This window comes from Streptomyces clavuligerus, assembly GCF_005519465.1.
GTDB lineage: Bacteria > Actinomycetota > Actinomycetes > Streptomycetales > Streptomycetaceae > Streptomyces > Streptomyces clavuligerus.
Genome location: NZ_CP027858.1, coordinates 4,876,833 through 5,338,205, shown reverse-complemented (window position 1 = coordinate 5,338,205; position 461,373 = coordinate 4,876,833). Strand labels below are relative to the sequence as shown.

The following is a 461,373-nucleotide window of genomic DNA, read 5'->3' as shown; positions in this document are numbered from 1 at the left end:
CCGGACGGAGCCGTCGTCGCTGACGAGGTGGCGGAAGAAGACCACGTCGACCGGCTGCTTGTCGGCGAAGAGCACGGCGGAGGCATCCAGGTCGATCTCCTTGGTGCGCGAGCCGAACAGTCCGCGTCGGGGAGCCGCCTGCCAGCCGAGTCCCATCCGCACCGCGGTCAGGGTGGCCCCGTCGCTCTTCCGCAGGCTGATGGCCTGGCCCTTGGTCATATTGACCGTCACGCGCTTGTCCCCTTTTCGCTCGGTTCTGCCCTGGGGCAGTCGCCTCCGCGGGCGGATGCCCAGCACCCTACGCAGTCGTATGAACTGCACGGCAGAATTGGCCAGTTATTGTGTCGCTCTTGCAACACAGCCCACGGCGTGAGTGGAATAGTGCCTTCCCGGCTCGCTGCGGTGCCGCGCGGGCACCGCACCGGGACGGGAGCGGCGGGGTGTCCCCCCTCCCCCGCCGGTCGGACCGGCTCCCGCACCGGTCAGGCCAGCCCCGCCTCCTTCATCTGGCGCAGCTCCTTCTTCAGCTCACCGACCTCGTCGCGCAGCCGGGCGGCGATCTCGAACTGGAGATCCGCCGCCGCCGCCCGCATCCGCTCGGTCATCTCCTCGATGATTCCGGCCAGCTCGGTGGCGGGACGGCCACTCGTGTCCGCGCCGGTCCCGGCCCTCTCCCCCTTGCCCCCGGCCCTGCCCCTGCCCTGGGCCGCGCCCTTGCCGCCCAGCGCGGGCACCGGGGCCTTGCCCGCCTTGCCGGACCTCTCCTTCGGCTTGCGGTAGTCGGAGCCGAGCAGCTCCTCCGTGTCGACCTCCTCACGCGCGATGGTCGCGACGATGTCGTTGATCTTCTTGCGGAGCGGCTGGGGGTCGATGCCCTTCTCGGTGTTGTACGCGATCTGCTTCTCTCGGCGGCGGTTGGTCTCATCGATGGCCTTCTCCATCGCCGGAGTGATCTTGTCCGCGTACATATGGACCTGGCCGGACACATTGCGGGCGGCCCGGCCGATGGTCTGGATCAACGAGGTGCCCGAGCGGAGGAAGCCCTCCTTGTCGGCGTCGAGGATGGCCACCAGGGACACCTCGGGGAGGTCGAGACCCTCCCGCAGCAGATTGATGCCGACCAGGACGTCGTACTCACCGGCGCGCAGCTCGCGCAGCAGCTCGACCCGGCGCAGGGTGTCGACGTCGCTGTGCAGATAGCGCACCCGGATGCCGAGTTCGAGGAAGTAGTCGGTCAGGTCCTCGGCCATCTTCTTGGTGAGCGTGGTGACCAGCACCCGCTCGTCGCGCTCGGTGCGCACCCGGATCTCGTGCACCAGATCGTCGATCTGGCCCTCGGTGGGTTTGACGACGACCTCCGGGTCGACCAGCCCGGTCGGCCGGATGATCTGCTCCACGAAGCCGTCGCCCCGCGACAGCTCATAGGCCCCGGGCGTGGCCGAGAGATAGACCGTCTGACCGATCCGCTCGGTGAACTCCTCCCACTTCAGGGGGCGGTTGTCCAGGGCGGAGGGCAGCCGGAAGCCGTGGTCGACCAGGGTCCGCTTGCGTGAGGCGTCCCCCTCGTACATGGCGCCGATCTGCGGAACGGTCACATGGGACTCGTCGATGACCAGCAGGAAGTCCTCGGGGAAGTAGTCGAGGAGGGTGTTCGGCGGGGAGCCTGGCTCCCGGCCGTCGAAGTGCATCGAGTAGTTCTCGATGCCGGAGCAGGAGCCGATCTGGCGCATCATCTCGATGTCGTAGGTGGTCCGCATCCGCAGCCGCTGCGACTCCAGCAGCTTGCCCTGCTTGTCCAGCTCGGCGAGGCGCTGCTCCAGCTCGGCCTCGATGCCGTCGACCGCCTTCTCCAGGCGTTCGGGGCCCGCCACATAGTGGCTCGCGGGGAAGACGTGCAGGGACTGGTCCTCGCTCAGGATCTCTCCGGTGAGGGGGTGGAGCGTGGACAGGGCCTCGATCTCGTCACCGAACATCTCGATGCGGACGGCCAGCTCCTCGTAGACCGGGAAGATCTCGATGGTGTCGCCGCGGACCCGGAAGGTGCCCCGGGTGAAGGCCACGTCGTTCCGTGTGTACTGGATGTCCACGAAGCGGCGGAGCAGCTCGTCCCGGTCGATCTCCTCGCCGACCCTGAGCGGCACCATCCGGTCGACGTACTCCTGCGGGGTGCCGAGGCCGTAGATGCAGGACACGGAGGCGACCACGATCACATCGCGCCGGGTCAGCAGGGAGTTGGTCGCGGAGTGGCGCAGCCGCTCCACCTCCTCGTTGATCGAGGAGTCCTTCTCGATATAGGTGTCCGACTGCGGGACGTACGCCTCGGGCTGGTAGTAGTCGTAGTACGAGACGAAGTACTCGACGGCGTTGTGGGGCAGCAGCTCGCGGAACTCGTTCGCGAGCTGGGCGGCCAGCGTCTTGTTCGGCGCCATGACCAGGGTGGGGCGCTGGAGGCGCTCGATCATCCAGGCGGTGGTCGCCGACTTGCCGGTGCCGGTCGCACCGAGGAGGACCACGTCCTTCTCCCCCGCGCGGATGCGCCGCTCCAGGTCGGCGATGGCCGTGGGCTGGTCGCCGCTGGGCTGGAAGGGACTGACGACCTCGAAGGGCGCCACCGTACGTTCGATCTGGGAAACGGGCCGCATGAATCCACCGTACGGCCCCCCACTGACAACGGGGTCCCGGTGCGCTCCCGCCCCAGGGAGCCGGGCGTTCCGGCGACCGCCGCCCGGCTCCGGTCGTCACGTGATGTCACCCTCGATCACCGAGTGTCATCCACTGCTCTGCGCTGTCATCAGATGTCGTCAGATCTCATCGGGCCTCATCAGGTGCCATCAGGTGCCATCGGATATCACCAGCTGTCGGAGTAGGGCTGCTCGCGGCGCTGGGGCTGAGGCTGAACCTGGGGCTGGTGGGGCCACTCGCCGGGCCGGTTCACCGGCCAGGCGTCCTCCGGCCGCGCCGCGGCGGGCTGGTGGGGCCACGGCTGCGGGGCCGCCTGCACGGGCCGGGCCGGGACGCCGGGCAGCGGGGCCGCCCCGCGGGCGGGCTTCTCCCACTCGGGTTCGCCCATCACCAGCAGCGGATCGAACATCACGACGACCGCGGCGAGCAGCAGGAAGACACCGGGGCCGACCAGCATCGGCAGCAGCAGCGAGGTGGGCGAGTCGCCACCGGCCTGCGCGGTCAGGGTGCCGTGCAGATGGACGCTGACCGAGGCCATGCCGGTGTAGTGCATTCCGGAGACCGCCACTCCCATCACCAGACTGGCGAGCAGGCTGGCCCGGAAGCCGTGGATCGACACGGCGGCCCACAGCGCGGCGGTCGCGGCGACCACCGCGATCACCACCGAGAGGGCCACGACCGGGATGCTGTACTCGACCCGCCCCTGGAACCGCATTCCGGCCATGCCGAGGTAGTGCATCGAGGCCACTCCGAGCCCCATGATGGTGCCCCCGGTGACGAGGGCCATCACGGTGGCGCCCCGGTAGCCGACAATGAAGATGCCGATGCCGACCATGACGATCGCGAGCGCGAGGCTCGCGTAGGTGATCGGCCGGTCATAGGTGATCGGGGTCTCCGCGATGCTGAAGCCCATCATGGCGATGAAGTGCATCGTCCAGATGCCGGAGCCGATGGAGACGGCTCCCAGCGCCAGCCAGCCGGGTTTGAAGGCACCCTCGGTCCGCACGGATCTCGTGGTGCAGCGCAGTCCCAGCGCCCCGCCCAGACAGGCCATCACAAAGGCCGCCACCGGTGTGACCAACCCATAGGTGAAACCGTCGAGAGTTCCTTGCATGCCGTGTGCCCTTCGCTCCGTATGTGATCGCGGCGGTCCCCTGGCGGTGGCCCCCTTGACCCGCTGGTGGAACGTCTTTCCCGGGGGTGAGGGTATGGCCTGACCATCGCTTGGCAAACATTTGGGTAGAGATTTATCTCCGCAGAAACAGGTACGTGGGGTGGTCTGGGTAGGTCTGTTCGCTTTTTTGGCCACACTTCGCCTGTTCGTGACCCGCCGCCGGATGTCACGCTCACCCGGTCGCCCGTCGAACGCCGTGAGGAGTCGAGGTGCACACACGAACCGTCGCAGCAACCACCGCCGCCGCACTGGGGGCGGGTGTCCTCCTGCTGTCCGGGCCGGTGGTGCCCGCCCGGGCCGATACCGGGGCCCCGGCCGGGCACCTGTCAGGACCGCCCGCCCCGGAGCGCGGGGAGCCGCTGGTGATCGCCCACCGGGGAGCCTCCGCCCACGCCCCCGAGAACACCCTGGCCGCCGTGGACCACGCCGCCCGGCTGGGGTTCCGCTGGGTGGAGAACGATGTCCAGCGCACCCGGGACGGCGAGCTGGTGGTGGTCCACGACGAGACCCTGGCCCGCACCACCGACGTGGAGGAACGATTCCCCGGACGCGCCCCCTGGCGGGTGCGGGACTTCACCGCCGCCGAGATCGCCGGCCTGGACGCGGGGAGCTGGTTCGGTCCCGCCTGGGCGGGGTCCCGGGTACCCACCCTGACGGCTTATCTGCGACGGGTCGACCGCAACCGGCAGAGCCTGCTGCTGGAGGTCAAACGACCGGAGCTGTACCCGGGCATCGAACGCGACATCCTGCGGGAGCTGGGCGCGCGGGGCTGGCTGGACCGTGCGCATGTACGGCACAGGCTCGTCGTCCAGAGCTTCGGGGCGCAGAGCCTGCGGGCCGTGCGCGAGCAGCACCCGGGGGTGGTGACCGGTTTCCTCGGTACACCGCCGCTGACGGAGCTGCCCGTATACGCCGCCTTCACCGACCAGATCAACCCGCCGCACACCGCGGTCACCCCGGAGTACGTCGCCGCCGTGCAACGGCTCAAGGGCCCGCACGGCAAACGCCTCAGGGTCAGCACCTGGACGGTGAACGACGCGGCCGGGGCGCGGCGGGTCGCCGCCGCCGGTGTGGACGGGATCATCACGGACCGGCCGGATGTCGTCCGGGACGCGCTGGAGGAGGGCGGCGCGGGCGGCCCCGGCCACCGGGCCGCCCCCGCCGGGTCCTGAGCCTCCGCGCGCCTGCCGCCCGGCCGCCCTGGCCCGGCCCGTTGTCAGTGGCGGGTCGTACCGTGGACGCATGAACAGCTTCGAGTGGGCCGTCGTGGACACCGACATCGGGCCGCTGCTGCTCGCCGCGACCGCCGAGGGCGTGGTCAGCGTGGTCTTCCACGCCACTCCGGCCGTCCGGGACCGGGCCCTGGGCCACCTGGCCGACCGGCTCGGGGCCCGCCCCGTGGCCGAGGGGGCGGGGCTGCTGGCCGAGCCCATACGTCAGCTCGCCGCCTACTTCCGCGGCGAGCTGACGGACTTCGACCTGCCCCTGGACTGGACGCTGTCGGCGGGGTTCAACCGTGCGGTGCTGCGCGAGCTGACCGCCGTCCCCTACGGCACGGTCGTGGGGTACGGAGACCTCGCCGCCCGGGTCGGCAGCCCGGGCGGGGCCCAGGCGGTGGGCGCCGCCATGGGGTCCAACCCCCTGCCTGTGCTGGTGCCCTGCCACCGCGTCGTGGAAGCCGACGGTGAGCTGGGCGGATTCGGCGGCGGACGGGAGACCAAGCGACAGCTCCTGGCACTGGAGGGCGTGCTGCCGCAGCCGCTCTTCTGACCCGGGGCCCAGCCGGCCGGCCGTCCGCCCACCCGGCGCGGCACCCGGGGACACCGCACCGGCCGGAGAGAAAAGAGCGCGCCACCCCACCGGGGGCGGCGGTGTCGTCCTCGCGCACGGGCTGGCACACTGCGCGCGTGAGCATCGGCCCTGACACATCTGGCATATCCGACGGCACCGGACCGGGCAGCCGTTCCGTTCCCGTGGACGGCACCACGGACGGCACGAGGGACAGCACGGCGGGCAGAACGGGAGCGGAGGGCACAGGGGACGGGGGAGCGGCAACGAGAACGGGACAGGGGACGGGGCCGGGCTCCGGGGCGGACCGTCCCGAGGGGGCCGGGACCGCATCCGCTCCCCCGGGCCGGGCCGACGCCGGACCGCCGGTCGGCACCACCGGGACCGGGGCGGACACGGAAGCGCTGTCAGGCGGCACCCGGGCGGGCATCGGCACGGTGGCCGCGGAGGCGCTGCCCGCGCTCCGGCGGCGCGTCACCACCGTCCTGGTCGTCAGTCAGATCCTCGGCGGGCTCGGCGTCGCCACGGGCATCGCGCTCGCCGCCGTCCTGGCGGAGCGGATCAGCGGCTCCGCCGCGCTGTCGGGGCTGGCCCCGACAGCGACCGTGGCCGGTACGGCCCTGTTCTCCATGCCGCTGGCCGCGCTCATGACCGCACGGGGGCGGCGCCCCGGCCTGGTACTGGCCTACGCCGTCGGCTCGCTGGGCGCGGGCGTGGTGGTACTCGCCGCCGCCGTGGAGAACTTCCCGCTGCTCCTCCTCGGGATGGCCGTGTTCGGCGCGGGGTCGTCGGCGAACCTCCAGGCCCGGTTCGCCGCGGCCGACCTCGCCCTGCCCGAACGGCGCGGGCAGGCCATTTCCCAGGTGGTCTGGGCGACCACGATCGGCGCCGTGCTCGGCCCCAATATCGCCGCTCCGGCGGGGCGCAGCGTCTCCGGGCTCGGCATCCCCACCGAGGCGGGCCCCTTCGTCTGGGCGGCCGGTGTGTTCCTCGTGGCGGCGGTGGTGGTGCAGACGCTGCTGCGGCCCGATCCCCTGCTCACAGCCCGCGCCCTGACGCCCGGAGACCACTCCCCCCAGGGCCGTTCGCTGCGCGCGGGGCTTCTCGCGGTACGGGAGTCGCCGGCGGCCCGGCTCGCCCTCGCCACGATCGCCGTCTCGCACACCGCCATGGTCGCGATCATGGCGATGACCCCGCTGGCCCTCACCCACCACGGCGCGGACATCGAGCTGGTCGGTCTGGTGATCAGCGGTCATATCGCAGGCATGTACGCCTTCTCGCCGGTCATGGGAAGACTGGCTGATCGTTTCGGCAGACTCACGGTGATCGGTCTGGCGGTGGCGCTGCTCGCGTCGGCCGCGCTGCTGGCGGGGACGGCGGGCCCGAGCCACGGCCAGGTGGCCGTCGGGCTCTTCGTGCTCGGCCTCGGCTGGTCGGCGGGGATCGTGGCGGGTTCCGCGCTGCTCACGGACTCCGTACCGCAGCCGGTGCGCGCGGCCGTGCAGGGACTCTCGGATCTCGCCATGAACACAGCGGCGGGCGTGGGCGGGGTCCTGGCCGGGCTGATCGTCGCGTACCAGGGATACGGCCTGCTCAATCTGATCGGCGCCCTGCTGGTGCTGGGGCTGGGATGGGCCGTGTTCCGCGGGGCGGTCCGCCGCCCGGGGCGGAAGGCGGGCCCGGACACCACCGGCTGACGGGCCCTCGGACGGGCCGGCTCCGTCGCACCGCGGGCCCGGGTCCGTCTCCGTCCCGGGGCAGGATGGGCGAAGGGCGGGTTTGCGGGGGCGTTCCCCGTGCCAGGGATGGGACATGCTGCTCACCGAGGTGACCGAGGAAGTACGGGAAGCACTCGACGCCCGGCGGCCCGTGGTGGCCCTGGAGTCGACGATCATCGCCCATGGTCTGCCCCGCCCGCGCAATCTGGCGGTGGCGGCGGAGCTGGAGGAGATCGTCCGGTCCGCCGGTGCCGTCCCCGCGGGGATCGCGGTACTGGACGGCCGGGTCCATATCGGTCTCGACCGGGCGCGTTGGGAGCGGATCTCGCAGGACGACGGGGTCCGCAAGCTCGGCCGACGGGATCTGGCGCCCGCGCTGGCGACCGGGACGAGCGGGGCGACGACCGTGTCGGCGACGGCCTTTCTGGCGGCCCGGGCCGGAATCCGGGTGTTCGCGACCGGCGGCCTCGGCGGCGTCCACCGGGACTGGACCCATGAACAGGACGAGTCGGCGGATCTGCGGGTCCTCGCGGAGACCGATCTGACGGTCGTGTGCGCGGGCGTGAAGTCGGTCCTGGACGTCCCGGCGACCCTCCAGCGGCTGGAGACGCTGGGCGTCGGGGTCGTGGGATACGGCACGGACCGCTTCCCCGGCTTCTATCTGACCTCGTCGGGGGAGCCCGTGGACTGGACGGTCCACTCGCCCGACGAGGTCGCCGCGGTGGTCCGCGCGCGGGAGGCCCTGGGCGGGAGCCCCGCCGCGCTCGTCGTCGCCAACCCCGTCCCGGAGTCCGAACAGCTCGATCCCGCCCTGCACGACCGGGTACTCGGCGAGGCCCTGGACGCCTGCCGCGAACGGGGCATCGCGGGACAGGCCGTCACCCCCTTCCTGCTGGACTTCCTCACCCGGCGCACCGGAGGGGCCTCCCTGGAGGCGAACGTGGCCGCCGTGCGCGGCAATGTCCGGCTGGCCGCGCTCATCGCGGCGGCCCTGTGAACAGCGGTCCGGTGAACGGCGGCGCCACGGACGACGGTGCCACCGGCGGCGGTTCCGCGGGGGGCGGCCGGGCCGGACCGGCGGCCCTCCTCGTCGTCGGCGATGTGATGAACGACGTCGTCGCCCGGCACTCGGCCCCCCTCGCCCGGGGCACCGACACCGCCGCCCGGATACGGGTGCTGCCCGGCGGCGCGGGTGCCAACACCGCCTGCTGGGCCGCGCGCCGGGGACGGGCGGACGTACGGCTGCTCGGCCGGGTCGGACGGTCCGACCTCGCCTGGCACGAGGAGCGATTACGGGCCGCCGGGGTGCGTCCGCTGCTCGTCGCCGACGACACGGCGCCGACCGGAACCGTGGTCGCGCTGGTGGACGACGGCACCGAGCGCACCTTCCTCACGGACAGCGGGGCGGTCCCTCTCATCTCCCCCGCCGACTGGTCGGCCTCGCTGCTGGACGGTGTCGGACGACTCCATCTCTCGGGCTATCTGTTCTTCTCCGGGTCCGGTCGGGCGCTGGCCCGCGTGGCGATCGGCGCGGCGCGTTCCCGGGGTGTCCCGGTGAGCGTCGATCCCGCGTCCGAGGGTTTTCTGCGCACGCTGGGTGCGGAGCGCGCGCTCACCGCCTACGACGGAGTGAGCGCGCTGCTGCCCAACGCCGACGAGGCCCGGTTCCTCACCGGTCGTTCCGATCCGGCCGAGGCCGCTGTCGCGCTGAGCCGGCGGGTGCCCCTGGCCGTGGTCACCCTGGGCCGGGGCGGGGCGCTGGTGGCCGAGTCCGGCGTGCTCAGGGCGCCGATTCCCGCGCCCCCGGTACGGCCGCTGGACCCGACGGGCGCGGGTGACGCCTTCACGGGGACGTTCCTCGCCGCCCTGCTGGCGGGTGCCGGGGTGTCCGCCGCCGCGGCGGAGGGCTGCCGGGCGGGAGCGGAGGCGGTCACCGTGGTCGGGGGCCGTCCCCCGCCGCCGGTTCCGCCCGGCGCCTGCGGATCACCGTCCGCCTCCTCGGGCTCCCCGCCGGGCCGGGCCCCCCGGCCCGCTCACTGAGGGGCGCGGACCCCCGGGCCGAGCGGCCCGGCCCCGCTCATCCACCCAGACAGGACGGCGCGTCCGCGTCCTCGGCCAGCCGACTGCCCAGGGGCAGGACATAAGTGGCGTACAGAACCACGGGTTCGGTCCCGAGGTTGCGTCCGATATGGCGGTGTTCCACACCGGACGGCTCGGTGAAGGCCGACCCGGCGGGCATCACCTCGACCGAGCAGTCGTGCAGGGTCCGGGTGAGCGTCCCGGACTTGACCACGACGAGCAGCGGACCGTCGTGGTAGTGCCAGCCCGTGGAACCGCCCGGGTCGATGGTGATCGTCCGGACCACTACATTGGCCGGTCCGTTGGCCTTCAGGATCAGCCGTTTCTCCGAGACGCCCTGGGCGAGCAGGTTTCCCGTGACACCGCCGCCGGGTGCGGCGTTCGCGGCGGCGGGCGGCACGGTGGCGATCATTCCGAGACAGCCAGCCAGCACCATGGCCCCTTGTGCACGCCCCTGGCGTCCCGCACTTCCCAACCTTCCTTTGAACCTCATGGAAGCCCTCCAACTCATCTGCACCATAACGGTGTTGCCGTCCGAACGTCCGGCCGCAGCCTGCCGTCAAAATCCAGATCACGCCACCGAAGCGGAAAAGGTGAGAGAGAAGAGAGAAACGAAGGGGTTCGACGGGCAAACGAACAGCATCGAAGAGCCAGCCGGACACACAGGGGCCCAAGGACGTGACCACCTCCGCCGTCCGGGCTGCCACCGCACCCGTCAAGCGCATACGACCTGCTCAGGAGTTCGAACGAGCCATCGGGACCCTGATCGACAGCACACATCAGGCCGACGGCACCAGGGAACAACCGTCGTTTCACCCCAACGAGTGGACGCGCCCTGCGGATACGCCACCGGAGCCGGGGCCATCCGGCCGAAACCCGATGCTCCCTCCGGGTTTACGGGCTTCATCGCCGCCGAAGAGGGCGCGCCCCGGCACATCGCCCCGGCCTGAGCACAAGCGGCCCTCCAGGGGAAGAACCGCTGATCGCCTCCCTGGTGAAGCAGCGTCGGCCGATCCCGGTGAGCCGCCCGGGGGTTCGGATCAGTAGCGCACGGGAAGGGCGATCAATCCCCGGGCCCGGGTCGACGGCCTGCGGCGCAGCTCCTCCGGCGGGACATCGAGGGCCAGTCGGGGAAAGCGCTCCAGCAGCGCGCCGATCGCCACCTCGGTCTCCAGCCGGGCCAGGGGCGCACCCAGGCAGTAGTGGATGCCGTGCCCCAGGGCGACATGGCCGCTCGCGTCCCGGCGGAGGTCGAGCCGTTCCGGGTGCGGGAAGCGGTCGGGGTCGCGGTTGGCCGCGCCCAGACAGAGCATGACGGTCTCGCCCACCGGGACGGTCGTCCCGCCGATGGTCACGTCCTCCACGGGAAAGCGGCGGATGGCGAGTTGCGCCGGACTCTCGAAGCGGACGAACTCCTCCGCCGCCGCGGGGAGGAGACCCGGGTCGGCCCGCAGCGCGGCCCACCACTCCGGGTGGGTGAGCAGGGCGTGCACCGCGTTCCCGATGACCTGGACCATGTTCTCGTACCCGGCGAGGAGGATCAGGAAGACGAGGGACATCAGCTCGTCCTCGCTGAGCCGGTCGGCGCCCCGGCCGGTGCCCCGGGCCGTGTCCTCCCCGCGCACCGCGATCAGGGCCGAGGTGAGATCGTCGCCGGGGCGCTCACGCTTGTGCGCGAGCAGCCCGGAGAAGAACGCGACCAGGCTGCCCGCCGCCTCCTTGGCCCGCTCCGGGTGGTCGGGGTCGGGCAGCAGCACGGCGTCGGTCCACTCACGGAAGTCCCGCCGGGACGGCTCGGGCACCCCCAGCAGTTCGGAGATGACGATGACCGGCAGCGGGCCCGCGTACGCGGCGACCAGGTCCGCCCGGTCCCGTTCGGCCATGGTGTCCAGCAGTCCGTCGGCGATCCGCCGGACCGGCTTCCGCAGCTCCTCGATCCGGCGGGTGGTGAAGGCCCGGGTCACCAGTTTCCGGATACGGGTGTGGTCCGGGGGGTCCATGTTGAGCAGATGGGCGTCCAGCACGGGCGGCAGCCGGAATCCCCGGTAGTTGCCCGCCAGGGCGTTCCGCTTGTCCAGGGAGAGCCGCGGGTCGGCCAGTCCCTGCCGTACGTCGTCGTACCGGGTGACGATCCAGACGGGCAGCCCTTCCGGGCCGATGATGCGGTGGACGGGGGCGGTCGCGCGCAGCTCGTCGTACACGGCGTAGGGGTCGGCCAGCAGGGCGCGCGTCGGGTCCTGGAGGGTCATGGGATCACCCTAGACAGGGCAAACCGTCCCGATCACCCTTCCCCCGGCGAGCGGGTGACGGCTCGTCCGTTCTTCCGGGAACCCTCGGGAACGGTCCGCGCCCGCTCCGGGAGGCCGCTCCGGGCGGAGCGCCGTCTCCGGACCGACGCCGAGCGTACGGCGTCGCACGGCCCGGGGTCAGCGGCCGCCCCCGAGGTGGATGTCGCCGATGGTGCCCGTCTGGACGACGGTCCCGTGCTGGGTGCCGCCGGTGATGGAGTTCCGGACGACGACGGCGGGGGCCGTACCGGGGTCCGGGACGATCTCGTCCAGCAGCGCGCGCAGCTCGGCGGCGGCGCCGGGGTCCGCCTGGAGGGTGCGCCGCATCCTGATCCGCCACTCGGCCAGCACATCGGCGGCGATGTCCTCGTCCTGCGTCTCCCGGGCTTCGAGCAGCTCGGCCCGGGAGGTCTCCAGCTCGGCGGTGACCGCGCCGGGCTCCCCCGTCCCCCGGGAGAAGAACCGTGCCAACCGGTCCCGTGCCGGGCCCCAGCTCTCCTGGATCATCTGCTGGACCAGCGCCGTCGCACCGGCTGTCGCCAGTGCCACCAACTCGGCTTCCACTCCGCCTCCCCCTGGCCGGACGTCGTCCTCCCCGAGGGTAGCGGTCATCGGTCCCGCAGGGCCCTGAGCACGCCCACCGGATCGGCGTCCGGGGTGCCGCGCGGCCACCAGTCCTCGGCTCCGGGGTCGGACTCGTAGCCGTACCAGAGTCCGTCCCGGCCGAGACGGAGCTGGAACGAGCTGCCGGAGAGACGGTTGCGCCAGGGGCGGAAGGCGGGCAGGCCGGGCGGCGTGGCGGCGGCCAGCGCGGGCCGGGCCCGGTCGAAGGGCCCGGCGGGCGGGTCCCAGGGCTCCTCCAGGACGGCCAGGGCGGCCCTGCCGCCCTGGCGCCAGGCCGCGACCGCGCGGGCCAGCTCGGTGGGGGTGCGGCCGGTGGCCCCGGCGAGGTCCCGGTAGAGGGCCCGGGTGGACGCGGTGAGCCCGGAGCCCGGGTGGGCGGCGGCGAGCCGGACCGCGTCCTGTCCCCGGGTGAGCCCCGCGACCGGGTCGGCGCCGTCGGTGAGCAGGGCGTGGGCACGGACGGCGGACTCGGAGGCCAGCAGGTCCAGCGCCATCGGGTCGGGCGCCCCCGGCGCCTGCGGATAGGCGGGCGGACGGCCGGGGTGCGCGGGCGGGGCGAACGGCGGCGGCAGGGCCGGCAGTCTGCGCGGCGCGAGGGCCGCCCGCGCGGGAACCGCGGCCGGGGGCACCGGAGGGCGCCCGTCCGTGGGCCGCTCCGTTCCCCGGCGCGCGAGATCGGCGAGGATGTCGCGCTCTCCCCTGCCACGCAGCAGGAACAGGACGAACGGGTCCTCGTCGAGGAGCGCCGCCGTCCGGTAGCAGAGCGCCGCCGCATGCTTGCAGGGGTAGCCGTCGTCGGGGCAGGAACAGTCGGGGACGAGGTCCCCCGCCGACGGGAGCAGTCCGGCCGTCCCCGCCAGCTCCTGGGGGACGTCCTGGTCGAGCAGGGCCGCGATGTGCTCGGGGCGGGCGGCGGCAGCGGCCAGGATCTCCTCCCACTCCTCGTCGGAGAGGGTCCGCAGACGGATCTCGGTGCGGTACGGCCGCACCCGGGTGCCCCGGACGTACGCGGTGACCCGGCCGGGGGTGACGGTGATCGCCTCCACCCGGCCCCGGCCCGCGTAGCTCCGCCCCCGGGCGAGCCTGGCCGGGTCGAGCGCGGTGTCTTCCAGGGCCTCCACCCACGCGTGCCCCCACCAGGTGACGGCCGCGCGGTCCCCCACGAGGGGTTCGAGCGCGGGGAAGGTGCGGCGCCGGTCGTCGTGCCGGGGCGCGGCGGCCGGGCGGCGCCGGCGGCGGGGCGCCGAGCCGGTCCGCACCGGCGGTGTGCCCTCGTCGGCGCGGCCCTGCCACGGGGTCATCGGTGCCTCCTCAGGGAGACCAGATCGGCGAGTTCCCGATCGGTCAGCTCGGTCAGGGCCGTCTCCCCGGAGCCGAGCACCGCGTCGGCGAGCGCCCGCTTCGCGGCCAGCATCCCGGCGATCCGGTCCTCCACGGTGCCCTCCGTGATCAGCCGGTGGACCTGGACCGGCCGGGTCTGGCCGATGCGGTACGCGCGGTCCGTCGCCTGCTCCTCGACGGCGGGGTTCCACCAGCGGTCGTAGTGGATGACATGGCCCGCCCTGGTCAGATTGAGTCCGGTGCCCGCGGCCTTGAGGGAGAGGACGAAGACGGGGATCTCACCCGACTGGAACCGGTCCACCATCCGCTGGCGCTCCGCCACCGGGGTGCCGCCGTGCAGGAGCTGGGCGGGGACGGAGCGGGCGGACAGATGCTCCAGGAGCAGCCGGGCCATGGTGACGTACTGGGTGAAGATCAGGACCGCGCCCTCCTCGGCCAGGATCGTCTCCAGCAACTCGTCGAGCAGGGCGAGCTTGCCCGAGCGCCCGGCGAGCCGGGTCCCCGGTCCGCGGCCGGGGCTCCCGCGGTGGCCGGGTCCGGTGCGGCCCGGCTCCTTCAGGAACTGCGCGGGATGGTTGCAGATCTGTTTGAGGTCGGTCAGCAGCTTCATCACCATCCCGCGGCGTGCCATGCCCTCCGCGCCCTCGATGGCGGCCATCGCCTCGCGGACCGCCGCCTCGTAGAGCACCGCCTGCTCACGGGTGAGGGGGACCGGGTGGTCGGACTCGGTCTTCGGCGGCAGCTCGGGCACGATGCCGGGGTCCGACTTGCGGCGCCGCAGCAGGAAGGGGCGCACCAGCCGGGCCAGCCGCTCGGCCGCCTCCGTGTCCTCCCCCTGCTCCACCGCGCGCGCGTGCCGGGCCCGGAAGGACTTCAGGGGCCCCAGCAGCCCGGGGGTCGTCCAGTCCAGCAGCGCCCACAGCTCGGAGAGGTTGTTCTCGACGGGGGTGCCCGTCAGCGCGACCCGGGCGGGCGCCGGCAGTCCGCGCAGTGCCTTGGCGGTGGCGGAGAAGGGGTTCTTCACCTGCTGGGCCTCGTCGGCGACGACCATGCCCCAGCGCTCCCGGGCCAACCGCTCCGCCCGGCCCCGCAGGGTGCCGTAGGTGGTGAGGACGAAGCCGCCCGTATCACCGGGGCCGCCCGCCGCGCCGCCGGGGCCGCTCGCCGCGCCGGGGCCGTCCGTGTCGCCGGGGAGGCTGCGGTCGCCGCCGTGGAAACGGCGCACGGGCACACCGGGGGCGAACCGGGCGATCTCCCGTTCCCAGTTGCCCAGCAGCGAGGCGGGGCAGATCACCAGGGTGGGTTCGGGGCGGGCGCGGTGGAGGTGGAGGGCGATCACCGTCACCGTCTTGCCGAGCCCCATGTCGTCGGCGAGGCAGCCGCCGAGGCCCAGCGAGGTCATCAGGTCCAGCCAGCCCAGTCCGCGCTGCTGGTAGTCGCGGAGCGTCGTGGCGAGCCCCGGGGGTGCCGCCACCGGCCGCGCACCGGCGGTGAGCCGGTCGCGCAGCGCGGCGAGCGCGCCCAGGGGCACGACGTCGACGGTCTCGCCGTCGACCTCGGCGGAGCCGCTGAGGGCCGCGGAGAGCGCGTCGACGGGGCTGAGCAGCCCCAGCTCGCGTTTGCGGGCCTTGCGCACCAGGTCGGGATCGACCACGACCCAGCGGTCCCGCAGCCGCACGATCGGACGGTGGGACTCCGCGAGGGTGTCCATCTCCGCCTCGGTCAGCGGGTCGCCGTCGAGCGCGAGCCGCCAGTGGAAGGACAGCAGCTCCTGGCTGTCGAAGAAGGGCGTGCCGTCGGTGGCGGAGCCCGGCGCGCCCCGGGCGGGGCGGACGACCACGTCGGCCGAGAGGGAACGCGCCAGCTCACGGGGCCAGTGCACGCTCACCCCCGCGTCGGCGAGCCGGGCCGCGCCGGGGCCCAGCAGCTCGTACAGCTCGGGTTCGGTGAGGGCGAGCGCGTCGGGCACCTCCCGCTCCAGCAGTCCGGTGAGCGGCGGCCAGACCCGGGCGGCGCGGCGCAGGGCGAGCACGGTGTCGATCCTGGCGCGCGGACCGAAGCCGTCCGCTCCCCCGTCCCAGAGCACGGCGGCGTCGACGACCAGGGTCGGATCGGCGAGGCTGTGCACCTGGACGACGGCGGCCCCCGCGTCCCGGACGTCCGCCGCGGCCCCGTCGGCGGCGGTGTCGAAGAGACGGGCTGCGGAGAGGTCGAGCCGCAGGGAGACCCGTACGCCCGCGTCCATCCCGGCCGCCGCCTCGGCCGCCCACTCCCGTGCGTGGGGCAGTCGCAGCGGGGCGGTGGCCGCGAAGGGCGCGCCCACCGCGTCGGCCGCCGCCGGGGTGCGGGGCAGGCTGTCGGCGACCGCGTCGAAGAGGGCCCGCACCAGTGCCTCCGGCTCGGGCAGCAGCAGCGGGGGCGGCCCGGCCAGGGGCGCGGCGTACGCCTCGTACGGCATGGCCGCCGCGATGCCCCGGAGCTGGGCGATGTCCTCGGCGTCGAGCGGTCCGGCACGCCAGGTGTCGTGGTCGGAGTCGGTCAGTCCGGGCAGGAGTCTGCCGCGGGCGACGAGATGGAGCGCGTGCAGGGCGGCGGCGGCCCAGCAGGCCGTCGCGGGGTGTGCCGCCGGATGGTGTCTGGCGCGGATCAGCAGGGGCAGGGCCTCGACGACGGGCAGGACGACGGCGGGGACGGTCCCGCTGTCGGCGTCGGGCGGCGGGACGGCGGCGGATGCTCCGGGTCCCGGGGCCGGGGGACGCGGCGGATCGGACGGGACGACGACGGTGATCTCGTCCGCCGCTCCGGCCGGACGGGTGCCGTCCGGGTTCCAGAAGGCGAATCTGCCCCGGCGGGGCGGGTCGGCGGGGAGGAAGACGGCCGCGCAGGCGTACGGCACCTGCGTGATCTCGGCTGGCATACGGGTCGCCTCCCATCCGGTCCGTCGGGTCACACGCCACCACCACCCGGCACGGCGGTGGTGTCGTCCTGCTTCACGACGATACGGCGGGGGTCTGACAACGCGGCCCGTGCCTGGCGTCTCCCCTGCTCAGGGCCGTGGGACCGCCCTTCGACCCCACGGAGGAGGGGCCGGGAGACACGGCGTCGCAGGAGCGGCGGAGGGCGCCCCGTGGCGGCTCAGGCCGACGGGGAGATCCGCCGGGTCCGCCCCGGGTTGGCGAGGTCGGCGGCCACGGGGTCCGGCGGCGGCTCCGGCTCCGGGGCGGTGTCGGTCCCCGCCTCCGCGCCCGGTTCCGTTCTCGGTTCCTTCTGCCCCTCCGCGTCTGTTTCGGCTTCCGCGTCCGTCCCGGCCCCGGATGCCGATACGGGGCCGCGGGTCCCGGCGCTCCCGGGGGTGGTACCGGTGTCCTCGGGAGACTCGGCGGGGACGTGCCCCGGGAGCGCGCCGACGGCACCCGGCCCCGGCGGTGGGCCCTGTCCCGGCGGCTGCGCCCGTTCCAGGAAACGCAGCAGCTCCACCGGGAAGGGCAGCACCAGGGTGGAGTTCTTCTCGGCGGCGACGGCGACGACGGTCTGCAACAGCCGCAACTGGAGGGCCGCCGGTTCCTTCGACATCGCACCGGCCGCCTCGGCGAGCTTCTTGGACGCCTGGAGTTCCGCGTCCGCGTTGATCACCCGGGCCCGGCGCTCCCGGTCGGCCTCCGCCTGCCGGGCCATGGACCGTTTCATGGTCTCCGGCAGGGAGACATCCTTGATCTCCACCCGGTCGATCTGCACACCCCAACCCATGGCCGGGCTGTCGATCATGAGTTCCAGCCCCTGGTTGAGCTTCTCCCGGTTGGAGAGCAGATCGTCCAGATCGCTCTTGCCGATGATGGAGCGCAGCGAGGTCTGCGCCATCTGGGAGACCGCGAAACGGTAGTCCTCGACCGCGATGATCGCTTCGGCCGGTTCGACCACGCGGAAGTAGACGACGGCGTCGACCCGTACGGTGACATTGTCCCGGGTGATGCCCTCCTGGGCGGGCACGGGCATCGTCACGATCTGCATATTGACCTTGCGAATCCGGTCGAGCACCGGAACGATCATGGTGAATCCCGGATTCCGGAGCCCGCCGTGCAGCCGCCCGAGGCGGAAGACGACACCCCGTTCGTACTGTTTGACGACCCTGGCGGCTGCCATGGCGTACGCAAGGAAACCGGCCACCACGGCGATGGCTGCCACTACCAGCCCTTCGAGCATCAGGGCACCCCCTTCTGTCCGAGCTGGTGACTCTCTTCCACGGTATGCCCGAGACAGGAGGTACGACCAGATTCCGGCAGATTCTGGGGATTCAGTGGTCAGCCGTCAGCGGCGGAACCAGCCGTGGCCGACGTACCAGTGCCCGCCCGACCGCAGATGGTCACCGATGGCCCGCTCCAGCGCGGTGCGGCGCGGCAGGGCGTCCGGCGGCAGATCGGGGTCGCCGAAGACAAAGCCGATGACGGAGCTGTCCGCCGGCCTGTCCCAGGTCCCGTGGATGTCGAACCGTTCCTGGAAGCGGAGGATGTTCGACGTCTTGGGCAGCCGGTCGGCGAACTGCGGGTCGAGCAGCCAGGAGTGACAGGTCGCGATCGGATAGGGCTCGTCGGGGAAACAACGGTCGAAGAAGGTCCCGGCGGCGGTGAGCGCCCGGTCGCAGGCGTCCGGGGCGAGCGGTCCGAGGAAGTCGGGTATGTGCAGATCCAGGGTGGGATCGCCGGGTCCGTAGGGCTCCCCCAGCGCCCGCAGCCCCTCCCCGGTGAGCCGGTCGAGACGGCCGCGCTGGAACTGGAGCCGCCCCAGATGGAACAGCTCGCCCCGGAAGTGCAGTGCGAGCCACCCCGGATGGGCCACTCCCCCCGTGCCGTGGCGGCGGCGGTGCAGTGCCATCTGCCGGCCGAGATCGGCCAGCGTACGGCGGGACACCTGGTCGGGGACGCCGCGCTCCCGGTGGTACGCGCGGATGTGGGGAAGGACCGCGAGCAGGACGAAGACGACGAAGGAGCGGGCGACCGGGGTGCCGGGGCCGTGGGCCTCCAGCCGGGGTTCCGGCTCCCAGCGGCCGTCGACCCGTCCGATGGCCTCCACCATCCGCCCGGCCGCCTCCATCAACGGATCGCGAAGTTCCGGATCGTCCGTCATCCGTGGGCGCAGAGCGAGGAGTGCGCCGATGTCCTCATGGGGCACGGCCAGGTCGAGCAGCGCGTCCGCGAGCTCGTCGCCCTCCGGCGGGCTGAGGTCCGTACTGGTCATCCGAGTCCCCCTTCGGGCCGCGCCGGTGCCCGTCGTCCATGGCACGGGCCGCCCGGGCGGCCGCCCGACCGCCCCCGGGGAGGCATCCTGGAAGAGGAGGCGAGACCATGCGCACCGGGAGTGAGCCCGTCACCGCGCGCAGTGCCCTGCGGATGCGGTTCTGGCTGAGTGTATGGGGTGTGCTCTGGACGAGCGCGGGCACAGCCCTCTTCGCACTCGCGGACCATCCGGGGTGGGCGGCGCTCTGCGGGGCGTTGTTGCTGGTCGTGCTGGTGGACCTGGTGATCGTCGTCCGCCATCTCCGCCAGGGTCCGCACTTCCAGCCGGGCCGTGATATCCCGCCGTACGAGCCGGTCCACGACCGGCCGCTGCCACCGCGCCCCCCGGAATCCGGTGCGCCGCCACCCTAGCTCTCCGGTCCGGCTTTCCGGCCACAGCTCTGTGGCCCAGGCTTCCTGCGGCTCTGTGGCCTAGCCTTCCCGGCCGCCGACCACCGCGAGCGCCAGCGCGGCCACCACCAGGACACAGCCCACGATCATGAAACCCCGGTCGGTCGCGGTGCGCTCCCGGCCGTCGACGACCACCTCCCGGGGATCAGCGGGATCGTACCGGAGCCGGACACTGCTCCCGGACGGCAGGGATACGGGAGAGACCGTCTCGACGATCCGGCCGTCATGGGTCTCGTACATCAGAACCGGACGTTCCGCTCCCGGCGGTGGTGGTTTGACCAGAGCGATCGCATACCGCCCCGAACGGGTGATGTGGCGGGTGCGGTGCAGGCCATAGGCGCCCGCGAGCACGGCGACCACTCCGGCCAGCGCGGCGAAAGCGGCGAAAACGATCTGCACCGCCGCGATGCTAGTGCCGACCGGGAGGGCGCGACGGCGGCTTGACGGAAGCCTGACGCCGCTGCGGGGCTATCCGGCCGCCCGGCGGGCCAGCTCCGCCCACACCGACTCGACCTGGGCCGCCAGCTGTTCCCGTGAACCGTCGTTGTCGATGACCACATCGGCGATGGCGCGCCGCTGCTCCCGGGTGGCCTGCGCCGCCATCCGCGCCCGCGCTTCGGACTCGTCCATCCCCCGCAGTTCGACCAGCCGCTCAAGCTGGGTCTCCGGTGCGGCGTCGACCACGATGACCAGGTCGTAACGGGGCGCCAGACCGTTCTCGGTGAGCAGAGGGACGTCGTGCACCACGACCGCGTCCGCCGCCGCCGACCGCTCCAGTTCCCGGGAGCGCTCCCCGACCAGCGGATGCACGATCGCGTTGAGCGCCGCCAGCCGCTCGGGGTCGGCGAAGACGATCGAGCCGAGGCGCGCCCGGTCGAGAACGCCCTCCGGGGTGAGCACCCCGGCTCCGAAACTCTCCACAACGGCCGCGAGCCCGGGGGTACCGGGCTCCACGACCTCTCGGGCGATCTTGTCGGCGTCGATCACGACCGCGCCGTACGACTCCAGCAACCGGGAGACTTCACTCTTACCGGCACCGATTCCACCGGTCAGACCTACGGACACCATGGGCGCAGCCTAGCTCCCGCCTCCGGCGCACCGTCCCGGAGCCTCCCCCGCGGTCTCAGGACTCCCCCTCCCGCTCGGCGAGAAAGCGCTCGAACTCGCGGCCGATCTCATCGGCGGAGGGAAGGTCGGCCGGTTCGGCGACGAGATTGCCCCGGGTTTCGGCCCCCGCCACCGCGTCGTACTGGTGCTCAAGTCCCTGGACCAGCGCGACCAGTTCGGCGTCGCCCTCGCCGATCTGGCGCTCGATCTCGTTCTGCGTCCGGTGGGCCTCGGTGCGCAGCGCGTGCGCGACGCCGGGGAGCACCAGACCGGTGGCGCCGGTGATGGCCTCCAGCGCGGTCAGCGCCGCGTCCGGGTAGGCGGAGCGGGCGACATAGTGCGGCACATGGGCCGCGACGCCCAGGACGTCATGACCCGCTTCCATCAGCCGGTACTCGACCAGGGACTCCGCGCTTCCCGGCACCTGGGCCTCGTCGAAGGGGCTGCGGTGCCCGGGGGTGAGGTCGGTGCGGTTGCCGTGCGGGGTGAGCCCGACGGGGCGGGTGTGCGGGACACCCATGGGGATGCCGTGGAAGTTGACCGAGAGGCGCACCCCCAGGCGCTCCACGATCTGGCTGACGGCGGCGGTGAACCGCTCCCACTCCACGTCCGGTTCGGGCCCGGAGAGCAGCAGGAAGGGCGCGCCGGTCGCGTCCTGGACCAGCCGCACCTCGATCCCCGGGGTCTCGTACGCCGTCCAGCGGTCACGGCGGAAGGTCAGCAGCGGGCGGCGGGCGCGGTAGTCCACCAGCCTGTCGTGGTCGAAGCGGGCGACCACCTGGTGAGGGAGGGTCTCCAGGAGACCGCGGACGATCTGCTCCCCGGTCTCTCCCGCGTCGATGTATCCGTCGAAGTGGTACAGCATGACCAGGCCGGCGGATTCCTGCGCGAGCGCCATATCGACGACCGCGAGTCCCTTCGGCTCCCATTCGTACAATCCCTGCGGATCATCCAGCACGATTACCGTTCCTCCTCGTGTTCACCACGTGACAACGCGCGGTAGCGGACGGGCATTCCCCGTCGGCGCACACGGAACGCCCCTGGAACGGTTGGGCTCCCCCGTTCACCGCGTGATGACGGGCGGGGAGGAGACGAGCCGCGATGGGCGGGGACGAGTACGGCGGGGCGTGACCCCGTTCCCGTTGTGCCTGTGTCCCCGGAAGTGTGGCGCAGCGGACCGAAGCCCGCCGGGAGAAGCCCCGGAGAAAGGATGAGGCCCGCTCCCCCGGAGGGGAGCGGGCCTCATCGTCGGCTGTCCGTCAGCCGCTGGTGGCTTCGAGCGTCAGCTCTGGCCGCCGGCGAGCTTCTCACGGAGCGCGGCGAGCGCCTCGTCCGACGCCAGGGCGCCGGAGTTGTCGTCCGACTCCGAGGAGTAGGAACCGCTGGCGGGCGCGGCGGCCGGAGCGGCGGCGTCACCCTCGGCAGCGGCGGCCTCGTCGGCCTCGCGGGACTTGATGACCTGGGCCTGGTGCTGCTCGAAGCGCTGCTGCGCCTCGGCGTACTGGGTCTCCCACGCCTCGCGCTGGGTCTCGTAGCCCTCGAGCCAGTCGTTGGTCTCGGGGTCGAAGCCCTCGGGGTAGATGTAGTTGCCCTGGTCGTCGTAGGACGCGGCCATGCCGTAGAGGGTCGGGTCGAACTCGACCGAGGCCGGGTCGGCGCCGAAGGACTCGTTGGCCTGCTTCAGCGAGAGGCTGATGCGGCGACGCTCCAGGTCGATGTCGATGACCTTGACGAAGATCTCGTCGTTGACCTGGACGACCTGCTCCGGGATCTCCACGTGGCGCTCGGCCAGCTCGGAGATGTGGACCAGACCCTCGATGCCCTCGTCCACGCGGACGAACGCACCGAACGGAACCAGCTTGGTGACCTTGCCGGGGACGACCTGGCCGATCTGGTGGGTCCGGGCGAACTGCTGCCACGGGTCTTCCTGGGTCGCCTTCAGCGACAGGGAGACACGCTCGCGGTCCATGTCGACGTCGAGAACCTCGACGGTGACCTCCTGGCCGACCTCGACAACCTCGGACGGGTGGTCGATGTGCTTCCAGGACAGCTCGGAGACGTGGACCAGACCGTCGACGCCACCCAGGTCCACGAAGGCACCGAAGTTGACGATCGAGGACACGACGCCGGAGCGGACCTGACCCTTCTGGAGGGTCGTGAGGAAGGTCTGGCGGACCTCGGACTGGGTCTGCTCCAGCCAGGCACGGCGGGACAGGACCACGTTGTTGCGGTTCTTGTCCAGCTCGATGATCTTGGCCTCGAGCTCCTTGCCCACGTAGGGCTGGAGGTCGCGGACACGGCGCATCTCGACGAGGGACGCGGGCAGGAAGCCCCGCAGGCCGATGTCGAGGATGAGGCCGCCCTTGACGACCTCGATGACGGTACCGGTGACGATGCCGTCCTCTTCCTTGATCTTCTCGATGGTGCCCCAGGCACGCTCGTACTGGGCGCGCTTCTTCGAGAGGATCAGGCGGCCTTCCTTGTCCTCCTTCTGGAGAACCAGGGCCTCGATCTCGTCGCCGACCTTGACGACCTCGTTCGGGTCGACGTCGTGCTTGATCGAGAGCTCGCGGCTCGGAATGACACCTTCGGTCTTGTAACCGATGTCGAGCAGGACCTCGTCCCGGTCGACCTTCACGATGACGCCGTCGACGATGTCGCCGTCGTTGAAGTACTTGATCGTCTCGTCGATCGCGGCGAGGAAGGCTTCCTCGTTACCGATGTCGTTGACCGCTACCTGCGGAGTGGCGGTGGTCTCGGTGCTGCTCGTCATGTGGGAAAGGGCTCCGGTACGGACATTGAAGTCGTAGGTACTGCTACGCCGTGAGCCCGTAATCGCAGCTGCAAGAAGCCGGACAGCCTTGGAGGCACTACCTGGCCGATACCTCCGGTGAACCGGAAGCAATCCCGCCAAAAAGCGCCTCGTGAACCGAGGGGACATACATACAGATGCGAGCGCGACCTGCTCCGTCTGAGGCGCGCAGGCCCGCAGCGCAACTTGTAGCATACGGGGGCAGCCGGAGACGGTCAATGCGCGAAGACGCACACCCGGGGCGGATCGTTCCATATCCGGCGCAACCCATGGGCGCGGAGGGCCTTCTGAGCCTCTGACCGCACCGATTCGGCCGACGCGCACACGACAACGACGGTGAAGATGAGCCAATACATCAAGGATGCCGCAGACACTCCGGAAGCCGCCGACGCCGAGCCGGAGGCGACCCGCCGTCACGCGGGAGACACGGAGAGCAGCCGGGCCAGCCGGGGCTGGTGGGACCGGAACGCCGACGACTACCAGCGGGAGCACGGGTCCTTCCTGGGGGACGACCGCTTCGTCTGGGGGCCCGAGGGGCTGGACGAGGCCGACGCGGAGCTGCTGGGCCCGGCCGGGTCGCTGAAGGGACTGGACGTCCTGGAGATCGGCGCGGGCGCCGCACAGTGTTCGCGCTGGCTGGCCGCGCAGGGGGCGCGCCCGGTGGCGCTGGACCTCTCCCACCGGCAGCTCCAGCACGCGCTGCGGATCGGGGGCGGCCTTCCGCTGGTGGAGTCCGACGCCACGGCGCTGCCGTTCCGGGACGGCTCCTTCGACCTCGCCTGTTCCGCGTACGGCGCGGTGCCGTTCGTGGCGGACCCGGTGCGGGTCTTCTCCGAGGTGCACCGGGTGCTGCGGCCGGGCGGGCGCTGGGTCTTCTCGGTCACCCATCCGCTGCGCTGGGCCTTCCCCGACGAGCCGGGCCCCGAGGGGCTGAGCGTGTCGGGTTCCTATTTCGACCGCACTCCTTATGTGGAGCAGGACGAGCGGGGGCGCGCGGTCTATGTGGAGCACCACCGGACCCTGGGCGACCGGGTGCGGGACGTGGTCGCGGGCGGCTTCCGGCTGGTGGACCTGGTCGAGCCGGAGTGGCCGGCGTGGAACGGTCAGGAGTGGGGCGGCTGGTCCCCGCTGCGGGGGAATCTGATCCCCGGCACGGCGATCTTCGTCTGTGTGAAGGAATCGTCGGCCGCGTAGAGGGTGTGGGGGCGTAGGGGCCGGGGTGCCCGCGGACTGTCCACAGCCCCGATCATTTGTCATACAAGCCGATGATCAGACCGTGACTGTGGACAGGGCGGCGCAGGCCCCGGCCGGACGTACCAGACTGAACGCATGATCCGAACCGACGCACTCGACCGGCTCCCGGTCCGTGACGCCCTGCCCGAGCTGTTCACCGCGCTCGACGGGCGGGGGACGGCGGTGCTCTCCGCGCCGCCCGGCACCGGCAAGACCACGCTGGTCCCGCTGGCCCTGGCCGGTCTGATCGGTGGGCGCCCCGCCGCACGGGTCCTGGTGGCCGAGCCCCGGCGGATGGCCGTCCGGGCGGCGGCCCGCCGGATGGCGTGGCTGCTGGGCGAGGAGGTGGGCGGGGCGGTCGGCTACACCGTCCGGGGCGAGCGCCGCGCGAGCCCGGCGACCCGGGTGGAAGTGGTGACCACCGGGGTTCTTCTCCAGCGTCTCCAGCGCGACCCCGAGCTGCCCGGGATAGACGTGGTGCTGCTCGACGAGTGCCACGAACGCCATCTGGACGCGGACACCGCGATGGCCTTCCTCCTGGACGTACGGGCGACGCTCCGGCCGGACCTCCGGCTGATCGCCGCCTCGGCGACCGGGGACACCGGGACCTGGGCCCGGCTGCTGACATCCCTGGAGGACGGCGCGGACCCGGCGCCGGTGGTCGTGGGCCGGGGCGAGGGGCACGGCGCGGACGCCGTCCACGCACCGCCGCCGCCCGGACTCCGGCCCGCGCACGGCACCTGGGTGGATCCCGGGCTGCTGCGGCATGTGGCGGCGACGGTGCGGCAGGCCCTCGACCGCCACGAGGGGGACGTGCTGTGTTTTCTGCCGGGCACCGGGGAGATCGCGCGGACGGCCGGGCTGCTCGACGGTGTGGACGCCGAGGTGCTGCAACTCCACGGGCGGGCTGCGGCGGCCGTGCAGGAGGCGGTGCTGCGCGGCGGGGAGGGCCGGCGGCGGGTGGTGCTCGCGACCTCGGTCGCCGAGTCCAGCCTGACCGTGCCCGGGGTGCGTGTCGTCGTGGACTCGGGGCTGACCCGGGAGCCCCGGGTCGACCACGCCCGGGGGCTCGGGTCGCTGGCCACGGTCCCGGTGTCGGCCGCGGCGGCGGTCCAGCGCCTCGGCCGGGCGGGGCGCGAGGCCCGGGGCACGGTGTACCGCTGCTGGTCGGCGGGGGACGACGTCCGGCGGCAGCCGTTCCCCTCCCCCGAGATCAGGATCGCGGACCTGGCCTCGTTCGCCCTGCGGGCGGCCTGCTGGGGCGACCCCTCGGCGGCCGGGCTCGCGCTGCCGGACGCCCCGCCCCCGGGAGCGATGGCGGCGGCACGGTCGGTGCTGACCGCGATCGGCGCGGTGGACGAGGAGGGCCGGGCCACCGAGCGGGGCATACGGATGTCCCGCATGGGGGTCCACCCCCGGCTGGCCCGGGCACTGATCGACGCGGCACCCGAGGCGGGCGCGGACCGGGCCGCCGAGGTCGTGGCACTGATCGGCGAGGAACCGCCGCGGGAGTACGGCGACGATCTCGTGGAGGCGTGGCGCCGGGCACGGCGCGGCGGCGACGCCTACGCGGCCCGCTGGCGGGCGGAGACCCGACGGCTGACCGCGGCGCTCCCGGGCCCGGGCGGCGGAACCGCCCCGCGCGGCCCGTCCGGCGGGCGCGGGGACGACGCGGTGGCCGGGCTCGTCACCGCTCTCGCCTTCCCGGAACGGGTGGCCCGCGCCCGTGGGGAGGGTGCGTTCCTCATGGTCTCCGGAACCGGGGCCGAGGTGGCGGCGGGGTCCGGGCTGCGCGGGGCCCGCTGGCTCGCGATCGCGGTCGCGGACCGTCCGGCGGCGTCGGCCTCGGCGCGGGTGCGGCTCGCCGCCGTGGTGGACGAGGGGACGGCGAGCACGGCGGCGGCCCATCTCGGCCGGGCGGGTGAGGAGGTCCGCTGGGAGGACGGGGACGTGGTCGCGCGGGAGGTGCGGCGGCTGGGCGCGGTGGAACTGTCCGCCCGTGCGCTGAAGGACCCCGACCCCGGAGCGGTACGGGCGGCGCTGCTGGCGGGGCTGCGCACCGAGGGGCCGGGGCTGCTGCGCTGGCCGGCGGAGGCGCGGGGACTGCGGGAACGGCTGGCCTTCCTCCACCGGGAGCTGGGGGCGCCCTGGCCGGACGTCTCGGACGAAGGACTGCTCGGGCGCGTGGACGACTGGCTCGAACCCGAGCTGTCGCGGGCCCGCCGACGGGCCGATCTGGAACGTGTCCCGGTGCTGGAGGCCCTGCGGCGGCTGCTGCCGTGGGCGGGCGGGGAGGCGGCCCGGCTGGACGAGCTGGCACCGGAGCGGATCGAGGTCCCCAGCGGCTCCCGCATACGGGTGGAGTACGGCGGGGAGCGGCCAGTGCTGGCGGTGAAGCTCCAGGAGATGTTCGGACTGCGGGAGACCCCGGAGGTGGCGGGGGTGCCCGTGCAGGTGCATCTGCTCTCCCCCGCCCGTCGGCCGGTGGCGGTCACCGCCGATCTGGCGTCGTTCTGGGCGGAGGGGTACCACTCGGTGCGGGCGGAGCTGCGGGGGCGCTATCCGAAGCACCCGTGGCCGAAGGACCCGTCGGCCGCCGAGCCCACCCGCCACACCAAGGCCCGCCAGGCGGCGCGGGGTGCGTCGGGGGATTCCTGACCCGGCGCCGGGTCCGCCCCGGCGCACCGCCGGGACGCCCTGCCCGTGGGCAGGGACCGCAGGGCCCCTGCCCACGGGCGCGGCGGGGCTCGCGGTGGCGCGGTCAGGCGGATGAGGGGTGGTGGTCGGCAGGGGTGGGGGGAGCGGGGGCGGGGAGGGGGAGGGGGGAGGGGCGGGCCCAGGCTTCCAGGAAGAGCGCGAGCACCAGCAGCCCCCCGCCCGCCCCCAGCGCCCCCCACGGACCGTACGAAGTGAGCAGCAGGACCAGCAGCCGTTGGGAGGTGACCAGGTCGACGGTGTGGTCGAGGTAGTCGGGGCGCATCTTCACATGGCCGGCGAAGACGGTGACCCGGTCGCGTCCGCCCAGCAGGGTGCCGCCGCGCAGTTCTTCGCGGTGGATCTCCTCGCCGTTGACGGGGGCGCCGGTGACGGGTTCCACCCAGAACATACGGCGGGTGGTGTACCAGCGGGTGGTGCCGGTCTGCTGTTCCAGGGTGGCCGCCCGCACCCCGGGGATGGGCATCGTGCGGGGGTAGGGGACCTTGGTCCAGGGGATCGTCTGTTCGAAGTAGTAGACCTCCAGGCCCCGGAAGGTGCGGGTGCCCCGGTAGTGGATGGGGGCGGCGGTCCGGGTCTGGGCGTCGAAGTAGCGGTAGTCGCGTTTCTCGGTGAGGAAGGGCCATTTGAAGGCGAGGCCCTCGCGGCAGACGGGGGTGCCGTCGACCATCTCACCGGGGGCGTGGACGGGGTCCTGGGTGTGGGCGTCGAAGACATAGCGTTCGGGGATCTGCGAGATCATCGCGCCGTCGGGGCCCTGGACATGGGCGAGGGTGTCCCAGACGACGACGTCGCGGCCGGTACCGCGTTCGATGCGTTCGGACTCCTCCACATTGCCCTTCAGGGTCTGGACGATGGTGACCTTCTCGACCTGCCGGGCGCGGAGGGTGCCGTAGTCGAGGAGGGTGGCGGGCCTCGCCTCCATCACGACCTCCTGGTACTGGCCGGGCGGGACCTTGGCGAGGCGGGGGAAGGCGTACCAGCGCAGCAGCGGGGCGAGTGCGGCGCAGAAGGCGGCGAGGGCGAGGAGTACGAGTCCGGCGCGGCGGCGCATGGGCCCTCCCTACTTCTTGGGGCCCGGGACGGTGGTCAGCAGCGGTTCGGGAGAGGTGCCGTCCTGGGGCGGGCCGATGGCGGTGGCGGTGAGGACGAGGGCGACGGCGGCGGCCAGCCCGAGGGCGGCGGCGGCGAGGGGGCGCATGATCGGCCTCCCGGGGCTGTGGAGATCCCAAAGGGTCTGATGGCGCGTCAGGGACAGGGCACCGTAGCAATCGGACCGTGAGATGAGAACAGAGCGGACCGCCCCGCTGCCGAGGGGCTGCGGGGCGGTCCGGGAGTGGTGGCCGGGTGCGGGGTCAGCGCGCGGACGGCGACGGGCTCGGGGAGATGCCGGGGAGGGTGGGGAGGACGGGGATGGTGGTGATCTCCTCGGTCACCGTGAGGGGCACGGAGACGGTCCCCCCACCGGTGGTGGCGGTGATTCGGAGGTCAAAGGTGCCGATCTCGCCGTCGGTGTAGATCTTCGGCAGCACCAGGGCGCCCTTGGCGTCGGTGACGAGGGCGAGCGTCCGCAGCGGCTTGCCGTCGACGTCCTTGAAGTAGGGACCGGTGACGGCCGGTACCACGTCCGGGCCGGCCGTGAAGAGGCTGACGGTGACGGCGACGCCGGAGGCGACAGTGCCGCGGTGGGTGGCCCGGATCTCCACGGGCTCCGTGAACTCGGAGTCGACGGGCGCTGTCAGGGGCGTGTCGCCCACCCACTCCAGGAGGTCGGCGGCGCGCGGGGTCACCTTGGCGGCGACCTCGACACCGGGCGCCGGATGGCCGACCACGGTGGCACGGACGATGAACGACCCGGTCTTCTCCCCCGCCGTGAGCACCGGGGCGACGACCCGGCCGTCGGCGGCGGTGGTGAGGACGGCGCTCGTCCGGCCGCCGGGGAAGCGGGTGTCCGTGGCTCCGACGATCTGGAAGCGCACCGCCTGCTCGGCGACCCCGCGACCCTGGGCGTTCTCGACGCGGACGGCGACCTTCGTGGTGAACTCGCGGCCCGCCATGGCGGTCACGGTGGCGGCGCCCACGTTCTCGATGCGGGAGACGGGGGACACCGGCGGCTTCGTGGGCGGCTTGGGCTTCGGCGGGGTCGGTGGCTTCGCGGGCGGCCGGTTGCCGGGCTTGTCCTTGTCGCCGGGCTTGGGCAGATCGGTGTCGACGGGGGGCTTCTTCGGCGGCTTGGGCTTCGGGGTGGAGCCGCCCGAGAAGCCGCTGCCGGGGCTGTCGGGGGCGCCGGCTCCGGGCAGCGGGCCCGTTCCGTCCGGGACGGAGTGGGTGCCCTTCTTGTAGTACTCGAACCAGGAGAGCACGGTCCGCAGATAGACGCGGGACTGGTTGTAGCCGAGGATCGCCTCGTCGAGGTCGACCTGATCGCGCAGGTCCCGGTCGCCCGCGCAGAGGTAACGGCCCGCCGCGAGGGCGGCGTCATGGATGTTGTTGGGGTCCTTGCGCCCGTCGGCGTTGGCGTCCTGTCCCCAGGTGGCCCAGGTGGAGGGGATGAACTGCATGGGCCCGACGGCACGGTCGTAGGTCGTGTCGCCGTCGTAGGCGCCGTTGTCGGTGTCGGAGATATTGGCGAAGCCGACGCCGTTGAGCACCGGGCCGAGGATGGGCGTACGGGTGGTGCCCTGGGCGTCGACCTGGCCGCCACGGGCCTGCCCGGACTCCACCTTGCCGATCGCGGCCAGCAGTTGCCAGGGCACATGGCAGCCGGGGTCCGAGGCCGAGATGGTCTTCTCGGCGTTCTTGTAGGCGGCGAGAACGGTCGCCGGGATGCCCGCCTCGGTGGGCGTGGTGCTGCCCTGCTCCTCGGCCGGGAGGTCGACGGAGGTCCCGGGCTTGTCCGGGGTGACCAGGGGCGGAAGGTCCGTGTAGTAGGGCGAGTTGCCGGTGACCGGCGAGTCGTTGCCGGGGTCCGTGTCGGCGGCGCCCTGTCCGGGGCTGCCCTCACCGCCGCCGAGGGTCGTGTGCGTGACGCCGGGTGCCTGCGAGGCGGAGAGAGCCGCCACGGCGGCGGCGGCCACGGCGGTGGTCGTCGCTCCCCTGCGCAGCCGTCGACCGAATTCCGCTGCCATACGTCTGTTTCCCTCCCCGAAAGCGGCTGCCCGCGCTCCCCTGTGCGATAACGGAGACATCCCCGGCGACCCTACGTCAACCACCGGCGTCGGCATACCGTGCCCTGGCTGCTTTTCACCAGTTCGTCACCTGGGCGGCGAAGCGGCGGCCCGCTGTCTCCGGGGCGGGGCGTGCGCGAGCCCTCGGGCCGGATGGCGGCACCACCCGGCCCGAGCTGGGGTCCTCGGCTCAGTGGGCGGCCGACTCCCAGTCCGCGCCCACGCCGACCGAGACGTCCAGCGGTGCGCTCAGCTCCACAGCGGAGGACATCTCGCGGCGCACGATCGTCTCGACTTCGTCGCGCTCGCCCGGGGAGATCTCCAGCACGATCTCGTCGTGGACCTGGAGCAGCAGCCGGGAGGAGAGGCCGGCCTCGCGGAGCGCCCGGTCCACCCGGAGCATCGCGATCTTGACGATGTCGGCCGCCGTGCCCTGGATCGGGGCGTTGAGCGCCATGCGTTCGGCGGCCTCGCGGCGCTGGCGGTTGTCGCTGTTGAGGTCGGGCAGGTAGCGGCGGCGGCCGAGCATCGTCGCGGTGTAGCCGGTGGCCCTGGCCTCGTCCACGACATGGCGGAGGTAGTCCCGGACCCCGCCGAACCGCTCGAAGTAGGTGTCCATCAGGGCCCGGGCCTCGCCCGCCTCGATGTTGAGCTGCTGGGAGAGACCGAACGCCGACAGGCCGTAGGCCAGCCCGTAGGACATCGCCTTGATCTTCCGGCGCATCTCCGCGTCGACCTCGGAGGTCGCCACGCCGAACACCTGGGAGGCGACCGTGTTGTGCAGGTCCTCGCCGGAGGTGAAGGCCCGGATCAGCCCCTCGTCCTGGGAGAGGTGCGCCATCACCCGCAGTTCGATCTGGCTGTAGTCGGCGGTCATCAGGGACTCGAAGCCCTCGCCGACGACGAAGCCCCGGCGGATGGCCCGGCCCTCGTCGGTGCGCACCGGGACGTTCTGGAGGTTCGGGTCCGTGGAGGAGAGACGGCCCGTCGCCGCGACGGTCTGGCTGAAGGTGGTGTGAATCCTGCCGTCGGCGGCGACGGTCTTGATCAGGCCCTCGACGGTGGAGCGCAGCCGGGCCTGCTCCCGGTGGCGCAGCATGATCACCGGCAGTTCGTGCTCGGTCTGGCCGGCGAGCCAGGCGAGCGCGTCCGCGTCGGTGGTGTAGCCGGTCTTGGTCTTCTTCGTCTTGGGGAGGTTCAGCTCGCCGAAGAAGACCTCCTGGAGCTGTTTGGGCGAGCCGAGGTTGAACTCGTGGCCGACGGTGGCGTGGGCCTCCTTCACGGCCTGCTGCACGGCGCCCGCGAAGAGGTGTTCCATCGATTCCAGATGGGCCCGGTCGGCGGCGATGCCGTGGCGCTCCATCCGGGCCAGCAGTTCGGAGGTGGGCAGCTCCATGTCGTGCAGCAGCTCGGTGGCGCCGACCTCTTCCAGCCGCGCGGTGAAGGCGTCGCCGAGGTCGAGCACGGCACGGGCCTGGGCCATGAGGGCGTCGGCCTCGGCGTGCTCGTCGGTGCCGAAGGCGAGCTGTCCGTCGGCGGCGGCCGGGACCAGTTCGCGGTGGAGGTATTCGACGGAGAGGGCGTCGAGGGCGAAGGAGCGGCGGCCGGGCTTGACGAGGTAGGCGGCGAGGGCGGTGTCCATGGTGATGCCGTCGACGCGCCAGCCGTGCTCGGGGAAGACCCGCAGGGCGTCCTTGGCGTTGTGCATCACCTTGGGGCGGGCGGGGTCCGCGATCCAGGCGGCGAAGGCGCGCTCGTCGGCCTCGTCCAGCCGGGTGGTGTCGAACCAGGCCGCCTTGCCGTCGGCGGCGGCGAGGGCGATCTCGGAGACCTGGCCGGTGCCCAGGGACCAGCTCGTCACGGTGGCCACGCCGAGCGGCTGCGCCCCGTGGCTCTCCAGCCAGGGCGCCAGCTCCCCGGTGGCCAGTACCGAGCCGTCCAGCTCGATGCCCGCCTCGGGGGCGGGGGCCTCGTCCTCGGTGGCGCCGGGGTCGACCGCCAGCAGCCGCTCGCGCAGGCTGGGGTTGCGGATCTCCAGGATCTCCAGGAAGTTCTTCAGCGCGGAGCGGTCGTAGGGGGCGCGCTCCAGCCCGGCGACCGGCTTCGCCAGTTCGACGTCGCGGACCAGCTCGGTCAGGTGGCGGTTGAGCTTGACGGCCTCCAGGTGGTCGCGGAACGACTGGCCGACCTTGCCCTTGACCTCGTCGGCCCGTTCGACCAGCTCGGCGAAGGAGCCGAACTGGTTGATCCACTTGGCGGCGGTCTTCTCGCCGACGCCGGGGATGCCGGGGAGGTTGTCGGAGGGGTCGCCGCGCAGGGCGGCGAAGTCGGGGTACTGGCTCGGGGTGAGCCCGTACTTCTCCTGGACCTTCTCCGGGGTGAAGCGGGTCAGCTCGGAGACCCCCTTGGTGGGGTAGAGCACGGTGGTGTGCTCGCTGACGAGCTGGAAGGAGTCCCGGTCCCCGGTGACGATCAGGACGTCGAAGCCCTCGGCCTCGGCCTGGGTGGCGAGGGTGGCGATGATGTCGTCCGCCTCGAAGCCGTCGACCGCGAAGCGCACCGCGTTCATGGTGTCGAGCAGCTCGCCGATCAGCTCGACCTGGCCCTTGAACTCGTCGGGGGTCGCGGAGCGGTTCGCCTTGTACTCGGGGTAGTCCTTCGAGCGCCAGGTCTTGCGGGAGACGTCGAACGCCACGGCGAAGTGGGTCGGCGCCTCGTCACGCAGGGTGTTCGCCAGCATCGACGCGAAGCCGTAGATGGCGTTGGTCGTCTGGCCGCTCGCGGTCGAGAAGTTCTCCGCGGGCAGCGCGAAGAACGCCCGGTACGCCAGGGAGTGCCCGTCCATGAGGAGCAGCCGGGGGCGGTTGTCGTCTGGGGTCTTCTTCGATGCTGTCCGATCCACGGACACGATCCTGCCACGGACCACTGACATCGCCGTCCACGCCGGCCGCCGGGGCGCCGTTGTCGGTGGGGCGTGACAGGATCGGAAGGGCCGGGGGAGACCGGAGGAGCCGGCACCCGGCAGCATCCGCAGGACCTGTACGGCCCGCAGATTCCGCGCTCAAGGGGGAGCACGATGGCCCGTAAACCACCCGTAGGCGATCCGGTCCAGGACGCCCCCGAGGTCGGCGCGCCCGAGCACGCCGCGGCCGGTCTGCCCGCGATCGGGCACACCCTGAGGGCCGCCCGGCGCCAGATGGGGGTGCGGCGGACGGCCGCGACCCTGCTCAAGGTCAACCAGAAGGACGGTTTCGACTGTCCGGGGTGCGCCTGGCCCGAGGGGGACCGCCGCCATGTGGCGGAGTTCTGCGAGAACGGCGCGAAGGCGGTGGCCGAGGAGGCGACGCTGCGCCGGGTGACGCCGGAGTTCTTCGCCGCGCATCCGGTCGCGGAGCTGGCCGGGCGCAGCGGGTACTGGCTGGGCCAGCAGGGCCGGATCACCCATCCCATGTATCTCCCGGCGGGGGCCGCGCACTATGAGCCGGTGAGCTGGGAGCGGGCCTTCGCGATGATCGCGGAGGAGCTGACGGCGCTGTCCTCGCCGGACGAGGCGGTCTTCTACACCTCGGGGCGTACGAGCAACGAGGCCGCGTTCCTGCTCCAGCTCTTCGCCCGGGAGTTCGGTACGAACAATCTCCCTGATTGTTCGAACATGTGCCATGAGTCCTCGGGGTCGGCGCTCACGGAGACCCTGGGGGTCGGCAAGGGCAGTGTCTCGCTGGAGGATCTGCACCAGGCCGATCTGATCATCGTCGCCGGGCAGAACCCGGGGACCAACCATCCCCGGATGCTCTCCGCGCTGGAGCGGGCCAAGTCCGCCGGGGCGAGGATCATCTCGGTGAATCCGCTGCCCGAGGCGGGCATGGAGCGGTTCAAGAACCCGCAGACCGCCCGGGGCATGCTCCGGGGGACTCCGCTCAACGACCTCTTCCTCCAGATCCGCATCGGCGGCGACCAGGCGCTGTTCCGGATGTTGAACCGGCTGGTCATCGAGGCGGACGGCGGGGTGGACGAGGAGTTCGTGCGGACGTACACCCATGGGTACGAGGCGTTCCGCGGGGCCGCGCTGACGGCGGGCTGGGACGAGACGCTGGCGGCGACGGGGCTGGAGCGCGCGGAGGTGGAGCGGGCGCTGGCGATGGTCCTGGAGTCGCGCCGTACGGTGGTGTGCTGGGCGATGGGTCTGACCCAGCACAAGCATGCCGTGGCCACCATCCGTGAGCTGGTCAATTTCCTGCTGCTGCGGGGCGCGGTCGGCCGTCCGGGGGCGGGTGTCTGCCCCGTGCGCGGGCACTCCAATGTCCAGGGCGACCGCACGATGGGCATCTTCGAGCGTCCGGCGGCGGCGTTCCTGGACGCGCTGGAGAAGGAGTTCGGTTTCGCCCCGCCGCGCCATCACGGCCTCGACGTGGTCCGCTCGATCCGGGCGCTGCGCGACGGCGGGGCGAAGGTGTTCTTCGCGATGGGCGGGAACTTCGTGGCGGCGAGTCCCGACACCGGGGTGACCGAGGCGGCGATGCGCCGGGCGCGGCTGACCGTCCAGGTCTCCACCAAGCTGAACCGTTCCCATGTGGTCACCGGCGCGCGGGCGCTGATCCTGCCCACGCTGGGGCGTACCGACCGGGATGTGCAGCGGGGCGGGCGGCAGGTGGTTACGGTGGAGGACTCCATGGGGATGGTGCACGCGTCCCGCGGGAATCTGCCCCCGGCCTCTGCGGAGCTGCTCTCGGAGCCCGCGATCGTGGCTCGGCTGGCGCGGGCGGTGCTCGGCCCGGGATCGGCGACTCCGTGGGAGGGGTTCGAGGCGGACTACGGGACGATCCGCGACCGGATCGCGCGGGTGATCCCCGGCTTCGAGGACTTCAACGAGAAGATCGCCCGGCCGGGCGGGTTCACGCTGCCGCACGCCCCGCGTGACGAGCGCCGCTTCCCGACGGCCACGGGGAAGGCCAATTTCACCGCGGCCCCGGTGGAGTATCCGCGGGTGCCCGAGGGGCGGTTGCTGCTTCAGACGCTGCGCTCGCACGACCAGTACAACACCACGATCTACGGTCTGGACGACCGCTATCGGGGGATCAGGGGCGGGCGCCGGGTGGTGCTGGTGCATCCGGAGGACGCGGCGGGGCTGGGGCTCGCCGACGGCGCGTACACCGATCTGGTCAGTGAGTGGACGGACGGCGTGGAGCGGCGGGCCCCCGGCTTCCGGGTGGTGCACTATCCGACGGCGCGGGGGTGTGCCGCGGCGTACTACCCGGAGACGAATGTGCTGGTGCCGTTGGACTCGACGGCGGACACGAGCAACACCCCGGTGAGCAAGTCCGTGGTGGTGCGGTTCGAGAACCCCGGGACGGAGAACCCCGGGGCGGTGGGACTCGGAACGGAGGGACTCGGGACGGAGATCCCCGGAACGGAGGGCCCGGGGACGGGGAGCCCTGCGACGGAGAACCCCTGAGCGGAAGCCGCTGAGCGGAAGCCCCGGGCGGCGAGCGGAAGGGGACGCTCCTACCCCGGGGGAGGGGCCCTCGCACGTCCACGGGGGTGTGATCTTCGCCCCGGCGGGAAATCCCCGCCGGGGCTAAGCGTTCGCTCATCCCGTTTGCTAGAACGGTGCGCACAGCATGCGACCACACCCAGAACGGAGCCGTGCCATGGGCGACGAGTCACCCGTGAAGTTCCCGCAAGAGGTCATCGACGAGTACACGGCGCTCGGGGTGGATCTGCCCACGCTGTTCTCCGCCGGCAGCATCGGCAACCGTATGGGCATCCGGGTGCAGGAGGTGTCGGCGGAGCGGGTGGTGGGGACCATGCCGGTGGAGGGCAACACCCAGCCGTACGGTCTGCTGCACGGCGGCGCCTCGGCGGTGCTCGCGGAGACCCTGGGCTCGCTCGGCGCGATGCTGCACGGCGGCAGCTCCCGGATGGCGGTGGGGGTGGACCTCAACTGCACCCACCATCGCGGCGCGCGGTCCGGGCTGGTCACCGGGGTGGCGACGGCGCTGCACCGGGGGCGTTCGACGGCCACGTACGAGATCGCCATCACCGACGACCAGGGGCGGCGGGTGTGCAGCGCCCGGCTGACCTGCATGATCCGGGATATGCCCGCGCCGGGTGTCGCGCGGCGTGACGACGCGGGCTGAGGCCCTCCCCCACCGCTCGACCGCGGCCCTGTCGCCCGCCCGGACACCCCGGGCCCGGCGGCAGGGCCGCCGCCGTGCTCTCGCCCGCCACACCCCCGTCGACATCACTCTCCGTAGCCGGAATCCGGATGTGGACATCCGGATTCCCCGCCCCTCCCCGCACCCCTCGGGGCCGCAACCGGACATCCGCGCACCATGGCCCCTGTCAGTACCAAGATCCCCTCAAGGGCCTGAGCAGAACTGCCTGTTCTGGAGTTTTGGACGCCCGTTTCCTGCGGCGGATCGCCCCTTCTGTCCCACTCCCTGCACCGGATGTTGGCCAGGTCATAACAAGAACGTCACATCCTGCTGTCGTTAGTGACCCTCCCCATCGCCTACGCCTAGAGTCACGGCCAGTTACCGCGCCGCCGGGCGCAGTCAGCACGGCCCGTGTACCTCCATGTACGGCCCGGCGACTCCACGGCACCTCAGGGGGAGGGGCCGCGCCAGGGAAAGGACTCATCGTGCGCAACCGTTCCTTGCTCATACTCACCGCCGTGGTCACCACGGGGGCGCTCTCGCTCACCGCCTGCGGATCGCGCGACGACAACAAGAAGTCCGAAGGCGGCAGCAGCAGTAAGACCACGGTGATCATCGGCGTCGACGCCCCGCTGACGGGCTCGCTGACCGCCCTCGGCCAGGGCATCAAGAACTCCGTGGATCTCGCGGTCAAGACCGCGAACAAGAACAACGAAGTACCGGGCGTCGAATTCAAGACGGTCGCCTACGACGACCAGGCCGTGCCCGCGTCCGGTCAGGCCAACGCCCAGAAGCTGGTGGGCGACGGAAAGGTCCTCGGTGTGGTGGGACCGCTGAACTCCGGAGTGGCCCAGTCCATGCAGGGCGACTTCGCCAAGGCCAATCTGACCCAGGTCTCCCCGGCCAACACCAACCCGGCGCTCTCGCAGGGCAACAAGTGGGGTGAGGGCAAGAAAGAACGTCCCTTCAAGACCTACTTCCGCACCGCCACCACGGATGTGGTCCAGGGCAAGTTCGCCGCCCAGTACCTCTTCAACGACGCCAAGAAGAAGAAGGTCTACGTCGTCGACGACAAGCAGACCTACGGCGCCGGGCTCGCCCAGATCTTCTCCGCCGAGTTCAAGCGCCTCGGCGGCAAGGTCGTCGGCGAGGACCACGTCACGGTGAAGGAGACCGACTTCTCCAGCACCGCCGACAAGGTCAAGGCGTCGGGCGCGGACTCGGTCTACTTCGGCGGGCAGTACCCCGAGGGCGGTCTTCTCTCCGACCAGATCAAGAAGGTCGGGGCGAAGATCCCCACCATGGGCGGTGACGCGCTCTACGACCCCGCGTTCATCAGCGCCTCCGGCGAGCCCAACGAAGGCGACATCGCCACCTCCGTCGGCTACCCGATCGAGAAGCTGGACACGGCGAAGAAGTTCATCGCGGACTACAGCGCCGGCGGGTACAAGGACCCCTACGCGGCGTACGGCGGCTACTCGTACGACGCGGCCTGGGCGATCGTCCAGGCGGTCAAGACCGTGGTGGCCGCCAACGGCAACAAGGTGCCGGACGACGCCCGCGCCAAGGTCACCGAGGCCATGTCCAAGGTCTCCTTCGCCGGTGTGACCGGGCAGGTCGCCTTCGACGAGTACGGCGACACCACCAACAAGCAGCTCACCGTCTACACCGTCAAGAACGGCAAGTGGACCGACCTGAAGAGCTCCACGTTCCAGGACTGACCAGGCCCTTCGAACCCCGCTTTCCCTGAACCAGCCGCGCGAGGGTGCAGACCGCGCCCTCGCGCGGAGTCATATCCGACACGCTCATCGGAGGCTCTGCGGTGAACGAACTGCCGCAACAGCTGGCGAACGGCCTCGCTCTGGGTGCCCTCTACGGTCTCATCGCCATCGGGTACACCATGGTCTACGGCATCGTGCAGCTCATCAACTTCGCCCATGGCGAGATCTTCATGATCGGGGGCTTCGGCGCCCTCACCATCTATGTCTGGCTTCCCAGCGGCGTGTCGCTGGCAGTAGCGATACCCCTGATGATCATAGGTGGCGCCATCGCCGCCGTCGGCGTCGCGACCGCCGCCGAGCGGTTCGCCTACCGCCCTCTGCGCGGGGCTCCCCGACTCGCGCCGCTGATCACCGCGATCGGTCTCTCCATCGCCCTTCAGCAGCTCGTCTGGGGTTTCTACCCGGACGCCAAGAAGCACAAGAGCTTCCCCGAGTTCACCGGTGACGCCTTCCGGATCACCGACGACCTGCTCATCCAGCGGGCCGACGCCTTCGTCCTGATCCTGGCGCCGCTGTGCATGCTCGCCCTGGGGCTGTTCGTCTCCAAGAGCCGCAGCGGACGCGCCATGCAGGCCACCGCGCAGGACCCGGACACCGCGAAGCTCATGGGCATCAACACCGACCGGATCATCGTCATGGCCTTCGCCGTCGGCGCCGCGTTCGCCGCCGTCGCCGCCGTCGCCTACGGCCTGGACAAGGGCCAGATCAACTTTGAGATGGGCTTCATCCTCGGACTCAAGGCCTTCACCGCCGCGGTCCTCGGCGGCATCGGCAATATCTACGGCGCGATGGTCGGCGGGGTCGTCCTCGGCCTCGCCGAGTCGCTGTCGATCGCGTACATCGAGGACATCCCGGGCATGAGCCAGCTCGGCGGCGGCGCCTGGTCCAATGTCTGGGCCTTTGTCCTGCTCATTCTCGTGCTGCTCGTCAGGCCGCAGGGTCTGCTCGGTGAGCGCGTCGCGGATCGGGCGTGAGAACCATGACCACAGAAGACACCACCACCCAGGCCACCGGCGCGCAGACCGCGGCGGACGACTCCCGTAACCGCGCGCTCCGCACGACCGTCGCGGCGGGCGGCCTCGCCACCGTCGCGAGCACCTTCCTCGCCTGGACCTGGACCGACGCGTTCCCCGGCGATCTCACCGTCTACGGCTACCCGGGCGGCCTCCAGGTCCTGTCCCTGGTGGCGGGCATGCTCGTCGCCCTCGGGGCGCTCGCCGCCCTCGGCGTCAAGGGGCTCGGCTGGCTGGTGCCTGCGGGCAGCAGCCAGGCCCTGCGGATGTACGCCCTCGGGGCGTTCGGCACCACCTGGTTCACCGTCGTCGCCATCGCCGTCCAGCTCGACGGCCTGGTCAACCTCGAACCGGGCGGCTACGCCGCCGCCGTGGCCTCGGCGGTCCCGCTGGCCGCGTTCGCGCTGCCGGACGACAGCCGCAAGGCGGCCCGGCCCCGGGAACTGCCCTCCTGGGCCGAGATCCTGATCATCGTCGCCGTCTTCGGCCTCGGGCTGTTCGTGATCACCTATGGCATCGACACCGAGGGCGCCGAGCTGTTCACCGGCTATCTCCTCTCCGTCGGCTTCGCCGTCGCCGGTCTGATCAAGGCCGGGGTGTTCGTCCGGCTCTCCGCGCTCACCGCCAAGTACCGCCAGGTGACGATGATCGCGGCGTTCACCGCCGCCGCGGCCTTCCCGTTCACCCAGAACACCGACACCTACACCCTGATCGCCGTCAACATCCTCATCTTCGCGACGGTCGCCCTCGGTCTGAACATCGTGGTGGGGCTGGCCGGTCTGCTGGACCTCGGCTATGTGGCCTTCCTCGGCGTGGGCGCGTACACCGCCGCGCTGGTCTCCGGCTCGACGGCGTCGGCGTTCGACGTGCAGTTCCCGTTCTGGGCGTCCGTCCTCACCGGCGCGGTGGTCTCACTGATCTTCGGCGTGATCATCGGCGCCCCCACCCTGCGGCTGCGCGGCGACTATCTCGCCATCGTCACCCTGGGCTTCGGCGAGATCTTCCGGATCGCGATGGGCAACCTCGACGGGGTGTCGGGCCCGCACATCACCAATGGCCCCAACGGCATTCCCAACATCCCCGACCTGGAGTTCTTCGGCTACAACTTCGGTGAGCCGCATACGGTCCTCGGGGTCGAGCTGGGCAGCTACGCCAACTACTACCTGCTGATGCTGCTGGCGATGGTGCTGGTCGTCGTGGTCTTCACCCGGGCGGAGAACTCCCGGATCGGGCGTGCCTGGGTGGCCATCCGGGAGGACGAGACCGCCGCCACCGCCATGGGCATCAACGGCTTCCGGGTCAAGCTGATCGCCTTCGCCCTCGGTGCGACCCTCGCCGGGGTCGCCGGAACCGTACAGGCCCATGTCCAGCACACCGTGGTGCCCGAGATGTATCAGTTCGCCGGTCCGGTGCCGCCCAACTCCGCCTTCTTGCTCGCCGCCGTGATCCTCGGCGGCATGGGAACGGTCAGCGGTCCGCTGCTCGGCGCCACGCTGCTGTACATGATCCCGGCGAAGCTCCAGTTCCTCCAGGACTACCAGCTCCTCGGCTTCGGCATCGCGCTGATCGTCCTGATGCGCTTCCGCCCCGAGGGACTGATCGCCAACCGCCGGGCCCAGCTCGAATACCACGAGCCCCAGCAGGCCGACCAGACGGACCAGGCCGATCTGCCCGAACGACCGCTGGGCGGCGCGGGCACCGGCGCCACCAAGGCGGGGGCGTGAACGCCATGACGACGACCACCATCGATATGCCGACCACTCCGGTCCTGGAGGCCAGCGGGGTCACCATGCGGTTCGGCGGTCTCACCGCCGTGCGCTCGGTCGACCTCACCGTCGGGGCGGGCGAGATCGTCGGCCTCATCGGCCCCAACGGAGCCGGGAAAACCACCTTCTTCAACTGTCTCACCGGCCTCTATGTCCCCACCGAGGGCCAAGTCCGCTACAAGGGCACCCTGCTGCCGCCCAAGCCGCACCTCGTCACCACGGCGGGAGTGGCGCGGACCTTCCAGAACATCCGGCTGTTCGCCAATATGACCGTTCTGGAGAATGTCCTCGTGGGGCGGCACACCCGCACCAAGGAGGGGCTGTGGTCGGCGCTGCTGCGCGGCCCCGGCTTCAAGAAGGCCGAGGCGGCCTCGCACGAACGGGCCATGGAGCTGCTGGAGTTCGTCGGTCTGAGCCACAAGGCCGACCATGTCTCGCGCAACCTCCCCTATGGCGAGCAGCGCAAGCTGGAGATCGCGCGGGCGCTGGCCAGCGACCCCGGGCTGCTGCTGCTCGACGAGCCGACGGCCGGGATGAACCCGCAGGAGACCCGGGCGGCCGAAGAGCTGATCTTCGGCATCCGGGACCAGGGGGTGGCGATCCTCGTCATCGAGCACGACATGCGTTTCATCTTCAACCTCTGTGACCGGGTGGCCTGTCTGGTCCAGGGAGAGAAGCTGATCGAGGGGACCGCCGAGACGGTCCAGGGCGACGAGCGGGTCATCGCGGCCTATCTCGGGACGCCGTTCGAGGGCGCGCCGGGCGCGGAGGAGCTCGCGGAGGTGGAGGCGGCCGAGGCCCACAGCGCCGAAGCCCACCGCGACGGCACGGACAGCACCACCCGCCCGGAAGGGGAAGCCCAGTGACCGCACTCCTTGAGGTCGAGGACCTGCGGGTCTCCTACGGCAAGATCGAGGCCGTGAAGGGGATCTCCTTCACCGTCGAGGCCGGGCAGGTGGTGACCCTGATCGGCACCAACGGCGCGGGCAAGACCACCACGCTGCGCACCCTGTCGGGGCTGCTGAAGCCGACGTCGGGGCGGATCGTCTTCAACGGGCAGCCGCTCGGCCAGATCCCCGCGCACAAGATCGTGGCGCTGGGGCTGGCCCACTCCCCCGAGGGGCGGCATATCTTCCCCCGGCTGACCATCGCCGAGAATCTCCAGCTCGGCGCGTTCCTCCGGTCCGACAAGGCGGGTATCGCACGGGACATCCAGCGGGCTTACGAGCTGTTCCCCATTCTCGGGGAGCGCAGCAGGCAGGCGGCGGGCACCCTCTCCGGAGGGGAGCAGCAGATGCTCGCGATGGGGCGGGCGCTGATGTCCCAGCCGAAGCTGCTGATGCTGGACGAGCCCTCCATGGGGCTCTCGCCGATCATGATGCAGAAGATCATGGCGACCATCACCGAGCTGAAGGCCCAGGGCACCACGATTCTGCTGGTGGAGCAGAACGCGCAGGCCGCGCTCTCGCTCGCCGATCAGGGGCATGTGATGGAGGTGGGTTCCATCGTGCTCTCGGGCACGGGCCGGGATCTGCTGGTGGACGAGTCGGTCCGGAAGGCGTATCTGGGCGAGGACTGAGCGGCGTCGCCGCGACTGATCGGCGTCATCGCTCGGAATACGGAGTACGGGTGAGGGCCCGCTCCCCGGTCCGGGGTGCGGGCCCTCGTCCATGGCGCGGGGCCGGGAGCGGGCGCGGGGAGCCGCGGGGGGCTACTGCCCCTTGGCCGCCTTCTTCTCCTCGGAGTCCTGGATGACCGCTTCGGCGACCTGCTGCATGGAGAGCCTGCGGTCCATCGAGGTCTTCTGGATCCAGCGGAACGCGGCCGGTTCGTTCAGCCCGTACTCGGTCATCAGGACGCTCTTGGCCCGGTCGACCAGCTTGCGGGTCTCCAGCCGCAGGGAGAGGTCGGCGACCTCCTTCTCCAGGGCCTTCAGCTCGGTGAAGCGGGAGACGGCCATCTCGATGGCGGGGACGACATCGCTCTTGCTGAACGGCTTGACCAGGTAGGCCATCGCCCCGGCGTCCCGGGCCCGCTCGACCAGGTCGCGCTGGGAGAAGGCGGTCAGCATCAGCACGGGGGCGATGGACTCGGCGGCGATCTGCTCGGCGGCGGAGATCCCGTCCAGAACGGGCATCTTCACATCGAGGATGACCAGGTCGGGGCGGTGCTCACGGGCCAGCTCGACCGCGCGTTGGCCGTCTCCGGCCTCGCCCACGACCGCGTACCCCTCTTCCTCCAGCATCTCTTTGAGGTCGAGCCGGATCAGCGCCTCGTCCTCCGCGATCACCACACGGGTCGTCAGCGGGGGAATGTGCGATACGTCGTCGTCGGCGACAGGCTGGGGTGAGTCGGGGGCGGTCACGGGACTCCTCATTCCAAGGCAGGGTGCTCACCACGAGCCTACCCAGCTCCTGTAAGGTGGGGACACGAAGGGTGTCCCCAGCCCTTTGTTTCTAAGGGCGCCCCGGTAGCCCAGCGGTAGAGGCAGTGGTCTCAAACACCATCCAGCGTGGGTTCGAATCCCACCCGGGGTACATTACCTAGCTTTCCAAGGTCACGACTGAGGCCCCTGATCGAGGGGCCTCAGTGCTTTCTCAGCGGAGCGAATCGCTCTCCCCGATGCGATGGACCCGGACCAGATTGGTGGAACCGGGCACTCCGGGCGGCGACCCCGCCGTGATCACCACCAGGTCCCCGCGGCGGCAGCGGCCGATCCTCAGCAGCTCCTCGTCGACCTGGGCGACCATGGCATCGGTCGACTCCACGCGGGGGCCGAGGAAGCTCTCCACCCCCCAGGTCAGATTGAGCTGGGAGCGGGTGGCCGGATCGGGGGTGAAGGCCAGCAGCGGGATCGGCGACCGGTAGCGGGAGAGCCGCCTGACCGTGTCCCCGGACTGGGTGAACGCCACCAGGAACGCGGCGCCGAGGAAGTCGCCGATCTCCGCCGCCGCGCGGGCCACCGCGCCGCCCTGGGTCCGGGGCTTGTTCCGCACGGTCAGCGGCGGCAGCCCCTGCGCGAGCACGTCCTCCTCGGCCGCCGTCACGATCCGGCCCATCGTCCGCACCGTCTCGACGGGGTACTTGCCCACACTGGTCTCACCGGACAGCATCACCGCGTCGGTGCCGTCGATCACGGCATTGGCCACGTCGGACGCCTCGGCACGGGTGGGGCGGGAATTGTCGATCATCGAGTCCAGCATCTGGGTGGCGACGATGACCGGCTTGGCGTTCCGCTTGGCCAGCTTGATCGCCCGTTTCTGGACGATCGGCACCTGCTCCAGCGGCATTTCGACCCCGAGGTCCCCGCGGGCCACCATGATGCCGTCGAAGGCGGCGACGATGTCCTCGATATGCGTGACCGCCTGCGGCTTCTCGATCTTGGCAATGACCGGAACGCGCCGTCCCGCCTCGTCCATCACCCGGTGGACGTCCTCGATGTCCTTGCCGCTGCGGACGAAGGACAGGGCGATCACATCCGCGCCGGTCTCCAGCGCCCAGCGCAGATCCTGGATGTCCTTCTCGGAGAGGGCGGGGACGGAGACCGCGACACCGGGCAGATTCAGCCCCTTGTGGTCCGAGACCATCCCGCCCTCGATGACGGTGGTGCGCACCCGGGGACCGTCGACGGCGGTCACCTCCAGGGTGACCCTGCCGTCGTCCACGAGGATGCGCTCACCCGCGGTGACATCGGCGGCGAGCCCGGCGTACGTCGTCCCGCAGCTGTCGCGGTCGCCCTCCCGCTCCTCGACGGTGATGACGAACGTGTCGCCGCGTTCAAGGAGTACGGGGCCCTCGCGGAAGCGCCCCAGCCTGATCTTCGGACCTTGAAGATCGGCCAGGACGCCGACGCTCCGTCCGAGTTCCTCGGACGCCTTGCGGACCCGGTGGTACCGCGCCTCGTGATCGGCGTACGAACCATGGCTGAGATTGAAGCGGGCCACATCCATTCCGGCCTCGACCAATGCCTTGATCTGGTCGTAGGAGTCGGTGGCCGGCCCGAGGGTACAGACGATTTTCGCTCGGCGCATGGGGCGACCCTATGCCTTACCGATCGGTAGAGCGGCGGTATCGGATGAGTCCCCAATAACCTTTGGTGAAAAGGATATTCATGGATATCGACCACCTGTTGAACGGCGCCCGGGCCCGCTCGGACAAGCGCCCGGCGGGCCCGGACGGTGGGCTCAGAGCCGGGGCGGTGTCATCAGGAAGCGGGCGGTGACCTGGGCCTCGACCGTCAGCCTGCGCGGTTCCAGCTCGACGTCCGGAGCGGACTCCGCGCCCGCGAGGGCGGCGTAGGGGGCCACCCGCACCACGGAGTCCGCCCCACCGTAGGGAGTGGCCTGCTCCGCGCCCTGGTCGGAGAGTTCCAGCAGCGCCGTCAGCCGGGCGCCCAGGGCCTCGGCGTACTCCCGGGCCCGCCGCACCGCCTCCCGGACCGCCGTACGACGGGCCTCCGCGTACGCGGGCGAGCTGGGGCGCAGCCGCCACTGGGGGCCCTCGACCTGGGTCAGCTCCAGATCGGCGATCCGGGTCATCAGCTCGCCCGCCACGGTGAAGTCGCCCACCTCGGCACTGATGTACACCGCGCCGTGGTAGGCGCGGACGCGTTCGCCGCGCCCCGAGCGGGTCAGTTCGGGGCTGACGGAGAACGCGCCCGTCTCCACCCGTTCCACGGCCTCGCCGTAGGACCTGATGACCTCCAGGACGGCGGTGTTGCGGCGGGCGAGGTCGTCGAGCGCGGCCCGCCGGTCGGTGCCGCGCACGGTGACGGTGACACCGATCCGGGCGATCTCCGGATCGACGTCGATACGGGCTTCGCCGACCACGGCGACCCGGGGGGCGTCGGGGGTGCCGTAGGGGGCGAACGGCTGGTGCGCGGCGGGGGAAGGGGCGGCGGGAGTGGCGGAGGTGGCGGCGGGGGTGGTCGCGTCGGCGGTCAACGGAAGGGCTCCCTCGTACAGCGGCACGGACAGCGGTACGGAGCGCGGGCGGCGGGGCCGGTGCCGCGCGGGCCCGGCCCGTGTTCCCACCCTAGAGGGCCCCGGGCCGGGCGGGTCTAGAAGCCTCCGGCGAGGGGGGTCAGCCGCGTGGGCCGGTCCGGGACCCCGGGGGCGGGGGCGCGTTCCAGGCCGAAGCTGGTGAACGCGGTGCGCCGGGGCATCGGATACGGCTCCTTGCCGGTGAGCGCGTTGAGGATGGAGGCGCTGCGCCAGGCGGCCAGTCCGAGGTCGGGGGCGCCGATGCCGTGGGTGTGCGTCTCCGCGTTCTGGACGAAGACCGAACCGGTCACGGAGGAGTCCAGCACCAGCCGGAACTCGCGGTCGATCCGGGGCCGTCCGGAGGAGTCGTGGCGCAGATACGGTTCGAGTCCGGCGAGCATCACCCCCACCGAGCGCTCGCGGTAGCCCGTGGCGAGGACGACGGCCTCGGTGGTCAGCCGGGAGCGGGTGCCCTGCTGGGCGTGTTCCAGATGGAGTTCGACCTTGGTGGTGGCGAGCCGGCCCGCGGTGCGGACGGTGACGCCGGGGGTGAGGACGGTCTGCGGCCAGCCCCCGTCCAGGGTGCGGCGGTACAGCTCCTCGTGGACGGCGGCGATGGTACGGGCGTCGATGCCCTTGTGGAGCTGCCACTGCCGCGGGATCAGCCGGTCCCGGGTCTGCTCCGGGAGGGAGTGGAAGTAGTGCGTGTAGTCGGGGGTGAAGTGCTCCAGGCCGAGCTTGGAGTACTCCATCGGCGCGAAGGACTCGCTGCGGGAGATCCAGTGGATTCCCTCGGCCCCGGCGGGCCGGTGGCGCAGCAGGTCGAGGAAGACCTCGGCGCCCGACTGGCCCGAGCCGACGACGGTGATGTGCCCGGCGGCGAGCAGCCGGTCCCGGTGGGCGAGGTAGTCGGCGGAGTGGAGCACCGGGGCGCCGGGTGCGGCGGTGAGCGGGCGCAGCGCGTCGGGGACATACGGTTCGGTGCCCACGCCGAGGACGATGTGCCGGGCGTGGGTGCGGCCCGGGGCCTGTGCCTCGCCCTCGGGGCCGAAGCGGGTGAAGTCCACCTCGAACAGGGCGCGTTCCGGGTTCCAGCGGACGGCGTCGACCCGGTGGCCGAAGTGGAGTCCGGGGAGGCTGTCGCTGACCCAGCGGCAGTACGCGTCGTACTCGCTCCGGTGTACGTGGAAGGTCTGGGCGAAGTAGAACGGGAACAGGCGCTCGCGTCCGCGGAGGTAGTTGAGGAAGGTCCAGGGGCTCGCGGGGTCGGCGAGGGTGACCAGGTCGGCGAGGAAGGGCACCTGGAGCACGGCTCCGTCGATGAGCAGCCCGGGGTGCCAGCCGAACCGGGGGCTCTGCTCGAAGAAGGCGGTGGCGAGGCCGCCGGGGACGCCGTGGGCGAGCGCGGCGAGGGAGAGGTTGGACGGGCCGATACCGATGCCCACCAGGTCGTGGGGCTGATCGGGGGCGGCTGTGGGCAGGGCGCTCATCGGGGGGTGCTGCCTTCCACGAGGTCGATCAGGCGGTCCAGGTCTTCGGGGGTGGTGTGGGGGTTGAGCAGGGTCGCCTTCAGCCAGAGCCGGCCGTCGGCGCGGGCGCGTCCCAGGACGCAGCGGCCCTCGGTGAGCAGGGTGCGGCGGATGGCGGCGATCTGCCCGTCGTCGGCGCCTATGGGGCGGAAGAGGACCGTGGTGAGGGCGGGGCGGTCCCACAGCTCCATCCGGGGGTGCGCGGCGACCCGGTCCGCGAAGCTCCGGGCGGTGTTCACGCTGTCGTCGACTAGCCGGGCGAGGCCCTCGCGGCCGAGGGCGGCGAGGGTGACGGCGACCTTGAGGATGTCGGGCCTGCGGGTGGTGCGCAGCGAGCGGCCCAGCAGATCGGGGAGACCGGCCCCGGTGTCATCCGGTGCGTTGAGGTAGTCGGCGGTGAGCGCGAGGGGGGCGAGCCGTTCGCGGTCGGCGACCGCGAAGAGTCCGGCGGCGACCGGCTGCCAGCCCATCTTGTGCAGATCGAGGGAGACGGAGTCGGCGCGGTCGAGTCCGTCGACGAGGGCGCGGTGGCGGTCAGAGAAGATCAGGCCACCGCCGTAGGCCGCGTCGACGTGGAGCTGGGCGCGGTGGTGGGCGCAGAGGTCGGCGAGGTCGGCGAGGGGGTCGACCTGGCCGGTGTCGGTGGTGCCCGCGGTGGCGACAACGAGATGGGGGCCGGGCAGCTCGGTGAGGGCGCCGTCGAGCGCCGCCGGGTCGAGTCCGCCGCCGGTGCCGGGGACGGCGAACGGTTCGGGCAGGCCGAGGAGCCAGGCGGCGCGGCGCACGGAGTGGTGGGCCGCGGCCCCGCAGACGACCTGGAGGGGGGCGGGGCCGGGGCGGTGCGGGCGGTGGGCGTGGTGTTCACGGGCGAGCAGCAGGGCGAGCTGGTTGGACTCGGTGCCGCCGGTGGTGACGAGGAGGTCGGGGGCGGGGGCGCCGGGGTAGACCACCGCCGCGAGGACGGCGGTGACGGCCGCTTCCAGGGCGGAGGCCGCGGGGGCCTGGTCCCAGGAGTCCAGGGACGGGTTGAGGGCGGACGCGGCGAGGTCCGCGGCGGTGGCGAGCGCGAGGGGCGGGGTGTGGAGGTGGGCCGCGCAGCGGGGGTCCGCGGGGTCGGCGGAGCCGCGGGCCACCGCGTGGACGATGCGGTGCAGCGCCTCGGCGGCGCCCGCGCCCCGCTCCGGGAACACCTCCCCGAGCGCCTGCCGCACCCCGGCCGCGACGTCTTCCGGACCGCCCGCCGGGAAGGGCCCGTCCCGGTCGGCCGCGCCGCCGCGGAGGGCGTCGAGGACGGTGTCGAGGAGGGGGCGCAGAGCGTCGGCGCCGGTGGGACCGCCGGCGAGCGGGGGGTGGGGTGAGCGCATGAGGGGTCCTTTGGCGGGGCGACGTGTGCTCAACGAGTGGGGGGCGCAGGGGTTTTGGGCCGTGGGGGGTTTCGGGTGCGGGGGGTGTTTCTCGGGGGTGGTCCTGGCGACCGCCGTGTGGGGATTCGCCCTTGGGGGTGCCAAATTCAGCCTCTTGAGGGTGCCCCCTCTGGGGGAGATTGAGGCGCGGGGGGCAAAATCAGCCTCGCCGGCGATTGAGACGCGGGGGTTCGGGGGCTGGCCCCCCGACGATGGGGCCGCACATTTCAGCCTCTCCGGCGATTGAGGAGCAGGGGTTCGGGGGCTGGCCCCCGACAACGGGGCCGCGCGGGGGGCCGTCGGCTTGCGCGTGAGGTTTTCCGTTGGGTGCGGGGTCCGTCCTCAAACGCCGGACGGGCTGGTTTTGCTCGGGTCGGTCGTCGGGTGCGGGGGTGGGGGCCTCCGGGCTCGACTCCTCAGGGCCGGCAGACCGGGCGTCCGATGTCTGGACGCGGGTCAACGTCCGCCGGTCCCTTCCGGGGACGACCCTGCACCCCCCACCACGGGCAGACGGCCCACTCGGTGCGGGACGTGGGCACAGCTCCGCCCGGTGGGAGACGGACGGCCCCGGGTCCCGGCCAGGGGCCCCACCACGGGGAGACGGCCCACTCGGTGCGGGGAGTGGGTATCGTCCCGCCCGGTGGGGGGAGAGAGAGTGCCCCGCGCCCCGTCCAGGGGGGAAGCGAGCGCGGGCACGGCCCCGCACCGGGCCGCGTCACCCGCGCGAGGGCCGCCCCGCAGGAAAGGGCGGCCGGGCGCGTGGCGGTCAGGCGGCGGTGCGGACCTTCAGGGCGCGGCGGAGGTCGTCGAGCTGGTCGGCGAGTTTGCGGCGGAGGGCCGGGAGCATGTCCGGGTCGGCCAGCGCCTCCTCGCCCGCGCGGAGGGTCTCCGCGTCGACGGCGTGGAGCGGGAAGGCGTACCGCCCCGCGGCCTCCGCGATCGCCGGACCGCGCCGGGCCGCGAGCGCGGTGACGTCCGGCCAGAAGCGGCCGAGGTACTCCTCCAGCACCTCGGACTGCTCGGGCTGCCAGAAGCCCTGCGCGGTCGCGGTGAAGAGGTAGTTGGTGAGCGTGTCCGAGGCGAACAGCGCCTCCCACGCCGCGGCCTTGGCCTCCGCCGTCGGCAGCGCCGCCCGGCAGCGGGCCGCGCCCTCGCGCCCGGTGGCGCTCGGGTCGAGCTCCAGTTCGGCGGCGACGGCGCGCTCGTCGACGGCGCCGAGGACGGCGAGCCGGTAGAGAATCCGCCAGCGCAGCTCGGGGTCGAGTTCCGGGCCCCCGGTGACGCTGCCGTCGGACAGCCACTCCTGGATGGTCTCGGGCTGCGCGGCGGCGGTGATGCAGTGGCGTACGGCGATCAGCCGCAGCCCGGGGTCGCTGCCGTCCTCGGTGCGGCGCATCAGGGCGCGGCAGATGTCGCGGACGGCGGCGAGGGCGGCGGGCCGCTGCCCGGCGGGGAGGTAGCAGTCGGCGATCTGCCCGGCGGCGAAGCCGAGGACGCCCTGCACGATCGCGAGGTCGCTCTCGCGCGGGAGGTGGGCGCGGGCGGTCTCCAGGTACTCCATGGGGGCGAGTTCGCCGTCGCGGACCATGTCCCGGGCGGCGTTCCAGATCACGGCGCGGGTCAGCGGCTCCGGGATACGGGAGAGGATCTTCCCGACGGTGCCCCAGGAACCGGCGTCGAAGCGGATCTTCGCGTAGGTGGTGTCGTTCTCGTTGAGGACGACGAGGGCGGGGCGGCGGCCGGGGTGCGGTCCGGCGGGTCCGGCCTGCGGGACGTCCACCTCGAAGCGGCTGCGGACGACGACCCGGTCGGGGTCGACGGGGTCGAGGTCGTAGGCGCCGACGGTGATCCGGTGCGGGCGGCTGCCGTCCTGCTCGACGGTGAGGGACCAGGTGCCCCCGTTCTCGGTGACGGTGGGCCGCAGGGTGTCCACGCCGGTGGTGCGCAGCCAGGACTCGGCCCAGGCGGGCACATCGCGGTCGGTGGCGCGGGCGAGGGAGTCGATGAAGTCGGCGAGGGTGGCGTTGCCGAACCTGTGGCGGGCGAAGTGGTCGTTGATCCCGGCGAGGAAGTCCTTCTCGCCCATCCAGGTCACGAGCTGCCGCAGCGCGGACGCGCCCTTGGCGTAGGAGATGCCGTCGAAGTTGAGCATCGCGGACGCGGTGTCGGGGACGGCCTCGGGGGCGGGGGCGACGGGGTGGGTGGAGGGCCGCTGGTCGGCGTCGTATCCCCAGCCCTTGCGGTTGACGGCGAAGTCGACCCAGGTGTCGGTGAAGCGGGTGGCCTCGGTGAGGATCTGGAAGCCCATGTACTCGGCGAAGGACTCGTTGAGCCAGAGGTCGTCCCACCAGACCATGGTGACGAGGTCGCCGAACCACATATGGGCCATCTCATGGGCGATGACCATGGCCCGGGTCTGCCGCTCGGTGTCGGTGACGGCGGAGCGGAAGACAAACTCGTCCCGGAAGGTCACGAGTCCGGGGTTCTCCATGGCGCCCGCGTTGAACTCGGGGACGAACGCCTGGTCGTAGGAGTCGAAGGGGTAGGGCTCCTCGAACTTCTCGTGGTAGCGGTCGAAGCACCGCCGGGTGACTTCGAGGAGTTCTTCGGCGTCGGTGTCGAGGTGTTCGGCGAGGGAGCGGCGGCAGTGCAGGCCGAAGGGGAGTCCGGCGTGCTCGGTGCGGACGGAGTGCCAGGGTCCGGCGGCGACGGCGACGAAGTAGGTGGAGAGCGGAGGGGTGGGGGCGCAGGTCCACACGCCGCCGCCCTGGTGGGTGGCGATGCCGTTGCCGAGGACGGTCCATGCCTCGGGGGCGGTCACGGTCAGCTCGAAGACGGCCTTGAGGTCGGGCTGGTCGAAGGCCGCGAAGACGGGCTGGACGTCCTCCATGAAGAGCTGGGTGTAGACGTACACCTCCCCGTCGCTGGGGTCGGTGAAGCGGTGCATGCCCTCGCCGGTGCGCGAGTAGCGCATCTCGGCCTCGACGGCCAGCTCGTGCGCGCCCGCGCCCAGCCCGGTGAGGGGGAAGCGGTTCCCGTCGAGCAGTGCGGGGTCGAGGGGCTGTCCGTCCAGCGTGACCGAGTGCAGTACGACCGGCTTCAGTTCGAAGAAGGTGTCCCCGTCCGCGCGGGCGGTGAAGTGTATGACGGAGCGGGAACCGAAGCTCTGCTCGTCTGCGGTCCCGGTATCGGGAGGGGTTCCGGCTCCCCCGGACAGATCGAGGGCGATCGTGTACCGGTGGACGTCGAGAAGCCGGGCGCGGGTCTGCGCTTCATCGCGCGTGAGTACGGACATGAGGGCCATGCTGCCTGATGGGGACGGTCGAGCACACGAAAAATCGCTTGCGCTGTGAGCGCGGCCACGCGGCTCCGGGGCGGAGGCCCGGAGCCGTGCGGTGCGCTGTGGGCTCCGCCGTGGTGCGGATTCAGGTGTTGGGGACCTTGAGGCGGTCCCAGGAGGTCTTGCCGGGGATGCCGTCGGCCGCCGCTCCGGAGTAGCCGAGTTTGCGCTGCCAGGCGGCGTACGACCGGCGGTCGGCCTCGCTCCAGGCGGGTCCGGGGCCGATCTCGTACCGTCCGCAGCCCTCGGCGACGAGCCGTCTGCCCATGGCGGTGACGATCGGGCTGCGGCGGCCGGGCACGAAGAACCCCGGGCCGGGGAACGGCTCGTAGCGGGGTGCGGCCGGCGGCTTCGGCCTGCTGGGCTGGTCGCCGGGTTTCCCGGGGGCGGCGGGGCGGGGGGCGCCCCGTTTGACCCAGGCGTACAGCTCGGGACCGGGGCAGGTGGTGGCGAAGCCGTCGCGGTGGCCCTTGATCTCGGTACCGGCGGCGCCCCGCTCGCGCAGGTACTCGATGGCGTCCCGGATGCCGTGGAGCATCGCCGGGGTGGGTTTGGTGAGGCCGGAGGAGCCGAGGAGGGCGCAGACGGCGTAGTGGGCGGAGTTCAGCGTCGAGCTGCCGTTGGCGCCGGTGCGGCGCCCGGCGCCCCGGCCCTCGTACACATAGCCGTGCTCGCACACGAGCAGGTTGTACGCGATGTCGCTGTAGTCCTCGGTCGGGTGGTTGAGGTGCGAGCTGCGGATGTCGCGGACCTTGTCGTCGCACGTGCCGTGCGCGCGGGAAGCGTAGGCGGTGCCGAGGTAGTGCACCTTCACACCGCGGGTCCGGGATATCGGCGACGCGGCGGAGGTGGCGGGCGCGCCCCACTGGGCGCGGCGGACCAGCTTCATGGTGATCCATCCCTTCGGAGGAGTCGGACAGGCGGTGGCCTGTCCGAATTCCTTACCTCCGGCGGCTTGTCCGCACCAGACGGCACACCTGGAAAAGGGGGACTTTGTGATCGATCCGACCCGAGATCTGAACGGTAAGTTCTTTATGGCCTTTTTGTGACCTGGTGGTGGCGCTGGGAACCGGCCCGTCAGAAGGCCGTCAGAAGGCGTCGTGGTGGGCGGCGAGGGTCTCGTGGTGCCGGATGACTTCGGCGATGATGAAGTTGAGGAGTTTCTCCGCGAAGGCCGGATCGAGCTTCGCGCTCTCCGCGAGCTGGCGCAGCCGCTCGATCTGGCGGGCCTCCCGCTCGGGGTCGGCGGGCGGGAGCTGGTGGCGGGCCTTGAGCCGGCCGACCTGCTGGGTGCATTTGAAGCGCTCGGCCAGCATGTGCACGACGGCCGCGTCGATGTTGTCGATGCTGCCGCGCAGCCGGTCCAGCTCGGCCCGTACGCTCTCGTCGATGTCCCTGGTGCTCATGGTCGCCGAGCTTACGTGGACCGGGTGGGGATCGTCGGCGGGTGATCAGGGTGCGGAACGCGGTCGCTCCAGCCGCCGGGCACCGTACGTCCCTGCTGCTCACGGAAGCGGACGGGGGCGGTGCCGACCCGGCGGGTGAAGAGCCGGGAGAAGTAGGCGGGGTCCTCGTAGCCGACCCGGCGGGCCACCGCCGCGACGGGCAGCTCGGTGGCGGCCAGCAGTTCCTTGGCCCGGCCGAGCCGGATGGAGAGCAGATAGTCCTTGGGGGAGCAGCCCGCGCCCCGGCGGACGGCGGTGCGCAGCTCGGCGGGGGTCATGCCGTGGCGGGCGGCGTGCTCGGCGACGGAGAGCTGGAGGAAGGCGTCGCGGGCGAGGGCGGTGAGGACGGGGTCCCCGGCGGGGTTGGTGTCGGCGCGGGCCCGGCGCAGCGCGACGAGGAGTTCATGGACGGCCGCCGAGGTCTCCACCTCCAGGAGCGGGTTGCCCCGGCGGGCGGCGCGGGCGATCCGGCCGATGACGGCCCGGGGCCCGGCGGCGTCGCCGAGCGGGACGACGGTCCGCTCGGTGTCGATGTAGCCCAGCTCGGTGTAGGTGGCGACGGCGGGGCCCGTGAAGTCGACGAAGCTCTCGTCCCAGCCGCCCGGGTCGGGTCCGTAGTGGTGCGGCTCCCCGGGCCTGAGCCAGATCAGGGCGGGCGCGGCGACCGGTGTGCGCACCCCCTCGGGGCTGCGGAACCAGCCGCCGCCCGCGCTGATCACCACGGCGACGTGGTGGCCGAGGACCCGGGGTCCGACGGTGGGCAGCGCGCCGTGCTGGAGTCCCACGCCGAGGCAGACCAGTCCCAGCCGGTGGTGGACGGGCCCGGGGGTGAAGTAACGCATCCAGGTGTGGTACATCCGTCGTGGCCCCGCTCCCGCACTCGGCAGATCCGCCCGCCCGCTCCGGCGGTCGCCGGGAGCGCGCTTGCGTCCAAACAGCGCCGATCTTTGTCCATGGACCGGTTCGCCGCCAGAGCCCGATGGTGGGGCCATGGCGGAATTCAGCGTGGGTGAGAGGGACTTTCTGCTGGACGGGCGGCCGGTGCGGCTGCTCTCGGGAGCGCTGCACTACTTCCGGGTCCACGAGGCGCAGTGGGGCCATCGGCTGGCGATGCTGCGCGCGATGGGGCTGAACTGCGTCGAGACCTATGTCCCCTGGAATCTGCACGAGCCGGAGCCGGGCCGGTACGAGGACCCGGAGGCGCTGGGCCGCTTCCTGGACGCGGCGCGGGCGGCGGGGCTGTGGGCGATCGTCCGCCCCGGCCCCTATATCTGCGCCGAGTGGGAGAACGGGGGGCTGCCGCACTGGCTGACGGGCCCGCTGGGGCGGCGGACGCGCACGGCGGACGAGGAGTTCCTCGTTCCGGTGGAACGGTGGTTCGCCCGGCTGCTGCCGCAGGTGGTGGAGCGGCAGATCGACCGGGGCGGCCCGGTGCTGATGGTGCAGATCGAGAACGAGTACGGGAGCTGGGGCAGCGACGCCCGCTATCTGCGCCGGATCGAGCGGGCGCTGCGGGCCTCGGGTCTGGTGGTGCCGCTGTTCACGTCGGACGGGCCCGAGGACCACATGCTGACGGGCGGCTCGGTGCCGGGGGCGCTCGCGACGGTGAACTTCGGCTCCGGGGCGCGCGCCGCGTTCGGGACACTGCGCGGGCACCGGCCGTCGGGGCCCCTGATGTGCATGGAGTTCTGGTGCGGCTGGTTCGACCACTGGGGCGACGAGCACGCGGTCCGGGACGCGGACGAGGCGGCGGACGCGCTGCGGGAGATCCTGGAGTGCGGGGCGTCCGTCAATGTGTACATGGCGCACGGGGGCTCCAACTTCGGCGGCTGGGCGGGGGCGAACCGCTCGGGCGAGGTGCAGGACGGGGCCCTGGAGCCGACGGCGACCTCGTACGACTACGACGCCCCCATCGACGAGGCGGGCCGTCCGACCGCGAAGTTCCTGGCCTTCCGCGAGGTGCTGGCCCGGTATGCCGGGGGTCCGCTGCCGGAGGTGCCGCCCGCGCCCGCCCCGCTGGCCGCTCCGGTGCGGGGCCTGCTCACCGCGTGGGCGCCGGCGCGGACGGTGCTCGACGTCCTGGGCGGCGAGGAGCGCGAGGGCCGCACCCCGCCCACCTTCGAGGAGTTGGGCGTCGACCGCGGTCTGGTGCGCTACCGGGTCCGGATACCCGGGCCCCGGCGGCCGTACCCGCTGCGCGCGCCCGGGCTGCGGGACCGGGCCGTGGTGTATGTGGACGGGGTGCGCGCCGGGGTGCTGAGCGAGGAGTACGACACCCTCCCGGAGCCGGTCGCGGGCCCGGCCGAGGTGGAGCTGTGGGCGGAGTCGCTGGGACGGGTCAACTACGGGCCCCGGACGGGTGAGCCGAAGGGGCTCACCGGCGGGGTCCTCCATGAGCGGCAGTTTCTGCACGGGGTGCGCGCCCGGGGGCTGCGGCTGTCCTCGTTCACCCCGGACGGGGTCTCCCGGATCGCCTTCGGCGAGACGCGCGAGGACGCGCCGCCCGGTCTGTACCGGGGGGAGCTGACGGTGACGGGCCCCGGTGACGCCCGGCTGCGGCTGCCGGGGTGGGGGCGGGGCTTCGTCTGGGTGAACGGCTTCTGTCTGGGCCGGTACTGGTGGATCGGGGCGCAGGAGGCGCTCTTCGTCCCGGGGCCGGTGCTGCGGGAGGGAGGGAACGAGATCTGGGTGCTGGAGCTGGAGGAGGGCGGCGGGGCGCTGTTCCTGGACCCCGTCTGAGGGTCCGCGCCCCGGTGCCCGTCCACGGCCGGGGGCGGGCCCGCCCGCCTGGGGGCACGGACACGGCGGCGGGCGGGCCCGGTCCCTCCGCCCCGGGGGGAAGCGGCGGAGGGACCGGGCGGCACAGCGGGGACGACCCGACGGCGGAGGGCCGTCCCCGGTATCGGCGGGCGGTCAGACCTCCCGGACCTCGAAGGAGTCGAGGACGAACTCCGCGCCCCACGCTCCCCCGGTCTTGCGCAGCCCCACCCAGCTCTCGCCCTCGGCGGGTGCGGTGAACTCGTGGGTCCAGAGCGTCGGCGAGGTCGCCACCGGCAGCGGCACCCGGTCCTGTTCGCGGTCGTCGACGCCGGTGACCCAGGCGTACTGGTCGGCCCGTTCGTTCTGGTAGCGGAAGGCGACCCGGTAGCGCCGCCCCGGCTCGAAGCGGACCAGGTGCTGGACGGTCCGGTAGACCAGTCCCTCGTTCTCACCGCGTGATTTGAGGGATTCGGTGCCGTCGACGACATCGTCGATCGCCTTCCCGTTCCAGCCGCGCTGGGTGTACGGGGCGTTCCGCTGGGCGATGTGGGTGCGCGGGTCGGTGACGCCGCCCGCGTCGCCCTTGACGAAGACGCCCCAGCCCTGGGGGACGTTCTCGAAGTCCTCGTGGGCGACGGTGCCGGGGGCGGGCGTGCGGGTGCCGGGGACGACGCGGACGTTGTCGAAGCGGACCCGGGCGCCGCCCGCCTCCGCCCGCAGGGTGAGGACGACGGGGCCGCCGCCCTCGGGGACGGTGAACCAGGTGAACATCCGCTGGAAGCGGGTGCCGTGCTTGCGGTCGGCCGCCACCTGGTTGACGGCGGTGGAGATGTCCGTCCAGTTGACGGCCCGTACCCCGTCGGCGGTGCGCACCTCCAGGCTCGCGCGGCGCCGCTCGCCCGCCCGCTCCCCCACCTCGACCTGGACGGAGGCCGCGTAGCCGCCGGGGGCGAGCCTGCGCAGCCGCTGTCCGGCCGTGCCGGCGGCGCCCGCGGCCATCACCAGCTCGTGGTCGCCGATCGCGCTGCGGACGACCGAGACCGGGCCGCTGGTGTGCCAGCCGTCGAGGGAGCCGGAGGAGAAGCCGGGGTCGTGCAGCGGGGTGCCCTGGCCCCACCGGGGGTCGGGCAGGGGCGCCGGGCGGGAGCGGTACAGGACGTACGGCTGATCGGCCGCCGCGTCGACGGTGATCCGGCCGGAGCGGACCGGCAGGGTCCGTTCGAAGACCCGGCCCTGGTCGGTGAGGCGGTACAGGGCGACCGCCGGGCGGCCCGCCCAGCCCCGGGGCAGCCGCCAGGTGGTGGCGCCGCCCTCCGGGTTGTAGTGGTAGAGCTTGGGCGGGTCCAGCGCCCGGCGGGGCTCCCAGGGCAGCAGATACCGGCCGCCCTCGTAGACCGTGCGGCCGTCGGTGACGATCGTGCGCACCCCGTCCGTGTCGGTGACCGAGGTCGCGCCGGGCCCGAAGAAGGCGATCTCGTGGTCGGTCCACCGCTTGACGGGGTGGGCCTGGAGGTACTTCGCGGGCAGCGACTCGGTCCAGATCAGCCGGTAGAAGACGGTCCAGTCGGTCTTGCCGACCCAGCCCTCGAAGTTCCCCGTGCGCGGGATGCCGAGCAGGGTGGGCCACTTGTCGGCGAAGACGTCCTTCTGGTGGTTGCGGATGAAGCGGATCAGCCGGGAGTTGACGCCCCGGGAGGAGTCGGGCCCGTAGTCGGTCTCCGTGGCCCAGTGCGCCCACAGCGCCGAGCGCTCCAGGCCGTGGCCCCACTCGGTGGTGATCTGCCAGCCCTGCTCGCGCAGCGCCCGCTGGAGCCGGTCGGAGGTCCAGCCCGACTCCCGGAAGACATCGATGTAGAGCGTGTTCAGGGCGGGGTCGGTCTCCGCCCGCAGCGCGGCGAAGCGCCGGATCACCTCACCGCTGACCAGGTCGCGGCGCTGGTCGATGCGGTACGACTGGTCGAGCCAGTCCCACTGCTCGTTGTCCTTGTCGACGAGGGTCTCGGAGAAGGCGTTCGCGACGGGGTAGGACTCGGTGCAGTTGACATGGACGCCGAAGTCGCTGTTCCACTTCCGGCCCTCGCGCAGCAGGGTGTTGAGGTCGTCGAGTCCGCCCGCGCGCCGGTTGTGGTTGCCCGCGTAGTCGGGGTGGGCCGAGTCGTGCCCCTCGGACTGGTACCCCTTGAGCAGGGTGTACTGCCGCAGTCCGTCGGTCGCCAGGGAGATCCGTTTGACCTGGTCGAGGGTGGCGAGGAAGGGATTGGTCGCCTGGGAGGCGAAGTTGAACGGGATGTGCGGCACGACCCGCAGATGCTGCTCGTCCGCGCCCAGCGGCTCGACCATGATGTCCCGGAAGGCGATGGCGGCGTCCTGCCAGTCCACGACGCCGTCGCCGTTGCGGTCGCCGGTGACGACGACGGTGGCGTACGGCAGCGGCTCGGTCTGCTCCACGGGGGCGGTGGCGGCGCGGTGGGTCCACTGGCCGGGGACCAGCCGGGCCGTGACCACCCCGTCCCGGACCGTGACCTGCCGCCAGAGCCTGCCGTTCTCCCAGGTGGTACCGGCGGCGGCGGAGGGCTTGTCCCAGACGGTGTTGGTCTCGATCGCGCCGCCGAGCCCGTCGTGGGCGACGACGGCGTACGCGCAGCCGGTGGGCCGCTCCTCGACGGGGGTCGCGGGGCCCACCTCGATGAGGGTGTCGCCGTCGCCCGCCTTGTCCAGGTGGACGCGGGCCCCGTACAGGACCGCGCCGGGCTGGTCGGCGCGGACGGAGAGCAGGGCGAGCGAGGGTATCTCCAGGGTGCCGATCCGCAGGGCGGCGGTGTCGGCGATCCGGGTGACCCGCCAGTGGACGGTGGCTCCCGTCACCCGTATCTCGACGTCGATCTCGGTGGGGCCGAAGCCGAGGGTGTAACGGGCGCGGTCGCGGCGGGTCCGCAGCGCGACCCGGTCGGGGACGTGGGCGACCGCGTCGATCAGTACGGAGGTGACGGGCTCGTCCTGCCCGTGCAGGACCGCCCCGGTGGCGCGGTCGGTGTACGAGACGACGCTGGGGAAGGCCCGGTCCACCTGGACGTCGAGGGCGGCGGAGCGGAGCAGGGCCCGGGGGCCGGGGGCGGCGGCGGCCTGCCCGCCGGTGGCGAGCGCGGTACCCGCCCCGGCCAGGGCGGTCGCCGCCACGACGGTCCTGCGGCTGGGGCCGCCGTCTGCTGGGTGCACGCTCGTCCTCCTCCGGGCTCCGGTCGGCCGACGGGCGTCACGTGTCATGGGTCGTCCGTCGCATGTCACGCGGGTCGCCGACCGCGTAGGGACAATCTGCGGCCGGAGCGCGGGCCCGCCCATGGACAAAGCAGGGGCAGGTGTTGGACTAAAGGAGTCCGGCACCTGCCCCTGCCCGTCATGGATGGGTCTGTCCGCCGACGGAGCGGACCCCCGCCGTTCAGAGGGTCGCGGCAGCGGCCTTGATCTCGGCGGCGAAGGTGGAGACCTCGGTGTAGACACCGGGGTAGTTCGGCCGGGCGCAGCCGGCGCCCCAGCTCACGACGCCGACCTGGATCCAGGCACCGGCGTTGTCCCGGCGGAACATCGGGCCGCCGGAGTCACCCTGGCAGGTGTCGACGCCGCCCTGGGGCAGGCCCGCGCAGATCTCCTCACTGGCGACCAGCTCCGGGTAGGAGGAGCCGCAGGACTCGTCCGAGACGAACGGGACGGTGGCCTTGAGCAGGTAGCGCTGCTGCGCGCCGCCCTCACGCGCCGCGCCCCAGCCGGCGACGGTGAACGTGCCGCTGTTGTAGTCGGCGGTCTCGGCGATGTTGAGGGTGGGCAGGTTGATCGGCTGGGCGAGCTTGATCAGGGCCCAGTCCTTGCCGGTGCCGTTGTAGCCCGGGGCCCGGTAGATCTTGGTCGAGCGGACCTTGATCGCGCTCGGGCTGTTGAGGTCGACCACCCCGGCGGTGGCGGTGATGCTGGTGTTGTTGCCGGTGGCGGGGACGCAGTGGGCGGCGGTCAGCACGACCTGCTGGGTGAGCAGGGAGCCGCCACAGCCCATGGAGAGCCGGACCATGAAGGGGAACTCACCCTGGGCCGCCCGGGTCCCGCCGACGACGGGCGGCGTCGGCGAGGAGGCGGCGGCGGTGGCGGAGGCGGGCTGGAGGCTGACGGCCGCGAGAACGACGGCACCGGCGGCGGCGGCCCTCTTGAGCGTACGCAGAAGCTTCAACGGTCTGCCCTTCGTGGGGGTGCGGGGGAAACACCGAGATGGCGGAGGCATGACAGTTGGTGGGGCAACTGACATGAGCCCGACAATCTGATGATCGGGATTATGGGGAGTGGGTGACCCGCGCCACAAGCATTGTTTTTCGGCCAGGGCGCTGTCGGCCGGGCCTCTCGGCACCGCCGTCCCACCCCCGCCGCCACCGCTTTCGCCCCGGTCACCACGGGGTTGGGTCCCCTCGTCGCCGTAGAGTTGAGGCGGACCGGGCCGTCGTTCGAGGGGGTACGGAAAGATGGCGTCGAGAGCGAACGGAGTGATCCGCGGCTATCCGCACCTCGGCACCGTGCGCGCCGCCATCACCGCCCTCTACCGCAGGCTCTCGCCCGACGGAGTGCTCTCGTACACGTCGAGCGTGCCGCCCGCCGACGCCGCGTTCGGCGACGGGGACGATCTCCATCTGGGCGCCCAGCGGGTGGCCCGTGTGCTGGTGGAGCATCTGCGGCTGCCCCAGGCGCGGATGATCGTGAGCTTCCGCGAGATGGAGCACGCGGCGAGTGTGGAACTGACGGCGGGGCCCGAGTACTTCATCGAACTGAACAACCGCTTCCGCGGCCATCGGCGGGACATCGGCGCGGCGCTGGCCCATGAGATCACCCATGTGCTGCTGCACCGGCTCGATCTGTCGTTCCCCGGCACACGCGACAACGAAATCCTGACAGACACCGCGACGACCTATCTGGGCGCGGGCTGGCTGCTGCTCGACGCCTTCCGCGAGTCCCGGCTGACCAGCCAGAAGCTGGGATATCTGACGCCGGAGGAGTTCGGTTACGTCCTCGCGAAACGGGCGCTGGTGTTCGGCGAGGACCCCTCCGTGTGGTTCACCAGCCCGCAGGCGTACACCGCGTACACCAAGGGGCGTGCGCTGGCCCTGCGCGATGTACGGCAACCGCCCCTGGCCGCGGCGGGCTGGACGGCCCGGAACCGCTACGCCAGGGACCGGCGGCACGCGGCGGAGCGCGGCGGGCGCGTGCCGGAACCGGGGCGCGCACGCCCCGGGAGCGGTGGCACGGCGGGGGCCGGGGACGGCGGGGACAGCGGGTACGCGTTCGAGACCGGCGCGGACGGGCTGCGGGTCTCCTTCCCCTGTCCGACGTGTCAGCAGCGCATCCGGGTGCCGGTACGGGGGCGGGTGCGGGCGCGGTGCGGACTGTGCCGGTCGGTCCTGGAGTGCGACACCTGACGACCGGCGGGCGGGCGCACGGGAGGCCCGCCGGGGGCGCCGGGGCGCGGGTGCGGGCGGCTGCTTCGGCGCGGGGCGTGCGCGGGCGGGCCCGGGTCGGCGCGGGTCAGGGCGTGGGCGGGCGGGCGCCGTAGACCGGTCCGGGGGGCTCGGCCCGGGCGAGCAGGGCACGGGCCGCCGCGCCCACGGCCCCGGGGGTCCAGCGCGCGCCCCCGGGGGCGGTCGCGGTGGGGCCCGGACGCCAGCCCTCCATGACGGTGACCCGGCCCGCCTCGGCCTCGAAGACCCGGCCGGTGACCCCCGGGCAGTCGGCGGAACCGAGCCAGACGACGAGCGGGGAGACCTCCTCGGGGAGCGCGGTGAGATCGGCGAAGGCCCCTTCGGTCATCCGGGTGCGCGCCGCCGGGGCCAGGGCGTTGACCTGGACCCCGTACGGCGCCAGTTCGGCGGCGGCGACGAGGGTGAGGGCGACGACGGCGGCCTTCGCGGCGGCGTAGTTGCCCTGTCCCACGCTGCCGAGCAGCCCCGCGCCCGAGGTGGTGTTGACGACCCGGGCGACGGGCGGGCGGCCCGCCTTGGCCTCCGCGCGCCAGTGGGCGGCGGCGTGGCGCAGCGCCAGGAAGTGCCCCGTGGCATGGACCCGGAGCACGGCGTCCCAGTCGTCGGCGGGGAGGTTGACAAGCATCCGGTCGCGGAGGAAGCCCGCGTTGTTGACCAGGGTGTCCAGCCGTCCGAAGCGCTCCAGGGCGGTGGCGACGAGCGAGGAGGCGCCGTCGGCGGTGGCGATGTCGCCGGTGTGCGCGACCGCCTCGCCGCCCGCCGCGCGGATCTCGGCCACGACGGTGTGCGCCGGGCCCTCCGACGCGCCCGCGCCGTCGAGCCCCGTGCCGAGGTCGTTGACGACGACCCGGGCGCCGTCGGCGGCGAACGCCAGCGCGTGGGCACGGCCGAGGCCCCGGCCCGCGCCCGTCACCGCGACCACCCTGCCGCGGCAGAGGCCCGGCCCGGCCGCGCCCGTCGTCCCTGCGCCTGTCCCGGTGGTCATGAGGGTTCTCCCTGCTGCCGGTGGGCTGTCGCCGCGTCGAGGAAGGCGGGGCGTTCCCCGCCGCCGTGCAGATGGAGCGCCGCGCCGCTGATGTAGGCGGCGCCCGGGGAGGCGAGGAAGAGGGCGGCCCCGCCCACGTCGGACGGCTCGGCGAGGCGCCCCAGCGGAACGGTGCGGCCGACGGCCGCGACGCCCTCCTCGTCCCCGTAGTGCAGGAAGGAGAGTTCGGTACGGACCATCCCGAGCACCAGGGTGTTGACGCGGATCTCGGGCGCCCACTCCACGGCCATGGACCGGGCGAGGCTCGCCAGCCCCGCCTTGGCCGCTCCGTAGGCCGCCGTACCCGGTGAGGGCCGGTCCCCGCTGACGCTCCCGACCATCACGATCGAGCCGTGCGCGCGCTTGAGGAGGGGGTACGCGGCGAGGGACGCGGTCAGCGGTGCGAGCAGGTTCAGCTCGACCACCCGCGTGTGCCGGGCCGCCCCGCCGTCGGCGAGCAGCCGGTAGGGGGTGCCGCCCGCGTTGTTGACGAGGGTGTCCAGCCGCCCGTACCGCCGGGCGACCAGCGCGAAGAACGCCTCGACGGCGCCGGGGTCACGCAGGTCGACGGGGTGGAAGTACGGCCCGGCGCACCCCCGGGCGGCCTCCCGTGCCGAACGGGCCGCCGTGGACGCGTCCCCCGGCGCGCGCGGGTCCGGGGGTCTGCGGGCGCAGACGAGCACCGTGGCGCCCGCGCGCAGGAAGGCGTCGGCGATGCCCGCGCCGACGCCCCGGGTGCCGCCGGTGACGACGACGACCCTCCCGTCCAGCTCCATCGGCTGCTACCTTCCACCTAACAAACGTTTGGTGGAAAGGTAGCTGATCCGCTCATGGGTGTCTCCACCACGGACCCGGCCGACGGAGTCCGCCTCGTCACCGCCGACTACCCGCCCGTCAACGCCCTCCCGGTACGGGGCTGGCACGCGCTCGCCGACGCGGTACGGGCCGCGGGCCGCGACCCGGGGGCCCGCTGTGTGGTCCTCGCCGCCTCCGGCCGGGGCTTCAACGCCGGGGTGGACCTCAAGGAGATCCAGCGGGACCCCGGCCACGGGGCGCTGCTGGGGGCCAACCGGGGCTGCGCGGACGCCTTCGCCGCCGTGTACGAGTGCGAGGTGCCGGTGGTCGCGGCGGTCCAGGGGCACTGCCTCGGCGGCGGGATCGGACTCGCGGGAAACGCGGACGCGGTCGTCGCCGCCGACGACGCCGTCTTCGGGCTGCCGGAGCTGGACCGGGGCGCGCTGGGCGCGGCCACCCACCTCGCCCGGCTGGTCCCGCCCGCGCTGATGCGGGCGCTGTACTACACCTCGCGCACCGTCACCGCCGCCGAACTGCACCGCCACGGCTCGGTCTGGCGGGTGGTGCCGCGCACCGGGCTGCTGGCCGCAGCGGTGGAGCTGGCGGCCGAGATCGCCCGCAAGGACGGCACGCTGATCCGGCTCGCGAAGGCGGCCATCAACGGCATCGACCCGGTGGACGTCCGCCGCAGCTACCGCTTCGAACAGGGCTTCACCTTCGAGGCCGCGCTCAGCGGGGCCGCCGGGCGGGTCCGTGACACCTTCGGCGCCGGGGACGCCCCGCCGCGGGGGACCGGCACGGCGGACGGGACCACGCCATGAGCGACCGGAGCACCGGGGGCGCCGGGAGCACGGGGGGCGACCGGGGCGACGGGCTCTCCGGCACCGGCGGAAGAGCCCCGGGCGACAAGACCCTGACCGCCGACGCGGTCGTCGGCCGGCTGCGCAGCGGCATGACCCTCGGCATCGGCGGCTGGGGCGCCCGCCGCAAACCCATGGCCCTGGTGCGGGCCCTGCTCCGCTCCGAGGTCACCGATCTCACCGTGGTCTCCTGCGGCGGCCCGGACGTCGGCCTCCTCGCGGCGGCGGGCCGGATCAGCCATCTGGTCACCCCCTTCGTCACCCTCGACTCCGTGCCGTTGGAGCCCCACTACCGCGCGGCCCGCGAGCGCGGCGACTTCACGCTCACCGAGATCGACGAGGCGATGTTCCTGTGGGGGCTGACCGCCGCCGCCAACCGGCTGCCGTTCCTCCCGGTGCGCGCCGGGATCGGCTCGGACGTGATGCGGATCAACCCCGGGCTGCGCACGGTGACCTCGCCCTACGCGGACGGCGAGGAGTTCGTCGCCTCGCCCGCGCTGCGGATGGACGCGGCCCTCGTCCATCTCAACCGCGCCGACCGGCGGGGCAACGCCCAGTACCTGGGCCCCGACCCGTACTTCGACGACCTCTTCTGCGAGGCCGCCGACACCGCCTACGTCTCCTGCGAACGGCTGGTGGACGGGTTCGCGGGCGCGGTGCCGCAGACCCTCCTGGTCGGCAGGCACACGGTGGGCGGCGTGGTGGAGACCCCCGGCGGGGCGCACTTCACCTCCTGCGTCCCGGACCACGGTCGGGACGAGGCGTTTCTGCGGATGTACGCGGCCACCCCCTGGGACCGGTTCGCGGAGCGCTTCCTCCACGGGGACGAGGACGACTACCGGTCGGCCGTCGCGGCCTGGCACAAGGAGCAGGGGCGATGAGCGGCGCACCGGCCCACGGGCCCGCCTCACGGGCCGAGTACTGCGTCATCGCCTGCGCCGAGACCTGGCGCGGCGCGGGCGAGGTGCTGGCCGGCCCCATGGGCCTCGTACCGGCCCTCGGGGCCCGGCTCGCCCGGCACACCTTCGCGCCCGAGCTGCTGCTCACCGACGGCGAGGCGCTGCTCGTCGGGCCGGACGGGGAGGTCGAGGGCTGGCTCCCGTACCGCCGTCATCTGACGCTGGTCACCGGCGGGCGGCGGCTGGTGATGATGGGCGCGTCGCAGATCGACCGCTACGGCAATCAGAACATCTCCTGCGTCGGCGACTGGGCCCGGCCGCGGCGGCAGCTCCTCGGCGTCCGGGGCGCCCCCGTGAACACCCTCAACAACCCGGTCGGCTACTGGGTCCCCCGGCACTCGCGGCGGGTCTTCGTCCCCCGGGTCGACCTGGTGTGCGGCGTCGGCCACGACAGCGCGCGGGCGGCGGGGCCCGCCGCCACCCGCTTCCACGACCTCCGCCGGGTCGTCTCCGACCTCGGCGTCCTCGACTTCGCCACGCCCGACGGCTCGATGCGGCTGGCCTCGCTGCACCCCGGGGTCACCGTCGAGCAGGTGCGGGAGGCGACCGGCTTCCCCCTCGCCGTCCCCGCGGAGGTCCCGTACACCCGGGAGCCCGACGCCGCCGAACTGCGGCTGATCCGCGAGGTGCTCGACCCGGACGGGCTGCGCGACCGCGAGATCGGGCCCCGCTGATGGAGACGGCCCTCACCCGGCTCACCGGGGTACGGCACCCCATCGTCCAGACCGGCATGGGCTGGGTGGCCGGGCCCCGGCTCGTCACCGCCACCGCCCGGGCGGGCGCGCTCGGCATCCTCGCCTCGGCCACGATGTCCGTACCGGAGCTGCGCCGGGCGGTGCGCGAGGTCCGTTCCCGTACCGACGCCCCCTTCGGCGTCAATCTGCGCGCGGACGCCGCCGACGCCCGCGACCGGGTGCGGATCATCGTCGAGGAAGGGGTGCGGGTGGCCTCGTTCGCCCTCGCCCCGTCCCGGGAGCTGATCGCCGAACTCAAGGACGCGGGCGTCGTGGTGATCCCCTCGGTGGGGGCCAGACGGCACGCCGAGAAGGTCGCCGCGTGGGGCGCGGACGCCGTCGTCGTGCAGGGCTCCGAGGGCGGCGGCCACACCGGCGAGGTGGCGACGAGCGTACTGCTGCCGCAGGTCGTGGACGCCGTGCCGCTCCCGGTGATCGCCGCCGGGGGGTTCCGGGACGGCCGCGGACTGGTCGCGGCGCTCGCGCTGGGTGCCGCCGGGGTCGCCATGGGGACGCGGTTCCTGCTCACGTCCGACTCGACGGTCCCGGCCCCGGTGAAGGCCCGCTATCTGGCGGCGGGCGTCCGGGACGTGACCGTGACGACGGCCGTCGACGGGCTGCCGCACCGGATGCTCCGGACCGACCTGGTCCGCTCGCTGGAGGCCCGGGGCGGACTCCGCGCCCTGCTCGGGGCGGTGCGCCACGCCGCCGCCTTCCGCGGGCTGTCGGGGACGTCCTGGCCCGCCCTGGTGCGCGAGGGCCGGGCGCTGCGCCGCGGCAGGGAGCTGACCTGGCGGCAGGTCCTGCTCGCCGCCCGGACGCCGATGCTGCTGCGCGCGGCGATGGTGGAGGGGCGCACGGATCTGGGGGTGATGGCCTCGGGGCAGGTGGCGGGGGTGATCGAGGATCTGCCGAGCTGCGCCGAGCTGATCGCGTCGATCATGACGGAGGCGGAACGGGTGATCCGGGAGCTGCCGGGCCGCTGACCGGTCTCCGGGACGTCCGGGCCGTCAGGTCGCCGCCGGATCGAAGGATCGACGGGGATCGTGCGGGCGCCCGCCGGACCACCAGGTCGCCGCCGGGCCGGGTTCACCGGGTGCGCGCGTCGGCCACCCGTCCGGGGACCGGCAGGGCGAGGAAGCCCAGGGTCACCACCCGTACGATCAGGCCACCGAGCAGAACCGACGCCAGGCTCGCCGCCTCCAGCCCGTACCCCACCTGGCCGGCGATCCAGTGGATGCCCCAGAGGATCAGCGCGTCCTGGACGACCCCGGCCGCGCCGAGCGCCAGCAGCCTCGGCGGCGGTGTGCGGCGCACATCGGCGGGCAGGGTGACGACGAGCTGGTTGACCACAACGAACAGCACCACGGAGGCGAGAACCGGCCATACCGCGGCGGTCTCCCCGACCGTCGAGACCCCCGGGAGCAGCATGACCGCCGAGGACACTCCGGCGCACGTTCCCAGCAATGTTCTGTTCTTGTTGGCCTCACTTTTGTCCATGGAAGAGATCTTCGCACCATATCGGCACCGCTGTGACCGAAGCTGTGCCACTGATCACTGATTTCGGCACAATGCCTGTCATGACAACTACCGCCGACGCTACGGCAGTCACCCCCCGTGAGCTGTGGACCCTGTTCGAACCGATCCACGCCGTCACGTACTTCTCGCCCGAGGCCGTGACCGCCTTCGAGGACGCCGGTCTGCGCGGCTTCTGGCGCGGCTACTTCGCCGGCCGGTCAGCGCCGCTCGGCGCGGCGGGGCCGGAGCCGGTCACCGCGGTCTTCTGCTCGTTCGCCCCGTCGATGGTGGCCCAGGCGCTCCCCGCGGTCTGGGGCGTCGTCACCCCCGAACAGACCCTGGAGATCCGCCGGGCGGGCGCGCGCGCGGCGCTCGCCCGGCTCCTCGCCGACCAGGGGGACGAGGTGGAGGAGGCGGCCGAGCTGCTGGCGGTGGCGGTGGACGCGGCCGACATGACCGGCCGGCCGCTGGCAGCGGCGAACGCGGCCCTGGGCGCGCCCAAGGACGCCCTGGACCTGCTGTGGCACGCGGCCACGGTGCTGCGGGAGCACCGGGGGGACGGCCATGTGGCGGCGCAGGTGGCGGCCGATCTGGACGGCTGCGAGATCCTGGCGCTGCGGGTGGGCATCGATCTGCCGCGCAGCGAGCTCCAGCCGTACCGGGGCTGGACGGACGGGGAGTGGGACGCGGCCGTGGAGCGGCTGACCGGCCGGGGGCTGCTGACCGTGGACGGGGAGGCGACGGACGCGGGGCGGGCCCTCCTGGAGGGGATCGAGGAGGCCACGGACCGGGCGGCGGCGCGCCCCTGGGCCGCGGTGGACACCGGGCGGCTGCACCGGGCGCTGGACCCGCTGGCCCGGGCGGTGGCCCGGACCCTGCGCTTCCCCAATCCGATCGGGCTGCCGGAGCGCGACGAGGACTGACCCGGGGCCGCCGGTGCCCCGGGCGGTCCCGGTCCCGCCGGACGCCGGACCGGGCGGGCGGCGCGGGGCGGGGCCGGGGCTCAGAGCCGTTCGACGATCGTGACGTTGGCCTGGCCGCCGCCCTCGCACATCGTCTGGAGTCCGAACCGGCCGCCGGTGCGCTCCAGTTCGTGCAGGAGTGTCGTCATCAGCCGCGCCCCGGTGGCGCCCAGCGGATGGCCGAGGGCGATGGCCCCTCCGTTGACGTTCACCCGGTCCGGGTCGGCGCCGGTCTCTTTCAGCCAGGCCAGGACGACCGGCGCGAACGCCTCGTTGATCTCGACAAGGTCGATGTCGTCCAGCCGCATCCCCGTCTTCCGCAGAGCGTGCGCCGTCGCCGGGATGGGGGCCGAGAGCATCCGGATCGGGTCCTCGCCCCGGACGGACAGATGGTGGACACGGGCCCTCGGGGTCAGCCCGTGCTCCCGGACCGCCCGGTCGCTCGCGAGGAGCAGCGCCGCGGCGCCGTCGGATATCTGCGAGGAGGAGGCGGCGGTGACGGTGCCGCCGGGGAGCAGCGGGGCGAGGGCGGCCATCTTCTCCGCCGTGGTGTCCCTGCGCGGCCCCTCGTCCGCGGTGACCTCGCCGTACGCCACCGTCTCCCGGGCGAACCGGCCCTCGTCCAGGGCGCGGACGGCGCGGTGGTGCGAGCTCAGCGCGAACTCCTCCTGGTCCTGCCGGGTGATGCCCCACCGGGCGGCGATCAGCTCGGCGCCGCGGAACTGGTCGACCGGCTGGTCCCCGTAGCGGGCGCGCCAGCCCTCGCTGCCCGCGAAGGGGCCCTCGGTCAGTCCGAGCGGTTCGCCCGCCCCGAGGGCGGAGAAGGCGATGGGGACCATGGACATGTTCTGGGTGCCGCCCGCGACCACCAGGTCCTGGGTGCCCGAGAGCACGGCCTGGGCGGCGAAGTGGACCGCCTGCTGGGACGAGCCGCACTGGCGGTCGACGGTCACGCCGGGCACCTCCTCGGGCAGCCCGGCGGCGAGCCAGGAGGTCCGGGCGATGTCGCCCGCCTGCGGGCCCACCGCGTCCACACAGCCGAAGACGACGTCGTCGACGGCGGCCGGGTCGAGGCCCGCGCGGGCGATGAGTTCGCTGAGCACCCGTGCGCCGAGATCGGCGGGGTGGACGGCCGCGAGACCGCCCCGCCGCCTGCCCACGGGGGTCCGTACCGCTTCGACGATGTAGACCTCACCCATGACGACTCCCCTCGTCCCTGTGCGTCCCGGTACATCCTTGTGCGTGCCGGTGCGTCCCTGTGGTGCTCGCGCGTCCCGCGTCTCCGGTCAGCGCGGTCCGTACTGTGCGCCGCGCTCCGGCCGGACGGCGATCCCGTCCAGCACCATCGACAGATACTGACGGGCGATCTCCTCCGGGCCGTGCCGGCCGCGCGGCCGGTACCAGGAGGCGGCCACCCACACGGTGTCCCGGAGGAACCGGTAGGTGAGCCGGGCGTCGAGATCGGCGCGGAAGACGCCCTCGGCCACCCCGCGCTCCAGCGTGCCCAGCCAGACGTCCTCGAACCGCTCCTGGGAGGTCCTGAGATAGCGGAACCGGGGCTGGTCGGTGAGGTGCCGGGACTCCTTCTGGTAGATCGCGACGGCGGCGCGGTGCCGGTCGATCTCCCGGAAGGACTCCGTGACCAGCGCTTCGATCGTCTCCCTGGGGCCGAGCCCGGCGGCGAGCACGGTGTCGTACCCGTCCCACAGCTCGGTCAGGAAGGTGGAGAGGATCTCGTCGAGCATCGACTCCTTGGAGTCGAAGTGGTAGTAGAGGCTCCCCGCGAGCATGCCCGCCTCGTCCGCGATCCGGCGGACGGTGGTCGCGTTGTAGCCGTGGTCCGCGAACACCTCGGCGGCGAGCCGGAGCAGCTCGCGCCGCCGTTCGTTCCGCTGCGCGTCCCGTTCCCCGGCCCGCTGTTCGTCCCGCCGCTCCTCGTCCCGCCGCTGTCCGTCCCGTTCCCTGGTGCGCTGTCCGTCCCGCTGTCCGGTCCGCTGTCGTTCCGCCCGCTCGGGGTCTTCGGTCTGTCGCTGTGGCACGCCGTCCATTGTCCGCCCGCCGCCGGGTCATGGATGCCGGCTGCTGACCGAGATCACCTCGCCGGTGAGGTAGGAGGAGTAGTCGCTCGCCAGGAAGACGATGGCGTTGGCGACCTCCCAGGGCTCGGCGCAGCGGCCGTACGCCTCCCGCGCGGTCAGCTCCGCGAGGACTCCGGCGGAGGTGACCTTCACCAGATGGGGGTGCAGGGCGAGGCTGGGGGCGACCGCGTTCACCCGTACGCCGTACGCGGCGGCCTCGACGGCGGCGCACCGGGTGAGCGCCATGACCCCGGCCTTGGCGGCGGCGTAGTGGGCCTGGCCCGCCTGGGCGCGCCAGCCGACGACGGAGGAGTTGTTGACGACCACGCCGCCCCGGCCGCTCGCCCGGAAGGCGCGCAGGGCGGCGCGCGTACAGCGGAAGGTGCCGTTCAGGGTGACGTCGAGGACGCGTTCCCACTGTTCGTCGGCCATGTCGACGAGGGCGGCGGTGCCGCCGAGACCGGCGTTGTTGACGACGATGTCCAGTCCGCCGTGTTCGGCCGCCGCCCGGTCGAAGAGGGCCCGCACCTGGGTCTCGTCGGTGACGTCGCAGGGCTGCGCGCGGACGGCGTCCGGGCCGAACTCCTCGGCGAGGGCGGCCTCGGTCTCCCGGAGGCGGCGGACGTGGGTGTCGCTGAGGAGCACCCGGGCGCCCTCCTGGAGGAATCCGCGGGCGGTGGCGCCTCCGATGCCCGCTCCGGCGGCGGCGGTGAGCACGGCGGTGCGGCCGTGCAGCAGCCCGTGTCCGGGGACGGGCCGGGGGGCGGTCCGGTCGTCCGTCACCGCGCCGTCCGGTACGGGGGTGTCCGCCGCGCGCCTGCCCCTGTCCTCCGTCACAGCGGCACGTTAACCTACCAAACACTTGTTAGGGAAGGAGGGGCATGGATCTGCACCACTCCCCCGAGGACGAGACCTTCCGGCGTACGGCCCGGGACTGGCTCGCCGCGCATGTGCCCCGGACGCCGCTGCCGTCCCTGGAGACCCGGGAGGGGTTCGCGGCGCACCGCGCGTGGGAGGCCGAGCTGTACGCGGACCGCTGGTCGGCGGTCTCCTGGCCCGAGGAGTACGGGGGCCGGGCGGCGGGTCTCACCCGTTGGCTGATCTTCGAGGAGGAGTACTGGGCGGCGGGCGCCCCCGGACGGGTCTCGCAGAACGGCGTCAGTCTGCTGGCGCCCACCCTCTTCGCGTACGGGACCGCGGAGCAGCGGGCGCGGGTGCTGCCGCCGATGGCGGGCGGCGAGGTGGTCTGGGCGCAGGCGTGGTCGGAGCCGGAGGCGGGCTCGGATCTCGCCGCGCTGCGGTCCCGGGCGGAGCGGACCACGGGCGGCTGGCTGCTGAGCGGGCAGAAGACATGGTCCTCGCGGGCCGCGTTCGCCGACCAGGCGTTCGGGATCTTCCGCAGCGACCCCGGCGCCGGACGGCCGCACCGGGGGCTGACCTATCTGATGTTCGACCTGGCGGCCCCCGGGGTGACGGTCCGTCCCGTCGGGCGGCTGGACGGGAAGCCCGCGTTCGCGGAGATCTTCCTCGACCGGGTCTTCGTCCCCGACGAGGACGTGATCGGCGAACCGGGGCAGGGGTGGCGGATCGCGATGTCGACGACGGGGAACGAACGGGGGCTCACGCTGCGCTCCCCCGGGCGCTACCGGGCGGCGGCCGACCGGCTGACCCGGCGGTGGCGGGCCGCGTCCGCACCGGTGGAGCTGCGGGACCGGGTGGCCGACGCGGTCATCGGGGCCCGCGCGTACGAGCTGTACACCTGGGCGGCGGCGGCCCGGCTCGCGGCGGGCGGGACACTCGGCGCGGAGTCCAGCCTCAACAAGGTCTTCTGGTCGGAGCTGGATCTCGCGCTGCACGAGACGGCGCTCGATCTGCTGGGCGGGGAGGGCGAGTTCTCCGACACGGAGTGGGCGGAGGGGTATGTCTTCGCGCTGGCGGGTCCGATCTACGCCGGGACCAACGAGATCCAGCGCGATGTCATCGCCGAGCGGCTGCTCGGACTGGCGGGGGACCGCCGCTGATGCGTTTTCTGCCGACGGACGAGCAGCGGGCGTTCGGGCGTTCGCTGGAGGCGATGCTGAACGCGGCGGACACCCCGGCCGCCGCGCGGGCCTGGGCCGCGGGGGACCCGGCCCCGGGGCTCGCGCTGCTGCGGCGGCTGGCCGGGGCGGGGGTGTTCGCGCTGACCGTCCCGGAGTCCCGGGGCGGCGCGGGGCCGCACCCGGTGGAACTGGTCACGGCCTTCGTCGCGCTGGGCCGGTTCGCGGTCCCGGGCCCGGTGGTGGAGACGGCCGCGGCGGGGGTCCTCCTCGCGGCCGTGGACGCCGCCCGCCCGGAGCCGCCGGACGGCGCCGCCGCCCGCCCCGGGGCCACAGGCCCCCCGGCGCCGGGGCCGTGCGCGCCGCCCGCCACGGCGGCCATGACGCGGGAGGCCCCCGTCGGCACCGGGAGCGTCCCGCGCCCCGCGAGGCCGGAACACGATTCCCCCACAGCGCCCGGGCCCTCCGCCGAGGCGGACACCGCGTACCCGGCAGCCCGCACGGACCGGCCCCCGGCGGAACCGACCCCCGACGGAACCGGGAGCGCCCCGCGCCCCGCCGCGCCGCCACCCGAAACCCCCACAGCACCCGGACCACCCACCGGAGCAGACACCGCGTACCCGGGAGCCCGCACGGAACCGACCCCCGACGGAACCGGGAGCACCCCGCACCCCGCGAGGCCGGAACACGATTCCGCCACAGCGCCCGAACCACCCACCGAGGCGAACACCCCGCACCCACCGGACCGCGCCCACCGCCCCCCGGCAGAACCGGACCCCGCCGACACCGGGAACACACCGGGCCGGGGCGGGCCGTCGGCCGGAACCGGGGCGGCCGCGCGCCGCAGCGGGCGGGACGGCGCGCACACGGGGGCCGGGGCGGACACCTCGTGTCCGGCGGGCCGGACGGGTCGCTCCCCGGAGGCGCGGGGGACCCGCCCGGCGGAGCGCGAGGCCCCGGAGGCCGCCGGGCCGGTCGCCGGAGGGGGAGCGTCCGGCGCCCGGGGGGACAGCCCGTCCCCGGCGTCCGGCCGAGCGGGCGCGGAGGCCGGCGTCCCGTGGCTGCTCGGCCGGGTCCTCGGCGGGGAGCCGGTCTCCCTGGTGCTGCCCGGGGGCAGCGGGTACGCGCTGGACGCGGACACGGCGGGCGCGGTGCTCGTGGTGGAGGAACGGGACGGCGGGGGCGGGGTGCTGCGGCTGGCGCCCGGGGCCGGGCCGTCGCGGCTCTCCGCCGATCCGGTGCGGCGGGCGGCCGTCCCCGCACCGGGCGGGCCCGTGCTGGCCGAGGGGCCGCGGGTCCTGGAGGCCGCGGCCCGCGCCGGGGAGCTGGCCCGGCTGCTCTGCGCCGCCCAGGCGCTCGGCGTGGGGCTGACCCTGCTGGAGCGGACGGTGGCGTATGTGGCGGGACGCCGGCAGTTCGGCCGTCCGATCGCCGCCTTCCAGGCGGTACGGCACCGGCTCGCCGACACCCTCGTGGCGCTGGAGTTCGCCCGGCCCCTGGTGTTCGGCGCGGCCGTCACCGGCGCGCGGAGGGACATCGCGGCGGCGAAGACGGCCGCGGGCGAGGCCGCGTACACCGCCGCGCGCACCGCCCTCCAACTGCACGGCGCCATCGGCTACACGGACGAGCTGGACCTGTCGCTGTGGCTGCGCAAGGCCCGGCCGCTGCGGGACGCGTGGGGGACGCCGTCCGTGTGCCGGGCGGCGGTCCTCGACGGGAACGGCTGACGGCCGCCGTGCCGGAGGGCGCGCGCAACGGGACGGGAGGGGCCGAGGAGGCGGAAGGGGCACGGGACGGGGCGGTACCGGGAGCAGACGGGACGCCGATCCAGGCGGTACCGAGGGCAGACAGGACACCCGTCCAGGCCGTACCGGGAGCGCGCGGAGCCCAGGAACCGACCGGGTTCAGCGAAAACTTGACCTCAAGCAAGGTTGAGAGCCGACTGTGGAGGGCATGACCTCACCACGCGGCTCCCGCAGGTTCCGCCCGTCCCGCCCCGCCCTCGCCCTGCTCGTCGTCCTCCTCGGCTATCTCGTGCTGCCCATGAGCATGACGGGCACCACCGTCGCCCTGCCCGGGATCGGGCGGGACCTCGACGCCTCGGGGGCGGCCCTCCAGTGGGTGGTCACCGGCTACATCCTGGCCGCCACCTCCGTGATGCTGATCGCGGGCTCGCTCGGCGACCTCTTCGGCCGCCGGAAGGTGTACACCGCCGGGATCGCGCTCTACACCGCGGGCACGCTCGCCGCCGCGGGCGCCCAGGGCATCCTGTTCCTCGACGCGGCGCGGACCCTCGCCGGAATCGGTGCCGCCGGGGTGATGACGAGCGGAGTCGCGATCCTGTCCGGGATGTACGAGGGACCCGCGCGGGCACGGGTCTTCGCGACCGTGGGCACGACGGCCGGATTCGGCATCGCGATCGGCCCGACCCTCTCCGGCCAGCTCGTGGCGGCCTTCGGCTGGCGGGCCTCGTTCCTCCTCTTCGGCGCCGTCGCGGTGGTGATACTGCCGCTCACCCGGCTGATGCCGGAGTCCCGGGCCGCCGAGCGCCCGAAGGTCGACCGGCCCGGTATCGCCTCCTTCGTCGCCGGTCTCGCGCTGCTGATGTACGCGGTGACCCGGGGCGGGGAGTCCGGCTGGGGCAGCCCCTCGGTACTCGGGCCGCTGGCGGGCGGGGCGGCGCTGCTCGCCGTGTTCGTGGCCGTCGAGCGGCGCGGCGACCACCCGGTCCTCGATCTCTCCCTGGTCCGGGACCGGACCTTCACGGGGTGGCTGCTCGGCGCCACCTTCGTCGTCCTCGGCTCGACGGGTGTCACGGTCTACCTGCCGACGTATCTCCAGGGCACGGGGGGCCACTCGGCGGCGGCAGCGGGGGCGTTCATGCTGCTGATGACCGTTCCGGTCTTCGTCCTGCCCTCGTTCGCGGGCTGGCTGGTCTCCTCCCGGGAGGTCCCCGCGAGACGGCTGCTGCTGACCTCGCTGTTGCTGTCCGCGGCCGGCAATCTCTGGCTGGCGCTGGCGCTCGCCCCGGACGCCTCCCCCGCCCGGCTCGCCGCGCCGCTGGTGCTGATCGGGATCGCCAACGGTCTGGGCCTCGGCCAGATCGACGCGCAGGCGCTCGGCACGGTGGCGCCCGACCGGGTGGGCATGGCGTCGGGGCTGCTCAGCACGGCCCGGGGCGGGGCGGGTGCGCTGGCACTGGCCGGTTTCGGCGCGGCGCTGCTCTCGCTGGTGGAGTCCCGGGTGGGCGACGCGGGGCTCGCGGACCGGGTGGCCTCGGGCCGGACGGCGGAGGTGGCGGGCGAGTTCACCGACGCCTGGCGGACGCTGGTGGGTTCGGTCGCGGTGGTACTGGCCCTGGCGGCGGTGCTGGTGCACCGGCTGCTGCGGGACCGCCCGGTGCCCGGTCCGGGGTCCACGGGCGGCTCGGGCGGTCCGGGCACGGCGGAGTCCCCCGCCGGGACCCGTGCGCCGGCGTCGGCGCGCTGAGGAGCCGGAAGGACCGGAGGAGCCAGAGGAACCTCACCGGTCCGGCCCGGCTCCCCTCCCCTCGACCGGACGCAACAGCTCCAGATCGCTGCCCCAGGCGTCGAGGACAGGGCCGTGTCCGGCGGCCCGCGCCGCCCGTTCGATGTCGCCGAAGAGGGCCCGCTGCGTCGCGGGATCGCCGTCGGCCAGGATCTGGCGCACGGTGCGCAGCAGCCGCCGCGCCGCCCACTGCGGCGGGCCGAGCGGTGCTCGTTCCACCTCCCAGACCAGGTACTTGTTGTAGGGGCGCACCCGTTCGTGCAGGGCGAAGAGAACTTCGAGGGCGGGGCCGACGCTCTCGGCGGCGTCGAGGTGGCCGAGCACGTCCCGGCCGTCCCGGAAGCTCTTCAGGGACCGATGGACCTGGTTGATGTAGGCGTCCAGATGATCGGCCACGAGGGCGCGCGCCTCGCCGGGCCGCCGGACCCGCTTGGCGTCGAGGACCCGGGCGATCCCGCCGTCGAGCCCGTCGTACACCACCCGGGCGTGGACATAGGCGTAGCGCAGCCAGGCGTACGCGTCACCGGGCAGGGCACGGCGGCGGAACTCTCCGAGGGTCATGACGAGGAGGTCGAGCCGGGCGGAGCGGCGGGCGGAGAGGGCGCCCTGCGGGCGAGGTCCGTGGTCGTCCCGGAGGATGACGTGGACGTCGTGGTCGGAGCGGTCCGTGACCATGCCGCTGTGCACCCGGGAGCCGCTGAGGACGAGCCCCACCACTTCGGGATCGGCGGCGGCGAGGTCGATCAGCCCGGACAGGGTCTCGTCCACACCGGAATCGGAACCGGAATCAGTGCTGTCGGCAGGGGGCGGGCATGGATCGGACACCGGGGTGATCTCTCCCTGGAACGTGGGGGAACAGGGCGCGGTGCGCCATGGCTGTTCACGGGCCGCGTCGGTGGCACCGGGCTGCCGGGCGGACCGGCGGCGGGCACCACGGGGAGATCACTTCACCCGACCCACGGTAGGGCGCCGGAGCCGTACGGCCAAGGGATTTACCTCGTACAGAGGCGTTACGGAGAAAGGCGTACGGCGCCTGCCCGACCGGGTCGGGGACGGGGCAGGCGCCGTACTCAGTTCCGTACGCCGTTGTACGGGACGGTTGCGGGCTCGGGCCGGGCGGACGGACCGCCGGGCCCGAGCGGGGTGGTGCGGTGTGGTGCGGTCAGACGGTCAGGGCGCGGTCCGTCGGACGGATCGGGGCGGGCAGGTCGCTCGCTCCGGTGAGGTAGCGGTCCACCGCGCGGGCGGCGGAGCGGCCCTCGGCGATGGCCCAGACGATGAGCGACTGGCCGCGGCCCGCGTCACCGGCGACATAGACACCGTCGACGTTGGTGGCGAACTCGTCGTCCCGCGCGACGTTCCCGCGGGCGTCCAGCTCCAGGCCGAACTGCTCGACCAGACCGTTGGACCGGTCCGTTCCGGTGAAGCCCATCGCGAGGGTGACGAGCTGGGCGGGGATACGGCGCTCGGTGCCCGGCTTCTGCTCCAGCCTGCCGTCCTTGAACTCGACCTCGATCAGGTTGAGCGCCTGGACACGGCCTTCCGCATCGCCTTCGAAACTGGTGGTGGAGACGGAGTAGACCCGCTCACCACCCTCCTCATGGGCCGAGGTGACCTTGTAGAGCATGGGGAACGTGGGCCAAGGCTGGTGGGCGGCGCGCTCCTCGCCCGGCTGGGGCATGATCTCCAGCTGGGTGACGGAGGCCGCGCCCTGGCGGTGGGCGGTGCCCACGCAGTCGGCGCCGGTGTCGCCGCCGCCGATGACGACGACGTGCTTGCCCTCGGCGGTGATCGGCGGGGCGATGAAGTCGCCCTCCTGCACCTTGTTGGCGAGCGGCAGATACTCCATCGCGAAGTGGATACCGCTCAGCTCCCGGCCCGGGACGGGCAGATCGCGGGAGACGGTGGCCCCGGCGGCGATGACGACGGCGTCATAGCGGCGGCGGAGCTGGGCCGCGTCGATGTCCCGGCCGATCTCCACCTCCGTACGGAACTTGGTGCCCTCCGCGCGCATCTGCTCGATACGGCGGTTGATGTGCACCTTCTCCATCTTGAACTCGGGGATGCCGTAGCGCAGCAGCCCGCCGATGCGGTCGGCGCGTTCGAAGACCGCGACGGTGTGTCCGGCCCGGGTGAGCTGCTGGGCGGCGGCGAGGCCCGCGGGCCCCGAGCCGATGACGGCGACGGTCTTGCCGGACAGGCGCTCCGGGGGCTGCGGGGTGACGTCCCCGGACTCCCACGCCTGGTCGATGATGGAGACCTCGACGTTCTTGATGGTGACGGCCGGCTGGTTGATGCCGAGGACACAGGCCGCCTCGCAGGGCGCGGGGCAGAGCCGGCCGGTGAACTCCGGGAAGTTGTTGGTGGCGTGCAGACGCTCGGACGCGGCGGCCCAGTCCTCGCGGTAGGCGTAGTCGTTCCACTCGGGGATGAGGTTCCCGAGCGGGCAGCCGTTGTGACAGAACGGGATGCCGCAGTCCATGCAGCGGCCCGCCTGCTTGCTGATGATCGGCAGCAGGGAGCCGGGGACGTAGACCTCGTTCCAGTCCTTGACGCGCTCGGCGGCCGGACGGGTCTTCGCGACCTCGCGCCCTGTGGTCAGGAAGCCCTTGGGGTCAGCCATTGATCGCCGCCTCCATCATCTTCTCGTGCGTCTCCTGCTCGGAGAGGCCGGCCAGCTCAGCGGCGTCCTTGGCGGCGAGCACTGCCTTGTACGTGGTCGGAATGATCTTGCTGAAACGCGCGGCGGCCACAGGCCAGTCGGCGAGGAGGGTGCGGGCGACGGTGGAGCCCGTCTCCTCGTGGTGGCGGCGCACGACGTCGTGCAGCCACTCCCGGTCGGCGTCGTTCAGAGGTTCGACCGCCCCCAGGTTACCCGAGTTGACGTTGTCGCGGTCGAGGTCGATGACATAGGCGACACCGCCCGACATGCCCGCGGCGAAGTTGCGCCCGGTCTCGCCGAGGACGACGGCGTGACCGCCGGTCATGTACTCGCAGCCGTGGTCGCCGACGCCCTCCGCGACGACGGTGGCGCCGGAGTTGCGGACGCAGAAGCGCTCGCCGGTCCGGCCGCGGAGGAACAGCTCACCGCCGGTGGCACCGTACGCGATGGTGTTGCCCGCGATGGTGGAGTACTCGGCCAGGTGCTCGGCGGCGCGGTCCGGGCGGACCACCACCCGGCCGCCGGAGAGGCCCTTGCCGACGTAGTCGTTGGCGTCGCCCTCCAGCCGGAGGGTGACACCGCGCGGCAGGAAGGCGCCGAAGGACTGGCCCGCCGAGCCGGTGAAGGTGATGTCGATGGTGTCGGTGGGCAGTCCCGCCCCGCCGAACCGCCGGGTCACCTCGTGGCCGAGCATGGTGCCGACCGTGCGGTTGATGTTGCGGATGGGCACCTGGGCGCGGACCGGCCGTGCCTCCTCGGCCGAGGAGGCGGCCAGCGCGTCGGCGGCCAGCTCGATCAGCTCGTTGTCGAGCGCCTTGGCCAGCCCGTGGTCCTGCTCGATCAGGGCGTGCCGGACGGCGCCCCGGGGCAGCTCGGGGACGTGGAAGAGCGGGGCCAGGTCCAGGCCCTGGGCCTTGTAGTGGCTCACGGCCCGCTCGGTCTCCAGCAGCTCGGCGTGGCCGACGGCCTCCTGGAGGGTGCGGAAGCCCAGCTCGGCGAGGAGCTCGCGGACCTCCTCGGCGATGAACTCGAAGAAGTTGACGACGTACTCGGCCTTGCCGGAGAAGCGGTCGCGCAGCACCGGGTTCTGCGTGGCGATGCCCACCGGGCAGGTGTCGAGGTGGCAGACGCGCATCATGACGCAGCCGGAGACGACGAGCGGCGCGGTCGCGAAGCCGAACTCCTCGGCGCCCAGGAGGGCGGCGATGACGACATCGCGGCCGGTCTTGAGCTGGCCGTCGGTCTGGACGACGATCCGGTCCCGCAGACCGTTGAGCAGCAGGGTCTGCTGGGTCTCGGCGAGACCCAGCTCCCAGGGGCCGCCCGCGTGCTTGAGGGAGGTCAGCGGGGAGGCGCCGGTGCCGCCGTCGTGGCCGGAGATCAGGACCACGTCGGCGTGCGCCTTGGAGACACCCGCGGCGACCGTGCCGACGCCGACCTCGGAGACCAGCTTGACGTGGATACGGGCCTTCGGGTTGGCGTTCTTCAGGTCGTGGATCAGCTGGGCCAGATCCTCGATCGAGTAGATGTCGTGGTGCGGCGGCGGGGAGATCAGCCCCACACCGGGGGTGGAGTGCCGGGTCCTGGCCACCCACGGGTAGACCTTGTGGCCGGGGAGCTGGCCGCCCTCGCCGGGCTTGGCGCCCTGGGCCATCTTGATCTGGATGTCGTCGGCGTTGACGAGGTACTCGCTGGTGACGCCGAAGCGGCCGGAGGCCACCTGCTTGATGCTGGAGCGGCGCTCCGGGTCGTACAGGCGCTCCGGGTCCTCGCCGCCCTCACCGGTGTTGGACTTGCCGCCCAGCCGGTTCATGGCGATGGCCAGGGTCTCGTGCGCCTCGCGGGAGATCGAGCCGTACGACATGGCACCGGTGGAGAACCGCTTGACGATCTCGCTGACCGGCTCGACCTCCTCCAGCGGCACCGCCGGGCGGTCGGAGCTGAAGCCGAAGAGCCCGCGGAGGGTCATCAGCCGCTCGGACTGCTCGTTCACCCGGTCGGTGTACTGCTTGAAGATGTCGTAGCGGCGGCTGCGGGTGGAGTGCTGGAGGCGGAAGACCGTATCCGGGTCGAACAGGTGCGGCTCGCCCTCACGGCGCCACTGGTACTCGCCGCCGATCTCCAGCGCGCGGTGCGCCGGGGCGATCCCGGAGGCGGGGTACGCCTTGGCGTGGCGGGCGGCGACCTCACCGGCGACGACCGCGAGGTCCGCGCCGCCGATCTTGCTGGCGGTGCCGTTGAAGTAGGTCTCGACGAAGGCGTCGGCCAGGCCGATGGCCTCGAAGACCTGGGCGCCGCGGTAGGAGGCGACGGTGGAGATGCCCATCTTGGACATGACCTTGAGGACGCCCTTGCCGAGGGCGTGGATCAGGTTGCGGATGGCCTGCTCGGGCTCGATGTCCTGGATGAACGTTCCGGCGCGGACCAGGTCCTCGACGGACTCCATCGCCAGGTAGGGGTTGACCGCGGCGGCGCCGTACCCGATCAGCAGCGCGACATGGTGCACCTCGCGGACGTCGCCCGCCTCGACCAGCAGACCCACCTGGGTGCGCTGCTTGGTGCGGATGAGGTGGTGGTGGACGGCCGAGGTGAGCAGCAGCGAGGGGATCGGGGCGTGCTCGGCGTCGGAGTGCCGGTCGGAGAGGACGATCAGCCGGGCGCCGTCCTCGATGGCGGCGTCGGCCTCGGCGCAGACGGCCTCGATCCGGTCCGCGAGGGCGTCGCCGCCGCCGCTGACGCGGTACAGACCGGAGAGGGTGACCGCCTTCATCCCGGGCATGTCGCCGTCGGCGTTGATGTGGATGAGCTTGGCCAGCTCATCGTTGTCGATCACCGGGAACGGGAGCGTGACGCTGCGGCAGGACGCCGCGGTGGGGTCCAGCAGATTGCCCTGCGGGCCGAGCGAGGAGTGCAGGGAGGTGACCAGCTCCTCCCGGATGGCGTCCAGCGGCGGGTTGGTGACCTGCGCGAAGAGCTGCGTGAAGTAGTCGAAGAGCAGCCGGGGGCGCGCCGACAGGGCCGCGATCGGGGAGTCGGTGCCCATGGAGCCCAGGGGCTCGCCGCCGGTCCTCGCCATCGGCGCGAGGATGACGCGCAGCTCCTCCTCCGTGTAGCCGAAGGTCTGCTGGCGGCGGGTGACCGAGGCGTGGGTGTGCACGATGTGCTCGCGCTCGGGCAGGGCCCCCAGCTCGATGGTCCCGGCCTGGAGCCACTCCTCGTAGGGGTGCTCGGCGGCGAGCGCGGCCTTGATCTCGTCGTCCTCGATGATCCGGTGCTCGGCGGTGTCCACCAGGAACATCCGGCCCGGCTGGAGACGGCCCTTGCGGACCACCCTGGCGGGGTCGATGTCGAGCACGCCGACCTCGGAGGAGAGGACGACCAGGCCCTCGTCGGTGACCCAGTAGCGGCCGGGGCGCAGACCGTTGCGGTCCAGGACCGCGCCGACCTGGACGCCGTCGGTGAAGGTGACGCAGGCCGGGCCGTCCCAGGGCTCCATCATCGTGGAGTGGTAGCGGTAGAAGGCCCGCCGGGCCGGGTCCATGCTCTCGTGGTTCTCCCACGCCTCCGGGACCATCATCAGCACGGCGTGCGGCAGCGAGCGGCCACCGAGGTGCAGCAGCTCCAGGACCTCGTCGAAGGAGGCGGAGTCGGAGGCGTCGGGGGTGCAGACCGGGAAGATCCGCTCCAGCTCGCCGGCCCCGAAGACCTCCGTGAGGAGCTGGGACTCGCGGGCGCGCATCCAGTTGCGGTTGCCCTTGACGGTGTTGATCTCACCGTTGTGGGCGACGAAGCGGTACGGGTGGGCCAGCGGCCAGCTCGGGAAGGTGTTCGTCGAGAAGCGGGAGTGGACCAGGGCGACGGCGCTGGCGTAGCGGCGGTCGGAGAGGTCGGGGAAGAAGGGTTCGAGCTGGCCGGTGGTCAGCATGCCCTTGTAGACGATGGTGCGCGCGGAGAGCGACGGGAAGTAGACGCCGGCCTCGCGCTCGGCGCGCTTGCGCAGGACGAAGGACTTGCGGTCGAGGTCGAGACCGGTGGCGGGGCCGCCCTCCGCGTCCGTCTCCGCATCCGCGACGAAGATCTGGCGGAAAATCGGCATCGTGGCGCGGGCGCCGTTGCCGAGGAGATCGGGGGTGACGGGGACCTCACGCCAGCCGAGGACCCGCAGGCCCTCACTCTCCGCGATCGTCTCGATCCGCGAGACCGCCTCGTCCGCGCCGTCCTCCGGGAGGAAGGCGACACCGACGGCGTAGGCGCCGGGACCGGGCAGGTCGAGACCGCTCACGGCCCGCAGGAAAGCGTCCGGGACCTGGGTCAGGATGCCCGCGCCGTCGCCCGAGTCGGGCTCGGAGCCGGTGGCGCCGCGGTGCTCCAGGTTGCGGAGCACGGTGAGCGCCTGTTCCACCAGCTCATGGCTGGCAACACCGGTGAGGGTGGCCACGAACCCGACGCCGCACGCGTCGTGTTCGTTACGGGGGTCGTACATCCCCTGCGGGGCGGGGCGACCGTCCATGGGCGACCAGGCGTCGGAACGCATCGGCTCTCCCGTCGTCGTCGTGGCATGTTGCAGTGCCGAGGGACGACGTTGGCCCTCCGCGGAAAGTTTGTGCAGGTTACATGATGGGGGCAATCTCGAAAAGCGGATGGGCCATTCCAGAATGCGGACACTCTGGGTGACGGTGCGTAGCGTCCTTCGGACGGAGCTATGACCACTGGGTCCCACTGGATCTGCGCAGAGCCGGCTTCTTTGCCCGCGGCGCCCTCGGCTCATGCCCCGTACTCGGACCGCCGAAACCGGCGACTTACGGCTAGCTTTGCGACCTGCCGCATAGTCTCTCACCCTCGACCCGAAACCGCGCGCCGAGCGCCTGGCTGTGCGGATGCGGGGTCGTGCGGCAGGGACCGTGTCCACCCCCTCCCGCCGAGCGAGGCCCTGCGGCGGGGTCTCATCCGGCGCGAACCGTGGCCGCCCCTTCCCGCGGGGCGGAGGTGTGGGGCCCTGTCGCGGGGGCCGGGTCCTCCCCTCCGCGAGAGGGGACTGTGCCCACGCCGCGCGGCAGGGACCGTGTCCACCCCCTCCCACCGGGCGGAGCTGTGCCCACGTCCCGCACCGGGTGGGCCGTCTGCCCGTGGTGGGGTCCCTGGCCGGGACCCGGGGCTGTCCGTCTCCCACCGGGCGGGGGTGTGCCCACTCCCCGCACCCGGGTGGCCGTCTGCCCGTGGTGGGGGGTGCAGGGTCGTCCCCGGAAGGGACCGGCGGAGAATGGCCCGCGCCTGGACGTCGGACGTCCGGTCTGCCGGCCCTGAGGAGTCGAGCCCGGAGGCCCCCACATCCCGCACCTGACGGGTGACCCGAGCAAAACAAGCCCGTCCGGCGTTTGAGGACGGACCCCGCACCCAACGGAAAACCTCACGCGCAAGCCGACGGCCCCCGCGTGGCCCCGTTGTCGGGGGCCAGCCCCCGAACCCCCGCGCCTCAATCGCCGGCGAGGCTGATTTTGCCCCCCGCTCCTCAAACTCCCCCAGAGGGGGCACCCCCACGAGGCTTAATCCCGGGCACCCCCACGTGGCCGAGCCAAGGCACAACCCCCCAGCCGACCGCAGGTCAGAGCGCCGCCCCGAACACCGCCCCCAACCCATACGTCACCGCCGCCGCCAGCCCACCCAGCCCAAGCTGACGGAACCCGCTGTACCACCACGACCTCGCGGTCACCCTGGCCACCAGCGCGCCGCAGGCGAAGAGCCCCAGCAGGGCCAGCAGCACCGCGGGCCACAGCGCGGTGGCGCCCAGCAGATACGGCAGCACCGGCAGCAGCGCGCCCACCGCGAAGGACCCGAAGGACGACACCGCGGCCACCGCGGGCGACGGCAGGTCGTCCGGGTCGATCCCCAGTTCCTCCCGCGCGTGGATCTCCAGCGCCTGGTCCGGGTCGCGGGACAACTGCATCGCCACCTCACGGGCGAGCGCGGGCTCCACTCCCCGGGAGACGTACAGCGCCGCCAGCTCCTCCATCTCGTCGACGGGGTGCTTGCGCAACTCGCTCCGCTCGACCTCCAGTTCCGCGAGAACCAGCTCCCGCTGGGACGCGACCGAGGTGTACTCGCCCGCCGCCATCGAGAACGCGCCCGCCGCGAGCCCGGCGAGCCCGGTGATCACCATGGTCTGCTGGGAGACCGCGCTGCCCGCGACACCGGTCATCAGCGCGAGGTTGGAGACGAGTCCGTCCATCGCGCCGAACACCGCGGGCCGCAGCCAACCACCGTTGACGTCGCGGTGCGTGTGGTTGTCGCGGTGCGCCTCGTGCAGCGGCGCGGCGGTTTCGATGATGGACACAGCTCTCCCCTTCCCCGACGCCGGAACCAACCGTTCCGACGACCTTCTCGACTTCGAAAATACGCACGACGTAAGGGGCCCGCCAGCAAGGCAGGCCGTACTTACCTGGCATCGAGCGGGTGACAGAAACGTTTCTTTGAGTCAGTTCGGGCCACCCGGGGCACAGATCACCCGACGGGGCTCGCGCGCGAAAGGGGCCGGCCATGGCGTTGGTCGCAGACACTCCGGCCGATCCGCCCGGCCCCGCGCCGCACACACCACACGCCCCACCGGCATCGCGCGCCGTATCGACACCGCACGCACCGTACGAACCACACACACCACACCCACCGAGTACGCCGCGTCCGCCGACGCTCCGGGAGCGCGCCCGCGGCGCGCTGCTGGGCCTCGCGGTGGGGGACGCGCTCGGCGCGCCCGCCGAGAATCTGCGGCCCTCGGAGATCCGCCGCCGCTGGGGCCGTATCGAGGGCTTCGTGACGGACGACCCGGCGGGCACGGACGACACCGAGTACGCCATCCTCTCGGGCCTGCTGCTGGCCCGGCACGGCTCCGCCCTGACCGTCGCCCACGTCGAACGCGCCTGGCACCACTGGATCGCGGACCTGGACGAGGGCCCCTTCCGGGGCGCGGGGTTCAGCGAGCGCGGCACGCTGGAGAACCTCCGCCGGGGGCTGGCCGCCCCCATCTCGGCGCAGCACCGGCACGCCTGGAGCGACGGGCTGGCGATGCGGGCGGCCCCGTTCGGCGTCCACGCGGCGGGCCGCCCCGAGGAGGCGGCGCGGCTGGTCGCCGTCGACGGCACGGTCAGCCATGAGGGCGAGGGGATCTACGGCGGCCAGGCGGTCGCCGCCGGGGTCGCGGCGGCGATGGCGGGGGCGGGTCCCGCCGGGGTGATCGGCGCGGCGCTCTCGGTCATCCCGATGGACTCCTGGACGGCCCGCTCGCTGCGGCGCGGGGTGATCGCCGCCCAGCGCCCCCGGGGCGACGCCCTCGCCACCGAACGGGCGTTGCGCTCCGCGGTGGTGATCGGCGGCTACCCCTGGACGGATCTGGCCCCGGAGGCGGTGGGCCTGGCCTTCGGCGCGTTCGCCGTGGCGCGCGGCGACTTCCGCACCGCGGTGCTCACCGCCGTCAACATGGGCCGCGACGCCGACACCACCGCGGCGGTCGCGGGCGCGCTGGCGGGCGCCGCCGCGGGCTGCTCCGCGATCCCCGCCGCGTGGGCCTCGGCGATCGGCCCGGTCCGGGGGAGCTGTCTCCCCGCGATGCGGGGCCGCCATGTCCTGGACGTCGCGGACCTGCTGGTCCCCGGCCCCGAGAACCCGAAAAGCCCGGGAAGCCCGGGAACGGTGTCATGAGCGCACCAGCCGACACCCGCCCGGACCCCGCCGCCCCGCCCCCCGGGTCCGTCCCGGCGCCGCCTCCCGGACCCCCGACGGACCTCCGCCGGGACACGGACGGAACGGTGGCGCGCGCCGCCGTCCGGGCCACCGCGACGCGCGACCGGCCCGACCGGGAACCGCCGTCCCGGGCCGTACGGGCCGCGCCCTCCCGCACGACGCCCGGCCCCGGCTCCCCCACCGGGCCTCGTACCGGCACGGCGGGCGAGCCGGTACGGGGTTCGGTGCGGATCGTCACCCGGCCGCCGGTCGGGGTCCGAGGCGCGGAGGGGACGCGGACCACCGCCGGTCAGGGGCGCGGCGCGACGGTGGTGCGGCCCGTCGAGGGGCTGCTGCTGGGGCTCGCGGCCGGGGACGCCGCGGGCTGGCCCGCCGCGCGGCACCGGGCCGCCCGGATGCCCGAGTGGACCCGGCGGCTCACCCGCGAGCTGGACACCTTCGCCGAGCAGAACGCCACCACCACCCTGCCGGTGCCGATCGCCCTCAACCAGCCCCCGGAGCCGCTGCGGCTCGGCCCCTCCGACGACGCCGAGTGGGCCGCGTTCGCCGCCGAGTGCGTGCTCGCCGCCGCCGGGCCGCTCTGCGCGGGGCTCTCCCCCGGCCGCAGGCTGCGCACCGCCGTCGACCTGGCGTGGAACTCGCTGGCCGCCGAGGTCGCCGCGGCCGCCGAACGCGCCCCCGAGGTGGAGTCCGCCGTTCTGCCGCTGCGCGCCCGGATCTCCGTGCGGGCCGGGCTCGGCAATCTCGCCGCGGGGCTGCGTCCGCCCGCGACCGGGCACGACAACCCGCACTACTTCGACGACGCCGCGTGTGTGCGGGCGGCCGTCCTCGCCGTCGCCCATCCGGGGGACCCCGCCGCGGCGGCCGGGCTGGCCGAGTTCGACGCCCGTTACACCCAGGACGGCGACGGGGTCCACGGCGCCCGGGCCATGGCCGCCGCCGTGGCCGCCGCGCTCGGCGGCGCCGGGGTCGACGAGGCCGTGGAGGCCGCGCTCGACCGGCTCCCCTGCGCCACGGAGATCGGGCGCAACGCCCGGCACGCCGTGGCCCTGGCCCGGGAGGCGGACGCCGCCTTCGCCCTCGTCCCCCTGCTGGAGCACCAGATCGTGGACCATGTCTACAGCTACGGCATCGCGGCGGCGGAGACCGTTCCGGTGGCGCTCGCCGTGGCCACGGCCGCCCGTGGCCGGGTCGGCGAGGCGGTGCCGACCGCCGCGTGCCTGTCCCGGGTCGCCGACTCGGCCCCCGCCCTCGCGGGGGCGCTGACCGGCGCGCTCGGCGGCGGCGGGGCCGTTCCGGCCAGTTGGCGCGAGGCGTGCCGCACTCTGCCGGGGTGTGCGCTGCCCCGGTTCGCCGGGGTGGATCTGGTGGAACTCGCCGGGCGGCTCGCAGACACGGAACTGGGCACCCCGGGTGGACAATTCCGGCATGGCGATGACAACACCAGCGAACCCGGCACTCGATGACCGGATCACGGGCAGTCTGGTCGGCGCGGCCGTCGGCGACGCCCTCGGCGGCCCGGTCGAGGGCTGGTCCCCCGAGCAGATCACGGAGCGTCACGGCGGCCCGGTCCAGGGGTTCGTGGGCCCCTGGCACGGCGAGGAGTGGCGGACGGCCCGCCCGGCCGCCCCGTACCGCAAGGGCGACGGCCGGGTCACCGACGACACCCTGATGACGCATGCGCTGATCCGGGTGTACACGGCGGTGCGCGACCATCTCGACGCGTACGCCGTGGCCGGGCACCTGGTACCGGAGCTGATGGCCGAACCCCGCTGGATTCCCGACCTCGACCGCGCCGACCTGCCGCTGCACCGGCTCTTCCTCGCCGAGAAATGGCTGGTCGCCCGGCTCCACCACGGTCATCACGACCCGCGTGAGGCGGGCGTCGGCAATATCGTCAACTGCGGTGCCGCGATGTACATGGCCCCGGTGGGGCTGGTCAACGCGGCGCATCCCGAGGCCGCCTACGCCGAGGCCCTGGACCTCACCGGGGCGCATCAGTCCTCGTACGGGCGGGAGGCGGCGGGCGTCTTCGCCGCGGCGGTCGCCGCCGCCTGCGCCCCGGGCGCCACACCGGCGTCGGTGGTGGGGACGGCGCTCGCCCTCGCCAAGGACGGGACCCGGGCGGCGATCGCCGCGGTGGCCGACGCCGCCGCCGGGCACACCGACACCGAGGCCGCCCGTCCGGCGCTGCGGGCGGCGGTCGCCCCGTTCGACTCGGTCGGCCCCGACTACCGCGCCCCGGCGCCGGACGCCCGCAGACCCTCCCGGACCCGCTCCGTCGAGGAGGTGCCCATCGCGCTGGGCATGCTGCTGGTGGGCGGCGGCGACTTCCGCCGTACGGTGCTGGGCGCGGTCAACTACGGCCGTGACTGCGACTCCACCGCCTCCATGGCGGGCGCGCTCGTGGGCGCGCTGGGCGGCGCGGACGCGGTGCCCCGGGAGTGGGCGAAGACGGTGGCGGAGGCGAGCAGGACCGATCTGCACGCCCCCGCCCGCGAACTGGCCGCCGTCGCCCGTGAGATCTTCCGCCGCGACCGGGAGCGCCGCCGCGCCCACGAGGCGGCCTTCCTCGCGCTCACGGCGGGTGGGCGATGACCGGACCGGCCGAGCCGCTGCGGCTCACCTGGGTGCAGCCCGAGGATCTGATCGGCCATGAGCTGCGGCAGGCGGCGGAGGACGGCCGGGACGCGGCAGCCGTCGCGGCGGCCTGGCGGGCGGAGGGCGGCCCGCCCCCGCCGCCGCTGGCGGGCGCGTCGCCCGCGCCCGCGCCCCCGGCCCTGCGCGCGCTCGCCCTGCGGCTCCTGGACGAACTGGCCGCCCTGCCCTCCCCGCTGGCCCCGCTGGAGCCGACCGAGCTGTCCGCCGTCCGCGCGCTCTGCCCCGACTGGCCCGCCCCGGCCCGGCGGACGGCGGAAGGCACCACGGCCCCGCAGCCCGGACCGCACCGGACCGCACCCGCCGGGAACGGCTCCGGCCCCGGCCCCGGGGCGCCGACGCAGGCCATGGAGCGGCCCGGGGCGGGGGACTCCGCTCCGGCGCCGGGCCCCGGAGCGGCCCCACGACCCGCCCCCCGGACGACGGAGGACGGCACGGCCCCACAGCCCGGACCGCACCGGCCCGCACCCACCGGGAACGGCTCCGGCCCCGCGAGCGACCCCGCGAACGGCTCCGCGCACAGCCCCGGGGGCACGGCGGCGGACGCCCCCGGCGAACGGCCCCTCCCGGCGCGCGCCCTGGCCTCCTCCCTGCCACCGGGCACGGCCTCCGGCGGCCGACAGGTCCCGGCCCCCGCCGGAGAGGTGGCCGGGGCCGGCGGCCACGTCCCGCCGGAGGGACCCGGCGCGGTACCCCCGCGCGGCGGCGGGGACACCTCGACCCCGCCCCACGGCCACCCCGTCCCCGCCGGGACGGCCACCGCCCCCGGCCCCTCGGCGCACTCCCGCACCGGAACCGCCCGGGAGGCCCACGACACCACGACCCCGCCCCATGGACACCCCGTCCCGGCCGGAGCCGATGCCCCCGGCGGGCCGGGGAACCGGGAGCACGGGCACGCGCCACCCCCGTGGGAGGGCGTCCGCGCCCCCCGCCGGACCACCACCGCCCCCCTGCCGGAACCGACCGTTCCAGGCCCGGGGCAGGTCGGCCCCCCACTCCCGGAGCAGCCACAGCCGCACCCCGGCGGCCCGCCGGGCGACCGGCCGGGCCACCGGACGGACGACGGGCCGGACGACGGGTGCGCGGGCGCCGACGGCACGGGGTGCGCGCACGGCGGCGCCGGGTACACCGCGGCCCTGCACGCCGCCTGGCTCGGCCGCGCTGTGGGCTGCCTGCTGGGCAAACCGGTGGAGAAACTGCCGCTCCAGGGCATCCGGGCGATCGGCCGGGCCACCGGGAACTGGCCCCTCACCACCTGGTTCACCGCACGCGGCCTCCCGGCGGACGTGGCGCGCGCCCACCCGTTCAACCGGCGCTCGGCCCCCACCTCGCTCGCCGAGAACATCGACGGCATGCCCGAGGACGACGACCTCGACTACCCGCTGCTGAACCTCCTTCTGCTCCAGCGGCACGGACAGGACTTCCACACCACCGACGTGGCCCGGCTCTGGCTGGACGAGCTGCCGGCGGGCCGCACCTTCACCGCCGAGCGCATCGCCTACCGCAACCTCCTCTCCGGGGTCGAACCCCCGCTGACCGCCCGGGTCCACAACCCCTTCCGGGAGTGGATCGGCGCCGCCATCCGCGCCGACGTGCACGGCTGGACCCACCCCGGCGACCCCGGCGCCGCCGCCGCGCAGGCGCACCGGGACGCCGTCCTCAGCCACACCGCGAGCGGCGTCCACGGCGCGATGTTCCTGGCCGCCGTGATCGCCTCGGCGGCGGGCGGCGGCCACGATGTGCACCGGGCCCTGGCCGAGGGCCTGCGGGTGGTGCCGCCCGGCTCACGTCTGGCCCGCGCCGTCCGCTTCGGCGTCGGCCAGGCCCGCGCCGAGACCTGCTTCGACACCGTCGTGGACCGGCTGCACACCGCCTACGGCCACTACCACTGGGTGCACACTGTCCCCAACGCCGCGCTACTGGCCGCCGCGCTCACCCATGCCGACGGGGACTTCTCCGGCTCCATCTGCCGGGCCGTCTCCGGCGGCTGGGACACCGACTCCAACGGCGCGACCGCGGGCTCGATCGCGGGGCTGCTGGCCCGGCGGCCCGACGCCCTGCCCGAACGCTGGACCGCCCCGCTGAAGAACCGCCTCGCCACCTCCGTCGCCGGATTCAGTGGAGTCGGTGGAGTCGGCTTCGACACCCTCGCCCGTCTCACCCACCGGGAGGCATGCCGCCCATGACCGCCATCGTGGTGCTCGGCAGCACCAATATGGATCTCGTCGCCCATGTCGCCCGGCCGCCCCGGCGGGGCGAGACCGTCACCGGACGGGACTTCGCCATGGTCCCCGGCGGCAAGGGCGCCAACCAGGCCGTCGCCGCCGCCCGCGCGGGCGGGGACGTCGCCATGATCGGAGCCGTCGGGTCCGACGCCTTCGGCCCGGCGCTCCGGCACACCCTGGCCGCCTCCGGCGTGGACATCGATCTGCTGCGCACGGCCGAGGGCCCCTCGGGCACCGCGCACATCGTCGTGGACGACGACGGCGGCAACGCGATCGTCGTCGTTCCCGGCGCCAACGCCACCGTCACCTCTCTCGTCCCCGGGGACGAGACCCTGATCGCCACCGCGACCACCCTTCTGCTCCAGCTCGAAATCCCGCTCCCCGCCGTCCTCGACGGGGCGCGGGCCGCGCACCGCCACGGCGTACGGACCGTGCTCACCCCCGCCCCCGCCCGTCCGCTGCCGCCCGACCTCCTCGCCGCCACCGATCTGCTCGTGCCCAACGAGCACGAGGCGGCGATCCTCACCGGGGTCGCTGAGCCCCGCGCCGCCGCCGAGACCCTGCTGCGCCAGGTCCCCGAGGTGGTGATCACCCTGGGCGCCGCGGGCTGCCTCCACGCCGTACGGGGTGCCGGGCCCCGCTCCTTCCCCGCGCCCGAGGTCACCGCCGTGGACACGACGGCGGCCGGTGACACCTTCGTCGGGGCCCTCGCCGTCGCCCTCGGCGAGGGCCTGCCCATGGACCGGGCCATCCCCTGGGCCTCGGCGGCCGCCGCGCTCAGCGTCCAGCGCCCCGGTGCCTCCACCTCCATGCCCTACCGCCCGGAGATCGACAGCGCCTCATGACTTCTCCTCCCGCCACGGCCCCCCTCCCGCCGGACCCCTCCGGGCCCGCCGCCGCCCCGGCCGCCTCGCCCCCTTCCACCGCCTCGGCCTCTTCGGCACCGTTCACCGCTCCCGCTCCCGCCGCCCTGAGCGGGCTGCGGGTCCTCGATCTGGCCACGCTCTTCGCCGGTCCGCTCGCGGCCACCCTCCTCGGCGACTTCGGCGCCGACGTCGTCAAGGTCGAGCACCCCGACCGGCCGGACCCCTCCCGGGGCCACGGTCCCGACCGGGACGGCGTCGGCCTCTGGTGGAAGCTCCTCGGCCGCAACAAGCGGACCGTCACGCTGGACCTCTCCGCCCCCGGTGGCCGGGACATCCTGCTCCGGCTGGCCGCCGGAGCCGATGTGGTGATCGAGAACTTCCGCCCCGGCACCCTGGAGCGCTGGGGGCTCGGCTGGGCCGAGCTGAGCGCCGTCAACCCCCGGCTGGTGCTGACCCGGGTCACCGGCTTCGGACAGTTCGGCCCCTACGCCCACCGGCCCGGCTTCGGCACCCTCGCCGAGGCCATGAGCGGCTTCGCCGCCGTCACCGGGGAACCCGACGGACCACCGACCCTGCCTCCCTTCGGGCTCGCCGACTCGATCGCCGCGCTCGCCACCTCCTACGCCGTCCTGACCGCCCTGGCCGCCCGCGCCGCCACCGGCCGGGGCCAGGTCGTGGACATGGCGATCATCGAGCCGATCCTCACCGTCCTCGGCCCCCAGCCGATCTGGTACGATCAGCTCGGCTATGTCCAGCCCCGCACCGGCAACCGCTCCCGCAACAACGCCCCGCGCAACACCTACCGGACCGCCGACGGCCAGTGGCTGGCCGTCTCCACCTCAGCGCAGTCCGTCGCCGAACGGGTGCTGCGACTGGTGGGACGGCCGGAGCTGGCCGAGGAGCCCTGGTTCGCCAGCGGAGCCGGGCGGGCCCGGCACACGGAGGAGCTGGACGCGGCCGTCGGCGGCTGGATTGCCCGGCGCACCCGCGCCGAGGTACTGACCGCCTTCGAGAAGGCCGAGGCCGCGGTGGCGCCCGTCTACGACATCCGCGAGGTGATGGACGATCCGCAGTACCGCGCGCTGGACACCATCACCGAGGTCGACGACCCCGAACTCGGCCCGCTCCGGATGCAGAACGTCCTCTTCCGCCTCTCCGAGACACCCGGCGCGATCCGCTGGGCGGGCCGCCCGCACGGCGCCGACACGGACGAAGTCCTGGGCGAACTCGGCCTGACCGGGGCCGATATCGCCGAACTCCGCGCCCAGGGCGCGCTGTGAACGCCCCGCTCACCTATCTCTATGCCCCCGGCGACCGGCCGGACGTGGTACTCAAAGCCCTCGCCGCGCCCGCCGACGCCGTGATCGTCGATCTGGAGGACGCCGTCGCCCCCGCCCGCCGGGCCTACGCGCTCGCGGCGACAGCCGAACTCCTCGCATCCCGCCACCGTGTACCGGTCCATGTCCGCATCAACTCCCCCGGGGACATCGCGGCGCTGACCGGTCTGCCCGGCCTCGGCGCCCTGCGTGTTCCCAAGGTCGCACACGCCACTGACATTCGCCGGATCGCCCGGCTCGCCCCCGGGGTCCCCCTCCATCCACTGCTGGAATCCGCGCTGGCCATCGAGCACGCGTACACCATCGCCACCGCGCACCCCGCCGTTCGCGGGATCTCGATCGGGGAGGCCGACCTCCGCGCCGAACTCGGTGTCCGGGACGGCTCGGCGCTGGACTGGCCGCGCTCCCGGGTGGTGGTCGCCGCCCGGGCGGCCGGGCTCCCGGCCCCGCCCCAGTCCGTCTTCCCGGACATCCGGGACCTGGACGCCCTCTTCGCCTCCTGCGCCCACGGCCGGGCCCAGGGCTTCTTCGGCCGGGCGGCCATCCACCCCCGGCAGCTCCCGGTCATCGAACGGGCCTTCCGGCCGACACCGCGGGAGATCGAGGCGGCGGAGGAGATCGTCAAGGCCGCCGCGGCGGAGGAGGGGGCGCTCGCCCTGCCCGACGGCCGTTTCGTGGACGCGGCGATCGTGGCCGCCGCCGAACACACCCTCACCCTCGCCCGCCGCGCCCCCTTCCCCTGACCCGCGCCCGGCCCGGTCCGGTCCGGTCCGCAGGGCAGCGTCCTGACTGCGCCCCCTTGCCCGTCCGATGCCCGTCCGGACGGACGACTCACCGCCTCCGGCGGCCCCATGGCGCCCGGGGCAGGACCCGCGTACCGCCGCTCACGGCCCCGGAGACGCACGAAGGCCGCCCGACCCCTGGAGAGGGGCCCGGCGGCCTTCGGCGCGTCCGCGGGAGGGCTCAGCCCTTCTGGGCCGGGCCCGCGCCGGACGGTGCGCCGACGTCGGTGCCCGTGTCGGAGGCGGAGGCGGAGGCGGCCTCGGTGGCGGAGTCCCCCGCCTTCCCGGTGGTGGCCTTCTCCGTCGCGGCGGCGCCGGCGGCACCCTCCGCCGGGGTCGCGCCCGGGCGCTCCGGCTCCACGGTCTCCTCCCGGCCCGGCCGCAGCCGCGCGGAGACGACGATGTAGATGACGGCGAGGACGAAGACGACGATCGAGGTCCAGACGTTGAGCCGCAGCCCCAGCACCTCGTGGGCCTCGTCCACCCGCATGTACTCGATCCAGCCGCGGCCCGCGCAGTAGCCCGCGACATAGAGCGCGAAGGCCCGGCCGTGGCCCAGCCGGAAGCGGCGGTCGGCCCAGATCACCAGCAGGGCCACGCCGACGCACCACAGCGACTCGTACAGGAAGGTCGGGTGGTAGAGCCCGGCCTCCCGGTTCGGGCCCTCGCTGATCTCCAGCGCCCAGGGCAGATCCGTCGGCTTGCCGTACAGCTCCTGGTTGAACCAGTTGCCCCAGCGGCCGATGGCCTGGGCGATGGCGATGCCCGGCGCCACGGCGTCCGCCCACGCGGGCAGCGGGATGCCCCGGCGGCGGCAGCCGATCCACGCCCCGAGCGCGCCGAAGGCGATGGCGCCCCAGATGCCCAGGCCGCCCTCCCAGATCTTGAAGGCGTCGACCCAGTTCTCACCCTCGCTGAAGTACAGCTGATAGTCGGTGATCACGTGGTAGAGCCGACCGCCGACCAGGCCGAAGGGCACCGCCCAGACGGCGATGTCGGCCACGGTGCCGGCCTTGCCGCCACGAGCGACCCAGCGCTTGTTGCCGTACCAGACGGCTACGAAGACACCGATGATGATGCAGAACGCGTAGCCGCGCAGCGGAAGCGGTCCAAGATGGATCACTCCGGTCGACGGGCTGGGAATGTAGGCAATATCCATGGCACCGTCGACGCTACCCTGCCGCACGGCGGACCGGGCAACCCACCCGCGCAACGTCTGGGTAACGGGCCCCGCCGCCCGGCGGACTCCGGAAGCGGTCCGAGCGGCAGGAGCGGACCGGAGGCTACGGCGCTCCGGGGTCCATGAGCGCCGCCGGGGCGGATGCCGTACCCGCGCCGGGAACCGGAGCCGTACCGGGGGCCGGGGCCGAGGAGGGCGCCGAGGCCGACGGGGGTGCCGACGCCGCGGACGGCGGCACGGCCGCCGCGGCGGGCGGGGCCGGGGAGGCGGAACCGGGCGGGGCGGCCGCCGGGGAACGGGTGCCGGGCTTCTTGCCCTGGTTGGCCTCGGTCACCCACTTCTTCAGGTTCTCGACGGAGATCTGCTCACCGCCCTTGTCGGGGAAGATCGACTGGCCGTTGAGCAGAACCGTGGGCGTGCCCCGGAAGCCTCCCTCGGAGAACGCCTTGTTCGACTCGGTGACCCAGGAGTCGTGCTTGCCGTCCTCCACACAGCCGCGGAACGCCGGGGTGTCCAGCCCGGGCACCTTGCCCGCCAGCTCGATCAGCCTGCCGTTGTTGCCGAAGGCGTCGTCCGTCTCCGCCGGCTGGTTCTGGAAGAGCACATCGTGGTACGGGTCGAACTTCCCGGCGTCCTGGGCGCACGCCGCCGCGTTGGCCGCGCGCAGCGAGCCGCTGCCGCCCATGTTCCCGTCGATGATCGTGGCGAGGCGGTACTCGGCCCGGATGTCGCCGCTCTTCTCCAGGTCGTGGATGGTGTCCCGGAAGATGTTCTCGAACTGGGCGCAGACCGGGCAGCGGAAGTCCTCCCAGATGGTGAGGGTGGAGGGCGCGTCCTCGGTGCCGACCGGGATGGCCAGCTCCTTCTCCCCCACGGCGCCGACGGGCGGCACGGTGGGACCGGACTGCGCGGTCTTGTCCTTCGAGGAGTCCGTGTTCGCGGCGATCACGCCGACGATCGCCGCGAGCCCGAGGACCGCCACCACCGCCGAGGAGATGATCAGCACCCTGCGGCGGCGTTCCTGGGCCTTCTCCCGCTCGCGCTCCCGCTGAATCCGCTCCCGGGCGGTCCCCTTCCGGGGCTGCCCCGGAGACGGCTGCGGGGTGCTGTTGCTCTCGTTGCTGTCGTTCCTGTCGTTCACACCCCGCAAACGAACCGGGGAGGCGCCAGCGCGCCTCCCCGGTCCCACTTCCACCCGTACGAGCGATCAGGGTGCGATCGCGCGCGGACGGCGCACGGCGGGGCGCCCGCGCGCCCCTCAAGCGGCCCGGCGGCCGCCTCCCGGCAATCGTCCGCGCGTCAGCCGTCCGTCAGCCGTCCGCGCGGCGGCCGGAACCGGCGCGGACCCCGGCGGCCAGCTCGGCGGCCAGCTCACGCACGGCCGTGACCCCCGCTGCGGCGTCGGGGGCGTCCAGGATGCGCTTGACGAAGGCGGAGCCGACGATCACCCCGTCGGCGAAGGAGGCGACCTGGGCCGCCTGCCCGGCGTTGGACACCCCGAGCCCTACGCAGACCGGCAGCCCGGTGGTGGTGCGGGTGCGTTCGACGAGGTCCTGGGCCTGGGCGCCGACGCTCTCCCGGGTGCCGGTGACGCCCATCAGCGAGGCGGCGTAGACAAAGCCGGAGCCCGCGGCGGCGATGGTGCCGATCCGCTCGGTCCTGCTGCTGGGCGCGACGACGAAGACGGTCGCCAGACCGTGCTTCTCCGCGTGCTCACGCCAGCTGGCGGACTCCTCGACCGGCAGGTCGGGCAGGATGCACCCGGCGCCGCCCGCCTCGGCCAGCTCGGCCGTGAACCGCTCGACGCCATAGCGGTCGATGGGGTTCCAGTACGTCATCACCAGCACCGGCTTGCCGGTGGCGGCGTGCGCCTCGCGGACCGTGCGCATGACGTCGGCGATCCGCACCCCGCCCCGCAGGGCGATGTCGTCGGCGGTCTGGATGACCGGCCCGTCGAGAACCGGATCGCTGTGCGGCAGCCCGACCTCGACGATGTCGGCGCCGCCCGCCAGGACCGCCGTGATCGCCTCGATCCCGCCGTCGACCGTGGGGAACCCGGCCGGGAGATAGGCGATGAGCGCGGCGCGCCCCTCGGCCTTCGCCGCCGCGAGGGTCTCGTTCAGCAGGGCCAGCTTCCCGCTCACTTGGCGTCCTCCCCGTCGTACAGCCCGAAGTAGCGGGCGGCGGTGTCCATGTCCTTGTCGCCCCGGCCGGACAGATTGACGACGATCAGGCCGTCCTTGCCCAGCTCCCGGCCCAGTTCCAGGGCCCCGGCGAGCGCGTGCGCCGACTCGATCGCCGGAATGATGCCCTCCGTGCGCGAGAGCAGCCGCAGCGCCTGCATGGCCGCCTCATCGGTGACCGCGCGGTACTCGGCCCGTCCGATGTCCTTGAGGTACGAGTGCTCCGGGCCGATGCCGGGGTAGTCGAGCCCGGCGGAGATCGAGTACGGCTCGGTGATCTGGCCCTCGTCGTCCTGGAGGACGTACGAGCGCGAACCGTGCAGCACGCCGGGCTCCCCCGCGGTCAGGGTGGCCGCGTGCTCGCCCGTCTCCAGGCCGTGGCCGCCGGGCTCGCAGCCGACGAGCCGCACGGAGGTGTCCGGCAGGAAGGCGTGGAAGAGTCCGATGGCGTTGGAGCCGCCGCCGACACAGGCGACGGCCGCGTCCGGCAGCCGTCCGGCCCGCTCCAGGAGCTGGCGGCGCGCCTCGACCCCGATGACCCGGTGGAAGTCGCGGACCATGGCCGGGAAGGGGTGCGGACCGGCGACGGTGCCGAAGAGGTAGTGGGTGTGGTCGACGTTGGCGACCCAGTCGCGGAACGCCTCGTTGATGGCGTCCTTGAGGGTGCGGCTGCCGGACTTCACGGGGATGACCTCGGCGCCGAGCATCCGCATCCGGGCGACGTTGAGCGCCTGCCGCTGGGTGTCGACCTCCCCCATGTAGATGGTGCAGTCGAGTCCGAAGAGGGCGCAGGCGGTCGCGGTGGCGACGCCGTGCTGGCCCGCGCCGGTCTCGGCGATCACCCGGGTCTTGCCCATGCGCCGGGTGAGCAGCGCCTGGCCCAGCACGTTGTTGATCTTGTGCGAGCCGGTGTGGTTGAGGTCCTCCCGCTTGAGGAAGATCCGCGCCATGCCCGCGTGCTCGGCGAACCGGGGCACCTCGGTCAGGGCGCTGGGCCTGCCGGTGTAGTTGACCAGCAGATCCGTCAGCTCGGCGGTGAAGGCGGGGTCGGCCTTGGCCTTGTCGTACTCGACGGCGACCTCGTCGACCGCGGCGACCAGCGCCTCGGGGATGAACTTGCCGCCGTAGTCACCGAAGTAACCCGCGGCGCTGGGCACCGCGCCCTCGGGGTCCGGGATGAAGAAGTCGAAAGACATCCGTTGTACTCCTCGCAGGGGCTCGGCGGCCCCTGAACGTTCCGTTGTGCACAGGACGGGACGAATGGCGAACGCGTACAGCGGGCCCGCGCCGTCCGCGCCACCGCCCGCCGACCGGCGGAGGCACCCGTACGGCGGGAACGCCGGGGGCACCCCCGTACGGCACCCACGGGGGACAGACACGGAAGACAGGGCTCCGGTCGCGGCCGGACCACCGTTCCGCGGGGAGACGGGGTGCCGGGCGCGCGCGGGGCGGCGGCAGCGGCGCCCGCTCAGGGGAGCGGCGCCGGCCGGGGCCTCAGCGGTACGCGGAGCCGGGCCGCCATCGCATGCCGTTGACCTGGCCGGGCTCCGAGCCGATCACATAGCGGACGCGCCGCCCGTGCACCCGGCGGGCGGGCGCGCGGCAGCCGCGGGGGCGGCAGCCACGGGCCAGCCCCGCATACGCGTCACCGGAGGCCGGGCGCGTACGGCGCGGGGAGGGGGCGGCGGCGGTCACAGCGGCTCAGTTCCGTCCGTGGCGCAGCGCCGGGTGGGCCCCGGCGGCGACCAGGTCGGCCACGGCCGTCCTGGGGTCACGCCCGGTGACCAGGGACTCTCCGACGAGGACCGCGTCGGCGCCCGCGTTGGCGTAGGCGATCAGATCGTGCGGGCCGCGCACCCCGGATTCGGCGATCTTGACGATCCCGGCGGGGATGTCCTCGGCGACCCGTTCAAAGGTGGAACGGTCCACCTCCAGGGTCTTGAGGTTGCGCGCGTTCACCCCGATGATCCGGGCGCCCGCGGCCACGGCGCGCTCGATCTCCTCCTCGTCGTGGACCTCGACCAGGGGCGTGAGACCGATCGACTCGGCCCGCTCGATCAGCGAGACCAGGGCCTCCTGCTCCAGGGCGGCGACGATCAGCAGCACCAGGTCGGCGCCGTACGCGCGGGCCTCCCAGAGCTGGTACGCGGTGACGATGAAGTCCTTGCGCAGCACGGGGATGTCCACCCGGGCGCGCACGGCCTCCAGGTCGGCGAGCGAGCCGCCGAAGCGGCGCTCCTCGGTCAGGACGGAGATGACGGCCGCGCCGCCCGCCTCGTAGTCGGCCGCGAGACCGGCCGGGTCGGCGATCGCGGCGAGCGCGCCCTTGGAGGGGCTGGAGCGCTTCACCTCGCAGATCACCTGAACGCCTTCGCCCCGGAGCGCTGCCGCACCGTCCTTGGCCGCGGGGGCCTTGGCGGCGCGCTCCTTGAGCTCGTCGAGGCTGACGCGTGCCTGCCGTTCCGCGAGGTCGGCGCGCACGCCTTCGATGATCTCGTCGAGCACACTCACCCGAGCGGCCCCCTTTCGGCACGTTTGGTGGTTCAGGATCAACCAAGGTCGATGGTATCCGGAGCCGGTCCCGGGCTCCGCATCCGGTCGGCGGCCGTCCCACGGAATGGACCACTCCGTGGACGGTCCGTCGCTCTGGGCCCACCTGGAATGGCCTGCTCAGGGAGCCAGCGCGGCGCCGGAGGGCAGATTGCGCACCACCGAGAACACCAGCATCACCCCGCCGAGCGACCACCACCACACCGGCGCGAGGGGCCGCGGCGGCGGCCGGTCCCGTACGGCCCGCGTCAGCCATGCCGTCCAGACGGCGGCGAGGACGGCGTAGGCGAGGACGGCCAGCGCGTTGGCGCCGAGGGCGGCGGACAGATCGCCGTGGACGACGGCGTGGGCGCTGCGCAGCCCGCCGCAGCCCGGACAGTACAGACCGGTGAGGTTCAGCAGCGGGCAGACGGGGTAGTGGCCCGGCTCGTTCGGGTCGACGGCGCCGACGTAGGCGAAGGCGGCGGTCGCGGCGGCGAGGGCGCCCAGGGGCGCGGCGAGCCGCCGGGCGAGGGGCCGCGGCGCGGCGGCGGCTGAGGGGGTCGGGGCGTCCACGCGGCGATTCTCCCCCGGGAACGCGAAGAGGCGCAGCCCGGCCGTGCCGGTCCCGCGCCTCGTGTCCGCTGCCGCCCGGGGCCGGGCGGAGGGGTTCAGGACCGCGCCGCCAGGGTTTCCGCGGTCTTGGCGCGGGCCGCCTCCGTGGCCTTCTCGCGGGCTTCGAGCTGCTCAGCCGACTGCTTGGGCACCCCGAGCCCGGCGGCCTTCATACCGAGGCCGACGACCCCGCCGAGGAGGACGACCGCGATACCGGCCCAGAAGCCGGGGGGGTTGGCGGCGACCATGAAGACGCCGGCGATGCAGAAGCCGACGAAGGAGATGCAGACGCCGGTCCAGGCGGCCGGGGTGTGTCCGTGGGCGGAGGCCGACATGAGTTGCTCCTCGTTGATGATGCTCTGCTGGTGCTCGGTGGCGGGTACGGCTCCGCACGGGAGGCCGTGGACCCGGGTGAGCCCCGGCGTGGACCCGGGCTCTGATCCATTGTTCCGTACGCGGTCGGCCCGCACGCGTCCGGGGGCACGGCGAACGTCTCCGGCATGTCGGCCCCGCCGGGTCCGCGGCGGGGGCTCTTCCGCCGCCGGTCGGCCGGTGGCGGAAGGGGCCGGGGCTCAGCCCGTGGGGTCCTCGCCCCGGTCCAGCGCCTTCCACAGGTCCTCGGGCCGGTCCGGGTCGACGGGGGCGGGGCGGCGGGCGCGCGGGGTGCCGTCACGCTCGTAGCGGCCGGACATGGCGGGCCAGTACTTGCCGTGGCGCAGCGCGAGCAGACCGGCGAGCAGGAGCAGCAGGGCGCCCGCCGCGCTCACATAGGGCCAGGCCGTATGGGTGAGCCCGGCGACCTCGGCGGAGAGGTCGCCGGTGGTCCGGGCGGCCTTCTCGTCCAGGGTGCCGCCACCGGCGGTGGCGAGGAGGGCGGCGGCACCCGCTCCGGCGCCGCTCAGGGCGAGCACGGCGGAGACGAGGACCCGGCCGGTACCCCGGACCGCGAAGACGGCGACGAGCGCGGCGAGGGAGACGACCGCGAGGGCGGTGGGCAGACCGGTGACCTCGCTGCCGTCGGCTTCGAGCGGCAGGGCGCCGCCGACGACGGCGGCCTTGCCCTCCGCCCAGGTCTGCTTGGCGGTGAGCAGGACGACGGCGGCGCCGGCGGCGCCGAGCAGCAGGGCCGCGGCGAGGCTCCGGCGCGCGCTCGTCACGGCCGCCGCCGGGGCCTCGGCGTCGGTGGCACGGGGCTGGGGTACGGGTACGGCACTCACGCACCCCACTATCCCCTACCGGGGTGGGGCACCGGTCGGCCGCCCCGCCCCGGGGCCCTCGGGGCGCGGCGGGCCGGGCCCTCAGAGCGCGGCGAGCCGGTTCGCGGTGTGGACGGCCCGGAGCACCGCCGCGGCTTTGTTGCGGCACTCGGTGTCCTCGGACACGGGGTCGGAGTCGGCCACCACACCCGCTCCGGCCTGCACAAACGCCGTTCCGTCGCGGAGCAGCGCGGTCCGGATGGCGATCGCGGTGTCGGAGTTCCCCGCGAAGTCGAGATAGCCGACGCAGCCGCCGTACAGCCCGCGGCGGGCGGGCTCCAGCTCGTCGATGATCTGCATGGCGCGGGGCTTGGGCGCCCCGGAGAGGGTCCCGGCGGGGAAGCAGGCGGTGAGCACGTCGAAGGCCGTGCGTCCGGGGGCGACCCGGCCCGTGACAGTGGAGACGATGTGCATCACATGGGAGTAGCGCTCGACGGACATGAAGTCGACCACTTCCACGCTGCCGGGCTCGCAGACCCGGCCGAGGTCGTTGCGGCCGAGGTCGACGAGCATCAGATGCTCGGCGCGCTCCTTGGGGTCGGCGAGGAGTTCGTCGGCGAGGGCCTGGTCCTGCTGCGGGGTGGCACCGCGGGGGCGGGTCCCGGCGATGGGGTGGACCATGGCCCGGCCGTCCTCGACCTTGACCAGGGCCTCGGGGCTGGAGCCGACGACGTCGAAGCCGTCGAAGCGGAAGAGGTACATGTAGGGGCTGGGGTTGGTGGCCCGCAGCACCCGGTAGACGTCCAGGGCGCTCGCCGTGCAGTCGGTCTCGAACCGCTGCGAGGGCACCACCTGGAAGGCTTCCCCGGCCCTGATCCGCTCCTTGATGTCCTCGACGGCCTCCTGGTACTGCTCGCCGCCCCAGCGGGCGGTGAACGCGGGCAGTTCGGAGGCGGGCAGGGCGGTCGGCGCGGAGTGCAGGGGGCGGCCGAGGTCGGCCTCCATGGCGTCGAGGCGGGCGACGGCGTCGGCCCAGGCGTCGTCGACGCCGGTGGCGAGGTCGTTGTGGTTGATCGCGTTGGCGATCAGCAGCACGGTGCCGTCCCAGTGGTCGAGCACCGCGAGATCCGAGGTCAGCAGCATGGTCAGCTCGGGCAGCCGCAGGTCGTCGCGGTCGCCGGGGCCGATCTTCTCCAGCCTGCGGACGATGTCGTAGCCGAGGTAGCCGACCATGCCGCCGGTGAAGGGCGGCAGGCCGTGCGCCGGGTGGTCGCCCTCGGCCGCGGGGACGGGGGTGTGCAGGGCCTCCACGGTGGCGCGCAGCGCGGCGAGCGGGTCGCCCTCGGTGGGCACGCCGACGGGCGGGGTGCCCAGCCAGTGCGCCCGGCCGTCCCGCTCGGTGAGGGTCGCGGCGCTGCGTACGCCGATGAAGGAGTACCGGGACCACGAGCGCCCGTTCTCCGCCGACTCCAGGAGGAAGGTGCCGGGGCGTTCCGCCGCGAGCCTGCGGTAGAGCGCGACCGGGGTGTCGCCGTCGGCGAGCAGCCTGCGGGTGACGGGGATGACGCGGCGGTCGGCGGCGAGCGCGCGGAAGGTCTCCAGGTCCATGGCGCCCGACCCTACTGGGCGAGCGGGAGGGTGCCCGCGTCGAAGCAGGTGCGGTCCCCGGTGTGACAGGCGGCGCCGACCTGGTCGACGCGGACCAGCACGGTGTCGTCGTCGCAGTCGAGCGCGACGGACTTCACGTGCTGGACATGGCCGGAGGTGTCGCCCTTGACCCAGTACTCCTGGCGGCTGCGCGACCAGTAGGTGCAGCGGCCGGTGGTGAGGGTGCGGTGCAGGGCCTCGTCGTCCATCCAGCCCAGCATCAGCACCTCACCGGTGTCGTACTGCTGTGCGATGGCGGGGAAGAGCCCGTCGGCGCCGCGCTTGAGGCGGGCGGCGATCTCGGGGTCCAGCCCGCTCGCGGGCGGGGGGACGGGTGCGGAACCACTGGTCATGCCGCCCATTGTGCCGCGCCCGGCGGGAGGGCCGGGCGGGCGTCCGGCAGGCGGACCGCGGAGCCCTCCCCCCGGTGGACCGGGCAGGCGTCCGGCGGGCCCGCGGTGGACGGCCCGGCGGGCCTCCGGTGGGCGGACCGGGCGCGCTCGCCGTAGGCTGGCCGCATGTCGACCCATGCCAAGCGCGAACGGCTGCTGCTCGCCGATCTGTTGGAGGCGTCCGGGCCCGAGGCGCCCACGCTCTGCGAGGGCTGGACGGCCCGGGACCTCGCGGCCCATGTGGTGGTGCGCGAGCGCCGCGCGGACGCGGCGGGCGGACTGCTGATCGGGGCGCTGCGCACCCGGCTGGAGCGGGTGCAGTCGGAGTTCGCGGCGAAGCCGTACGAGGAGCTGATCGAGCTGATCCGCACCGGGCCGCCGCGGCTGTCCCCGTACGCGATCAAGCAGGTGGACGAGGCGGCGAACACGGTCGAGTTCTTCGTCCACGCCGAGGACGTGCGGCGGGCCCAGCCGGACTGGACGCCCCGCCCGCTGGACCGGGTCTTCGAGGACGCGCTCTGGGCCCGGCTGGAGAAGGGCGCCCGGCTGCTGGGGCGCAGATCACCGGCGGGGCTGGTACTGCGGACCCCGGACGGCCGGACGGCGGTCGCGCACCGGGGGACGCCGGTGGTGACGGTGACGGGCGGGCCGGGCGAGCTGACGCTCTTCGCCTTCGGGCGGCAGGACGCGGCGCAGGTGGACCTGGAGGGCGAGCAGGACGCGGTGGACCGGGTGCGGACGGCCCGGCTCGGCGTCTGACCCCCGGCAAACGGCCCACCCGGTGCGCGGACCCGGCGGAACGGGTCCGCGCCCGGCGATGTCACCGGTGGTGGCGTCACCAGCGCACCGGAAGCTCCTTGACCCCCCGGATCAGCATGCCCTCGGCCCAGGGCAGCTCCCGGTCCTTCTTGATCACTTCCAGCCGGGGGCAGCGCTCCAGCAGACTGCGGAAGGCGATCCGCGCCTCCAGCCGGGCCAGCGGCGCCCCCAGGCAGTGGTGGATGCCGTGTCCGAAGGCGATGTGCCCCCGGGAGTCCCGGTGGATGTCGAAGGTGTCCGGGGCGTCGAAGCGCTCGGGGTCGCGGTCGGCGTCCGCCTGGGCGATCAGGACGGCCGACCCCTTGGGTATCGTCACCCCGCTCAGCTCCACGTCCTCCAGGACCACCCGGATCGTGCTGTTCTCCACGGGCCCGTCGTAGCGCAGTATCTCCTCGACGGCCCCGTCCAGGAGGCTCCAGTCGGCCCGCAGCTCGGCGAGCTGCTCGGGGTGGGCGTGCAGCGCGCGGACACCGTTCCCGATGAGGTTGACAGTGGTCTCGTGGCCCGCGACCAGGAGGACCGCGCACATCCCGACCAGCTCCTGGGGCGAGAGCCGGTCACCCCCCTCGTCCACGGTGTGGATCAGCCCGCTGAGCAGGTCCTCCCCGGGGTCGGCCCGCTTGGCCGCGATCAGCTCCAGCAGATAGACGCCCATCTGCTCGTAGGCCGCCTTCTCCGCCGCCGGGTCCATGGGCGCGACGATCTCGCGGGACCAGGAGCTGAACAGGGTGCGGTCCAGCGCGGGCACGCCCAGCAGCTCGCAGATGACGGCCATCGGCAGCGGGAAGGCGAAGGACGGGACGAGGTCCGCCTCCCGCTTCCCGTCGGCGAGCATGGCGTCCAGGAGGTCATCGGTGATCCGCTGGACCCGGGGGGCCAGGGCCTCGATCCGGCGGGGGGTGAACTCCCGGGTCACCAGCCGCCGCAGCCGGGTGTGGACCGGCGGGTCGGTCAGCAGCATATGGGTCAGCACCGGCTGGTCCGGGTCGACCTCCGAGATCGTGGAGAGATGGCCGGACCCCACCCAGTCCCTGCTGAACCGCGGTTCGGTGTACGCGGCACGGCATGCCTCGTGGCCGACGATGAGGTACAGATCCATCCCCCTGGGCACCCGCACCCGGTGGACCTGCCCCTGGGCGCGGAGCGCCGCGTACACGGGAAAGGGGTCGCGTTCGAAGTCGGGGCTGAGCTGGAGCAGATCGACGGCAGGCGGGGTGGACATGCGGTTCTCCCTGGTGAGGACAGAGGTCGAACGCACGTGATACCCGGCCCGGGCGGCCGGGGAACGCCGCTTCTCGGACGATCCGCGCGGGCGGAGCCCGCCGCCGGTGGCGTGTTCCCGGCGCCGCCGCGCGCGGACCACCCGGCCCCGGACACACGCGGACCACCCGGCCCCGGATACACGCGGGCCGTCCGGCTCCGGACACACGGGGACCCCGGCGGGTGCCGCCGGGGTCCTTCCGCAGGGGTCCAGCCGATCAGCGGACGGGGTGGCCCGCCTCCCGCAGTACCTCCTTGACCTGCGGAATCCGCAGATCCCCAAAGTGGAAGACGGAGGCGGCGAGCACCGCGTCGGCGCCCGCGTCGACGGCCGGGGGGAAGTCCGCGAGCCGGCCCGCGCCCCCACTGGCGATCACCGGCACGGTCACATGGCGGCGCACCGCCCGGATCATCTCGGTGTCGTAGCCGTCCTTGGTGCCGTCGGCGTCCATCGAGTTGAGCAGGATCTCCCCGGCGCCCAGCTCGGCGGCGCGGTGGGCCCACTCGACGGCGTCGATGCCGGTGCCCCGGCGTCCGCCGTGCGTGGTGACCTCGAACGACCCGGAGGGGGTGCGCCGGGCGTCCACGGAGAGCACCAGCACCTGACGGCCGAACCGCTCGGCGATCTCGCGGATCAGCTCGGGCCGGGCGATGGCCGCCGTGTTGACGCCCACCTTGTCGGCGCCCGCGCGCAGCAGCCGGTCCACATCGTCGGCGGCGCGGACCCCGCCGCCGACGGTCAGCGGGATGAAGACCTGCTCGGCGGTGCGGCGCACCACGTCATAGGTGGTCTCGCGGTCGCTGGAGGACGCGGTGATGTCGAGGAAGGTCAGCTCGTCGGCGCCTTCGGCGTCGTACAGCTTCGCCATCTCGACGGGGTCGCCCGCGTCCCGGAGGTTCTGGAAGTTGACGCCCTTGACGACCCGGCCGTTGTCGACGTCCAGACAGGGGATGACCCTGACGGCCAGTGTCATACGGACGCACCTCGATACGCTTCGAGTTCCACTTCGACCAGGATGCGCGGGTCGACGAAGCCCGAGACCACCGAGAGGGTCATCACCGGACGGACGGAGCCGAAGACCTCGTGGTGGGCGCGGCCCGCCGCGTCGGCGTCCCGGGCGTGGGTGAGGATCAGCCGGGTGAGGACCACGGACTCGGGGCCCAGGCCGAACGAGGAGATCGCCGCGAGCGCGTTCCCGATGGCGACCCGGGTCTGCTCGTACGGGTCGCCCTCGCCGTGCAGCACGGACCCCTTGAACGAGGTCGTGCCGCCGACGACGACCCGGTCACCGGCGGCCACGGCGCGGGCGAAGCCGAAGGCGTCCTCCCAGGGAGATCCGCTCTGCACCCGCTGGATGGCGCCGGAACCGCCGATGGCGTTGCCTTCGGTCATTCCGCCACCACGGCCAGCGCCTCTTCCAGGGTGAACGCCTTGGCGTAGAGCGCCTTGCCCACGATCGCGCCCTCCACGCCCTGGGGGACCAGGGAGGCGATGGCGCGCAGGTCGTCGAGCGAGGAGACGCCGCCGGAGGCGACGACGGGCCGGTCGGTGCGGGCGCAGACACTGGCCAGCAGCTCCAGGTTGGGGCCCTGGAGGGTGCCGTCCTTGGCGATGTCGGTGACGACGTAACGGGCGCAGCCCTCGGCGTCGAGGCGGGCCAGGGTCTCGTAGAGGTCGCCGCCGTCGCGGGTCCAGCCCCGGCCGCGCAGGGTGGTGCCGCGCACGTCCAGGCCGACGGCGATGCGGTCGCCGTGCTCGGCGATGACCTTGGCGACCCACTCGGGGGTCTCCAGCGCGGCGGTGCCCAGGTTGACCCGGGTGCAGCCGGTGGCCAGGGCGGCGGCGAGGGAGGCGTCGTCGCGGATGCCGCCGGACAGCTCGACCTTGATGTCCATGGCGCGGGTGACCTCGGAGATCAGCTCGCGGTTGTCGCCGGTGCCGAAGGCCGCGTCGAGGTCGACCAGGTGCAGCCACTCGGCGCCCGCGCGCTGCCAGGCCAGAGCGGCGTCGAGCGGGGAGCCGTAGGAGGTCTCGGTGCCGGACTCGCCGTGCACCAGCCGGACGGCCTGGCCGTCGCGGACGTCGACGGCGGGGAGGAGTTCGAGCTTGCTCACAGTGTTCCGATCCAGTTGGTCAGCAGCTGGGCACCGGCGTCGCCGGACTTCTCGGGGTGGAACTGGGTCGCCCACAGGGCGCGGTTCTCCACGGCGGCGACGAAGCGCTCGCCATGGGTGGCCCAGGTGACGCGGGGGGCGCGGATGGCCCGGTTGGTGACCTCCAGCTCCCAGTCGTGCACGGCGTACGAGTGCACGAAGTAGAAGCGGGCGTCGGCGTCGAGCCCGGCGAACAGCTCGCTGTCCTCGGGAGTCTCGACGGTGTTCCAGCCCATGTGGGGGACGACGGGTGCCTTGAGCGGGCCGACGGTGCCGGGCCACTCGTCCAGGCCGTCCGTCTCGACGCCGTGCTCGATGCCGCGCGCGAAGAGGATCTGCATCCCGACGCAGATGCCCATCACCGGGCGCCCCCCGGAGAGCCGACGGCCGATGATCCAGTCACCGCGGACGGCGCGCAGCCCCTCCATGCACGCGGAGAACGCGCCGACGCCGGGGACGAGCAGCCCGTCGGCGTTCATGGCGGTGTCGAAGTCGCGCGTTATCTCGACCTCGGCGCCGACCCGGACGAGGGCCCGCTCGGCGGAGCGGATGTTGCCGAAGCCGTAGTCGAGGACGACGACCTTCCTCCGTGCGCCGCTCATGCCCACACATCCAGCCGCATGACCCCGGCGACCAGGCACATCGCCGCGCCGAACGCGAGCAGCCCGATCACGCCGCGGGGCAGCTTCTGCTGCGCGAAGGAGTACACGCCGCCGAGGAGGAAGAGTCCGACGACGATGAGGATCGTGGAGAGCCCGGTCATCGCGCTTCTCCATTCGCCGTGCCACCCGCGCGGCACACCCGCGCGGCCCTCGTCCGGGGCCCGGAGGCCGCGCGTGCGCCGCTCACAGCGCCCCCTTGGTGGACGGGAGGATTCCGGCAGCGCGCGGGTCGCGTTCGCTGGCGTAGCGCAGGGCGCGGGCGAGCGCCTTGAACTGGCACTCGACGATGTGGTGGGCGTTGCGGCCGTACGGGACGTGGATGTGCAGCGCGATCTGCGCCTGCGCGACGAACGACTCGAAGATGTGCCGCGTCATGGTGGTGTCGTACGAGCCGATCATCGGCGCCATGTTCTCGGGCTCGCTGTGCACCAGGTAGGGGCGGCCGGAGAGGTCCACGGTGACCTGGGCCAGCGCCTCGTCCAGCGGCACGGTGCAGTTGCCGAAGCGGTAGATGCCGACCTTGTCGCCGAGGGCCTGCCGGAAGGCGGCGCCCAGCGCGAGGGCGGTGTCCTCGATGGTGTGGTGCGTGTCGATGTGCAGATCGCCCTCGGTCTTGACGGTGAGGTCGAAGAGGCCGTGGCGGCCGAGCTGGTCGAGCATGTGGTCGTAGAAGCCGACCCCGGTCGACACCTCGACCTGTCCGGTGCCGTCGAGATCGATCTCGACGACGACGGATGTCTCCTTGGTGGTGCGCTCCACCCTGCCCACGCGGTTCATGCGCGCTGCTCCTTCTTCAACTCACGGACCGCGTCGAGGAACGCGTCGTTTTCGGCCGGGGTCCCCGCGGTGACCCGCAGCCATCCGGGGACGCCGTTGTCACGGACGAGGACGCCCCGGTCGAGGATCTTCCGCCACGCCTCGTGCGCGTCGGGGAACCGGCCGAACTGGACGAAGTTGGCGTCCGATTCGGTCACCTCGAAGCCGAGGGCGCGCAGCTCGGCGACGAGCCGGTCGCGCTCGTCCTTCAGCTGCTCCACATACCCCAGCAAGGTATCAGTGTGCTCCAGCGCCGCCAGCGCGGTGGCCTGGGTGACGGCCGACAGGTGGTACGGGAGCCGCACCAGCTGGACGGCCTCCACCACGGCGGGGTGCGCGGCGAGATAGCCCAGGCGCAGCCCGGCGGCGCCGAACGCCTTCGACATGGTGCGGGAGACCACCAGCTCGGGGCGGCCCTCGATCAGCGGCAGCAGCGAGGGCCGGTGGCTGAATTCCACATATGCCTCGTCCACCACGACCAGGGTCGGTCCGACCGCCTGGGCGGCCTCGTACAGCGCGAGGACGGTGTCCGCGTCGACGGCGGTGCCGGTGGGGTTGTTGGGCGAGGTGATGAAGACGACATCGGGCCGGTGCTCGGCGACGGCGCGGGCGGCGGCGCCGGGGTCGATGGTGAAGTCCTCGGCGCGCGGGCCGGAGATCCAGTGGGTGCCGGTGCCCCGGGAGATCAGACCGTGCATCGAGTACGAGGGCTCGAAGCCGATCGCGGTGCGGCCGGGGCCGCCGAAGGTCTGGAGGAGCTGCTGGATGACCTCGTTGGAGCCGTTGGCGGCCCAGACCTGGTCGGTGGTGACGGGGTGGCCGGTGGTACGGGTGAGATACCCGGCCAGCGCGGTGCGCAGCTCGACGGCGTCCCGGTCGGGGTAGCGGTTGAGGCCGCGCGCGGCCTCCCGGACCCGCTCGGCGATCCGCTCGACCAGCGGCTCCGGCAGCGGATAGGGGTTCTCGTTGGTGTTGAGCTGGACGGGGACGTCGAGCTGGGGGGCGCCGTAGGCGGACTTGCCGCGCAGCTCCTCCCGGATGGGGAGGTCGTCGGGGTGCAGCCCGTCGCCCCGGGCGGGGGTCTCGCTCACTTGCCGGGCACCTTCCATCCGAACCTCGCCTTGATCGCCGCGCCGTGCGCGGGCAGGTCCTCCGCCTCCGCCAGGGTGACGACATGGTGGGCGACGTCGGCCAGCGCCTCGCGGCTGTAGTCCACGATGTGGATGCCGCGCAGGAAGGACTGGACGGAGAGCCCGGAGGAGTGGCAGGCGCAGCCGCCGGTGGGCAGGACATGGTTGGAGCCCGCGCAGTAGTCGCCGAGGGAGACCGGCGCCCACGGGCCGACGAAGATCGCTCCGGCGTTGCGCACCCGGGCGGCGAGCGCGGCGGCGTCGGCGGTCTGGATCTCCAGGTGCTCGGCGCCGTAGGCGTCGACGACCGTGAGTCCGTCCTCGACGCTGTCGACCAGCACGATGGCGGACTGCCTGCCGCCGAGGGCGGGCACGATCCGGTCGTCGATGTGCTTGCTGGCCGCGACCTGCGGCTTCAGCTCGCGCTCGACGGCGTCGGCCAGCTCGGCGGAGTCGGTGACCAGGACGGCGGCGGCCATCGGGTCGTGCTCGGCCTGGCTGATCAGGTCGGCGGCGACATGGACCGGGTCGGCCCCGGCGTCGGCGAGGACCGCGATCTCGGTCGGGCCCGCCTCCGTGTCGATGCCGATCCTTCCGGTGAAGTAGCGCTTCGCGGCGGCGACCCAGATGTTGCCGGGGCCGGTGACCATGTTGGCGGGGGCGCACTCCTCGGTGCCGTACGCGAACATCGCGACGGCCTGGGCGCCGCCCGCCGCGTACACCTCGTCCACGCCGAGCAGGGCGCAGGCCGCGAGGATGGTCGGGTGCGGCAGGCCGCCGTGCTCCCGCTGCGGCGGCGAGGCGAGGGCGATGGACTCGACCCCGGCCTCCTGCGCGGGCACCGCGTTCATGATCACGGAGGACGGGTAGACGGAGCGCCCGCCGGGCGCGTACAGGCCGACCCGCTCGACCGGCACCCACTTCTCGGTGACGGTGCCGCCGGGGACCACCTGGGTGGTGTGCGGGGCGCGGCGCTGGGCGCGGTGGACGATCCTGGCCCGCCGGATGGACTCCTCCAGGGCGGCCCTGACCTCGGGGTCGAGCCCTGCCAGGGCCTCCGCGAGGGCCGCGGCGGGCACCCGGACGCGCTCCAGCGTCACCCCGTCGAACTTCTCCGCGTACTCGATCAGCGCCGCGGTGCCGCGATGATGCACGTCCTCGCAGATGGGCCGCACCTTTTCCAGGGCGGCGGCCACATCGAACTCGGCACGGGGCAGCAGCGCGCGCAGGGCGGCACCCTCGGGGAGGGCGTCACCGCGCAGATCGATTCGGGAAATCACAGGGTCAATTCTCGCAGACCCGATTCGGCTGGCGTTCTCCGTATCACTGGCTGATACACGCCCCAGGACTCCCCCCGGCGGCGATGACCACTAGCGTTCATCCGGTCACCCAGCGGGAAGAACGCCAGTAGGGGTGGTCGCGCACGCTGCGCCACCATCCGATGACACCGAGGAAGCGGAGGAGCGTCATTGACCGAGCCGCCGGACGACGAGGGGCCGCCGCAGGATCTGACCCCGACCGAGCAGCGCATGTGGAACGCGTTCCGCAACGGCAGCACCTTCGATCTGAGCGATCCCGACCCGCTGCTGAACGATCCCTTCTCGCCGCGCCCCTGGGGCCCGGAGCGCAGGGTGCGCGCCGGTGTCGTCGCCCGGCTGCTGCTGAGCGGGCCGTCGCCGCAGCCGGGCCGGGTCACGGCGTTCAAGCTGCGCGGCGGGCAGATCACCGGCACCCTGAAGCTCGCGGGCGGCAGCGTCTCGCCCTATGTGGAGCTGTACAACTGCCGTTTCGAGAACGAGGTCTGGTTCCCGGAGGCGCACTTCACCACCGTCCGCATGGTCGGCTGCGCGATACCCCGGATCGAGGCGGCCCGGCTGCGCACCGAGGGTGACCTCCATCTGCCGCGCTGCCGGGTCGAGCACGGGATACGGCTGACGGACGCGCAGATCGGCACGGATCTGCTGATCAACCAGATCCATGTACGGCCCGACCGGCGGGGCCGGGCGATCACCGCCGACGGTCTCTCGGTGGCGCAGGACCTCCAGGCGGAGCTGATCGAGAGCTATGGCGAGGTGAGTCTGCGCGGCGCCAAGGTGGGCGTGTCGCTGAGTCTGCGCGGCAGCAGGCTCAGAGCGGCGGGCCAGCGCCGCGCGCTGAACGCGCCGCAGCTCACCGTCGAGCGCACGCTCTACATGACGGGCGCGTGGGTCAGCGAGCTGACCGGCAACCAGAACCCCACCCCCCCGTTCGGCATCCCGGTCGGCGCCGCGTCGGGGCGCAGCAGCAGGCTTCAGCCCTTCGAGTGCTACGGCGGGGTGCGGCTGGACGACGGCCGGTTCGGGGACGCGGTGGATCTGCACCGGGCCCGGTTCGTGCTGGGCCAGGGCGAGGAGCTGTCGCTGCGCCGGATCGTCAGCCCGGAGCTGCGGTTCAACGCCCAGCGCCCGGAGGAGGGGCGGGTGGTGCTGAACGGGGCGAAGGTGGTGACGCTGGTCGACCAGGCGGCGAGCTGGCCGGGGCCCGGCGGGCTCGCCATGGGCGGCTTCGTCTACGAGAACCTGGTGCCGTACGAGGAGTTCCCGCTCGCCCGGCGGCTGGAGTGGGTGGCGTCGGCGACCCCCGAGTACTCCCCCGAGCCCTATGAGCGGCTGGCGACGGTGCTGCGCAACAGCGGGGAGGACGCGGACGCCCGGGAGGTGCTGCTGGCGAAGCAGCGCCGGCGCCGGGAGACGCTGCCGCTGGCGGCGAAGCTCTGGGGGTTCCTCCAGGACTGGACGGTGGCGTACGGCTATCGGCCGGGCCGGGCGGCGCTGTGGATGGCGGTGCTGTGGGCGGCGGGCGCGCTGGCGTTCGCGCAGGTCGATCCGGCCCCGATCAAGAAGGACGAGCATCCGGAGTGGAGCGCGCCGCTGTACGCGCTCGATCTGCTGATCCCGGTGATCAATCTCGGCCAGGACGGGCACTGGAAGCTGGAGGGGCCCTGGCAGTGGGTGGCGGCGGTGCTGGTGATGCTGGGGTGGATTCTCGCGACGACGGTGGCGGCGGGGGCGTCACGGCTGCTGAGCCGGGGCTGAGCGCGGGGCCGGGCGGACGGCCGGAGCCGACGGGGAGCCGGGTGGTCGCCGTCCCGGAGCCGGGTGGGGACCGAGGACTTTCAGCCGTTCCCCGGCAGAAGCGGGGGCCCTGGGACACGAGGTACGTATGCTCGCTCTGATTTTCATGTGACCTGTGAGACTGGTGTGTTGAGAGTTTCTTCAGGGGCGGAGACCCCGGCACTCCCGGCCCATCCGCCGCACCTCCGCCTCTTTCTTTACCGTCTCTTGGCCTTCGCCAGAACAACCTTCCTGCCGCCACCAAAGCTTCACAGCCACCCTCTGGCGCCGCCCCCACCTGCGCCTTTCAATGGTCCGCACCATGTCATTGCTTCGCGCGCTGCTGCGCACCTCGCGCATGATCCGCCACGCCCCCCGGCTGGCCGACGGTCTGCCGCCGGATGACGCGGTGCTCCTCGACGCGCCCGACGACCGGGTCGGCCCGGCTCTCGTGGCGGCGGCCCTCGGGGAGTACGAACCCGCGGCGAAGCTGCTGGCGACCACCCGGGACGCGGCCGAGTGGGAGAACCGCGACCGCTATGTGATGCGCCTGGCCTACTTCGCCCACTCCCGCGGCGAGTGGCTCTCCTCCTGGCTGACCGCCGCGCCCCGCGACCCGGACGCGCTGACGGTCAAGGCGGAGCTGGCGGTGCGCAGGGCCTGGGACTCGCCGGTGCGCACGGAGCGGCTGCGGGAGATCGGTCCGCTCATCGACGCGGCGGCGGAGGCCACCCCCCGCGACCCGGTGCCCTGGCGCATCGCCCTGGACCACGCCCGCGGAATCCACGCGCGTCACTCCGACTTCGAGACCCTGTGGGAAGAGGCCCTGAGCCGCTCCCCGCACCACTACGGCTGCCATGTGGCGGCCCTGCGCTATCTCTCCGCGCAGTGGTACGGCTCGCACCGCGAGTGCTTCGACTTCGCCGAGCAGGCGGCGGCGGACGCGCTGCCCGGCTCGCTGGTGCAGGCGCTGCCCACGCGGGCGGTGTTCGCCCGGATGGAGGACACGGCGCTGACCGGCGCCTACCCCTGCGGCCCGCTGGAACGGGAACGGACGGACGCGGCGGCCGACCGCGCCGTCGCGCTGTCGGCGGCCTACCCCGCGGGGGACCCCTGGCCGGCCGAGGTCCGCAATCTGACGGCGTACGTCCTGGTGCGCCAGGGGCGCTGGGAGGAGGCTCTGGAACAGTTCCGGCTGATCGGGCCCTGCGCCACCTCGTTCCCGTGGAACCGGCTCTCCGACGATCCGCTCGGACAGTTCCTCGACACCCGGGGCGGGGTACGCATCCAGGTGGCCTCCATGACACCCCTGCGGACCAGGACCACGGGAGGCCGTCGCCCGGCCCATTAGGCTTGTCGGTCGTGACCACCGCACGGCTGCCCCTCTTCCCGCTGAACACGGTGCTGTTCCCGGGCCTCGTCCTGCCCTTGAACGTCTTCGAGGAGCGCTATCGCGCCATGATGCGCGAGCTCCTCAAGAAAGACGGGTCCGAGCCACGCCTCTTCGCCGTCGTCGCCATCCGCGACGGCCACGAGGTGGCGCCCACCGCGCCGGGCCTGCCCGACCCGACGGCGCTGCCCGAGCGGGGACCCGCGGCGGGCTTCGGCGAGGACCCGATCCGGGTCTTCCACCCCGTGGGCTGTGTCGCCGACGCGGCCACGATCCGGGAGCGCGAGGACGGCGGCTTCGAGGTGATCGCCACCGGCACCACCCGGGTGCGGCTGCTCTCGGTCGACTCCTCCGGCCCCTATCTGACGGCGGAGGTCGAGGAGATCCCGGAGCAGACCGGCGAGGGCGCGGGCGCCCTGGCGGAAGGGGTGCTGCGGGCCTTCCGCGACTATCAGAAACGGCTGGCCGGGGCGCGTGAGCGGACCCTCACCACCGGCGCCGAGCTGCCGGACGAGCCCTCCGTGGTCTCGTATCTGGTGGCCTCCGCCGCGGTGCTGGACACCCCCTGCAAACAGCGGCTGCTCGAAGCCCCGGACACGGCGGCGCGGCTCCGCGAGGAGCTGCGCGTCCTGCGTACCGAGACGGCGGTGCTGCGGCACCTTCCGTCGGTGCCGATGGTCCATCTCACCCAGACCCCGATGAACCCCAACTGACGGCCCCGGGACGCCGCCCCGGTCCCGGCCCGGACGGGACGCGCACCGCGCCGCCGCCGGGCGGGCCCGGGGCCGACCGGATCAGGAACCCGTGGAACCCCTGGAGCGCGCGTGGCGAAGAAGGCGAAGAGGCAGAGCGGCGGCACCCCGGCGACGGTGGCCCTGACGGCGGCGGGCACGGCGTACACCGTGCACGCCTACGAGCACGACCCGGCGTCCCCCTCGTACGGCGAGGAGGCGGCCGAGGCGCTGGGGGTCTCCCCGGACCGGGTCTTCAAGACCCTGGTCGCCGACGTGGACGGGGAGCTGACGGTCGCGGTGGTCCCGGTGGCGGGGCAGCTCGACCTGAAGGCGCTGGCGGCGGCGGTCGGCGGCAAGAAGGCGGCGATGGCCGACCCGGCGGCGGCCGAGCGGACCACCGGGTACGTCCGGGGCGGCATCTCGCCGCTGGGGCAGCGCAAGCGGCTGCGGACGGTACTGGACCGGTCCGCGTCGGGGCACGCCACGATCTGTGTCTCCGCCGGACGGCGCGGCCTTGAGGTGGAGCTGGCCCCCGGGGACCTGGCGGAGCTGACGGGGGCGGTGCTGGCGCCGATCGGCCGCGTCTAGGGAGGGCCGCCCCGGCCGGTCCGCGCCGCGACGCCGCGCTCCTCCCGCGCCCGGCGGCCCGGGCGGGGTGCCCGGCGCGGTGAAGCACCCCGCCGCCTGGGCTCTCCCCCTGGGCCCGGGGCCCTGGAGGTGCCTCCACACCTGGGCCGGGAGGCCGGGGGAGGCGCCCCCGCACCTGGGCCGGGAGACCCTGGAAGGTCCCCACCCACACCTGGACCGGGAGGCCCTGGAAGGTCCCCACCCATACCTGGACCGGGAGACCCGGGGCGGTACCCCACACCTGGGCCGAGAGACCCTGGAAGGCCCCGCCCACCCTTGGGCCGGGAGACCCCAAGAGATGCCCCACCCCCTGGGTCCGGCGACCCCGAAGCCCCCCACCCCTGGGCCCAGAGGCCCGGGAGATGCCCCACACCTGGACCGGGAGACCCAGGAAGTCCCCCGCCCACACCTGGGCCGAGAGGCCCGGAGAGGTGCCCCCACACCTGGGCCGAGAGACCCTGGAAGGCCCCGCCCACCCTTGGGCCGGGAGGCCCCAAGAGGTGCCCCCACCCCTGGGTCCGGCGACCCCGAAGCCCCCCACCCCTGGGCCCAGAGGCCCGGGAGATGCCCCACACCTGGACCGGGAGACCCAGGCAGGTATCCGCCCACACCTGGACCGGAAGGACCCAAGAGGTGTGCCCACACCTGGGTCCGGAGCCCTGGAAGGTCCCCGCATTCTCCCGCGCCCGGCGGCCCGGGCGGGGTATCCCCGGCGGAGCGAGGGTGGATACCCGCCATCCTTCGCCGTGCGTCCGCGCGCAATCCTGCGCCGCGACACCCGCCCTCCGGGGCGGAACCCGGCTCCGGGACCGTTCAGCGCGCCGGAGGGCGGTCACTCCGCGGAGGGCCGAAGCCCTGGCGGGGAATGCGTCCCCGGGGCTCGACGGGGCGGGTTTCCTCCGCTACGACCGTGGAGAGGGCTCTTCGGACCGGGGAGGCGGCAGTCCATGTCCAAACGCACCCGCAAGCGCAAGTGGCGCACCCGCAAGGCCAACCACGGCCGCAGGCCCGCCTGACGCGCCGCCCGCGACGGCGGCCGGGGCGGGGCCGCCGGTCCGGGCAGGACCCGACGCAGCCGGATATATCAGGATCGGGGCTGTGCTCAGGTCCGTGGGGGCCAGGCGGCGGGAGCGGGCGGCAGCGGCTCCGGGTCCCTCGGCGCGAAGAGGGCCGTGAGCAGCAGATGGGTGACCATCGCCGCGATCGGCCAGGCCAGCAGCATGCCCTTCGCGGTGAGCTTGAGCGGGGCGTCGAACGGGACACCCCGGCCCACCGAGCGGGCGTGCGCGGCGACATCGGGGTCCGGTCCCAGCCAGACGCCGAGCCGCCAGGCGAGCACGGAGGCCAGAATGCCGCCGAGCGCCAGACCGACCACCAGCGGCACACCCCCGCGGCGGCGGTAGAGAAAGGCTCCGACCGCGGTCAGCACCCCGAAGCCGAGCGCGAGCAGCGCGAAGACGCCGTCGGCGCCCACGGCCTCCTCGCCCTCGGAGTTCTCCAGGAAGACGGCCTTGCCGTCGGAGATCAGCGGCACCCGGGGCGCAAGCCACAGCCACAGCAGCCCCAGCGCCACCCCCGTGACCGTCACGGCCAGCAGCACCAGGACCCCCTCGCGCACCTCCGTGGCGCGGTCCGGGGCCGCGGCGGACCCGTCGTCCTCGGGCGGCGGGGCCTGCCAGGGGTCGTCGTTCGGCGGCGGCGAAAGCGGTACGGTCACCCGGACATCGTGCCAGGCGGGCGCGGGCCACGCCTCATCGGACCGCCGCGCGCCGATACGCCCAGGTGGCCGCCGCGAGCGAGACCAGGCCGACGGCCGCGCAGACGGTGAGATCGAGCGCGACGGACGCCCAGTCGGGCCGGGCGCCGAAGGTCTCGGCGAGGGCCTCGACCCCGTAGGTGGACGGCAGCAGATCACGCGCGTACGCGATCGGCTCCGGCATCCGGGCCTCCGGGAGGACACCGAGCAGCAGCGCCGCCGACATCCCGAGCTGTCCGAGCAGGGTGGCGAGTTCCTGGCGGGGCGCGAGCAGCCCGAGGGCCGCGCCGAGCCCCGCGAGCGCCGCCCCGGCGAGCGGGATCACCGCCACCAGGACCCAGAGATGGGTGAGCGGCAGGGAGAAGAGCACGCTGCCCGCGACCGCCGTGACGACGGTACCGGGCACGGTGAAGGAGGCGTAGGCGCCCGCCGCGCCGAGGACCACCGCGGCGGGCGGCACCGGCAGGGTGGCGTAGTGGTCGAGACCGCCGCTCGCCCGGAGCTGTCCGAAGTACTGGGCGAGGAGGTTGAGCGCGACGAAGGCGACGACCAGCACGGAGGAGCCCGCGACCACGGCCCGGGCCTCGTCCCCGCCGTCGACGACGCCCCGCATCAGGACCATGATCCCGACCGATTGGAAGGTCGCCACGAAGAGCAGCGGAATCCGGGCGACCCGGGCGCGGGAGAGCTGGGCGCGGTAGACGGCGCCGAGCGCGGGCAGCAGCCGCGCCCGGGGGGCGAGCGGCGCGGCGGCGCGGGCCTCCGCGCCCCGGGCCCCGGTCCCCTCGCTCAGCGTCCGGTCGGACACCACCTCAGCGGGCACGATGCTCACGCCTTGACCAGCCCCTTCATCGCGTTCCCCCCGAGCGCCAAGTACACGTCCTCCAGGCTGGGCGTCGCCAGCGTGAAGTCGTCGAGCGCGGCGAACGCCGCGCCCCCCGTCACCGCGGCGACGGCCGCGCGCGCCTCGTCCGGCGCGAGTCTGAGCACCCAGCGGCGCCCGGACTCCTGTGCCGATCCGCGCAGCGCGGCCACCTCGGGCACCTCCAGCGGCGCCCGTTCGCGCCACACCAGTTCCACGCGTACCTCGCCCGCGATCCGTTCCTTCAGCCCGCCGGGGGTGTCGCAGGCGATCACCCGGCCCCGTTCCAGGACCGCGACCCGGTCGAGCACCGTCTCGGCCTCGATCACATTGTGGGTGACGAGGACGACGGTGGTGCCGTGTTCGGCGCGGCGGCGGTCGACCGCCGCCCAGACGGCACGCCGGGCCACCGGGTCCATACCGGTGGTGGGTTCGTCCAGGACGAGCAGCGGACGCCGCCCGACCAGGGTGGCGGCGAAGCAGGCGAGCCGCCGCTGACCGCCGGAGAGCTTCTTGAGCGGCCGTCCGGCCAGTTCGTCGAGGCCGAGTTCGCCGAGGACGCCGTCCCGCTCGGCACGGGCGTCCCGGGTGGTGAGCCCGCGCAGCCGTCCGGTGGTCTCGGCGGCCAGTGCGACGGTCAGCTCGTCGAGGGCGGTGGACTCCTGGCCGAGGTAGCCGATGAGCCGCGCCGCCCGCTCGGGGTGGCGCACAAGGTCGTGGCCCAGCACCTCGACACTGCCCGCGTCGGGCCGCATCAGACCGGTGAGCTGGCGGACGAGCGTGGACTTCCCGGCGCCGTTCGGGCCGAGGAGACCGAAGATCTCACCGCCCCGGACCTCCAGGCTGACCCCGTCCGTCGCCCGTACCTCGGGCGTCGCCGGGACTCCCCGGCGTGCGCGCGCGGCAGGGTAGGTCTTGACCAGCCGCCGCACCACACACACCGTACTCACGAGGTACGAGAGTACGGGGTCCTCCGCGCCGCTCCCCGTCGGGGGCGTGCTCACTTCGTGGCGCGGGCCGTGGCGGCGGTGGGCTCACTCCCCCGCGGAGGTGTGGTCGCCGGCGGTGCGGACGTCGATCTCGCGCCAGAAACCGGCCCGGATGGCATAGCGGTCGTGCTCGTCGATCTGGTCGTCCTTGTGGGCGAGGAGGCCGAAGCGCGCGGCGTAGCGGAGCAGTTCCCCGTCGATCCGGTGCGGAATCCGGGGGTACATGACGGAGAGTTTCTGTACATGTCCGGCTTCGGGCAGCCGTTCCATCCAGCGGCGGGCGAACACCTGGCCGACCTCGAAGGGGTCGCCGCCGACGGTGGTGATGTCCTCCTCCCGGTCGGCCCAGCGCTGCTCGGCGCTGGTGAGCTGGGCGAGGGTGGGCAGGGAGGCGCTCTCCGGCGGTTCGCCGGGCGCCCCGCCCCCGGGGCGTTCGATCCAGCCCTTGTCGGACGACCAGCGCAGGGTCGCGGTCGCCGGGTGCTGCGGGGGCTGGCTGCCGGGGGCGCGCAGTCCCGCCAGGTCCTTGGGGGTGGGGACGCCCTTGGACGCGGGGGGCGCGGTCGCCGTGGTGCTCCCGGCGACGGGCCGGGAGCCGTTGCGGGCGGTCTCGGGGGCCGATGCGGGGGCCGCGGTCGCGGCGGCGAGGGCCGCCTCGGGCAGTGGGGCGGAGAGGATGGCGGCGATCTCCGGCCGGGGCACCGGCTGCGGGGCGCAGACGCCGGTCAGCTCCTTGGCGCGGACGGCGGTGGTGATCCAGGCGCGGTCCAGCACCCGGCGCTCATCGGCCTCGGCGACCAGGTCCTCGGACTGGTTGTAGTCGCCGTCGGCGGCCTGGACGGCCCACAGATGCACGGCGACGCCGTGTTCCTTGGCGGACATCAGTCCGGGCAGCAGATCGCCGTCGCCGGTCACCAGCACCACGTCCGAGCAGGCCCGGTTGCGCGCCAGCTCGGTCAGCTCGGCGTGCATGGCGGCGTCGACGCCCTTCTGCGCCCAGCGGCCGTCGCTGCGGGTCAGGGCGCCGAGCCGGACGGTGACCCGGGGCATCACCCGCAGCCGCCGGTGCTCCGGCTGGGGCACCCGGTCGGGCGCGCCGTCGAACCAGTAGATGCGCAGCAGGGGCCGTTCCGTGTCCCGTTCGGCGAGTTCTCTCAGGCCCTGGATGAGGGCGGTGTGGTCGACGGTGATCCGGGAACGCGCGGGTTCCCCGGCCAGCAGGCTCGCGGCGGCGCCGAGCAGATAACCGGCGTCCACCAGCACAACGCAGCGGTCCACACGCTCCACCCTCTTTCCGGTACTCGGGTATCAGAGGTCTTCGGGACTGAAACATCAAGGAAATCTTGAAGATCTTGAAAATTACGTGAATAGATCTTGAAAGACGGTTTGCCCACCGGCTTGTCCGCCGGCCGCCCACCGGTCGATCGCTGTGGCTCTGGAGGGGTCGGGAAGGAGTGCGGGCCGGATGTCCCGGACGAGAGCACGGCCCGCGGGTATCCCTCCGGACCGGGGATTGTTCCGGGTTTTCCTTGAGTCTGCCCGACGGTCCAGTGGTTAACGGCCGGAACTCGATCATCGGCGTGGCGGAAGCCGCCCGTTCGACAGCAAGGGCCCTTTACCCAGGGCAATGATCCAAAATGCGGCCTATCGTCCCATATGTGAGTCTGGTCGCGGCCGCAGCCCCGCGACCCCCTCTGGAGGCATCCCATGGCCAAGAACAAGAACCGCAAGGGCACCCATCAGCAGCGCGCCGCGGCGGCGGAGCGCTCGAAGGAGGAATCCCGTTCCACCGCCTTCGAGGAGCGGGCCCAGCCGCAGTCGCAGGCCCAGGGCAGCCCGGCCGACGTCGCCCGCAAGCACCAGCGGCGTTTTGGCCACAACTGACGATCACCGCTGACGAACGACGAAGACGGGGAGGGGGCGCGTCCACGGTCGTGGACGCGCCCCCTCCCCGTCGGTCGGCCGCTCCCCGTGCGGTACGGGGACGGCCTCCCCCGCGGCGCGGGGACCGGGCCTCCCCCGCGGCGCGGGGACCGCCGGTCAGCCGGCCAGGCAGGCCGGGCCGAGCAGCACCTTCAGATCGCCGTAGAGCGCCGGGTCCGCCTGCACCCGGTGCCGGTCCAGCCGGAGCACGGTCGTCGTGCGCGGCCCCTGGAGCTTGATCCGCACCTCGGTGTTGCCCCGGTGGTGGCTGAGGATCTCCCCCAGCCTGGTGACCATCGGCGGGGTCACCTTCACGGTGGGAATGGTGACGACCACGGGCGCGTTGGTCCCGGCCGAGGAGAGGTCGGGGACCATCAGCTCCATCGCGACCAGCCGCGGTACGTCCTCGCGCTTGTCCAGCCGCCCCTTGACGAAGACCACCGTGTCCTCGACGAGCTGGGTGGAGACGAGCTGATAGGTAGCGGGGAAGAACATGCACTCGATGGAGCCCGCCAGGTCCTCCACGGTGGCGATGGCCCACGCGTTGCCCTGCTTGGTCATCTTGCGCTGGAGCCCGGAGATGATGCCGCCGATGGTCACCACCGCGCCGTCCGCGTGCTCACCCCCGGTGAGCTGGGAGATCGACGCGTCCGACTTGTCGGACAGCACATGCTCGATGCCGAAGAGCGGATGGTCGGACACATAGAGCCCGAGCATCTCCCGCTCCTGGGCCAGCAGATAGGACTTCTCCCACTCGACGTCGGAGAACTCCACGTCCAGCCCGAAGCCGGGCTCGTCGGCGCTGTCGTCGCCCATGCCGCCGAAGAGGTCGAACTGTCCCTCGGCCTCCTTGCGCTTGACCGCGACCACGTTGTCGATCATCGGCTCATGGTGGGCGACGAGGCCCTTGCGGGTGTGGCCCAGCTCGTCGAAGGCCCCGGCCTTGATCAGCGATTCGACGGTCCGCTTGTTGCAGACGACGACCTCGACCTTGTCCAGGAAGTCGGGGAACGATGAGTACTTCCCCTTGGACTTGCGGCAGCGGATGATCGACTCCACCACATTGGTGCCGACGTTCCGGACGGCCGAGAGGCCGAAGAGAATGACGTCGTCACCCTGGGCGGCGAAGTTCGACTGCGATTCATTGACATTCGGCGGGAGCACCTTGATGCCCATGCGACGGCATTCGTTCAGATAGACCGCCGACTTGTCCTTGTCGTCCTTGACCGAGGTCAGAAGGGCCGCCATGTATTCGGCCGGGTGATTCGCCTTGAGATAGGCGGTCCAGTAGGTGACCAGGCCGTACGCGGAGGAGTGCGCCTTGTTGAAGGCGTATCCGGCGAAGGGCACCAGGACGTCCCAGAGCGCCTGGACGGCCTCGTCGGAATAGCCGTTCTTCCGGGCGCCCGCCTGGAAGATCGTGAAGTTCTTCGCCAGCTCCTCGGGCTTCTTCTTGCCCATGACGCGGCGGAGGATGTCGGCCTCGCCCAGGCTGTACCCGGCGATGATCTGGGCGGCCTTCTGCACCTGCTCCTGGTAGACGATCAGGCCGTAGGTGACGTCCAGGACCTCCTTGAGCGGCTCCTCCAGCTCCGGGTGGATCGGGGTGATCTCCTGCTGCTTGTTCTTGCGCAGCGCGTAGTTCGTATGGGAGTTCATTCCCATCGGGCCCGGGCGGTACAGGGCCGACACGGCGGAGATGTCCTCGAAGTTGTCGGGCTTCATCAGCCGCAGCAGCGAGCGCATCGGACCGCCGTCGAACTGGAAGACACCGAGGGTGTCGCCCCGGCACAGCAGCTCATAGGTGGTGGGGTCGTCCAGCGGGATGGAGAGCATCTCCAGCTCGATGCCCTTGTTCGCCTTCACCATCTTGACGGCGTCGTCCATGATGGTGAGGTTCCGCAGGCCCAGGAAGTCCATCTTCAGCAGGCCGAGCGACTCACAGCTCGGATAGTCCCACTGGGTGATGGTGACGCCGTCGGAGTGCCGGACCCAGACCGGGGCGTGGTCGGTGATCGGCTCGCTGGACATGATCACGCCCGCGGCGTGCACACCCATCTGACGGACCAGGCCCTCGACGCCCCGGGCGGTGTCGATGACCTTCTTGACGTCCGGTTCGTTCTCGTACATGCCCCGGATCTCGCCCGCCTCGCTGTAGCGGGGGTGCGCGGGGTCGAGGATGCCGGAGAGCGGGATGCCCTTGCCGAGGACGTCCGCGGGCATGGCCTTGGTGAGCCGGTCGCCCATCGCGTAGGGGTAGCCCAGCACCCGGGCCGAGTCCTTGATCGCGTTCTTGGCCTTGATGGTGCCGTAGGTGCCGATCATGGCGACCTTGTCGGCGCCGTACTTCTCGGTCACATAGCGGATGACCTCCACGCGCCGACGCTCGTCGAAGTCGATGTCGACATCGGGCATGGAGATGCGCTCGGGGTTGAGGAACCGCTCGAAGATCAGACCGTGCTCGATCGGGTCGAGGTCGGTGATCCCCATCGCGTACGCGACGATCGAGCCCGCCGCGGAGCCGCGGCCGGGGCCGACCGCGATGCCGTTCTTCTTCGCCCACATGATGAAGTCGGCGACGACGAGGAAGTACCCCGGGAACCCCATCGAGACGATGACGTCCATCTCGTACTCGGCCTGCCGCTGGCGGTCCTCGGGGACGCCGCCCGGGTAGCGGCGGGCCATCCCGGTCCTGACCTCCTCCTGGAACCAGGTGACCTCGGTGAAGCCCGCCGGGATCTCGAACTTCGGCATGAGGTTCTTCGCCTCGAACATGCCGCTGGTGTCGATCTGCTCGGCGACCAGGAGGGTGTTGCGGCACCCCTCCTGCCAGGCGTCCGAGGAGTCGATGGCGTACATCTGGTCCGTGGACTTCAGGTAGTAGCCCGTGCCGTCGAAGCGGAAGCGGTCCGGGTCGGAGAGGTTCTTGCCGGTCTGGATGCACAGCAGGGCGTCGTGCGCCCCCGCCTCGTGGTCGAAGGTGTAGTGGGAGTCATTGGTGACCAGCGGGGGGATGTCCAGCTTCTTCCCGATCTCCAGCAGCCCGTCCCGGACCCGGCGCTCGATCTCGATGCCGTGGTCCATCAGCTCCAGGAAGTAGCGGCCCTTGCCGAAGATGTCCTGGTACTCGGAGGCCGCCTTCAGGGCCTCGTCGAACTGGCCGAGGCGCAGCCTGGTCTGGAGCTCGCCGGAGGGGCAGCCGGTGGAGGCGATCAGCCCCTCGGACCACTGGGCGATGGTCTCCTTGTCCATCCGGGGCCACTTCTGGAGCCAGCCCTCGGCATACGCGTCCGAGGAGAGGCGGAAGAGGTTGTGCAGACCCGTCCGGTTGGCCGCCCAGATCGTCTTGTGCGTATAACCACCGGAACCGGAGACATCGTCCCGTTTCTGATGCGGCTGCCCCCACTGGATCTTCCGCTTGTTCCGCCGGGACTCGGGGGCGACATACGCCTCGATGCCGATGATCGGGGTGATCCCCGCGCCCTTGGCCTGGTGGAAGAAGTCGTAGGCGCCGTGGAGATTGCCGTGGTCGGTCATCGCGATGTGCGACATGCCCATGTCTTTGCACGCGGAAAACATGTCCTTCAGCCGCGCCGCACCGTCCAGCAGTGAGTACTGCGTGTGCACATGCAGATGCGTAAAGGGCGGTTTGCTCACGGCGGGGGCCTCCAGAGGAACGGGCGACGGCAGGCGGCGGAGTGTCTGGGGGGACAGCGTGGAAGTCTACGACTTGGCTCGGACAGCCGTCGGCCCACCGGGGAAGCGGAGGGGGCCGCGGGGGATGGCCGTGCGGGCGCGCCGGGACCGGCCGCGCCCCGGGGCACTTCCGGGGCCCGCCGGGCGTTGGAGTGGCTGAGGCACGGCATCCGGCCGGGCCCGGCCGGCGGCGGACTCCCGTCCTCCTCCGGCCTGCTCCCCCACCGGCTCCCCTCGCCCTCTTCTCCCTGCCTTATCCAGACATTTCCCGTCACGATCCAGATATTTCCCTGCACCAGGAGGCACCCAGCGATGTCGGTACCGCACCCCGCCGAGATCACTCCCGAAGAGCGCGGCGAGCAGATCCTCGGTGAGTTCGACGCCGCTTTCGGTGCGCTCCTGGCCGCCGACCCGGACGCCTTCCGGGTCAAGTTCCGCAAGATGGCCTCCTCGGCGTTCGCGTTCTACCGGGGGGCCGCCTGCCTCTTCTACGCCGACCTGGAACGGGGTCACACGGCGCGCGGCGACGGCGCGATCGCCACCGGCCCCTATCTGGACGAGCGCACCAGCCGGGTGTGGATACACGGCGATCTCCACGCGGAGAACTTCGGCACGTACATGAATGCGAACGGCCGTCTGATCTTCAATGTGAACGACTTCGACGAGGCGTATGTGGGCCCCTTCACCTGGGACCTGAAGCGGCTGGCCGCCTCGCTGGCGCTGATCGGGCACTCCAAGGCGCTCAGCGACGGGCAGATCACCGAGCTGGTGCGGATCTGCGCCGCCGCCTACCGGGAGCGCATCCACACCCTCGCGGCCGGGGCGCAGGACGCGGAGGTGCCGCCGTTCACCCTGGACACCGCCGAGGGCCCGCTGCTCGAAGCGCTGCGGCACGCCCGCTCGCGCACCCGGTTCGCGCTGCTGGACTCGATGACCGAGATCCGCGAGGCCGAGCGGCGCTTCAGCTCCGGCGCGGGCTCCGTCGAGCTGGACGCCGCCGCGCGGTACAAGGTGCTCGCGGCCTTCGACGGCTATCTGGAGACCCTGCCCGAGTCCAGCCTCGCCCGCCCCGACTCCTACCGGGTGAAGGATGTCGTCGGCCGCCGCGGCATCGGGATCGGCTCCGCCGGCCTCCCCTCGTACAACATCCTCCTGGAGGGCACCAGCGACGCCCTGGAGAACGATGTCGTGATCTATATGAAGCAGGCGCAGACCCCGGCGGTCTCCCGCCATGTCGGCGACCGGGCGGTACGGGAGTACTTCCGGCACGAGGGCCACCGCACGGTGATCTCGCAGCGGGCGCTCCAGGACCACGCGGACCCCTGGCTGGGCTGGACCGAGCTGGACGGCGCGGGGCAGCTCGTGGCCGAGGTCTCCCCCTACGCGGTGGATCTGGACTGGGGCGATCTCGACGACCCCGGGCGGATCGCCGCCGTCGTCGCGGACCTGGGCCGGGCGGCGGCCACCATGCACGGCGCGGCGGACGACGGGAGCGGGCACTCGCTGGTGCCGTTCTCCACGGAACGGGCGATCGACGCGGCGATCGCGGCGGACGAGGAGGGCTTCGCGGGCCTGCTGGTGGACTTCGCGCACGACTACGGCGCCCGGGCCCGGGCCGATCACCAGATCTTCGTGGATCTCTTCCGCAACGGCCGGATACCGGGGCTGTGAGCGGCGCACCGGCCGCCGCGGGCCGCCGGGCGGGGGCCCCGGGGCCGGGCGCCGCGATGGCCTCGGCGATGTCCTCGGCGGTGGCCGGTGGCGGCCCCGGTGATGGCCCCGGCGGTGCCCTTAAGACTCCTCTCACCCGGACATGGCACACTCGCGGGTGATGGACGTATCGGGAGTTCGGCTCAGGACGGTGCGGGCGGCGGTCTTCACGGCACTGGTCGTGACGCTGTCCGCCGCCTCCCATGTGCTGCTCTCCCGGGCCCCGCTGCCGTGGACCGCCGTCGCCGGGGTCTCGGCGCTCGTCTTCGCGGTGGCCTGGGCCCTCGCGGGCCGGGAGCGCGGGTACTGGCGGATCGCGGGTCTGCTGATCCCGCTGGAGCTGGCGGCCGACACGATCTTCACCAGCGGCCAGGAGCTGTGCTACGGCCCCGGCGGCGGACCGGTCACCGGTGCGCTGCGGTCCCTCGGCTTCGACTCCCTGTGCGGCGGGGCCGCCGGGGCGCGGCTTCCCGGGGTGGGGACCGCCGGACAGGGCGCCGCCGGGCTGCTCGGGTCCTCCCACCCCGCGCTGCCCTGGCTGCTGCTGGCCGCCCATATCGGGGTCGGACTGCTTGCCTCCGCCTGGCTCTGGCACGGTGAGGCGGCGCTCGCCGGACTGCTGCGGGCGCTGGGCGCGCTCGCCTTCGGCCCGCTGCTGCTGGCGTTCGCGCTGGTGATCGGGGTGTTCCGGGCGCCGTCGGGGCTGTCGCGCGCGGCTGCCGCGCGCATCGTCCGGCGCGCCCGGCTGCTGGTGCACTCCGTCGGGCGGCGCGGCCCGCCCGTTCCCCTCTGCGGCTGACCCGGCCCGGCGCCCGGACCTCCCGGTCCGCCCGGTGCTCTGCCCGGTCCGGCCCGATGGCGGGGGCCTCTCCCCCCTCCCCCCTTCGCACGCCCTGACTTTCCCCTGACTTTCGTATCGCCCGATACGACGCATTTCTCGGAGTGAATCGGTATGAGCGCACGCAACAGCAAGGCCAACAAGGCTGCGGCCCGGGAGCGAATCCGCCAGCAGCAGGAGGCCCAGGCCAAGAAGGACCGCACCCGCCGTCAGCTGATCGTCGTCGGCTCGACCCTCGGCGGGCTCGCGCTGGTGGGCGGTATCGCCTTCGGGGTGAAGAAGGCCAGTGAGCCCAGCGCCTGGGACGCGGCCAAGAACGCCAAGTCCGTCACGGCCCCCGCGAACACCACCGGCACCAACGGCACCGAGCTGATCATCGGCAAGCCGGAGGCGAAGAAGACCCTGGAGCTGTACGAGGACTCCCGCTGCCCCTCCTGCGCCGTCTTCGAGCAGCAGGTGGGCAAGGTCCTGGAGAAGGACGTCGAGGACGGCAAGTACAAGATCAAGTACATCGGCGCCACCTTCATCGACAACCTCGACAACGGCGAGGGCTCCAAGAACGCGCTGAGCGCGCTGGGCGCGGCGGTCAACGTCAGCCCCGAGGCGTTCCTCGGCTTCAAGGCCGCCCTCTACTCCGCCGAGATGCATCCGAAGGAGAGCAAGGACTCGTTCGCCGAGGACTCCTACCTGCTGAAGGTCGCCGACAAGGTCCCGGCCCTGAAGGACAACGCCCAGTTCGAGAAGGACGTCAAGGAGGGCACCTTCGACGCCTGGGCGATGAAGATGTCGGCCACCTTCGAGAAGAGCGGGATCGAGGGCACCCCGTCGCTGCGCATGGACGGCAAGCTGGTCACCACCGAGGGCTCGAAGAACGCCCCGCAGACGCCGGAGCAGTTCCGGGCGGCGGTGGACAAGGCGCTCAAGGGCTGATCCGCCCGCCGGGCCTGCCGAGGGCTCCCGAGGGGAGGGAGGGTGACATCCGGTTCACCCTCCCTCCCCTTTCTGTTAACTCGTCAGTAATATGACGGGCCGTGACCAGTCGATTCCCCTCGATCCCCAGCCGCCGCGCGCTCGTCAGGGCCGCCGCCGCCACCGCCACCACGGCAGCCGCCCTGGCCGCCGCGCCCGCCGCCGCCTCCCCCGCGACCGACCCCGACCCCGGTGCCGGCTCCGGCTCCGCTTCAGGCTCTCCCGGCTTTCTGCACGGCGTCGCCTCCGGTGACCCCCTGCCCGACGGCATCCTGCTCTGGACCCGGGTGACCCCCGCACCGGAGGCGATACCCGGCTCGGGCCTCGGCCCCGACACCCCGGTGACCTGGGAGGTCGCCGAGGACTCCGGCTTCACCCGGATCGTCGCCCGGGGCGCCGTCACCGCCCGCGCCGCATCCGACCACACCGTCCGCGCCGATGTCCGGGGACTGCGCCCGCAGACCGCGTACCACTTCCGCTTCTCCTCGGGCGAGGCCGTCTCCCCCGTGGGCCGCACCCGCACCGCGCCCGCCGCGGACACCGCCGCCGACCGGCTCACCCTCGGCGTCGTCTCCTGCGCCAACTGGGAGTCCGGCCACTTCTCCGCCTACCGCCATCTCGCGGAGCGCACCGACCTCGACGCCGTGCTCCACCTCGGCGACTACATCTACGAGTACGGAACGGGCAGCTACCCCGGCCCCGACCGGGTGGTCCGCCCCCACTCCCCCGCGCACGAGATCGTCACCCTGGCCGACTACCGGCTGCGCCACGGCACCTACAAGACCGATCCGCAGCTCCAGACGATGCACGCCGCGCATCCGGTGATCGCGATCTGGGACGACCACGAGTTCGCCAACGACGCCTGGTCGGGCGGGGCCGAGAACCACACCCCGGCCACGGAGGGCGAGTACGCGGCCCGCGCGGCGGCGGCCCGGCAGGCGTACTTCGAGTGGATGCCGGTCCGCGCGGCCACCGAGGGCACCGTCTACCGGCGGCTGGGCTTCGGCTCCCTCGTCGATCTGCATCTGCTGGATCTGCGCAGCTTCCGCTCCCAGCAGTCGTCCATCGGCAACGGCGCCGTGGACGACCCGGAGCGCACCATCACCGGCCGCGCCCAGCTCGACTGGCTCAAGGGGCGGCTCAGCACCTCACAGGCGGCCTGGAAGCTGGTCGGCACCTCGGTGATGATCTCCCCGGTCGCCTTCGGGGCGCTGCCCGCGCATCTGCTGGCGCCGCTCGCGGAGCTGCTGGGGCTGCCCAAGGAGGGCATCGCGATCAGCGTCGACCAGTGGGACGGCTACACCGACGACCGCCGGGAGCTGCTCGCCCATCTGACCGGACAGTCCATCGGCAACACCGTCTTCCTCACCGGGGACATCCATATGGCCTGGGCGAACGACGTCCCGGTGCGGGCGGCCACCTATCCGCTGTCCCGTTCCGCCGCGACCGAGTTCGTCGTGTCCTCGGTGACCTCCGACAATCTGGACGATCTGCTGAAGGTGCCGCCGGGGACCGCGTCCACCGCCGCCGCGACCGCGATCCACGCGGCCAACCGCCATGTGCACTGGGTCGACATGGACGAGCACGGCTACGGCGTCCTCGACGTGACCGCCGAGCGGGCGCAGATGGACTACTACGTCGTCTCCGACCGGCGGGACCCGGCGGCGACCTCGCGCTGGGTTCGCTCGTACCGCACCCGCAGCGGCACCCAGCGGGTGGAGCGCGTCCACCAGCCGGTGCGCTGAGCCCGGACCGGGCCCGCAAGCCCGCGGTCCGTTCCGCGGGCTACCCCTCCAGCGACTCCAGGAAGCCGAGCGCGACCCGCCAGGTCCGCTCGGCGGCCTCCGCGTCATAGTCCGGAAGGTCCGGGTCGGTGTAGAGATGCCCCGCACCGGGGTAGCGGTGGATCTCCACATCCGCCCCGGCCCGGCCCATCCCCAGATACCAGGCCGTCAGCCAGTCGTGCGGCTCAAAGGCGTCCGGGTCGGCGACATGCAGTTGAACGGGCAGCTCGTCCACCGCCGTGTCGGGGGCGATGTCCGACGTGCCGTGCAGCAGAAGCAGCCCGCGGGCCTTCTCGTCGCCCAGCGCCAGATTCTGGGCCACGGCCGCGCCGAGCGAGAACCCCGCGTACACCAGCCCCCGGCCGGAGTGGGGCGCGGCGGCGGCGATGGCCCGCCTCAGCAGTTCGTCCATGCCGATCTCGTCCCGGCGGGCGCTCCCCTCCTCCACGGTGTCGAAGGTCGTTCCGTCGTACAGGTCGGGCGTCCACACCTCGTGACCCGCGGCCCGCAGCCGGTCGGCGGCGGCACTCACGGCGGGACGGAGCCCCTGGGCGGAATGGAAAAGCATGATGTGCATGCGGTCAGGTTACGTGCGGGACATGGAGAACGTGCTGCGCCCGCTGATCGTCATCGGTGGTTCGGCCGTCCTCACGCTCTGCGTGGGGTGGCTGGCCGATCTGCTGCTCCGCCGTGCCGACGCCCGGCACCCCGAGACCCCGCTGTGGGGGCTGCTGCGCCGCTGCCGCCTCCCGCTGCGGCTGGTGCTCGGCACCGCGCTACTGAGAACGGCCTGGCCACAGAGCCGGATCGGTGCCCTGGCGGACCACCGGGCCGGGGTGGACCGGCTGCTCTCCCTGGTCCTGATCGGCGCCTCGGCCTGGCTGGTCGTCACCATCGCCACCGCCGTCGTGGAATCGGTCTACGCCCGCTACGCAGCGGCCACCCGGGACCCCGCCCGGGTACGCCGGGTGCGGACCCAGATCACCCTGATCCGGCGGGTGGTCATAGCGGTGGTGGGGGTGGTGGCCCTCGCCGCGATGCTGCTGACCTTCCCGGCGATGAAGACGGTCGGCACCTCGATGCTGGCCTCGGCCGGTGTGCTCGGGATCGTCGCCGGTGTCGCCGCCCAGTCCACCCTCGGCAATCTCTTCGCCGGTCTCCAGATCGCCTTCGGGGACATGGTGCGGATCGGCGACACCGTGGTGGTGGACGGGGAGTGGGGCACGGTCGAGGAGATCACACTCACCTTTCTCGCCGTCCGGACCTGGGACGAGCGCCGGATCACCATGCCGGTCTCGTACTTCACCGGCAGGCCCTTCGAGAACTGGTCGCGCGGCGGGGCCCAGCTCACCGGGACGGTCCTGTTCCATCTGGACCACTCGGCCCCGGTCCCGGCGCTGCGGAAACGGGTGGGCGAGCTGGTACGGGAGTGCCCCGCGTGGGACGGCCGGGACTGGTCGCTGGCCGTCACGGACACCACGCCCAGCACCATCCAGGTACGGGCGGTGGTCACCGCGAAGGACGCCGACGATCTGTGGACGGTGCGGTGCGCGGTCCGGGAGGGGCTGATCGCCTGGGTGCACACGCACCATCCGTACGCCCTGCCGAAGATCGCGACGGGACCGGCGGCGGGGCCCGGCGGCCCGGTGCTCCCGGGCCCGCGCCGGTCTCCCGACGACCGGCCGCCGCGCGCCTGAGCCGCCCGGCGTGCGGCGTCCGGCGTGGGCGTCCGGCGTGCGGCGTCCGCTCAGTGGCCCCGTTCCGCTCCGCCGTTGACCTGGATCACCTGGGCGGTGATGTGCCCGGCCGCCGGGGAGGCCAGCCAGCGGAGGGTCTCGGCGACATCCCCCGGGCGGCCGATCCGCCCGGTCGCGGTCTCGGCGATCCGCTCCCGCAGCCGGTCCTCGGGGAACGGCTCCCCGCCGAAGAAGTCGGTCTCCTCGACCAGCCCCGGCGCCACCACGTTCACGGTCACCCCGCGCGGGCCCAGCTCCCGGGCGAGCCGGAAGGCGTACGGGTGGAGCGCGGCCTTCGCCGCCGCGTACCCGGCCCGGCTGCCGGTGCCCCGGTAGGCGGCGATGGAGCCGAGGAAGAGCACCCGGCCGCCGGGGGTGGCGAGCCGGTCCCGCAGCGCCTCGGTGAGCAGGACGGCGGTGAGCACGTTGAGCCGGAACGCGTGGGACCACTCCTCGGCGACGGCCGCCAGCGGCTCCGTGTGCTCCGCCGGGGGTTCCAGCTCCCCGCTGCCCCCGGCGCTGTGGACGAGGACGTCGACCGCGCCCTGATCGCGTCCGATGGTGTCGGCCACCCGGCGGACGTCCTCGGGGCGGCTCAGGTCCGCCGCGTACCAGGCGGCCCCCGGAATCCGCTCGGCGGCCCGCTCCAGCACCGTCCCCCGGCGGCCGAGCAGGACGACCCGGGCGCCGCTGTCCGCGAAGGCGTGCGCGGCGGCACGTCCGATACCGGTACCCCCGCCGCTGATCACCACGGTGCGTGCCATGGTCGCATCGTAGAGGCGGCGGGCGGGCCCTGACAGGGCGCACACGCGGGCCGCCCGGCGACATCGCGGATACGGCGGAAACGGACCGGGGCTGGCGAAAACGGACCGGGCGCAGACGAGTGGGACGGGCCGCCGAAGGACCGGGCGCGGGGGCTCAGCGCAGGCTGCGGACGTCGATCCGGCGCAGCACCCGGTCCACGATCTCGGGGTTCGTGCCCGGTTCGCTGCGGGCGGCCAGCACCTCGTGGCGGGCCGCCGACAGCATCTCCCGCTGGACCCGGCGGAAGATCCGCGCCCGTTCGGCCCGGTGGGAGTACCACTCGCGCCGCTCCTCGTCGACGATGTCCGGGCTGATCCGCGCCCCGACCTCGTAGGCGCCCCGCAGCAGCCGCTCGGCGAGGTCGTCGGGCAACTCCTCGACCTCCTCGATCTCCCGGAGCCGGTGCCGGGCGGCGCGGGCGGCCCGCAGCGCGAGGCTGTGCTCCAGTTCGTGCTCGGCCTCGGCGTCGGGGCGCACCCCGAGCCGTCTCACCAGCCAGGGCAGGGTCAGCCCCTGGAGCACCAGGGTGGCCAGGATCACCACGAAGGCGATGAAGACGATCTCGTCACGGGCGGGGAAGGGCGCTCCGCTGTCGGTGAGCAGCGGGATCGCGAGGGCGAGCGCGACCGAGGCGACCCCGCGCATCCCGGACCACCACATGACGACCGTCTCGCGCCAGCTCATCGGGATGTCCTCGGCGTAGTCCCGGCGGGTGTGCAGCCGCTGGGCGAGCCAGGTGGCGGGCAGCAGCCAGCACAGCCGCACCCCCACGACCACCGCCGTGATCAGCGCTCCCCAGCCGAGCAGGGTGAGGAAGCGGCCGTCGACGGTGGCGAGGACGGTCCGCAGCTCCAGTCCGATGAGACCGAAGGCGACACCGGTGACCAGGGTGTCGACGATCTGCCAGAACGTGCTTCCGGCGAGGCGGCCCATCACGTCGTCGGGGTCGGCGGCGCGCTCGGCGAGGAAGAGCGCGGTGGTGAGCACCGCGAGGACGCCGGAGCCGTACAGCTCCTCCGCGAGGACATAGCTGACATAGGGGACCATCAGCGAGAGGCCGACCTGGAGGGTGGCGTCGCCGAGACGGCTCATGAGCTGGTTGGAGAGCCAGCCGAGGGCCAGCCCGACGACGACCGCGACGGCGGCGGAGAGCACGAACTGCGCCGCGGCGGCCGGCCAGGAGAAGACGCCGCTGACCACGGCGGCGATGGCGATGTGGTAGACGACGATCGCGGTGACGTCGTTGAAGAGCCCCTCACCCTCCAGGATGGAGACCAGGCGGCGGGGCAGCCCGAGCCGTCCGGCCACGGCGGTGGCGGCGATCGGGTCGGGCGGCGCGACCAGCGCGCCGAGGGCGATCGCGGCGGCGACCGGCAGTCCGGGGACGACGGCGTGGGCAACGGAGGCGACCGCCACGGTCGTGACGAGGACGAGGGCGACCGCGAGCAGCAGGATGGGCCGGACGTTCGCGGCGAACTGCCGCCACGAGGTGCGCTGGACCGCCGCGTACAGCAGCGGCGGCAGCACCAGCGGGAGGATGAACTCGGGCGGGATGTCGACGGCCGGCACGAAGGGCAGAAAGGCGACGGCGGCCCCGGCCAGGGTCATCAGCACGGGCGCGGGCAGATCGAGCCGGTCGGCCAGGGGCACCGTCAGAACGGCGCCGAAGAGCAGCGCGAGCAGCAGCGCCAACTGGTCCACGGGCGCCCTCCGGGTTGCCGAGCCACCACTCTCCGTGGTTCAGCCTGCCACGCGGGGCGGGAAACGGGCCGGAGGATACGACCGAATGATCACCAGGGCCCGGTGCGCCGACCGCCGTGCGAGCCGGCCCCGACGACCCGGCGGCTCAGCGACCCCGTGGCCCGGCGGTCCGGCGGTCCGGCGGCTCAGCGCCTCCGTGCTCCCGGCGGCTCACGCGTCGGCAGGCTTCAGCGGCTCTCTTCGGCGATCTTGTCCAGGGCCAGCCGGAGGTCGTCGGGGTAGCCGCTCTCGTACTCCACCCAGCGCCCGTCCGAGGGGTGCTCGAAGCCGAGGCGCACCGCGTGCAGCCACTGCCGGGTCAGCCCGAGCCGCTTGGCCATCGTGGGGTCGGCGCCGTAGGTCAGGTCGCCCACGCAGGGGTGGCGGTGCGCCGACATGTGCACCCGGATCTGATGGGTGCGCCCGGTCTCCAGCTTGATGTCCAGCAGCGAGGCCGCGCGGAAGGCTTCCAGCAGGTCGTAGTGGGTGACCGAGGGCTTGCCCTCCGCCGTCACCGCCCACTTGTAGTCGTGGTTGGGGTGGCGGCCGATGGGGGCGTCGATGGTCCCGCTCATCGGGTCCGGGTGGCCCTGCACCAGCGCGTGGTAGCGCTTGTCCACCGTACGGTCCCGGAACTGCTGCTTCAGCAGGGTGTAGGCCCGCTCGGACTTGGCGACGACCATCAGCCCGGACGTGCCCACGTCCAGCCGGTGCACGATCCCCTGGCGCTCGGCCGCGCCGGAGGTGGAGATCCGGTAGCCCGCGGCGGCGAGACCGCCGATCACGGTGGTGCCGGTCCAGCCGGGGCTGGGATGCGCGGCGACTCCGACGGGCTTGACGATCACCACGATGTCGTCGTCGTCGTGGACGATCTCCATGCCCTCGACCGGCTCCGCCACGATCTGGACCGGGGCGGGCGCCTGAGGCATCTCGACCTCCAGCCAGGCACCGCCGTGGACCCGCTCGGACTTCCCCACCGCGGCGCCGTCGACCAGCACTTTCCCGGCGGCGGCCAGCTCGGCCGCCTTGGTGCGGGAGAACCCGAACATCCGGGAGATGGCGGCGTCGACACGCTCGCCCTCCAGGCCGTCGGGTACGGGAAGGGTGCGGATCTCGGGAAGGGTGCTCACCCGTCGAGTATGCCCTGTCCCGGCCCCCTCCCGGCGCCGGGCCTCAGTCCTTGTGGACGGTCCCGTCGGGGTCCAGGCCCTTGAAGGAGAGGATCACGATCAGCACACCGCCGGAGACGATCGCGGTGTCCGCGAGGTTGAAGACCGCGAAGTGGGCGGGGGCGATGAAGTCGACGACCGCCCCTTCGAAGACCCCGGGGGCCCGGAAGATCCGGTCGGTGAGATTGCCGAGCGCCCCGCCCAGCAGCAGCCCGAGGGCGACGGCCCAGGGCAGGCTGTAGAGCTTGCGGGCGAGCCGGATGATCACCAGGATCACGGTGGAGGCGATGACGGTGAAGACCGCGGTGTACGCCTCGCCGATGCCGAAGGCCGCGCCGGAGTTCCGTACCGCCTCGAAGCGGAGCAGATCACCGATGACCTCGATCGACGGCTGGCCCTCCAGCTTCTTCACCACGATCGTCTTGGTGACGAGATCGATCAGATACGCCACGATCGCGATCGAGAGCAGCACGGCGACGCGATGCCTGCCCCGGGGCCGGTCGGCCGAGGCCGCCGCCTCGTCGCCGACATCCGGCATATCCGGCGTACCGATGACCCGCTCCGCCTCTGCCACGTGAGTCCCTCAACAACCTAGGTGCCTGACTGTCCACGAGGGTACGGCACACCTCCGTGGGCTCAGCCCCGGCGTTCCTGCTTCTGCTTGCACTCCACACAGAGCGTGGCCCGGGGAAATGCCTGCATACGCGCCTTTCCGATGGGCTTGCCGCAGTTCTCGCAGAGGCCGTAGGTGCCCGCGTCCAGCCGCTGGAGGGCCCGCTCGGTCTGCTCCAGCATCTCCCGGGCGTTGGCGGCGAGGGCCAGCTCGTGCTCGCGGGTGATGTTCTTGCTGCCGGTGTCGGCGTCGTCACCGCTGGAGCCTCCGCCGGAGTCCCGCATCAGCCCGGCGAGGGCCGCCTCGGAGGCCGCCAGCTCGGCGTTGAGCCTGGCCACATCCGAGGTCAGCTCGGTACGGGCCGCGGCGACCTCCTCGGGGGTCCAGGGCTCCTCGCCCGGCCGGACCGCCAGTCCGCCCGGGCCCGGCGCCGCCGCCGTGCGGGCCGTGGGCACGGCCGCCGCGCCGTCGTCGGCGGCCACAGAGTTCTTTGTTCCCACCGTCCGTGCTCCTGTCTGCTTCGCGGCCTTCGCCGCCCCCTCGGCCGCGGGCGCGGCCCCGTGCGCGGCCGGGTCGGCCGCGGCTCTGACCTCGGCCGACGTCCCGGCCGACGTGCTGTCGTCGGGCACCGGACCGGCCGGTGCCCCTGCTGCCGTCTTCGTCCCCGCCGCTTTCCTCGCGGCCTTCTTCGCCGGGGCCCTCTTCGCGGGCGCCGCCCTCGCGCTCTTCTTCGCCGCCTTCTTCGCGGGCGCGGAAGCCCCGGCCGCCGCCGTCTTCTTCGCGGGGGGCGCCTTCTTCGCGGCGGCCCGCCCCGCGGGGGCCGCACGAGCACTCCCCTCGGCGCTCTCCCCGGTCGCGGGAGCCCCCGCCGCCGCCTTCCGCGCGGTCACCGCCTTCGCGGTCCCCACGGCCTTCGCGGCCTTCTCCGGAGCGGTCTCCTTCTGAGCGGCCTTCTTCGGGGCGGCCTTCCTCGCCACGGTCTTCTTCGCCCCGGACCCCGCGGCGGCGGCCTTCCCGGCAGCGGTCCTCCCCGCGGCGGCCTTCTTCGCGGCAGGGCCCGTGCCCGCGCTCTTCTTCCCGGGCACAGCCTGGTCAGCGGCGGATTCCGTGGACGCCCGAGCACTCTCGGCGGTCTTCTTCGCCACCATGGCCGCGGCCCCTTCACATATTGTGATCTCGCTCGCGAATCGTGCTGGGACGATAAATCGACCCCAGCCCCGCGGCAAACGGGGCACGCCGCCGCTGCGGCCCCGCCCCGGCCTCGGGGAAACGGACCTGCAACCGTTGTGCCCAGCTCGCCGCCCGGTAATCCGTCCTTCGCCGGGCCCCGGGACCGCACCGGCGCGCATCTGGCCATTCGGGTCATGGGGCCGGCCCGCCCGCCGCCCCGGGCGCGATCCGCCGGACCACCGCGTACGCCCCCGCCCCGGCCCCCCGGAATATGCGGTCGGAAGACAGCCGTCCGGGCCCTTACACTGGGCGGAGCGAAAGGCTTGGATGGGGACGAGTAGCGTCGTACGCAGCCATGAGCGACCTGGGGACGGTGCGAGCCCGGGGGCGAGCGCGGTGCGAAGGATCACCCCGGAGCCGTCGGAAGAAAGCCACCAGGCGAGTAGAACCGGCTTCGCGACCCCAATGAGGGGGCGGCGCGCCCAGCGCCGCCAAGGAGGGTGGTACCGCGGGAGCCGGAGGCTCTCGTCCCTCCGACGGAAGAAACACTGTCCGCCGGAGGAGTTTCCATGACACCCCCGCAGTACCGTCAGGTGCCCGCCCAGGTCGACCTGCCCGCCCTTGAGCACGCGGTGCTCGACTTCTGGCGCGAGAACAAGGTCTTCGCCCAGAGCGTCGCGCAGTCCGAGGGCCGCCCCGAGTGGGTGTTCTACGAGGGCCCGCCGACCGCCAACGGCATGCCCGGCGCCCACCACATCGAGGCCCGGGTCTTCAAGGACGTCTTCCCCCGCTTCCGCACCATGCGCGGCTACCACGTGGCCCGCAAGGCGGGCTGGGACTGCCACGGCCTCCCCGTCGAGCTGGCCGTCGAGAAGGAACTGGGCTTCTCCGGCAAGAAGGACATCGAGGCGTACGGCATCGCCGAGTTCAACGCCAGGTGCCGCGAGTCGGTGACCCGGCACACGGACGCGTTCGCCGAGCTGACCACGCGGATGGGCTACTGGGTCGACCTGGACGACGCCTACCGCACCATGGAGCCCGAGTACATCGACTCCGTCTGGTGGTCCCTGAAGCAGATCTTCGACAAGGGGCTGCTCGTCCAGGACCACCGGGTCTCCCCCTGGTGCCCCCGCTGCGGCACCGGCCTCTCCGACCACGAGCTGGCCCAGGGGTACGAGACCGTCGTCGACCCCTCCGTCTATGTCCGCTTCCCGCTGACCTCCGGCCCGCTCGCGGGCGAGGCCGCGCTGGTGGTGTGGACGACGACCCCGTGGACCCTGGTGTCCAACACCGCGGTCGCCGCCCACCCGGACGTCACCTATGTGGTCGCGACCGACGGCACCGAGCAGCTCGTCGTGGCCGAGCCGCTGCTGGAGAAGGCGCTCGGCGAGGGCTGGGAGTCCACCGGCCGCACCTTCACCGGCGCCGAGATGGAGCGCTGGAGCTATCGGCGCCCCTTCGACCTGGTGGAGTTCCCGGCACCGGCGCACTACGTCGTCAACGCCGAGTACGTCACCACCGAGGACGGCACCGGTCTGGTCCACCAGTCCCCCGCCTTCGGTGAGGACGACCTCAAGGTCTGCCGCTCCTACGGCCTCCCGGTGGTCAACCCGATCCGCCCGGACGGCACCTTCGAGGAGGAGATCCCGCTCGTCGGCGGCGTCTTCTTCAAGAAGGCGGACGAGCAGCTCACCGCCGACCTGGACGCGCGCGGCCTGCTCTTCCGGCACATCCCGTACGAGCACAGCTATCCGCACTGCTGGCGCTGCCACACGGCGCTGCTGTACTACGCCCAGCCGTCCTGGTACATCCGGACCACCGTGATCAAGGACCGGCTGATCGAGGAGAACGAGCGGACCAACTGGTTCCCGGACTCCGTCAAGCACGGCCGCTTCGGCGACTGGCTCAACAACAACGTGGACTGGGCCCTCTCCCGCAACCGCTACTGGGGCACCCCGCTGCCGGTCTGGCGCTGCGAGGAGAACCACCTCACCTGCGTCGGCTCGCGCGCCGAGCTGTCGGAGCTGACCGGGCGGGACCAGTCGGCGCTCGACCCGCACCGGCCGTTCATCGACGACGTCACCTTCGCCTGCCCGCACGAGGGCTGCGCGCTCACGGCGGTCCGGGTCCCGGAGGTCATCGACGCCTGGTACGACTCGGGCTCGATGCCGTTCGCGCAGTACGGCTACCCGTACAAGAACAAGGAGCTGTTCGAGAAGCGCTACCCGGCGCAGTTCATCTCCGAGGCCATCGACCAGACCCGCGGCTGGTTCTACACCCTGATGGCGGTCGGCACCCTGGTGTTCGACAAGTCCTCCTACGAGAACGTCGTCTGTCTGGGGCACATCCTCGCCGAGGACGGCCGGAAGATGTCCAAGCACCTGGGCAACATCCTCCAGCCGATCCCCCTGATGGACCAGCACGGCGCGGACGCGGTGCGCTGGTTCATGGCCGCGGGCGGCTCCCCGTGGTCGGCGCGCCGGGTGGGCCACGGCACCATCCAGGAGGTCGTCCGCAAGACGCTGCTGACCTACTGGAACACGGTGGCCTTCCAGGCGCTGTACGCCCGGACCTCCGGCTGGGCCCCGTCACCGGCCGACCCGGCCCCGGCGGACCGCACCGTTTCGGACCGCTGGCTGCTGAGCGAGCTGAACGCGCTGGTGGACCAGGTCACGCAGGCGATGGAGGCGTACGACACCCAGCGCGCCGGAAAGCTGCTGTCCTCGTTCGTCGACGATCTGTCCAACTGGTACGTCCGCCGCTCGCGGCGCCGGTTCTGGCAGGGCGACAAGGCGGCGCTGCGCACGCTGCACGAGGTCGTCGAGACCGTGACCCGGCTGATGGCCCCGCTCACCCCGTTCATCACCGAACGGGTCTGGCAGGACCTGGTGGTGCCGGTGACGCCGGACGCGCCCCCGTCGGTGCATCTGGCCGGCTGGCCCGAGGCGGATCTGTCGGCGATCGACCCGGTGCTGTCCCAGCAGATGGTGCTCGTGCGCCGACTGGTGGAGCTGGGCCGCGCGACCCGGGCCGAGTCCGGGGTCAAGACGCGTCAGCCGCTGTCCCGCGCGCTGGTCGCGGCGAGCGGTTTCGACGCCCTCTCCCCCGAGCTGCGCCTCCAGATCACCGAGGAGCTGAACGTCTCCTCGCTGGCCTCGCTCTCGGAGGTGGGCGGCTCACTGGTCGACACCACCGCGAAGGCCAACTTCCGCGCGCTCGGCAAGCGGTTCGGCAAGCGGGTGCAGGCGGTGGCGAAGGCCGTCGCCGATGCGGACGCCGCCGCGCTCTCGCTGGCGCTGCGCGAGGGCACGGCCTCGGTGGAGGTCGAGGGTGAGACCGTCACCCTCGCCCCGGACGAGGTGATCATCACGGAGACCCCGCGCGAGGGCTGGTCGGTGGCCTCGGACTCGGGCGCCACGGTCGCCCTGGATCTGGAGATCACCCCCGAGCTGCGGCTCGCGGGGCTGGCGCGGGACGCGATCCGGCTGATCCAGGAGGCCCGTAAGAACAGCGGTCTGGATGTGGCGGACCGGATCGCCGTGGTGTGGGAGGCCGGGGAGGCCGCCACCGCCGAGGCCCTGGCGGAGCACTCCGGTCTGATCGCCGATGAGGTTCTGGCGACGGAGTTCACCCGTTCGGCTCCGGACGGCACGTTCGGACCGGCCTTCACGGACGAGTCGCTGGCGCTCACCTTCCATCTGCGCAAGGTCTGAGCGAGCCGATCCCCGAAGGGGGCCGGGCCCGGTGCCCGGCCCCCTTCGCCGTTCCCGCTCGTCCGGTGCCGTACCCTCCTCGCCGGCCAAGGGCGGATATTCCCGGACACAACGCAAGGGCCGGGCCCAGGACACGAAGTCCTGGGCCCGGCCCTTGCGAGCTGCCGACGGCTACGCGCTCATCGCGCGCCGCGGCTCAGTTGTCGTCCTCGTCGATGAGGAAACCACGCATCGGCGCGGGCGCCTGCTGCATCGGCTGCGGCGCCTGGGGCCGCACCGGCGCCATCGGCTGGGTCATCGCCGGGGACATCTGCTGCTGGCCACCGTACGAAGGAGCGCCGCCCATCGGCGGGTTGCCGCCCATCGGCTGGCCCATCGGCGGGTTGCCGCCCATGGAGTGGCCCATCGCCGGGGCACCGGCCGACGCCATCGACGGCGACGGCGGCAGCGAGGCGGCCGACGGGGTCCGCGGCGGGGCCAGCGAGTCGTCGGCCTGGGTCTCCAGCTGACGGAGCTGGCTCTCCAGGTAGGACTTCAGACGGGTGCGGTACTCACGCTCAAAGCCGCGGAGGTCTTCGACCTTGCGCTCCAGCGTCGCCCGCGCGGACTCCAGGGAGCCCATGGCCACGCGGTGCTTCTCCTGCGCGTCCCGCTCCAGCGCGTCGGCCTTGGCGCGGGCGTCCCGCTCCAGGCCCTCGGCGCGCGAACGGGCCTCGCCGACAATCTTGTTGGCCTCGGAACGGGCCTCCGCGATCGCCTGGTCGGCGGTCTGCTGGGCCAGCGAGAGCACACGGGCCGCGCTGTCGCCGCCGGGGCCCTGACCGGGCGGCGGCATCTGCGGGCCACCATGGCCGCCCATGGGACCGGGGCCACCCATCGGACCGCCCATCGGGCCGCCCTGCATGGGGCCGCCGGGGCCCATCGGACCACCGTGGCTGGGACCGGCCGGCAGCTGAGGCGCTCCACCCGGCAGTTGGGGGGGACCCATCTGCGGAGGCTGCTGCTGGACCGGCGGACCCGATATGGCAGCGGGTACCGGGGCCCCCGGGGCACCCCGTCCGTCCTGGGGCTCCGGAGCCTTGCGCATCGCCTGCTGCTGCTGGTGCTGCTGCTGCTGATTCTGCGCGGCGGCACGAGTCGCCGCGGCCAGCTTGGCGCGCAGGTCCTCGTTCTCCCGGAGCAACCGGGTCAATTCGGATTCGACCTCGTCGAGGAAGGCATCGACCTCGTCCTCGTCATAGCCTTCTCGGAGGCGGACGGTCGTGAACTGCTTGTTCCGCACGTCCTCGGGGGTCAGCGGCATCTCTTCTTCACCTCTACGTAGTCGTCGGCAGTCGGCAAGACCGTATCGTCCACTCCTACCCTTCTCCTCACGCGAAACGACCCACGATGCTGAGAAGGACCCAAACGATGATCATCAGAACGAAGAAGGACAGGTCGAGTGCCACGCCCCCGAGACGCAACGGCGGGATGAACCGCCGAAGAAGCTTGAGCGGTGGGTCGGTGACAGTGTAGGTGGCCTCCAGGAGGACCACCATCGCCTTGCCGGGTTGCCATGAACGGGCGAACTGGAAGACGTAGTCCATGACCAAACGGAAGAACAGGACGACGAGGAAACACAACAGCGCGATATAGACCACCTGTAGTGCGACGCTCATCCTGCGCTTCCCTCTCCCCTGTGCGTCCGTGGCCCGGCCCCGGTGGGCCGGCCAGGTCCTGCCTCATCTCAGCTCTGGTTGAAGAAACCGCCCTCTGCGATACGGGCTTTGTCCTCCGCCGTGACATCGACGTTAGCAGGAGACAGCAGGAACACCTTCTGTGTCACCCGCTCAATGCTGCCATGGAGACCGAAGACCAGTCCCGCAGCGAAGTCGACGAGTCGCTTCGCGTCGGTGTCGTCCATCTCCGTGAGATTCATGATCACTGGAGTGCCCTCGCGGAAGTGTTCCCCGATGGTACGGGCCTCGTTGTAGGTCCGCGGGTGCAGTGTGGTGATGCGGTAGGGCTCCCGCTCGGACACGACCTTGGGCATGATCACCGGCGCGTTCTTCTCCAGGTTGGGGCGTTCGGGTGTGATGGATGCCACGGGGGCAATTCGCGCCGGACGCCCGTTTTCTGCGGGTAGCGAAGTCGGCAGCGGCATCGGGTCGCGCGGGGGCGGAGGCTGGACGGCGCGCACCGGTTCCTCGCGCTCCACCGGATGCGCGGGCGGGTGCCGACGGTGTTCCCGTTCCGGCTCCGGCTCGGGCTCGAAGTCGTCGTCGGGGTCGAAGCCCCTGCCGTCGTACCCATCGTCCTCCACGAGGCCGAGGTAGACCGCCATCTTGCGCATCGCGCCGGCCATGCTCTGAGTCCTCCGCTCTGTGGTGGATCGCTTTGTTCGCAAATGTCGCACTGCCGCCAAGTGCCCGCGATCCACTGGGTCTGCCCGCTTTACCGCGGGAATGACCATATTTTCTGCTGTGGTCCGACTCTTGGCGACGTTACCCGAGCCGGGGACGGACTCCGAGTACCGCCGTACCGACGCGTACATGTGTCGCACCGGCGGCGACGGCCTCTTCGAGGTCCGTACTCATCCCCGCCGAGACCATGTTCGCAGCAGGATGCCCCACGCGCAGGTCCGCCGAGATTTCCATCAGCCGGTCGAACGCGGCCCGTTGCCGTCCCGCATAGGGTCCGACCAGCGGTGCGACCGTCATCAGACCGTCGAACCGAAGTCCGGCGGACCCCTCGATCGCGGTGGCGAGTTCCTCGGTCCCGCCCGGCGCGACCCCGCCGCGCTCCCCGCGTGCGCCGGTCTCCGCGTCCAGCGCCACCTGGATCAGACACCCCACTTCACGCCCCGCGCGGACCGCCGCGGAGGAGAGCGCCGTGACCAGCTTCATACGATCGACCGACTGCACCACATCGGAATATCCCAGTACAGAACGGACCTTGTTCGTCTGCAACTGACCGACAAAGTGCCATTGGAGATCGAGATCGGCGCACGCGGCGGCCTTGGGGGCGGCGTCCTGATCGCGGTTCTCGGCGACGTTTCTCACACCGAGTTCATACAGAAGGCGGACATCGCTCGCGGGATAGGTCTTGGTGACCACGACGAGGGTCACCTCCTCCCGCTTCCGCCCGGCGGCGGCGCAGGCGGCGGCGATACGTTCCTCCACCTTCGCCAGATTTTCGGCGAGTTCGTCCCGGCGCGCCGGGTCCGGAAGCTCGTGTCGTTCCGTCATGCTGCTGTCTCTCCTGCCGGGGAAGCGGCGCCCGCCCCCTCGGAGAACGGCTCCAACCAGACATATCCGGCGAGCCGCCCGGTGGTGCGGTCGCGGCGGTACGAGTAGTGGTCCTGTGATTCCCGGGTGCACACCGGCGATGCCTGCCGGTCCCGCACCCCGACCGCCGCGAGCTGGGCGTGGACCCCGGCGACGACATCGATGCCCGGGGTGCCCCAGGCGGTCTCGGCCCAGGCGGCCGGCTCCGCTGCGGCGACCTCCGCGCGCATTGCGGCGGGCACCTCATAGCACCGGCCGCAGATCGCGGGCCCGGTGCGGGCGACGATCCGCTCGGGCCGCGCGCCCAGTTCCGCCATCGCCCCGACGGTGGCGGCGACCACCCCGAGGGCCATCCCGATCCGGCCCGCGTGGGCGGCGCCCGCCACCCCGGCCACCGGATCGGCCAGCAGAACGGGGACGCAGTCGGCGGTCAGCACGGCGAGGGCCAGGCCGCGCCGGGTGGTGACCACCCCGTCCACCGCCGGAACCGGCCCCGTGCCCCAGGGCGCGTCGGCCCGTACGACCTCCCGGCCGTGCACCTGGTTCATCCAGACCACCCGGCCCGGGTCGAACCCGAGCGCCTTGGCGGCGGTCTCCCGGTTGGTCCGTACGGCCCCGGGGTCGTCGCCGACCGCTCCGCCGAGGTTCAGCTCCTCGTACGGAACGGCGCTCACCCCGCCCCACCGGGTGGTGAAGGCGAAGTGGGCGCCGTTCGCGTGTATCGCGTCGTGCCGCACGGTCACTTCAGGAAGTCCGGGACATCCAGTTCCTCGGCCGAGGTGTCCGGGTAGGGACGGGCCGGCGGGACCTGCGGGGTGATGGCCGGGCCGCGGTCGGCCTGGACCGGGGCGGGCTCGGCCGGAGGCTCCTCGCGCACCGGTACCGAGCCGAGGCCGATCGGGCGGGACGAGGGCTCGGGGCGCTGCGCGGGCGGCTGCGCCTCCTCGCGCTTGGCGCCCGCGGAGCCGAGGACGGTGTCCCGGCGGACCGGCGGCTGACCGCCGTCGAAGCCCGCGGCGATGACCGTGACCCGGACCTCGTCGCCGAGGGCGTCGTCGATGACCGCGCCGAAGATGATGTTGGCCTCGGGGTGGGCCGCCTCGCTCACCAGCTGGGCCGCCTCGTTGATCTCGAAGAGACCGAGGTCGGAGCCGCCGGAGATGGACAGCAGCACCCCGCGGGCGCCGTCGATGGACGCCTCCAGGAGCGGCGAGGAGATCGCCATCTCGGCCGCCGCCACCGCACGGTCGTCGCCCCGGGCCGAGCCGATGCCCATGAGGGCGGACCCGGCCTCGGACATCACGGACTTGACGTCGGCGAAGTCGAGGTTGATCAGACCGGGCGTGGTGATGAGGTCGGTGATGCCCTGGACGCCCGAGAGCAGTACCTGGTCGGCGGACTTGAACGCGTCGAGCACGCTGACCTGGCGGTCCGAGATGGACAGCAGCCGGTCGTTGGGGATGACGATGAGGGTGTCGACCTCTTCGCGGAGCTCGGCGATGCCGTCCTCCGCCTGGTTGGCGCGGCGGCGGCCCTCGAAGGTGAAGGGCCGGGTGACCACACCGATCGTCAGGGCGCCCAGGGAGCGCGCGATGTTGGCCACGACGGGCGCGCCGCCGGTGCCGGTGCCGCCGCCCTCACCAGCGGTGACGAAGACCATGTCGGCCCCCTTGAGGACCTCCTCGATCTCCTCGCGGTGGTCCTCGGCGGCCTTGCGGCCGACGGCCGGGTTGGCGCCCGCGCCGAGTCCCCGGGTGAGTTCGCGGCCGACGTCGAGCTTGACGTCGGCGTCGCTCATCAACAACGCCTGAGCGTCGGTGTTGATGGCGATGAACTCGACGCCCTTGAGACCGACCTCGATCATTCGGTTGATGGCATTGACACCACCGCCGCCGACACCGATGACCTTGATGACTGCGAGGTAGTTCTGCGGTGCTGCCACGTCGAAGGCCTCTCGCCTCGAAATACGTGCCGCCCCCGCGCTGTACCCGCGCGGCGGCGGCTGATGCCGATGGGGCGGTCCGACCGCGCCGACCCGAACCCTAACGTTGAAGTTTAGGGTTACCCGTGTGTCTGTTCGCTGGACTCCCCGAACAGGACACTAAGTCGACAAGCGGCGCGCGTTCAATGAACACGCCGAACCTCCCGTTTTTCTTTTCACCCTATGTGATCAGCCGTTGCGCTGACCACCCAGGGGGCCGGGAGAGGTGCTCCGGCGTCAACTCCCGGACACCGCCGGGGTGGTGGGAGCACTCACATCGAAGTGCCGGGCCCGGGGTGCGGCTTTCAGAAGCGCGGTGAGGGCGCGCGCCTTCGCCTCACCCTCTTCGGGGCTCCCCCACACCACCGTGCGCCCCCCGGTCAACTCCAGGACCATGTCGTCATATGAACGCACTACCAGGGTACGCAGCTCGTCGGCGACCTTTCCCGGCAGTTCGCCCCTGACCCGTACCGCCTCCTCGGTCAGCCGGGAGAGCGGGAAGCGGCGCAGGCCCGGGGAGCGCTCGGCGGCGAGTTCGAGCCGGGGTACCCCCTTGACCGGCCGGTGCGCGGTCGCGAACCGGACCCCTTCGCGGTCCACCTCGACAAAGCGCTTCCCCTGGACGAGCAGCAGCACGGGCTGACGTTCGGTCACCTCCAGGGTGACGCCCCGGGGCCAGTCACGGGAGACCTCCACGGAGCCGACGCGCGGCAGCCGCTCACGGACGCGCTCCCCGATGGCGTCGGTGTCCAGGGAGACGACCGGCTCGCCCAGGGGCACCCGGGCCGCCTCGACCACCTGCGCGGGTGTCAGCACCCGGGTCCCGGTGGCCTCGACCCGCTCGACGCGCAGCCAGGAGGAGCCGTGGAGCAGCCAGCCGAGGCCCGCGGTGAGCGCCACGGCCGCCAGGGCGACCAGCACTCCCCTGCGGCCGGGCCGCAGCCTGCCCCGGGCCGGGGCGCCGGAGGGCGGGCCGGGCTCCGGCCGGGGGCGGCGCGGGGGTCTCTTCGCACCGCGCTCGGCGGTGGTGGGTCCGGCCACGCTCCGGTCTCCTTCCTGCCGGCGCCCGGGGCCCTGCGCCCCGGGCCGGGCGGCCTCACGCCTGACGGCGTGCGGCGATCGCCTCGTACACCATGCCGACAAGCAGATTGTCGGCGTCCCGGCGGCCGAACTCGGCGGCGGCGCGGGACATCTCGTACAGCCGATGCGGATCGGCCAGTACCGGGAGGACATGGCCCTGGACCCACTCGGCGGTCAGCTCGGAGTCGTCGACGAGGAGTCCGCCGCCCGCCTTGACGACCGGCTGGGCGTTGAGCCGCTGTTCGCCGTTGCCGATCGGCAGCGGGACATAGGCGGCGGGGAGCCCGACGGCCGACAGCTCGGCGACGGTCATCGCTCCGGCGCGGCAGAGCATCATGTCGGCGGCGGCGTAGGCGAGATCCATCCGGTCCACATACGGTACCGGGACATATGGCGGCATTCCCGGCATGTTGTCCGCGTGCGGCAGCTCGTTCTTCGGGCCGACCGCGTGCAGGATCTGGATGCCGGAGCGCTGGAGGACGGGCGCGGCCTGCTGGATGACCTCGTTGAGCCGCCGGGCGCCCTGGGAGCCGCCGGAGACCAGCAGGGTGGGCAGATGGGGGTCGAGGCCGAAGACCTCGCGCGCCTCGGGGCGCACCCGGGCCCGGTCCAGGGTGGCGATGGTGTACCGCAGCGGGATGCCGATGTAGCGGGCCCCGCGCAGCTTGTTGTCGGGGGTGGCGACGGCCACCCCGGCGGCGTACCGGGAGCCGATCTTGTTGGCGAGCCCGGGGCGCGCGTTGGCCTCGTGGACCACGATCGGCACCCCGAGCCGTTTGGCGGCAAGATAGCCGGGGAGGGCCACATAGCCGCCGAAGCCGACGACACAGTCGGCCTTGGTGCGCTCCAGGACCTGCTCGGCGGCCTTGATGGTGCCGCGCAGCCGCCCGGGGACGGTGATCAGCTCCGGGGTCGGCCTCCGGGGCAGCGGGACGGCGGGGATCAGCGCCAGCTCATAGCCCCGCTCCGGCACCAGCCGGGTCTCCAGTCCGCGCTCCGTGCCCAGGGCGGTGATGCCCACGGTCGGGTCCTGCCTGCGCAGGGCGTCCGCGAGGGCCAGCGCGGGCTCGATATGGCCGGCGGTCCCACCGCCGGCGAGGACGACATGCACCGAAATTCACCGCTCTCCGGACGGACGCCCCGTAGCGCGCCGTCTCATCGTTTTCCATCTCCCCCCTGGCCTCCGCATGGCCAGGGCCGCCTTCGCGGCGGGCTCCTCCCGCGCGAACGCGATGAGCAACCCGACGGCGAACATGGTCGGCAGCAGGGCCGACCCTCCGTAGGAGAACAGCGGCAGGGGAACACCGGCGATCGGCAGCAGTCCGAGCACCGCGCCGATGTTGACCATGGCCTGGGCCATGATCCAGGTGGTCACACCTCCCGCCGCGTACCTGACGAAGTGGTCCTCCGTGCGTCCGGCCACGCGGATACCCGCATAGCCTAGAGCCGCGAACAGACCGAGCACCGACAGCGTCCCCGCCAGACCCAGTTCCTCCCCGGCGATGGCGAAGATGAAGTCGGTATGCGATTCAGGCAGTTGACCCCATTTTTCCACACTTGCCCCGAGACCGGAACCAAACCATCCGCCGGAGGCGAGCGCATAGAGTCCGTGCACGGCCTGCCAGCACTCCCCCTGGGGGCCGAGGTCCTTCGCCCCCACACAGAAAAGCCGGGACATCCGGTTCTCACTGGTGCGGATCAGCATGAAGCCGACCAGACCGGCGACGGCCAGCACCCCCACGAAGAGCCGGGTGGGCGCGCCCGCCAGCCAGAGCAGCCCGAAGAGGATGGCGGTGAGGATCATCGCCGTCCCCATGTCCCCGCCGAGCATGATCAGCCCAAGCAGGACAAAGCCCACCGGAACCAGCGGAACCAGTATGTGCTTCCACTGGTTCAGCAGCCGCTTCTCCTGTTTGCGGGCGAGCAGGTCCGCGCCCCACAGGATCAGCGCCAGCTTGCCGAACTCACTGGGCTGGAGCTGGAACGGGCCGCCGAGCGAGAGCCAGTTCTGATTGCCGCCGACCGACTCGCCTATCCCCGGGACCTGCACCAGCGCCATCAGGAAGACGGTCACGAGCAGCAGCGGATAGGCCAGCGCCCGGTGCAGCCGGGAGGGCGTCCGGGAGGCGATCACCAGCAGCACGGTGCCGATGACCGCGGCGAGGAACTGTTTGCGGAAGAAATAGGTGCCCGGCAGCGAGAGCGAGAGCGCCTTGATCATCGAGGCCGAGTAGACCATCACCAGACCGAGCACGGTGATCAGCAGCGCGCTGCCCATGATGACGTAGTACGCCGTGAGCGGACGGTCCCAGGCCCGGCGGACCCGCTCGTACAGCCGGCGCGGGGCACCGCCGCGCGGCGGGCGGGAGCCGGTGGCGGCGGAGCGCCGGAGCGCGGACGAGCCGGTACGGGGCGCCGGGGCCCTGCCCTCGCGGGAACGGGCACCTCCCCGTGGGACGGCCTGGCCGGTGGAGCGGCGGGGCCCCGTGGTGGTGTCGTCGGCGGGCATGGACGCTGTCCCCTCCAGTCGTGCCTGGCGCGCCGCGCCGCGCGCCCCGGACGGTCCCCGGGGCGCGGTCGGCAGCGCGGAGGTCGGGCGGGTCAGGCGCGCTCGGCGGCGAGTGCGCGGACCGCGTCGGCGAACGCCTCGCCTCGCTTGGTGTAGTTGACGAACATGTCCATCGAGGCACAGGCGGGGGCGAGGAGAACCGTGTCCCCCGGCCGGGCGAGCCGCGCCGCCTCCCGGACCGCCGCCGCCATCGCCCCAGTGTCGGTCCGGTCGAGGTCCACGACCGGGACCTCGGGGGCGTGTCGTGCCAGGGCTTCCCGAATCAGCGCGCGATCGGCCCCCATGAGCACGACGGCGCGCAGCCGGTCGGCCGATTGTCCGACCAGTTCGTCGAAGACCGCTCCCTTGGCCAGTCCCCCCGCGATCCATACGATCGGTTCATAGGCCGCCAGGGAGGCCGCCGCGGCATGGGTGTTGGTGGCCTTGGAGTCGTCCACATAGGCCACGCCCGCCACGTCCGCGACCTTCTCGATCCGGTGCGGATCGGGGCGGAAGGAGCGCAGCCCCTCCCGTACCGCCGTGGCCGGGACGCCGAAGGCGCGGGCCAGCGCGGCGGCGGCGAGGGCGTTGGCGATGTTGTGCGGGGCGGGCGGGTCGATGTCGGCGACCTCCGCCAGCTCCTGGGCCTGCTGGTGACGGTTGGCCACGAAGGCGCGGTCGACCAGGATTCCGTCGACCACGCCGAGCTGGGAGGGGCCGGGGGTGCCGAGGGTGAAGCCGATCGCCCGGCAGCCCTCCTCGACGTCCGCCTCGCGCACCAGGTCCTCGGTGGCGGGGTCGGCCGCGTTGTAGACGCAGGCGACGGTGTTGCCCTCGTAGATCCGGCCCTTGTCGGCGGCGTACGCCTCCATCGAGCCGTGCCAGTCGAGGTGGTCCGGGGCGAGGTTGAGCACGGCGGCCGAGTGGGCGCGCAGCGAGGGGGCCCAGTGGAGCTGGTAGCTGGACAGTTCGACGGCGAGGACGTCGTACGCGTTGGCGTCCGCGCCCTCCCCGCCGTCCCGGCCTGCGTCCTGGCCTGCGTTCTCGCCGGTGTTCTCGCCGAGGACGGCGTCCAGGAGGGAGACGCCGATGTTGCCGACGGCGGCCGTGCGCAGTCCGGCCGCTTCGAGGATCGCGGCGAGCATGCGCACGGTCGTGGTCTTGCCGTTGGTGCCGGTGACCGCGAGCCAGGGGGCGGCGTCGGGTCCGCGCAGCCGCCAGGCCAGCTCCACATCGCCCCAGATCTCCACGCCCGCCTCGGCGGCGGCGGTGAAGAGGGGCTTGTCGGGGCGCCAGCCGGGGGTGGTGACGACCAGCTCCGTGCCCTCGGGGAGGGTGTCCCCGTCCCCGAGGCGCACCGTGATCCCGAGGGCTTCGAGATCCGCGGCCTGGGCCCGGGAGCGCTCGTCGGCGCCGTCGTTGACGACCGTGACGACCGCTCCCAGCCGGTGCAGGACCCGGGCCGCCGGGACCCCGGAGATCCCGAGTCCGGCGACCGTGACCCGCTTGCCCTGCCACTGCTCCGTGCTCACTTGGCGGCTGCCCACCCTGTGTAGAAGATGCCGAGGCCCACGATCACGCACATGCCCTGGATGATCCAGAAGCGGACCACCACCAGGACCTCGGACCACCCCTTGAGTTCGAAGTGGTGCTGGAGCGGGGCCATTCTGAAGACGCGCTTCCCGGTGAGCCGGAAGGAGCCCACCTGGATCACCACGGACATGGTGATCAGGACGAAGAGGCCGCCGAGGACGGCGAGCAGCAGCTCGGTGCGGGAGCAGATGGCGAGACCCGCGAGCGCGCCGCCGAGGGCGAGCGAGCCGGTGTCCCCCATGAAGATCTTGGCGGGCGAGGTGTTCCACCACAGGAAGCCGAAGCACGCGCCCATCAGCGCGGCGGCGACCACCGCGAGATCGAGCGGGTCTCTCACCTCGAAACACGCCGACGGGTTGATCAGGTCGTCCGCGCTGGCGCAGGACTCCTGGAACTGCCAGAGCCCGATGAACGTGTACGCGCCGAACACCATCACCGAGGCGCCGGTGGCCAAACCGTCCAGACCGTCCGTGAGGTTCACGCCGTTGGACATGGCCAGGGTCATGAACAGCGCCCAGATCACGAAGAGCACCGGGCCGATGGTCCAGCCGAAGTCCGTGACGAACGAGAGCCTCATGGACGCCGGGGTACTGCCGCGCTGGTCGGCGAATTGGAGCGCGAGGACCGCGAAGGTGATGCCGACGATCAGCTGTCCGGCCATCTTCGCCTTGGCCCGCAGACCCAGCGAACGCTGCTTGACGATCTTGATGTAGTCGTCGAGGAAGCCGACCATGCCCATGCCGGTCATCAGGAAGAGCACCAGCAGGCCCGACGCGGTGGGCGAGGCGCCGGTGATCAGCTTGGCGCTGGCGTAGGCGATCAGCGTGGCCAGGATGAAGGAGATACCGCCCATGGTGGGCGTCCCCTTCTTGCTGCCGTGGGTGCGCGGACCGTCGTCCCGGATGAACTGCCCGTATCCCTTGCGCGCCAGCAGCTTGATCAGCAGCGGGGTGCCGATGAGCGTCAGGAAGAGCCCGATGGCCCCCGCGAAGAGGATCTGCCTCATCGACCGGCACCCTGCCCATCGGAGAGCACGGCGGACGGGTCGAGCAGCGCCTGGGCGACCCGTTCGAGCCCGACCGATCTGGACGCCTTCACCAGCACGACGTCTCCCGGACGCAGTTCACTGCGCAACAGGTCGACCGCCGCCTGCGCGTCGGACACGTGCACCGACTCCTCACCCCACGAACCCTCGTTATATGCGCCCAGTTGCAGCCAGGAGGCTTCCCTGCCCCCCACCGCGACGAGCTTGCTGACGTTGAGCCGGACGGCGAGCCGTCCGACGGCGTCGTGCTCGGCGAGCGCTTCGTCACCGAGTTCGGCCATCAGGCCGAGCACCGCCCACGTCCGTCCCCCCCGGGACTGTGCTCCTTGTCCCATGGCGGCCAGCGCGCGCAGCGCCGCCCGCATGGACTCGGGGTTCGCGTTGTAGGCGTCGTTGACGATCGTCACGCCGTCCGGGCGCTCGGTGACCTCCATGCGCCAGCGGGAGAGGGTACCGGCCTCGGAGAGCGCGAGGGCGATCTCGTCGGCGGACAGACCCAGCTCATGGGCGACGGCGGCCGCGGCGAGCGCGTTCGACACGTGGTGCTCACCGTACAGCCGCATCGTCACATCGCTGCACCCGGTGGGGGTGTGAAGCGTGAAGGCGGGCCGACCTTGCCGGGTGAGCCGGACATTCGCGGCACGGATGTCGGCGGAGGAGTGCTCGCCGAAGAGGACCACCCGGGCGCGGGTGCGCTCCGCCATCGCGCGCACGAGCGGGTCGTCGGCGTTGAGGACGGCCACCCCGCCCTCCTCGCCGGAGGGCAGCGACTCCACCATCTCGCCCTTGGCCTCGGCGATGCGCTCCCGGCTGCCGAACTCCCCGAGGTGGGCGGTGCCGACGTTGAGGACCAGGCCGATCCGGGGCGGCACCAGGCCGGTGAGATAGCGGATGTCCCCGATGTACCGGGCACCCATCTCCAGGACGAGGTGCTCGGTGGACTCGTCCGCCCGCAGCGCGGTGAGCGGCAGTCCGATCTCGTTGTTGAGGTTCCCCTCCGGGTAGACGGTGGGGCCCTTGCGCTCCAGGAGCTGCGCGATCAGGTCCTTGGTGCTGGTCTTCCCGGCGGAGCCGGTGAGCGCGACGGTGGTGGTGCCGAGGCGCTCGACGACATGGCGGGCGAGCGCGCCGAGGGCCGCGGTGACATCGTCCACGACGATGGCGGGCACCCCGACGGGGCGGGTGGCGAGCACGGCCACCGCGCCGTCGGCGACGGCGCGCTCGGCGAAGTCGTGCCCGTCGGCGCGTTCTCCGGCGAAGGCGGTGAAGAGGGAGCCGGGCCCCACCCGGCGGGAGTCGGTGACGACCGGTCCGGTGACGAGGCGGTCCGCGTCCGGTATGTCGTACGACTGCCCGCCGACGATGGCGGCGATCTCGGCGAGGGAGAGGGCGATCACTTGGTCATCCCCGGGGTGTCTGGTGGAGGGCTGCGCGGGAGGCTCGGATGGCCTCCCGCAGTACCTGGCGGTCGTCGAAGGGGCGGACGACTCCGGCGATGTCCTGTCCCTGCTCATGGCCCTTCCCGGCGATGAGCACGGTGTCGCCGGGCTCCGCGCGGGCGACGGCGGCGGCGACGGCCGCGGCCCGGTCGGCGTCGACCAGGACCTGGCCGCGCTCGTGGGCCGGGACCTCGGCCGCTCCGGCGAGCATGGCGGCGAGGATCGCGAGCGGATCCTCGGAGCGCGGGTTGTCGGAGGTCAGCACGGCGGTGTCGGCGAGCCGGGCCGCCGCGGCGCCCATGGGGCCGCGCTTGGTCTCGTCGCGGTCGCCGCCGCAGCCGAGGACGATGTGCAGCCGTCCCTCGGTGACCTTGCGCAGGGAGCGCAGCACGGAGTCGACGGCGTCGGTCTTGTGGGCGTAGTCGACCACGGCGAGGTAGGGCTGGCCCTCGTCCACGCGCTCCAGGCGGCCCGGGACCCCGGGGACGGCGGCCACGCCGTCGGCGGCGGTCTGCGGGTCGACCCCGGCGGTGGCCAGGGCGACGACGGCGGCGACGGTGTTGGCGACGTTGAACGGGCCGGGCAGCGGGGCGCGGGCGCTCACCCGGACCCCGCCGGGGCCGACGAGGGTCAGGGTGGAGCCGAGCGGGCCCACCTCGACGTCCTCGGCGCGCCAGTCGGCGTCCGGGTGGCCCTCGGCGGAGAAGGTGGTGACCGGAACGGTCGCCTCCGCGGCGAGTCTGCGGCCGTACGCGTCGTCCAGGTTGACCACGCCGCGCCTGCTGCGGGCGGGCGTGAAGAGCTGCGCCTTCGCCTGGAAGTAGTCCTCCATGCCGGAGTGGAACTCCATGTGCTCCGGGCTCAGGTTGTTGAAGACGGCGACGTCGAAGACGCAGCCGTCGACCCGGCCGAGCACCAGGGCGTGGCTGGAGACCTCCATGGCGACGGCCTCGACCCCGCGCTCGCGCATCACCGCGAAGAGGGCCTGGAGGTCGGTGGCCTCCGGGGTGGTGCGCTCCGACTTGATGCGCTCCTCGCCGATCCGGGTCTCGACGGTGCCCACCAGGCCGGTGGCGCGGCCCGCGGCCCGCAGCCCGCCCTCCATCAGATAGACGGTGGTGGTCTTGCCGGAGGTACCGGTGATGCCGATCTGGAGCAGCCCCTCACCGGGGTGTCCGTAGACCTCGGCGGCCAGCTCGCCCATGCGGGCCCGGGGGTTCTCCGTGACCAGGACGGGCAGCCCGGTGGCCGCGGCGCGGTCGGCGCCCGCGGGGTCGGTGAGGACCGCGGCGGCGCCGAGCCCGGCGGCCTGGGCGGCGAAGTCGGCACCGTGCAGCCGGGCCCCGGGGAGGGCCGCGTAGACGTCGCCGGGGCGCACGGCCCGGGAGTCGTGGGTGATGCCGGTGACCGTGACCTCGTCCGCCGCCGGGTCGCTCACCCCCAGGCGGGCGGCCAGCTCCCCGAGGGAGACCGGGTGCGGCCGGGTCGGCCGGGGGGCTCCCGGCTGTCGCTCGGGGGCGTCCTGCTGGGTGGTTCGGTACTGATCAGCGTGTGGCACGGCGGTGAGCGTACCGGGCGCACCCTCCGCGGGGCGAAATGAGGCCGGGGTGGTGCTGTGGTTCCCGGAATCGGGAGTGATGGTGGTCACTGGTGGTTCCTCGGGTCGTGCGCGGGGACGGCACGGCCGTGTGCCGGCGCCGCACGGCCGTGTGCCGGGACCTCGTGGTCGGGTACGGGGGACTCGTGGTCATGGACGCGTGGTCAGGTACTGGGGTCGAAGGTGACGGGGAGCCGGGCGGGTTCCTTGCCGGTGGGCGGGACCCGCAGAGTCTTCAGCGCGAACCGCATGACCTGCTGGTAGACGGGTCCGCAGAGCCGACCGCCGGAGTAGCTGCCCACGGTCGGGTTCTGGATGGCGCAGTAGACGGCGACCCGGGGCTGGTCGGAGGGGGCGAATCCGGCGAAGGACGCGGTGAAGCCCTTGTAGCGGCCCAGCTCGGGGTCGACCCTGTCGGACGTGCCGGTCTTGCCCGCGACCCGGTAGCCGGGGATACGGGCCCGGATGCCGGTGCCCTCGTCGCTGCCGACGGTGGTCTCCAGCATCTCGGAGAGGGTACGGGCGGTCTCCTCGCTGACGACCCGGGTCTTCCTGGGCGCCTGCGCCGGGGTGAACCGGCCGTCGGGGCCCTTGGCGCCCCGGACCAGGGTCGGCTGGATGCGCACCCCGCCGTTGGCGACCGTCTGATAGACGGAGGTGGCGTGCATCGCGTTGATGGACAGCCCCTGGCCGAAGGGGATCGTGTACTGCTGGGACGTGGACCACTCCTGCGGCGGGGCGAGGATGCCGGGGCTCTCGCCCGGGTAGCCGAGGCCGGTGGTGCTGCCGACGCCGAATTTCCGGAAGTAGGAGTGGAGGACCTTATTGGCCTCGGGCTGGGTCTTCCCCAACTGCCCGGTGGCCAGGATTGTTCCGATATTACTGGATTTGGCCATGACCCCGGCGAGCGTCAGATACCAGGTGGGGTGGTCGTCGTCGTCCTTGAAGAGACGGTCGCCCCGGTGCAGCCGGTTGGGGACGACGACCCGGGTGCCGACATGCGCGGCCTTCTCCTCCAGGACGGCGGCGAGCGAGATCACCTTCGCGGTGGAGCCCGGCTCGTAGACGTCCTGCACCGCCGCGTTGCCGAGGGCGGTGGCGTCGGCGCGGGAGATGTCGTTCGGGTCGAACCCGGGGGCGTTGGCCATGGCCAGGATCTCGCCGGTCCGGGTGTCCTGGGCGATCACATAGCCGCGGTCGGCCTTCGAGGCGGCCACCTGCTCGCTGATCGCGCGCTGGGCGGCCCACTGGAGGTCGCGGTCGATGGTCAGCTCGATGTCGGAGCCGGGGACGGCGGGGGTCTCCCGGGTGCCGTCCGCGGTGGGGACCCGGCGGCCGCCGGACTGGGCGTAGGTGATCTCGCCGTCCTTGCCCGCGAGCGTCCGGTCGAGCATGGACTCGATACCGCCGCCGCCCCGGCCGTCGGCCCGGACATAGCCGAGTATCCCGGCGGCGAGGTCACCGTTCGGGTAGACGCGTCTGCTGCTGGGCTCGCTCAGGACCCCGGCGAGCACATTCGCGCCGGGGCCGCCCCGGGCCCGGTCGGCCCGGGCCTTCTCCGCGAAGACCTTCTTGACGTCCTTGATCTGGTTCCAGACCTGGGGGGTCTGGCGGCGGGCCAGCACCGTGTAGCGGGAGCCCGGGGCCCTGAGCTTCTTCGCCAGCTCGCCCGCGTCCTTGCCGAGGATGGGGGCGAGCAGCGCGGCGGCCTGTTCGGGCGCGTTGGGCGCCTTGCTCTCCTTCGGGGTGAAGAGTTTGGGGTCGGCGGTGATGTCGTACGCGTCGACGCTGGTGGCGAGGAGGGTGCCCGCGCGGTCGGTGATCTCGCCGCGCTCGGCGGCGAGCACCACGCTGAGATAGCGCTGCTCCTCGGCCCGGGCGGCGTACGCGTCGGCCTCCACCGCCTGGACCTGGAGCAGCCGGACGACGAAGACCAGCATCACCAGCGCGAGTCCCAGGCTGACCAGGCGCAGCCGGGGGCGGGGGCTGCCGAGCCGGAGGGGCTTGGCGGCGGGTGACGTGGTCCGGGGCGCCGGACGGGCGGGGGCACGGCGCGCGGGCGCGGGGACCCGGCGTCCGGCCGGGGCGGGCCGCGCCGCGGCGCGCGGGGGGTGAGCGGGGTGGTCCTTGGGCGGCACTGCGTCACCTGCCGGTGGGCGTCGAGGGCTGACCGGGCGGGGGTACGGCGGGCCGCGGGGCGCCGGGCGGCGGGGAGGAACCGGCGGACTGCGGCGTTCCGGTGGTCGGGAGGGCGTCCTGCGTCTGCGGGGGGACGGCGGGCTGGGCGGACGTCCGGGACCCGGGTGTCCGCGGGGACGCGAGGGGCTCGGGGGACCCCAGGGTCTGGGGTCCCGCGGCGGCCGTGCCCGGAGCCCCGGTCCCGGGGGCGGCCGGGGACGCGGACCCGGTGTCGGCGGGCGCCGGGTCGGCCTGGCCGCGCACGGTGCCGTCGGGGGCGAGGAAGGCGGGGTTGCCGCCGGGGACCATGCCCAGCTCACGGGCGCGCCGCTCCAGCGCGTCGGGGGCGAGGAAGCTGTCGACGTCCCGTTGCAGCGCCTGCTGCTCGTCGGTGAGCGCGGTGGTCTCGCGCCGCAGCTCGCTCAGTTCGAACGACTCCTCGCTGAGGGCGGAGTTCAGCAGCAGCAGGGCGATCAGACCGCCGCCGAGCAGCACGACGACCAGCAGGACGAACGGGGTGCGGGCGGCGGAGGACGGGCCGTCCGGCATCATCCGGGCGAGCCGGGCGGCGCGCCCCTTGAGCTGCTGGGCCGCTGGGCTCACCGTGGCCTCCCGATCGTCTCCCGGCCTCCCGCGGGCGGTGTCCGCGGGCCACTGCCCGCCCCGCGGCTCACCGCACGTCCTCCCGGATGCGCTGTGCTCCCCTCAGACGCGCGGGGGCGGCCCGCCGGTTCTCGGCCACCTCGTCGTCGGTGGGCAGTTCGGCGCCGCGGGTGAGCAGTCTCAGCCGCGGCTGGTACTCCTCCGGCACGACGGGCAGCCCCGGCGGCGCCGTGGTGGCGGCACCGGCGGCGAAGACCTGCTTCACCAGGCGGTCCTCCAGGGAGTGGTAGGAGAGCACCGCGATCCGGCCCTCCACGGCGAGCGCCGCGACCGCCGCGGGCACGGCCCGCTCCAGCACGCTCAGTTCACCGTTCACCTCGATGCGCAGCGCCTGGAAGGTGCGCTTCGCGGGGTTGCCGCCGGTGCGCTTGGCGGCCTGGGGCAGCGCGTCGCGGATCAGCTCGACCAGCCGGGCGCTGGTGCTGAACGGCTCGTTCACGCGTTCCCGGACGATCGCGGAGACGATCCGCTTGGCCTGCTTCTCCTCGCCGTAGGCGCGCAGGATGCGGACCAGCTCGCCCGGGGGGTAGGTGTTGAGGACCTCGGCCGCGCTCATACCGGTGGTCTGGTCCATCCGCATGTCGAGCGGGGCGTCCTGGGCGTAGGCGAAGCCCCGGTCGGCCTCGTCGAGCTGCATGGAGGAGACGCCGAGGTCGAAGAGGACGCCCTGCACCCGGGGGACGCCCAGCCGGGCCAGAACGGCGGGCAGCTCGTCGTAGACCGCGTGGACCAGGGTGGCGCGCTCGCCGTAGGGGGCCAGCCGCTCGGCCGAAAGGCGCAGTGCCTCGGGGTCCCGGTCGAGGGCGATCAGCCGGACGCCGGGGAAGCGGGAGAGCAGGGCCTCGCTGTGGCCGCCGAGTCCGAGGGTGCAGTCGACGACGACCGCTCCCGGGGACTCCAGGGCCGGGGCCAACAGGTCCAGGCACCGCTGGAGCATCACCGGGACATGTCGGGTATTGCTCACAGAGCCCTCTCAGGTCCGGCGCGGGGCCATACCGGGGCCCTTGGCCGTGCGGACGCCGCACACGCGGTACGCACCGCCGTACACGCGGGGAAGATCGTTGTCGGGAACACTCATGGGGCATGGGACACAGGACATGCGCATGACCCATGGGTTCCGCGCCACTCTAGTCCACCGGCCAGTGCGGTCAATCAACCGGCCGACGGCGTGGCGACGGGGTGCGCCTCAGGGGTGAATCACCCGCACGGGCTATGGACTGTCGCTCATGTGGGGTACCTCACAACAATGGATGTTGATGTTCTTTGTGCGGCTTCACAGCAGGCCGATCCGGGTCCCGCCCACTAACGTCGTCGCCATGACGACTTCCGCGCACCACCCTGCCGACGCCGACACCGCGGCTCCCGGCAGTACGGTCATCGACCGCCTCGTCGAGGCGAACCAGCGCTACGCCGCCGGCTTCCAGGACCCGGGGATGGACGCGCGGCCCGTGCTGCGGGTGGCCGTGGTCGCCTGTATGGACGCCCGGCTCGACCTGCACGCGGCGCTCGGCCTGGAGCTGGGCGACTGCCACACCATCCGCAACGCGGGCGGAGTGGTCACCGACGACGTGATCCGCTCGCTGACCATCAGCCAGCGCGCCCTGGGCACCCGCAGCGTGATCCTCATCCACCACACCGGCTGCGGCCTGGAGTCGCTGACGGAGGACTTCCGGCACGAGCTGGAGGACGAGGTCGGACAGCGTCCGCCGTGGGCGGTGGAGGCGTTCCGCGATGTGGACCAGGACGTACGGCAGTCCATGCAGCGGGTGCGGACCTCCCCGTTCCTGCTGCACACCGACCATGTGCGCGGCTTTGTCTTCGATGTGAAGCGCGGCGTGCTGAGAGAGATCGACCCGGCCGGGTGAACCCGTTCACCCCATGAGAGCGTTCACCGTGTGAGCCGTCCCGCCGACGTCGGCGGGACGGCTCACACGGTCATGTGTCGACATGTACGGCCATATGCGGATGCCATCACAGGTCATCCGCACCTGGCCGCGCGGGTCGTCCGCAACCTGGTCGCGCGGCAACCCCCGAGGGCCGCGCCACCGCCCGTGATGACCGTCGAACAACCGGATAAGGTCCGGCAAAACCGGCATTCCTCCGGGGGTTGTCCACAGGCGAGTGACACGACACCGCCGGGCCAACAACAATGCGGGGAGCGGTACGGGGGAGACGGTGCGGGGGACCGTGCGGGCGACACAGCGAGGAAGAGCGGCATGGCGGGGGCACGCGCCCCGCTCCGGAACTCCCCGGCACCGGTGTTCGTGTTTCGGGTGGGCCGGTCCTTCGGCCCGCGAATGGGCCGAGGAGGGCCGGGTGACGACCTATGACGACCGAGCGAGCCTCACAGATCTGACCACCACTGCGGATCGGGTCCGCAGATCGGTGGAGGCAGTGATCGAGGGCAAGCCCGAGATCGTACGTCTCTCGCTGACCGTGCTCCTCGCCGAGGGACATCTGCTCATCGAGGACGTTCCGGGTGTCGGCAAGACCATGCTGGCCAAGGCCCTGGCGCAGTCCATCGACTGCTCCGTGCGGCGCATCCAGTTCACCCCGGACCTGCTGCCGTCCGACATCACCGGTGTCTCGGTCTTCGACCAGCAGCAGCGCGACTTCGAGTTCAAGCCGGGCGCCGTCTTCGCCCAGATCGTCATAGGCGACGAGATCAACCGCGCCTCGCCCAAGACCCAGTCGGCGCTGCTGGAGTCCATGGCGGAGCGCCAGGTCACCGTCGACGGCCGGACCTATGAGCTGCCCAGCCCGTTCATGGTGGTCGCCACGCAGAACCCGTTGGAGATGGAGGGCACCTATCCGCTGCCCGAGGCCCAGCGCGACCGCTTCATGGCCCGGGTCTCCATCGGCTATCCGAGCCCCGACGCCGAACTCCGGATGCTCGACGTGCACGGCGCCGTCTCCCCGCTCGACGACCTCCAGCCGGTCGCCCACGCGCACGACGTGCTCAAACTCATCGACACCGTGCGCCAGGTCCATGTGGCCGAGCCCGTGCGGCGGTACGCGGTGGAGCTGGTCTCCGCCACCCGCAACCACCCCGACATCCGGCTGGGCGCCTCCCCCCGCGCCACCCTGCACCTGCTGCGCGCCGCCAAGGCGACGGCCGCGCTCTCGGGACGGGAGTACGCCCTTCCCGACGATGTGCGGTCGCTGGCGGTGCCGGTGCTGGCACACCGGCTGCTGCCCACCGCCCAGGCCCAGCTCAACCGGCGTACGGCGGATCAGGTGGTGCTGGAGATCCTGCACCGGACCCCGGTGCCCGCCGCCGGGCCCGGGCAGCCCGCCCCCTCGCTCCACGGCAGGCAGCCGGGGGCGCGGCGGCTGTGATGTCCCAGGGGGAGCCCGCCGGAGCGGGGGAACAGGACGGCGGTGAGCCCTCCGGGCTGCGGACCGCGCTCAGCGGCCTCACCACCCGCGGCCGGTCCTTCCTGGCCGCCGGGGTGGCCGCCGCCGTCTGCGCCTACGTCCTCGGGCAGAGCGATCTGCTGCGGGTGGGACTGCTGCTCGCGGTGCTGCCGCTGCTCTGCGCCCTCACCCTCCACCGCACCCGCTACCGGGTGACGGGCAGCAGGCGGCTGACGCCCCACCGGGTGCCGGCGGGCGCGGAGGCCCGGGTGCATCTGCGGCTGGACAACGTCTCCCGGCTGCCCACGGGGCTGCTGATGCTCCAGGACCATGTGCCCTACGTCCTCGGGCCGCGGCCCCGGTTCGTGCTGGACCGGGTGGAGGCCGCGGGCCGCCGGGAGGTGTCCTACCGGGTCCGCTCCGATCTGCGCGGGCGCTACCCCCTGGGGCCGCTCCAGCTCCGGCTGAGCGACCCGTTCGGCATGTGCGAGCTGACGCGCTCGTTCAGCGCCTACGACACGCTGACCGTGACCCCCCGGACCGAGGCGCTGCCGCCGGTGCGGCTGACCGGCGGGTCCCCCGGGCAGGGGGAGGGCCGTCAGCGCTCCCTGGCGCTCGCCGGGGACGACGACATCATCCCGCGCGCCTACCGCCACGGCGACGATCTGCGCCGGGTGCACTGGCGTTCCACGGCACGGTTCGGGGAGCTGATGGTCCGCCGGGAGGAGCAGCCCCAGCGGCCCCGGTGCACGGTGCTGCTCGACACCCGGGCCGTCGGCTACCAAAGCACGGGCCCCGACGCCGCCTTCGAGTGGGCGGTCTCCGGGGCCGCCTCCGTCCTGCTGCACATACTGGAGCGGGGTCTCGCCGTACGGCTGGTGACGGACGCCGGGGACGCGGTCCCCGGCGCGGCGGACGACACCTCCGCCGGTTCCGGCACCGGCTCGGCGGACCTCGCGGGGCTGCTGCTGGACACACTCGCCGTGGTCGACCACTCCGGCGGGGAGGGGTTCTCCGCCGCGGGCGGCGCGCTGCGCCGCGGGAGCGACGGACTGGTGGTCGCCTTCCTGGGCGATCTGGACGAGGGCCGGGCGGCGGAGGTGGCACGGCTGCGCCCCCGCACCGGGGCGGCGGTGGCCTTCGTCATGGACACAGCGCTCTGGGCGGGAGCCACCGCCCCGCGCGGCGCCGGGGACCGGCTGCGGCGGCTGCGCGAGGCCGGCTGGACGGTGCTCCCGGTGGGGCCGGGTGCCTCGCTGCCCGCGCTGTGGCGGCAGGCCGGGCAGCAGGGTACCGAGAGCTTCGGCTCCGGCACCGGGGCCTGGTCATGAGGCATCGGGGCCTGGTCATGAACGGCATGGAAAGCGGCACGGAGAAGGCATGAACAGGGGGACGACGTCATGAGCAGTCGGGTGCGGCTGGCCCTGTCCGCGTACACGGCCACCCTGCTGGCGGCGGGTGCGCTGCTGCCGCTGCTGGAGGGCGTGGGCTGGCTGGCGCAGGCCGCGCTGCTGCTGGGCGTCCAGAGCGGGGCGGGGGAGCTGGCCCGGCGCGCGACCCTGGCCCGCCCGCTGACGGCCCTGATCCAGACCGTTGTCGGGCTGACCGTCCTGACCTGGGTCTTCGCTCCTGAGTACGCGCTGCTCGGCCTGGTGCCCGGGCCGGGGTCGCTCCAGTACTTCGGGGAGCTGCTGACCTCGGGCGGCCAGGACATCAGCCGCTACGCGATACCCGCCCCGTCGACCGACGGCATCGAGCTGATGGTGATCGGCGGAGTGCTGGTGATCGGTCTGCTGGTGGACACGATCGCGGTCACCTTCCGCAGCGCCGCCGCGGCCGGGCTGCCGCTGCTCGCGCTCTACTCGATCGCGGCCGGTCTCGCGGGCGGCGGGGCCAGCGCGCTGTGGTTCCTGCTCGCCGCCTCCGGCTATCTGCTGCTCCTGCTGGCCGAGGGCCGGGAGCAGCTCTCCCGGTGGGGACGGATCTTCACCGCGCCCGACCCGGCGGCCCGGGGCCGCAAGGCGCTCGACCCGGGCGGCCGGGCCCCGGCCCCCGCGCTCCGCACCGGCGGCCGGATCGGGGTGCTGGCACTCGGCGTGGCACTGGCGGTGCCCGCCGCGCTCCCCGCGCTGGACGGCGGCGTCCTCTCCGGCATCGGCACCGGGGACGGCTCCGGGGGCGGCGGCGCGGGCGGCACCATCTCGGCGGTCAATCCGCTGGTCTCGCTCCAGGACAACCTCAACCAGCCCACCAACCGCGAGGTGCTGCGCTACCGCACCGAGGCGGGCAGCACCGACGGCCTCTATCTGCGGATCGTGGCGCTGGACCAGTTCGACGGGACGAGCTGGCGCTCCTCCAAGCGCCGGGTCGTGGACGTGCCCGCACCGCTGCCGGAGCCGCAGGGGCTGAACCCGGCGGTGGAGCGGAAGGAGATCCGCACGAGCATCTCGGCCGCCGAGTACTACCAGCAGAGCTGGCTGCCCATGCCCTACCCGGCGACCCGGGTGGAGGTCAACGGCGGCTGGCGCTTCGAGCCGGAGGGGCGGACCGTCGTCGCCGACCCGGGCGAGGACACCGGGGGCGCCCGGTACTCCGTCACCAGCCTGCTGGTGAACCCGACGCCGCAACAGCTCGCCGAGGCGCCGCGCCCGCCGGAGGCACTGCGGCGCGAGTACACCAAGGTGCCCCAAAACCTGCCCGCCGAGGTCGAGGAGACGGCCCGCCGGGTCACCCGGGGCGCCGCCAACGACCACGAGCGCGCGGTGCGGCTCCAGGAGTGGTTCACCCAGGACGGCGGCTTCGTCTACGACACCCAGGTGCGTTCCGGCACGGGCGTCAACGCGATCACCCGCTTCCTCCGGCAGAAGCAGGGCTTCTGCATCCACTTCTCGTTCTCGATGGCCACGATGGCCCGGACGCTGGGCATACCGGCGCGGGTCGCCGTGGGCTTCACATCGGGCACCCCGCGCTCCGACAACACCGTGTCGGTGGGGCAGCGGGACGCGCACGCCTGGCCGGAGCTGTACTTCGAGGGGGTGGGCTGGACCCGTTTCGAGCCGACCCCCAGCCGGGGCAGCCAGCCGCCCTACACCCTCGACGACACCGCGCCCGGCGGCCCGAGCGCCCCGTCCGCGCAGCCGTCGGCCGCGTCCCAGGCGCCCGCGGCGGCCCCGTCCGCGTCGGACACCTGCCCGCCGGAGCTGCGGCGGCTGGGCGAGTGCTCCGCCTCCGCCGCGACCGGCACCGGCGGCTCCGTGGACGCGGGCGGCTCGTGGGCGGCCGTTCCACTGATCGTCCTGGGGGCGTCGGCCGTCGTCGTGCTGCCCCTGCTGCCGCTGCTCTGGCGGCTGCGCACCACCGCCCGCAGGCTGAGGTCCAGAGGATCCGGAGCACAGGACCCGGCGGCGCGCACCCTGGCGGCCTGGCTGGAGATCTCCGATCTCGCCTGGGACCACGGCATCCTCCCGGACGCCTCACTGACGCCCCGGGGAACCGCCGAGCGCGTCGTACGCCTGGGGAAGCTGGAGGGCGCGGCGGCCGAGGCGGTGCACCGGGTCGCCACCGCGGTCGAACAGGTGCTGTACGCGCCGCTGCCGGGGCCCGCCGGGGACCTCGCCGAGGACGTCCGGCGGATACGGGACGGGCTTCGCGCCGCGGCGGGCCGGGGCACCCGGCTGCGGGCCCTGCTGCTGCCGCGCTCGGCCGTACGGGTGGTGTGGGCCGCGTCGGCCGCGTACACCTCGCTCGCGGAGCGCTGGGGCGGCCGGTGGAGCCACTGGAGCGCGACGCTGCGGCGGCGGCCGTTCCACCCGTTCCGGCAGCGGGGCTGAGGCCGCCGCGCGCTCGGGCCCCGGCCCGGAGCCGCCCGGCACGCACGGTCACCCACGGGGCGCGCTCCGTGCGGGCGGACCGTGCCTCGGGCGCGGCCGCGGAGGGCACTCCCGGCCGGAGCCGGACGGGCCACGCCGGGCACGCGCGGCCGGCCCGGACGGGCCGACGCCGAGCGGCCCGGTGCGGTGCGGGCGTACCGGGGCGGCGGGCCCGCCGGGAGCACCGGCGGCCGGGACCCGGACACGGTGGGCCGGTGGACGGGGCCGGAGGGATCACACCGGACGGGGACGCGGCTCCGTCGCGCCGCGGTCACAGCGGACGCGGAGCCGGCGGGCGGGGCTCGGTGGACGGCCGGGCCGGACGTGCACGGCGGAGAGGGTCACGGAGAGCGACGAGGGAGGGGTGGTCTCCGGGGGAACGCCCGGAGGACAGCGCGTACGGCAACGCGGGAGAACGGGGACGGGGACGCTCACGGGTACAGGGACGCCCGGGGGACCGGATACGGAGCAGCGTGCGGATCTGCGCGGGAACCGCGACAGACGCGGCAAACGCGGGAAGCGCGGGAAGCACGGGAAACCGAAGCGCCCGGCGGCAGGAGCGTCCGGGACGGCCGGAGACTCCCGCACCCGCCGGGCGCGAGGCTTCAGAGTGCTTCAGGGGCTTGCCGGAGGGGCCTCAGTGGCCCTGCTCATCACGGCGGCGCTGCCACCGCTGCTCGATCCGGTCCATCACGGACCGGCGCTGGCGGGACTGCCGGGGCTGGGAACGGACGCCCGCCGGATCTCCCGCGGGCTGGCTCTCACCCGGCTTCGGCGCCTTGCGCCAGCCGGTGACCGCGAGGACCGCGCAGCCCAGCATGACCAGGAAACCCACCACACTGACCCAGACCAGCTGCGAGACCATTCCGGCCATCAGGAGCGCGATACCCACCAGGAAACCGGCGATCGCCTGGTAGACCCGTCGCCGGGTGTACGTACGCAGCCCGCTTCCCTCAAGCGCTGTCGCGAATTTGGGATCTTCGGCGTACAGCGCTCGCTCCATCTGCTCAAGCATTCGCTGCTCGTGCTCCGAGAGCGGCACGGAGTCCTCCTAGTCGTCGGCCGCGGAGGCGACCGTATGCGGCCCTTTCAGGATAGGCAGGGAATCGCCCCCGTGAAACCCGCCCTCTACGCCAGTTTCGCCACTCCCGGCCGCCACGGCGGCTTGGTTGCTGAGGCGTAGATTCCCCAACCTCCGATCCGTCATGCCGGATGCTCCCTCGATCATACGGGGCGAACGACCCGATCGGGTGGTCTGTGGCGTACTCCATCCGCGGCTGCGCCGCTGATCAGGCGCGCTTCTCACCGAGAAGGTGCAGCCTGCTGGCGACGGAGCGGAAAGCGGGCAGCTCGGCCACCGCGGCCTCCAGTCCGAGCAGGGCGTCCAGCGCCCCCGGCTCGGTGTCCACCAGGGCCCCGGGGACCAGGTCGGCGAAGACCCGGACGTTGTGGACGGCGCCGACCTCGGCACCGGCGTCGGTGAGCAGCCCGGTGAGCTGTTCGGCCGTGAAACGGCGGGGGACGGGGTCCCCGTCGCCCCAGCGTCCGGCCGGGTCGGCGAGCGCTTGCCGGGCCTCGTTGAAGTGTCCGGCGAGCGCCCGTGCGAGCACCGCGCCCCCGAGCCCGGCCGCGAGCAGGCTGAGGGAGCCACCGGGGCGCAGCGCCGCCAGGGCGTTGGCGACGCCCTCGGCGGGGTCGTCCACGTACTCCAGGACCCCGTGGCAGAGCACCACGTCGAAGCCGCCGCGCTCCACCACGTCGAAGAGGCCGTGGACATCGCCCTGGACCCCGCGGACCCGGTCGGCGACGGCTGCCTCGGCGGCCCGGCGCTCCAGCGCGAAGAGCGCGTTGGGGCTGGGGTCGACCACGGTCACCCGGTGGCCGAGCTGGGCGACGGGCACGGCGAAGGAGCCGCTGCCGCCCCCGGTGTCGAGGATGTCCAGGGAGTCCCTCCCGGTCGCCTCGACCCGGCGGTCGAGGGCTCCCCGGAGGACCTCCCAGACCACGGAGGTGCGCAGGGAGGCGCGGGGCGGGCGCGGCGGGGTTGCCCCGTGGGGGGACGGGTCCGGCACGGCGGTTGACTCCTCGGGCGGGCCGCCCCGGCCGCGTGGGCGGACGGGACGGGCGGTGGGGCGGCGGCCGGAGAACTGCGCCGCCGGTCCGCCAGGGGGTCCACCCACCCTATTGCCTGCGTCTGCGATCCCCGTGACCCCTCTCCCCCGGCCCGCCCGGCGCTCCGCACGCCCATGACCGGCCATGGACCGCACGGCTCGCCCCGGAGCCACCTCCCGGCCCGCCCCGGAGGGCGCCGGGCGGGGAGCGGCGCCCCGGGGGCACCCGCCGCTACACGGCGTCCTCCGTCTCCGGGCGGTCGGCCCTGGGGGCGGGCAGGACGGGCTGGAGCAGGAGCATGCGCTCCACCAGACGGAGGAACATCGCGGCGTCCCGCAGCAGCTCCTCCGCGTCGCGGCTGCTCGCCGCACCGGCTATACCGGCCTGGGCGCGGGCCCTGCGGGGAGCGCCGGAGGCGAAGTGGGCGCTCCACTCGGCCAGTTCGGGCGCGCTCTCGGGCAGCAGCTCCCAGGCGCTGCGGATCCCGGCCCGGCGGCCCCGGCGCACGGGGCCCCGCACGGCGCGGCCCGGGGGCGGCGGGGCCTCGGGGTATCCCCGGGCGGCGAGCACGGCGGCGGCCGTGCGGATGGCCGCCAAGTGGGCGGTGGCGTAGCGCTCGTTGGGCGTTTCGAGGCCCGCGGCCTCCTCCAGGCCCCTGCGGGCCTGGCCGAGCAGGTCGAGGGCGGCGGGCGGCGCCGACGCGCGCCGCAGGACGGGGTGGACGTCCCCCGCCGGCCCGGTCAGTGAGGGGACAGGGCCGTTCGCACGGCGCCGGTGGGCGGCGGCCGTGTTCTCGCTGGCCATGACGAACCTCCTGTCGTCGTGTGACGGCACTGTGGCCGTATGTGTCCATCGTGAGGCCCCCCACTGACAATCGGCCCTGACCTGCGGTTTTGCCACAACAGCCGCACACTGGCTACCTTTTGAACTGACTGGTCAGTTCAAAAGGGGAGGGGAACGTGGACAGCCCGCACGGGGCAGCCGTCGTCACCGAGGGGTTCGGGCTCAAGGGCCCCCGGGGCTGGGCCTTCCGAGCCATCGACATCGACGCCGCCCCCGGCTCACTCATCGCGGTCGAGGGGGCGTCGGGCTCCGGCCGGACCTGCCTGCTGCTCGCACTCACCGGCCGGATGCGCCCCAGTGAGGGGCGGTGCGAGGTCGGCGGACTGCCGCTGCCGCGCCGGATGGCCGCCGTCCGGAAGATCAGCGCCCTGGGGCCCGTACCGTCGGTCAGCGAGCTGGACCCGGCCCTGACCGTCGCTGAACACCTGCGGGAACGGGCCCTCCTCCAGCGCCGGTTCGGGGTCTCCGTACGGCGGCTGCTGCGCCCCCGCCCGGGCCGTGCCGCCGAGGCGGGCGCCCTGGTCCGGGAGGCCCTCGCCACCGCCGGGTTCGACCCCGCCGCGCTGCCCAAGGGGGACCGCACCCCGGTGCGCGCGCTGGAGCGGATGGAGTGCCTGCGGCTCTCCCTCGCCCTCGCCCTCATCGGCAGGCCCCGGCTGATCGCGATCGACGACGCCGATCTGAAGCTCTCCGACACGGAACGCGCCGAGGCCTGGCGGCTGCTGCGCTCCATCGCCGACACCACCGGCACCACCGTCCTGGCCGTGTGCAGCCAGGCCCCCGGGGGAACCGTCGTCGTCCGCACCGGAGCCCTGGCCCCCGGGGCCCGGGGACCCGCCGCCGGACCGGACGCGCAGAGCCCGTCCGCCCCGCACGGCACGGACACCGCCGACGGCCGGCCCACCGACCACAGCACCACCGACCACGGCACCACCGACCACGAGGGGAAGAAGGCCGATGCGTTCGCCGAGACTGGCCGCGCTTGAGCTGAAGCGGTTCGGCAGGGGCCGGCTGCCCCGCGCCGCCGTCGTCGCCATCGTGCTGCTGCCGCTGCTGTACGGCGCGCTGTATCTGTGGTCCTTCTGGGACCCCTACGGTCGGCTGGACCGCATCCCCGTCGCACTCGTCAACGACGACAAGGGGGCCAACGCCGACGGCGAGAAGGTGACCGCGGGCGCCGAGATCGCCGAGAACCTGCGCGAGAGCGATGTCTTCGACTGGCACGAGGTGAGCGCGGCACAGGCGCGCAAGGGCGTCGAGAACGGCACGTACTACCTCTCGCTGACCATGCCCCGGGACTTCAGCGAGCGGATCGCCTCCAGTTCGGGCGCGTCGCCCGAGACCGGCGCGCTCCAGGTGCGGACCAACGACGCCAACAACTACATCGTCGGCCAGGTCTCCCGCACGGTCTTCGCCGAGGTGCGCACGGCGGCCTCCACCAAGACGTCCCGTTCGTTCCTGGACCGGATCTTCATCTCGTTCTCCGACATCCACGACGCCACCGAGAAGGCGGCCAAGGGCGCCGACGACCTCAAGGGCGGCATCGGGGAGGCCAAGGCGGGGTCCAAGGACCTCGCGGAGGGGCTGAGGAACGCCAAGGACAGCACCGGCAGACTCGCGGGCGGGCTGGCCCGGCTCACCGACGCGGCGGGCTCCGTGGAGAGCGGCGCCCGTCAGGTCGCGGACGGCACCCAGTACGCCACCGGCAAGCTCAACGGGTACTCCGAGCGGATCTCCCCCTACCTCAAGAAGTACGGGGAGCCCGTCGCCGGGATCTCCGAGGCGCTCCGGGACCGGCTGGAGGGACAGGCGGCTTCCGCGCCCGCCGCGTCGGAGAAAACGCGGGCGGCGGCCGATGAACTGACGAAGCTCCACGCGGAGCGCTGCGCGGCGGGCGCCACGGGAACGGAGGGGGCCGCCGGGGCCCCGGCGGCGGCAGATCCCCTCTGCCCCGCGCTGGAGCGGGCACGGGCCGCTGTGGACGGCGCCGCGGTGGCCGCCGCCGGGGCCGCCGCGGTGGCCCGGGAGAACATCGCGAGCCTCGACGGGATCGACGGCCGTCTCGCCGAGCACCGGAAGAACGCCCAGTGGCTCGCCGAGCGCGCGCCCACCCTGGAGCAGGACCTCACGTCCGCCGTCGAGCGGATGAACGCGCTCAACTCGGGCGCGCAGCAGGTCGCCCGGGGCGCCTCCCAGGTGCACACCGGGCTGTCCGGGGCGAAGTCGGGCTCCACGGAGATCGACACCGGTGTGGCCAGGCTGAAGAAGGGCGCCGGGGACCTGGACGGCGGGCTGTTCAAGCTCGTCGACGGCTCCGCGGAGCTGGCGGGCGGGCTGCACGACGGCGTCGCCAAGATCCCCGACTACGACGAGAAGGACCGCGACCGGCGCACGGAGGTCATGGCCGACCCGGTGCAGCTCGCCAGCAAGACCCTGAACCAGGCCGCCAACTACGGCACCGGATTCGCCCCGTACTTCATCCCGCTCTCCCTCTGGGTCGGCGCGATGGTCGCGTACATGATCATCCAGCCGATGAACCGGAGGGCGCTCGCCGCGGGCGCATCGGCCTGGCGGATCGCGCTGGCGGGCTGGCTGCCGGTGGTCGCCATCGGGCTGGTGCAGGTCGGCGCGCTGATGGCGGTGCTGCACTGGTCACTGGGGCTCCAGCTCGCGCACGCGGCCGGCACGGTCGGCTTCCTCGCCCTGACCATCGGCTGTTTCGCCGCCATCATCCAGTGGCTGAACGCCCGCTTCGGGGCCGCCGGACGGATTCTGGTGCTGGCGGTGCTGATGCTCCAGCTCACGTCGGCGGGCGGCACCTATCCGGTCCAGACCAGCCCCGGTTTCTTCAACGCGATCCATCCGTTCCTCCCCATGACCTATGTCGTGGAGGCGCTGCGGAGACTGATCAGCGGCGGCGGGCTCGACCCCGTGTGGCAGGGGAGCGCGGTCCTGCTGGCCTTCACCGCGGGAGCGCTGGCCCTCACCGCGCTCACCGCACGGCGCAAGCAGGTGTGGACCTTCGACCGCCTCCACCCCGAACTGAGCCTCTGAGACACCTCAGCCGTGGGCCAGGGCGGCCCGGTTCGGTGCGGACGTGCTCCGTGAGCCGAACCGGGCCCGCCAAACCCCCGACACCTGTGAGAATCGACACCATGGACGTGACGGACAGCAGCAGTACCAGACGCAGGGCGACCCGGGCCAAGCTCTACGAGGCGGCGGTGACGCTGATCGCGGAACAGGGTTTCTCGGCGACCACCGTCGACGAGATCGCCGAGCGCGCGGGTGTCGCCAAGGGCACGGTCTACTACAACTTCAAGAGCAAGACCGAACTGTTCGAGGAGTTGCTGCGGTACGGCGTCGGTCTGCTGACCTCGTCGTTGCAGAGCGCCGCCGACGAGACGGCGGAGCGCGGCGGCACCAAGGTCGAGGCCCTGGACGCGATGATCCGGGCGGGCCTGGTCTTCATCGACAGCTACCCCGCCTTCACCCAGCTCTACGTCGCCGAGCTGTGGCGGACCAACCGGGCCTGGCAGTCCACCCTCCTGGTGGTGCGCCAGCAGGCGGTCGCGGTGGTCGAGACGGTGCTGCGGGAGGCGGTCGAGAGCGGTGAGCTGAACGAGGAGATCGACATTCCGCTCACCGCGGCCGCCTTGGTGGGCATGGTGCTGGTGGCGGCGCTGGACTGGCAGTCCTTCCAGCGGGAACGGTCCCTCGACGATGTGCACGCGGCGCTCTCCCGGCTGCTGCACGGCCGGGTGAGCAGCCGCTGACGCATCCCGGCACTGCCGAAGCACGGCACCGGCGGAACGCGGCACCGGTGTTCCGCCGCGCGGCGGAACGCGGCGGGCGGGCGGCGGCAGCCGTACAACGGAAAGGCGCCGGTCCGGCAGGACTCGATCCCCCCGAGTCATCGCCGGACCGGCGCCTTCCTTCCCCCCGTTCCCCCTGTTTTCCCCCGGTTTCCCCCGTGCGGTCGTTCCCCCGATACCCCGGGGTTCCCCGGATACTCCGGTTCTCCCCGGTTCTTCCCCCGGTCACCTCGGGGGAGCCGCGCCGTTCCGCCGCCCCGTGTCGGCGGTGTCGGCGCCGCGGCCCCTTCGGTGAACTCCACTTTCCCCTCCGGGCGGCCGGGCTCCCATCCGCACGGGTACTCATCTCGCCACCTGGGTACAGGTACTCAGCCATGGGCCCGCGTGCCCACACCCCGTGTGCCCACATGGTTACGATCGCGTCCGTGTCGGTACTCCCCCTCGTCTTCACCAGCGGCTGGGCCAGTGGAATCAATGCGTACGCCGTCGTGCTGCTGCTCGGCGTGTTCGGAGCCACCGGGGTGACCGACGAGGTGCCGCAGGCGCTCCAGCGCACCGATGTGCTGATCGTCGCCGGGGTGCTCTTCCTGTGCGAGGCGGTCGCGGACAAGATTCCGTATGTGGACTCGGCATGGGACGCGGTCCATACGGTGATCCGTCCGGTCGCGGGAGCCGTCGTGGCCGCGCTGCTGGCCGGGGAGTCCGGTTCGCTGCCGGAGCTCGCGGCGGGCGCCGTGGGCGGCTCCACCGCGCTGATGAGCCATCTCGTCAAGGCCGGGACCCGGATGGCGGTGAACACCTCACCGGAGCCCTTCAGCAACATCGGGGTGAGCACGGCCGAGGACCTGGGGGTCGCCGGGGTCCTCACGTTCGCGATGTTCCACCCGGTCGCCGCGGCGATCGTCGCCGCGGTCCTGCTGGCGCTGGGTGTGGTCGCGGTGGTGCTGCTCGCGGCGCGCATCCGCAGGTTCCGGCGGCGCAGGGCGCAGCGCCGCGAGGAGCGACGGCTCGCGGCGTCGGTCCGAGCGGCCCGACCGGTCCGCCCGCCCGACTGACGGACCGCGCCGGAACCGCCTGATCCGGCAGGCGCCTCCGTGCGCGGGCCGGGGCGCCCGCCGGGGCCGGTCCGCGCGATGACTGTCAGTGGCGGTCGCTAGAGTTTTCGGCATGGCACGGATTGCGGTGATCGGCGCCGGGATGGGCGCGATGGCGGCTGCCGCCCGGCTGGCCGTGGCAGGCCACCGGGTGACGGTGTACGAGCGCACGGCGACCTACGGGGGCGCGGTGGGCGCCGTCGAGCACGCCGGTTTCACGTTCGACAGCGGGCCGGGGCTGCTGCATCTGCCCGCCGTCTGGCGGGACCTGTTCCTGAAGACCGGCCGGGAGCCGCTGGAGAAGTGCGTCGGCCTGGTCCAGGTGGACCCGGCGAGCCGTCATCTCTTCGCCGACGGCACCGAGGCCGTGCTGCCCGATGCCTCGCGGGCGGGGATCGTCTCCGCACTGGAGTCGGCGCTCGGCCGGGGCGCGGGCGAGCGCTGGGGCGAGTTCCTCGGCCGGGCCGGGGACACCTGGGACCGCTCGCGGCGGCCCCTGCTGGAGGAGCCGCTCTGGCCCGACTGGCGGGTCCTGGAGCGCGACCCCTACCCGGCCCCCCGGCAGCGGCGGCTGCTGCGCGCCCGGCAGGCGGCCACGGTCGCCGAGGTCGGCGCGTGGGAGCTGGCGGACCCCCGGCTGGCCGCCCTCTTCGAGGGCTGTGTCCTCGGCTACGGGCTCGACCCCCGGCAGGCCCCGGCGAGCGCCGCGCTGCTGCCGTACATGGAGCAGACCTTCGGCAGTTGGTATGTCGAGGGCGGGCTGCGGGAGCTGGCCCGCGCGGTGTACGAGCGGTGCGCGGCGCGGCGGGTGGAGTTCGTCTTCGGGGCCGAGGTGGTCTCGATCGTGGAGAAGGACGGCCGGGCGGCCGGGGTGGAGCTGCGCGGCGGCGAGATCGCGGCGGCGGACCATGTGGTCGCGGGCGCCGCCGACGCGGCCCGGCTGACCGGCCGGGAGCTGTGGGCGGAGGGGGACGTCCGGCCCCCGGCGGCCGGGCAGCCGCTGCCCGGCCGGCTCACGGTGCTGCTGGCGCTGCGGGGCGCGCGCCCGGCGTCGGCGGTCCATCGCACGGTGGTCCACTCCCCCGACACCGGGGCGGAGGCCGCGGCCGTCTTCGGCGGTGGGCCGACCGCCCGGCCCACCGTCACGGTGCTGCGCCCGGACGACCCCCGTACCCGGCCCGACGAGGGGCACGAGGCCGTCACCGTCTCGGCGACGGTCGCGGGCCACGGCGGCGGGGTCGACTGGACGGACGAGGCGTTGCGGGAGCGGTGTGCCGGGGCGCTGGTGGACGCGGCGGCCCGGGCCCTGGGCGAGCGCCCGGCGGCGCTGCGGGAGCGGCTGGTGTGGCACAAGGTGCTGACGCCCGCGGAGACGGGCGGTATACCCGCTCCGGCGCTCGCCGGTCCCGGCGGCCGTCATCTCCACCCGGCGAACACCACCCGGCTGCCGGGGCTGCTGCTGGCCGGTGGCCACGCCCACCCGGGCGGGGGGCTCGCCCACGCGGGGATGTCGGGCGCCCTGGTCGCGGGGCTCATCGTGGAGGGGGCGGACTTCCGCGGCTCCCAGTGAACCCCGGGGCACGGTGTCTCCCGGCGCTTCCCGCGCACACCCCTCCCACGCGGGCCCGCCGACCGGCCCGGCGGCCCGTCAGCCGCTGGTGCACGACGGGCGGATGACGGAACGCCGGGGCAGCGCCCGGGCGCGCGGCACGGTCGGATCATCTCCCGCTTCGCGGGGAGCCCCCACGACACGGACCCTCCCCGGCCGCGCGGCCACCACCGGGAGGTTGCCACCCGGCCGACGGCGACACAGCGCCGAAGCACTCCCCCCTCGCACCGCCGGACCCGGAGGGTGCGGCCGGGCAGCACCGACCGGGCGGGACGGCGACGACCCGCCCCGGCTCCCGCCGTCGGCGGAACGGACCTGTCCCATGAGCGAAGCCCCATCGGGCCTCCGTACCCCTGGGCAGAACGGAACCGTGGCACACGGCCCCTGCCCACCGAGCACAGGCGCCGCCGAAGTGTGAGGCCCTCGCACCGCCGGGCCCGGGGAAGGCGCCACGGCGCGCGGCACGGCCGGGCCTCTCCCGCTCGCGGGGAGCCCCTGCGGCGCGGCCTTCCCCAGGCGCACGGCCGACCCTGGGGGTGGCCGCGCGGCCGGTGGCGACATGGCGCGGGAGCCCCCCCTTCGCACCACAGGACCCGCAGGACGCACCCGGGCACCACCAACCGGGCAGGACGGCGAGGCGCCACCGGCGGAACGGGCCGGATCCGCGCCGGGCGCGGGCCGGGGGCATCCGGCGGCCAGGGCCGGGGAAACGCGCAGGGCCGCCGGGGCGGCGGCACAGGGCGGGGGGCTCAGTAGCGGTACGGCTGTCCGGGGGCGCCGGGGTCGTGGTCGAAGGGGGAGGGCTGGTCCTGGTGCTGCTGCGGAAGGTCGGTGTCCCGCTGCTGGGGCACCCAGATGCCGCCCGGAGGCGTGTCCGTGTCATAGGACTGCTGGGCGTAGTACGGATCGGCCGGATAGGGGTGGTGGGTACCGCCGAAGCCGTCGGCGCCGTCGAACGGGGTCTGGTACGGCTGCTGGCCGGTGCCGTAGGAGTCCGTGTACGCGGGGAACTGCTGGGTCTGTCCGGGGACCCCGAAGGCCGGGTCCGGCTGCGGTACACCCGGCTGCTGCCCGTTCCCATAGGGGTCGTACGGGGGGAAGTCCGCGAACTCGCCGCCCTGGTGCGGGTGGCCGCCCTGCCCGGCGGCGGGGGCGTCGAAGTCCCCGGAGTAGATGCCGTAGCCGTTGGTGTCGTCCGGCATCGGCTGCGGCTGGTAGATCGGCTCCTGACCCGGGTCCGGGTCGAACCCGGCCATCGCCGCGGGGATCTCCTCCTCCAGCTGCGAGACCTCCAGCGCCGGCTCACGCGGGCCTTCGACGGCCGCCGGCCCGTCGGCGCGCCCGCCCCTGCCCGCCCTGCGGCGACGGCTCGGGCCGCCGCCCGCGGCACCGGCGCCGTCCGCCGCGTCCTCGGCACCGGAGCGCGCGCCGAGCGCCCAGCCCTTGGCGAAGCCCTTCCGGAAGGAGAGCGTCACATAGGTCTGTCCGATCGCGAAGGCGATCGCGCCGAGCCCGATCACCACCACGGAGGAGAGCAGCACACCGACGACCACACCCAGGAACCCGCCGAAGGCGAGCAGTCTCCATCGCAGCCGTGCCTTGTACTGCAACAGCACCTCACTGAGCAGCCACAGCGCGACGGCGCCGAACGCGATGTAGAGGACCGTCCAGCCCATGCCCGCCCCTCTCCTTCGGCCGTCGCCCCGACCGAGGCGGATATGGCCGGTCAGGGCTGCTTGTGCAGCCCGAGATTCTCGTATATCTCCAGTGTCGCGGTGGAGTTGTTGAGCGTGATGAAGTGCAGCCCGGGAACACCCTCGGAGAGCAGTTCCGCACAGAACTCGGTCGCGAACTCGATTCCCAACGAGCGTACAGCGGCCGCGTCGTCCTTGACGCGGAGGATGCGCTCTTTCAGCTCTGCCGGGACCTGGGCATTGCTGAGCTGGGCGAATCGTTCGAGCTGCTTGACGCTGGTGATCGGCATGATCTCGGGGATGATCGGGGTCTCGCACCCCGCCGCCGCCACCCGGTCCCGCAGCCGGACGTAGTCCTGGGGCTGGAAGAACATCTGGGTGATGGCGTAGTCGGCCCCGGCCCGGCATTTGGCGACGAAGTGCCGGACGTCGGTGTCCCAGTCCGTGGAACGCGGATGCATTTCCGGGAAGGCGGCGACACCCACACAGAAGTCCCCGGACTCCTTGATGAGACGCACCAGTTCGGCCGCGTACCGCACCCCCTCGGGGTGCTCGACCCACTCCCCCATCGGGTCGCCGGGCGGGTCGCCCCGGACGGCGAGGATATTGCGGATTCCGGCGTCGGCGTACTGGCCGATCATATTCCGCAGTTCGGCGATGGAGTGGTTGACGGCCGTGAGGTGGGCGACGGGCGTCAGGGTGGTGTCGGAGGCGATCTGCTCGGTGGCCCTGACCGTGCCCTCGCGGGTGGAGCCGCCGGCTCCGTAGGTCACCGAGACAAAGCTCGGGGCGACCGCCTCGACCCGGCGCAGCGCGTTCCAGAGGTTGCGCTCGCCCTTCTCCGTCTTGGGGGCCCAGAACTCGAACGAGTAGGTCGTTCTCCCGGTCGCGAGCATCCCGCGGACCGTTCGCGCACGATCTGTCCTGGTCGAGGGGGTTCCTAGGGCCATGGACGCAGGCTATCCAGGCTCGGGGGGCCACCCAACCGGAGTCCACCCTTCGGACACCGGGTGTTCAGCACCGGAACGCCTCTCACGCCGCGGAGCCGTCCGGCAGCGGAAGGGCACGGATACGGGCGGCCAGCTCGGCGGTGGCGGCGGCCGGGTCGTCGGCCTCGGTGATGGCCCGGACGACGACGATCCGGCGGGCTCCGGCGTCCAGCACCTCGTCGAGGTTCTGGTGGTCGATGCCGCCGATGGCGAACCAGGGGCGGTCCGTGCCGAGCGCGGCGGTGGCGCGCACCAGCTCCAGACCGGGCGCGTGGCGGCCGGGCTTGGTGGGGGTGGGCCAGCAGGGTCCGGTGCAGAAGTAGTCCACACCCGGCTGGACGGCGGCTGCCGCCGCCTCGGCGGTGCTGTGGGTGGAGCGCCCGATGAGCGGGGCCTCGCCGATGACGGCGCGGGCCGCCGGGACGGGGAGGTCGCCCTGCCCCAGATGGAGCACATCGGCGCCGATGGCGTGGGCGATGTCCGCCCGGTCGTTCACCGACAGCAGGGTCCCGTGGCGGCGGCAGGCGTCGGCGAAAACCCGCAGGTGCTCCAGCTCCTCGGCGGCCTCCAGGCCCTTGTCCCGGAGCTGCACGACGTCGACCCCGGCGCCGAGGACCGCGTCCAGGAACTCGGGGAGGTCCCCCTGCTGTCTGCGGGCGTCCGTGCAGAGGTAGAGCCGGGCGTCGAGGAGCGCGGCGCGGGCCGTGGACATGATGGTGTATCCCCCGGTTCGGTGGTGCGGCGACCGGAGCCGTGGACCCGGTCCGGTCTTCGCATCGTGCGAGGTGGTGGCCCCACCTCAGGGCTTGCCGCGCGGCGCGCCGCCCGCCCGTGCCCCGGCCCGGGAACGGACCGGGGCGGACGGACGGGCGGACGCCATCATTCCGCGGACGGCTCGGCTGTTCGGACGGATCAGAAGGCGAGGGCCTGTGCCCGGCGCTTCACTTCCGTGCCGCGATTCTCACCGAGTGCCTGCACCGGAGTGCCGGGCAAGGTCGGGTCGGGTGTGAAGAGCCACTCCAGCATCTCTTCATCGGTGAATCCGTCGTCCCTCAGCAGCGTCAGGGTCCCGGAGAGACCCTTGACGACCTTCTCGCCGCTGATGAAGGCGGCGGGCACCATGAGCACCCTGTTCTCCCCCCGGCGCACGGCGATGAGCTGGCCCTCCTTCACCAGCTGCCTCACACGTGTCACCTCGACCTGGAGATGCTCCGCGATATCGGGGAGCGTCAACCACGCGGGGACGAGAGCATCGATCTTTGCGTCAATCTCGGTCACAGGACAAGCGTGCCATCCAGGACTGACAGCCGGTACCCGGGGGTCTCCCCCAGCTCGTCGACGAGATACGAGCGGGCCGGGGTCTTCCCAGCTCAGGGCGGTACCCCCGGGGAAGCGGCGGTTCAGATGGACGCGGCCTTCAGGGGTACGGAGGGGTCGGAGGCCCGCCGCGGGTCGAGCCGGGCGCCCGCGAGCGCGAGCTTGCGGCCCTGCGCCAGGTCCCGGGGCCGGTCCACGCTCACCATCGCGACCAGGACCCCTTCGCGCAGCCACAGCACCGTCCAGGCGGGCCCGTCCTCGGGGCGGCCCCGCCACAGCAGGGTGTCGGCCCCGCTGTGGTCCCCGGCGTACTGCACAAAACGCCCGAACTGCTCGGACCAGAAGTAGGGCACGGGGTCATAGCGCTGCGGCGGCGGCTCCGGGGCCGCTCCCCCGGCCCCGGCGGCGGCCTCCGTCGCGATCACGTTGGCCGCGACGGCCCTCGGCCCCTGGAGGGCGTTGTCCCAGTGGTGGACGAGCAGCCGCCGCCCGTAGCGCGCGGAGGGGAAGGAGGCGCAGTCCCCCACGGCGTACACCTCCGGGAGCGAGGTCCGCAGATACGCGTCGGCGGTGATCGAGCCGTCCGGCCCGGTCTCGATGCCGGAACCGGCCAGCCAGCCGGTGGCGGGGCGGGCCCCGACGCCGACGACGACCGCCCCGGCGGGGAGCCGGCGGCCGTCCGCGAGGAGCACGGCGCCCGACTCGACGGCCGCCACCCGGGCCCCGGTGATCAGCTCGACGCCGTGCTCGGCGTACCAGTCGGCCATGGGGGCGGTGACCTCGGTGGGCAGTGCCCCGGCGAGCGGGCGGTCGGCGGCCTCCACGACGGTGACCGCGCACCCGGCCGCCCGGGCGGCGGTGGCGAACTCGGCGCCGATCCAGCCCGCGCCGACGACCACGATGTCGTGCTTCCGCTCCAGCACGGGCCGCAGCCGGGCGGCGTCGTCGAGGGTGCGCAGCAGATGGACGCCCGGCACGTCCCCGGTGCCCGGCAGGGTCAGCGGCTCCGCCCCGGTGGCGATGACGAGGACGTCGTACGGGACGGGCCCCGCCTCGGTGTCGAGCTCCCGCGCGGCGGCGCGGACGCCGGTCACGGCGAGGCCGAGCCGCAGCTCCACGTCGAGGGCGTCGAAGTCGATCGGGAACGCGGAGCCCTCGGCCGCGCCGAGCAGCACCGCCTTGGAGAGCGGCGGCCGGTCGTACGGCTGGTGCGGCTCGGCCCCGATGAGGGTGACCGGCCCGGTGAAGCCCTGCTCGCGCAGGGCGACGGCGGTCTGCACGCCCGCCATGCCCGCGCCGACGACGACCACGTGCCGCCGCCCGCTCCGCCCCGGGCGGGCCGGGCGCTCCGTCTGCTCTGGCTGCTCGCTCACGCGTCAACCTTACGCACTCGGGGATGACCGTACGTCAGTGCTCCGGAGCGCCGGAGCGCCCTCCTCCCCGAACCGCCCGGGAACGGGAACACGGACAGGAACGCGGACAGGAACGCGAACGGGAACGGGGCGCTCCGAACGGGTCCTGCGGGGTCAGCGGAGCTGCTCGACCACGCTGGTGCCGCTGCCGTCGGCGGACTCCCACGCCCAGGTCTCGTCCAGCCGCACCCGGCCGTCGGGCAGTTCGGTCACGGACGAGACGCAGTGCCCCGAGGCGGTGGTGCCGTCGGTCCGCAACTGCACATAGCGGAAGTCGAGGCGGTCGCCCTCGCGGGTCCCGACCAGATGGCCGCGGACCACGTCGCCCCCGCTGTACTCGGCCCAGATCCGGCCGTCCTGTTCGTGGTACGAGAAACGGGTGCCCGTCCCCACCTGTCCCGGGGCCTGGTCCACCACCGGCGCGAGAACGAGTCCATCGAGCGACCGTGCCATGTTCCGTGATCCTTCGCTTCCGTGCTCCCGCGCTTCCCTGGACCGGTGCGGCCGGCGCGGCCGGTGCGGACCGGCACCTTGCGGCAATTCCGCCGAATCCACTGAATCCGCGCCATCCGTCCGGCACACCGGAAGGCCCGTCGCGCTTCCCGGTGAACCCTCCGGCACCATCGGGCACTTACCGCCGGTGGAACCCTGGGGTTAGGGTGGCCACCGTAAAGCACTCGCGGGAGCCCGGACGCACCGGGCTGAGAGGGAGGCTGGCCGGCCTCCGACCGTACGAACCTGATCCGGGTCATACCGGCGAAGGGAGGAGCCGAACACCCATGCCAGCGATCCACGGCACCCGGGCCGAACCGCCCGGCCCGCGCTCCACGGCGGACACCGCCTCCGCGCCCGGCCCGTCCACGAGGCCCCCGGCCCCCTCCGGCGCGCTCTCCGACGTACTGATCGTCGGCGGCGGGCTCATCGGCCTGGTCACGGCCTGGCGCGCGGCGCGGCACGGTCTGTCCGTGACCGTCGCCGACCCCGACCCGGGCGGCGGGGCGGCACAGGTCGCCGCCGGGATGCTCGCCGCCGTCACCGAGCTGCACTACGGCGAGGAGACCCTGCTCGCCCTCAACCTCGCCTCCGCCCGCCGCTACCCCGCCTTCGTCGCCGAGCTGGAGGAGGCGAGCGGCGAGCGCGTCGGCTACCGCGCCTGCGGCACGCTCGCGGTGGCCCTCGACGCCGACGACCGCGCCCACCTCCGTGAGCTGCACGCGCTCCAGCAGCGGTGCGGTCTGGAGTCGGAGTGGCTGACGGGCCGGGAGTGCCGCCGTCTCGAACCCATGCTGGCGCCGGGCGTCCGCGGCGGACTGCGGGTCGACGGCGACCACCAGGTGGACCCCCGGCGGCTGATCGCCGCCCTCCGCACCGCCTGCGAACGCGCGGGGGTGGCCTTCCGGCGCGCCCGCGCCGAACGGCTGACGGTCGTCCGGGGACGCGCGACCGGAGCGGTGCTCTCCGACGGCACCGCGGCCACCGCGGGGCAGGTGGTGCTCGCCGCGGGCAGCCTGAGCGGCGGGCTCGACGGGGTACCGCCGGAGGTGGCGGTACCGATCCGTCCGGTCAAGGGCCAGGTGCTGCGGCTCGCCCTCTCCGCCTCGCCCGCGCACCCTCCCCTGCTCTCCCGGACCGTGCGCGCCGTGGTGCGGGGCGGTCAGGTCTATCTCGTCCCCCGGGCCAGCGGCGAACTCGTCGTCGGCGCGACCAGCGAGGAGATGGGCTGGGACACCACCGTCACCGCGGGCGGGGTGTACGAACTCCTCCGGGACGCCCATGAACTCGTGCCCGGCATCACCGAGCTGCCGCTGACGGAGACCCGCGCCGGGCTGCGCCCCTGCTCGCCCGACAACGCGCCGCTGCTCGGCCCGACCGAGCTGCCGGGGCTGCTGCTGGCCACCGGCCACCACCGCAACGGGGTCCTGCTGGCCCCGGTGACCGGTGACGCCCTGCTGGCCGCGCTGACCCTCGGGTCCCTTCCCGAGGAGGCCCGCCCCTTCACCCCCCGCCGTTTCTCCGGCGCGGGCGCCCCCGCGCACTCCGGCCTCCGCACCGCCCCTCCCGCCGACTCTCCCTCCGCAGCCCCTCATTCCGCAGCCCGTCAGGAGCAGCCCGTATGAGTACTTTCCCGGTGGCCGTCTCGGTCAATGGCGAATGGCGACAAGTCGCCAGGGGAACCACCCTCGATCTGCTGGTGGCGGAGCTGACCCGGGCGGGCGGCGGTGTCGCGGCGGCGGTCAACGAGACGGTCGTGCCGCGCGGCAACTGGGCGCGGACCCCGCTCGGCGAGGGGGACCGGGTGGAAGTCCTCACCGCGGTGCAGGGGGGCTGATCCACCATGTCCGACGACCGGTTCACCCTCGGCGGTACGACGTTCGACTCCCGTCTGATCACGGGTACGGGCGGCGCGCCCAGCCTCGACGTGCTGGAGCAGGCCCTCGTCGCCAGTGGCACGGAGATGACCACCGTGGCCATGCGGCGCATCGACCCCTCGGTGCACGGCTCGGTCCTCTCCCTGCTGGAGAAGTTGTCCATCCGGGTGCTGCCGAACACGGCGGGGTGCTTCACCGCCGGTGAGGCCGTGCTGACCGCCCGGCTGGCGCGGGAGGCGCTGGGCACGGAGTGGATCAAGGTGGAGGTGATCGCGGACGAGCGGACCCTGCTGCCCGATCCGATCGAGCTGCTGGACGCGGCCGAGACGCTGGTGGACGACGGGTTCGTCGTCCTGCCGTACACCAATGACGATCCGGTGCTGGCCCGCAAGCTCCAGGACGTGGGGTGCGCGGCGGTCATGCCGCTGGGCTCGCCGATCGGCTCCGGGCTCGGCATCCGCAATCCGCACAACTTCCAGCTCATCGTGGAGCAGGCCCAGGTGCCGGTGATCCTGGACGCGGGGGCGGGCACGGCGTCCGACGTGGCGCTCGCGATGGAGCTGGGGTGCTCGGCGGTCATGCTGGCGTCGGCCGTCACCCGGGCCCAGGAGCCCGCGCTCATGGCGGAGGCGATGCGGCACGCGGTGGAGGCGGGCAGGCTCGCGCACCGGGCGGGCCGTATTCCGCGCCGGCACTTCGCCGAGGCGTCCTCCCCGGTCGCGGGGATGCCGGTGCTGGACCCGGAGCGCCCGGCGTTCTGACGGGCTTCCGTGCCGGGATGCCCGGCGTGCCGACCGGCCGGGCGGGATCCCGTACGGCGGGTCGCGCTGTCACAGCTCGGCACCGGTACGGCCCGCCGCCCGCCCGGCGGCGCGGGCCGTACCGTCCCGGCTCGTAGAATCGCGGGGTGGACACGACCCTCCAGGACCCCCTCGTCGGGCAGGTGCTCGACGGCCGCTACCGCGTCGACGCGCGGATCGCGGTCGGCGGCATGGCGACGGTCTACCGGGCCGTCGACACCCGTCTCGACCGCGAGCTGGCGCTCAAGGTCATGCACCCGTCCCTCGCCACCGACGCCGGATTCGTCCAGCGCTTCATCCGCGAGGCCAAGTCGGTCGCCCGGCTCTCCCACCCCAATGTGGTGGGGGTCTTCGACCAGGGCACGGACGGCGCGTACGTCTATCTGGCGATGGAGTATGTCGCCGGGTGCACCCTGCGGGACGTTCTGCGGGAACGGGGCGCGCTCCGGCCGAGGGCCGCGCTGGACGTCCTGGAGCCGGTGCTCGCCGCGCTCGGGGCGGCGCACCGGGCGGGCTTCGTCCATCGTGACATCAAGCCCGAGAACGTCCTGATCGGCGACGACGGCCGGGTCAAGGTCGCGGACTTCGGGCTGGTCCGGGCCGTGGGCTCGCACACCAGCACCTCCGGGGCGCTGCTGGGCACGGTCTCCTATCTCGCGCCCGAGCAGATCGAGGACGGCGCCTGCGGGACCCGTACGGACGTCTACGCCTGCGGTGTGGTGCTGTACGAGATGCTGACGGGCGCCAAGCCGCACTCCGGCGACACCGCGGCCCAGGTGCTCTACCGGCATCTGCACGAGGACGTCCCGGCCCCGTCGGCCGCCGTGCCGCGGCTCGCCGTGGAGCTGGACGAGCTGGTCGCGACGGCGACCGCCCGGAATCCGCTGCTCCGGCCGCACGACGCGGTGGCCATGCTGGGGCTGACCCGGCAGGCGCGGGCCGCGCTCGACGACGAACAGCTCGATCTGCTGCCGCCGGGTGCCCGGGGCGGCGCCGTCCCGTCCCGGCCGGGCCCGGTGCCCGGTGCCGACGAGCCCACGGACGTGATCGCCCGGCCGCTGCCCGCGGCGGAGCCGCTGCCCGGGCACACGGCCCGGCTGACCCTGCCGCCCGACCCGCCGGAGCCGCCCCGGACCGTCTTCCGCCCCGGGCTGCCCCGGCGCGGTGTGCTGTCCGCCCTGGTGGCGGTGCTGCTGGTCCTCGGGGTCGGCACCGGGGTCTGGTACATCAACTCCGGGCAGTTCACCCGGGTCCCGGCCGTCATCGGCAAGAGCGAGAGCGAGGCCCGTGCGGCACTGGAGCGGGCCGGGCTCGACGTCCGTTCGGTACGGAGGCAGTTCAGCGAGACGGTCGACCACGGTGCGGTGGTCTCCACCGACCCGGGGACGGGTGAACGCATCCGGGGCAACGGCTCGGTGACCCTCGTGGTCTCGCGCGGCCCGGAGGTGGTCCGGGTGCCCCCGGTGAAGGGCAGGACGCTCGCCGACGCGGAACGCGAGCTGGAACGGGTGGGACTGGCGCCGGGGATGGTCACCCGGGAGTTCAACGCGACGGTTCCGCAGGGTTCGGTGGTACGGACCGAGCCGGAGGCCGGGGTGCGGCGCGGTCCGGAGTCGGCGGTGGCCCTGGTCGTCAGCAAGGGCGCGCCGGTCGAGGTGCCCGGGGTGACCGGCTCCGCCCTCCAGGAGGCGCGGGACGAGCTGGAGGGCGCGGGCTTCACCGTCGAGGTGGCGTCCGGACGGGTCCACTCCGCGCAGGAGCCCGGGACCGTGGCCCGCCAGTCGGCGCCCGCCGGGACGGAGCTGGCCACCGGTGACACGGTGACGCTGACCGTGTCGAAGGGGCCGCGCACGGCCACCGTTCCCGATGTCACCGGGCAGGGCGCCGGGGCGGCCCGGGACACGCTGGAGTCCGCCGGGTTCCGGGTGAAGACCGAGAAGAACTTCCCGTACCTCGGGGACACGGTGGAGAGCCAGTCCCCCGGCGGGGGCGACCGGGCCCCCGAGGGCAGCACCGTCACCATCAAGATCAAGGGACTGTAGAACCACTCATGCGCAACCCCGTCGGCGGACATGTACCCGTGGCGGGCGGCCTCGCCACGACCGGGCTGGACTACGCCCGGCAGCTCGGCGCGGAAGCCGTCCAGGTCTTTGTGGCCAACCCCCGGGGCTGGGCCACTCCCCCGGGCAGCCCGGCGCAGGACGAGGCGTTCCTCGCCGGGTGCGCCGAGGCCGGTCTCTCCGCCTGGGTGCACGCCCCGTATCTGATCAACTTCGGCTCGCACTCCGAGGCGACGGCGGAGCGCTCCGTGGAGTCGATGCGGCACTCGCTGCGGCGGGCGCGGGAGATCGGCGCCCGGGGCGTGGTGGTGCACACGGGTTCGGCGACAGGCGGCCGGGCGCGGTCGGTGGCGCTGGCGCAGGTCCATGAGCTGGTGCTGCCGCTGCTCGACGAGCTGACCCGGGACGACGATCCGTCGCTGCTGCTGGAGCCCACGGCCGGGCAGGGCGCCTCGCTCTGCTCCCGGGTGGAGGATCTCGGTCCGTATTTCGCGGCGCTGGAGAGCCACCCCCGGCTCGGGGTCTGTCTGGACACCTGCCATGTGCACGCCGCGGGCCATGACCTCGCGGAGCCCGAGGGCGTGGCGAAGACGCTCGATCTGCTGGTCACAACGGTCGGCGCGGGACGGCTCAGGCTGATCCACGCCAATGACTCGAAGGAAGCCGTCGGCTCGCACAAGGACCGGCACGCCAATATCGGCGCGGGTCACATCGGCGCGGACCCCTTCGGGGAGCTGATGCGCCACCCGGCCACCGAGGGGGTGCCGCTGATCATCGAGACCCCCGGGGGGACGGCGGGGCACATCGCCGATGTGGAGCGGCTGAAGAGCCTGCGGGGCTGAGCCCACAGCCGGGCGGGCTCCCGTCGTTACCCGCGGTGGCCTGCGGCGACGGCGACCGCCACCGCGGCCGGACGGCAGGTCTCACAGCTCCGGGCCGTCGCCCGGTTCCTCCTGGTACGAGTAGCGCTGTTCCCGCCAGGGGTCACCGAGGTTGTGATAGCCGCGCTCCTCCCAGAAGCCACGGCGGTCGGCGGTCATGTACTCGACACCGCGGACCCATTTGGGCCCCTTCCAGGCGTAGAGCGTGGGCACGATCAGCCGGAGCGGAAAGCCGTGCTCCGCGGTGAGCAGTTCGCCGTCCTTGTGGGTGGCGAAGACCGTGTGCTCCCCCAGGAAGTCGGCGAGCCGCATATTCGCGCTGTAGCCGTACTCGGCCCACACCATGACATGGGTGACCTGCGGCGCGGGCGGCGCGAGCGCCCCGATCACCCGGGCGGGCACCCCGCCCCACTCGGCCCCCCGCATGCTGAACTTCGTCACACAGTGCAGATCGGCCACGACCGTGGAGAAGGGGAGCGCGGAGAACTCCTCATGGGTCCAGCAGTGCTTCTCGCCGTCCGCCGTGGCCCCGAAGACGCGGAACTCCCAGCGCTCGGGCCGGAACTTGGGCACCGGGCCGTAGTGGGTGACGGGCCAGCCGCGTTGCACCCGCTGTCCCGGGGGAAGCGCGGACTCCTCTGGTGCGCGGTGTCCCCGGCTCTCCGCCTGACCCATGTCTCCATGGTGACAGACCGGGAGGGGTGGTCATGACCAGGTCTGGCCCGATTCGGGCAACTCCTACTAAGGGGGCACTTACTGGACGGCTTCCGGTGGCGGTGCGAGGATGCGCGCACCTGCCCCACCGCTGATCGACACGTGGAAGGAGTGCGCCATGCAGGGCGACCCCGAGGTCATCGAATTCCTCAATGAGCAGCTGACCGGCGAGCTGACCGCGATCAACCAGTACTGGCTCCACTACCGCATCCAGGAGAACAAGGGCTGGACCAAGCTGGCCGCGTACACCCGTGCGGAGTCCATCGACGAGATGAAGCACGCGGATGTGCTCACCGAGCGGATTCTCTTCCTGGACGGGCTGCCGAACTACCAGCGGCTGTTCCATGTCCGGGTGGGACAGACGGTGACGGAGATGTTCCAGGCGGACCGGCAGGTCGAGGTCGAGGCGATCGACCGGCTCAAGCGCGGGATCGAGGTCATGCGCGCCAAGGGCGATGTCACCTCGGCGAACATCTTCGAGTCCATCCTGGCGGACGAGGAGCACCACATCGACTACCTGGACACCCAGCTCGAACTGATCGAGTCGCTGGGTGAGCCGCTGTATCTGGCCCAGCAGATCGAGCAGCCCAGCGGCTGACCGACCGGACCCACGGGAGCGGGAGGCGCCCGGGGAGCCTCAGGCGGCCTCGCGCAGCTCCAGCGGCGCGGGAACGGCGGCGGTGAGCGCGGGCTCGCCCTGGTCGGCCAGCTCCCGGCGGGGGCAGTTGCCCCGGCCCAGCAGCGCCTGGATCGTCCGGACGCAGGAACCGCAGTCCGTGCCCGCCTTGCAGGCGGAGGCTATCTGGCGGGGGGTGCAGGCTCCGGCCTTCGCGTGCGCCTTCACCTGCTGCTCCGTGACACCGAAGCAAGAGCAGACGTACACGCGGTTCACCTCCCGGAAAGGTCCTCGTTCGAGCCTTTCCCGTGAATCGGTGAGGCTAACCTAACCTTACCTGGCTCCTGGGTTCCGACAAAAGTGGGCAGAGCGCGGAAGGGGCATGGATCACAACGATCCATGCCCCTTCCGTCGTGCCCCGGGCGGCCCGCAACAGTGCCGCGGGCCGGTCCGGCCTACTGGTTCCGGTACATCTCCGCGACCAGGAAGGCCAGGTCCAGCGACTGGCTGCGGTTGAGCCGCGGGTCACAGGCGGTCTCGTAGCGCTGGTGCAGATCGTCGACGAAGATCTCGTCGCCGCCGCCCACGCACTCGGTGACGTCGTCGCCGGTCAGCTCGACATGGATGCCGCCGGGGTGGGTGCCGAGCGCCTTGTGCACCTCGAAGAAGCCCTTGACCTCGTCCAGGACGTCGTCGAAACGCCGGGTCTTGTGGCCGGACGCCGCCTCGAAGGTGTTGCCGTGCATCGGGTCGGTGACCCAGGCCACGGTGGCACCGGAGGCGGTGACCTTCTCTACCAGCTCGGGGAGCTTGTCGCGAACCTTGTCGGCGCCCATCCGGACGATGAAGGTCAGCCGGCCGGGCTCGCGCTCCGGGTCCAGCCGGTCGATGTAGGTCAGGGCCTCGTCCACGGTGGTCGTGGGGCCGAGCTTGATCCCGATCGGGTTGCGGATCTTCGAGGCGAACTCGATGTGTGCCCCGTCGAGCTGCCGGGTGCGCTCGCCGATCCAGACCATGTGGCCGGAGACGTCGTAGAGATGACCGGTGCGGGAGTCGACCCGGGTCAGCGCCGACTCGTAGTCGAGCAGCAGCGCCTCGTGGGAGGCGAAGAACTCGACCGTGCGGAACTCCGCCGGGTCGGTGCCGCACGCCTCCATGAAGTTCAGCGCGTTGTCGATCTCGCGGGCGAGCTGCTCGTAGCGCTGGCCGGAGGGCGACGACTTCACGAAGTCCTGGTTCCAGGCGTGCACCTGGCGCAGGTCGGCGTAGCCGCCGGTGGTGAAGGCGCGGACCAGGTTGAGCGTGGCCGCGGACGCGTTGTACATCCGCTTCAGCCGCTGCGGGTCCGGGATGCGGGCCTCCTCGGTGAACGCGAAACCGTTCACCGAGTCGCCGCGGTAGGTGGGCAGGGTCACGCCGTCGCGCGTCTCGGTCGGCTTGGAGCGCGGCTTCGAGTACTGACCGGCGATACGGCCGACCTTGACGACGGGCACGGAGGCGGCGTAGGTGAGCACCGCCCCCATCTGGAGCAGGGTCTTGAGCTTGGCCCGGATGTCGTCGGCCCCGACCGCGTCGAAGGACTCGGCGCAGTCTCCGCCCTGGAGCAGGAACGCCTCGCCTCTGGCGACGGCTCCCATCCGGGCGCGCAGCTGGTCGCACTCGCCCGCGAAGACGAGCGGCGGATACGATTCGAGGTCCGCGATCACATCGCGCAGAGCCTCGGCATCGGGGTACTCGGGCTGCTGCGCCGCGGGAAGGTCTCGCCAGGTGTTGCCACCGGTAGCGGTGGTCTTAGCGTTCACGGTCACACCGTCAACAGTACGGGGTCACGGCGGGTGCCCCGTGAGCCGCCCACCACGTGAGACACGCCACCCCGTGATCCCGCGTTCCCGCAGCGTGACGGCGTGGCGGAGTCGGCCGCTGCGGTAGGGTTCGCCGCATGTTCGCGCTCGGGAGTCAGCAGCAGCTGAACCAGGACTGGTGGTGGACCGCACATCCGGCGGCCCGCTGATCCGAACGCGCACACGACTCGCGAAGGCCGCCCAGGGGGCGGCCTTCAGTGTTTTCCCGGGACACCCGGCCGTTCCCCTCGGGGCTTCTTCGCTCCCCGTCACCGGAACGACCGGAAGGAACCCACCGGATGTCCGACCCAGGCACCACCGCCGCCACGACCACCGCCTCCGAAGGCGCCGCCCCCGACGCGGCTGCCGCCGTCGCGCGGCTGCTCGCGGACGACCGCCCCTTCGCCCTGCTGCACCGCCGCACCCCGGGCCGCGCCCCGGGCGCCGCCGACACCGTCGACCTGCTGACCGGGCCGGTCCACACCTACGGGACCCTCGCCGGGCTGCCCGTCCGCGACACCCCCGTGCTCGCCCTCGTCCCGTTCCGGCAGATCCGGGAGCGGGGCTTCCAGGTCCGCGACGACGGGACCCCGCTGAGCGCGCTGCTCGCCGAGGAGTCCGCCGCGCTGCCGCTCGCCGATGTGCTCGACGCCCTGCCCGCACACCCGGTGCGGGTGGCGGACGGCGCCTTCGACGTGCCCGACGAGGAGTACGCGGAGATCGTCCGACGGGTGATCACGGAGGAGATCGGCCGGGGCGAGGGGGCCAACTTCGTCATCCGCCGCACCTTCACCGGCCGGATCGACGGCTTCGGACGGGCGGACGCGCTGGCCCTGTTCCGGCGGCTGCTCGCGGGGGAACGGGGGGCGTACTGGACCTTCGTGGTGCACACGGGCGAGCGCACGCTGGTGGGCGCGAGCCCCGAGGTGCATGTGCGGATGAGCGGCGGCACGGTGGTGATGAACCCGATCAGCGGCACCTTCCGCTATCCGCCCGGCGGCCCGGACGCCGAGTCGCTGCTGCGCTTCCTCGACGACCCCAAGGAGCGGGACGAGCTGTCGATGGTGGTGGACGAGGAACTGAAGATGATGTGCACGGTCGGCGACCGGGGCGGGGTCGTGGTCGGGCCCCGGCTCAAGGAGATGGCCCACCTCGCGCACACCGAGTACGAGCTGCGCGGCCGTACCTCGCTCGATGTCCGGGAGGTGCTGCGGGAGACGATGTTCGCGGCCACCGTCACCGGCTCGCCGGTGCAGAACGCCTGCCGGGTCATCGAGCGCCACGAGACGGGCGGACGCGGCTACTACGCGGGCGCGCTGGCGCTGATCGAGCGGGACGCGGACGGCGGGCAGCGGCTGGACTCGCCGATTCTGATCCGTACCGCCGACATCGACCCCTCCGGCGGGGTACGGGTGCCGGTGGGGGCGACGCTCGTCCGGCACTCCGACCCGGCGGGCGAGGTCGCCGAGACCCACGCCAAGGCGGCGGCCGTGCTGGCGGCCCTGGGCGTGGTCCCCGGACGCCCGGCGCGGCGGGCCGAGCCGGTGCGGCTCGCGGACGACCCCCGGGTGCGGGCCGCGCTGGAGGGGCGCAGGGCCTCGCTGGCTCCGTTCTGGCTGCGGCTGCGGGAGCCGCTCGCGGCGCCGCCGCACGCCCGGGCGCTGATGATCGACGCGGAGGACACCTTCACCGCGATGCTGGCGCATCTGCTGCGCTCGACGGGGCTCGAAGTGAGTGTCCGCCGGTACGACGAGCCGGGGCTGCGGGAGGCGGCGCTGGAGCACCCCGGTCCGGTGGTGCTGGGGCCCGGCCCCGGCGACCCCTGCGAGGCGGGAGATCCGAAGATGCGGCTGCTGCGGGGGCTCACGGCCGAGCTGCTGCGCGGCCATCGGCACGGGGTGCTGGGGGTCTGTCTCGGCCATGAGCTGATCGCGGCCGAACTGGGGCTGCCGCTGGTCCGCAAGCGGGTGCCCCACCAGGGGGCGCAGGAGCGGATCGAGCTGTTCGGCCGGGCGGAGACGGTGGGCTTCTACAACAGCTTCACGGCGCGCTGCGACGACGCGGCGGCGCGGCGGCTCGCGGGGCGCGGGGTGGAGGTGGCCCGCGATCCGGCCCTGGGCGAGGTCCACGCGCTGCGGGCGGCGCATGTCGCCTCGGTGCAGTTCCACCCGGAGTCGGTGCTCACCCTGGACGGTCCCCGGCTGGTCGCGGGGCTGCTGTCCGGGTCGGTACTGCCCCGGGTCTGAGGAGCGCCGGTACGGGGCGACGCGGCGGCGCGCGTGGCGCGGCCGGTCGGGCGGGCCCTCGCTCTGCGGGGCGGGGGCGGCGTTCGACCGGCCGGTCGGACCGTGTGCCGCGGGACGGCGCGGCGCGGCGCGGTGGGATCACCGCGGGATCGCGGGGGGGGCGCGGCAGGTCGCCACCTGCCGCGGGGCGCTCCGGCCGGAGCTGAGGCCGGTCGGGGCCGGCCGTCGGCCGGTCAGGGGACGATCACGGCGCGATCGGAGGCCACCGGGGGTCTGGGAGACCCGAATGCTCGGTGCTCGGTGCTCGGGGCCCTGTGTCCGGTGGCCCCGAGACCGGAGGCCAGAGGCCAAGTCCAGAGGCCCGATGACCGGGAGACCCGGAGGCCGGGGGGCCGGGGAGCCGGAGGCCGAAAGTCCCGAAGGCCCGGGCACCGGAAACCCGGAGACCGGTGGCCGGGGCCGGTGGCCCGGAGACCCGGAAGCCGAAAGCTCGGAGGCCAGCGGCCGATGATCCGGAGGCCCGGAGACCGAGGGCCCGGGAGCCAGAGGCTCGGAGACCGGAAGCCGGACACCCGGAGGCCGGAAGCCCGATGACCAGGGACCGGGCACCCGAACGCCAGAGACCCGGTGGCCGGTGGCCCAGAGGCCGAAGGGCCGGAAGCCAGAGGCTCGGAGACAGGTGGCCGACGAAAGCCGGGCACACCCGAAGGTCAGAGGCCGGTGGCTCAGAGCCCCGGAGACCGAAGGCCCGGTGAACAAAAGCCCGAGGCCGGGAAGCCGAAAGGCCCGGAGACCGGAAGCCAGAGGCCGGAGGCCCGATGACCGGAAGCCGGGTACCCGGAGGCCAGAGGCTCGGGGACCGGTGGCCGGAACCTTGAAGGCCCGGGGACCGGGAACCCGAAGGCCGGTGGCCGAAAGCCGGGTACCCGAAGGTCAGAGGCCGGTGGCCCAGAGACCCGGAGACCGAAGGCCCGGTGAACAAAAGCCCGAGGCCGAAAGTCCCGAAGGCCCGGGCACCGGTGGCCTGGAGACCTGGAGACCCGAAGCCAGGGCCCGGAGGCCAGAGGTCCGTCGGGGCCTCGGCCGGGAGGCCCGTGGGCGGCGGGTGTCTCAGCCGAAGAAGACGCCGACCTCACGGTAGAGCCCGGGGTCGACGGTCTTCAGCCGGGCGGTGGCCTCGGCGATCGGTACCCGGACCACATCGGTCCCTCTGAGCGAGACCATCGCGCCGAAGTCGCCCTCCCGCACCGCGTCGATGGCGTGCAGCCCGAAGCGGGTGGCGAGCCAGCGGTCGAACGCGGTCGGCGTGCCGCCGCGCTGCACATGGCCGAGGACGGTCGTACGGGCCTCCTTCCCGGTGCGTGCCTCGATCTCCTTGGCCAGCCACTCGCCGACGCCGGAGAGCCGGACATGGCCGAAGGAGTCCTTCGTCCCGTCCTTGAGCACCGCCTCGCCGTCCTTCGGCATCGCGCCCTCGGCGATCACCACGATCGGGGCGTAGCTGGCCTGGAACCGCGAGGTCACCCAGGAGCACACCTGGTCGATGTCGAAGCGCTGCTCAGGGATGAGGATGACGTTCGCGCCGCCCGCGAGCCCGGAGTGGAGCGCGATCCAGCCCGCGTGCCGGCCCATGACCTCCACCACCAGGACGCGCATGTGCGACTCGGCGGTGGTGTGGAGACGGTCGATGGCCTCGGTGGCGATGGAGACGGCGGTGTCGAAGCCGAAGGTGTAGTCGGTCGCGGAGAGGTCGTTGTCGATGGTCTTCGGGACGCCGACGCAGTTGACCCCGTAGGAGCCGTGGAGTTCGGCGGCGACCCCGAGGGTGTCCTCGCCGCCGATCACGATCAACGCGTCGACCTCGGCCTTGGCCAGGTTGTCCTTGATCCGGCGGACGCCGTCCCGGCTCTTGAGGGGGTTGGTCCGGGAGGAGCCGAGGATGGTGCCGCCGCGGGGCAGGATGCCCCGGACGTTGGGGATGGCCAGCGGGAGGGTGTCGCCCTCCAGCGGGCCGCGCCAGCCGTCGCGGTAGCCGATGAACTCGTACCCGTACTCCTGGACGCCCTTGCGGACGGCACCCCGGATGACGGCGTTGAGGCCGGGGCAGTCGCCGCCCCCGGTCAGTACTCCGACGCGCATGGATCCTTCCCTTCGCCTGGTGAGTTCCTGGACACCGTCACGCTAATGGTGATCCACGTCACTCCGAGATGGCCGGGAAGGGCTATTTCTGTCCGTTACCAAGGGGTTTGTACGAATGGGGGTCGTGCAACCCGCTCCGCTCCGGGCCCGAGCGCTCGTACGGCGGTGAACCGGGCGCACCCGGTTTCACCCGCGCGGGCGAGCCCGGCCGGGAGTGTGCGGGGGGGGGCGCACAGGCCCGGCGGGTCAGTCCCCGGTGGAGTCGGAGAGGTCGTCGAGACCGCGCTCGATGGCGTAGCGCACCAGTTCCACCCGGTTGTGCAGTTGCAGCTTCCCCAGGGTGTTCTGGACATGGTTCTGCACGGTCCGGTGGGAGATCACGAGCCGTTCGGCGATCTGCTTGTACGAGAGGCCCTTGGCCACCAGCCGCAGCACCTCGGTCTCCCGGTCGGTGAGCCGGGGCGCCTTGGGTTCGGGTCCGCCGGGGGTGGGCGCGGGCTCACCGGCGAGCCTGCGGTACTCGCCGAGGACGAGTCCGGCGAGGCCGGGCGTGAAGACCGCGTCGCCGTCGGCCGTCCGCCGGACCGCGTCGATCAGCTCCTCCGTACTCGCCGACTTGAGGAGATAGCCGGTCGCGCCCGACTTCACCGCCTCCAGCACATCGGCGTGCTCGCCGCTCGCGGAGAGCACCAGCACCCGCAGCCCCGGCAGCGAGCCGATCAGTTCCTTGCAGACCCGGGCGCCCGGCAGTTCGGGGAGGTTGAGGTCGAGGACGAGCACATCGGGCGCGGCGGCCTGGGCGCGGCGGACCGCCTGCGCGCCGTCGCCCGCGGTGGCCACCACGTCGAAGCCCGCCTCGGCCAGATCGCGGGCGACCGCGTCCCGCCACATCGGATGGTCGTCCACGACCATGACCTTCACCGGCGCCGGGTCCTTCTGTCCGTCCGTCACGCGCTCTCCGCCTTCCCCCGCCGGTCCCTCGGCTCGTTCTCTGCGTCTCTGGAATCTCTGCTTCTCCGGGGCGCTGGGTCTCCGGGGCTCCGTCCCCGCCGCCCGGCGGCACCCCGGGCTCAGGCCCTCGGGGCCCGGCCCGGTGGCTCCGGTGCGGACCTCGGCACCCGCAGCTCGACCTCGGTGCCCTGCCCCGGGACGGAGACCAGCTCGGCGGTGCCGCCCAGCTCCCGCAGCCTGCCCCGGATCGAGAGGGCGACACCGAGCCGCCCCTCCCCCTCCGCCTGCGCGAGGCGGCCCTCAGGGATGCCGGGCCCGTCGTCGCGGACGGTCACGATCACGTCGTCCGTCCAGTCCTCGACGAGTATCCAGGCGCGGGCCCCGGGGCCCGCGTGCCGTTCGACGTTGTCCAGGGCGGCGCCGACGGCGGCGGCCAGCTCCCGGGCGGCGGCCGGGGGCAGCGGCACCGGGGCGCCCGGCCCGGAGAGGGTCACCCGGGGTCCCGCGTACCGTGCGAGCAGCGGACGGAGATCGCACGGCCCCTGGTCCGCCCCGTCCTCCTCCGGCCCGGACCCCGGCTCGGGGGAGCCGTCCGCCCGGGAGGCCCCGGCGGACGCGGGCACCGGACCGCTGGAGACCAGGGCGCGCAGGGCGATCTCCTGTTCGCCCGCCATCCGGCCCAGCTCGGCCGCCTCACCGCCCAGCGCGGTACCGCGCCGCTGCACCATCGCCAGCACCTGGAGGACGCTGTCGTGGATGTCGCGGGCCAGCCGCTCCCGTTCCCGGGTCGCGGCCTCGATCTCCAGGGCGCGGGCGAGGGTGCGCTCGGAGGCGCGGGCCACCTCCACGACATAGCCGATGGCGATCGAGGCGATCCAGACCAGCAGCACATTGTGGATGGTGTCCCCGCTGGGCTCGCCGCGCTGGACCAGGTTGGCGGCGGCGACCAGCGAGGACGCGAACGCCGCCCAGCGCCAGCCGCCGCGCAGCGCGAAGGCCAGCACCGCGCCCGCGGTCCAGATCGACGGCAGGGTGGGGCTGTCGATCCGCTGCGCGTCCGCGTCGGCGACCAGGGTGAGCATGATCCCGGCGAGCGCGACCGTCAGATCCGCGCCGAGGAAGCGCTTGGTGCAGCGGGCCGCCGCGCCCAGCACCCGGGGCAGGGTGGCCAGCGTCCACACGGCGAGCACCGCCAGATAGCAGCCCGCGACCCAGGGGCGCTCGTACCGCTCCATGTTGTAGACGAAGATCAGTACCGCGTAGGCCATCGTCAGGACGCGGTAACCGGCGAGCGCGCGCCACAGCGGCAGCTCGACCGACATCCGTACGACCCGCTCGCGCCCGGCCGTTCTCCCCACCCGTTCCCCCCGTGTGTGTGCGCTTCCCCCGTGCCCCCCCCGGCGCTCCGCGCGTGTGCCGCGGCTCCCCTGCGGGTGCGGCGCGGGGCGGCCGGGCGCGCGCTAGGCGGCCGGGCGGTCCTGTGCCCCCGGACCTGAGGACCCGGCTCCCGGGGTCCCCGGTTCCACGGCCCCGTCCGGCGCCTTGGCCGGTGCCTCGCCGGAGCGGTCCTTCGCGGCCTTCTCCGCGGCCTTGGCCGCCGCCTTCTCCGCCTTCTCCGCCTCGGCGATCTGCCGCTTGGCGACCGTGGCGTAGATGTCCACGTACTCCTGGCCGGAGAGCTTCATGATCTCGTACATGACCTCGTCGGTCACCGAGCGGAGGATGTAGCGGTCCTCCTCCATGCCCTGGTAGCGGCTGAAGTCCAGGGGCTTGCCGATGCGGATGCCCGGACGCAGCAGCTTGGGCACCACCTTGCCGGGCGGCTGGACCTTCTCCGTGTCGATCATGGCGATCGGGATCACGGGAGCGCCGGTGGCGAGCGCCACCCGGCCGAGGCCGCCGGGCTTGCCCCGGTAGAGCCGTCCGTCCGGGGAGCGGGTGCCCTCGGGGTAGATCCCGAAGAGCCCGCCGCCCTGCACGACCTCGATACCGGCCTTGATCGCCGCCTCGGCCGCCCCGCGCCCGCCGGAGCGGTCCACCGGGAGCTGTCCCACGCCCTTGAAGAAGGCGGCGGTGAGCCTGCCCTTGACCCCGGGAGAGGTGAAGTACTCGGCCTTCGCGACGAAGGTGACCTTGCGGTCGAGCACGGCGGGCAGGAAGAAGGAGTCGGAGAACGAGAGGTGGTTGCTCGCGAGGATCGCCGGCCCGGAGGCGGGAATGTTCTCCAGACCCTCCACCCAGGGCCTGAAGGCCAGCTTCAGGCCGCTCCCGATCGAGAGCTTCATTGCGCCGTAGATCAACTCGAATGCCTCCTATTGCTGTCGAACAGACCTTATCCCGAGCCGACCGGGGAACTCCTCGTCGGAGGGCCGGTTGGACCTGGCCGGTGTCAGTCCCGTCGCGTACCGTGAGGTGGATTCTCCCGTCACGGTTCCCGCGTCCGTCCGTACGTCCCGTCCCTCCGCGATCACTTCCGCACTCCCTTCCGTGCGTTCCGTCCCGCGCGCCCCGTCCACAACCGCTGTCGCCACCGCCGTCCCCATTCCCATCCCCATCGCCACCGTCGTCGCCATCGACACCGTCGTCGTCACCGTCGTCGTCACAGAACAGGAGACCCTGGTGCCGGTCCTTCCCGGAGCCGAGCCGTACCGCCACGAGGGCGGAGAGGTCGGCGTCCTCCTCTGCCATGGATTCACGGGCTCCCCGCAGTCGCTGCGGCCATGGGCCGAGTACCTGGCGGAGCGGGGGCTCACCGTGTCCCTGCCGCTGCTGCCCGGGCACGGCACCCGCTGGCAGGACATGCAGATCACCGGCTGGCAGGACTGGTACGCGGAGGTGGACCGGGCGCTGAGCGAGCTGACCGCGCGCTGCTCCCAGGTCTTCGTCTTCGGGCTGTCCATGGGCGGCGCGCTCGCGCTGCGGCTCGCGGCCCGGCACGGGGATGCCGTGGCGGGTCTGGTCCTGGTCAACCCCGCCAACAAGGTGCACGGCGCGTCCGCCGCGGTGCTGCCGGTGGCGCGCCATCTGGTGCCGAGCATCCCCGGGATCTCCAGCGACATCGCCAAGCCCGGGGTGCGGGAGATCGCCTACGACCGGGTGCCGCTGCACGCCGCGTACGCGCTGCGGAATCTGCTGCGGGTGGTCGACGGCGAGCTGCCCCAGGTCACCCAGCCGCTGGTGCTGCTGCACAGCACCGTCGACCATGTGGTGCCGCCCGTCGACTCCGCGCGCATCCTCGGCCGGGTCTCCTCCACGGACGTCACGGAGATCCTGCTGGAACAGAGCTACCACGTCGCGACGTTGGACCACGATGCGGAGCGGATTTTCAAGGAGAGTCACGCGTTTGTCTGCCGGTTCGCTCCACACATCGGAGAGAAGGGGAGCAGCACCGGTGGCTGATCAGCACGACGCCGACAGAGAGCCGCAGCCCATCGACGAGGAGGCCGCGTGGGCCGCCATCGTCGCCGGGTACGGCACGGAACCGGCCGACCCGCCGGGCGCCAGGCCCTTCAAGTCGGTGGAGGACATGGCCGGGCTGGAGGCGGACGAACCGCCGAAGCGGCCCGAGCCGCCCGCCGAGCCGGAGGAGCGGCCCGCGCTCGGCAGTTCGATCACTTTCGCGCCGGGGGTCGGCGGGGCGGGGCCGCGGGACTACCGGATCGCCGAGCCGAAGGACGGCGACCTCGACGCGAGCGACGAGGGCCACTTCGTGCCGCCGGAGCCGCCGCCGCTGCCGGAGGCGGACACCACGGCCAAGTTCGCCTGGCTGGGGGTGATCGGCGGGCCGGTGCTGATGCTGCTGGCGGTGGTGTTCCGCTGGGACATGACCTGGTGGCTGACGACGCTCTGCGTGGGCGGTTTCCTGGGCGGCTTCATCACGCTGGTGGCCCGGATGTCGACCGACGACGACGAGGACCGCGAGGACCCGGGCCGGGGCGCGGTGGTCTGAGCGCGGTCCCGCCGGGGTCTCAGGGCCCGGCGGGGAGCCTGAGCGCGGCCAGGACCGGGAGGTGGTCGCTGGCCGCGCGGAGGTCGGCGGCGGTGACCCCGGGGAGGTCCAGGGGGACCCCGCAGCCCAGCACCTCGACCTCCGCGCTCGCGAAGACCGCGTCGATGCGGCGGCGGGGCGCCGTGGACGGGAAGGTGTGCTCACCGCCCCGGGGGGCGAGGGCCCGGCAGTCCTGGAGCCGGCCCGCGAGCCGCCGGAAGGCGCGGCCCGGCGGCGGCTCGTTGACGTCGCCCGCGGCGAGGGTGTGCGGTGCCCCGAGGGCCGTGAGCCGTTCCAGCACCAGCCCCGCCTGGGTGTGGCGCTCCCGTGCCTGGAGGCTCAGATGGAAGCCGACCACCCCGAGCCGGGCCGCGCCGAAGCGGACGACCGCGGTGGCCAGACCCCGGCGGTGCAGCCCGGGGGTCCGGGGCAGCAGCACGTCCTCCGTGCGCTCGACGGCCGCCCGCAGCGAGCAGAGCAGCAGCGACCCCGTCGCCCCCGCCCCGCCGCCGAGGACGACCAGCCCGGCCCCGGCGGCGAGGCGCGCGGCGTGCTTGCGCCAGCCCAGGAAACGGGGGGCCTCCTGCACCAGAACGAGATCGGGCGCGGCGGCCCGGACCACCCGGATCAGGGCGTCCTCGTCGTCCCTCAGCGAGCGGACGTTGTAGCTCAGCACACGGACGACGACGGAACCGTCCCCCTCGGTCCGGGAGTCGGGCAGCGGCTCGACGACCATGCGCCCCACCCTAGGCCGCGCCGCGACGCCCCGCGCTCCGGGAGTGCTCGGCGCTGGTGGGGCCCTCCGCCGTCGTCCCGGCCGCCGGGCCCGGGACCCTGCCGTCCGGATCGAACGGGAGCAGCGAACGGGGTCCGACCGCAGGTGACTCCCGCTACCGGGCCACCACGAAACGGCGGAAGCACACGCCCCTCAACCCCACCCGGGGCGCCGACCGGACAGGGCACCGGCGGCCGTACCGCACCGGGCCGCCCAACCCAGCAGGAGACCCGCGGCGGCGCGGACCGGGGTCGGCCAGGAGCACTCGCCCCGCGCGGAGCCGAGGGCCCCCATCTGTGCCGCGGGGCACGAGCGGCACGGACCGGCCGGACGGGCGTCCCGCCCGGGTCGCCGGACCCGAACGGGAGCAGCGAACGGGGTCCGACCGCAGGTGACTCCCGCTACCGGGCCACCACGGAACGGCGGAAGCACTCGCCCCTCATCCCACCCGGGCCGCCGACCGGACGGGGCCCCGGCCCAGCGGCGCGAACCGCCCGGACGGAGGCGCGGAACGGGCGTACCGCACCGGGCGCCTCGCTGACATGGCTGCCTCCGATGCCCTCGGGGGTGCCGTCACCGAGGCCGGGAAGGACGTCCGCGGCCTCGGGCGCGCGCGGCGGAGCCGGGGCGCGGGGCGGGTCAGCCCTGGCGGGCGAGGTCGGCGGCGCCCACGAGGCCCGCGCGGTTGCCGAGTCGGGCGGCGACCACCTGGGCGTGGGGGCGCCACTGGGCGCCGATCAGCCAGCGGCGGAAGGACTTGCGGATGGGTTCGAGGACGAGTTCGCCCTCGTCGGAGACGCCGCCGCCGATGATGAACGCGGAGGGGTCGAAGAGCGAGGCCAGATCGGCGAGACCGGCGCCCGCCCAGCGGGCCAGCTCGCGGAAGGAGTCGACGGCGACCGGGTCGCCCTGTCGCGCCGCCTCGCTGACATGCCTGCCCTCGATGCCCTCGGGGGTGCCGTCACCGAGGCCGAGAAGGACGGCCGCGGCCTCGGGCGCGGCGGCGGCGCGCTGCCGCGCGTAGCGGACGAGGGCGCGCCCTGAGGCGTACTGCTCCCAGCAGCCCTGGCTGCCGCAGCCGCACAGCAGACCGTCCGGGACCACCCGGATGTGGCCGAATTCCGCCGCCACACCGAAGCGTCCCCGGCGGAGCTTGTTGCCGATGATGATGCCGCCGCCGAGGCCGGTGCCGAGGGTGATGACGATGACGTCCTCGTGGCCCTGGCCCGCGCCGAAGCGGAACTCGCCCCAGGCCGCCGCGTTCGCGTCGTTCTCGACGACGACCGGGAGTCCGACCCGCTGCTCGACCTTGTCCTTGAGCGGTTCGTGGCGCCAGTCGATGTTGGGGGCGAAGAGAACCGTGGCGCGCTTGTCGTCCACATAGCCCGCGGCGCCGATGCCGACCGCCTCGATCCGGTGTCCCTCACCGGCTCCGGCGACGGCGGAGCAGATCGCGTCGACGATGCCGCCGGGGGTCGACGGCGTGGCGACGGTGTGCGTTTCGATGATGGCGCCCGCTTCGTCGACCACACCGGCCGCGATCTTGGTGCCGCCGATGTCCACGCCGATGGTGAGTCCCATGCATCCCTCAGTTCCGGTCGAGCCCCGCCAGGGCCCAACCGTACCGGAGGGCGAAGGATGCCCTGGTCGGCGATGGTTTCCGGCCGTGTCGGGCAGTGCCGAGCAGGACAGGGCGGAGCCGGGCCGAGCAGGACGGAGCGGGGCCGGGCCCGCGACCGGGGCGGATCAGTCGAGGTCGATCTGCTCGCCGGGGCCGGGGTCCTGGTCGCGCCGCTCGGTGCGCGGGGGCCGCTCGGTGGAGGCGTCGTCGCCGTCGGTGCCGCTCCCGGAGGGGCGCCCGGCGTCGGAGGGGCGCTGGGTCCAGCGGCTCTCCTGGCCCGCGACGGCGGAGCGATAGGCGGCGAGCAGCTCCCCGCCCGCGGCGGCGAGGTGGTCGAAGACCTGGGGGTTGCGCTCGATGACCGGCTCCACCGCCGATTTCGCCTGCTGGACGAAGTGGGAGACGGCGCTCTGCGCGGCCATCCCGGGCAGTGAGCCCTGGAACTCGGAGACCTTGTCGGCGACCGCCCCGAACAGCTTGCGCAGCTCGTCGGCGGCCGAGCCCGGCGGCGGACCGTACCGGTCCCGGCGGCGGGCCTGCTCGGCCTTGAGGTCCTCGGCGCACGCCTCGGCCCAGGGGTCCGTGCCTGCCTCCGGCCGCTCGGTGGCGTCACTCATGGCGTACTCCTGCACTCGGGGCTCTCGTACCGTCGACGGTACCCGAACGGACGCGGCCCGTTCGGCGCCCCTGGCCGGAGTCGGCCGCACCGGGGGTCAGGAGGTACGCGGCCACAGCTCCGGGTCGGGGGTGAAGCGGACGGTCAGCGTCCCGTCGGTGAGCGCGGCGCCCGAGACGGTGCAGCGGCGCAGGGCGGACGGCAGGGGAACGATCCTGCGGAACCGTCCGGCGCGCAGCAGCAGTTCATCGCCCCGGCGGACCAGGCCGAAGTCCTTCTTGTCGGCGCCGGGCAGCTCGAAGGTCCATACGAGGGTGCCGTCCTCGGCCCTGCGGTCCACCACGGCGGACGGGCCGGGCGGGGCGGGTTCCGGCACCGGCCCTGCGGTCGGCGCGGCGGAGCCGGGACCGCTGAGCGCGGCGGCGAGGAGCGCCAGGTCCTCGGCGTCCCGGGGGTCGCGCCCCAGGTGCGGAACCTCCCGTACCGCCGTCCCCGGCGCCCCGTCCCCGTTCCGCTCCTGCCACTCCTGCCACTCCTGTACGGCCTTCTCCTGCTGGGCGGCGAGCGCCGCGAGCCAGGTGTCGGCGGAGTGGCGGGGCAGGACGCGGTTGGCGATCAGCGCGTCGGTCCGCAGCCCGTGGAGGGCGAGTCCGGTACGGGCGGCGCGCAGGGCGTCGGTGGCGGTGGGGCCCGGTTCGGCGACGATCCGCAGCAGGGTCCCCGGGGAGTCGATCGTCTCCTGGACGGCGGCCAGCTCGCGGTCCCAGCGGGCGGCCGTCTCGTACAGCCACCGCGCGGGCATCGGGACCCCGGCGAGCTGGGCGAGGACGGGGCGCAGCGCGCGGGCGGCCTGGCGCTCCGGTGGCAGCAGTCGGCGCAGATAGCGGCGCAGCCGCTCGGGCAGGGCGAGCAGGTCGACGGCCTCGGGCAGCGGGGGCAGATCGGCGACGACGAGCCCCCAGTCGCCCCGTTCCGCCTCGGTCACGGCCCTGAGCAGGGCGAACTGCGCACTGCCGGGGAGTTCGACGATCTCTTCCCCGGCGAGGGGGACGGCGCCGAGGAGGTCGAGCACGGCGGTCGCGCGCTCTTGGAGGGCCAGGAACTCGTCCCGGAGGGCGGCGGTGGGGTCGATCCGGGCGGCCCACAGGTCCGCGGCGGCACCGGCCCCGGCACCGGCGGGCGCGACGGCGGGAGCCCCGGTGATCCGCCGCGGTTCGGTCCCGAGCGGGGTGCCGAGCAGGGTGTCCCGGTCGGCGGTGAGCAGCAGCACCCGCCGGCCGTCGCCCGCCGCCGCGAGCGCGGTCGCGGCGGCGACGGTGGTACGGCCCGCGCCGCCGAGTCCGGTGACGAGGACCGTGCGCATCAGGCCGCGGGGCCGTTCTCGACGCGCTTCTTCAGTCCGTCGAGGGCGCGGTCGATGATGACCTTCTCGGCCTTGCGCTTGATCATCCCGAGCATGGGGATCTTGACGTCGACGGTGAGGGTGTAGGTGACCTCGGTCCGGTCCCCGCCGCCGACGGGGGCGAGGGTGTACGAACCGTCCAGGGCGCGGAGCATCTGCGACTTCACCAGGGTCCAGCTGACCGTGTCCGCGCCCTCCCAGGAGTAGGCGAGGGTGTGGTCGTCCTTGATCGCCCCGGCGTCCAGGACCAGGCGGACCTGCTCGGCGCGGCCCTGCTCGTCCCGGGAGAGCACCTCGGCCTGCTTGACCTCGCCGGTCCACTCCGGGTAGCGGTCGAAGTCGGAGATCACTCCCATGACGTCGGCCGGTGCCGCCTCGATGGTGATGCTTGAGCTGGTGTGTTCCGCCATCGCTGCGGCTCCTCAAACAGTGCGGTACGGACTGCGGGGTACGGACCGGGTGATTGTGTGGTGTGCAGGCTATCGCGCTCCGCCGGCTCGCCCCGCCCAGGGCCGGAGTTCAGCGCGCGGGGGCGGCGGGGCGGTCCGGGGCCGCCCGGCGGAGGGTCCGGGCGCTCACCACTGGAGGGTCCAGGGGCGGCCCGTGGAGGCGAAGTGGCCGACGTTCACGCACTCGGTGGCGCCGATCCGCATCCGGGCGGCGAGCGGCTGGTGGACATGGCCGAAGAGGGCGTACCGGGGCCGGGTGCGGCGGATCGCGTCGAGCAGGGCGCGGCTGCCGCGCTCGAAGCGGCGGGCGACGGTGTCGTAGACGAGTTCGGGCACGTCCGGCGGGATGTGCGAGCAGAGGACGTCGACCTCGCCGATGGCCTCGACCTTGGCGGCGTACTCCTCCTCGGAGATCTCGTACGGGGTCCGTGAGGGCGAGTGCAGCCCGCCGCCGACGAAGCCGAAGACCCGGCCGCCGATGACGGCGCGCTCCCCGTCGAGGACGGTGGTGCCCTCCCGCGCGTACTCGGGCCACAGGGCGGGGATGTCGACGTTCCCGTAGGTGGCGTAGGTCGGCGCGGGGAAGGCGGCGAACAGCTCGGCGTACTGCTTGCGCACGGCCGACTCGATGGCGGTGTCCCGGTCCAGGCCCAGCTCGCTCCAGAGCCGCCGCCCCAGCTCGCGGGCCTCGGCGAAGCGGCGGGCGGTGCGCAGCTCCACGATCCGGTCGGCGTTCTCGACGCCGAAGAGTTCGGGGAAGATGCCGCGGGAGTGGTCGGCGTAGTCCAGGAAGAGCACCAGGTCGCCGAGGCAGATCAGGGCGTCGGCGCCCTCCTTGGCCCGGGCGAGGTCCCGCACGTTCCCATGGACGTCGCTGACCACGTTGATCCGGGTGACGCCTGCTGCGGTGGGTGTGTCCGCTGTGGTTCTGCCTCGCATGACGGTCACCCTAGGGCGCCGTCCCGGCGGGGGACAGGGGGTCTCGCGGCGGCCGGGCCCAGCGCCGGCGGTCATTCCCTTTTATCAGCCCTCATCAGCCTTTATCAGTCTGTTCGCCGAGTGCTCGGCGCTTCCGCCGCCCTGGTCCGGACCTGGCGGACGAATGGGGCCGGACCGGTCGTTCTTTCTCCGGACCGGGCGTGTGGACTACCCTGCGCGAAGTACTGTCATATACGTGTGACGCAACGAACATCTGGTCGGGACCCCCTATCGGAACTGAATACTGGTGGGTAACGTCCGGGCAGTCCTGTCGTGCTCAGCCCCCGGTGAGCACCTGCCCGACCGAGGACCGCAGCCGGTGCATCACACAGAGCCGTGGCGCCGGCGCCCGATGAGGAGCAGCAGTCTTGCGCGAGTTCAGCCTTCCGGCCCTGTATGAGGTCCCCACGGACGGCAACCTGACGGACCTGATCCGCCGCAACGCCTCCCAGCATCCCGATGTCGCGGTCATGGGCAGAAAGGTCGGGGACTCCTGGACCGACGTCACCTCGACGCAGTTCCTCGCGGAGGTGCTCGCGGCGGCCAAGGGCCTGATCGCGGCCGGGATCGAGCCCGGCGACCGGGTGGCCCTGATGTCCCGTACCCGTTATGAGTGGGTCCTGCTGGACTTCGCCATCTGGAGCGCGGGCGGGGTGACCGTCCCCGTGTACGAGACCAGCTCGGCCGAGCAAGTCTCGTGGATTCTCTCCGACTCGGGCGCGGTCGCCGCGATCGTGGAGAACGGGGCCCACGCGGCGGCCGTGGAGTCGGTCCGGGACCGGCTGCCCGCGCTGCGCGAGCTGTGGCAGATCGAGGCGGGCGCGCTGGACGCGCTGGTGGCGGCCGGGGCGGAGATCTCCGACGCGACGCTGGACGAGCGCAGCGCGAGCGCCAGGGCGGACGACCCGGCGACCATCGTCTACACCTCCGGGACCACGGGCCGCCCCAAGGGCTGTGTGCTGACCCACCGCAACTTCTTCGCGGAGTGCGGCAACGCGGTCGAGCGGCTGAAGCCCCTGTTCCGTACGGGCGAGTGCTCGGTGCTGCTCTTCCTGCCCGCCGCGCATGTCTTCGGACGGCTGGTCGAGGTGGGCGCGATCATGGCCCCGATCAAGCTGGGCTGTGTCCCCGACATCCGCAATCTCACCGAGGATCTGGCCGGATTCCAGCCCACGCTGGTGCTCGGTGTGCCCAGGGTCTTCGAGAAGGTCTACAACGGCGCCCGGGCGAAGGCCCAGGCCGACGGCAAGGGCAGGATCTTCGACAAGGCGGCGAAGACCGCGATCGACTGGAGCCGGGCGCTGGACACCGCGCGCGGCCCCTCGCTGGGGCTCCGGCTCAAGCACACCGTCTTCGACGCCCTCGTCTACGGCAAGCTGCGGACGGCGCTCGGCGGCCGGATCGAGCACGCGATCTCCGGCGGCGCCCCGCTGGGCGAGCGGCTCGGGCACTTCTTCCGGGGGGTCGGGCTCACCGTCCTGGAGGGGTACGGGCTGACCGAGTCCTGCGGCGCGACCGCGTTCAACCCCCCGGACCGGCAGAAGATCGGCACCGTGGGGCAGCCGCTGCCGGGGTCCGTGGTGCGGATCTCGGACGACGGGGAGGTGCTGCTCCACGGCGAGCATCTGTTCTCGGGGTACTGGAACAACCCGGAGGCGACCGCCGAGGCGCTGGCCGACGGCTGGTTCCGCACCGGGGACATCGGCGCCCTGGACGAGGACGGCTATCTGGCGATCACCGGCCGGAAGAAGGAGATCCTGGTCACCGCGGGCGGCAAGAACGTCGCCCCGGCGGTGATCGAGGACCGTATCCGGGCGCACGCGCTGGTCGCGGAGTGCATGGTGGTCGGCGACGGACGGCCCTTCGTGGGTGCGCTGATCACCCTGGACGAGGAGTTCCTGGGCCGCTGGGCGGCGGAGCGCGGCCGGACGGGCGGGACGGCCGCGGCGCTGCGCGAGGACCCCGAACTGCTGGCGGAGATCCAGCGGGCGGTGGACGACGGCAACGCGGCGGTGTCGAAGGCCGAGTCGGTGCGGAAGTTCCGGGTGCTGCCGGGGCAGTTCACGGAGGAGGCCGGCCACATCACGCCCTCGCTGAAGCTCAAGCGCAATGTGGTGGCCAAGGACTTCGCCGACGAGATCGAGGCGATCTACCGGGGGTGACCCGCCCCGTCGGCGGGCCCGCCGGGGCTCCGGCGACGGCCGGGGTCACCCGAGGATGTCCTCCTGGACGATCCGTTCCATATTGCGCTCGGCGAGCGCGGTGATGGTGACGAAGGGGTTGACCCCGATCGAGCCGGGCACGAGGGAGCCGTCGACGACATACAGCCCCGGGTGCCCCTTGGCCCGGCCGTAGCCGTCGGTGGCCCGGCCCAGCACACAGCCGCCGAGCGGGTGGTACGTGAAGTCGTCGGCGAACTTCCGGTTGCCGCCGAAGAGGTCGTAGCGGTGGATCGTCCCGTTGGCCCGGTTGATCCGGTCGAAGAGGGAGCGGGCGGCGGCGACGGACGGTTCGTTCTGGTCCCGGGTCCAGCGCAGCCGGGCGGAGTCGGTGGCGGCGTCGTAGGTGAAGTGGCCGCGCTCCGGGTTCTTGGTGATGGCCAGATAGAGGCTGATCCAGTGTTCGAGGCCCATCGGCAGCGGGGCTATCTCCGCGAAGACGGGGTGGGTGGGGTTGTTCCAGTCGTCGATGCCCAGCACCGGCATGGTGGACTGCTGCGCGCCGACGGTGTCCCAGAGGTGGTTGGCGCGGGCCGTCATCACATTGCCGTTGTGGCCCCAGCCGCGGCCGACCTCGGGGTCGAGGTCGGGCAGCGCCCCGGTCTCCCGGGCCCGCAGCAGGAGTTCGGTGGTGCCGAGGCTGCCCGCGCCGAGGAAGAGCCGGCCGGTGGTGATCTCGTCCACGGCGGTGACCCGGCCGGAGAGGTCCAGCCGCTCCACGGTGAGGACGTATCCCCCGGCGCCTCCCGTGCCCCCGGTGTTCGCGGGGCGGAGGGCACGCACCCGGCTCATGGTCTCGACGGTCACCCGGCCGGTGGCGAGCGCGGCGGCCAGATAGGTGCGGTCGAGGCTGCGCTTGCCGTGGTTGTTGCCGTAGATGACCTCGCCCGCCAGCGCCGACCTGGGCACCTCGCCCGCCGCCTCGCGCCGCATGTAGTCGAAGTCGTAGACGTTGGGGACGAAGACGGTGCCGAGGCCCGCGCGGGCGGCGTGGGTGCGGGAGACCCGGGAGAAGCGGTACCAGGGGGTGGACTCGAACCAGCTCCGGTCGACCTCGTTCACCCCCAGCATCCGGCGGGCGCGCGGGAAGTAGGTGCCGTACATCGCTTCGGCGTCGACCCCGGGGAGCACCTCGGAGAAGTACGGGCGGGGCGGTGTGACCGCCATACCGCCGTTGACGAGGGAGCCGCCCCCGACACCCCGACCCACATAGACGGACATGTCACCGTAGTTGACCCGGTCCAGAACGCCCGGGTACGGGTCGATGCGGCGGTTGACCACATCGAGCCAGAGGAAGGTCGAGAGCGGGGCCTCGGTCCGGGTGCGGAACCACATGGAACGGCGGTCCGGGGTGATGGTGGGACAGAAGACCTTGCCGTCGGGGCCCGCCGTGTCCCAGAGCCGGCCCATCTCCAGGACCAGGGTCGGGACACCCGCGAGGCCCAGCCGCAGCGCGGCGACCGCCGCGCCGTAGCCGGAGCCGATGACGACGGCGGGGGCGTGCGGCGCGGCGGGCGGCTCCACGGCGTGGGCCGAGGAGAGGCCGACCCGGGTGAAGCCGAGCACGGCGGCGGTCTGGAGGGCTGCTGCGCCCATGAGTTGACGTCGCGTCAGATGTGGGGTCATATGCTGATCATCAACGAGAACCGGCCGTATGCCCAGGGCCATCACGGCATACGGTTGGATTTCCGTCAATAAATCGCGGTACGCGGCCCGGCCCGACCCGGTGCCGACCGGCGGAAGCGGCGGGCGGCGGGCGGCGGGCCAGGGTCGGGGGCGGGCCCCGGGTCAGAGCAGCTCGCGCAGCGTCCCCGCCAGCAGGTCCCAGCGCCACTTCTCCTCGACCCAGCGCCGCCCCCGCTCCCCCATCCGGCGCCGCAGCTCGGGGTCCTGGAGCAGGGCCACGATCCGGTCGGCCGACTCCTCGGGGGAACCGCCCCGGACCACCCAGCCCGTCTCGCCGTCGAGGACCGCGTCCGGGGCGCCGCCGGAGTCGCCCGCGACGACCGGGAGCCCGGTGGCGGACGCCTCCAGATAGACGATCCCGAGCCCTTCGACGTCGAGACCGCCCCGGCGGGTGCGGCAGGGCATGGCGAAGACGTCGCCCGCGCCGTAGTGGGCGGGCAGCTCCGCCCAGGGGACCGCGCCGGTGAAGCGGACGGACGCGGCGACGCCGGTGTTGTCGGCGAGGGCGCGCAGCTCCTTCTCGTACGGCCCGCCGCCGACGATCAGCAGGACGGTGTCCGGGACCTTCGCCAGGATGGCGGGCAGGGCCCGGATCAGGGTGTCCTGGCCCTTGCGCGGCACCAGCCGGGAGACGCAGACCACCACCGGACGGTCGCTGAGCCCGAGCCGCTCACGGACGAGCGCGCCGCCGGAGCCGGGGTGGAAGGTCTTCTCGTCCACGCCCGGCGGGAGCTGGACCATCCGGGCGGCGGCCTGCGGGGTGAGGGCGGCGGCGATCCGGGAACGGGTGTACTCGCCGAGATAGGTGATCGTGTCCGTGCCCTCCCCGATCCGGCGCAGCGTCCCGCGCGCCGCCGGGAGCTGGGCCCAGCCCGCCTCGTGCCCGTGCGAGGTCGCGACCAGTCTGCGGGCACCGGCCCGGCGCAGCGCCGGGGCCATCAGCCCGAGGGGGGCCGCCGCGCCGAACCAGACCGACTCGCAGCCGTGCTCCCGCAGCAGTCCGGCGGCGCGGCGGGTGACCCGGGGCGTGGGCAGCAGCATCGTCGTGCGGTCGCGGACGACGGTGAAGGGCTGCTCCGCGTCGAACGCGGCGGTCGCCTCCCGGCCCTCACGGCCGTGCTTCCAGGTGGAGGCGTAGACGACGAGCCGGTCCGGGTCCAGGCGCAGCGCCATGTTGTGCAGAAAAGCCTGGATGCCACCGGGGCGGGGCGGGAAGTCGTTGGTCACGATCAGGGTCTTGTGCATCGTTCGCCGACAGTACCGAAGTCCGGACGGGGCGCCGAACGGACCCGTCCGGGGGGATGTCCTCCAGTCGCGGGGCGGGGACGCGGACGGCATCATGAGTGCCGAAACGGGGTGAAACGGCGGGATTTGGTCGGTCATGAGAGGCGTGCTCGGCTCCACCGGGCTCACGGTGTGGATTCTCAGCAGGGCGGTACTGCTGGCGTGCGTCTTCGGGGTGGTCGACTTCCCGGGGCCGGACGTGACCGCCGATGTCTCGGTGATCTACCGGGGGTGGTACGAGACCCTGCGCTCCGGTTCCTTCCCGGTCGGCGACGTGACCTGGCAGTACCCGCCGGGCGCCGGGCCGGTGCTGCTCGCCCCCGCCGTCCTGCCGTTCCTGGACTACGCGGCGGCCTTCTTCGTTCTGGTGTTCCTGTGCGACGGGGTGGTCCAGGCGCTGCTGGGGTACGCGGGACGGCGGCCCGGCGGGTCCGTGCGCGGTGTGTGGGTGTGGGTCGTGGGCGTGCCGCTGCTCGGGCCGACCGCGTACGCCCGGTACGACCTGATGGTCACGGCGGTCGCGGTGGCCGCGCTGGTGCTCGGCGCGGGACGGCCGCGGGTGCTGGGGGCGCTGGCGGGGCTCGGGGCGCTGCTCAAGGTCTGGCCGCTGCTGTTGCTGACGGGGGTGGAACGGGGACGGGCCACCCGCCTGGCCCTCGGCGCGGCGGCGGCCGTCGCGGCGGGGGTGGCGCTGCCGCTGCTGGCGCTGCCCGGGGGCTGGGCCTTCCTGACGGCGCAGCGCGACCGAGGGACGGAGATCGAGTCGCTGGGCGGGCTCGTCTTCCACGGGGCGCGGTATCTCGGCTGGGACGGGCGGGTACTGCTGCACTACGGCTCGGTCGAGTTCCTGGGCCCCGGTGTGCCGCTGGTGTCGGCCCTGGCGCTGGGCCTCGCGGGGGCGGCGCTCGGCTGGCTGCTGCTGTGGCGGCGGCGGGCGCGGGCGTGGCCGGTGGAGGACGCGGCCTTCGCCGCGGTGCTGCTCTTCACGACGACCAGCCGGGTGATCAGCCCGCAGTACATGCTGTGGCTGGTCGGGCTGGCCGCGATGTGTCTGTGCGCCGGGGCGAGCCGGATGGGCCGCGCGGCGGGGCTCGTCCTCGTCGCGACGGGCGTGACGGTGCTGGAGTTCCCCGTCTTCTTCGCGGAGGTCACCGCGAGTACGCCCTGGGGGGTCGGTCTGCTGTTCCTGCGGAACGGGCTGCTCGTCGCGGCGACGCTGTACGCGGCGGGCGCGCTGCGGCGCGCCGGAGCGGAGTCCCGCGCCCCGCGCACCGCCGTCGGCCGAGCATGACGGCGCACGAACATCGGCCGGGCCGCCCGGCCCCGCCGACGCGGCGGAACGGGAAGGCCGAACCGTCGACCCTCCCGCAGCCCTACGGCACCACAGAGTTCGGCACCGCCGGACACCACCGTCACGGCCCCCGCCGACGCGGCGGGAAGAGAAGGGCACGCCCCCTCTCACACCCGCGCCGCCCCACGAGGTGCGGGCATCGGCCAAGCCCGCCCGGCACCGCCGAACACCACCATCATCGACCCCGCCGTCGCGGCGGAACGGGAAGGCCGAACCGTCGGCCCTCCCGCAGCCCTACGGCACCACAGAGTTTGGCACCGCCGGACACCGCCATCACAGCCCCCGCCATCGCGGCGGGAAGAGAAGGGCCCGCCCCCTCTCACACCCGCGCCGCCCCACGAGGTGCGGGCATCGGCCAGGCCCGCTCGGCACCGCCGAACACCACCGTCGCGGCCCCCGCCGACGCGGCGGGAAGAGAAGGGCACGCCCCCTCTCACACCCGCACCACTGCGGCCAAGCCCACCCGGCACCGCCGGACACCACCATCATCGACCCCGCCGACGCGGCGGAAAAAGGGCCCGCCCCCTCTCACGCCCGCGCCGTCGCGGCGCGGCGGGGTGGGCCGCCCTCCTCGGGGCTCGCGGTCAGGCGGTGAGGCGCGTGGTGAGGTAGGTGCGCCAGGTGGTGGTGAAGGTGGTGGGGGTGGTGGCGAGGACGTGGGAGAGGGCCGTGGGGAGGGGGGTGCGGGCGGATTCGCGGTAGAGGGCGAGCAGTTTGTCCGTGCCCCAGCGTTCGGTGATCAGTTCGCACGCGAGCCAGCCCCCCTCGTACGCCCGCGCGAGCGCATCCGCGTCGCCCGTGAAGGAGAAGTCCTCGTTCGCGGGCAGCTCCCCCGGCACCTCGCCCCGCAGCACCGCGCTCCGCAGCTCGGGGGCGATCCGGCCCGCCGGGCGTCCGCTGGCGCGGTAGGCCACCCAGTCGGCGAAGCCCTCGGAGAGCCACATCGGCGTGGACGCCGACGTCTGCGCCCGGGTGGCGACATGCGTGGTCTCGTGCGTCAGCACGATCTCCTTGCCGAACTCGCCGAGCGCCCCGTACGCCTCCGGGTTGACGATCACCCGGTCCGCCGGGACCCCGCCCTGTTCGCCGGTCGCCCCCGTGGTGACGGCCGCGATCCCCCGGTAGCCCGCCGCGGGCGCCCCCAGCAGCGCGCCCATGTCGTCCAGCGAGGCGGGGACCAGGACGACGACCCGGCCCGCCCAGGGGGACGGCCAGGAGCGGGAGACGGCGGGCACCGAGCGGTCGGCGGTCCGGGCGATCGAGCGGAGCCGGTCCCTGCTCTGCCCGACGCCGAGCACCAGACTGTGGTCGCCCCGGACCGCCCGGACCTCGCCCTGGTCCCAGAGGTGTGCGGCCGCTCCGTCGGCCGGACGGTCCGCGGTGATCCGCCACCCTTCGCCGTGGCGGGCCAGCTCCAGCGTGCGGGCGGCGGTGACGGGGCCGGTGTCGTAGCCGTCGAACCGGAAGCCGAGTTCGGCCTCGGCGACGGCACCGCGCCCGCCGTCGCGCCGTTCGACCGTGCCGATCCGGTAGGTCCAGCCACCGAGCGGCACCTCCGCCAGCCCGCGGAACCGGCGCCGCTCCGCCTGCCGCAGCCCCGTGGCCCCCGGGGCCAGCACGGACAGATAGGCGGACTCGTCCCGGGCGAGCAGGGCCGCCGCCCGGGTGTCGAGCAGCCGCTGGATGTCGGCCGTCGCCGTGTCGGGCGGCGCGGGCGCGGCGCATCCGGGGAGGAGGGCCAGAGGCAGCACGGCCGCGGCGGCGAGCAGCCCCGCCGCCGTTCGTCGTCTCGCACGCGCCGCGCGCCGGTGAAGGGCCACCCTGCCGATCGTACGGAACGCCGTGCCCGCCGGGTGCCGCTCGCGGACGGTCCCCCCGTACGGGCTCCTCCGGGCCGACGGGCGCCGGACCCGCCCCCGTACCCCTGTACGGAAACCGGCGGCGGGTCCGTCACCGGCCGGGGTGATGCCGTCAGACCCGGGTCACGGCGGTGATGGGCATCATGCCCACGGGGTCGTACCGCACCGCCGCCCCCGGGTAGGGCGCGTGGAGGACCCGGCCGTTGCCCGCGTACAGGCCGATGTGGCTGGCGTCGGCCCGGTAGGTGATCAGGTCTCCGGGCTGGGCCTGGGAGAGCGGGACGGGGCGCCCGGCGAAGCGCTGGGCCTGGGAGGTGCGGGGCAGGGCCACGCCCGCCTGGGCGTAGGACCACTGGACGAGCCCGGAGCAGTCGAAACCGGCGGGCCCGGTGGCGCCCCAGATGTAGGGGCGGCCGAGCGCCCCCTGCGCGGCGCGCAGCGCGACCCCCGCCCTGCCGGACGCGGGGACCGCTCCGGGGAGGTCGGGCAGCTCGGTCCGCCCGCTGCGGGAGGCCCGGTCGTACGCGTCCCGTTCCGGCGCGGAGAGCGAGTTGAGGAGGGTGCGGGCGGCGGCGAGCTTCCGTTCGACCACCCGCTTGTTCCGGGCGAGGTCGCGCCGTCCGCGTTCCAGCTCGGCGAGGTCCCGTACGGCCTCGACGCGGGTCTGCCGCAGCTCGCGCTGGAGATGGCGGAGGTCGTGGAGCACGGAGTGCTGGCGTTCACCGAGCCGTTCCAGCATCTCCGCCCCGGCGAGATAACTCTCGGGGTCCGCGGAGAAGAGCAGGTCGAGGGTGGGGTCCATGCTGCCGGAGCGGTACTGCGCCATCGCGACCGCGCCCAGCGCCTGCCGCATCCGGTTGACGCGTTCCTGGCCGCGCGCCACGCCGTCCCGGGCGCGCGCCACCGCCGTGCGTAGCCGGGCGACCCGTTCGCCCGCCTCGTTGTAGCGCTCGGTGGCGCGCTCGGCGTCGGCGAACAGCCGGTCCACGGCGGCACGGGCGCTCCTCGGGGAGTCGCCCGGGTCCGCGCCCGCCGGGGTGGTCCCGAGGGCCACGGCGGCCGTGGCCGCGGCGGCGGACAGCACGGCGGCACGGTGGGTGGGCGGTGAGGGCCGTCGATGGGACGCCACGGATAGCGCTCCCTTCCGCGAGGACGAGGGGCCGGTCTGGTGCGCGGCAGACAGTAGCCGGGCGACCACGGAGCGGCCAAAGACCTCGGGGGGCACGCGCGACCGCGCCCCACCGGTGAGACCACAGGTCACCGGTGGGGCGCGGCATCAGGGCGCGGGACGCGAATTCGCCCGATCGGACGGCTGGTCGGACCGTCAGCCGACCGGTCGGAGCGTCGGCCGACCGGTCGGAGCGTCGGCCGGCCGGTCGGAGCGTCGGTCGGTCGACGGCGCGGGCGGGTCAGGCGGTAGGGGCGGGCGCGGGCGCGCCGCCGTACGGAGCGAACGCGGGGCGGTACCGCGTCAGACCCGCACCCCGAACTGGTACGGCATGTTGTCGATGGACTCGTACCGCACCACCGCGCCGGTGCGCGGGGAGTGCAGGATCTGGCCGTCGCCCGCGTAGAAGCCGACGTGGTGCAGATCGGAGTAGAAGAACACCAGGTCGCCGACGCGGAGATCGGCCTGCGAGCTGATCCGGGTGCCGATCTGGGCCTGCGCCTGGGAGGTGCGCGGGATGGCGACGTCGGCCTGGGCGAAGGCCCAGGAGGTGAAGCCGGAGCAGTCGAACGAGTTGGGGCCGGACGCGCCGTAGACATACGGCGATCCGATCTTGCTCTGGGCGGCGCCGTACGCGGACGAGACCCGGCCGGACGCGGGCTTGGCCGCCCCCGTCGGCCGACCGGCGCTCTCCCGTCCCGAGCTGTCCCCGCCGCTGCCCTTCGCGGCCAGCTCGGCCCGGGCCTGGGCGCGGTCGGCGCGCTCCTGCTCGACCCGCTTCAGCTCGGCCCGCTCCTGCGCGGTGAGGGTGTTGAGGAGCTGCTGCGCCTCGGCCAGCTTCCCCTGCACCTCGCGCTTCTTGGAACCCAGCTCCTTGCGGGTGTCGGCGAGGTCGCCCAGCTTCTCCTGGGCCTCCTCGCGCTGCTGGGCCAGGGTGCGCTGCTTGGCCTGGATGTCGCTGATCGCCTCGGTCTGCTTGGCGCCGAGCTGGTCCAGCGCGGACGCCTGGTCGAGGTAGTCGTCCGGGTCGGAGGAGAGGAAGAGCTGGAGCGCCGGGTCCATGCCGCCGGAGCGGTACTGGGCGCTGGCCACCGAACCGAGGGCGTCCCGCAGCTCGTTCAGCTCGTCCTGGCCGCGGGCGACCCGGTCCTGGAGCGCGTCGACCTGCTTCTGGAGCTTGCCCTGCTGCTCCTTGGCGCCGTTGAGCTTCTCGGTGGCGCGCTCGGCCTCCGTGTAGAGCTTGTCGACCTTCTCCTTGACCGCGTCCTTGCCGGGCTTGGGGTCGGCCTGGGCGGTCTGGGAGGTCAGGGCCACGGCGGCGGCAGCGGTCGCGGTGAGCACGGTGACCCGGGCGCGGCTCGGCTGCTTGGGACGACGGTGGGACGCCACGGAGGACGGCTCCTTCTTCCTCTGAGCCGCCTACCGGGGAGCCCGGTCCTTGCGGCTCCGGCTCCGCGCGCCCTCGCATCCCGCACTCGGCCGGTGTGCGCGCACGGACTCGGCGGCCCTTCGCTGCCATCCCGGATGGATGATCGACCGCGCGAAGGTTCGACGCCTGACCTTAGTGACGTTCTTGTGATCACTTCAAATCCCGCCGGGAAAAAATCCGGCCGGGAGACCATTCTTTACCCGCGCCCCACGGACAACGGCACTGCCGCCGCGAGGACTTCACTCCGCGTCCACCACAAGTCCACGATCGGCGACGGGCGCTGACGCGCGGTCGCACGGCCGGACGCGTCGTGCGGTCCGCCCCGGCGGCCCGGCGGCCGGGTCTCAGACCCTGGAGAGCCGTTTCAGCAGCATCACCGAGGCGACCGGCCGGGCCCCGGCCCTGGCCACCCCGTCGGCCACCTCGCGGTCGGTCGACACCACGACCACGGGCCGCCCGGGAGGCTCCGCCCGGACGAGCTGGCGGATCAGCTCGTCGGCGGTGACGCCCGGCTTCGAGAAGAGCACCCGCACCCCGCGCGGCGGGGCGAGCAGCACCGGGGCCGCCAGCTCCGCCCCGTCGAAGACACAGGTGATCTCCGCCCCGCTCTGCGCGGCCAGCACCGAGAGCCCGCCGAGGAGACGCAGTCGCTGCTTCTCCAGCGGCATGGTGGGGTAGCCGGTCTTGGTGACGTTGTAGCCGTCCACCACGAGATGGGTCTGCGGCAGCGCGAGAAGCTGGTCGAGGAGGGCCGGGTCGGTCTCCGAGAGCGCGCGGGCGGCGATGTCCTTGGGGGACATCCGGCCCGGCGCGACCGCGTCGACGGTGTCGGCCGGATGTATGGAGGCCGGTGGCAGCGCCAGTTCGCGGCGGAGGCCCTGGGCGGACTCCAGCACGGTGTCGAGCAGCAGCCGCAGCCGCATGTCCTCGACGGAGCGCCCCTCGCGGGCGGCCCTGCGCCCGGCCTCCACGGCGGCCTCCGCCTCGCCGAGGCGGGCCTTGAGCCGGCGGTTCTCGCTCTCCGCCGCGGAGAGCTGGGCCGCGCCCTCGGCCCGGACGGTGTCGACCTCGGCCAGGGCCCGGCGCAGGGCCGCCTCGCCGCGCTTGAGGTCGCTCTGGGCGCCGCGCATCCTGCGGCGCAGCGCCTCGGCCTCCTTGCGGACGGTGTCCAGCTCGCCGCGGAGCCGCTCGGTCTCGCCCCGGGCGTGGTCACGGGCCTCGGCCAGCTCCTCGCGCAGCCGCTCCAGCTCGCGCCGCCCGGCCTCGTCGGCGCGCTCGGCGTCGGCGCGCTCGGCCTCCTCGCCCGCGGCCTCCACCAGCTTCACCCAGCCCGGCGGGCGGAGCACATAGGCGGTGGCGGCGACGTCGAGGGGGTCGGCGGCGGCGGGCGGCGCCCCGGCGACCAGCGCGGAGCACAGCTCGGGCTGGGTCCGGGACAGCCGCTCGCCGATGCGCTGCCGGAAGACGGGGTCGCTCTCCAGCGCGGCGGCCATGGCGTTGCCCGCGAACCGGGCGCGCCGGGAGGGGGTGAAACGGGCGTACTGCCGGAGCTGGGCGGGCAGCTCCGGGACGGTGAGCCCGCCGAAGGCGTCCGCGACCAGCGCGACGACCCTGCGCCGTACGCCGTCCGGCAACGGCCGGTCGAGCGCCTCCGCGGCGTCCCCGGCCCCTCCGGCCGGCTCCACGCCGCTGTCGGCCTGCTCCACGATCCGTCACCCCACTACCCTGTGGCCGGCTCCGTCAGGAGTCCGTATCCGGCCTGTCCACCAATTCGATCTTGTCCTGTGCGTTGCACCAGCGACAGCGCACGGACTCGATGGTCTCACTGAGCACCTGGCGCTCCTCGACCCTGGGTTCCCCCGCGAGGTCCAGATGGACGTACTCGACGACCCGGGAGGAGCGGGTGACGTCGAATCGGGTGAGGTTGCCGCAGAGCGTGCAGCGCCAGCGGGTCTCGGTCGTCGGTGTCGGGACCGTCGTCATCAGTGCCGTCCTCTTTCCTTCGCCCAGCCCGCCGCCCGGTCTGTACGGCGTCTGCGGCCCGTGCCGTCCGTACGGCCGTGCCCGGCCCGGTGCGCCCCGGTGCATCCCGGTACGTCCCGTGCGGGGCGCGACGGGCGCGCCCCGGGTCGGATGGGCCCGGGTACGCCCGGTGTGCCCCACCCGTCCGATACGCCGATCGGACCACGCGGTACGCCTGTACGCCTGGTGCGTCTGGTGCGTTCTCTGGTGTGTCCTACGCTCCTCCGCGCCACCGCCGTACGCCGGCTCTCGCCGGGCGCACGGCCGCCGCGCGGGGTGCGGGGTCCGCGGTGCGCCGTCGAACTGCGGGTGTACTCCCTGTAACTCTATGGCCTCAGGGGTCCTGAGGGCACGGCGAGGCGCTCTGTACCCTTCTCCTCCGCTACGCCATGATCTGTCCATGATCGACTGGCGGGACGTGGCCCGGGGGGCGGTCCGCGGTGCCGTGTCGGGCCCGGCCGTGACCTCCGCGACGATCGCCGTCTGCTGCGCGCTCTTCGTGGTCAGCCCGGTGTCGGGGCTGAATCCGCCGCACGGCGGCCGGGACGCGGCGGCGGTGCGGGCGGCGCAGAGCGCGTACTTCGAACGGTGGGGGGTGATCCCGGCCGAACTGATGAGCGGCGATCCCGGCGCGCTGCTGACCCCGTTCACCGCTCTGTTCCTCCATGGGAACTGGCTGCATCTGCTCGGGAACATGCTCTTTCTCTACGTCTTCGGCGCGATGGCCGAGGAGCGTCTGGGCCGCGTGGAGTTCGTCCTCTTCTACGCGGTCACGGGCTATCTGGCGCTGGCGGCGTACGCCGCGGCCAACGCGGGGTCGCAGCAGACTCTGGTGGGGGCGTCGGGGGCGATCTCCGGGGTGCTGGGGGCCTTTCTCTTTCTCTTCCCCAGGGCCAGGGTCACCAGTCTCTTTCCCTTCCTCTTCTTCCTGCCGCTCCGCTTCCCCGCGTGGATCGTGCTGATCTTCTGGTTCGTCCTCCAGGGAATGGCGGCTTCCGGCACGGCGAGCGGTGGCGCGGGAGTGGCCTATCTGGCCCATCTCGTCGGCTTCGCCCTGGGGTTTCTCTATGCCTGGGGACGGTACGGACGGGGGGCTAGAGTGAAGGTCCACACAGCGGCCACCGAGGGAGAAAGCAAGCCGTGATCACCGCGATCGTGCTCATCAAGACCAGCGTGGACCGCATCCCCGAGATCGCCGAGTCCATCGCGGCGCTGGACAGTGTCAGCGAGGTCTTCTCGGTCACCGGCACCTACGATCTGATCGCCATGGTCCGGGTGGCCCGCCACGACGACCTCGCCGATGTGATCCCCGGCCGGATCAGCAGGATCGCGGGCGTCGAGGCCACCGACACGCATGTGGCCTTCCGCACCTACTCCCAGCACGACCTGGAGGCGGCGTTCGCCATCGGTCTGGACTCCTGACCCGGCCGCACCCCCCGCACGGCGCCCCCCGTACGTCCCACCCGACCCGTACCGTGTCAAGAACCTTCACCAAGATGAAGAATTCCTCATCCCGGTCTCATCTCCGCCCTTCGCCTGCCTGGTCACCATCGAACACATGGTCTTCTCTCATCGCATAGCGGCCCTGGCCGCGGTCGTCGCGATCCCGCTCGGGATCGCGGTGACGAGCTACGCCCTCACCGACAGCCCCGACGACCGCAAGGTCCCGCCGAAGGTGCAGATCGGCCAGAGCACGTCCCCCGGCGGCGGCGCCCCGACCGGCGCGCCGGAGCAGCCGGAGTCCTCCGACCCGCAGGACTCCACCTCGCCGTCCCGGCTCCCCGAGCCCTCCCCCAGCGATGAGACCGTCCGGCCCCCGTCCCCCCGCCGGACCCCCTCCCAGCCGGTGGACGAGACCGTGGCCCCGCCCCCGGTGAAGGAGAACCCGCCCGGCGGCGACGACAACGACGACGACGGCCCGGGTGGTGACGACGGCGGCGTGGGCGGCGACGACTCCGGTGACGACGGCTGACCCGGTACGCCGCTGGGTGTCCGCACGGCTGCGCATCATGCTCTGGCTGCTGCTGGTGATGGCGGTGGCCCTGGGCGCGGTCGCGACGGCCACCCGCTCCGTACTCCTCCGCGATGTGGACCATCGGATCAACGGGCTCCTGGTGCAGGAGGCCGCGGAGTTCGCCAACTTCGTCGAGCAGGGCGTGGACCCCCGTACCGGCGGCCGGTTCACCGACCCCGGCGAACTGCTGAAGCTGTTCCTCGTCCGGCAGTACGCCGACCCCGACGAGGAACTCCTCGGCCTCGTGGGGCGGACCGGCATGCACCCCGCGACGCTGGAGCAGCACCGCGAGGTGCAGGCGTACGAGCCGCTGGCCAAGGACCGCATGGCGCTGATCGAGGTCTTCGGCTCACCACAGGCCACCGGCACCGTGCACCGCGCCTTCGGCGACATCCACTGGGCGAAGACCGAGATCGACGCGGGCCCCGGCCAGCCCCCGGCCGCGTTCGTCGTCGCCATCCACCCGGAGGCCGAACAGGGCAAGGCGAACGATGTCTTCACCATGCTGCTCGCGATATCCGGCGTGGCCCTGCTGATGACCACCGGCATCGGCTGGGCCGTCGCCGGACGGATCCTCCAGCCCGTACGGCTGGTGCGCACCACCGCCGCCCAGCTCACCGAGCAGGACCTGACCCGGCGCATCCCCGTCCAGGGCCGCGACGACATAGCCGCGCTCGCCGAGACCTTCAACGCCATGCTGGACCGGCTGGAACGCGCCTTCGCCGCCCAGCGGGAGTTCGTCGACGACGCGGGCCACGAGCTGCGCACCCCCATCACCATCGTCCGCGGCCATCTGGAGCTGATGGGCGACGATCCGGCCGAACGGGAGGAGACCGTACGGATCGTGATGGAGGAGCTGGACCGGATGAGCCGGATCGTCGAGGACCTGCTGCTGCTGGCCAAGGCCGAGCGGCCCGACTTCGTCACCCCCGAACCCGTCCAGCTCGGGGAGTTGACCGCCGATGTCTTCGTCAAGGCGCGGGCGCTCGGCGACCGCACCTGGCAGCTCGCCGAGACCGTCGACGACGAGGCCCGGCTCGACCCCCAGCGGATCACCCAGGCGATGGTCCAGCTCGCGCAGAACGCCGTCCAGCACACCGTCCCCGGGCAGCGGGTCTCCATCGGCTCCCGCAGCCTGGAGGACGGCATCGAGCTGTATGTCGCCGACAGCGGGCCCGGGGTGCAGCCCCAGGACGCCGAGGTGATCTTCGAGCGGTTCCGGCGCGGCACCGCGCGGCGGGGCGCCCGCGCCACCGGGGCGGGACTCGGCCTCGCCATCGTGAAGGCCATAGCGGAGGGCCACGGCGGACGCGTCGAGCTGCGGCCCACCGAGGGCGGCGGCGCCACCTTCGTCCTCGTCCTCCAGCAGGACCTGGCCCAGCGCGACCTCGTACCCCCGCGAGACCCGAGAGAACCGAGAGACCCGAGAGAGGCGACCCTGTGAACCGGATACTCATCGTCGAGGACGAGGAGCGCATCGCCTCGTTCGTCGAGAAGGGGCTGCGGGCCAACGGTTTCACCACCACCGTCGTCGGGGACGGCGACTCCGCCTTCGACTACGCCGTCACCGGCGGCTTCGATCTGATCGTGCTGGACATCGGGCTGCCGGGGCGGGACGGCTTCACCGTGCTGCGGCAGTTGCGCGAGGCCCGGGTCTCCGTACCGGTGATCATCCTGACCGCGCGGGACTCCGTGCGGGACACCGTCGCCGGTCTCGAAGGCGGCGCGGACGACTGGATGACCAAACCGTTCCGCTTCGAGGAACTGCTGGCGCGGGTCCGGTTGCGGCTGCGCACCGCCGCCCGCGCGCCCGAGGTGACGGTGTTGCGCAACGGGGAGCTGTCGCTCGATCTCCGTACCCGCAGGGCCCGTTCGGGCGAGCGGACCGTCGATCTGACGGCACGCGAGTTCGTACTGCTCGAACTCTTTCTGCGCCACCCCGGCCAGGTGCTCTCCCGGGAGCAGATCCTCTCCCATGTCTGGGGGTACGACTTCGACCCGGGCTCCAACATCGTCGACGTCTATGTCCGCGCCCTGCGCAAGAAGCTGGGCGCGGGCCGGGTGGAGACGGTGCGGGGCATGGGATACCGGCTCCCCGACTGACCGGCTCACCGCCCGGTGCCCCGGCCGACCGGCTTCCCCGGACCGGCCGGGGAAGCCAACTGCCTGTGACGGGTGGGCCGTACGGGGGACAGTGGGTGAAGTTTCCTTCATGAAGGGCTCATGGAGCACTCACCGCCCGGGTGAAGGCTCTCTCATGTGACCTTGAACCTGCGACAAGCGACCACCCTGTGCGTGGCCCTGAGCATCTGCGCGCTGCTCGTGGTCCCCGGCAACTTCCCGGGGCTGAGCGGCGACGCCCGGCTCACCCTGGCGATCTTCGCCATCGCGACCTGTGCCTGGATCGGCACCCCGATCGACGACACCTATATCGCGCTCGGCGCGGGGCTCGCGCTCACCGCCACCGGGGTCATCAGCAGCGACGAGTTGTTCGGCACCCTCGGCGACGACACGGTGTGGCTGCTGATCTGCGCCTTCGTCCTGGCCGCCGCCGTGGCGAAGACCGGGCTCGCCGGGCGGGCCGCGGCCTTCCTCGTCGGCGGGGCACGCACCGTGCGCCAGCTCGTCCATCTGACGACCGCGGCGCTCGTGGTCACCGCCTTCGCGGTACCGGCCACCTCCGGACGGGCCGCGCTCGCGATGCCCGTCTTCCTGGCGCTGGCCAAGGCACTCGCCGACCGGAAGCGCCTGGTGGTGATGTTGGCGCTGCTCTTCCCCACCGTCATCCTGCTGTCGGCGGTGGCCACACTGATCGGCGCGGGCGCCCATCTCATCACCGTCTCCGTGCTCTGGGAGGCGGTCGGGGAGCGCATCGGCTTCACCGAGTGGCTGCTCATCGGGCTCCCGCTGGCCGTCGTCTCCTCCCATCTCGCCGCCGAGGTGGTGCTGTTCACCACCACGAGCCGCGCGGACCGCAAGGGGCCCGTGCACATCACCGCCGAGGAGATCCAGGCGCACAGCGACCGGCCGGTGACCGGTCCGTGGGAGCCCGCCGAGACCCGATGCGCCCTGCTGCTGGCCACCGTCGTCGTACTGTGGTGCAGCGAGCCCCTGCACCGGGTGCCGCCGGCCGTGGTCGCGCTGATCGGCGCCATAGTCGCCGCCTCGCCCGCGCTGGGCACCGTGCGGCTCAAGGACGCGCTGAAGACCGTTCCCTGGTCGCTGCTGCTCTTCATGGCCGCGACGATGGCGATGGGCGTGGCGCTCGCCGACTCCGGGGCGGCCGACTGGATGGTGGGCGGGATACCGCTGGACCTGCCGCCGTGGGCCTTCCTCTCGGTGGTGGTCCTGATCTCCACCGTGGCGCATCTGGTGCTCCAGTCCCGCTCGGCGAGATCCTCGGTGCTGGTGCCGCTGGTCGTGGCGGCGGCGGCCGGAGCCGGGGTGAACCCGGTGGCCGCGGCGCTCGCCTCGACCGCCGCCGCGGGCTTCTGCCACACCCTGCCCGCCTCCGCGAAACCGGTCACGCTCTTCGCGGAGATCCCGGGCGTGCCCACCTACACCCCACGCGACCTGCTGCGGCTCTCGGCCGTCCTGGCCCCGCTGAGCGCGCTGCTGGTGCTGCTCTTCGCGGTGGCGGTCTGGCCGCTGCTCGGCGTGCCGCTCCGCTGAGCCCCACGACTTCTTCCCCGTGTTTCCCTCCGTCCGTCAGGAGTTCGTACGATGCTGACCCGTTTCGCCGTCGCGCCCAGCGGCTTCAAGGAGTCCCTGTCCGCCCAGTCCGCGGCCGAGGCCATCGCCGAAGGTGTGCGCAGGGTGGTGCCGGAGGCCGAGATCGATCTGATCCCGCTGGTGGACGGCGGGGAGGGCACGGCCCACGCGCTGGCCGCCGCGTCCGGCGGGCGGCTGGTGCCGCTGCGGGCCACCGGCCCCACCGGGGAACGCATCGGGACGCACTTCGCGCTGCTCGGCGCGGACGAGGAGACCGCGGTGGTGGAGATGGCCGCCGTCGCCGGACTCTCGCTGGTGCCGCGCGATCTGCGCGACCCGGGCGCCACCACGACCTACGGCGTCGGCGAGCTGATCCGCGCCGCGCTGGACACGGGCGTCCGCAGAATCCTCGTCGGCTGCGGCGACTCCGGCACCTCGGACGGCGGGGCCGGCGCACTCCAGGCGCTGGGGGCCCGGCTGCTCGACGCCGACGGGCGGGAACTCCCGTTCGGGGGGCGCGAGCTGACCCGGGTCGACCGGATCGACGCCTCCGGGCTCGACCCCCGGCTCGCCGGGACGGAGATCCGCGTGGCCTGCAATCCGTTCAACGTGCTCTGCGGGGAACGCGGTGTCGCCCGGGTCTTCGGCCCGCAGAAGGGGGCGACCCCGGCGCAGGTGGAACAGCTCGCGGCCGGTCTGGAGCGCTGGGCGGCCGTCCTCACCCGCGATCTGCGGGTGGGCGCCGATCTGTACGGCGGACCCGGAACGGGCGCCTCCGGCGGTCTCGGCGCGGGACTCGCGGCGCTCGGCGCCCAGTTGCTGCCCCGCTTCGACGTCCTCCTCGACCATCTCGACCTGGACGAGCGGCTGGCCCGGGCCGATCTGGTGGTCACCGCGGAGGGCGCGCTCGACCACCAGACCCCGCGCGGCAAGGTTCCCGCCGAGGTGGCCCGCCGGGCCAAGCGGTACGACCGCCCGGTCCTCGCCCTCGCCGGGACCATCGGCGAGGGGGCGCAGCAGGTGCGGTCGGCGGGTGTCGACGCGTACAGCTCGATCCTGCCCGCGCCGGTCTCGCTGACGGAGGCGCTGGGCCGGGGCGGGGAGTTCCTGGCCGACGCCACCGAGCGGGCCCTGCGGATGATCCTGATCGGGACCCGGCTGCCCGCGCCTCAGCCCGTGGTGTCGGGGACGCAGCGGCCGTCCTCGGTGCGGTAGGTCCAGCGCGCGCCCTGGGCGACCAACTCCCGCACGGCGTCCAGGAACCGTTCGACGTGCTCGTCCGGGGTGCCCGCGCCGAAGCTGACCCGGATGGCGTTGAGGGACTTCTCGCCCGGCGCGGCCTCGGGCGCGCCGCACTCCCCCGGGTCCTGCGGGTCGCTGCCGAGCAGGGTCCGCACCAGCGGGTGGGCGCAGAAGAGCCCGTCGCGGACGCCGATGCCGTATTCGGCGGAGAGGGCGGCGGCGAAGTGGGAGCTGTTCCAGCCCTGGACGACGAAGGAGATCACGCCGACGCGGGGGGCCTCGTCGCCGAACAGCGAGAGCACCGTGACCTCGGGGATCGCGGCGAGGCCGGTACGGACGGCGGAGACGAGGGACTGCTCGCGGGCGACGAGGGAGTCGAAGCCCGCCTCGGTGAGGGCCTTGCAGGCGGAGGCGATGGCGTAGACGCCGATGACGTTGGGGGAACCGGCCTCGTGGCGGGCGGCGGTGGTGTGCCACTCGACGTCGACAGCGCCGTCGGGGCGGCGGGCGACGGTGCGGGAGGCGCCGCCGCCCGCGAGGTAGGGCTTCGCGGCCCGGAGCCAGTCGGCGCGGCCCGCGAGCACGCCCGAGCCGAACGGCGCGTACAGCTTGTGCCCGGAGAACGCGACCCAGTCCACGTCCAACTCCTGCACGGAGACCGGGTGGTGGGGCGCGAGCTGGGCGGCGTCCAGCACGATCCGCGCGCCGTGGGCGTGGGCGGCGGCGGCCAGCTCCCGCACCGGCCACAGCTCACCGGTCACATTGGACGCGCCCGTCACACAGACCAGGGCGGGCCCGTAGGGGTCGCGGTCGGCGAGCGCCCGCTCCAGGGTGGTGACGGCCTGCTCGGGGGTGCGGGGCGCGTCCAGACAGGTCACCCGGGCGCCGTCACCCCAGGGCAGCAGCGAGGCGTGGTGCTCGGTCTCGAAGACGAAGACCTGGCAGCCCTCGGGGAGCGCGGAGGCCAGCAGATTCAGCGAGTCGGTGGTGGACCGGGTGAAGACCACCTGGTCATCGGCGCGGCAGTCGAGGAACTCCGCGACGGTGGCGCGGCTGTTCTCGAAGAGGTCCGTGGAGAGCTGCGAGAGATAGCCCGCGCCGCGGTGGACGCTGCCGTAGTACGGGGCGTACGCGGCGACGTCGTCCCAGACCCGCTGGAGGGCGGGGGCGCTCGCGGCGTAGTCGAGCGCGGCGTAGGTGACCTCGCCCCCGGTGACGAGGGGGACGGTCACATCCCGGCCGAGGACGGGGAGCGGGGCGCAGACGGCGGTGTCGATGAGGGTGTTCGGGCATGCGGACATGGCGGTATCTCCCGGTGGGACAAGGCGGAATGACGTCGTGGGCCCGTACGGGTACGCCGCGGGGCGCCGTGCGGCGGCGCGGGTTCCGGGTACGGGTGTCCCTCGGGTACGCGGGCGCGGAGGCCGCGCGGCGATTCGAGGGAGGGTGGAGAAGGGGCGATTCGCCCTAACGCATTCGCTTGCTCACGAGACTGCTCCCTTGAGGACCAGGACCCCAGGGCTTGCAGGGGTCCGCGCTTGCCGCGGACCTCGCTGCCCACGGCCTGGTCTTCACCCGGGGCACCCCGCCACGGACGGAGGGTTGCCGGACAGCGGGCCGGGGCCGTAGTCGCTGTCGCTCATGACCTGCGCAGACGGTATGCCAGCAGCTCCCCCGCACGCAACCTCGTCCCGCATCCCGGACCGCGCGCCTCCCGCGGGGTTCACCGGAAACGAAGAGGCTGCCCGCCTCTTCCCTCCGCCACCGGCTGGTACGAAAGGCAGCACGGACCGGCCCTTCATCCCGCCGCGACGGCCCCCAGGGGGCCATGAAGGGGCAGCTCAGACGGCCTCTTCAACCCGCCGCAACGGCGAGCAACCACGCGACAGCGGTCCGGCGGTGCCGAAACACCACCGACCACGCCCGCTCGGCACCGCCGACAACCGCCGTGAGACGTCCCGCCGTCGCGGCGGAAAAGAGACGCCATGCCCGGCACCGCTCAGGGGACCATGAAAGGGGCAGCCAGCCCCTTCAACCCGCCGCGACGGTGGGCAACCGCGCGACAGCGACCCGGCGGTGCCGAAACACCATCAGCCATGCCCGCCCGGCACCGCCGAACACCACCGCGGAACATCCCACCATCGCGGCGGAAAAGAGACGCCATGCCCGGCACCGCCGACAACCACCGCGAAACGACCCGCCATCGCGGCGGAGAAGACAAGGCGCGGCGGAGAAGAACTCAATGGCCGGGGTCAGGGCGATGCGTCGCCGTGATCCAGCGGGTCAGGGCCTCCTGCGCGGCGCCCGAGTCGAGGGACTCCGCCGCGCGGGCGATCTGCGCGGCGATCTGCTCGGTGAGCGGCGCGTCCCCCGGATCGAGCGCCACCAGCGCTGCCGCGGAATTCAGGAGGACCGCGTCCCGCACCGGCCCCTCCTCACCCGCGAGCAGCCTCCGCGCCACCTCCGCGTTGTACGACGCGTCAGCGCCCCGCAGCGCCTCCACGGGCACCAGCGGAATCCCCACGTCGCGCGGGTCGAAGGGCTCCTCCCGCACGGAGCCGTCCCGTACCACCCACACCCGCGAGGTCGCCGTCGTCGTCAGCTCGTCCAGCCCGTCGTCCCCCCGGAACACCAGCGCCGACGCGCCGCGCCCCGCGAGCACCCCCGCCAGGATGGGCGCCATCCGCGCGTCGGCGACGCCGGTCGCCTGCGCGCGCACCCGCGCGGGGTTGGTCAGGGGCCCCAGGAAGTTGAACGTGGTCCGGATGCCCAGCTCCTTGCGCGCGGCGGCCACATGCCGCAGCGCCGGGTGGAACTTCACCGCGAAGCAGAAGGTGATCCCCGCCTCCTCCGCGACCTCGGCGACCCGCCGCGGGCTCAGCTCCAGATCGACGCCCAGCTTCTCCAGCACATCGGAGGCGCCGGACGCGCTCGACGCGGCCCGGTTCCCGTGCTTGACCACCTTCGCCCCGGTGCCGGCCACCACGATCGCCGACATCGTGGAGATGTTCACGGTCTTGGCCCCGTCGCCGCCCGTGCCGACGATGTCGACGCTCGGCCCCGGCACCTCGATCAGATGGGCGTGCTCGTACATGGTGCGGACGAGCCCGGAGATCTCGTCCACCGTCTCGCCCTTGGCCCGCAGCGCCACCGCGAACCCGGCGATCTGCGCGTTCGTCGCCTCGCCGCTGAGGATGCGGTCCATCGCCCACGCCGTGGCGTCCGCGCTCAGGTCGTCGTTGTCCAGCAGGGCGTTCAGTACGCGGGGCCAGGAGAGGTCCGCCACGCTGTCGCCGCCGACCGGGGTCACAACGTTCATGGTCCACTCCAGGGGTACAAGGGGGTACATCGGATACAGCGGCCGATACAGCGGTACGCGGAGTCCTCCGCCCACCCTATCCACCCCCGGGGACGGCGAAGAGCCCCGTCCATGCAATGGACGGGGCTCTTCGCTGTGGCGATCGCGACGATCAGATCAGGTGATCAGTGGTGGCCGTGGCCGCTGGTGATCTCCTTGTACTCCTCAGCCGTCGGCTTCGGGATCTGGTTGCCCTCACCGTAGAAGCCCTGGCTCAGCTTGGCCTGGGCCTTCTTGGTGAGCGAGACCTTGCGGCGGACGCCGTTCTCGTCGACCTCGGGGCCCAGCTCGATCGGCTGGTGCTGCTCGTGCGAGGTCAGCGTGTACAGCTCGCCCTGCGGCAGCGGCTCGTGCACCTCGATGAACTCGCCGTGCGGCAGCCGCTTGATGATGCCGGTCTCCCGGCCGTGCAGCACCTTGTCCCGGTCACGGCGCTGGAGACCGAGGCAGATCCGCTTGGTGATGATGAAGGCGATGACCGGTCCGGCGAAGAAGAAGATCCGGACGAACCAGGTGATCGCGTTGATCGACAGATGGAAGTGTGTGGCGACGATGTCGTTGCCACCGCCGATCAGCATGATGAAGTACGCGGTCAGCCAGGCCACACCGAAGGCGGTGCGCGTCGGGGCGTTGCGCGGACGGTCCAGGATGTGGTGCTCGCGCTTGTCGCCGGTGACCCAGGACTCGATGAACGGCCAGACCGCGATCGCGCCCAGGACCAGCGGGAAGATCACCAGCGGGATGAACACACCCAGGGCGAGTGTGTGACCCCAGAAGTTGATCTCCCAGCCGGGCATCACGCGGATCAGACCCTCGGCGAAGCCCATGTACCAGTCCGGCTGGGCGCCTGTGGACACCTGGTCCACCCGGTAGGGGCCGAGTGCCCAGATCGGGTTGAGGGTGGCCACCGCGGCGATCACCGAGATGATGCCGAAGACCAGGAAGAAGAAGCCGCCCGCCTTGGCCATGTAGACCGGCATCAGCGGCATGCCGACGACGTTCTTCTCGGTGCGGCCGGGGCCCGCGTACTGCGTGTGCTTGTGGTAGATGACCAGGATCAGGTGACCCACGAGCAGCGCCATCATGATGCCGGGCAGCAGCAGGATGTGGATCGAGTAGAACCGGGGCACGAAGTCGTGGCCGGGGAACTCGCCGCCGAACAGGAACATCGAGATGTACGTACCGACGATCGGCACGGACAGGATCGCGCCCTGCATGAAGCGGACACCGGTGCCGGAGAGCAGGTCGTCCGGGAGCGAGTAACCGGTGAAACCGGTGAACATGCCCAGGACGAGCAGCAGGAAGCCGAACAGCCAGTTGATCTCGCGCGGCTTGCGGAAGGCGCCCGTGAAGAAGACGCGCATCATGTGGACCATCATCGCCGCGACGAAGATCAGGGCGGCCCAGTGGTGGATCTGGCGGATGAGCAGACCACCGCGGACGTCGAAGCTGATCTCCAGCGTCGACGCGTACGCCTCGGACATGCGCACACCCTGGAGCGGGATGTAGCTGCCGTGGTACGTGATCTCGTTCATCGACGGGGTGAAGAACAGCGTCAGATACACACCCGTGAGGATGATGATGATGAAGCTGTAGAGGCAGATCTCACCCAGCATGAAGGACCAGTGGTCCGGGAAGATCTTCCGCATGTTGGCCTTGGCGAGGGAGTAGATCCCCAGCCGGCCGTCCGCCCAGTCGGCGACCCGCTCACCGGCGGGTGCCTTGCGCTCGGTGCGCTTGTCGTCTGTTGCTGTCGCTGTACTCATCCGCGCTCCCAGAAGGACGCACCGACCGGCTCCTCGAAGTCGCCGAGCGCTTCGAGGTTGCCCTGCGCGTTCACACCGATCCGCAGCTGCGGAAGGGGGTGACCGGCGGGCCCGAAGATGACACGGGCTCCGTCGGAGAGGTCGAAGGTGGACTGATGACACGGGCAGAGCACGTGGTGGGTCTGCTGCTCGTAGAGGCTGATCGGGCAGCCGACGTGGGTGCAGACCTTGGAGAAGGCGACGACACCCTCGTGCGACCACTCCAGCTCGCGCTTGTCCTTGATGTCGTCCGGCTGGATGCGGACGAGCATCAGGGCGGCCTTGCCGATCTCGATCTGGAAGTTGTGGTCGTCTTCCTTCAGCCCCTCGGGCATCGCGAAGACGAGGGAGCCGACCGTGATGTCCTCGGGACGCAGCGGCTCATGCGTGTTCATGTTGATGAGCTGCTTGCCCTTGGCCCAGAGCGTCTTGCGCAGCTTCTTCTCCGGCAGCGGACCGAGGTCGCGCAGCAGGACCACACCGGTCAGCGGGACGAGCGCCAGCGCACCGAACATGGTGTTGCGGATGAGCTTGCGGCGGCCCATGCCCGACTCTTCGGCACCCTGTCGGAAGTCGGCCATGACCTTGGCCTTGACCTCGGGCGACGCCTCGATCGGGTGACGGTCGTCGGCGATCTCCTCGTCGGACATCAGGGTGCGGGCCCAGTGGACCGCGCCCGCGCCGATGAAGAAGAGGGCCGCGCCGAGCGTCCAGCCCAGCGAGAAGTTGAGCGCGCTCACCCGGCCGAAGGGCCAGATGTAGACGAGCTTGTCGATCGGGAAGATCACGAAGCAGGCGATGAACGCGACCGTGGCCAGCATCGACAGCATGAACAGCACGGCGACCGTGCGCTCGGACCGCTTGGCGGCCTTCTCGTCGATGTCCTGGATGCGCGGCTTGTGGGCCGGCAGACCGGGGTCGTGGAACGGGTTGTCGTCCGCGTGCTTCGTCACGGTGGCCGTGCCGCCGTGCCCTGCCGCGCCGTGCGCGGCGGCCTGCTCTTCGGGCAGGTTCTCTTCTGGAATGTCTTGGCTACTCATGACTTCTTGGCCTTAGCAGTGTGGGCCGCGACCCAGACGGCGGCGGCGATCAGCGCACCGAGACCGGCCACCCAGGCGAACAGACCCTCGCTGACGGGACCGAGCCCGCCCAGCGTGATCCCGCCGGGGCTGGAGGCGACCTTCGGGTCGTTCATGGTCTCGACGTACGCGATGATGTCTCGCTTCTCCTGCTCGGGCATGACGCCGTCGGGGAAGGAGGGCATGTTCTGCGGGCCGGTCTGCATGGCCTCGTAGAGGTGCTTGGCGCTGACGCCCTCCAGCGTGGGGGCGTACTTGCCATTGGTCAGCGCGCCGCCCTTGCCGGTGAAGTTGTGGCACTGGGCGCAGTTGGTGCGGAAGAGTTCGCCACCCTTGGCGACATCGGCGCCGGTGGGGCTGTACTGCTGCTCGGTCGGCGTGATCGGACCGGCGCCCAGCGAGGCGACGTACGCCGCGAGCTGGTCGATCTCCGCCTGGGTGTAGATGTTCTTCTTCTTCGGCACCTGGGCGCCGGGCTGCTGGGCGGGCATACGTCCCGTGCCGACCTGGAAGTCGACGGCGGCGGACCCGACACCCACCAGCGACGGACCGTCGGTGGTTCCCTCACCGTCGGTACCGTGGCAGCTGGCGCAGCCGACGGTGTAGAGCTTCTTGCCCTCCTCGATGGCGAGGGACTGGGCGGTTTGATCGGCCTGTGCCGTGTCCGCAGGCGCGAACGCGGCGTACAGCCCCCCGGTGGCCGCCAGCGCGAGGAGTAGGACGACGACCGCCGCCAGCGGATGGCGTCGTCGTGCGGAGAGCTTTTTCACGGATTACCCCGGTGTCAGGATTTTCTGCGTCGATGCTTCTGGACTGTGTCTGCTCGGGCCGGTGGCCCGCGCCCGTTACTTGATCAAGTAGATCGTGGCGAAGAGGCCGATCCAGACGACATCGACGAAGTGCCAGTAGTAGGACACGACGATGGCGGAGGTTGCCTGCTCATGGGTGAATCTCCTGGCCGCGTAGGTCCGGCCCAGGACCAGCAGGAAGGCGATCAGGCCGCCCGTCACATGCAGTCCGTGGAAGCCGGTGGTCAGGTAGAACACCGAGCCGTACGGGTCGGAGGAGAGGGTGACCCCGTGCTGGACCAGCTCGGTGTACTCGTACACCTGACCGCCAACGAAGATCGCGCCCATGACGAACGTGATGATGAACCACGTACGCAGCTTCTTCACATCGCCGCGCTCGGCGGCGAAAACGCCGAGCTGGCAGGTGAGGGAGGAGAGCACCAGGATCGTGGTGTTCGTCATCGAGAACGGGAAGTTCAGAAGGTCGGCCCTTGAGGACCAGTACTCGGCACCCGTCACCGAGCGCAGAGTGAAGTACATCGCGAAGAGGGCCGCGAAGAACATCAGCTCGGAACTCAACCAGATGATGGTTCCGACGCTGACGAGGTTCGGCCGATTGACCGACGGGTGCGCGTGCCCGGTTTCTACTGTCGTTGCTGTCGCCACGACCGACATTATGTCGGTCGCTTATCCCGCCCTCACTCCGGGGGGTGCCGTTCGGTGTGTCCATGGGCCCGGCGCTGCCCGAACGGCCCATCGAGCGACAGTCCGAACGGCTGTTTACCGGCAGTTGGAACGAGTACCATCCGGCCCATCGGTACCTGATCCCCCCAGGGATCTCCCAGGTGTCCAACGACGCGGAGGAACGATGCAGCCGACCGCCACCGTGCTGGTCTACAGCGATGATGCCACCACCCGCGAACAGGTACGGCTGGCGGCCGGCCGCAGGCCCGCCCCGGATGTCCCGGCCGTCGAGTTCATCGAGTGCGCGACGCTGCCCGCGGTCCTGGCGGAGCTGGAGCGGGGCGGGGTCGACGTCTGTGTGCTGGACGGGGAGACGGCGCCCGCGGGCGGCATGGGGGTCTGCCGCCAGATCAAGGACGAGGTCTTCCAGTGCCCTCCGGTCCTGCTGCTGATCGGCCGTCCGCAGGACGCCTGGCTGGCCACCTGGAGCCGCGCCGAGGCCGCTGTGACGCTTCCGGTGGACCCGGTGGAGCTGGCCGGGGCCCTGGCCTCGCTGCTGCGCCGGCGGCAGGCCATAGGGGCCTGACGAGGGCCCGCCGCCGCCCGCCGGGGGTTGTCTCCCTCCCGGGCGGCGGAACAGGCCCTGACCGGCCGCTGAACGGCCCTGACGGGCTCAGAGACGGGGCCGCAGCCGGGCGGCGTCGGACGGGCTGCTGCCGTCCCTGACACCGGAGACCAGCGCGCTGCCCTCGCGCCACTCGTCCCAGTCCAGGTTCCAGTCGCCGTAGCCGTTCCCGAACGGGTCCATGTCGTCGCCGATGCTGTTGACGACCTGGACGATGTCGCCCTCCTTGAACGTCTCGTAGAACCACGCGGCGTTCGATGTGGACATCCCGGTGCAGCCGTGGCTGACGTTGGCGTAGCCGTGCGAGTCGATGGACCAGGGCGCCGCGTGGACGTACTCGCCGCTCCAGGTGACCCGGGTGGCGTAGTAGACCGGCAGGTTGTACGCCTCGGAGCCGCCGATGCCGACGCTGGAGCCGCGCATCCGGACGAAGTACTCCTTGCCGAGCACCACCTTGATGCCGTTGCGGGTGGCGAAGCCGGGTTTGCCGGTGGTGATGGGGATGCTGGTCAGCTCCTCACCGTTGCGGAAGACCGTCATCCAGTGCGAGGAGGCGTCGGTGATGGCCTCCATCCGGTCCCCGATGGTGATCGACGCCCCCTTGGAGGTGCCGCCGTAGAGCTGGTTGGAGATCTTGACACCCTTGAGGTTGTTCACGATCTTGACCTTGGCTCCGGCGGGCCAGTACTCCTTGGGCCGGTAGTGCAGGGCGTCGTCGTTCAGCCAGTGCCAGGCGCCCTCCACCGACGGGGTGGACTGCACCTTCAGGGCCCGTTCGACCACCGCCCGGCCGGCCCGGTCGGGCACCGGATGGCTCAGCTCGACCACCAGGGGCTGGCCGACGCCGAAGGTGCCCTCCTCCGGGAGGAAGGCCATCTTGAGCAGGCGCTTCGCCGGGGAGGTCGCGAAGGTGACCCGACGGGCCCCCACGGTGCCTTCCTTGCTCTCGGTGGTCACCCGGGCGGTGTAGCGCGCCCCGGCCGACAGCGCGGCCGTGGAGCGCCAGCGGCTGCCGTCGGCCGCCAGTTCCCCGGCGAGGTGGTGGCCCGCGTGGTCCACGACGGTGACATCGGTGATCCGGGCCTCCTCCACCTTGGCGGTGACCTCGAAGGGTTTGTCCGGATCGGCCTTGGCGCCGTTCCTGGGGGTGTTGAAGACGACCTGGCCGGCGGCGTCGAAGGGTTTGCCCGCCAGCGGGTGAGGGCCTTCCTTCTCACCGCAGGCGGTGATGAAGGCCCCCAGCGAGAGCACCAGCACGGTACAGCGGAGGACGGCGCTGAGGTGCGGCTTACGGTTCATGGTCACCACCGTAGGGAGACCGGCCGCGGGCCGCGCGCTGAGCGCGTGCAAACGGCGGACCCGGGCCCCTCGCGAGGAGGGACCCGGGTCCGACGCGGTGTCAGTGGAGCGGGGCTACCGCCGGATCACTGGTTCTGGTTCGCACCGCGGTAGTACTCGAACACCCAGCCGAAGATGCCGATGAAGATGACCGGCAGGGAGAAGTAGAGCAGCCACCAGCCGACGGCCACGGCGAGGAAGGCGAGCGCACTGCCGACTCCCAGCGCGAGCGGCTGCCAGCTGTGCGGGGAGAAGAATCCCAGCTCACCGGCCTCGTCGGCCACGTCGGCCTCGGTGTTGTCCTGTGCCATCTCGTCGACCCGCCGGGCCGTGAAGGCCAGGTAGTAGCCGACCATGACACAGAGGCCGAACGCCAGGAACAGCGCGGTCGTACCGGCCGGCTCCTTGGACCAGACGCCGTAGAGGATGGCCACGGCGAGGACGAAGACACTCAGCCAGAGGAACATCTTTCCCTGGATCTTCACTTGGCCGCCTCCTTCCCAGCGGTCAGGGCCTTGTCGACCTCACCACGGTTTTCGAGCTGGTCGACAACCGCGATTTCGGGGTGGTGCAGATCGAAGGCCGGAGATTCCGAACGGATACGCGGCAGCGTGAGGAAGTTGTGCCGCGGCGGCGGGCAGGACGTCGCCCATTCGAGCGAGCGGCCATAACCCCAGGGGTCGTCCACCTCGATCTTCTTTCCGTACTTCGCGGTCTTCCAGACGTTGTAGAAGAACGGCAGGATCGACGCGCCCAGAACGAACGAGGCAATGGTGGAGATGGTGTTCAGCGCGGTGAATCCATCGGCGGCGAGATAGTCCGCGTAACGCCGCGGCATTCCCTCCGCGCCCAGCCAGTGCTGGACCAGGAACGTACCGTGGAATCCGAGGAACAGCGTCCAGAAGGTGATCTTGCCCAGACGCTCGTCCAGCATCTTGCCCGTGAACTTCGGCCACCAGAAGTGGAAGCCGGCGAACATCGCGAAGACCACGGTGCCGAAGACGACGTAGTGGAAGTGCGCGACGACGAAGTACGAGTCGGAGACGTGGAAGTCCAGCGGCGGCGAGGCCAGGATGACGCCGGTCAGACCACCGAAGGTGAAGGTGATCAGGAAGCCGATCGTCCAGAGCATCGGTGTCTCGAAGGACAGCGAGCCCTTCCACATGGTGCCGATCCAGTTGAAGAACTTCACACCGGTCGGTACCGCGATCAGGAACGTCATGAAGGAGAAGAACGGCAGCAGCACACCGCCGGTGACATACATGTGGTGGGCCCACACGGTCACGGAGAGACCGGCGATCGCGATGGTCGCGCCCACCAGACCCATGTAGCCGAACATCGGCTTACGGCTGAAGACCGGGATGATCTCCGAGACGATGCCGAAGAACGGCAGGGCGATGATGTACACCTCTGGATGGCCGAAGAACCAGAAGAGGTGTTGCCAGAGCAGGGCACCGCCGTTGGCCGAGTCAAAGATATGGGCGCCGAACTTGCGGTCCGCCTCCAGCGCGAAGAGCGCCGCGGCCAGCACCGGGAAGGCGAGCAGGACCAGCACACCGGTCAGCAGCACGTTCCAGGTGAAGATCGGCATACGGAACATCGTCATGCCGGGCGCGCGCATGCAGATGATCGTGGTGATGAAGTTGACCGAGCCGAGGATCGTACCGAAGCCGGAGAGGGCCAGGCCCATGATCCACATGTCGGCGCCGATGCCCGGCGAGCGGACGGCGTCCGACAGCGGGGAGTAGGCGAACCAGCCGAAGTCGGCCGCGCCCTGCGGGGTCAGGAAGCCGCCCACCGCGATGAGCGAGCCGAAGAGGTAGAGCCAGTAGGCGAACATGTTCAGCCGCGGGAACGCCACATCGGGCGCGCCGATCTGGAGCGGCATGATCCAGTTCGCGAACCCGGCGAACAGCGGCGTCGCGAACATCAGCAGCATGATCGTGCCATGCATCGTGAACGCCTGGTTGAACTGCTCGTTCGACATGATCTGCGTACCCGGACGGGCCAGCTCGGCGCGCATGAAGAGCGCCATGAGGCCGCCGATGCAGAAGAAGACGAACGACGTGACCAGGTAGAGCGTACCGATGGTCTTGTGGTCGGTGGTGGTCAGCCACTTCACCACCACATTGCCCGGCTGCTTGCGCCGTACCGGCAGCTCGTTCTCGTATGAGTCGTCAGCTGCTTCGGCGGCACCCTGGGATTCGTTGAGGATGCTCACAGTTGCTTCTTCTCCGCGTTTTTGGCCGGGTCCGTCTGCTCAATGCCAGACGGGATGTAGCCGGTCTGCCCCTTGTCGGCAAGCTCCTTCAGGTGCTTCTGGTAACGCTCCGGGGAGACGACCTTGACGTTGAAGAGCATCCGGGAGTGGTCCACACCGCAGAGCTCGGCGCACTTGCCCATGAAGGTGCCCTCCTGAGTGGGGGTCACCTCGAAGGCGTTGGTGTGGCCGGGGATCACGTCCTGCTTGAAGAGGAAGGGAACCACCCAGAAGGAGTGGATCACGTCTCGGGAGGTCAGGATGAAGCGGACCTTCTCCCCCTTCGGCAGCCACAGCGTGGGGCCGGGGTTGCCGTTCTGCGGATTCCGGGTGCCGGGGATGCCGGCGTCGTAGACGCCGCCCGCGTTCTCCGGCAGGGCCTTCAGGTACTTGTCCGGAATGGCCTTGAGGTTCTTGTCCGTCTTCGCGTCCCCGGTCACACCGGGAACGTTCTCGATGTAGTTGAAGCCCCAGCTCCACTGGTAGCCGACCACATTGATGGTGTGGGCGGGCTTCTTGGACAGGGAGAGCAGCCGGGACTCGTCACGCGCGGTGAAGTAGAAGAACACCGAGACGATGATGAGCGGGACCACGGTGTACAGCGCCTCGATGGGCAGGTTGTACCGGGTCTGCGGAGGAACCTCGACCTTGGTGCGGGTACGCCGGTGGAAGAAGACGCTCCACAGGATCAGACCCCACACCAGCACACCCGTGACGAGCGCAGCCGCCCACGAGCCCTGCCAGAGGGAGAGGATGATCGGCGCCTCTTCCGTGACCGGCGTTGGCATACCGAGGCGGGGGAAGTCCTTGTATGTGTATTCGCAACCGGTGGCGGTCACCAGGATCAGGCCCGCAGTCAGCACCTGCGGCAGCTTCCGCCGCATCGGGCGCCGCGACGAGCGGTCGGAGCCGTTGGGACTCACGTAGCGCCTTCCCGAGAGTCTCGGCCCGCGCGACGGGCTGCGGCCGTCTCGCTGGTCGGTCGCCGGCCCTGACGCGGGCAGGGGGTTTGGATGTTTATGCGGACCAAACCCTACTGGACGCTATTTGGGGTCGCGCGGGGAGGGTGCCCAACGCGCCGTCCGACACCCCGAAGGGATGGAATTCCGCTGGACAGGACCGGGTTTTCCGGTGGAATCGCCCTGGTGTGCGGTGGGGTGTCACCCCGGTGGGCGACCCCGGAGCGAGGCGGTCCACGACCCCGGAACCCGACGCTCCGCCAGGGTGCGGCGGTTGGCCCGGAGGGTATTAGCGTGGCGGCGTGTCCTACTTCGATGTCGCCTCCTCCGCCCCCCTGCACCCCGTGGCCCGGCAGGCCCTGCTGGCCGCCCTGGACGAGGGGTGGGCCGATCCCGCCCGGCTCCACCGCGAGGGGCGGCGGGCCCGGCTGCTCCTGGACGCCGCCCGGGAGACGGCGGCGGACGCCGTGGGCTGCCGCCCCGACGAACTCGTCTTCACCTCTTCGGGGACGCGTGCGGTGCATCTGGGAGTGCGGGGCGCGCGGGCCGGGCGGCGGCGGATCGGCGGCCGGGTGGTGGTCTCGGCGGTCGAGCACTCCTCGGTGCTGTACGCGGCGGGCGAGGACGCGGCCGAGGTCCCGGTGGACCGCACGGGCCGGGTGGACCCCGAGGTCTTCGCCGCCGCGCTGACCGGGGACACCGCGCTGGCCTGCCTCCAGTCGGCCAATCACGAGGTGGGCACGGAGCAGCCGGTGGCCGAGGCCGCCGAGCTGTGCCGGGCGGCCGGGGTGCCGCTGCTGGTGGACGCGGCGCAGTCGCTGGCGTGGGGTCCGGTGGACGGGGACTGGTCGCTGCTGACGGCGAGCGCCCACAAGTGGGGCGGGCCCGCCGGGGTGGGGCTGCTGGCCGTCCGCAAGGGGGTGCGCTTCGCTCCCGGGGAACCGGCGGACGAGCGGGAGTCGGGACGTTCCCCCGGCTTCGAGAACATTCCGGCGATCGTGGCCGCGGCGGCCTCGCTGCGGGCGGTCCGGGCGGAGGCGGCCGGGGGCGCGGCCCGGCTGCGGGCGCTGGTGGACCTGATCAGGACCCGGGTGCCGGAGCTGGTCCCGGATGTGGAGGTGGTGGGCGACCCGGTGCGGCGGCTCCCGCACCTCGTCACGTTCTCCTGTCTCTATGTCGACGGCGAGGCGCTGCTGCACGCGCTGGACCGGGAGGGCTTCTCCGTGTCCTCGGGCTCCTCGTGCACCTCCGGCACGCTGACGCCGAGCCATGTGCTGCGGGCGATGGGGGTGCTGAGCGAGGGCAATGTCCGGATCTCGCTGGGCGCGGGGGCCTCCGGCGACGAGGTGGAGCGCTTCCTCGCGGTGCTGCCCGGGGTGGTCGCCTCGGTACGGGAGCGGCTGGGCGCGCCGACGGCTCCGGCGGCGGGCCCGGCGGCGCGGACCGCCGGGCTGGTGCTGGACACGCTGGGCAAGCGGTGCCCGATCCCGGTGATCGAGCTGGCGAAGGTGATCGGGGACGTCCCGGTCGGGGAGACGGTGACGGTGCTGTCGGACGACGAGGCGGCCCGGCTGGACATCCCGGCGTGGTGCGGGATGCGGGGGCAGGGGTATGCCGGGGAGGAGAAGCGGGAGCGGGGCTCGGCGTATGTGGTGCGGCGTCTGATCTGACCCGGGGGCCGGTCCGGGAACGGCGGTGGGGGCCCGCACCGGGTGCGGGCCCCCACCGTGTTCGCGCGCGTCCGGCCGGACGGAGCTGTCGGGTGCTCAGGCCAGGAACTGCTGGACCTCGGCGCCCGCGTCCGGGCCGTACGCCTTGACGAAGCGCTCCATGAAGTGGGCGCGGCGCAGGGTGTACTCCTGGGTTCCCAGGGTCTCGATGACCAGCGTGGCGAGCATGCAGCCGACCTGGGCCGCCCGTTCCAGGCCCACACCCCAGGAGAGGCCGGACAGGAAGCCCGCGCGGAAGGCGTCGCCGACACCGGTCGGGTCGACCTTGGCCTCCTCCTCCGCGCAGCCGATCTCGATCGGGTCCTCGCCCGCGCGCTCGATGCGCACGCCCCGCGAGCCGAGGGTGGTGACCCGGTGGCCGACGCGGGAGAGGATCTCCGCGTCGCTCCAGCCGGTCTTGTTCTCGATGAGCCCCTTCTCGTACTCGTTCGAGAAGAGATAGGCGGCGCCGTCCAGCAGTATCCGGATCTCGTCCCCGCTCATCCGGGCGATCTGCTGGGAGAAGTCGGCGGCGAACGGGATGTTCCGGGAGCGGCACTCCTCGGTGTGGCGGAGCATCGCCTCGGGGTCGTCGGCGCCGATGAGGACCAGGTCGAGTCCGCCGACCCGCTCGGCGACCGACTGGAGCTCGATCAGCCGAGCCTCGCTCATGGCGCCGGTGTAGAAGGAGCCGATCTGGTTGTGGTCGGTGTCCGTGGTGCAGACGAAGCGGGCGGTGTGCAGCACCTCGGAGATACGGACCGAGCCGGTGTCCACGCCATGGCGGTCCAGCCAGGCGCGGTACTCGTCGAAGTCGGCACCGGCGGCGCCGACCAGGACCGGGCGGGTGCCGAGCTGGCCCATGCCGAAGCAGATATTGGCTCCGACCCCGCCCCGGCGCACATCGAGCGTGTCGACCAGGAAGGAGAGCGACACCGTGTGCAGCTGGTCGGCGACCAACTGGTCCGCGAAGCGGCCGGGGAAGGTCATGAGGTGGTCGGTGGCGATGGAGCCGGTGACTGCGATGCGCACGGGTGGGTGCTCCCGGTAAGGCGGTATAGCTGTATAAAGGACACTCCACGCTACCTGGTCCCAGACGTGGAGCAGTATCCGAAACTACCCGATAGTAGGGGTTTCTGCTGCACCGCCTGGTGCGTACGGTGCGGATATGAGCAGTTCCGCCCCTTCTCTCCCGTCCGGCCCGTCTGTCTGGCCCCGCTCCGCATTGGACCCCCGTCCCTCGCGGAACGCCCATCACTCGCGGAACACCCGTCCCTCGCAGGACGCCGAGCCGACCCTGGAACGGCTGCGGAGCGACTGCGTCCGGATGGCCCCGCACTGGGTGGTGCCCCCGGAGCCCGCCGCGGCCCCGGTCTCCCCGTCCCGCATCCGCGGGGTGACCGTGCCCGCCGCCTCCGCCCGGCTGATCGGCTCGATGCCCGAGTACGGCGGCTGAGCCCGGGTCCGTACGCCGGTCCGCGTCCGCGTCCGCCCTGCCGTTGTGCGCGAGGTCCCGTGCGAGGTCCCTCGCGTGCGAGGCCCGTTCCCGTTCCGCGGCTTCCGGCCGTGCGGAACCGTCCGCGCCTCCGTTCCGTCCCATCGGTGCCCACGCGCCGCGGGGGCGGGAGGGAAGGAGCGTTCCGGTGAACAGCGACAGCGAGAGGACGACGACACACCCGGGCGGCGGCGGACGGAGCGGTGGCAGGCGGCGGCGTGCGCCGCTCGTCGTCTCCGTGGTGGCGGTGGTCCTCGCCGTGAGCGGGGCGGGGACCTATATCGCCGCGTCCGGCCCGAACGCCGGGAGCGCCGGGACGGAGCAGCGGGCCCGCGGCGGCGCGGACGGGACGGACGGGACGGACGGGACGGACGGGACAGGCAGGACACAGACGGAATCCACCGCTCCGCCGCCCGCGCTCTCGGTGCCCCCGGCCCCCGGTTCCGGGGTGGCGCCGGGTGAGCCGGCCCCTTCGGGAGGAACGGTTTACCAGGTCCGGGGCGAGTTGCCGAAGGGCCCGGACCGGTCCGCCCCGTACCGCGCCGAGGGGTCCGTGACGGACGAGCGGGTGGCCCGGCTCGCGCATCTGCTGGGGATGGCCGACACGGCGCCCCGTTCCTCGGGGGACGAGTGGGTGATCGGCGCGGGCAAGGACGGCGCGGAACCGACCCTGCGGGTGCAGAAGGCGGCCCCGGGGAGCTGGTGGTACAGCTCCTTCGGCGCCGCGACCGGCCCCGACGACTGCCGCAAGGGCGCGAGCTGCGGCGGATCGGCGGACGGCCCGTCCGGGACGGCGGCGACGGGCGGCGGGGACGGTGCGGTCGCGCCGGGCGAACGGGTGGCGAAGGAGGCGGCCCTGCGGGTGCTGAAGGGGTTCGGCCTGGAGCGGTCGGCCCTGTCCGCGCGGCAGGTGGTCGGCTCGACCCGGATCGTCACCGCCGACCCGGTGGTGGGCGGTCTGCCGACGCACGGCTGGTCGACGGTGCTCGGGATCGGCCCGGACGGCACGGTGCTCAGCGGGTCGGGCATGCTGGCCGCCCCGGTGAAGGGCGCCGAGGAGAAGGTGGTCGGCGCCGCGACGGCGCTGGCACGGCTGAACGCGGCGTCCCTCGTCATCGCCCCGTCCGGGTGCGCCACCGATCTGCCGCGGGAGAACGGGCGGCCCGCGCAGACGGCACCGAAGGCGAAGACGGTCCCCTGCGGGGTCTGCGCCACCGATCTCCCGCTGACCGGTCAGGGGGAGAAGCCCGGGGAGCCGGAGGTGGTCTGCGCCAGGGAGCGGCCCCCGGCCGCGCCCCGGACGGTGACGGTGGACTCGGTGGAGTTCGGCCTGTCGCTCCAGTATCCGCGGGGCACGGCCGCCCTGGTGCCGTCCTGGCTGTTCCGGGTGGAGCCGACGGCGGCGGGGGCCGCGCCGTACACCGTGGCGCAGCCCGCTTCGGAGTCCTGGCCGGGGCAGCCCGCCGCCGCGCCCGTGCCGGCTCCGCCCGTGGAGCGGCCCGTCGAGCCGCCGGCCGCGCGGGAGCCGGAGCAGCCCGCCACCGCGGCCCATCCCTCGTACCGCGCGTCGGGACGGACGCTGACGGTGGGCTTCTGGGGCGGGGTCTGCGGCGAGCCGGAGGTCACCGCGCGGGAGAGCGGCGACCGGGTGCTGGTGCGGATCGAGGAGCCGGAGCCCGCCCCGGGAACGGCCTGTGTCGCCCTGGCGAAGGACCACCGGGTGCCGGTGACGCTCCGGCAGCCGCTGGGTGACCGGAAGGTCGTGGACGCCGCGACGGGGAAGGCGCTCGCCCGGAGCTGAGCGCCCGCCCGCCCGCGCAACGGCTGAAGGCGGCGACCCGGTCGTCGGGTCGCCGCCTTCACCGTGCGCTCAGGGCGCGGAAACCAGCGGTGCGGGGGGCCGGCCGTACGGGGTCGGCCGCGCGTGGCTCAGTTGAAGGAGTCGCCGCAGGCGCAGGAACCCGTGGCGTTCGGGTTGTCGATGGTGAAGCCCTGCTTCTCGATGGTGTCCACGAAGTCGATGGAGGCGCCGCCCAGGTAGGGCGCGCTCATCCGGTCGGTGACGACCTTGACGCCGTCGAAGTCCTTGACGACATCGCCGTCGAGGGAGCGCTCGTCGAAGAAGAGCTGGTAGCGCAGGCCGGAGCAGCCACCGGGCTGAACCGCGACGCGCAGCGCCAGATCGTCCCGGCCCTCCTGGTCGAGCAGGGCCTTGACCTTGGCGGCCGCGGCGTCGGAGAGGAGGATGCCGTCGTTCACCGTGGTGGTCTCGTCCGATACGGACATCTGCTTCATCACTCCCGGGATGGGTCTCCCCACCAGAGGCAGGGGGAGGTACGGAGACTGCTTGCCGACCCGTGCAACCAGTGTCGCCGCGGTTTCATTCCGGGCCGTGGCGTTCTTTCCTCTTCATGCTCGCACACCGCCCGGTCGGCGGGACACGACCGGGCGGGCGGGGATGCGTCACATCGACGCTATGGCCATCGTCAAAGTGACGTGAAGCCGTTATGATAATAGCGTCAAATAGACGAAAAGTCTGCGTCGCAAGAGTTGCAAGAGAAAGGGTGTGGTGTGGTGACCGCCGCCCAGCCCCGTACGGAGCCGCTGGACGTCCAGCCGACCCCGCTGGCCCTGCTGCTGCTCGGCCGGGAGGCCGACCCCCGCAGTGAGCGCGGAGTGGAGTGTCCCGGCGATCTGCCCTCCCCGTCCGATCCGGACCTGGTGGCGCGCGCCCGTGCGGCGAAGGAGAGGCTGGGGGAGAAGGTCTTCATCCTCGGCCACCACTACCAGCGTGACGAGGTCATCCAGTTCGCCGATGTCACCGGCGACTCCTTCAAGCTGGCGCGGGACGCCGCCGCCCGGCCGCAGGCCGAGTACATCGTCTTCTGCGGCGTGCACTTCATGGCCGAGTCCGCGGACATCCTGACCTCCGACGACCAGAAGGTCGTGCTGCCGGACCTCGCCGCGGGCTGCTCCATGGCCGACATGGCCACCGCCGAGCAGGTGGCGGAGTGCTGGGACGTGCTGACCGACGCGGGCATAGCCGAGCAGGTCGTGCCCGTCTCGTACATGAACTCCTCGGCCGACATCAAGGCGTTCACCGGCAAGCACGGCGGCACGATCTGCACCTCCTCCAATGCGAAGCGGGCGCTGGACTGGGCGTTCGAGCAGGGCCAGAAAGTGCTCTTCCTGCCCGATCAGCACCTCGGGCGCAACACCGCCGTCCGGGACCTGGGGATGTCCCTCGACGACTGCGTGGTCTACAACCCCCACAAGCCGGGCGGCGGGCTCACCGTGGAGCAGCTCCGCGCGGCGAAGATGATCCTGTGGCGCGGGCACTGCTCGGTGCACGGCCGCTTCTCGCTGGACTCCGTGAACGATGTACGGGCCCGGATTCCCGGTGTCCAGGTGCTGGTGCACCCCGAGTGCAAGCACGAGGTCGTGGCGGCGGCGGACCAGGTGGGTTCGACGGAGTACATCATCAAGGCGCTGGACGCGGCGCCCGCGGGCTCCACGTGGGCCATCGGCACCGAGCTGAACCTGGTGCGCCGACTGGCGAACGCCCACCCGGACAAGGAGATCGTCTTCCTCGACCGGACGGTCTGCTTCTGCTCCACGATGAACCGGATCGACCTGCCGCACCTCGTCTGGACGCTGGAGTCGCTGGCCGACGGCGCGCTGGTCAACCGTATCCAGGTGGACCCGGAGACGGAGAGCTTCGCCAAGCTGGCGCTGGAGCGGATGCTCGCGCTGCCGTAGCGCGCGCCGCTGCCGCCGCGGGTCGGCAGAGGGGCGCCCCTCTGCCGACCCGCGGGCGGTCTCCCTAGGCCGTGCGCGGTGCGCAGAGGCGGTCCGCCAGCTCCACGGGACGGCTCAGGGCGGGCAGATGGCCGCCGGGGATCTCCTCCACCGCGAGGCCCAGCCGGTCCCGGACCACCCGGCGCTGGAAGGCAAGCGGGAAGAACCGGTCCTCGCGCCCCTGGAGGAAGCGGGTGGGGACGTCCGGCCAGGAGAGCAGCGGCCAGGGGTCCGCGAACAGGGCGTCCGACGGGCCGCTCGCCGGGGCGGCCAGGGCCTCGGCCGTGATCTCCTCGGGCACATCGTGGAAGAAGTCCGTCCGGAGGTCGAAGGGCGCGTCCGGGTCCCGTCCCTGCGCCACGGCGAAGGCCCGGCGGGCGGCGGGCTGACCGGTGTCGTCCCACCACTCCCCCGCTGTCTCCCCGGGCTCCGGCACCATCGCGTTGACGAGGACGATCCCGTCCACCGGCAGCAGCTCCGCGACCAGCGGGGCGAAGAACCCGGCCAGCGACTGGGCCACCAGGACAAGACCGCCGGGGTACGGGGGGCTGCCGACGGCTCCGACGACCAGTTCCGCGTACGCCCCCAGGCCCGCGTGCGGGTCCTCGGGCAGATCCATGGTGACGGCGCGATGGCCCCGGGCCGTCAGCTCGGGCACCACCCGGTGCCAGTACCGGGCGCGGCCGTCGGCGCCGGGGATCAGGGCGAAAGTCGTCATGGGCCCATCGTGGCGGAAAGGGCCCCCGGCCCGGGCCCGTACACACGGGGCCGGGCCGGGGATGCCCGGTACCGGGGGAAGCCCGCGGTACCGGGGCGGATGCCTCGGGCCGGGCGGGTCCGAGGCCGGGGCGGACGCCTCGGGCCCGGCGGGCCCGGTACTGGGGTCCGGGGGTCAGGCTCCGGCGGGCCCGGCTTCCCCGGAAACCCTCTCCGGCGTCTCCCCGGGCGCCTCCCCGGCGGCCCGCTTCGCCGCCTTCCTCGCGGCGCGCCGCTCCTTGCGCAGCTCGACCATCGCGTACAGCGTCGGCACGAGCAGCAGGGTGAGCAGCGTGGAGGTGAGCAGACCGCCGATCACGACGACCGCGAGCGGTTTGGCGATGAAGCCGCCCTCGCCGGTGACGCCGAGGGCCATCGGCAGCAGGGCGAAGATCGTCGCCAGCGCGGTCATGAGAATCGGGCGCAGCCGGTGCCGACCGCCCTCGATCACGGCGTCGACCACGCCGTGCCCCTGGGCCCGATACTGGTTGATCAGGTCGATCAGCACGATCGCGTTGGTGACCACGATGCCGATCAGCATCAGCATGCCGATCAGCGCGGGGACGCCCAGCGCGGTGTCGGTGACCAGCAGGCCCCCGATCGCGCCGGTCGCGGCGAAGGGGATGGAGACCAGCAGGATCAGCGGCTGGACCAGGGAGCGGAAGGCCGCGACGAGCAGCATGAAGACGATCGCGATCGCCGCCAGCATCGCGATGCCGAGCGCGGTGAACGCCTCCTCCTGGTCCTCGGAGACCCCGCCGATGGACGCCTCGGCGCCCTTGGGCAGGTCCAGGGAGGCGATCGCGGACTGGAGCCTGCTGCTGACGGCGCCGGTGTTGTCCCCGGTGGGCCGGGCGGTGACGGTGGCGGCGCGGGAGCCGTCGATCCGGGTCCGGGAGACCGGTCCGGGCTTCAGCTCCACGGTGGCGATGTCGCTGAGCCGCGCCGGTCCGATCCGCAGGTTCCGCAGCTCCTGGAGGGTGCGGGCGGGCTTCGCCGAGGTGATCACGACATCGCGTTCGGTGTCGTCGAGGACCGCCTTGCCGGAGGGGGTGCCCCGGACGGCCTGGGCGACCGCCATACCGAGGGTGGCCTCCGTGAATCCGGCCCCGGCGGCGCGGGCGGTGCCGCGGACCGCGATCCGGGGGACGCTCTGCGCGAGGTCGCTCTCCACGTCGTCGACGTCGTCGAGCCCGGCGACCTCCTGGCGCACCGCTTCGGTCGCCCGCTCCAGGGTGGCGGGGTCGGCGGCCTTCACCACGACCTTCAGATCCTGGTTGGCGAGGCCGTCGCCCATCGAGACGGTGGTGTCGCCGATGCCGTCGAGCTTCGTCAGCCCGTCCTCGATCCGGTCGCGGACCCGCTCGTACTCCCCGGCGTCCTTGAGCGTCATCTGGTACGAGGCCCGGTTGGTGCCCGTGCTCGCGCCGAAGGCGGCCATCAGACCGGAGGAGCCGACGGTGACCTGGTAGGTCTCGATCTCGTCGATGCCGTCGAGGACCTTCTCGACCTTCCGGGCGGCGGCGTCGGAGGCGTCGAGGCCGGTGCCCGGCGGGAGCTGCTGCCTGATCGACATCACCTCCTGCTCGCCGGGGTCGAAGAAGTTCGTCCGCAGCAGCCCGCCGAGGCCGAAGGTGCCGATCAGGATCGCGAAGGCGATCAGCAGACTGGTGACCCGGCGGCGGGTCGCGAAGCGCAGCACCGGGATGTAGCCGCGCTGGAGCCTGCTGCGGCCCTCCTTCTCCTCCGCGATCCGGCGGGCCTCCTCCGGGTCCTTGCCCCGGACGTCCTTGGGGGCGCGCAGGAACCAGAACGACAGCACCGGCACCACGGTCAGCGACACCAGCAGGGAGGCGAGCAGCGCGGCGGTGACGGTGAGCGAGAAGCCTCCGAACAGCTCGCCGACGATGCCGCCGACCAGTCCGATCGGGAGGAAGACGGCGACGGTGGTGAGGGTGGACGCGGTGACCGCTCCGGCGACCTCCTTCACGGCGGTGACGATGGCGCTCTGCCGTTCCTCGCCGTAGCCGAGATGGCGCTTGATGTTCTCCAGGACCACGATCGAGTCGTCGACGACCCGTCCGATCGCGATGGTCAGCGCGCCCAGGGTGAGCATGTTGAGCGAGAGGTCGCGGGTCCACAGCACGATCAGCGCGAGGACGATCGAGAGGGGGATGGAGACCGCGGTGACCAGGGTGGAGCGGAGCGAGACCAGGAAGACGAGGATCACGACCACGGCGAAGAGCAGGCCGAGGCCGCCCTCGGTGGTCAGTCCGGAGATCGCCTTCGAGACGGCGGGCCCCTGGTCGGAGACGACGGACAGCTCGGCGCCCGCGCCCAGGTCCCGGCGGAGGGAGGGCAGTTCCTCCGCGACGGCGTCGGAGATGGCGACGGCGCTGCCGTTGTTGTCCATGGTGACGAGGAGAGCGAGGCTGGCCCTGCCGTTGGTGCGGGTGAGGGCGACCGCGGGGGCGGGCTCCTGCCGCACGGTGGCGATGTCGCCGAGGCGTACCGGGCCGCCCTTGGCGGGCGGTGCGGGGGCGATCCGCAGCTCCTCGATCTGCCGCAGCTCCGTCCAGCCGCCGCCGACCTGGACGGTGCGGTTCCTGCCGTCCTCGCTGAAGCCTCCGGCGGGGACGGTGGCGCCGCCCGCGCGCAGCGCCTCGGCGAGGGCCGCGGTGGTGAGTCCGGCGCGGGCGAGCCGGGTCCCGTCGGGGGTGACGGAGACCTGGAGTTCGCGTTCCCCGTCGATGGTGACCCGGCCGACGCCGTCGATGTCCTCCAGGACGGGGACGACCACGCGTTCCAGCCGGTCGGCGAGGGTCTGCGGGTCCTGGTCCGAGGAGGCGGCGAGGACGACGGTCGGGATGTCGTCCGTGGAGCCCGCGAAGACCTGCGGGTCGACGGTGTCGGGGAGCTGGGCGCGGGCCCGGTTCACGGCCTGCTGCACATCGGCGACGAGCTGTTTGGTGCTGACGTTCCCATAGTCGAAACCGGCCATGATCACGGCGTTGCCCTCGCTCGCCGTGGCGGTGACGCTCTTGAGGCCGTCGACGGCTTCCAGGCTGCTTTCGAGGGGTTCGACGACCTGCTTCTCGACCACCTCGGGGGAGGCGCCCTCGTACGGGGCGACGATCGAGACGACGGGCAGCTCGATGGAGGGCAGGAGCTGCTGTTTGAGCTGGGGTATCGCGATCGCGCCGAAGACGATCGCCACGATCGACATCAGCCCGACGAGCGTTCTGTGTAACAGGCTGAACTTCGACAGCCAGGACATGGGTTCTCTCTTCTGTGGCTTGTGCGGCAGGGCGGGTACGGTGCCCGCCTATACGATCAGCCATCCGAAGAGGAAGCCCGTCGCCCCCAGGTCTCGTTTCCTTACGCGGTCCATACCGCGTCTGGAGTACATCACGCGGTACGGCGCCCACCCGGGGCGTACCGGGCCGGTGGAGAGGTCACTCCGCGCGGGGTCGCACCAGGCCCGACTCATAGGCGGTGACGACGAGCTGGGCGCGGTCGCGGGCACCCAGTTTGGCCATCGCGCGGTTCACATGGGTCTTGACGGTGAGCGGGCTGACATCGAGGCGCTCGCCGATCTCGTCGTTGGAGAGACCGCCCGCGACCAGGACGAGGACCTCGCGCTCCCGCCCGGTGAGCGCGTTCAGCCGCTCGCCGTAGGCGGCGGCCCGCTGCTCGTCGGCGCCGTCGCCGCCCTGGGCGAGGAATCGGGCGATCAGGCCCTTGGTGGCGGTCGGGGAGAGCAGGGCCTCGCCCGCGGCGACGATCCGGATGGCGTTCAGCAGCTCCTCCGGTTCGGCGCCCTTGCCGAGGAAGCCGGAGGCCCCGGCGCGCAGCGCCCCGACCACGTACTCGTCGACCTCGAAGGTGGTCAGCATGATCACGCGCACGGCGGCGAGCGCGGGGTCGGCGGTGATGGTGCGGGTGGCGGCGAGTCCGTCCGTGCCGGGCATCCGGATGTCCATGAGGACCACGTCGGCGCGTTCGGAACGGGTGAGGGTGACGGCCTGGGCCCCGTCGGCGGCCTCCCCGACCACCTCCATGTCGGGTTCGGAGTCCACCAGGATGCGGAACGCGCTGCGCAGCAGTGTCTGGTCGTCGGCGAGCAGCACCCTGATCGTCATATGTCCTCCCCCGTACGTGCCGTGAGGGGCAGTATCGCCTGCACCCGGAAACCGCCTCCGTACCGGGGTCCGGCGCTGAGCCGCCCGCCGAGGGCGGCGACCCGTTCCCGCATGCCGATGAGGCCGTGGCCGCCCTCGGGGGCGTCGGGGTCCCGGGGCCCGGCCGGTGCCGGGACGCGGCCGGAGGGTCCGTCGTCCAGGACGGTGACCTCCAGGGTCAGTCCCACGCGGACCACGCTGACCTCGGCGCGGGCCTGGTCACCGGCGTGTTTGCGGACGTTGGTCAGGGCCTCCTGGATGATCCGGTAGGCGGCGAGGTCGACGGCGGACGGCGGGGCGGCGCCCTCGTCGGCGCGGGCCACCTCGACGGGGAGCCCCGCCTGCCGGAAGGTGGTGACGAGGTCGTCGAGGACGGCGAGGCCGGGGGCGGGCTCGGTGGGGGCCTCGGGGTCGCCGGACTGGCGCAGCAGCCCGACGGTGGCGCGCAGTTCGTTGAGCGCGGAGCGGCTGGCCTCCCGGACATGGGCCAGGGCTTCCTTCGCCTGGTCGGGGCGCCGGTCCATGACATGGGCGGCGACTCCGGCCTGCACGTTGACGAGCGCGATGTGGTGGGCGACGACATCGTGGAGATCGCGGGCGATCCGCAGCCGCTCCTCGGCGACCCGGCGGCGGGCCTCCTCCTCCCGGGTGCGCTCGGCCCGTTCGGCGCGTTCCCTGATGGCGTCGACGAAGTCCCGGCGGCTGCGGACGGCGTCCCCCGCGGCCGAGGCCATCCCGGTCCAGGCGAATATGGCGATGTTCTCCTGCGTGTACCAGGGGGTGGAGCCGAAGAACATGGCGGTGCCGGTGAGCCCGGCCATGGTGATCAGGCCGACCCGCCAGGTGGTGGGGCGGTCGGTGCGCGAGGCGACGGTGTAGAGGGCGATCACGGCGGACATCGCGACCGGAGCCGAGGGGTCGCCGAAGCCCAGCTCGATCACCGACAGCAGGCTGGTGAAGACGAGGACGCCGCGGGGGTGGCTGCGCCGGTACAGCAGCGCGGCGGCGACCAGGACCATGAGCACCACACTGCGCGCGGCGGGGGTGCGGGTCCCGAACTCGGGTCCGTGCACCCCGTTGACGGCGAAGGAGCCGACGACCATGGCGGCCAGGGAGAGGACGGCGAGCACGCCGTCGAAGGCGAGCGGGCGGGCGCCGAACCAGCACCGGGTGCGGGCGAAGCCGCGGGCGAAGCGATTCACGACGGAAGACGTTACGGCGTGGAGCCGGGCGGGGCGACGGTGCGGGCACACCGGGACGGCCCGGGGCCCGGGCGGGACGCGGTGGGCAGGGAGGCCCGGGGCGCTCCCGGGGCCCATGGGGCGGGCGGTCAGCCGGGCAGGCCCGGGATCAGCCCCTCGTCACCCAGCATCGCCTTGACCTCCGCCAGGGTCGCGTCCGGCCCGGGGAGAATCAGCTCGGACGGCTCCAGTACGTCGTCCGGCAGCGGCTCACCGACCTCGCGGACCCGGGCGAGGAGCGCGGCGAGGGTCCGCCGGAACCCCGGTTCGTCGCCCTGCTCCAGCTCGGCCAGCAGCTCGTCGTCGAGCCTGTTCAATTCGGCGAAGTGGCTGTCCGCCAGCTTCACCTGTCCCTCCCCCATGATCCGTACGATCATGACGAGCCCCTGTCGCTCGGACGGCGGCGCCGGGTGGGCGCCTGTCCGTCGGTCTCGCTCCCGGTCCGGGCCCCTGCGCCCGGTCCGATTCCGCTTCCACTTCTGGCCCGGTGACGGGGCCGGTCCCGGTTTCCGTTCCCGGTTGCCGCTTCCGGCCCGGTGGCGGGCCGGTCCCGGCGGGTGGGTCAGCGGGTCACTGCTTGTCGAAGTTGGGCCGACCCGTCTGCTGCCGGTGGGCGGCGTCCTGCTCGGTGCCGCCCTCGATGGCCTGCTGGCTCGCGCCGCTGCCGCCCGCCAGCTCGGCCTTCATCCGCTGGAGCTCCAGCTCGACGTCCGTGCCGCCGGAGATCCGGTCCAGCTCGGCCGCGATGTCGTCCTTCGCCATCCCCGACGGGTCGTCGAGCGCGCCGGAGGCCAGCAGCTCGTCGATGGCGCCCGCCCGCGCCTGGAGCTGGGCGGTCTTGTCCTCGGCCCGCTGGATCGCCAGGCCCACATCGCCCATCTCCTCCGAGATCCCGGAGAACGCCTCGCCGATCCGGGTCTGCGCCTGGGCGGCGGTGTAGGTGGCCTTGATCGTCTCCTTCTTCGTCCGGAAGGCGTCGACCTTGGCCTGGAGGCGCTGGGCGGCGAGCGTGAGCTTCTCCTCCTCGCCCTGGAGGGTCTGGTGCTGCGTCTCCAGATCGCTGACCTGCTGCTGGAGCGCGGCCCTGCGGGACAGCGCCTCCCGCGCCAGGTCCTCGCGGCCGAGCGCCAGCGCCTTGCGGCCCTGGTCCTCCAGCTTGGCGGACTGGCCCTGGAGCTGGTTGAGCTGGAGCTCCAGCCGCTTGCGGGAGGTGGCCACGTCGGCGACGCCCCTGCGGACCTTCTGGAGCAGCTCCAGCTGCTTCTGGTACGAGTAATCGAGAGTCTCGCGCGGGTCCTCGGCCCGGTCCAGGGCCTTGTTGGCCTTCGCGCGGAAGATCATCCCCATACGCTTCATGACACCGCTCATGGGCTTCGCGCGCCCCCTTCTGACGGACTCCGGCTCCAGCTCTTCAACAAGACCCACAGTACGGGCCCTGCATCCATTACCGCACTGTTCGAGCGCGGATGCGCTCATCCCCAAGAACGACTGCTCACCGCCATTGATCCGGCGCAAGGAGTAGACGGCACTGAGGGTCGTCCGGGGCAGGCCGGGCGATACCACCCTTTCCGCCCCGGAAAACATGGGTTCTGTGCAGAAAGACGCAGGGTGTTGCCGGATCGTTCCCGTCCGGCGTTGGGTCCCCGCCGGTCACCCCGTACCCTTGGGCTTTGTGTTCCGTAGCCGTGCCAAGACCGAGAAGGCGGCGCCCACCGAGAAGGTGACGGCGGCCGACCCCCGCGACCCCCAGGCCCCCAAGGGTCGGCCCACCCCCAAGCGCAGCGAGGCCGAGAGCCAGCGCCGCCGGGCCGCCACCCAGCCGCTCGACCGCAAGGAGGCGATCCGCCGACAGCGGGACGCCCGCCGTGCCGACCTGGCACGGCAGCGGGAGGCGCTGGCGAGCGGTGACGAGCGCTATCTGCCCGCCCGTGACCGTGGTCCGGTGCGCCGTTTCGCCCGGGACTTCGTGGACTCCCGCTTCTGTGTCGCGGAGTTCTTCCTTCCGCTGGCCGTCCTGATCCTCATCATGAGCATGATCCAGGCCGCCCAGCTCCAGAACATCGCCCTGCTGATCTGGCTCGGCGTGATCGTCCTGATCGTCGTGGACTCGATCGGCCTCGGCCTGCGGCTGCGCAAGCAGCTCAACGAGCGCTTCCCCGACGAGCCCAAGCGCGGCGCCGTCGCCTACGCCCTGATGCGCACCCTCCAGCTCCGCCGACTGCGGCTGCCCAAGCCGCAGGTCAAGCGCGGAGAGCGGCCCTGAGTACCGAGGCGGTCGACCGGCCGGGCCCACCGCACGGCGGGCCGTCGGCCGGCGGGGGGCTCCAGGAGACCGTCCGCCAGGAGCTGGTGGCACGTCGTCTCGACGAGCAGATAGCGGCCCGCTACCCGGTCGGGCAGCGGCTGCGCATCCTCGACGTCGGCATGGGCCGCGGCGCCCAGGCGCTGCGGCTGGCCCGCGCGGGCCACGAGATCACCGCCCTGGAGTCGGACCCGGCGTTACTCCGCCGGGTCCAGGAGGCACTGGCGACGGAGCCCGCCGGGATCCGCGAACGGTTCCGGCTGGTCCAGGGGGAGTTCCGGGAGACCGGGGTGCACTTCCTCCCCGGCAGCTTCGACGTCGTCCTCTGCCACGGGGTGCTGACGACCTCGGAGGAGCCCGACGCCCTGCTCGCCGGTCTCGCCCGGATGCTGGCGCCCGGCGGTCTGCTCTCCCTGCTGGTGCGGAACGCGGGTGCGCTCGCCATGGGCCCCGGCCTGGCCGGGGACTGGACGGGCGCGCTGACCACGCTGGACGCCCCCGCCGCCACCGACCGCGAAGGCCGCCCGGTGCGCGCCGACCGGCTGGACGCGCTCACCAGCACCCTCGCGGGGATCGCGGCCCCGCTGCACGCCTGGTACGGCGTCCAGGTCTTCACCCCCTGGGGCCCCGACTCCGGCCTCCCCGCCGCCGAGGAACTGGAACGGCTCCTCGCGGCGGAGGACCGGGCCGGGCGCACCGACCCGTACCGGGGGATCGCGGCGATGCTGCATCTGTGCGGAGCGCGCGCCGCCTGATCCTTCCGTGGCCCGGTCCGCCGCCCGGACGAGCGGCCCGGTTCGTTTCCCCGGACGCAGGGAACGTCCGGGTTCGTTTCCCGGATACAGGGAGCGGCCGGGCCGGGAGAAAATCACGGGCCCCGTGTCAGGCGAGGGGCGGGATTTCGCGTCCCTGTCCGAGTGAGCACTCCCGAGACCACCGCAGCCAAGGACACCCCCGCCGTCAGGCTCCCCGCCGGGGAGACCTGGCGAGCGCTCTACACGCACTTCCGCCCGCACCGGGGGCGGGTCGCGCTCGGCGCGTTCTTCGCGCTCGTCGGGACCGTCACGGCGCTGCTCCAGCCACTGGCCGCCAAGAGACTGGTGGAGCAGCTCGGCGAGGACGAGTCGATCACCGGCGTCCTGATCGGGCTGACCGCGCTCGTGGTCCTCGGTACCGCCATCGAGGCGCTCGGCGGCTACATCATGGCCCGCTCCGCCGAGTCCGTCGTCCTCGCCGCGCGCCGCAGCCTCATCGGACGGCTGCTGCGGCTGCGGCTGCCCGCGATGGAGCGCACCCAGCCCGGTGACCTCATGTCCCGGATCACCTCGGACACCACACTGCTGCGTGCCGTGACCACCCAGGCGATCGTCTCGGCGGCGACCGGGCTCGTCGGCCTCGTCGCCACCCTGGTGATGCTGGCCCTGATGGATCTGACGCTGCTCGGGGTGACCCTCGGGGTACTGGTCACGATCGGCGGCGCGGTCGCCGTGATCATGCCGCAGATCTCCCGGGCCACCCAGCGCTCCCAGGAGGCGGTGGCGCAGATCTCCACCCGGCTGGAACGGGCCTTCGGCGCGTTCCGCACCCTCAAGGCGTCCGGCGCGGAGGAGCGGGAGACGAAGATCATCGCGGCGGCGGCCGAGGAGGCGTGGCGACAGGGCGTGCACGCCGCGAAGTGGGAGTCCGTGGCCTGGTCGTCGGTGGGGCTCGCGGTGCAGGTGTCGTTCCTCGCGGTGCTCGGCATCGGCGGGGCGCGCGTCGCGTCCGGCGCGATCGACGTGGCCACGCTGATCGCGTTCCTGCTCTTCCTCTTCTATCTCTTCGAGCCGGTGAACAAGCTGGTGGAAGCGGCGACCCAGTACCAGGAGGGCTCGGCGGCGATCGCCCGCATCGTGGAGGCGGAGCGGCTGGAGACCGAGGATCTGGAGACCGGGGAGCCGGGGGCCGGGGAGCCGGGAGCCGGGGAGCCGGGGGCCGGAGCGGACGTCCCGGGGGCCGCCGCCGGGCCGGTGGTCCCCGCCGTGCGGGACGGCCGGGACGGCGCGGAGCGGGGCGCGTCGGTCACGTTCGAGAACGTCGGCTTCCGCTACCGCGAGGATCTGCCGCCGGTCCACCACGGGGTCTCCTTCGAGGTGCCGGGCGCGGGCATGACCGCGTTCGTGGGCCCCTCCGGAGCGGGCAAGACCACCGTGTTCGGACTGATCGAACGGTTCTACGAGGTCACGAGCGGCCGAATCCTGGTGGACGGCCGGGATGTCCGCGACTGGCCCGTCAACGGACTCCGCGCCGCCATCGGCTATGTCGAGCAGGACTCCCCCGTCCTCGCGGGCACCCTCCGCGAGAACCTCGTCTTCGCGGCACCCGGCGCCACCGACGAGGAGATCGCTGCGGTCCTGGTCCGGGCCCGGCTCGACACCCTCGTGGAACGGCTGCCCGAAGGACTCGACACCGTCGTCGGCCACCGCGGCTCCCAACTCTCCGGCGGCGAGCGCCAGCGGGTGGCCATCGCCCGCGCGCTGCTGCGCAAACCCCGGCTGCTGCTGATGGACGAGGCCACCTCACAGCTCGACGCCGTCAACGAACTGGCGCTCAGGGATGTGGTCGCGGAGATCGCCCGCGAGGTGACCGTGCTGGTCGTCGCCCACCGGCTGTCCACGGTCACCCTCGCCGACCGGATCGTGGTCATGGACGCGGGCCGGGTCCGCGCGGTGGGCACCCACGCCGAACTGGTGGCGGCGGACCCGCTGTACGGGGAGCTGGCGGCGACGCAGTTCCTCGCGGCGGGCGGGTAGCGCCTTCGGCGGCGGCCGTCGGGCCGGGACCGGGAGGGGCGCCCGGGCCCGGGGCCGGGCCACCTGTTCGGGTGCTCCCGGCATGCCGCCCCACCGACCGGCGGTCAGACTCCGAACATGGAGATATCGCCACGCCGACTGCTGCCGCCGCTCGCCGCTCTGCTGGTGGCCGGCCTGGCCGCCGGATGCTCCGGCACCCCCGTCGGGGAGTCCTCCTCCTGGGAGCAGTCCCGCAACTCGACCCGCGCCGTCCCACCGCCGCAGGCCGTGAACGACCTCCAGTCCGACTACGAGACGGTGATCAAGAACGTTCTGCCGTCGGTGGTGCAGATCGAGTCCGGGAACAGCCTCGGCTCGGGGGTCGTGTACGACAGCAAGGGCCACATCATCACCAACGCCCATGTGGTGGGCGGCGGACGTTCGTTCCTCGTCACCGTCGCCACCGGCGAGGAGCCCGTCACCGCGAAGCTGGTCTCCTCGTACCCCGAACAGGATCTCGCCGTCATCAAGCTGGACCAGGTCCCGGTGGGTCTGAAACCCGCGAGGTTCGGGGACTCGTCCACAGTCGCGGTCGGCCAGATCGTGCTCGCGATGGGCTCGCCGCTCGGGCTCTCCAGCAGCGTCACCCAGGGCATCGTCTCCGGCATCGGCCGTACCGTGACGGAGAGCGCCGCCGACGGCGGCACCGGCGCGACCATCGGGAACATGGTGCAGACCTCGGCGGCGATCAACCCCGGCAACAGCGGGGGCGCGCTGGTCAACCTGGACAGCGAGGTGATCGGCATCCCCACCCTGGCGGCGACCGACCCCGGCCTCGGGGACGCCGCCGCGCCGGGCATCGGCTTCGCGATCCCCGTCTCCATGGTGAAGACCGTCGCCGACCAGATCATCGCCACCGGCAAGGTCACCGACTCGGGCCGGGCGGCCCTGGAGATCACCGGCCGTACCGTCCTGGACGACAACTACCAGCCCGCCGGGGTGGCGATCGTCGAGGTCGTCCCGAACGGCTCGGCGGACAAGGCGGGCCTGCGCGCCGGGGACATCATCACCAGGGTGGGCCCCGACGAGATCACCACCATCACCTCCCTGGCGGAGGCGCTGGCCCCGGACAAGCCGGGTGACCAGGTCGTGGTGGGCTACCTCCGCGATGGGCGGGCGGGCACGGCGCGGGTGACGCTGGGGGAGATCTGAAGGCGGGTCAGAGGCGGGAGGGGAGGTCGCAGCCGGCGTGTTGGTGGGCGTAGGCGGCGGCTTTGCGGACGAGGAGTTCGAGGGCAGATTTTGTTTCTTGGTGGTTGGCGCGGGAGCCTTTCTTGAGGTCGCCCCGGACGGTCAGATTGACGAGGCCGCTTCTATGTTCCTTAAAGCAGGGAACATAGATCGCCGCCCCTCGGGAAGAGGAGATCGCCCGATAACCGGCCTGGAATTCACCGGCTAGAGGAGCCTCCTTGATGACACCCTCGACTTCACTCTTCATCCACACCTCAGGAGGATCTCCGACGATGAGGTCGGTAAGTACACTGAAAAGCAATTTCTTTCCACCGTCGACAAAGCAGGCCGTAGCGTAACCAGAACGCGCATCGGCTTTTGAGCCACGCTCCACGACAGAGAAATCGAAAGAATACTGGCTTCGCTCGGGAAGGATCCCCCTCAGACTTCTCACCACTTCACCATCGGGGTCGAGATTGCTACAGACATCCCGGCCTTCAATGGCGCCGACCTCTTCATCAAAAACACCAGCAGCATACGCCGATACACCGACGACGAGAAATCCACCGGCGACTGCACCGATCAATTTTTTATTCATGGAAAATCTCAGCCCTTCGAGTCGAGTTGCCCGGGGAGACCCTGCCCCTCAAGAGCATCTCTGACCCTCCTCGCAGCATTGGTGAATCCCGTCTCGGCCTCAATCGCCACATCCACATTGATGGCGTCTCGCCGGACAGACTCCTTCCTGGCCTCCCCATAAGCGGTCTCAAGCAAGATGTAGGTCGACTCGCGAGTGCTGTCCCACGCCTTACCGTTTCGGTAAATAACCTCGTCCGCACTGTCCTTCTTGTATCCGTCTGTGATCGCTCCGATGATCTCTCCGGCGACCGTCCCCCCAAGCTCCCCTGCGGCAATTGCGCCGGGGCCTGCGGTCGGTGCAACAAAAAATGCGATTCCGGCTTCGACCAAGGAACTCCCCCAGGCATTGGCCGTGTCGAGAGCCTTGTTGAACTTGGCTTCTGATGCCCCTTTGGTCTCCTCGGCCTCAGATGCTCGGCCACCACCAAGGATTCCCTGAATATCACCGGCACTTCTCGCTGCCGCAGCAATCGCGTCGTTGACCGTAGCACCATGCGGACCCCCCGCCGGATTTCTGCAATGGGACTCGATGAGCTGTGCCGTGTAATTGTTTTGTCCAAGATTCACCGCAGCATAACCATCTGGACTCTTACCCAGCTCGTAAAGAAATCGGGTTGTATCCACTGGCGCCAACTCGGCGACTGCACCGGGTGCCGGGTAGTAATAGTCCTCCCGGTGCCGCCCGCCCCCAAGGGCTCGGTGAATATCCGGCATGTACTCAGCCGTAATCCTGCCCAGACTCTCCCCCAGCGCCCCATTCCCCCCCAACCGCTCCGGCTTCTCCGACACCGACCCCACAATCCCCTCGAACAACGCCGCCTGCTCCGGCGAATGCGTGAGGTCCCCCGGTCTCGGGCCCGTGCCCGACGGGTGGCCCGTTGTCGCGGATTCCAGGGCGTGGCCCAGGGATTCCCTGCCGATGTCGGTCTCCTTGCCCTTGGAGTCGACGTCCTTGGGCCAGTCCCGCTCCTCGAAGAAGTAGTCGAAGTTGCTCAGCTCCCGGCGTTCGCGGTTGCCGTCGCCGTCCTTGTCCTCGTAGAACTCGTGGTCCTCGTACCGGGTCACGAAGGTCTCGCCGAAGAAGGCCGTGGACGCCTCCGGGCTCTGCGACAGGGCCATGAGGAAGCCGACGGCGGGGTCGGTGCCGGAGTCGGTGCCCGTGCGGTTCAGTTCGGGGTTCATAGGGGAGGACGGCCAGGCGCCCTGTCGGCCGTTGCCGGTGAAGTGCTTCTCCGTCTCCATGAGCCGGGCGCCGTAGTCCAGCAGGAACCGGTCGTCGAAGTTCCCCCAGCGCATCAGGTTGCTCATGACCTGGACGCCGAGGGCGCTCCCGCCGCCCCCGCCGACCGTTCTGCCCGCCGTGTCCAGGACCTCGGACTTCCAGCGGTCCATCTCCCATGCGTCGCTGCGGCTCGCCGTGGCCAGGGTGAGGCCGAGATGCTTCTGGAGGTCGTCGTACCTGCCGTGGCGTTCGCGCAGCAGATCGCCGGTCTGGCGGGGGTCGGTGATGTCGGCCCAGAAGTCCAGGGTGCCCCGGCCGCCGAGTGTTCCGGCGAAGCGGGCGGCGAAGAGTTCGTCGCCCGCGTACTTCCTCAGTCCGGAGGTGAGGGCGTCGAACTCCTTGGCCGTGAGGTCGCGGGGGTCCTTCCCGGCCAGGGCCGCGAGCCGGTCCGCCGCGCCGAGGGCGCCGGCCGCCGCGTCGCGGTCGGCGTAGCGGGCGCCGGAGAAGCCGTACTCGGCCTGTTCCACGAGGGTCACCAGGACTTCGGCGGCGGAGCTGTCGATCTCGGTGGCACGGTTCAGGATTGTCTGGATCTCATCCCTGACGGTATGAAGTTCGCCCTGTTCCGGTCCGGATTCGGGGGTGGGTGGCCCGCCGGTGCCGGTGTGGGCGGCCCTGACCGTGAAGCCGCCGCCTCCGCCGCCGTCGACCCGGATGCCCCGGGCCTCGGCACGCTGGACGGCTTCGTTCAGCAGCCGCTGCTGGGTCCTCAGCTCGTCATGGGTGTCCCGGAGGATGCCGTGGACGGATCCGGCCTGGGTGGCGGCGTCGTCGAACTCGCCCGCGGTCCTGGCGATGAACCGGCGGGAGACCTGGGAGTTCAGCCCGCTCCAGTCGGCGCGGTCGGCCCGGCCGCGCAGGCCCTGCCGGGCCTCCTGCTCCAGGTCCGCCAGCCGGTCGGCCATGGTCCTCCAGTCCGTGACCGTGGCGGCGAGCAGACCGAGACGGGCCTGCCGCAGAGCGTCGAAGTCCATGGTCAGCCCCCGCTCCCCGGGCCCGCGGCGCCCCGGCCCGGCGGTGCGGGTGCCGGGCCGTAGGTGTCGTCGAAGCCCTCGTCGAGGGTGCGGATGGTGCTCATGTGCCGCTTGATGAACTCGTCGTCCCCGCGGTGCTGCTGGTTCGAGAACTCCATATGGTTGGAGATCTTGGCGCAGGCGTCGCGCAGCGAGGTGAGCTGTTCCTCCCAGCGGTCGGTCACGGTCCGCAGCGCCCCGCCGAGGGCGAATCCCTGGCCGCTGAGGTCGTTCGCCGCTCTGCTTCCGGACGACGCGGCCAGCCGGCCGTCGCGTGCCAGCCGCTGGTGGAGGCCGAACGCCGCGTCGCCGATGGCGGCGAGATCCTTCTGGTCGACCCGCAGGTCACCGACGTGGACCAGGGGGTCGCCGCCGCCCCCGCCCGGGTCGGCGGCCTCGTTGAGCCGCATCCCGGTGGTCCTGCGTTCGACGGCCTCCGCCTTCAGCCGTTCCCATTCGGCCCATGCCATGGTCCAGACTCCTCCCCCTGGGAGACCGGCCCCGGAGTCCGTCGAGGCCGACGTTCCATCAGATCATCCGGGGCGGGGCGGAATCCGTGATCCGGCCAGGGGCCCGCCACGGGACCGCGTGGGACACGCGACCACGCGACCACGGGACGCCAGGAGGGCCGGGGAAGCGGGCCCCGGTATCGACCGGGGCCCGGACCTGCCGCTATTCGGGCGCGTGCAGGCTCATCGGCCCATAGACCGCCGTCGTGTCCTCGAAGAGGTGGATCTGATCCGCTCCCCCGTCACGGAGTTCCTTCCAGTGCTCCCCGAGCCAGGTCTCGGCGTCCCCCTGTGTGGAGAACTCCTCCGGCTCCACCGCAGGCCGGACCTCCGTCCCGTCGGACTTCTCGAACCGCCACGTCCATGTCATGTCCGCCTCCCTGGGTCCTGAAGTGATCTCTGTCCTGCCCGCAGCGTAGCCGGGCGCGCACGGCACGCGGCGGCGCGGGAGGATCTGGGTGTGGAAGTGACATTGCTCGGCACCGGCGCACCCGCCGGTCTCCCCCGGCCCGACTGTCCCTGCGCGGTCTGCGCCACCGCCCGCGGCCCGCTGGCCCGCGCGGCCACCGCGCTGCTCGTGGACGGTGCGCTGCTGCTCGACCTGACCCCGGGCGCGGCGCTGGCCGCCGCGCGGGCGGGGCATTCGCTGGTGGGGGTGCGGCAGGTGCTGCTCACGCATCCGCACGACGGGCCCGCCCTGGATGTCCCGGCGGGGCTGCCCCCGGCGGGACGGGTGCCCGACGGCCGGGTGCTGACGCTGATCAGCGGGCACCGGGTGCGGGCGGTCCCGATGGACACCCCGGGGACGGGGTACGAGGTGGCCTCCCCGGACGGCGAGCGGCTGCTGTATCTGCCGCCGGGGGGTGCGCCCGCCGGGCTCACGGACGGGGCCGCCCCGTACGACATGGTGCTCGCCGACGTGGTGGCGCGGCCCGACGCGATCGCGCGGCTGCGGGCGACGGGCGGGATCGGGGCGACGACCGATGTGATCGCCGTCCATCTCGACCACGAAGTGCCCGGCGGCGGTGAGCTGGAGCGGCGGCTCGCGGCGGCGGGTGCGCGGGCGGTGCCGGACGGGACGACGCTGATCGTGGGCGAGTACCACGCCGTTCCCGACGTTCCGCGCCGCACGCTGGTCACCGGCGGGGCGCGTTCGGGGAAGTCGGTGGAGGCGGAGCGGCGGCTCGAAACGTTCCCTGGGGTGTTGTACGTGGCCACGGGCGGCGGCCGCGGCGGCGACACCGAGTGGGCGGACCGGGTGGCGCTGCACCGGGAGCGCCGTCCGAACTCCTGGCGCACGGAGGAGACCTGCGAGCTGGTTCCGCTGCTGTCCGGCGACGGTCCCCCGCTGCTGCTGGACTGTCTGTCGCTGTGGCTGACGGACGCGATGGACCGGGTGGGCGCCTGGGACGACGAGCGGTGGCGGCAGGGCGGTGAACGGGAGCTGCGGAAACGGGTCGGTGAGCTGGTCACGGCGGTGCGGACGACCGGGCGGACGGTGGTGGCGGTGACGAACGAGGTGGGTTCGGGGGTGGTGCCCGCGACCGCGTCCGGCCGTCGTTTCCGCGATGAGCTGGGACGGCTGAACGCGGCGTTCGCGGCCGAGTGCGAGCAGGTCGTCCTGGTGGTGGCGGGGCAGGCGCTGGTACTGCGGAACTGAGCGGGTGCCACCCGGTACTGTTCGGCGAATGAGCAGGCTGAATCTCGATGACTTCTCCGAACTGATCGAGCGTCCCGACAGCGGCGTCCGGCGCGACGCCGAGGAGCGCCGGGAGCGCCTGGTGGTCCCGGGCGGGGCGCTGGGGCGCCTGGACGAGCTGGGTGAATGGCTGGCGGCCGCTCAGGGCTCGGTGCCGGTGCGGCCGATCGAGCGGCCCAAGGCGGTGCTGTTCGCCGGGGACCACGGGGTGGCGTCCCTGGAGGTCTCGGGCCGTGCGGCGGGCACCGCGCACCGGCTGGTGCGGGCGGCGCTGGAGGGCGGGACCCCGGTCGCGGTGCTGGCGCGCCGGGCGGGGGTGCCGCTGCGGATCGTGGACGCGGGGCTGGACTGCGATCCGGCGCTGCTGCCGGACGAGGTGGTGCGCCACCGGGTGCGGCGCGGCAGCGGGCGCATCGACGTGGAGGACGCGCTGACGGCCGAGGAGGCCGAGCGCGCGGTCCGGCTCGGGATGGCGATCGCGGACGAGGAGGCCGACTCGGGCACCGACGCGGTGGTCCTCGGCGATCTGAGCGTGGGCGGGACGACGCCCGCGTCCACGCTGATCGCGGCCCTGTGCGGGACGGACGCCTCGCTGGTGACGGGGCGCGGCGGCGCGGGCATCGACGATCTGGCGTGGATGCGCAAGTGCGCGGCGATCCGGGACGCGCTGCGCCGGGCCCGGCCGGTCCTCGGGGACCAGTTGGAGCTGCTGGCGGCGGTGGGGGGCGCGGATCTGGCCGCGATGACGGGTTTTCTGCTCCAGAGCGCGGTGCGCCGGATGCCGGTGATCCTGGACGGGGTGGTGTCGGCGGCGTGTGCGCTGGTGGCACAGCGGGCCGCGTTCCGGGCGCCGGACTGGTGGCTGGCGGGTCAGCTGAGCGGGGAGCCGGCGCAGGCGAAGGCGCTGGACCGGATGGCGCTCACCCCGCTCCTGGACCACGGTGTCACGGTCGGGGAGGGGGCGGGGGCGCTGCTCGCGCTTCCGTTCGTCCAGGCGGCTGCCGCGCTGGCGGCCGAGTTGCCGGAGCGGTCGTCCGACACGGATGACACAGATGACGCAGATGACGCAGATGGCACGGATGGCGCGGATGAGCCGGACGGCTCCAAGGAGCCCGAGAAGCCCGACGGGGCGGACGGCGCGGGTCGGGTCGCCGCGGGCTGACCGGCCCGGCGGCGCGACCGGTGCGACAGCCGCGCCGAGTCCCCCGTTCCCGTTCAGCGCTGTTCGGGCGGGCGGCCGGGCGCGCCGCCGATGAAGTCCTGGAAGCGGCGGCGGGGGCGGTCCCAGCGCCGGTCGTGGCGGTAGGAGCGGAGCCGGGCCCGCGCCCGGGCCCGGGGCCTGCGGCGGTAGAGGCGCCGGGCCCAGGGCGACCCGGGCCGGGCCAGCCGTACCGCGCCGACGATCGCGACGAAGGGGACCAGGGTCCCGATGATCGCCATCCGGGCCTTGCCCTTGGCGAGCGTGATCAGGGCGAGGAGGAAGTTCAGCAGCAGGGTGACGACGAAGGCAGCCCGGTTCTGGCGTTCGCCGGGGCTGATCGAGGCGACGTCGAGGGGTGAGAAACCGCCGATGACCAGCGCGGCGAGGGCGGTGGCGAGCACGACGGCCTCCACGCTCTGCCGTCCCTCCTCGGTCCAGTAGACATCGTCGATATGGACGATGAGGGCGAACTCGTCGAGGACGAGCCCCGCGCCGATGCCGAAGACGACCGCGCAGAGGGAGGCTCCCAGCCCGTGGCGCCCGGCGCCGACCGCGCCGAAGCCGCCGACGAGGGTGAGGACCACCCCGGGCACCACATGGTGGATGTGCGTTCCCCCGGCGGTGATGTTCCGGAAGGGGCCGCGTCCCGCCCTGATCAGCCGGGTGACGGTCCGGGTGAGCAGAAAGGTGAGGACGAACGAGGCAAGGGCGAGCACCATCGGGAGCTTGCCCGGTTCCACGATGTTGCGGGTGAACCAGCCGCCCATGCCGTTCCCTTCAGGGCGCTCTCTATCCCTGATCGCTATATCCCTATATCCCTTATCGCTGCATTTGAACGGGAATCTACCGTGCTGGGGGAGGGCGAGCGGGCTACCCTGCGCCGGTGAACGACATGAGCGGGACGGACCACACCGGCGGCACGGACGGAACAGGCGGTACGAGCGCGCGGGCGGGGATGGGGACGGGCGTCCGCTTCGCGTTCGGCACCCTGACCGCGCTGCCCGTCCGGGTGACCCGCTGGGACCGGGGCGCGGCCCGCGCCGGCATGCTCTGCGCGCCGCTGGCCGGAGCGGTGGTGGGGCTGTGCGCGGGCGCGCTGGGCGCGGCGTCCGCCCTGCTCGGCTCGGGTCCGCTGGTCGCGGCGGTCGCCACGGCGGCCGTCCCCGCCGCGCTGACCCGGGGGCTCCATCTGGACGGGCTCGCCGACACGGCGGACGGTCTCGGCAGCGCGCGGCCCGCCGCCGGGGCGCTGGCGGTCATGAAGCGGTCCGACATCGGGCCGTTCGGAGTGATCACCCTGCTGTTCACGCTGTTCGCGCAGGTCGCGGCCTTGGCCGAGCTGTATGGGAGGGGGTGGGCCCACGGCGCGCTCGGCGCGCTCCTCGCGGCGGTGACCGCGCGGCTCGCCCTCACCGTCGCCTCCCGTACGGGGGTCCCCGCGGCCCGCCCCGAGGGCCTGGGCGCGGCGGTCGCCGAGGTGCTGCCCGTCCGGACGGCCTGGTCGGCCGCCGCCCTGGTGGTCCTCGCCGGGGCGGGGCTCGGCACGGCCCCCGGCGGCCCCGGGGCGCTGCGGTACGGGCTCGCCGCGGTCCTCGGGCTCATCGCGGCCGGGCTGCTGCTGCGGCACTGCGTCCGCCGCTTCGGCGGGGTGACCGGCGATGTCTACGGCGCGCTGGCGGAGACGGCGGCGACGGCCTGTCTGCTGGCGCTGGTCCTCGGCTGACCCGCCCCGCCCCCGCTCGCCGCTGTCCAGCGGGGTGCCGGGCGGGCGTACGCCGGGGGCTCACAGAGTGATTTCCCCGGGTCCGTGCGAACCCCCGGACCCCCGGGTACGTCTTCCTGGTGCCTGAGCGGGCACACGGGTACCCGTCCGGGTCACACCCGCCCACCGTGCGCCGTCCGGCACCCCGGCGGGCAACACCACTCCCGTACAGGCCAGTTGCCCGGTGGACGGACAGCCGTGCGGACATCCCACGCACGGGTGAACGAACGCCGCCGTCAGCGGCCCGCACGGTCGCGCGTACGCTGTGCCGCGCGGGATGTCGACCTGTCCCCACAACGGCCGTTTGGCCCCGGAACTCAACGGAAGCGAGATTTCACCACCGTGACTGCTCTCACTCTCAGCACTGCCGGCGCTGCGACGTTGCGCGCCGACGCCCTTGTCGTCGGGGTCGCGAAGGGCGCCAAGGGCCCGGTGGTCGCACCGGGCGCGGAGACCGTGGACAACGCGTTCGGCGGAAAGCTCGCCGCGGTGCTGGAGACCCTCGGGGCCACCGGTGCCGAGGGCGAGGTGACCAAGCTGCCGTCGCCCGAGGGGATCAAGGCCCCGGTGGTGCTGGCGGTCGGCCTCGGTGCCGCGCCGGAGGAGGGCGAGGCGTTCGAGGCCGAGGTCCTGCGCCGCGCCGCGGGCACCGCCGCCCGGGTCCTGCACGGCTCCAAGAAGGCCGCGTTCGCGCTGCCGATCGAGGCCGCCGAGGACACCGGCGCGATCGCCGAGGGCGCGCTGATGGGCGCGTACGCCTTCACGGCCTACCAGGGCATGGGCAAGAAGGACGCCCGCGGCGCCAAGCAGCCGCTGGCCGAGGTCGCCCTGCTGGGCGCCAAGCCGCGCGACAAGGCCCACAAGGCCGCCGCCGAGCGCGCGCAGATCGTCGTCGAGGAGCTGAACCGCTGCCGCGACCTGATCAACACCCCCGGCAATGAGCTGACCCCCGAGGCGTTCGCCGCCGTGGCGTCCGCCGCGGGCAAGGAGCACGGCCTCAAGGTCCAGATCCTGGACGAGAAGGCGCTGCTCAAGGGCGGCTACGGCGGCCTGATCGGCGTCGGCCAGGGCTCCGCCAACCCGCCGCGCCTGGTGAAGCTCACCTACACCCACGCCAAGGACGCCAGGACGCTGGCGCTGGTCGGCAAGGGCATCACCTACGACTCGGGCGGCATCTCGCTGAAGCCGGCCGGTCACAACGAGACGATGAAGTGCGACATGAGCGGCGCCGCCGCGGTCTTCGCCGCCGTCGTCGCCGCCGCGCGGCTCGGCCTCGCGGTCAACGTCACCGGCTGGCTCGCGCTCGCCGAGAACATGCCGTCCGGTTCGGCCACCCGCCCCGGCGACGTCCTGCGGATGTACAGCGGCAAGACGGTCGAGGTGCTGAACACCGACGCCGAGGGCCGGCTGGTGCTCGCGGACGCGCTGTGGAAGGCGTCCGAGGAGAAGCCGGACGCCATGGTGGACGTCGCCACGCTGACCGGCGCGATGGTGCTGGCGCTCGGCAACCGCACCTTCGGTGTGATGGCCAACGACGACGCCTTCCGCACCGCGGTCCACGAGACCGCCGAGGAGGCCGGTGAGCAGTCCTGGCCGATGCCGCTCCCCGCCGAGCTGCGCAAGGGCATGGACTCCCAGGTCGCGGACATGGCCAACATGGGCGAGCGGATGGGCGGCGGCCTGGTCGCCGGTCTCTTCCTCCAGGAGTTCGTGGGCGAGGGCATCAGCTGGGCGCACCTGGACATCGCGGGCCCGGCCTTCCACGAGAGTGCCCCGTACGGGTACACCCCCAAGGGCGGCACCGGCTCCTCGGTGCGCACCCTGGTCCGTCTCGCGGAGCGGATCGCCGACGGCGAGCTGGGCTGACGCCCCGGCCGGGCGCGCGGGCACCCCGCGCGGGCGCCCGGCCACCCGTCCCCGCGGCCCGTACGGCACCCCCGTACGGGCCGCGGGCCGCTGCCCGTGCGATCGGCCGGATCCCCCGCGTTCGCTCTGGACGAACGGCGGGGCGCCCGGCCCCGGGAATCGACGGACGGCGCACCGCGTTGCTACTCACCGGTAGCCACAAGGGTGATCGATCAGACGCCCGCAGAGGCCCGCCCCGCGTCCCGTCTTTCCGCAACAAGTGCAAAGATGGGTCCTCGGCAGGACAGGGCCCCGACCTAAGGGCCGACGAGACATCGGCCGCACACCAGCCGAAGGGCCGGACTCCCCTGGGTGAGGGGACCCCGGCGACCGGCGCGCATGCATGGAGGACGTGACGTGGCGAACGACGCCAGCACCGTTTTCGACCTAGTGATCCTCGGCGGCGGTAGCGGCGGTTACGCTGCGGCGCTGCGCGGAGCCCAGCTCGGCCTGAGCGTCGCCCTGATCGAGAAGGACAAGCTCGGCGGCACCTGCCTGCACTACGGCTGCATCCCCACCAAGGCGCTGCTGCACGCGGGCGAGGTCGCCGACCAGTCCCGCGAGTCGGAGCAGTTCGGTGTCCGTACCGCGTTCGAGGGCATCGACATCGCCGCGGTGCACAAGTACAAGGACGACGTGATCGCGGGCCTCTACAAGGGCCTGACGGGGCTGATCGCCTCCCGCAAGATCACCGTCATCGAGGGCGCCGGCCGCCTCTCCTCGCCCACCTCGGTCGACGTCAACGGCCAGCGCGTCGAGGGCCGCCACATCCTGCTGGCGACCGGCTCCGTGCCGAAGTCGCTGCCCGGTCTGGAGATCGACGGCAACCGGATCATCTCCTCCGACCACGCGCTGAAGCTGGACCGTGTGCCGTCCTCCGCGATCGTGCTCGGCGGCGGCGTCATCGGTGTCGAGTTCGCGTCCGTGTGGAAGTCCTTCGGCGCCGAGGTCACCGTGGTCGAGGGCCTGAAGCACCTGGTCCCGGTCGAGGACGAGAACAGCTCCAAGCTGCTGGAGCGCGCCTTCCGCAAGCGCGGCATCAAGTTCAGCCTCGGCACCTTCTTCCAGAAGGCCGAGTACACGCAGGACGGCGTCCGTGTCACCCTCGCGGACGGCAAGACCTTCGAGGCCGAGGTGCTGCTGGTCGCCGTCGGCCGCGGCCCGGTCTCGGCCGGTCTCGGCTACGAGGAGCAGGGCGTCGCGATGGACCGCGGCTATGTCCTCGTCGACGAGTACATGCGGACCAGCGTCCCCACCATCTCCGCGGTCGGCGACCTGGTCCCGACCCTCCAGCTCGCGCACGTCGGCTTCGCCGAGGGCATCCTGGTGGCAGAGCGGCTCGCCGGTCTGAACACCGTCCCGGTGAACTACGACGGCGTGCCCCGGGTGACGTACTGCCACCCGGAGGTCGCCTCCGTGGGCATCACCGAGGCCAAGGCCAAGGAGATCTACGGCGCGGACAAGGTCGTCACCCTCAAGTACAACCTCGGGGGCAACGGGAAGAGCAGGATCCTGAAGACCCAGGGCGAGATCAAGCTCGTCCAGGTCAAGGACGGTGCCGTGGTCGGCGTCCACATGGTCGGTGACCGGATGGGCGAGCAGATCGGCGAGGCACAGCTCATCTACAACTGGGAGGCTCTGCCGGCCGAGGTCGCGCAGCTCATCCACGCGCACCCGACGCAGAACGAGGCGCTGGGCGAGGCGCACCTGGCCCTCGCGGGCAAGCCGCTGCACGCCCACGACTGAGCCCTCGGGCCGACGACCACTACCGCACCCCTCCCCGGGCTCGCGCTTCCGCCGGAGCCGGGGAGACCCCATCGTTAGGAGCAAGTGAAACCATGGCGGTTTCCGTAACCCTTCCGGCGCTCGGCGAGAGCGTCACCGAGGGCACTGTCACCCGCTGGCTGAAGGCCGAGGGCGAGCGCGTCGAGGCCGATGAGCCGTTGCTGGAGGTCTCGACCGACAAGGTCGACACCGAGATCCCCGCCCCGGCGTCCGGGATCCTCACCTCCATCAAGGTCGCCGAGGACGAGACGGTGGAGGTCGGCGCCGAGCTGGCCCTCATCGACGACGGCACCGGTGCCCCGGCCGCCGCCCCGGCGCCCGCAGCCGCCGCTGCCCCCGCCCCGGTCCAGGAGGCCCCCGTCGCCCCCGCGCCGGTGGCCGAGGCCCCGGCCGCGCCCGCGCCGGTCCAGGAGGCTCCGGCCCCCGCCCCGGCCGCCGGTGGCGCCACCGGCACCGACGTGGTCCTCCCCGCGCTCGGCGAGAGCGTCACCGAGGGCACCGTCACCCGCTGGCTGAAGTCGGTCGGCGAGAGCGTCGAGGCCGACGAGCCGCTGCTGGAGGTCTCGACCGACAAGGTCGACACCGAGATCCCCGCCCCCGCCTCGGGTGTGCTGCTGGAGATCGTGGTCGGCGAGGACGAGACCGCCGAGGTCGGCGCCAAGCTGGCCGTGATCGGTGCTCCGGGTGCGGCTCCGGCCGCCCCCGCCGCGCCTGCGGCCCCGGCCCCGGCCGCCGCTCCGGCGCCCGCCCCGGTCGCTGCCCCGGCTCCGGCTCCGGTCCAGGAGGCTCCGGCCCCCGCCCCGGTGCCCGCCCCGGCTCCGGCGCCCGCGCCGGTCGCTGCCCCGGCACCGGCTCCGGCAGCCGCCCCGGCCGCGCCCGCGCCCGCCGCCGCTCCGGTCTCCGGCAGCGATGTCTACGTCACCCCGCTGGTGCGCAAGCTGGCCGCCGAGAACAGCGTGGACCTCGCCTCGGTGTCCGGCTCCGGCGTCGGTGGCCGCATCCGCAAGCAGGACGTCCTCGACGCCGCCGCCGCGAAGGCCCCGGCCGCCGCTCCGGCTCCGGCCGCCCCGGCCGCCGCCGCCCCCGCGGCGAAGGCCCCGGCCCTCGCGGTCTCCCCGCTGCGCGGCCAGACCGTCAAGATGACCCGCATGCGCAAGGTCATCGGCGACAACATGATGAAGGCGCTGCACAGCCAGGCCCAGCTGACCTCGGTCGTCGAGGTCGACGTCACCAAGCTGATGAAGCTGCGCGCCCAGGCGAAGGACGGCTTCGCGGCCCGTGAGGGCGTCAAGCTCTCCCCGATGCCGTTCTACGTCAAGGCCGCGGCCCAGGCGCTGAAGGCCCACCCGGTCGTCAACGCCCGGATCAACGAGGACGAGGGCACCATCACGTACTTCGACTCGGAGAACGTCGGCATCGCCGTCGACTCCGAGAAGGGTCTGATGACGCCGGTCATCAAGGGCGCGGGCGACCTCAACATCGCCGGTATCGCCAAGAAGACGGCCGAGCTGGCCGGCAAGGTCCGCGGCAACAAGATCACGCCGGACGACCTGGCGGGCGCGACCTTCACGATCAGCAACACCGGCTCGCGCGGCGCGCTGTTCGACACGGTGATCGTGCCGCCGAACCAGGTCGCCATCCTGGGCATCGGTGCCACGGTCAAGCGCCCGGCGGTCATCGAGACCGCCGAGGGCACGGTCATCGGCATCCGTGACATGACGTACCTGTCGCTCTCCTACGACCACCGTCTGGTGGACGGCGCGGACGCCGCCCGTTACCTGACGGCCGTCAAGGCGATCCTCGAAGCCGGTGAGTTCGAGGTGGAGCTGGGTCTCTGAGCCCGGCGACAGTGCAGTGCGAGGCGCCCCGCCCGGCGAGTCCGGGCGGGGCGCCTCGTCGTCCCCTCACTGTGTCCACCGCCCCCGGAGGGGATAATCGGTGGGCCTCGTCCCCCTGAAGGAGCCCCCACATGACCCCGCCCGTCGTCCAGTCGCTGCGGGAACAGATCCGTGCCCACATCGTGGAGGGCATCGTCAGTGGACGCTGGAAGCCGGGCGAGCGGATCGTGGAGCGCGGCATCGCGAGTGAGCTCCAGGTCTCCCAGACCCCGGTCCGGGAGGCGCTGCGGGAGCTGGAGAGCCTGCGGCTGATCGAGTCCGCGCCGAACAAGGGCGCCCGGGTGCGCAATCTCACCGCCGCGGACCTGGAGGAGAGCTATCCGGTGCGGGCCGGTCTGGAGCAGATCGCCGCCGAGCTGGCCGCCGAGCGGCTGGCGGAGGACTGCTCGGCCCTGGAGCCCGAGGTGGCGGCCCTGTACGAGGCCGACCGCGCCGGGGACTCGGCGGGCCAGGTCCGCCATACCGTGGCCTTCCACCGCGAGCTGGTGCGCGCGGCGGGCAACGGGGTGCTGCTGCACACCTGGGAGGGCCTGGGCATCGAGGTCTTCACCGCGCTCTCCATCCGCTGGCTGGGCACGGTGCAGCAGTCCTACGCGGAGGAGCACCAGGCGCTCGTGGAGGCGTTCCAGCGGCGCGATCCGCAGATCGGGGCCCTGGTGAAGGCCCATGTCCTGGGCTGTGCGCCGAGGGCCTAGGCTGCCTCACGACGATGTCGAACGACCACCGCCGCTCCCGCCGCCCCCAGGGGTGCCCCGGGCACCGTCCCGGACCCCTGTCCGGGCGTCACCCCGGGCTCTCGCGCACACCCCCGTACGGGTGCCCAGCCGCGAGCGGCCCCGCGCAGATGAGCGCCGTAGAAGCGGAATTTTTGGCACCGCGTGCCCTATTTCACGGCACGGAATGCCAATTTCGCCCTACGGAGAACTTTTATGTGCGAATACTTTGATCGATCATCGATCAGCGGCTTACAGTCGCCTTCGGGTTCACCCGCCCGTCGCCCTGTCCTGCCACGACATGGGCAACCCCCACTCCCTATCCCCCATCCCCACTCCACTCCGGAAGGCGGCGACATGTCCGACCCCGTAGCCAAGCTTCCGAGCGAGCTGGACCAGCTCCCGGACCGCGACGCCGAAGAGACCGCCGAGTGGGCGGCCTCCGTCGACGCCGTCGCCCACCACGCCGGCCCGCACCGTGCCGCGTACCTGATGCGCCGCACGCTCCAGCACGCCGAAGCCGCCGGGGTCCCCGTGCCCCGGCTGCTGGAGACGGACTACGTCAACACCATCCCCACCGCCGCCGAGCCCGTCTGCGACGGCGATGTGGAGATGGAAGCCCGGATCACCGCCTGGAACCGGTGGAACGCCGCCGCCATGGTGACGCGCGGCTCCAAGCTGGGTGTCGGTGGCCACATCGCCACCTTCGCCTCGGCCGCCTGGCTCTACGAGACCGGCTTCAACCACTTCTTCCGGGGCAAGGAGGGCGACGGCAGCGGCGACCAGCTCTACATCCAGGGCCACGCCGCGCCGGGCATCTACGCCCGCGCCTTCCTCGACGGCCGGCTCACCGAGGCCCACCTCGACAACTTCCGCCAGGAGGCGGGCGGCGCCGGGCTGCCCTCGTACCCGCACCCGCGGCGGCTGCCCTGGCTGTGGGAGTTCCCCACCGTCTCCATGGGCCTCGGCCCGCTCTCCGCGATCTACCAGGCGCGGTTCAACCGCTATCTGCACAACCGCGGGATCAAGGACACCTCCCGGTCGCATGTGTGGGCCTTCCTCGGCGACGGCGAGATGGACGAGCCCGAGTCGACGGCGGCCCTGGCCCTCGCCTCCCGTGAGCGCCTGGACAACCTGACCTTCGTCATCAACTGCAACCTCCAGCGCCTCGACGGCCCGGTCCGCGCGAACTTCAAGATCGTGCAGGAGTTGGAGGCCCAGTTCCGCGGCGCGGGCTGGAACGTGGTCAAGACCCTGTGGGGCTCCGCCTGGGACGAGGTCTTCCGGCTCGACACCGCCGGCGCCCTGGTGCGCAGGCTGCGCGAGGTCCCGGACGCCCAGTTCCAGACCTACGCCACCCGTGACGTCGCCTACATCCGCGAGCACTTCTTCGGCGCCGAACCCGCCCTCGTCGAGCTGGGCCGGCTGCTGAGCGACGACAAGATCGCCGAGTGCTTCTACACCTCGCGCGGCGGCCACGAGGCGCACAAGGTGTACGCGGCGTACCGCGCGGCCCTCGCCCACCGGGGCGCGCCGACGGTGATCCTGGCGCAGACGGTCAAGGGCCACACCCTGGGCAAGGGCTTCGCGTCCAAGAACGCCAACCACCAGATGAAGAAGCTGACGGTCGACGAGTTCAAGGGCATGCGCGACCTGCTCGGGCTCCCGATCGCCGACAGCGCCTTCGACGGCGGTGTGGTGCCCTACGGCCACCCGGGCGCCGACTCCCCCGAGGTCCGCTACCTCCAGGAGCGCCGCGCGGCCCTCGGCGGCCCCGCACCGGCCCGCCGGGTGCACCAGGTGGCGCTGCCCGACCCGGCGGTCACCTCGCCGCGTGCCTTCCAGGCCCTGGAGAAGGGCTCCGGCAAGCAGGAGATGGCCACCACCATGGCCTTCGTCCGGCTGATGAAGGACCTCATGCGGGACAAGGAGACCGGCCGCCGCTGGGTCCCGATCGTCCCCGACGAGGCCCGGACCTTCGGCATGGAGTCCCTGTTCCCGTCGGCGGGCATCTACTCGCCGCTGGGCCAGACGTACGAGCCGGTCGACCGCGACCAGCTCATGTACTACAAGGAGGCCACGGACGGCCAGATCCTCAACGAGGGGATCACCGAGGCCGGGTCCATGGCCGACTTCATCGCCGCCGCCTCGTCGTACGCGACGCACGGCGAGCCGATGATCCCGTTCTACATCTTCTACTCGATGTTCGGCTGGCAGCGCACCGGCGACCAGATGTGGCAGCTCGCCGACCAGCTCGGCAAGGGCTTCATCGTCGGCGCCACGGCGGGCCGCACCACCCTGACCGGTGAGGGCCTCCAGCACGCGGACGGCCACTCGCACCTGATCGCGTCCACGAACCCGGCGTCGCTCAACTACGACCCGGCGTTCGCGTACGAGATCTCGGTGATCGTCAAGGACGGTCTGCGCCGGATGTACGGCGAAGCACGCCCTGGCGAGGACTCGGACGTCTTCTACTACCTCACCGTCTACAACGAGCCGAAGCCGCAGCCCGCGATGCCCGAGGGCGTCGAGGAGGGCATCGTCAAGGGCCTGTACCGGTTCAACGAGGGCGTGCCCGCCTCGGCCGGTGCCCCCAGGATTCAGCTCCTCGGCTCCGGCACCGCGATCCACTGGGCCCTCGAAGCGCAGCGGATCCTGGCCGCCGAGTGGGGTGTCACGGCCGATGTCTGGTCCGCGACCTCCTGGGGCGAGCTGCGCCGGGACGCGCTGGAGGCCGACGCGGCCCTGCTGCGCGGCGAGGAGCGCGTCCCGTACGTCCGGCAGGCGCTCGCGGGCGCCCCGGGCCCGGTCCTCGCGGTCAGCGACTGGATGCGTCAGGTCCCGGACCAGATCAGCCAGTGGGTGGAGCAGGACTGGTCCTCGCTGGGCACGGACGGCTTCGGCCTCTCCGACACCCGTGAGGCGGCCCGCCGCCACTTCGGCGTGGACCCGCAGTCGATCGTCGTCGCGGCGCTGGCGCAGCTCGCGCGGCGCGGCGAGGTCCCGGCGACGGCCGTGAAGGAGGCCCGGGAGCGCTACGGCCTCTGAGCCTCCGATCCCCTGGGCCCCTTGAGCCCCGAACGCCCCCGGTGGCGGCCCGAACGGGCCCGTCGCCGGGGGCGTCCGCGCACCCGGGCACCGCTGCCGGCCCCCGCCCCGGGGCGGGGGCTTGACCTTGACACCGTGTGAGGCCGTCGACTGGGGGGACCATGTTCACCATCGGAGACTTCGCCCGGCACGGCCGGGTATCGGCTCGTATGCTGCGGCACTACGACGCCCTCGGACTGCTGCGCCCCGCCCGTACCGACCCCTGCACCGGCTACCGCCACTACGCGGCCGACCAGCTCTCCCGGCTCAACCGGATCATCGCCCTCAAGGATCTCGGTCTCACCCTCGAACAGGTGGGCCGCATCCTGGAGGACCGGGTGGGCCCGGAGGAGCTGCGCGGGATGCTCGTCCTGCGCCGGGCGGAGCTGGAGGAGGCGATGGCCCGGGCGGCGGAGCGGCTGGGGCAGGTCGAGGCGAGGCTCCGTTCGATCGAGAGTGAGGGGCGCATGCCCATCGACGAGGTCATCGTGAAGTCCCTTCCGGCCGTGCGGGTGGCACAGCTGTCCGGCGTGGCGGAGAGCTATGCGCCGAAGGACATCGGGCCGGTCATCAAGCCGCTGTACGACCGGCTGTGCGCGGCGCTGGAGAGAGCGGGGATCGTGCCCGCCGGGCCTCCGGTCGCGTACTACGAGGAGGCCCCGGGCGGCGACGGCCGGGTGGTGGTGCACGCCGCCCTCACCGTCGGCCCGGCGGTGGCGCTGCGGCCGGAGGACGGCCCCTCGGGCTTCGAGGTGGTGGAGCTGCCCGCGGTGGAGCGGGCGGCGACGGTCGTGCACCGGGGTCCGATGACGACGGTCGTCGAGACGGAGCAGGTCCTCGCCCGCTGGGTCGAGGCGGGCGGCCACCGGTCGACGGGGTTCGCCCGCGAGGTGTACCTGGAGGCGCCGGAGGACCGTGCGGCCTGGGTGACCGAGTTGCAGGAGCCGCTGGTGTAGGGCCTCTCCCGGGCGGGTGCCGGCGGCGGCACCGCGCGCGGGCCGTCACCTCCGCGCCGGGCCGGGCCGTCCCGGCCCGGCCCGGCCCGGCGTCCCGTCCGTGCTGCCGTTCCGGCCGCGACGGCCTCTCGGCCTCTCGGCCATGATGGAGGGATGCGCGCTGCCCGGCTGATCAAGATGGTGCTCCTGCTCCAGAACAGGCCCTCGATGACGGGGGCGGAGCTGGCCCGGGAGCTGGAGGTCTCGGAGCGGACGGTGACCCGGGACGCCCTCGCCCTGTCCGAGGCGGGCGTCCCGGTCCACGCCGACCGGGGCCGGGCGGGCGGCTACCGGCTCCTCGGCGGCTACCGCACCCGGCTGACCGGGCTGGGCCGCAGCGAGGCGGAGGCACTGTTCCTCTCGGGGCTGCCGCAGGCGCTGCGGGAGATGGGCCTCGGGGACGCGGCGTCGGCGGCCCGGCTGAAGGTGTCGGCGGCGCTGCTGCCCTCGCTCAGCGACGCCCCCCGCACCGCCGCCCAGCGCTTCCATCTGGACGCGCCCGCCTGGTACCAGGAGCCGGAGACGCCGCCGCTGCTGCCCGTCGTCGCGGAGGCGGTCCGGGAGGACCGGCGGCTGCGGGCGGAGTACCGGGGCCGGGGCGGCGAGGAGGTCCGGCGCGAGCTGGAGCCGTACGGGCTCGTGCTGAAGGCGGGCGTCTGGTATCTGTGCGCCCGGGTGGCGGACTCGTTCCGGGTCTACCGGCTGGACCGCTTCACCTCGGCCGCCCTCGTCACCCCCGTTGACGGGGGCGCGTGCTTCGACCGGGACGAGACGTTCGACCTCCCGGCCTTCTGGGCGGAGCGCGCGGAGCAGTTCGGCCGCTCGCTGCTCCGTTCCGAGGTGGTGATCCGCGTCACCGAGGAGGGCGCGCGACGGCTGCCGTACGTCACCGAGCGGTCCGCCGCCCGCGAGGCGCTGGCGGCGGCGCAGCCGCCCGACGAGCGGGGCCGGGTGACGCTGACCCTGCCCGTCGAGTCCCCCGAGGTGGCGTACGCACAGCTCTTCGCCCTCGCCCCGGAGCTGGAGGTTCTGGCCCCCGCCGAGCTGCGGACGCGTTTCGCGGAGGCGGCGGAACGGGCGGCCCGTCCGTACCGCTGAGGAGCGGACACGGCCCGTACCGCCGCCGGGGCCCGCCCACGACCGGGGCGGGCGGGGCGGCGCACCGCCGACCGGCCGGGGGCCGCGCGGGCGGGCCCGGGTGGCGGCACGGAGGCGTGCGGCACGGAGGCGTTCAGCGGTAGTCCTCCGGGGCGGGCCGCCCGCCCGCCTTCTCCGCCAGGATGTAGCCCCAGACATCGGGGCGGCTGCCGTCGAGGTCCGTGACGCCGTACTCGCGGGCCAGTTCCCCGCTGTCCAGCGACTGCCCGTTCCAGCGGTGCCGCCCCGGGTCGGCGGCGAGGGCGGCGAGGCCCCGCCCCAGATAGACGGGGCTCTCCGAGAGGGACCAGTGCGGCTGCGCCTCGGTCCCCTCGCGCCAGTTCTCCTCCGTGAGGCCGAAGTGGTCGAGCATCTCCTCGGAGCGCAGGAAGCCGGGGGTGACGGCGACCGCCGTGCAGCCCAGCTCCATCAGCTCCTCGCCGAGGAGGCGGGCCATCCGGATGGGGGCGTTCTTGGCGAGGTCGTAGTAGAAGTTCTCCCGGGGCTCCCGGTTGGTGCGCTCGGTGCCGTCCGTGACCTCCACCACCAGCCCGCCGGGCCTGCGGATCAGCAGCGGCAGGGCGATGCTGCTGGTGATGATGTGGGTCCGCACCCCGAGGTCGAGCATCCGCAGCCCCCGGTCCAGGTCGACGTCCCACATCCGGGTGCCGAAGTCGAGCAGGCCGTTCCCGCCCCACACATCGTTGACGAGGATGTCGAGCCGCCCGTGGTTGCGGTCGATCCGGGCGACCACCTCCCGTACCCGCTCCGGCTCCAGATGGTCGGCGGCGATGGCGATGCCCGTCCCGCCCGCCGCGTCGACCAGCTCGGCCGTCCCCTCGATGGTCTCCCCCGCCCGGCCCAGTTCGCTGACCCGGTCCCGGGTGGTCCTGCCGGTCGCGTAGACCGTGGCGCCCGCCGCCCCGAGCTGGACGGCGATGGCGCGGCCCGCGCCCCGGGTCGCCCCGGCCACCAGCGCCACCCGCCCGGCCAGCGGCGCGTCCGCCCGTGCGCCGCAACCCGCCGTACCGCCCCTCGTCGTACCGTCCGCCGTCATGCCGTCCGCCGTCGTCGTCCTGTCCTCTGCTGTCATGCGGACGACGCTCGCACGGATACCGGACACCTGCTGTCCGGCTTCTGACGGTGTCCGGGGAGTCAGCCTGTTCGGCGGCTCCGCGTGCGCGGCTCCGCTCCGGCCGTGATGCTGGACCCGTGATGGACGAGACGGAGTTCTGGGAGATCGTGGACCGCACCCGCGAGGCCGCCGACGGCGACCCCGAGGACCACGCCGATCTGCTGGTCGAACGGCTGGCCCAGCTCGACCCCGACTCCGTGCTGGACTTCGCCCGGCACTTCGAGGCCCGGTACAACCGCGCGTACACCTGGGATCTGTGGGGCGCGGCGGCCGTGCTGCTCGACGGGGCGAGCGACGACGTCTTCGACTACTTCCGCTGCTGGCTCATCGGCCAGGGCAGGGAGGTCTTCGAGGGGGCGGTGCACGAGCCGGACGCGCTCGCGGAGCTGCTGGACGAGTTCGACCCCGAGATCGACGGGGACGGGGAGGACCTGGGGTACGCGGCGGACGAGGCGTATGAACGGCTCACCGGGGCCGTGGCACCGGAGCTGGGCATTCCGCCGCAGCCCGCGGAACCGGCGGGCACCCCGTTCGACTTCGACGACGAGGAGACGCTGGCGGAACGGTTTCCCCGGCTGTGGGAGCGCTTCGGCGACGGCCGGGACCTGCTCTGACGGGACCCGGGCCGGGGCTAGGGCAGCGAGCGGCCCATCAGGACGTCGTCGACGTACTCCCCGTCGAGCAGGAACTCCCCGGGCAGCACCCCCTCGACCGCGAAGCCCTCCGATGTGTACAGGGCACGGGCCGGGGCGTTGTGGCCGAGCACCCGCAGGGTGAGCCGGACCGCGCCCCGGCGGCGCGCCTCCGTACCGGCCGCGCGGAGGAGCGCCCGGCCGACCCCGCGCCCGCGTGCCGCGTCCGCGACCACGAGCCCCTGGATCTGGAGGACATGGCGGTTGCAGGCGAGCGGGGTGGGCGCGGCGAGCTTGATGTAGCCGAGGAGCCCGCCGCCGTCCTCGGCGACGAGAAGGTCCCCGGGGCGGTTGCGCTCGTCGAAGAAGGGGGCGAAGGGCTGCGTCCGCCGGGGGGAGACCGCGTGCAGCGTCGACCAGGCGTCGTGGTCGAGACGGTTCAGCGCGTCGCCGTCGTCGGCGCGCGCCGGGCGGATGTGCGACTCATGCATGGGGAAACTGTGTCATGGGAGGGGCCGGGGGCAGACTGGTTTTCATGCGAATCGCGATCGCCGGTGCCTCCGGACTCATCGGTACGGCGCTCACGCGCTCCCTGCGCCTGGACGGGCACGAGGTGGTGCGCCTGGTGCGGCGCCCCGCCCGGAGGGGGGACGAGGTGGAGTGGGACCCGGTGCGGCAGTACGTGGACACGGCGGGCCTGGTGGGCTGTGACGCCGTGGTCAACCTCGCCGGGGCGGGCGTCGGCGACCACCGCTGGACCGAGGCGTACCGCAGGGAGATCCGCGACAGCCGGGTGCTGGGCACGGCGGCGCTCGCGGAGGCGGTCACCACCCTGGACACCCCGCCGGACGTCTTCCTCTGCGGCAGCGCGATCGGCTGGTACGGGGAGACCGGGGACCGCGCGGTGGACGAGGAGGCCCCGCCCGGGGACGGTTTTCTGCCGGATGTGTGCGTGGAGTGGGAGGAGGCGGCGGCCCCGGCCGAGGAGGCGGGCATCAGGACCGCGTACGCGCGCACCGGTCTGGTGGTGGCGCGCGAGGGGGCATGGGGGCGGATGTTCCCCCTGTTCCGGGCGGGGCTCGGGGGGCGGCTGGGGGACGGCCGCCAGTACTGGAGCTTCATCGCGCTGCACGACGAGGTGGCCGCGTTGCGGCACATCCTGGACACGCCCCTCGCGGGGCCGGTGAATCTGACGGCCCCGGCGCCCGTGACCAACCGGGAGGTCACGGCGGCGATGGGCAGGGTGCTGCGCAGGCCGACGCCGTTCCCGGTCCCGGGGTTCGCCCTGCGGGCGGTGCTCGGGGGGCTGGCGGGGGATGTGCTGGGCAGCCAGCGGGTGGTGCCCGCGAGACTCCTCGACTCGGGGTTCGTGTTCGCGTTCCCGGGCATCGACGAGGCGATCGCGGCGGCGCTGGACCCCCGGGGCGTCCCGGCCCGGTAGCCTCCCGGCCCGGGGCGGCGTCCCGGCCCGTGCTGTCCCCGCCCGCCGGAACGGGGCTCCTCCCGGCCGTCCCGGCGGGCTCCCCGTACCCAGCCGGAACACCCCTCCCAGGGCCTCCTCCGGGCCCCGGAAGCCGTTCCCGAGGGCCCGTACCGGCAGTGCGCCCCCGCGCTCCGGTGCCCCGCCGCGTGCGCGCGTCGCCAATCGGCCACGCCTCCCTACCCTCGATGCGAACTCGGGCATTCCAGGGGCCCGTCGGGGGCATGTCCCCCTCACAGCGGAGCGCCGACCTCGGGGAGGGGCACGTGCTCATCAGCACCGGCCACAGCGCGGACCACGCGGACGTCATCGTCGTCGGAGCCGGTATCTCCGGCCTCTCGGTGGCACATCGGCTGACCAGGGCGGGCCTCAGCGTCAGCGTTCTGGAGGCCGCCGACCGGCCCGGCGGCAGACTCTCGACGGAGGAGATCGACGGGTTCCGCCTGGACCGGGTGGGCCAGTTGCTCAGCACCTCGTACACGGAACTGCGGCGCACCGCGAGCCTGGTGGACGTGCCGCTGCGGCCCTTCGCGCCGGGCGTGCTGGTCCACTGCGGCGGACGGCTCCAGCGGACCGGGGAGACCGTGCGCCGCGCCTGGGACGCCGGGAGCACGAGGGGCGCACTGACCATGGCACGCGCCCTGGCAAGCGCCCCCAGGCCGCTCGACGAGGCGCGGCTGAGCGCGTCCCTGGCCCGGCTCGCGGGGACCTCGGTGGAGCGGCTGATGGCCCGCCCCGAACGGACCGCCGCCGAGACGCTGTCGGGGCGGGGGCTGCCCTCGCGCACGACACAGGGCGTGCTGCGCCCGCTGCTGTCCGCGCTGCTCTGCGACCCGGAGCTGACCACGTCGAGCCGGTGCGCGGACCTCGCCCTGCGGGGCTTCGCCCGGGGGCGGCTCTGCGTCCCCGCCGGGGGCGCGGCGCTGCTCCCGGAGCGGCTGGCGGCGGCGCTGCCGGAGGGAACGGTGACCACGGGAGTGCGGGTGCGGGACGCGTCGATCAACCGGGTCAGCACGGAGGAGTACGGGGAGCTGTCCTGCCGGGCGCTGGTGCTGGCGACGGGGGCGCGGGAGGCGGCCGAGGTACTGCCGGGGCTGCGGGTGCCCCGTTTCCACCCGGTGACGGTGGTGCACCACAGCGCACCGGAGGCGCCGCCGACGGGGGCCTCGCTGGTACTGGACGCGGACGGCGGCGGGCCGGTCTCGCACACGGCGGTGATGAGCGAGGTGGATCCGGCGCGGGCCCCGCGGGGCGGGGTCCTGATCTCCTCGACGGTCCTCGGCCCGCCGGTGCCCGGCCTCGACGGGGCGGTACGGCGGCAGCTCGCGCGGCTGTACGGGGTGGCGACGGACGCGTGGGAACCGCTCGCGGTCCACCACGACCCGTACGCCGTTCCCGCGATGGACGCCCCGCACGACGTGCACCGCCCGGTGCGGGTGCTCGCGGGCCTCTACGTCTGCGGCGACCACCGCTCCACGAGCACGGTCCAGGGCGCCCTCCTCTCGGCCCGCCGTACCGCGTCGGCGATCCTCCGCGACTTCTCCGTCCGCCCGCCGGAATCCCGCCCCACCCGCCAGGCGGCCTGACCCGGGGAGACCGCGAGCACCCCCGCGCGGGCGGCCGCCGGCCCCGGGCACGGCCGGACGGCCCGGGGCAGGCGCCCATGCCGCCGCGCCGGGCCCGGGGGCCGGGTCCGGCGCGGCGGGTGCGGGCGGGTGGGTGGGTCAGCCGAGGGGGGCCACGCGGTCGCGGTAGCCGCGGACGGCCGCCGCGTCGCGGTAGGGCTCCAGGCGGCGTTCGAAGTCCTGGACGTACTCCAGGGCCCGCGCGGAACGCATCTCCGCCGCCTGGAGCGCGGCCTCCGCGCCCAGGGTGCACGCCTGGTCCAGCTCGCCGAGGGCGAGCCGGGAGGAGGCGAGCACCACCCGGCAGAAGAGCCTGCTGCGGGCCATGCCCACCGGGCGGAGCTGGAGGGAGCGCTCGGCGTACTGGACGGCCTGCCGGTACTGCTGGAGGTCCCGGTAGCAGTGGCCGAACTCGTCCGTCATCTGCGCCTCGTCGAAGGCGCGCCCCCATACCGGCGCCTCGTCGCCGGGGCGGGCGGCGCCGAGGGCCCGTTCCGCGCGCAGCAGGGACGCGGTGCAGGCGCGGGCCTCGCCCAGGACGCCGTGGCCCCGGGCCTCCACCGCGTGCAGCAGCGCCTGGACGACGGGGGGCGCGCCGGGCCCCACGCCCTGCTGGGCGACGCGGGCGAGCTGCACGGCCTCCCGTCCGTGCCCGAGGTAGACGGCCTGGCGGGCCATGGTGACGAGGACGTAGGAGCCGTAGGCCCGGTCCCCCGCCGCCTGCGCCAGCCGCAGCGCCTGGACGAAGTACCGCTGCGCGAGCCCGTGCGCGGCGATGTCGTACGAGGTCCAGCCCGCGAGGCGGGTGAGGTCGGCGACGGCCGCGAAGAGGCGGCGGCCGACGGCCTCGCCGTAGCTGCCCCGGAGCATCGGCTCGGCCTCGTGCTCCAGATAGCGCACGAGGGCCTGGCGGGCGTGGCCGCCGCCGTAGGCGTGGTCGAGGGTGCGGAAGAGTTCGCCGACCGAGCGGAGGGCGGCGATGTCGCCGCTGGTGACCCGCTGGCCGGGCCCGCGGTCGGGGCCGCGCTCCGGCATCGGCACCGGGCCGCGCTCGCGCTGCCGGGGGACGCCGCCCCCGCCCTGGGTGGGCACCCGCCCGAGGGCGCCGACGACGGGGTGCGCTTCCCGTACGTCCCGCGCCTCCCTCCCGTAACGGTGCTCATAGCGGTCGTCGCCCCGGCCGACCCGGTCGTCGGCCCGTCCGATGAGCCAGTCCCGGCTGGGCACCACCAGCCCCGCCGGGGTGAAGGCGATCTTGCGCAGCTCCGTGTGGCTGCCGGAGTCCTTGCGCCACAGCCCGCTGACGATGTCCACCGCCTCCTCGGGTGTCGCGGCGAACTCCAGGCCCGCGTAGACGGGCGCGCAGGCGTCGAGCCCCAGGTCCTGGGCCGAGAGCCGCCTGCCGAGGCGTCGGGTGAAGACCTCGGCGATCAGCGCCGGTGTGGTTCCGCGCGGCTGCTGGCCCCGCAGCCACCGCGTCACTGATGTCTTGTCGTAGCGCAGGTCCAGGCCATGTTCAAGACCGAGCTGATCCACCCTCCGGGCCAGGCCCGCATTGGAGAATCCGGCTTCCTGGATGAGTGCCGCCAGTTGGCGATTGGGCATGCGCGGCGAGGGTCGTTCCGTCATCAGCTATGCGGTCTCCTGCCTTCCGGGCCGGTCACAGCCCTGGTGGCCCTCAAGGAACGGCGCGAATTTAGCCGCCCTTACCGCGAGTACCGCCACCATGGGCCCACTTTCATCCGATCGTGTGAGGATCAGGGGCGGCACTGACGGTTCCGGCCCCTCCTGCGGGGGAACGGGCCGCCCTTCGGTGACGAGCCCTACCTCGCCCGTCACCTGCGGGCCGACGGCCGTACAGTGGCGGGGGCGCGACGCGCGCACGATGAAGGTTCGAGGGAGGCAGTGCCGTGAGTGAGCTGCGGTTCGTCCGGCTGGGCTTCGGCGGGGAAGCGGTCGAGTACCAGGAGGCGTGGCAGAAGCAGCGCGAGGTGCACGCCGCCCGGTTCGCGGACGAGGTCCCGGACACCTGTCTGCTGCTGGAGCACCCGCCGGTGTACACGGCGGGGCGGCGCACGGCCGACAGCGAGCGCCCGCTCGACGGCACGCCGGTCGTCGACGTGGACCGGGGCGGCAAGATCACCTGGCACGGCCCGGGGCAGCTCGTCGGCTACCCGATCATCAAGCTGCCGCGCCCGGTGGACGTCGTGGCGCACGTGCGCAGGCTGGAGGAGGCCCTGATCCTCGCCTGCGCCGACTTCGGTCTGGAGACCAGCCGGGTGGAGGGCCGCAGCGGGGTCTGGGTGCTGGGCGACCCGGTCGAGGAGCGCCCGGCGATCGGCGGCCTCTCGCTGGACTTCGACCCGAGGCTCCAGGACGAGGAGTTCGACCCCCGGCTGAACGGCCCCGAGTACGCCCCGTCCAACGCGGGGCAGCGCCGCGAGGACCGCAAGCTGGCCGCGATCGGCATCCGGATCGCGAAGGGGGTCTCGATGCACGGCTTCGCGCTCAATGTGAATCCGGACAACACCTGGTTCGACCGGATCGTGCCCTGCGGCATCCGCGACGCGGGTGTGACCTCGCTCTCGGCCGAGCTGGGCCGGGAGATCACGATCGCCGACGCGCTGCCGGTGGTGGAGCGGCGGCTCCGGGAGGTCCTGGAGACGGCCGAGCTGCGGCCGAGACCCGTGGGCACGCCCGCGTAGGTCCCGCCCGGGGCCCGGAGCGCCCCGGACCCGGTCCGGACCCGGTCCGCGGCCGTGCGGAACCGTTCCTGGCCCGCTGGGGGAATGCGCCCCGCCGTCCACGGGTTGGCCGGACGTAGGGCCGCACAAATGACGGGCGTACCCTGGTGGGCGCCGCAGATTCGAATGCCGCGAGCGCAGAAATGCCGCGATAGCAGAAAGGGGCGCCGACGTGTCCGCTGTCGCACCCGACGGACGCAAGATGCTGCGCCTGGAGGTCCGGAACAGCCAGACCCCCATCGAGCGCAAGCCCGAGTGGATCAAGACCCGGGCGAAGATGGGCCCCGAGTACACCAAGATGCAGAACCTCGTGAAGAGCGAGGGTCTGCACACGGTGTGCCAGGAGGCGGGCTGTCCCAACATCTACGAGTGCTGGGAGGACCGCGAGGCCACCTTCCTCATCGGCGGCGACCAGTGCACCCGGCGCTGCGACTTCTGCCAGATCGACACGGGCAAGCCCCAGGCGCTCGACCGCGACGAGCCCCGCCGGGTCGGCGAGTCGGTCGTCACCATGGACCTGAACTACGCCACCGTGACCGGCGTGGCCCGGGACGACCTGGCGGACGGCGGCGCCTGGCTGTACGCGGAGACGGTGCGGCAGATCCATCAGCAGACCGCCGGACGTGAGGGCGGCCACACCAAGGTGGAGCTGCTGGCCCCCGACTTCAATGCGGTCCCCGCACTCCTTGAGGAAGTCTTCGAGTCCCGTCCCGAGGTCTTCGCGCACAACGTCGAGACCGTGCCGCGGATCTTCAAGCGCATCCGCCCCGGTTTCCGTTACGAGCGCTCGCTCGACGTCATCACCCGGGCCCGTGCCGCGGGCCTGGTGACCAAGTCCAATCTGATCCTGGGCATGGGCGAGGAGCGCGCGGAGATCAGCGAGGCGCTGCTCCAGCTCCACGAGGCGGGTTGCGAGCTGATCACGATCACGCAGTATCTGCGTCCCTCGGTGCGCCACCACCCGGTGGAGCGGTGGGTGAAGCCCCAGGAGTTCGTGGAGCTGAAGGAGGAGGCCGAGGAGATCGGCTTCTCCGGTGTGATGTCGGGCCCGCTGGTGCGGTCCTCGTACCGCGCGGGGCGGCTCTACGCCCAGGCGATCGAGCGGCGCGCGGTGGAGTCCGCGGGCCCGGTGGCGGCGCAGGCGGTCTGAGCCGGGGCCGCCCCGGACGGCGAGGCTGCCCCGGACGGCGGGGCTGTCCGGCGGCACGGTCCGGCCGGGCGGCCTGTGAATTGAAGCACAAGCGACTACCGATCGGTAACTCGCAGTCGTGGGCGCGGCCCGCGCACTCCCCGCAGGTCGACGGGGTGCGTACGGGTCGCGTCAGGCTTTAGTGGGCGCGCGTATAGGTTTCATAGGCGTTTGACCCCCGTGTCACCCGCTGGTAACACCGACGCGTAACGCTGTTCCCCGGACCGTTGCACCGACCATCGACGCCGGCCCCGACGCCGGCCGTCGACCACCGATCCGGCCGATCCGTCGGCCGGCTTCCCCGAGGGGGCCACCGCCATGCAGGCGTCGCCGGTACGCCCGATCCGTCCCGCCCCGTTCACCCCGTCCGCCGGGTCCGCCCGGCTGGTGCGCGCGCACGCCCTCCCGGCCGTCACGGACGCGCTGCGGGCGATGGAGTCGCTGCTGCTCGGCGTCGGGCAGCGCACCGCCCGCCGCAACGCCTGGACCGCGGTCCTGGAGGACCGGCGCCGCGCCAAGGACCGGGTGGAGGCGCAGCACGTACTGGAGGCCGTGGCGGGCCGGGGTCCGGCGGCCACGTAAACTTCCTTGTATGGCGAGGAAGGCTAACTCTGACAGCGCTGAGGCTGCTGCGAATCCGGGGCGACTCAAGCAGATCGCTCTGACGTACAAGATGACGCGGAAGGCCGACCCCAAGGTCGGGCTGATCCTCGCGGCTGTGGGAATCGTCACCTTCGGTGCCTTCCTCGGGCTGGGCTTCTGGATCGGTTACCCCGTCTACCTGGGAATCCTGGGCTTCCTGGTGGCCTTCCTCGCGACGGCGATCGTCTTCGGCCGCCGTGCCGAGCGGGCGGCCTTCGGACAGATGGAGGGCCAGCCCGGCGCCGCCGCGGCGGTGCTCCAGAACGTGGGCCGGGGCTGGACCACCACCCCGGCGGTCGCGATGAACCGCAGCCAGGACGTGATCCACCGGGCCGTCGGCCGCGCGGGCATCGTGCTGGTCGCCGAGGGCAACCCCAACCGGCTGAAGCCGATGCTGGCGGCCGAGAAGAAGAAGATGGCGCGCGTCGTGTACGACGTACCGGTGCACGACATCCTGGTGGGCACGGGCGAGGACCAGGTGCCGCTGAAGAAGGTCCGTACGACGATGCTCAAGCTGCCGCGGATTCTCTCCGGCGCGCAGGTGGCCTCGGCGAACGACCGGCTGCGGGCGCTCGGGGACCTCATGAGCAATATGCCCCTGCCGAAGGGGCCCATGCCCAAGGGCATGCGGATGCCGCGCGGCGGAAAGATGCGCTGACCCGGGCCGTCCCATTGGATACGGAAAGGGCCCTGGCACCTCGGACGAGGTGCCAGGGCCCTTTCGCGTACCCGTTTCCTTCTCTGCGTCCTGCTCGGCTGTCGGCTGTCGGCTGTCGGCTACATCCTGACCTGGACGGCCTTGGAGAAGCGGTCGTGGAGCCCCCGGCCGTCCCGGTCCCAGATCAGCGCCGGAAGGGCGAGGACCAGCAGGACGCTCCGCAGCACGGCCCGGCCGAAGCCCAGCCGTCCGCCGTCGGCGGAGACCACCCAGATGCCCAGCAGCCGCTTGCCGGGGGTGAAGCCCACCGTGCCGACGGTGAGGATGTGCAGAACGAGGAAGACACCCAGCGCCCAGTTGGACACGGTCTGCGAAGGTTCGCCCCGGGCCAGCAGCCCGTACGAGATCAGGAAGCAGAGCCCCCAGTCGATGAAGAGGGCGCCGAAACGCCGTCCGAGGGGGGCCATGGAGCCCGGTCCTGCCTCCGGCAGGCCGAGCCGCTTGCCCCGGTGTCCGAAGTCGACGCCCATGTCCTCGGCCGCCGCGCGCGGCCCGGAGAGCCACGATCCGATTGCTTGCCTGTTGTCCACCCGTCCACGGTACTGTGCCCGGTTTCGATCTCTCCGTCGCACCCCTCACCCGGCCGGTCGCGGCCCCCGCCCCCTCCCACCTCCCGGTTAACGTGTGCGAAACAAACGGGTCATGCTGGAGAAATCCCATCTGCCTAAGGTCGGTCACGCGTGTGCCACCGCACTGGCCGCGACAGCCGCAAGCCCGCCCCACCGACCCGGGGACGGGAGTAGGAGGAGTTGGATGTTCCAGAACGCCGACGACGCGAAGAAGTACATCGCCGACGAGGACGTCAAGTTCATCGACGTCCGATTCTGCGACCTGCCGGGTGTCATGCAGCACTTCACGATCCCGGCGGCGGCGTTCGACCCGGACGAGGAGCTGGCCTTCGACGGCTCGTCCATCCGTGGTTTCCAGGCGATCCACGAGTCCGACATGGCGCTGCGCGCCGACCTGTCGACCGCCCGTCTGGACCCGTTCCGCCGGGACAAGACCGTCAACATCAACTTCTTCATCCACGACCCGATCACCGGCGAGCAGTACAGCCGTGACCCGCGCAACATCGCCAAGAAGGCGGAGGCGTACCTCACCTCCACCGGCATCGCGGACACCGCGTACTTCGGCCCCGAGGCCGAGTTCTACGTCTTCGACTCGGTGCGCTTCGCGACCTCCGCGAACGAGGGCTTCTACCACATCGACTCCGAGGCGGGCGCCTGGAACACCGGTGCGGTCGAGGACAACCGCGGCTACAAGGTCCGCTACAAGGGCGGCTACTTCCCGGCTCCCCCGGTCGACCACTTCGCCGACCTGCGCGCCGAGATCTCCCTGGAGCTGGACCGGGCCGGGCTCCAGGTCGAGCGCCAGCACCACGAGGTGGGCACGGCCGGCCAGGCGGAGATCAACTACAAGTTCAACACGCTGCTCGCCGCCGCCGACGACCTGATGCTCTTCAAGTACATCGTGAAGAACGTCGCCTGGCGCAACGGCAAGACCGCCACCTTCATGCCGAAGCCGATCTTCGGTGACAACGGCTCGGGCATGCACGTCCACCAGTCGCTGTGGTCGGGCGGCTCCCCGCTCTTCTACGACGAGCAGGGCTACGCGGGCCTCTCGGACACCGCCCGCTACTACATCGGCGGCATCCTCAAGCACGCGCCCTCGCTGCTGGCCTTCACCAACCCGACGGTGAACTCCTACCACCGTCTGGTCCCGGGCTTCGAGGCACCGGTGAACCTGGTCTACTCGCAGCGCAACCGCTCCGCCGCGATGCGCATCCCGATCACGGGCTCCAACCCCAAGGCCAAGCGCGTCGAGTTCCGCGCCCCCGACCCGTCCTCCAACCCGTACCTGGCCTTCTCGGCCCTCCTCCTCGCGGGCCTCGACGGCGTCAAGAACAAGATCGAGCCGGCCGAGCCGATCGACAAGGACCTCTACGAGCTGGCCCCCGAGGAGCACGCGGGCGTCCCCCAGGTCCCGACCTCCCTCCCGGCCGTCCTGGACGCCCTGGAGGCGGACAACGAGTACCTCCAGGCCGGTGGCGTCTTCACCGCCGACCTGATCGAGACCTGGATCGACTACAAGCGCACCAACGAGATCGCGCCGATCCAGCTCCGTCCGCACCCGCACGAGTTCGAGCTGTACTTCGACCTCTAAACCGCGGACTGGGCCCATCTGCGTCTGAGGCTCAGAGACATACTGTGAGCTGGGAAACACCGCTCGCTGTTTCCCACTGTTCCCGGCCGTTTTCCAGGCCCTTGTGCACCCGATATGCACCGGCCGCTGGATAGCTGAGGGGCGCCACCTCCTCTTGGAGGTGGCGCCCCTCGGTCGTGCGGTCAGCCGCGTGGGGCGTCTGTCAGAAGGACAACGCTTTCCCCAGGAGTTCCTTGGCGGCGTCGCTGTGCAGAGCCGCTCCACGTATCCCGCCGAACGCCTTGCGAGAGGGCGGTCTCGTCCGGTTCGGTGACGGTCACGCCCGAGGAGACCGGTTCGACGTGAACCTCGTCGTCGTACATGTTGAAGGCATGGACAGGGTGCATGTTCACGCGCGCCGAGGTGGGAACGACGCCAAGCGTGAGCGAGGGCAGTCGATGCCGCGGAGCAGGCGGTCGATCTCTTCCTGTATGGCCGCAGGACCGCCGGGTCGCGAGCCGATGGGACGACACTTCCTCCAGATCACTCACATCCGACCCAGCCGTGGCTACAGTACTGGCGGATACCGGTATACGAGGGCCCGCATGCCAGCAAAAGTATGTGAGCCCGGAACTCACAGAAGCTGCGCAAAGGTGTGGTGCACCTCTTCGTGACGCAACAGAGTGAGCTTGGCCTCACACAGCATGTACCCCCTGATGCGCTGACCGGGCGGCGGTGAGGTGGAACATGCCCGAAAGTCGACGCAAAGCGGTGGCCCGCACTCGCGCGCTGTACACAGGTGAGAAGCTGGTAGCGGCTCGGGCCGGAATCGCCCGTGACCACTCCATGGGACTGGACACTTGCCGCCCTGAGCAGCATGAATTGCGCGCGCTGCTGGGGCTTGGCTATCTCAATCACGGGTTCGGCCACAACGGCCCGGCCGTATGGGGCCTTGCCGCCCTCTCCTCCTATACCCTCACCGTTTCTCCGCGCTTCGATCGCCTGGTGTTGATCACCAAAGCACCCGACAATGTAGCCCTTCGCCTACTGCGCGGCCCGACAGGAGGGAGCGCACTGCCCGGGCTGCGTATCGAGGAGTGCCGCGGCCACGGTAGCTACGTCCTACGGCACCTGCCCACCACCGCGCAACTCGTGATCACGAACAATCCATCCGGCGCACCTGTCGGCGCCCGGAGAGATGCCTACTTCGACAGCCCCACCACCGAAACGCCACTCACCGCCGAGGAACAGCGGCACCTGGACCGTACAGCCGATATCGCTTCGGATGCTCGCCGCCTCCTCTCCGGCATCTTCTGCCGGATCACCATCATCGACCCTGACGGCACATGGGCCATCGGCAATTGGTACTGCGATCCCCTGATGCGTCCGGGCCGGCGCGAAAGCTTCTCCCTCTCGGGGCACCGTAGACTCCGGGGCGCGAAGAACACCTGGGAGCTGGAGTGGGCATCGCATCCCCATCCGGATGATCTGATTTCGGCATTGACCGATCCAGTCATCGGAATCCCGGGGGCCAGGCAGGTATCAGTATCCGGCTCTCCCGCGATCACCCTGGGAAACGCCACACTGCGCCTTCACTCGCGACACGGTTAGCCAGCCGCACAGCATCCACCTCTGCACTCGCGCACAGAAAGCTCGCGTCGTGATCGAAATCCTTGATGCCCCAGGCAGCAGCACGCCCTGGTGGGCAGCGCTTCTGGCCATCGCCGTCAGCGGCGTTTTCCTGTTCTTCCTCCGGGTCCTCCGGCTGCTTGTTCCGGACAAATCCTCTGATCGATTGGCATGGTGGATCGCCATCCTGGAACACCGGCGCGGTAACGGCCGTCGCGGTAACGCAACGGCGACGCAGCGCCGAAGAGCGTCCCCGGAGAATGCAGCGCCGAAGCAAGGGGAGCACCACAGCGAGCCCTGAAAAACATGGAATCAGGAGCGGCGCATCCGACAAACCCAGCGAAGGGCCCTGTATCAGCCTTCGATGGGTTCAGGGATCCTCCAGGTGAGCAGGAAGCGCTGTCCCGGCGGGAGCCCTGGACGGCCCACGGTCCTGCCTTCCTTGATGAGATAGCCGAAAACCATGTGGTGTGCTTCCTCGGAGACTTCGTGCCAGGTCTCCGGAGTCACCGTCATGACCTCGCGCATCAGGGCCGGATCAGATTCATGGCGAAGCATCTCGGCGCGATCCTCGCGATCCATGGTCTCGTCAGTGCGCATCGCCGCGATCGATCGCTGAAGGAGATTCGGTTCGGCTCGCAGGCGTCGGAGGATCTGCTCACACCCGTACTGGAAGGCCTCGTAGGCCTCGACGGCCTCGTAGTCGGGATCCCGGTAACCATAGGGCGCCCCGGATTCAGCCCCGACATAGTCGCCCTTGAGGGTGCGGAGCAGCGCACGCAGAAAGAACTCGGCACCGTTTGTCTCAATCATCCGCACGTTGACCTGCACCCACTCCTCTTCCGTGAGCAACGGTTCATGCGGGAGGGTCAGCGATGGGTCGATACGGATGGCACTGTGTGGATTGATCATGATCCCGGCAACCTGCTCGGGGGTCCACTCACCGTTCTCTCCGCCCCAGCCCTCCGACAGAGTCAGCTCCCGGCCGGACTTCAGGGCGCCGGACTCTCCTTCCCGGATCGTCCGCCAGAGCGACAGCAAGCGCGCGACCTCGGTCGACGGGTCACGAGGCGGGCTGCACTGGAGAGCCAGCACGGAGGCGATCGAACGCACTGTCTCCCAGCGCGGCACGCGCAAGCCCTTGAGTGTCGTACGGACACCCTCATGACTGACCGTCGTGGGCTGACTGTCGTCCTCGGTGATGAGCGCGCTCACAGTCCGCGCGCTGGGTCGGCCCGCCGCCCGGTGCAACTCGTCCAGAGCATTCACCAGGCTTCGCAGTGCTTCCGATCCCTGTTTCTGAGGTGAGGAGGTCATGGACACGGCACGGAAATCCTCTCGCCATCCAGGCGGTCAACCTGCTGTCAGATGTTCCAGCATCTTAGAAGCCGCAGGCCAGGGCCGTGTCAGCTTCCGCCAGATTTCCCATCCACCCCGCCAGACAGTGACACGCGGCCATTGACGGAAGAGAGCATGGGAAACAGCGCCGCTCGCGTCGGCGCTTCACTCAAGGAGTCCTCTCACCATGCACCTTCCGCCCTACTCCCGTGCCACGATCCGGGCAGCCCCGCCGTCGATGCCTACGTCACGCCACGTCGGTCGAGTGGACTACTGTCTCTGCGACCAGCCTTTCGGTGACCAGGTGGCCATTCCGCTCGGCCCGACCGAGACCTCCGGCCTCTTCGGGTGCCGTCCCTGCCTGAAGCGCTTGGTGGCTCAGGCGCGACGCACGAGCTACGCCGCTCTCACCCAGGATGCCGAGGAAGCCCGCGCCGCTTCAGTCGCGTGGATGCAAGCACGTGACAAGCACATGGCAGAACTCGACGATGTCCGCAGGGCGGCTGAAGCTGTCACCCTGCTTGCCGCGGACAGTGAAGCCGAACCGTTGCGGATCGCCTGGCTTCTCATCTCGCTGGAATCGGCGTACACGTGGGCCACGGACAATGCCCCAGAACCACCGGCACCAGCGGACGAATCGGACAGTGAGCTGAAGGACAGCGACTTCCACCTCTCTCTGGAGATGATCTCGGCAAGAGAGGCGGTGGCCAACCGTCTCGCCTATCACCTGATCAACGAAGCCACGCCTGCCGACCCGGACATGTGCGGGGAGTTCGAGTGCCCGGAGGACTGCACCGGCCGACACGACTGCGACCACATCGACTGTGGCCCGGACGCCATCTTTGAAGACCTTCGGGAGCGTGGCATCGTCGTAGAGCGCACGGAGACCGGATCGTCACTCCGCCGTATGCCGCCACCCGGCACATCCATGGACCCTGAGTTTTCACGGATGAGCGAGGAACTGCCTGCCCTGCTCACTCACCTGGGCGTGGATCTTGAAGATCCGGAAGCCCTCCTCAGTGCGGCAGCTGTCGGTCTGGTCGCCGAGGCGTGGCGCGACGGGCCGCTGGACGCGATCCACGCTTCTGGCAACGGTCCGAGCGACGGAGAGATCTTCGCGCAGAGCGTCGATCTCTACCGCCGGGCCAGAGCGGCCCTGCTCGCAGCCAAGGAGGACGGTCCCGACGCGCTGTTTGCCTTTCAAGCCGTCGCAGCAGATTTGGACCTTCCCTGGGCAGGTGGCTCCCACTTCACCCTGCGGGCCTGTGGTGAGCCCACGGATGACTTCGTCCAGCATCTCGATGGTCGAGTCTGGTACACCTCGAAAATCGTGAAGGAGCACGGCTGGCAGACAGCTCTGCTGTACCGAGCCGTACCCGGAGTACTCAAAGGAGGGACGCACTTCGGCATGCCGCGCTGGCCCGAGGTCGTGGCCACCGCGCTGGAACGCCTCGCAGAACTGGACCGTTCTGACGCACCGACAGCGCTGACCGATCTCGCAGCGGTGGAGACCGCCCTGCTCGAAGCACCCGACCGGCTGGGGGCGAACACCCTCGACTGGCTCTGTCACAAGGTTCTGTAGAAGCAGGAATCCGCACCACCTCACCGGGATTCCGTGCACTACGGACACCGGTAGGTACCATTGGTGCTCCGGCTCGCGGAGAGCCGGGAAGCGGTATTTTCTTCGGGCCCCGGCACCCGAGGTCACTGCGTATGGGCGTGGTTCGCCCAGCTCCGCACATCGCCAAGTCGATGGATCCATCTGGTATGCGGTCCAGGATGCCAGCCGGGGTGGCACAAGGAAATCGACATGTCCAGAAGCACCAACAAGGCCAGAGCTCGTATCCGTGCACAATTCCTGGGTGAGCCACGGCAGGCCGCTCTTGGCTCCGCAGCTCGTGACGGCTCGCTCGGACTCGACCACTGCTCACCATCACAGATCCGCCTGCGAGCGTTGCTGGCACTCGGCTTCTTCAACCATCCAGGGAGATGGAACCGATACAGCGGTGCCACCGCGTGGGGAGTGCACACCCTCGTTTCGTACAGGATCGTGCCGTCGCCCCAATTCAATCGGATCGTCCTCATCGCGGACGCCCCGCACAATGTGGCCCCGTATCTGCTGCCGAGAGGGAGACGAACCGCTCTCCCCGGCCTCCGGCTGGAGAGCTTCCAAGGCCGGCACACCTATCTGGCCCGCCATCTGCCCACAGGCGCACAGCTCGTCGTGACAGGCAACGCGTCGGGCACCTGGGGCGGCGCACGGCGTTCGGCCCCGCGGCGGTTCCGCACGACCGACGACTGTCTGACAGCTCAGGAACACGCCGAGCTGGATCTGGTGCCCGAGATCAGTGACGCGGCCGCCCGGCTGCTCGCCGGCCTCATCTGCCGGATCACCGCCAAGGATCCGCACGGCGACTGGGCGGTCGGCTGGTTCGTCGACCCACTGGACCGCGACGGATGGAACTGCTCCGATGAGGTGCCGTTCGAGAAGAAACTCAGTGGCTCCCAGGATCTGTGGACACTCCGCTGGAACGGGCTCCCCTACGCCGATGACGTGGCCACCGCGCTGACCCACGACCCCATCGGTATTCCCGGAGCCGTTGTCCACGACACCGGAGACCAGGTCGAGGTACGGCTCGGTCCGGCGGTCCTGCGTCTGTCGGCGCGTCGCGACCCGATCCGGCGGAGCATGGGAGCAGCGCTGTGACATGGGACGACATTGCGTTGGTCATCCTCGCGGGATTCGGCTGCCTCACCCTGCTGCTCACCCAGGTCAGCGAGATCCTTTCGCGGGTTCCGCAACTGATCCGCGCTGGGCGGCAGGTACGGCAGGAGTGGCGGGGAGCGGCAGGGAACGGATCCCCTGACAGCTCCGTGGACGAGGGGGAACAGGAGAGCCGCGCCATCGGCCGGGCTCCGGCAGGGGAACCACCCCCCAGATCCGGGACGAGCTGATTCGCCTCGGCCCCCTGCGGCTGTTCTGCCGGGGCCGCGGCGGTGGGGTCCGGCCGTCGGTGCGGCGGGGGTGCGAGGAGGGCACCCGGGCCAGGCTCTAGGGTGTGCGGCATGGTTGAGACCGAAGTGATGCGGATCGTCTCCCGTTCCTCCCCCATGGCGCTCGCCCAGGTCGAGCGCGTCCGGGCCGAGTTGGCCGTGGCGCGGCCCGGGGTCAGGACCGAGGTGGTGCCGGTGACGACGTCCGGGGACCGCTGGATGGGGGACCTCGCCGCGCTGGGCGGGAAGGGGGCGTTCACCAAGGAGGTGGACGCGGCGCTGCTGGCCGGTGAGGCCGATCTCGCGGTGCACTGCATGAAGGACGTACCGGCGGACCGGCCGCTGCCCGCGGGGACCACGTTCGCGGCGTTCCTGCGGCGGGACGACATCCGGGACGCGCTGGTGCACCCCGGTGGGCTGACGCTGGACGAGCTGCCGGACGGGACCCGGATCGGGACCTCGTCGGTACGCAGGATCGCGCAGCTCGCGTCGTCCCACCCGCAGTTGGAGTGCGTGCCGATGCGGGGGAACGCCAACCGGCGGCTGGAGAAGCTGGCCGCCGGGGACGCGGACGCGCTGCTGCTCGCCGTCTCGGGGCTGGAGCGGATCGGGCGGACCGATGTGATCAGCGAGGTGCTGTCGGCCGACGTGATGTGCCCGCCGATCGGGGCGGGGGTCCTGGCGCTCCAGTGCCGGGAGGAGGACGAGGAGACGATCGACGCGGTGAGCGGGCTCGGCGATCCGGCCACGCACCGGGAGGTCACGGCCGAGCGGATGCTGCTGCATGTGCTCCAGGGGCACTGCAACTCGCCCATCGCGGGGTACGCGCGGGCGGAGCGGGGCGGTGAGCTGTCGCTGCGGGCGAAGGTGTTCACGCCGGACGGGAAGCGGGTGCTGAACGCCCATGAGTGGGCGGGCCCGCTCGATCCGGCGACGCTCGGGACCTCGGTCGCCGTCGCACTGCTGCGGCAGGGGGCCCGTGAGCTGATCGACGGGATTCCGCACTGAGGAGGGCCTTCCGAGGTATTTGTATTAGTGCGAATGTATTTGCACCTAGCACATAGGGGCGGTTAGCGTCTGCGGTATGTCCGCGAAAACTCCCGCACCCATCACCCTGACCGGACGTCATATCCGGCTGGAACCCCTCAGTCCGGCGCATGTGCCCGACCTGTTCGCCGCGGGCGGCGGGGACGGGGAGGTCTGGCGCTGGCTCGGCACCCCGGCGCCGACGACCGAGGAGGAACTGGCCGGGACCGTCCGGGAGCTGCTGGCGGAGGCGGAGCACGGCATCTGCCTCCCCTTCGCCGTCGTGTCGCTGGAGACCGGCCGGGCCATCGGCTGGACGTCCTTCCTCGACATCGAACCGGAGCACGAGCGGCTGGAGATCGGCTGGACCTGGTACGGCCGCGCCCACTGGCGCACCGCCGTCAACACCGAGGCCAAGCTGCTGCTGCTCACGCACGCGTTCGACGATCTCGGCATGGGCCGGGTCCAGTTGAAGACCGACCATCTCAACGAGCGCTCCCAGGCGGCCATCGCCCGTCTCGGCGCCCGCCGCGAGGGAGTGCTGCGGCGGCACCGGGCCCGGCCCGACGGCACCTGGCGGGACACCGTGTACTTCTCGATCCTCGCCGACGAGTGGCCCGCCGTGAGGGAGCGCCTCCATGCCGCACGATGAGAACGGGAACGGGAACGAGGCCGGGGGCGTGATCACCGTTCAGCGGCTGACCCACTACCCCGTCAAGGGCTGCGCCGGGACGGACGTCCGCTCCGCCCGGGTCGGGGAGACCGGTCTCGAACACGACCGCACCTTCATGGTCGTCGACCCCGCCGACGGCACCTTCCACAGTCAGCGGACCCTGCCCGCGCTGGCCGCCGTACGGCCCGAGGTACTGGACGGCGGCGCGGGGCTGCGGCTGTCCGCCGACGGTGCGGAACCGCTGCTCCTGGAGATCGTCCCGGAGGGCCCGCGGCGGCGGGTGAGCCTGTTCGGCAAACCGGTCGGGGAGGCCGTGGACCAGGGCGACGAGGTGGCCGAGTGGTTCTCCGGGGTGCTCGGGGCCGCCGCCCGGCTGGTGCGGGTGCCGCCGGGCTTCGACCGGGACGGCTGGGGCGCGACCCCCGGGAAGGTCGCCTTCGCCGACGCCCACGCGCTGCTGATCGCCTCGCAGTCCTCACTCGACGGACTCAACGCCCGTATCGGGGCGAACGGCGGCCGGCCGGTACCGATGGACCGCTTCCGCGCCAATGTCGTCCTCGACGGCTGCGCCGAGCCGCACGACGAGGACCTGATGGACCTGATGGAGATCGGGACGGCGGCCTTCGCCCACGCGACGCCCGCGGCCCGCTGTGCCGTACCGATGGTGGATCAGCGCACGGGGCTGCGGGACGGCCCCGAGCCGATCCGGACCCTCTCCCAGTACCGTCGTGAGCCCTCCCTGCACAACAAGATCACCTTTGGGCTGAAGGCGGCGGTCGTCCGGCACGGGACGCTCTCCGTCGGCGACCCGGTGACCACCACCTGGCGCGCCGAGCCGTACCGCCCGCCGGAGCGCCGGACGACGTGAGGCGGTGGCCCGCCGTCCCGCGCCGCGGCGGGGCGGGACGGCGGGCCACCCCGGTGGGCTCAGCGGCCGTAACGGATCAGCGCGCGCACCATGCGGCAGGTGGTGTCGGACGGCCGGTGCACCCCGATCCGGTCGGCCGTCGCGCGTATGCGGCCGTTGTCCGCGGTCTGCGGGTGGTGGACCCCCGTGTCGAGCAGGGCGATGGCGAGCCGCATCGCCTTCAGCCTGCGGTTGTGCGTGACGTACCACTCGCGGGGGCGGCCCGCCGGGAGCGGTGACTTCAGCAGGGGCGCGCAGGCGGTGACGACCTGCTCCGCGGAGCGCTTCGCCGCGGACGGCCGGGGGGTGGACGGTCGGGTCGTGGTGGGCGTCGTCGTGAGTCTGGCAGCGGCCATCGGCAACCTCCTGGCACGGTGGCGGAACCTTCTCGAACTGTTGTCCATTCTAGATTCCGGCACTGACAATCGGCCCTGGCCAGGCCGTATTTACGGGCTCCTGGCCGGAGCGGCGCGGGGGTACGGTGGGGAGCATGGAGATCTGGATCAACCCCGCCTGTTCGAAGTCCCGCGGCGCGCTGGAGCTGCTCGACGCGGAGGGCGCCGAGTACACCGTCCGGCGCTATCTGGAGGACGTCCCGGGCGCGGACGAGATCCGGGGCGTGCTCGGGCGTCTCGGGCTCGAACCGTGGGACATCACCCGCACCGGCGAGGCCGCGGCCCGGGAACTCGGGCTCCAGGAGTGGCCGCGCGACGCGGACGCGCGCGAGCGCTGGATCGAGGCGCTGGCCGCGCACCCGGTGCTCATCCAGCGGCCGATCATCACCGCCGCCGACGGGACGGCCGTGGTGGCGCGGACGGACGAGGCGGTACGGGACGCGCTCGGCCGGACCCTGCCCCCGGGGCGCTGACGCTCCGCGGCCGGACCTGCCGGACGGGCGCCCCGCGTCGGCGGTGGGAGTCCGCCCTTGCGGCAGGGGAACGGTGGCCGCCCGGCGCCGGACGGGCACCGGGACCGGGACACGTGTCCTCGGCGCACTCGCCCATCGGTCCGGCGGCCACGTCGGCGACGGCCCACGGGGACAGCGCAGCCGGACGCACGACAGCGGCGAGCGCGCGGGGCCGGTACGAGCGGCTGCGCACGGTCCGCCGTCGCGACGCGCTTCCGGGCCCCGCACCGCAGAGGCCGCCGCATCCCGCACCCCCGTGGGCACTTCTCGCACCCGGCCGGACCCGGGAGCGGACACGTCCCGGCCGGACCGCCGCCGGTCGGCCGGGGCACCGCCGACGGCCCGCAGGCGGCGGCGAGCAGCGCATGGCGAGCGGCTGGACATGCTCGGCCCTCAGCGCACGGCGCCCCGAAACGGACCGCAGCACAAGGACCGCCGCATCCCGCACCCCTGCGGGCACTTCTCGCACCGGGCGCACGCCCGGGAGCGGACACCTCCCGGCGGGCCCGCCGCCCGGTCGGCCGCGGCACCCGCGACGGCGCGCCACTGTGCGTCGGCCCCGGTGGCCCGGCAGGCGTTTCCCGGGAGCGGACCCACGTCCCGGCACCCCACCGCGGTACGGACGCATTCCGGCGCCGCGGCCCGGGACGGGCGCGTCCTGGCAGACCCGTCCCCGCCGCCGGGCCGTTCGGGCCGGCGGCCGGTTCCCCGGGGGCGGCTCAGGACAGTTGGGACTCCGCCTCCGCCAGGAGTTCCGTCAGACGCAGGCCGAAGCGGATGTCGCACGGGTGGGGGCGGTCGGTGCGGATGGCGGCGCGGAGTTCGTCGATCGCGCCGCGGAAGGCGGTGACCGGGTCGTTCCACTTCGGCATCACGGACTTGCCGTGGTCGCCGAGGAGTTCGACGCGGGTGCCCGCCGCGCCCGCCGGGGCGCTCAGGCCGAGGGTGAGCGCGCTGGAGGCGCCGGAGGAGTGCCGCAGGGTCAGATGGACGGTGTCGGCGGGGCCGGGGACGGCCGAGAGGGAGGTCACGTCGCCGAGGATCGGGATCAGCACGGAGAGCGCGTGCGGGCCGACGTCCCAGAGGCCGCCCCGTTCCCGCCGCCAGGGCGAGGGCGGGCTGACGCTGTCGACGCCGTGGGCGTACCGCGCGCCGAGCCAGCGGGCCTGGGCGGTGAACCAGCCGCCCAGCGCCGACTGTTCCTCGATCCAGGTCTCGGTGTCGGGCGCGAACCGCAGGGTGCAGAAGACCACGGAGGCCACCCCGGCGCCGAGGGCGGCGTCGACGGCCTCCCGCGCCGCCGCCACATCGGTGGCGACCGGCTTGTCCAGCAGCAGATGGCGTCCGGCCGCGGCGGCGCGCGCCGCGAGCGGGGCCTGGGCGTCCGGGGGCAGCGCGAAGGCGACGGCCTCGCAGTCGGCGAGCAGCGCGTCGATCCCCTCCTCCCCGGAGTACGCGGCGACGCCGTGCTCGGTGGCCAGCTCCGCCGCCGCCTCGGGCCGTCGGGCCCAGACGCCGGTGAAGGCCACGCCGCCATGGGCGCTCAGCGCGGGCGCCTGGGTCTGGTGCGCCCACGGTCCGGCACCGATGAGTCCACAGCGCAGTTGCGGGGGCGGGGTGTGGTTCATGGCCCCAGTGTGCAGCCCGCCGGGCCGCCGGGGGAGGAATCCGGGGAACCCCTACTCGACCGGGTGTTGTTTTCTTCCGGCAGGCCGCGGGAGTCCGGCGCGGCTTGCAGGACGTGCCTGCAAGCAACCGATGCCGCTGTTCGCGCTCCCCTTCCCCGGCCGGCTCCGACCGTTCCGGGGGACCGTATGCGCACCGGGGGCCCAGTGCACCGGGCAGCCCGCCGGGGCCGGGCCCTCGACCGGCCCCGCGACCGGGTCCACCACCGGGTCCGCAGTCGACCGCACGGCCGCCGAGGGCGTACCGCTCCTCGTCACCGCCACCGCCACCGCCACCGCCACCGCCACCGCCACCGCCACCGGGCAGCGGGCAGCGGGCAGCGGGAGCCCCGCTCCGGCGCGGGCGAGCAGCGGCTGTCCCCCGCCCTTCCGCACGAGTATGTCCGGGTCGAGCACCGCCGGGTGCACGCGGCGGACGCGCTCACGGCAGTGTTCGCCATGCCGCGCCCGGAGGGCCACCGGGCGGGCGCTGCACACGACGCCGATCGCGGATCTGTACGGCGATCCGGTCCCTCAGTACGCGCTGTCCGGGCGTCCGGTGGCGGAGTCCGGGGCGGCGCCGGGCGAGGCCGGCGGATCCGCTCCCCGGCGGATCCGCGGGCGGCGGCCCGGGGGCGGAGTGGGCCTGGCGCGGAGCGGGCCTGGCGCGAGGGGCACCACGCCCGGACGGCGGGGCGTCTGCCCGGCCCTTCGTATGCGTTCCGCCGGGTGCACACCCCGGACTCGTTCACGCTGTGGCGCTCTCTGCCGTCCTTCCGGCGCGGGGAGACGGGCGGCGGCACAGACAGCGGGCGTCCCACAAGCACCGCAGGCACCTCGTAACACAGGGTTCACATTAGGGCAACGGTCGGGAAATGGGGCATTGCGACGCTGCGGGGGTACCGCACGAGCCGCAAAGGATGAGTCCCGTGACCTACAAGGCTGAATACATCTGGATCGACGGCACCGAGCCGACGGCGAAGCTGCGTTCCAAGACGCGGATTCTGGCCGAGGGCGAGGAGCTGCCGCTCTGGGGCTTCGACGGGTCCAGCACCAACCAGGCCAAGGGCAGCTCGTCGGACTGTGTGCTCAAGCCGGTCTTCTCCTGCCCCGACCCGATCCGCGGCGGCGCGGGCGACCTCCTGGTCCTGTGCGAGGTGCTGAACACGGACCTGACCCCGCACGAGTCCAACACCCGTGCCGAGCTGGCCGAGGTCGCGGAGCGGTTCGCCGCGCAGGAGCCGGTCTTCGGCATCGAGCAGGAGTACACCTTCTTCGAGGGCGGCCGGCCGCTCGGCTTCCCGGTCGGCGGCTTCCCCGCGCCCCAGGGCGGCTACTACTGCGGTGTCGGCGTGGACGAGATCCACGGCCGCGACGTGGTCGAGGCGCACCTGGAGAACTGCCTCAGGGCGGGGCTGGGCATCTCCGGCATCAACGCCGAGGTCATGCCGGGCCAGTGGGAGTTCCAGGTCGGCCCGCTCGCCCCGCTGGAGGTCGCCGACCAGCTCTGGATCGCGCGCTGGCTGCTCTACCGCACCGCCGAGGACTTCGGCGTCTCCGCGACGCTGGACCCGAAGCCGGTGAAGGGCGACTGGAACGGCGCGGGCGCGCACACCAACTTCTCCACCCGGGCCATGCGCGAGCGGTACGACGCGATCATCACCGCGTGCGAGTCGCTGGGCGAGGGCTCCAAGCCGCTGGACCACGTCAAGAACTACGGCGCCGGCATCGACGACCGGCTCACCGGGCTGCACGAGACCGCGCCGTGGAACGAGTACAGCTACGGCGTCTCCGACCGGGGCGCGTCGGTCCGTATCCCGTGGCAGGTGGAGAAGGACGGCAAGGGCTACATCGAGGACCGCCGTCCCAACGCGAACGTCGACCCGTATGTCGTGACGCGGCTGCTGGTGGACACGTGCTGCACCGCGCTGGAGAAGGCCGGTCAGGTCTGACGCGCACTCAGCCGTCCCGCGCCCGGGGGCGTCCGCCGATCACACGGCGGGCGCCCCCGGGCGTGTGTCCGGCCCCGGCACCCCGACTGTGGGGTGAGATCACCGTCTCACTCCGTGAGAGGAAGGCTCGTTCGGGCCGGGTACATCTGCTTCAATGAGGCCATGGTCGGCTACGAGAACCCCGCGACAGGTCGCTGTGACCTTGAGCCGTTCTGGCCTTCCCGTCAGCACCATGATTTCGACCGTGAGTGTTGTCGCGCGCTGAGCGCGCGGGCCCACTGAAAGCCGGTCACCCACCGGCCTCCGGCCCGGCGCGCACGACGTACGTCCGTTTCTTCGGCTCGACGACTCCTCCGCGCGAAAGAGAGCTGACCTCTCATGGCGAACTCCCGTCCCTTCTCCGCCGTACCCGCCGCCGTACCAACCGTGGTCCCCGCCGCCGTGTCCGCCGCCGCCCCGGGGCCGGGGTCCACGAGCCGGGTGCGGCATCGGCTGCGAGCCATAGACCGCGACGAGGTGGTGCCGCCGAGCGGCCTCGCCGACGTGGTCGAACTGCTGCCGCCGGGCGCCACCTGGGTACCCGCGCCGCAGCACATCGTGCCCAGCCTGCCGGGGCGTCCGCCGATGCTCGGCTATCTCCTCCTCGTCCCGGCGGCCCGCCAGGGCGGCCAGGGTGTCCAGGGTGTCGGCCGGGTCACCGGGCCGCCGCAGCACGGCGGACCGGCGGAGTACAGCGGACCGGCGGAGCACGGCGGCCCCGGGGAGCACGAGGAGCCCCGGCCGGGCGGCGCGCCGGGACCGGTGCGCGTCGACACCGCCGAGCGGGTGGCGCTGATCGAGGACCGGGCGCTGGATCTCACCTATCTGGAATTCGAGCTGCTGGCGCATCTGGTGGCGCATCCGCACCGGGTCCACACCCGTGACCATCTGGTCACGACGGTGTGGGGGTACGGGCATGTCGGCGACGGCCGGACGGTCGACGTCCATGTCGCCCGGCTCCGCCGGAAGATGGGCGAGCGGTACCGGCACACCATCCAGACCGTGCGGCGGGTCGGCTACAAGTACACGCCCTGACCCCGCGCGTACCCGTAGGCGCGGATGTCCCCGCGGCGCCGTGGCCCGGTCCCACCCGTGTGGGGCCGGGCCACGGTCCGTCGTCCCGCGGGATCAGCTCCCGGCGGCGGCCCGGGCGCGCAGGCGGGCCACCGCGCCGAGGGCCAGATCCAGCACCAGGAAGGCCAGCAGCGACAGCCCGAGCAGCGGGACGAACCAGCCCGCGAACGCGGTCAGCGCGGCCAGCGGCAGCAGCGCGGTCACCGGGAGCCGCCGCCAGGCGCCGCGCGGCACCGGACGGCCGCCGATGCCACGCCCCTTGGTGGGCCTGCGCAGCCACCACATGCGGTAGCCGGAGACGATCAGCACGATGAGCGCGGCGGCGAGCGCCGCGAGGGCGAGCTGGTTGGCCAGGCCCAGGAAGACGCCCGTGTGCGCGTCGATGCCGAAGCGGGTGAGCTTCGCCAGCACCGGGTAGTCCGAGAAGCGCAGCTCGTCGAGGACCGAACCGTTCGACGGGTCGACGGCGACGGAGTCGAGCTGCACCGGGAAGAAGGTGTCCGTCTCCTTGACGACATAGCCGGTGCCCTCGGCGGGGAGGGTGATCGCGAGGCGGTCGCTGTCGATCCCGGCCGCGCGCGCGGACTCCAGCGCCTTGTCGATGCCGACGTCCGCGCCCTGGTGGGCTCCCCCGTGACCGGCGCCGTGCTCGGAGTGGTCCCCGCCGCCGCCGGAGCCCGCGGGCGCGTCGGCGAGTGTCGCGGAGACCGCCGGGGTGGCGCCGCCGAGCTGGTCCTGGACCGCGCCGATGTTCTCGCCCGCGTACCGGGACCAGGTGAGCCCGGTGGCGGAGAGCAGTACCAGTCCGGTCACCGCCCACAGGCCGATCGAGCCGTGCCAGGACAGGGTGCGGCGGCGGCCCTTGGGGAGGGAACGGTCCGGGAGGACGAGGGCGCGGCGGGCGGCCCGGCGGCGGCCGAGCCAGAGCAGCAGCCCGCCGAGGGCGACGACCCAGAGCCAGCTCGCGGCCAGCTCGCTGTAGTTGCGGCCGAGGTCCCCGAGGTGGAGGTCCCGGTGCAGCTCGTCCAGCCAGGTCCGCAGCGGGAGGGCGCCGGAGCTGCCGTAGGAGGGCAGCTCCCCGCGTATCTCGGCGGTGTACGGGTCGACGAAGACGGCGAGGGACTTGCCCTCGTCGACGCCGGGGGCGCTCATCAGCACGCGGGTGCTCGCGTCGTCCTCGGCGGCGGGCCACACGGCGGTGACGGTGCCGTCGGGCCGGGCCGCGCGGGCGGCGTCGACCTGGGCGGAGAGCGGCAGGGCGCGTTCGCCGACGGGGACGGTCAGCTCCTGCCGGTAGACGAACTTCTCGGCCTGGAAGGAGAGGGCGTACAGCAGCCCGCTGACCGCGGCGATCAGCAGCAGGGGGCCGACCAGCAGGCCGGCGTAGAAGTGGACGCGGAGCGCGAGGGGGCGCAGGCCGCTCCAGAGGCTGGTCGAGGAGGCGCCGTCGGCGGTCTCCCGTTCGGTCTCGGTCGTGGTACCGGTCTCGGCTCTGCTCTCGGCAGGCGCGTCAAGGGACATGGTGATCCTGAGGTTGTCGTCGGCACGGGGAGGCACGGCAAGGCGGCCCCGGGTCGGACACATCAGGTCGGACACATCAGGTCAGAGGCGTGCTCCGGGGGCCGCGGCGGGGACGGGGACGCGGCCGGGCGGCCCCCGCCGTACCAGGGTGTGGCCGAGGAGGGCCCCGGGGCGCGGCCGGGCACGGGTCCGGTGCCGTACGGGCACCCCTCGGGGGGCGTCCTGCGGCAGCGGTACGGCCGTGGCGGGTGCCCGCAGCGGGGCGAAGGCGAGGGCGCCCACGGCGTGGGCGAGCCGGAGGAAGGCGGTCTCGCCCCGGGCCAGCCAGAACGCGCAGAAGGCGGCGGCCAGCAGATGGGCGAGGGCCATGGCGCCGGGGGACGGCCCCAGCAGACCGGCGTCGAGCGCGGCGGCGGCGCCCGGCTCGGGGAGCCCGGCTCCGGCGGGGCCGGTGTGGTGGACGGCCCCGGGCGGCGGGCCGCCGTGGAGCTGGGCGCGCGCGAAGACGAAGTGCAGCCCGCCCTGCGCGGCGAGCAGCCCGAGCCCGATGGTCACGGGACCCCGGCGGCGGCGGGCGGCCACCCAGGCGAGGGCTGTGGTCACCGGAAAGGCGGGCAGCAGCACGGAGAGCGGGAGGTCATGGCCAGATGCCCATGAATGCCCCATCGCAGCCAAAGCGATGCAGATCGCCGCGAAGAGTGCGGCTCGCAGGGCGCGCAGGGGCGACCGGGCATCTGTCATGGTGGGGTCATGCTGCCATCCCGCGCCCCGCGACGGCAGGGGGTGCCCGGATCTCGGACCTGCGGTCGGTGCGGGTGGGGCGCCCGCGGGGGCCTCCCGGCCGGGGGCGGTCCCGGCTCGGGGACGGCACCGGGGTCGGGCCCCGGGGCCGGTTTCCTCGGGGACGGCACCGGACCGGTCTCCGGCGCGGGTCCGCCGGGCCGCCCGATCGCCGGATCGCCGGATCGCCGGATCGCCGGATCGCCGGACGGGCACGACCGGGACGGCCGTCCGCGCGGGGCCACGCGGGTGAGGAGCGGTGGCGACGCGATGGGGGCCGCCGGGCCGCCCGATCGCCGGACGGGCACGACCGGGACAGGCCGGGGCCGCCCGGTGAGCGGCCCCGCCCGGGGAGGCCGTCGAAGCGCCTGGGCGGGGCCCGACCGCAACGGGCCGCAGCCCCGCGGGCCGCGTCCACCCGTACGGTCGACGGGTGCGCCGGGGCCGGGCCGCGTCAGCGGCGGAGACAGGTCGTCAGTTCCTCCACGAACGCGTCGGTGCGGGGAGGTCTCGGGCCCCGTCTCGTGGCGCAGTACCAGGTGCGGGTCAGCGGGGTGGGGCCGATGCGGACCCGGGTGAGGTCGCGGGTGCGGGTGTAGGGGGTCGCGACGCGGTCGGGGAGGACCGTCACGCCCTGACCGGCCGCGACCATCTCGATCACCAGGTCGGTGGTCACCGGCATGGTGGTGATCCGGGCGGGGCGGGCCGCCCTCGGGAGCGGGAGCGGGACCGGGGGGATGCGGCTGCGGTCGTAGAGGTCCGGGAGCAGGAGGTGGGCCGTGCCGAAGTCCTCGGCGCGCAGATGCGGCAGCGCGGCCCAGGGGTGGCTGCCGGGGACCACCGCGACCAGCTCGTCCGCGAAGAGGCGGGTGAGGCTGATCCGCCCGTCCCCGGTGTCCGGGTCGCCCACCAGGGCGACGTCCACCCGGTCCGCCAGCAGCGCGGGCACGGGGGCGTCGTCGGGCAGGGTCTCGATGCGCACCTCGGCGTCCGGGTGGCGGCCCCGGAAGGCGCGGATGACCGGCGGCAGCCAGTGGCAGGGGCTGCCGTGCTGCGCGGCGAACCGCACCCGCCGCTCACGCGCCTCGCGCAGCTCCCGCAGATCCTGCCGGGCCGAGCCCAGTTCCCGCAGGACATGGTGGGCGGCCACCAGCATGCGCCGCCCGGCGGCGGTGGGGACGAGCCGTCGGCCCACCCGGTCGAAGAGCGGTGTGCCGAGCCGGTCCTCCAGCCGGGCGAGCCGCTGGCTGAGCGCGGGCTGGGTCACATGGAGCCGTTCGGCGGCGGCGGAGAGGGTGCCGAACTCGGCCGTCGCGGCGAGCAGTTCGAGATCGCGCAGATCCACGGTCATGAGCGGGGATTATCACAGGATTCGATCTTCGTCGCGGTGACGCGGGCGCCGCCCGGGAAGGATGGGCCGAGCAGCGGGAACGCACACGGCGAAGAGGAGCGGTGGACGATGCGGGACTTCACGGACTCGACGGTGATCGTCACGGGCGCGTCGAGCGGCATCGGCCTCGGGATCGCCCGGGGCTTTCTGGACGGCGGGGCCCGGGTGGTGCTCAACGGGCGCGACCCCGGGAAGCTGGACGGGGCGGCGCGCGCCCTGGGCCGGCCGGAGCGGGTCGCCGAGGTCGCGGGCGACATCGGCGCGGCGACGACGGGCGAGGCGCTGGTGCGGACCGCCGTCGAGCGCTTCGGCGGGGTGGACGTCCTGGTGAACAACGCGGGCGCGTTCGTCTCCACCCCGTTCACGGAGGTCACCGAGGAGGAGCTGGACGGCTTTCTGCTGGGCGGGCTGAAGGGGACCTATCTGACCACCCAGGCGGCGGTGCGCCGGATGCGGGAGCAGGGGCGCGGCGGCAGCGTCGTCGTCATCGGCTCCGCGCTGGCGTCGCACTCCGTCGGCGCGCTGCCGTGTTCCGCGCCGTCCGCGGGCAAGGGCGGCGTGTACGCCCTCACCACCGCGCTCGCCGCCGAGCTGGCGCCGGACGGCATCCGCGTCAACATGGTGGCCCCCGGGGTGATCAGGACGCGGACGCTCGGCCGCGGGGCCGAGGAGCGGTACGCCTCGGTGGGGCTGCTCGGCCGGCTGGGCGAGGTCGGGGAGGTGGCGGAGGCGGTGCTGTACATCGCGGGCGCGGAGTTCGTCACCGGGCAGGTTCTGCGGGTGGACGGCGGTCACACCACCGGCCGGACCGGCTGAGCGGAACAACACCACCGGCCGGACCGGCCGAGGGGAACAACACCAGTCGCCACAGCACCGGTCGTACCACTGGGTATCGGGCACAGCACCGGCCGTCCCGCTGGGCGCCCTTCGCGCCGGAGGCCGGGCCGCCCGTCCGGAGTTCCCGAGTTCCCGTTTCCGCTGCGGGCGGAGCCCTTCACCCCGGAGCGGAAATAGCTGGTCGGCAAGGGGCTCCGGGACGCAGAGTCGGACGCATGAGACTACTGGTGCTGGGTGGAACGGAGTTCGCGGGACGGGCCGTCGTGGCGGCGGCCCTCGCGCGCGGCTGGGACGTCACGGTCTTCAACCGGGGGACGCGGCCCGTCCCCGAGGGGGTGCGCTCCCTCGTCGGCGACCGGACCGCGGCGGGCGGCCTCGCCGCGCTGGAGACCGGCGGGACGGACAGGACGGACAGGACGGACAGGACGGACAGGACGGACAGGACGGCCGGGACCGGCAGGACGGACGGGGCGGACGGGGCGGCAGAGCGGTGGGACGTCGTCGTGGACACCTGGGCGGCGGCGCCCCGGGCGGTCCGGGACACGGCCCGGCTGCTGCGGGACCGCGTGGACCGGTACGTCTATGTGTCGAGCTGTTCGGTGTACGCCGGGCCGCCCGCGCCCGGGTACGACGAGAGCGCCCCCCTGGTGGAGGGCGACCCGGACGCGGACGACGTCCCCTATCCGCAGGCCAAGCGGGGCGGGGAGCTGGCCGTCCTGGACGCGTTCGGCGCGGAGCGCTCGCTGTTCGTCCGGGCGGGGCTGCTGCTGGGCCCGTGGGAGAACGTGGACCGGCTGCCGTGGTGGCTGCGGCGGATCGACGAGGGCGGCCCGGTGCTCGCCCCCGGCCCCCGGGACACCCCGCTCCAGTACCTCGACATCCGCGATCTCGCCGCGTGGACGCTCGACGCGGCCGGGGCGGGGCTGAGCGGCCCGTACAACCTGGCGGGCGCAACGGGCCACGCGACCATGGAGGAGTTCCTGACCGCCTGCGCCCGGGTGACGGGTTCCGACGCGGAGCTGCGCTGGACGGACGCGCGGACGGTGCTGGACGCGGGCATCGAGCCCTGGACCGAGCTGCCGGTGTGGGTCCCCCGCGAGGAGCTGCCGGAGCTGTACCACACCGTCTACGGGCTGTCCGTGGACCGGGCGCTGGCGGCGGGGCTGCGCTGCCGTCCGGTCGCGGAGACGGTCGCGGACACCTGGGAGTGGATGCGGACCGAGGACCCGGCCCGGCCCCGGCGGGCCCCGCGCCGGACGCGCGGTCTCGAACGGGGGAAGGAGGCCCGGGTCCTGGGGCTGTGACCCGGCGGGGCCCGCCCCGGGGAGCGCGGGCCCGCACGGCGGACGCGGTCAGACCAGGGCCGCCGGTCCCCGGGTCCCCTCCGTGCCGTGCGCCCCGGCGGTACCGCCGCCGTCGCCGTCACGGCCTCCGGCGTGGCCCTCGTCGCGGTCGTCGCCCTCGTCGCCGTGCTCCAGCGCGGGCAGTCGGCGCAGCAGCCGCGGGGTGTGCCAGTTGCGCTCCCCGAGCAGGGCCATCACGGAGGGCAGCAGCACCATCCGGACGACGGTCGCGTCCAGCAGGACCGCGACCCCGAGGCCCACTCCCATCTGCTTCATGTCCTGCATGGACAGCGTCCCGAAGACCGCGAAGACCGCGACCATGATCGCCGCCGCTCCGGTGACCGCGCCCGCCGTGCGGCGCACGCCCTCATGGATCGCCTCCCGGTTGGCGGCGCCCCGGTCGCGGGCCTCGCGTATCCGGGAGACGACGAAGACGTGGTAGTCCATGGAGAGTCCGAACAGGACCACCAGGACGAACAGCGGCAGCCAGCTCTGGACCGCGCCCACCGCCTGGGTCCCGAGCAGTGAGGCGCCCCAGCCGTGCTGGAAGACGGCGACCATCACCCCGTACGCGGCGGCCACGGAGAGCAGGTTGAGCACGATGGAGGTCAGGGCGACGGCGTAGGAGCGGAAGCAGAACAGCATCAGCAGGAAGGTCACGCCGGTGATGAAGGCGAGGACCGGGACGATGCCGCTCCGCAGCCGCTCGTCGAAGTCGACGGAACCGGCGAGCTGTCCGGTCACCCGCACCTCTGCGCCGGTGGAGCCGAAGGCGGCGGGCAGGGTCTCCTCGCGGAGTTCGGCGAGCGCCTCCCGGGAGAGCCGGTCGGTGCCGTCCCCGGCGAGCGGGACGGCGATCTCGGCGATGTTCTCGTCCCGGTGGACGGTGACCTTCTCGAAGCGGGCCAGGGCCGTGCGCACCGGCGCCGCGGTGATGTCGTCGGCCTTGACGACGACCCGCGCGGGCTCGGGGCCGCCGGGGAAGGACGCGGCGATCCTGCCGTACGCCACCGAGAGCGGGGCGTCCGGGCCGAACTGCTTCTGCCAGCCGAGCTGTTCCGTCCGCATCCCGAGGGCGGGCGCGGCGAGCGCCAGCAGGACGGCGGCGCCGAGGGCGGCGAACAGCTTGGGGCGGGCCAGCACCGGGCCGAGGACGGCTCCGGCGACGGCGCCGCTCTCCCGGCCGGAGCCGCCGGAACGGCCCCGGCGCCCGGCGCCCCGGGACCGGCTCGCCGAGCCCTCGCGGGAACGCCGCCGCGCCCGGGTGCCGTGCGACGGGGCCCGGGTGCCGCGCGGGCGGCCCAGGAAGGGAATCCGCCCGGCCTCCACCCGGTCGCCCAGCCAGGAGAGCAGCGCGGGCAGCACGGTCACCGAGCCGAGCATCGCGATGAACACGACGAGGATGGTGGCGAGCGCGAAGCCCTCGAAGATCGCCAGACCGGAGAGAAACATCCCGGCCATGGCAACCATGACGGTCACCCCGGAGACGAGGACGGTCCGGCCGCTGGTGGCGGCGGCGATCCGGAGCGCGGTCTCCGGGTCCCGTCCGGCGGCTCGTTCGTCCCGCTCCCGGCGCAGATAGAACAGGCAGTAGTCGACGCCGACGGCCAGCCCCATCAGGAACATCACGGAGTAGGCGGTCGGGAGGAGGGCGAACTGGTGGCTGACGAGCGCGAGCAGCCCGTAGGCGGCGGCGCAGGCGGTGAGCGCGAGCACGACCGGCAGCAGCGCGGCGACGACCGCGCCGAAGACGGCCAGCAGAATGCCGAGGGCGAGCGGGACGGCGGTCAGCTCGGCCTTGACGAAGTCGTCCGCGAGCAGGTCGTTCAGCCAGCGCTCGGAGCTGGCGTCGCCGAACTGGTGGAGTTCGACGCCGTCGTGGGCGCGGTCCACGGAGCGGACGGCGTCCAGCAGCGGGCCCACCCGGTCGGCGGCGGAGTCGCGGTCCCCGGCCAGGGTCAGGCTGAGCAGCGCCTCCCGGCCGTCGGCGGAGGGGACGGGCGGGGGTGTTCCCCGTACCGGCAGGCCGGTGGCGCCGGCGGCGGCGATCAGGTCGGCCGCCGCGCGCTTCCAGCCGTCGGGGCGGTCGGCGGCGATCAGGACGAGTTCGCCCGCGGGCCGCTCCAGACCGGCGTCCGCGAGGATCGCGTCGGCGCGGGCCGACTCGCCCGCGCCCGACGCGGACGGACTCAGTCCGACGGAGCCTGCGGCGGCGCCGAGTCCCGCCGTGAGCAGGACGAACAGCAGCCAGCCGAGGACTGCGGCCTTCCGGTGGTGTGCGCTCCACACACCGATGCGGGCCGCGGGATTTCGTCTCATGGTCGCCCCCAGGGTCGGTCCGGGCGGGGCCCGGTCGGTTACGAGGACGACCGTAGGAAGCGGCGGCGGCACGCCCCAGCCGACCAGCCCCCCTCCCCGGAGCCGTAGGGCGAGCCCCGGACGGTGGTGCCAGGTACACCCCCGTCCGGTGCCGGGGCCCCGTGCCCGCGGCCGGGGCCGCGATGGAGACTGGTCCCGGCCGGCGGGCACGACCGTCGGCGACGAGGCCGGTGTACGCGACACGGTGTACGGGAACGAGGGGTGGACGGAATGAGGGTACGCAGGGCCGCGGTGGCCGGGGCCCAGGGACTGGCGCTGGCGCTGATGGGGCTGACCGGCTCGGTCGTCCTGCTGTCGCTGACGCTCGTCTCCCTCGCCCTGATCCCGATCGGCCTCGGGGTGTTCACCACCCCGGCCGTGCTGCGGCTGGTGCGGACGCACGCGCTGCACCGGCGGGCCCTGGCCGAGCGGTGGCAGGGAATCCGGATACCGGTGTCCTACCGGCCCTTCCCCCACGATGTGCGCGGCGGGCCCACCGGGCAGGTCGAGCGCTGCACACTGATGCTGAAGGACCCCGCGACCTGGCGGGACGTCCGGTGGCTGCTGGTGGACGCGACCGGGGCACCCGTCGTCGCGATGCTCGCACCGGCGCTCGTCGTCGAGGGGGTGTTCGGGCTGCTGCTCGCCGGAGGGCTCTGGAAGCCGATCGTCCGGGCCGAGGGCGGAGCGTACTGGTACACCTTCGTCCCGGTGGAGAACGGGACCGGGGCGGGGTTCGCCGGGCTGGTGGGGCTCGCCCTCCTCGCCGTCGCGCTGTGGTGGAACCCGGCGCTGATCGGCGCCCACTTCCGGCTCACCGCCGCCGTGCTGCGCCCCGACCGCGAGACCGAGCTGGTGGAACGGATCGACCGGCTCACCGAGACCCGGCACACCGCGCTGGACACCTCGGCGGCCGAGCTGCGGCGGATCGAACGGGATCTGCACGACGGGGCGCAGGCCCGGCTGGTCGCGGTGGGGATGAGCCTCGGCACGGTCGAGGCGCTGCTGGAGAAGGACCCGGCGCAGGCGCGGAAGCTGCTGGCGATGGCGCGGGAGTCCTCGGCGGAGGCCCTGACCGAACTGCGGGACCTGGTCCGGGGCATCCACCCGCCGGTGCTGGCGGAACGGGGCCTCGGGGACGCGGTGCGGGCGCTGGCGCTGCGGCTGCCGGTCGGCTGCGAGGTGGACGTGGAGCTGCCGGGGCGGGCGGCGGCACCGGTGGAGTCGGCGGCGTACTTCGCGGTGAGCGAGGTGCTGACCAACGCGGTCCGGCACGGGGGCGGGGACCGGATCTGGGTGGACGTCTCGTACGCGGACGGGGCGCTGCGGATCGCGGTGACCGACAACGGGCGGGGCGGGGCGGTCGCCGGGCCCGCCGCGCGGGCGGACGGTTCCGGTACCGGGCTGAGCGGGGTCGAACGCAGGCTCGGTACATTCGACGGCGTCCTGGCCGTCAGCTCTCCCGTCGGCGGTCCCACCATGGTCACCATGGAGATCCCTTGCGCGTTGTCCTAGCCGAAGATCTGTTCCTGCTCCGCGACGGCCTGGTGCGGCTGCTGGAGGCGTACGGCTGCGAGATCCTGGCCGCGGTCGAGAGCGGGCCGGAGCTGAGCAGGGCGCTCGCGGAGCTGGAGCCCGACGTTGCCGTGGTGGACGTGCGGCTGCCGCCGTCCCACACCGACGAGGGGCTCCAGTGCGCGCTGACGGCGCGGCGGGCGCGGCCGGGGCTGCCGGTGCTGGTGCTCTCGCAGCATGTGGAGCAGTTGTACGCGCGGGAGCTGCTGGCCGACGGCGCGGGCGGGGTGGGGTATCTGCTCAAGGACCGGGTCTTCGACGCGGAGCAGTTCATCGACGCGGTACGGCGGGTGGCGGCGGGCGGTACGGCGATGGACCCGCAGGTCATCTCGCAGTTGCTGACCCGGCGCTCCCAGGACCGGCCGATGGGCGGGCTGACGCCGCGGGAGCGGGAGGTGATGGAGCTGATGGCGCAGGGCCGGTCGAACGCGGCGATCGCGGACCGGCTGGTGGTGACGGAGCGGGCCGTCGCGAAGCACACGTCGAACATCTTCGCCAAGCTGGGCCTGCCGGTCTCCGAGGACGACAACCGCCGGGTGCTGGCGGTCCTGGCCTACCTCGACCACGGCTGACGCTGCCACGGCGGCTCGGATGGGCGGGCCCCTCCAAGCACCCCCAGGCCGCACGGCCGTATGCGGTTGCCCACCGCCGCGGCGGGCTGGACGGGTCGGCCCCGCCACCCCTCCCAACCGCCCCGGAGGCGAAGGGGCGCCTCCGCACCACCACAGCGGACAACGTGGGGCCACCACGCCCCGGAGGCAAAGGAGCACCGCTCCTTCCTTCCGCCGCAACGGCGGGACGCACCGCCAAGGCACCCGGCGGTGCCCGACCACCACCGGCCCCGGGAACGGCACCGCCGCGGCGGAAGGGAGGGGACCGTCACCCCGGGGGCGAAGGGCCACCGCCGGAGCAGCCGCAGGCGGTCACGCGTCTCCGGAGGTGCGGAGGCGAGGTGGTGGCTGGAATGAGTAGGTATGGCCGGAAAGCGTAGGGGCGTTATCGGTCACCTCTGCGGGGTGGGGGTTCGGGGCGGGGCGACAGGGGGGACATGCGTCACCGTGGGGGCGGGGTGCTATCTGCCCCCGGTCGGGGCGCAGTTCGGGCGGCGCGCCACGCCGACCGGGGGCCCCGGCGACGGAAGGCCCGGCGGAGGGCCCCGGGCGCGCAACTCGCCCTCCTCCGACGGCAGTACGAACCACCCCGGTGTCCACATTCGTCCGCATCCGGCCACCGCGCCCGCGCGACGTGGTTCGACGGGGGCGCCCGACGGGTAACCTGCGCCACGCATACACCGGCTGTGACGTGGGTAACACGGAGGCGCTGATGTACGAGCCGTCGAGACGCAGAATGCTGGGCACGGCAGGGGCGATCGGCGTGGGCACCGCCCTCGTCGGCCACGCCCACCCGGCCGTGGCCGCCCCGGCCGGACCGCCGGGCAGGGCACCGGAGGCCCGGGCCACCCCCTTCGACACCGCTCCCGCAGCCTCCGCGCTGCGGCGGCTGCTCCCCCGGCACGCGGGCCAGTTCCGGCTGCGGGCGCTCGACGGCGCCGAGCGGTTCCGGGTCACCGGCTCCAGCGGCCGGATCGAGGTCGCCGGGACCTCGCCCGCCGTGCTCCTCACCGGGGCCCACTGGTACCTCAAGTACGTCTGCCACGCGATGATCTCCTGGTCCGGCAGCCAGCTCGACCTGCCGGACCGCCTCCCCGCCCCCGCCGCGCCCCTGGAGCGCTCCGCGACCGTTCCGCACCGTTTCGCGTACAACGACACCCACGACGGGTACACCGGCCCCTACGCCGACTGGGCCCGCTGGGAGCGGCTGCTCGACGTCCTGGCCCTGCACGGCTGCAACGAGGTCCTCGTCACCCCCGGTCAGGAGGCCGTCTACCACCGGCTGCTGCTGGACTTCGGCTACACCGACTCCGAGGCCCGCACCTGGCTGCCCGCCCCCTCCCACCAGCCCTGGTGGCTGCTCCAGAACATGAGCGAATACGGCGGCCCCGTCTCCCCCGCGCTGCTGGACCGGCGGATCGAGCTGGGGCAGCGGATCGTGACCCGGATGCGCCGCCTCGGGATGCGGCCGGTGGTGCCGGGCTACTTCGGCACCGTCCCCGACGGCTTCGTCGCCCGCAACCCGGGCGCCCGGGTGATCCCCCAGGGCGTCTGGAACGGGCTCCCCCGCCCCGACTGGCTCGACCCCCGCACCCCCGTCTTCGCGGAAATCGCCGCCGCCTACTACCGCCACCAGGAAGAGCTGTTCGGCGAGATCGACCACTTCAAGATGGATCTGCTGCACGAGGGCGGCACCCCGGGCGACGTCCCGGTGCCCGACGCGGCCCGCGCGGTCGAGACCGCGCTGCGCGCCGCCCGCCCCGCGGCGACCTGGGTGATCCTCGGCTGGCAGTCCAACCCCCGCCCGGCGCTGCTGGACGCGATCGACACCAGCAAGGTGCTCATCGTGGACGGCCTCTCCGACCTGGACACGGTCCGGGACCGGGAGGCCGAGTGGGGCGGCGCCCCGTACGCCTTCGGCACCATCCCCAACTTCGGCGGGCGCACCACCATCGGCGCCAACACCGACCGCTGGACGGAGAAGTTCACCGCCTGGCGGGACAAGCCGAACAGCGCCCTGGTCGGCACCGCCTACATGCCGGAGGCCGCCGACCGCGACCCGGCGGCGCTGGAGCTCTTCACCGAGCTGGCCTGGCGCCGGGAGAAGATCGACCGTTCGGCCTGGTTCGCCGGGTACGCACAGTTCCGCTACGGCGCGAAGGACCCGGCGGCCGAGGAGGCGTTCGCCGCCCTCGCCGGTACCGCGTACCAGCTCACCACCACCGACGGCCGCCCCATCGACTCGCTCTTCCTACGCCGCCCGAGCATGTCCTCATCCGTCGCGACCGCCTTCGACCAGGCCGCCTTCGACCGGGGATTCGCCGCGCTGCTGCGGGTGAACGAGGAGCTGCGCGGCTCCGACGCCTACCGCTACGACCTGACCGACCTGGCCCGGCAGGCGCTGGCGCTGCGCTCGCGCACCCTGCAACTGGCGCTGCGGGCCGCGTACGCGACGAAGGACGTGACCGCCTTCCGCGGGGTCGCGGCGCTGTGGCTGCGGCTGATGCGGCTCGCCGACACCGTCGCGGGCTGCCACAAGGCGTTCCTCCTCGGCCCCTGGCTGGAGGAGGCCAAGCGCTTCGCGACCAGCACCGAGGAGGCGGTGGAGCTGGAGCGCACCGCCCGGGTGCTGATCACCACCTGGGGCGACCGGGCCGCGGCGGTCGAGCTGAGCAACTACGCCAACCGGGACTGGCAGGGCCTCATCGGCGATGTCCACGTCCCGCAGTGGGAGCAGTACTTCACCGAGGTCGCCACCGCGCTGGCGGAGGGCCGGGCGCCGAAGGCCATCGACTGGTACCCCGGCGAGGAGACCTGGACGAAGGACCGCCGCCCCTATCCCGTCCGGCCCACGGGCGATGTGCACAAGGTGGCGCAGCGGGTGCACGACACCCTGGCCGCCGCCCCGTACCAGGGGCTCACCACGGTCGCGGTGGACCCGCCCGCCCTGCGGCCCGGGGGCGGCGCCACGGTCACGGCCACGTTCCGGAACCTCAACGGGCTGCGGGGCACCGGCCGGGTCGGGTTCGCGCTGACCGCCGACGAGGTCGCTCCCGAGCCCTCGGGGCCCGCCGCGCTCCCCGCCGTACCGGCGGGCGGCTCCGGTTCGGTCTCCTGGCGGGTGACCGCCCCGGCGGGCACGCTGACGGAGCCGCTGCGGGCGCTGCCGTACCGGCTGGCGGTGGAGTACGGGCCGAGCGGCGCGGCCCCGGTCACGGTGGCGCAGCCGGGTTCGCTGTATCTGACGGCGCCGCTGGAGCCCGGCTGGCTCACGTACACCAACAACGCGGCCGTCTTCGGCCAGCTCGGGGAGAAGTTCGCGGTCAACGGCGCGGGCAACGACCTGTGGCGGGGCACGGCGCACTTCGGGACGGTGTACCGCAAGGGCGCGCTGACCCCGGGAAGCGCGGTGGTGGTGCGGGTGGACGCCCAGGACAACACGGGCACCTGGGCGCGGTGCGGGATCGTGGTCCGCAATGATCTGTCGGCGCCGGGTGGCGCGGGCTTCGTCAATCTGGCGGTGACGCCGGGTCAGGGAGTGGTGCTGTCGTACGACTCCAACGGCGACGGCTCCCTGGACACCTACCGCCGGGTGACGGGGGTGCGCGCCCCGGTGACGCTGCGGCTGCGGCGCGGCGCGGGCACCGCGTTCAGCGGGGAGTTCTCCCTCGACGACGGGCTCACCTGGCGTTCCGTGGGGACGGTGACGGCGCCCGGCGCGGCGGCGGTGGCCGATGTGGGCCTGTTCATGACGGCCACGAACGGGGGCAGCGGGGCGCGCGGCACGGTGCTCTTCAGCCGCTGGTCCGCCGACGGGGCACGGACAGGCCGAGGAGAAGGTGAGAACAAGTGAGCGAAAACCAGTCGATAGGCTGATGCCATGACGACCGGGGTACGCCGCAGGATGGGCGTCGAGGAGCGCAGACAGCAGCTGATCGGTGTGGCGCTGGACCTGTTCAGCGCCCGCTCCCCTGACGAGGTGTCGATCGACGAGATCGCGACGGCGGCCGGGATCTCCCGGCCGCTGGTCTACCACTACTTCCCCGGCAAGCAGAGCCTGTACGAGGCGGCGCTGCGGCGGGCGGCGGAGGAGCTGGCCACCCGTTTCGAGGAGCCGCGCGAGGGCCCGCTCGGGGCCCGGCTGCTCCGGGTGATGGGGCGGTACTTCGACTTCGTCGACGATCACGGGCCCGGTTTCTCCGCGCTGATGCGGGGCGGGCCCGCCGTCGGCTCGTCCACCGCCAACGCGATGATCGACGAGGTACGGCAGGCCGCGTACGAGCAGATCCTGTCGCATCTCGGCATCGACGAGCCACCGGTGCGGCTGTCGCTGGTGGTGCGCTCGTGGGTGTCGCTGGCCGAGTCGACCGCGCTGCTGTGGCTGGACGGGCGCCGCATCCCCCGGGCCGAGCTGGAGTTGCAGCTCGTGCACGACTTGGCGGCGCTGTGCGCGGTGAGTGCCGCGTACGACGACGAGATGGCCGCCGTCGTCGCGGGGATGCTGGAGCACGAGCCGCTGAACGGCCCGCTGGGGCGGCTGGTGACCCGGCTGACGGCGGTCGCGCCGACCGTGATGGCCCGGGTGCCGCTGCCGCGCTCCGGCTCCGGCTCCTGACGCGGGGCGGGAAACGGTACGAGGGCCCTCCCGCCGTGATCGGATCACGGCGGGCGGGCCCTCGTCGCACCGGAACGTTCCCGTGGGGCTCCGGAAGGCCCCCGGGGGCTCCGGAGCGCCCGTGGCGCCGTCAGCCGCGCCGGAAGACGGCCACCGTCCGCGCGGGCACCTCGAAGGCGCCCTTCTCGTACGACGCGGTCCGCGTCACCGCGTCGGAGCCGCGCGCCTGCGCCGGGTGGAGCCGGTAGCCGCGGTCCGCGAGCGCGTCGATCCGCTGGGTCTGCCGCTGGGGCGTGGCGTTGAAGACCACCACCAGGTCACCGGCGCGCATGGTGATCACACCGGGGGTCTCCTCCGGCCCGGAGAGCGGGAAGGACACCTCGGACTGCACCTGTTCCCCCGTGCTCAGCGAGAACGCCCGTTCCGTGCCGCGGATCGTCAGCAGATCGCGGTGGGCCGCGGCGGCGCCGTCGATCTGCGCGCACCCGGGCGTCAGCCCCGGCGCGGTCAGCAGCGGCCGGGCGTGGCCCCACTTGTCCCGGTTGTCGGCGGCGGGCGGCAGCCCCCGGCCGAAGCCGTTCCCGGCCCGGCAGTCCCAGTGGATCGCGTTGTACCAGTCGCCGCTGTCGTAGGAGTTGCGGTCGAGCGACTTGGAACGCAGCAGGTCCGTGCCCGCCTGGGAGAGCGCGGGGCCCTGGGAGAGGGTCGCCGTCGCCATGGCCAGGACCTGCATCCGGGCCCGGTCGGCCACCGAGGTGTCCTTCGGGAGCTTGAAGGCGAGCGCGTCGTACAGCGTCTCGTTGTCGTGGGCGTCGGCGTAGGCGAGCGCGTCGCCCGGGTCCTTCGCGTATCCGGCGGGCGCCCCGTTGTAGTCGACCTCGGAGCCCTTGACGGTGCGGCCCTTGGTGTCGGTGAAGGTGTACCCGGCGAGGTTGCCGGTCAGACCGACCTTGATCAGGTCCTGGTAGTGCAGCAGCCGGGCCTTCTGCTCGGCCGGGGTGCCGTTGTCGGCCGCCGGGTTGGGGTCGGTGTGGAGGCCGGAGGCGAAGCCCTGCACCCCGGGGTCCCGGTCGAAGGGCCCGCCGCCGCGCACCGCGTCCCGGGCCCGGTCGGAGAAGGTGGCGATCCCCGTTCCGGCCATATGTTTCTGGGTGGCCTGGACGAAGCGGGCGTCGTCGGCGATCTCGCCGAAGTTCCAGCCCTCGCCGTAGAGGAGGATCTTCTTCCCGTCGACGCCGTCCTCGGCGGGGGTCAGCCCGTCCAGCGCCTCGCGGACGGCGAGCATGTTCGCCTTGGGGTGGTGGCCCATCAGGTCGAAGCGGAAGCCGTCGACCTTGTACTCCCTGGCCCAGGTGACGACGGAGTCGACGACCAGCTTGCCCATCATCGCGTTCTCCGGCGCGGTGTTGGCGCAGCAGGTGGAGGTGGCGACGGAGCCGTCGGCGAGCAGCCGCTGGTAGTAGCCGGGGACGATCCGGTCGAGCACCGATTTCTCGGACTGTCCGGCGGCGACGGTGTGGTTGTAGACGACGTCCATCACGGTGCGCAGCCCGGTGGCGTTGAGGCCCGCGACCATCTCGCGGAACTCGACGGTGCGGCGGGTGCCCTCCGGGTCGGAGGCGTAGGAGCCCTCCGGGACGGTGTAGTGCAGCGGGTCGTAGCCCCAGTTGTAGCCGTCCTTCGCCGCCGTCTTCGCCACGCACTCCTGCTGCCGCTCGGAGTCGGGCGCGTAAAAGGCGAGGTCGCAGCCGGGCCGCTGCTGGTCGCGGCGGCGCTCGGGGACGGTGCCGATGTCGAACGCGGGCAGCAGATGGACGTAGGACGCCCCGGCGTCGGCGAGCTTGCGCAGATGCCTCATGCCGTCGGACGTACGGTCGGTGAAGGCGCGGTACTGCCCGGGGTGCTTCGCCGTGCGGTCGGCGATGGAGAAGTCCCGGATGTGCAGTTCCTGGATCTGGGCGTCCCGCAGCGGGGTCGCGGCGGGCTTCCGCAGCGTCTTCCACCCCTGGGGGGCGAGCTTCGGATCGCGCAGGTCGACGGCGAGGCTCTGGACCGAGTCGGTGGTCAGGGCGGTGGAGTAGGGGTCGGTGACCCGGTTGACGACGGTCTTGCGCACGCTGGGCGCCCAGACGGTGACCCGGTAGCGGTACGGCTGGTTCTGCCAGCTCCTCGGCCCGGTGGCGGACCAGATGCCGCTGTCGCCGTCACGGCGCAGGGGGACCGTGCGGCCGTCCAGCTCCAGGGCGACGGTGCGGGCGGTGGGCGCCCACACGGAGAGGGTGACTCCGCGCCGGTCGAAGACGGGGCCGAGGGCGGCCTTCGACGCCTTCGCCGCGTACAGGTCGTCCAGGACCCCGGGGATCTGCACCCCGGTGGCGGCCAGCAGCGCCCCGTTCGCGGCCCGCTGGGTGGCGAGGAGCTGTCCGCGCAGGGCGTCCTTCACCCGGTCGCGGTCGCGGACGTCGACGGTGAACGCCGGATACTCCTTGAGGTGCGGGAACTTCTCCCGCTGCGCCCCGGTGAGGGTGCCGGGGGTCAGCCGCAGCCAGTGGCCCTCGTCGCTGAGGGCGCCGCCCACGACCTCGATGCCGCCCTCGGGGGCGTACACGAGCTGCTGGCTGGTGGCGTCGGTGGCCTTGACCTTCCAGACGACGGTGTTCCGGTCGATCCACTGGGCCTCGGCCTTGCCGAGGTCGAGCGCGGGGACGGCCCCGGCCTGCGGCAGCAGATACTTCGGCTGCCCGGCCAGCAGCCAGACCTCGTTGCCGTGGGTGGCGAGGTCGAGGGACTGATCGCCGGGCAGGTCCTTCTCGTCGCCCTTGTGGAGGATGTAGCTGAGCGAGGTGGCGCCGGGCGCGAGCGGGACCTCGAAGGTCGCGCCGTAGGCGTCGGTGCGGACCGGCATCAGCGGCTTCGACCAGTCGGTGGGGTTCGCGGCGCCGGTCCAGGTGTGCAGGCCCCAGCCCTCGTAGTCCCCCGCGGGCCGGTGGTAGCGCAGGATCGCCCTGCCCTTGTCCTGCGGCGGGTAGACCCCGTCGGGCGCCCGGTCGGCCTGGCCGTCCTTGCCCTGCTCGACCCAGACCTGCCCGGTACGGGAGAGGTCCATGGTGCGTTCGGGGCCGTCGGCGGTGCCGTCCTTCTCGACGGTGTACGGAACGGTCGACGCGCCCTCGGGCAGCTTCACCCAGGCGAACGCGCCGTAGGCGTCCCGCCCGGCGAAGGGCGCGGTGCCGTACGGGGTGCGCAGCCGGGCGCCCTCGTACGCGCCGTCGGCACGGCGGTAGTGGACGACGGCCCGGTCCCGTTCGACGGCCACCGGCTTCCGCGGCGGCGGGGTCGCTCCGGCGGTGGTGGAGCCGGTCGCGGAGGCGGTGCGTCCGGCGGCGTCGACGACGACGGCCTTGTACCGCAGCGGCGTTCCGGCCTTCACCTCGGGTCCGAGGTGCTGCGTGACCCGGTAGGGGGCGTGGTCGGCGGAGCCGAGCACCCGCCAGGGGCCGGTGCCGACCTGGGCGGCGAAGACCACCCGGCCGAGCCGGCCGCCGTCGGTGTCCGCGCCGATCTCGACGGTGCCGGTGGCCCCGGCGGCCGGGACCCGCAGATCGATCACCGGCCGCCCGGTGGGCAGCGGCTGCCGCCGGTCCGCCTGGAGCACCACGGTGGACAGCGCGGGAACGGTGACGGTGATCCGGCGGTCGGCTCCGCTGCGGACGGTGGCGTCACCGCCGTACAGGGTGCGGAAGGCCGCGTTCGCGGTGCCGGTGGTCAGCTCCACCGTGCGGGGCGCGGTGGCGTTGTTGACGGCGACGACGTACTCGGTGCGCCGCTTCGCGTCGGTGCGGGAGTGGGCGTAGAGGGGGCCCTCGGCGTACCGCTGCTGCTGGACGCCGTCCCGCAGCGCCGGGTGCGCCTTCGTGAGCTCCGCCAGCGCGGCGATCGAACGGTACAGGGGGTGGCCGGTGTCGTAGGCGTCGGCGGCGTGGGTGCGGTCGGTGCCGATCTGGTCGTCGTCCAGATAGTCGGGGGTCGTGGACGCGAACAGCGGCTGCCGGGCGTCCTTGTCGCCGCCCGCCCCGGTGAAGCCCTGCTCGTCGCCGTAGTAGACCACCGGGTTACCGCGTGAGAGGAACATCAGCTCGTTGGCGAGCCGGGCGCGCTTCAGCAGTTCGGCGTCGTCGGCCTTCGGGTTGTCCTGCTTCAGGAAGGTCCCGATCCGGCCCATGTCGTGGTTGCCGAGGAAGGTCACCTGCTCATAGGCGTTGGCCTTGTCGGTGGTGTAGCGGTAGTCCTGGGCGAAGACCTTGGCGAGCCGCTCGGCGGACGCCCCCTGCGAGGCGACGGCGCGGGCCGCGTCCTGGAAGGGGAAGTCGAGGGTCGAGTCCAGCCGGCCCCGGGTGACATAGGGCGCCGTCTGCGCCGGGTCCGCCGAGTAGACCTCGCCGAACATGAAGAAGTCGTCCCGGCCGCGCTGCGCCGCGTAGGCGTCGAGGGCGGTGGCCCACTGGGTCCAGAACTCCATGTCGACATGTTTGACGGTGTCCACCCGGAAGCCGTCGATGTCGAACTCCTCGACCCACTTCTGGTAGATCCGCTCCATGCCCCGGACGACCTCGGGCCGCTCGGTCCACAGATCGTCCAGCCCGGAGAAGTCGCCGTGTTCGGCGCTCTCCCCGGCGAAGGTGGAGTCACCCCGGTTGTGGTACATCGTCGGGTCGTTGAGCCAGCCGGGCACCTTGCCCTCGTCCCGGGGGCGCGGGGTGTACGGGAAGGAGTCCCGGTCCACCGGGCGCATGCCCGCGCTGTCGTCGAAGGGGCGGCCCGCGCGGTCCAGATAGGGGAACGCGCCCTTCGGCTTGTAGCCGTACGTCTTCTCCGCGTAGTCGACGGTGTCGGCGGTGTGGTTGGTGATGACGTCGAAGAAGACCTTCATGCCCTTGGCATGCGCCTTGTCGATCAGCCGCGTCAGCTCCGCGTTGGTGCCGAAGTGGGGGTCGACCTGGGTGAAGTCGGTGATCCAGTAGCCGTGGTACCCGGCGGACACATCCTTGCCGGTGCCCTGGACGGGCCGGTTCTTGAAGATCGGGGCGAGCCAGATGGCGGTGGTGCCGAGGCCCTTGATGTAGTCCAGCCGCTCGGTGAGCCCCTTGAGGTCACCGCCCTGGTAGAAGCCCTTGTCGGCGGGGTCGTACCCGGTGCTGAGCCGGTCGCCGGGCAGTCCGCCCCGGTCGTTGCGGCGGTCGCCGTTCGCGAACCGGTCCGGCAGGACGAAGTAGAACTGCTCCCTGGTCAGATCGTGCCGGGCCGCCTCGGCGGCGAGTCTCCCGTCCGACGGCGGCCGGGGCGCCGCGCCCTGCGGGGCACCCGCGACGGCGGGCGCGCCGGGCAGCAGCGTGGCGCAGAGGGCGGCGGTCAGCGCGACCGCCGCCGTTCTGGGGCGTATCAAGATGTCTCCCACGTGAGGGTTGCTTCATGGGGCGCCCGGCCCGGAGCGGGCGGGGCGGAGGAGGGGCAGGCCCGGGGTCAGGCGCAGGAACGTTTGGCCGTGTGCAGCGCCAGCGCCGTGTTCGGCGCGAGGCTCGCCGTGAAGCGGCCCGCCGTGTCGACGGTGACGGACCGGCGCGACTGGACGTCGCAGTACACACCGGCGGCCAGCCCGGTCTGGAACTCCCGGTTCAGGGGCTGTGCCTCGCGGTTGATCGCGACATACGCCTTTGTTCCGCGCCCGAACGCGATCCGGTCGTCGCCGTTGTCCCACCAGTGGGTGACGGGCTCGCCCCGCGCGGCGTTGCGGAACCCGACCATGGACGCGATCTCCGGCCAGGCGTGCTGGCACTTCCAGCCGTCCTGCCAGCAGGCGTCGACCCGGCCGCCGTTCGGCGGGCCCGCGTCCTTGTCGGTCCACTCGTAGCCGGAGTGGACATCGGGCGCGCCGTAGGGCCAGGCCAGCATGAAGACGTTCGCGAGGGTGTAGAGGGCGCCGTCCTGGTAATTCAGGGTGTCGCCCAGGCGTTCGGTGTCGTGGTTGTCGACGAAGACCCCGGCCCGGTCCGAGGGCAGATACCCCCAGCCCTCGCCGTAGTTCCGCAGATACGCCAGCTTCTCGCCGTGGAAGACCCGTTTGAGGTCCCGTGCGTACCGGAACTCCTGGACATCGCCGGTCCCCAGGTACTCGCCGGGGGCTATCGGCTCGCCCTCGCCGTGGATGGCTTCCTGCTTCCAGTAGGCATCGGGCCGGGTCAGCCGGGACTTGATGTTCGCCAGGTCGGCGGCGGGCATATGTTTGGCGGCGTCGACGCGGAAGCCGTCCACGCCGAGCGAGAGCAGATCGTTCAGATAGGCGGCGATCCGGCCGCGGACGTACTCCTCGCCGGTGTCGAGGTCGGCGAGCCCGACCAGCTCGCAGTGCTGGACATGCCAGCGGTCCTGGTAGTTGACGATGCCGCTGCGGCAGTCGTCCAGGTCGAAGCCGGAGTAGATCCCGGGGTAGCCGTACTTGGTGTACGGGGAGCCGCCGGTGCCGACCCCGTCCCCGGCGGCCATGTGGTTGATCACCGCGTCGGCGACGACCTTGACCCCGGCCCCATGACAGGTGTTCACCATCGCGGCGAAGTCGGCCCGGTTCCCGAGCCGCCCCGCGATCTTGTAGCTGACGGGCTGGTAGGAGGTCCACCACTGGGGACCCTGGATGTGCTCCTGGGGCGGGGAGACCTGGACATAGCCGTAGCCGTCCGGTCCCAGGCGCTCGGTGCAGGCACGCGCCACCGAGGCGAACTTCCACTCGAACAGGACGGCGGTGACGTCCTTCGCTCCCGGCGGGGCCGCCTGCGCGGTGCCCGCGGGCGCCATGACGGCAGCCGCGGCGCCCGCCACGAGGGCGAGCGCGGCTGCCAGAGGTCTGCTGGCCATATCTCCTCCTGCACAACGCTGTGCACGGGTGGGGGATGTGTGCGGGTGCCCCCGGCGTCCGGCCGGGGACCAACAGCCTCGTAAGACAACGCGCCATGCCCTGAAAGGCTCTTGAAGTTTCCTGAAGGTTCTTGCGGCGAAACCGTCGGCCGCCTGGCAGCAGACCGTAAAAGAGCGTCGACGGGAGGTCAACCCCTACGACATCCAGAGGACACAAGGAGGTCACAACCTCGAAATCTTGCCGTTTTTATTCTGCAAGGTCTTTCGCAAAGTCTTGCAAGGCTGTTAACTTCACGCCGCAGCCCGGCCCGAGGGACAGGCCAGGGCCTGACCTCAATGAGGAGTTCACATGCGCAGGGGCATCACCGTTGCCGCGATAGCCGGCGTGCTGGCGCTGACCGCCACCGCCTGCGGCGGCAACGACGGCGGCAGCGGCGACAGCAGCGGCAAGAAGGCCGCCGAGGACCCGCAGAGCGTCTCGGGTTCCATCACCTGGTGGGACACGTCCAACGAGGCCGAGGGCCCCACGTACGACAAGCTCGTCGCCGCGTTCCAGAAGGAATACCCCAAGATCAAGGTCGACCGGACCTCGGTCTCGTTCGACCAGGCGGAGCAGAAGTTCAAGACGGCGGCACAGTCGGGCAAGGGCGCCCCTGATGTCATCCGTACCGATGTGGGCTGGTCCGCCGGGTTCGCCAACCTGGGCTACCTCCAGCCGCTGGACGGCACCCCCGCCCTGGACAACGTCGGGGACTTCCTGCCCGGCCCGCTCTCCACCGCCAAGTGGAACGGCGAGACGGTCGGTGTCCCGCAGGTCACCGACACTCTGGGGCTGCTCTACAACAAGGAGGTCTTCCAGGAGGCCGGGATCGCGAAGCCCCCGGCGACCTGGGACGAGTTCATCGCCACGGCGAAGAAGATCAAGCAGAAGACCGGTGTCACCGGGACCATGCTCAACCCCGAGGGCTACTTCTCGCTGCCGTTCCTGTACGGCGAGGGCGCCGACATGCTCGACGTCGAGGGCAAGAAGATCACGGTCGCCTCGCCCGAGGGCGTGAAGGCCATGGAGACCGCGCTTCAGCTCACCGAGTCCGACGTGGCGCTGAAGCCCGCGACGACCGACGGGTATGTCGCGGCCCAGACCGCCTTCAAGGACGGCAAGGTCGCCATGATCGTCAACGGTCCGTGGTCGGTCTCCGACAGCTACGGCGGCAAGGCGTTCAAGAACAAGGACAACCTGGGCATCGCCAATATCCCGGCCGGTTCCACCGGCAAGGCGGCGGCCCCCATCGGCGGCCACAACTACTCCGTCTACCGGGGCTCCGGCAACAAGGACGCCGCCTACCTCTTCGTGAAGTTCATGTCCTCCGCGAAGAGCCAGGAGCTGACCGCGAAGGAGATCAACACCCTTCCGACGCGCACCTCCGCGTACACGGCGGCGGTCACGGCCGACCCGGCGAAGAAGGCGTTCCAGCAGGCGCTGAGCGTCTCCAGGTCCCGCCCGGTCATCCCCGGCGTGGGCGATCTGTTCGTCGCGTTCGACCAGCACTACGTCAAGATCCTGCGCGGGGACGTCTCCCCCGAGGACGGGCTGAAGGCGCTGGCGAAGGAGTGGAACACCAAGCTCCTGAAGGACTACACGGTCGGCTGAGCCCCCGGCGCCTCCCGTACGGCCACCCGCTGTGTGCCCGGTGACCGCGCGGGAGGCGCCCCAGACCCCGGTCCGGCCGGCTGAGGGAGCCGCCCCGCCACCGCGTGGGACGGATTCCCACGCGCCCAGCCGGCCGGACCGGTCCGCCCCGCCCCAAGACGCTCCACCCGCACATCGGAGAGTGATGAGCACCCTCATAGCCAGGACCAGACGGTCCTTCGCCACCCACTGGTACGCGTGGGCCATGGTCCTGCCCGTGGTGGTCGTCCTCGCCGTGCTGGTCGGCTATCCGCTGGGCCGGGGCGTCTACCTCTCCTTCACCGACGCCAACGAGGCCAACATCGGCCGGGTGATCGGTGACTTCGAGGTCCCGGCGAGCTACTCGTTCGTCGGTCTCGACAACTACTGGCACATCCTCTCCGGGCAGGAGGGCTCCTTCTACCCCCGGCTCGGCTGGACCCTCGCCTGGACCGCGAGCTGTGTCTTCCTGCACTACACCATCGGCCTCGGCCTCGCGCTGATGCTCAACCGCAGACTGAAGGGCCGCTCGGTCTACCGGGTGCTGCTGATCCTGCCCTGGGCGGTCCCGGCGTTCGTCGCCGCGTTCGCCTGGAAGCTGATGTACAACACCAACAACGGTGTGCTGAACGCCCTGCTGGGCAAGGTCGGCGTGGGACCGGTGGACTGGCTGGGCGACCCCTTCGTCCAGAAGCTCTCCGTCATCGCCGTGAACACCTGGCTCGGGGTGCCGTTCATGATGGTCGCCATCCTCGGCGGTCTCCAGTCCATCCCGCGCGAGCTGTACGAGGCGGCCGAGATGGACGGGGCCTCCCCCTGGCAGCGGTTCCGGAACGTGACCCTCCCGGGGCTGCGGCCCGTCAGCTCCACCATCGTCCTGCTCGGCACCATCTGGACGTTCAACATGTTCCCGATCATCTTCCTGGTGATCGGCCAGGCCGGCGGCACCGAGAGCGAGATCCTGGTGACCTACGCGTACCGCCTCGCCTTCCAGGGCGTACGGGACTACGCGGGCTCCGCCACCTACGGCATCGTGATCCTCTCCCTGCTCCTGGTGTTCTCCGTGTTCTACCGAGGGATGCTCAAGCGTCAGGAGGCCGCCCAGTGACCACCCCCCAGGCTCCGGACCGGGCCGCGACCCCCCGCCGCGCCGGGACCACCGGCGCGAGCGCCGCCCCGCGCCGGCCGCGCGGCCGTGAGGAGCGCTCCCGCGCCGCCTCGCTCGCCCTGCACTCCGCCCTGATCGCCGCCACGGTGATCGCGCTCTTCCCGATCGTCTTCATCGTGCTGGTGTCGATCCGGGGCGAGAACGGCTGGACCCACCCCATGGAGATGGAGGGCTTTACGCTCTCCAACTACACCCATGTACTGGGCGGGACCGAGTTCCTCACCTGGATGCTCAACTCCGTCGTCATCGCGGGCGGCACCATGCTGGTGGGCGTGCTGATCTCGGCGAGCGCGGGCTACGCCCTGTCCCGGATGCGGTTCCCCGGGCACGCGCCGCTGATGTGGACCTTCCTGGTCTGCCAGATGTTCCCGGTGGCCGTGCTCATCGTGCCGCTCTACAACATCCTGGGCGCGCTGGGGCTGCTGGACAGCTACGGCGGTCTGATCATCACCTACTGCTCGGTGTCCGTGCCGTTCTGCGCCTGGATGCTGAAGGGGTACTTCGACACCATCCCCACCGAGATCGACGAGTCGGGACGGGTCGACGGGCTCAGCCCCTTCGGCACCTTCTGGCGGCTGGTCGTGCCGCTGGCCCGGCCGGGCCTCGCGGTGACCGCGTTCTACACCTTCCTCACCGCGTGGGGCGAGGTCGCCTTCGCCACCCAGTTCATGAGCAGCGAGACCAAGTACACGCTGGCCGTCGGCCTCCAGACCTTCGTCGGCCCGCACCGGGCCGAGTGGGGTCTGATGACGGCGTCCTCGGTGCTGATCATGGTGCCCGCCGCACTGCTCTTCTTCTTCGCCCAGAGACACCTCGTCGCCGGGTTGACCGCGGGCGGCACCAAGGGCTGAGAGCCCGCTCACGCGCCCCGGTCGCGCTTCCGGTCGGACAGCCCGGACGTGCCCGGGACGCGTCGACCAGGAGCACACCGGGGAGAACGTCCCCGTACCGGGAAAACATCCCGTACGCAGACATCTCCTCCACAGGCGGTATCACGGGGATCACTCCCGACAGATGCCAGCATGACAACGTATTTGATGACTTTCAGGGGAACGTACATGACCCAGGAGCTCGCTCCCACTCTCCGTGACCAGTCCGCCGCCCACTCGGCCGGCTGGTGGCGGGACGCCGTCATCTATCAGGTGTACGTACGCTCCTTCGCCGACAGCGACGGCGACGGCATCGGCGATCTGCGCGGCATCCGCCGCCGGCTGCCCTATCTGGCGGAGCTGGGCGTGGACGCCGTCTGGCTCACCCCGTTCTACGCCTCGCCGCAGGCCGACGGGGGCTACGACGTGGCGGACTACCGGGCCGTCGACCCGCTGTTCGGCGATCTGTCCGACGCCGACGACCTGGTGCGCGAGGCCCATCGGCTGGGGCTGCGGATCATCGTCGACATCGTGCCCAACCACACCTCCGACCAGCACGCCTGGTTCCGGGCGGCGCTCGCCGGGGGCGAGGAGCGCGCGCTGTACCACTTCCGGCCGGGCCGCGGGACCGACGGCGAACTGCCGCCCAACGACTGGGAGTCCGTCTTCGGCGGCCCGGCGTGGACCCGTACCGAGGCGGGCGACTGGTACCTCCACCTCTTCGCCTCCGAGCAGCCCGACCTCGACTGGAACCACCCCAAGGTCCGCGAGGAGTTCGACTCGATCCTCCGCTTCTGGCTGGACCTGGGCGTCGACGGCTTCCGTATCGACGTCGCCCACGGCATGGTGAAGGCCGAGGGGCTGCCGGACATCGGGCTCAGCGAGCAGGCCAAGCTGATCGGCGCCCAGGTGCTGCCCTTCTTCGACCAGGACGGCGTCCACGAGATCCACCGCTCCTGGCGGACGCTGCTCGACTCGTACGAGGGCGAGCGCATCGGCGTCGCCGAGGCATGGGCCCCCAGCTCCGAGCGGCTCGCGCTCTACGTCCGCCCCGACGAGCTGCACCAGGCGTTCAACTTCCAGTTCCTGACCTGCGACTGGGACGCGACGGCCATGCGCCGGGTCATCGACGGTTCGCTGGCGGCGACGGCCTCCGTGGGCGCGCCCACCACCTGGGTGCTCTCCAACCACGACGTGGTCCGCCACACCACCCGTTACGGCGGCGGCGAGCAGGGGCTGCGCCGGGCCCGCGCGGCGGCGCTGCTGACGCTGGCGCTGCCCGGCTCGGCCTATGTCTACCAGGGCGAGGAGCTGGGGCTGCCCGAGGTGCAGGATCTGCCGGACACGGTCCGCCAGGACCCGGCCTTCTTCCGGGGCGACGGCCAGGACGGTATGCGGGACGGCTGCCGGGTGCCGATGCCGTGGTCCGGCACCGAGGCCCCGTACGGCTTCGGGCCCGGCGGGAGCTGGCTGCCGCAGCCGGAGTCCTGGGGCCGTCTCTCGGTGGCCGCGCAGAGCGGGGACCCGCGTTCCACTCTGGAGCTGTACCGCTCGGCGCTGGCGCTGCGCAAGGAGCTGCCGGGCCTCGGCGACGGGGAGATGGAGTGGCTGGCGACGCCCGAGGGGGTGCTGTCCTTCGGCCGCCCGGGGCTCGTCTGCACCCTGAACACCCTGGCGACCGAGGCCGAGCTGCCCGTGCCGGGCCGTCCGGTGCTGTCCTCTGCGGCGCTGGAGTTCTCCGGCGCGGCGGTCCGTATCCCCGGCGAGACCTGCGTCTGGTGGGCAGTCTGACATGCGGCGGGTACAGTCCACCCCTGTGACCGCACCCGCACGACTGGCAGACATAGCGGCCCAGGCGGGGGTCAGCGAAGCGACGGTGAGCCGCGTGCTCAACGGCAAGCCCGGTGTCGCCGCGACCACCCGCCAGTCCGTACTCGCCGCACTGGACGTCCTCGGCTATGAGCGACCGGTGCGGCTGCGCCAGCGCAGCGCGGGCCTGGTGGGGCTGATCACCCCGGAGCTGGACAATCCGATATTCCCCGCGCTGACGCAGGTGATCCAGCAGGCGCTGACCCGGCAGGACTACACCCCGATCCTGGCGACGCAGACGCCGGGCGGGGCCACCGAGGACCAGCTCACGGAGATGCTGGTGGACCGGGGGGTCTCCGGGATCATCTTTGTCTCGGGGCTGCACGCGGACACCAGCGCCGACATGCGCCGCTATGAGCAGCTCCGGGCCCAGGGCATGCCCTTCGTGCTGGTCGACGGCTACTCGCCGAAGGTCCGGGCGCCGTTCATATCGCCCGACGACCGGGCGGCGATGCGGCTGGCGGTGACCCATCTGGTGGCGCTCGGGCACACCCGGATCGGGCTGGCGCTGGGGCCGCGGCGCTTCGTCCCGGTGATCCGGAAGATCGAGGGCTTCGTCCAGGTGGTGCGGGAGCAGCTCGGGCTCGCCCCCGAGGTCATCGAGACGGAGCTGATCCAGCACTCCCTGTACTCCCTGGAGGGCGGGCAGGCGGCGGCGTCGGCCCTGCTCGACCGGGGGTGCACGGCGGTGGTGTGCGCGAGCGACATGATGGCGCTGGGGGCGATACGGGCGGCGCGGCAGCGCGGTTTCGAGGTCCCGGACGACATCTCCGTGGTGGGGTTCGACGACTCCCCGCTGATCGCCTTCACGGACCCGCCGCTGACGACGGTGCGCAAGCCGGTGCCCGCGATGGGGCAGGCGGCGGTGCGGACCCTCCTGGAGGAGGTCCGGTCGGCGTCCGCGGCACCGGGCGCGGCGCGGGCGGACGCGGGGACGTACGGGGAGTTCGTCTTCATGCCGGAGCTGGTGGTGCGGGGGTCGACGGCGTCGGGCCCGGGGGTGGGGGCCCGGCCGTGAGGCCGTTTCCGTGCGGCGGTTTCCGTGCGGCCGCTTCCGGGCGGCGGGGACCGGGGCCGGGCGGGGCGGCGGGTGGCCGGTTTGCCACTGGTCGCCCTGTGCCAACCCTTGTAAACCGTCCGTAAGCGGAGGCCGTATCCTCCATGGGGAGGAGAGGTCACGGCGGTTCCGGGACCGGGGGATGATCGGTGGGTGCGTGTGCGTCTGGCAGACTTTCGTCCTATGGGTGAAACGACTGTGAAGAGCAAGGACGGCCGCACGGCCCATGTCCCGTCACCCACACCGGACGGCCCGTCCGGGGCTCGCAGAGCCCGTTTCCTCGGATATTTCCAGGGGCTGCGGTCGCCGCGCCGCCCGCGTATCTGGTTCGAGATCCTGCTGATCGCGATCAGCTACTGGACCTATTCCCTCATCCGTAACGCGGTGCCCGAGCAGAAGGCCCAGGCACTGCGCAACGCGAACTGGATCTGGGAATTCGAGAAATCGCTGGGACTGGCCTTCGAGTATTCGGTCAACCATGCCGTGAATTCCGTGACATGGCTGATCGTGACCATGAACTACTACTACGCCACCCTGCACTTCGTCGTCACCATCGGCGTTCTCGTCTGGCTCTACCGCTGGCATCCGGGCCGCTACGCGGCGGGGCGCCTGGTGCTCTTCGCCACCACCGCCGTGGCACTGGTCGGCTACTACCTGTATCCGCTCGCGCCGCCCCGGCTGATGGACGGCGTCGATTTCATCGACACGGTGCTGGTGCACGAGACCTGGGGCTCCATGGCCTCCGGCGACCTCAAGAACATGTCGAACCAGTACGCCGCGATGCCGTCGATGCACATCGGCTGGTCGCTGTGGTCCGGCGTGATCGTCTTCGCCCTGGCGAAGGCTCCCTGGGCGAAGATTCTGGGATTGCTGTACCCGGTGGCGACCCTGGTCGTCATCGTGGCCACCGCGAATCATTTCTGGCTGGACGCCGTGGGCGGAATTCTCTGCCTCGGATTCGGCTTCGGGCTCTCGTACGCGTGGTACCGGGCCCTGCCGCACCGGCTGCCGAAGGTTCCCGAACGGGAGAGCGTGCGGAGCGGGCCCGCGCGCGAGCGGGAGCCGGAGCACGCGGGCGCCCACGGCTGAGCAGCCGGGGCGCGGGCGCCCGCGCGGTGGGGTGAGACGGGTCAGCGCAGCGGAACGCGCCGCTCGGTGCTGTCGCTGGTGCTGGTGCCGCAGAACTCGGCGTCGACGACGCTCACCTGGCTCAGCCTGCTCACCTGGTCGTCGTTGACGTTGTAGGTGAGCGTATGACGCCCGTCACGGGTGGTGACGGCCTCGGTCCCGGCGCCGACCACGCCGCCGCTGTGGCTCCACAGCTCGGCGCCGCAGGCGTTGCGGACGGTGTAGATGCCGAGCCCGTAGCCGCTGTACAGGGGGTGGCTGGAGGAGGGCACGGCCGTCAGCATCGCGTCGAGCTGCCGCTGCGGAAGGAGTCTGCCCCGCATCAGCGCGCCGAAGAAGCGGTTGAGGTCGGTGGTGGTGGAGATCATGTCTCCGGCCGCCCAGCCCCAGGTCATATTGTGCTCGGTCACATCGTGGACGGCGGGCGCCGCCGGGTCGGGGGTCAGCGAGGAGTAGTTGCGGGCGCTCGGCGCGGGCAGTCGCGGGTTCGTCCCGGGGAGGATGGTGGCGCGCAGCTTGAGCGGCTTGATGATCCGTTCGCGTATCTCGTGCTCATAGCTGTTTCCGCCGGCCTTCTCGATGATCATCCCGGCCAGGATGTAGCCGGTGTTGGAGTACGAGTGACCGGCCCCGGGGGCGAAGTCCGGCCGGTGCTTGAGGGCGACCCGTACGAGGTCGCGGGGGGTGTGGGTGTCGTAGCGGCGCTCGAAGAAACCGGGGGCGAAGAGGTTCCGCTGCGCGAACTCCGGGTCGCTGGTGTAGTTGAAGAGCCCGCTGGTGTGGTTGAGGAGCTGGCGTACGGTGATCTTGCGGCCGTCGTTGCCGTTGCCCCGGACCAGGCCGGGGAGGTGCTTCTCGACGGTGTCGTCGAGATCGAGCCGCCCTTCCGCCTCCATCTGGAGCAGCACCGTGGCGACGAAGGTCTTGGTGACGCTGCCGATCCGGAAGCGGTCGTTCGCTCCGCGCGGGGTGGATGTCGCGGTGTCGCCGAGTCCGGCGGTCCCCTTCCAGACACCGTCCCGGTCGGTGACGGCGGCGGTGACTCCGGTGGCCCCGGCCCGCACGAGGGCGTCGAGGGCCTGCTGGGTCCTGTCGTGCGCCGTGGAGGTCTGCGCCGTCCGTGTCTGCTGCTGCGCGGTCCCGGCCTGTCCGGTACCGGCCTGCGCGGGTGCGGCCTGCGCGGGTGCGGTGAAGGCGGTGGCGGCGACCGCCGTCGCGACCAGTCCGACCGTACCCAGGCGCCGTATTCGACGTGCCGTCGTCATCTCTGTGCTCCCTGATGCTGGTGCTTCCGGTGTGAGCATCTGCTGTCAGAGAGGACCGCGAGGAGGTCAGGGGGAGTTGACCAGGGCTCTGACCTTGGCCGGTAACCGACGGTACGAACGGGGAGCTGGGTAGCTCTCGTTGAGGCCGTGCGTCGGGGCCGCGCGGGGTCCGTCGGCTTGCGCGTGAGGTTTTCCGTTGGGTGCGGGGTCCGTCCTCAAGCGCCGGACGGGCTTGTTGTGCTCGGGTCGTCCGTCGGGTGCGGGGGTGGGGGCCTCCGGGCTCGACTCCTCAGGGCCGGCAGACCGGGCGTCCGACGTCTGGACGCGGGTGATTCTCCGCCGGTCCCTTCCGGGGACGACCCTGCACCCCCCACCACGGGCAGACGGCCACCCCGGTGCGGGGGAAGTATCCGAGTCGTGCGGGTGCGCCTGCGTGGTTGGCCGCCCTCGAAGCTCAAGGCGTCAGCTGATGCAGGGCTCTGTCGACCGAAGCCCGTGATCGATCCGCGTCCGTAGCGCCGGATGGATCGGATACTCGTCCAGTACGGACGGGTCCACCCACCGCACCTCTGCCGCCTCCGACGGCTCCGGCATGATTCGGCCGCCGGTCACCCGGGCACGCAAGCAGATATTGATCGGCTGCCGCACTTCGTCGACACGGTCGCCATGCAGGTAGACGATGACGTGATCCGGCGTCGAGAACACGCCCACGAGGCCCGTCACCTCCACCTCAAGGCCCGTCTCCTCACGGCATTCCCGGACACCGGCCTCACCGACCGTTTCACCTTTCTTCACACCGCCGGTCGGGATGGTCCACAAGCCGTTGTCCACGCGCCGCAGGAGCAGCAAGCGGCCTGCCTCATCGCGGACGAACACCGACGCGGACGTCTTACGGCTCGTCGGCTCGGGGGCCTCCGGGTCCTTCCAGTAGTCGATCCTCCGCGTCCGCTTGGCACCCATATCAGTTATCCACCGGCGTGGCCCCGTGGGCTGCGGCGATGGCATCGATACGGCGGGCGAGATCGAAGTCCGCGCCGGTGAGCTTGTAACCGACATCGTGTGTGGTGATACCGAATCGAATACTCCCCCATCGGAGGTCGATGTCGGCATGGTGCCCGATGAGCCGTTCAATATCCGCGACATGGACAATCATGGCAATACCACCGTGATACCTGATGCTGTAGGCACGGGTGATTTCCTTCCCCACGCGATTCCACCCCGGCGCCGCACACAATGCCACCTCGATCTCCTCTTCGCCGAGTGGCACCTTGTCCGACACAGTCAACTCCCTTCGACCACAGCGGTGGCTACTTGGGTCCTCGCATCTGGTGGAGCATGAGCAGCGCTGCGGCGGTGTTCGCCGATCGGATCTCCCCGCGCAGCACCAGCTCCGGTACCCGGGTCAGTGGCATCCATTCCCGACCTGCCGACTCGAACGCGTCCCTGGGCTCGCTCACCCGCTCAGCGCCCTCCGCCCAGTAGATCCGGTGATGGGAGGTGGAGATCCCGGGCATCGGATCGACCGCCATCAGCAGCCGCATCGCACCAGGCCGCCACCCGGTCTCCTCCTCGAACTCCCGGGCCGCTGCCGCCGCCGGGTCCTCGCCCTCACCGGTTCCACCGGAGGGCAGCTCCCATCCCCACGCCCCGGTGATGAACCGGTGCCGCCACAGCAGCAGCACCTCATTCGCATCGTTGACGACAGCGGCGACGGCGACTGGCCTGAGCCGGATCACAGTGTGGTCGAGGTGCCGCCCATCGGGCAGTTCCACGTCCGCCATCGCGACCCGCACCCAACGGTTCTCGTACACCATCCGCTCACCGTGGTTGATCCACTCGGACACCGCCGTCGACCTCTCCATGGGGAATCCCGGCTCCCGAAACACCGAAAGTGTCCCTGCGTCAGCGGAAGCGCTTCGTCGGTTTCCCTCTCAGGGGAGGGAGTACGTTCTGAGTGTCCAAGTCAGAACGGAGAGCGACATTATGCCTTCTTACGACGCTGACCACATCGGCACGCGTGTGCGCATCGCTCGTACCGCCGCCGGATTTTCGCAGGTGCAGCTCGCCGACTTCCTCGGCCGCACGGAGTCCTGGATGGCCAACGTGGAGAGTGGCCGCCAGCCCCTGGATCGGTACTCGGTCATCACGGCCATCGCTGATCAGTGCGACGTGGATGTCGTCTGGCTGCTCGGACAGCCGTACCGTCTCCAGCACAACGGGGCGATCGCCCACGCGCACATCCCCGCGCTGCGCTCCGCGCTCCGCGCTCCGCCGGGCCGGGCTGATCCTTTCGGGTCATCCGGGTCTCAGGCCCCAGGGGCAGCCGCCTGCCGCAGATGCTCTCCATACCGCTTCGTGGGAGGCCAACCGGGCCCGGCAGGCAGCGAACCTCCCACGTCTCGCCACCCTTCTGCCCTCGATGATCGAGGACCTGAACACCGCCGTCCTCGTTACCGACGGACCGGCACGCGCGGAAGCGCTGAGGCTGATGGTCGATGCCGCACGCACAGCCCGCATGTGCCTGAACTGCTTGGGCTACCCAGACCTGGCATGGTCCGCTGCCGAAGTGGCGGCCGGGGCGGCAGCCGCCCTGGACGACCCCCTCGCGAAAGCGGCTGTCGCGTGGGACCGATGCGGCGCTCTGCTGCACCAAGCGTCCCTCGGCGAGGCCTTGGTGGTCGCGGACGCGGCACTCCGCGACCTGGAGCCGCTGGCCACAGTCCGGCGGCCGATGGCCCAAGCCGTCTCCCTCCGGGGCGCGCTGCACCTTCGGTGCGCCGTCGCCCACGCCCGGGCCAGCCAGGGCCCGGACGCCTGGGCGCGGATCGCCGCCGCGCTGGAGGACGCCGACCGCCTCGGACCGGCCTTCTACGACGTGGACTCGCAGACCGTCTTCGGCCGGGGCACGGTCGCCGTGCACGCCGCCGAGGTGGGCGTGGAGGTCGACCAGCCGGACACCGGACTGAACAGTGTGCCCGACGTCGACATCCCCGCCGTCCCCAGCAGGGAGCGGCGGACTCACTACGCGATCGACGAGGCACGGGCGCTGCGCCGGATGGGACGGGCCGCGTCCGCCGTCACCAAGCTCCGCGCCGCCGCAGCGGACGCGCCCCATTACGTATTCGGAGACCCCATGGCGCGCGCGACGGTCGCCGATCTCGCGCGCACGGGTGTTCCATCTCAGGCATCCGCTCTGTCCTACCTGGTCAGGGGCATGGAACTGGTGCGCTGACAGGTGTCTACGTGATCACCGGTCAACTGATCGCGCGGATTCGGCCCGTCTACCGAACTCGGATCGAATCTACTGCGGCATCGCCGTCTTCGACGGAAAGGGAGCCGCGCGACTGAGAGACGTACTGAACGGCTGATCCCCAATAAGCCCCACCAGCCTCCTCTGTCCGGGGCGGTCGGTGGGGCATTCTGCGTTCACAAGACCCTGTCTCGCTCGTTCGGGTGGACCAGGCGCTGAAGAACCGTTCGGGCCCCCGAGGGGGCAGTAGACGTACGACCATGCCACTTGGGGACAAGCACCCGAAGAAGGACGTTGAAGCGGCGCTGAAGCGCGCGGAGAAAGTCGGACTCAAAGTGACGCGGAAGCAGAACGGCCACAACTGGGGCGCCTTGGTCTGCTGCCCCTGCACCCAGTTCGTACGTATCTCATGCACCCCCCGAAGCAACGGAGACGAGGCGAACAAGATTGACAAATTCACCAACACCCACCGCACCTGTGCCTGACCACCCGGCCTGGCACTTCGACCTCGTGCTGAGCGCCCCCCTCACCGAGGAGCAGTCCAACACCCTGGACCACCTCGACCGCTTCCACGAAGGGGGCCTGGGCCTGGTCGAGGGGCCAGGCTACGCAGGCTTCCTCTGCGTCGTCCGCGCCGAAACCCTCACCGCAGCCATCGCGGACACCCTGGAACGCTTCGAGGAGCTGCCCGGCGTCCTCGTCCGCAGCGTCAAACTGGACCACATCGCACTGGACGAGAACGGCATGTGGACCCCCGCTGTCGTCCCCCCGCCGCCACCGCTGGAGGACGACCCGGCCTTCTGACAGCAGCAGACAGCCCCGCTCCCTGCCCGTCGAGGGAAGCGGGGCCGCTGTGCGGCTACGGCTGTAGTGCGTCCCTCACGGCATTCCCGGACATCGGCCTCACCGACCGTTTCGCCTCTCGTCACACCGCCGGCCGGAATGGTCCACAGGTCGTTGTCCACACGCCGCAGGAGTAGCAAGCGGCCTGCCTCATCGCGGGCGAACACCGACGCGGAGGTCCTACGGCTCGTCGGCTCGGGGGCCTCCGGGTCCTTCCAGTAGCCGATCCTCCGCGTCCGCTTGGCACCCATATCAGTTATCCACCGGCGTGGCCCCGTGGGCTGCGGCGATGGCGTCGATACGGCGGGCGAGATCGAAGTCCGCGCCGGTGAGCTTATGACCGACATCGTGTGTGGTGATACCGAATCGAATACTCCCCCATCGGAGGTCGATGTCGGCATGGTGCCCGATGAGCCGTTCAATATCCGCGACATGGACAATCATGGCAATACCACCGTGATACCTGATGCTGTAGGTACGGGTGATTTCCTTCCCCACGCGATTCCACCCTGGCGCCTCACGCAATGCCACCTCGATCTCCTCTTCGCCGAGTGGCACCTTGTCCGACACAGTCAGCTCCCTTCGACCATGGCCACAGGAGTGAGCACTTCGATCAGCTCCCGGCCGATCGTGGCATCGTGCCACGGTCGCATCACGCGTTCCAGAGTGCTCAGTTCGCGAATCATGCGCGCCGACCGAGTTTCCGCCGCGATCACCGTGACCTGTCGCGCGATCTCCAGGGCCTGGTCCGGCTCCCCCGCTACGGCTGCGGCCGTAGCGTGCCGGGCAAGGTACACCCCACGATCACGCCGGGCCGCCTGCGGCACAACAGCGAGTACCTGATTCCACAAGCCCATGGCCTCGGCCCCCAGCCCCAGCTGGCCATAGCACGTGGCACGCTGAACCTCCAGGTAAGCAGGCGTTCTGCGGCACGCATTACCCCATGGCAGATCATCGTCCACCCGAGGAAGAATCCTGTCCGCCTCGTCGATGAGACGGTCCACGGCTGACCGGTCACCCATCAGGCTCGCGCCGTGAGCACACTGCTGTATGGCCATGACGCGAACCTTTGGAGTCAGCCGATCCGCATTTTCGAGCGCGGCCTCACACAAATCAACTGCGGCCTGACCATCCTTCAAATCTGTGCGCACCTGAGCCTGATTCACCAATGAGTAGCCGATCAGGTGGAGGTCCCTGGAACGTATAGCCATCTCCTGAGTCACTCCCCTCCAGAACGAGGCACCCGCCATGTCCCCGGCGTCCTGATAGAGCCACCCCACCAAGGCGGCGTATGCGGCTCCGACACGGAGAAGACCACTGCGGATCTCGCCTTTCGCTGACCGCACCAGCTTGTCGATGAGCTGGTACTGCGCAGAGACAGTGCCGATGAGGTCATGAGGACCCAGCAACATGTCTGCCCGGTAGTGGCCCTCCAACTGTTCCTGGAAGTAAGTGACCAGAGCAGGATCAACATGCTGGGAAACAACAGGTCCGGGAATGAGCGCGGCAGCGGTGACAGACATGAAGGAACGGCGTCTCACATCGTGCTCCTGGTGGTGCTCGGGCCTGGTCCAACCGGACGGTGTGGTGAAACCGAGATCTTCAGGCCAGTGCCCCAGCGCATCATGAAGAACTATCGCGGTCTCTTCCGGTGGCCACCCCGGGCGGTCGCCCTCCCACCTCCGCCAGGTGCGAGCGGACACAGTGAAGTGCGGATCGTCCAAGAGCCTCTGGCCATGCTCTTGGAGTGCCCTGGCAGCAGCTTCGACGGTGCGCCAGCCGCGTCGAAGCCGTGCGGCGCGGAGAGCGTCGTTACGGCTCATGCGATCAGTCTGGCGCCTTCCGCCACCTGTTCCCCTCCGTGGCCGCCACATGGCCACCCGTGACCGCTGCATGGCCTGGCACGACAAGGGCGTGCGCTTTCATCATCGTTGCGTGACCGGTAAATACATGGAAAGCACCGCCAACATGACGAAGCAGCACACCACGATCCCTTTCGGAGCAGCCGACATCAGCCCGGCGCTCACGCCTGTGGAGGGTGCGCCCACTGTCCGGGTGGTCGAGTGCACCGAGTGCGAGGAGCAGTCGCCGCTCGGGCCGCCGCTCGCGGAGTTCGCCGCCTGGGCCCTCGGTCACGCGGCGGCCACGGGGCACCACAGCTTCCAGCAGGTCACCACCAAACTGCTCCACACGGGCGCCACCAGTCCGGCGGAGCCGGGCATCTCGTGAAAGCCCTCGCCGAACGGCCCCGCAAACGGCTGCGCGTCACCCTCGCGTGCCGGATGGACGCCTGCGAACTCTGCGAGACCACCCCACCGCCGTCCGACCAGACCGGTGAAGAACCCCCACCACCCTGCGCCTGCCGCTGCCACCGGCCCGAACACGGCTGACCCGAACCCCCGCCCACCCGCAAGGGCGGGAAGGGCCCGCCCCGACCCCCGCACCAGGACGGGCCAAAGAGCCGCCCGGGTGCCCCAGCACCGGCACCCGGGCGGCCACCCCACCACAACCCCCAACCAGGAACACACCCATGCACCGCCGGAAGGACCCGATGCACCGCCGGAGCAAGAAAACCCCCCTGCTCGCCACCGTCATCATCCTCTCCCTGTGGGCCATATCCATAGGGATGATCGCCTCCGGAGTCGTCGGCGACCTCAAAACACTCCACCTCCCCGCCTGACAGGGAGACGGCCCCGGAACAACCACCCAGGCGCACCCGCACGACTCGGATACGTCCCCCGCACCCGGGCGGCCGTCTCCCCGTGGTGGGGGGTGCAGGGTCGTCCCCGGAAGGGACCGGCGGAGAATCACCCGCGTCCAGACGTCGGACGCCCGGTCTGCCGGCCCTGAGGAGTCGAGCCCGGAGGCCCCCACATCCCGCACCCGACGGGTGACCCGAGCAAAATTAAGCCCGTCCGGCGTTTGAGGACGGACCCCGCACCCCACGGAAAACCTCACGCGCAAGCCGACGAACCCCCGGCTACCCCCCACCCCCCGACGTCACCCGGCCGGAGGCCACCGTCAGGACGACCGGCGCGTCCGCGATCTCGTCCGACGGGGCCTCGGCCGGGTCGACCGCGAGCGCGGTGAGGTCGGCGCGGAAGCCGGGGGCGATGCGGCCCGCGGTCCGTTCCTCGGCCGCCGCGAGGGCCGCGTGGGAGGTGACGCCCTCCAGGGCCATCAGGCCGGTGAGGCCGGGGGCGGGGGAGGCGCCCCGGGGGCTGCGGGCCGTCGCCAGTACCTGGCGGGCGTCGTAGTGGGCGATGGGCCAGTCCGAGCCCAGGGCCAGCACCGCGCCCGCGTCCCGCAGGGCGCGGCAGCGCCAGGCCCGCCCGGCGCGCTCGCCGCCCAGCCGGCGGGACCACTCGTCGCCATGGTCGGCCCGGGTGTACGCGGCGTGCGGCGGCTGCATCGAGGCCACGACCCCGAGCGCGGCGAACCGTCCGACGAGGCCGTCCGGCACCGTCTCGATGTGTTCGATCCGGTGGCGCGGGCCGTCCGCGCGGCCCGGCAGGGACTCCACCGTGTCCAGGACATGCCGCACGGCGGCGTCCCCGATCGCATGGGTCGCCGTCGGGACGCCCGCCCGGTGCAGCACCCGTACGGCCGCGCTGTACGCCTCGGGGTCCGGCCAGAACGCCTCGGTGCCCTGGCCGTGGCAGTCGGGGTGGTCCAGCCACGCGGTGCCGCCCTCGACGGTGCCGTCCATGAAGAACTTCACCCCGCCGATGTACCAGTCGCGCCCCCGCACCCGCTGAAGGGCGATCAGCTCCGCCAGCTCCTCGGCGTCGGCGCCCGGCATGCACCAGGGCGAGAGCCGCAGCCGCAGCGGCAGGGCGCCCCCGTCCTCGATCGCCGGGAGCAGCCGCAGCGCGTCCCCGCCGAGGTCCATGACCTGGGCGGAGGTCAGCCCGGTCGCCGCCATGTCCGTCAGCAGCCCGGCGAGGCGGCCCGCGCGTTCCGCGTCCGGGGTGCGCGGCAGCACCGCCGTGACCAGATCCATCGCGGCGTGCTCGACGAGATGCCCGGTGGGGCGGCCGTCCGGGTCGCACACCACGCTCGCCCGCTGCGTGAAGGCGCGCGGCCCGTCGATTCCGGCGAGGCGCAGCGCCCGTTCACTGGCGAGCGCGGAGTGCCCGTCGTACAGCCGGACGAAGACGGGGACGCCCGGTGCCGCCTCCTCGATCAGGGCGTGGTGGACGGGCCGGCCGCCGAAGGCGTTGTGGTCGAGGCCGTGGGCGAGGATCCAGCCCTCGCGCCGGTCGGCGGTGCGCAGGGCGGCCCGCAGCCCCGCCAGGTCGGTGACGCCGGAGAGGTCCGTTCCGTCGGCGATGTCGAGTCCCCAGACGGGGTGGCTGTGGGCGTCGGCCCACCCGGGGGTGAGCGTGGCGCCGCCGAGGTCGAGGACCCGGGTGCGGGGGCCCTGCCACGCGGGTGCGTCGCGGTCCTCGCCGACCGTCGCGATCAGGCCGTCCCGGACGGCGACGGCGGTGGCGTACGGGCGGCCGGGGTCCAGGGTGCGGACCTTCGCTCCGGTCAGGACGATGTCGGCTGCGGACACGCTTCGCTCCTCGGGTGGGGGTCGGTGGGCCGGTCTCCCCCGGGGCCCCGGGGGGTGTCGTGGTCATCGTGGCCGCCCGGGGAACCGGAAGCACCCGGCTCGGCGGCGAAGTTCGCGTAGACCTCGGGACGGTGCCGGCGCAGCCACAGCGCCAGGACGGCCCCGAGCGCGAAGACGGCGGGCACCAGCGCCAGCAGCACGGTGTTGACCAGGTCGGACGCCCCGGTGAAGAGATGCACCTTGGTGGCGATCAGGAGGATCGCGACCGCGAGCAGCACCGCCGAGACCAGCGGCGCCACCACGGTCCGCAGCACCCCTTCGCGGTGCCGCACCCGACGGAAGTAGCAGGGGACCGCGAGCGCGGCGAGCAGCATCAGCGCCATCAGCCCGATCATTCCGGGGGTGTTCACCCAGAGCAGGAGCTGGGTGTACGGGTCGGCCCCGGCGATCCCGAAGCCGAGCACGACCACCGCGCCGAGGGCGGTCTGGGCGATTCCGGCGAGGTACGGGGAGCCGTGCCGGGGGTGAATCCGGCCGAGGGCCCGGGGCAGGACACCTCCCTCGGAGAGCGCCAGCGTGTAGCGGTTGATCGCGTTGTGGAAGGCGAGCAGCGAGGCGAGGACGCTCGTGACGATGAGGAGGTGCATCAGATCGGCGGCCCAGGCGCCGACGTAGGTGGTGATGGCGGCGAAGAAGAGTCCGCCGGGGTCGTCGGTGGCGGCCTTGACCACGGCGTCGTCCCCGAACGCCTGGATGACGGTCCAGACGATGAAGGCGTAGAACGTGCCGAGGAAGGCGACGGCGGCGTAGGTGGCGCGGGGGACGGTGCGGACGGGGTCGCGGGCCTCGCGGCGGTAGATCACGGTGGACTCGAAGCCGGTGAACGCGGCGAAGGCGAAGGCGAGGACGGCGGCGGTGCCGGGGACCAGGACGTGTTCCGGGGCGAAGGAGGCGAGGCCGAGTCCGTCGGCGCCGCCCTGGACCAGGACGCCTCCGGCGAGCAGGACGAGGATGCCGGTCTCGGCGACGAGCAGGACCGCGAGGATCTTGGCGCCGAAGTCGATGGAGCGGTAGCCGCAGTACCAGATGAGGAGGAGTCCGGCGAGGGAGACGGGCAGCCAGGGGATGTCCAGGCCCCACAGCGCCCGCCCGGTGTCGCCGGTGGCGGAGCCGAGGAGTCCGTAGATGCCGATCTCCATGCCGTTGTAGCCGATCAGGGCGAGGAGGGCCGCCCCGATCCCGGCGACGGGGCCGAGGCCCCGGGCGATGTACGCGTAGAAGGCGCCGCCGCTCGTGACATGGCGGCTCATGGTGGTGAAGCCGACGGCGAAGACGGCGAGGGTGATCCCGGCGAGGAGGTAGCCGGCGGGGGCTCCGACGCCGCCGAGGGCGAGGGCGATGGGGGCGACGCCCGCCATCACGGTGAGCGGGGCGGCGGCGGAGACCACGAAGAAGGCGATGTCGGCGCTGCCGAGGGTGCCGGTTCTCAGTCCTGGCCCGGAGCCGGGGGAGGCGTCAGACATATGCGGATAAACCCTTCCACGGCGAAACAGCGGACGACGGACGGCAGGGTGGGGGGTACGCACGGGGCGCGGGCGCCGCGACGATGCGTGGCGGGGCCCGCAGGGCAGAGCGGGGACACAACGGGGGACACAACGGGGCCGAGAAACCTAAAGGCTTTCGGTTCTGGCAATGTAACCTCCGCACAACGCGACAGGGAAGACTTGGCGGGGAGAAAGCGACACATGGGACGGCCGCGTACACCACTGATCGACCGGGACCGGATCACCGCCACGGCGCTGCGACTGGTCGACGCCCAGGGCGAGTTCAGCGTTCCGCAGATAGCGCGGGAGCTGGGGGTGCGGACCGCGTCGCTGTATCACCATGTGGACGGGCGGGACGGCATCGTCGAGCTGCTGCGGGAACGGGTCTGCCAGGCGATCGACGCCTCCATGCTGGGCGCCCTGCCCTGGGACGCGGCCCTCGCCGGGTGGGCCCGCTCCTACCGGGCCGCGTTCGCCGCGCACCCCCGGGTGATCCCGCTGCTGATGGCCGCGCCGGTGCGGGCGCCGAGGGTGCTCGACCAGTACGAGGCGGCCGTGGGGGTCCTGCTGGACGCGGGGTTCGCCCCGGCGGACGTGATGCGGGTGATCATCGCGCTGGAGAATCTGATCCTGGGCTCGGCGCTGGACCTGGCGGCGCCGGAGACGATGTGGGAGCTGGGCGACGGCGCCGACGACACGCCGCTGCTGGCGCGGGCGCTCGCGGCCCAGCCGGAGGGCCGCGCGGACGCCGCCTTCGAGCTGGCGCTCGACGCCTGCCTGGACCGCTTCCGGACACTGCTCGACGAGACCCCCTGACCCCGGAGGGGCACCCCCGAGGCGCTGATTCCCTTCGGGCGGCCCGAGCAGATCCAGCCCGTGGGTGCACCCCCTCCGGGGGAGGTCGAGGACGGACCCCGCGCCCAACGGAAAGGCTCGTGCGTCAGCCGAACGTCCACGTCTCCCGCTCCGTGCGGGCCGCAGGCCGCTACGCGTCGTAGAACAGCGTCTCCATCACCGCGCGCGCCCGCCGCGTCGTCCTGCGGTAGTCGTCCAGCATGTCCCCGACATGTCCCGGCCCGTAGCCCAGATAGCGCCCCACCGCCGCCAGCTCCCGGCCGTCGGAGGGGAAGGTGTCCCCCGCCCGGCCCCGGACCAGCATCACCGCGTTGCGCACCCGGGAGGCCAGCACCCATGCCTCGTCCAGGGTCTGCGCGTCCTCCGTGCCGATCAGCCCGGCGCCGTGCGCGGCGGCCAGCGCCTGGCGGGTCCGGGTGGTGCGCAGCCCCGGCTCGGCCCAGCCGTGCCGCATCTGGAGGAGCTGGACGGTCCACTCGACGTCGCTCAGCCCGCCCCGGCCCAGCTTGGTGTGGAGCGTGGGGTCCGCGCCGCGCGGCAGCCGTTCGGCCTCCATCCGGGCCTTGAGCCGCCGGATCTCGCGCACCGCCCCCTCCCCCAGGCCCTCCATGGGGTAGCGCAGCGGGTCGACCAGCTCGATGAAGCGGGCCCCCAGCTCCGGATCGCCCGCCATCGGCTCCGCCCGCAGCAGCGCCTGGCTCTCCCACACCAGCGACCAGCGCCGGTAGTACGCCTCGTACGAGGAGAGCGAGCGCACCAGCGGGCCGTTCTTGCCCTCGGGGCGCAGATCCACGTCGATCAGCAGCGGCGGGTCGGCGGTCGGGAGCTGGAGCAGCCGCCGCATCTCCGCGACGACGGTGTTCGCGGCGCGGGCGGCCTCCTGCTCGTCCACGCCTTCGCGGGGCTCGTGGACGAAGAGCACATCGGCGTCGGAGCCGTAGTTCAGCTCGTGGCCGCCGAAGCGGCCCATGCCGATGACCGCGAACCGGGTCGGCAGCTCGTCCCCCCACTGCTCGCGCACGGCGGCGCGCAGCGCGCCCGCGAGGGTGGCGGCGTTGAGGTCGGTCAGCGCCTGGCCGACCTGTTCGAGGAGGGCGCCCGCGTCGTCCTCGGCCGGGCTGTCCTCCGTTCCGTACGAGCCGATGAGGTCGGCGGCGGCGGTGCGGAACAGTTCGCGGCGGCGTACGCCACGGGCCACCGCCACCGCGTCCTCGGCGGACTGGGCCCGGCCGACGGCGGCCAGGATCTCCGGCTCCAGATGGTCGCGGCCCCGGGGTTTCAGCCCGCCGGGGTCGCCCAGGATGGCGACCGCCTCCGGGGCCCGCAGCAGCAGATCGGGGGCGAAGCGGCCCGCCGACAGCACCCGGGCCAGATTCTCCGCCGCCGCGCCCTCGTCCCGCAGCAGCCGCAGATACCAGGGCGTCTTGCCGAGCGCGTCGGAGACCTTGCGGAAGCCGAGGAGCCCGGCGTCCGGGTCGGCGGAGTCCGCGAACCAGCCGAGGAGGACGGGCAGCAGGGTCCGCTGGATGGCGGACTTGCGGGTGACACCGGACGCCAGCGCCTCCAGATGGCGCAGCGCGGCGGCGGGGTCCGCGTAGCCGAGGGCTTCGAGCCGCTGGCCCGCCGCGCGGGCGCTGAGCCGGGTCTCGCCGGGGGCGAGCTGGGCCACCGCGTCGAGCAGCGGCCGGTAGAACAGCTTCTCGTGCAGCCGCCGCACGACCGCCGCGTGCCGCCGCCACTCCCGGTTCAGCTCGAAGACGGGGTCCATCCGCAGCCCGAGCGAGCGGCCGAGCCTGCGCAGGTCGTCGGAGTCCTCGGGGACGAGATGGGTGCGCCGCAGCCGGTAGAGCTGGATGCGGTGCTCCATGGAGCGCAGGAAGCGGTACGCGTCGTCGAGCTGGGCCGCGTCCACCCGGCCCACATAGCCGCCCCGGGCGAGGGCCCCCAGGGCCTCCAGGGTCGACCCGCTGCGCAGGGTGGAGTCGCTGCGGCCGTGCACGAGCTGGAGGAGCTGGACGGCGAACTCGACGTCCCGCAGCCCGCCGGGGCCGAGCTTCAGCTCCCGTTCCACCTCGTCGGCGGGGATGTTGTCGACGACCCGGCGGCGCATCCGCTGCACGTCGGCGACGAAGTTCTCCCGTTCGGCGGCCTGCCACACCAGCGGTGAGACGGCGTCGACATAGCTCTGGCCGAGCGCCGGGTCACCGGCCACCGCGCGCGCCTTGAGCAGGGCCTGGAACTCCCAGGTCTTGGCCCAGCGCTGGTAGTAGGCGAGATGGCTGGAGAGGGTGCGCACCAGCGGGCCGTTGCGTCCCTCGGGGCGCAGATTGGCGTCCACCGGCCAGATGGTGCCCTCGACGGTGGTGTCGGAGCAGATCCGCATCATGTGGGAGGCCAGCCGGGTCGCGGCCCGCAGCGCCACGTCCTCGTCGGCCCCGCCCGCCGGTTCGGCGACGAAGACGACATCGACGTCGGAGACGTAGTTCAGCTCGTGGCCGCCGCACTTGCCGAGCGCGATGACGGCGAGCCGGCAGCTCGCGGCGTCCTCGGGGGCCTCGGTCCGGGCGATGGTGAGCGCGGCCCGCAGGGTCGCGGTGGCCAGGTCCGCCAGTTCGGCGGCGGTCTCGGCGAGGTCGATCGTGCCGCACACGTCGCGGGCGGCGATGGAGAGCAGGCAGCGCCGGTAGGCGACCCGCAGGGCGACCGGGTCGGCCACTCCGCCCAGGCACTCCTCGAACTCCTCCACCCCGGGGTGGAGGTCCGCCGCCTCATAGGTGACCAGCGCGCGCCAGTCGCCCGGATGGCGGGCGAGGTGGTCCCCGAGCGCCTCGGAGGCGCCGAGCACCCCGAGGAGGCGGTCCCGCAGCGGCTTGGCGGCGATCAGCGTGTCGAGCAGGGCCCGCCGGTCGGGCTCCGGCTGCGCCTCGACCAGCCGGACCAGGCTCCGCAGCGCCAGATCGGGGTCGGCGACCGCGCCGAGGGCGTCGAGCAGCACGGAGTCCGCCCGTGCGGGGGCCATGTCGGGCAGTTCGAGCAGCCGCTCGGCGTCACCCGGGTCGGTGAATCCGTGCCGCAGCAGCCTGGTGAAGGTACTGCTTCTGCGCCCCGGCACCGCCGTCATCCCGCCGTCTCCTCGTTCCGCGATCAGTCCGCGATCGGTCCGCGCTGTGGCGGGCCCGTGCCGCCGTCACCGCCGTCACCGCCTCCGCCGCCGTCCGTCGACTCCGGTACGCGCGGCCGAGCGCCGCCGCCGGTCCGCCGCGGCGCCCGTCCTGCTGGTCCCGCTGGTCCTGTCTGTACAGCCGGTGCTGCTGCTGGTGGTGCCTGTGGGGCTCGTGGTGGCTCCGCGATGCTCCTGCGATCAAGGCCCGTCGGATCGAGACTAGCCCCACGGGCAGCCTACGGGCCCACTCCGGGCGGCCCGGACCGACGGGTGCCGGACGTCCGGACCGTCAACCCCCGCTGACCGGCCCGGGTGTCCCGCGATACCCGGGCCCATGGACGAGGAGAGACCATGCCGACGCCGCCCCTTCCCGAGACCCGGCTCGACCCCCGCTACAGCGCGCCGGATGCGGGCGCCGCCGACTGGGCGCGGGCGGTGGCCCTGCTGACGGAGGCCGAGCTGTTCTGGCTGTCGACGGTACGGCCGGACGGACGGCCGCATGTCACCCCGCTGCTCGCGGTCTGGCAGGACGGCGGGCTCCACTTCTGCACCGGACCCGAGGAGCGCAAGGCGCTCAATCTGCGGGAGAACCCGGAGGTGGCGCTGGTGACGGGCGTCAACGCGCTGCGCACGGGATTCGACCTGGTGGTCGAGGGTACGGCCGTTCCGCTCACCGACGGGGTGCGGCTGCGGGCGCTGGCGCGCGCGTACACGGAGAAGTACGGGGACGAGTGGACCTTCGCGGTCCGGGACGGGGCCTTCGTGGGCGACGGCGGGCGGGCGCCGGTGTTCCGGGTGGAGCCGCGGACGGCCTTCGGCTTCGCCAAGGCGCCGTACGCGCAGACCCGCTGGCGGTTCACGGACGTCTGACGGCGGACGACGGGGCGCTCCCGGGCGGACGCGGCGGTGGCGGCGGGCACGACGGCCGCGACCGGCCGTCCGCACGGGAGCGCGTACGAAAGCATGTCCGCGGACGGACCCGTGCGGACAGCACGTTGACGTTCCGGCACCCCCGCGGCGCAGGAGAACGCCGGGGAACGGCGAGGAACACCGGAGAACGGCGGGGGCCGGCGGGGAAGCCAGCGGAAGCAGCGGCCCGCCACGCCGGAGGAAGCAGCGCCCCGCGGCGTCCACGAAGGCGGCGCCCGGCGCACCGGGCGCACCCGCTCCCGGGGCGCCGTCCCTTGTCACGGATCGGCGGCGGCCCGGGAGCGGAGAACGATCAGGGGCGGCCCGGGAGCGGAGAACACGGCCGGGCGCGGGGGGCACTGCTCCGGGCGGGGGACGCGGACCGCGCCCGCCTCCCCGGGCACCCGGCTCAGCTCGCGGGCGGCGGGGGCGGCGGCGGCTGGCTCTGGCCGCCCGCGTCCGGCCCGTCGGCGCTCCGGCTGCCGCCCGTGCCGAACTGGTCCTTCAGCTTCTGCTGGGCGGTGTCGACATGGCCGGCGTACTTGCCCTTGGTCTTGGCGTCGAACGCGTCGCCCGCCTTCTCGACCCCCTGGTCGACCTTGGACTCATGGCCCTTGAGCATCTGCTTGAGCTTGTCCAGCACGGACATGGGGTCCTTCCCTTCACCCTGGGTCCCCCACCCCTCCAGGGTCGCCGGACACCGGACGCTCCGCATCCCGGCGCGGCGGGCGCGGCCCCGGGAGCGCCGGGGCCGCACGGACCCCGGCCCCCGGCGCGCCCGGCGGGCTCAGAGCACCGGCAGATTCTTCCGCAGCTCGAACGCGGTGACCTCGGAGCGGTACTCCTCCCACTCCTGCTTCTTGTTGCGCAGGAAGAAGTCGAAGACATGCTCGCCCAGCGTCTCGGCGACCAGCTCGCTCCGCTCCATCAGGGAGATCGCCTCGCCCAGGTTCTGCGGCAGCGGCTCGATGCCCATGGCCCGGCGCTCGGCGTCGGAGAGCGCCCAGACGTCGTCGTCGGCGCCCGCGGGCAGCTCGTACCCCTGCTCGATGCCCTTGAGACCGGCGGCCAGCAGGACCGCGTACGTCAGATAGGGGTTGGCGCCGGAGTCGATGGAGCGCATCTCCACCCGCGAGGAGCCGGTCTTGCCCGGCTTGTACATCGGTACCCGGATCAGCGCGGAGCGGTTGTTGTGGCCCCAGCAGATGTACGAAGGTGCCTCACCGCCCGCGCCCGCGCTGCGGGCGGAGCCGCCCCAGATCCGCTTGTACGAGTTGACCCACTGGTTGGTGACGGCGGAGATCTCGGCGGCGTGCCGCAGCAGCCCGGCGATGAAGGACCGTCCCACCTTGGAGAGCTGGTACTCGGCCCCGGACTCGTAGAACGCGTTGCGGTCGCCCTCGAAGAGCGAGAGATGGGTGTGCATCCCGGAGCCGGGGTACTCGCTGAACGGTTTCGGCATGAAGGTGGCCTGTACGCCCTGCTCCAGCGCGACCTGCTTCATCACCAGCCGGAAGGTCATGATGTTGTCGGCGGTGGAGAGGGCGTCCGCGTACCGGAGGTCGATCTCCTGCTGGCCCGGCGCGCCCTCGTGGTGGCTGAACTCCACCGAGATGCCCATGGATTCGAGCATGGTGATCGCCTGCCGCCGGAAGTCCATGCCGACGTTCTGCGGGGTGTGGTCGAAGTAGCCGGAGTTGTCGGCGGGCACCGGGCGGGAGCCGTCGAGCGGCTTGTCCTTCAGCAGGAAGAACTCGATCTCGGGGTGGGTGTAGAAGGTGAAGCCGAGGTCCGACGCCTTCGCGAGGCCCCGCTTGAGGACATAGCGCGGGTCGGCGAAGGAGGGCGAGCCGTCCGGCATCAGGATGTCGCAGAACATCCGCGCGGTGCCGGGGGCCTCGGCCCGCCAGGGGAGGATCTGGAAAGTCCCGGGGTCCGGCTTGGCGATCATGTCGGACTCGTAGACGCGGGCGAAGCCCTCGATGGCCGAGCCGTCGAAGCCGATCCCTTCGTCGAACGCCTGTTCGAGTTCAGCGGGGGCCACCGCGACCGACTTCAGAAAGCCGAGCACATCCGTGAACCACAGGCGCACGAACCGGATGTCACGCTCCTCCAGCGTGCGGAGCACGAATTCCTGCTGCTTATCCATTTCCACCCATCCTTGCCGGTCAAGCCGCCTGCTCCGCCGAGCATCCCATCCACGGGTTTCCAGCACATTGCGAACCCGGCGCCGAGCCCCATTGTGGGTCAGCCGACCCCCGGGAAACGAGTCCGGAGGGCACCGGACCCGGGCCGTACGGCCGCCGGGGCGCCCCGTATGCGGTGCGGAACGGCGCCGCTCGCTACGATCTGCGGACATGGGGGGTAAGCCGTCCGGCCTCGGCGCGCAGATCCAGCGTCCCATGGCACTGCTGAGTGCCGTGGCGACGCTGCTCGGCGCGCTCTTCCTCTGTCTCGATCCGCCGGACGAGCACCATCGCCCCGGGATCACGCTGGACCCCGCCCGGCACTCCGCGCCCGCCTTCTCCTGTCCCAACGACAGGGGCGCCTGCGGACTGCTGCCGACGGTCTCCGCCGCGGTCCTGACCGCGCCGCCGCCGGACTCCCCCGCCGACCCGGGACACCGGCTGCCCCGGCTCGACCGGGACCCGGTGACCGGCGCGCCCACGGCCACACCCGCCCGGCCGCGCGCTCCCGATCTGCACGTCCTTCAGGTGCTGCGGACTTAAGGGCCCTGTCGTCCGGATGCCCCGCGGGGCCTCTTGCCGGACATCCGCGGGACGGGCCCGGTACCACCCGCGCCCTTGCCCCGCTCCGCCCGCCCTCCCGATCATTTGATCATTTCTTGGTCACCCCACGACGAAGGACGACACGATGGCTTCCCGTAAGACCAGCGACGACCGCCGCGCCCGTATCGAGGCCATGCGCAAGGCCGAGGCGTCCCGCGAGCGCCGCAACCGCCTGCTGACCATCTCCATCAGCGGTGTGATCGTGGCCGGGCTCGTCGGCTTCGGCGTCTATGTGCTGAACGAGGAGAACGAGGAGGACAAGCGCGAGGAGAAGCTGCTCGCGCAGCCGATATCCGGGATCAAGACCTGGGACGAGAAGAAGCTCGGCAACAACCACGTCGACCCGAAGCCCGTCACGTACGAGCAGACGCCCCCGGTCGGCGGCGACCACCACACCCGCTGGCTGAACTGCGACCGCAGCGTCTACAAGGAGCCGGTGCCGAACGAGAACGCGGTGCACTCGCTGGAGCACGGCGCGGTGTGGGTCACGTACAACGACAAGGCTCCCAAGGGCGATGTCGAGAAGCTGGAGAAGAAGGTCAAGGAGACCTCGTACTCCATGATCAGCCCGATCAAGGAGCAGCAGGGCGCGATCATGCTCTCGGCGTGGGGCAAGCAGCTCACCGTGGACAGCGCCGATGACGAGCGGGTCGAGCTGTTCTTCAAGAAGTACGTCCAGGGCCCGCAGACGCAGGAGCCCGGCGCCGCGTGCGCCGGTGGCGTGACGGCGAAGTGATGGCGATGACCCGGACCCACTGGGCCTCCATCGCGGCCGTCGTCCTGGCGCTGCTCTTCGCGGGCACCGCGACGGTGGTCGCGGCGGGCGGGGACGGCGAATCCGCGCACCCCGTGACCCCGGCGGCCGACTCCGCCGACGCCGGGTTCGCGCGGGACATGGCCATCCACCACCAGCAGGCGGTGGAGATGTCGTTCATCGTGCGCGACCTCACCGACGACGAGGACGTCCGCACACTGGCGTACGACATCGCCAACACCCAGGCCAACCAGCGCGGCATGATGCACGGCTGGCTGAGCCTGTGGGAGCTGCCGAAGGTCGACCCCGGCCAGAAGCCGATGGCGTGGATGGCGGAGGCGGGCGGCGCGCACGCGGGGCACGCGCGGGGGGCCGGGGACGGCGCCCTGATGGCGGGCATGGCGACGCCCGAGCAGATGGAGCGGCTGAAGAAGCTCAAGGGCAGGGCCGCGGAGACCGAGTTCCTCCAGCTCATGATCGTCCACCACAACGCCGGTGCCGACATGGCCCAGGGCTGTGTGGATCTGTGCGAGGTCGACACCCAGAAGTCGCTGGCGCAGACCATGGTCAACGGGCAGCGCTCCGAGGTCGAGCTGATGGTGGGCATGCTCAAGGAGCGCGGGGCCCAGGTCCGCACCTGAGGCCCGTGCGCCCTTGGGCCCCCGGCCCGCTCAGCCGTCCGCCCCGGTCAGCCGTCAGGCTCCGGGGCGGACGGCTGTCCGGGGGCGGTCACGGACGGGTGTCCAGGGGTGGTTTCGGGGAGCGTCTCCGGAGTGGGGTGCACGAGGCCGGTGGGGCAGGTGGGGTTTGGGGCGCGGCGGTCGCGGTACTCCGGAGAACGCGGGACCCATCGGGTCGCGCGCCGACCGCCGACGGCCGAGGAGGTTCGACCGACCATGACCACCGCCAAGGACATCATGCACGCCGGGGCCCAGTGGATCCCCGCGCACGAGACGCTCGACCGGGCCGCGCAGCTCATGCGCGAGCTGGGGGTGGGCGCACTGCCGATCGCCGACTCGAACGAGCGGCTGTGCGGCATCCTCACCGACCGGGACATCGTGGTGGGCTGTGTCGCCGTGGGCCACGACCCGTCGAAGGTCACGGCCGGGGATCTGGCCCGGGGGACACCGCGCTGGATCGACGCGGGCTCCGGGGTCGAGGACGTGCTCCAGGAGATGGAGGGGCACCAGATCCGGCGGCTGCCGGTGATCGAGAACAAGCGGCTGGTGGGGATGATCAGCGAGGCCGATCTGGCCCGGCATCTCTCGGACGAGCAGCTTGCGGGGTGGGTGGAGCGGGTGTACGCGGCGAGGTGACCGGGGCGGGCGGCACGGTTCGGCGCGGCCGGGCGCCGAGCACCGCGCCGGCCACCGCGTCCGGCCGGTCCGGCATCAGCGGATGGACCGCCGGGGCGATCTCGTCGAACCGCGCGCCCGGTTCAGGGCGGGCGCCCGCCGCCGGGCGGTCCACCGCCGTCCGCCCTCGGTCGCGGCGAGGACCGTGACCGGCACGCCGGGCAGCGGCCGGTCCTGGCGCAGCGCCAGAACCTCGGCGGCGAGGGCCCGGTGGCGGGCGTTCTCCAGGAGTGCGCCGCGGGCCACCCGTGGGGTGGTGCGACAGCGGCGGACGAGCGCGGCGGGCGCCGGGCCCCGCCCCCGGGCACGGGAGGACCGGAGGGCCGCGCGCCGGACGCCGGGCCCCATCCCGGGCACGGGAGGACCGGAGGGCCGCGCGCCGGACGCCGGGCCCCATCCCGGGCACGGCAGGACCGGAGGGCCGCACACCGGACGGACGGGCCGAGCGCGGCGGACAGCGCCAGGCGCGACGGGCCGAGCGCGGCGGACAGCGCCAGGCGCGGAGCGCCCGGCCGAGGGCGCGGGCCGCGGCGGTGCGCAGGGCGCCCGTTCCGCCGGTGACTCCTGCGCCGCCATCAGCCCGCCGCCCTCGCTGTCCGCCTCCGCCGCCGTGCCGGGGACCCGCGCGGGCGCTCCCCGTCAGCCTGACGACGAAGACCGCCAAAGCCCCGGGCGGCGGCCGTGCCCGGACGGTGCGCACCCCTCGCACGCATACCCGGTGGGGGTAGTATGCGGATCATGATGTGGGGCCGGAGCGGACGCGCGGGGCAGTTGCTGCTGCTCGTCGCGCTGCTGTTCGGCCTCGGCACGATGCACACGGTGGGCCATCCGTCCCCGGACCGCGTCCAGGGGCACCACGGCAGCGTCCCGGCGCCCGGCGCGCACGCCCCCGGCGGGATCGCGGCGTCCACGGCGGCGCGGACGGACGGCCCGGAACCGGGGGCCGGGCACGGCATGGACCCGGCGCTGGTCTGTCTCGCCGTGCTCGGCGCGTACGGCGTCGCGCTGCTCGTCGTCGGCCTGCGGCGGCGGGCACGGGCCCTGGCGGCCCGGGTGCGGCGGGTCCGGCCCACCGGCGCGGAGGGCCCCCGGGCGCCGCCGCCGCGCGAGGTGCTCACCCGCCTGTCGGTCCTGCGGATCTAGGAGCCGTGCCCCGTCCCGGGGCGCACGGCCGATCAGATCCGTCCACGACCACCCGAAGGTGCACTTCGTCATGCGCACGCACATCACTCGCCGCTCCCTCGTGGGAGCCTCCCTCGCCCTCGCCGGGACCGGGGCCCTCGCCGCCTGCTCCGGATCGGACTCCGGGGGCGGCGGCCACGCGGGCCACGGCTCCCCCGGCGGGAAGTCCGCCGCCCCGGACGCCAAGGGCGCCCGGGACCCGGGGCGGCTCAAGGACTTCGTCTCCCCCGGCGGCCCGGAGGTCCGGGCCGCCGAGGCGAAGCGGGCCGGTGGCCCCGAGCGCAGGGTGCGGCTGACCGCCACCCCCGCCACGCTGGAGCTGGGCGGCGGCCTGACGGTCCGCTCCTGGGCGTACGGGGACCGGCTCCCCGGCCGGGAGGTCCGGGCCACCGCCGGGGACACCCTCGCCCTCACCCTCGCCAACAACCTGCCCGAGTCGACCTCCCTGCACTGGCACGGCCTGGCGCTGCGCAATGACATGGACGGCGTCCCCGGCCTCACCCAGCGGCCCATCGCGGCGGGCGCGGAGTTCACCTACCGCTTCGCCCTGTCCGACCCGGGCACCTACTGGTTCCACCCCCACTCCGGCGTCCAGCAGGACCGGGGGCTGTACGCGCCGCTGATCGTCGAGGACCCGAAGGAACCCCTGGCGTACGACAAGGAGTGGGTGATCGTCCTGGACGACTGGGTCGACGGTGTCGACGGCTCCACCCCCGACGCGGTCCTCGCCGAGCTGAGCGAGGGTATGGGCATGGGCATGGGCGAGGGCGAGGGCACGGGCGGCGGCGGGCACGAGGGCCACGGCGGCATGGCCCCGATGTCCGCGCGGGAGAACCCCGGCGACCCGAAGGGCCCGTCCCGGATGATGATGGGCGCGCGGAGCGATCTGCTCGGCGGGGACGCCGGTGACGTCGCCTATCCGCACTACCTCGTCAACGGCCGCACGCCGAAGGACCCGGAGGTCTTCACCGCGAGGCCCGGCGACCGCATCCGGCTGCGGATCGTCAACGCGGGCGGCGATACCGCCTTCCGGGTCGCCCTCGGCGGCCATGAGCTGACCGTCACCCACACGGACGGGTTCCCGGTGCGGCACGCGCGCACCGACGCCCTGCTGCTGGGCATGGGCGAGCGCTACGACGTCCTCGTGACGGCGGGCGACGGGGTCTTCCCGTTCACCGCTGTCGCCGAGGGCAAGGGCGCGTCCGCGCTCGCAGTGCTCCGCACCGGCGGCGGCTCCCCGCCCGGCGCGCGGACCCGGCCCCGGGAGCTGTCCCGGCGGCTGCTGACCGCCGACCGGCTGCGCGCCGACGACTCCGTGGCCCTGCCCCGCCGCACGCCGGACCGCACCGTCGGGATCGAGCTGACGGGCGGGATGGCGGCGTACGACTGGGCCTTCGACGGCACGCCCTGGGCCGGCGGCGCGCCCCGGTACGAGGTCCGCTCCGGGGAGCGGGTGCGGCTGGTCTTCCGCAATACGACCACCATGTGGCACCCGCTCCATCTGCACGGGCACACCTTCGCCCTGGGGGACACCCCGGGAGGGGCCCGCAAGGACACGGCGGTGATCCTGCCGAACGGCCGGCTGACCGCCGACTTCGACGCCGACAACCCGGGCCTGTGGATGATCCACTGCCACAACGTCTACCACGCGGAGGCGGGGATGATGACGGCCTTCGGCTACCGGCGGGAGCGCGGCGCCTGAGCCGCGGCCCCGCGCCCGCGCCGCCCCGGGGCGGCGCGGGCGCGGGGCGCCTCTCGGCGGCCGGACGGGGCGTCCCGCTCCCCCGCCCCGGGCCCGGACGTGGGGCGCCCCACATCGCCGCACGGCACATCGCGTCAGAGAGACGATTAGACTGGGGGCCGTGCCTCAACTACGTCTCGCCCTGAATCAGATCGACTCGACCGTCGGCGATCTCTCCGGCAACGCCGAGTCGATCGTGCGCCGGACCCGGCACTCCGCCGAGCAGGGTGCCCACCTCGTCGCCTTCCCCGAGATGGCGCTGACCGGCTACCCCGTGGAGGACCTGGCCCTGCGCGCCTCCTTCGTGGCGGCGTCCCGGGCCGCGCTGCTGGCGCTGGCCGTCCGCCTCGCGGACGAGGATCTGGGCGAGCTGCCGGTGATCGTCGGCTATCTCGACCGCTCCGAGGCCGCCCAGCCCACGTACGGCCAGCCCGCCGGAGCCCCGCGCAACGCCGCCGCCGTGCTGCACCGGGGCGAGGTGGTGCTCAGCTTCGCCAAGCACCATCTGCCCAACTACGGCGTCTTCGACGAGTTCCGCTACTTCGTCCCCGGGGACACCCTCCCGGTGATCCGGGTGCACGGCGTCGACGTGGCCCTCGCCATCTGCGAGGACCTGTGGCAGGACGGCGGCCGGGTGCCCGCCGCCCGCTCCGCCGGGGCCGGGCTGCTGATCTCCATCAACGCCTCGCCCTATGAGCAGAACAAGGACGACACCCGGCTGGAGCTGGTCCGCAAGCGGGCCCAGGAGGCCGGGTGCACCACCGCCTATCTGGCGATGATCGGGGGCCAGGACGAGCTGGTCTTCGACGGGGACTCGATCGTGGTCGACGCGTCCGGCGAGGTCGTCGCGCGGGCCCCGCAGTTCTCCGAGGGCTGTGTCGTCCTCGATCTGGAGCTGCCCGCCGCCGCCCCCGGGATCCCCTCCGGGATCGTGGACGACGGGCTGCGCATCGACCACGTGGTCGTCTCCGCCGACCCGCTGCCCTCCTACGACCCGGAGCTGACCGGGGGCTACGCCGAGCGCCTCGACGACGACGAGGAGGTGTACTCGGCCCTCGTCGTGGGACTGCGCGCCTACGCCGCGAAGAACGGCTTCCGCTCGGTCCTCATCGGGCTCTCCGGCGGCATCGACTCCGCGCTGGTCGCGGCCATCGCCTGCGACGCGGTCGGCGCGCAGAACGTGTACGGCGTCTCCATGCCGTCCAAGTACTCGTCCGAGCACTCCAAGGACGACGCCGCCGAGCTGGCCCGGCGCACCGGGCTCCACTTCCGTACCGTGTCGATCGAGCCCCTGTTCGACGCGTACATGGGCTCGCTCGCGCTGACGGGGCTCGCCGAGGAGAACCTCCAGTCGCGGCTGCGCGGCACCCTGCTGATGGCCGTCTCCAACCAGGAGGGGCACATCGTGCTCGCGCCGGGCAACAAGTCCGAGCTGGCCGTGGGCTACTCCACGCTGTACGGGGACTCGGTGGGCGCGTACGGGCCGATCAAGGACGTCTACAAGACGACGGTGTTCCGGCTGGCGCACTGGCGCAACCGGGCCGCCGAGGAGCGCGGCCAGACCCCGCCCATCCCCGAGGCGTCGATCACCAAGCCGCCGAGCGCGGAGCTGCGCCCGGGGCAGATGGACACGGACTCGCTGCCCGACTACGACGTCCTCGACCGGATTCTGGAGCTGTACGTCGACCGCGACCAGGGCAAGGAGGCGATCGTCGCCGCCGGGTTCGACGAGGAGCTGGTGACGAGGACGCTGCGGCTGGTCGACACCGCCGAGTACAAGCGGCGGCAGTACCCGCCGGGGACGAAGATCTCGGCGAAGGGCTTCGGCAAGGACCGCAGGCTGCCGATCACCAACCGCTGGCGGGAGACGACCGGCCACTGAGCCGCCCCGGCGCGGCGTGCGCCGACCGCCGATCGGCCGGCTGCCCGTGCCCGAAGTCCCCGGTGCTCCCCTGCGGAGCCCGGGGACTTCCCCGTTCCCGAGGACCGGTCCACCGGAGCCGTCGACGAGGACCGTTCGCGAAGGAACGTTCCCGGAGAAACGTTCACGAGCGACCGTTCGGCAGAGCTGTGCGGGAGCGGTTCGCGCCGGTCAGAGACCGATCCGTGCCGCTATCGGCAGATGGTCGCTCCCGGTGCGCGGCAGGGTCCACGAGGAGACCGGCTCGACGCCCTTGACCATGATCTGGTCGATCCGCGCCATCGGGAAGGACGCGGGCCAGCTGAAGCCGAAGCCGTCGCCCGCCGCGCCCTGCGTGGAGCGCATCTGGGAGGTGACGGCGCCGAGCGCGCGGTCGTTCATGGTGCCGTTGAGGTCCCCGAGCAGCACCACCCGCTCCACGCCCTCCCGGGAGATCGCCTTCCCCAGCGCGTCGGCGCTCTGGTCCCGCTGGCCCGCCGTGAAGCCCGCCCGCAGTTTCACCCGCACCGACGGCATATGGGCCACATAGACGGCGACCTCGCCCTTCGGTGTGAGGACGGTGGAGCGCATGGCCCGGGTCCAGCCCAGGCCGATGTTCACGGGCCTGGTGTCCCGCAGCGGGTACTTGCTCCACAGGCCGACGGTGCCCTGTACCGAGTGGTACTTGTAGGTGGCGGAGAGGGCCTTCGCGTAGACACGGCCCTGCCCCTGGGCGACCTCCTGGAGCGCCAGCACGTCCGCGCCGGACGCGGCGACGTCGCGGGCGGTCTTCACCGGGTCCGGGTTCTGCGCGTTCACATTGTGGGAGGCGACCGTCAGATCGCCGCCGCCCGACGACTTGTCGAAGAGCAGCCCGCCGAAGAGGTCGAGCCACACGGCGAAGGGCAGCACCAGCGCGAGCAGCGCGGTGGCGGAGCGCCGCCAGAGCGCGGCGGCGAGCAGCAGGGGCAGGAGGACCAGGCCGAACCAGGGCAGGAAGGTCTCGTTCAGCGAGCCCACGTTGCCGTAGCGGTTGGGGATCTGTCCATGAAGCCCCATCACCAGGGCGAGGAGCACGGCGCACAGGGCGAGGACGGCGCCCCGCCGCCAGACGCCCCGGTCCGTGCGGAGCCGGGTGAGCAGACGGCTGAACCGGGAGCCGGTGGCGGGGGCCTCCACATCGCTGGTCCCGGTCTCCGTCGTGAACGTCTGTGCCATGGAGCTGTCCCTTACACCTTGCTGCCGTCACACAAGCCTCGCGGAAGACCCTAGGCGATGACGGTACTTGCCGTGCCGCCCCGGGGGGGCGGTCGTTCTGTGCCCATGACGAGAGGATGACGTGCACGGTTCCTCGCATCAGACCATGTGGGGAAGGTGTGATCAAATGCGCACGACCGGGACGCGGGCGGGACGCCGCCGCTCCCCGGCCCCGTGCGGCGGCGGCACGGCCCGGCACAGCGTGCCGTGTCCGCCCGGGAACCCTCGGTCACCGCGGAGGGCCCCTTCCCCGTAGTCGGCACGAAGTGCCACCATGGAAGCAAGTCCGGGGACGCCGTCAGGGCGCCACGAGATGATCATAAGGAGCCGTTAGCCATGACGCTTCAGGCTGCCCGAAAGCCCGCCGACAGCAGCAAGGCGCTGTACGGCGGTAAGGGCACCCGCCGCATCACCGTCCATGACATCGCCGCCGCCAAGGAGCGCGGCGAGAAGTGGCCGATGCTCACCGCGTACGACGCCATGACCGCATCCGTGTTCGACGAGGCCGGGATCCCGGTGATGCTCGTCGGCGACTCCATGGGGAACACCCACCTCGGCTACGACACCACCGTGCCGGTCACCATGGACGAGATGACCCTGCTCTCCGCCGCCGTGGTCCGGGGCACCCAGCGGGCGCTCGTCGTCGGGGACCTCCCCTTCGGTTCGTACCAGGAGGGCCCCGTACAGGCCCTGCGCAACGCTACCCGGCTGGTCAAGGAGGCCGGGGTGGGCGCGGTCAAGCTGGAGGGCGGCGAGCGCTCGCTGCCGCAGACCGAGCTGCTCGTCGAGGCCGGGATTCCGGTCATGAGCCATCTGGGGCTGACCCCGCAGTCCGTGAACACCATGGGCTACCGGGTCCAGGGCCGCAGCGACGAGGCCGCGCACCGGCTGCTGCGGGACGCCAAGGCGGCCCAGGAGGCGGGTGCCTTCGCGGTCGTCCTGGAGCTGGTCCCGGCGGAGCTGGCCGCCGAGGTCACCCGCTCGCTGCACATCCCCACCATCGGCATCGGGGCCGGTCCCGGCACCGACGCCCAGGTACTGGTCTGGACCGATATGGCGGGCCTGACCGGCGGCCGGGTGCCGCGCTTCACCAAGCAGTACGCCGATCTGCGGCGGGCCCTGGGCGACGCGGCGAAGGCGTTCGCCGACGATGTCGTCGGCGGGGCGTTCCCGCAGGAGGAGCACACCTTCCACTGACGGGTCCCTCCGGTCCGGGCGACCCGCCCGGACCGGGCATCCGTCCACCGGGCCGGACACCCCGAGCGGACCCGGCCCGGCCGGTACCACCGCCGCACCACGGCAGCCCGCCGACACTCCCCCCATCGGCGGGCTGTCGGCCGTCCCCGGCCGCCGTACCGCGCCTGTCGGCGGGACGTCGGCGAGCTGTCGGCGGCACCCCCCAAGGTGGGGGCATGACACACCACGGGAACAGGCCCGGCGGGGGCGGCCCTCCCGCCATCCGGGTACGGGGCATCGTCAAACGCTATGGCTCGACCACCGCTCTGGACGGCGTCGACCTCGACGTCCACGAGGGCACCGTCCTCGGAGTACTCGGCCCCAACGGCGCCGGGAAGACCACTCTGGTCCGCACGCTCGCCACCCTGATCGAACCGGACGAGGGCTCCGCGACGGTCGCCGGGTACGACGTGCTCCGCCAGCCCCGGGAGCTGCGCCGGGTGATCGGGCTCACCGGCCAGTACGCGTCGGTGGACGAGAAGCTGTCCGGCTGGGAGAACCTCTACATGATCGGGCGGCTGCTCGATCTCTCCCGCCGGGACGCGCGCCGCCGCGCCGACGAGATGCTGGAGCGCTTCTCCCTCACCGAGGCCGCCAAGCGGCCCCCCATGACCTACTCGGGCGGTATGCGCCGCCGTCTCGACCTGGCCGCGTCGATGGTCGGCCGGCCCTCCGTGCTCTATCTGGACGAGCCGACGACCGGGCTCGACCCCCGGACCCGCAACGAGGTCTGGGACGAGGTCGGCCGCATGGTCGGGGAAGGCGTGACCGTGCTGCTCACCACGCAGTACATGGAGGAGGCGGAACGGCTCGCGGACGAACTGACCGTGATCGACCGGGGCCGGGTGATCGCGGGCGGCAGGGTGGACGAGCTGAAGGCGAGGGTCGGCGGCCGGACCCTCCAGATCCGCCCCAGCGACCGGGCGGAACTCCCCGCGATGGCACGGGCCCTGAGGGAGTCGGGCCTCGACGGGGCGGCCGGGGTCGGCGTCGACGAGAAGGAGGGGCAGCTCTCCGTCACCATCCTCGCCGATGTCCAGCTCACCGCCGTGGTGGGGCTGCTGGCCGACCACGGCTTCGAGATAGCGCACATCGCCACCGAACTGCCCAGCCTGGACGAGGTGTTCCTGGCGATCACCGGGGCACCGGCGGACGGTCCGAAGGTCCAGGAGGCCGCGGTATGAGCATCCACACCGACACCCGCACGGCGCCGCCCTCGGGCCCGGCCGAGGGCGGGGGCGCGGGCACGCGCGAGACGCGAGGGGCGGTTGTCCCGGCGGGCGAGGGCCGCATCCGGCCGCGCGCCCATCTGCGGCACATCGGCGCGCTGGTGCGCCGCAACACGCTCCAGATCAAGCGCAACCCCGAGTCGATGGCCGACGCCCTGCTGATGCCGATCGTCTTCACCCTGCTCTTCGTCTTCGTCTTCGGCGGCGCGATCTCCGGCCAGGGGAACCGGGACGCCTATGTGAACTACGTCGTCCCCGGGCTGATGGCGATGATGGGCCTCTCCATCGCGATGGCGGTGGGCGCCGGGATCAACGACGATGTCGGCAAGGGGGTCATGGACCGCTTCCGGTCCATGCCGATCGCCCGCTCCTCGGTGCTGATCGCCAAGGTGGTGGTCGAGCTGGCGCGGATGGCGGTCGCGATGGTCATCCTGCTGGCGATGGGCTTCGCGCTGGGGCTGGACGTCAAGACCTCCGCGCTGCATCTGCTCGCGGCGATGGGGCTCTCGCTGCTCTTCGGGGCGTCCCTGGTGTGGATCTTCATTCTGCTGGGGCTCTCGGTGAAGACCCCGCAGGAGGTCCAGGGGCTGGGTGTCCTGGTGGTGCTGCCGCTCCAGTTCGGCTCGTCGATCTTCGCCCCGCCGTCGACCATGCCCGGCTGGCTGGAGACCTTCACCGAGTACAACCCGCTCTCGAATCTCGCGGACGCGGCCCGCGCCCTGGTCAACGGCGGGGAGCTGGCCGGTCCCGTCACCTGGACGCTCGGCTGGGCGGTGGCGATCACCGTGATCACGGCCCCACTGGCGGTCGCCCGTTTCTGCCGCAAGAGCTGAAGGCTGCTTCTTTGTGGCTCGGTTCGCCTCCGGGACGCTGAAGCGTCTGCCGACGGTCGACCGTGCTCGCCCGCTCGTTCCTCACGGGCTCCGCGCGCTCTCCACTTTCGGCAGCCACGCGCCCCTTCGGCTCACTCGCCCCGGGGTGCGGGCAAACGCCCGGCTCAGGGACGGGGTGCGGAGCCATCGTCCGGCCCGGGAGAGAGGCGGAGGCGTACCCCCTTCGGCTCACGCGCCCCGGGACGAGGGGGGAGGACCGTTCGGTGGGAGAGGGCTCCGTGCTCTCTCCCCCGGGCGAGCGGGTCGCAGGGGACCAGGATCAAATGAGGTCGGCGGCCTCCTCGGCGGAGAGGGCACGGCCCTCCGTGTACGCGCGGTCGTACGCCGCGTCGTCGAGGACCGCCCGTACCTCCGCCTCGCTCGCCTCCCGGGCGGCGCACTCGTACGAGGTGGCGAGGTGCTCCTCGGGCAGCCGGGCGTCGGACGCCCCCAGCAGCCGGGCCGCGTCCATGGCCCGCTCGGGCCGCATCCTGGTCATCGTCTGGGCGATCGTCACCAGATGGACCGAGGCGAGCTGGGGGGCGACCATGGTGGCCAGCGGGCCCCGGGCCAGGTCCAGCGCCTCCCGGCCCCGCGCGAGCGAGTCCTCCAGCTCTCCGTCGAGGAAGTCCAGCCAGGCGAGAAAGCCCTTCACCATGCCCTCGAAGATCGCCAGACTGCTGGACCCGAACTGGTCGAGCAGCGGAACGATCATGGCGCGGGCCTCGGCGACGCGGTCGGTGCGGCCGAGCCAGAGGGCGAGGAAGATCCGGGCCACGGCGGTGCACTCGTTGGCCGTGCCCTCGTACTCGGCCAGCGCCCCGCGCAGCAGTGCCTCGCCGCGCTCCTCCTCGCCGAGTTCGAGCAGCAGCCCGCCGAGCCGGGCGCGGAGCACCCCCGCCTGGAAGTCGGCGCCGATCTCCTCGGCGTATCCGATGGCCACGGTGAAGTCGTCGGCGGCCTGCCGGTGCCGCCCGGCCCGCTCATGTCCCTCGCCGCGCGCGGACAGGGACTCGGCCACCCCCCAGAGGTCGCCGATCCGGGTGAACGCGGCCAGCGCCTCGTCGGCGTCCCGGGCCGCGTCCCCGGCCCAGTGGCTGCGGTTGGCGAGCACATTGGCCCGCATCTGGAGCGCGTACGCCAGCTCCCACTCGTTCCCGAACCGGCGGCAGGCGCCAACGGTCTCGTCGAGCATCTCCAGCAGGGCGTCGCCGTCGCCCGACACGACAAGGGCGAAGAACCAGAAGAAGCCCGGGGGGCGGCAGGTCTGCGGCAGTCCCGGGCGGTACACCTGGGCCACCCGGGTCAGCCGGACGAGGTGTTCGTCGTCGGTCCACTGGCCGACGACGACGTTCATATAGACGAGCTGGAGCAGACCGACCCCCCGGCGGGCCTCCGCCAGCAGTTCGGGGCTCATGGGCGGGGGCGCGTCCAGGAGCCGTTCGTGCACGGGCGGCGCGACGGTGAGGGGCAGCGCGAAGGGGTCCGGGCCGAGCGTCGTGACCTGGGAGGTCCAGTACCTGCCCTCGGCCCGCAGATCGCGTATGTGCCAGTACCAGGCGAGGCCGAGCACCATGCACAGGGCCTCCTGCTCGTCCCGCGCGGCGACCGCCCGGCGCAGGGCCGTGCGCAGGTTCTCGTACTCGGTGCCCAGCACCTCGATGGCGGCGAGCTGTCCGGCGCCGCGCAGCAGCGGGTCCGTGGTGCGGGCGAGTTCGCGGTAGTGGACGAGGTGGCGGCGTTCGGTGGCCGGGCGGTCCCCGGCCTCGTCGAGCCGGGTGGACGCGTACTCGGCGACGGTTTCGAGGAGGCGGTAGCGCATGGCGCCGCCGGGGCCCACGGGGGCGGCGAGGACGAGGGACCTGTCGACGAGGGAGCCGAGCAGTTCGGCGATGTCCTGGGCGCCGGGGGCGCCGTCCGGGGCGGTCTCCGCGCAGACGGCCTCGGCCGCCGTGAGGTCGCAGCCGCCCGCGAAGACGGAGAGCCTGCGCAGGACGGCCCGTTCGGGCCCGTCCAGCAGTTCCCAGGACCAGTCGACGACCGCGCGGAGGGTCTGCTGCCGGGGCAGTGCGGTGCGGCTGCCGCTCGTCAGCAGCCGGAACCGGTCGTCGAGACGGTCGGCTATCTGGCGCGGGGCGAGCATCCTCAGCCGGGCGGCGGCCAGTTCGATGGCGAGCGGCAGTCCGTCGAGCCTGCGGCAGATCTCGGCGCAGGCGTCGGGGTCGTCCTCGACGCGGAAGCCGGGACGGGCCTGGGCGCCGCGTTCGGCGAGCAGCCGCAGCGCGGTGGGCGCGGGCAGCGGTTCGACGGGCCGCACCAGCTCGCCGGGGATGCCGAGGGGTTCCCTGCTGGTGGCGAGGACGGTGAGCCCGGGGCAGCTTTCGAGCAGCCGCTCGGCGAGGGTGGCCGCCGCGGCCACGAGGTGTTCGCAGTTGTCGAGGACGAGCAGCATCCGGCGCCGGGCGCAGTACTCGGTGAGCAGGTCGAGCGGGTCGTCGGAGTGCCGTTCGGCGGCGCGCAGCTCCTCGGAACCGGCGCCGCGCAGCCGGGTCTGGCGGGCGCCTAGGGCGGTGAGCACGGCCTCGGCGACGGCGTCGGGGTCGTCGACGGGGGCGAGTTCGGCCATCCACACGCCGTCCGGGGTACGGTCGGCGAGCCGGTCGGCGACCTCCACGGAGAGCCGGGTCTTGCCGGAGCCGCCGGGGCCGAGCAGGGTGACGAGCCGCGCCCCGCGCAGATCGGCCCGCAGGGTCTCCATGTCGGCCTCCCTGCCGACGAACGAGGTGAGCCGGGCCCGCAGATTGCCCCGCGCGGCCTGCCGCGCGGGCACCGGCCCGGCGGCGGGGTCCCGGCCGTGCTCGCCCGGCCCGCCCGCGCCACCGTCCGCGGGGGCGGCCGGGCCGCCGGACATCCGGCCGTACCCGCCGTGGGCGTCCCCGGCGGCAGACCGCCCGTACCAACCGTCCGAGCCGGACACGCCGCCCCGCGCACCCCCGTCCGGACCCCCGGCAGCCGACGGGCCACCCGACACCGGGCCGTACCCACCGCCGTGGGCGTCCCCGGCGGCAGACCGCCCGTACGAGCCCTCCGGACCGGACACACCGTCCCGCTGCCGGGCGGACCCATCGGGTCCACGCCCGTGCTCGCCGGGGAACACCGCACCGTGCGGACCGCCGTGCGCGGTGCCGGGGCCGGGCGCGGTACCCGGGGGCACGGCCCCGGACAGCGCGCCGGGCGCGGGGGCGCCCCGCTCGTGGCCCGGGCCGCCGGGCCCGCGGCCCGGTCCGCCGTAGGCGTCCGCGACGCCCGGGACAGCGCCCCGCGGGCCGCCGGGGCCGGGCGGGGGTCCGGCGGGCGGCGGGGCGGGCGCGGTCAGCAGGGTGCGGTGGAGGGTCTGGAGCGGGGCCGAGGGGCCGGTGCCCAGTTCGTCGGCGAGCCGGCGGCGGAAGTCCTCGTAGGCGGCCAGCGCCTCGGCCGGGCGGCCCAGCGCGCGCAGGGCGGTGAGGCGCAGGGCCTGGAGCGACTCGTCGATCGGGCGGTCCGCGCAGAGCGCCGTCAGCTCCGGCAGCGCCTCCTCGGCCCGGCCCAGGGCGAGGGCCGCCGCCAGCCGGGTGCGCCGGGCGTCGAGGCGCCGGGACTCCCAGCGGGCCGCCGGTGCCGCCCGGTCCGGCAGATCCGCGAGGACGGGCCCGCGCCACAGCTCCAGCGCCTCGTCCAGGAGGTCCGCCGCCTTGGCCGCGTCCCCGGCCTCGAAGGCCCGTACGCCCTCGCCCGCCAGCCGGTCGAAGCGGTGCAGATCCACGTCGTCGGCGTCGGCCCGCAGCCGGTACCCGCCCGCGACGGACTCCACCGCCTCCCGTCCGATGGCCCGGCGCAACCGCCCCACCAGCGCCTGCACCGCGCCCGGTGTGTCCTCCGGCGGTTCCTCGTCCCAGATCTCGGCCGCGATCAGGCCGACCGTGACGGGCCGGCCGGGCCGCAGCGCCAGTACGGTCAGCAGCGCGCGCAGCCGGGCGCCCCCGGGCGCGGTCGCGGTGCCGTCGTCGTGGACGACCTGTGTGGTGCCGATCAAGGAGAAGCGCACCCCGCCATTGTCCCCTCATCGCGCCCCGGCCCCGGGCGCGGTCCGCGGGCCGGAACGGGCGCGCACCGTGCCCGCCGGGCCCGTACCGCCCCCTGTACGGTCGTTCCGCACGCCCTTCCGGCCCTCAGGAGTCGCCGCCATGCCCACCACCTCCCGTTCCGGCGACCGGCGCGTCAGCCCGGTCTTCCTCGGCATCGTCGCCGTCATGGCGGTCACGGGCTGGGCGGTGTGGAGCGACTTCGCCGCGTCGCCGGGGCTCGCGGTCTTCCTCTTCGTCACCTCGGCCTGGATCGTCTCGCTCTGTCTGCACGAGTACGCGCACGCCCGCACGGCGCTGCACAGCGGTGATCTGTCCATCGCCGACAAGGGGTATCTGACGCTCAACCCGCTGCGCTACACGCACACCCTGCTGAGCTTCGTGCTGCCGGTGCTCTTCGTGATCCTCGGCGGTATCGGTCTGCCCGGCGGCGCGGTCTTCATCGACCACGGCCGGATTCGGGGCCGCTGGCGGCACAGTCTGATCGCGGCGGCGGGCCCGCTGACGAACGTGCTCTTCGCGGTGGTGTGCACGGCGCCGTTCTGGCTGGGCGCGCTGGACGGCGTACCGAATCTCTTCCGGTACGCGCTGGCGTTCCTCGCCCTGCTCCAGGTGACGGCGGCGCTGCTGAACCTGCTGCCGGTGCCGGGCCTGGACGGGTACGCGGTGATCGAGCCCTGGCTGTCGTACCGGATCCGCCGCCAGGTCGAGCCGATCGCCCCGTTCGGTCTGCTGCTGGTCATCGCGGTGCTGTTCATCCCGGAGGTGAACGGGGCCTTCTTCGGGGTGGTGGACGATCTGCTGCGCGCGCTGGGCGTGGAGCCGGGCGACCGCGCCTGCGGTGAGGAGTTCTACCGTTTCTGGGCGGGAACGGACCCGCTCTGCACCGCGCTGACGACCTTCTGAGCCACCGCTGACGACCTTCTGGACCGCCGGGGACCGGTCGGGCCGGTCCCGGGGGGGCGGGGGCCTCAGCCCGCGGCCCGCTCCAGCTTGGCCTTGCGGTAGTAGTACCAGGCCATGTTGGAGGAGAGACCGGCGACCAGCACCCAGACGATCCCGATCCACATGCCCTGGGTGAAGGAGAGCACGGCGGCCACGACGGCGAGCGCGCAGACGGCGATGGCGAAGAGAGCGAGGCGGGGCATGGGGTGTGGCTCCTGTCGGGGGGTTTGTCCGTCCCGTTCAGTGTCCCCCATGCCCCGGCCGCCCGGACATCCGGCTCGCACGTTCCCGCGGGGCGCCCCGCAGGCGCGGGCCACCGGGGCGGGGCCGCTCAGATGTCGGTGACGCGCAGCCCGGCGTGCGCCTTGTGGCGGCGGTTCACCGAGATCAGATTCGCCACCAGCGACTCGACCTGGTGGGCGTTGCGCAGCCGCCCGGCGAAGACGCCCCGCATCCCGGGGATACGCCCCGCCAGCGCCTGCACGAGGTCGGTGTCGGCGCGGGACTCGCCCAGCACCATCACATCGGTGTCGATCTCGTCGATCGACGCGTCCTGGAGCAGCACCGCCGACAGATGGTGGAACGCGGCGGTGACCCGGGAGTCCGGCAGCAGCGCCGCGGCCTGCTCGGCGGCGCTCCCCTCCGCGGGCTTGAGCGCGTAGGCCCCCTTCTTGTCGAACCCGAGCGGGTTGACGCAGTCGACGACCAGCTTGCCGGTCAGCTCCTCGCGCAGCGCTTCGAGGGTCTTGGCGTGGCCGTCCCAGGGCACGGCCACGATGACGATGTCGCTGCGGCGCGCGCACTCGGCGTTGTCCGCGCCCTCGACGCCGAGACCCAGCTCCGCCGCCGCGCCCTCGGCGCGCTCCGCGGCCCGCGAGCCGATGATCACCTTCTGTCCGGCCCGGGCCAGCCGGTAGGCGAGGCCGCGCCCCTGGTCCCCGGTGCCGCCGAGCACGCCGACGACGAGCTGTGACACATCGGGCAGGTCCCACGGGTCCCTGGCCGCGGGCCTCGTCGTCGCCGCCGTGCTCGTGGGGTCGTTCTCAGTGGAAGTCATGGGCCGACCCTACTCGCTGGTAGAGGCGCCGGTCCGGGGGGTACCGGGAGCCGGTCCGGGGCGGCGGGGCGACGGTGGGCCGCATGCCCCGTACGGGTGAGCGGACGCCGACCGCCCGGCGCGCGGAGCGCCCGTACGGGAGAATCCGCGCCATGGATGCCGTACGGGTGGCGTTGCTGCGCGAGGTCCTGGCGGATACGGAATGGCCCGCGGCGACCCGGCGGTTCGCGGGGGTGCTGCGGTCGTCGGTGCTCCCGCAGGGCGGCGGTCTGCTGCTGGTGGGGACCGAGGAGTACGAGCCCTGGCATCTGGCCGCCCATCTGGTGGACGAGGCCGCGTGGTCGGGGCAGCCGGAGCTGGCCCCCACGCTGGTGCGCCACCGGGCCCGGGACGGGGACCCGGCCCATCTGTCGGTCGGCCTCTCCCGGCTGGAGACGGTGCGGCGTCGCGACACCCTGCTGGTGGTGGCCCCGGAACGGCCCGAGGACGCGCTCCTGGAGCGGATCTGCGACGCCCGCAGGGCGGGGGCGACGGTGCTGGCGCTCGGCGGCGGGGACCGGGTGCTGCCGGAGCTGGCGCACGAGGCGCTGACGGTGGCGTCCCCCAGCCCCCCGATCGATCTGGACATGGTGCAGCACCTGGTCAGCGCGGCGGCCGGGGAGAACAGCGTGCCGGGTGCCCGGGGGCGGCGCAGCTTCCGGGACCGGCTCTCCCGGCTGGTCGACCAGCTGACCTCGCCGCCCCCGCCGCGCTGGTAGCCCCGGGCCGGGCGGCCCCGCACCGGCGCCGACTCGCTTGCCCGGCCCCGCACCGGCGCTAATTCGCTTGCCCGGCCCCGCGGCCGGAACAGAGCATGGCCCGTTGTGACATCCAAGCTCTCCGCCGTGCTGCCCGACCTCTCCCCCTGGCGTTCGTCCCGCGACTTCCGGCTGTTGTGGGTGCAGGGGCTGATCGCCTACTTCGGCAGCTTCATGGCCATGATCGCGCTGCCGCTCCAGATCAAGGATCTGACGGAGTCGCCGCTCGCGGTCGGCGCCATGGGCGCGGTGGAGCTGGTGCCGCTGATCGTCTTCGGTCTGTACGGGGGAGCGCTCGCCGACGCGGGCGACCGGCGCAAGCTGATCGTCCGTACCGAGCTGGGCCTCGCGGTCCTGGCGGGGCTGCTGCTGGTGAACGCGATGCTGCCGGAGCCGATGCTGTGGCCGCTGTACGTGGTCGCGGCGGGCGTCTCGGCCATGGCCGGGCTCCAGCGCCCCGCGATCGACTCCCTCATGGCGCGGATCGTCCCGCACGACCAGCTCACCGCGGCGGCGGCGCTGAACAATCTGCGCTGGCAGTTCGGCGGTCTCGCGGGCCCCGCCGCGGCGGGCCTGGTGGTGGCCTGGTCGGGCCATGCCACGGCGTACGCGATGACGATCGTCACCTTCGGTGTCTCGGCGCTGCTGTGTCTGCGGCTGGCCCCGGCGCCCGCCGTCGAGGGTGCGGAGAAGCCCTCGCTGCGGGGCATCGTGGAGGGCGCGCGGTACGCCTGGTCACGGCCGGTGCTGCTGGGGACGTACGCGATCGACCTGGTGGCGATGTTCTTCGCCTTCCCGGTCGCGATATTCCCCTTCCTCGCCGACGACCTCGACGCCGAGTGGTCGCTCGGGCTGATGTTCTCGGCGATCGCGGGCGGCTCGCTGCTGCTGAGCCTGATGAGCGGCTGGACCTCCCGGGTGCGGCGGCACGGGCTGCTGGTGGTCTTCGGCGCGGGGATCTGGGGGCTCGCGATCGCGGCGGCGGGCTGGTTCGACAGCATCTGGCTGGTACTGCTCGCCCTGGCGGTGGCGGGCGCGGGCGACACGCTCAGCGGCCTGGGCCGGATGACCATCTGGAACCAGACGATCCCGGAGGAGCTGCGGGGCCGGCTGGCCGGGATAGAGGTGCTGTCGTACAGCGTCGGACCGCAGCTCGGGCAGGTCCGTTCGGGCGCGATGGCGGGGTGGACGGGCACCCGCGCGGCGATCTGGAGCGGCGGTGTGCTCTGTGTGGCGGGTGTGGCGCTGCTGGCGGCCGCGCTGCCCAGGCTGCTGCGGTACGACTCCGCCACGGACGAAGACGCGCTGCGCCGCAAGGCCCAGCAGGAGGCGGCCCTGGCGAAGGCGGCGGACGGGGGCGCGGCCGGTGCGGCGCCCGGCCCGGCGGCGGCCGGACGGCCCGCCGCCGGATGACCCACCGGGCGGGTCCGGCCCGGCGCCGCCGGGCGCCCCGGGTGTCAGGCGTCCGGCGGGTCCTCGCCCCGGGGGGCGTCCTTCCACCGGGGGTCGTTCTCCCACTCCTCGTTCCGCTCCCGCGCGGTCTCCATCGCGTGCGCGGCCTCCTCACGGGTCGCGTAAGGACCCAGCCGGTCGGCCGCCCGGCATTCCGGGCCCTCCTCCACCGTGCCGTGCTTCAGGCAGTAGTACCACTCGCCCGGCTTGCCCGCCTCGCGCCTCTTGAACAGGGCCATCGGGTGCTCCCTTCGTCTTCAGCCATGCTGCCCCACACCCCCTGGTTAGACTCGCTGGCATGTCTGGCCAGTCACTGCTCGTCCCGGGGACACTCTCCCCCGCCCGCTCCGTCCCCGCCGCCATCCGGCGCCCCGAATACGTCGGCAAGCCCGCCCCGACCCCGTACGCCGGGCCGGAGGTGCAGGACTCCGACACCATCGAGCGGATGCGGGTCGCGGGCCGTATCGCCGCCCAGGCGATGGAGGAGGCCGCCCGGCGCATCGCCCCCGGGGTGACCACGGACGAACTCGACCGGGTCGCCCATGAGTTCATGTGCGACCACGGGGCGTACCCCTCCACGCTGGGCTACCGGGGCTTCCCCAAGTCGCTCTGCGCCTCGGTCAACGAGGTCATCTGTCACGGCATCCCCGACTCCACGGTGCTGCGCGACGGCGACATCGTGAACCTCGACGTCACCGCGTACATCGACGGGGTGCACGGGGACAACAACGCCACCTACCTCTGCGGCGACGTGGACGAGGAGTCCCGCCTCCTGGTGGAGCGGACCAGGGAGTCCCTCGGCCGCGCCATCAAGGCCGTGAAGCCGGGCCGCCAGATCAATGTGATCGGACGGGTGATCGAGTCGTACGCCAAGCGGTTCGGCTACGGCGTGGTGCGCGACTTCACCGGGCACGGGATCAACTCCTCCTTCCACTCCGGTCTGATCATCCCGCACTACGACTCGCCGCACGCGACCACGGTGATCCAGCCGGGGATGACGTTCACCATCGAGCCCATGCTCACGCTCGGTACCCATGAGTACGACATGTGGGAGGACGGCTGGACGGTGGTCACGAAGGACCGCAGGCGCACCGCGCAGTTCGAGCACACGCTGGTGGTGACGGAGACCGGGGCCGAGATCCTGACCCTCCCCTGAGCCCCACCGGTTTTACCGACAAGGCGTCGACAAACCATTGACTTAGGTAAGCCTAAGTAGGATGATCGACGGCGGTACAGCCCTGCGCTGCCGCCGCCGTCGCACATCCGCCTGGTCCCGGAGGTCACCGCCTTGGACGCCACCACCGCCACCGTCGACACGTCGTTCTCCACCCTCCTGCGGGCCGCCTCCCTGGAGGAACACAAAAGGGTGAGCACCTCGCCCTTCATGAACGACCTGCTCGGCGGCCGACACGGCGTCGACGCGTTCGCGCGCTACACGGAGCAGCTCTGGTACGTGTACCGGGCGCTGGAGGAGACCGCCGAGACCCTGAAGGACTCCCCGGCGACCGGGCCGTTCATCCAGCCCCGGCTCTTCCGCACCGAGAGCCTGGAGCGGGATCTCGCCCATCTGCTGGGCGAGGAGTGGCGCGAGCGGTCGGCCCCGCTGCCCGAGACCCGCGCGTACGCGGAGCGGATACAGGAGTGCGCGCGCACCTGGGCGGGCGGCTACATCGCCCACCACTACACCCGCTACCTCGGCGACCTCGCCGGTGGCCAGGCCGTCCGCAGCCGCGCGGAACGGAACTGGGGCATCACCCACAAGGGTGACGGTGTGCGCTTCTACATCTTCGACGGGATAGCCAGCCCGCCCGTCTTCCGCCGTGAGTACCGGGAGCTGCTGGACGCGGTGACCGCCGACGAACTGGAGCAGCAGCGGGTCGTGGCGGAGTGCGTCCGGGCGTACGGCTTCAACGAGGCGATCCTTGTGGCGCTGGCGGCGGAGTTCCCGCTCAGCTCCGTGTGAGACGCGCGGCGGGCCCGGTCCGGGCCCGGGTCCTGACCTGATCGGGGCCGGGCTCGGGGCCGGGCCCGGTCCGGGCCCGGGTCCTGACCTGATCGGGGCCGGGCTCGGGGCCGGGCCGGGGCCGGGCTCGCGGCCGTACGCCCCGATCGGCGCGTCGGCCCCGTGACGCCTCAGCCCATCAGCCGCAGCGCGTCCGCGACGCTGAGCCTGCGGGCGGGGACGGGGGCCGGACCCTCCATCGCGCGTGCCGGGGCGGCGGCGGACGACGTGAGCCGTACCCGTCCGCCGATCTCCACCGTGCCGTCGGGGCCGGGGGCCGTCAGGATCTGCGACCCCCGGCCCTGAGTGATGTTCAGGGCCCGGCCCAGCCGCTCGGTGAGCAGCAGCGCGGCGGCGCCCGTCGCCTCGTCCTCGACGACCCCACCGGGGCGCCGGGGGAAGGCGCGCGCCCTGATCCGCCCCGCGGGCTCGTCCTCCCAGGCCCAGGCGTAGAGCCAGCCGTCCCCCGGCGGGGGCGAGGGCAGCGCGTCCACGGCCGCGGGGGTCGGGAAGCGCTCCAGGTTCCGGGGCGGCGCCCACTCGGGGCGCGCGGTGATCCAGGTGAACTCGCCGTCGCCACGGGCCCAGACGGTGCCCGCCGGAGGGTTCAGCTCCGCCAGGTCGAGCAGCCAGGCGGCGCCGACGAGGGGGTGTCCGGCGAAGGGCAGCCGGGCCCCGGGGGTGTAGATGTCCACGGTGCCGCGCTCGGGATCGTCGACGAACACGGTCTCACTGAAGCCGAGTTCGTCGGCGAGGGCCTGGCGCGCGGCCGGATCGGGGCAGGCCCGGGGGTCGCGGACGACGCCGAGGGCGTTGCCGTGCCGCCCGTCGGCGTCGCAGAAGACATGGAGTACGTCGAGGGACTGGCGCGGATCGCGTGCGTTCACGGGGGCATTGAAGCATCCGTTCCCCCGGTGACGTGCGCGCTTTTCCCGAACCTCGACGGGCCGCGGCCGTGTGCTCCCCGCGGGCGCGGCCCGATTCCGCCGTGGCGGACCCCGGACGTCCCGGCTCAGCCGCGGGTGGCCGTCCCCCGCCGCCGGACGAGGAGGACGGTCCCGGCACCGGCCGCGACGACGGCGGCCGAGGCGCCGATCAGGGCACCGGCGGGCAGGCCGGAGCCGGTGGCGGCCAGGGAGCCGGAGCCGGCCGCCGCGCCGTCGCCCGTCCCTCCGCCGACCGTGCCGCCGCCGACCGTGCCTCCGCCGGTGGTACCGCCCGTTCCGCCACCGCCGACCGCGCCGCCGGTGCCGTTCGTTCCGCCAGTACCGTTCGTTCCGCCGCTTCCGCCGGTGGTCCCGGTGCCGGAACCGGGCGGCAGCTCGGCGTCCTTGTCGAGCGAGACGGCGAGGTCGATCCGGTCCAGGGGCTCGTTCACCTGGTACATGCCCTCGAAGGGCCGGGTGGCCGCCTCGGTCAGCCTCGCCTGCGCGCCGGTCATCCGGACCACCCGGTCCTTGACGGCGAGCCCCCCGGCGGGGACCGTCACCGTACCGAGGGGGATGTCCCGGTGGTGCACCGTCTCCCCCGAGGTGCGGCTCTTGGTGGTGATGTCGGCGGACACCGTGCCCCGGGCTCCGTCGATCTTGATCTCGAAGCCGCTCATCCGCAGGTCGAGGGCCCAGACCCCGGTCTTGGGGTCCTGGTGGCCGCGGAAGCGCAGGCTGCCCCGGAAGGCGGCGTCGAGTGTGTTCCGCCTGGCGTCGAAGGTGCCCGTGGCCGTGGGGAAGCGGAAGCCCTCGCCGAGCTTCACCGCCCCGCCCGCCGGGTCGATCCGGCCCTGGGCGATGGGTCCGGTGACGTACTCCCGGAACCGCTTCAGCACACCCCAGTCGAGACGGCCGTCGGCGATCTGCCCGGTGGCCCGCGCGCGGGTCCCGCCCTGCTCGCGGGTCCCGCCCTGTTCGCCGGAGGACTCCGGTGACCCGTTTCCGGCGCCGGTGCCGTTTCCGGTGCCGGAAACGGAATCGGAGCCCTGGGAGGAGTCCGGGTCCCGCCCGGCGTCCGGTTCCGGCTTCGGGTCAGGGTCAGGAGCAGGCTCGGGGTCAGGCTTCGGCTTCGGGTCAGGGGCGGGCTCGGGGTCAGGAGCGGGGTCGGGGTCAGGGGCGGGCTCGGGGTCGATGGGGCCCGGCTCCGGGGGCCGGACCTCCCCCGCCCTGACGCTGAACGTCAACGGGTCGACCGCCTCGCCCGCCGGGTAACGGAACGCCGCCGCCCCCTCCGCCGTCAGCTTCGCCGGGAGCGCCGTGAAGACCATCGCCCCTCCCTCGCCCCCCGTGGGCCGGGAGGCGCCGGTCAGATCCACTTCGGCCACCGGAATGTCGTTCCGCTTCTCGCCGTCCACGGTGACATCGGCCTCGACGGTGCCGCGTGTCCCCGCCGTGCTCACCCTCACATCGGCGAGGACGAGCGAGAGCCGCGGGGTCCGGAACTCGACCTCCCCCGTGAACGCGGTACGGGTGCTGTGGTCGGCCAGGGTGTAGGTCCCCGTACCGCCGGTGAAGGTGAACGTTCCGTTCCGTGCCGCCTGGGTGGCGCCGTCCCGGGCCGTGATCGTGCCGCTCCTCGCCACATACGTCCGGAACGACTCCTTGAAGCCCCACTCCAGCACGCCGTCCCGGAGGCCGATGGCGGCCCCGGCGGGCGGCCCGCCCGTCCCACCCCGCACGTTCTGGGTGGCCGCACCGGCGGCGAACGCGGGGAGGGCGAGGGCACCGGCGCCGAGGGCGACGGCGGTGGCCGCCACCACGAGAGCGGCCGGGCGGCGTGAGGCGGGGGCTGACATGGGGGTACTCCTTGTGTCGATCAGTTGGGGGTCGTACGGCGGCGGCGTACGACGAGGAGGGCGGCGGCAGCGGCAGCGGCGAGGAGGGCCGCGCCCGCGGCGGCGAACACCCAGGTGCGGGAGGAGCCGTCGGCGGAGTCCGCCCGCTCCGCCGCGCCCGGGGACCCGGCGGTGGCGGCGGACCGCTGCCCGGCGGGCGCGGAGGGCGCGGCCGTCACGGGCCCGGCGGAGCTGTCGCTGCCCAGGTCGGGCAGTGCGGGCAGACGCACCCCCTCGTCCACCGCGACGGCGAGGGAGACCGGGTCCATCGCGGTGCCCGCCCGGTACATCGAGCCGAAGGCGCGGGCACCCGGCCCGGTGAGGGTGGCCGGGGCCTCGGTCAGGGCGATCAGACCGTTCTCCGGTGTGAAGTCGTCGGCCCGGAAGGTCACCAGCGGCACGGCCCGCTGGGTGCGGCCCGCCGAGGTGACGTCGGCGCTCAGCGTGCCCCGGCCCGAGCGCACGGCCGCGGTGACCTTGCCGAGGGTGAGGTCGAGATGGGCACCGGTGAAGCGCACGGAACCCGCGAACGAGGCCGTCAGGGTCCGCTTCCCCGCGTCGTAGGTGCCCGTCCCCTCCGGGAAGCGGAAGAGGGCTCCCCCGTCCTGTGCGCCGTCGTTCAGGGTCCACTCGCCCTGCGCGATCGAGCCGGTGACGTACTCGCGGAAGGTGCGCCGCACACCCCAGTCGACGGCGGCGTCGCGCACCGCGCCCGCCCCCGCCCCGGGCTTCGTCTGCTTCGGCGTCGCGGACGGCCGGGGCTCCGGCGGCGTGGACGGCCCGGGCTCCCGCTGCCGCGGGGCGCCCGCCGCCACGTCCACGCTGAGGCTGACCGGGTCGAGCGGGGTGCCCGCCGGGTAGAAGCCCGCGAAGGCCGTGGCCCCCTGCGCGGTGAGGGTGGCGGGGACCCGGGTGAGCGCGACGGGACTGGTGCCGCCCCGCATGTCGATGCCGGAGAGGTCGAGCGAGGCGAACGCCACCTGCCGGGCGGTGGTGACCTTCCCGGTGCCCCGGGCCTTGCTCACCATGTCGGCGTGGAGAGTGCCCTTCCCGCCGGAGATCCTGACGGTGGGACGGCTCAGCGAGAGGTCCAGCTCATGGCTGCCGTCGGGCGTGCGATGGCCGGTGAAGTGCACCCCGCCGCTGAACCGGGCCTCGAACGCGCCGCTGTCCGGGTCGTACGCCCCCTGCGCCGAGTGGAAGCGGAAGAGGCTCTGCCCGACCGTCGCGGACCCGCCCGTCAACCGGTAACCGCCGTTCGCGATCGGCCCGGTGACGTACTTCTGGAACGAGGACTTGAGCCCCCAGTCGAGCCGCCCGCCCTGGACCGTGCGATCGGCCGCCCAGACGGACGGGGCGGGGAGCGCCAGCGCTCCGAACAGGGCCGCGAGCAGCGCCGCGACCAACGCGCGGGCCGGTCTGAACGGCAGCATGGGGAATCCCTTCCAAGGGTGCGGCTGTGCTGGGCCGCAATACGGCGGAGGACAGCGGGATACGGCGGGAGACAGCGGGACATGGTGCGGCCGGGGCGGGGCGCGACGGGGGCGAGCAGCCCGGAGCGCACCCCCGACACCCTGGAAAAGCAAGGTAAGGCTAACCTAAGCTATACCTGGTCGATGCCGGTAGCCCCCTGCGTCCCGGTTCGCGTTCCCGAGTGCCGGTTCAGGCCAGGAACCCGAACTCCGGGACCCGATGGGAGAGTCCGGGGGCCAGGAGGTCCGGGGGCCAGGAGGTCCGGGAAGGTCCGGGGCGGTCCGGGCCCCTCCGGAAGCGGGCCGCCCCCGTCGGGCGGCTCGGCACAGACCGGGGGAACGCCCCCCAGCGCCTTCCGCATCCGGCGGGCGGCGGAACGGACAGGACGGTACTTCTGGTGCTTTCTCAGGGCCCGGCGCGCCGTGTGCGCGGATTCCGCCCGGTGGGCACGGTGTTGACCGTGCTCGCCCTCACCCTGGCGGCGAGCGGCTGCGGCGGCGGTGACTCCGCTCCGACCGCCGGGGCGGGGCAGCCGAAGACCTCCGCCGCGCCGGACCGGGTGGAGCCGCTGGGCCCCGCGCCCACCCCAGGACTGCCCGTCACGGTGGAGTCGGCGGACGGCCGGAAGACCACCGTCACCTCCACCGAACGGGTCGTTCCGCTCACCGGCTCGCTCAGCGAGATCGTCTTCACCCTCGGTCTCGGCGAGCGGGTCGTGGCCCGCGATGTCACGGCCACCTTCGAACAGGCCGCGAGCCTGCCCGTCGTGACGCGCGGCCACGACGTCTCCGCCGAGAGCGTGCTGTCGCTGCGGCCGACCCTGGTCCTGGCCGAGACGGTCTCCGGCCCTGCCGAGTCCCTGCGGCAGATCCGCGACGCGGGCATCCCGCTGCTCGTGGTGAAGGCCGCGAAGAGCCTCGCCGACGTCGGACCCCGGATCGACGCGGTGGCCCGGGCGCTCGGCGTACCCTCGGCGGGCGCGGAGCTGAAGAAGCGCACCGGGGACCGGATCGCGGCGGTCCAGAGGGACATCCCCGGGCCCGCCGGCGGCGAGAAGCCCCGGGTGGCCTTCCTCTATCTGCGGGGCACGGCCTCGGTGTACCTCCTCGGCGGGGCCGACTCCGGCGCCTCCTCGCTCCTGGAGGCGGCGGGCGCCGTCGACGCGGGCAAGGAGTCCGGGCTGACGAAGGACTTCACCGCGATCACCAGCGAGGCCCTGGCGAAGGCGGCGCCGGACGCGATCCTCGTCATGTCCAAGGGCCTGGACTCGGTGGGCGGCGTGGACGGCCTGGTGAAGATCCCGGGCGTGGCCCAGACCCCGGCGGGCATGGACCGCCGGGTGGTGTCCGTTCCGGACGGGGTGCTGCTGAACTACGGCCCGCGCACGGACCAGGTGCTCAGCTCCCTGGTGGAGCAGTTGTACGCGGACGGCCGCTGAGATGGCGACCGGGACGGACCCCCTGACCTCCTCCCCCGACCGGCCGGAACCGACACCGTCACCGTCACCGTCCCCATCCCCGGAACCGACACCGACACCGACACCGGAACCGATGCCGTCACCGTCCCCGGCACCGGCACGCGCGCGGGTCACGGGTCGCACCACCGCGTTCCTGCTCACCGCCGGGCTCCTCGTGGCGCTCGCCGCCGTCACGCTCGTCTCCGCCGGACACGGCGCGTACGACATCCCGCTCGGCGATGTCGTCGCCTCCGCCCGGCACCGCCTGGGCCTCGGCGGCACCCCGCTGGACCGTGTCGGCGAGAGCGTCCTGTGGAACGTCCGGCTGCCGCGCGTCGTCCTCGCCCTCCTCATCGGGGCGTCCCTCGGCTGCGCCGGGGCCCTGATGCAGGGCGTCTTCGGCAATCCGCTCGCCGAGCCCGGGATCATCGGCATCTCCGCCGGAGCCGCCGTGGGCGCGGTCGCGTCCATCGCGCTCGGGCTGACCTTCCTCGGCAACTGGACCGTGACGGTCTGCGCCTTCGCCGCCGGACTGGTGACCGTCGGCCTCGTCTACGCCCTCTCCCGCTCGGACGGCCGCAGCGAGATCGTCACCCTGATCCTCACCGGAATCGCGGTCAACGCCTTCGGCGGCGCCCTGATCGGACTCTTCATCTTCTTCGCCGACAACGCGCAGATCACACAGATCACCTTCTGGCAGCTCGGTTCGCTCTCCCAGGCGACCTGGCCCAAGGTGCTCGCGGTACTGCCCTGCACGGCGATCGGCCTGCTGATCGCCCCGTGCTACGCCCGCAGGCTGGATCTGCTCTCCCTCGGGGAGCGCCCCGCCCGCCATCTCGGTGTGGACGTGGAACGGATGCGGATCGTCCTCATCCTGGTGGTGGCGCTGCTCACGGCGGCGGCGGTCGCCGTCGCGGGCGTCATCACCTTCGTCGGACTGCTGGTGCCGCATCTGCTCCGGCTGGTGAACGGGCCGGGCCACCGCTTCCTCGTCCCCGGTTCCGCGCTCGGCGGCGCGCTGGTGCTCGCGGCGGGCGATCTGCTCGCCCGGACCGTCGCGGAACCGGCGGAGCTGCCCCTCGGAGTGCTCACCGCGCTCATCGGCAGCCCGTTCTTCTTCTGGCTGCTGCGCAGGACCCGTCGCAAACAAGGTGGTTGGGCATGAACGCCCTCGTCCGGACCCTTCTCGGCATCCGCCGCCGCACCCTGCCCGAGCGGCCCGCGCCCGGCGCCGAGCTGGCGGGCGCGACCGGGCTCCAGGTCCGCCTCGGCGGCCGTGCGGTGCTGACGGGGATCGATCTGACCGCCCGCGCGGGCGAGATCCTGGCGCTCGTCGGCCCCAACGGCGCCGGGAAGTCGACCCTCTTCGGCGCGCTCTCCGGCGATCTGCCCGCCCACCGGGGCTCGGTACGGATCGCGGGCCGCGCGGCCGGTGCGTGGACCCCCGCCGAACTCGCCCTGCGCCGGGCCGTGCTGCCGCAGACCGCCGTCCTCTCCTTCCCCTTCCCGGTGGCGGAGGTCGTCCGGATGGGACGAGCGCCCTGGGCGGGGACCGAACGGGAGGACGAGGACGAAGCGGCCGTCGCCGAGGCGCTGGCCGCGACCGGGACGGCCCCGTTCGCCGACCGTCCCTTCTCCGCCCTCTCCGGCGGGGAGCGCGCCCGGGTCGCGCTGGCCCGGGTGCTGGCCCAGCGCACCCCGCTGCTGCTGCTCGACGAGCCGACCGCCGCGCTGGACCTGCGCCACCAGGAACTCGTGCTGCGGGTCTGCCGCGAGCGCGCGGCGGCGGGGGACGGGGTGGTGGTCGTCCTGCACGATCTGGGGCTGGCCGCCGCCTACGCGGACCGGGTCGCCGTTCTGCACGAGGGGCGGATCGCCGCCGACGGCGACCCCGCCGATGTTCTGGGGGACGCGTTGCTGAGCCGGGTCTACCGGCAGCCCGTCGAGGTCTTCCCGCACCCCCGCTCGGGCGCGCCGGTGATCCTGCCGCGCCGCACACCTCGTACACCCCGCACCTTCCGCCGGCCGTGACGGCACCGGCCGTTCCGGCGGGCCGGACACTCCGGCCCGCCGGGAGCCCCGTCGCGAACCCCCCGCCCGCGTGGTCTGATCGTGGCCCGGCCGTCCGGCGGCCGGTCGTCCGGCGGTGTGCCGGACGGGTGACCACGGGGGCGGGGGTTCCACGAGGTGTTCGACAACTACCTCTTCGGGCTGTATCAGGGGCTCGTGGCGGGGACGGTGCTCGCCCTGCTCACCGCGCTCGCGGCGGCCCGGGGCCCTCGGCCGGGGCCCGGGGCGGTCCACCCGGTGTCGCGGGGCGCGGCGGTGGCGGCGGCGGTCGCCCTCCTCGTCGCACTGCTCCTGGAGTTCGCGTCGGCGGGCCCGACCCCCACGGCGCGGCAGGCGCTCACCGGCGCCCTGTCATCGGCCGCCGGGGCGGTGCTGCTGTGGACCGCGTTCCGGACGGGGCGGGCGGGGGCGGTGCCGTCCGCCCCCGGGCTGCTCGGCGCCGGGGCGCTGCTGGCCGTGGGGCAGCAGGGCCCGGAGCCCGCGCTCTACTTCTGGTCGGCGGTGCGCTCGGCGGCCGACCCGGCGGGCTCGGCGCTGCCGCTGGTGCTGACGCTGCTGGGGCTCGGCACGGCCGTCGGGCTCTGCGGGCTGTTCCTGATGGGGCTGCGGCGGCTGCCGCCTGCGGTCTTCCCCCGCGTGGCGGGGGCCGCGCTCGCCGTCCTCGCGGCGGGTCTGCTCGCCCGGGGCGCGGCGGCGCTCCAGGACGCGGGGCTGCTCGGCACCGGCATGGGCGCCGCGCCCGTGTTCGACCTCGGTCCGGTGCTGCCGCCGGACCGCCTGTACGGGACGGTCGTCACCGGTGTCCTCGGCCCGCCGACGGCTCCGGCGGCGCTCCCGTTCGCCCTCTGGTCACTGGGGCTGCTGGCCGCGCTCGCGCTCGCCCTGGCACCCGTGATCCGTTCCGCACTCCTCCGGTGTCGACCGGGCCCTACCGAAAGCGGCTGACCCCGGCTCGTACATCCGTGCCTTTGGCCATCCGCCGATTCAGCGACGCCCCATGGGCCGGGCGCCGCCCTGCGCGGCCTTTCCGGCGTAGGCACCGCTCCCGGAACCTCCGCCGCCGTCGGCTCCCGGAGCGTACTCGGCGTACTCCCCGTGGGCCGCGTACTCACCGTCCTCGGCGTACTCGGCGTACTCACCGGCCCGGACCTCGCCCGCGTACCGGGCGCAGGCGTCCGTCAGCGTCTCCAGCAGGGTCAGCGGGTCGGGCAGCGGGTGCTCGGGGCCCCGTACCCAGTGCACACCGTGGTCCCCGGGCAGCCGCGCGGGCGGTACGAGCACATAGCTGCCCCGGCAGTGCCAGCGCAGCCCGGGGTGCTCGTCCATGGTCTCCGGACGGCAGTCCAGCTCACAGGGCCACCATTCGTCCTCGTCCTCGGGCGTGCCCCGGGTCGCGGTGAAGAAGAGCACCCGGCCCTCCTCGCCCTCCCCGGTGGACTCGGCGACCGGGCCGATCTCGACCCCCTGGTCGAGCAGCCGCTCCAGCGCCTCCCGCCCCGCCTCCAGCGGCACGTCGAGCACATCGTGGACCATGCCCGTCGCGGTGATGAAGTTGGCCTGCGGCTGGGTGCCGGCCCAGCGCAGAATCTGTGCGCGGTCGGTCGTGGACTGGGTCTGCCAGGCGAAGGAGACGGGGTGCCGGCCCGGGATCGGACAGCCGATCCGCTCACAGGAACACCGGTACGCCACGGGGTACGCGGCGGGCGCCAGCGGCATTCCGGCCTCGGCGACGGCGAGCAGCATCTGTTCGCGACGGGAGTCGTCGGCAGCGGTGTCCTTGGGGCGTCTGCGCAGCCATCGGGGCAGGCGCAGCTCCCAGGCCGGTCTGTCCTCGGAGCCGATGTACCGGCTTTTACCGTCGCCCATCTATCCCCTCACAGCTCACGCTCGCCCCACGTGGTCCCTACCATCGTCCCACCATCCTGCGCCGTGGGCGTCCACCCTTCCCCACCGGGGGGTGGACGGCGTGGCCCGGCCGGGGGCCGGGGCCGGGGCTCCGTGTCCCCGTACGCCCCCGGTACGCCCCTGGCGCGCCACCTGTGGGTACGCCCCTCCTACGGTTCCGGCCCGGCGCCGGTTCAAGCCGTTCCCGATTCCGGCCCCGATCCGGCCCCGATCCGGCCCCGATCCGGTCCGGTCCCATTCGTCCCGTTCTCCTCCGTCCCGTTTCCATTCGTCCCGCCCGAGGTCAGTCGCGGGGCGCGAGGCCGTACAGGGCGTAGTCGACGAGTGTGTCCGCGTATGCGTGCGTCAGCGGCAGGGTGCGCAGCAGCCAGCGGTGGGTGATCGGGCCGACGAGGAGTTCGAGGGCCGTGCGGTGGTCGAGCCCGGGGCGGATGTCACCGGCCTCCTCGGCGGCGCGCAGCCGCCGCACATAGAGCTGGAGCTGCGGTTCGAGCAGCTTCTCGACGAACTGCGCGCCGAGCCCGGCGTCGATGACCCCCTCGGCGGCCAGGGCGCGGGCGGGCGCGTCGAAGACCGGGTTGTTCATCTCGTCGACGGTGGCGCGCAGCACCAGCCGGAGATCGGCGGCGAGGTCACCGGTGTCGGGGATCTCCGGCTCCGCACCCTCGGGGACGCCCTCCGCCGTCTGCTCGGCCAGGTCGAGGAACGCCTCCATCAGCACGGCGGCCTTCGAGGGCCACCAGCGGTAGATCGTCTGCTTGCCGACCCCGGCGCGGGAGGCGATGCCCTCGATGGTGGTGCGGCCGTAGCCGATCTCGGTGACGAGCGCGAGCGCGGCCTCGTGGATGGCCCGGCGGGACCGCTCGCTGCGGCGGCGGGAATCGGGGGATCTGGTGTCGTTCACACCAGTCAATCTAGCAATGCGGAAACCGAGACGTATCGTCTCTATTCGGGCGGCGGCGGAACGGCGGCGACCAGGTCGGCCGGGCCCGTGGCGGACCACCGGAGCCCTCCCCGGCGCCCCGGGTCATCACGGGGTGAACCGTTGCGATGTCGCCGCCGTTCCGTGAGGTGCCCCCGTCCCGGCGGGCCCCACCATGACTCCACGCACGCAGACCGCGTGCCCGCTGTCGCAGTCGTCGCAGTCGTAAGTGAGGGGAGCCCTCATTGCGCTCATCGCTCCGTGACTCGTCGCCGCGTCACTATCTGATGTGCCCACCCACGCACTTCGGAGTGACGTACTCCATCAACCCATGGATGGACCCGGCGAAACCCGTCGATCTGCCCCTGGCCATGAACCAGTGGAAGGATCTGCGGAACCGTTACCGCGCGCTCGGCCACACCGTCGAGCTGCTCGAACCCCGTTCGGACCTGCCCGACATGGTCTTCGCCGCGAACGGCGCGACCGTGGTCGACGGCAGGGTACTCCTCGCCCGTTTCGCCCACCGGGAACGCGCGGGCGAGGCCGCCGCCCATCTCGACTGGTTCCGGACGAACGGCTGGGCCACGATCCACGAGCCCTCCCACATCAACGAGGGCGAGGGCGACTTCGCCGTCACCGCCTCCTGGGTGCTGGCCGGGCGGGGCTTCCGCTCCAGCCCGCTCTCGCACGGGGAGGCTCAGGAGTTCTTCGGACGGCCGGTGATCGGCCTCGATCTGGTGGACCCGCGCTACTACCACCTCGACACGGCGCTGTGCGTCCTCGACGACGCGGCGGACGAGATCATGTACTACCCGGACGCCTTCTCCCCCGGCAGCCGCGCCGCCCTGCGCCGGATCTTCCCCGGCGCCCTGATCGCCCGCGAGGCGGACGCGGCGGCCTTCGGCCTGAACGCGGTGAGCGACGGCCGCCATGTGCTGCTGCCCCCGGCGGCGGTAGGGCTGTACGGGCCGCTGCGGGAACGGGGGTACGAGCCGATCGGTGTGGATCTCGGCGAGCTGCTGAAGGGGGGCGGCAGCGTGAAGTGCTGCACACAGGAACTGCGGCGGTGAGCCGGGCGCGCCGGGCGGGGGCCGCCCCTCCGCCCGGCGCGTCCCCGGAAAGGCTCTCCCCACGGGCCCGGTGTCCGGCGGTATCTGTCGGGGTCAGTCGGTGTCAGTCAGGTCAGTCGGTGTCTGTCGGGGTCAGTCGGTGGGCAGGGGCCAGGGGTCGCCCCACTCGGCGTCGCGGGCGGCCTTGTACAGCGGACCCTGGCGCTTGGTCACGGTGGTGCGGGAGAGGGTCTCGTCCGCCGAGCAGAGGTCGAGGAGGACCAGGCCCTTGCGGATCTGGGGCTTGCGGGTGACCCGGTCCGTCGCGGGCGTCACGGGGAAGCGGGTCGCGGCCACATAGCTGAACTTCTCGTCCTCGTACGGCAACGAACCGCCCTTGACCTGCCGGTGCAGCGAGGAACGGCTGACCCGGGCCGAGAAGTGGCACCAGTCCGAACCGGGGACGATGGGGCACGCGGAGCTGTGCGGGCAGGGCGCGGCGACGGTCATCCCGGCGGCGATGAGCTGATCGCGGGCGGCGATGATCCGTGCGTAGCCGTCGGGGGTGCCGGGCTCGACGATCACGACGGCCCGCGCGGCGCGGGCGGCCTCGGCGACGACGGCGGCACGGTCGCCCTCGGTCAGCTCCTTGAGCACATAGGACACCGTCACCAGATCGGTGTCCTCGATGCTGATCGACGCGCTGATCCGGGCGCGCTCCCAGCGGGCGGCGCGCAGCGCGGGCACGCCGGACGCCCGGGCCAGCTCCTGTCCCAGCGCGAGCGCGGGCTGCGCCCAGTCGAGCACGGCGGTCTGCGGCACGGGCCCCTGCCCGGTGGACTCGTCCTCCCACGCCTCGGCCACGGCCCAGCTCGCGGCGCCCGTCCCGCCGCCGATGTCGGTGTGCGTCGCGGGAACCCACCCGGGCGCGGCCTCCCGCAGCTCCCCGAGCGCGGCCCGCACCGCCTCGAACGTCGCGGGCATCCGGTAGGCGGCGTACGCGGCGACATCGGAACGGTCCCGCAGCACGGGCGCGTCGGTCGGGGTCGTCCCCCGATAGTTCGCGATCAGCCGCTCGACGGCCTGCGCCGCCTGGGTGGGCGGCAGCCCGTCGAGCAGTCCGGCGAGAGCGGCGCGCAGTGTTTCGGCGGCGGAAAGGGTGGAGGACACCGACTGATTCTAGGCACCCGACCCGGGCGAATCGGGCACACCCTTCCCCCGCACCCCGAGGGCATGACCCGCCTCCCCTTTCCCGACCCCCCGAAGGCCGACGAACCGGCATGAACCGCCACGCCCCGAAACCGGACCGGGCCACGGAAGTACGAAAGTGTGGAAGTGCGGGAGTACGGACGCCGACCCCGCGACCCGGCCGGAAGACGTCCCGGCACCGGACCCACCGGACCCACGGGACCTGCCGGAGCCGCCGGAGCGAAGACGTACCGGCACCGGCCCGGGGCGGAGCACCCGGGCTGCCGGGCTTCTGGACGTCCAGGCTTCTGGACGTCCGGGCTTCCGGCTTCCGGGCTCCCGCGCTTCCGGAGGTGCGGGACCGGTGTGAAGTGCCTCTGCAGTCAAGGTCATTGCTACGCTGCCGAGGGGGGCGCACACGGAAGGTGAGGGATGGTCCGGGTGCGGCGGGTGGCCCCTCATCCGTATCGCCGGAAGTCCGTATCGCCGGGGGCGGCGACCGACGAGGGCCGAGGGGGGCCATGACACTGCGGCGCGTCCTGCGCATGGTCCTGGTGGCCGGGGTCGTCGTCCTGGCGCTGGTGCTTCTGCTGTCCCTCGGCGGCAAGGGGAACAGCGGCGGGGGCGAGAGCCGCGACCCGGCGCGGACCCACGGCGACCGGCGGGAGGCCGGGCCGCTCGCGCGGCCGACGCCGCCGCCCGGCTACGCCGCCGCGCACCGCTGGGAGACCGGCGCCGTCTCCCTTGAGTACGCGCTCGCCCCGTCCACCGGCCGGATCGCCCATCTGGAACGGGTGCCCGGCGGCGACGGCGACCGGTTCCGGGTGCGCGCACGTGATCTGGCCACCGGGCGGACGAGCTGGACCGGCGCGGTCCTCCGCCCGGTGGGCGCCGCCGGGGACCCCGGCGCGACGGCGGACAGCGACGCAGCGGACGGCACCGCCGGGGAGGCCGCCGTCCCCTATCCCCGGCTGCTCCCCGTCGCCAAGGAGGGACGGGAGTACTTCGCCGTCTGGTCCTTCGGCCGCACCAACCCCTTCGGTGACGCCGACCGTGCCGGTCCCGGGGGAACCGGCGTCGTCCTGGAGCTGTACGCCGCCGCCGACGGCCGTCACCGGCAGGTCGAACTGCCCTGGCCCGACGCCCCCGCCGTCTCCGGCGACGGCCCCGGGGTCCTGGTCACCGACGGCGGCACCCGCAGCGCGGTCGTGGACCCGGCCTCCGGTGAGGTGTCGGAGATCCGGGGGAAGGCGCTCGGCTACCCCCGGGGCTGCGCGGGCTGCCGCAGACTGACCGAGGTGCGCGGGCTCACCGCGCGGGGCCTGCTGGTGGGCGGCGAGTCCGGCTTCTGGGTACGGGGCGGCTGGTACAGCGCCCGGGTGGCCCCGCCCGGCGCCGCGCCCTCCTCCGGGGTCGCGGCCGCCGTGGCCCCCGGGCATCTGCTGGCGAAGTGGCGCCCGGCGCCGGGACGGCCGGACGCCCGGACCCATGAGATCTGGGCGGTGCACGACACCCGGACCGGCCGGGTGCTGGCGAGCACGCGCTGCCACCGCCCGGAGATCGAACCCGGCGAGCACCCCCGGGCGGCGCTCGCCCCCGGCGGCGGCCATCTCGTCGCCGGGCATCTCGCCTTCGACCTCCGGCGGAAGAAGGGCTACTGCTTCGACCAGTCCGACGGCGCCCCGCCCCTGGTGCTGACCACGGTCACCGACACCGGCACGGCGTACGGCGCGGTCAACGCGCGGGGCCCGGTGGACGCCCTCGCGGGCGGCGGCTCCCCCGTCGAACTCGCCCTCCCGCAGGGCTCCGGCCCCCGCCCGCTCCCGCCCCAGCTGCGGCTCCCGGCGGCGGAGGCCGCCGGTCTCGCCCTGCTGACCTGGACGGACTCCGCCGACAACGTCCGTATGACGGCGTTCCCCCGCACGCCCCGCTGAGCCCGCCCCGGGCCCGGCAGCGGGGCACGCGCCGCGCGGCGGGCCAGGCACCGGACGACAGACGGCACCGGCGGGCGGCACGCGGCAGACAACGGGCGACAGACGGCAGACGGCAGACGGCAGACGGCAAGCAGCAGGCCACCCGGCGCACAGCGGGCACCAGGCGGCGGGCAGCACACGCCGGGCACCGGGCACCGGCCAGCACGCGGCAGCGGCGGCAGCGGCAGCGGCAGCGGCAAGCAGCGGGTACCAGGCCGCAAACCGGTACCCGCCCGCCCGTTACGGCTGCCGCGCCCCGGCACCCCGGCCCCAGGGACGGCACAGCACCAGCAGACATCCGACCGCCGCCAGCCCGCACCCGAGCTGCACCACCGCCATCGGTACGGCCGTCTTCTCCCCCGCTATGCCGACGAGGGGCGCCGCCAGCGCCCCGGTCAGGAAGGACGCCGTCCCCATCAGCGCCGACGCGGTCCCGGCCGCGTGCGGGGCGCGGCCCAGCGCGCGGGCGGTGATGTTCGGGGACACCAGGCCGAGGGAGGCCATCAGGGCGAAGAGCCCGGCGGAGACCCCGAACAGACCGGGCTCCCCGAAGACCCCGGCGGTCATCAGCAGCAGCGCGAGCGCGGACAGTGTGAGGACCGCGAGCCCGACGGCGAGCGCGGTGTCCAGGTCCACCCGGCCGACCAGCACCCGCCCGTTGAGCTGGGCGACGGCGGTCAGCCCGATCGAGTTGACCGCGAAGAGCAGGCTGAACGTCTGCGCGGACGCGCCGTAGATGTCCTGCACCACGAACGGCGACGCCGATATGTACGCGAACAGCGCGGCGAACGCGAACCCGCCGACGAGGACGTACCCGGTGAAGGTCCGGTCCGCGAGCAGCCCGCGCATCGTGCGCAGCGCCGTGCCGACCCCTCCGCCGTGCCGCTGTTCCGCCGGCAGGGTCTCCGGCAGCCAGCGCACCACCACCAGGGTCAGCAGCACCCCGACGACGGCGAGCACGGCGAAGATCCCTCGCCAGTCGGTGAACCGCAACACCTGCGCCCCGATCACGGGCGCGATCACCGGCGCGACACCGGATATCAGCATGAGCGTGGAGAAGAAACGGGCCATCTCCTCGCCCTCGTACAGATCGCGTACGACGGCGCGGGCGATGACGATGCCCGCCGCGCCCGCGAGGCCCTGGAGCAGCCGGAAGCCGATGAGCAGCCCGGCGGAGGGGGCCAGCGCGCACAGGGCGGTGGCGACGACGTAGACCGCCATCCCGGCGAGCAGCGGGCGGCGGCGTCCCCACCGGTCGCTCATGGGTCCGACGACGAGCTGTCCCAGGGCCATGCCGAGGAGGCAGGCCGTGAGGGTGAGCTGAAGGGTGGCGGCGGGGGCGGAGAGGGATTCGGTGACGGCGGGAAGCGCCGGGAGGTACATGTCCATGGAGAGCGGCGGGAGCGCGGTGAGCCCGCCGAGGACAAGGGTGACGAGCAGCCCGGCCCGCCGGGCCGTGGCCGGTGCGACGGCCGGGGCGGCGGGTCCGGTGCCCCGGCGCGTGCCGGGGCGCTGTCCCGGGACGGTCCGGCCGGTGCCGCCCGGGGCGCCGGCGGGGCCGGTCCCTCCGGTCGCGCCGGCCGTACCGGACGGGTCGGTCGCACTGGTCGGCGTGTTGGTCTTCATGCTGGTCGTGCCTGTCTGTTCGGCTCCGTCGGCTCCGCCGCCGCCACCCATCGGTTCTCCAGTCGTTGAATCCTTTATCGAATCCTTGGCCGAATCCTCTCAGTCGCCCGGAGCGCTCCGCGAGCCCCTTTACGCGGGGTGGAAGCCGGGGTTCCCCTCCTCTGTCACCAGTGAGGCGGCCGTGGTCACAGGTGCTCCGGGCACGGTGACGGCGGCGACGGCCCGGTAGTCCACGCGGGCCTGTCTCTCGCCCAGGGTGATCCGGGCGTAGCCCCGGCGGCCGTGGAGGAGCCGGATGTGCGGGTTGGCGGCGGTGAGGTCGGCGTGGTTGGCGGGCCGGTCGGCGCCGTTGCGCCCGCTGCTGATGGAGGTGGCGGCGATCTCCGTGCCGACGGTCCGGGAGTCGGGGTCGTCCCAGTCCTCCTTGAGGTCGAAGCCGTAGGAGACATGCACGTCCCCGGTGAGCACCATGAGATTGCGCACCCCGGCCGCCTCCGCGCCCGCGAGGAACCGGCGCCGCGCGGCCGGACAGCCGTCCCAGGCGTCCATGGAGAGCCGGTAAGCGTCGACGGGCGCGTCCCGCCGCCGGGCCAGGACGACCTGTTGCGGTACGACGTTCCAGAGTGCGGCCGACTGCCGCCAGCCGTCCAGCAGCCACCGTTCCTGAGGGGCGCCGGTCATGGTGCGGGCGGGGTCCTCCAGTTCCGGCCCCGGACGCTGCCAGCCGTCCCCGTAGAGCTGGTCCGAGCGGTACTGGCGGGTGTCGAGCACGTCGAACTGGGCCAGCCGGCCGAAGCGGAGTCTTCGGTACAGCCGCATGTCCGGGCCGTCGGGCCGCTGGGGCGGGCGCAGCGGCTGGTTCTCCCAGTAGGCGCGGTAGGCGGCGGCCCGCCGCAGCAGGAACTCGTCGGTCGGTCCTCCGTCCTCCGGGGTGCCGCCCGCGTAGTTGTTCTCGGTCTCGTGGTCGTCCCAGGTGAGGACGAAGGCATGGGCGGCGTGCGCGGCCTGGAGATCGGGGTCGGAGCGGTAGAGCCCGTAGCGCAGCCGGTAGTCCTCCAGGGTGACTGTCTCGCGGTTGAAGTGGGCGGGCAGGGTGCGGTCGGTGTAGGCGCGGGCTCCCCCGGCGGCGTCGACGGGGTACTCGTAGAGGTAGTCGCCCAGGTGGAAGACGACGTCGAGGTCTTCACCGGCGAGGTGCCGGTGGGCGGTGTAGTACCCCTCGTGGTACGCCTGGCAGGAGACGGCCGCGAGTCTCAGCTCACGGATGCGGGCGGTACGGGCGGGGGCGGTGCGGGTGCGCCCGGTGGGGCTGATCCAGGGCCCGGCGCGGAAGCGGTAGTAGTGGACGCGGTCGTGGTCCAGGCCGTGCGCCTCGATATGGAGGCTGTGGTCCAGCTCGGGGTGGGCGACGGCGGTGCCGCGCCGGGCGACCCGGCGGAACCGCTCGTCGTGGGCGATCTCCCAGCCCACGGAGATGGGCACCCGGGGCATCCCGCTGCCCGGTTCATAGGGGCGGGGCGCGAGCCTCGTCCACAGCAGGACGCTCGCGGGGCCGGGGTCGCCGGAGGCCACGCCGAGGGTGAAGGGGTCGTCGGGGAGGTGTCCGCCGCCGGGCGCGGTGGCGGCGTGGGCGGTGGAGCGGGGCAGCCCGGTCCCGAAGGCGAGCACGGCCATGGCGGCGGGGACGGCGGAGCGCAGAAGTCTGCGTCTTCCGGGGCTGCCCTGGGGGGCGGCACTGTCGATACGGCGGGCGATACGGCGGGCCGCGACGCGGAGTTCGGGTGTGTGGAGCTGGTACATGGTCCTCTTCCCCTCTCCCGTGAGACAGGTGTCCTCTGCATGGGAGAGGTGGCGGACGACCAGGACTTGTCGAGTACACGACATTGACATGGCGGTGGGATGACGTCCCTGTACGGAAACGCGCACCTTCGCCCCGGTGGGCTCAGGTCTACGCTGCGGCCCCATGGATTCCCCGAGCCCTCCCCCTGTTTCCACCCCGTCCGCTCCTTCCATCGCTTCCACCCCTTCCAGCTCGTTCACTGCTGCCGCCCCTGCCGCCGCTTCCTCCGTTCCCCCGAAGGTCGCCGTCGTGACCGGCGCGGGCTCCGGTATCGGCCGGAGCGTGGCCCTGGCCCTGGTGGGCGCGGGCTGGTCCGTCGTCGCGGCGGGACGCAGGCCCGGCCCGCTGGCGGAGACGGCCGCCCTGGCGGAGGCGGCGGCCCCGACGGCGGGCCCCACCCCGGCGGCGGAGGGCCGGGGCCGGGTCCTGGCGGTCCCCACGGATGTGACCTCGGCGGCGGAGGTGGACGCGCTCTTCGCCGCCGCCTGCCGGGACTTCGGCCGGGTCGATCTGCTCTTCAACAACGCGGGGGTGTCCGGGCCGCCCGGTGTCCCCTTCGAGGAGATCGCGCCGGAGCAGTGGCGCCGGGTCGTCGACACCAACCTCACCGGGACGTTCCTCTGCGCCCAGGCCGCGTTCCGTGTGATGAGGCGTCAGTCGCCGCAGGGCGGGCGGATCATCAACAACGGGTCAATCTCGGCCCATGTGCCGCGCCCGCACTCGGCCCCGTACACCGCGACGAAGCACGCCGTCACCGGGCTGACCAAGTCCCTGTCGCTGGACGGCCGCGCCTTCGGTATCGCCTGTGGTCAGATCGACATCGGCAACGCGGCCACCGATATGACCCGCCGTATGGAGGCCGGAGTCCCGCAGGCCGACGGCACCGTCGCCGCCGAGCCGGTCATGGACGTGGCCGACGTCGCGCGGACGGTGCTCCACATGGCGGAGCTGCCGCTGGAGGCGAACATCCCCTTCGTGACCGTCATGGCCACGAACATGCCCTACATCGGGCGGGGGTAACCGTTCAGACATCGTGGGATCACCAGTTCGAGTGATCCTGGCCGACCCCCTGCCGCCGGGGGGTGTCGCCGTGGCACTCTGAGCCGTATGGACCAGCACTCCACGCTCGACCCCATCTGGGACGCCGTACCCCGACTCCGCACCCGGCCCGACGACCACAGCAGCCGCCTTCGCGAGGACCGGGCGGAGGTGGTGGCCGCGCCGGCCGCGGCGGCCTGACCTCCGCTCCCTTCCCCTTCCGGGCTTCGGAAGGGACGTTGCGGAAAGCACGTACGAAAGTACTTGCCACATCTGTTCCCCAGCCCGCAGCATTCCCCTCATGCATCACGCACAGCACACGATTCCGGTCTCGGGCGGCGACACCCTCTGGGCCGAGGACACCGGGGGCGACGGTCCCCCGGTCGTCCTTCTTCACCCCGGAGTCGGCGACTCCCGGATCTGGGACCACGTGGTGGAGCGGCTCGTCCCCGACCACCGGGTGATCCGGTACGACGTCCGGGGCTACGGCCGCTCCCCCTCCCCGACCGGGCCGTACTCCCTCCTTCCCGATCTCGTCGCCGTACTGGACCACTTCGGTCTCGACCGTGCCGCGCTCGTCGGGTGCAGCATGGGCGGCGGGGCGGCCCTCACCCTCGCGGTGGAGGCGCCGGAGCGGGTCCGGTCACTGGTACTGCTGTGCCCCGCCGTCGGCGGCTTCCCCTGGTCCGAGGACACCGAGTACGACGATCTGATCCACGCGAGCGATGTCGCCGGGCTGACCGAGTACGGACTGCGGGAGTCGGCGCGCGCCGGAGCGGACCCCGTCGTGGTGGAGCTGATGCGCTCGGCCGCCAAGTCCTGGATCAACGAGAGCGTGTACGAGCAGGAGGACCCGCCGGTCTTCGACCGCCTCGGCGAGATCACCGCCCCGTCGGTGCTCCTCGTCGGCGATCTGGACGACCCCGAGATCATCGAGTGCGACGAGGCCATCGCCGAGCGCGTCCCCGGCTGCCGTCTCGTCCGGCTGCCCGGCGTGGACCATCTGCCGTCCCTGCGCGTCCCCGACCTGGTCGCCGAGACCATACGGACCCACTGCGCCGCCTGAGCCCCCGCCTCACACCCGGCACAACGGACCGGTGGCCCCCGTTCCGCGGAACGGGGGCCACCGGCGTCAGAACCATGGGTCGCGCGGACCTCAGAAGATGGTCAGGCCGTACTGGGTGAGCGGCCTCAGCACCGGCTCGTAGAAGGTGGTACCGCCGACCGTGCAGTTGCCACTGCCACCGGAGAGCAGACCGTGGGCGGTGTTCCCGCTGAAGAGCGGACCGCCGCTGTCACCGGGCTGGCCACAGACGTTGGTCTGGATCAGACCGTAGACAAGCTGGCCGCCGCCGTAGTTGACCGTGGCGTTCAGGCCCGTCACCCGGCCGGTGTGGTAGCCGGTGGTGCTGCCGCTGCGCTCCACGAACTGGCCGATGAGCGGGGTGCTCGCGTTGACCATGTCACGGTAGGTGCCGTTGTGGAGGTACACCCGGCCGTCCGCGTTGGCGGGGATCGCGTGCTGGATCACCCCGTGGTCGGAGCCCGGGAACACCGAGGCGAAGCGGTTGCCGAGCGGCCCGACCGCCGTGGTCCACGACGGGCCTATGTTGGTGCAGTGCCCGGCGGTGAGCGCGTAGAAGACGCCCGCCCGCACCACGTTGAAGCCGAGGGTGCACCGGGCTCCGGCCGTGTAGATGGCCTCGCCGCCCGCGATCATCTTGCTGAAGGTACCCGGGGTCCGATTGATCTTCAGCGCCCCGGACTCCGCCCCCGCCTGCTTCTTGATCCTGTCGATCTCGGCGGCGGAGACCGTCGAGTCCGCGGTGACGACGACCTTGCCGGACTTCGCGTCCGTGTACCAGGCGGTGCCGCTGATATCGGCGTCGAGAACAGCGTCACTGACCTGGGCGAGCTGGGCCGCGCCGGGCTTCGGCGCGGATTCGGCGGCCACCGCGGTGGGAGCGATGAGCGCCGAGACCGTGACCAGACCGGCCACGACGGCAACCATACGAGCGCGCTGGGACAGGGAGACCTTGTGGATCTTCACAAATCCTCCGAGGATCTGGGGCCCGTTCGGTGTCCGGGCCCTCGGTCACGCCTCGGACAGCCCCATGGACAATGCGGCAGTCATGGGCCCGCCAACTGGCGTGCTAGGGATACTCGACCTGAGCGACCCACCCGTACAGCGCGGCTTCAAGCCGCACTCCGCGCGTTCTCGTCGACACCTGGGGCCATGGCGCGAACTGCCCCTTGCCCGAACTTGCGCGCGAAACACGTCGGCGACATATGCGAAGATCGCCAGAGATGCCCCCGACACCCCCTCCAGATTCCGGACAACGACCGGATCGCCGTCACAAGCGCCCGTCACGTGAAGATCCCCTGGAGGGAGCCGGGTGCCACTCCAGGCCGCGTCGGCTGACCAACGCCCCCTTGACACACCATCAGACATAACCCAGAGTGACCGCCCGCCATGCCATGTTCACTTCGGCGGCGTCCGCTTCACGCCATTCCGGTACCGGAACCGCCCGGGGGCCATCGGCCGTGACACGCATCCCACGAGCGAGCCACGGGGTACACCGTCGAGGCGGGCGTGCGATTCACGCCGACAGCCCGCGTGTACGGAATGCTTCCCTGCACTTCCCCCGAGGGGTACCGCTATGGGGGATTCGACCGGATTCCTCGGGTTCGGCGCGTGTCCGGTTCTGTGCCGTCGCCCAACATTTTCCGCCGAGGTAAGGGCGGGCCATCTGACTCCGCATCAGTCGCGCCCCTGAGGCCCGCCCTTGCCCCCTTACACGCGCCACGGCGCGGCGGGGTTCACACCCCGGGCCAAACGGCCTCGGGCCGCCCCGTCACGGCGACGGAGCGGCCCGGCAACGAGAAGGGTCCGGACTCGGTCCCTACAGGGCACCCGCCTTGAGCGAGTCGACGAAGCCCGTCCACGCGGGCCCCTCGAAGACGAAGGCGGGGCCGTCGGGGTTCTTGGAGTCACGGACGGCTATCGCCCCGGGGAGGACGGCGGCCTCGACGCACTGCCCGCCCTGGTCGTTGCTGTAGGTGGACGTGAACCAGTCGGCCTCCTTCATGTGGGCGACCTCGACGCACTGCCCGCCCTGGTTGTTGCTGTAAGTAGACGTGAACCAGCTCACTCCCTCCAATCGGGCCACCTCAACACACTGCCCGCCTTGACCATTGCTGTAGCTGGAGGTGAACCAACGGGCTCCGGCAAGCAGTTCATGGTTCATTCGGGTCACAGCTCCTTCATCGCTTCTCTGATCACACCCAGGGACTCCTTCGCCCCCAAGGCATCGGCCTGTAGGTCCGCGAACGCTTCCTCGTGGTGACCCACCTCCGCAACGCTGCGGATCACCGACGCGTCCACCAGCCCCTCCAGGTAGACGATCGGCTTGAGGGAGTCCCCGTCGCGGAAGCGCAGCAGAGTGAAAGCGCCATCCATGCAGGCATGTGCGCCACTCCGGAAGGGAATCACCTGCACCCGAACCGAGGGCAGCGATGAGGCGACCTCAGCGATGTGCTCCAACTGCGCCCGCATCACCGCAGGGCCACCTACCTGACGGCGGAGCACCGCCTCGTTGATGACAGCTGTGAAGCGCAGGGGCAACTCGGCACGGCGCAGCACCTCCTGCCGGGTCATGCGCACGGCGACACGACGCTCGATCTCCTCGTCGTCGTGTCCCTTGAACATCAACTGATGCAGCGTGCGGACGTACGCGTCGGTCTGGAGCAAGCCCGGGACGAATTCCGCCTCGTAGTTGTACATCGAGGTGGCAGTCGCCTCCAGCCCCAGATACGCCTTGAACGTGGGGCTTATGGCTGGCCGATGCTCAGGGCTCTGCCACCAGTCGCGCTTGGTCTTCGTGACGACGGCGTAGGACGTGAGCAGCGCCCGCTTCTCCGGGTCCGCGCCGTACATGTCACAGAGCGCGATGACGTCCGACGGCTCGACCGTGGCGTTCTCGCCGGTCTCCAGCCTCGTCAGCTTGGACGGGCTCCAGATCAGCCGTCGGACGACCTGGTTGGCCTTGAGCCCGGCGGCCTGGCGTAGCTGCCTTAACTCGGTTCCCAGGTGCAGACGGCACAGAGCGGGCGTAGCCGACTCGATGTCCGTGATCATCTGCTGTCCTTCCTGCACTTGTTGTCCAGTGTGTCGGCGAAGGTTCCGCCCGTGCAAGAAACGTTCTGCGCCACAGCGGGAGGTTCTGCTCTGCCGTGAACGTTCCTCGAAACAGAAGGAGTTCACGCAGAAACTTGTTTTCAGAACCCCCTTGAAGTGGGTCCCCAGAGTAGCGGTTCCGGTGCCACTCTGAGGTCAGATTCTCACGGACCGCAGCGAATCCAACGCTGTGTGCGAGTGTTGCGGATCTTCATTCGATCACCGCACTCCACCCCCACCGGTCCAACGAGACACCCATCAAAAGGACTCGCATGTCAGCCAACCCTGACGCCGCCGCCAACTGCTTTTCGGTCATGGACCGTTGCCGCCCGCAGCGACTCGACACAGTCGCCGTAGCCGTTCCGCCGCAGCCGGGTATTCAGCGGGCGGAGGTATCGTTCCGCCCTGATCCGAAATGTGTTTCCCGGCTCCGCGCGCTCAGCGCGGACCTGCTGAATCTCAGCGGTGTACTGGACGGCGACGTCATTGACACCGTTCAGCTCCTCGTGAGTGAAATCGCCACCAATGCGCTGACGCACGGAAATGGTAAGTGCGTCACCTTTCGGCTGGAGTGCGATCCGATCGGCTTTATTCGTATCGAAGTGGACGACCATTCCAACCCGGCGGCCGGAACCCCTGCGGTGCGCTGTGCCGGGCCCGAGGACGAGAACGGCCGGGGAATGCGTTTGGTCACGGTGCTGTCCCGGGACTGGGGCAGGGAAGGAACGTGTACCTGGTGCACCGTTCCTTCCGTATCGCAAACCCGGGAATTTCTTCGGTAGCTCGGAATAGAGCATCGTACGCACGTCGGAAAAGAGACCGGCCGCGTACTCTCCCGCTGATCGGACCCGAGGAACCAAGAGCGAGGAGAGCGCATCATGGCTACGGCACCGCTGGTCATCAGGGCTGAAGGCGGTCCGCGCGAGCGCGGGGCGCGGTACGGGGCCGCCGCGCGGGACAAGGTCCGGATGTCACTGGGCAGCTATGAGCGGGTGTACGCCAAGTTCGCCGGGATGAGCTGGACGGAAGCGACCACGCTCGCCGGGGAGTTCGTCCCGGTCCTCTCGGGCTGGCGGCCGGAGTACCTGGAGGAGATACGGGGCATCGCGGAGGGCGCGGGGGTGTCCTTCGAGGATGTCCTGGCGCTGAATCTGCGGACCGAGATCATGTTCTCGGGCAAGGCGCGCCGGCTGGCCGAGGAGACGGGCATACGGCCGCCCGCCGAGTGCACGGCCTTCTGCGATCTGCGCGGGCCGGAGCCGCTGGCGGGGCAGAACTGGGACTGGATTCCGTTCGCGCACGACACGGTGGTGGTGCTGGAGACCGCGCCGGAGCGGGGTCCCCGATGGGTGTCGGTGGTCGAGGCGGGGCTGCTCGCGAAGTTCGGGATGAACTCCGCCGGGATCGCCGTGGTGACCAATGCGCTGGTCACCTCGTTGGACGTGGGCGCGCCGGGAGTCCCGTACCACATGCTGCTGCGGGCGCTGCTGGAGTCGGAGTCGATGGCGGCGGCCGAGGAGGTGCTGCGGGGCGCCGATCGGGCGTCGTCGGCGAACTATCTGCTGGTGGGCGAGGGCCGGGGAGTGGACGCGGAGGCCCGTCCCGGTGGCGTGGGCGATCTCGGCTGGCGGCGGACGGGTGCGGAGGCGGTCCTCGTCCACTGCAATCACTTCGTCTGCGCCGAAGCGGAGTTCAGCTCATCGGGTACGGATCACGGACCGGAGATCATGCCGGATTCGCTCCTCCGGCGGGAGCGGGCGCTGTCGCTGGCGGGGCGGATGCCCGAACCGTCGGTCGACGGGTGGCACGAGGTGCTGACCGATCACGAGAACTTCCCGGCGGCGGTGTGCTGCCATCCGCATCCGGAGCGGACCGCGCTGGAGCAGGGGTCGACGGTGGCGAGTGTGGTGATGGAACCCGAGCGGCGGCTGATGCATCTGGTGCTGGGGAGACCGTGTGAGGCGCCGAGAGTGACGTACGACTATGGAACGTTTCTCGCCGGCTGAGTCGACGCCCCGTGCGCAACGGCTACCTCGGGTTTCTGCGGAGGAAGCCGAGCAGGGTGGGGTTGAAGAGGTCGGACCGCTCCCAATGGGCGTTGTGTCCGCACTCGTCGAGGACGGCGGTCCTGACGCGGGCGCGGGTGAGGTGCCCGGCGAGCACCCGTTGCACGGGCGGTGGTGTGAAGAGATCGCCGTCGCCCCAGATCAGCAGCGTGGGCACGGTGAGCGCTTCGAGGTGGGCCCAGGTGGCGGGGACGGCGTAGGGCTGGCCGACCCGGCCGGTGGCGGCCCGTTGGGCGATCTCCGCCCAACGGGCGGTGCCGTCCGGGTCGGCCGCCCGGTAGGCGGGTCCCAGCTCCCGGAACTGCACGGGCCAACTGCCCCAGGCGGGCGGGCGGAGGGAGGCCAGGAGATTCTCGTACTCCTGCTCCTGGATGCCGCCGAGGGTGCAGGACAGGGTCAGGGAGCGCAGGCGTTCCGGGTGCTGGAGGGCGTGGTCGAGGGCGATGCCGCCGCCCGCCGCGACGCCGACGGCGTGGAAGCGGCCGAGTCCGAGGGCGTCGGCCAGGGTGTGGAGATCGCCGGAGCCGGTCCCGGGGCGGGTCGTGTCCCCGGGTTCGGCGCCGCCGACGCCGCGCCGCGAGTACCCGATCACGCGGTATCCGGCGCGGGCGAGGAACGGCTGCTGGTAGGGCCAGGTCTCGGCGCTCGAACTGGCGGGGTGGAGCAGGACGACGGGGGCGCCGTCCCCTCCGGTGTCCCAGTAGGCGAGCCGGGCGCCGCCGTCGACCTCCACGGTCCCTTCGCGGGCCGGGGCCTGCGCGGGGACGGGGATCGGCCGGATCGGCCGACGGACGTCCGCTCCCCCGGCCACGGCTCCGGCGCCCCTCCCCCTGCCTGCGGCGTTCGCCGTTCCGGCCAGGATCGTTCCGCCGACCGCCGCCCCGGCTCCGCCGCGCAGCAGGGCCCGCCGCCAGAGCCCGGCCTCCGCCGCCCTGCCGTGCGTTCCCTCCGTTCCGGCCGTTCCGTCCCTGCTGCCTCCGCCGCCCATGTGTGTCTCCCTGTCGTCCGGTCGTACCGGGGCCGGGTGGCCTCCAGGCGCCTTGAGTCTCGCGGAGGGAGCGGCGGAACTCCTGGAGAGCGAACGTATTCACAGGGGATTGCCAGGGGTTGCCAGCCGCTTCTCAGGTCAGGGCCGCATCAGAGCCGGGTCGGCACCGGTCGGCGCCGGGTCATGGCGTGACCAGGATTTTGCGGCCCTGGCCGGATCTGAACCGTTCGAGGGCGGTGGCGTACTCCGTCAGCGGCAGCCGGTCACTGATGAAGACGGAGGGGTCGAGGACGCCCGTCGCGAAGAGGTCGGCGGCGCGTTCGTAGCTGTGCAGCACGGCCATCGACCCGGTGATGGTGATCTCCTCGTGGTAGATCCGGTACGGCTCGATCGTGGTCCGGGCCGCGTAGTCGGCGACGCCGAACTGAAGATACGTTCCGCCGCGTCCGACCCGGCCGATGGCGTCCTGGATGGCCCGTTCGCTGCCGGTCGCGTCGATGACGACGTCCCAGCCCCGGGGCCGTTCGAGCGCCTCGGCGGTCTCCACGGCGGAGGTGCAGCCGAGTTGCCGGGCCGTGGCCAGGCGTTCGGGATTGATGTCGACGACGTCGACGGCGACGGCTCCGGTGCGCTTGGCGAGTTCCAGAAGGATCAGCCCCATCGTTCCGGAGCCGTAGATCAGGACGCTCTCGGCGAGTCGGCTGCGCAGGACGTCGTAACCGCGTACGGCGCAGGACAGCGGCTCGATCAGCGCCGCGTCCGCCAGGCCGATGTGCTCGGGCAGGCGGACACAGTTCGCGACCGGGGCGGCGACGTACTCGGCGGCGGCGCCGGGGACGGTGACGCCGATCGCGGCGTACCGCTCGCAGAGGTTGTTGCGGCCCCGGCGGCAGTAGTGGCATTCGTTGCAGTAGAGGCAGGGGTCGACGGCGACCCGGTCACCGACGGCGAGTTCGCTGACGGCGGTACCGGTGGCGACAATCGTCCCCGCGAACTCATGTCCGGGGACGATGGGGAGGGATGGCGCGAACTCGCCCTGAAGGATATGGAGATCGGTCCCGCACAGGCCGCAGGAAGCGACCTTGACCACCACCTCACGGGGGCCGGGCGCCGGGTCGTCGAGTCTTTCCACCGAGACGACCCCGGGGGCGCTGATGACGGCTGCTTTCACTTGACGGCTCCGAGTGACAGGCCCTGGACGAGTTTGTCCTGGGCAGCGAATCCAGCGGCGAGGACGGGGAGGGAGACGATGACGGCGGCGGCACAGACCTTGGCCAGAAAAAGTCCCTGGCTGGTGACGAAGCCGGTGAGGTGGACCGGCGCGGTTCCGGCCACGACGCCGGTCAGCACCCGGGCGAGCAGCAGCTCGTTCCAACTGAAGATGAAGGAGATCAGCGCGGTGGCGGCGATACCGGGCGCGGCGACGGGGGCGACGATCCGGGTGAGGACGGTCGGCAGCCGCGCTCCGTCGATGGCGGCTGCCTCCAGGATCTCGTGGGGGATCTCGGCGAGGAAGGAGCGCATCATCCAGACCGCGATCGGCAGGTTCATCGCGGTGTAGAGGACGATCAGCAGCCAGATGTTGTCCAGCAGCCGGGCGTTGCGGGCGAAGAGGTAGAGGGGCAGCAGGGCAGCGACGGAGGGCAGCATCTTCGTGGAGAGGAAGAAGAAGAGGACGTCCTTCGTCCGGCGTACGGGCTTCACGGCGAGCGCGTAGGCGGCGGGGACGGCGAGCAGGAGAACGAGGAGGGTGGCGGCGAGGCTCGCCGCGAGGGAGTTGGCGAGGGCGGGCCAGGGGCCCGTCTCCCATCCGCCGCCGAAGAACTCCCGGTAGCCCTGGAGGGTCAGGTCCGCCGCGATCCGGGGCGGGTTGGCGGCGGCGTCCGTCTCGTGGTGGAACGAGGTGAGGACCAGCCACGCGAACGGGAGGAAGAAGAGCAGACCGCAGAGCCAGGCGAGCACGCCCCGGGCGCTGCGGCGGGCCACTGAGGGCGTCATGGCCTCTCCTCACGGAGCAGGGACGAGACGGTGCGCAGTGCGAGGCTCGCGACCGCCAGCGAGCAGGCGAGGACGATGACGCCCTGCGCGGAGGCGAGTCCGTAGTCGTGGGCCTGGTAGAAGGTGTCGTAGACGCTGTAGGGGAGGTTGGCGGAGCCCACACCTCCGGAGGTCAGGGTGAAGACGGCGTCGAAGTTCTGGACCACGTAGACGCTGCCGAGGAGGACCGCCAGCTCCAGATGGCGGCGCAGATGCGGCAGGGTCAGATGGCGGAAGATCTGCCAGGGGCCCGCGCCGTCGACGCGGGCGGCCTCGACGGTGTCGGAGGCACGGCTCTGGAGCCCGGCGAGCAGGATCAGCATCATGAACGGCGTCCACTGCCAGACGAGGGAGATCGCCACCGCCGTCAGGGGGTCGGTGGAAAGCCAGTCGGTCCGGGGCGGGTCGTCGCTGCCGAAGAGCCGCCAGAGCGCGGTGAGACCGCCGTTGATCAGTCCGTACGAGGCGTTGTAGAGGGCGTGTTTCCACAGCAGCGCGGCGGCGACGGGGACGACGAGGAAGGGGGTGATGAGGAGGGTGCGGACGATGCCCCGGCCGAGGAACCGGCCGTCCAGGAGGAGGGCGAGGCCGAGTCCGAACAGCAGGCTCACCAGGACGACGGAGGCGGTGAGCTGCACCGTGGTGAGCATGGCGGAGCGCAGGTCGGGGTCGGTGAGGGCGGTGCGGTAGTTGTCGAGGCCGCTGAAGCCCCGGTCGTCGGGGGCGAGCGCGTTCCAGCGCATGAACGAGATCGCCACGGTGCCGACGAAGGGGAGCTGGGTGACGACGACCAGGAGGACGAGGGCGGGCAGCAGGGGTGCCCGGCGGGCCCAGGCGGCGGCTCGTTCTCCGCGCGGAGGTTTATTCCTCGGCGGGTCACTGATAAGGCGCGTCACTCTTGTGGCACGTATCGCTCTTGTGGCGCGCGTCGGGCTCGTCGCGGGGTTCATCGTTTCGCGTACTCCGCCCCGACCTCGGCCGCCAGCGACTGGCCCCGTTCGATGGCGCGGTCGATGTCGACGCGGCCCGCGATGGCGGCGCTGATCTGCCGGGAGACCTCGGTGCCGAGGTCGGTGAACTCGGGGATGCCGACGAACTGGATGCCGGGCGCGGGCCGTTCCTGCACGCCGGGGTCGAGCGGGTCGGCGCGGGTCAGCGCGGAGCGGGTGGCCTCGGCGAAGGGCCGGGCGGCGGCGGTGTAGCGGGGGTTGGTGTAGGTGGAGGCCCGTTTGCCGGCGGGTACCCGGGACCAGCCGAGCTGTTCGCCGACGAGGTTCTCGTACCCCTTGCCGGAGGCCCAGGAGATGAACTTCCACGCGGCGTCATGGTTCCGGCTCTCCTTCTGGAGGCCCCAGGCCCAGGTGTAGAGCCAGCCGGAGCTTTCCGTCCGTTCCACCGGGGCGGGCGCGTAGCCGATCCTCCCGGCGACCGGGGAGCCCTCCCGTTCCAGCGAACCGGCGGCGGACGTGGCGTCGTACCACATGGCCGCTCCGCCCTGTTCCATGGTGTTGAGGCATTCGGTGTAGCCCGCCTGGGCGGCGCCCGGTTCGCCGTGGGAGCGGACGAGGCCGACGTAGAAGCGGACGGCGCGGGTGAACTCGGGGCTGTCGACGCGGGCGGTCCAGTCCTTGTCGAACCAGGTGCCGCCCATGGTGTTGACGACGGTCGTCAGCGGGGAGGCGAGCTGGCCCCAGCCGGGCTGGCCGCGCAGGCAGATGCCCTTCATCCCGGGGCGGGCGCCGTCCACCGCTGCGGCGAGCCGCGCGATCTGCGTCCAGGTGGGGCGGGCGGGCATGGTCAGCTTCCGTTCGGCGAAGACGTCCTTCCGGTACATGAGGAAGCTGGACTCGCCGTAGAAGGGCTGGGCGTAGATCTCCCCGTCGGCGGTCAGGGACTGGCGGACGGTGGGCAGGACGTCCCGCTGGTCGAACCCGGTGTCGGCGGTGGCGTAGGCGGTGAGCGGGGCCAGCCAGCCGTTCCGTGCGTAGATCGGGGTCTCGTAGTTGCTGATGGTGGCCACGTCGTACTGGCCCGCCTGGGCGCTGAAGTCCTGGCTGATCTTGTCGCGGACGTCGTTCTCGGGGAGGACGGTGAAGTCGACCTCGATGCCGGTGGCGTGGGTGAAGTGGGCGGCGGTGAGCTTCTGGAGGTCCACCATCTGCGGGTTGTTGACCATGAGGACCCGGAGGGAGGCGGTGCCGCCCGCGCCGCCGCCGAAGCCTGCCGGGCCGGTGCAGGCGGTCAGCGACAGGGCCAGGGCGAGCAGGGCCGGTGCCGTACGGACTCGTGTCAGCCGGGGTCGTGTCATCCGGGGGCGCGCCTCCCGCGTCGTCCGGCGATCGGGGCGCCGAACGGAATGGAACGGAACGGATGGGTGGACGGGTCGATGGATGGGCGGGGTGGTGGAGGGCGGACGGGCAGCGGCGGGCGGGGACGTGGTGAGCGTGCGCCTGCCATGGCCGTGCGCCTGCCATGGACCGGGGAGCGCGGGACGGCCGGACGGCGTCCCGGGTGGGCGTCCGGGTGGCCCTCGGTGCCCCGGCGGTCCACCGGACGGGGCACCGGGCCGGATCACACCCGGACGACCTGCGGGCCGAGCAGGGAGTAGCGGTGCGCCTCCGCGCTCGACAGCCCCGTGTCCGTGATGATCGCTTCAAAATCGGTGACATCGGCGAAGCGGCAGAAACTGCCCGCGCCGAACTTCCCGTGGTGCCCCATGAACACCCGGCGCCGCGACACCTTGATCGCCTTGGCCTTCACATCGGCCACCACCGAGTCGGGCGTGGTGAGCCCGTGCTCCCGCGAGATGCCGTTGGCACCGATGTACGCCAGGTCGATCACGAAGCCGTCCAGCATCTGGCAGGCCCACGCGCCCACGGTGGCCAGGGTCCGGGCCCGGACCCGGCCGCCGAGCAGCAGCACCGTGATGTTCGCCGACTCGGCGACGGCGGCGGCCGTCGGGAGTGACGCCGTCACCACCGTCAGCGGACGGTCCGTGGGCAGAAGCGCGGCGAGGAGCTGCGGGGTGTAGCCCTCGTCGATGAAGACCGTCTCCGCGCCGCCGAGATGTTTCACGGCCTCGGCGGCGATCCGGCGTTTGTTCTCGACGTGCATGGTGACGCGTTGCGCGAGGGAGGTCTCAAAACCGGCGCTCTCGACCGGGTACGCACCGCCGTGCGTGCGCCGCACGAGCCCCCGGCGTTCGAGCTCGCTCAGGTCCCGGCGGATCGTCTCCGGCGCGACTCCGAAGTCCGAGGCCAGGGCGGTGACTTCGACGCGGCCCCGGCGGCGCGCCTCGGCGAGGAGTCGCTGATGCCGTTCCTCCGAACGTATCAACTGGCTTTCCCTTCATGACCGTTCGGACACCCGGGCCCGGAGCGGGCCCACCAGAGCTTTATACCGCCGTCGGCGGGTCCGACACCGATCCGTTCCGGACGGTATGACGCCCGACTCTGCCCGGGGCGGTGTGGCGACATCCCAGGTCAGAGGGCAGTTGAGGGGGGTGCGGGAGTGATGGATGCCTGTTTGCGGGGAAAACGGGCCCCGCTTTGCCCATCGGGTCGGGGACACGCGGGATTCGGCCGCCGGGGCCGGGCGGCGGGGGTGGGTGCGGGCCCGTTCCGACCGGAACGGGCATCAAACGGGCGCCATATGGGGCGGTGACGGGGAAGCGGACCGTCCGGTGTGGCCCGTCCGGGGCACGGTGGGCTCCGGGAACGGGCCCGGGGGCCCGGACGGACTCGGTCGTCTTGCGTGCGGCGACGGGCCCGGTCGGGCGGCGGCTCAGGCGGTACACAGTTCAACAGAAGTACCGAACGGCGGCACCGGAGGCGAGCCCATGCCACCTGTCGAGGAGTTCCCGCGTCCGCCCGGCGTGGATTTCGCGCACTCGTCCGGGGCGGAGTCGCCACGTCCGCCCAGCGCGGAGTCGCCGCGTCCATCCAGGGCGGAGTCGCCGCGTCCGTCCGGCGCGGAGTTTCTGCGTCCGCCCGGCGAGGAGTTTCTGCGCGCCCTCTACGCCCATCACGGCTCGGTCATGCTGCGCTTCGCGGCCCGGCTCCTCGGCGGCGACTGGCACCGGGCCGAGGACGTCTTCCAGGAGGCCGCCCTCCGCGCCTGGCAGCACGCGGGCGAGCTGGACCCCACGACCGTGACCCTGCGGCCCTGGCTGTTCACCGTCATCCGCAATCTGGTGATCGACGACCATCGGGTGCGCCGCGCACGCCCGCCGGAGGAGGGCGCTCCGCCGCTCGCGGGCCTGCCCGTGTCCGACGGGGTCGATCACACGCTCACCTCGCATGTGGTGGTCGACGCCCTGCGGGACCTCGCGCCCTATCAGCAGGAGGTGCTGCTCCACGTGTACTACCTGGGGCGCAGCGTCCGGCAGACGGCGCTGGCCCTCGGGGTGCCGCCGGGGACGGTCAAGTCGCGGACGCACTATGCGATCCGGGCGCTGCGCGCGGGGCTGACGAACCGTGGGCTGACAGCCGTCTGAGCGGTGCCCGAACCGTCACACACGGTCGGTTCCTCCGGATTCGGTGGCGTCCGCACCGGTGCCGTCGTCCTGACCGCGCCATGGGTCGGGGACGAACCGGAGGGAGCCGCCGATGGCCGCGAAGAGTTCGTGGAACTCCTCCGTCAGGCTCAGATTGGGTGTGGCGCTGGAGATCACCAGGAACTCCCGGCTGTGCGGTACGGGCACCACCGTGTGCATCAGCGCCATGGGGATGGATTCACCGAGGCCGCAGTCGGCGTCCGGGCAGCCGAGCTGGACGTCCTCGATGCCGATGACCCTGCCGACGGGCCCCAGCCCCGGGAGGACGGGGGTCGCGATACGGGTCACGCGGCGGTCCGCCCCGGGGTCCTCGTGCGCACCGTCGTGCTCGTTCCGCCGCAGTACCGGCAGCAGCAGCTCGGCGAGGTCCGCCGAGGGGTCCGCCGGGGGCGCGACCCGGGTCACCACGGTGGTCGCGAAGAGGAGGGACCCCTCGGGGAGGAACATCACGAGCCCCGCCGCCCGCAGCGCCCGGCGCGCGGCGGCGTCCCGCACGGCTCCGTGTGCCATCCGGACCACCCGGTCGAGCAGCGCACGGCCGACGGGCCGCCCACGTGCCTGCTCCTCCACATACCGGCGGACCGACGCGTCCCGCGTTCCCGGGTCGAGGTCGAATGTCCACCAGGCGTCCGGTAAGTCCATCGTGAAATGCCGGGGCGCGGCGGCTGCCGCCGTGCCGACCGTATGGCTCATCATGCGTACATTCCGTCCCTTCCTGCGTACGTCCCCGTCATGCGGGCGTCCGCCGCACCCGGCTTACGGAGCCATCCGGAAAACGGTTCACGGAGGGGACGCCCTCTGTTCGAGCGGGGCACCGGACGACGTCGAGCGGGGCACCGGGCAGACGTGGACTGCTGAGGGAACGCGGGCGGGCGGCGGGGAGTTCCGGGCGTGGGGACGGGACCGGGGTGGCGCTCATGGCCACCGTGATCGGGCTGCTGGCCGGGCCGGTGATCGCCGCTTCCGTCCGCTGTTTTCCCAGCCGCCCCGGCGCAGTGGCGGCGCGACTTGGTCCATAAACCAGAAAAAAGCCTTTGACCTGCGATTTCGCTGGTCAAAGGCCCTTGAGGGGCAGACGAGCCGGGACATACGCCGGGTTCTGTACCCCGGGACCTCGCGGTCGTCGGGGTGACGGCCATCCATCTAGGACCGGTGTTGCCACCGGCCTCGTGCGGTCTACCCGCGAACTCGGGCGGGCAGCCCTCGAACGTTCGCGCAGGGCCGCTCGCGCGGCCCCTCTTGACCTTGCTCCGGGTGGGGTTTACCTAGCTGCCCAGGTCACCCTGGGCACTGGTGGTCTCTTACACCACCGTTTCACCCTTACCGAGGACCGAGGTCCCCGGCGGTCTGTTCTCTGTGGCACTGTCCCGCGGGTCACCCCGGGTGGGCGTTACCCACCACCCTGCCCTGTGGAGCCCGGACGTTCCTCGGGAGGATCACAGGGATCCCCACGCGGCCGTCCGCCCGGCTCGTCTGCCGTGTCGACCATGGTACCTGGCGGGCCGGGACGGATGAGACGTTGACCTTGTCGCGACGTCATGGTTTCCACTGGACTCATGAGGATCGGAGAGCTCGCGGAGCTGGCCGGGGTGACGCCCCGGACCGTACGCCATTACCACCGTCTCGGGCTGCTGCCCGAGCCCGTCCGCCTGGCCAACGGCTATCGGGACTACGGGCTGCGGCATGCCATGACACTGGCCCGGATCCGCAGGCTGACCGCGTTGGGGCTCGGGCTCGCGGAGGTGCGGGACGTCCTGGCGGACGAGTCCGGGCGGGAGCTGGTGGAGGTGTTGGAGGAGCTGGACGCGGATCTGGAGCGGCAGCAGACGGCGATCGCCGTCGGGCGGGAGCGGCTGGCGGTGCTGTTGGAGCAGGCCCGGGCGGGGTTGCTGCCCGTCGAGGGGCCGGTGTCGGAGGAGCTGGCGGGGCTGCTCAGAGCGCTCGGGCCGACGGAGTCGCCGATCGCGGCCAAGGACCGCGCCCATCTGGTCCTGTTCGACGCACTGCTGCCGGAGGAGGAGCGGACGCGGATCTTCGCGGGGTTGCAGCCCCTCGCCGACGACCCCGGGACAGCGGCCCGGGTGGAGGCCCTGTACCGGAGGCTGGACGCGCTCGCGGACGCCGGGACGGGCGATCCGCGGATCGAGTGGCTGGCGCGGGAGCTGGCGGACGCGATGCCGGACGAGATGCTGCGGCTGCTGGCCGAGAGCGGCCGGGAGCCACCAGAGGAAGGGGAGGAGGGAGAGGAAGAAGAGGAGAGGGAGGAGAGGGGGAAGGGAAAGGAGCGGGCCCAGGGGCTCGGCGAGAGCTTCGCCGAGTTCTTCGGCGAAAGTGTCGGGGAGGCGTTCCTCGCGGACTTCGCTCCCGCACAGGCGATGGTGGTCCGGCGGATGGTGCAACTTCTGGCGGAGCGTGCGCGGGGGTCGTTGTGAGGCGGGGGGCGCGGCGGCTGCTCGTCCATGAGCTGCGGGCCCTGCGCAGTCTGGGGCTCTGGGTGGCCCGGCGGCGGCACGGCGTCGGGCCGGGGGCGCACCCGGCGGCGTACACCGGTCCGCAGACGGCGATGGTGTGGGGCCTCATCGCGGTGTCGGTGGTCGAGGGGGTGGTGTTCGCCGTGCTCGTCCCCTGGCCGTTCGTCCATCGATTGCTGGTGGTCGTCCATGTGTACGGGGTGGTGATGATGGTCGGGCTGCACGCGGCCTGTGTCGTACGGCCGCATGTGGCCGAGGCCGACGGGGGGCTGCGCATCCGGTACGGCGCGCTGTTCGATCTGCGGCTGTCGGCGGAGGAGGTCCGGGAGATACGGGTGGACCGGCGGTATCCCGAGGGGAAGCTGATACAGCCGCGGGAGGACGGCTCGCTAGAGCTGATCGTCGGCGGGCAGACGACGGTGACGGTGGAGCTGGCCGCGCCGGTCCCCTACATACGGCCGCTGGGGAGACGCGGCACGGCGACCACGGTCCGATTCCACGCGGACGACCCTGCGGCGCTGGTGGCGGCCGTCGGGCCGGCCCGGGCGCGGAAGGGATGAGTCCACGGGCGGGCGCGGGGCCGGGCGGGGCTCGGAAAGGATGAGTCCACGGGTGGGGGTGCGCGGGGCCGGGCTGGGCTCAGACGGTTGCGAACGGGTCTCAGACGGTGGTGAAGAGGACCTTCGCCTGCTGCGGGTCCGCCGGTTCCACCGGGCCCGCCCGGGTGAGACGGACCCGGACGCGCTCCCCCAACGGCAGGGGGCGGTCGCTCTCGACCGCGCCGACCACGGCGGGGTCCTCCAGATGGACGGTCCCGGCGGCGGGGTCGCGCTCGTGGACGTCGATGACGCAGGCGTCGAAGAGTTCGCCGACCCGGTCCTGGAGCACGGCCGTCTCGACGAGGTCGACGCAGGCGCGCTCGACGGCGTTCGCCCGGCGGGCGCCGCCCGCCATCTCCTCCGGGAGGTCGTCGAGCGCGGCGAGGACCCACTCGGGGATACCCGCTCCGGCGCAGGCGACGACGCACAGCTCGGAGGCGTAGCGGTCGACGAGGCGGCGCAGCGGCGCGGTGCAGTGGGTGTACTCCGCCGCCACCGCCGCGTGGACGGAGGGGGTGGGGATACGGCCGCCGGTGAAGACGGTGTAGCCCGCGCCCCGCAGCAGTCCGGTGCACTCCTGGAGAAAGGCGGCGTGGCGGGGGTCCCGCGGGTTGAGGGAGCGGACGACGTCCGCGTAGGCGACATGGTGGGGCCAGTTGATACGGAGGGCTTTCGCGGCGTGGCGCAGCCGGGTCACGGCGCCGTCGGGGGCGAGCGGCAGGGTGCGCAGGATGCCGGTTCCGGTGGCCGTCATGATTTCGGCGGCGGTCATCCCGGTGAGCAGGGAGATCTGGGCGTTCCAGCCGTCGACGGGCCGGAGCGCGCGGTAGGCGGGGCGGTAGCCGCCGTCCTCCTCGACGATCTCCTGTTCGGGGACCTGGAGGGAGATCCCGCCGCGCTCCCGCTCCAGGGCCTGGCGGAGCAGTCCGACGGTGCGGAGCAGGGCCAGCGGCTTTTCGGCGGTGCTGGTGTCGATGAGCCCCTGGGCGGTCTCGTAGTCGAGCCGGGCCCTGCTGCGGACGAGGGCGCGGCGTACATCGGCGGCGACGGTGCGTCCCTCGGCGTCGAGGTCGATGCGCCACAGGAGAGCGGGGACGGTGCGGCCGGGGAGGAGGCTCGCGGCGTTCTCGGAGAGGACGGGCGGATGCAGGGGGACGGTGGTGTCGGGGAAGTAGAGGGTCTGGACCCGGCGGTGGGCCTCGGTGTCGACGGCGCCGCCGGGGGTGACGAAGGCGGCGATGTCGGCGATGGCGTAGTGGACGCGGTAGCCGGAGTCGTGGCGGGCGAGGTGCATGGCCTGGTCGAGGTCGGTGGACTCGGGCGGGTCGACGGTGAAGAAGGGGAGGTCGGTGACGTCCGTCTCCGGGAGGCGCGGGTGGTCCGCCGCCGCGGTGGCCTCGGCGAGCACGGCGTCCGGGAAGCCACCGGGCACCTGGAGGTCCGACCGCAGGGCCCGCAGGGCCGCGGTCAGCGGGGCCTCGGCTGCGCCGGTGGTGCGGATCGGGCGGCGGGGCATGGCACCGAGCGTAGGTCCGGCGGGGGTGCCGGGCACTCCGGGGCTCCGGACGGGGTGGGGAGGGCGGTGCCCCGGGATCTCTGGCGGGAGGGCATCTCCGCGCTGTGGCCGGGGGAAAGGGGGTGGAGCCATCCGTTCCGGACGTGATGTGCGCGGTTCACCCGCACGGGTGGCCGCGGGGGCGCCCGTCACCGCGCGCCGTGGCGCGGGGCAGGGACACGGCACGGGCAGGGCAGAAGCGGGGCGGGGCCGCGACCGGGGTGGGCCGCGTACCCTGGCGCGGGACGGAACCGCACGTACCGGAAGCGTACGGGCGGAGAAACCGTCGCCCCGTTCCCCGCCCGCGCCCCACCTCCCCCGGCGCCGGGCGCCCGCCATGAGGAGAGTCCGTGCTCGTACTGTTGCCGCCGTCCGAGGGCAAGGCCGCGTCGGGGCGGGGGGCCCCGCTGAAGCCGGAGTCGCTGTCGCTGCCCGCGCTGGCGAAGGCACGGGCGGCGGTGCTGGACGAGCTGGTGGAGCTGTGCGCCGCCGACACGGAGAAGGCGCGGACGGTGCTCGGGCTGAGCGAAGGGCTGAGCGGCGAGATTGCGAAGAACGCCGGGCTGCGGACGGCGGGGGCCCGCCCCGCCGGTGACATCTACACGGGGGTGCTCTACGACGCCCTCGGCCTCGCCACCCTGGAGCCCGGCGCCCGGCGGCGGGCGCGCGCCTCGCTGCTGGTGTTCTCGGGGCTGTGGGGCGCGGTGCGCATCGGTGACCGGATTCCGTCGTACCGCTGCTCGATGGGGGTGAAGCTGCCCGGTCTCGGCGCGCTCGGGGCGCACTGGCGGGCGCCGATGGCCGCGGCCCTGCCGGAGGCGGCGGGCAGCGGGCTGGTGCTGGATCTGCGGTCGTCCGCGTATGCGGCGGCGTGGAAGCCGAAGGGGGAGCTGGCGGGACGGACGGCGACCGTGCGGGTGCTGCACGCACAGATCGTCGACGGGGTGGAGAAGCGCTCGGTCGTCAGCCACTTCAACAAGGCGACCAAGGGCCGGATCGTCCGGGATCTGCTGGTCTCCGGTGCCCGGCCCCGGCGCCCCGCCGAACTGGTCGGGGCGCTGCGGGATCTGGGCCATGTCGTGGAGGCGGAGGCACCGGCGCGGGCCGGGCAGCCGTGGGCGCTGGATGTGGTGGTGAAGGAGATCCACTGACGGGAGCCGGGCCGCCGGCGACGCCCGGTAGGCGACCGCGTCGGGCGCGCCGCGCGGCCGTTCCGGCGGTGCCCGACCGGTGGGCCCGGACCCACCGGTCGGGGCCCACGGACCAGGGCCCGGGGTGGACGCTCCCGATCGAGGGGCTCCGGGCCACCCGGAGGGCGGGTCCGGCGGGGTGCCTCCCCCTTGCGAGGGGCGTCGCGCGGTGGAGGAGGGAGTCCCCGCAGTGGGGACACTCCCCTCGCCGCGCCGGGTCCTCCCGGTGGATGCCGGCGGCCGACGACAACGCCGGGTGGTCGTACCACCCGGGCCGCCGGGCCCACGGGGAGTGCCGCGGCCGGGCGCGGCGGCAGACGGAAGGGCGACGACACCGACCGGGTGCCCCGGGCCGCCCGGTCGTCGAGGCAGTCGGTCGGCGGGGGTCGCCCGGGGTGCGTCGCGGGGTGCGTCGTCGAGCGTGTTGCAGGGGGCGCAACGGTCGTTGCGGAGGATGTGGGGGCACGGCAGGATGAGCGCATGACCTCCGTTCTTGATCTCGCGCCCGTCGTCCCCGTCGTCGTCATCAAGGACGCCGACGACGCCGTACCGCTCGCCCGGGCCCTGGTCGCGGGCGGGCTGACCGCGATCGAGGTGACGCTGCGGACCCCGGCGGCGCTGGACGCGATCCGGGCCATCGCCACCGAGGTGCCGGAGGCGGTCGTCGGCGCGGGCACGGTCGTCGCGGCGGAGCACGCGGAGGCGGCGGTGAGCGCGGGGGCGCGCTTCCTGGTGAGCCCCGGGTGGACGGAGCGGCTACTCGGGGCGATGCGGGGGACCGGCGTCCCGTTCCTGCCCGGTGTCTCCACCACCTCGGAGGTGGTGGCGCTGCTGGAGCGCGGGGTGGAGGAGATGAAGTTCTTCCCGGCGGAGGCGGCGGGCGGCACCGCCTATCTGAAGTCCCTCGCGGGGCCCCTCCCCCAGGCCCGTTTCTGCCCGACCGGCGGCATCTCGCTCGCCTCGGCCCCCGCGTATCTGGCCCTGCCGAACGTGGGCTGCGTCGGCGGCACCTGGATGCTCCCGGCGGACGCCCTCGCGGCGAAGAACTGGGACCGGGTCCGCACCCTGGCGGCGGAGGCCGCGTCGCTCCGCGCCTGACCCGCGTGTCCGCGGACGCTTGCCCTCGCCCCCGGCGGGACCCCGCGCTCCAGTGGTCGTCGCAACACCCCAGCTCAGGGGATGCGATGGACTTCGAGATCCCGTCTATTTCTGCGACCCGGCCAGCCCCTGGCAGCGCGGCTCGAACCGAGAACACCGACGGACTGCTCCGGCAGTACTTCCCCAAGGGCACCGACCTGGCGGTCCACGCGCCCGAGGACCTGGCCGCCGTCGCAGCCGAACTCAACGGCCGCCCACGCAAAACGCTCGACCGGGAAACCCAGCCGAGCGTCTCGCCAAGCCCCTGGCGACAGCCAGTCGATCACTGTGTTGCCACGACCCCTGGAATTCGCCGACCGCCGACCGCCGGGGGCAAGGGGCGTCAGGCGCGGAGGTGGGAGGTGTCGTTGAAGAGACGGACCGAGGTGTTGCCGTCGCCGTAGTAGGCGACGGCGGAGACCGAGGCCGCGGCGAGTTCCATGCGGAAGAGGGACTCGGGCGGGGCGCCGAGGGCGAGGCGGACCAGGGTCTTGATCGGGGTCACATGGGTGACCAGCAGGACGGTGCGGCCCGGTGAGGCGGCGAGCAGCCGGTCACGGGCGGCCGAGACCCGGCGGGCGACCGTGGCGAAGCTTTCGCCGCCGCCGGTCGGGGCGGCCTTCGGGGAGGTCAGCCATGCGGCGAGGTCGTCGGCGTAGCGTTCCTGGACCTCCGCGAAGGTCAGACCCTCCCAGGCGCCGAAGTCGGTCTCCCGCAGGCCGTCCTCGATCCGGACGTCCAGCCCCAGCCGGGCGGCCACGGCCTCCGCCGTCTGGCGGCAGCGGCGCAGCGGGGAGCTGACGATCTCCTGGACGGTGCCGCGCGCCGCGAGGGCCGAGGCCACGGCCTCGGCCTGGCGGCGGCCCGCGGGCGAGAGTTCGGGGTCGGCGGAGCCACCGCTGCCGGAGAAGCGTTTCTCGGGGGTGAGGGCGGTCTCGCCGTGCCGCAGCAGGACGAAGGTCGTGGGGGTCCCCAGATCGGCGGGGGCGGCCCAGCCCTGCGGGGGTGCGGCCGTACGGGTCGCCGGGGTGTCCCCCGCCGCGGCCTCGGGAGCGGCGGGATCACCAGCCCCACCAGCCCCGAAGGACCCACCGAACTCGGCAGTCCCGGCGGACTCGACAGCCCCAGCGGTCCCAGCACTCCCAACGGGTACACCGGACGCACCGGACGCACCGGACGCACCGGGCAACCCAACGGACCCGGCAGTCCGGCCCGCCCCGCCAGACCCGACGGCATCGCCAGACCGACCGGCGCCGACAGCCCCAGCGGACACACCTGCGCCCGCGCGCGTCCCGGTGCCGGTACCGGGACCGGTACCCGCGAGGGCCGCGCGGGCCTTCGCGGCGCCCGCCGCGGCGTCGCCGACCACGCGGGCGGCTTCCGCGTCGCGCGCCGCGAGCGCGGCGGCGGAGCGCGAGGGCTCCCACTGCCGCCCCTGGCGGCCCGCGTCCATCGCCTCGTTGGCGAGCCGGTCCGCGTGCTTGTTCCGCTCGCGCGGAATCCACTCGTAGCTGACCGACGCGGCGGGGAAGACCCGTCCGGCCTCGGCCGCGAGCGGCTTCATGTCCGGGTGCTTGATCTTCCAGCGGCCGGACATCTGCTCCACGACCAGCTTGGAGTCCATCCGGACGCGGACCATCGCGTCCGGGTCCAGGGCGTGAGCGGCCTTCAACCCGGCCACCAGCCCCTTGTACTCGGCGACGTTGTTCGTCGCGACGCCGATGTACTCCGCCGTCTCGGCGAGCGTCTCGCCGCTCGCCGCGTCGATCACCACCGCGCCGTAGCCCGCGGGCCCGGGGTTGCCCCGGGAACCGCCGTCCGCCTCGACGACGAAGCTGCGCATCAGAGGCCGGACTCGGCGGTACGGACCAGAATCCGGCGGCAGTTCTCGCAGCGCAGCACGGCGTCGGCGGACGCGGTGCGCACCTCGTTCAGCTCGGTGATGTTCAGTTCGAGCCGGCAGCCCTCGCAGCGGCGCTGGTAGAGGCGGGCCGCGCCCACGCCGCCCTGCTGGACGCGGAGCTTCTCGTAGAGCGCGAGCAGATCGGCCGGGACGGCCCCGGCGAGGGCCTCGCGGTCACGGGTGACGGCACTGGACTCGGTGTCCAGCTCCCGCTGGGCGGCGTCCCGGCGGCCGGTGGCGTCGTCAACCTTGGCCTGAACGGCGGATACCCGCTCGGTCAGTTCGTTGACGCGCTCCTGTGCGGCCTCGCGGCGCTCCATCACATCGAGGACGACGTCCTCCAGATCGCCCTGGCGCCTGGCCAGCGAGACGATCTCGCGCTGGAGGCTCTCCAGGTCCTTGGGCGAGGTGATGGCGCCGGAGTCGAGACGCTGCTGGTCACGCACGGCGCGCTGGCGCACCTGGTCCACGTCCTGCTCGGCCTTGGTCTGCTCGCGGGCGGTGTCGCTCTCCTGGGTCTGCGCGGCGACGAGCAGATCGCGGAGCTGGGTGAGGTCCTTGGTCAGGGAGTCGATCTCGGCGTGCTCGGGGAGCGACTTGCGCTTGTGGGCGAGCTGGGCGAGGCGCAGGTCGAGGGCCTGGACTTCGAGGAGTCGGTTCTGGTCGGCGGGCGCGGCGTTCAGTTGGGGGCTCCAGGAGAAGAGAATCGGGATGACCAGGGATCGGTGACCGTGTGCGAGACATGGACCCGGAGGTTCCAGCCGTGCCGGTCGGAAATCTCGTCGAGCTGGGCGGCGGCCAGCTCGCACCAGGGCCACTCGGTGGCCCAGTGCGCGGCGTCGACCAGACCGAGCGGTGACTGCTGGGTGGCCTCGGAGACGGGGTGGTGGCGCAGGTCGGCGGTGAGGAAGGCGTCCACACCCGCCGCCCGGACGGTGTCGAAGAGGCTGTCGCCGGAGCCGCCGCTCACGGCGACCCGGCGGACGACGGCGTCGGGGTCCCCGGCCAGCCGGATGCCCTGCGCGGTCGCGGGCAGCCGCTGCGCGGCCCGCTCGGCGAACGCGGCCAGGGTCTCGGGGTGCTCCAGCTCGCAGATGCGGCCGAGGCCCCGGCGGCCCGACGGGTCGCTCGGGTCGGGCACCAGCGGGCCCGTGACCCGCAGGTCGAGCGCGCCCGCGAGGGCGTCGGAGACCCCGGGGTCGGCGGTGTCGGCGTTGGTGTGCGCGACGTGCAGGGCGATGTCGTTCTTGATCAGGTCGTGCACGACCCGGCCCTTGAAGTGGTCGGCGGCGACCGTGGTCGTCCCCCGCAGATAGAGCGGGTGATGGGCGACGATCAACTGCGCGCCGAGTTCGATCGCCTCGTCGGCGATCTCCCGCACGGGGTCGACGGCGAACAGCACCCGCCGGATCTCGGCGCCGGGGTCGCCGCAGACGGTGCCGACCGCGTCCCACTGCTCGGCCCGGGAAGGGGGCCAGAGGGCGTCGAGGGCGGCGATGACTTCGGAGAGACGGGGCACGGAAACAGGTTACCCGCGCCGGGGGCCGCGCCCGGTCTGGGCCTCCGGGGCGGGGCCCGCACCGCGCGCCCGCTCCGGCCCGGTGCGCCCGCCGCCCCACGGGCTCCACGGACTCCACGACCGGCCCCTCACCGGTCGCACCGGCCGCGTACGGATCACAAGTCGCTCCCTTTTTCCGGTGAATCCCCCCATGACAACCCTTATGTGTGAACGAGCTGGTCCCGTGTTGTTCGGCAGGAAGTACGAAATCTAGCTTCGTGGCTGGAGGTGACTGTCCGATGACAGCCTGTGTTATTGAGACCAGGGGATCGAGGGAGTCCGGCGAGCCCGCCAGAACCGCCGCCCCGCACACGCCCCACACATCCCACACGCCGCACACGCCGCACGGTGCGGGTGCGGGGGCGAGCGGACCCGGCCGCGGGAGCGCACCGGGCCGGGCGACGGCCATGGCGGCGGACCCGATCGGCGTCGGCGGCCAGGGCCGGATCGCCATGACGGCCGACGGCGCCTACGCGGCACGGCTCGCGGGGGACGGCGAGGCGCTGTTCGCGGAGCGGTGGACGCTGGGCGGGCCCGAGCCCTACGCCGTCCCGCTGCCGCTGGGCCGGCCCGAGGAGCGGAACACGGGCGTACTGCCGCTCGGCGACGGCCGGGTGCTGATCCGCCGCCGGGAGGCGGGCCGCCATATGTTCTCGCTGGTGTACCCCGTCGGGCCGGGGACGGGCGAGCTGTCCCTCGGCGGGATCGAGACCCCCTGGCCCGCCCTGCTGCTGCCGCCGTCCCCGGACGGGGCCCGGGCGTACGTGGTCGTCCCCGGGCCGAGGACCAGCACGATCTGGCTGGTGGCCGGGGGCGGGTACGGCCCCGAGCCGGTGGCCGAGGTACCGGGCCACTGCTCCGGCGGCGTCTGGCTGGACCGCACGGGCCGGATGCTGGCGCTGGACCGGCGGGAGGCCGACGGCGGCCCGGTGAAGACGGTCGCCGTGGACCTGGCCCGGGGCGGCGAGGCCACCCCGTTGCTCCAGATCACGGCGGACAGCCAGGACCGGCTGCTGCTCGCGGACCCCGACAGCGGTCTGCTGCTGATCCGCTCGGACGCCGCGGGCCATGAGCGGGTGGGGTGGGGCGTCCTGGGGAGCGACCGCCCGGTGCGCTTCCCCGAGTGCCTGCGGCTGCCGCAGTGCGCGGTGACGCCGTTCGCGGTGCAGCCGGGGCAGGCGCTGGTGCCCGAGAGTTCCGGTGTCGCCCTGCGGATCGAGGGCCCGGCGGGAAGCTGGCTCGGGGTGTGGCGGCCCTCGGGGCGCAGGCTGCACCAGTTGGCGGCGCCGCAGGGGTGGCTGACGGGGACGGGGCTGTGGAGCGGTGAGGGGGTGCTGCGGCTGCCGTACGCCACGGGGGCGGAAGGGTGTGGGATGGCGCGCGTGGACGCGGCGGCCATCTTCGCCCGGGAGGCCGCCGCGCACCGCGAGGCCGCCCTGCGCCGGGAGGCGGCCATGTATCCGTACCCGTCCGCGCGGTACCCGGCCCCGGCGCCTTCGGTGCCGGTACCGGGGGTCTCCGTACCGGCGCCGCCGGTGTCCGTGCCCGCCCCGGTCGGACCCGGGTCCATGCCCGTACCCGGGCCCGTGCCCGGGTACATGTTCGTACCCGGGTCCGCTCCGGCGGTTTCCGCGCCCCCTCAGGCGCAGATCCCGGCCGCGGTGCCGCCCGCGCGGCCCGTGACGCGGCCCGCCGGGGGTGTGCCGCAGTCCCGGGGGGTGACGATGACCAAGCGCCGGGAGGCGGTGCCACCGCCCATGGCCCCGGACCCGGGGGTGCCCCTGCCGCCCATGGTGGCCATGGACACCGGAGGCCCCCTGGGGCCCGTGACCTCGATGGCTCCCCTGACCCCCATGGACCCCGGGGTCCCCGTGCCGCCGACGAGTCCCTACGCGACCGCACCCGGTCCGTACGCCGCGGCGACCGCTCCCTACGCGGCGGCGGGCCCGCTGCCGCAGCCGGTGCCCGGTTCACCCATCGCGCGCAAGCCGGTACCGCTGCAACAGGCGCCCCTCGTAGGGCGGCAGGGGCTTCGTTAAACTCTGCGGCCTGTGTTTCTGATCAGCAGCGACCACGCACGCACATGACGGGGGAAGCTCCATATGTCTGAAGGCCGGACCGAAACCACTGAGGCCCGACCGAACGAGGAGATGATCGAGGAGGGCGCGGGCAAGCACCGGGGAATCGCCGCGGCAGCGGAGGAGACCCAGGGCGAACCGCACGGCAGACACCGCCGCCCGGGTACCGCGAACAGGGCGGTCTGACACCCGAGGCACCCAGGGCACCCGGAGCGCGGGACACCGGGACACCGGGACAGCCGGGTCAGGGCCCCCGGAGCCGTCATGGCTCCGGGGGCCCGACGCCTTTCCGGGCCCGACGCCTTTCCGGACCGGCGCCCTTCCGGACCCGCCGTCTCCCGGCCCGACACCTTTCCGGACCGGCGCCCTTCCAGCCCGGCGTCCCGTGCGCGCGCCGCTCAGTCCCGCCGCAGCCCCAGGAACTCCAGCGCCGCGAAACCCTCGCCGCGCGGCAGTCCGGCGAAGTACGGCGTCAGCAGCGCGTCCAGTTCCTCATGGCCGAACACCTCCTTCTCGGCCGCGAACTTCGCCGAGATCCGGGGGCGTTCCACCACCGCCACCATGCCGCCGTGCACCACCAGCACCTGTCCGCTGACCCCCGCCGCCGCGGGAGACGCCAGATACCCCACCAGTGGGGCGACATGCTCCGCGGAGAGCGGATCCACCGTGCCGTCCGCCGGGGGCGCGTACCCGGCGAAGACGTCCTCGGTCATCCGGGTGCGCGCCCGGGGGCAGATCGCGTTCACCGTCACGCCGTACTTCGCGAGCGCGTGCGCCGTGGAGGTGGTGAGTCCGACGATGCCGCCCTTGGCCGCCGCGTAGTTGGGCTGCCCCGCCGACCCGGCGAGAAAGGACTCGGACGACGTGTTCACGATCCGGCCGTGGACGGGGGCACCCGCCGCCTTGGAACGCTCGCGCCAGTGCTCCGCCGCGAACCGCGTGGTCGCGAAGTGGCCCTTGAGATGGACCCGGATCACCGAGTCCCACTCGCTCTCGCTCATCGAGAAGACCATCCGGTCGCGGAGGATGCCCGCGTTGTTGACCAGGATGTCGAGCTGTCCGTACGTGTCCACGGCGAGACCGATCAGCTCCCGGGCCTGTTCGTGGTCCGCGACATCGCCGTGGTGGGCGAGGGCCGAGCCGCCCCGGGCGCGGATCTCCGCGACCACCTCGTCCGCCGGGGCCGACGAGGACTCGCCCGAACCGTCCCGGCCCGGCCTGCCGTAGTCGTTGACGACGACGTGCGCGCCCAGACGGGCCAGTTCCAGCGCTTCGGCGCGGCCGAGACCGCGGCCCGCGCCCGTGACGACCGCGGTGAGTCCGTCGAGTGGCTGAGACATCGGAGTCCTGGAGTCCCTTCGGTGGATACGGCGGAACGGGGTTTACCGGAGCGGGGGACACCCATACGGGTAACCCGCCGCGGGGAGCGCCGCGGCCCGGACACGGAAACGGCTGCGGCTGCGGCTGCGGCTGCGGCTGCGGCTGCGGCTGCGGCTGCGAACAGGATCGTGGTCGTGGTCGTGGACAGGGGCTCGGCCGCGGTCGTCAGATCTCGATGCAGGTGCGCAGCGCGGTCCCGGTCCGCATCTGCTCCAGTGCCTCGTTGACCCCGGACAGCGGCACCCGGTGGGTGATCATGCCCGCCAGGTCGAGACGGCCCGCCCGCCACAGCCTGATGATCCGTTCGTACGAGGCCCGGGTGTCGCCGCCGCCGTAGAGGGAGGGCAGAATCCGCTTCTCGTCGAAGAACAGCTCGAACATGTTGAGCTGGAGGAAGTCGTCCATCGCGCCCGCGCCGACGATGCAGAGCGTGCCGCCGCGCCGGGTGGCCTCGTAGGCGGCCCGGGCGGTGACCGACCTGCCGACCACCTCGAAGACGTAGTCGAAGCCCTCGCCGCCGGTGAGGCGCTTCTTGGCGTCGCCGACGGCGTCGGGGTCGACGGCCTCCGTGGCGCCGAAGCGGAGGGCGGCCTCCCGGCGGGAGGCGACCGGGTCGACGGCGACGATCGTGGCAGCGCCCTGGACGCGCGCGCCCTGGATCGCGGCGATGCCGACACCGCCGCAGCCGATGACCGCGACCGAGGAGCCGGCGGCGACGGCGGCGGTGTTGACGGCGGCGCCGACGCCGGTGGTCACCGCGCAGCCGATGAGCGCGGCGACGTCGAACGGGACGTCGTCGGGGATCGGCACGGCGCAGGCCGCGTTCATGACGACCTCCTCGGTGAACGTGCCGACGCCCGCGAAGCCGAAGACGTCGCCGCCGGGGCGCCGGAAGTTGGGCGTGCCCGCGCCGTAGAGGCCGGAGAGACAGAGGTGGGGCTGGGCGCGGCGGCAGCTCGGGCAGGTTCCGCACGGGGGCAGCCAGCCGATGAGGACGCGGTCGCCCGGCCGCACCGCCGTCACCCCGTCGCCGACGTCGACGATCTCGCCGGAGCCCTCGTGGCCGGGGACGAGGGGGGCGGGCTGCGGCAGCACCCCGCTCATCGCGGAGATGTCGGAGTGACAGAGTCCGGTGGCCCGGATGCGGACCTTCACCTTGCCCGGACCACATCCCACGGTCTCGACGTCGTCGTGGACTTCGAGTGTGCTCCGGCCTGTCTCGTGCAGTACGGCTGCGCGCACGGCGCGGCTCCTCTCGGCGTTGCTGTCGGCGCTGCTGTCGGCGTTGCTCTGCGGACCTGCGGGAGGCGGACGTACGGGGTACGGGTACGGGCGGCTGCGGGACGGGGCGGGGGTGCGGGGCAGGGGTGCGGGACGGGGCAGGGGCGGGCGGCTCAGTCGTGCTCGACGACCGTGTCCGAGAGCACGGGGGCGCCGTCGCGCTCGACCGCGCCCACCGTCACCCGTACCGTCCCGTCGCCGGCCCACATCCGCATCCGCAGGGTCTCGCCCGGGAACACCACCCCGGAGAACCGGGCACTGTACGCGCGGACCCGGGCGGCGTCGCCGTCCAGCAGGGTGTCGACGACGGCCTTGAGGGTCATGCCGTACGAGCAGAGCCCGTGCAGGATGGGCCGGTCGAACCCGGCGAGCGCGGCGAACTCCGGGTCGGCGTGGAGCGGGTTGAGGTCGCCGGAGAGACGGTAGAGGAGCGCCTGGTCCTCGCGTACGGGCTTCTCGACGGTCCTGTCGGGGTCCCCGGCGGGGGGTTCGGCGCGGCCGGAGGGGCCGCGTTCGCCGCCGAAGCCGCCCTCGCCCCGGACGAAGATCTGGGAGTCGCTCGTCCACAGCGGGCCGTCGCCGTCGGCGGCCTCGGTGCGCAGGACGAGGACCGCCGCCTTGCCCTTGTCGTAGACGGCGGCGGTCTTCGAGGTGGAGACGGCGGTGCCACGGGGCGGGATGGGCCGGTGCACCCGGACGGACTGGCCGCCGTGGAGGACGGAGGCGAGGTCGACGTCGATCCCGGGGGCACCGAGTCCGCCCATGAGGTCCTTGCCCGCGCCAGCGACGGTGGCGAAGCTCGGCAGCACCTGGAGCCGGGACTCCAGGGTGTAACGCAGTTCACCGGGGTCGGCCGCGGGCACTCCGGCGCCGATCCCGAGGTGGTAGAGCTGGACGTCCTTGTGCTCCCAGCCGATCTCGGTACGGCGAGGGGGTGCCGCGAGGGCCTTGACGGGGTCGATGGGCATGGCGGTGGACGGCTCCCTTGCTCGCTCCGGCGGCCACCCGCTCCGGCAGCCGTTCACTCCGACAGCCACGCACCCCGACGGCCGATCGGTCCGACGGCGGACGAACGGGACCGGCCGGCCGACGGCGGACGACGCCGGACGGACGGAGCCGAACGGCCGACGGACGAGGCCGAACGGCGGACGGGAGGACCCCGGCGCGGCCGTCCGCACCGTCGACCGCGCCGAGGCCGCGCGTGACCGGCCCGGACGCCCGTTCTAGAACGCGTTCTAGGCTCGGCTGGGCCTATGTATAACGCAGCCGTCAGCACTTGTGAAGGCCGCCGACCGCACCCCGCCGCCGGGCGCCGGACCGGGGGCGGCCCCGCACCGGCGGCGGTCGACCCGTTCGCCCGACATGTCGTCACCGGCCCCGGGGCGGGCCGGACCTACGATGACGGCGTGGAGGAGATCCCCCGGGACCACCGCGCGGGAGCCGGCGTCCGGCTGCTGCTCGCCGAGGACGGCGGCGCCCTGCGGGGAGCGCTCGCGGTACGGCTGGAGCTGACGGCCGGTTTCTCGGTGGTGGCGCAGGTGGGCCGGGGCGACGAGGTGGCCCGTACGGCGTTGGAGGTACGGCCCGACATCGCGCTGCTCGACGTCGAACTGCCGGGGCGCGGCGGTCTCGACGCCGCCGCCGAGCTGCGGGACGAGGTGCCCGAGTGCCGGGTGGTGCTGCTGACACGCAGCGCCCGGCCCGGCTATCTGCCCCGCGCGCTGGCGGCCGGGGCGGCGGGACTGCTGGTGAAGGACGGCCCCGTGGAGGAGCTTGCGGTGGCGGTACGGAGGGTCCTCACCGGCGAGACGGTGATCGATCCGGTGCTCGCCGCCGCCGCGCGGGACGCCGTTCCGTGTCCGCTGTCGGCGCGGGAACGGGACGTGCTCGCCGCGGCGGCGGACGGACGGTCCGCGACGGCCGTCGCGGTCGGCCTGGGCCTGCCGGAGCCGGAGGTGCGCGCCGTACTGGCCGCGGCCGTCGCGAGAACGGCCGCCCGCACCCCCGCGGACGCGTTCCGCACGGCCCGCGACCACGGCTGGCTCTGACGGTCCCCGGGGGCCGCCGCTCCCCGGGGGGCGGGACGCGGACCCACCCGGGAAGCCCCCCCGGCCCGCGCGGCCTGCCACCCGACCGGCGCGACGGCCGGACCCGCGCACGGAGCCCCGGCCCCGGTCGCGTGGGCAGCACCGCGTGCCCTCGCTGGGCGGGCCCGCCGCAGCCACACCATGCCCCGGGAGCCGGGACACCGGGGAGGACCCGGCCCGCACACGGTCACCTCACCGCCACGGCCCACCGCGCACGGAACCCCACCCCCGACCGCACGCACAGCACCACACCCCCTCGCGCGGCAACCCCCGCCAGGACCACAAGCCACCGCATGCCCGGGACACCGGGAAGCCCCCGGCCCGCGCCGCCCGGCACCCGGCCCCACGACAGCCGGACCCCCGTACAAGATCCCACCCCGCCACGGCCCACCGCGCACGGAACCCCGCCCCCGGCCACGCGCACAGCACCACACCCCCTCGCGCGGCAACCCCCGCCGGGCCCCGTCGCAGAGTGCCGCCGGGGCGACGGGACGCCGGAACGCCGGGAAGGCAGCCCGGGCCCCGGGCCCCGGTCCTCCTCCCGCACCGGTCCGGCCGGCCGCGGACAGCGCCGGGGAGGTGTCAGGGGCGTGACCGGCGCGGGAGCCAGAGGAGGCTCAGGACCGCCGCGGTCAGCATCAGACAGGCGCCGATCCGGAAGGCGAGCGCGTAGCCCGCCGCGATCTCGGAGGCGAGGCCGCTGTCACCGGTGCGGGCAGCCGCGACGGTGGAGAGCGCGGCCAGGCCGAGGGCGCCGCCCATGGTGCGGGCGGTGGTGATGAGACCCGTGAGGAGGCCCGACTCGCCGGGGGCCGCGCCCTCCGTGGCGACGGCGGCCAGCGGGGTCACGGCGAGCCCGACGCCGGTCATCATCAGGATGCCGGGGCCGAGGATCGTCCCCAGGAACGTTCCGTCCTCGGTCATCGTCGACTGCCAGGCGTAGCCGCACGCGGAGAGCAGCAGTCCGCCCGCCGCGACCGTGCCCGACCCGGCCCGCGCCATCAGCCCGGGTGCGAGGGCGGAGCCCGCGACGACCGCGACGGAGCTGGGGATCAGCGCGAGCCCCGCCTCCAGCGGGGTGAAGCCGAGCGCGTTCTGCGCGTACATCATCACGAAGAACCACATGGGCAGCGAGGCCGAGCCGCAGAGCGCCATCGTCACATTGGCGGAGACCACGGCCCGGGAGCGGAACAGCCCGAGCGGCACGAGCGGGTTCCGGGTCCGCGCCTCGACCAGGACGAAGAGCGCCAGCGCGGCGAGCCCGCCGAGGACCGGCGCCAGGGTGGCGGGGGCACCCCAGCCGGACTCCTCGGTCTGGACGACGCCGTACGCGACGAGCGCGAGCCCGGAGGTGACGAGGACGGCGCCGGGGAGATCCAGCCTGCGTCCGCCGGACTCGCCGCCCTCGGTGATCCAGAGCAGCGCGGCGAGCAACAGCAGCGCCCCGGCCGGAACGTTGATCAGCATCACCCAGCGCCAGGAGGAGAGTTCGAGGAGGACCCCGCCGACCAGGCCGCCCGCGGCGCCGCCCGCCGCGCCCACCGCCGACCAGGTGCCGATCGCCCGGGTGCGGGCGGGCCCCGGCGCCACGGAGGTGGTCACCAGGGTGAGGGTCGCCGGGCCGAGCACCGCGGCGCCCAGCCCCTGGACCGTGCGCGCGAGCAGCAGTTGCCAGCCCTCCTGGGCGAGCCCGGCGGCGAGCGACGCGGCGGTGAAGAGCGCGAGTCCGACGAAGAAGGCCCGTCTCCGGCCGATGAGATCGGCGGTCCGGCCGCCGAGGAGCATGAAACCCGCGAAGGCGATCGAGAAGGTGTTGACCACCCATTGCAGCCCCGACGGGGAGAGTCCGAGGTCCGCCCGCATCGCGGGAAGGGCCACGTTGACGACGGAGACATCGAGGACGACAAGAAAATGGCCCGCGCAGGCGGTGAGGAGCACCGGCCAGACACGGGCGGGAGGGGAGGACCGACCCGGTCTGCGGGCCGAGCGCGACAAGCCGGGTATGCGTGCCTTCCGGCCACCGTGGGCATCTGACGGAGCGTGGGCCATGAGCACCATGTTCCAGGAGGGGTGCCGCCCGCGCACCGGGGTGTCCGTGTGCCGGAACGGAGCGGCCGAACGGGGCGGCGGAACGGGCGGGGCGGCCGAACGGTCGAGTCACCCGGGACGGCTGAGGCTGCCGGAGGCCCGGGGGCCGGGACGGCTCAGGCGACCCGGGGCCGGGACGGCTCAGGCGGCCGGGGGGGCCGGGGCGGCTCAGGACGTCCGCAGCAGGGTCACCACCGCGGCCCCGCCCAGCCCGATGTTGTGCGCGAGGCCGACCCGCGCGCCCGCCACCTGCCGCGCCCCGGCCTCGCCCCGCAACTGCCAGACCAGCTCGGCGGCCTGGGCGAGACCCGTGGCGCCCAGGGGGTGCCCCTTGGAGATCAGCCCGCCCGAGGGGTTGACCACCCAGCGGCCCCCGTAGGTCGTCGCCCCGCTCTCCACCAGCTCCCCGGAGGCCCCCTCCGCGCACATCCCCAGGGCCTCGTAGGTCAGCAGCTCGTTGATGGAGAAGCAGTCGTGCAACTCGACGACGTCGACGTCCTCGATGCCCAGCCCCGCGCTGTCGCAGGCGCGCCGGGCGGCGGCCCGGGACATCGGCAGCCCCACCACGTCGATGCACGAGCCGGAGGCGAACGAGTCCCCGGTGTCGGTCGCCATGGCCTGCCCGGCGATCTCGACCGCCCGGTTCCGCAGCCCGCGCCGGGCGGCGAACCGCTCGGAGACGACCACCACCGCCGCCGCGCCGTCCGAGGTGGGCGAGCACTGGAGCTTGGTCAGCGGCCGGTGGACGGTGCGCGCGGCCAGGATCTCCTCGACGGTCCACACCTCGCGGAACTGGGCGCGGGGGTTGGCCGCCGAGTGCCGGTGGTTCTTGGCGGCGACGGCGGCGAGCTGCGCCTCCGTGGTCCCGTGGCGCTCCATGTGCTCCCGGGCGGCGTTGCCGAAGATCTGCGCCGTGGGCGGGGTGGCCTCGAAGCCGTGGGCGGCGGCCATGATCCCGTAGTGGCGGGCGACGGGCGAGGCCGCGAAGTCGCCGCCGTCCATTCCGGCGCCGAGCGCGCCCCTGCGCATCTTCTCGAAGCCGAGGGCGAGGACGCAGTCGGCGGCGCCGCCCTCGACGAGCTGGCGGGCGAGCATCAGGGCGGTGGCGCCCGTGGCGCAGTTGTTGTTGACGTTGTAGACGGGGATGCCGGTCAGCCCGAGCGCGTAGACCGCGCGCTGTCCTGCGGTCGAGGGCTGGAGGCAGTGGCCGACGGGGACCTGTTCCACGTCCTCGTAGGAGATCCCGGCGTCGGCCAGGGCCTGGGCACCGGCTTCCGCGGCCATGTCCCAGTACGGCCGGTCACCGGTCTCGGGCTTCTCGAACGCCGTCATGCCGACGCCTGCGATGAGGCTCTGTGCCATGGCGCGAACTCTCCTTCGGTCACCGGGACGGGCGGGACGCACAGGGGCCGGTCGCACGCGCACCGGCCGCACACCGGGCGAAGAGTAGAACACGTTCCATTGCGAGGACAGGGGCGGGAACGGGTCCGTGCGAACCGGCCGGGCCCGGCTCCGGCGGTACGGGTGGGGCCGGGGTCGGCCGGGGCCGGGCCGTGGGGCACGATGGGCGCCCCGGCCGTCCCGGACCGTCGAAACTGCTCCCCCACCCCGATGACCTGGAGGAATCCCATGACAGCCAGCACCGAGACACCCGGGCCCGAGATCCTTGCCGCGTTCGGGAACGCCAAGGGCTTCATGCCGCTTCGCGAAGGGCTCGCGCTGTACGCGGCGGCGGTGGAGGCGGCGGCGCTGGGGCTGCCGCTGCTGGAGGTGGGGACGTACTGCGGACGTTCGACCATCCTGCTCGCGGACGCGGCGCGAGCCGCCGGGGTCACGGCCGTGACGGTCGATCACCACCGGGGCAGCGAGGAGCAGCAGGAGGGCTGGGAGTACCACGATCCCTCGCTCGTGGACCCGGAGGCCGGCCGGATGGACACCCTGCCGAGCTTCCGGCGCACGCTGCACCGGGCCGGTCTGGAGGACCACGTGGTCGCGGTGGTCGGCCGTTCCCCGCAGATCGCCCGGCTGTGGCAGACCCCGCTGGGGCTCGTCTTCATCGACGGGGGCCACACCGACGAGCACGCGAACGGGGACTACGAGGGCTGGGCGCCCCGGGTCGCCGACGGCGGACTCCTGGTGATCCACGACGTCTTCCCCGACCCGGCGGACGGCGGGCAGGCGCCGTACCGTGTCCATCGGCGGGCGCTCGCCTCGGGCGCGTTCACGGAGGTGTCGGTGACGGATTCGCTCCGGGTGCTGCGCCGCACGGGCCCGGGAATCTGAACGGAAACCCGAACGGGCACCGGAACGGGGATCTGCACGGAAATCCGCACGAGAACCGGAACGGGGGCCGGAACGGAAATCCGCATCGGGATCCGGACCTGCCGGGGGGCCGGGCGGGCGCCGGGTCCGTGTCCACCCGTCGCCGGGCGGGCCGCGGGGCGCGGGACGGATGAGCGAGCCGGTCGCACATCCCGGTGAGATCGCCCCGTGATACCGGGCAGACGAGGGTATCGGGCAGACGATAGATTCGTCATCACGCGCACGACGGGGGCCTCCCCGGCTCCGTGCCTGTTCACCGCCGCCTGCGGCACAGCGAACACCGCCCCGATGAGACGACCTGCGAAGGACTTCATACGTGAACATCCGCTCCCTCACGAGAGGCGACGGCGTGGTGATCGGAGCAGCGGTCGTGCTGTTCATCGCCTCGTTCCTGGATACGTGGGACATCCCCTGCGAGCGTGACCAGATCTGCGTCGGCTCCCCGACCGGCTGGGACAGCGGCTCCCTGCTGCTCGGCGTCCATCTGGCCGGTCTCGTCGGCGCGGCCCTGATCGTGCTCGCCCGGATGCGGCCCCAGGGCCCCAAGCTCCTCGGGATCGACGCGGGTCAGCTCGGCACGGCGCTGGCGCTCTTCACCGCCTGGTCCTCGCTCGGCGCGATCTTCGACCCGGGTGGCCTCCAGTTCGAGGAGATCCCGGCCCCGGACGCGGGCGCCGGTCTGATCCTCGGCTTCATCGCCGCGCTGGCGCTGGCCGTGGGCGCGGTCTGCGCCCAGCTCGTCCCCGCGCTCAAGGCGCCGCTGCTCGGCGCTCCGCGTCCGGCGGCCCCGGCTCCGTACGGGCAGCCGCAGGGCGGTTACGGCTATCCGCTCCCGGGTCAGCAGTCCTTCGGCGGGCAGCCCGGCGCCGGGGGCCAGGCCGCGCAGCCGTCGTTCGGGGGCCAGCAGCAGGCGGCGGGCGCGGCGCAGGAGTTCGCCCCGTTCTGGTTCGCGGTGCCGGTGGCCCGTCCGCTGTACGCGGAGGACGGTTCCTCGGGTCCGGTCGCCGAGCTGACCCCGGGCACCTGGTACCTCGCGGTCGAGCAGCGCGGCCCCGGTCTGGTCGCCCAGACGCAGGACGGCAGGCGCGGTGTCCTCCAGGACACCTCCGGAATTCAGCGCGGCTGACCCCTCGTCCCGCTTTTCGGGACCGCGTTCCGGGACCGTGTTCCGGGACCGCCCTCCGCGTTCCGTTTTCCGTTCGGACGGCCCGCGTACGGACCGCTTACGGACCGCTTACGGACCGCGTGCGGACTGCTTACGGACCGCTGGAATTCTCGTACGGAAGAGACCCCCGCCACTGTCGGCGGGGGTCTCTCCCTTTTCCTGGGCCCTGCTCCGCGCCCGCCGGATTCACGGACCGGTGACGGCCGGGGATTACCGGTCGGTGGACGGGCGTGGGCTCAGCGGCCCAGGCGCTTGGCCACCTTCGCGCCCTCGGGGGACTCGTACAGCGTCTTCCACAGCTTGGCGGAGCTGAGCGAGACATAGACGCCGGGGGCGCCCTGCGCGGCGCAGCCGTCGCCGCGGGAGACCACGCCGATCTGGATCGGCGCCTCCCGGCCCTTGAGCTTGCGGAAGAGCGGGCCGCCGCTGTCGCCCTGGCAGGAGTCCTTGCCCTCGACCCCGGCGCAGAGGTCGACGCCCTTCTCGTACGGCGAGTTGCTGATCTCGCACTCGGCGTGCGACAGGATCGGCACATCGACCTCCCGCAGCCGGTCCGGGAAGTTCGGCAGCTCGGTGTCGGTGTTGCCCCAGCCGGTGACGGTCGCCTTGGCGCCCGGCTTGATCAGGGCGTCCGTGCCCGTGGTGGGGAGCTTGACCGGGGCTATGCCGGTGATCGGCTTCTTCCAGTCGATGTCGATGAAGGCGAGGTCGTACGCGTAGTTCTTGGCGTAGCGCGGGTGGACGGTGATCCCCATGACGTCGCGGACCTGGCCCTGCTGGGTGTTGCTCAGCACGGTCCGGCCGGCGACGACCTGGATGTCCTTCGGGTCCGTGTGGTCGACACAGTGCGCGGCGGTCACGACGGTGTAGGCGTCGAGGAGGCTGCCGCCGCAGAACTGCCGGTCGACGGGGCTGCCCTTGCCCTTCATCAGCAGCGCGACCATGAACGGGTACTTGTCGTTGGGTACGGCTCCGCCGCCGATGATGAAGGCGCCGGGGTCCTTCGGGGCCTGGGTCGCCTGCGGCTGGGGGCCGGGGTCGGCGGGCCCGGCCTGGGCGGGGGCGGCCGTCGCGAGGAGGGCGGCGGTGGCGGCGGACGCCACACCGGCGGCTGCGATACGGGCGGTGCGGCCTCTGAAGGAACCGATGCGCATGGGAGAACTCCGTTTCCTGAGCACGATGGACAAAGCGCCGAGGGCACGGAAAAGGAGAAGGGAAAACGGGTGGTCAGCCCGGAATTCACCCCGTATCGGCGCCCTGCGGAAAATCCGTCAGCGAAGCTAGCAGCGGCTCTTGATTCTCGTCAAAGGGTGGTTTCGGGCCTTCATTTGCCTGCCCGATCCGTTTTCCTCCGCGAGAATTTCCCGAGCCGCTGTGAAAGATGACGGACGTGGTGAACGGGTTCGGTTCACCCGGCATTGATTTTCGGCCATCCTGGAAACGGGTCCCGAGGGATTGTGGCGACCCCCGGACCCCCGTAATCTGACACCTCGTCATATCGACCTCTCCCCCTGCTGATCTGCGGAGGCGTGGACATGCGACTGGGACTCGCGCTCGGCTACTGGGGCCGCGGCCCCACGCCCGGCCATCTCGACCTCGCCCGGGAGGCCGAACGGCTCGGCTATGCCTCGGTCTGGACGGCCGAAGCCTGGGGATCGGATGCCTTCACCCCGCTGACCTGGATCGCCGCCCATACCTCCCGGATCCGACTGGGCACCGCCGTGGCCCAGATGGCGGCCCGCTCCCCCACCGCCACCGCCATGCAGGCCCTCACCCTGGACCATCTCTCCGGTGGCCGGATGATGTTGGGTCTGGGGCTCTCCGGACCCCAGGTGGTCGAGGGCTGGTACGGCCGTCCGTTCCCCCGCAGCCCGCTCACCGCCACCCGGGAGTACGTGGAGGTGATCCGCCAAGTGCTGCGCCGCGAGGGGCCGGTGGCCCTGGCGGGGCGCTTCCACTCCCACCCCTACCGGGGCGCGGACGGCACCGGACTCGGCCGCGCGCTCAAGCCGATCACCCATCCGCTGCGCGCCGGTCTGCCGCTGCTCCTCGGCGCGGAGGGCCCGAAGAACGTGGCGCAGACGCTGGAGATCGCGGACGGCTGGCTGCCGCTGTACTGGTCGCCCCGGCGGACGGACGCCTATGGGCTCTCCCCGGCGGCGGTGCCCGCCGGTTTCGTGATCGCGCCCCTGGTCCGCGCCCAGGTCTGCGACGACCTCGCCGAGGGGCTGCTGCCGGTGAAGGCGATGCTGGGCTTCTACATCGGCGGCATGGGCCACGCCACCCGGAACTTCCACGCCGACCTGATGGCACGGATGGGGTACGAGGAGGCCGCCCGCCGGGTCCAGCGGCTCTTCGCCGAGGGGCGGCGCAACGAGGCGGTCCAGGCCGTGCCCGACGCCTTCGCCGACGAGATCTCCCTCGTCGGGCCCCGGGAGCGGATCGCCGAACGGCTGGCGCTGTGGCGCGCCGGGCCGGTCACCGACCTGCTGGTGACCGCGCCCGACCCGGCGACCCTGCGCACCCTGGCCGAGCTGGCGCTGTAGGCCCGGCGGGGCGCCCCGGGCCCGGGGCGCCGCGGCGCTCAGTCGGTGCCGCAGCAGTCCGGGTCGAGCCCCCGGGGCAGCCGCTCCCCGCCGAACACCGCGGTCGTCGCCTCGTCGCCGCCGAGCGCGGCCACCGCCAGCAGCAGCGCCCCCGCCGTCCAGGTCGTCTGCTCCTGCGGCCAGACCGCCCGGTTGCCCTCGAAGACATACCCCGTCCAGTACAGCCCGCCGGGCGCCCGCAGATGCCCGATGGACTGAAGGATCTCCAGGGCCCGGTCGGACTCCCCCATCGCCCAGAGCGTCAGCGCCAGCTCACAGCTCTCGCCGCCGGTCACCCAGGGGTTGGGCAGCACACAGCGCGCGCCGAGCCCGGGGACGACGAACTCCCCCCAGCGCGCCTCGATCCGGGCACCGGCCTCGGCCCCGGTCAGCGCGCCGCCGAGGACCGGGTAGTACCAGTCCATCGAGTAGCGGCCCTTGTCGAGGAAGCGCTCCGGATGGCGGCGGATGGCGTGCGCGAGCGCGCCCGTGGCCAGCTCCCAGTCGGGCTGGGGCTCCTCGCGCTCCTCGGCGATCGCGAGCGCGCAGCGCAGGGCGTGGTGGATGGAGGAACTGCCGGTCAGCAGCGCGTCGGTGACGGGCCTGGCACCGTCCTCGGGGGACTCGCGCTTCCAGCCGATCTGTCCTCCGGGCTGCTGGAGGCCGAGCACGAACTCCACCGCCGCATACACCACCGGCCACATCCGGTCGAGGAAGGCGTCGTCCCCGGTGGCGAGATAGTGGTGCCAGACGCCGACGGCGGCATAGGCGACGAAGTTGCTCTCCCGGCCCCGGTCGGTGGGCCGGTCCGCGTCGCCGTCCTGGTACGCCGCGTACCAGGAGCCGTCGCCGTTCTGGTGCTCGCGCAGCCAGGCGTACGCCGCGGCCGCCGCCTCGTGCTCGCCCGCAGCGTCGAGGGCCATGGCGGCCTCGGTGTGGTCCCAGGGGTCGAGATGGTGGCCGCGGAACCAGGGGATCGCGCCGTCCGCGCGCTGGACGGCGCGGAGCGCGGCGACGGTCTCGGCGGCCTCCTCGGCCGTGAGGACCCCGGGCAGCACCAGATGTTCGGTGCGGGGAGTCGTCACGCCGCGGTCCGGGGAAGCTGGGGCTTGGTCGCGTACGCCACGAAGCTCTTGCCGATGAGGGGGTTGAGCGCCTGCTCGGCGAGCCGGGTGGCCAGCGGCTTCCTCATGATGTCCCAGACGAGCAGCCGGTGGTACGCCTTGACCGGCAGGACCTGGTCGTTGTCCACGCCGAAGGCGCACTTGAGCCACCAGTACGGGCTGTGCAGGGCGTGCGCGTGATGGGTGCCGTAGGGGACGAGCCCGGCCTCCTCGATCCGCGCCAGCAGTTCGTCGGCCTTGTAGATACGGATATGGCCGCCCTCGACCTCGTGGTACGCGTCGCTCAGCGCCCAGCAGATCCGCTCGGGGCCGTGGCGCGGCACGGTGACGGCGATCCGGCCGCCCGGCTTGAGCACGCGGACCATCTCGGCGAGCACGCCCTTGTCGTCGTGGATGTGCTCCAGCACCTCGGAGATGATCACGACATCGAAGGAGTCGTCGGGGAAGGGGAGATTGAGCGCGTCGCCCTCCATGGCGGTGGCGGTGGCGCCCTCGGGGGCCTCACCCGCCTCCTTCATGGCGGCGAACCACGTGGCGACCTCGCGTATCTCGTCGCCGTTGCGGTCCAGGGCCACGACCCGCGCGCCGCGCCGGTAGCACTCGAAGGCGTGCCGGCCCGCGCCGCAGCCGAGATCGAGCACACGGTCTCCCGCGGCCAGCGGGAAGCGGGAGAAGTCGACGGTCAGCACAGGGTCCCGCTCTCTCGGTCGGTATCGGTCAGCATCGGTCGGTATCGTCGTTATCAGTCAGTATCAGCCGGTCCAGCCGGTGTCGTTCGCTTCGCGCCGGCGGATGTCGTGGGGGTGGCCCGGGCGCGGCGGACCCGTTCGGGTGCGGCGGTGGTCCGGGCCGGTCGGGCCCTACGGTACAGACGCGTCAACGCCTCGCCCCGGCCAGGGCCGCGCGGTACAGCTCCACCGTCCCCTGGGCCGCCTTCGCCCAGGTGAACCGTTCCAGCACCCGCCGCCGCCCCGCCGTGCCCAGCCGGGCGCGCAGCTCCGGGTCGGCCAGGAGTCTGCCGAGCGCGCCCGCCAGCGCGCCCGCGTCGCCCGGGGGTACGGCGAGACAGCTCTCCCCGTCCGCCCCCGCGACCTCCGGTATCGCCCCGCCGGTGGTGGCGACCAGCGGCGTGCCGGTGGCCATCGCCTCCGCCGCGGGCAGGGAGAACCCCTCGTACAGCGAGGGCACACAGGCGATCTGCGCGCTCCGCACCAGATCGACCAGTTCGCTGTCGGATATCCCCTTGACGAACTCCACGGCGCCGCCGAGGCCATAGCGCTCGATGAGCCGGGCGACGGGGCCGTCCTCGGCACGCTTGCCGACGACCACGAGGTGGGCGCCGGGGTGCTCGGTACGGAGCTTGGCCAGCGCCTCCACCAGATGGACGAGGCCCTTGAGCGGGACGTCCGCGCTGGAGGTGGTGACGATCCTGCCGGGGACCTCGGGGACGGCGGGGTCGGGCGCGAACAGTCCGGTGTCGGCGCCGATGGGCACGACATGGACGCGCTCGCCCCGGACGCCGAGGTGGTCCACGATCTCCTGGCGGGAGGAGCCGGAGACGGTGAGGACGGAGGGCAGCCGCCGGGCCACCCGCTTCTGCATCCGGGTGAAGCCGTACCAGCGGCGCACGGACGCGCGGCGCTTCCAGTCGGCCGCCGCGGCGAGGTCCAGCGCGCGGTCGACGGTGATGGGGTGGTGGACGGTGGTGACGAGGGGCGCGCCCAGGTCGCCGAGGAGGCCGTAGCCCAGCGTCTGGTTGTCGTGGATGACGTCGAACTCGCCGCGCCGCGCGCGCAGATGGCGGCGGGCCCGCAGGGAGAACGTCAGCGGCTCGGGGAAGCCGCCGGTCCACATGGTGCCGACCTCCAGGGCGTCGATCCAGTCGCGGTACTCGTCCCGCGCGGGGGTGCGGAAGGGGTCGGGCTGCCGGTACAGATCGAGGCTGGGCAGCTCGGTGAGGGGGACGCCCCCGTCGAGCACGGGGTAGGGCTGGGCGCCGATGACCTCCACACGGTGGCCGAGGAGGGCCAGTTCACGGGAGAGATGGCGGACATAGACGCCCTGGCCGCCGCAGAAGGGGTTGCCCTTGTAGGTGAGGAGGGCGATCCGCAGGGGGGCGCCGTCGCCGCCGTCCGCGGCGGGCGCGGGGCCTGCGTGAGAGCCGGTGTCGATGGCCTCGGCGGTCACGCGCGGCCCCCTTCTCACTGGGTTTCGGCGGAGCGTAACCGCTCACGCTAATCTAGAACAAGTTTCAGCCTTGGTCGTTCAAACGGCTCTGAATCTACCGGCAGGTAGTCCCGCTGTAAGGGCGGGAACAGGTGATTCGCACCACGGCGGGTGTGCTGTGGTGCCGCGCGACCGCTCCGTGGCCGATACTCGCCCCGTAGCCGCACCGGACCCGCGTCGAACGGGACGACCCACCTCGTGAGGGAACGGGACATATGACAGCCGAAGCCACGCCACGGATGCCCGCCTCACCCTCGCTGACGGAGCGCCAGGAGGAACGTCGTCGGCGCATTCTGCACGCCAGCGCGCGGCTCGCCTGCCGGGGCGGCTTCGACGCCGTGCAGATGCGGGAGGTCGCGGAGTCCTCCGGCGTGGCGCTCGGCACCCTCTACCGCTACTTCCCCTCCAAGATCCATCTGCTGGTCGCCACGATGCAGGACCAGCTCCAGCGGATGCATCTGACCCTGCGGAAGCGGCCCCCGGGCGGGGACGGCGCGGCGGAACGGGTCGCGGAGACCCTGATGCGGGCGTTCCGCGCGCTCCAGCGCGAGCCGCACCTCGCGGACGCGATGGTGCGGGCGCTGACCTTCGCCGACCGGAGCGTCAGCCCCGAGGTGGACACCGTCTCCCGGCAGACGACCGTGATCATCCTGGACGCGATGGGGCTCGACCGGCCGACGCCCGAACAGCTCTCGGCGGTGCGGGTCATCGAGCACACCTGGCACTCGGCGCTGATCACCTGGCTCTCCGGGAGGGCGTCGATCGCGCAGGTGAAGATCGACATCGAGACGGTCTGCCGTCTGATCGACCTGACGACGCCCCCGGTCCCGGTGCCGGACGGCCCCCCGCCGCGGCCCGCCGCCCACGGCGGCTGAGCACGCGCGGCGCCCGGGTCCGGACCGGACGGCGGGGCACGGCCGGACGGCGGGGCAAGGGCCACGGGCCACGGGCCACGGCGACCGGCCACCCGCGCGGTACGGGACCGCCGGGCGGGAGCGGTCGGTCAGTCCTCCGGGGGGAAGACCGGTTCGCCGGTGGCCGCCAGGGTGATGGTGATGGCCTCCACCGGGCAGTTCTCCGCCGCTTCGAGCAGGGGCTCGCCCGCGTCCGCCTCCTCCGTCGCGGGGTGCGCCTGCCGGGCCGCGTCCAGGCGGAAGCCCTCCGGCGCGGAGCCGACGCACATGCCCGAGCCGACACAGACCCCCCGGTCGACCTCGATCCGCCAGCGATCACCCATCCGTCGGCTCCACCGTCCCCGTTGTCCCCGTTGTCCCCGTTGTCTCCGCGTCCTCCGCGCCGCCGGACCCGGCGGGCAGATGGATCGTCTTGAGCTCAAGGTAGGCGGCGTACCCCTCGACACCCATCTCCCGCCCCAGACCGGAGTTCTTGTATCCCCCGAACGGCGCCCCCAGGTCCACGCCGAATGTGTTGACCGAGTACGTCCCCGTCCTGATCCGGCGGGCGAAGTCGAGCCCGCGATCGGTGTCGGCGGTCCAGACGCTGCCGCTGAGCCCGAAGTCGGAGTCGTTCGCGATCCGCGCGGCCTCCTCCTCGTCCCCGTACGGCAGCAGACAGATCACCGGTCCGAAGATCTCCTCGCGGGCGATCCGCATACCGTTGTCGACCTCGCCGAAGAGGGTGGGTTCGACATACCAGCCGCGGTCCCGCGCGGCCGGGCGCCCGCCGCCGGTGAGCAGCTTCGCCCCGGCCGTGCGGCCCAGTTCGATGTAGTCGAACGAGCGCTGCTGCTGGCGCTGCGCGACGAGCGGGCCGACCTGGGTCGCCGGGTCCAGCGGGTCGCCGACGACCAGCGCCTCGGCCGCCGCCGTCAGGGCCTCGGCGATCTCGTCGTACCGGCTGCGGGGGGCGAGCACCCGGGTCTGGGCCACACACGCCTGTCCGTTGTTGAGCCAGGCGGCGGGGGTGATCCCGGCCACCGAGGCCGCGATGTCGGCGTCGGGCAGGATCACCGCGGCGGACTTGCCGCCCAGTTCGAGGGTGACGCGGGTGAGATGGCGGGAGGCGACCTCCATCACCCGTTTGCCCGCGGCCACCGAGCCGGTGAAGGAGACCTTGTCGACACCGGGGTGGCCCACGAGGTACTCGCTGACCTCGCGGTCCGCCGGAAGGATCGAGAGCACGCCCGCCGGGAGCCCCGCCTCCTGGATGATCTCCGCGAGGAGATAGGAGTCGAGGGGCGCCTCGGGGGACGGCTTGAGGATCGCCGTGCAGCCCGCGAGCAGCGCGGGGGCCAGCTTGGACGCCGCCGTGAACTGCGGCACGTTCCACGGCATCACCGCCGCGACGACGCCGACGGGCTCCCGCCGCACCACGAGCGGGCCGAGCATCCCGGCGCGCCGCTCCTCGTGGACGGTGGCGCGGGCGGCGGTGATGGCCGCGTCCCAGATCATCACGGGCCCGAGCGCCTGGGCGAAGACGCTCCAGGAGTACGGGGAGCCGTTCTGGGAGCTGACCAGCCGGGCCAGCTCCTCGTGGCGGGCGGCGACCCCGTCCTTGATCCGGGTGACGACGGCTATGCGTTCGTCGAGGGTCATCCGGGGCCAGGGGCCCTCGTCGAACGCCTTGCGGGCGGTGGCGACCGCCGCGTCGACGTCGGCGCGGGAGGCGTGCGGGACGCGGCCGATGATCTCCTCGCTGTGGGGCGAGACCACATCGATGGTCCCGGTGCCCAACGGGTCGGTCAGCGCGCCGCCGATGAACAGCTTTCCGTGTTCCACGAAGTCGGTCATGGCTACTGCCTCCTGCACCGGGGAAACGGTCTTCTGACAGTCTTTCAGAACTGATATCAGTTCTCGTTACCATGGGCAACGTTCCGGCTGTACGGGGAAGTACGTGACGGAAGGGGCGGGCGGTATGACGGAGGCGGCCGAGCCGGGGGACGGAGAGGCGGCGGGCCGCGGCCCCGCCGAGGGGGCGGCGGACCACCGGGGGAACGGGGCGGTGGTGACCGATCACGGGGGCGGTGTCCAGTCGATCCGGGTCCCGATCCCGGACAGTCCCCTCGGCCACACCCGCGTCCATGTCCTCGACACCGACCGGGGCCCGGTGCTCATCGACACCGGCTGGGACGACCCGGCCTCCTGGGACGTCCTCACCAGCGGGCTCCGCGCGGCCGGGACGGCGGTCGAGGAGGTCACCGGGGTGGTCATCACCCACCACCACCCGGACCACCACGGCCTCTCCGGGCGGGTCCGGGAGGCGTCGGGGGCATGGCTGGCGATGCACCCCGCCGACACGGAGATCGTGCGCGGGAGCCGGCGGACCTCCCCGGCGGACTGGTACGGCTATCTGACCGACCGGCTCGGACAGGCCGGAGCGCCCGAGGAGCATCTGGCCCGGCTGCGGGCCGCCGCGCGGCCGGCCCCGTCCGGCCCCCCGCCGCCGCAGTACCGGGCGGCCCTGCCGGACCGGGAGATCGTCCCCGACGAGCTGCTGGACCTCCCCGGGCGGCGGCTGCGCGCGATCTGGACGCCGGGCCACACCCCCGGGCACGTCTGTCTCCATCTGGAGGAGAACCACCCGGCCCGGCTGCCGGGGCGCGGGCGGCTCTTCTCGGGCGACCATCTGCTGCCGGGGATCAGTCCGCACATCGGGCTGTACGAGGAGTTGCTGGGTCCGGCGGACGGCGGCGCCTCCCACGGCGCCGCCGGTTCCGACGCGGGGGCGGACCCGCTCGGGGACTATCTCCGTTCGCTGGAACGGGTCGCGCGGCTGGCACCCGCCGAGGTGCTGCCCGCGCACGAGCACACCTTCACGGGGGCGGCCGGGCGGGTACGGGAGCTGCTGGACCACCACGCGCGCAGGCTGCGCGGGCTGCTCGTCCTGCTGGGGGAGCCGCTGACCGTCTGGGAGACGGCGGAGCGGATGGAGTGGAACCGGCCCTGGGAGCGGATTCCGTTCGACTCCCGGAACATCGCCGTCGCGGAGGCGGCGGCGCATCTGCGGAGGCTGATACGGCTGGGGCTCGTCGAGACCGTGCCGGGGGAACCGGTGCGGTACGCGGGGATGGCGGTGTGAGGCGGGCCACCCGTGCCGGGTGGGCGGAAGCGGGGGCTCATGTTCCAGTTACTCAGTGGACCCCCGTAGAGTAGACAGGTCGTCATCACGCCCGCATGGGGGGAAGCCGGTGGAATTCCGGCACTGACCCGCAACCGTGAGCCGCCCATCGGACCCCCGGGGCCCGGGAGCGGCGAGTCGGAATGCCCCGTGCGCGCCATGGACGGCTCATGCCGTCGGCGGACCGCCGGCGGCCGGCACCGTCGAGGAATACGGAGCCGGAGCGCGGGCTCCCGTATCGGCCCGGGTCCGGCCCCCGCAGGAGAGGCCCGCCCGCTCATGACCACCGCATACCGTCGCAGCGCCGCCGCGCTCGCCGTGTCCGCCGTACTGGGCGTCGCCATCGCCTCCGCCGCCGCGCCCACCGCGCTCGCGGCACCGGCCCCCGCGCCGTCGGCGGCGCTCCCCACCGGTCTGTACGGGACCGGCGACCCGACGTACGACGGTGTCTGGCGGCAGTCGCTGGCGCTGCTCGCGCAGGACACCGCCGGGGTGCGCCCCGCGCGGGCGGCCGTGGCCTGGCTCACCGGGCAGCAGTGCGACAGCGGCGCGTACCCCTCGTACCGCGCCGACACCCGGCGCGACTGCGACCCGAAGACGCTGCCCGACTCGAACGCCACCGCCGCCGCCGTGCAGGCGCTGGCCGCGCTCGGCGGGCAGGACGCGACCGTGCGGAAGTCCGTGGACTGGCTGAAGTCCGTGCAGAACGCCGACGGCGGCTGGAGCTACAACCCGGGCGGCGCCAGCGACGCGAACTCGACCTCCCTGGTGATCGGCGCGCTCGCGGCGGCGGGCGGGCAGCCGGAGCAGACGCGCTCGAAGGACGGGAAGTCGCCCCAGGACGCGCTGCTCGGCTTCGCGCGGCCGTGCGGGGAGAAGGAGAACGGCGGGGCCTTCGTCTACCAGCCGAAGCAGCCGGGGCTCGTCGCGGACTCGACCGCCGCGGCCGTGACCGCCGCGCGCGGCGCGGGTCTGGCCGGTCCCGCGCAGGCGCCGAAGGACACGGAGCCGGTGGCCTGCGCCCCGGCGCGGACCGTCGAGGACGCCGCCCGCAACGGCGCCGGGTATCTCACGAAGGAGCTGGCGGAGAAGGGGCATCTGCTCCAGCCGCCCATGCCGGGCTCGGCCGACCCGGAGCCGAAGCCCGACGTCGGCAACACGGCGGACGCGGTGGTCGCGCTCGCCGCGCTGGGCCTGGCCGAGCAGGCGGAGAAGCCGCTCGCCTGGCTGGAGCAGAACGCCGCCGGCTGGGCGAAGGAGTCGGGCCCGGCCGCGTACGCGCAGCTCGTGTTCGCGGCGCACGCGACGGGCGGGGACCCGCGCGACTTCGGCGGGACGGACCTGGTCGCGGCGTTGAACGCGACCGGGCCCGAGCCGGAGCAGGCGTCCCCGAAGGGCGCCGAGGCCGCTGAGGCCGCCGAAGCCGCCGAAGCCGCCAAGGACACGGACGGGGATTCCGGTTCCGGGACGTGGTGGTTCGTCGGCGCGTTCTTCGCGGCGAGCGCCGGTGTGGGCGTCCTGTTCGCGGGCCGCCGCAGGTCCCGCTCGTGAGGCGCGCCGCCGCCGCGGGGGCCGCGCGCGCACTCGCGGCCGTCCTCGCGCTGACGGCGGCGGTGACCCTGGCGGGAACGGGGACGGCGCAGGCCGCCGGGTACCGCTACTGGTCGTTCTGGCAGACGGACGGGGCGGCGTGGGTCTACGCCGTGGAGGGCCCCGCGACGCACCGGCCCGCCGACGGGTCCGTCGCCGGATTCCGTTTCGCCGTGAGCGAGAACAGCTCGGACGCGGCGCGCCCGCGCCGGGCGCCCGACTTCGCGGACGTCTGCGGGTCGACCCCGGCGCGCCCGGACACCAAGCGCGTCGCCCTCGTCGTCGACCCGGGCACCCGTGCCGACGCCCCCTCCGGCGAGACCCCGCCGCCCCTGCGCACGGCCTGCGCCCGGGTGCCCGGGGCCGCGACGACCGCCGACGCCCTCGCGGCGGTGGCCAAGCCGCTGCGCTACAACGGTCAGGCGCTGCTCTGCGCCATCTCGGGTTATCCGCGGACGGGCTGCGGCGAGCAGCTCTCCGGTGAGTCCGGTGCCGCCGCGAAGACGTCCGCCGCGGACGACACCACGGCCTCCGACGGCGGCCCCTCCCTGGGCGCCCTCGCCGGAGCCGCCGCCGTCGCGGCCCTGGGGGCGGCGGCCCTGTGGCAGTCCCGCCGCCGCCGTCGATGACTCCGGCCGCCCCGGACTCGTCCCCCGGCGCCACCAGGCCGCCGGGGGGCCTTCCCATGCCCGGCGACGGGGACACCCCGTCCGGGCCCACCGCCACCGCCCGGGACACCGTTCCCCCCGCACCGGTCCACGAACAGCGGCCGACGACCACACCCCATACCGAAGGACCCCGCCCCACACCTCCGCCCACGTCCCCGTCCACCCGGCACCCCCGGCCCGAGGACGCACCCACGCATGGCGCCGGAGCGGTGGACCGCGGGCTTCCAGTACCCGTGCGCGCCCCGTCCGACGGGGCCGCCGGCACCCCGACTGCCGGGCGGCCGACGCGGCTGGAGCGGCTGGCGGGCCGGGGCGCCGATGGGTGTCCGGGGACGTCCGGGCAGCCGCGCGGAGGCCGGACAGCCACCGGGGCGCCCGGCCGCCACCCGATCGGCACCACCGGCACCACCACCGCGGCACCGCCGAAACGGCCGACAGCCACCGGCCCGACCGGCGCGGCCGACCGCACGCCCCCGCTCCGCGACGACACCCCGTCCGCGCCCGCGCGCCGGGGCGGCGGCGCCGCCTGGTGGCGGGCCCCCGTCGCGGGGCGGGGGAACGCCGTGCATCCGGGGGCCTGGTGGCTGTGGGCCGTCGGGCTCGCCGTCGCCGCGTCGCGGACCACGAATCCGCTGCTGCTGGGGGCGCTCGTGGGCGTCGCGGGCCATGTCGTGGCGGCGCGGCGGACCGACGCGCCCTGGGCCCGTTCGTACACCGCGTTCCTCAAGCTGGGTCTGGCGGTCGTCGCGATCAGGGTCGTCTTCTCCGTGCTGCTCGGCTCGCCGCTGCCCGGGACGCACACCCTCTTCACCCTGCCCGAGCTGCCCCTGCCCGACTGGGCGCGCGGCATCCGCGTCGGCGGACGGGTCACCGCCGAGCAGGTCGTGTTCGCGCTGTACGACGGCGCGAAACTCGCCACCCTGCTGATCTGCGTCGGCGCCGCCAACGCGCTCGCGAGCCCCGCCCGGCTGCTGCGCGCCCTGCCCGGCGCGCTGTACGAGGCGGGCGTCGCGGTCGTCGTCGCCATGACGTTCGCGCCGAACCTGGTCGCGGACATCGCCCGGCTCCGTACCGCCCGCAGGCTGCGCGGCCGGAGCGCGGGCGGGCTCCGGGCCGTCGCCCGGATCGGACTGCCCGTGCTGGAGAGCGCGCTGGAACGTTCCGTCGCCGTCGCCGCCTCCATGGACGCCCGGGGGTACGGCCGTACCGCGCGGGTCCCCGCCGCCGTCCGCCGGACGACCGCCGTGTGCACCCTCGGCGGGCTCATCGGCGTCTGCGCGGGCACCTACGGTCTGCTGGCGGCCGAGGGGTCCGCGTACGGGCTGCCGCTGCTCGCCGCGGGGCTCGCCGCCGCCGTCGCCGGGCTGCGGCTCGGGGGACGGCGTTCGCCGCGCACCCGCTACCGTCCCGACCGCTTCGGCGCGCGCTCCTGGCTCGTGGCCGGTTCCGGCGCGGCGGTGGCCGCGCTGATGATCGCCGCGAACGGGTGGGCACCCGGCGCGCTGCACCCCTCGCTCGTTCCGCTGACCGCTCCCGAACTGCCGCTGTGGCCCGCGCTCGCGATCCTCGTCGGACTGGTTCCCGCCGTGGTCGCACCCGTTCCCCCACGCACCACCCCCGAGGAGTCCCCGTGATCCGGTTCGAGGAGGTGTCGGTGCGCTACGACGGCGCGCCGGGCCCCGCCCTGAGCGGCCTCGACCTCACCGTTCCCGAGGGCGAGCTGGTGCTGCTCGTCGGCCCCTCGGGGGTCGGCAAGTCGACCCTGCTCGGCACCGTCTCCGGGCTCGTGCCGCACTTCACCGGCGGCACCCTGCGCGGCCGGGTGACGGTCGACGGGCGGGACACCCGCACCCACCGCCCGCGCGAGCTGGCCGATGTCGTCGGCACGGTCGGACAGGACCCGCTGGCCCACTTCGTCACGGACACCGTGGAGGACGAACTCGCCTACGGCATGGAGTCCCTGGGGCTCGCGCCCGCCGCGATGCGCCGCCGGGTCGAGGAGACCCTCGACCTGCTGGGCCTCGCCGAGCTGCGGGACCGGTCGATCGCGACCCTGTCCGGCGGGCAGCGGCAGCGGGTCGCGATCGGCTCCGTGCTGACCCCGCACCCCCGAGTGCTCGTCCTCGACGAGCCCACGTCCGCGCTGGACCCGGGCGCCGCGGAGGAAGTGCTCGCCGTGCTGCAACGGCTGGTGCACGACCTGGGGACGACGGTGCTGCTCGCGGAGCACCGGCTGGAACGCGTCGTGCACTACGCGGACCGGGTCATCCTGCTGCCCGGGCGCGGCGAGGCCCCGGTGCTCGGGACACCCGCCGAGGTGATGGCGGTCTCACCGGTCCGCCCACCGGTCGTGGACCTCGGGCGGCTCGCGGGCTGGGACCCGCTGCCGCTGACCGTGCGGGACGCCCGCCGCCGCTCCGGCGAGCTGCGCGACCGCCTCCCGGAGCGGCCCGTTCCGTCCCCCGGCCGGGACACCGCCGTACCCGGCGCCCCGGAGGCTCAGGAAGCTCCGGAAGCAGCTCCGGAACGTGGCCGCGCGCGCCGTCCGTCCCGCTTCGGCCGGGTACGGCCCGGACGCCGCGCACCGGACGCCGGGGAGCCCTCCTCCGCCACCGCCGTCGTGACGGGGCTGACCGTGCGCCGGGGCCGGGTCGAGGCCCTGCGCGGGGTCGGGCTCGCCTTCGCCCCCGGGGAGACCGTCGCGCTCATGGGCCGCAACGGCGCGGGCAAGTCGACGCTGCTCTCCGCCCTCGTCGGACTGGTGGAACCGGCCTCGGGAACGGTCCGTACCGGCGGGCTGACCCCGCACCGGACCAGGCCCGCCGAGCTGATCCGCCGGGTCGGCCTGGTGCCGCAGGAGCCGCGCGACCTGCTGTACGCGGAGACCGTGGCCGCCGAGTGCTCGGCCGCCGACGAGGACGCGGGCGCTGCGCCCGGGAGCTGCCGGGCGCTCGTGAGCGAGCTGCTGCCGGGGCTCGACGACTCGGCCCACCCCCGTGATCTCTCCGAGGGGCAGCGGCTCGCGCTGGCCCTGGCCGTCGTCCTCACCGCGCGTCCGCCGCTGCTGCTGCTCGACGAGCCCACCCGGGGCCTGGACTACGCCGCGAAGGCGCGGCTCGTGAAGGTGCTGCGGGAGCTCGCCGCCGCCGGGCACACCGTCGTCCTGGCCACGCACGACGTGGAGCTGGCGGCCGAGCTGGCCCACCGGGTGGTGATCCTCGCGGAGGGCGAGGTGCTCGCGGACGGCCCCACCGCCGAGGTCGTGGTCTCCTCCCCCGCCTTCGCCCCCCAGGTCGCCAAGGTGCTCGCGCCCCGCCCCTGGCTCACCGTCGCCCAGGTCGGGGACGCGCTGTGAGCCACCGCACCCCGGACACACCCGCCCGCGCGGGCGGGGGCCCGACCGGCCCGGAGGCACCCGCGACGGCGGCCGGTCACCCGGACACCGCCCCCGACGGGACCGCCACCGGCCACCCGGGCGCCGCGCCCCCCGCCCCCGGCACGGCCGGTCACACGGCCCCCGCGTCCCGCCGGAACGCCGCCACCGGCCCGGACGCGGCCGTCGGCGGCGGTGACGGCACCCCCCGTCACCGGACCGGCACCCCCCGGGGCGCGGGCGGTCGCCCGCGCCAGGCCCGGGCGGGCCGACCCGTGCGGCTCGGGCCCCGCGCCGCCGCCGTGCTCGTGCTCGTCAGCGCGTTCGGGGTGGCCGCCTTCGGCTGGCCGCTGCTCGCGGCGGGCGGCTCCCAGGTCGCCGCGCACCACACCGACGCGCCGTGGCTCTTCGCCGCGCTGCTGCCGCTGCTGGTCGCGGTCGTGGTGGCGACGATCGCGGACTCCGGGCTCGAAGCCAAGGCGGTGGCCATGGTCGGGGTGCTCGCGGCGGTGGGGGCCGCGCTGCGGCCGCTCGGCGCCGGAACGGCCGGTCTGGAGCCGATGTTCTTCCTGATGGTGCTGAGCGGACGGGTGCTCGGACCGGGCCTCGGCTTCGTCCTCGGCTCCGTGACGATGTTCGCGTCCGCGCTGCTGACCGGCGGGGTCGGCCCCTGGATGCCGTTCCAGATGCTCGCCATGGGCTGGTTCACGCTGGGCGCGGGGCTGCTGCCGGGCCCCGGCCGTATCCGGGGCCGGGCCGAGCTGTGGCTGCTCGGGGCGTACGGCACGGTCGCCTCGTTCGCGTACGGCACCGCCATGAACCTCCAGGGGTGGACCTATCTCGGCGGGCTGTCCTCGGGGATCTCCTTCCAGCCGGGCGATCCGCTCGCCGACAACCTGGCCCGTTTCCTCGCCTACTGTCTGGCGACCTCCCTCGGCTGGGACCTGGGCCGGGCGGCGATGACGCTGGTGCTCACGCTCACCCTCGGCACCGCCGTCCTGCGGGCGCTGCGCCGGGCCACCCGGCGCGCCGCCTTCGAGGCGCAGATCACATTTGAGCCATCGCGGAGGGCCGCCCCGGGTGAGGAGACCCACAGGGCCCGAACCGTCCACGAAGCGGCCTCGTAGCCCCGGCGGGGGTCGGCGAAAGGCCCCCGTCCACCCACTGAGCTGCCCGGACGGGGCCGTCAAGGGGCCAGGTCACAGCGGGCCGACTGCGAGGCCCGCTAGTAATCCGCACCGTTGCGGCCCCGGTCCGCGGCCCGCTACAACTGTCTGGTCGCCCGGCGCGGCCCGCCCCCCGCGGTCCGCTCGCGCCGTCCGGTGGCCGGAATCCCCACCGCTATCCGCGTGGGTCCGGTACGCCCCGGTGACCGTTCTGTCCCCGACGTAAGGTGTCCCGCTTTGTCCCGCGCCGCTCTCACCCGTCTCAGCCGTATCGCCACCCCGAAGGCCGTCCTGGCCGGTTCCGCGCTCGCGGTGACCTCCGCCGCCATGGTCCTCGGTGTGAACGCGCCCGCCGCCTCGGCCGCCCCCGCGGCTCCCGCGGCTCCCACGGTCGCGTCCACGCAGGCGATCGCCCAGAAGGTGCTCGCGGACGACGCCCAGTACCAGTGCTTCAACAAGATCGTTGACCACGAGAGCGACTGGAAGGTGACCGCCACCAACCCGTCGAGCGGTGCCTACGGTCTGGTGCAGGCCCTGCCGGGCAACAAGATGGCCACCCACGGTTCCGACTGGCGCACCAACCCCGAGACGCAGATCAAGTGGGGTGTGGACTATATGAAGGACCGCTACGGCAGCCCGTGCGCCGCCTGGTCCGCCTGGCAGACCCAGGGCTGGTACTGACAGCCTGGGACCGGCACTGACCGGTACCGCCCGGTGCTGGCCGGCGCCGGCGGACCGCTGACCCTCCGGAGCCCCTGAGGCCCGAAGACCGGTACACCCTGTGGGGCCGGGGCACATCGCCCCGGCCCCACAGCCGTCCCCCCGCCGCGGCCGGGCCCTCCCCCCGCCCGGCCTACAGCCGCTGAAGGATGGTGCCCGTCGCGAGGCCGCCGCCCGCGCACATCGTCACCAGCGCGAACTCCTGGTCCCGGCGCTCCAGCTCGTACAGGGCCGTGGTGATCAGCCGGGCGCCCGTCGCCCCCACGGGGTGGCCGAGCGCGATCGCGCCACCGTTCACGTTCACCTTCGTCAGGTCCTGCTCGAAGACCTGCGCCCAGCTCAGCACCACCGAGGCGAAGGCTTCGTTGATCTCCACCAGGTCGATGTCCTTGAGCGACATCCCCGCCTTCCCCAGGACCGCGCGGGTCGCGTCGATCGGCCCGTCGAGGTGGAAGTGCGGATCGGAGCCGACCAGCGCCTGCGCCACAATGCGGGCCCGGGGGCGCAGCCGCAGCGCCCGCGCCATCCGCTTGGAGGCCCACATCAGCGCGGCGGCGCCGTCGGAGATCTGGGAGGAGTTGCCCGCCGTGTGCACGGCGGTGGGCATCACCGGCTTCAGCGCCGCCAGCGCCGCCATGCTGGTGTCGCGCAGCCCCTCGTCCCGGTCGACCAGCCGCCACATCCCCTGGCCCGCGGCCTGCTCCTCGTCCGTGGTGGGCACCTGGACGCCGAAGGTCTCGCGCTTGAAGCGCTCCTCGGCCCACGCGGTCGCCGCGCGCTCCTGGGAGAGCAGCCCGAGCGCGTCGACCCGCTCCCGGTCCAGTCCCCGGCGGCGGGCGATCCGCTCGGCCGCCTCGAACTGGTTGGGCAGGTCCACGTTCCACTCGTCAGGGAAGGGCTTGCCGGGGCCGTGTTTGGTGGCGCTGCCGATCGGGACCCGGGACATCGATTCGAGGCCGCAGCTCACGCCGACGTCGATGACGCCCGACGCGATCATGTTGGCCACCAGGTGGCTCGCCTGCTGCGAGGACCCGCACTGGCAGTCCACGGTGGTCGCGGCGGTCTCGTACGGGAGCCCCATCGCCAGCCAGGCGGTGCGCGCCGGGTTCATGGACTGCTCGCCCGCGTGGGTGACGGTGCCGCCGACGATCTGTTCCACGCAGTCCGGCTGGATTCCGGTGCGGGCGAGGAGTTCGCGGTAGGTCTCGCCCAGGAGGTAGGCGGGGTGGAGATTGGCGAGCGACCCTCCGCGCTTGCCGATGGGGGTGCGTACGGCCTCCACGATGACGGGTTCCGCGGCCATGACTCGTCCTCTCCGGGTCTGAGGAAGGCGCGGGCGTCCCGGCGCACCACGCAAAAACTAGTACGCGTTCTAGTTGCCTCCGCTCAGTCTTATGAGAGTTACCCTCGGTACGCAAGGGGTGTGCACCGGTCTCACACCCTTCCCGCACCGGCGTCCCGCGTGCCCGTCACACCCCGCCTCCCGGTCGGCCGCCATCGCGCTCTTGCGTGTTGTAGAACTCGTTACTAGCTTTCGGACAGCACCTGATGGGACGTCAGCGATATTGCGCCAGAACAAGGCGGTGTCCCTGACGCCGACGCCTGGCCAGGAGTTGATCGATGCGCTGCCCTCGTCTGCCCGGTCTTCCCGGAATCGCCGGAATCCCGCACGGCTTCGACTTCACCGACCCCGATCTGCTGAGCGCCCGAGTGCCGCACCCGGAGTTCGCGCTGGCCCGCCGGACCGCCCCGGTCTGCTGGGTGCCCCAGCGGCCCGGCACCACGGGCTTCGACGACGGGGGCTACTGGGCGGTTACCCGCCACGCCGACGTCAAATACGTCTCGACCCGTCCGGATCTCTTCTCGTCGTACCTCAATACGGCGGTCATCCGTTTCCATGAGTCGATCCAGCGCGACCAGATCGACGTCCAGCGGCTGATCATGCTCAATATGGACCCGCCGGAGCACACCCGGATACGGCAGATCGTGCAGCGCGGGTTCACCCCGCGGGCGGTGAACTCCCTGGAGGGCGTGTTGCGGGAGCGCGCCCGCGCGATCGTCGACGCCGCGGTGGCCCGTTCCCGTACCGGCGGCTCGTTCGACTTCGTCAGCACCCTCGCCGTCGAACTGCCGCTCCAGACGATCGCCGAGCTGATCGGCATACCGCAGCGGGACCGGGCCAGGATCTTCCACTGGTCCAACAGGATGGCCTCGTACGACGACCCCGAGTTCGCGATCACCGAGGAGGTGGGGCTGGAGGCGACGATGGAGTTCATGGCGTACGCGATGAATCTCGCCGCCGCCCGCAAGGAGTGCCCCGCCGACGACATCGTCAGCCGGCTGGTGGCGGCGGAGGGTTCGGGCAACCTCTCGTCGGACGAGTTCGGCTTCTTCGTCATCCTGCTGGCCGTGGCCGGGAACGAGACCACGCGCAACGCCCTCACCCATGGGATGCACGCCTTCCTCACCCATCCCGAGCAGTGGGAGCTGTACCAGAGGGAGCGGCCCGCGACAACGGCGGAGGAGATCGTGCGCTGGGCCTCCCCGATCGTCTCGTTCCAGCGCACGGCGACCGAGGATCTGGTGCTCGGCGGACAGGAGATCGCCCGGGGGGAGCGGGTGGGGCTCTTCTACTCCTCGGCCAACAACGACCCCGAGGTCTTCACGGACCCGGAGAGCTTCGACATCACCCGGGACCCCAATCCGCATCTGGGCTTCGGCGGCGGGGGTCCGCACTTCTGTCTGGGGAAGTCGCTGGCGGTGATGGAGATCGATCTGATGTTCGACGCGCTGGCGGACGCGCTGCCGGATCTGCGGCTGGCGGGTGAGCCCCGCAGACTGCGGTCGGCGTGGCTGAACGGGGTGAAGGAACTCCAGGTCACCGTGGACCGCTGACCCCGGGCCGAAACCCCCGGCCCGGCGGGCCGTGCGCCGGGCCGCCCCCGGGGGTACGGGATCGGACTCCCTGCCCCCGGGGGCGGCGGCCGGGACTACTGGGGCGCGGCCGACTCCTTCGCGCCCCGCGCCGTCACCCCCGGCGCCTTGCCGCCCTGCGCCGCCACGCCCGGTGCCGTCACACCCTGCGCCGCCGCGCCCGGGGTGTCCGCTGTCCGGGCGCCCGGCTCGGGCTCGGGCTCCCGGGCCGCCGGGACCAGCACCGGGGCGGTGGGCGCGGCGGCGGTGTCCGGGCCACCGGCCGCGGGGGCGGTGTCCTGGGGCAGGATCACCCGGCGGGGGCCCGCCAGCAGATGGGTGAGGCCGAACCCGGCGGCGACGACCGCCGCGCCGCCCACCGCGTCCAGAATCCAGTGGTTCGCCGTACCGACGATCACCGCGAACGTGATCAGCGGATGGAGCAGCCCCAGCGCCTTCATCCACAGCTTCGGCGCGAGCATCACGACCACCACACCGCACCACAGCGACCAGCCGAAGTGGAGCGAGGGCATCGCCGCGTACTGGTTGGTGACCGCCGTCATCGCCCCGAAGTCGGGGTTGGCCAGGTCCACGGTCCCGTGGACCGTGTCGACGAAGCCCATGCCCGGCATCAGCCGCGGCGGCGCGAGCGGATAGAGCCAGAAGCCGACCAGCGCCAGCAGCGTGGCGAAGGCGAGCGCCGACCGGGCCCAGCGGTAGTCCCCGGGGCTGCGGACGAAGAGCAGCCCGAGGATGAGCAGCGGCACCGGGAAGTGGAACGACGTGTAGTAGAAGTTGAAGAAGCTCTCCAGCCACGCCGAGTCGACCACGACATGGTTGAACCAGTGCTCGATGTCGATGCCGATGGCCTGCTCGATCGCGTTGATCTGCCGGCCGTGGGCGCGGGCCTCGTCCACCCCGGCGGTCGCGGCGAGCCGGATCTGCGAGTAGATCGAGTAGCCGACCCGGATCGCGATCAGTTCGAGCAGCAGATTCGGCCTGCTGACCACCCGCCGCCAGAAGGGCAGCAGCGGCACCCGGCTCCACCTCGACGGCGCCGGGGTGACGTACACGGTGGGGACCGGCTGCCGGAAGTGCGGCGAGGAGCGGTCGAGGAAGGGCACGGCGCAGGCGGCGGCCACCGCCATGAGCAGCACCGCGTTCTCCCGGATCGGCGCCATCACCGAGAGGTTCGGCAGCAGCATCTTGGCGGGCAGGGTGACCGCGGCCACCGTCAGGAACGGCCACAGCATCCGGTCCCGTTCCCGCTTGCCGACCCGGCCGACGACCGCGAGCAGCAGCCACAGGGTCTGGTGCTGCCAGGTGGTGGGGGCGACGGCGACGGCGACACAGCCGGTCAGCGCGACGGCGAGGAGGAGCTGTCCGTCCCGGGCGCAGTGGACCGCGCGGCGCAGTCCGAACCAGGTGACGGCGGCGGCGAGCACCAGGTAGAGCGCGATCTCCAGCGGCCCCTCCAGGCCGAAGCGGAGCAGCATGCCGTGGAGGGACTGGTTCGCGAGCCCGTCGGAGTGGCTGCCGAGCCCGGCGCCCGCCGCGTGGTCGAGCCAGTATGTCCGGGAGTCCCCGGGCAGCGCCGCCCAGGCGAGGGCGGAGCAGACGGCGAAGGTGAGCACGGAGCCCGCGGCGGCCCGTCTGCGGCCGGTGAACCAGAGCAGCGGGGCGAAGAGCAGCACCGTGGGCTGGAGGGCGGCGGCGAGGCCGATGAGGGCTCCGGAGGCGCGTTCCCCCCGGACGGCGAAACAGCCGAGGAGGACGAGCAGCACCGGGATGATGCTGGTCTGGCCGAGGTGGAAGCTGTTGCGCACGGGGAGCGAGAGCATCAGCAGGCTGATCGCGACCGGGGCGGCCAGCAGGGAGCTGCGGCGGGACACCGGCCCCGGCAGCGCGCGGGCGGCCACCACGCCGACACCGGCGACGAGCAGCAGGGTGCCGAGGGTCCAGGCGACACCGAGGGTCTGCTCGGCGGCGTGGGTCAGCGGTGTGAGCACCAGCCCCGCGAAGGGGGTGCCGGTGAACCCGCCGTCCTCGTACAGCGGTCCCCCGGCGCGCAGGACGCCGTTGTCGCCGAGCCAGGTCTCCAGGTCCGGGAACCGTTCGCCCGGCGGCTGTCCCAGGACCGCCACCGTCTGCCGTAGGGCGAGGACGGCGGCCACGAGCCACAGCGCGATTCTCGCCCTGCCCGTCCTCGTGTCCGTCGTCGCACTCCCGCGCACGCTGTGCTCCGCGTTCGCCACGTCGCGCCGCGCCTCCCCTGCGTTCCGTCTTGCGTTCCGTCTTGTCCGGTCTTCGCTGGCCTTGTCCGCTTCAGAGGGTCGCATCACCCGGTCATAAGGACTCGGGCGGCCCCCTCTTCGCCTGACCGGTCACCGTCGCGTGATGATCCGACCGGACAGCCGCCGGCGCGCACCGGCGAGCACCGCCAGGCACCGGCAGGCGCCGTGACGACAGCGGACCGTCCCGCGTACGGAACGGTCCCGGGTTTCCCCGCTGGCATAAGTTTGACGCATGAGCGAACAGAGCCCGCATCCCCATCAGGAAGAACGACCCGAAGAGCGGTGGCAGGCGGTGGACCGCTATCTGACCGATCTGCTCGCGCCCGACGACGAGGCGCTCACGGCGGCCCTCGACGCCAGTACGGCGGCGGGCCTCCCGCAGATCGCCGTGGCGGGCAACCAGGGCAAGCTGCTCCATCTCCTGGCGCGGATCCAGGGGGCGCGCTCGGTGCTGGAGATCGGCACGCTGGGCGGCTACAGCACGATCTGGCTGGCGCGGGCGCTGCCCGCGGGCGGGCGGCTGATCTCGCTGGAGTACAGCGAGGCCCACGCGGAGGTGGCGCGGGCGAACCTGGAGCGCGCGGGGCTCGGCGCGGTGGCCGAGGTCAGGACCGGGGCGGCCCTGGAGACCCTGCCGGAGCTGGCGGCGGAGCCGGGCGTCGGCCCGTTCGACTTCTTCTTCATCGACGCGGACAAGGTGAACAACCCCCGCTATGTGGAGTGGGCGCTGCGGCTGTCCCGGCCGGGCAGTGTGATCGTCGTCGACAACGTGGTGCGCGGCGGGGCGATCCTGAACGAGAACGCCGAGAACGCCGGACCTGCGGACGCGGCCGTGCGGGGCACCCGCGAGATGTTCGAGCTGATCGCCCGGGAGCCGCGGCTGGAGGCGACGGCCGTGCAGACGGTGGGGGCGAAGGGGCACGACGGGTTCCTGCTGGCCCGTGTCGTCTCCTGACCGGTCAGGCGGCGGCCCCCCGGCGGGGCTGACGGGCTTCCGACAGCGCGCGGCCGGATCGCGGGGCTCCTCCGCGATCCCCGGGCCGGGGGCGGTACGGTCGGGATCGATCCCTGCGATGTGCTCGATGTGAAGGATGTCCTGTGGCCAGTGTGGTGAAGATCAATGTTCTGACCGTCCCCGCGGAACAGCGCGAGGTGCTGGAGAAGCGCTTCGCCTCCCGCGCCGGGCTGGTGGAGAGCGCCGACGGGTTCGAGTGGTTCGAGCTGCTGCGCCCGCTGGAGGGTACGGACCAGTACCTGGTCTACACCCGCTGGCGCAGCGAGGCGGACTTCGAGACATGGATGGCGACCTCGATGCGCGACGCCCACGCCCCCCGGGGCGGCGGCGAGGGCGGCGAGCAGCAGAAGCCCGCCGCGAGTGGGGCGACGCTGTGGTCGTTCGAGGTCGTCCAGTCGGCCGCGCCGAAGTCCTGACCCGGCGCCGGTCCGGTTCCGGCCCTGTCCCGGCCCTTCGCGGACGGGGCGCCCGGGGCGCCGCCGCACCGGGCGCCCCGGGGGCCCCGTTCGCGCTCAGGGGGCCCGGTGGTCACGGGCCGGAAGGTGTCCGTCCGGCCGTTCCTGGTCCGAGCCGCACAACTCGCCGGTCAGCTCCTCCACCAGTTGGACGAGGTCGGTGGGCCGGTCCGGCCCCCACCAGTCGCCCAGCAGCTCCGCCAGTGACTCCTCGCGCGCCTTGGCCAGCCGTACGGCGGTCTCCAGACCCCGGTCGGTGAGCAGGAGCTGCACCCCTTCCCTGCGTACGAGCGCGCGTTCCTCCAGTTGCCGGGCGGCGTCCGTGATCGCCCGCAGCGGTACGGGGGTGGTGTCGGCGAGCAGCGCCGGTTCCACCGTTCCATGGCGGCGCACGCGCAGCAGCAGCCAGCTCGCGGCGGGCAGCAGGTCGTACCCCGCCCGGTCGGTGATCTTCACATAGATCTCGCGCCGTCCCTCGCGGGAGCCGAGGACGGACAGCGCGCGGGCGCACTCCTCGTGGGAGGAGCGCTCCACCGGGTTGGAGGCGAGCGTCTGGGTGGGCTCGGGCGCGGTGACCGAGCCGCGCAGCGGGTCCTCCTTGAGGAACCAGGCCACCACGAAGGCGAGCAGCACCACCGGGACGGCGTCCAGGAAGACATTGGTGATGGCCTCGGCGAAGGCGTGTTTCACCGGCATCCGGAGCCCGGGGGGCAGCTTGGCGATGGCCTTCGGGTCGGCGGCGATCTCGGCGGCGGCCCCGGCCGGTACCGGCCGCCCGGCGAGCGCGTCGGCGAGCAGCCCGCGCAGCCCGTTGGAGAAGATCGTGCCGAAGACGGCGACCCCGAAGGCGGCCCCGATGGAGCGGAAGAAGGTCGCGCCGGAGGTGGCGACGCCGAGGTCCTCGTACCGCACCGAGTTCTGCACCACCAGCACCAGGACCTGCATCACCAGGCCGAGCCCGGTGCCGAAGACGAAGAGATAGACGCTCATCTCCCAGGTGGTGCTGTACTCGGTGAGCCGGTGGAGGAGGAGCAGTCCGATCGCGGTGATCCCGGTGCCCAGGATGGGGAAGACCTTCCAGCGGCCGGTGCGGCTGACGATCTGCCCGGAGGCCGTGGACGCGAGCAGCAGTCCGGCCACCATGGGCAGCATGTGCACCCCGGAGAGGGTCGGGGTGATGCCGTGGACCACCTGGAGGAAGGTCGGCAGATAGGTCATCGCGCCGAACATCGCGAAGCCGACGATGAAGCTGATCACCGCCACCAGGGTGAAGGTGCGGATACGGAAGAGCCGCAGCGGCAGCACGGGCTCGGCGGCCCGCCGTTCGACCGGGATGAAGACCGCGAGCAGGATCAGGCCGAGCAGGGTGAGCCCGATGATCTGCGGCGAGTCCCAGGCCCAGGTGGTGCCGCCGAGCGAGGCGACCAGCACCAGACAGGTGGCGACGGCGGCGATGAGGAAGGTGCCGAGGTAGTCGATGGTGTGGGGGGTGGAGCGGACCGGGATGTGCAGCACGGCCGCGATGACGAGCAGCGCCACCGCACCGATCGGCAGATTGATGTAGAAGACCCAGCGCCAGCTCAGATTGTCGGTGAAGAAGCCGCCGAGCAGCGGGCCGAGGACGCTGGAGGCGCCGAAGACGCCGCCGAAGAGCCCCTGGTACTTGCCGCGCTCCCGGGGCGAGACGATGTCGCCGACGATCGCCATGGAGAGCACCATGAGTCCGCCGCCGCCGAGGCCCTGGAGCGCGCGGAAGCCGATGAGCTGGGGCATGTCCTGCGCGATGCCGCAGAGGGCCGAGCCGATGAGGAAGATGACGATGGCCGTCTGGAAGAGCTTCTTGCGGCCGTACTGGTCGCCGAGCTTGCCCCACAGCGGGGTGGCCGCCGTCGAGGCGAGCAGATAGGCGGTGACCACCCAGGAGAGGTGTTCCAGTCCGCCGAGGTCGCTGACGATGGTGGGCAGGGCGGTGGAGACGATCGTCTGATCGAGCGCGGCGAGCAGCATGCCGAGCAGCAGCGCGCCGATGGAGACCATGACGGCCCGTCGGCTGCGGCCCTCGCCGGGGGCCGTGACCACCGGCGCGGGGCCGGTCGTTTCCTCCGCCATGCGCCTCTCCTCGGGGGCCCTGCGCCGCTCCTCGCCCCGGGGGTCCGTGTCCGCCCGGGGCGCGTTCCCTCCATCCTGTGCGGTACGGGCGGGTCCGGCCTGCTGAGCGGTGGCGCGGACGGCCCGTGCGCGAGGGCTCGACGACCGGGTGCGGCGGCTCCGCCACCGGGTGGAGGTGGCGGCTGGACCTGCGGTTTTGTATCGTTGGGAAACAAAGCCCCGTCCGCTCCCCTGACCGGCGGACGGGGCTGTTCTGCCTCTGGGACCCCCGTGTGCGTCCCGGAGCCCTCGGGAGTACGGAGCACCACATGCCGAACACCACCGCCCAGCCGGACACCACCACTCAGCCGGACACCGCCGCCGTCCTCGTCGGCCGCGCGCTGCTGCTCGACATGGACGGCACGCTCGTCAACTCGGACGCGGTGGTGGAACGGCTCTGGCGGGAGTGGGCGACGGAGCAGGGGCTCGACCCCGACGAGGCCCTGAAGGTCGTCCACGGCCGCCAGGGGTGGGCGACGATGGCCGCGCTGCTGCCGGAGCGGCCGATGGAGCGCAACCACGCGGAGAACGCGGTGATGCTGGCGCGCGAGACGGCCGATGTGGCCGGAGTGGTGCCGATACCGGGCGCGCCGGAGTTCCTTGCGGCGGTCGCCCGGGTGCCGCACGCCCTGGTGACCTCGGCGGACGAGGCGCTGGCCCGGGCCCGGATGGGGGCCGCCGGGCTGCCGCTGCCCCTCGTGCGGATCACGGCGGAGTCGGTGGGCGCGAGCAAGCCGGACCCGGAGGGCTTCCTCAAGGGCGCGGCCGAGCTGGGCTTCGCCCCGGCGGAGTGCGTCGCCTTCGAGGACTCGGAGGCCGGCCTCGCGGCGGCGCGTGCCGCCGGGTGCCTCACCGTGGGCATCGGGCCCCGGGCCGCCGGTCTCTCGCCCGACCTCGCCGTCCCGGACCTGGACGCGCTCGACGTGGCCGTGACTCCGGACGGACACGTCCGGCTGAGCCGCCGCCGGAGCGCCGCCGCCGTCTGACGGTCCGCGCCACCGCCGTCCGGCGGTCCGCACCGTCGTCGCCCGGCAGTCCGCGCGGGCCCGCCCGGCGGTCCGCGCCGCCCGGCCCCCTCGACGGGACCGGGCGGCGACGGCGGTCCGCCGGACTCAGCCCGTGATCGCCTCGTACAGGCTGAATCCGGCCAGGGCCAGCATCAGACCGGCCGCGACCTTGGTGATCAGCTTCAGCGGCACGTACTTCATCAGCGTCTTGCCGCCGAGGATGCCGATGCCCGCGACCGCCCACAGCGCCAGCACCGCGCCGAGGCCCACGGAGATCGGGTTGTCGTAGCGGGCGGCCAGGTTCGCGGTCATGATCTGGGTGAGATCGCCGAACTCGGCGACCAGGATCAGCATGAAGCCCGCCCCGGAGACCTTCCAGAACGACTGGTCCTCGGGCGCCTTGATGTTCCCGCCGTCGTCGTCGTGCTTGCGGAGGAGCAGGACGAGCGCGCCCGCGAGGAAGAGCACGCCCACGACCGCCTGCACCAGCCGGTGCGGCAGCAGGGTGAGCACACTGCCCGCCGCGATCGCCAGTGCCACATGCACCGCGAAGGCGGCGGCGACACCGGCGAAGACATAGGACGCCCGGTAGCGGGTGCCCAGCATCAGACCGGCGAGCGCGGTCTTGTCGGGGAGCTCGGCGAGAAAGACGACGCCGAAGGTGATCGCCATGACGGTGAAGCTGATCACGTGTGGATTCCTCTATCGGTCGGGCTGCCCGCACCGAGAGACCTGCGAAAAAAGGGGTCGCTTCGGCACGGCAGCGTCGATGGACACTGCGGCCGAAGGTCTCGCTGGCGGCTTCGGACGGGTCAGGACCCGATCCGAGGCAGCCTCCGGGCGCCGGCCGGGCACGGGCCCGGCAGTATGTCGACGTTCCGGCGAAGAGCTACTCCCCTTCTGCTCCGTCCAGGGTACGGTACGGGCGCCCGGCCCACGGTGCCCGCGCCCGGACGGGGACGCGCGCGGAAGCACGGGGGCGCGCGGGGATGCGCGGAGGTACCGGCGGGGCGGCGACGGCGGGTACGGGGGCGCGCCCGGCCGCGCGGGGGTACCGGCAGGGCGGCGACAGCGGGTACGGGGACGCGCCCGGCCGCGCGGGGGTCTCACTCCCCGCGGCGGTGCAGCCGCCCCCGGGCCACCAGCTCCAGCGTCACCGCGACCGCGACCACCTGCACCGCCATCAGCCCCACCAGAACGAAGAGCTGCACCGCGCCCGCCCGCAGCGGTGAGGCACCGCCGAGCAGCATGCCGACGAACGCCCCCGGCAGGGTGACGAGCCCCACGGTCCTGGTCTGGTCGAGCCCGGGGAGCAGCGCGTCCGACGCCGAGACGCGGGCGACCTCCAGCCGGGCGTCGCGGTCGAGCAGCCCGAGGGCGAGCCCCGCCTCCACCTCTCCGTGCCGGGTCCGCAGTTCGTCGAGGGCCCGCCGCCCGGCGAGCACGGTCGCGGTGAGCGCCCCGCCGATGAAGATCCCGGCGACCGGGACCAGCGCGATCCCCGTCGGCGGGACGATCCCGGTCAGCAGCACGACCGCCAGCACGGGAAGCACCCCCGCCGCGATGGGCACCCCCGCCCACCACCACGGGCCCCGGGGGGTGATCCGGCGCCCGGCCGTCCACACCGCCACCGCGTACATCAGCAGGACGAAGCCGACGAGCGCGGGCAGATAGCGGACCACCCACCCGATGACCAGGGAGACCGCGCCGAGCTGCGCCGCCGCGCGCACGCCGGCGACCAGGATCTCCCGTCCCCGTCCGAGATGGGTGAGGGCCGCCGTCACGGCCGCCGCGAGCAGCAGTACGGCGAGCACCACCCCGAACGCGACGTTCACCGTGAGGAGCACCCGGCAACCCTACGCCGCGCGTGCGCCGGAGTTCACTACGCCGAACGGTCACGCGAAGGTGTCGATCCCTCAGAACACTTGCCCTGTCGTGTTCATGACGTCACGCTGGTTCCGGCCGACATCGCCGCGCCGCCGTGTCGTCACCCTCGCGGGAGCCGACGGCACCACCGCGCCTCCGCACCACCGCCGAACGGCGC

Annotated in this window: 383 protein-coding genes, 1 tRNA gene, 1 other RNA gene, 6 pseudogenes and 3 riboswitches (1 of these 394 cut by a window edge); of the genes and pseudogenes, 182 read left to right on the top strand and 209 right to left on the bottom strand. The window is 72.9% G+C overall.

Annotation, left to right across the window (positions count from 1 at the left end):
• The 3 genes from CRV15_RS22475 to CRV15_RS22465 form a co-directional block, all read right to left on the bottom strand.
• A protein-coding gene (locus tag CRV15_RS22475) for a TerD family protein (RefSeq protein WP_003956661.1) crosses the window boundary here: on the bottom strand, positions 1–231 show its 5' end (the start). 387 nt of this gene lie to the left of the window's left edge; only the first 231 of its 618 coding nucleotides appear in the window; it begins with the start codon at positions 229–231; the stop codon falls past the left edge of the window.
• Between the two features lie 251 nt (positions 232–482).
• On the bottom strand, positions 483–2,642 hold the full coding sequence (gene uvrB, locus CRV15_RS22470) for an excinuclease ABC subunit UvrB (RefSeq protein ID WP_003960083.1): 2,160 nt from the start codon (positions 2,640–2,642) through the stop codon (positions 483–485).
• A 206-nt stretch (positions 2,643–2,848) separates the two neighbouring features.
• Positions 2,849–3,796, bottom strand: a complete 948-nt coding sequence (locus CRV15_RS22465; protein ID WP_003956658.1) for an MHYT domain-containing protein — start codon at positions 3,794–3,796, stop codon at positions 2,849–2,851.
• A 269-nt stretch (positions 3,797–4,065) separates the two neighbouring features.
• Between CRV15_RS22465 and CRV15_RS22460 the strand changes: the two genes are divergently transcribed.
• The 5 genes from CRV15_RS22460 to CRV15_RS22440 all read left to right on the top strand — a co-directional run bounded on the left by CRV15_RS22460 (position 4,066) and on the right by CRV15_RS22440 (position 9,402).
• Positions 4,066–5,028 (top strand): glycerophosphodiester phosphodiesterase, encoded by a 963-nt coding sequence (locus CRV15_RS22460; protein WP_003960084.1) that lies wholly within the window; start codon positions 4,066–4,068, stop codon positions 5,026–5,028.
• Between the two features lie 70 nt (positions 5,029–5,098).
• Positions 5,099–5,626 (top strand): methylated-DNA--[protein]-cysteine S-methyltransferase, encoded by a 528-nt coding sequence (locus CRV15_RS22455; RefSeq protein WP_003960085.1) that lies wholly within the window; start codon positions 5,099–5,101, stop codon positions 5,624–5,626.
• 422 nt (positions 5,627–6,048) lie between these two features.
• Entirely contained in the window at positions 6,049–7,341 is a 1,293-nt protein-coding gene (locus CRV15_RS22450; RefSeq protein WP_230864213.1) for an MFS transporter, read from the top strand.
• 115 nt (positions 7,342–7,456) lie between these two features.
• Positions 7,457–8,359: a pseudouridine-5'-phosphate glycosidase gene (locus CRV15_RS22445; protein WP_003956655.1), complete on the top strand. Its 903-nt coding sequence runs from the start codon at positions 7,457–7,459 to the stop codon at positions 8,357–8,359.
• Positions 8,356–9,402 carry a carbohydrate kinase family protein gene (locus tag CRV15_RS22440; protein ID WP_003960088.1) on the top strand — a complete coding sequence of 349 codons (1,047 nt, stop codon included), beginning with the start codon at positions 8,356–8,358 and terminating at the stop codon, positions 9,400–9,402. Before CRV15_RS22445 ends, CRV15_RS22440 begins: the two co-directional genes overlap by 4 nt.
• Before the next feature lie 37 nt (positions 9,403–9,439).
• Here the strand turns inward: CRV15_RS22440 and CRV15_RS22435 are convergent, their stop codons facing one another.
• The 7 genes from CRV15_RS22435 to CRV15_RS22405 form a co-directional block, all read right to left on the bottom strand.
• Positions 9,440–9,877, bottom strand: a complete 438-nt coding sequence (locus CRV15_RS22435; RefSeq protein ID WP_003956653.1) for a cupin domain-containing protein — start codon at positions 9,875–9,877, stop codon at positions 9,440–9,442.
• Positions 9,878–10,481: 604 nt separating this feature from the next.
• Positions 10,482–11,690 carry a cytochrome P450 family protein gene (locus CRV15_RS22430; RefSeq protein WP_003960089.1) on the bottom strand — a complete coding sequence of 403 codons (1,209 nt, stop codon included), beginning with the start codon at positions 11,688–11,690 and terminating at the stop codon, positions 10,482–10,484.
• 177 nt (positions 11,691–11,867) lie between these two features.
• The gene (locus tag CRV15_RS22425; RefSeq protein WP_009995814.1) at positions 11,868–12,293 is read right to left on the bottom strand and encodes a hypothetical protein; all 426 of its coding nucleotides are present in this window, start codon (positions 12,291–12,293) and stop codon (positions 11,868–11,870) included.
• A gap of 44 nt (positions 12,294–12,337) precedes the next feature.
• Positions 12,338–13,654 (bottom strand): SWIM zinc finger family protein, encoded by a 1,317-nt coding sequence (locus tag CRV15_RS22420; RefSeq protein ID WP_003960091.1) that lies wholly within the window; start codon positions 13,652–13,654, stop codon positions 12,338–12,340.
• Positions 13,651–16,611 (bottom strand): DEAD/DEAH box helicase, encoded by a 2,961-nt coding sequence (locus tag CRV15_RS22415; RefSeq protein WP_003960092.1) that lies wholly within the window; start codon positions 16,609–16,611, stop codon positions 13,651–13,653. Before CRV15_RS22415 ends, CRV15_RS22420 begins: the two co-directional genes overlap by 4 nt.
• A gap of 218 nt (positions 16,612–16,829) precedes the next feature.
• A complete protein-coding gene (locus CRV15_RS22410) occupies positions 16,830–17,894 on the bottom strand; it encodes a slipin family protein (protein WP_003960093.1) in 1,065 nt (354 codons plus the stop codon).
• A gap of 105 nt (positions 17,895–17,999) precedes the next feature.
• Positions 18,000–18,926: an acyltransferase domain-containing protein gene (locus tag CRV15_RS22405; protein WP_009995815.1), complete on the bottom strand. Its 927-nt coding sequence runs from the start codon at positions 18,924–18,926 to the stop codon at positions 18,000–18,002.
• A 107-nt stretch (positions 18,927–19,033) separates the two neighbouring features.
• On the opposite strand from CRV15_RS22405, the gene CRV15_RS22400 reads away from it, so the two are divergent.
• On the top strand, positions 19,034–19,336 hold the full coding sequence (locus CRV15_RS22400; protein ID WP_003956646.1) for a DUF6343 family protein: 303 nt from the start codon (positions 19,034–19,036) through the stop codon (positions 19,334–19,336).
• A gap of 60 nt (positions 19,337–19,396) precedes the next feature.
• Here the strand turns inward: CRV15_RS22400 and CRV15_RS22395 are convergent, their stop codons facing one another.
• The 4 genes from CRV15_RS22395 to rpsA form a co-directional block, all read right to left on the bottom strand.
• The gene (locus tag CRV15_RS22395; protein ID WP_003956645.1) at positions 19,397–19,774 is read right to left on the bottom strand and encodes a DUF3592 domain-containing protein; all 378 of its coding nucleotides are present in this window, start codon (positions 19,772–19,774) and stop codon (positions 19,397–19,399) included.
• Positions 19,775–19,843: 69 nt separating this feature from the next.
• Positions 19,844–20,443: a dephospho-CoA kinase gene (gene coaE / locus CRV15_RS22390; protein WP_003956644.1), complete on the bottom strand. Its 600-nt coding sequence runs from the start codon at positions 20,441–20,443 to the stop codon at positions 19,844–19,846.
• A 55-nt stretch (positions 20,444–20,498) separates the two neighbouring features.
• A complete protein-coding gene (locus tag CRV15_RS22385; RefSeq protein WP_003956643.1) occupies positions 20,499–21,437 on the bottom strand; it encodes a PAC2 family protein in 939 nt (312 codons plus the stop codon).
• A 327-nt stretch (positions 21,438–21,764) separates the two neighbouring features.
• Positions 21,765–23,255, bottom strand: a complete 1,491-nt coding sequence (gene rpsA / locus CRV15_RS22380) for a 30S ribosomal protein S1 (protein ID WP_003956642.1) — start codon at positions 23,253–23,255, stop codon at positions 21,765–21,767.
• Positions 23,256–23,636: 381 nt separating this feature from the next.
• Between rpsA and CRV15_RS22375 the strand changes: the two genes are divergently transcribed.
• Together CRV15_RS22375 and hrpB are read left to right on the top strand one after the other, a co-directional pair.
• Entirely contained in the window at positions 23,637–24,488 is an 852-nt protein-coding gene (locus tag CRV15_RS22375) for a class I SAM-dependent methyltransferase (RefSeq protein ID WP_003956641.1), read from the top strand.
• A 135-nt stretch (positions 24,489–24,623) separates the two neighbouring features.
• A complete protein-coding gene (gene hrpB / locus CRV15_RS22370; RefSeq protein WP_003960099.1) occupies positions 24,624–27,185 on the top strand; it encodes an ATP-dependent helicase HrpB in 2,562 nt (853 codons plus the stop codon).
• Positions 27,186–27,288: 103 nt separating this feature from the next.
• Here hrpB and pgfA read toward each other — a convergent pair whose 3' ends face one another.
• The 4 genes from pgfA to polA all read right to left on the bottom strand — a co-directional run bounded on the left by pgfA (position 27,289) and on the right by polA (position 33,254).
• Positions 27,289–28,296, bottom strand: a complete 1,008-nt coding sequence (gene pgfA / locus CRV15_RS22365) for a cell envelope lipid trafficking protein PgfA (protein WP_065757181.1) — start codon at positions 28,294–28,296, stop codon at positions 27,289–27,291.
• A gap of 9 nt (positions 28,297–28,305) precedes the next feature.
• Positions 28,306–28,443, bottom strand: coding sequence for an SPW_0924 family protein (locus CRV15_RS22360; protein ID WP_003956636.1), 138 nt, complete (start codon positions 28,441–28,443; stop codon positions 28,306–28,308).
• 154 nt (positions 28,444–28,597) lie between these two features.
• Positions 28,598–30,370 carry a lytic transglycosylase domain-containing protein gene (locus CRV15_RS22355; protein ID WP_003956635.1) on the bottom strand — a complete coding sequence of 591 codons (1,773 nt, stop codon included), beginning with the start codon at positions 30,368–30,370 and terminating at the stop codon, positions 28,598–28,600.
• Positions 30,371–30,599: 229 nt separating this feature from the next.
• Positions 30,600–33,254: a DNA polymerase I gene (gene polA / locus CRV15_RS22350; RefSeq protein ID WP_009995826.1), complete on the bottom strand. Its 2,655-nt coding sequence runs from the start codon at positions 33,252–33,254 to the stop codon at positions 30,600–30,602.
• Positions 33,255–33,485: 231 nt separating this feature from the next.
• Between polA and CRV15_RS22345 the strand changes: the two genes are divergently transcribed.
• From CRV15_RS22345 to CRV15_RS22315, 7 genes are all read left to right on the top strand, one after another.
• Positions 33,486–35,861, top strand: coding sequence for an FdhF/YdeP family oxidoreductase (locus CRV15_RS22345; RefSeq protein WP_003956633.1), 2,376 nt, complete (start codon positions 33,486–33,488; stop codon positions 35,859–35,861).
• Positions 35,862–36,057: 196 nt separating this feature from the next.
• Entirely contained in the window at positions 36,058–36,546 is a 489-nt protein-coding gene (locus CRV15_RS22340) for a PaaI family thioesterase (protein WP_009995830.1), read from the top strand.
• Between the two features lie 503 nt (positions 36,547–37,049).
• Positions 37,050–38,285, top strand: coding sequence for a branched-chain amino acid ABC transporter substrate-binding protein (locus CRV15_RS22335; protein WP_003956631.1), 1,236 nt, complete (start codon positions 37,050–37,052; stop codon positions 38,283–38,285).
• Positions 38,286–38,386: 101 nt separating this feature from the next.
• Positions 38,387–39,319, top strand: a complete 933-nt coding sequence (locus tag CRV15_RS22330) for a branched-chain amino acid ABC transporter permease (RefSeq protein WP_003956630.1) — start codon at positions 38,387–38,389, stop codon at positions 39,317–39,319.
• A gap of 5 nt (positions 39,320–39,324) precedes the next feature.
• Entirely contained in the window at positions 39,325–41,082 is a 1,758-nt protein-coding gene (locus CRV15_RS22325; protein WP_003960104.1) for a branched-chain amino acid ABC transporter permease, read from the top strand.
• A gap of 5 nt (positions 41,083–41,087) precedes the next feature.
• Positions 41,088–41,990 (top strand): ABC transporter ATP-binding protein, encoded by a 903-nt coding sequence (locus CRV15_RS22320; protein ID WP_003960105.1) that lies wholly within the window; start codon positions 41,088–41,090, stop codon positions 41,988–41,990.
• On the top strand, positions 41,987–42,703 hold the full coding sequence (locus CRV15_RS22315; protein WP_003956627.1) for an ABC transporter ATP-binding protein: 717 nt from the start codon (positions 41,987–41,989) through the stop codon (positions 42,701–42,703). Before CRV15_RS22320 ends, CRV15_RS22315 begins: the two co-directional genes overlap by 4 nt.
• Positions 42,704–42,835: 132 nt before the next feature.
• Here CRV15_RS22315 and CRV15_RS22310 read toward each other — a convergent pair whose 3' ends face one another.
• The gene (locus tag CRV15_RS22310; protein ID WP_003956626.1) at positions 42,836–43,489 is read right to left on the bottom strand and encodes an ANTAR domain-containing response regulator; all 654 of its coding nucleotides are present in this window, start codon (positions 43,487–43,489) and stop codon (positions 42,836–42,838) included.
• A 99-nt stretch (positions 43,490–43,588) separates the two neighbouring features.
• On the opposite strand from CRV15_RS22310, the gene CRV15_RS22305 reads away from it, so the two are divergent.
• Positions 43,589–43,661: transfer RNA gene (locus CRV15_RS22305), tRNA-Leu, on the top strand.
• 60 nt (positions 43,662–43,721) lie between these two features.
• On the opposite strand, the gene pyk is transcribed toward CRV15_RS22305, so the two are convergent.
• From pyk to CRV15_RS22260, 8 genes are all read right to left on the bottom strand, one after another.
• Positions 43,722–45,155, bottom strand: coding sequence for a pyruvate kinase (pyk, locus tag CRV15_RS22300; protein ID WP_003956625.1), 1,434 nt, complete (start codon positions 45,153–45,155; stop codon positions 43,722–43,724).
• Between the two features lie 153 nt (positions 45,156–45,308).
• Positions 45,309–46,067: an SIMPL domain-containing protein gene (locus CRV15_RS22295; protein ID WP_003956624.1), complete on the bottom strand. Its 759-nt coding sequence runs from the start codon at positions 46,065–46,067 to the stop codon at positions 45,309–45,311.
• 116 nt (positions 46,068–46,183) lie between these two features.
• Positions 46,184–47,596: a lysine N(6)-hydroxylase/L-ornithine N(5)-oxygenase family protein gene (locus CRV15_RS22290; protein WP_003956623.1), complete on the bottom strand. Its 1,413-nt coding sequence runs from the start codon at positions 47,594–47,596 to the stop codon at positions 46,184–46,186.
• Positions 47,593–48,999 carry a pyridoxal phosphate-dependent decarboxylase family protein gene (locus CRV15_RS22285; RefSeq protein WP_003960108.1) on the bottom strand — a complete coding sequence of 469 codons (1,407 nt, stop codon included), beginning with the start codon at positions 48,997–48,999 and terminating at the stop codon, positions 47,593–47,595. Before CRV15_RS22285 ends, CRV15_RS22290 begins: the two co-directional genes overlap by 4 nt.
• A gap of 805 nt (positions 49,000–49,804) precedes the next feature.
• The gene (pepN, locus tag CRV15_RS22275; protein ID WP_009995833.1) at positions 49,805–52,333 is read right to left on the bottom strand and encodes an aminopeptidase N; all 2,529 of its coding nucleotides are present in this window, start codon (positions 52,331–52,333) and stop codon (positions 49,805–49,807) included.
• A gap of 130 nt (positions 52,334–52,463) precedes the next feature.
• The gene (locus CRV15_RS22270) at positions 52,464–53,267 is read right to left on the bottom strand and encodes a peptidoglycan-binding protein (protein WP_003960110.1); all 804 of its coding nucleotides are present in this window, start codon (positions 53,265–53,267) and stop codon (positions 52,464–52,466) included.
• 199 nt (positions 53,268–53,466) lie between these two features.
• Positions 53,467–53,784: a chorismate mutase gene (locus CRV15_RS22265; protein ID WP_003960111.1), complete on the bottom strand. Its 318-nt coding sequence runs from the start codon at positions 53,782–53,784 to the stop codon at positions 53,467–53,469.
• 11 nt (positions 53,785–53,795) lie between these two features.
• On the bottom strand, positions 53,796–54,680 hold the full coding sequence (locus CRV15_RS22260) for a helix-turn-helix domain-containing protein (protein ID WP_003960112.1): 885 nt from the start codon (positions 54,678–54,680) through the stop codon (positions 53,796–53,798).
• Positions 54,681–54,813: 133 nt separating this feature from the next.
• Between CRV15_RS22260 and CRV15_RS22255 the strand changes: the two genes are divergently transcribed.
• A complete protein-coding gene (locus CRV15_RS22255; RefSeq protein ID WP_003960113.1) occupies positions 54,814–56,562 on the top strand; it encodes a glycoside hydrolase family 35 protein in 1,749 nt (582 codons plus the stop codon).
• A gap of 174 nt (positions 56,563–56,736) precedes the next feature.
• Here the strand turns inward: CRV15_RS22255 and CRV15_RS22250 are convergent, their stop codons facing one another.
• Positions 56,737–59,847 (bottom strand): endo-alpha-N-acetylgalactosaminidase family protein, encoded by a 3,111-nt coding sequence (locus CRV15_RS22250; protein WP_003960114.1) that lies wholly within the window; start codon positions 59,845–59,847, stop codon positions 56,737–56,739.
• A gap of 172 nt (positions 59,848–60,019) precedes the next feature.
• A complete protein-coding gene (locus tag CRV15_RS22245) occupies positions 60,020–60,850 on the bottom strand; it encodes a S1 family peptidase (RefSeq protein WP_003960115.1) in 831 nt (276 codons plus the stop codon).
• 235 nt (positions 60,851–61,085) lie between these two features.
• On the opposite strand from CRV15_RS22245, the gene CRV15_RS22240 reads away from it, so the two are divergent.
• Complete coding sequence (locus CRV15_RS22240) at positions 61,086–62,033, top strand: hypothetical protein (RefSeq protein ID WP_029182883.1); 948 nt, start codon at positions 61,086–61,088, stop codon at positions 62,031–62,033.
• Between the two features lie 106 nt (positions 62,034–62,139).
• On the opposite strand, the gene CRV15_RS22235 is transcribed toward CRV15_RS22240, so the two are convergent.
• Both CRV15_RS22235 and CRV15_RS22230 read right to left on the bottom strand, forming a co-directional pair.
• Positions 62,140–63,078, bottom strand: coding sequence for an SDR family oxidoreductase (locus CRV15_RS22235; protein ID WP_009995840.1), 939 nt, complete (start codon positions 63,076–63,078; stop codon positions 62,140–62,142).
• Positions 63,075–63,893, bottom strand: a complete 819-nt coding sequence (locus CRV15_RS22230; RefSeq protein ID WP_003960118.1) for an SDR family oxidoreductase — start codon at positions 63,891–63,893, stop codon at positions 63,075–63,077. The genes CRV15_RS22235 and CRV15_RS22230 overlap by 4 nt, the downstream gene beginning before the upstream one ends.
• A 54-nt stretch (positions 63,894–63,947) precedes the next feature.
• On the opposite strand from CRV15_RS22230, the gene CRV15_RS22225 reads away from it, so the two are divergent.
• Genes CRV15_RS22225 through CRV15_RS22210 form a run of 4 tightly spaced genes read left to right on the top strand, consistent with a single transcriptional unit; the run spans position 63,948 to position 67,451 of the window.
• Entirely contained in the window at positions 63,948–64,733 is a 786-nt protein-coding gene (locus CRV15_RS22225; protein ID WP_003958884.1) for an enoyl-CoA hydratase family protein, read from the top strand.
• Positions 64,730–65,653 (top strand): CoA transferase subunit A, encoded by a 924-nt coding sequence (locus CRV15_RS22220; protein WP_003958883.1) that lies wholly within the window; start codon positions 64,730–64,732, stop codon positions 65,651–65,653. The genes CRV15_RS22225 and CRV15_RS22220 overlap by 4 nt, the downstream gene beginning before the upstream one ends.
• The gene (locus tag CRV15_RS22215) at positions 65,650–66,405 is read left to right on the top strand and encodes a CoA-transferase subunit beta (RefSeq protein ID WP_003958881.1); all 756 of its coding nucleotides are present in this window, start codon (positions 65,650–65,652) and stop codon (positions 66,403–66,405) included. Before CRV15_RS22220 ends, CRV15_RS22215 begins: the two co-directional genes overlap by 4 nt.
• On the top strand, positions 66,405–67,451 hold the full coding sequence (locus tag CRV15_RS22210; RefSeq protein ID WP_003960119.1) for an NAD(P)H-dependent flavin oxidoreductase: 1,047 nt from the start codon (positions 66,405–66,407) through the stop codon (positions 67,449–67,451). Before CRV15_RS22215 ends, CRV15_RS22210 begins: the two co-directional genes overlap by 1 nt.
• 103 nt (positions 67,452–67,554) lie before the next feature.
• On the opposite strand, the gene CRV15_RS22205 is transcribed toward CRV15_RS22210, so the two are convergent.
• Positions 67,555–67,965 carry a hypothetical protein gene (locus tag CRV15_RS22205; protein WP_003960120.1) on the bottom strand — a complete coding sequence of 137 codons (411 nt, stop codon included), beginning with the start codon at positions 67,963–67,965 and terminating at the stop codon, positions 67,555–67,557.
• An 80-nt stretch (positions 67,966–68,045) separates the two neighbouring features.
• On the opposite strand from CRV15_RS22205, the gene CRV15_RS22200 reads away from it, so the two are divergent.
• Entirely contained in the window at positions 68,046–68,906 is an 861-nt protein-coding gene (locus CRV15_RS22200; protein WP_009995847.1) for an SCO6745 family protein, read from the top strand.
• 80 nt (positions 68,907–68,986) lie between these two features.
• Here the strand turns inward: CRV15_RS22200 and CRV15_RS22195 are convergent, their stop codons facing one another.
• The 3 genes from CRV15_RS22195 to CRV15_RS22185 all read right to left on the bottom strand — a co-directional run bounded on the left by CRV15_RS22195 (position 68,987) and on the right by CRV15_RS22185 (position 71,806).
• Positions 68,987–70,144 (bottom strand): acetyl-CoA C-acetyltransferase, encoded by a 1,158-nt coding sequence (locus tag CRV15_RS22195; protein ID WP_003958875.1) that lies wholly within the window; start codon positions 70,142–70,144, stop codon positions 68,987–68,989.
• A gap of 87 nt (positions 70,145–70,231) precedes the next feature.
• Positions 70,232–70,993 (bottom strand): TetR/AcrR family transcriptional regulator, encoded by a 762-nt coding sequence (locus CRV15_RS22190; RefSeq protein ID WP_003960122.1) that lies wholly within the window; start codon positions 70,991–70,993, stop codon positions 70,232–70,234.
• Between the two features lie 18 nt (positions 70,994–71,011).
• Entirely contained in the window at positions 71,012–71,806 is a 795-nt protein-coding gene (locus CRV15_RS22185; RefSeq protein ID WP_003958872.1) for an SDR family oxidoreductase, read from the bottom strand.
• 98 nt (positions 71,807–71,904) lie between these two features.
• Between CRV15_RS22185 and CRV15_RS22180 the strand changes: the two genes are divergently transcribed.
• The 4 genes and pseudogenes from CRV15_RS22180 (at position 71,905) to CRV15_RS22170 (ending at position 76,551) form a co-directional block, all read left to right on the top strand.
• The gene (locus CRV15_RS22180; RefSeq protein ID WP_003960124.1) at positions 71,905–73,044 is read left to right on the top strand and encodes an acyl-CoA dehydrogenase family protein; all 1,140 of its coding nucleotides are present in this window, start codon (positions 71,905–71,907) and stop codon (positions 73,042–73,044) included.
• Positions 73,044–73,338: pseudogene (locus tag CRV15_RS36845) on the top strand (acyl-CoA dehydrogenase family protein); the annotation flags it as partial. The gene CRV15_RS22180 and the pseudogene CRV15_RS36845, both read left to right, overlap by 1 nt.
• Positions 73,339–73,442: 104 nt before the next feature.
• The gene (locus CRV15_RS37910; RefSeq protein WP_413782979.1) at positions 73,443–74,789 is read left to right on the top strand and encodes an acyl-CoA dehydrogenase family protein; all 1,347 of its coding nucleotides are present in this window, start codon (positions 73,443–73,445) and stop codon (positions 74,787–74,789) included.
• Between the two features lie 226 nt (positions 74,790–75,015).
• On the top strand, positions 75,016–76,551 hold the full coding sequence (locus CRV15_RS22170) for an MFS transporter (protein ID WP_003960126.1): 1,536 nt from the start codon (positions 75,016–75,018) through the stop codon (positions 76,549–76,551).
• Positions 76,552–76,584: 33 nt separating this feature from the next.
• On the opposite strand, the gene CRV15_RS22165 is transcribed toward CRV15_RS22170, so the two are convergent.
• The 4 genes from CRV15_RS22165 to CRV15_RS22145 all read right to left on the bottom strand — a co-directional run bounded on the left by CRV15_RS22165 (position 76,585) and on the right by CRV15_RS22145 (position 85,583).
• Positions 76,585–77,358 (bottom strand): hypothetical protein, encoded by a 774-nt coding sequence (locus CRV15_RS22165; RefSeq protein WP_009995850.1) that lies wholly within the window; start codon positions 77,356–77,358, stop codon positions 76,585–76,587.
• A gap of 394 nt (positions 77,359–77,752) precedes the next feature.
• Positions 77,753–79,213 carry a glutamate synthase subunit beta gene (locus tag CRV15_RS22160; protein ID WP_003960128.1) on the bottom strand — a complete coding sequence of 487 codons (1,461 nt, stop codon included), beginning with the start codon at positions 79,211–79,213 and terminating at the stop codon, positions 77,753–77,755.
• Complete coding sequence (gene gltB, locus CRV15_RS22155; RefSeq protein WP_003960129.1) at positions 79,206–83,786, bottom strand: glutamate synthase large subunit; 4,581 nt, start codon at positions 83,784–83,786, stop codon at positions 79,206–79,208. The genes CRV15_RS22160 and gltB overlap by 8 nt, the downstream gene beginning before the upstream one ends.
• A gap of 1,068 nt (positions 83,787–84,854) precedes the next feature.
• A complete protein-coding gene (locus tag CRV15_RS22145; protein WP_009995853.1) occupies positions 84,855–85,583 on the bottom strand; it encodes a VIT1/CCC1 transporter family protein in 729 nt (242 codons plus the stop codon).
• Positions 85,584–85,786: 203 nt separating this feature from the next.
• On the opposite strand from CRV15_RS22145, the gene CRV15_RS22140 reads away from it, so the two are divergent.
• The 7 genes from CRV15_RS22140 to CRV15_RS22105 all read left to right on the top strand — a co-directional run bounded on the left by CRV15_RS22140 (position 85,787) and on the right by CRV15_RS22105 (position 94,812).
• Positions 85,787–86,941, top strand: coding sequence for an ADP-ribosylglycohydrolase family protein (locus CRV15_RS22140; protein ID WP_003960131.1), 1,155 nt, complete (start codon positions 85,787–85,789; stop codon positions 86,939–86,941).
• Positions 86,938–88,449: an ADP-ribosylglycohydrolase family protein gene (locus CRV15_RS22135; protein ID WP_009995856.1), complete on the top strand. Its 1,512-nt coding sequence runs from the start codon at positions 86,938–86,940 to the stop codon at positions 88,447–88,449. The genes CRV15_RS22140 and CRV15_RS22135 overlap by 4 nt, the downstream gene beginning before the upstream one ends.
• Positions 88,418–89,581, top strand: a complete 1,164-nt coding sequence (locus CRV15_RS22130; protein ID WP_003960133.1) for an ADP-ribosylglycohydrolase family protein — start codon at positions 88,418–88,420, stop codon at positions 89,579–89,581. The genes CRV15_RS22135 and CRV15_RS22130 overlap by 32 nt, the downstream gene beginning before the upstream one ends.
• Positions 89,582–90,285: 704 nt before the next feature.
• Positions 90,286–91,827, top strand: a complete 1,542-nt coding sequence (locus CRV15_RS36835) for an ADP-ribosylglycohydrolase family protein (RefSeq protein WP_372461442.1) — start codon at positions 90,286–90,288, stop codon at positions 91,825–91,827.
• Entirely contained in the window at positions 91,824–92,711 is an 888-nt protein-coding gene (gene rbsK / locus CRV15_RS22115) for a ribokinase (protein ID WP_003960136.1), read from the top strand. The genes CRV15_RS36835 and rbsK overlap by 4 nt, the downstream gene beginning before the upstream one ends.
• Positions 92,708–94,012 carry a CaiB/BaiF CoA transferase family protein gene (locus CRV15_RS22110; RefSeq protein ID WP_003960137.1) on the top strand — a complete coding sequence of 435 codons (1,305 nt, stop codon included), beginning with the start codon at positions 92,708–92,710 and terminating at the stop codon, positions 94,010–94,012. The genes rbsK and CRV15_RS22110 overlap by 4 nt, the downstream gene beginning before the upstream one ends.
• Complete coding sequence (locus tag CRV15_RS22105; RefSeq protein WP_003960138.1) at positions 94,009–94,812, top strand: HpcH/HpaI aldolase/citrate lyase family protein; 804 nt, start codon at positions 94,009–94,011, stop codon at positions 94,810–94,812. Before CRV15_RS22110 ends, CRV15_RS22105 begins: the two co-directional genes overlap by 4 nt.
• A 220-nt stretch (positions 94,813–95,032) precedes the next feature.
• Here the strand turns inward: CRV15_RS22105 and lgt are convergent, their stop codons facing one another.
• From lgt to hisI, 11 genes are all read right to left on the bottom strand, one after another.
• Positions 95,033–96,010: a prolipoprotein diacylglyceryl transferase gene (lgt, locus tag CRV15_RS22100; RefSeq protein ID WP_003960139.1), complete on the bottom strand. Its 978-nt coding sequence runs from the start codon at positions 96,008–96,010 to the stop codon at positions 95,033–95,035.
• Between the two features lie 124 nt (positions 96,011–96,134).
• Entirely contained in the window at positions 96,135–97,172 is a 1,038-nt protein-coding gene (locus tag CRV15_RS22095; protein WP_003960140.1) for a DsbA family protein, read from the bottom strand.
• A gap of 169 nt (positions 97,173–97,341) precedes the next feature.
• Positions 97,342–98,175 (bottom strand): tryptophan synthase subunit alpha, encoded by an 834-nt coding sequence (trpA, locus tag CRV15_RS22090; protein ID WP_003960142.1) that lies wholly within the window; start codon positions 98,173–98,175, stop codon positions 97,342–97,344.
• Positions 98,172–99,410, bottom strand: coding sequence for a tryptophan synthase subunit beta (gene trpB / locus CRV15_RS22085; RefSeq protein ID WP_003960143.1), 1,239 nt, complete (start codon positions 99,408–99,410; stop codon positions 98,172–98,174). The genes trpA and trpB overlap by 4 nt, the downstream gene beginning before the upstream one ends.
• 298 nt (positions 99,411–99,708) lie before the next feature.
• The gene (gene trpM / locus CRV15_RS22080; protein ID WP_003960144.1) at positions 99,709–99,909 is read right to left on the bottom strand and encodes a tryptophan biosynthesis modulator TrpM; all 201 of its coding nucleotides are present in this window, start codon (positions 99,907–99,909) and stop codon (positions 99,709–99,711) included.
• 6 nt (positions 99,910–99,915) lie between these two features.
• On the bottom strand, positions 99,916–100,725 hold the full coding sequence (trpC, locus tag CRV15_RS22075) for an indole-3-glycerol phosphate synthase TrpC (RefSeq protein WP_009995864.1): 810 nt from the start codon (positions 100,723–100,725) through the stop codon (positions 99,916–99,918).
• Positions 100,726–100,884: 159 nt separating this feature from the next.
• A complete protein-coding gene (locus CRV15_RS22070; protein ID WP_003960146.1) occupies positions 100,885–101,319 on the bottom strand; it encodes a DUF2752 domain-containing protein in 435 nt (144 codons plus the stop codon).
• Between the two features lie 95 nt (positions 101,320–101,414).
• Entirely contained in the window at positions 101,415–101,693 is a 279-nt protein-coding gene (locus CRV15_RS22065; RefSeq protein WP_029182886.1) for an HGxxPAAW family protein, read from the bottom strand.
• A 237-nt stretch (positions 101,694–101,930) separates the two neighbouring features.
• Positions 101,931–102,584 carry a TIGR02234 family membrane protein gene (locus CRV15_RS22060; protein ID WP_003960148.1) on the bottom strand — a complete coding sequence of 218 codons (654 nt, stop codon included), beginning with the start codon at positions 102,582–102,584 and terminating at the stop codon, positions 101,931–101,933.
• A gap of 72 nt (positions 102,585–102,656) precedes the next feature.
• Positions 102,657–104,162 carry an anthranilate synthase component I gene (locus CRV15_RS22055; protein ID WP_003960149.1) on the bottom strand — a complete coding sequence of 502 codons (1,506 nt, stop codon included), beginning with the start codon at positions 104,160–104,162 and terminating at the stop codon, positions 102,657–102,659.
• 11 nt (positions 104,163–104,173) lie between these two features.
• Complete coding sequence (gene hisI / locus CRV15_RS22050) at positions 104,174–104,554, bottom strand: phosphoribosyl-AMP cyclohydrolase (RefSeq protein WP_003960150.1); 381 nt, start codon at positions 104,552–104,554, stop codon at positions 104,174–104,176.
• Positions 104,555–104,719: 165 nt separating this feature from the next.
• Here hisI and CRV15_RS22045 point away from each other — a divergent pair, with 165 nt between their 5' ends.
• Positions 104,720–105,352 (top strand): TIGR03085 family metal-binding protein, encoded by a 633-nt coding sequence (locus CRV15_RS22045; protein ID WP_003960152.1) that lies wholly within the window; start codon positions 104,720–104,722, stop codon positions 105,350–105,352.
• 76 nt (positions 105,353–105,428) lie between these two features.
• On the opposite strand, the gene CRV15_RS22040 is transcribed toward CRV15_RS22045, so the two are convergent.
• The 9 genes from CRV15_RS22040 to hisD form a co-directional block, all read right to left on the bottom strand.
• On the bottom strand, positions 105,429–106,634 hold the full coding sequence (locus CRV15_RS22040) for a cytochrome P450 family protein (RefSeq protein WP_029182887.1): 1,206 nt from the start codon (positions 106,632–106,634) through the stop codon (positions 105,429–105,431).
• Between the two features lie 256 nt (positions 106,635–106,890).
• On the bottom strand, positions 106,891–107,646 hold the full coding sequence (gene hisF, locus CRV15_RS22035; RefSeq protein ID WP_003960154.1) for an imidazole glycerol phosphate synthase subunit HisF: 756 nt from the start codon (positions 107,644–107,646) through the stop codon (positions 106,891–106,893).
• Complete coding sequence (locus CRV15_RS22030; RefSeq protein ID WP_003960155.1) at positions 107,643–108,065, bottom strand: Rid family hydrolase; 423 nt, start codon at positions 108,063–108,065, stop codon at positions 107,643–107,645. Before CRV15_RS22030 ends, hisF begins: the two co-directional genes overlap by 4 nt.
• Positions 108,062–108,787 carry a bifunctional 1-(5-phosphoribosyl)-5-((5-phosphoribosylamino)methylideneamino)imidazole-4-carboxamide isomerase/phosphoribosylanthranilate isomerase PriA gene (gene priA, locus CRV15_RS22025; RefSeq protein ID WP_003956725.1) on the bottom strand — a complete coding sequence of 242 codons (726 nt, stop codon included), beginning with the start codon at positions 108,785–108,787 and terminating at the stop codon, positions 108,062–108,064. Before priA ends, CRV15_RS22030 begins: the two co-directional genes overlap by 4 nt.
• Positions 108,784–109,428: an imidazole glycerol phosphate synthase subunit HisH gene (hisH, locus tag CRV15_RS22020; RefSeq protein WP_003960156.1), complete on the bottom strand. Its 645-nt coding sequence runs from the start codon at positions 109,426–109,428 to the stop codon at positions 108,784–108,786. Before hisH ends, priA begins: the two co-directional genes overlap by 4 nt.
• Positions 109,425–109,589, bottom strand: coding sequence for a hypothetical protein (locus CRV15_RS36020; protein ID WP_003960157.1), 165 nt, complete (start codon positions 109,587–109,589; stop codon positions 109,425–109,427). Before CRV15_RS36020 ends, hisH begins: the two co-directional genes overlap by 4 nt.
• 82 nt (positions 109,590–109,671) lie before the next feature.
• Positions 109,672–110,265 carry an imidazoleglycerol-phosphate dehydratase HisB gene (gene hisB, locus CRV15_RS22015; RefSeq protein WP_003956722.1) on the bottom strand — a complete coding sequence of 198 codons (594 nt, stop codon included), beginning with the start codon at positions 110,263–110,265 and terminating at the stop codon, positions 109,672–109,674.
• Entirely contained in the window at positions 110,262–111,413 is a 1,152-nt protein-coding gene (locus CRV15_RS22010) for a histidinol-phosphate transaminase (RefSeq protein WP_044955642.1), read from the bottom strand. Before CRV15_RS22010 ends, hisB begins: the two co-directional genes overlap by 4 nt.
• Complete coding sequence (gene hisD, locus CRV15_RS22005; protein ID WP_003956720.1) at positions 111,392–112,714, bottom strand: histidinol dehydrogenase; 1,323 nt, start codon at positions 112,712–112,714, stop codon at positions 111,392–111,394. Before hisD ends, CRV15_RS22010 begins: the two co-directional genes overlap by 22 nt.
• 189 nt (positions 112,715–112,903) lie before the next feature.
• On the opposite strand from hisD, the gene CRV15_RS22000 reads away from it, so the two are divergent.
• The 4 genes from CRV15_RS22000 to ybaK all read left to right on the top strand — a co-directional run bounded on the left by CRV15_RS22000 (position 112,904) and on the right by ybaK (position 117,238).
• On the top strand, positions 112,904–114,508 hold the full coding sequence (locus CRV15_RS22000; RefSeq protein ID WP_003956719.1) for a hypothetical protein: 1,605 nt from the start codon (positions 112,904–112,906) through the stop codon (positions 114,506–114,508).
• 328 nt (positions 114,509–114,836) lie between these two features.
• Positions 114,837–115,877 (top strand): hypothetical protein, encoded by a 1,041-nt coding sequence (locus tag CRV15_RS21995; RefSeq protein WP_003960160.1) that lies wholly within the window; start codon positions 114,837–114,839, stop codon positions 115,875–115,877.
• Positions 115,878–115,888: 11 nt separating this feature from the next.
• A complete protein-coding gene (locus CRV15_RS21990) occupies positions 115,889–116,629 on the top strand; it encodes an LON peptidase substrate-binding domain-containing protein (protein ID WP_003956717.1) in 741 nt (246 codons plus the stop codon).
• A gap of 111 nt (positions 116,630–116,740) precedes the next feature.
• Complete coding sequence (ybaK, locus tag CRV15_RS21985) at positions 116,741–117,238, top strand: Cys-tRNA(Pro) deacylase (RefSeq protein WP_003960162.1); 498 nt, start codon at positions 116,741–116,743, stop codon at positions 117,236–117,238.
• A 1,141-nt stretch (positions 117,239–118,379) separates the two neighbouring features.
• On the opposite strand, the gene CRV15_RS21980 is transcribed toward ybaK, so the two are convergent.
• From CRV15_RS21980 to CRV15_RS21965, 4 genes are all read right to left on the bottom strand, one after another.
• The gene (locus tag CRV15_RS21980) at positions 118,380–118,994 is read right to left on the bottom strand and encodes a hypothetical protein (protein WP_003956715.1); all 615 of its coding nucleotides are present in this window, start codon (positions 118,992–118,994) and stop codon (positions 118,380–118,382) included.
• 34 nt (positions 118,995–119,028) lie between these two features.
• The gene (locus CRV15_RS21975; RefSeq protein WP_003960163.1) at positions 119,029–119,865 is read right to left on the bottom strand and encodes an ABC transporter permease; all 837 of its coding nucleotides are present in this window, start codon (positions 119,863–119,865) and stop codon (positions 119,029–119,031) included.
• Positions 119,862–120,836 (bottom strand): ABC transporter ATP-binding protein, encoded by a 975-nt coding sequence (locus CRV15_RS21970; RefSeq protein WP_230864214.1) that lies wholly within the window; start codon positions 120,834–120,836, stop codon positions 119,862–119,864. Before CRV15_RS21970 ends, CRV15_RS21975 begins: the two co-directional genes overlap by 4 nt.
• A 93-nt stretch (positions 120,837–120,929) precedes the next feature.
• Positions 120,930–122,162 carry an NYN domain-containing protein gene (locus tag CRV15_RS21965; RefSeq protein WP_009995874.1) on the bottom strand — a complete coding sequence of 411 codons (1,233 nt, stop codon included), beginning with the start codon at positions 122,160–122,162 and terminating at the stop codon, positions 120,930–120,932.
• A 429-nt stretch (positions 122,163–122,591) separates the two neighbouring features.
• Between CRV15_RS21965 and CRV15_RS36015 the strand changes: the two genes are divergently transcribed.
• Positions 122,592–122,768, top strand: a complete 177-nt coding sequence (locus tag CRV15_RS36015; protein ID WP_009995875.1) for a hypothetical protein — start codon at positions 122,592–122,594, stop codon at positions 122,766–122,768.
• A 156-nt stretch (positions 122,769–122,924) separates the two neighbouring features.
• Here CRV15_RS36015 and dnaE read toward each other — a convergent pair whose 3' ends face one another.
• The gene (gene dnaE, locus CRV15_RS21960) at positions 122,925–126,464 is read right to left on the bottom strand and encodes a DNA polymerase III subunit alpha (RefSeq protein ID WP_003956713.1); all 3,540 of its coding nucleotides are present in this window, start codon (positions 126,462–126,464) and stop codon (positions 122,925–122,927) included.
• A 351-nt stretch (positions 126,465–126,815) separates the two neighbouring features.
• Here dnaE and CRV15_RS21955 point away from each other — a divergent pair, with 351 nt between their 5' ends.
• The 4 genes from CRV15_RS21955 to CRV15_RS21940 all read left to right on the top strand — a co-directional run bounded on the left by CRV15_RS21955 (position 126,816) and on the right by CRV15_RS21940 (position 131,765).
• A complete protein-coding gene (locus tag CRV15_RS21955) occupies positions 126,816–128,174 on the top strand; it encodes a DUF2252 domain-containing protein (protein ID WP_003956712.1) in 1,359 nt (452 codons plus the stop codon).
• 160 nt (positions 128,175–128,334) lie between these two features.
• Positions 128,335–129,012: a hypothetical protein gene (locus tag CRV15_RS21950; protein ID WP_029182888.1), complete on the top strand. Its 678-nt coding sequence runs from the start codon at positions 128,335–128,337 to the stop codon at positions 129,010–129,012.
• Positions 129,013–129,165: 153 nt separating this feature from the next.
• The gene (locus CRV15_RS21945; RefSeq protein ID WP_003956709.1) at positions 129,166–129,981 is read left to right on the top strand and encodes a DsbA family protein; all 816 of its coding nucleotides are present in this window, start codon (positions 129,166–129,168) and stop codon (positions 129,979–129,981) included.
• A 101-nt stretch (positions 129,982–130,082) separates the two neighbouring features.
• Positions 130,083–131,765: an alkaline phosphatase D family protein gene (locus CRV15_RS21940; protein WP_003956708.1), complete on the top strand. Its 1,683-nt coding sequence runs from the start codon at positions 130,083–130,085 to the stop codon at positions 131,763–131,765.
• A 40-nt stretch (positions 131,766–131,805) separates the two neighbouring features.
• Here the strand turns inward: CRV15_RS21940 and CRV15_RS21935 are convergent, their stop codons facing one another.
• Complete coding sequence (locus tag CRV15_RS21935; protein WP_003956707.1) at positions 131,806–132,381, bottom strand: dienelactone hydrolase family protein; 576 nt, start codon at positions 132,379–132,381, stop codon at positions 131,806–131,808.
• A 22-nt stretch (positions 132,382–132,403) separates the two neighbouring features.
• Here CRV15_RS21935 and CRV15_RS21930 point away from each other — a divergent pair, with 22 nt between their 5' ends.
• Entirely contained in the window at positions 132,404–133,501 is a 1,098-nt protein-coding gene (locus CRV15_RS21930; protein ID WP_009995883.1) for a mechanosensitive ion channel family protein, read from the top strand.
• A 50-nt stretch (positions 133,502–133,551) separates the two neighbouring features.
• Here the strand turns inward: CRV15_RS21930 and CRV15_RS21925 are convergent, their stop codons facing one another.
• From CRV15_RS21925 to CRV15_RS21905, 5 genes are all read right to left on the bottom strand, one after another.
• The gene (locus CRV15_RS21925; protein WP_003956705.1) at positions 133,552–134,304 is read right to left on the bottom strand and encodes an SDR family NAD(P)-dependent oxidoreductase; all 753 of its coding nucleotides are present in this window, start codon (positions 134,302–134,304) and stop codon (positions 133,552–133,554) included.
• Positions 134,305–134,458: 154 nt separating this feature from the next.
• Complete coding sequence (locus CRV15_RS21920; protein WP_003956704.1) at positions 134,459–136,045, bottom strand: Na+/H+ antiporter; 1,587 nt, start codon at positions 136,043–136,045, stop codon at positions 134,459–134,461.
• 227 nt (positions 136,046–136,272) lie between these two features.
• Positions 136,273–137,214 (bottom strand): RluA family pseudouridine synthase, encoded by a 942-nt coding sequence (locus CRV15_RS21915; protein WP_003956703.1) that lies wholly within the window; start codon positions 137,212–137,214, stop codon positions 136,273–136,275.
• Positions 137,215–137,257: 43 nt separating this feature from the next.
• Positions 137,258–137,827: a signal peptidase II gene (lspA, locus tag CRV15_RS21910; RefSeq protein WP_003956702.1), complete on the bottom strand. Its 570-nt coding sequence runs from the start codon at positions 137,825–137,827 to the stop codon at positions 137,258–137,260.
• Between the two features lie 62 nt (positions 137,828–137,889).
• Positions 137,890–138,348: a TraR/DksA family transcriptional regulator gene (locus CRV15_RS21905; protein WP_009995887.1), complete on the bottom strand. Its 459-nt coding sequence runs from the start codon at positions 138,346–138,348 to the stop codon at positions 137,890–137,892.
• On the opposite strand from CRV15_RS21905, the gene CRV15_RS21900 reads away from it, so the two are divergent.
• On the top strand, positions 138,314–138,811 hold the full coding sequence (locus CRV15_RS21900) for a hypothetical protein (RefSeq protein WP_230864101.1): 498 nt from the start codon (positions 138,314–138,316) through the stop codon (positions 138,809–138,811). The genes CRV15_RS21905 and CRV15_RS21900 overlap by 35 nt on opposite strands.
• A gap of 794 nt (positions 138,812–139,605) precedes the next feature.
• Positions 139,606–142,749: an isoleucine--tRNA ligase gene (ileS, locus tag CRV15_RS21895; protein WP_003956698.1), complete on the top strand. Its 3,144-nt coding sequence runs from the start codon at positions 139,606–139,608 to the stop codon at positions 142,747–142,749.
• Between the two features lie 196 nt (positions 142,750–142,945).
• On the opposite strand, the gene CRV15_RS21890 is transcribed toward ileS, so the two are convergent.
• The 16 genes from CRV15_RS21890 to rsmH form a co-directional block, all read right to left on the bottom strand.
• A complete protein-coding gene (locus tag CRV15_RS21890) occupies positions 142,946–144,052 on the bottom strand; it encodes a DivIVA domain-containing protein (protein ID WP_003956697.1) in 1,107 nt (368 codons plus the stop codon).
• A 67-nt stretch (positions 144,053–144,119) separates the two neighbouring features.
• Entirely contained in the window at positions 144,120–144,407 is a 288-nt protein-coding gene (locus CRV15_RS21885; protein WP_003956696.1) for a YggT family protein, read from the bottom strand.
• Between the two features lie 68 nt (positions 144,408–144,475).
• Positions 144,476–145,093, bottom strand: coding sequence for a cell division protein SepF (locus tag CRV15_RS21880; protein ID WP_003956695.1), 618 nt, complete (start codon positions 145,091–145,093; stop codon positions 144,476–144,478).
• Between the two features lie 139 nt (positions 145,094–145,232).
• The gene (locus tag CRV15_RS21875) at positions 145,233–145,976 is read right to left on the bottom strand and encodes a YggS family pyridoxal phosphate-dependent enzyme (protein WP_003956693.1); all 744 of its coding nucleotides are present in this window, start codon (positions 145,974–145,976) and stop codon (positions 145,233–145,235) included.
• Positions 145,973–146,758, bottom strand: a complete 786-nt coding sequence (gene pgeF, locus CRV15_RS21870; protein WP_003960173.1) for a peptidoglycan editing factor PgeF — start codon at positions 146,756–146,758, stop codon at positions 145,973–145,975. Before pgeF ends, CRV15_RS21875 begins: the two co-directional genes overlap by 4 nt.
• Positions 146,755–147,957, bottom strand: coding sequence for a cell division protein FtsZ (ftsZ, locus tag CRV15_RS21865; protein WP_003956690.1), 1,203 nt, complete (start codon positions 147,955–147,957; stop codon positions 146,755–146,757). Before ftsZ ends, pgeF begins: the two co-directional genes overlap by 4 nt.
• A 276-nt stretch (positions 147,958–148,233) precedes the next feature.
• Entirely contained in the window at positions 148,234–149,037 is an 804-nt protein-coding gene (locus CRV15_RS21855) for a cell division protein FtsQ/DivIB (protein WP_003956688.1), read from the bottom strand.
• A gap of 55 nt (positions 149,038–149,092) precedes the next feature.
• Positions 149,093–150,187, bottom strand: a complete 1,095-nt coding sequence (gene murG / locus CRV15_RS21850; protein ID WP_003956687.1) for an undecaprenyldiphospho-muramoylpentapeptide beta-N-acetylglucosaminyltransferase — start codon at positions 150,185–150,187, stop codon at positions 149,093–149,095.
• Positions 150,188–150,193: 6 nt separating this feature from the next.
• On the bottom strand, positions 150,194–151,585 hold the full coding sequence (ftsW, locus tag CRV15_RS21845; RefSeq protein ID WP_003960174.1) for a putative lipid II flippase FtsW: 1,392 nt from the start codon (positions 151,583–151,585) through the stop codon (positions 150,194–150,196).
• Between the two features lie 92 nt (positions 151,586–151,677).
• Positions 151,678–153,156 carry a UDP-N-acetylmuramoyl-L-alanine--D-glutamate ligase gene (gene murD, locus CRV15_RS21840; protein ID WP_003956685.1) on the bottom strand — a complete coding sequence of 493 codons (1,479 nt, stop codon included), beginning with the start codon at positions 153,154–153,156 and terminating at the stop codon, positions 151,678–151,680.
• On the bottom strand, positions 153,153–154,223 hold the full coding sequence (mraY, locus tag CRV15_RS21835; protein WP_003956683.1) for a phospho-N-acetylmuramoyl-pentapeptide-transferase: 1,071 nt from the start codon (positions 154,221–154,223) through the stop codon (positions 153,153–153,155). The genes murD and mraY overlap by 4 nt, the downstream gene beginning before the upstream one ends.
• Complete coding sequence (locus tag CRV15_RS21830; protein WP_003956682.1) at positions 154,220–155,659, bottom strand: UDP-N-acetylmuramoyl-tripeptide--D-alanyl-D-alanine ligase; 1,440 nt, start codon at positions 155,657–155,659, stop codon at positions 154,220–154,222. Before CRV15_RS21830 ends, mraY begins: the two co-directional genes overlap by 4 nt.
• A 4-nt stretch (positions 155,660–155,663) precedes the next feature.
• Positions 155,664–157,349 carry a UDP-N-acetylmuramoyl-L-alanyl-D-glutamate--2,6-diaminopimelate ligase gene (locus CRV15_RS21825; protein WP_003960175.1) on the bottom strand — a complete coding sequence of 562 codons (1,686 nt, stop codon included), beginning with the start codon at positions 157,347–157,349 and terminating at the stop codon, positions 155,664–155,666.
• A gap of 113 nt (positions 157,350–157,462) precedes the next feature.
• Positions 157,463–159,436, bottom strand: a complete 1,974-nt coding sequence (locus CRV15_RS21820; RefSeq protein WP_003960176.1) for a peptidoglycan D,D-transpeptidase FtsI family protein — start codon at positions 159,434–159,436, stop codon at positions 157,463–157,465.
• A gap of 4 nt (positions 159,437–159,440) precedes the next feature.
• Positions 159,441–160,079 carry a cell division protein FtsL gene (gene ftsL / locus CRV15_RS21815; protein ID WP_003960177.1) on the bottom strand — a complete coding sequence of 213 codons (639 nt, stop codon included), beginning with the start codon at positions 160,077–160,079 and terminating at the stop codon, positions 159,441–159,443.
• A gap of 67 nt (positions 160,080–160,146) precedes the next feature.
• Complete coding sequence (gene rsmH / locus CRV15_RS21810) at positions 160,147–161,103, bottom strand: 16S rRNA (cytosine(1402)-N(4))-methyltransferase RsmH (RefSeq protein ID WP_003956677.1); 957 nt, start codon at positions 161,101–161,103, stop codon at positions 160,147–160,149.
• A 352-nt stretch (positions 161,104–161,455) separates the two neighbouring features.
• Here rsmH and CRV15_RS21805 point away from each other — a divergent pair, with 352 nt between their 5' ends.
• The 4 genes from CRV15_RS21805 (at position 161,456) to CRV15_RS21790 (ending at position 167,326) form a co-directional block, all read left to right on the top strand.
• Positions 161,456–162,004 (top strand): beta-class carbonic anhydrase, encoded by a 549-nt coding sequence (locus tag CRV15_RS21805; protein ID WP_003956674.1) that lies wholly within the window; start codon positions 161,456–161,458, stop codon positions 162,002–162,004.
• Between the two features lie 451 nt (positions 162,005–162,455).
• Entirely contained in the window at positions 162,456–163,478 is a 1,023-nt protein-coding gene (locus CRV15_RS21800) for an AAA family ATPase (protein ID WP_003956673.1), read from the top strand.
• The gene (locus CRV15_RS21795; protein WP_003956672.1) at positions 163,478–164,827 is read left to right on the top strand and encodes a DUF58 domain-containing protein; all 1,350 of its coding nucleotides are present in this window, start codon (positions 163,478–163,480) and stop codon (positions 164,825–164,827) included. The genes CRV15_RS21800 and CRV15_RS21795 overlap by 1 nt, the downstream gene beginning before the upstream one ends.
• 69 nt (positions 164,828–164,896) lie before the next feature.
• Positions 164,897–167,326, top strand: a complete 2,430-nt coding sequence (locus CRV15_RS21790; RefSeq protein ID WP_003960180.1) for a transglutaminase TgpA family protein — start codon at positions 164,897–164,899, stop codon at positions 167,324–167,326.
• A 676-nt stretch (positions 167,327–168,002) separates the two neighbouring features.
• Here the strand turns inward: CRV15_RS21790 and CRV15_RS21785 are convergent.
• From CRV15_RS21785 to CRV15_RS21775, 3 genes are all read right to left on the bottom strand, one after another.
• Positions 168,003–168,407 (bottom strand): DUF3040 domain-containing protein, encoded by a 405-nt coding sequence (locus tag CRV15_RS21785; protein WP_009995902.1) that lies wholly within the window; start codon positions 168,405–168,407, stop codon positions 168,003–168,005.
• 247 nt (positions 168,408–168,654) lie between these two features.
• Positions 168,655–169,437 carry a class I SAM-dependent methyltransferase gene (locus CRV15_RS21780; RefSeq protein WP_009995904.1) on the bottom strand — a complete coding sequence of 261 codons (783 nt, stop codon included), beginning with the start codon at positions 169,435–169,437 and terminating at the stop codon, positions 168,655–168,657.
• Positions 169,438–169,708: 271 nt separating this feature from the next.
• A complete protein-coding gene (locus CRV15_RS21775) occupies positions 169,709–170,281 on the bottom strand; it encodes an SAV_6107 family HEPN domain-containing protein (protein WP_009995905.1) in 573 nt (190 codons plus the stop codon).
• 155 nt (positions 170,282–170,436) lie between these two features.
• Here CRV15_RS21775 and CRV15_RS21770 point away from each other — a divergent pair, with 155 nt between their 5' ends.
• From CRV15_RS21770 to CRV15_RS21750, 5 genes are all read left to right on the top strand, one after another.
• Entirely contained in the window at positions 170,437–171,306 is an 870-nt protein-coding gene (locus CRV15_RS21770; RefSeq protein ID WP_003960184.1) for an ATP-binding cassette domain-containing protein, read from the top strand.
• On the top strand, positions 171,278–173,374 hold the full coding sequence (locus CRV15_RS21765; RefSeq protein WP_003960185.1) for a YhgE/Pip family protein: 2,097 nt from the start codon (positions 171,278–171,280) through the stop codon (positions 173,372–173,374). The genes CRV15_RS21770 and CRV15_RS21765 overlap by 29 nt, the downstream gene beginning before the upstream one ends.
• Before the next feature lie 101 nt (positions 173,375–173,475).
• Entirely contained in the window at positions 173,476–174,093 is a 618-nt protein-coding gene (locus CRV15_RS21760) for a TetR/AcrR family transcriptional regulator (protein ID WP_009995907.1), read from the top strand.
• Between the two features lie 464 nt (positions 174,094–174,557).
• A complete protein-coding gene (locus CRV15_RS21755) occupies positions 174,558–175,187 on the top strand; it encodes a DUF4126 domain-containing protein (RefSeq protein ID WP_174391372.1) in 630 nt (209 codons plus the stop codon).
• Positions 175,188–175,299: 112 nt separating this feature from the next.
• The gene (locus CRV15_RS21750) at positions 175,300–176,796 is read left to right on the top strand and encodes a phytoene desaturase family protein (protein ID WP_003960188.1); all 1,497 of its coding nucleotides are present in this window, start codon (positions 175,300–175,302) and stop codon (positions 176,794–176,796) included.
• A 788-nt stretch (positions 176,797–177,584) separates the two neighbouring features.
• Here the strand turns inward: CRV15_RS21750 and CRV15_RS21745 are convergent.
• The 6 genes from CRV15_RS21745 to CRV15_RS21720 form a co-directional block, all read right to left on the bottom strand.
• A complete protein-coding gene (locus tag CRV15_RS21745) occupies positions 177,585–178,511 on the bottom strand; it encodes a hypothetical protein (protein ID WP_003960189.1) in 927 nt (308 codons plus the stop codon).
• A 50-nt stretch (positions 178,512–178,561) separates the two neighbouring features.
• Positions 178,562–179,479, bottom strand: a complete 918-nt coding sequence (gene metF, locus CRV15_RS21740; RefSeq protein WP_003960190.1) for a methylenetetrahydrofolate reductase [NAD(P)H] — start codon at positions 179,477–179,479, stop codon at positions 178,562–178,564.
• A gap of 82 nt (positions 179,480–179,561) precedes the next feature.
• Positions 179,562–180,230: a thiamine phosphate synthase gene (gene thiE / locus CRV15_RS21735; RefSeq protein WP_003960191.1), complete on the bottom strand. Its 669-nt coding sequence runs from the start codon at positions 180,228–180,230 to the stop codon at positions 179,562–179,564.
• A 200-nt stretch (positions 180,231–180,430) separates the two neighbouring features.
• Positions 180,431–180,796 (bottom strand): Rv2175c family DNA-binding protein, encoded by a 366-nt coding sequence (locus CRV15_RS21730; protein WP_003960192.1) that lies wholly within the window; start codon positions 180,794–180,796, stop codon positions 180,431–180,433.
• Positions 180,797–180,918: 122 nt separating this feature from the next.
• Positions 180,919–182,208 carry an NAD(P)/FAD-dependent oxidoreductase gene (locus tag CRV15_RS21725; protein WP_003960193.1) on the bottom strand — a complete coding sequence of 430 codons (1,290 nt, stop codon included), beginning with the start codon at positions 182,206–182,208 and terminating at the stop codon, positions 180,919–180,921.
• A gap of 153 nt (positions 182,209–182,361) precedes the next feature.
• Positions 182,362–182,700 carry an avidin-fold protein gene (locus CRV15_RS21720; RefSeq protein ID WP_003960194.1) on the bottom strand — a complete coding sequence of 113 codons (339 nt, stop codon included), beginning with the start codon at positions 182,698–182,700 and terminating at the stop codon, positions 182,362–182,364.
• Between the two features lie 216 nt (positions 182,701–182,916).
• Positions 182,917–183,029: riboswitch (TPP riboswitch) on the top strand.
• Here CRV15_RS21720 and thiO point away from each other — a divergent pair.
• The 5 genes from thiO to CRV15_RS21695 all read left to right on the top strand — a co-directional run bounded on the left by thiO (position 183,027) and on the right by CRV15_RS21695 (position 188,318).
• Positions 183,027–184,364, top strand: a complete 1,338-nt coding sequence (gene thiO / locus CRV15_RS21715; protein WP_003960195.1) for a glycine oxidase ThiO — start codon at positions 183,027–183,029, stop codon at positions 184,362–184,364. It overlaps the preceding riboswitch by 3 nt.
• Positions 184,361–184,576 (top strand): sulfur carrier protein ThiS, encoded by a 216-nt coding sequence (gene thiS, locus CRV15_RS21710; protein WP_003960196.1) that lies wholly within the window; start codon positions 184,361–184,363, stop codon positions 184,574–184,576. Before thiO ends, thiS begins: the two co-directional genes overlap by 4 nt.
• A 6-nt stretch (positions 184,577–184,582) precedes the next feature.
• Positions 184,583–185,377 carry a thiazole synthase gene (locus CRV15_RS21705; RefSeq protein ID WP_003958197.1) on the top strand — a complete coding sequence of 265 codons (795 nt, stop codon included), beginning with the start codon at positions 184,583–184,585 and terminating at the stop codon, positions 185,375–185,377.
• A 146-nt stretch (positions 185,378–185,523) separates the two neighbouring features.
• The gene (gene pknB, locus CRV15_RS21700; protein ID WP_003960197.1) at positions 185,524–187,458 is read left to right on the top strand and encodes a Stk1 family PASTA domain-containing Ser/Thr kinase; all 1,935 of its coding nucleotides are present in this window, start codon (positions 185,524–185,526) and stop codon (positions 187,456–187,458) included.
• 8 nt (positions 187,459–187,466) lie between these two features.
• Positions 187,467–188,318 carry a deoxyribonuclease IV gene (locus CRV15_RS21695; RefSeq protein ID WP_003958199.1) on the top strand — a complete coding sequence of 284 codons (852 nt, stop codon included), beginning with the start codon at positions 187,467–187,469 and terminating at the stop codon, positions 188,316–188,318.
• Between the two features lie 81 nt (positions 188,319–188,399).
• On the opposite strand, the gene CRV15_RS21690 is transcribed toward CRV15_RS21695, so the two are convergent.
• A complete protein-coding gene (locus tag CRV15_RS21690; RefSeq protein ID WP_003958200.1) occupies positions 188,400–189,032 on the bottom strand; it encodes a sulfite oxidase-like oxidoreductase in 633 nt (210 codons plus the stop codon).
• Between the two features lie 157 nt (positions 189,033–189,189).
• Between CRV15_RS21690 and bfr the strand changes: the two genes are divergently transcribed.
• The gene (bfr, locus tag CRV15_RS21685) at positions 189,190–189,669 is read left to right on the top strand and encodes a bacterioferritin (RefSeq protein WP_003958201.1); all 480 of its coding nucleotides are present in this window, start codon (positions 189,190–189,192) and stop codon (positions 189,667–189,669) included.
• Positions 189,670–189,708: 39 nt separating this feature from the next.
• Here the strand turns inward: bfr and CRV15_RS21680 are convergent, their stop codons facing one another.
• Together CRV15_RS21680 and CRV15_RS21675 are read right to left on the bottom strand one after the other, a co-directional pair.
• Entirely contained in the window at positions 189,709–189,963 is a 255-nt protein-coding gene (locus CRV15_RS21680; protein ID WP_003958202.1) for a (2Fe-2S)-binding protein, read from the bottom strand.
• 179 nt (positions 189,964–190,142) lie between these two features.
• Entirely contained in the window at positions 190,143–191,495 is a 1,353-nt protein-coding gene (locus tag CRV15_RS21675; RefSeq protein ID WP_003958203.1) for a class II 3-deoxy-7-phosphoheptulonate synthase, read from the bottom strand.
• Between the two features lie 332 nt (positions 191,496–191,827).
• On the opposite strand from CRV15_RS21675, the gene CRV15_RS21670 reads away from it, so the two are divergent.
• On the top strand, positions 191,828–193,774 hold the full coding sequence (locus CRV15_RS21670; RefSeq protein WP_003960199.1) for a phenazine-specific anthranilate synthase component I: 1,947 nt from the start codon (positions 191,828–191,830) through the stop codon (positions 193,772–193,774).
• 1,110 nt (positions 193,775–194,884) lie between these two features.
• Here the strand turns inward: CRV15_RS21670 and CRV15_RS21665 are convergent.
• The 4 genes from CRV15_RS21665 to CRV15_RS21650 all read right to left on the bottom strand — a co-directional run bounded on the left by CRV15_RS21665 (position 194,885) and on the right by CRV15_RS21650 (position 199,149).
• Positions 194,885–195,913 (bottom strand): 6-phosphofructokinase, encoded by a 1,029-nt coding sequence (locus CRV15_RS21665; protein WP_003958205.1) that lies wholly within the window; start codon positions 195,911–195,913, stop codon positions 194,885–194,887.
• Positions 195,914–196,159: 246 nt separating this feature from the next.
• The gene (locus tag CRV15_RS21660; protein ID WP_003958206.1) at positions 196,160–196,825 is read right to left on the bottom strand and encodes a response regulator; all 666 of its coding nucleotides are present in this window, start codon (positions 196,823–196,825) and stop codon (positions 196,160–196,162) included.
• Between the two features lie 158 nt (positions 196,826–196,983).
• A complete protein-coding gene (gene macS, locus CRV15_RS21655) occupies positions 196,984–198,186 on the bottom strand; it encodes a MacS family sensor histidine kinase (protein WP_009995920.1) in 1,203 nt (400 codons plus the stop codon).
• 138 nt (positions 198,187–198,324) lie between these two features.
• Positions 198,325–199,149, bottom strand: a complete 825-nt coding sequence (locus CRV15_RS21650; protein ID WP_003958208.1) for a lysophospholipid acyltransferase family protein — start codon at positions 199,147–199,149, stop codon at positions 198,325–198,327.
• A gap of 334 nt (positions 199,150–199,483) precedes the next feature.
• Between CRV15_RS21650 and CRV15_RS21645 the strand changes: the two genes are divergently transcribed.
• Positions 199,484–200,263, top strand: a complete 780-nt coding sequence (locus tag CRV15_RS21645; protein ID WP_029182892.1) for an alpha/beta hydrolase — start codon at positions 199,484–199,486, stop codon at positions 200,261–200,263.
• Positions 200,256–200,813 (top strand): hypothetical protein, encoded by a 558-nt coding sequence (locus tag CRV15_RS21640; protein WP_003960204.1) that lies wholly within the window; start codon positions 200,256–200,258, stop codon positions 200,811–200,813. The genes CRV15_RS21645 and CRV15_RS21640 overlap by 8 nt, the downstream gene beginning before the upstream one ends.
• 19 nt (positions 200,814–200,832) lie before the next feature.
• On the opposite strand, the gene CRV15_RS21635 is transcribed toward CRV15_RS21640, so the two are convergent.
• The 6 genes from CRV15_RS21635 to CRV15_RS21610 all read right to left on the bottom strand — a co-directional run bounded on the left by CRV15_RS21635 (position 200,833) and on the right by CRV15_RS21610 (position 206,654).
• Positions 200,833–201,588, bottom strand: coding sequence for an endonuclease/exonuclease/phosphatase family protein (locus CRV15_RS21635; protein ID WP_003960205.1), 756 nt, complete (start codon positions 201,586–201,588; stop codon positions 200,833–200,835).
• Positions 201,589–202,266: 678 nt separating this feature from the next.
• Positions 202,267–203,208, bottom strand: coding sequence for an ROK family glucokinase (locus CRV15_RS21630; protein ID WP_003960206.1), 942 nt, complete (start codon positions 203,206–203,208; stop codon positions 202,267–202,269).
• 165 nt (positions 203,209–203,373) lie between these two features.
• The gene (locus CRV15_RS21625) at positions 203,374–203,865 is read right to left on the bottom strand and encodes a DUF5304 domain-containing protein (protein WP_009995923.1); all 492 of its coding nucleotides are present in this window, start codon (positions 203,863–203,865) and stop codon (positions 203,374–203,376) included.
• 96 nt (positions 203,866–203,961) lie between these two features.
• Positions 203,962–205,227, bottom strand: a complete 1,266-nt coding sequence (locus tag CRV15_RS21620; RefSeq protein WP_003958213.1) for an ArsA family ATPase — start codon at positions 205,225–205,227, stop codon at positions 203,962–203,964.
• Positions 205,227–205,676, bottom strand: coding sequence for an SRPBCC family protein (locus CRV15_RS21615; protein WP_003958214.1), 450 nt, complete (start codon positions 205,674–205,676; stop codon positions 205,227–205,229). The genes CRV15_RS21620 and CRV15_RS21615 overlap by 1 nt, the downstream gene beginning before the upstream one ends.
• 165 nt (positions 205,677–205,841) lie before the next feature.
• Entirely contained in the window at positions 205,842–206,654 is an 813-nt protein-coding gene (locus tag CRV15_RS21610; protein WP_003958215.1) for a metallophosphoesterase family protein, read from the bottom strand.
• A gap of 407 nt (positions 206,655–207,061) precedes the next feature.
• Between CRV15_RS21610 and CRV15_RS21605 the strand changes: the two genes are divergently transcribed.
• The gene (locus CRV15_RS21605) at positions 207,062–208,855 is read left to right on the top strand and encodes an AMP-dependent synthetase/ligase (protein WP_003958216.1); all 1,794 of its coding nucleotides are present in this window, start codon (positions 207,062–207,064) and stop codon (positions 208,853–208,855) included.
• A 45-nt stretch (positions 208,856–208,900) separates the two neighbouring features.
• On the opposite strand, the gene CRV15_RS21600 is transcribed toward CRV15_RS21605, so the two are convergent.
• Both CRV15_RS21600 and CRV15_RS21595 read right to left on the bottom strand, forming a co-directional pair.
• Positions 208,901–210,538 (bottom strand): GMC oxidoreductase, encoded by a 1,638-nt coding sequence (locus CRV15_RS21600; protein WP_003958217.1) that lies wholly within the window; start codon positions 210,536–210,538, stop codon positions 208,901–208,903.
• 162 nt (positions 210,539–210,700) lie between these two features.
• Complete coding sequence (locus tag CRV15_RS21595) at positions 210,701–211,843, bottom strand: glycosyltransferase family 4 protein (RefSeq protein ID WP_009995927.1); 1,143 nt, start codon at positions 211,841–211,843, stop codon at positions 210,701–210,703.
• Positions 211,844–211,979: 136 nt separating this feature from the next.
• On the opposite strand from CRV15_RS21595, the gene CRV15_RS21590 reads away from it, so the two are divergent.
• On the top strand, positions 211,980–213,173 hold the full coding sequence (locus CRV15_RS21590; RefSeq protein WP_003960209.1) for a glycosyltransferase 87 family protein: 1,194 nt from the start codon (positions 211,980–211,982) through the stop codon (positions 213,171–213,173).
• 644 nt (positions 213,174–213,817) lie between these two features.
• Here CRV15_RS21590 and CRV15_RS21580 read toward each other — a convergent pair.
• The 5 genes from CRV15_RS21580 to CRV15_RS21560 all read right to left on the bottom strand — a co-directional run bounded on the left by CRV15_RS21580 (position 213,818) and on the right by CRV15_RS21560 (position 219,672).
• The gene (locus tag CRV15_RS21580; protein ID WP_003960210.1) at positions 213,818–215,053 is read right to left on the bottom strand and encodes a Cif family virulence factor; all 1,236 of its coding nucleotides are present in this window, start codon (positions 215,051–215,053) and stop codon (positions 213,818–213,820) included.
• A gap of 151 nt (positions 215,054–215,204) precedes the next feature.
• Positions 215,205–216,221, bottom strand: coding sequence for a C40 family peptidase (locus CRV15_RS21575; protein WP_009995933.1), 1,017 nt, complete (start codon positions 216,219–216,221; stop codon positions 215,205–215,207).
• A gap of 342 nt (positions 216,222–216,563) precedes the next feature.
• Complete coding sequence (locus tag CRV15_RS21570) at positions 216,564–217,649, bottom strand: C40 family peptidase (protein WP_003960212.1); 1,086 nt, start codon at positions 217,647–217,649, stop codon at positions 216,564–216,566.
• A gap of 384 nt (positions 217,650–218,033) precedes the next feature.
• Positions 218,034–219,395 carry an NYN domain-containing protein gene (locus CRV15_RS21565; RefSeq protein WP_003960213.1) on the bottom strand — a complete coding sequence of 454 codons (1,362 nt, stop codon included), beginning with the start codon at positions 219,393–219,395 and terminating at the stop codon, positions 218,034–218,036.
• A gap of 34 nt (positions 219,396–219,429) precedes the next feature.
• Complete coding sequence (locus tag CRV15_RS21560) at positions 219,430–219,672, bottom strand: hypothetical protein (protein WP_009995936.1); 243 nt, start codon at positions 219,670–219,672, stop codon at positions 219,430–219,432.
• A gap of 439 nt (positions 219,673–220,111) precedes the next feature.
• Here CRV15_RS21560 and CRV15_RS21555 point away from each other — a divergent pair, with 439 nt between their 5' ends.
• The 7 genes from CRV15_RS21555 to CRV15_RS21525 all read left to right on the top strand — a co-directional run bounded on the left by CRV15_RS21555 (position 220,112) and on the right by CRV15_RS21525 (position 226,651).
• A complete protein-coding gene (locus CRV15_RS21555; RefSeq protein WP_003960215.1) occupies positions 220,112–220,855 on the top strand; it encodes a rhomboid family intramembrane serine protease in 744 nt (247 codons plus the stop codon).
• On the top strand, positions 220,852–221,133 hold the full coding sequence (locus CRV15_RS21550) for an Lrp/AsnC family transcriptional regulator (RefSeq protein WP_003955623.1): 282 nt from the start codon (positions 220,852–220,854) through the stop codon (positions 221,131–221,133). Before CRV15_RS21555 ends, CRV15_RS21550 begins: the two co-directional genes overlap by 4 nt.
• A 136-nt stretch (positions 221,134–221,269) precedes the next feature.
• Positions 221,270–221,683 (top strand): hypothetical protein, encoded by a 414-nt coding sequence (locus tag CRV15_RS21545; protein WP_003955624.1) that lies wholly within the window; start codon positions 221,270–221,272, stop codon positions 221,681–221,683.
• A complete protein-coding gene (locus CRV15_RS21540; protein ID WP_003960216.1) occupies positions 221,670–223,169 on the top strand; it encodes a sensor histidine kinase in 1,500 nt (499 codons plus the stop codon). Before CRV15_RS21545 ends, CRV15_RS21540 begins: the two co-directional genes overlap by 14 nt.
• Positions 223,166–223,828: a response regulator transcription factor gene (locus tag CRV15_RS21535; RefSeq protein WP_003955626.1), complete on the top strand. Its 663-nt coding sequence runs from the start codon at positions 223,166–223,168 to the stop codon at positions 223,826–223,828. Before CRV15_RS21540 ends, CRV15_RS21535 begins: the two co-directional genes overlap by 4 nt.
• A gap of 156 nt (positions 223,829–223,984) precedes the next feature.
• Positions 223,985–225,397 carry an SLC13 family permease gene (locus tag CRV15_RS21530; RefSeq protein ID WP_003955627.1) on the top strand — a complete coding sequence of 471 codons (1,413 nt, stop codon included), beginning with the start codon at positions 223,985–223,987 and terminating at the stop codon, positions 225,395–225,397.
• A 51-nt stretch (positions 225,398–225,448) separates the two neighbouring features.
• Positions 225,449–226,651, top strand: coding sequence for a glycerate kinase family protein (locus CRV15_RS21525; protein WP_003955628.1), 1,203 nt, complete (start codon positions 225,449–225,451; stop codon positions 226,649–226,651).
• On the opposite strand, the gene CRV15_RS21520 is transcribed toward CRV15_RS21525, so the two are convergent.
• The 6 genes from CRV15_RS21520 to ctaE all read right to left on the bottom strand — a co-directional run bounded on the left by CRV15_RS21520 (position 226,606) and on the right by ctaE (position 234,383).
• Complete coding sequence (locus CRV15_RS21520) at positions 226,606–227,979, bottom strand: aminotransferase class V-fold PLP-dependent enzyme (protein ID WP_003960217.1); 1,374 nt, start codon at positions 227,977–227,979, stop codon at positions 226,606–226,608. The two genes, CRV15_RS21525 and CRV15_RS21520, sit on opposite strands and share 46 nt — an antisense overlap.
• A 228-nt stretch (positions 227,980–228,207) precedes the next feature.
• Positions 228,208–228,325, bottom strand: a riboswitch (SAM riboswitch).
• 592 nt (positions 228,326–228,917) lie between these two features.
• Positions 228,918–229,997, bottom strand: coding sequence for an anthranilate phosphoribosyltransferase (trpD, locus tag CRV15_RS21515; protein WP_003955631.1), 1,080 nt, complete (start codon positions 229,995–229,997; stop codon positions 228,918–228,920).
• A 164-nt stretch (positions 229,998–230,161) separates the two neighbouring features.
• Positions 230,162–231,802, bottom strand: coding sequence for a cytochrome bc1 complex cytochrome b subunit (gene qcrB / locus CRV15_RS21510; protein WP_003955632.1), 1,641 nt, complete (start codon positions 231,800–231,802; stop codon positions 230,162–230,164).
• Entirely contained in the window at positions 231,799–232,881 is a 1,083-nt protein-coding gene (gene qcrA, locus CRV15_RS21505) for a cytochrome bc1 complex Rieske iron-sulfur subunit (RefSeq protein ID WP_003955633.1), read from the bottom strand. Before qcrA ends, qcrB begins: the two co-directional genes overlap by 4 nt.
• Entirely contained in the window at positions 232,878–233,690 is an 813-nt protein-coding gene (gene qcrC / locus CRV15_RS21500; RefSeq protein ID WP_003955634.1) for a cytochrome bc1 complex diheme cytochrome c subunit, read from the bottom strand. Before qcrC ends, qcrA begins: the two co-directional genes overlap by 4 nt.
• 75 nt (positions 233,691–233,765) lie before the next feature.
• Positions 233,766–234,383, bottom strand: a complete 618-nt coding sequence (gene ctaE / locus CRV15_RS21495; protein WP_003955635.1) for an aa3-type cytochrome oxidase subunit III — start codon at positions 234,381–234,383, stop codon at positions 233,766–233,768.
• Between the two features lie 193 nt (positions 234,384–234,576).
• On the opposite strand from ctaE, the gene CRV15_RS21490 reads away from it, so the two are divergent.
• Positions 234,577–234,978: a DNA-binding transcriptional response regulator gene (locus tag CRV15_RS21490; RefSeq protein WP_003955636.1), complete on the top strand. Its 402-nt coding sequence runs from the start codon at positions 234,577–234,579 to the stop codon at positions 234,976–234,978.
• A gap of 87 nt (positions 234,979–235,065) precedes the next feature.
• Here CRV15_RS21490 and CRV15_RS21485 read toward each other — a convergent pair whose 3' ends face one another.
• From CRV15_RS21485 to ctaC, 4 genes are all read right to left on the bottom strand, one after another.
• A complete protein-coding gene (locus CRV15_RS21485; RefSeq protein WP_009995942.1) occupies positions 235,066–236,316 on the bottom strand; it encodes a L,D-transpeptidase in 1,251 nt (416 codons plus the stop codon).
• A 125-nt stretch (positions 236,317–236,441) separates the two neighbouring features.
• On the bottom strand, positions 236,442–236,840 hold the full coding sequence (locus CRV15_RS21480) for a cytochrome c oxidase subunit 4 (RefSeq protein WP_003955638.1): 399 nt from the start codon (positions 236,838–236,840) through the stop codon (positions 236,442–236,444).
• Positions 236,837–238,576 carry an aa3-type cytochrome oxidase subunit I gene (gene ctaD / locus CRV15_RS21475; RefSeq protein ID WP_003955639.1) on the bottom strand — a complete coding sequence of 580 codons (1,740 nt, stop codon included), beginning with the start codon at positions 238,574–238,576 and terminating at the stop codon, positions 236,837–236,839. The genes CRV15_RS21480 and ctaD overlap by 4 nt, the downstream gene beginning before the upstream one ends.
• The gene (gene ctaC, locus CRV15_RS21470; protein ID WP_003955640.1) at positions 238,573–239,538 is read right to left on the bottom strand and encodes an aa3-type cytochrome oxidase subunit II; all 966 of its coding nucleotides are present in this window, start codon (positions 239,536–239,538) and stop codon (positions 238,573–238,575) included. The genes ctaD and ctaC overlap by 4 nt, the downstream gene beginning before the upstream one ends.
• 338 nt (positions 239,539–239,876) lie before the next feature.
• On the opposite strand from ctaC, the gene CRV15_RS21465 reads away from it, so the two are divergent.
• Complete coding sequence (locus CRV15_RS21465; protein ID WP_003955642.1) at positions 239,877–241,244, top strand: cysteine desulfurase/sulfurtransferase TusA family protein; 1,368 nt, start codon at positions 239,877–239,879, stop codon at positions 241,242–241,244.
• Positions 241,245–241,340: 96 nt separating this feature from the next.
• Here the strand turns inward: CRV15_RS21465 and CRV15_RS21460 are convergent, their stop codons facing one another.
• Positions 241,341–242,315 carry a carbohydrate kinase family protein gene (locus tag CRV15_RS21460; protein ID WP_003960220.1) on the bottom strand — a complete coding sequence of 325 codons (975 nt, stop codon included), beginning with the start codon at positions 242,313–242,315 and terminating at the stop codon, positions 241,341–241,343.
• Between the two features lie 193 nt (positions 242,316–242,508).
• On the opposite strand from CRV15_RS21460, the gene CRV15_RS21455 reads away from it, so the two are divergent.
• Both CRV15_RS21455 and CRV15_RS21450 read left to right on the top strand, forming a co-directional pair.
• The gene (locus tag CRV15_RS21455) at positions 242,509–242,739 is read left to right on the top strand and encodes a hypothetical protein (RefSeq protein WP_003955645.1); all 231 of its coding nucleotides are present in this window, start codon (positions 242,509–242,511) and stop codon (positions 242,737–242,739) included.
• 187 nt (positions 242,740–242,926) lie between these two features.
• Positions 242,927–244,579, top strand: coding sequence for a hypothetical protein (locus CRV15_RS21450; RefSeq protein WP_009995946.1), 1,653 nt, complete (start codon positions 242,927–242,929; stop codon positions 244,577–244,579).
• 128 nt (positions 244,580–244,707) lie between these two features.
• Here CRV15_RS21450 and CRV15_RS21445 read toward each other — a convergent pair whose 3' ends face one another.
• On the bottom strand, positions 244,708–245,064 hold the full coding sequence (locus tag CRV15_RS21445; protein ID WP_003955648.1) for a HesB/IscA family protein: 357 nt from the start codon (positions 245,062–245,064) through the stop codon (positions 244,708–244,710).
• Between the two features lie 288 nt (positions 245,065–245,352).
• Here CRV15_RS21445 and nadA point away from each other — a divergent pair, with 288 nt between their 5' ends.
• Positions 245,353–246,537 carry a quinolinate synthase NadA gene (nadA, locus tag CRV15_RS21440; protein ID WP_003955649.1) on the top strand — a complete coding sequence of 395 codons (1,185 nt, stop codon included), beginning with the start codon at positions 245,353–245,355 and terminating at the stop codon, positions 246,535–246,537.
• 64 nt (positions 246,538–246,601) lie between these two features.
• On the opposite strand, the gene CRV15_RS21435 is transcribed toward nadA, so the two are convergent.
• The 6 genes from CRV15_RS21435 to CRV15_RS21410 form a co-directional block, all read right to left on the bottom strand.
• The gene (locus tag CRV15_RS21435) at positions 246,602–247,294 is read right to left on the bottom strand and encodes an alpha/beta fold hydrolase (protein WP_003955650.1); all 693 of its coding nucleotides are present in this window, start codon (positions 247,292–247,294) and stop codon (positions 246,602–246,604) included.
• Positions 247,295–247,468: 174 nt separating this feature from the next.
• Positions 247,469–250,609, bottom strand: a complete 3,141-nt coding sequence (locus CRV15_RS21430) for an efflux RND transporter permease subunit (protein WP_003955651.1) — start codon at positions 250,607–250,609, stop codon at positions 247,469–247,471.
• Positions 250,610–250,787: 178 nt separating this feature from the next.
• Positions 250,788–251,474: a response regulator gene (locus CRV15_RS21425; protein WP_003955652.1), complete on the bottom strand. Its 687-nt coding sequence runs from the start codon at positions 251,472–251,474 to the stop codon at positions 250,788–250,790.
• The gene (locus CRV15_RS21420; RefSeq protein WP_003955653.1) at positions 251,471–252,715 is read right to left on the bottom strand and encodes a sensor histidine kinase; all 1,245 of its coding nucleotides are present in this window, start codon (positions 252,713–252,715) and stop codon (positions 251,471–251,473) included. Before CRV15_RS21420 ends, CRV15_RS21425 begins: the two co-directional genes overlap by 4 nt.
• Positions 252,716–252,843: 128 nt before the next feature.
• Entirely contained in the window at positions 252,844–253,131 is a 288-nt protein-coding gene (gene pspAA / locus CRV15_RS21415; protein ID WP_003955654.1) for a PspA-associated protein PspAA, read from the bottom strand.
• 193 nt (positions 253,132–253,324) lie between these two features.
• Positions 253,325–254,122, bottom strand: a complete 798-nt coding sequence (locus CRV15_RS21410) for a PspA/IM30 family protein (protein ID WP_009995949.1) — start codon at positions 254,120–254,122, stop codon at positions 253,325–253,327.
• A 304-nt stretch (positions 254,123–254,426) separates the two neighbouring features.
• Between CRV15_RS21410 and CRV15_RS21405 the strand changes: the two genes are divergently transcribed.
• The 4 genes from CRV15_RS21405 (at position 254,427) to CRV15_RS21390 (ending at position 259,039) form a co-directional block, all read left to right on the top strand.
• Positions 254,427–255,017: a DUF3043 domain-containing protein gene (locus CRV15_RS21405; protein WP_009995950.1), complete on the top strand. Its 591-nt coding sequence runs from the start codon at positions 254,427–254,429 to the stop codon at positions 255,015–255,017.
• Between the two features lie 86 nt (positions 255,018–255,103).
• Positions 255,104–255,811, top strand: coding sequence for a class I SAM-dependent methyltransferase (locus CRV15_RS21400; RefSeq protein WP_003955659.1), 708 nt, complete (start codon positions 255,104–255,106; stop codon positions 255,809–255,811).
• Between the two features lie 162 nt (positions 255,812–255,973).
• Positions 255,974–257,848 carry an ABC transporter ATP-binding protein gene (locus tag CRV15_RS21395; protein WP_003955660.1) on the top strand — a complete coding sequence of 625 codons (1,875 nt, stop codon included), beginning with the start codon at positions 255,974–255,976 and terminating at the stop codon, positions 257,846–257,848.
• A 117-nt stretch (positions 257,849–257,965) separates the two neighbouring features.
• A complete protein-coding gene (locus CRV15_RS21390) occupies positions 257,966–259,039 on the top strand; it encodes a S1C family serine protease (protein ID WP_003955662.1) in 1,074 nt (357 codons plus the stop codon).
• 7 nt (positions 259,040–259,046) lie between these two features.
• On the opposite strand, the gene CRV15_RS21385 is transcribed toward CRV15_RS21390, so the two are convergent.
• From CRV15_RS21385 to CRV15_RS21370, 4 genes are all read right to left on the bottom strand, one after another.
• Positions 259,047–259,655: a hypothetical protein gene (locus CRV15_RS21385; RefSeq protein ID WP_003955663.1), complete on the bottom strand. Its 609-nt coding sequence runs from the start codon at positions 259,653–259,655 to the stop codon at positions 259,047–259,049.
• 8 nt (positions 259,656–259,663) lie between these two features.
• Positions 259,664–261,952 carry a hypothetical protein gene (locus CRV15_RS21380; RefSeq protein ID WP_003955664.1) on the bottom strand — a complete coding sequence of 763 codons (2,289 nt, stop codon included), beginning with the start codon at positions 261,950–261,952 and terminating at the stop codon, positions 259,664–259,666.
• A 2-nt stretch (positions 261,953–261,954) separates the two neighbouring features.
• Positions 261,955–262,461: a hypothetical protein gene (locus tag CRV15_RS21375; RefSeq protein ID WP_003955666.1), complete on the bottom strand. Its 507-nt coding sequence runs from the start codon at positions 262,459–262,461 to the stop codon at positions 261,955–261,957.
• Between the two features lie 202 nt (positions 262,462–262,663).
• On the bottom strand, positions 262,664–262,870 hold the full coding sequence (locus tag CRV15_RS21370) for a hypothetical protein (protein ID WP_003955668.1): 207 nt from the start codon (positions 262,868–262,870) through the stop codon (positions 262,664–262,666).
• Positions 262,871–262,960: 90 nt separating this feature from the next.
• On the opposite strand from CRV15_RS21370, the gene CRV15_RS21365 reads away from it, so the two are divergent.
• The gene (locus CRV15_RS21365) at positions 262,961–264,160 is read left to right on the top strand and encodes a bifunctional adenosylcobinamide kinase/adenosylcobinamide-phosphate guanylyltransferase (RefSeq protein WP_029182895.1); all 1,200 of its coding nucleotides are present in this window, start codon (positions 262,961–262,963) and stop codon (positions 264,158–264,160) included.
• 28 nt (positions 264,161–264,188) lie between these two features.
• Positions 264,189–265,361, top strand: coding sequence for a nicotinate-nucleotide--dimethylbenzimidazole phosphoribosyltransferase (gene cobT / locus CRV15_RS21360; RefSeq protein WP_003955670.1), 1,173 nt, complete (start codon positions 264,189–264,191; stop codon positions 265,359–265,361).
• 53 nt (positions 265,362–265,414) lie between these two features.
• Here cobT and CRV15_RS21355 read toward each other — a convergent pair whose 3' ends face one another.
• Complete coding sequence (locus CRV15_RS21355) at positions 265,415–266,167, bottom strand: hypothetical protein (RefSeq protein WP_003955671.1); 753 nt, start codon at positions 266,165–266,167, stop codon at positions 265,415–265,417.
• Positions 266,168–266,355: 188 nt separating this feature from the next.
• Between CRV15_RS21355 and CRV15_RS21350 the strand changes: the two genes are divergently transcribed.
• From CRV15_RS21350 to CRV15_RS21315, 8 genes are all read left to right on the top strand, one after another.
• Positions 266,356–267,123, top strand: a complete 768-nt coding sequence (locus CRV15_RS21350) for an adenosylcobinamide-GDP ribazoletransferase (RefSeq protein WP_029182896.1) — start codon at positions 266,356–266,358, stop codon at positions 267,121–267,123.
• Positions 267,124–267,504: 381 nt separating this feature from the next.
• A complete protein-coding gene (locus CRV15_RS21345; RefSeq protein WP_003960230.1) occupies positions 267,505–269,028 on the top strand; it encodes a leucyl aminopeptidase in 1,524 nt (507 codons plus the stop codon).
• A gap of 396 nt (positions 269,029–269,424) precedes the next feature.
• The gene (lpdA, locus tag CRV15_RS21340) at positions 269,425–270,813 is read left to right on the top strand and encodes a dihydrolipoyl dehydrogenase (RefSeq protein ID WP_009995958.1); all 1,389 of its coding nucleotides are present in this window, start codon (positions 269,425–269,427) and stop codon (positions 270,811–270,813) included.
• A 92-nt stretch (positions 270,814–270,905) separates the two neighbouring features.
• Entirely contained in the window at positions 270,906–272,690 is a 1,785-nt protein-coding gene (gene sucB, locus CRV15_RS21335; protein ID WP_003960231.1) for a 2-oxoglutarate dehydrogenase, E2 component, dihydrolipoamide succinyltransferase, read from the top strand.
• Positions 272,691–272,821: 131 nt separating this feature from the next.
• Positions 272,822–273,445, top strand: coding sequence for a GntR family transcriptional regulator (locus tag CRV15_RS21330; RefSeq protein WP_003955678.1), 624 nt, complete (start codon positions 272,822–272,824; stop codon positions 273,443–273,445).
• A 375-nt stretch (positions 273,446–273,820) separates the two neighbouring features.
• On the top strand, positions 273,821–276,511 hold the full coding sequence (gene aceE, locus CRV15_RS21325; protein WP_009995960.1) for a pyruvate dehydrogenase (acetyl-transferring), homodimeric type: 2,691 nt from the start codon (positions 273,821–273,823) through the stop codon (positions 276,509–276,511).
• Between the two features lie 161 nt (positions 276,512–276,672).
• Positions 276,673–277,506 carry a MerR family transcriptional regulator gene (locus CRV15_RS21320; RefSeq protein WP_003960233.1) on the top strand — a complete coding sequence of 278 codons (834 nt, stop codon included), beginning with the start codon at positions 276,673–276,675 and terminating at the stop codon, positions 277,504–277,506.
• A gap of 153 nt (positions 277,507–277,659) precedes the next feature.
• Entirely contained in the window at positions 277,660–278,643 is a 984-nt protein-coding gene (locus CRV15_RS21315) for a helix-turn-helix transcriptional regulator (protein WP_003960234.1), read from the top strand.
• A gap of 133 nt (positions 278,644–278,776) precedes the next feature.
• On the opposite strand, the gene CRV15_RS21310 is transcribed toward CRV15_RS21315, so the two are convergent.
• Positions 278,777–279,739: an SDR family oxidoreductase gene (locus tag CRV15_RS21310; protein WP_044972161.1), complete on the bottom strand. Its 963-nt coding sequence runs from the start codon at positions 279,737–279,739 to the stop codon at positions 278,777–278,779.
• Between the two features lie 158 nt (positions 279,740–279,897).
• Between CRV15_RS21310 and CRV15_RS21305 the strand changes: the two genes are divergently transcribed.
• Positions 279,898–280,431, top strand: coding sequence for a DUF4240 domain-containing protein (locus CRV15_RS21305; RefSeq protein ID WP_009995965.1), 534 nt, complete (start codon positions 279,898–279,900; stop codon positions 280,429–280,431).
• A gap of 17 nt (positions 280,432–280,448) precedes the next feature.
• On the opposite strand, the gene CRV15_RS21300 is transcribed toward CRV15_RS21305, so the two are convergent.
• Positions 280,449–280,940, bottom strand: a complete 492-nt coding sequence (locus tag CRV15_RS21300; protein WP_003960237.1) for a GNAT family N-acetyltransferase — start codon at positions 280,938–280,940, stop codon at positions 280,449–280,451.
• Positions 280,941–280,984: 44 nt separating this feature from the next.
• Between CRV15_RS21300 and CRV15_RS21295 the strand changes: the two genes are divergently transcribed.
• Positions 280,985–281,890: a TIGR01777 family oxidoreductase gene (locus tag CRV15_RS21295; protein WP_009995967.1), complete on the top strand. Its 906-nt coding sequence runs from the start codon at positions 280,985–280,987 to the stop codon at positions 281,888–281,890.
• Between the two features lie 305 nt (positions 281,891–282,195).
• Complete coding sequence (locus tag CRV15_RS21290) at positions 282,196–283,515, top strand: NAD(P)/FAD-dependent oxidoreductase (protein WP_009995970.1); 1,320 nt, start codon at positions 282,196–282,198, stop codon at positions 283,513–283,515.
• Positions 283,516–283,653: 138 nt separating this feature from the next.
• On the opposite strand, the gene CRV15_RS21285 is transcribed toward CRV15_RS21290, so the two are convergent.
• Entirely contained in the window at positions 283,654–285,183 is a 1,530-nt protein-coding gene (locus CRV15_RS21285; protein WP_003960240.1) for an NsdA family TPR-like regulatory protein, read from the bottom strand.
• Positions 285,184–285,464: 281 nt separating this feature from the next.
• Here CRV15_RS21285 and lipB point away from each other — a divergent pair, with 281 nt between their 5' ends.
• From lipB to CRV15_RS21265, 4 genes are all read left to right on the top strand, one after another.
• On the top strand, positions 285,465–286,259 hold the full coding sequence (gene lipB / locus CRV15_RS21280; RefSeq protein ID WP_003955689.1) for a lipoyl(octanoyl) transferase LipB: 795 nt from the start codon (positions 285,465–285,467) through the stop codon (positions 286,257–286,259).
• Positions 286,260–286,470: 211 nt separating this feature from the next.
• Positions 286,471–287,448, top strand: coding sequence for a lipoyl synthase (lipA, locus tag CRV15_RS21275; protein WP_003955690.1), 978 nt, complete (start codon positions 286,471–286,473; stop codon positions 287,446–287,448).
• A 357-nt stretch (positions 287,449–287,805) separates the two neighbouring features.
• Positions 287,806–288,069 carry an SCO2195 family GlnR-regulated protein gene (locus CRV15_RS21270; protein WP_003960242.1) on the top strand — a complete coding sequence of 88 codons (264 nt, stop codon included), beginning with the start codon at positions 287,806–287,808 and terminating at the stop codon, positions 288,067–288,069.
• 10 nt (positions 288,070–288,079) lie between these two features.
• On the top strand, positions 288,080–288,787 hold the full coding sequence (locus CRV15_RS21265) for a DUF4191 domain-containing protein (protein WP_003955692.1): 708 nt from the start codon (positions 288,080–288,082) through the stop codon (positions 288,785–288,787).
• Positions 288,788–288,906: 119 nt separating this feature from the next.
• On the opposite strand, the gene CRV15_RS21260 is transcribed toward CRV15_RS21265, so the two are convergent.
• Positions 288,907–289,377: an RDD family protein gene (locus CRV15_RS21260; RefSeq protein ID WP_003955693.1), complete on the bottom strand. Its 471-nt coding sequence runs from the start codon at positions 289,375–289,377 to the stop codon at positions 288,907–288,909.
• A gap of 223 nt (positions 289,378–289,600) precedes the next feature.
• Between CRV15_RS21260 and glnA the strand changes: the two genes are divergently transcribed.
• The 3 genes from glnA (at position 289,601) to CRV15_RS21240 (ending at position 292,919) form a co-directional block, all read left to right on the top strand.
• Positions 289,601–291,010, top strand: coding sequence for a type I glutamate--ammonia ligase (glnA, locus tag CRV15_RS21255; protein ID WP_003955694.1), 1,410 nt, complete (start codon positions 289,601–289,603; stop codon positions 291,008–291,010).
• Between the two features lie 726 nt (positions 291,011–291,736).
• A complete protein-coding gene (locus CRV15_RS21245; RefSeq protein WP_003960244.1) occupies positions 291,737–292,600 on the top strand; it encodes a hypothetical protein in 864 nt (287 codons plus the stop codon).
• A gap of 49 nt (positions 292,601–292,649) precedes the next feature.
• Positions 292,650–292,919: a hypothetical protein gene (locus CRV15_RS21240; protein WP_003955697.1), complete on the top strand. Its 270-nt coding sequence runs from the start codon at positions 292,650–292,652 to the stop codon at positions 292,917–292,919.
• A 53-nt stretch (positions 292,920–292,972) separates the two neighbouring features.
• Here the strand turns inward: CRV15_RS21240 and CRV15_RS21235 are convergent, their stop codons facing one another.
• Positions 292,973–293,935 carry a hypothetical protein gene (locus tag CRV15_RS21235; protein WP_003955698.1) on the bottom strand — a complete coding sequence of 321 codons (963 nt, stop codon included), beginning with the start codon at positions 293,933–293,935 and terminating at the stop codon, positions 292,973–292,975.
• Between the two features lie 325 nt (positions 293,936–294,260).
• Between CRV15_RS21235 and CRV15_RS21230 the strand changes: the two genes are divergently transcribed.
• The 5 genes from CRV15_RS21230 (at position 294,261) to CRV15_RS21205 (ending at position 299,517) form a co-directional block, all read left to right on the top strand.
• Positions 294,261–295,538, top strand: a complete 1,278-nt coding sequence (locus CRV15_RS21230; protein WP_230864102.1) for a hypothetical protein — start codon at positions 294,261–294,263, stop codon at positions 295,536–295,538.
• Between the two features lie 228 nt (positions 295,539–295,766).
• Positions 295,767–296,663 carry a hypothetical protein gene (locus CRV15_RS21225; RefSeq protein WP_003955700.1) on the top strand — a complete coding sequence of 299 codons (897 nt, stop codon included), beginning with the start codon at positions 295,767–295,769 and terminating at the stop codon, positions 296,661–296,663.
• 359 nt (positions 296,664–297,022) lie between these two features.
• Positions 297,023–297,958, top strand: a complete 936-nt coding sequence (gene hemC, locus CRV15_RS21215; RefSeq protein WP_003955702.1) for a hydroxymethylbilane synthase — start codon at positions 297,023–297,025, stop codon at positions 297,956–297,958.
• Between the two features lie 76 nt (positions 297,959–298,034).
• Entirely contained in the window at positions 298,035–298,628 is a 594-nt protein-coding gene (locus CRV15_RS21210; protein ID WP_003955703.1) for a GNAT family N-acetyltransferase, read from the top strand.
• Positions 298,615–299,517, top strand: coding sequence for an MOSC domain-containing protein (locus CRV15_RS21205; RefSeq protein WP_003960247.1), 903 nt, complete (start codon positions 298,615–298,617; stop codon positions 299,515–299,517). Before CRV15_RS21210 ends, CRV15_RS21205 begins: the two co-directional genes overlap by 14 nt.
• Positions 299,518–299,576: 59 nt before the next feature.
• Here the strand turns inward: CRV15_RS21205 and CRV15_RS21200 are convergent, their stop codons facing one another.
• Complete coding sequence (locus CRV15_RS21200) at positions 299,577–299,912, bottom strand: hypothetical protein (protein WP_003955705.1); 336 nt, start codon at positions 299,910–299,912, stop codon at positions 299,577–299,579.
• A 134-nt stretch (positions 299,913–300,046) separates the two neighbouring features.
• Between CRV15_RS21200 and CRV15_RS21195 the strand changes: the two genes are divergently transcribed.
• Positions 300,047–300,424: an arsenate reductase family protein gene (locus tag CRV15_RS21195; RefSeq protein WP_003955706.1), complete on the top strand. Its 378-nt coding sequence runs from the start codon at positions 300,047–300,049 to the stop codon at positions 300,422–300,424.
• Positions 300,425–301,182: 758 nt separating this feature from the next.
• On the opposite strand, the gene CRV15_RS21190 is transcribed toward CRV15_RS21195, so the two are convergent.
• The gene (locus CRV15_RS21190) at positions 301,183–302,091 is read right to left on the bottom strand and encodes a Gfo/Idh/MocA family protein (protein ID WP_003960250.1); all 909 of its coding nucleotides are present in this window, start codon (positions 302,089–302,091) and stop codon (positions 301,183–301,185) included.
• Positions 302,092–303,056: 965 nt separating this feature from the next.
• Here CRV15_RS21190 and glnII point away from each other — a divergent pair.
• Together glnII and CRV15_RS21180 are read left to right on the top strand one after the other, a co-directional pair.
• On the top strand, positions 303,057–304,079 hold the full coding sequence (gene glnII, locus CRV15_RS21185; RefSeq protein ID WP_009995980.1) for a glutamine synthetase: 1,023 nt from the start codon (positions 303,057–303,059) through the stop codon (positions 304,077–304,079).
• A gap of 378 nt (positions 304,080–304,457) precedes the next feature.
• Positions 304,458–305,153: a winged helix-turn-helix domain-containing protein gene (locus CRV15_RS21180; RefSeq protein WP_003960254.1), complete on the top strand. Its 696-nt coding sequence runs from the start codon at positions 304,458–304,460 to the stop codon at positions 305,151–305,153.
• A 93-nt stretch (positions 305,154–305,246) separates the two neighbouring features.
• Here the strand turns inward: CRV15_RS21180 and CRV15_RS21175 are convergent, their stop codons facing one another.
• The 3 genes from CRV15_RS21175 to CRV15_RS21165 form a co-directional block, all read right to left on the bottom strand.
• On the bottom strand, positions 305,247–306,713 hold the full coding sequence (locus CRV15_RS21175; protein WP_009995981.1) for a PepSY-associated TM helix domain-containing protein: 1,467 nt from the start codon (positions 306,711–306,713) through the stop codon (positions 305,247–305,249).
• An 81-nt stretch (positions 306,714–306,794) separates the two neighbouring features.
• Complete coding sequence (locus tag CRV15_RS21170) at positions 306,795–307,454, bottom strand: hypothetical protein (protein ID WP_044972164.1); 660 nt, start codon at positions 307,452–307,454, stop codon at positions 306,795–306,797.
• A 493-nt stretch (positions 307,455–307,947) separates the two neighbouring features.
• On the bottom strand, positions 307,948–308,844 hold the full coding sequence (locus tag CRV15_RS21165) for a LysR family transcriptional regulator (protein WP_003960257.1): 897 nt from the start codon (positions 308,842–308,844) through the stop codon (positions 307,948–307,950).
• A 108-nt stretch (positions 308,845–308,952) separates the two neighbouring features.
• Between CRV15_RS21165 and CRV15_RS21160 the strand changes: the two genes are divergently transcribed.
• A complete protein-coding gene (locus tag CRV15_RS21160) occupies positions 308,953–309,699 on the top strand; it encodes an SDR family NAD(P)-dependent oxidoreductase (protein WP_009995983.1) in 747 nt (248 codons plus the stop codon).
• Positions 309,700–309,935: 236 nt separating this feature from the next.
• Complete coding sequence (locus CRV15_RS21155; protein ID WP_003960259.1) at positions 309,936–311,024, top strand: NAD-dependent epimerase/dehydratase family protein; 1,089 nt, start codon at positions 309,936–309,938, stop codon at positions 311,022–311,024.
• 48 nt (positions 311,025–311,072) lie between these two features.
• On the opposite strand, the gene CRV15_RS21150 is transcribed toward CRV15_RS21155, so the two are convergent.
• The gene (locus CRV15_RS21150) at positions 311,073–313,382 is read right to left on the bottom strand and encodes an MMPL family transporter (RefSeq protein WP_174391373.1); all 2,310 of its coding nucleotides are present in this window, start codon (positions 313,380–313,382) and stop codon (positions 311,073–311,075) included.
• A 270-nt stretch (positions 313,383–313,652) separates the two neighbouring features.
• Between CRV15_RS21150 and CRV15_RS21145 the strand changes: the two genes are divergently transcribed.
• The 4 genes from CRV15_RS21145 to CRV15_RS21130 all read left to right on the top strand — a co-directional run bounded on the left by CRV15_RS21145 (position 313,653) and on the right by CRV15_RS21130 (position 320,222).
• Positions 313,653–314,936: a sensor histidine kinase gene (locus CRV15_RS21145; protein ID WP_003960261.1), complete on the top strand. Its 1,284-nt coding sequence runs from the start codon at positions 313,653–313,655 to the stop codon at positions 314,934–314,936.
• Positions 314,921–315,568 (top strand): LuxR C-terminal-related transcriptional regulator, encoded by a 648-nt coding sequence (locus tag CRV15_RS21140; protein ID WP_003960262.1) that lies wholly within the window; start codon positions 314,921–314,923, stop codon positions 315,566–315,568. Before CRV15_RS21145 ends, CRV15_RS21140 begins: the two co-directional genes overlap by 16 nt.
• 751 nt (positions 315,569–316,319) lie before the next feature.
• Complete coding sequence (locus CRV15_RS21135) at positions 316,320–319,460, top strand: alpha-N-acetylglucosaminidase (protein ID WP_044972166.1); 3,141 nt, start codon at positions 316,320–316,322, stop codon at positions 319,458–319,460.
• 27 nt (positions 319,461–319,487) lie between these two features.
• Complete coding sequence (locus tag CRV15_RS21130; protein ID WP_003960264.1) at positions 319,488–320,222, top strand: TetR/AcrR family transcriptional regulator; 735 nt, start codon at positions 319,488–319,490, stop codon at positions 320,220–320,222.
• Between the two features lie 130 nt (positions 320,223–320,352).
• Here CRV15_RS21130 and pulA read toward each other — a convergent pair whose 3' ends face one another.
• Positions 320,353–325,677 carry a pullulanase-type alpha-1,6-glucosidase gene (pulA, locus tag CRV15_RS21125; RefSeq protein ID WP_003956570.1) on the bottom strand — a complete coding sequence of 1,775 codons (5,325 nt, stop codon included), beginning with the start codon at positions 325,675–325,677 and terminating at the stop codon, positions 320,353–320,355.
• A 71-nt stretch (positions 325,678–325,748) separates the two neighbouring features.
• Positions 325,749–327,128 (bottom strand): annotated as a pseudogene (locus CRV15_RS21120) (alpha-amylase); the annotation flags it as partial.
• A gap of 349 nt (positions 327,129–327,477) precedes the next feature.
• On the opposite strand from CRV15_RS21120, the gene CRV15_RS21115 reads away from it, so the two are divergent.
• From CRV15_RS21115 to CRV15_RS21090, 6 genes are all read left to right on the top strand, one after another.
• Positions 327,478–328,779 carry an extracellular solute-binding protein gene (locus CRV15_RS21115; protein ID WP_003956572.1) on the top strand — a complete coding sequence of 434 codons (1,302 nt, stop codon included), beginning with the start codon at positions 327,478–327,480 and terminating at the stop codon, positions 328,777–328,779.
• A 184-nt stretch (positions 328,780–328,963) separates the two neighbouring features.
• The gene (locus tag CRV15_RS21110; protein WP_003956573.1) at positions 328,964–329,905 is read left to right on the top strand and encodes a carbohydrate ABC transporter permease; all 942 of its coding nucleotides are present in this window, start codon (positions 328,964–328,966) and stop codon (positions 329,903–329,905) included.
• Positions 329,902–330,816: a sugar ABC transporter permease gene (locus tag CRV15_RS21105; protein ID WP_003956574.1), complete on the top strand. Its 915-nt coding sequence runs from the start codon at positions 329,902–329,904 to the stop codon at positions 330,814–330,816. Before CRV15_RS21110 ends, CRV15_RS21105 begins: the two co-directional genes overlap by 4 nt.
• Positions 330,817–331,023: 207 nt before the next feature.
• Complete coding sequence (locus tag CRV15_RS21100) at positions 331,024–332,625, top strand: glycoside hydrolase family 13 protein (RefSeq protein WP_009995996.1); 1,602 nt, start codon at positions 331,024–331,026, stop codon at positions 332,623–332,625.
• Between the two features lies 1 nt (position 332,626).
• A complete protein-coding gene (locus CRV15_RS21095) occupies positions 332,627–333,721 on the top strand; it encodes a LacI family DNA-binding transcriptional regulator (protein ID WP_003960266.1) in 1,095 nt (364 codons plus the stop codon).
• 222 nt (positions 333,722–333,943) lie between these two features.
• Positions 333,944–334,849 carry a phosphatase PAP2 family protein gene (locus CRV15_RS21090; RefSeq protein ID WP_003960267.1) on the top strand — a complete coding sequence of 302 codons (906 nt, stop codon included), beginning with the start codon at positions 333,944–333,946 and terminating at the stop codon, positions 334,847–334,849.
• A gap of 41 nt (positions 334,850–334,890) precedes the next feature.
• Here the strand turns inward: CRV15_RS21090 and CRV15_RS21085 are convergent, their stop codons facing one another.
• From CRV15_RS21085 to CRV15_RS21070, 4 genes are all read right to left on the bottom strand, one after another.
• Positions 334,891–336,153 (bottom strand): serine hydrolase domain-containing protein, encoded by a 1,263-nt coding sequence (locus tag CRV15_RS21085; protein WP_003960268.1) that lies wholly within the window; start codon positions 336,151–336,153, stop codon positions 334,891–334,893.
• Between the two features lie 462 nt (positions 336,154–336,615).
• Positions 336,616–337,113 (bottom strand): NUDIX domain-containing protein, encoded by a 498-nt coding sequence (locus tag CRV15_RS21080; protein ID WP_003956579.1) that lies wholly within the window; start codon positions 337,111–337,113, stop codon positions 336,616–336,618.
• Position 337,114: 1 nt separating this feature from the next.
• Positions 337,115–337,432 carry a 4a-hydroxytetrahydrobiopterin dehydratase gene (locus CRV15_RS21075; protein ID WP_009996002.1) on the bottom strand — a complete coding sequence of 106 codons (318 nt, stop codon included), beginning with the start codon at positions 337,430–337,432 and terminating at the stop codon, positions 337,115–337,117.
• A gap of 28 nt (positions 337,433–337,460) precedes the next feature.
• On the bottom strand, positions 337,461–338,015 hold the full coding sequence (locus CRV15_RS21070; protein ID WP_044955602.1) for an NUDIX domain-containing protein: 555 nt from the start codon (positions 338,013–338,015) through the stop codon (positions 337,461–337,463).
• On the opposite strand from CRV15_RS21070, the pseudogene CRV15_RS37725 reads away from it, so the two are divergent.
• From CRV15_RS37725 to CRV15_RS36815, 4 genes and pseudogenes are all read left to right on the top strand, one after another.
• A pseudogene (locus CRV15_RS37725) lies at positions 338,014–338,268 on the top strand (helix-turn-helix domain-containing protein); the annotation flags it as partial. The gene CRV15_RS21070 and the pseudogene CRV15_RS37725 overlap by 2 nt on opposite strands.
• A 304-nt stretch (positions 338,269–338,572) precedes the next feature.
• Positions 338,573–339,385 (top strand): hypothetical protein, encoded by an 813-nt coding sequence (locus tag CRV15_RS21065; RefSeq protein ID WP_003956585.1) that lies wholly within the window; start codon positions 338,573–338,575, stop codon positions 339,383–339,385.
• Positions 339,386–339,606: 221 nt separating this feature from the next.
• A complete protein-coding gene (locus CRV15_RS36820) occupies positions 339,607–339,888 on the top strand; it encodes a hypothetical protein (protein ID WP_003956586.1) in 282 nt (93 codons plus the stop codon).
• Positions 339,881–340,207 carry a hypothetical protein gene (locus tag CRV15_RS36815; protein WP_003956587.1) on the top strand — a complete coding sequence of 109 codons (327 nt, stop codon included), beginning with the start codon at positions 339,881–339,883 and terminating at the stop codon, positions 340,205–340,207. The genes CRV15_RS36820 and CRV15_RS36815 overlap by 8 nt, the downstream gene beginning before the upstream one ends.
• An 86-nt stretch (positions 340,208–340,293) precedes the next feature.
• On the opposite strand, the pseudogene CRV15_RS36810 reads toward CRV15_RS36815, so the two are convergent.
• From CRV15_RS36810 to CRV15_RS21045, 3 genes and pseudogenes are all read right to left on the bottom strand, one after another.
• Positions 340,294–340,497: pseudogene (locus tag CRV15_RS36810) on the bottom strand (NUDIX domain-containing protein); the annotation flags it as partial.
• Between the two features lies 1 nt (position 340,498).
• Positions 340,499–340,816 (bottom strand): 4a-hydroxytetrahydrobiopterin dehydratase, encoded by a 318-nt coding sequence (locus CRV15_RS21050; protein WP_003956588.1) that lies wholly within the window; start codon positions 340,814–340,816, stop codon positions 340,499–340,501.
• A 2-nt stretch (positions 340,817–340,818) separates the two neighbouring features.
• Positions 340,819–342,069 (bottom strand): NsdA family TPR-like regulatory protein, encoded by a 1,251-nt coding sequence (locus CRV15_RS21045; protein WP_044955604.1) that lies wholly within the window; start codon positions 342,067–342,069, stop codon positions 340,819–340,821.
• A gap of 112 nt (positions 342,070–342,181) precedes the next feature.
• On the opposite strand from CRV15_RS21045, the gene CRV15_RS21040 reads away from it, so the two are divergent.
• From CRV15_RS21040 to CRV15_RS36005, 3 genes are all read left to right on the top strand, one after another.
• On the top strand, positions 342,182–342,475 hold the full coding sequence (locus tag CRV15_RS21040; protein ID WP_372461430.1) for a DUF7848 domain-containing protein: 294 nt from the start codon (positions 342,182–342,184) through the stop codon (positions 342,473–342,475).
• Positions 342,472–342,636 (top strand): hypothetical protein, encoded by a 165-nt coding sequence (locus CRV15_RS36010; RefSeq protein ID WP_003956591.1) that lies wholly within the window; start codon positions 342,472–342,474, stop codon positions 342,634–342,636. Before CRV15_RS21040 ends, CRV15_RS36010 begins: the two co-directional genes overlap by 4 nt.
• A gap of 140 nt (positions 342,637–342,776) precedes the next feature.
• A complete protein-coding gene (locus CRV15_RS36005) occupies positions 342,777–342,926 on the top strand; it encodes a hypothetical protein (RefSeq protein WP_003960272.1) in 150 nt (49 codons plus the stop codon).
• A 300-nt stretch (positions 342,927–343,226) separates the two neighbouring features.
• Here CRV15_RS36005 and CRV15_RS21035 read toward each other — a convergent pair whose 3' ends face one another.
• Both CRV15_RS21035 and CRV15_RS21030 read right to left on the bottom strand, forming a co-directional pair.
• Positions 343,227–344,807 carry an amidohydrolase gene (locus CRV15_RS21035; RefSeq protein ID WP_003960273.1) on the bottom strand — a complete coding sequence of 527 codons (1,581 nt, stop codon included), beginning with the start codon at positions 344,805–344,807 and terminating at the stop codon, positions 343,227–343,229.
• Positions 344,783–346,330: an APC family permease gene (locus tag CRV15_RS21030; protein WP_003956594.1), complete on the bottom strand. Its 1,548-nt coding sequence runs from the start codon at positions 346,328–346,330 to the stop codon at positions 344,783–344,785. Before CRV15_RS21030 ends, CRV15_RS21035 begins: the two co-directional genes overlap by 25 nt.
• Positions 346,331–346,552: 222 nt before the next feature.
• Between CRV15_RS21030 and CRV15_RS21025 the strand changes: the two genes are divergently transcribed.
• Entirely contained in the window at positions 346,553–347,167 is a 615-nt protein-coding gene (locus CRV15_RS21025; RefSeq protein ID WP_003960274.1) for a TetR/AcrR family transcriptional regulator, read from the top strand.
• 169 nt (positions 347,168–347,336) lie between these two features.
• Here CRV15_RS21025 and CRV15_RS21020 read toward each other — a convergent pair whose 3' ends face one another.
• Positions 347,337–350,327, bottom strand: a complete 2,991-nt coding sequence (locus CRV15_RS21020; protein WP_003956596.1) for a bifunctional [glutamine synthetase] adenylyltransferase/[glutamine synthetase]-adenylyl-L-tyrosine phosphorylase — start codon at positions 350,325–350,327, stop codon at positions 347,337–347,339.
• Positions 350,328–350,720: 393 nt separating this feature from the next.
• Between CRV15_RS21020 and CRV15_RS21015 the strand changes: the two genes are divergently transcribed.
• Positions 350,721–351,239, top strand: coding sequence for a pyridoxamine 5'-phosphate oxidase family protein (locus tag CRV15_RS21015; protein WP_003956597.1), 519 nt, complete (start codon positions 350,721–350,723; stop codon positions 351,237–351,239).
• 448 nt (positions 351,240–351,687) lie between these two features.
• Here CRV15_RS21015 and CRV15_RS21010 read toward each other — a convergent pair whose 3' ends face one another.
• Entirely contained in the window at positions 351,688–351,927 is a 240-nt protein-coding gene (locus tag CRV15_RS21010) for an antitoxin (protein WP_003956598.1), read from the bottom strand.
• Positions 351,928–352,065: 138 nt separating this feature from the next.
• Entirely contained in the window at positions 352,066–353,427 is a 1,362-nt protein-coding gene (locus CRV15_RS21005) for a glutamine synthetase family protein (RefSeq protein ID WP_003956599.1), read from the bottom strand.
• Positions 353,428–353,635: 208 nt separating this feature from the next.
• Here CRV15_RS21005 and CRV15_RS21000 point away from each other — a divergent pair, with 208 nt between their 5' ends.
• The 4 genes from CRV15_RS21000 to CRV15_RS20985 all read left to right on the top strand — a co-directional run bounded on the left by CRV15_RS21000 (position 353,636) and on the right by CRV15_RS20985 (position 356,137).
• Positions 353,636–354,007 carry a hypothetical protein gene (locus tag CRV15_RS21000; RefSeq protein ID WP_009996011.1) on the top strand — a complete coding sequence of 124 codons (372 nt, stop codon included), beginning with the start codon at positions 353,636–353,638 and terminating at the stop codon, positions 354,005–354,007.
• Between the two features lie 145 nt (positions 354,008–354,152).
• Complete coding sequence (locus tag CRV15_RS20995; protein ID WP_003956601.1) at positions 354,153–354,803, top strand: thioredoxin-like domain-containing protein; 651 nt, start codon at positions 354,153–354,155, stop codon at positions 354,801–354,803.
• The gene (locus CRV15_RS20990) at positions 354,803–355,462 is read left to right on the top strand and encodes a DUF305 domain-containing protein (protein ID WP_003960277.1); all 660 of its coding nucleotides are present in this window, start codon (positions 354,803–354,805) and stop codon (positions 355,460–355,462) included. Before CRV15_RS20995 ends, CRV15_RS20990 begins: the two co-directional genes overlap by 1 nt.
• Positions 355,463–355,717: 255 nt before the next feature.
• The gene (locus CRV15_RS20985) at positions 355,718–356,137 is read left to right on the top strand and encodes a CBS domain-containing protein (RefSeq protein ID WP_009996021.1); all 420 of its coding nucleotides are present in this window, start codon (positions 355,718–355,720) and stop codon (positions 356,135–356,137) included.
• A gap of 75 nt (positions 356,138–356,212) precedes the next feature.
• Here CRV15_RS20985 and CRV15_RS20980 read toward each other — a convergent pair whose 3' ends face one another.
• A complete protein-coding gene (locus CRV15_RS20980; RefSeq protein ID WP_129555065.1) occupies positions 356,213–356,422 on the bottom strand; it encodes a hypothetical protein in 210 nt (69 codons plus the stop codon).
• Positions 356,423–356,905: 483 nt separating this feature from the next.
• On the opposite strand from CRV15_RS20980, the gene CRV15_RS20975 reads away from it, so the two are divergent.
• The 3 genes from CRV15_RS20975 (at position 356,906) to CRV15_RS20965 (ending at position 360,981) form a co-directional block, all read left to right on the top strand.
• Positions 356,906–357,319: a DUF6153 family protein gene (locus CRV15_RS20975; protein ID WP_003960280.1), complete on the top strand. Its 414-nt coding sequence runs from the start codon at positions 356,906–356,908 to the stop codon at positions 357,317–357,319.
• A gap of 70 nt (positions 357,320–357,389) precedes the next feature.
• Positions 357,390–359,060: a multicopper oxidase family protein gene (locus tag CRV15_RS20970; protein ID WP_003960281.1), complete on the top strand. Its 1,671-nt coding sequence runs from the start codon at positions 357,390–357,392 to the stop codon at positions 359,058–359,060.
• Between the two features lie 160 nt (positions 359,061–359,220).
• Positions 359,221–360,981, top strand: coding sequence for an NAD+ synthase (locus tag CRV15_RS20965; RefSeq protein WP_003960282.1), 1,761 nt, complete (start codon positions 359,221–359,223; stop codon positions 360,979–360,981).
• A 210-nt stretch (positions 360,982–361,191) separates the two neighbouring features.
• Here the strand turns inward: CRV15_RS20965 and CRV15_RS20960 are convergent, their stop codons facing one another.
• On the bottom strand, positions 361,192–362,217 hold the full coding sequence (locus tag CRV15_RS20960) for an endonuclease/exonuclease/phosphatase family protein (RefSeq protein ID WP_003956608.1): 1,026 nt from the start codon (positions 362,215–362,217) through the stop codon (positions 361,192–361,194).
• Between the two features lie 375 nt (positions 362,218–362,592).
• Between CRV15_RS20960 and panB the strand changes: the two genes are divergently transcribed.
• The 3 genes from panB (at position 362,593) to CRV15_RS20945 (ending at position 365,554) form a co-directional block, all read left to right on the top strand.
• Entirely contained in the window at positions 362,593–363,453 is an 861-nt protein-coding gene (gene panB / locus CRV15_RS20955) for a 3-methyl-2-oxobutanoate hydroxymethyltransferase (RefSeq protein ID WP_003956609.1), read from the top strand.
• 215 nt (positions 363,454–363,668) lie between these two features.
• Complete coding sequence (locus tag CRV15_RS20950; RefSeq protein WP_003960284.1) at positions 363,669–364,676, top strand: ATP-binding cassette domain-containing protein; 1,008 nt, start codon at positions 363,669–363,671, stop codon at positions 364,674–364,676.
• Positions 364,673–365,554, top strand: a complete 882-nt coding sequence (locus CRV15_RS20945) for an ABC transporter permease (RefSeq protein ID WP_003956611.1) — start codon at positions 364,673–364,675, stop codon at positions 365,552–365,554. Before CRV15_RS20950 ends, CRV15_RS20945 begins: the two co-directional genes overlap by 4 nt.
• A 319-nt stretch (positions 365,555–365,873) precedes the next feature.
• Here the strand turns inward: CRV15_RS20945 and CRV15_RS20940 are convergent, their stop codons facing one another.
• On the bottom strand, positions 365,874–369,677 hold the full coding sequence (locus CRV15_RS20940; RefSeq protein WP_009996023.1) for an AfsR/SARP family transcriptional regulator: 3,804 nt from the start codon (positions 369,675–369,677) through the stop codon (positions 365,874–365,876).
• A gap of 139 nt (positions 369,678–369,816) precedes the next feature.
• Here CRV15_RS20940 and CRV15_RS20935 point away from each other — a divergent pair, with 139 nt between their 5' ends.
• The gene (locus tag CRV15_RS20935; protein WP_003956613.1) at positions 369,817–370,620 is read left to right on the top strand and encodes a site-2 protease family protein; all 804 of its coding nucleotides are present in this window, start codon (positions 369,817–369,819) and stop codon (positions 370,618–370,620) included.
• A 65-nt stretch (positions 370,621–370,685) separates the two neighbouring features.
• Here CRV15_RS20935 and CRV15_RS36000 read toward each other — a convergent pair whose 3' ends face one another.
• Entirely contained in the window at positions 370,686–370,862 is a 177-nt protein-coding gene (locus CRV15_RS36000) for a hypothetical protein (protein WP_009996025.1), read from the bottom strand.
• Positions 370,863–370,990: 128 nt separating this feature from the next.
• Positions 370,991–371,716: an NADPH-dependent F420 reductase gene (npdG, locus tag CRV15_RS20930; RefSeq protein WP_003956615.1), complete on the bottom strand. Its 726-nt coding sequence runs from the start codon at positions 371,714–371,716 to the stop codon at positions 370,991–370,993.
• A gap of 152 nt (positions 371,717–371,868) precedes the next feature.
• On the opposite strand from npdG, the gene CRV15_RS20925 reads away from it, so the two are divergent.
• Together CRV15_RS20925 and CRV15_RS20920 are read left to right on the top strand one after the other, a co-directional pair.
• Positions 371,869–372,474: a hypothetical protein gene (locus CRV15_RS20925; protein ID WP_003956616.1), complete on the top strand. Its 606-nt coding sequence runs from the start codon at positions 371,869–371,871 to the stop codon at positions 372,472–372,474.
• A 105-nt stretch (positions 372,475–372,579) separates the two neighbouring features.
• The gene (locus tag CRV15_RS20920) at positions 372,580–373,926 is read left to right on the top strand and encodes an MFS transporter (protein ID WP_003960288.1); all 1,347 of its coding nucleotides are present in this window, start codon (positions 372,580–372,582) and stop codon (positions 373,924–373,926) included.
• A 44-nt stretch (positions 373,927–373,970) separates the two neighbouring features.
• On the opposite strand, the gene CRV15_RS20915 is transcribed toward CRV15_RS20920, so the two are convergent.
• Positions 373,971–374,204, bottom strand: a complete 234-nt coding sequence (locus CRV15_RS20915) for a hypothetical protein (RefSeq protein ID WP_003956619.1) — start codon at positions 374,202–374,204, stop codon at positions 373,971–373,973.
• Between the two features lie 59 nt (positions 374,205–374,263).
• Here CRV15_RS20915 and map point away from each other — a divergent pair, with 59 nt between their 5' ends.
• Together map and CRV15_RS20905 are read left to right on the top strand one after the other, a co-directional pair.
• Entirely contained in the window at positions 374,264–375,121 is an 858-nt protein-coding gene (map, locus tag CRV15_RS20910) for a type I methionyl aminopeptidase (RefSeq protein WP_003956620.1), read from the top strand.
• A gap of 132 nt (positions 375,122–375,253) precedes the next feature.
• Complete coding sequence (locus tag CRV15_RS20905; RefSeq protein WP_003960289.1) at positions 375,254–375,928, top strand: biliverdin-producing heme oxygenase; 675 nt, start codon at positions 375,254–375,256, stop codon at positions 375,926–375,928.
• Between the two features lie 170 nt (positions 375,929–376,098).
• Here CRV15_RS20905 and CRV15_RS20895 read toward each other — a convergent pair whose 3' ends face one another.
• The 3 genes from CRV15_RS20895 to CRV15_RS20885 all read right to left on the bottom strand — a co-directional run bounded on the left by CRV15_RS20895 (position 376,099) and on the right by CRV15_RS20885 (position 380,224).
• Entirely contained in the window at positions 376,099–376,854 is a 756-nt protein-coding gene (locus CRV15_RS20895; RefSeq protein ID WP_003960290.1) for a PhzF family phenazine biosynthesis protein, read from the bottom strand.
• 125 nt (positions 376,855–376,979) lie between these two features.
• Positions 376,980–378,752 carry an HtaA domain-containing protein gene (locus tag CRV15_RS20890; protein ID WP_003960291.1) on the bottom strand — a complete coding sequence of 591 codons (1,773 nt, stop codon included), beginning with the start codon at positions 378,750–378,752 and terminating at the stop codon, positions 376,980–376,982.
• Between the two features lie 20 nt (positions 378,753–378,772).
• Complete coding sequence (locus CRV15_RS20885) at positions 378,773–380,224, bottom strand: HtaA domain-containing protein (protein WP_009996029.1); 1,452 nt, start codon at positions 380,222–380,224, stop codon at positions 378,773–378,775.
• A gap of 482 nt (positions 380,225–380,706) precedes the next feature.
• On the opposite strand from CRV15_RS20885, the gene CRV15_RS20880 reads away from it, so the two are divergent.
• The 4 genes from CRV15_RS20880 to CRV15_RS20865 all read left to right on the top strand — a co-directional run bounded on the left by CRV15_RS20880 (position 380,707) and on the right by CRV15_RS20865 (position 384,735).
• Positions 380,707–381,702, top strand: a complete 996-nt coding sequence (locus CRV15_RS20880; RefSeq protein ID WP_009996030.1) for a heme/hemin ABC transporter substrate-binding protein — start codon at positions 380,707–380,709, stop codon at positions 381,700–381,702.
• Between the two features lie 112 nt (positions 381,703–381,814).
• Positions 381,815–382,885, top strand: a complete 1,071-nt coding sequence (locus CRV15_RS20875) for a FecCD family ABC transporter permease (protein WP_003960295.1) — start codon at positions 381,815–381,817, stop codon at positions 382,883–382,885.
• Complete coding sequence (locus tag CRV15_RS20870; protein WP_003960296.1) at positions 382,882–383,751, top strand: heme ABC transporter ATP-binding protein; 870 nt, start codon at positions 382,882–382,884, stop codon at positions 383,749–383,751. The genes CRV15_RS20875 and CRV15_RS20870 overlap by 4 nt, the downstream gene beginning before the upstream one ends.
• 156 nt (positions 383,752–383,907) lie before the next feature.
• Entirely contained in the window at positions 383,908–384,735 is an 828-nt protein-coding gene (locus tag CRV15_RS20865) for a hypothetical protein (RefSeq protein WP_003960297.1), read from the top strand.
• Between the two features lie 39 nt (positions 384,736–384,774).
• On the opposite strand, the gene CRV15_RS20860 is transcribed toward CRV15_RS20865, so the two are convergent.
• Both CRV15_RS20860 and CRV15_RS20855 read right to left on the bottom strand, forming a co-directional pair.
• The gene (locus CRV15_RS20860; protein WP_009996033.1) at positions 384,775–385,656 is read right to left on the bottom strand and encodes a bifunctional DNA primase/polymerase; all 882 of its coding nucleotides are present in this window, start codon (positions 385,654–385,656) and stop codon (positions 384,775–384,777) included.
• 322 nt (positions 385,657–385,978) lie between these two features.
• A complete protein-coding gene (locus CRV15_RS20855) occupies positions 385,979–386,599 on the bottom strand; it encodes a TetR/AcrR family transcriptional regulator (protein WP_009996035.1) in 621 nt (206 codons plus the stop codon).
• Positions 386,600–386,862: 263 nt separating this feature from the next.
• Here CRV15_RS20855 and ddaH point away from each other — a divergent pair, with 263 nt between their 5' ends.
• Positions 386,863–387,687 (top strand): dimethylargininase, encoded by an 825-nt coding sequence (gene ddaH, locus CRV15_RS20850; protein ID WP_003960300.1) that lies wholly within the window; start codon positions 386,863–386,865, stop codon positions 387,685–387,687.
• Positions 387,688–387,819: 132 nt separating this feature from the next.
• On the opposite strand, the gene CRV15_RS20845 is transcribed toward ddaH, so the two are convergent.
• Positions 387,820–388,836, bottom strand: coding sequence for a small ribosomal subunit Rsm22 family protein (locus tag CRV15_RS20845; RefSeq protein WP_003960301.1), 1,017 nt, complete (start codon positions 388,834–388,836; stop codon positions 387,820–387,822).
• 539 nt (positions 388,837–389,375) lie between these two features.
• Here CRV15_RS20845 and CRV15_RS20840 point away from each other — a divergent pair.
• Positions 389,376–390,788, top strand: coding sequence for a hypothetical protein (locus CRV15_RS20840; protein ID WP_003960302.1), 1,413 nt, complete (start codon positions 389,376–389,378; stop codon positions 390,786–390,788).
• A gap of 279 nt (positions 390,789–391,067) precedes the next feature.
• On the opposite strand, the gene CRV15_RS20835 is transcribed toward CRV15_RS20840, so the two are convergent.
• Both CRV15_RS20835 and CRV15_RS20830 read right to left on the bottom strand, forming a co-directional pair.
• Complete coding sequence (locus tag CRV15_RS20835) at positions 391,068–392,453, bottom strand: multidrug effflux MFS transporter (RefSeq protein ID WP_372461429.1); 1,386 nt, start codon at positions 392,451–392,453, stop codon at positions 391,068–391,070.
• Between the two features lie 129 nt (positions 392,454–392,582).
• On the bottom strand, positions 392,583–394,253 hold the full coding sequence (locus CRV15_RS20830; RefSeq protein ID WP_003957234.1) for an alkaline phosphatase D family protein: 1,671 nt from the start codon (positions 394,251–394,253) through the stop codon (positions 392,583–392,585).
• A 289-nt stretch (positions 394,254–394,542) separates the two neighbouring features.
• Here CRV15_RS20830 and CRV15_RS20825 point away from each other — a divergent pair, with 289 nt between their 5' ends.
• From CRV15_RS20825 to CRV15_RS20820, 3 genes are all read left to right on the top strand, one after another.
• A complete protein-coding gene (locus CRV15_RS20825; protein WP_003957235.1) occupies positions 394,543–395,313 on the top strand; it encodes an SDR family oxidoreductase in 771 nt (256 codons plus the stop codon).
• An 87-nt stretch (positions 395,314–395,400) separates the two neighbouring features.
• Positions 395,401–395,532 (top strand): hypothetical protein, encoded by a 132-nt coding sequence (locus tag CRV15_RS37460; protein ID WP_003957236.1) that lies wholly within the window; start codon positions 395,401–395,403, stop codon positions 395,530–395,532.
• 100 nt (positions 395,533–395,632) lie between these two features.
• On the top strand, positions 395,633–396,397 hold the full coding sequence (locus tag CRV15_RS20820) for an alpha/beta fold hydrolase (protein ID WP_003957237.1): 765 nt from the start codon (positions 395,633–395,635) through the stop codon (positions 396,395–396,397).
• 90 nt (positions 396,398–396,487) lie between these two features.
• On the opposite strand, the gene CRV15_RS20815 is transcribed toward CRV15_RS20820, so the two are convergent.
• The 4 genes and pseudogenes from CRV15_RS20815 to CRV15_RS20805 all read right to left on the bottom strand — a co-directional run bounded on the left by CRV15_RS20815 (position 396,488) and on the right by CRV15_RS20805 (position 399,469).
• Entirely contained in the window at positions 396,488–397,342 is an 855-nt protein-coding gene (locus tag CRV15_RS20815) for a S1 family peptidase (protein ID WP_231629172.1), read from the bottom strand.
• A gap of 892 nt (positions 397,343–398,234) precedes the next feature.
• Positions 398,235–398,420, bottom strand: coding sequence for a DUF397 domain-containing protein (locus tag CRV15_RS37720; protein ID WP_230864104.1), 186 nt, complete (start codon positions 398,418–398,420; stop codon positions 398,235–398,237).
• A pseudogene (locus CRV15_RS37715) lies at positions 398,421–398,579 on the bottom strand (DUF397 domain-containing protein); the annotation flags it as partial.
• Between the two features lie 5 nt (positions 398,580–398,584).
• Positions 398,585–399,469 carry a helix-turn-helix domain-containing protein gene (locus tag CRV15_RS20805; protein ID WP_003960305.1) on the bottom strand — a complete coding sequence of 295 codons (885 nt, stop codon included), beginning with the start codon at positions 399,467–399,469 and terminating at the stop codon, positions 398,585–398,587.
• 311 nt (positions 399,470–399,780) lie between these two features.
• Between CRV15_RS20805 and CRV15_RS20800 the strand changes: the two genes are divergently transcribed.
• Together CRV15_RS20800 and CRV15_RS20795 are read left to right on the top strand one after the other, a co-directional pair.
• On the top strand, positions 399,781–400,290 hold the full coding sequence (locus CRV15_RS20800) for an ATP-binding protein (protein ID WP_003960306.1): 510 nt from the start codon (positions 399,781–399,783) through the stop codon (positions 400,288–400,290).
• A gap of 96 nt (positions 400,291–400,386) precedes the next feature.
• The gene (locus CRV15_RS20795) at positions 400,387–401,514 is read left to right on the top strand and encodes a C45 family autoproteolytic acyltransferase/hydrolase (RefSeq protein WP_003957244.1); all 1,128 of its coding nucleotides are present in this window, start codon (positions 400,387–400,389) and stop codon (positions 401,512–401,514) included.
• 22 nt (positions 401,515–401,536) lie between these two features.
• Here the strand turns inward: CRV15_RS20795 and CRV15_RS20790 are convergent, their stop codons facing one another.
• The 6 genes from CRV15_RS20790 to CRV15_RS20765 form a co-directional block, all read right to left on the bottom strand.
• On the bottom strand, positions 401,537–402,562 hold the full coding sequence (locus CRV15_RS20790) for an alpha/beta fold hydrolase (protein WP_003960307.1): 1,026 nt from the start codon (positions 402,560–402,562) through the stop codon (positions 401,537–401,539).
• Between the two features lie 181 nt (positions 402,563–402,743).
• The gene (locus CRV15_RS20785; protein ID WP_003957246.1) at positions 402,744–403,733 is read right to left on the bottom strand and encodes a zinc-dependent alcohol dehydrogenase family protein; all 990 of its coding nucleotides are present in this window, start codon (positions 403,731–403,733) and stop codon (positions 402,744–402,746) included.
• Positions 403,730–404,560 (bottom strand): carbohydrate ABC transporter permease, encoded by an 831-nt coding sequence (locus CRV15_RS20780; RefSeq protein WP_003957247.1) that lies wholly within the window; start codon positions 404,558–404,560, stop codon positions 403,730–403,732. The genes CRV15_RS20785 and CRV15_RS20780 overlap by 4 nt, the downstream gene beginning before the upstream one ends.
• Positions 404,557–405,549 carry a carbohydrate ABC transporter permease gene (locus CRV15_RS20775; RefSeq protein ID WP_003960308.1) on the bottom strand — a complete coding sequence of 331 codons (993 nt, stop codon included), beginning with the start codon at positions 405,547–405,549 and terminating at the stop codon, positions 404,557–404,559. Before CRV15_RS20775 ends, CRV15_RS20780 begins: the two co-directional genes overlap by 4 nt.
• Entirely contained in the window at positions 405,546–406,907 is a 1,362-nt protein-coding gene (locus tag CRV15_RS20770; RefSeq protein WP_003957249.1) for an ABC transporter substrate-binding protein, read from the bottom strand. The genes CRV15_RS20775 and CRV15_RS20770 overlap by 4 nt, the downstream gene beginning before the upstream one ends.
• A gap of 263 nt (positions 406,908–407,170) precedes the next feature.
• On the bottom strand, positions 407,171–407,932 hold the full coding sequence (locus CRV15_RS20765; protein ID WP_029182905.1) for a DeoR/GlpR family DNA-binding transcription regulator: 762 nt from the start codon (positions 407,930–407,932) through the stop codon (positions 407,171–407,173).
• Between the two features lie 505 nt (positions 407,933–408,437).
• Between CRV15_RS20765 and CRV15_RS20760 the strand changes: the two genes are divergently transcribed.
• On the top strand, positions 408,438–409,094 hold the full coding sequence (locus CRV15_RS20760; RefSeq protein ID WP_003960309.1) for a sigma-70 family RNA polymerase sigma factor: 657 nt from the start codon (positions 408,438–408,440) through the stop codon (positions 409,092–409,094).
• A 15-nt stretch (positions 409,095–409,109) separates the two neighbouring features.
• Here the strand turns inward: CRV15_RS20760 and CRV15_RS20755 are convergent, their stop codons facing one another.
• Both CRV15_RS20755 and rnpB read right to left on the bottom strand, forming a co-directional pair.
• Positions 409,110–409,850, bottom strand: coding sequence for a hypothetical protein (locus tag CRV15_RS20755; RefSeq protein WP_003957254.1), 741 nt, complete (start codon positions 409,848–409,850; stop codon positions 409,110–409,112).
• Between the two features lie 376 nt (positions 409,851–410,226).
• Positions 410,227–410,626, bottom strand: an RNA gene (gene rnpB / locus CRV15_RS20750) — RNase P RNA component class A.
• An 84-nt stretch (positions 410,627–410,710) separates the two neighbouring features.
• On the opposite strand from rnpB, the gene CRV15_RS20745 reads away from it, so the two are divergent.
• Positions 410,711–411,586: a MerR family transcriptional regulator gene (locus tag CRV15_RS20745; protein ID WP_003957255.1), complete on the top strand. Its 876-nt coding sequence runs from the start codon at positions 410,711–410,713 to the stop codon at positions 411,584–411,586.
• A complete protein-coding gene (locus tag CRV15_RS20740; RefSeq protein WP_003957256.1) occupies positions 411,583–412,185 on the top strand; it encodes a hypothetical protein in 603 nt (200 codons plus the stop codon). Before CRV15_RS20745 ends, CRV15_RS20740 begins: the two co-directional genes overlap by 4 nt.
• Positions 412,186–412,285: 100 nt before the next feature.
• On the opposite strand, the gene CRV15_RS20735 is transcribed toward CRV15_RS20740, so the two are convergent.
• Positions 412,286–413,740, bottom strand: coding sequence for an RNB domain-containing ribonuclease (locus CRV15_RS20735; protein ID WP_009996049.1), 1,455 nt, complete (start codon positions 413,738–413,740; stop codon positions 412,286–412,288).
• A 389-nt stretch (positions 413,741–414,129) separates the two neighbouring features.
• On the opposite strand from CRV15_RS20735, the gene yaaA reads away from it, so the two are divergent.
• The 3 genes and pseudogenes from yaaA to CRV15_RS20720 form a co-directional block, all read left to right on the top strand.
• Complete coding sequence (gene yaaA / locus CRV15_RS20730) at positions 414,130–414,930, top strand: peroxide stress protein YaaA (RefSeq protein WP_003957258.1); 801 nt, start codon at positions 414,130–414,132, stop codon at positions 414,928–414,930.
• A gap of 519 nt (positions 414,931–415,449) precedes the next feature.
• Positions 415,450–416,067 (top strand): bifunctional 4-hydroxy-2-oxoglutarate aldolase/2-dehydro-3-deoxy-phosphogluconate aldolase, encoded by a 618-nt coding sequence (gene eda, locus CRV15_RS20725; protein WP_003960313.1) that lies wholly within the window; start codon positions 415,450–415,452, stop codon positions 416,065–416,067.
• A 100-nt stretch (positions 416,068–416,167) separates the two neighbouring features.
• Positions 416,168–416,380: pseudogene (locus tag CRV15_RS20720) on the top strand (IS30 family transposase); the annotation flags it as partial.
• Between the two features lie 69 nt (positions 416,381–416,449).
• Here the strand turns inward: CRV15_RS20720 and CRV15_RS20715 are convergent.
• From CRV15_RS20715 to CRV15_RS20705, 3 genes are read right to left on the bottom strand one after another with little or no spacing between them, the layout of a single operon-like run.
• On the bottom strand, positions 416,450–417,949 hold the full coding sequence (locus tag CRV15_RS20715; RefSeq protein WP_003960315.1) for a bifunctional RNase H/acid phosphatase: 1,500 nt from the start codon (positions 417,947–417,949) through the stop codon (positions 416,450–416,452).
• A complete protein-coding gene (locus CRV15_RS20710; protein ID WP_003960316.1) occupies positions 417,949–418,692 on the bottom strand; it encodes a zinc ribbon domain-containing protein in 744 nt (247 codons plus the stop codon). The genes CRV15_RS20715 and CRV15_RS20710 overlap by 1 nt, the downstream gene beginning before the upstream one ends.
• Positions 418,689–419,528, bottom strand: a complete 840-nt coding sequence (locus tag CRV15_RS20705; RefSeq protein ID WP_003960317.1) for a Nif3-like dinuclear metal center hexameric protein — start codon at positions 419,526–419,528, stop codon at positions 418,689–418,691. Before CRV15_RS20705 ends, CRV15_RS20710 begins: the two co-directional genes overlap by 4 nt.
• 446 nt (positions 419,529–419,974) lie before the next feature.
• Between CRV15_RS20705 and CRV15_RS37905 the strand changes: the two genes are divergently transcribed.
• Together CRV15_RS37905 and CRV15_RS35995 are read left to right on the top strand one after the other, a co-directional pair.
• The gene (locus CRV15_RS37905) at positions 419,975–421,606 is read left to right on the top strand and encodes a hypothetical protein (RefSeq protein ID WP_009996053.1); all 1,632 of its coding nucleotides are present in this window, start codon (positions 419,975–419,977) and stop codon (positions 421,604–421,606) included.
• A gap of 63 nt (positions 421,607–421,669) precedes the next feature.
• Complete coding sequence (locus tag CRV15_RS35995; RefSeq protein WP_162925196.1) at positions 421,670–421,831, top strand: hypothetical protein; 162 nt, start codon at positions 421,670–421,672, stop codon at positions 421,829–421,831.
• 212 nt (positions 421,832–422,043) lie between these two features.
• On the opposite strand, the gene CRV15_RS20695 is transcribed toward CRV15_RS35995, so the two are convergent.
• The 3 genes from CRV15_RS20695 to CRV15_RS20685 form a co-directional block, all read right to left on the bottom strand.
• Entirely contained in the window at positions 422,044–422,985 is a 942-nt protein-coding gene (locus tag CRV15_RS20695; RefSeq protein ID WP_003957264.1) for a 3-oxoacyl-ACP reductase, read from the bottom strand.
• Between the two features lie 205 nt (positions 422,986–423,190).
• Entirely contained in the window at positions 423,191–424,267 is a 1,077-nt protein-coding gene (locus CRV15_RS20690) for a Zn-dependent alcohol dehydrogenase (RefSeq protein ID WP_003960319.1), read from the bottom strand.
• Positions 424,268–424,419: 152 nt separating this feature from the next.
• Complete coding sequence (locus CRV15_RS20685; protein ID WP_009996055.1) at positions 424,420–425,274, bottom strand: MaoC/PaaZ C-terminal domain-containing protein; 855 nt, start codon at positions 425,272–425,274, stop codon at positions 424,420–424,422.
• Positions 425,275–425,712: 438 nt separating this feature from the next.
• On the opposite strand from CRV15_RS20685, the gene CRV15_RS20680 reads away from it, so the two are divergent.
• Positions 425,713–426,354, top strand: coding sequence for a response regulator (locus CRV15_RS20680; RefSeq protein ID WP_003957267.1), 642 nt, complete (start codon positions 425,713–425,715; stop codon positions 426,352–426,354).
• Positions 426,355–426,975: 621 nt separating this feature from the next.
• Here CRV15_RS20680 and CRV15_RS20675 read toward each other — a convergent pair.
• Positions 426,976–428,451, bottom strand: a complete 1,476-nt coding sequence (locus CRV15_RS20675) for an MFS transporter (RefSeq protein WP_003960322.1) — start codon at positions 428,449–428,451, stop codon at positions 426,976–426,978.
• 198 nt (positions 428,452–428,649) lie between these two features.
• On the bottom strand, positions 428,650–429,843 hold the full coding sequence (locus tag CRV15_RS20670; RefSeq protein WP_003957269.1) for a thiolase C-terminal domain-containing protein: 1,194 nt from the start codon (positions 429,841–429,843) through the stop codon (positions 428,650–428,652).
• A 267-nt stretch (positions 429,844–430,110) separates the two neighbouring features.
• Between CRV15_RS20670 and CRV15_RS20665 the strand changes: the two genes are divergently transcribed.
• Both CRV15_RS20665 and CRV15_RS20660 read left to right on the top strand, forming a co-directional pair.
• Positions 430,111–430,764 carry a class I SAM-dependent methyltransferase gene (locus tag CRV15_RS20665; RefSeq protein ID WP_003957270.1) on the top strand — a complete coding sequence of 218 codons (654 nt, stop codon included), beginning with the start codon at positions 430,111–430,113 and terminating at the stop codon, positions 430,762–430,764.
• Between the two features lie 355 nt (positions 430,765–431,119).
• On the top strand, positions 431,120–431,929 hold the full coding sequence (locus CRV15_RS20660) for a hypothetical protein (protein ID WP_003957271.1): 810 nt from the start codon (positions 431,120–431,122) through the stop codon (positions 431,927–431,929).
• Positions 431,930–432,204: 275 nt separating this feature from the next.
• Here the strand turns inward: CRV15_RS20660 and CRV15_RS20655 are convergent, their stop codons facing one another.
• Entirely contained in the window at positions 432,205–433,122 is a 918-nt protein-coding gene (locus CRV15_RS20655) for a S1 family peptidase (RefSeq protein ID WP_003960324.1), read from the bottom strand.
• Positions 433,123–433,503: 381 nt separating this feature from the next.
• Between CRV15_RS20655 and CRV15_RS20650 the strand changes: the two genes are divergently transcribed.
• Positions 433,504–434,514, top strand: coding sequence for an LLM class F420-dependent oxidoreductase (locus CRV15_RS20650; protein WP_003960325.1), 1,011 nt, complete (start codon positions 433,504–433,506; stop codon positions 434,512–434,514).
• 38 nt (positions 434,515–434,552) lie between these two features.
• Here the strand turns inward: CRV15_RS20650 and CRV15_RS20645 are convergent, their stop codons facing one another.
• From CRV15_RS20645 to CRV15_RS20635, 3 genes are all read right to left on the bottom strand, one after another.
• Complete coding sequence (locus tag CRV15_RS20645) at positions 434,553–435,638, bottom strand: hypothetical protein (protein WP_003957276.1); 1,086 nt, start codon at positions 435,636–435,638, stop codon at positions 434,553–434,555.
• Entirely contained in the window at positions 435,635–436,366 is a 732-nt protein-coding gene (locus tag CRV15_RS20640) for a class I SAM-dependent methyltransferase (RefSeq protein WP_003957277.1), read from the bottom strand. Before CRV15_RS20640 ends, CRV15_RS20645 begins: the two co-directional genes overlap by 4 nt.
• A 187-nt stretch (positions 436,367–436,553) precedes the next feature.
• Complete coding sequence (locus CRV15_RS20635) at positions 436,554–437,864, bottom strand: glycosyltransferase family 4 protein (protein WP_009996064.1); 1,311 nt, start codon at positions 437,862–437,864, stop codon at positions 436,554–436,556.
• 254 nt (positions 437,865–438,118) lie between these two features.
• Here CRV15_RS20635 and CRV15_RS20630 point away from each other — a divergent pair, with 254 nt between their 5' ends.
• Positions 438,119–438,778 (top strand): TetR family transcriptional regulator, encoded by a 660-nt coding sequence (locus CRV15_RS20630; RefSeq protein WP_003957279.1) that lies wholly within the window; start codon positions 438,119–438,121, stop codon positions 438,776–438,778.
• A gap of 128 nt (positions 438,779–438,906) precedes the next feature.
• Here CRV15_RS20630 and CRV15_RS20625 read toward each other — a convergent pair whose 3' ends face one another.
• Positions 438,907–439,140 carry a ferredoxin gene (locus CRV15_RS20625; RefSeq protein ID WP_003957280.1) on the bottom strand — a complete coding sequence of 78 codons (234 nt, stop codon included), beginning with the start codon at positions 439,138–439,140 and terminating at the stop codon, positions 438,907–438,909.
• A complete protein-coding gene (locus tag CRV15_RS20620) occupies positions 439,133–440,653 on the bottom strand; it encodes an aldehyde dehydrogenase (protein WP_003960326.1) in 1,521 nt (506 codons plus the stop codon). The genes CRV15_RS20625 and CRV15_RS20620 overlap by 8 nt, the downstream gene beginning before the upstream one ends.
• 124 nt (positions 440,654–440,777) lie before the next feature.
• On the opposite strand from CRV15_RS20620, the gene CRV15_RS20615 reads away from it, so the two are divergent.
• From CRV15_RS20615 to CRV15_RS20585, 7 genes are all read left to right on the top strand, one after another.
• Entirely contained in the window at positions 440,778–441,941 is a 1,164-nt protein-coding gene (locus CRV15_RS20615; protein ID WP_009996066.1) for a Strvi_7410 family MBL fold metallo-hydrolase, read from the top strand.
• Positions 441,942–442,040: 99 nt separating this feature from the next.
• A riboswitch (cobalamin riboswitch) is annotated at positions 442,041–442,129 on the top strand.
• Between the two features lie 130 nt (positions 442,130–442,259).
• Entirely contained in the window at positions 442,260–443,531 is a 1,272-nt protein-coding gene (locus CRV15_RS20610; RefSeq protein ID WP_003960328.1) for an SCO2321 family membrane protein, read from the top strand.
• The gene (locus CRV15_RS20605; protein ID WP_003960329.1) at positions 443,528–444,199 is read left to right on the top strand and encodes an SCO2322 family protein; all 672 of its coding nucleotides are present in this window, start codon (positions 443,528–443,530) and stop codon (positions 444,197–444,199) included. Before CRV15_RS20610 ends, CRV15_RS20605 begins: the two co-directional genes overlap by 4 nt.
• 602 nt (positions 444,200–444,801) lie before the next feature.
• The gene (locus CRV15_RS20600) at positions 444,802–445,872 is read left to right on the top strand and encodes an energy-coupling factor transporter transmembrane component T (RefSeq protein ID WP_106432013.1); all 1,071 of its coding nucleotides are present in this window, start codon (positions 444,802–444,804) and stop codon (positions 445,870–445,872) included.
• Positions 445,869–447,593 carry an ABC transporter ATP-binding protein gene (locus CRV15_RS20595; RefSeq protein WP_003960331.1) on the top strand — a complete coding sequence of 575 codons (1,725 nt, stop codon included), beginning with the start codon at positions 445,869–445,871 and terminating at the stop codon, positions 447,591–447,593. The genes CRV15_RS20600 and CRV15_RS20595 overlap by 4 nt, the downstream gene beginning before the upstream one ends.
• Positions 447,594–447,886: 293 nt before the next feature.
• Positions 447,887–448,738: an ECF transporter S component gene (locus CRV15_RS20590; RefSeq protein WP_174391410.1), complete on the top strand. Its 852-nt coding sequence runs from the start codon at positions 447,887–447,889 to the stop codon at positions 448,736–448,738.
• 276 nt (positions 448,739–449,014) lie between these two features.
• Positions 449,015–449,458, top strand: a complete 444-nt coding sequence (locus tag CRV15_RS20585) for an aggregation-promoting factor C-terminal-like domain-containing protein (protein WP_009996068.1) — start codon at positions 449,015–449,017, stop codon at positions 449,456–449,458.
• A 172-nt stretch (positions 449,459–449,630) separates the two neighbouring features.
• Here the strand turns inward: CRV15_RS20585 and CRV15_RS20580 are convergent, their stop codons facing one another.
• Positions 449,631–450,800 carry a steroid 3-ketoacyl-CoA thiolase gene (locus CRV15_RS20580; protein WP_009996070.1) on the bottom strand — a complete coding sequence of 390 codons (1,170 nt, stop codon included), beginning with the start codon at positions 450,798–450,800 and terminating at the stop codon, positions 449,631–449,633.
• A gap of 317 nt (positions 450,801–451,117) precedes the next feature.
• Between CRV15_RS20580 and CRV15_RS20575 the strand changes: the two genes are divergently transcribed.
• Positions 451,118–452,392 (top strand): cytochrome P450, encoded by a 1,275-nt coding sequence (locus tag CRV15_RS20575; RefSeq protein ID WP_003960336.1) that lies wholly within the window; start codon positions 451,118–451,120, stop codon positions 452,390–452,392.
• Between the two features lie 95 nt (positions 452,393–452,487).
• Here CRV15_RS20575 and CRV15_RS20570 read toward each other — a convergent pair whose 3' ends face one another.
• Positions 452,488–454,665 carry a bifunctional glycosyltransferase 87/phosphatase PAP2 family protein gene (locus CRV15_RS20570; RefSeq protein ID WP_230864105.1) on the bottom strand — a complete coding sequence of 726 codons (2,178 nt, stop codon included), beginning with the start codon at positions 454,663–454,665 and terminating at the stop codon, positions 452,488–452,490.
• A gap of 271 nt (positions 454,666–454,936) precedes the next feature.
• On the opposite strand from CRV15_RS20570, the gene CRV15_RS20565 reads away from it, so the two are divergent.
• A complete protein-coding gene (locus CRV15_RS20565; protein ID WP_003960338.1) occupies positions 454,937–455,659 on the top strand; it encodes an O-methyltransferase in 723 nt (240 codons plus the stop codon).
• Between the two features lie 143 nt (positions 455,660–455,802).
• Entirely contained in the window at positions 455,803–456,135 is a 333-nt protein-coding gene (locus tag CRV15_RS20560; RefSeq protein WP_003960339.1) for an antibiotic biosynthesis monooxygenase family protein, read from the top strand.
• A 96-nt stretch (positions 456,136–456,231) separates the two neighbouring features.
• On the opposite strand, the gene CRV15_RS20555 is transcribed toward CRV15_RS20560, so the two are convergent.
• Entirely contained in the window at positions 456,232–458,283 is a 2,052-nt protein-coding gene (locus tag CRV15_RS20555) for an MDR family MFS transporter (RefSeq protein ID WP_003954136.1), read from the bottom strand.
• 308 nt (positions 458,284–458,591) lie between these two features.
• Between CRV15_RS20555 and CRV15_RS20550 the strand changes: the two genes are divergently transcribed.
• Positions 458,592–459,308, top strand: a complete 717-nt coding sequence (locus CRV15_RS20550; protein WP_003954135.1) for an HAD-IA family hydrolase — start codon at positions 458,592–458,594, stop codon at positions 459,306–459,308.
• A 126-nt stretch (positions 459,309–459,434) separates the two neighbouring features.
• Here the strand turns inward: CRV15_RS20550 and CRV15_RS20545 are convergent, their stop codons facing one another.
• Together CRV15_RS20545 and CRV15_RS20540 are read right to left on the bottom strand one after the other, a co-directional pair.
• Positions 459,435–460,019: a TMEM165/GDT1 family protein gene (locus tag CRV15_RS20545; protein WP_003954134.1), complete on the bottom strand. Its 585-nt coding sequence runs from the start codon at positions 460,017–460,019 to the stop codon at positions 459,435–459,437.
• A 416-nt stretch (positions 460,020–460,435) separates the two neighbouring features.
• Positions 460,436–461,176: an ABC transporter permease gene (locus tag CRV15_RS20540; protein WP_003954133.1), complete on the bottom strand. Its 741-nt coding sequence runs from the start codon at positions 461,174–461,176 to the stop codon at positions 460,436–460,438.
• Between the last annotated feature and the right edge of the window lie 197 nt (positions 461,177–461,373).

Bases quoted from the DNA above. Each gene is read 5' to 3' on its own strand.
- uvrB (WP_003960083.1), bottom strand. From the start codon at position 2,642: ATGCGGCCCGTTTCCCAGATCGAACGTACGGTGGCGCCCTTCGAGGTC.
- CRV15_RS22465 (WP_003956658.1), bottom strand. From the start codon at position 3,796: ATGCAAGGAACTCTCGACGGTTTCACCTATGGGTTGGTCACACCGGTG.
- CRV15_RS22455 (WP_003960085.1), top strand. From the start codon at position 5,099: ATGAACAGCTTCGAGTGGGCCGTCGTGGACACCGACATCGGGCCGCTG.
- CRV15_RS22445 (WP_003956655.1), top strand. From the start codon at position 7,457: ATGCTGCTCACCGAGGTGACCGAGGAAGTACGGGAAGCACTCGACGCC.
- CRV15_RS22435 (WP_003956653.1), bottom strand. From the start codon at position 9,877: ATGGTGCTGGCTGGCTGTCTCGGAATGATCGCCACCGTGCCGCCCGCC.
- CRV15_RS22430 (WP_003960089.1), bottom strand. From the start codon at position 11,690: ATGACCCTCCAGGACCCGACGCGCGCCCTGCTGGCCGACCCCTACGCC.
- CRV15_RS22420 (WP_003960091.1), bottom strand. From the start codon at position 13,654: ATGACCCCGTGGCAGGGCCGCGCCGACGAGGGCACACCGCCGGTGCGG.
- CRV15_RS22415 (WP_003960092.1), bottom strand. From the start codon at position 16,611: ATGCCAGCCGAGATCACGCAGGTGCCGTACGCCTGCGCGGCCGTCTTC.
- CRV15_RS22410 (WP_003960093.1), bottom strand. From the start codon at position 17,894: ATGCTCGAAGGGCTGGTAGTGGCAGCCATCGCCGTGGTGGCCGGTTTC.
- CRV15_RS22405 (WP_009995815.1), bottom strand. From the start codon at position 18,926: ATGACCAGTACGGACCTCAGCCCGCCGGAGGGCGACGAGCTCGCGGAC.
- CRV15_RS22400 (WP_003956646.1), top strand. From the start codon at position 19,034: ATGCGCACCGGGAGTGAGCCCGTCACCGCGCGCAGTGCCCTGCGGATG.
- coaE (WP_003956644.1), bottom strand. From the start codon at position 20,443: ATGGTGTCCGTAGGTCTGACCGGTGGAATCGGTGCCGGTAAGAGTGAA.
- rpsA (WP_003956642.1), bottom strand. From the start codon at position 23,255: ATGACGAGCAGCACCGAGACCACCGCCACTCCGCAGGTAGCGGTCAAC.
- CRV15_RS22375 (WP_003956641.1), top strand. From the start codon at position 23,637: ATGAGCCAATACATCAAGGATGCCGCAGACACTCCGGAAGCCGCCGAC.
- hrpB (WP_003960099.1), top strand. From the start codon at position 24,624: ATGATCCGAACCGACGCACTCGACCGGCTCCCGGTCCGTGACGCCCTG.
- pgfA (WP_065757181.1), bottom strand. From the start codon at position 28,296: ATGCGCCGCCGCGCCGGACTCGTACTCCTCGCCCTCGCCGCCTTCTGC.
- CRV15_RS22360 (WP_003956636.1), bottom strand. From the start codon at position 28,443: ATGCGCCCCCTCGCCGCCGCCGCCCTCGGGCTGGCCGCCGCCGTCGCC.
- CRV15_RS22355 (WP_003956635.1), bottom strand. From the start codon at position 30,370: ATGGCAGCGGAATTCGGTCGACGGCTGCGCAGGGGAGCGACGACCACC.
- polA (WP_009995826.1), bottom strand. From the start codon at position 33,254: ATGGACGGGCACTCCCTGGCGTACCGGGCGTTCTTCGCGCTGCCCGCG.
- CRV15_RS22345 (WP_003956633.1), top strand. From the start codon at position 33,486: ATGGCCCGTAAACCACCCGTAGGCGATCCGGTCCAGGACGCCCCCGAG.
- CRV15_RS22340 (WP_009995830.1), top strand. From the start codon at position 36,058: ATGGGCGACGAGTCACCCGTGAAGTTCCCGCAAGAGGTCATCGACGAG.
- CRV15_RS22325 (WP_003960104.1), top strand. From the start codon at position 39,325: ATGACCACAGAAGACACCACCACCCAGGCCACCGGCGCGCAGACCGCG.
- CRV15_RS22320 (WP_003960105.1), top strand. From the start codon at position 41,088: ATGACGACGACCACCATCGATATGCCGACCACTCCGGTCCTGGAGGCC.
- pyk (WP_003956625.1), bottom strand. From the start codon at position 45,155: ATGCGCCGAGCGAAAATCGTCTGTACCCTCGGGCCGGCCACCGACTCC.
- CRV15_RS22290 (WP_003956623.1), bottom strand. From the start codon at position 47,596: ATGAGCGCCCTGCCCACAGCCGCCCCCGATCAGCCCCACGACCTGGTG.
- CRV15_RS22285 (WP_003960108.1), bottom strand. From the start codon at position 48,999: ATGCGCTCACCCCACCCCCCGCTCGCCGGCGGTCCCACCGGCGCCGAC.
- pepN (WP_009995833.1), bottom strand. From the start codon at position 52,333: ATGTCCGTACTCACGCGCGATGAAGCGCAGACCCGCGCCCGGCTTCTC.
- CRV15_RS22270 (WP_003960110.1), bottom strand. From the start codon at position 53,267: ATGAAGCTGGTCCGCCGCGCCCAGTGGGGCGCGCCCGCCACCTCCGCC.
- CRV15_RS22265 (WP_003960111.1), bottom strand. From the start codon at position 53,784: ATGAGCACCAGGGACATCGACGAGAGCGTACGGGCCGAGCTGGACCGG.
- CRV15_RS22260 (WP_003960112.1), bottom strand. From the start codon at position 54,680: ATGTACCACACCTGGATGCGTTACTTCACCCCCGGGCCCGTCCACCAC.
- CRV15_RS22255 (WP_003960113.1), top strand. From the start codon at position 54,814: ATGGCGGAATTCAGCGTGGGTGAGAGGGACTTTCTGCTGGACGGGCGG.
- CRV15_RS22250 (WP_003960114.1), bottom strand. From the start codon at position 59,847: ATGACACGTGACGCCCGTCGGCCGACCGGAGCCCGGAGGAGGACGAGC.
- CRV15_RS22245 (WP_003960115.1), bottom strand. From the start codon at position 60,850: ATGCCTCCGCCATCTCGGTGTTTCCCCCGCACCCCCACGAAGGGCAGA.
- CRV15_RS22240 (WP_029182883.1), top strand. From the start codon at position 61,086: ATGGCGTCGAGAGCGAACGGAGTGATCCGCGGCTATCCGCACCTCGGC.
- CRV15_RS22235 (WP_009995840.1), bottom strand. From the start codon at position 63,078: ATGACCACCGGGACAGGCGCAGGGACGACGGGCGCGGCCGGGCCGGGC.
- CRV15_RS22230 (WP_003960118.1), bottom strand. From the start codon at position 63,893: ATGGAGCTGGACGGGAGGGTCGTCGTCGTCACCGGCGGCACCCGGGGC.
- CRV15_RS22225 (WP_003958884.1), top strand. From the start codon at position 63,948: ATGGGTGTCTCCACCACGGACCCGGCCGACGGAGTCCGCCTCGTCACC.
- CRV15_RS22220 (WP_003958883.1), top strand. From the start codon at position 64,730: ATGAGCGACCGGAGCACCGGGGGCGCCGGGAGCACGGGGGGCGACCGG.
- CRV15_RS22215 (WP_003958881.1), top strand. From the start codon at position 65,650: ATGAGCGGCGCACCGGCCCACGGGCCCGCCTCACGGGCCGAGTACTGC.
- CRV15_RS22210 (WP_003960119.1), top strand. From the start codon at position 66,405: ATGGAGACGGCCCTCACCCGGCTCACCGGGGTACGGCACCCCATCGTC.
- CRV15_RS22205 (WP_003960120.1), bottom strand. From the start codon at position 67,965: ATGGACAAAAGTGAGGCCAACAAGAACAGAACATTGCTGGGAACGTGC.
- CRV15_RS22200 (WP_009995847.1), top strand. From the start codon at position 68,046: ATGACAACTACCGCCGACGCTACGGCAGTCACCCCCCGTGAGCTGTGG.
- CRV15_RS22195 (WP_003958875.1), bottom strand. From the start codon at position 70,144: ATGGGTGAGGTCTACATCGTCGAAGCGGTACGGACCCCCGTGGGCAGG.
- CRV15_RS22190 (WP_003960122.1), bottom strand. From the start codon at position 70,993: ATGGACGGCGTGCCACAGCGACAGACCGAAGACCCCGAGCGGGCGGAA.
- CRV15_RS22180 (WP_003960124.1), top strand. From the start codon at position 71,905: ATGGATCTGCACCACTCCCCCGAGGACGAGACCTTCCGGCGTACGGCC.
- CRV15_RS37910 (WP_413782979.1), top strand. From the start codon at position 73,443: ATGACGCGGGAGGCCCCCGTCGGCACCGGGAGCGTCCCGCGCCCCGCG.
- CRV15_RS22170 (WP_003960126.1), top strand. From the start codon at position 75,016: ATGACCTCACCACGCGGCTCCCGCAGGTTCCGCCCGTCCCGCCCCGCC.
- CRV15_RS22160 (WP_003960128.1), bottom strand. From the start codon at position 79,213: ATGGCTGACCCCAAGGGCTTCCTGACCACAGGGCGCGAGGTCGCGAAG.
- gltB (WP_003960129.1), bottom strand. From the start codon at position 83,786: ATGCGTTCCGACGCCTGGTCGCCCATGGACGGTCGCCCCGCCCCGCAG.
- CRV15_RS22140 (WP_003960131.1), top strand. From the start codon at position 85,787: ATGGCGTTGGTCGCAGACACTCCGGCCGATCCGCCCGGCCCCGCGCCG.
- CRV15_RS22135 (WP_009995856.1), top strand. From the start codon at position 86,938: ATGAGCGCACCAGCCGACACCCGCCCGGACCCCGCCGCCCCGCCCCCC.
- CRV15_RS22130 (WP_003960133.1), top strand. From the start codon at position 88,418: ATGACAACACCAGCGAACCCGGCACTCGATGACCGGATCACGGGCAGT.
- rbsK (WP_003960136.1), top strand. From the start codon at position 91,824: ATGACCGCCATCGTGGTGCTCGGCAGCACCAATATGGATCTCGTCGCC.
- CRV15_RS22110 (WP_003960137.1), top strand. From the start codon at position 92,708: ATGACTTCTCCTCCCGCCACGGCCCCCCTCCCGCCGGACCCCTCCGGG.
- lgt (WP_003960139.1), bottom strand. From the start codon at position 96,010: ATGGATATTGCCTACATTCCCAGCCCGTCGACCGGAGTGATCCATCTT.
- trpB (WP_003960143.1), bottom strand. From the start codon at position 99,410: ATGTCTTTCGACTTCTTCATCCCGGACCCCGAGGGCGCGGTGCCCAGC.
- CRV15_RS22065 (WP_029182886.1), bottom strand. From the start codon at position 101,693: ATGTCGGCCTCCGCCCACGGACACACCCCGGCCGCCTGGACCGGCGTC.
- CRV15_RS22055 (WP_003960149.1), bottom strand. From the start codon at position 104,162: ATGGACCTGGAGACCTTCCGCGCGCTCGCCGCCGACCGCCGCGTCATC.
- hisI (WP_003960150.1), bottom strand. From the start codon at position 104,554: ATGACCAGTGGTTCCGCACCCGTCCCCCCGCCCGCGAGCGGGCTGGAC.
- CRV15_RS22045 (WP_003960152.1), top strand. From the start codon at position 104,720: ATGTCGACCCATGCCAAGCGCGAACGGCTGCTGCTCGCCGATCTGTTG.
- CRV15_RS22040 (WP_029182887.1), bottom strand. From the start codon at position 106,634: ATGTCCACCCCGCCTGCCGTCGATCTGCTCCAGCTCAGCCCCGACTTC.
- hisF (WP_003960154.1), bottom strand. From the start codon at position 107,646: ATGACACTGGCCGTCAGGGTCATCCCCTGTCTGGACGTCGACAACGGC.
- CRV15_RS22030 (WP_003960155.1), bottom strand. From the start codon at position 108,065: ATGACCGAAGGCAACGCCATCGGCGGTTCCGGCGCCATCCAGCGGGTG.
- hisH (WP_003960156.1), bottom strand. From the start codon at position 109,428: ATGAGCGGCGCACGGAGGAAGGTCGTCGTCCTCGACTACGGCTTCGGC.
- CRV15_RS36020 (WP_003960157.1), bottom strand. From the start codon at position 109,589: ATGACCGGGCTCTCCACGATCCTCATCGTCGTCGGACTCTTCCTCCTC.
- hisB (WP_003956722.1), bottom strand. From the start codon at position 110,265: ATGAACCGCGTGGGCAGGGTGGAGCGCACCACCAAGGAGACATCCGTC.
- CRV15_RS22010 (WP_044955642.1), bottom strand. From the start codon at position 111,413: ATGGAAGGTGCCCGGCAAGTGAGCGAGACCCCCGCCCGGGGCGACGGG.
- CRV15_RS21995 (WP_003960160.1), top strand. From the start codon at position 114,837: ATGGTCCGCACCATGTCATTGCTTCGCGCGCTGCTGCGCACCTCGCGC.
- CRV15_RS36015 (WP_009995875.1), top strand. From the start codon at position 122,592: ATGGCCAAGAACAAGAACCGCAAGGGCACCCATCAGCAGCGCGCCGCG.
- CRV15_RS21955 (WP_003956712.1), top strand. From the start codon at position 126,816: ATGTCGGTACCGCACCCCGCCGAGATCACTCCCGAAGAGCGCGGCGAG.
- CRV15_RS21950 (WP_029182888.1), top strand. From the start codon at position 128,335: ATGGACGTATCGGGAGTTCGGCTCAGGACGGTGCGGGCGGCGGTCTTC.
- CRV15_RS21945 (WP_003956709.1), top strand. From the start codon at position 129,166: ATGAGCGCACGCAACAGCAAGGCCAACAAGGCTGCGGCCCGGGAGCGA.
- CRV15_RS21935 (WP_003956707.1), bottom strand. From the start codon at position 132,381: ATGCACATCATGCTTTTCCATTCCGCCCAGGGGCTCCGTCCCGCCGTG.
- CRV15_RS21930 (WP_009995883.1), top strand. From the start codon at position 132,404: ATGGAGAACGTGCTGCGCCCGCTGATCGTCATCGGTGGTTCGGCCGTC.
- CRV15_RS21925 (WP_003956705.1), bottom strand. From the start codon at position 134,304: ATGGCACGCACCGTGGTGATCAGCGGCGGGGGTACCGGTATCGGACGT.
- ileS (WP_003956698.1), top strand. From the start codon at position 139,606: ATGACACCCCCGCAGTACCGTCAGGTGCCCGCCCAGGTCGACCTGCCC.
- CRV15_RS21890 (WP_003956697.1), bottom strand. From the start codon at position 144,052: ATGCCGCTGACCCCCGAGGACGTGCGGAACAAGCAGTTCACGACCGTC.
- CRV15_RS21885 (WP_003956696.1), bottom strand. From the start codon at position 144,407: ATGAGCGTCGCACTACAGGTGGTCTATATCGCGCTGTTGTGTTTCCTC.
- CRV15_RS21880 (WP_003956695.1), bottom strand. From the start codon at position 145,093: ATGGCCGGCGCGATGCGCAAGATGGCGGTCTACCTCGGCCTCGTGGAG.
- CRV15_RS21875 (WP_003956693.1), bottom strand. From the start codon at position 145,976: ATGACGGAACGACACGAGCTTCCGGACCCGGCGCGCCGGGACGAACTC.
- ftsW (WP_003960174.1), bottom strand. From the start codon at position 151,585: ATGCCCGCCGACGACACCACCACGGGGCCCCGCCGCTCCACCGGCCAG.
- mraY (WP_003956683.1), bottom strand. From the start codon at position 154,223: ATGAGGCAGATCCTCTTCGCGGGGGCCATCGGGCTCTTCCTGACGCTC.
- CRV15_RS21805 (WP_003956674.1), top strand. From the start codon at position 161,456: ATGACGACTTCCGCGCACCACCCTGCCGACGCCGACACCGCGGCTCCC.
- CRV15_RS21795 (WP_003956672.1), top strand. From the start codon at position 163,478: ATGTCCCAGGGGGAGCCCGCCGGAGCGGGGGAACAGGACGGCGGTGAG.
- CRV15_RS21790 (WP_003960180.1), top strand. From the start codon at position 164,897: ATGAGCAGTCGGGTGCGGCTGGCCCTGTCCGCGTACACGGCCACCCTG.
- CRV15_RS21775 (WP_009995905.1), bottom strand. From the start codon at position 170,281: ATGGCCAGCGAGAACACGGCCGCCGCCCACCGGCGCCGTGCGAACGGC.
- CRV15_RS21765 (WP_003960185.1), top strand. From the start codon at position 171,278: ATGCGTTCGCCGAGACTGGCCGCGCTTGAGCTGAAGCGGTTCGGCAGG.
- CRV15_RS21760 (WP_009995907.1), top strand. From the start codon at position 173,476: ATGGACGTGACGGACAGCAGCAGTACCAGACGCAGGGCGACCCGGGCC.
- CRV15_RS21750 (WP_003960188.1), top strand. From the start codon at position 175,300: ATGGCACGGATTGCGGTGATCGGCGCCGGGATGGGCGCGATGGCGGCT.
- CRV15_RS21745 (WP_003960189.1), bottom strand. From the start codon at position 178,511: ATGGGCTGGACGGTCCTCTACATCGCGTTCGGCGCCGTCGCGCTGTGG.
- metF (WP_003960190.1), bottom strand. From the start codon at position 179,479: ATGGCCCTAGGAACCCCCTCGACCAGGACAGATCGTGCGCGAACGGTC.
- thiE (WP_003960191.1), bottom strand. From the start codon at position 180,230: ATGTCCACGGCCCGCGCCGCGCTCCTCGACGCCCGGCTCTACCTCTGC.
- CRV15_RS21720 (WP_003960194.1), bottom strand. From the start codon at position 182,700: ATGGCACGGTCGCTCGATGGACTCGTTCTCGCGCCGGTGGTGGACCAG.
- thiO (WP_003960195.1), top strand. From the start codon at position 183,027: ATGCCAGCGATCCACGGCACCCGGGCCGAACCGCCCGGCCCGCGCTCC.
- thiS (WP_003960196.1), top strand. From the start codon at position 184,361: ATGAGTACTTTCCCGGTGGCCGTCTCGGTCAATGGCGAATGGCGACAA.
- CRV15_RS21705 (WP_003958197.1), top strand. From the start codon at position 184,583: ATGTCCGACGACCGGTTCACCCTCGGCGGTACGACGTTCGACTCCCGT.
- CRV15_RS21695 (WP_003958199.1), top strand. From the start codon at position 187,467: ATGCGCAACCCCGTCGGCGGACATGTACCCGTGGCGGGCGGCCTCGCC.
- CRV15_RS21690 (WP_003958200.1), bottom strand. From the start codon at position 189,032: ATGGGTCAGGCGGAGAGCCGGGGACACCGCGCACCAGAGGAGTCCGCG.
- bfr (WP_003958201.1), top strand. From the start codon at position 189,190: ATGCAGGGCGACCCCGAGGTCATCGAATTCCTCAATGAGCAGCTGACC.
- CRV15_RS21670 (WP_003960199.1), top strand. From the start codon at position 191,828: ATGTCCGACCCAGGCACCACCGCCGCCACGACCACCGCCTCCGAAGGC.
- CRV15_RS21665 (WP_003958205.1), bottom strand. From the start codon at position 195,913: ATGCGCGTCGGAGTACTGACCGGGGGCGGCGACTGCCCCGGCCTCAAC.
- CRV15_RS21660 (WP_003958206.1), bottom strand. From the start codon at position 196,825: ATGGTCGTGGACGACCATCCGATGTGGCGGGACGCGGTCGCCCGCGAT.
- macS (WP_009995920.1), bottom strand. From the start codon at position 198,186: ATGTCGGTCGAGCTGCCGCTGTGGCGCGCGCTCGCCGGTTACCGCGTC.
- CRV15_RS21650 (WP_003958208.1), bottom strand. From the start codon at position 199,149: ATGAAGCTCTCGATCGGGAGCGGCCTGAAGCTGGCCTTCAGGCCCTGG.
- CRV15_RS21635 (WP_003960205.1), bottom strand. From the start codon at position 201,588: ATGGTCGTCGAGCCGCTGCCCGACTCCCGGACCGAGGGGGACGGTTCC.
- CRV15_RS21630 (WP_003960206.1), bottom strand. From the start codon at position 203,208: ATGGGACTCACCATCGGCGTGGACATCGGCGGCACCAAGATCGCGGCC.
- CRV15_RS21625 (WP_009995923.1), bottom strand. From the start codon at position 203,865: ATGAGTGACGCCACCGAGCGGCCGGAGGCAGGCACGGACCCCTGGGCC.
- CRV15_RS21620 (WP_003958213.1), bottom strand. From the start codon at position 205,227: ATGCGCACGGTCCTCGTCACCGGACTCGGCGGCGCGGGCCGTACCACC.
- CRV15_RS21615 (WP_003958214.1), bottom strand. From the start codon at position 205,676: ATGGCGGAACACACCAGCTCAAGCATCACCATCGAGGCGGCACCGGCC.
- CRV15_RS21610 (WP_003958215.1), bottom strand. From the start codon at position 206,654: ATGCGAGGCAGAACCACAGCGGACACACCCACCGCAGCAGGCGTCACC.
- CRV15_RS21600 (WP_003958217.1), bottom strand. From the start codon at position 210,538: ATGACCCCACATCTGACGCGACGTCAACTCATGGGCGCAGCAGCCCTC.
- CRV15_RS21595 (WP_009995927.1), bottom strand. From the start codon at position 211,843: ATGCACAAGACCCTGATCGTGACCAACGACTTCCCGCCCCGCCCCGGT.
- CRV15_RS21590 (WP_003960209.1), top strand. From the start codon at position 211,980: ATGAGAGGCGTGCTCGGCTCCACCGGGCTCACGGTGTGGATTCTCAGC.
- CRV15_RS21560 (WP_009995936.1), bottom strand. From the start codon at position 219,672: ATGACGACGGTCCCGACACCGACGACCGAGACCCGCTGGCGCTGCACG.
- CRV15_RS21555 (WP_003960215.1), top strand. From the start codon at position 220,112: ATGATCGACTGGCGGGACGTGGCCCGGGGGGCGGTCCGCGGTGCCGTG.
- CRV15_RS21545 (WP_003955624.1), top strand. From the start codon at position 221,270: ATGGTCTTCTCTCATCGCATAGCGGCCCTGGCCGCGGTCGTCGCGATC.
- CRV15_RS21525 (WP_003955628.1), top strand. From the start codon at position 225,449: ATGCTGACCCGTTTCGCCGTCGCGCCCAGCGGCTTCAAGGAGTCCCTG.
- CRV15_RS21520 (WP_003960217.1), bottom strand. From the start codon at position 227,979: ATGTCCGCATGCCCGAACACCCTCATCGACACCGCCGTCTGCGCCCCG.
- trpD (WP_003955631.1), bottom strand. From the start codon at position 229,997: ATGAACGTTGTGACCCCGGTCGGCGGCGACAGCGTGGCGGACCTCTCC.
- qcrB (WP_003955632.1), bottom strand. From the start codon at position 231,802: ATGAGTACAGCGACAGCAACAGACGACAAGCGCACCGAGCGCAAGGCA.
- qcrA (WP_003955633.1), bottom strand. From the start codon at position 232,881: ATGAGTAGCCAAGACATTCCAGAAGAGAACCTGCCCGAAGAGCAGGCC.
- ctaE (WP_003955635.1), bottom strand. From the start codon at position 234,383: ATGTCGGTCGTGGCGACAGCAACGACAGTAGAAACCGGGCACGCGCAC.
- CRV15_RS21490 (WP_003955636.1), top strand. From the start codon at position 234,577: ATGCAGCCGACCGCCACCGTGCTGGTCTACAGCGATGATGCCACCACC.
- CRV15_RS21485 (WP_009995942.1), bottom strand. From the start codon at position 236,316: ATGAACCGTAAGCCGCACCTCAGCGCCGTCCTCCGCTGTACCGTGCTG.
- CRV15_RS21445 (WP_003955648.1), bottom strand. From the start codon at position 245,064: ATGTCCGTATCGGACGAGACCACCACGGTGAACGACGGCATCCTCCTC.
- CRV15_RS21435 (WP_003955650.1), bottom strand. From the start codon at position 247,294: ATGACGACTTTCGCCCTGATCCCCGGCGCCGACGGCCGCGCCCGGTAC.
- CRV15_RS21430 (WP_003955651.1), bottom strand. From the start codon at position 250,609: ATGTCCTGGCTGTCGAAGTTCAGCCTGTTACACAGAACGCTCGTCGGG.
- CRV15_RS21425 (WP_003955652.1), bottom strand. From the start codon at position 251,474: ATGACGATCAGGGTGCTGCTCGCCGACGACCAGACACTGCTGCGCAGC.
- pspAA (WP_003955654.1), bottom strand. From the start codon at position 253,131: ATGATCGTACGGATCATGGGGGAGGGACAGGTGAAGCTGGCGGACAGC.
- CRV15_RS21410 (WP_009995949.1), bottom strand. From the start codon at position 254,122: ATGAGCGGTGTCATGAAGCGTATGGGGATGATCTTCCGCGCGAAGGCC.
- CRV15_RS21390 (WP_003955662.1), top strand. From the start codon at position 257,966: ATGGAGATATCGCCACGCCGACTGCTGCCGCCGCTCGCCGCTCTGCTG.
- CRV15_RS21385 (WP_003955663.1), bottom strand. From the start codon at position 259,655: ATGAATAAAAAATTGATCGGTGCAGTCGCCGGTGGATTTCTCGTCGTC.
- CRV15_RS21380 (WP_003955664.1), bottom strand. From the start codon at position 261,952: ATGGACTTCGACGCTCTGCGGCAGGCCCGTCTCGGTCTGCTCGCCGCC.
- CRV15_RS21375 (WP_003955666.1), bottom strand. From the start codon at position 262,461: ATGGCATGGGCCGAATGGGAACGGCTGAAGGCGGAGGCCGTCGAACGC.
- CRV15_RS21370 (WP_003955668.1), bottom strand. From the start codon at position 262,870: ATGACATGGACGTGGCGGTTCGAGAAGTCCGACGGGACGGAGGTCCGG.
- cobT (WP_003955670.1), top strand. From the start codon at position 264,189: ATGAGCAGGCTGAATCTCGATGACTTCTCCGAACTGATCGAGCGTCCC.
- CRV15_RS21355 (WP_003955671.1), bottom strand. From the start codon at position 266,167: ATGGGCGGCTGGTTCACCCGCAACATCGTGGAACCGGGCAAGCTCCCG.
- CRV15_RS21350 (WP_029182896.1), top strand. From the start codon at position 266,356: ATGGGGACGGGCGTCCGCTTCGCGTTCGGCACCCTGACCGCGCTGCCC.
- sucB (WP_003960231.1), top strand. From the start codon at position 270,906: ATGGCGGTTTCCGTAACCCTTCCGGCGCTCGGCGAGAGCGTCACCGAG.
- CRV15_RS21330 (WP_003955678.1), top strand. From the start codon at position 272,822: ATGACCCCGCCCGTCGTCCAGTCGCTGCGGGAACAGATCCGTGCCCAC.
- aceE (WP_009995960.1), top strand. From the start codon at position 273,821: ATGTCCGACCCCGTAGCCAAGCTTCCGAGCGAGCTGGACCAGCTCCCG.
- CRV15_RS21320 (WP_003960233.1), top strand. From the start codon at position 276,673: ATGTTCACCATCGGAGACTTCGCCCGGCACGGCCGGGTATCGGCTCGT.
- CRV15_RS21315 (WP_003960234.1), top strand. From the start codon at position 277,660: ATGCGCGCTGCCCGGCTGATCAAGATGGTGCTCCTGCTCCAGAACAGG.
- CRV15_RS21310 (WP_044972161.1), bottom strand. From the start codon at position 279,739: ATGACGGCGGACGGTACGACGAGGGGCGGTACGGCGGGTTGCGGCGCA.
- CRV15_RS21305 (WP_009995965.1), top strand. From the start codon at position 279,898: ATGGACGAGACGGAGTTCTGGGAGATCGTGGACCGCACCCGCGAGGCC.
- CRV15_RS21300 (WP_003960237.1), bottom strand. From the start codon at position 280,940: ATGCATGAGTCGCACATCCGCCCGGCGCGCGCCGACGACGGCGACGCG.
- CRV15_RS21295 (WP_009995967.1), top strand. From the start codon at position 280,985: ATGCGAATCGCGATCGCCGGTGCCTCCGGACTCATCGGTACGGCGCTC.
- CRV15_RS21285 (WP_003960240.1), bottom strand. From the start codon at position 285,183: ATGACGGAACGACCCTCGCCGCGCATGCCCAATCGCCAACTGGCGGCA.
- CRV15_RS21270 (WP_003960242.1), top strand. From the start codon at position 287,806: ATGCAGGCGTCGCCGGTACGCCCGATCCGTCCCGCCCCGTTCACCCCG.
- CRV15_RS21265 (WP_003955692.1), top strand. From the start codon at position 288,080: ATGGCGAGGAAGGCTAACTCTGACAGCGCTGAGGCTGCTGCGAATCCG.
- glnA (WP_003955694.1), top strand. From the start codon at position 289,601: ATGTTCCAGAACGCCGACGACGCGAAGAAGTACATCGCCGACGAGGAC.
- CRV15_RS21245 (WP_003960244.1), top strand. From the start codon at position 291,737: ATGCCCGAAAGTCGACGCAAAGCGGTGGCCCGCACTCGCGCGCTGTAC.
- CRV15_RS21235 (WP_003955698.1), bottom strand. From the start codon at position 293,935: ATGACCTCCTCACCTCAGAAACAGGGATCGGAAGCACTGCGAAGCCTG.
- CRV15_RS21225 (WP_003955700.1), top strand. From the start codon at position 295,767: ATGTCCAGAAGCACCAACAAGGCCAGAGCTCGTATCCGTGCACAATTC.
- hemC (WP_003955702.1), top strand. From the start codon at position 297,023: ATGGTTGAGACCGAAGTGATGCGGATCGTCTCCCGTTCCTCCCCCATG.
- CRV15_RS21210 (WP_003955703.1), top strand. From the start codon at position 298,035: ATGTCCGCGAAAACTCCCGCACCCATCACCCTGACCGGACGTCATATC.
- CRV15_RS21205 (WP_003960247.1), top strand. From the start codon at position 298,615: ATGCCGCACGATGAGAACGGGAACGGGAACGAGGCCGGGGGCGTGATC.
- CRV15_RS21200 (WP_003955705.1), bottom strand. From the start codon at position 299,912: ATGGCCGCTGCCAGACTCACGACGACGCCCACCACGACCCGACCGTCC.
- CRV15_RS21195 (WP_003955706.1), top strand. From the start codon at position 300,047: ATGGAGATCTGGATCAACCCCGCCTGTTCGAAGTCCCGCGGCGCGCTG.
- CRV15_RS21190 (WP_003960250.1), bottom strand. From the start codon at position 302,091: ATGAACCACACCCCGCCCCCGCAACTGCGCTGTGGACTCATCGGTGCC.
- CRV15_RS21180 (WP_003960254.1), top strand. From the start codon at position 304,458: ATGGCGAACTCCCGTCCCTTCTCCGCCGTACCCGCCGCCGTACCAACC.
- CRV15_RS21175 (WP_009995981.1), bottom strand. From the start codon at position 306,713: ATGTCCCTTGACGCGCCTGCCGAGAGCAGAGCCGAGACCGGTACCACG.
- CRV15_RS21170 (WP_044972164.1), bottom strand. From the start codon at position 307,454: ATGACAGATGCCCGGTCGCCCCTGCGCGCCCTGCGAGCCGCACTCTTC.
- CRV15_RS21165 (WP_003960257.1), bottom strand. From the start codon at position 308,844: ATGACCGTGGATCTGCGCGATCTCGAACTGCTCGCCGCGACGGCCGAG.
- CRV15_RS21160 (WP_009995983.1), top strand. From the start codon at position 308,953: ATGCGGGACTTCACGGACTCGACGGTGATCGTCACGGGCGCGTCGAGC.
- CRV15_RS21155 (WP_003960259.1), top strand. From the start codon at position 309,936: ATGAGACTACTGGTGCTGGGTGGAACGGAGTTCGCGGGACGGGCCGTC.
- CRV15_RS21150 (WP_174391373.1), bottom strand. From the start codon at position 313,382: ATGAGACGAAATCCCGCGGCCCGCATCGGTGTGTGGAGCGCACACCAC.
- CRV15_RS21145 (WP_003960261.1), top strand. From the start codon at position 313,653: ATGAGGGTACGCAGGGCCGCGGTGGCCGGGGCCCAGGGACTGGCGCTG.
- CRV15_RS21135 (WP_044972166.1), top strand. From the start codon at position 316,320: ATGTACGAGCCGTCGAGACGCAGAATGCTGGGCACGGCAGGGGCGATC.
- CRV15_RS21130 (WP_003960264.1), top strand. From the start codon at position 319,488: ATGACGACCGGGGTACGCCGCAGGATGGGCGTCGAGGAGCGCAGACAG.
- CRV15_RS21115 (WP_003956572.1), top strand. From the start codon at position 327,478: ATGCGCAGGGGCATCACCGTTGCCGCGATAGCCGGCGTGCTGGCGCTG.
- CRV15_RS21110 (WP_003956573.1), top strand. From the start codon at position 328,964: ATGAGCACCCTCATAGCCAGGACCAGACGGTCCTTCGCCACCCACTGG.
- CRV15_RS21100 (WP_009995996.1), top strand. From the start codon at position 331,024: ATGACCCAGGAGCTCGCTCCCACTCTCCGTGACCAGTCCGCCGCCCAC.
- CRV15_RS21095 (WP_003960266.1), top strand. From the start codon at position 332,627: ATGCGGCGGGTACAGTCCACCCCTGTGACCGCACCCGCACGACTGGCA.
- CRV15_RS21090 (WP_003960267.1), top strand. From the start codon at position 333,944: ATGGGTGAAACGACTGTGAAGAGCAAGGACGGCCGCACGGCCCATGTC.
- CRV15_RS21085 (WP_003960268.1), bottom strand. From the start codon at position 336,153: ATGACGACGGCACGTCGAATACGGCGCCTGGGTACGGTCGGACTGGTC.
- CRV15_RS21080 (WP_003956579.1), bottom strand. From the start codon at position 337,113: ATGGGTGCCAAGCGGACGCGGAGGATCGACTACTGGAAGGACCCGGAG.
- CRV15_RS21070 (WP_044955602.1), bottom strand. From the start codon at position 338,015: ATGGAGAGGTCGACGGCGGTGTCCGAGTGGATCAACCACGGTGAGCGG.
- CRV15_RS21065 (WP_003956585.1), top strand. From the start codon at position 338,573: ATGATCGAGGACCTGAACACCGCCGTCCTCGTTACCGACGGACCGGCA.
- CRV15_RS21045 (WP_044955604.1), bottom strand. From the start codon at position 342,069: ATGAGCCGTAACGACGCTCTCCGCGCCGCACGGCTTCGACGCGGCTGG.
- CRV15_RS36005 (WP_003960272.1), top strand. From the start codon at position 342,777: ATGCACCGCCGGAAGGACCCGATGCACCGCCGGAGCAAGAAAACCCCC.
- CRV15_RS21030 (WP_003956594.1), bottom strand. From the start codon at position 346,330: ATGTCTGACGCCTCCCCCGGCTCCGGGCCAGGACTGAGAACCGGCACC.
- CRV15_RS21025 (WP_003960274.1), top strand. From the start codon at position 346,553: ATGGGACGGCCGCGTACACCACTGATCGACCGGGACCGGATCACCGCC.
- CRV15_RS21020 (WP_003956596.1), bottom strand. From the start codon at position 350,327: ATGACGGCGGTGCCGGGGCGCAGAAGCAGTACCTTCACCAGGCTGCTG.
- CRV15_RS21015 (WP_003956597.1), top strand. From the start codon at position 350,721: ATGCCGACGCCGCCCCTTCCCGAGACCCGGCTCGACCCCCGCTACAGC.
- CRV15_RS21010 (WP_003956598.1), bottom strand. From the start codon at position 351,927: ATGTCCGTGCTGGACAAGCTCAAGCAGATGCTCAAGGGCCATGAGTCC.
- CRV15_RS21005 (WP_003956599.1), bottom strand. From the start codon at position 353,427: ATGGATAAGCAGCAGGAATTCGTGCTCCGCACGCTGGAGGAGCGTGAC.
- CRV15_RS21000 (WP_009996011.1), top strand. From the start codon at position 353,636: ATGGGGGGTAAGCCGTCCGGCCTCGGCGCGCAGATCCAGCGTCCCATG.
- CRV15_RS20995 (WP_003956601.1), top strand. From the start codon at position 354,153: ATGGCTTCCCGTAAGACCAGCGACGACCGCCGCGCCCGTATCGAGGCC.
- CRV15_RS20990 (WP_003960277.1), top strand. From the start codon at position 354,803: ATGGCGATGACCCGGACCCACTGGGCCTCCATCGCGGCCGTCGTCCTG.
- CRV15_RS20985 (WP_009996021.1), top strand. From the start codon at position 355,718: ATGACCACCGCCAAGGACATCATGCACGCCGGGGCCCAGTGGATCCCC.
- CRV15_RS20975 (WP_003960280.1), top strand. From the start codon at position 356,906: ATGCGGATCATGATGTGGGGCCGGAGCGGACGCGCGGGGCAGTTGCTG.
- CRV15_RS20970 (WP_003960281.1), top strand. From the start codon at position 357,390: ATGCGCACGCACATCACTCGCCGCTCCCTCGTGGGAGCCTCCCTCGCC.
- CRV15_RS20960 (WP_003956608.1), bottom strand. From the start codon at position 362,217: ATGGCACAGACGTTCACGACGGAGACCGGGACCAGCGATGTGGAGGCC.
- panB (WP_003956609.1), top strand. From the start codon at position 362,593: ATGACGCTTCAGGCTGCCCGAAAGCCCGCCGACAGCAGCAAGGCGCTG.
- CRV15_RS20950 (WP_003960284.1), top strand. From the start codon at position 363,669: ATGACACACCACGGGAACAGGCCCGGCGGGGGCGGCCCTCCCGCCATC.
- CRV15_RS20945 (WP_003956611.1), top strand. From the start codon at position 364,673: ATGAGCATCCACACCGACACCCGCACGGCGCCGCCCTCGGGCCCGGCC.
- CRV15_RS20935 (WP_003956613.1), top strand. From the start codon at position 369,817: ATGCCCACCACCTCCCGTTCCGGCGACCGGCGCGTCAGCCCGGTCTTC.
- CRV15_RS36000 (WP_009996025.1), bottom strand. From the start codon at position 370,862: ATGCCCCGCCTCGCTCTCTTCGCCATCGCCGTCTGCGCGCTCGCCGTC.
- npdG (WP_003956615.1), bottom strand. From the start codon at position 371,716: ATGACTTCCACTGAGAACGACCCCACGAGCACGGCGGCGACGACGAGG.
- CRV15_RS20925 (WP_003956616.1), top strand. From the start codon at position 371,869: ATGGATGCCGTACGGGTGGCGTTGCTGCGCGAGGTCCTGGCGGATACG.
- CRV15_RS20915 (WP_003956619.1), bottom strand. From the start codon at position 374,204: ATGGCCCTGTTCAAGAGGCGCGAGGCGGGCAAGCCGGGCGAGTGGTAC.
- map (WP_003956620.1), top strand. From the start codon at position 374,264: ATGTCTGGCCAGTCACTGCTCGTCCCGGGGACACTCTCCCCCGCCCGC.
- CRV15_RS20890 (WP_003960291.1), bottom strand. From the start codon at position 378,752: ATGTCAGCCCCCGCCTCACGCCGCCCGGCCGCTCTCGTGGTGGCGGCC.
- CRV15_RS20885 (WP_009996029.1), bottom strand. From the start codon at position 380,224: ATGCTGCCGTTCAGACCGGCCCGCGCGTTGGTCGCGGCGCTGCTCGCG.
- CRV15_RS20875 (WP_003960295.1), top strand. From the start codon at position 381,815: ATGCCGTCACCGTCCCCGGCACCGGCACGCGCGCGGGTCACGGGTCGC.
- CRV15_RS20870 (WP_003960296.1), top strand. From the start codon at position 382,882: ATGAACGCCCTCGTCCGGACCCTTCTCGGCATCCGCCGCCGCACCCTG.
- CRV15_RS20860 (WP_009996033.1), bottom strand. From the start codon at position 385,656: ATGGGCGACGGTAAAAGCCGGTACATCGGCTCCGAGGACAGACCGGCC.
- CRV15_RS20840 (WP_003960302.1), top strand. From the start codon at position 389,376: ATGACACTGCGGCGCGTCCTGCGCATGGTCCTGGTGGCCGGGGTCGTC.
- CRV15_RS20835 (WP_372461429.1), bottom strand. From the start codon at position 392,453: ATGAAGACCAACACGCCGACCAGTGCGACCGACCCGTCCGGTACGGCC.
- CRV15_RS20830 (WP_003957234.1), bottom strand. From the start codon at position 394,253: ATGTACCAGCTCCACACACCCGAACTCCGCGTCGCGGCCCGCCGTATC.
- CRV15_RS37460 (WP_003957236.1), top strand. From the start codon at position 395,401: ATGGACCAGCACTCCACGCTCGACCCCATCTGGGACGCCGTACCCCGA.
- CRV15_RS20820 (WP_003957237.1), top strand. From the start codon at position 395,633: ATGCATCACGCACAGCACACGATTCCGGTCTCGGGCGGCGACACCCTC.
- CRV15_RS20815 (WP_231629172.1), bottom strand. From the start codon at position 397,342: ATGGTTGCCGTCGTGGCCGGTCTGGTCACGGTCTCGGCGCTCATCGCT.
- CRV15_RS37720 (WP_230864104.1), bottom strand. From the start codon at position 398,420: ATGAAGGAGGCCGACTGGTTCACGTCCACCTACAGCAACGACCAGGGC.
- CRV15_RS20805 (WP_003960305.1), bottom strand. From the start codon at position 399,469: ATGATCACGGACATCGAGTCGGCTACGCCCGCTCTGTGCCGTCTGCAC.
- CRV15_RS20800 (WP_003960306.1), top strand. From the start codon at position 399,781: ATGTCAGCCAACCCTGACGCCGCCGCCAACTGCTTTTCGGTCATGGAC.
- CRV15_RS20795 (WP_003957244.1), top strand. From the start codon at position 400,387: ATGGCTACGGCACCGCTGGTCATCAGGGCTGAAGGCGGTCCGCGCGAG.
- CRV15_RS20790 (WP_003960307.1), bottom strand. From the start codon at position 402,562: ATGGGCGGCGGAGGCAGCAGGGACGGAACGGCCGGAACGGAGGGAACG.
- CRV15_RS20780 (WP_003957247.1), bottom strand. From the start codon at position 404,560: ATGACGCCCTCAGTGGCCCGCCGCAGCGCCCGGGGCGTGCTCGCCTGG.
- CRV15_RS20775 (WP_003960308.1), bottom strand. From the start codon at position 405,549: ATGAACCCCGCGACGAGCCCGACGCGCGCCACAAGAGCGATACGTGCC.
- CRV15_RS20770 (WP_003957249.1), bottom strand. From the start codon at position 406,907: ATGACACGACCCCGGCTGACACGAGTCCGTACGGCACCGGCCCTGCTC.
- CRV15_RS20760 (WP_003960309.1), top strand. From the start codon at position 408,438: ATGCCACCTGTCGAGGAGTTCCCGCGTCCGCCCGGCGTGGATTTCGCG.
- CRV15_RS20755 (WP_003957254.1), bottom strand. From the start codon at position 409,850: ATGATGAGCCATACGGTCGGCACGGCGGCAGCCGCCGCGCCCCGGCAT.
- CRV15_RS20745 (WP_003957255.1), top strand. From the start codon at position 410,711: ATGAGGATCGGAGAGCTCGCGGAGCTGGCCGGGGTGACGCCCCGGACC.
- CRV15_RS20735 (WP_009996049.1), bottom strand. From the start codon at position 413,740: ATGCCCCGCCGCCCGATCCGCACCACCGGCGCAGCCGAGGCCCCGCTG.
- eda (WP_003960313.1), top strand. From the start codon at position 415,450: ATGACCTCCGTTCTTGATCTCGCGCCCGTCGTCCCCGTCGTCGTCATC.
- CRV15_RS20715 (WP_003960315.1), bottom strand. From the start codon at position 417,949: ATGCGCAGCTTCGTCGTCGAGGCGGACGGCGGTTCCCGGGGCAACCCC.
- CRV15_RS37905 (WP_009996053.1), top strand. From the start codon at position 419,975: ATGGCGGCGGACCCGATCGGCGTCGGCGGCCAGGGCCGGATCGCCATG.
- CRV15_RS35995 (WP_162925196.1), top strand. From the start codon at position 421,670: ATGTCTGAAGGCCGGACCGAAACCACTGAGGCCCGACCGAACGAGGAG.
- CRV15_RS20695 (WP_003957264.1), bottom strand. From the start codon at position 422,985: ATGTCTCAGCCACTCGACGGACTCACCGCGGTCGTCACGGGCGCGGGC.
- CRV15_RS20685 (WP_009996055.1), bottom strand. From the start codon at position 425,274: ATGCCCATCGACCCCGTCAAGGCCCTCGCGGCACCCCCTCGCCGTACC.
- CRV15_RS20675 (WP_003960322.1), bottom strand. From the start codon at position 428,451: ATGGTGCTCATGGCCCACGCTCCGTCAGATGCCCACGGTGGCCGGAAG.
- CRV15_RS20670 (WP_003957269.1), bottom strand. From the start codon at position 429,843: ATGGCACAGAGCCTCATCGCAGGCGTCGGCATGACGGCGTTCGAGAAG.
- CRV15_RS20665 (WP_003957270.1), top strand. From the start codon at position 430,111: ATGACAGCCAGCACCGAGACACCCGGGCCCGAGATCCTTGCCGCGTTC.
- CRV15_RS20655 (WP_003960324.1), bottom strand. From the start codon at position 433,122: ATGCGCATCGGTTCCTTCAGAGGCCGCACCGCCCGTATCGCAGCCGCC.
- CRV15_RS20650 (WP_003960325.1), top strand. From the start codon at position 433,504: ATGCGACTGGGACTCGCGCTCGGCTACTGGGGCCGCGGCCCCACGCCC.
- CRV15_RS20630 (WP_003957279.1), top strand. From the start codon at position 438,119: ATGACAGCCGAAGCCACGCCACGGATGCCCGCCTCACCCTCGCTGACG.
- CRV15_RS20625 (WP_003957280.1), bottom strand. From the start codon at position 439,140: ATGGGTGATCGCTGGCGGATCGAGGTCGACCGGGGGGTCTGTGTCGGC.
- CRV15_RS20620 (WP_003960326.1), bottom strand. From the start codon at position 440,653: ATGACCGACTTCGTGGAACACGGAAAGCTGTTCATCGGCGGCGCGCTG.
- CRV15_RS20615 (WP_009996066.1), top strand. From the start codon at position 440,778: ATGACGGAGGCGGCCGAGCCGGGGGACGGAGAGGCGGCGGGCCGCGGC.
- CRV15_RS20610 (WP_003960328.1), top strand. From the start codon at position 442,260: ATGACCACCGCATACCGTCGCAGCGCCGCCGCGCTCGCCGTGTCCGCC.
- CRV15_RS20580 (WP_009996070.1), bottom strand. From the start codon at position 450,800: ATGGCCGCGGAACCCGTCATCGTGGAGGCCGTACGCACCCCCATCGGC.
- CRV15_RS20575 (WP_003960336.1), top strand. From the start codon at position 451,118: ATGCGCTGCCCTCGTCTGCCCGGTCTTCCCGGAATCGCCGGAATCCCG.
- CRV15_RS20565 (WP_003960338.1), top strand. From the start codon at position 454,937: ATGAGCGAACAGAGCCCGCATCCCCATCAGGAAGAACGACCCGAAGAG.
- CRV15_RS20555 (WP_003954136.1), bottom strand. From the start codon at position 458,283: ATGGCGGAGGAAACGACCGGCCCCGCGCCGGTGGTCACGGCCCCCGGC.
- CRV15_RS20550 (WP_003954135.1), top strand. From the start codon at position 458,592: ATGCCGAACACCACCGCCCAGCCGGACACCACCACTCAGCCGGACACC.